The organism is Hydrogenophaga sp. PAMC20947, assembly GCF_004795855.1.
Lineage (GTDB): Bacteria > Pseudomonadota > Gammaproteobacteria > Burkholderiales > Burkholderiaceae_C > Hydrogenophaga.
The window spans coordinates 1,669,390-2,130,762 of sequence record NZ_CP039252.1; the positions used below are offsets into that span (position 1 = coordinate 1,669,390).

The 461,373-nt window shown below is 62.3% G+C and carries 413 protein-coding genes, 3 tRNA genes, 3 pseudogenes and 1 riboswitch (1 of these 420 only partly in view); of the genes and pseudogenes, 201 read left to right on the forward strand and 218 right to left on the reverse strand.

Annotated elements, in window-relative coordinates:
• Window positions 1-233 precede the first annotated feature (233 nt).
• From E5678_RS07450 to E5678_RS07475, 6 genes and pseudogenes are all read right to left on the reverse strand, one after another.
• Window positions 234-309 (reverse strand) — tRNA-His (locus E5678_RS07450).
• 59 nt (window positions 310-368) lie between these two features.
• A complete protein-coding gene (locus E5678_RS07455; protein WP_136177930.1) occupies window positions 369-2,270 on the reverse strand; it encodes a SurA N-terminal domain-containing protein in 1,902 nt (633 codons plus the stop codon).
• Between the two features lie 93 nt (window positions 2,271-2,363).
• Window positions 2,364-2,439 (reverse strand) — tRNA-Val (locus E5678_RS07460).
• A gap of 19 nt (window positions 2,440-2,458) precedes the next feature.
• The gene (locus E5678_RS07465; RefSeq protein WP_136177931.1) at window positions 2,459-2,731 is read right to left on the reverse strand and encodes an HU family DNA-binding protein; all 273 of its coding nucleotides are present in this window, start codon (window positions 2,729-2,731) and stop codon (window positions 2,459-2,461) included.
• A 316-nt stretch (window positions 2,732-3,047) separates the two neighbouring features.
• Window positions 3,048-4,153, reverse strand: a pseudogene (locus E5678_RS07470) (isocitrate/isopropylmalate family dehydrogenase).
• Window positions 4,150-5,049, reverse strand: a complete 900-nt coding sequence (locus tag E5678_RS07475) for an alpha/beta hydrolase (protein ID WP_136177932.1) — start codon at window positions 5,047-5,049, stop codon at window positions 4,150-4,152. Before E5678_RS07475 ends, E5678_RS07470 begins: the two are co-directional and overlap by 4 nt.
• A 64-nt stretch (window positions 5,050-5,113) precedes the next feature.
• Between E5678_RS07475 and E5678_RS07480 the strand changes: the two genes are divergently transcribed.
• Window positions 5,114-6,085, forward strand: coding sequence for a LysR family transcriptional regulator (locus E5678_RS07480; RefSeq protein WP_136177933.1), 972 nt, complete (start codon window positions 5,114-5,116; stop codon window positions 6,083-6,085).
• Here E5678_RS07480 and E5678_RS07485 read toward each other — a convergent pair.
• From E5678_RS07485 to uvrC, 4 genes are all read right to left on the reverse strand, one after another.
• Window positions 6,036-6,941 carry a DMT family transporter gene (locus E5678_RS07485; RefSeq protein ID WP_136177934.1) on the reverse strand — a complete coding sequence of 302 codons (906 nt, stop codon included), beginning with the start codon at window positions 6,939-6,941 and terminating at the stop codon, window positions 6,036-6,038. The two genes, E5678_RS07480 and E5678_RS07485, sit on opposite strands and share 50 nt — an antisense overlap.
• A gap of 9 nt (window positions 6,942-6,950) precedes the next feature.
• Window positions 6,951-7,520 carry a CDP-diacylglycerol--glycerol-3-phosphate 3-phosphatidyltransferase gene (gene pgsA, locus E5678_RS07490; RefSeq protein ID WP_136177935.1) on the reverse strand — a complete coding sequence of 190 codons (570 nt, stop codon included), beginning with the start codon at window positions 7,518-7,520 and terminating at the stop codon, window positions 6,951-6,953.
• Between the two features lie 89 nt (window positions 7,521-7,609).
• The gene (locus E5678_RS07495; protein WP_136177936.1) at window positions 7,610-8,116 is read right to left on the reverse strand and encodes a DUF3592 domain-containing protein; all 507 of its coding nucleotides are present in this window, start codon (window positions 8,114-8,116) and stop codon (window positions 7,610-7,612) included.
• Window positions 8,117-8,167: 51 nt separating this feature from the next.
• Complete coding sequence (gene uvrC, locus E5678_RS07500; RefSeq protein WP_136177937.1) at window positions 8,168-10,249, reverse strand: excinuclease ABC subunit UvrC; 2,082 nt, start codon at window positions 10,247-10,249, stop codon at window positions 8,168-8,170.
• A gap of 77 nt (window positions 10,250-10,326) precedes the next feature.
• On the opposite strand from uvrC, the gene earP reads away from it, so the two are divergent.
• The 4 genes from earP to E5678_RS07520 all read left to right on the forward strand — a co-directional run bounded on the left by earP (window position 10,327) and on the right by E5678_RS07520 (window position 14,106).
• On the forward strand, window positions 10,327-11,445 hold the full coding sequence (gene earP / locus E5678_RS07505) for an elongation factor P maturation arginine rhamnosyltransferase EarP (RefSeq protein ID WP_136177938.1): 1,119 nt from the start codon (window positions 10,327-10,329) through the stop codon (window positions 11,443-11,445).
• A gap of 149 nt (window positions 11,446-11,594) precedes the next feature.
• Window positions 11,595-12,149, forward strand: a complete 555-nt coding sequence (gene efp, locus E5678_RS07510; RefSeq protein WP_136177939.1) for an elongation factor P — start codon at window positions 11,595-11,597, stop codon at window positions 12,147-12,149.
• Between the two features lie 173 nt (window positions 12,150-12,322).
• The gene (locus E5678_RS07515) at window positions 12,323-13,201 is read left to right on the forward strand and encodes an AEC family transporter (protein ID WP_210732007.1); all 879 of its coding nucleotides are present in this window, start codon (window positions 12,323-12,325) and stop codon (window positions 13,199-13,201) included.
• 20 nt (window positions 13,202-13,221) lie between these two features.
• On the forward strand, window positions 13,222-14,106 hold the full coding sequence (locus tag E5678_RS07520; protein WP_136177940.1) for a TIGR00730 family Rossman fold protein: 885 nt from the start codon (window positions 13,222-13,224) through the stop codon (window positions 14,104-14,106).
• Between the two features lie 440 nt (window positions 14,107-14,546).
• Here the strand turns inward: E5678_RS07520 and E5678_RS07525 are convergent, their stop codons facing one another.
• The 3 genes from E5678_RS07525 to E5678_RS07535 are packed head-to-tail and all read right to left on the reverse strand — an operon-like array spanning window position 14,547 to window position 20,328.
• Window positions 14,547-15,956 (reverse strand): efflux transporter outer membrane subunit, encoded by a 1,410-nt coding sequence (locus tag E5678_RS07525; protein ID WP_136177941.1) that lies wholly within the window; start codon window positions 15,954-15,956, stop codon window positions 14,547-14,549.
• A complete protein-coding gene (locus E5678_RS07530) occupies window positions 15,949-19,104 on the reverse strand; it encodes an efflux RND transporter permease subunit (protein ID WP_136177942.1) in 3,156 nt (1,051 codons plus the stop codon). Before E5678_RS07530 ends, E5678_RS07525 begins: the two co-directional genes overlap by 8 nt.
• A gap of 12 nt (window positions 19,105-19,116) precedes the next feature.
• Window positions 19,117-20,328: an efflux RND transporter periplasmic adaptor subunit gene (locus E5678_RS07535; RefSeq protein WP_136177943.1), complete on the reverse strand. Its 1,212-nt coding sequence runs from the start codon at window positions 20,326-20,328 to the stop codon at window positions 19,117-19,119.
• 208 nt (window positions 20,329-20,536) lie between these two features.
• Here E5678_RS07535 and E5678_RS07540 point away from each other — a divergent pair, with 208 nt between their 5' ends.
• The gene (locus tag E5678_RS07540; protein ID WP_136177944.1) at window positions 20,537-21,280 is read left to right on the forward strand and encodes a TetR family transcriptional regulator; all 744 of its coding nucleotides are present in this window, start codon (window positions 20,537-20,539) and stop codon (window positions 21,278-21,280) included.
• On the opposite strand, the pseudogene mnhG reads toward E5678_RS07540, so the two are convergent.
• From mnhG to rmuC, 8 genes and pseudogenes are all read right to left on the reverse strand, one after another.
• A pseudogene (gene mnhG / locus E5678_RS22610) lies at window positions 21,243-21,494 on the reverse strand (monovalent cation/H(+) antiporter subunit G); the annotation flags it as partial. The gene E5678_RS07540 and the pseudogene mnhG overlap by 38 nt on opposite strands.
• A 21-nt stretch (window positions 21,495-21,515) precedes the next feature.
• Window positions 21,516-21,794 carry a K+/H+ antiporter subunit F gene (locus tag E5678_RS07550; protein WP_136177946.1) on the reverse strand — a complete coding sequence of 93 codons (279 nt, stop codon included), beginning with the start codon at window positions 21,792-21,794 and terminating at the stop codon, window positions 21,516-21,518.
• Window positions 21,791-22,324 carry a Na+/H+ antiporter subunit E gene (locus E5678_RS07555; RefSeq protein WP_136177947.1) on the reverse strand — a complete coding sequence of 178 codons (534 nt, stop codon included), beginning with the start codon at window positions 22,322-22,324 and terminating at the stop codon, window positions 21,791-21,793. Before E5678_RS07555 ends, E5678_RS07550 begins: the two co-directional genes overlap by 4 nt.
• Window positions 22,321-23,988 carry a monovalent cation/H+ antiporter subunit D gene (locus E5678_RS07560; protein WP_136177948.1) on the reverse strand — a complete coding sequence of 556 codons (1,668 nt, stop codon included), beginning with the start codon at window positions 23,986-23,988 and terminating at the stop codon, window positions 22,321-22,323. The genes E5678_RS07555 and E5678_RS07560 overlap by 4 nt, the downstream gene beginning before the upstream one ends.
• Window positions 23,988-24,368: a Na+/H+ antiporter subunit C gene (locus E5678_RS07565; RefSeq protein WP_210732048.1), complete on the reverse strand. Its 381-nt coding sequence runs from the start codon at window positions 24,366-24,368 to the stop codon at window positions 23,988-23,990. The genes E5678_RS07560 and E5678_RS07565 overlap by 1 nt, the downstream gene beginning before the upstream one ends.
• Before the next feature lie 70 nt (window positions 24,369-24,438).
• Window positions 24,439-27,264: a monovalent cation/H+ antiporter subunit A gene (locus E5678_RS07570; protein ID WP_136177950.1), complete on the reverse strand. Its 2,826-nt coding sequence runs from the start codon at window positions 27,262-27,264 to the stop codon at window positions 24,439-24,441.
• 123 nt (window positions 27,265-27,387) lie between these two features.
• Window positions 27,388-28,548: an MFS transporter gene (locus E5678_RS07575; RefSeq protein WP_136180681.1), complete on the reverse strand. Its 1,161-nt coding sequence runs from the start codon at window positions 28,546-28,548 to the stop codon at window positions 27,388-27,390.
• An 8-nt stretch (window positions 28,549-28,556) separates the two neighbouring features.
• Window positions 28,557-30,077 carry a DNA recombination protein RmuC gene (gene rmuC, locus E5678_RS07580; protein WP_136177951.1) on the reverse strand — a complete coding sequence of 507 codons (1,521 nt, stop codon included), beginning with the start codon at window positions 30,075-30,077 and terminating at the stop codon, window positions 28,557-28,559.
• Between the two features lie 162 nt (window positions 30,078-30,239).
• On the opposite strand from rmuC, the gene E5678_RS07585 reads away from it, so the two are divergent.
• The 6 genes from E5678_RS07585 (at window position 30,240) to E5678_RS07610 (ending at window position 39,784) form a co-directional block, all read left to right on the forward strand.
• Window positions 30,240-30,707 carry a RidA family protein gene (locus tag E5678_RS07585; protein WP_136177952.1) on the forward strand — a complete coding sequence of 156 codons (468 nt, stop codon included), beginning with the start codon at window positions 30,240-30,242 and terminating at the stop codon, window positions 30,705-30,707.
• A 170-nt stretch (window positions 30,708-30,877) separates the two neighbouring features.
• A complete protein-coding gene (locus E5678_RS07590) occupies window positions 30,878-31,327 on the forward strand; it encodes a hypothetical protein (protein WP_136177953.1) in 450 nt (149 codons plus the stop codon).
• A 345-nt stretch (window positions 31,328-31,672) separates the two neighbouring features.
• Entirely contained in the window at window positions 31,673-35,140 is a 3,468-nt protein-coding gene (locus E5678_RS07595; RefSeq protein WP_136177954.1) for a transglutaminase family protein, read from the forward strand.
• A gap of 70 nt (window positions 35,141-35,210) precedes the next feature.
• A complete protein-coding gene (locus tag E5678_RS07600; RefSeq protein WP_136177955.1) occupies window positions 35,211-35,918 on the forward strand; it encodes a mobilization protein in 708 nt (235 codons plus the stop codon).
• A 160-nt stretch (window positions 35,919-36,078) separates the two neighbouring features.
• A complete protein-coding gene (locus tag E5678_RS07605; protein WP_136177956.1) occupies window positions 36,079-38,682 on the forward strand; it encodes a circularly permuted type 2 ATP-grasp protein in 2,604 nt (867 codons plus the stop codon).
• 79 nt (window positions 38,683-38,761) lie between these two features.
• Entirely contained in the window at window positions 38,762-39,784 is a 1,023-nt protein-coding gene (locus E5678_RS07610) for a transglutaminase family protein (RefSeq protein WP_136177957.1), read from the forward strand.
• 365 nt (window positions 39,785-40,149) lie between these two features.
• Here E5678_RS07610 and E5678_RS07615 read toward each other — a convergent pair whose 3' ends face one another.
• Window positions 40,150-40,968 carry a crotonase/enoyl-CoA hydratase family protein gene (locus E5678_RS07615; protein WP_136177958.1) on the reverse strand — a complete coding sequence of 273 codons (819 nt, stop codon included), beginning with the start codon at window positions 40,966-40,968 and terminating at the stop codon, window positions 40,150-40,152.
• A gap of 240 nt (window positions 40,969-41,208) precedes the next feature.
• Between E5678_RS07615 and E5678_RS07620 the strand changes: the two genes are divergently transcribed.
• The 4 genes from E5678_RS07620 to E5678_RS07635 all read left to right on the forward strand — a co-directional run bounded on the left by E5678_RS07620 (window position 41,209) and on the right by E5678_RS07635 (window position 44,658).
• On the forward strand, window positions 41,209-42,174 hold the full coding sequence (locus E5678_RS07620) for a hypothetical protein (protein ID WP_136177959.1): 966 nt from the start codon (window positions 41,209-41,211) through the stop codon (window positions 42,172-42,174).
• Window positions 42,175-42,199: 25 nt separating this feature from the next.
• Window positions 42,200-43,021 (forward strand): enoyl-CoA hydratase, encoded by an 822-nt coding sequence (locus tag E5678_RS07625; RefSeq protein ID WP_136177960.1) that lies wholly within the window; start codon window positions 42,200-42,202, stop codon window positions 43,019-43,021.
• A gap of 42 nt (window positions 43,022-43,063) precedes the next feature.
• Complete coding sequence (locus tag E5678_RS07630) at window positions 43,064-44,041, forward strand: nitronate monooxygenase family protein (protein WP_136177961.1); 978 nt, start codon at window positions 43,064-43,066, stop codon at window positions 44,039-44,041.
• A gap of 146 nt (window positions 44,042-44,187) precedes the next feature.
• Entirely contained in the window at window positions 44,188-44,658 is a 471-nt protein-coding gene (locus tag E5678_RS07635; RefSeq protein ID WP_136177962.1) for an N-acetyltransferase, read from the forward strand.
• A gap of 58 nt (window positions 44,659-44,716) precedes the next feature.
• Here E5678_RS07635 and E5678_RS07640 read toward each other — a convergent pair whose 3' ends face one another.
• The 4 genes from E5678_RS07640 to E5678_RS07655 all read right to left on the reverse strand — a co-directional run bounded on the left by E5678_RS07640 (window position 44,717) and on the right by E5678_RS07655 (window position 51,181).
• On the reverse strand, window positions 44,717-45,979 hold the full coding sequence (locus E5678_RS07640) for a sodium:proton antiporter (protein ID WP_136177963.1): 1,263 nt from the start codon (window positions 45,977-45,979) through the stop codon (window positions 44,717-44,719).
• Window positions 45,980-46,082: 103 nt separating this feature from the next.
• A complete protein-coding gene (gene parC / locus E5678_RS07645; protein WP_136180682.1) occupies window positions 46,083-48,419 on the reverse strand; it encodes a DNA topoisomerase IV subunit A in 2,337 nt (778 codons plus the stop codon).
• Between the two features lie 45 nt (window positions 48,420-48,464).
• Complete coding sequence (locus E5678_RS07650; protein ID WP_168708512.1) at window positions 48,465-49,214, reverse strand: lytic transglycosylase domain-containing protein; 750 nt, start codon at window positions 49,212-49,214, stop codon at window positions 48,465-48,467.
• Complete coding sequence (locus E5678_RS07655; RefSeq protein WP_136177965.1) at window positions 49,211-51,181, reverse strand: DNA topoisomerase IV subunit B; 1,971 nt, start codon at window positions 51,179-51,181, stop codon at window positions 49,211-49,213. The genes E5678_RS07650 and E5678_RS07655 overlap by 4 nt, the downstream gene beginning before the upstream one ends.
• 261 nt (window positions 51,182-51,442) lie before the next feature.
• Between E5678_RS07655 and E5678_RS07660 the strand changes: the two genes are divergently transcribed.
• The 5 genes from E5678_RS07660 (at window position 51,443) to bamC (ending at window position 55,427) form a co-directional block, all read left to right on the forward strand.
• The gene (locus E5678_RS07660; RefSeq protein WP_136180683.1) at window positions 51,443-52,600 is read left to right on the forward strand and encodes an MFS transporter; all 1,158 of its coding nucleotides are present in this window, start codon (window positions 51,443-51,445) and stop codon (window positions 52,598-52,600) included.
• Complete coding sequence (locus tag E5678_RS22810; RefSeq protein ID WP_281728104.1) at window positions 52,597-52,725, forward strand: hypothetical protein; 129 nt, start codon at window positions 52,597-52,599, stop codon at window positions 52,723-52,725. The genes E5678_RS07660 and E5678_RS22810 overlap by 4 nt, the downstream gene beginning before the upstream one ends.
• Window positions 52,725-53,282 (forward strand): class I SAM-dependent methyltransferase, encoded by a 558-nt coding sequence (locus E5678_RS07665; RefSeq protein WP_136177966.1) that lies wholly within the window; start codon window positions 52,725-52,727, stop codon window positions 53,280-53,282. Before E5678_RS22810 ends, E5678_RS07665 begins: the two co-directional genes overlap by 1 nt.
• Before the next feature lie 72 nt (window positions 53,283-53,354).
• Window positions 53,355-54,245, forward strand: coding sequence for a 4-hydroxy-tetrahydrodipicolinate synthase (dapA, locus tag E5678_RS07670; RefSeq protein ID WP_136177967.1), 891 nt, complete (start codon window positions 53,355-53,357; stop codon window positions 54,243-54,245).
• Window positions 54,246-54,302: 57 nt separating this feature from the next.
• Window positions 54,303-55,427 carry an outer membrane protein assembly factor BamC gene (bamC, locus tag E5678_RS07675; protein ID WP_136177968.1) on the forward strand — a complete coding sequence of 375 codons (1,125 nt, stop codon included), beginning with the start codon at window positions 54,303-54,305 and terminating at the stop codon, window positions 55,425-55,427.
• A gap of 134 nt (window positions 55,428-55,561) precedes the next feature.
• On the opposite strand, the gene E5678_RS07680 is transcribed toward bamC, so the two are convergent.
• From E5678_RS07680 to E5678_RS07690, 3 genes are all read right to left on the reverse strand, one after another.
• Complete coding sequence (locus tag E5678_RS07680) at window positions 55,562-55,921, reverse strand: hypothetical protein (RefSeq protein WP_136177969.1); 360 nt, start codon at window positions 55,919-55,921, stop codon at window positions 55,562-55,564.
• Window positions 55,922-56,155: 234 nt separating this feature from the next.
• Window positions 56,156-56,665 carry a hypothetical protein gene (locus E5678_RS07685; protein WP_136177970.1) on the reverse strand — a complete coding sequence of 170 codons (510 nt, stop codon included), beginning with the start codon at window positions 56,663-56,665 and terminating at the stop codon, window positions 56,156-56,158.
• A 34-nt stretch (window positions 56,666-56,699) separates the two neighbouring features.
• Window positions 56,700-57,797: a cupin domain-containing protein gene (locus E5678_RS07690; protein ID WP_247597007.1), complete on the reverse strand. Its 1,098-nt coding sequence runs from the start codon at window positions 57,795-57,797 to the stop codon at window positions 56,700-56,702.
• Window positions 57,798-57,889: 92 nt separating this feature from the next.
• On the opposite strand from E5678_RS07690, the gene E5678_RS07695 reads away from it, so the two are divergent.
• Both E5678_RS07695 and E5678_RS07700 read left to right on the forward strand, forming a co-directional pair.
• A complete protein-coding gene (locus tag E5678_RS07695; protein WP_136177972.1) occupies window positions 57,890-58,438 on the forward strand; it encodes an FKBP-type peptidyl-prolyl cis-trans isomerase in 549 nt (182 codons plus the stop codon).
• 253 nt (window positions 58,439-58,691) lie between these two features.
• The gene (locus tag E5678_RS07700) at window positions 58,692-59,774 is read left to right on the forward strand and encodes a TRAP transporter substrate-binding protein (RefSeq protein ID WP_136177973.1); all 1,083 of its coding nucleotides are present in this window, start codon (window positions 58,692-58,694) and stop codon (window positions 59,772-59,774) included.
• A gap of 102 nt (window positions 59,775-59,876) precedes the next feature.
• Here E5678_RS07700 and dut read toward each other — a convergent pair whose 3' ends face one another.
• The 7 genes from dut to xseB form a co-directional block, all read right to left on the reverse strand.
• Window positions 59,877-60,326 (reverse strand): dUTP diphosphatase, encoded by a 450-nt coding sequence (gene dut, locus E5678_RS07705; protein ID WP_136177974.1) that lies wholly within the window; start codon window positions 60,324-60,326, stop codon window positions 59,877-59,879.
• A 14-nt stretch (window positions 60,327-60,340) separates the two neighbouring features.
• Window positions 60,341-62,137 (reverse strand): TRAP transporter large permease subunit, encoded by a 1,797-nt coding sequence (locus E5678_RS07710; RefSeq protein ID WP_136177975.1) that lies wholly within the window; start codon window positions 62,135-62,137, stop codon window positions 60,341-60,343.
• The gene (locus E5678_RS07715; RefSeq protein WP_136177976.1) at window positions 62,134-62,736 is read right to left on the reverse strand and encodes a TRAP transporter small permease subunit; all 603 of its coding nucleotides are present in this window, start codon (window positions 62,734-62,736) and stop codon (window positions 62,134-62,136) included. Before E5678_RS07715 ends, E5678_RS07710 begins: the two co-directional genes overlap by 4 nt.
• A 169-nt stretch (window positions 62,737-62,905) precedes the next feature.
• On the reverse strand, window positions 62,906-63,985 hold the full coding sequence (locus E5678_RS07720; RefSeq protein ID WP_136177977.1) for a TRAP transporter substrate-binding protein: 1,080 nt from the start codon (window positions 63,983-63,985) through the stop codon (window positions 62,906-62,908).
• Between the two features lie 254 nt (window positions 63,986-64,239).
• Entirely contained in the window at window positions 64,240-66,135 is a 1,896-nt protein-coding gene (dxs, locus tag E5678_RS07725) for a 1-deoxy-D-xylulose-5-phosphate synthase (protein ID WP_136177978.1), read from the reverse strand.
• A gap of 42 nt (window positions 66,136-66,177) precedes the next feature.
• Window positions 66,178-67,065 (reverse strand): polyprenyl synthetase family protein, encoded by an 888-nt coding sequence (locus E5678_RS07730; protein ID WP_136177979.1) that lies wholly within the window; start codon window positions 67,063-67,065, stop codon window positions 66,178-66,180.
• Window positions 67,062-67,328 carry an exodeoxyribonuclease VII small subunit gene (gene xseB / locus E5678_RS07735; protein ID WP_136180684.1) on the reverse strand — a complete coding sequence of 89 codons (267 nt, stop codon included), beginning with the start codon at window positions 67,326-67,328 and terminating at the stop codon, window positions 67,062-67,064. Before xseB ends, E5678_RS07730 begins: the two co-directional genes overlap by 4 nt.
• Before the next feature lie 484 nt (window positions 67,329-67,812).
• On the opposite strand from xseB, the gene E5678_RS07740 reads away from it, so the two are divergent.
• From E5678_RS07740 to E5678_RS07760, 5 genes are all read left to right on the forward strand, one after another.
• A complete protein-coding gene (locus E5678_RS07740) occupies window positions 67,813-68,964 on the forward strand; it encodes an aromatic ring-hydroxylating dioxygenase subunit alpha (RefSeq protein WP_136177980.1) in 1,152 nt (383 codons plus the stop codon).
• A gap of 156 nt (window positions 68,965-69,120) precedes the next feature.
• On the forward strand, window positions 69,121-70,011 hold the full coding sequence (locus E5678_RS07745; protein WP_136180685.1) for a DMT family transporter: 891 nt from the start codon (window positions 69,121-69,123) through the stop codon (window positions 70,009-70,011).
• Between the two features lie 233 nt (window positions 70,012-70,244).
• On the forward strand, window positions 70,245-71,117 hold the full coding sequence (locus tag E5678_RS07750) for a sulfurtransferase (protein WP_136177981.1): 873 nt from the start codon (window positions 70,245-70,247) through the stop codon (window positions 71,115-71,117).
• Between the two features lie 155 nt (window positions 71,118-71,272).
• Complete coding sequence (locus E5678_RS07755) at window positions 71,273-73,852, forward strand: PAS domain-containing sensor histidine kinase (RefSeq protein ID WP_136177982.1); 2,580 nt, start codon at window positions 71,273-71,275, stop codon at window positions 73,850-73,852.
• Complete coding sequence (locus tag E5678_RS07760) at window positions 73,852-76,434, forward strand: PAS domain S-box protein (RefSeq protein WP_136177983.1); 2,583 nt, start codon at window positions 73,852-73,854, stop codon at window positions 76,432-76,434. Before E5678_RS07755 ends, E5678_RS07760 begins: the two co-directional genes overlap by 1 nt.
• Before the next feature lie 32 nt (window positions 76,435-76,466).
• Here E5678_RS07760 and E5678_RS07765 read toward each other — a convergent pair whose 3' ends face one another.
• Window positions 76,467-77,282, reverse strand: coding sequence for a ZIP family metal transporter (locus tag E5678_RS07765; RefSeq protein ID WP_136180686.1), 816 nt, complete (start codon window positions 77,280-77,282; stop codon window positions 76,467-76,469).
• A gap of 117 nt (window positions 77,283-77,399) precedes the next feature.
• Window positions 77,400-78,311: a dienelactone hydrolase family protein gene (locus E5678_RS07770; protein ID WP_136177984.1), complete on the reverse strand. Its 912-nt coding sequence runs from the start codon at window positions 78,309-78,311 to the stop codon at window positions 77,400-77,402.
• Between the two features lie 489 nt (window positions 78,312-78,800).
• Between E5678_RS07770 and E5678_RS07775 the strand changes: the two genes are divergently transcribed.
• Complete coding sequence (locus E5678_RS07775) at window positions 78,801-80,366, forward strand: alkaline phosphatase D family protein (RefSeq protein WP_168708513.1); 1,566 nt, start codon at window positions 78,801-78,803, stop codon at window positions 80,364-80,366.
• A gap of 27 nt (window positions 80,367-80,393) precedes the next feature.
• Here E5678_RS07775 and polA read toward each other — a convergent pair whose 3' ends face one another.
• Window positions 80,394-83,207 (reverse strand): DNA polymerase I, encoded by a 2,814-nt coding sequence (polA, locus tag E5678_RS07780; protein WP_136177986.1) that lies wholly within the window; start codon window positions 83,205-83,207, stop codon window positions 80,394-80,396.
• An 85-nt stretch (window positions 83,208-83,292) separates the two neighbouring features.
• Between polA and E5678_RS07785 the strand changes: the two genes are divergently transcribed.
• The 8 genes from E5678_RS07785 (at window position 83,293) to E5678_RS07820 (ending at window position 92,462) form a co-directional block, all read left to right on the forward strand.
• Entirely contained in the window at window positions 83,293-83,652 is a 360-nt protein-coding gene (locus E5678_RS07785) for a hypothetical protein (protein ID WP_136177987.1), read from the forward strand.
• 7 nt (window positions 83,653-83,659) lie between these two features.
• On the forward strand, window positions 83,660-84,670 hold the full coding sequence (locus tag E5678_RS07790; RefSeq protein ID WP_136177988.1) for a homoserine kinase: 1,011 nt from the start codon (window positions 83,660-83,662) through the stop codon (window positions 84,668-84,670).
• Window positions 84,671-84,684: 14 nt separating this feature from the next.
• Window positions 84,685-85,461, forward strand: coding sequence for a BPSS1780 family membrane protein (locus E5678_RS07795; RefSeq protein WP_136177989.1), 777 nt, complete (start codon window positions 84,685-84,687; stop codon window positions 85,459-85,461).
• Between the two features lie 34 nt (window positions 85,462-85,495).
• Entirely contained in the window at window positions 85,496-86,248 is a 753-nt protein-coding gene (locus E5678_RS07800; protein WP_136177990.1) for an iron dicitrate transport regulator FecR, read from the forward strand.
• 130 nt (window positions 86,249-86,378) lie between these two features.
• Window positions 86,379-88,556 carry a PhoX family phosphatase gene (locus tag E5678_RS07805; RefSeq protein WP_136177991.1) on the forward strand — a complete coding sequence of 726 codons (2,178 nt, stop codon included), beginning with the start codon at window positions 86,379-86,381 and terminating at the stop codon, window positions 88,554-88,556.
• A 216-nt stretch (window positions 88,557-88,772) separates the two neighbouring features.
• Window positions 88,773-89,075 carry a hypothetical protein gene (locus E5678_RS07810; protein WP_136177992.1) on the forward strand — a complete coding sequence of 101 codons (303 nt, stop codon included), beginning with the start codon at window positions 88,773-88,775 and terminating at the stop codon, window positions 89,073-89,075.
• A 314-nt stretch (window positions 89,076-89,389) separates the two neighbouring features.
• A complete protein-coding gene (locus E5678_RS07815; protein WP_136177993.1) occupies window positions 89,390-90,364 on the forward strand; it encodes a porin in 975 nt (324 codons plus the stop codon).
• A 205-nt stretch (window positions 90,365-90,569) separates the two neighbouring features.
• On the forward strand, window positions 90,570-92,462 hold the full coding sequence (locus E5678_RS07820; RefSeq protein WP_168708514.1) for a M48 family metallopeptidase: 1,893 nt from the start codon (window positions 90,570-90,572) through the stop codon (window positions 92,460-92,462).
• Here E5678_RS07820 and E5678_RS07825 read toward each other — a convergent pair.
• Entirely contained in the window at window positions 92,443-94,887 is a 2,445-nt protein-coding gene (locus E5678_RS07825) for a UvrD-helicase domain-containing protein (RefSeq protein WP_136177995.1), read from the reverse strand. The genes E5678_RS07820 and E5678_RS07825 overlap by 20 nt on opposite strands.
• A gap of 213 nt (window positions 94,888-95,100) precedes the next feature.
• Here E5678_RS07825 and E5678_RS07830 point away from each other — a divergent pair, with 213 nt between their 5' ends.
• Entirely contained in the window at window positions 95,101-96,078 is a 978-nt protein-coding gene (locus E5678_RS07830) for a GMP reductase (protein WP_136177996.1), read from the forward strand.
• A 46-nt stretch (window positions 96,079-96,124) separates the two neighbouring features.
• Here E5678_RS07830 and E5678_RS07835 read toward each other — a convergent pair whose 3' ends face one another.
• Window positions 96,125-97,015, reverse strand: coding sequence for an alpha/beta hydrolase (locus tag E5678_RS07835; protein ID WP_136177997.1), 891 nt, complete (start codon window positions 97,013-97,015; stop codon window positions 96,125-96,127).
• 134 nt (window positions 97,016-97,149) lie between these two features.
• Between E5678_RS07835 and E5678_RS07840 the strand changes: the two genes are divergently transcribed.
• The 3 genes from E5678_RS07840 (at window position 97,150) to E5678_RS07850 (ending at window position 99,847) form a co-directional block, all read left to right on the forward strand.
• Entirely contained in the window at window positions 97,150-98,052 is a 903-nt protein-coding gene (locus tag E5678_RS07840) for an NAD(P)-dependent oxidoreductase (protein ID WP_136177998.1), read from the forward strand.
• Between the two features lie 114 nt (window positions 98,053-98,166).
• Complete coding sequence (locus E5678_RS07845; protein WP_136177999.1) at window positions 98,167-99,003, forward strand: MotA/TolQ/ExbB proton channel family protein; 837 nt, start codon at window positions 98,167-98,169, stop codon at window positions 99,001-99,003.
• Complete coding sequence (locus E5678_RS07850; RefSeq protein ID WP_136178000.1) at window positions 98,990-99,847, forward strand: OmpA family protein; 858 nt, start codon at window positions 98,990-98,992, stop codon at window positions 99,845-99,847. The genes E5678_RS07845 and E5678_RS07850 overlap by 14 nt, the downstream gene beginning before the upstream one ends.
• A gap of 51 nt (window positions 99,848-99,898) precedes the next feature.
• On the opposite strand, the gene E5678_RS07855 is transcribed toward E5678_RS07850, so the two are convergent.
• The 3 genes from E5678_RS07855 to E5678_RS07865 all read right to left on the reverse strand — a co-directional run bounded on the left by E5678_RS07855 (window position 99,899) and on the right by E5678_RS07865 (window position 102,506).
• A complete protein-coding gene (locus E5678_RS07855; RefSeq protein WP_247596945.1) occupies window positions 99,899-100,477 on the reverse strand; it encodes a hypothetical protein in 579 nt (192 codons plus the stop codon).
• Window positions 100,478-100,665: 188 nt separating this feature from the next.
• Window positions 100,666-101,694 (reverse strand): mammalian cell entry protein, encoded by a 1,029-nt coding sequence (locus tag E5678_RS07860; protein WP_136178001.1) that lies wholly within the window; start codon window positions 101,692-101,694, stop codon window positions 100,666-100,668.
• Between the two features lie 5 nt (window positions 101,695-101,699).
• Window positions 101,700-102,506: an ABC transporter permease gene (locus tag E5678_RS07865; protein WP_136178002.1), complete on the reverse strand. Its 807-nt coding sequence runs from the start codon at window positions 102,504-102,506 to the stop codon at window positions 101,700-101,702.
• 200 nt (window positions 102,507-102,706) lie between these two features.
• Here E5678_RS07865 and E5678_RS07870 point away from each other — a divergent pair, with 200 nt between their 5' ends.
• Window positions 102,707-104,257, forward strand: a complete 1,551-nt coding sequence (locus E5678_RS07870; protein WP_136180688.1) for an acyl-CoA synthetase — start codon at window positions 102,707-102,709, stop codon at window positions 104,255-104,257.
• A gap of 88 nt (window positions 104,258-104,345) precedes the next feature.
• Here the strand turns inward: E5678_RS07870 and queG are convergent, their stop codons facing one another.
• Window positions 104,346-105,434 carry a tRNA epoxyqueuosine(34) reductase QueG gene (gene queG / locus E5678_RS07875; protein WP_136180689.1) on the reverse strand — a complete coding sequence of 363 codons (1,089 nt, stop codon included), beginning with the start codon at window positions 105,432-105,434 and terminating at the stop codon, window positions 104,346-104,348.
• A gap of 353 nt (window positions 105,435-105,787) precedes the next feature.
• On the opposite strand from queG, the gene E5678_RS07880 reads away from it, so the two are divergent.
• The 4 genes from E5678_RS07880 to mutL all read left to right on the forward strand — a co-directional run bounded on the left by E5678_RS07880 (window position 105,788) and on the right by mutL (window position 110,722).
• Complete coding sequence (locus E5678_RS07880; RefSeq protein ID WP_136178003.1) at window positions 105,788-106,519, forward strand: response regulator; 732 nt, start codon at window positions 105,788-105,790, stop codon at window positions 106,517-106,519.
• Window positions 106,520-106,802: 283 nt separating this feature from the next.
• Window positions 106,803-107,297: a tRNA (adenosine(37)-N6)-threonylcarbamoyltransferase complex ATPase subunit type 1 TsaE gene (tsaE, locus tag E5678_RS07885; RefSeq protein ID WP_247596946.1), complete on the forward strand. Its 495-nt coding sequence runs from the start codon at window positions 106,803-106,805 to the stop codon at window positions 107,295-107,297.
• Complete coding sequence (locus E5678_RS07890) at window positions 107,294-108,742, forward strand: N-acetylmuramoyl-L-alanine amidase (RefSeq protein ID WP_136178004.1); 1,449 nt, start codon at window positions 107,294-107,296, stop codon at window positions 108,740-108,742. Before tsaE ends, E5678_RS07890 begins: the two co-directional genes overlap by 4 nt.
• Window positions 108,743-108,808: 66 nt before the next feature.
• Window positions 108,809-110,722 (forward strand): DNA mismatch repair endonuclease MutL, encoded by a 1,914-nt coding sequence (mutL, locus tag E5678_RS07895; RefSeq protein ID WP_136178005.1) that lies wholly within the window; start codon window positions 108,809-108,811, stop codon window positions 110,720-110,722.
• A gap of 38 nt (window positions 110,723-110,760) precedes the next feature.
• On the opposite strand, the gene E5678_RS07900 is transcribed toward mutL, so the two are convergent.
• From E5678_RS07900 to E5678_RS07915, 4 genes are read right to left on the reverse strand one after another with little or no spacing between them, the layout of a single operon-like run.
• Window positions 110,761-111,894, reverse strand: coding sequence for an ABC transporter permease (locus E5678_RS07900; protein WP_136178006.1), 1,134 nt, complete (start codon window positions 111,892-111,894; stop codon window positions 110,761-110,763).
• Entirely contained in the window at window positions 111,891-112,835 is a 945-nt protein-coding gene (locus E5678_RS07905) for an ABC transporter ATP-binding protein (protein WP_136178007.1), read from the reverse strand. Before E5678_RS07905 ends, E5678_RS07900 begins: the two co-directional genes overlap by 4 nt.
• Entirely contained in the window at window positions 112,832-113,809 is a 978-nt protein-coding gene (locus E5678_RS07910) for an HlyD family efflux transporter periplasmic adaptor subunit (protein ID WP_168708515.1), read from the reverse strand. The genes E5678_RS07905 and E5678_RS07910 overlap by 4 nt, the downstream gene beginning before the upstream one ends.
• Before the next feature lie 2 nt (window positions 113,810-113,811).
• Entirely contained in the window at window positions 113,812-114,444 is a 633-nt protein-coding gene (locus E5678_RS07915; protein WP_136178009.1) for a TetR/AcrR family transcriptional regulator, read from the reverse strand.
• Window positions 114,445-114,582: 138 nt separating this feature from the next.
• Here E5678_RS07915 and E5678_RS07920 point away from each other — a divergent pair, with 138 nt between their 5' ends.
• The 5 genes from E5678_RS07920 to glk all read left to right on the forward strand — a co-directional run bounded on the left by E5678_RS07920 (window position 114,583) and on the right by glk (window position 119,676).
• Window positions 114,583-115,434, forward strand: coding sequence for an alpha/beta fold hydrolase (locus tag E5678_RS07920; RefSeq protein WP_136178010.1), 852 nt, complete (start codon window positions 114,583-114,585; stop codon window positions 115,432-115,434).
• Between the two features lie 108 nt (window positions 115,435-115,542).
• Window positions 115,543-116,790, forward strand: a complete 1,248-nt coding sequence (locus tag E5678_RS07925; protein WP_136180691.1) for a multidrug effflux MFS transporter — start codon at window positions 115,543-115,545, stop codon at window positions 116,788-116,790.
• Between the two features lie 5 nt (window positions 116,791-116,795).
• Window positions 116,796-117,779 (forward strand): tRNA (adenosine(37)-N6)-dimethylallyltransferase MiaA, encoded by a 984-nt coding sequence (gene miaA, locus E5678_RS07930; RefSeq protein WP_136178011.1) that lies wholly within the window; start codon window positions 116,796-116,798, stop codon window positions 117,777-117,779.
• The gene (locus tag E5678_RS07935) at window positions 117,776-118,423 is read left to right on the forward strand and encodes an ABC transporter ATP-binding protein (protein ID WP_136178012.1); all 648 of its coding nucleotides are present in this window, start codon (window positions 117,776-117,778) and stop codon (window positions 118,421-118,423) included. The genes miaA and E5678_RS07935 overlap by 4 nt, the downstream gene beginning before the upstream one ends.
• A gap of 239 nt (window positions 118,424-118,662) precedes the next feature.
• On the forward strand, window positions 118,663-119,676 hold the full coding sequence (gene glk / locus E5678_RS07940; RefSeq protein WP_136178013.1) for a glucokinase: 1,014 nt from the start codon (window positions 118,663-118,665) through the stop codon (window positions 119,674-119,676).
• 22 nt (window positions 119,677-119,698) lie between these two features.
• On the opposite strand, the gene E5678_RS07945 is transcribed toward glk, so the two are convergent.
• Entirely contained in the window at window positions 119,699-120,937 is a 1,239-nt protein-coding gene (locus E5678_RS07945; RefSeq protein WP_136178014.1) for an ROK family transcriptional regulator, read from the reverse strand.
• 41 nt (window positions 120,938-120,978) lie between these two features.
• Window positions 120,979-121,431, reverse strand: a complete 453-nt coding sequence (locus E5678_RS07950) for an RbsD/FucU domain-containing protein (protein WP_136178015.1) — start codon at window positions 121,429-121,431, stop codon at window positions 120,979-120,981.
• 353 nt (window positions 121,432-121,784) lie between these two features.
• Between E5678_RS07950 and E5678_RS07955 the strand changes: the two genes are divergently transcribed.
• The 7 genes from E5678_RS07955 to E5678_RS07985 all read left to right on the forward strand — a co-directional run bounded on the left by E5678_RS07955 (window position 121,785) and on the right by E5678_RS07985 (window position 129,761).
• The gene (locus E5678_RS07955) at window positions 121,785-122,741 is read left to right on the forward strand and encodes a PfkB family carbohydrate kinase (protein ID WP_247596947.1); all 957 of its coding nucleotides are present in this window, start codon (window positions 121,785-121,787) and stop codon (window positions 122,739-122,741) included.
• A gap of 133 nt (window positions 122,742-122,874) precedes the next feature.
• Complete coding sequence (zwf, locus tag E5678_RS07960; RefSeq protein WP_136178017.1) at window positions 122,875-124,350, forward strand: glucose-6-phosphate dehydrogenase; 1,476 nt, start codon at window positions 122,875-122,877, stop codon at window positions 124,348-124,350.
• A gap of 96 nt (window positions 124,351-124,446) precedes the next feature.
• Window positions 124,447-125,136: a 6-phosphogluconolactonase gene (gene pgl / locus E5678_RS07965; RefSeq protein ID WP_136178018.1), complete on the forward strand. Its 690-nt coding sequence runs from the start codon at window positions 124,447-124,449 to the stop codon at window positions 125,134-125,136.
• A 21-nt stretch (window positions 125,137-125,157) separates the two neighbouring features.
• On the forward strand, window positions 125,158-126,993 hold the full coding sequence (gene edd, locus E5678_RS07970) for a phosphogluconate dehydratase (protein WP_136178019.1): 1,836 nt from the start codon (window positions 125,158-125,160) through the stop codon (window positions 126,991-126,993).
• Between the two features lie 16 nt (window positions 126,994-127,009).
• A complete protein-coding gene (gene eda, locus E5678_RS07975) occupies window positions 127,010-127,645 on the forward strand; it encodes a bifunctional 4-hydroxy-2-oxoglutarate aldolase/2-dehydro-3-deoxy-phosphogluconate aldolase (protein WP_136178020.1) in 636 nt (211 codons plus the stop codon).
• Window positions 127,646-127,814: 169 nt separating this feature from the next.
• Entirely contained in the window at window positions 127,815-129,389 is a 1,575-nt protein-coding gene (gene pgi, locus E5678_RS07980) for a glucose-6-phosphate isomerase (RefSeq protein ID WP_136178021.1), read from the forward strand.
• 3 nt (window positions 129,390-129,392) lie between these two features.
• Window positions 129,393-129,761 (forward strand): methylglyoxal synthase, encoded by a 369-nt coding sequence (locus E5678_RS07985; protein ID WP_136178022.1) that lies wholly within the window; start codon window positions 129,393-129,395, stop codon window positions 129,759-129,761.
• A 22-nt stretch (window positions 129,762-129,783) separates the two neighbouring features.
• Here the strand turns inward: E5678_RS07985 and E5678_RS07990 are convergent, their stop codons facing one another.
• The gene (locus E5678_RS07990; protein ID WP_136178023.1) at window positions 129,784-130,680 is read right to left on the reverse strand and encodes a LysR family transcriptional regulator; all 897 of its coding nucleotides are present in this window, start codon (window positions 130,678-130,680) and stop codon (window positions 129,784-129,786) included.
• Window positions 130,681-130,779: 99 nt separating this feature from the next.
• On the opposite strand from E5678_RS07990, the gene E5678_RS07995 reads away from it, so the two are divergent.
• Window positions 130,780-131,070 carry a putative quinol monooxygenase gene (locus tag E5678_RS07995; RefSeq protein ID WP_136178024.1) on the forward strand — a complete coding sequence of 97 codons (291 nt, stop codon included), beginning with the start codon at window positions 130,780-130,782 and terminating at the stop codon, window positions 131,068-131,070.
• Between the two features lie 61 nt (window positions 131,071-131,131).
• Window positions 131,132-131,575, forward strand: coding sequence for a VOC family protein (locus E5678_RS08000; RefSeq protein ID WP_210732009.1), 444 nt, complete (start codon window positions 131,132-131,134; stop codon window positions 131,573-131,575).
• Here the strand turns inward: E5678_RS08000 and E5678_RS08005 are convergent.
• Complete coding sequence (locus tag E5678_RS08005) at window positions 131,561-132,466, reverse strand: LysR family transcriptional regulator (protein WP_136178026.1); 906 nt, start codon at window positions 132,464-132,466, stop codon at window positions 131,561-131,563. The two genes, E5678_RS08000 and E5678_RS08005, sit on opposite strands and share 15 nt — an antisense overlap.
• A gap of 107 nt (window positions 132,467-132,573) precedes the next feature.
• On the opposite strand from E5678_RS08005, the gene E5678_RS08010 reads away from it, so the two are divergent.
• Complete coding sequence (locus tag E5678_RS08010; protein ID WP_136178027.1) at window positions 132,574-133,437, forward strand: MBL fold metallo-hydrolase; 864 nt, start codon at window positions 132,574-132,576, stop codon at window positions 133,435-133,437.
• Window positions 133,431-134,069: a DsbA family protein gene (locus tag E5678_RS08015; protein ID WP_136178028.1), complete on the forward strand. Its 639-nt coding sequence runs from the start codon at window positions 133,431-133,433 to the stop codon at window positions 134,067-134,069. Before E5678_RS08010 ends, E5678_RS08015 begins: the two co-directional genes overlap by 7 nt.
• A 36-nt stretch (window positions 134,070-134,105) precedes the next feature.
• Here E5678_RS08015 and E5678_RS08020 read toward each other — a convergent pair whose 3' ends face one another.
• From E5678_RS08020 to creB, 8 genes are all read right to left on the reverse strand, one after another.
• Window positions 134,106-134,450 (reverse strand): VanZ family protein, encoded by a 345-nt coding sequence (locus E5678_RS08020; protein ID WP_136178029.1) that lies wholly within the window; start codon window positions 134,448-134,450, stop codon window positions 134,106-134,108.
• A gap of 31 nt (window positions 134,451-134,481) precedes the next feature.
• Window positions 134,482-135,219, reverse strand: a complete 738-nt coding sequence (locus tag E5678_RS08025; protein WP_136178030.1) for a hypothetical protein — start codon at window positions 135,217-135,219, stop codon at window positions 134,482-134,484.
• Window positions 135,220-135,381: 162 nt separating this feature from the next.
• The gene (locus E5678_RS08030) at window positions 135,382-136,698 is read right to left on the reverse strand and encodes a hypothetical protein (RefSeq protein ID WP_136178031.1); all 1,317 of its coding nucleotides are present in this window, start codon (window positions 136,696-136,698) and stop codon (window positions 135,382-135,384) included.
• Window positions 136,699-136,866: 168 nt separating this feature from the next.
• Entirely contained in the window at window positions 136,867-137,457 is a 591-nt protein-coding gene (locus tag E5678_RS08035) for a nucleotidyltransferase family protein (RefSeq protein ID WP_136178032.1), read from the reverse strand.
• Window positions 137,458-137,469: 12 nt separating this feature from the next.
• Window positions 137,470-138,222: a metal-dependent hydrolase gene (locus E5678_RS08040; RefSeq protein ID WP_168708516.1), complete on the reverse strand. Its 753-nt coding sequence runs from the start codon at window positions 138,220-138,222 to the stop codon at window positions 137,470-137,472.
• Window positions 138,223-138,238: 16 nt separating this feature from the next.
• Entirely contained in the window at window positions 138,239-139,702 is a 1,464-nt protein-coding gene (creD, locus tag E5678_RS08045) for a cell envelope integrity protein CreD (protein WP_136178034.1), read from the reverse strand.
• A 103-nt stretch (window positions 139,703-139,805) separates the two neighbouring features.
• Window positions 139,806-141,257, reverse strand: a complete 1,452-nt coding sequence (creC, locus tag E5678_RS08050) for a two-component system sensor histidine kinase CreC (protein ID WP_136178035.1) — start codon at window positions 141,255-141,257, stop codon at window positions 139,806-139,808.
• A gap of 6 nt (window positions 141,258-141,263) precedes the next feature.
• Window positions 141,264-141,974, reverse strand: a complete 711-nt coding sequence (creB, locus tag E5678_RS08055) for a two-component system response regulator CreB (protein ID WP_136178036.1) — start codon at window positions 141,972-141,974, stop codon at window positions 141,264-141,266.
• A gap of 432 nt (window positions 141,975-142,406) precedes the next feature.
• Between creB and E5678_RS08060 the strand changes: the two genes are divergently transcribed.
• Together E5678_RS08060 and E5678_RS08065 are read left to right on the forward strand one after the other, a co-directional pair.
• Entirely contained in the window at window positions 142,407-143,372 is a 966-nt protein-coding gene (locus E5678_RS08060) for a YHYH protein (protein WP_136178037.1), read from the forward strand.
• Window positions 143,369-143,788: a hypothetical protein gene (locus E5678_RS08065; RefSeq protein ID WP_136178038.1), complete on the forward strand. Its 420-nt coding sequence runs from the start codon at window positions 143,369-143,371 to the stop codon at window positions 143,786-143,788. Before E5678_RS08060 ends, E5678_RS08065 begins: the two co-directional genes overlap by 4 nt.
• A 315-nt stretch (window positions 143,789-144,103) precedes the next feature.
• Here E5678_RS08065 and E5678_RS08070 read toward each other — a convergent pair whose 3' ends face one another.
• Entirely contained in the window at window positions 144,104-144,535 is a 432-nt protein-coding gene (locus E5678_RS08070; RefSeq protein WP_136178039.1) for a hypothetical protein, read from the reverse strand.
• A gap of 111 nt (window positions 144,536-144,646) precedes the next feature.
• Window positions 144,647-145,174, reverse strand: a complete 528-nt coding sequence (locus E5678_RS08075; RefSeq protein ID WP_247596948.1) for a gluconokinase, GntK/IdnK-type — start codon at window positions 145,172-145,174, stop codon at window positions 144,647-144,649.
• 461 nt (window positions 145,175-145,635) lie between these two features.
• Here E5678_RS08075 and E5678_RS08080 point away from each other — a divergent pair, with 461 nt between their 5' ends.
• From E5678_RS08080 to E5678_RS08130, 10 genes are all read left to right on the forward strand, one after another.
• Window positions 145,636-146,895: a sugar ABC transporter substrate-binding protein gene (locus tag E5678_RS08080; RefSeq protein ID WP_210732049.1), complete on the forward strand. Its 1,260-nt coding sequence runs from the start codon at window positions 145,636-145,638 to the stop codon at window positions 146,893-146,895.
• A 131-nt stretch (window positions 146,896-147,026) separates the two neighbouring features.
• The gene (locus tag E5678_RS08085; protein WP_136178040.1) at window positions 147,027-147,887 is read left to right on the forward strand and encodes a sugar ABC transporter permease; all 861 of its coding nucleotides are present in this window, start codon (window positions 147,027-147,029) and stop codon (window positions 147,885-147,887) included.
• A 9-nt stretch (window positions 147,888-147,896) separates the two neighbouring features.
• A complete protein-coding gene (locus tag E5678_RS08090) occupies window positions 147,897-148,727 on the forward strand; it encodes a carbohydrate ABC transporter permease (RefSeq protein WP_136178041.1) in 831 nt (276 codons plus the stop codon).
• A 170-nt stretch (window positions 148,728-148,897) separates the two neighbouring features.
• Window positions 148,898-149,944 carry an ABC transporter ATP-binding protein gene (locus E5678_RS08095; protein WP_136178042.1) on the forward strand — a complete coding sequence of 349 codons (1,047 nt, stop codon included), beginning with the start codon at window positions 148,898-148,900 and terminating at the stop codon, window positions 149,942-149,944.
• A gap of 25 nt (window positions 149,945-149,969) precedes the next feature.
• On the forward strand, window positions 149,970-150,698 hold the full coding sequence (locus E5678_RS08100) for an SDR family oxidoreductase (RefSeq protein ID WP_136178043.1): 729 nt from the start codon (window positions 149,970-149,972) through the stop codon (window positions 150,696-150,698).
• Window positions 150,699-150,708: 10 nt separating this feature from the next.
• Entirely contained in the window at window positions 150,709-152,127 is a 1,419-nt protein-coding gene (gene dalD, locus E5678_RS08105) for a D-arabinitol 4-dehydrogenase (RefSeq protein ID WP_210732010.1), read from the forward strand.
• A gap of 17 nt (window positions 152,128-152,144) precedes the next feature.
• The gene (locus E5678_RS08110; RefSeq protein WP_136178044.1) at window positions 152,145-153,086 is read left to right on the forward strand and encodes an AraC family transcriptional regulator; all 942 of its coding nucleotides are present in this window, start codon (window positions 152,145-152,147) and stop codon (window positions 153,084-153,086) included.
• 480 nt (window positions 153,087-153,566) lie between these two features.
• Entirely contained in the window at window positions 153,567-155,018 is a 1,452-nt protein-coding gene (xylB, locus tag E5678_RS08120; protein WP_136178046.1) for a xylulokinase, read from the forward strand.
• Window positions 155,019-155,086: 68 nt separating this feature from the next.
• Window positions 155,087-155,779 carry an SDR family oxidoreductase gene (locus E5678_RS08125; protein WP_136178047.1) on the forward strand — a complete coding sequence of 231 codons (693 nt, stop codon included), beginning with the start codon at window positions 155,087-155,089 and terminating at the stop codon, window positions 155,777-155,779.
• A gap of 217 nt (window positions 155,780-155,996) precedes the next feature.
• Window positions 155,997-158,348, forward strand: coding sequence for a PBP1A family penicillin-binding protein (locus E5678_RS08130; protein WP_136178048.1), 2,352 nt, complete (start codon window positions 155,997-155,999; stop codon window positions 158,346-158,348).
• Between the two features lie 79 nt (window positions 158,349-158,427).
• Here the strand turns inward: E5678_RS08130 and E5678_RS08135 are convergent, their stop codons facing one another.
• The 4 genes from E5678_RS08135 to E5678_RS08150 all read right to left on the reverse strand — a co-directional run bounded on the left by E5678_RS08135 (window position 158,428) and on the right by E5678_RS08150 (window position 163,231).
• A complete protein-coding gene (locus E5678_RS08135) occupies window positions 158,428-159,411 on the reverse strand; it encodes a nitronate monooxygenase family protein (protein WP_136178049.1) in 984 nt (327 codons plus the stop codon).
• Between the two features lie 125 nt (window positions 159,412-159,536).
• Window positions 159,537-161,327 carry an acyl-CoA dehydrogenase gene (locus E5678_RS08140; protein WP_136178050.1) on the reverse strand — a complete coding sequence of 597 codons (1,791 nt, stop codon included), beginning with the start codon at window positions 161,325-161,327 and terminating at the stop codon, window positions 159,537-159,539.
• Window positions 161,328-161,424: 97 nt separating this feature from the next.
• Window positions 161,425-162,357 (reverse strand): electron transfer flavoprotein subunit alpha/FixB family protein, encoded by a 933-nt coding sequence (locus E5678_RS08145; protein WP_136178051.1) that lies wholly within the window; start codon window positions 162,355-162,357, stop codon window positions 161,425-161,427.
• Between the two features lie 124 nt (window positions 162,358-162,481).
• The gene (locus tag E5678_RS08150; protein WP_136178052.1) at window positions 162,482-163,231 is read right to left on the reverse strand and encodes an electron transfer flavoprotein subunit beta/FixA family protein; all 750 of its coding nucleotides are present in this window, start codon (window positions 163,229-163,231) and stop codon (window positions 162,482-162,484) included.
• Window positions 163,232-163,625: 394 nt separating this feature from the next.
• Here E5678_RS08150 and E5678_RS08155 point away from each other — a divergent pair, with 394 nt between their 5' ends.
• From E5678_RS08155 to E5678_RS08165, 3 genes are all read left to right on the forward strand, one after another.
• A complete protein-coding gene (locus E5678_RS08155; RefSeq protein WP_136178053.1) occupies window positions 163,626-164,642 on the forward strand; it encodes a TRAP transporter substrate-binding protein in 1,017 nt (338 codons plus the stop codon).
• A gap of 74 nt (window positions 164,643-164,716) precedes the next feature.
• Entirely contained in the window at window positions 164,717-165,226 is a 510-nt protein-coding gene (locus E5678_RS08160; protein WP_136178054.1) for a TRAP transporter small permease, read from the forward strand.
• Window positions 165,223-166,515 carry a TRAP transporter large permease gene (locus tag E5678_RS08165; protein ID WP_136178055.1) on the forward strand — a complete coding sequence of 431 codons (1,293 nt, stop codon included), beginning with the start codon at window positions 165,223-165,225 and terminating at the stop codon, window positions 166,513-166,515. The genes E5678_RS08160 and E5678_RS08165 overlap by 4 nt, the downstream gene beginning before the upstream one ends.
• Window positions 166,516-166,564: 49 nt before the next feature.
• Here E5678_RS08165 and E5678_RS08170 read toward each other — a convergent pair whose 3' ends face one another.
• Both E5678_RS08170 and E5678_RS08175 read right to left on the reverse strand, forming a co-directional pair.
• The gene (locus E5678_RS08170; protein WP_136178056.1) at window positions 166,565-167,851 is read right to left on the reverse strand and encodes a mechanosensitive ion channel domain-containing protein; all 1,287 of its coding nucleotides are present in this window, start codon (window positions 167,849-167,851) and stop codon (window positions 166,565-166,567) included.
• Window positions 167,852-167,885: 34 nt separating this feature from the next.
• Window positions 167,886-168,671 carry an enoyl-CoA hydratase gene (locus E5678_RS08175; protein WP_136178057.1) on the reverse strand — a complete coding sequence of 262 codons (786 nt, stop codon included), beginning with the start codon at window positions 168,669-168,671 and terminating at the stop codon, window positions 167,886-167,888.
• Between the two features lie 140 nt (window positions 168,672-168,811).
• Here E5678_RS08175 and E5678_RS08180 point away from each other — a divergent pair, with 140 nt between their 5' ends.
• From E5678_RS08180 to E5678_RS08190, 3 genes are read left to right on the forward strand one after another with little or no spacing between them, the layout of a single operon-like run.
• Window positions 168,812-169,624: a mechanosensitive ion channel domain-containing protein gene (locus E5678_RS08180; protein WP_136178058.1), complete on the forward strand. Its 813-nt coding sequence runs from the start codon at window positions 168,812-168,814 to the stop codon at window positions 169,622-169,624.
• 45 nt (window positions 169,625-169,669) lie between these two features.
• Window positions 169,670-170,530 carry a CBS domain-containing protein gene (locus E5678_RS08185; RefSeq protein WP_168708517.1) on the forward strand — a complete coding sequence of 287 codons (861 nt, stop codon included), beginning with the start codon at window positions 169,670-169,672 and terminating at the stop codon, window positions 170,528-170,530.
• Window positions 170,520-171,842, forward strand: a complete 1,323-nt coding sequence (locus tag E5678_RS08190) for a magnesium transporter (RefSeq protein ID WP_168708518.1) — start codon at window positions 170,520-170,522, stop codon at window positions 171,840-171,842. The genes E5678_RS08185 and E5678_RS08190 overlap by 11 nt, the downstream gene beginning before the upstream one ends.
• A gap of 469 nt (window positions 171,843-172,311) precedes the next feature.
• Here the strand turns inward: E5678_RS08190 and E5678_RS08195 are convergent, their stop codons facing one another.
• Complete coding sequence (locus E5678_RS08195) at window positions 172,312-173,265, reverse strand: histone deacetylase family protein (RefSeq protein ID WP_136178061.1); 954 nt, start codon at window positions 173,263-173,265, stop codon at window positions 172,312-172,314.
• A gap of 26 nt (window positions 173,266-173,291) precedes the next feature.
• Between E5678_RS08195 and E5678_RS08200 the strand changes: the two genes are divergently transcribed.
• The 5 genes from E5678_RS08200 to E5678_RS08220 all read left to right on the forward strand — a co-directional run bounded on the left by E5678_RS08200 (window position 173,292) and on the right by E5678_RS08220 (window position 179,180).
• Window positions 173,292-174,212, forward strand: coding sequence for a MoxR family ATPase (locus tag E5678_RS08200; protein ID WP_136178062.1), 921 nt, complete (start codon window positions 173,292-173,294; stop codon window positions 174,210-174,212).
• Between the two features lie 48 nt (window positions 174,213-174,260).
• Entirely contained in the window at window positions 174,261-175,280 is a 1,020-nt protein-coding gene (locus E5678_RS08205; RefSeq protein WP_136178063.1) for a DUF58 domain-containing protein, read from the forward strand.
• Window positions 175,281-175,348: 68 nt separating this feature from the next.
• Window positions 175,349-177,349 (forward strand): DUF3488 and transglutaminase-like domain-containing protein, encoded by a 2,001-nt coding sequence (locus E5678_RS08210; RefSeq protein ID WP_247597008.1) that lies wholly within the window; start codon window positions 175,349-175,351, stop codon window positions 177,347-177,349.
• A 188-nt stretch (window positions 177,350-177,537) separates the two neighbouring features.
• A complete protein-coding gene (gene mltB / locus E5678_RS08215) occupies window positions 177,538-178,470 on the forward strand; it encodes a lytic murein transglycosylase B (protein ID WP_247597009.1) in 933 nt (310 codons plus the stop codon).
• A gap of 110 nt (window positions 178,471-178,580) precedes the next feature.
• Entirely contained in the window at window positions 178,581-179,180 is a 600-nt protein-coding gene (locus E5678_RS08220; protein ID WP_136178065.1) for a DUF2062 domain-containing protein, read from the forward strand.
• 58 nt (window positions 179,181-179,238) lie between these two features.
• Here E5678_RS08220 and E5678_RS08225 read toward each other — a convergent pair whose 3' ends face one another.
• The 5 genes from E5678_RS08225 to ylqF form a co-directional block, all read right to left on the reverse strand.
• Window positions 179,239-180,201 carry an alpha-E domain-containing protein gene (locus E5678_RS08225; RefSeq protein WP_136180696.1) on the reverse strand — a complete coding sequence of 321 codons (963 nt, stop codon included), beginning with the start codon at window positions 180,199-180,201 and terminating at the stop codon, window positions 179,239-179,241.
• Between the two features lie 53 nt (window positions 180,202-180,254).
• The gene (locus tag E5678_RS08230; RefSeq protein ID WP_136178066.1) at window positions 180,255-181,697 is read right to left on the reverse strand and encodes a circularly permuted type 2 ATP-grasp protein; all 1,443 of its coding nucleotides are present in this window, start codon (window positions 181,695-181,697) and stop codon (window positions 180,255-180,257) included.
• 95 nt (window positions 181,698-181,792) lie between these two features.
• The gene (locus E5678_RS08235) at window positions 181,793-184,228 is read right to left on the reverse strand and encodes a DNA internalization-related competence protein ComEC/Rec2 (protein WP_136178067.1); all 2,436 of its coding nucleotides are present in this window, start codon (window positions 184,226-184,228) and stop codon (window positions 181,793-181,795) included.
• A gap of 381 nt (window positions 184,229-184,609) precedes the next feature.
• Window positions 184,610-185,026: a carboxymuconolactone decarboxylase family protein gene (locus E5678_RS08240; protein WP_136178068.1), complete on the reverse strand. Its 417-nt coding sequence runs from the start codon at window positions 185,024-185,026 to the stop codon at window positions 184,610-184,612.
• A gap of 43 nt (window positions 185,027-185,069) precedes the next feature.
• Complete coding sequence (gene ylqF / locus E5678_RS08245; RefSeq protein WP_136178069.1) at window positions 185,070-186,005, reverse strand: ribosome biogenesis GTPase YlqF; 936 nt, start codon at window positions 186,003-186,005, stop codon at window positions 185,070-185,072.
• Between the two features lie 111 nt (window positions 186,006-186,116).
• On the opposite strand from ylqF, the gene E5678_RS08250 reads away from it, so the two are divergent.
• Complete coding sequence (locus E5678_RS08250; protein WP_136178070.1) at window positions 186,117-186,599, forward strand: hypothetical protein; 483 nt, start codon at window positions 186,117-186,119, stop codon at window positions 186,597-186,599.
• Between the two features lie 196 nt (window positions 186,600-186,795).
• On the opposite strand, the gene gshA is transcribed toward E5678_RS08250, so the two are convergent.
• Both gshA and E5678_RS08260 read right to left on the reverse strand, forming a co-directional pair.
• Window positions 186,796-188,364, reverse strand: a complete 1,569-nt coding sequence (gshA, locus tag E5678_RS08255) for a glutamate--cysteine ligase (RefSeq protein ID WP_136178071.1) — start codon at window positions 188,362-188,364, stop codon at window positions 186,796-186,798.
• Between the two features lie 39 nt (window positions 188,365-188,403).
• Entirely contained in the window at window positions 188,404-189,429 is a 1,026-nt protein-coding gene (locus E5678_RS08260) for a tRNA-dihydrouridine synthase (protein ID WP_136178072.1), read from the reverse strand.
• A 188-nt stretch (window positions 189,430-189,617) separates the two neighbouring features.
• Between E5678_RS08260 and E5678_RS08265 the strand changes: the two genes are divergently transcribed.
• The 8 genes from E5678_RS08265 (at window position 189,618) to E5678_RS08300 (ending at window position 195,039) form a co-directional block, all read left to right on the forward strand.
• Entirely contained in the window at window positions 189,618-190,085 is a 468-nt protein-coding gene (locus E5678_RS08265; protein ID WP_136178073.1) for a FecR family protein, read from the forward strand.
• 39 nt (window positions 190,086-190,124) lie between these two features.
• Window positions 190,125-190,736 (forward strand): OmpA family protein, encoded by a 612-nt coding sequence (locus tag E5678_RS08270; RefSeq protein WP_136178074.1) that lies wholly within the window; start codon window positions 190,125-190,127, stop codon window positions 190,734-190,736.
• Window positions 190,737-190,754: 18 nt separating this feature from the next.
• The gene (locus E5678_RS08275) at window positions 190,755-191,240 is read left to right on the forward strand and encodes a pyridoxamine 5'-phosphate oxidase family protein (RefSeq protein ID WP_136178075.1); all 486 of its coding nucleotides are present in this window, start codon (window positions 190,755-190,757) and stop codon (window positions 191,238-191,240) included.
• Window positions 191,240-191,917 carry an RluA family pseudouridine synthase gene (locus tag E5678_RS08280; RefSeq protein ID WP_136178076.1) on the forward strand — a complete coding sequence of 226 codons (678 nt, stop codon included), beginning with the start codon at window positions 191,240-191,242 and terminating at the stop codon, window positions 191,915-191,917. Before E5678_RS08275 ends, E5678_RS08280 begins: the two co-directional genes overlap by 1 nt.
• An 11-nt stretch (window positions 191,918-191,928) precedes the next feature.
• Window positions 191,929-192,708, forward strand: a complete 780-nt coding sequence (locus E5678_RS08285; RefSeq protein ID WP_136178077.1) for an SDR family NAD(P)-dependent oxidoreductase — start codon at window positions 191,929-191,931, stop codon at window positions 192,706-192,708.
• A gap of 33 nt (window positions 192,709-192,741) precedes the next feature.
• Window positions 192,742-193,326: a histidine phosphatase family protein gene (locus E5678_RS08290; RefSeq protein ID WP_247596949.1), complete on the forward strand. Its 585-nt coding sequence runs from the start codon at window positions 192,742-192,744 to the stop codon at window positions 193,324-193,326.
• Window positions 193,327-193,446: 120 nt separating this feature from the next.
• Entirely contained in the window at window positions 193,447-194,631 is a 1,185-nt protein-coding gene (bktB, locus tag E5678_RS08295) for a beta-ketothiolase BktB (RefSeq protein ID WP_136178078.1), read from the forward strand.
• A 93-nt stretch (window positions 194,632-194,724) separates the two neighbouring features.
• Complete coding sequence (locus E5678_RS08300) at window positions 194,725-195,039, forward strand: YkvA family protein (protein WP_136178079.1); 315 nt, start codon at window positions 194,725-194,727, stop codon at window positions 195,037-195,039.
• A gap of 37 nt (window positions 195,040-195,076) precedes the next feature.
• Here E5678_RS08300 and E5678_RS08305 read toward each other — a convergent pair whose 3' ends face one another.
• Window positions 195,077-195,820 carry a 2OG-Fe dioxygenase family protein gene (locus tag E5678_RS08305; RefSeq protein ID WP_136178080.1) on the reverse strand — a complete coding sequence of 248 codons (744 nt, stop codon included), beginning with the start codon at window positions 195,818-195,820 and terminating at the stop codon, window positions 195,077-195,079.
• 145 nt (window positions 195,821-195,965) lie between these two features.
• Between E5678_RS08305 and E5678_RS08310 the strand changes: the two genes are divergently transcribed.
• Both E5678_RS08310 and E5678_RS08315 read left to right on the forward strand, forming a co-directional pair.
• A complete protein-coding gene (locus tag E5678_RS08310; protein ID WP_168708519.1) occupies window positions 195,966-196,373 on the forward strand; it encodes a hemerythrin domain-containing protein in 408 nt (135 codons plus the stop codon).
• A 108-nt stretch (window positions 196,374-196,481) separates the two neighbouring features.
• The gene (locus tag E5678_RS08315) at window positions 196,482-197,384 is read left to right on the forward strand and encodes a DUF2189 domain-containing protein (RefSeq protein ID WP_136178082.1); all 903 of its coding nucleotides are present in this window, start codon (window positions 196,482-196,484) and stop codon (window positions 197,382-197,384) included.
• Here the strand turns inward: E5678_RS08315 and E5678_RS08320 are convergent, their stop codons facing one another.
• Genes E5678_RS08320 through E5678_RS08330 form a run of 3 tightly spaced genes read right to left on the reverse strand, consistent with a single transcriptional unit; the run spans window position 197,385 to window position 200,383 of the window.
• On the reverse strand, window positions 197,385-198,386 hold the full coding sequence (locus E5678_RS08320; RefSeq protein ID WP_136178083.1) for an MDR family oxidoreductase: 1,002 nt from the start codon (window positions 198,384-198,386) through the stop codon (window positions 197,385-197,387).
• On the reverse strand, window positions 198,352-198,639 hold the full coding sequence (locus E5678_RS08325; RefSeq protein ID WP_136178084.1) for a hypothetical protein: 288 nt from the start codon (window positions 198,637-198,639) through the stop codon (window positions 198,352-198,354). Before E5678_RS08325 ends, E5678_RS08320 begins: the two co-directional genes overlap by 35 nt.
• A 31-nt stretch (window positions 198,640-198,670) precedes the next feature.
• Window positions 198,671-200,383, reverse strand: coding sequence for a long-chain fatty acid--CoA ligase (locus tag E5678_RS08330; RefSeq protein ID WP_247596950.1), 1,713 nt, complete (start codon window positions 200,381-200,383; stop codon window positions 198,671-198,673).
• A 316-nt stretch (window positions 200,384-200,699) separates the two neighbouring features.
• On the opposite strand from E5678_RS08330, the gene E5678_RS08335 reads away from it, so the two are divergent.
• The 5 genes from E5678_RS08335 to E5678_RS08355 all read left to right on the forward strand — a co-directional run bounded on the left by E5678_RS08335 (window position 200,700) and on the right by E5678_RS08355 (window position 205,862).
• On the forward strand, window positions 200,700-201,728 hold the full coding sequence (locus tag E5678_RS08335) for an amino acid ABC transporter substrate-binding protein (protein WP_136178085.1): 1,029 nt from the start codon (window positions 200,700-200,702) through the stop codon (window positions 201,726-201,728).
• 114 nt (window positions 201,729-201,842) lie between these two features.
• On the forward strand, window positions 201,843-203,027 hold the full coding sequence (locus tag E5678_RS08340) for an ABC transporter permease subunit (RefSeq protein ID WP_136178086.1): 1,185 nt from the start codon (window positions 201,843-201,845) through the stop codon (window positions 203,025-203,027).
• Between the two features lie 12 nt (window positions 203,028-203,039).
• Complete coding sequence (locus E5678_RS08345) at window positions 203,040-204,143, forward strand: amino acid ABC transporter permease (protein WP_136178087.1); 1,104 nt, start codon at window positions 203,040-203,042, stop codon at window positions 204,141-204,143.
• Window positions 204,144-204,190: 47 nt separating this feature from the next.
• On the forward strand, window positions 204,191-204,946 hold the full coding sequence (locus E5678_RS08350; RefSeq protein ID WP_136178088.1) for an amino acid ABC transporter ATP-binding protein: 756 nt from the start codon (window positions 204,191-204,193) through the stop codon (window positions 204,944-204,946).
• A 142-nt stretch (window positions 204,947-205,088) separates the two neighbouring features.
• Window positions 205,089-205,862 (forward strand): DUF1223 domain-containing protein, encoded by a 774-nt coding sequence (locus tag E5678_RS08355; RefSeq protein WP_136178089.1) that lies wholly within the window; start codon window positions 205,089-205,091, stop codon window positions 205,860-205,862.
• Here the strand turns inward: E5678_RS08355 and E5678_RS08360 are convergent, their stop codons facing one another.
• The 6 genes from E5678_RS08360 to E5678_RS08385 form a co-directional block, all read right to left on the reverse strand.
• Window positions 205,863-206,081, reverse strand: a complete 219-nt coding sequence (locus E5678_RS08360; protein ID WP_136178090.1) for a hypothetical protein — start codon at window positions 206,079-206,081, stop codon at window positions 205,863-205,865. It lies immediately after the preceding gene.
• A 148-nt stretch (window positions 206,082-206,229) separates the two neighbouring features.
• Window positions 206,230-206,580: a copper-binding protein gene (locus E5678_RS08365; protein WP_136178091.1), complete on the reverse strand. Its 351-nt coding sequence runs from the start codon at window positions 206,578-206,580 to the stop codon at window positions 206,230-206,232.
• Between the two features lie 12 nt (window positions 206,581-206,592).
• Entirely contained in the window at window positions 206,593-207,093 is a 501-nt protein-coding gene (locus E5678_RS08370; RefSeq protein WP_136178092.1) for a DUF411 domain-containing protein, read from the reverse strand.
• Window positions 207,093-207,599 carry a cupredoxin family protein gene (locus tag E5678_RS08375; RefSeq protein ID WP_136178093.1) on the reverse strand — a complete coding sequence of 169 codons (507 nt, stop codon included), beginning with the start codon at window positions 207,597-207,599 and terminating at the stop codon, window positions 207,093-207,095. The genes E5678_RS08370 and E5678_RS08375 overlap by 1 nt, the downstream gene beginning before the upstream one ends.
• A gap of 64 nt (window positions 207,600-207,663) precedes the next feature.
• Window positions 207,664-209,106: a copper oxidase gene (locus E5678_RS08380; protein ID WP_136178094.1), complete on the reverse strand. Its 1,443-nt coding sequence runs from the start codon at window positions 209,104-209,106 to the stop codon at window positions 207,664-207,666.
• Between the two features lie 16 nt (window positions 209,107-209,122).
• The gene (locus E5678_RS08385) at window positions 209,123-210,181 is read right to left on the reverse strand and encodes a hypothetical protein (RefSeq protein ID WP_136178095.1); all 1,059 of its coding nucleotides are present in this window, start codon (window positions 210,179-210,181) and stop codon (window positions 209,123-209,125) included.
• Between the two features lie 182 nt (window positions 210,182-210,363).
• Here E5678_RS08385 and E5678_RS08390 point away from each other — a divergent pair, with 182 nt between their 5' ends.
• The 3 genes from E5678_RS08390 to E5678_RS08400 all read left to right on the forward strand — a co-directional run bounded on the left by E5678_RS08390 (window position 210,364) and on the right by E5678_RS08400 (window position 213,856).
• Complete coding sequence (locus E5678_RS08390) at window positions 210,364-211,053, forward strand: heavy metal response regulator transcription factor (RefSeq protein ID WP_136178096.1); 690 nt, start codon at window positions 210,364-210,366, stop codon at window positions 211,051-211,053.
• Window positions 211,050-212,429, forward strand: a complete 1,380-nt coding sequence (locus E5678_RS08395; RefSeq protein WP_136178097.1) for a heavy metal sensor histidine kinase — start codon at window positions 211,050-211,052, stop codon at window positions 212,427-212,429. The genes E5678_RS08390 and E5678_RS08395 overlap by 4 nt, the downstream gene beginning before the upstream one ends.
• 92 nt (window positions 212,430-212,521) lie before the next feature.
• A complete protein-coding gene (locus E5678_RS08400; protein ID WP_136178098.1) occupies window positions 212,522-213,856 on the forward strand; it encodes a TAXI family TRAP transporter solute-binding subunit in 1,335 nt (444 codons plus the stop codon).
• 24 nt (window positions 213,857-213,880) lie between these two features.
• On the opposite strand, the gene E5678_RS08405 is transcribed toward E5678_RS08400, so the two are convergent.
• From E5678_RS08405 to E5678_RS08450, 9 genes are all read right to left on the reverse strand, one after another.
• A complete protein-coding gene (locus E5678_RS08405) occupies window positions 213,881-215,965 on the reverse strand; it encodes a DUF1631 family protein (protein WP_136178099.1) in 2,085 nt (694 codons plus the stop codon).
• Window positions 215,966-216,267: 302 nt separating this feature from the next.
• Window positions 216,268-216,816 (reverse strand): DUF1415 domain-containing protein, encoded by a 549-nt coding sequence (locus E5678_RS08410; RefSeq protein WP_136178100.1) that lies wholly within the window; start codon window positions 216,814-216,816, stop codon window positions 216,268-216,270.
• Window positions 216,817-217,040: 224 nt separating this feature from the next.
• A complete protein-coding gene (locus E5678_RS08415; protein ID WP_136178101.1) occupies window positions 217,041-217,427 on the reverse strand; it encodes a DUF3658 domain-containing protein in 387 nt (128 codons plus the stop codon).
• Window positions 217,428-217,553: 126 nt separating this feature from the next.
• Window positions 217,554-218,210: a peroxiredoxin gene (locus E5678_RS08420; RefSeq protein ID WP_136178102.1), complete on the reverse strand. Its 657-nt coding sequence runs from the start codon at window positions 218,208-218,210 to the stop codon at window positions 217,554-217,556.
• A gap of 164 nt (window positions 218,211-218,374) precedes the next feature.
• Entirely contained in the window at window positions 218,375-218,611 is a 237-nt protein-coding gene (locus E5678_RS08425) for a DUF1059 domain-containing protein (protein WP_136178103.1), read from the reverse strand.
• 99 nt (window positions 218,612-218,710) lie between these two features.
• On the reverse strand, window positions 218,711-219,013 hold the full coding sequence (locus E5678_RS08430; protein ID WP_136178104.1) for a hypothetical protein: 303 nt from the start codon (window positions 219,011-219,013) through the stop codon (window positions 218,711-218,713).
• Between the two features lie 1,282 nt (window positions 219,014-220,295).
• Window positions 220,296-221,957: an energy-dependent translational throttle protein EttA gene (gene ettA, locus E5678_RS08440; RefSeq protein ID WP_136178105.1), complete on the reverse strand. Its 1,662-nt coding sequence runs from the start codon at window positions 221,955-221,957 to the stop codon at window positions 220,296-220,298.
• Between the two features lie 377 nt (window positions 221,958-222,334).
• Complete coding sequence (locus tag E5678_RS08445; protein WP_136178106.1) at window positions 222,335-222,880, reverse strand: hypothetical protein; 546 nt, start codon at window positions 222,878-222,880, stop codon at window positions 222,335-222,337.
• A 22-nt stretch (window positions 222,881-222,902) separates the two neighbouring features.
• Window positions 222,903-225,143 carry a DUF1631 family protein gene (locus E5678_RS08450; RefSeq protein ID WP_136178107.1) on the reverse strand — a complete coding sequence of 747 codons (2,241 nt, stop codon included), beginning with the start codon at window positions 225,141-225,143 and terminating at the stop codon, window positions 222,903-222,905.
• A gap of 331 nt (window positions 225,144-225,474) precedes the next feature.
• On the opposite strand from E5678_RS08450, the gene E5678_RS08455 reads away from it, so the two are divergent.
• The 6 genes from E5678_RS08455 (at window position 225,475) to E5678_RS08480 (ending at window position 231,031) form a co-directional block, all read left to right on the forward strand.
• Window positions 225,475-227,358 (forward strand): DEAD/DEAH box helicase, encoded by a 1,884-nt coding sequence (locus tag E5678_RS08455; protein ID WP_136178108.1) that lies wholly within the window; start codon window positions 225,475-225,477, stop codon window positions 227,356-227,358.
• Between the two features lie 125 nt (window positions 227,359-227,483).
• Window positions 227,484-227,750, forward strand: a complete 267-nt coding sequence (locus tag E5678_RS08460; RefSeq protein WP_136178109.1) for a hypothetical protein — start codon at window positions 227,484-227,486, stop codon at window positions 227,748-227,750.
• Window positions 227,751-227,943: 193 nt separating this feature from the next.
• On the forward strand, window positions 227,944-228,222 hold the full coding sequence (locus tag E5678_RS08465; RefSeq protein WP_136178110.1) for a hypothetical protein: 279 nt from the start codon (window positions 227,944-227,946) through the stop codon (window positions 228,220-228,222).
• Window positions 228,223-228,434: 212 nt separating this feature from the next.
• Window positions 228,435-229,097 (forward strand): response regulator transcription factor, encoded by a 663-nt coding sequence (locus E5678_RS08470; RefSeq protein ID WP_136178111.1) that lies wholly within the window; start codon window positions 228,435-228,437, stop codon window positions 229,095-229,097.
• On the forward strand, window positions 229,094-230,488 hold the full coding sequence (locus tag E5678_RS08475; RefSeq protein WP_136178112.1) for a HAMP domain-containing sensor histidine kinase: 1,395 nt from the start codon (window positions 229,094-229,096) through the stop codon (window positions 230,486-230,488). Before E5678_RS08470 ends, E5678_RS08475 begins: the two co-directional genes overlap by 4 nt.
• Before the next feature lie 351 nt (window positions 230,489-230,839).
• The gene (locus E5678_RS08480) at window positions 230,840-231,031 is read left to right on the forward strand and encodes a hypothetical protein (RefSeq protein ID WP_136178113.1); all 192 of its coding nucleotides are present in this window, start codon (window positions 230,840-230,842) and stop codon (window positions 231,029-231,031) included.
• Between the two features lie 60 nt (window positions 231,032-231,091).
• Here the strand turns inward: E5678_RS08480 and E5678_RS08485 are convergent, their stop codons facing one another.
• The 6 genes from E5678_RS08485 to E5678_RS08510 form a co-directional block, all read right to left on the reverse strand.
• Window positions 231,092-231,337 carry a formate dehydrogenase subunit delta gene (locus tag E5678_RS08485; RefSeq protein WP_136178114.1) on the reverse strand — a complete coding sequence of 82 codons (246 nt, stop codon included), beginning with the start codon at window positions 231,335-231,337 and terminating at the stop codon, window positions 231,092-231,094.
• A gap of 30 nt (window positions 231,338-231,367) precedes the next feature.
• Window positions 231,368-232,198, reverse strand: a complete 831-nt coding sequence (gene fdhD, locus E5678_RS08490) for a formate dehydrogenase accessory sulfurtransferase FdhD (protein ID WP_136178115.1) — start codon at window positions 232,196-232,198, stop codon at window positions 231,368-231,370.
• Entirely contained in the window at window positions 232,195-235,095 is a 2,901-nt protein-coding gene (gene fdhF / locus E5678_RS08495; protein ID WP_136178116.1) for a formate dehydrogenase subunit alpha, read from the reverse strand. The genes fdhD and fdhF overlap by 4 nt, the downstream gene beginning before the upstream one ends.
• 11 nt (window positions 235,096-235,106) lie before the next feature.
• Window positions 235,107-236,747: a formate dehydrogenase beta subunit gene (locus E5678_RS08500; protein WP_136178117.1), complete on the reverse strand. Its 1,641-nt coding sequence runs from the start codon at window positions 236,745-236,747 to the stop codon at window positions 235,107-235,109.
• Window positions 236,744-237,202 (reverse strand): formate dehydrogenase subunit gamma, encoded by a 459-nt coding sequence (locus E5678_RS08505; RefSeq protein WP_136178118.1) that lies wholly within the window; start codon window positions 237,200-237,202, stop codon window positions 236,744-236,746. Before E5678_RS08505 ends, E5678_RS08500 begins: the two co-directional genes overlap by 4 nt.
• A 69-nt stretch (window positions 237,203-237,271) precedes the next feature.
• Window positions 237,272-238,945 carry an OFA family MFS transporter gene (locus E5678_RS08510; RefSeq protein WP_136178119.1) on the reverse strand — a complete coding sequence of 558 codons (1,674 nt, stop codon included), beginning with the start codon at window positions 238,943-238,945 and terminating at the stop codon, window positions 237,272-237,274.
• 126 nt (window positions 238,946-239,071) lie between these two features.
• Here E5678_RS08510 and E5678_RS08515 point away from each other — a divergent pair, with 126 nt between their 5' ends.
• Both E5678_RS08515 and E5678_RS08520 read left to right on the forward strand, forming a co-directional pair.
• The gene (locus E5678_RS08515; RefSeq protein ID WP_136178120.1) at window positions 239,072-240,160 is read left to right on the forward strand and encodes a substrate-binding domain-containing protein; all 1,089 of its coding nucleotides are present in this window, start codon (window positions 239,072-239,074) and stop codon (window positions 240,158-240,160) included.
• A gap of 32 nt (window positions 240,161-240,192) precedes the next feature.
• Entirely contained in the window at window positions 240,193-241,245 is a 1,053-nt protein-coding gene (locus E5678_RS08520; RefSeq protein ID WP_247596951.1) for an endonuclease/exonuclease/phosphatase family protein, read from the forward strand.
• A 134-nt stretch (window positions 241,246-241,379) separates the two neighbouring features.
• On the opposite strand, the gene E5678_RS08525 is transcribed toward E5678_RS08520, so the two are convergent.
• Both E5678_RS08525 and E5678_RS08530 read right to left on the reverse strand, forming a co-directional pair.
• Window positions 241,380-241,763 (reverse strand): hypothetical protein, encoded by a 384-nt coding sequence (locus tag E5678_RS08525; protein WP_136178122.1) that lies wholly within the window; start codon window positions 241,761-241,763, stop codon window positions 241,380-241,382.
• 209 nt (window positions 241,764-241,972) lie between these two features.
• A complete protein-coding gene (locus E5678_RS08530; protein WP_168708520.1) occupies window positions 241,973-242,506 on the reverse strand; it encodes a DUF4148 domain-containing protein in 534 nt (177 codons plus the stop codon).
• 434 nt (window positions 242,507-242,940) lie between these two features.
• Here E5678_RS08530 and E5678_RS08535 point away from each other — a divergent pair, with 434 nt between their 5' ends.
• The 3 genes from E5678_RS08535 (at window position 242,941) to E5678_RS08545 (ending at window position 245,548) form a co-directional block, all read left to right on the forward strand.
• Window positions 242,941-243,855 carry a hypothetical protein gene (locus tag E5678_RS08535; RefSeq protein WP_247596952.1) on the forward strand — a complete coding sequence of 305 codons (915 nt, stop codon included), beginning with the start codon at window positions 242,941-242,943 and terminating at the stop codon, window positions 243,853-243,855.
• Between the two features lie 71 nt (window positions 243,856-243,926).
• Window positions 243,927-244,502, forward strand: a complete 576-nt coding sequence (locus E5678_RS08540; RefSeq protein ID WP_247596953.1) for a sigma-70 family RNA polymerase sigma factor — start codon at window positions 243,927-243,929, stop codon at window positions 244,500-244,502.
• Window positions 244,499-245,548 carry an ankyrin repeat domain-containing protein gene (locus E5678_RS08545; RefSeq protein ID WP_136178123.1) on the forward strand — a complete coding sequence of 350 codons (1,050 nt, stop codon included), beginning with the start codon at window positions 244,499-244,501 and terminating at the stop codon, window positions 245,546-245,548. Before E5678_RS08540 ends, E5678_RS08545 begins: the two co-directional genes overlap by 4 nt.
• A gap of 58 nt (window positions 245,549-245,606) precedes the next feature.
• Here E5678_RS08545 and E5678_RS08550 read toward each other — a convergent pair whose 3' ends face one another.
• Both E5678_RS08550 and E5678_RS08555 read right to left on the reverse strand, forming a co-directional pair.
• Window positions 245,607-246,602, reverse strand: coding sequence for a D-glycerate dehydrogenase (locus E5678_RS08550; RefSeq protein ID WP_136178124.1), 996 nt, complete (start codon window positions 246,600-246,602; stop codon window positions 245,607-245,609).
• Window positions 246,603-246,723: 121 nt separating this feature from the next.
• Complete coding sequence (locus E5678_RS08555; RefSeq protein ID WP_136178125.1) at window positions 246,724-247,071, reverse strand: FKBP-type peptidyl-prolyl cis-trans isomerase; 348 nt, start codon at window positions 247,069-247,071, stop codon at window positions 246,724-246,726.
• Between the two features lie 197 nt (window positions 247,072-247,268).
• On the opposite strand from E5678_RS08555, the gene E5678_RS08560 reads away from it, so the two are divergent.
• The gene (locus E5678_RS08560; RefSeq protein WP_247596954.1) at window positions 247,269-248,102 is read left to right on the forward strand and encodes a hypothetical protein; all 834 of its coding nucleotides are present in this window, start codon (window positions 247,269-247,271) and stop codon (window positions 248,100-248,102) included.
• A 120-nt stretch (window positions 248,103-248,222) separates the two neighbouring features.
• On the opposite strand, the gene E5678_RS08565 is transcribed toward E5678_RS08560, so the two are convergent.
• From E5678_RS08565 to E5678_RS08575, 3 genes are read right to left on the reverse strand one after another with little or no spacing between them, the layout of a single operon-like run.
• Window positions 248,223-248,933 carry a nitroreductase gene (locus E5678_RS08565; protein ID WP_136178126.1) on the reverse strand — a complete coding sequence of 237 codons (711 nt, stop codon included), beginning with the start codon at window positions 248,931-248,933 and terminating at the stop codon, window positions 248,223-248,225.
• Complete coding sequence (locus E5678_RS08570; protein WP_136178127.1) at window positions 248,930-249,379, reverse strand: thioesterase family protein; 450 nt, start codon at window positions 249,377-249,379, stop codon at window positions 248,930-248,932. The genes E5678_RS08565 and E5678_RS08570 overlap by 4 nt, the downstream gene beginning before the upstream one ends.
• Window positions 249,376-250,380, reverse strand: coding sequence for a histone deacetylase (locus tag E5678_RS08575; RefSeq protein ID WP_210732011.1), 1,005 nt, complete (start codon window positions 250,378-250,380; stop codon window positions 249,376-249,378). The genes E5678_RS08570 and E5678_RS08575 overlap by 4 nt, the downstream gene beginning before the upstream one ends.
• A gap of 255 nt (window positions 250,381-250,635) precedes the next feature.
• Between E5678_RS08575 and phaP the strand changes: the two genes are divergently transcribed.
• On the forward strand, window positions 250,636-251,184 hold the full coding sequence (phaP, locus tag E5678_RS08580; RefSeq protein ID WP_136178128.1) for a TIGR01841 family phasin: 549 nt from the start codon (window positions 250,636-250,638) through the stop codon (window positions 251,182-251,184).
• Between the two features lie 219 nt (window positions 251,185-251,403).
• On the opposite strand, the gene E5678_RS08585 is transcribed toward phaP, so the two are convergent.
• A complete protein-coding gene (locus E5678_RS08585; protein ID WP_247596955.1) occupies window positions 251,404-252,222 on the reverse strand; it encodes a patatin-like phospholipase family protein in 819 nt (272 codons plus the stop codon).
• Window positions 252,223-252,418: 196 nt separating this feature from the next.
• Here E5678_RS08585 and E5678_RS08590 point away from each other — a divergent pair, with 196 nt between their 5' ends.
• On the forward strand, window positions 252,419-253,471 hold the full coding sequence (locus tag E5678_RS08590) for an extracellular solute-binding protein (RefSeq protein ID WP_136178130.1): 1,053 nt from the start codon (window positions 252,419-252,421) through the stop codon (window positions 253,469-253,471).
• A gap of 586 nt (window positions 253,472-254,057) precedes the next feature.
• Here the strand turns inward: E5678_RS08590 and ppk2 are convergent.
• Window positions 254,058-254,975: a polyphosphate kinase 2 gene (ppk2, locus tag E5678_RS08595; RefSeq protein WP_136178131.1), complete on the reverse strand. Its 918-nt coding sequence runs from the start codon at window positions 254,973-254,975 to the stop codon at window positions 254,058-254,060.
• A gap of 89 nt (window positions 254,976-255,064) precedes the next feature.
• The gene (locus tag E5678_RS08600; RefSeq protein WP_136178132.1) at window positions 255,065-255,619 is read right to left on the reverse strand and encodes a sigma-70 family RNA polymerase sigma factor; all 555 of its coding nucleotides are present in this window, start codon (window positions 255,617-255,619) and stop codon (window positions 255,065-255,067) included.
• 124 nt (window positions 255,620-255,743) lie between these two features.
• On the opposite strand from E5678_RS08600, the gene E5678_RS08605 reads away from it, so the two are divergent.
• The 3 genes from E5678_RS08605 to E5678_RS08615 all read left to right on the forward strand — a co-directional run bounded on the left by E5678_RS08605 (window position 255,744) and on the right by E5678_RS08615 (window position 258,841).
• A complete protein-coding gene (locus tag E5678_RS08605) occupies window positions 255,744-256,481 on the forward strand; it encodes a response regulator transcription factor (RefSeq protein WP_136178133.1) in 738 nt (245 codons plus the stop codon).
• Complete coding sequence (locus tag E5678_RS08610; protein ID WP_136178134.1) at window positions 256,478-258,016, forward strand: HAMP domain-containing sensor histidine kinase; 1,539 nt, start codon at window positions 256,478-256,480, stop codon at window positions 258,014-258,016. Before E5678_RS08605 ends, E5678_RS08610 begins: the two co-directional genes overlap by 4 nt.
• Window positions 258,017-258,082: 66 nt before the next feature.
• Entirely contained in the window at window positions 258,083-258,841 is a 759-nt protein-coding gene (locus E5678_RS08615) for a 3-hydroxyacyl-CoA dehydrogenase (RefSeq protein ID WP_136178135.1), read from the forward strand.
• Window positions 258,842-258,916: 75 nt separating this feature from the next.
• On the opposite strand, the gene E5678_RS08620 is transcribed toward E5678_RS08615, so the two are convergent.
• Complete coding sequence (locus tag E5678_RS08620; RefSeq protein ID WP_136178136.1) at window positions 258,917-260,866, reverse strand: GspE/PulE family protein; 1,950 nt, start codon at window positions 260,864-260,866, stop codon at window positions 258,917-258,919.
• A gap of 145 nt (window positions 260,867-261,011) precedes the next feature.
• Between E5678_RS08620 and E5678_RS08625 the strand changes: the two genes are divergently transcribed.
• Complete coding sequence (locus E5678_RS08625) at window positions 261,012-262,904, forward strand: gamma-glutamyltransferase family protein (protein ID WP_136178137.1); 1,893 nt, start codon at window positions 261,012-261,014, stop codon at window positions 262,902-262,904.
• A gap of 32 nt (window positions 262,905-262,936) precedes the next feature.
• Here E5678_RS08625 and E5678_RS08630 read toward each other — a convergent pair whose 3' ends face one another.
• Window positions 262,937-264,259, reverse strand: a complete 1,323-nt coding sequence (locus E5678_RS08630; RefSeq protein WP_136178138.1) for an aminotransferase class I/II-fold pyridoxal phosphate-dependent enzyme — start codon at window positions 264,257-264,259, stop codon at window positions 262,937-262,939.
• A 172-nt stretch (window positions 264,260-264,431) separates the two neighbouring features.
• Here E5678_RS08630 and E5678_RS08635 point away from each other — a divergent pair, with 172 nt between their 5' ends.
• From E5678_RS08635 to tcyN, 4 genes are all read left to right on the forward strand, one after another.
• Window positions 264,432-265,331 carry a LysR family transcriptional regulator gene (locus E5678_RS08635; protein WP_136178139.1) on the forward strand — a complete coding sequence of 300 codons (900 nt, stop codon included), beginning with the start codon at window positions 264,432-264,434 and terminating at the stop codon, window positions 265,329-265,331.
• A 191-nt stretch (window positions 265,332-265,522) separates the two neighbouring features.
• Window positions 265,523-266,320 carry a cystine ABC transporter substrate-binding protein gene (gene tcyJ / locus E5678_RS08640; RefSeq protein WP_136178140.1) on the forward strand — a complete coding sequence of 266 codons (798 nt, stop codon included), beginning with the start codon at window positions 265,523-265,525 and terminating at the stop codon, window positions 266,318-266,320.
• Window positions 266,317-266,985 (forward strand): cystine ABC transporter permease, encoded by a 669-nt coding sequence (gene tcyL, locus E5678_RS08645; protein ID WP_136178141.1) that lies wholly within the window; start codon window positions 266,317-266,319, stop codon window positions 266,983-266,985. Before tcyJ ends, tcyL begins: the two co-directional genes overlap by 4 nt.
• Before the next feature lie 3 nt (window positions 266,986-266,988).
• Window positions 266,989-267,732: an L-cystine ABC transporter ATP-binding protein TcyN gene (gene tcyN / locus E5678_RS08650; protein WP_136178142.1), complete on the forward strand. Its 744-nt coding sequence runs from the start codon at window positions 266,989-266,991 to the stop codon at window positions 267,730-267,732.
• A 120-nt stretch (window positions 267,733-267,852) separates the two neighbouring features.
• Here tcyN and E5678_RS22265 read toward each other — a convergent pair whose 3' ends face one another.
• Window positions 267,853-268,353 carry a hypothetical protein gene (locus E5678_RS22265; RefSeq protein ID WP_168708445.1) on the reverse strand — a complete coding sequence of 167 codons (501 nt, stop codon included), beginning with the start codon at window positions 268,351-268,353 and terminating at the stop codon, window positions 267,853-267,855.
• On the opposite strand from E5678_RS22265, the gene E5678_RS08655 reads away from it, so the two are divergent.
• Window positions 268,352-269,002 (forward strand): Crp/Fnr family transcriptional regulator, encoded by a 651-nt coding sequence (locus E5678_RS08655; protein WP_247596956.1) that lies wholly within the window; start codon window positions 268,352-268,354, stop codon window positions 269,000-269,002. The genes E5678_RS22265 and E5678_RS08655 overlap by 2 nt on opposite strands.
• A 20-nt stretch (window positions 269,003-269,022) precedes the next feature.
• Here the strand turns inward: E5678_RS08655 and E5678_RS08660 are convergent, their stop codons facing one another.
• A complete protein-coding gene (locus E5678_RS08660) occupies window positions 269,023-270,669 on the reverse strand; it encodes an acyl-CoA synthetase (RefSeq protein WP_136178144.1) in 1,647 nt (548 codons plus the stop codon).
• 45 nt (window positions 270,670-270,714) lie between these two features.
• On the opposite strand from E5678_RS08660, the gene dnaG reads away from it, so the two are divergent.
• From dnaG to E5678_RS08675, 3 genes are all read left to right on the forward strand, one after another.
• The gene (dnaG, locus tag E5678_RS08665) at window positions 270,715-272,739 is read left to right on the forward strand and encodes a DNA primase (protein ID WP_136178145.1); all 2,025 of its coding nucleotides are present in this window, start codon (window positions 270,715-270,717) and stop codon (window positions 272,737-272,739) included.
• 294 nt (window positions 272,740-273,033) lie between these two features.
• Window positions 273,034-275,346 carry an RNA polymerase sigma factor RpoD gene (gene rpoD, locus E5678_RS08670; protein WP_136178146.1) on the forward strand — a complete coding sequence of 771 codons (2,313 nt, stop codon included), beginning with the start codon at window positions 273,034-273,036 and terminating at the stop codon, window positions 275,344-275,346.
• A gap of 471 nt (window positions 275,347-275,817) precedes the next feature.
• Complete coding sequence (locus E5678_RS08675) at window positions 275,818-277,599, forward strand: acyl-CoA synthetase (protein WP_136178147.1); 1,782 nt, start codon at window positions 275,818-275,820, stop codon at window positions 277,597-277,599.
• Window positions 277,600-277,802: 203 nt separating this feature from the next.
• On the opposite strand, the gene E5678_RS08680 is transcribed toward E5678_RS08675, so the two are convergent.
• The 5 genes from E5678_RS08680 to E5678_RS22615 all read right to left on the reverse strand — a co-directional run bounded on the left by E5678_RS08680 (window position 277,803) and on the right by E5678_RS22615 (window position 281,089).
• Window positions 277,803-278,510 (reverse strand): hypothetical protein, encoded by a 708-nt coding sequence (locus E5678_RS08680; protein ID WP_136178148.1) that lies wholly within the window; start codon window positions 278,508-278,510, stop codon window positions 277,803-277,805.
• Window positions 278,507-279,073, reverse strand: a complete 567-nt coding sequence (locus tag E5678_RS08685) for a hypothetical protein (protein WP_136178149.1) — start codon at window positions 279,071-279,073, stop codon at window positions 278,507-278,509. Before E5678_RS08685 ends, E5678_RS08680 begins: the two co-directional genes overlap by 4 nt.
• Window positions 279,074-279,130: 57 nt before the next feature.
• The gene (locus E5678_RS08690; protein ID WP_210732012.1) at window positions 279,131-280,393 is read right to left on the reverse strand and encodes a DEAD/DEAH box helicase family protein; all 1,263 of its coding nucleotides are present in this window, start codon (window positions 280,391-280,393) and stop codon (window positions 279,131-279,133) included.
• A gap of 103 nt (window positions 280,394-280,496) precedes the next feature.
• Window positions 280,497-280,910 carry a hypothetical protein gene (locus E5678_RS08695; RefSeq protein ID WP_247596957.1) on the reverse strand — a complete coding sequence of 138 codons (414 nt, stop codon included), beginning with the start codon at window positions 280,908-280,910 and terminating at the stop codon, window positions 280,497-280,499.
• The gene (locus E5678_RS22615; RefSeq protein WP_247596958.1) at window positions 280,910-281,089 is read right to left on the reverse strand and encodes a hypothetical protein; all 180 of its coding nucleotides are present in this window, start codon (window positions 281,087-281,089) and stop codon (window positions 280,910-280,912) included. Before E5678_RS22615 ends, E5678_RS08695 begins: the two co-directional genes overlap by 1 nt.
• Before the next feature lie 113 nt (window positions 281,090-281,202).
• Between E5678_RS22615 and E5678_RS08700 the strand changes: the two genes are divergently transcribed.
• A complete protein-coding gene (locus E5678_RS08700; protein ID WP_136178150.1) occupies window positions 281,203-282,147 on the forward strand; it encodes a lysylphosphatidylglycerol synthase domain-containing protein in 945 nt (314 codons plus the stop codon).
• Window positions 282,148-282,192: 45 nt separating this feature from the next.
• Complete coding sequence (locus tag E5678_RS08705; RefSeq protein ID WP_168708521.1) at window positions 282,193-283,425, forward strand: PQQ-dependent sugar dehydrogenase; 1,233 nt, start codon at window positions 282,193-282,195, stop codon at window positions 283,423-283,425.
• 75 nt (window positions 283,426-283,500) lie between these two features.
• Here the strand turns inward: E5678_RS08705 and arsA are convergent, their stop codons facing one another.
• The 7 genes from arsA to E5678_RS08740 form a co-directional block, all read right to left on the reverse strand.
• The gene (gene arsA / locus E5678_RS08710; protein WP_136178152.1) at window positions 283,501-285,333 is read right to left on the reverse strand and encodes an arsenical pump-driving ATPase; all 1,833 of its coding nucleotides are present in this window, start codon (window positions 285,331-285,333) and stop codon (window positions 283,501-283,503) included.
• Between the two features lie 44 nt (window positions 285,334-285,377).
• A complete protein-coding gene (locus E5678_RS08715) occupies window positions 285,378-286,769 on the reverse strand; it encodes a HAMP domain-containing sensor histidine kinase (protein ID WP_136178153.1) in 1,392 nt (463 codons plus the stop codon).
• The gene (locus E5678_RS08720) at window positions 286,766-287,467 is read right to left on the reverse strand and encodes a response regulator transcription factor (protein WP_136178154.1); all 702 of its coding nucleotides are present in this window, start codon (window positions 287,465-287,467) and stop codon (window positions 286,766-286,768) included. Before E5678_RS08720 ends, E5678_RS08715 begins: the two co-directional genes overlap by 4 nt.
• Before the next feature lie 44 nt (window positions 287,468-287,511).
• The gene (locus tag E5678_RS08725) at window positions 287,512-287,817 is read right to left on the reverse strand and encodes a hypothetical protein (RefSeq protein WP_136178155.1); all 306 of its coding nucleotides are present in this window, start codon (window positions 287,815-287,817) and stop codon (window positions 287,512-287,514) included.
• Between the two features lie 19 nt (window positions 287,818-287,836).
• Entirely contained in the window at window positions 287,837-288,304 is a 468-nt protein-coding gene (locus E5678_RS08730) for a Spy/CpxP family protein refolding chaperone (protein WP_136178156.1), read from the reverse strand.
• Between the two features lie 111 nt (window positions 288,305-288,415).
• The gene (locus E5678_RS08735; RefSeq protein WP_136178157.1) at window positions 288,416-289,459 is read right to left on the reverse strand and encodes a Gfo/Idh/MocA family oxidoreductase; all 1,044 of its coding nucleotides are present in this window, start codon (window positions 289,457-289,459) and stop codon (window positions 288,416-288,418) included.
• 10 nt (window positions 289,460-289,469) lie between these two features.
• The gene (locus tag E5678_RS08740) at window positions 289,470-290,477 is read right to left on the reverse strand and encodes an aldo/keto reductase (protein ID WP_136178158.1); all 1,008 of its coding nucleotides are present in this window, start codon (window positions 290,475-290,477) and stop codon (window positions 289,470-289,472) included.
• Between the two features lie 42 nt (window positions 290,478-290,519).
• On the opposite strand from E5678_RS08740, the gene E5678_RS22270 reads away from it, so the two are divergent.
• Complete coding sequence (locus E5678_RS22270; RefSeq protein ID WP_168708522.1) at window positions 290,520-291,095, forward strand: hypothetical protein; 576 nt, start codon at window positions 290,520-290,522, stop codon at window positions 291,093-291,095.
• Between the two features lie 27 nt (window positions 291,096-291,122).
• Here E5678_RS22270 and E5678_RS08750 read toward each other — a convergent pair whose 3' ends face one another.
• The 7 genes from E5678_RS08750 to E5678_RS08780 all read right to left on the reverse strand — a co-directional run bounded on the left by E5678_RS08750 (window position 291,123) and on the right by E5678_RS08780 (window position 296,890).
• Window positions 291,123-292,070, reverse strand: a complete 948-nt coding sequence (locus tag E5678_RS08750; RefSeq protein WP_136178160.1) for a Gfo/Idh/MocA family oxidoreductase — start codon at window positions 292,068-292,070, stop codon at window positions 291,123-291,125.
• Between the two features lie 9 nt (window positions 292,071-292,079).
• Window positions 292,080-292,961 carry a class III extradiol dioxygenase subunit beta gene (locus E5678_RS08755; protein ID WP_136178161.1) on the reverse strand — a complete coding sequence of 294 codons (882 nt, stop codon included), beginning with the start codon at window positions 292,959-292,961 and terminating at the stop codon, window positions 292,080-292,082.
• A 1-nt stretch (window position 292,962) separates the two neighbouring features.
• Window positions 292,963-293,388 (reverse strand): protocatechuate 4,5-dioxygenase subunit alpha, encoded by a 426-nt coding sequence (ligA, locus tag E5678_RS08760; RefSeq protein ID WP_136178162.1) that lies wholly within the window; start codon window positions 293,386-293,388, stop codon window positions 292,963-292,965.
• Window positions 293,388-294,335, reverse strand: a complete 948-nt coding sequence (locus E5678_RS08765; RefSeq protein WP_136178163.1) for an amidohydrolase family protein — start codon at window positions 294,333-294,335, stop codon at window positions 293,388-293,390. Before E5678_RS08765 ends, ligA begins: the two co-directional genes overlap by 1 nt.
• A gap of 99 nt (window positions 294,336-294,434) precedes the next feature.
• The gene (gene ligK, locus E5678_RS08770; RefSeq protein WP_136178164.1) at window positions 294,435-295,118 is read right to left on the reverse strand and encodes a 4-carboxy-4-hydroxy-2-oxoadipate aldolase/oxaloacetate decarboxylase; all 684 of its coding nucleotides are present in this window, start codon (window positions 295,116-295,118) and stop codon (window positions 294,435-294,437) included.
• A gap of 2 nt (window positions 295,119-295,120) precedes the next feature.
• Window positions 295,121-296,155, reverse strand: a complete 1,035-nt coding sequence (locus tag E5678_RS08775; protein WP_136178165.1) for an amidohydrolase family protein — start codon at window positions 296,153-296,155, stop codon at window positions 295,121-295,123.
• A gap of 24 nt (window positions 296,156-296,179) precedes the next feature.
• On the reverse strand, window positions 296,180-296,890 hold the full coding sequence (locus tag E5678_RS08780; protein ID WP_247596959.1) for a substrate-binding domain-containing protein: 711 nt from the start codon (window positions 296,888-296,890) through the stop codon (window positions 296,180-296,182).
• 175 nt (window positions 296,891-297,065) lie between these two features.
• Here E5678_RS08780 and E5678_RS08785 point away from each other — a divergent pair, with 175 nt between their 5' ends.
• The 9 genes from E5678_RS08785 (at window position 297,066) to ehuA (ending at window position 304,849) form a co-directional block, all read left to right on the forward strand.
• Window positions 297,066-297,977, forward strand: coding sequence for a LysR substrate-binding domain-containing protein (locus tag E5678_RS08785; RefSeq protein ID WP_136178166.1), 912 nt, complete (start codon window positions 297,066-297,068; stop codon window positions 297,975-297,977).
• Window positions 297,978-298,360: 383 nt separating this feature from the next.
• Window positions 298,361-298,948, forward strand: coding sequence for a diaminobutyrate acetyltransferase (gene ectA / locus E5678_RS08790; protein ID WP_136178167.1), 588 nt, complete (start codon window positions 298,361-298,363; stop codon window positions 298,946-298,948).
• Between the two features lie 55 nt (window positions 298,949-299,003).
• Entirely contained in the window at window positions 299,004-300,272 is a 1,269-nt protein-coding gene (ectB, locus tag E5678_RS08795) for a diaminobutyrate--2-oxoglutarate transaminase (protein WP_136178168.1), read from the forward strand.
• 21 nt (window positions 300,273-300,293) lie between these two features.
• Window positions 300,294-300,683 (forward strand): ectoine synthase, encoded by a 390-nt coding sequence (locus tag E5678_RS08800; protein WP_136178169.1) that lies wholly within the window; start codon window positions 300,294-300,296, stop codon window positions 300,681-300,683.
• A gap of 16 nt (window positions 300,684-300,699) precedes the next feature.
• Window positions 300,700-301,647: an ectoine hydroxylase gene (thpD, locus tag E5678_RS08805; RefSeq protein ID WP_136178170.1), complete on the forward strand. Its 948-nt coding sequence runs from the start codon at window positions 300,700-300,702 to the stop codon at window positions 301,645-301,647.
• Window positions 301,648-301,714: 67 nt separating this feature from the next.
• Window positions 301,715-302,584, forward strand: coding sequence for an ectoine/hydroxyectoine ABC transporter substrate-binding protein EhuB (gene ehuB / locus E5678_RS08810; protein WP_136178171.1), 870 nt, complete (start codon window positions 301,715-301,717; stop codon window positions 302,582-302,584).
• A gap of 104 nt (window positions 302,585-302,688) precedes the next feature.
• Window positions 302,689-303,342 (forward strand): ectoine/hydroxyectoine ABC transporter permease subunit EhuC, encoded by a 654-nt coding sequence (gene ehuC, locus E5678_RS08815; protein WP_136180706.1) that lies wholly within the window; start codon window positions 302,689-302,691, stop codon window positions 303,340-303,342.
• Window positions 303,339-304,013, forward strand: a complete 675-nt coding sequence (ehuD, locus tag E5678_RS08820; RefSeq protein WP_136178172.1) for an ectoine/hydroxyectoine ABC transporter permease subunit EhuD — start codon at window positions 303,339-303,341, stop codon at window positions 304,011-304,013. The genes ehuC and ehuD overlap by 4 nt, the downstream gene beginning before the upstream one ends.
• Before the next feature lie 71 nt (window positions 304,014-304,084).
• Window positions 304,085-304,849, forward strand: coding sequence for an ectoine/hydroxyectoine ABC transporter ATP-binding protein EhuA (gene ehuA / locus E5678_RS08825; protein ID WP_210732051.1), 765 nt, complete (start codon window positions 304,085-304,087; stop codon window positions 304,847-304,849).
• 17 nt (window positions 304,850-304,866) lie between these two features.
• Here ehuA and E5678_RS08830 read toward each other — a convergent pair whose 3' ends face one another.
• From E5678_RS08830 to E5678_RS08850, 5 genes are all read right to left on the reverse strand, one after another.
• Window positions 304,867-305,838, reverse strand: a complete 972-nt coding sequence (locus tag E5678_RS08830) for an AEC family transporter (RefSeq protein WP_136178174.1) — start codon at window positions 305,836-305,838, stop codon at window positions 304,867-304,869.
• 14 nt (window positions 305,839-305,852) lie between these two features.
• Window positions 305,853-306,761, reverse strand: a complete 909-nt coding sequence (locus E5678_RS08835; RefSeq protein ID WP_136178175.1) for a DUF1932 domain-containing protein — start codon at window positions 306,759-306,761, stop codon at window positions 305,853-305,855.
• Window positions 306,762-306,895: 134 nt separating this feature from the next.
• On the reverse strand, window positions 306,896-308,212 hold the full coding sequence (locus tag E5678_RS08840) for a TRAP transporter large permease (RefSeq protein WP_136178176.1): 1,317 nt from the start codon (window positions 308,210-308,212) through the stop codon (window positions 306,896-306,898).
• A 6-nt stretch (window positions 308,213-308,218) separates the two neighbouring features.
• On the reverse strand, window positions 308,219-308,740 hold the full coding sequence (locus E5678_RS08845) for a TRAP transporter small permease (RefSeq protein ID WP_136178177.1): 522 nt from the start codon (window positions 308,738-308,740) through the stop codon (window positions 308,219-308,221).
• A 232-nt stretch (window positions 308,741-308,972) separates the two neighbouring features.
• A complete protein-coding gene (locus E5678_RS08850; RefSeq protein WP_136178178.1) occupies window positions 308,973-310,013 on the reverse strand; it encodes a TRAP transporter substrate-binding protein in 1,041 nt (346 codons plus the stop codon).
• Window positions 310,014-310,272: 259 nt separating this feature from the next.
• Here E5678_RS08850 and E5678_RS08855 point away from each other — a divergent pair, with 259 nt between their 5' ends.
• The 7 genes from E5678_RS08855 to E5678_RS08885 all read left to right on the forward strand — a co-directional run bounded on the left by E5678_RS08855 (window position 310,273) and on the right by E5678_RS08885 (window position 316,713).
• On the forward strand, window positions 310,273-311,061 hold the full coding sequence (locus E5678_RS08855; RefSeq protein WP_136178179.1) for a crotonase/enoyl-CoA hydratase family protein: 789 nt from the start codon (window positions 310,273-310,275) through the stop codon (window positions 311,059-311,061).
• An 82-nt stretch (window positions 311,062-311,143) separates the two neighbouring features.
• Window positions 311,144-312,997, forward strand: coding sequence for a feruloyl-CoA synthase (locus E5678_RS08860; protein ID WP_136178180.1), 1,854 nt, complete (start codon window positions 311,144-311,146; stop codon window positions 312,995-312,997).
• A gap of 76 nt (window positions 312,998-313,073) precedes the next feature.
• Complete coding sequence (locus E5678_RS08865; RefSeq protein WP_136178181.1) at window positions 313,074-314,321, forward strand: thiolase family protein; 1,248 nt, start codon at window positions 313,074-313,076, stop codon at window positions 314,319-314,321.
• 152 nt (window positions 314,322-314,473) lie between these two features.
• Window positions 314,474-315,238 (forward strand): SDR family NAD(P)-dependent oxidoreductase, encoded by a 765-nt coding sequence (locus tag E5678_RS08870; protein WP_136178182.1) that lies wholly within the window; start codon window positions 314,474-314,476, stop codon window positions 315,236-315,238.
• Between the two features lie 10 nt (window positions 315,239-315,248).
• On the forward strand, window positions 315,249-315,668 hold the full coding sequence (locus E5678_RS08875; RefSeq protein ID WP_136178183.1) for an acyl-CoA thioesterase: 420 nt from the start codon (window positions 315,249-315,251) through the stop codon (window positions 315,666-315,668).
• Window positions 315,669-315,797: 129 nt separating this feature from the next.
• A complete protein-coding gene (locus tag E5678_RS08880) occupies window positions 315,798-316,220 on the forward strand; it encodes a MarR family transcriptional regulator (RefSeq protein ID WP_348770375.1) in 423 nt (140 codons plus the stop codon).
• Between the two features lie 124 nt (window positions 316,221-316,344).
• Window positions 316,345-316,713, forward strand: coding sequence for a winged helix-turn-helix transcriptional regulator (locus E5678_RS08885; RefSeq protein ID WP_136178185.1), 369 nt, complete (start codon window positions 316,345-316,347; stop codon window positions 316,711-316,713).
• A gap of 18 nt (window positions 316,714-316,731) precedes the next feature.
• On the opposite strand, the gene E5678_RS08890 is transcribed toward E5678_RS08885, so the two are convergent.
• Complete coding sequence (locus tag E5678_RS08890) at window positions 316,732-317,583, reverse strand: fumarylacetoacetate hydrolase family protein (RefSeq protein WP_136178186.1); 852 nt, start codon at window positions 317,581-317,583, stop codon at window positions 316,732-316,734.
• 144 nt (window positions 317,584-317,727) lie between these two features.
• Here E5678_RS08890 and grpE point away from each other — a divergent pair, with 144 nt between their 5' ends.
• The 22 genes from grpE (at window position 317,728) to E5678_RS09000 (ending at window position 343,537) form a co-directional block, all read left to right on the forward strand.
• Window positions 317,728-318,303 carry a nucleotide exchange factor GrpE gene (gene grpE / locus E5678_RS08895; RefSeq protein WP_136178187.1) on the forward strand — a complete coding sequence of 192 codons (576 nt, stop codon included), beginning with the start codon at window positions 317,728-317,730 and terminating at the stop codon, window positions 318,301-318,303.
• A gap of 130 nt (window positions 318,304-318,433) precedes the next feature.
• The gene (dnaK, locus tag E5678_RS08900; protein WP_136178188.1) at window positions 318,434-320,374 is read left to right on the forward strand and encodes a molecular chaperone DnaK; all 1,941 of its coding nucleotides are present in this window, start codon (window positions 318,434-318,436) and stop codon (window positions 320,372-320,374) included.
• 97 nt (window positions 320,375-320,471) lie between these two features.
• A complete protein-coding gene (dnaJ, locus tag E5678_RS08905; protein WP_136178189.1) occupies window positions 320,472-321,608 on the forward strand; it encodes a molecular chaperone DnaJ in 1,137 nt (378 codons plus the stop codon).
• A 250-nt stretch (window positions 321,609-321,858) separates the two neighbouring features.
• Window positions 321,859-322,167 carry a c-type cytochrome gene (locus E5678_RS08910; protein WP_136178190.1) on the forward strand — a complete coding sequence of 103 codons (309 nt, stop codon included), beginning with the start codon at window positions 321,859-321,861 and terminating at the stop codon, window positions 322,165-322,167.
• A gap of 18 nt (window positions 322,168-322,185) precedes the next feature.
• Complete coding sequence (locus tag E5678_RS08915; protein ID WP_136178191.1) at window positions 322,186-323,523, forward strand: FAD-dependent oxidoreductase; 1,338 nt, start codon at window positions 322,186-322,188, stop codon at window positions 323,521-323,523.
• Window positions 323,524-323,706: 183 nt separating this feature from the next.
• Entirely contained in the window at window positions 323,707-324,459 is a 753-nt protein-coding gene (locus E5678_RS08920; protein ID WP_136178192.1) for a PAS domain-containing transcriptional regulator, read from the forward strand.
• 232 nt (window positions 324,460-324,691) lie between these two features.
• On the forward strand, window positions 324,692-325,555 hold the full coding sequence (locus E5678_RS08925) for a xanthine dehydrogenase family protein subunit M (protein WP_136178193.1): 864 nt from the start codon (window positions 324,692-324,694) through the stop codon (window positions 325,553-325,555).
• 17 nt (window positions 325,556-325,572) lie between these two features.
• Window positions 325,573-326,058 (forward strand): (2Fe-2S)-binding protein, encoded by a 486-nt coding sequence (locus E5678_RS08930; protein ID WP_136178194.1) that lies wholly within the window; start codon window positions 325,573-325,575, stop codon window positions 326,056-326,058.
• Between the two features lie 27 nt (window positions 326,059-326,085).
• Window positions 326,086-328,497, forward strand: a complete 2,412-nt coding sequence (locus E5678_RS08935) for an aerobic carbon-monoxide dehydrogenase large subunit (RefSeq protein ID WP_136178195.1) — start codon at window positions 326,086-326,088, stop codon at window positions 328,495-328,497.
• 161 nt (window positions 328,498-328,658) lie between these two features.
• Window positions 328,659-329,303, forward strand: a complete 645-nt coding sequence (locus E5678_RS08940; protein ID WP_136178196.1) for an SRPBCC family protein — start codon at window positions 328,659-328,661, stop codon at window positions 329,301-329,303.
• 2 nt (window positions 329,304-329,305) lie between these two features.
• Window positions 329,306-330,253, forward strand: a complete 948-nt coding sequence (locus E5678_RS08945) for a MoxR family ATPase (protein ID WP_136178197.1) — start codon at window positions 329,306-329,308, stop codon at window positions 330,251-330,253.
• Complete coding sequence (locus tag E5678_RS08950; protein ID WP_136178198.1) at window positions 330,250-331,431, forward strand: VWA domain-containing protein; 1,182 nt, start codon at window positions 330,250-330,252, stop codon at window positions 331,429-331,431. The genes E5678_RS08945 and E5678_RS08950 overlap by 4 nt, the downstream gene beginning before the upstream one ends.
• 28 nt (window positions 331,432-331,459) lie before the next feature.
• Window positions 331,460-332,437 (forward strand): XdhC family protein, encoded by a 978-nt coding sequence (locus E5678_RS08955; protein WP_168708523.1) that lies wholly within the window; start codon window positions 331,460-331,462, stop codon window positions 332,435-332,437.
• Between the two features lies 1 nt (window position 332,438).
• Entirely contained in the window at window positions 332,439-333,119 is a 681-nt protein-coding gene (locus tag E5678_RS08960) for a nucleotidyltransferase family protein (RefSeq protein WP_136178200.1), read from the forward strand.
• Between the two features lie 17 nt (window positions 333,120-333,136).
• Window positions 333,137-333,829 carry a TIGR02466 family protein gene (locus tag E5678_RS08965; protein ID WP_136178201.1) on the forward strand — a complete coding sequence of 231 codons (693 nt, stop codon included), beginning with the start codon at window positions 333,137-333,139 and terminating at the stop codon, window positions 333,827-333,829.
• Window positions 333,816-334,907, forward strand: a complete 1,092-nt coding sequence (locus E5678_RS08970; protein ID WP_136178202.1) for a hypothetical protein — start codon at window positions 333,816-333,818, stop codon at window positions 334,905-334,907. The genes E5678_RS08965 and E5678_RS08970 overlap by 14 nt, the downstream gene beginning before the upstream one ends.
• A gap of 103 nt (window positions 334,908-335,010) precedes the next feature.
• The gene (locus E5678_RS08975; protein ID WP_136178203.1) at window positions 335,011-336,153 is read left to right on the forward strand and encodes an FAD-binding oxidoreductase; all 1,143 of its coding nucleotides are present in this window, start codon (window positions 335,011-335,013) and stop codon (window positions 336,151-336,153) included.
• Between the two features lie 187 nt (window positions 336,154-336,340).
• Window positions 336,341-337,078, forward strand: a complete 738-nt coding sequence (locus E5678_RS08980; RefSeq protein ID WP_210732013.1) for an ABC transporter ATP-binding protein — start codon at window positions 336,341-336,343, stop codon at window positions 337,076-337,078.
• Window positions 337,062-339,584, forward strand: coding sequence for an FtsX-like permease family protein (locus tag E5678_RS08985; RefSeq protein WP_136178205.1), 2,523 nt, complete (start codon window positions 337,062-337,064; stop codon window positions 339,582-339,584). The genes E5678_RS08980 and E5678_RS08985 overlap by 17 nt, the downstream gene beginning before the upstream one ends.
• Before the next feature lie 110 nt (window positions 339,585-339,694).
• The gene (locus E5678_RS08990) at window positions 339,695-340,798 is read left to right on the forward strand and encodes a hemolysin family protein (protein ID WP_136178206.1); all 1,104 of its coding nucleotides are present in this window, start codon (window positions 339,695-339,697) and stop codon (window positions 340,796-340,798) included.
• Window positions 340,799-340,832: 34 nt separating this feature from the next.
• Window positions 340,833-342,197, forward strand: coding sequence for an MBL fold metallo-hydrolase (locus E5678_RS08995; protein WP_136178207.1), 1,365 nt, complete (start codon window positions 340,833-340,835; stop codon window positions 342,195-342,197).
• 143 nt (window positions 342,198-342,340) lie between these two features.
• Window positions 342,341-343,537 carry a lytic murein transglycosylase gene (locus E5678_RS09000; protein ID WP_136178208.1) on the forward strand — a complete coding sequence of 399 codons (1,197 nt, stop codon included), beginning with the start codon at window positions 342,341-342,343 and terminating at the stop codon, window positions 343,535-343,537.
• On the opposite strand, the gene E5678_RS09005 is transcribed toward E5678_RS09000, so the two are convergent.
• The 7 genes from E5678_RS09005 to E5678_RS09035 form a co-directional block, all read right to left on the reverse strand.
• Complete coding sequence (locus tag E5678_RS09005; protein ID WP_136178209.1) at window positions 343,538-344,530, reverse strand: PAS domain S-box protein; 993 nt, start codon at window positions 344,528-344,530, stop codon at window positions 343,538-343,540.
• On the reverse strand, window positions 344,523-345,443 hold the full coding sequence (locus E5678_RS09010) for a PAS domain-containing protein (RefSeq protein ID WP_168708524.1): 921 nt from the start codon (window positions 345,441-345,443) through the stop codon (window positions 344,523-344,525). Before E5678_RS09010 ends, E5678_RS09005 begins: the two co-directional genes overlap by 8 nt.
• Before the next feature lie 124 nt (window positions 345,444-345,567).
• Window positions 345,568-346,014 (reverse strand): hypothetical protein, encoded by a 447-nt coding sequence (locus E5678_RS09015; RefSeq protein ID WP_136178211.1) that lies wholly within the window; start codon window positions 346,012-346,014, stop codon window positions 345,568-345,570.
• Window positions 346,015-346,053: 39 nt separating this feature from the next.
• Window positions 346,054-346,398: a heavy metal-binding domain-containing protein gene (locus tag E5678_RS09020; protein WP_136178212.1), complete on the reverse strand. Its 345-nt coding sequence runs from the start codon at window positions 346,396-346,398 to the stop codon at window positions 346,054-346,056.
• A gap of 123 nt (window positions 346,399-346,521) precedes the next feature.
• Window positions 346,522-347,166 carry an ABC transporter ATP-binding protein gene (locus tag E5678_RS09025; protein WP_136178213.1) on the reverse strand — a complete coding sequence of 215 codons (645 nt, stop codon included), beginning with the start codon at window positions 347,164-347,166 and terminating at the stop codon, window positions 346,522-346,524.
• On the reverse strand, window positions 347,159-348,787 hold the full coding sequence (locus E5678_RS09030) for an iron ABC transporter permease (protein WP_247596960.1): 1,629 nt from the start codon (window positions 348,785-348,787) through the stop codon (window positions 347,159-347,161). Before E5678_RS09030 ends, E5678_RS09025 begins: the two co-directional genes overlap by 8 nt.
• A gap of 117 nt (window positions 348,788-348,904) precedes the next feature.
• Window positions 348,905-349,948 carry a thiamine ABC transporter substrate-binding protein gene (locus E5678_RS09035; protein WP_136178215.1) on the reverse strand — a complete coding sequence of 348 codons (1,044 nt, stop codon included), beginning with the start codon at window positions 349,946-349,948 and terminating at the stop codon, window positions 348,905-348,907.
• Window positions 349,949-350,015: 67 nt separating this feature from the next.
• Window positions 350,016-350,123, reverse strand: a riboswitch (TPP riboswitch).
• A gap of 140 nt (window positions 350,124-350,263) precedes the next feature.
• On the opposite strand from E5678_RS09035, the gene E5678_RS09040 reads away from it, so the two are divergent.
• The gene (locus tag E5678_RS09040; protein WP_136178216.1) at window positions 350,264-350,935 is read left to right on the forward strand and encodes a methyltransferase domain-containing protein; all 672 of its coding nucleotides are present in this window, start codon (window positions 350,264-350,266) and stop codon (window positions 350,933-350,935) included.
• A gap of 18 nt (window positions 350,936-350,953) precedes the next feature.
• Here the strand turns inward: E5678_RS09040 and E5678_RS09045 are convergent, their stop codons facing one another.
• The 5 genes from E5678_RS09045 to E5678_RS22275 all read right to left on the reverse strand — a co-directional run bounded on the left by E5678_RS09045 (window position 350,954) and on the right by E5678_RS22275 (window position 356,403).
• Window positions 350,954-352,570, reverse strand: a complete 1,617-nt coding sequence (locus E5678_RS09045) for a DHA2 family efflux MFS transporter permease subunit (RefSeq protein WP_136178217.1) — start codon at window positions 352,568-352,570, stop codon at window positions 350,954-350,956.
• A 22-nt stretch (window positions 352,571-352,592) separates the two neighbouring features.
• On the reverse strand, window positions 352,593-353,918 hold the full coding sequence (locus tag E5678_RS09050) for an efflux RND transporter periplasmic adaptor subunit (protein ID WP_136178218.1): 1,326 nt from the start codon (window positions 353,916-353,918) through the stop codon (window positions 352,593-352,595).
• A 67-nt stretch (window positions 353,919-353,985) separates the two neighbouring features.
• A complete protein-coding gene (locus tag E5678_RS09055; protein ID WP_136178219.1) occupies window positions 353,986-355,470 on the reverse strand; it encodes an efflux transporter outer membrane subunit in 1,485 nt (494 codons plus the stop codon).
• A gap of 86 nt (window positions 355,471-355,556) precedes the next feature.
• On the reverse strand, window positions 355,557-356,039 hold the full coding sequence (locus E5678_RS09060; protein ID WP_136178220.1) for a MarR family transcriptional regulator: 483 nt from the start codon (window positions 356,037-356,039) through the stop codon (window positions 355,557-355,559).
• 193 nt (window positions 356,040-356,232) lie between these two features.
• The gene (locus E5678_RS22275; protein ID WP_168708525.1) at window positions 356,233-356,403 is read right to left on the reverse strand and encodes a hypothetical protein; all 171 of its coding nucleotides are present in this window, start codon (window positions 356,401-356,403) and stop codon (window positions 356,233-356,235) included.
• 85 nt (window positions 356,404-356,488) lie between these two features.
• Between E5678_RS22275 and E5678_RS09065 the strand changes: the two genes are divergently transcribed.
• Genes E5678_RS09065 through E5678_RS09075 form a run of 3 tightly spaced genes read left to right on the forward strand, consistent with a single transcriptional unit; the run spans window position 356,489 to window position 361,305 of the window.
• Complete coding sequence (locus tag E5678_RS09065; protein ID WP_136178221.1) at window positions 356,489-359,047, forward strand: ABC transporter permease; 2,559 nt, start codon at window positions 356,489-356,491, stop codon at window positions 359,045-359,047.
• A gap of 29 nt (window positions 359,048-359,076) precedes the next feature.
• Window positions 359,077-360,138 (forward strand): PLP-dependent cysteine synthase family protein, encoded by a 1,062-nt coding sequence (locus E5678_RS09070; RefSeq protein ID WP_136178222.1) that lies wholly within the window; start codon window positions 359,077-359,079, stop codon window positions 360,136-360,138.
• 21 nt (window positions 360,139-360,159) lie between these two features.
• Window positions 360,160-361,305 carry a carotenoid 1,2-hydratase gene (locus tag E5678_RS09075; RefSeq protein ID WP_136178223.1) on the forward strand — a complete coding sequence of 382 codons (1,146 nt, stop codon included), beginning with the start codon at window positions 360,160-360,162 and terminating at the stop codon, window positions 361,303-361,305.
• On the opposite strand, the gene E5678_RS09080 is transcribed toward E5678_RS09075, so the two are convergent.
• The 5 genes from E5678_RS09080 to E5678_RS09100 form a co-directional block, all read right to left on the reverse strand.
• Window positions 361,240-361,662, reverse strand: a complete 423-nt coding sequence (locus E5678_RS09080; RefSeq protein ID WP_247596961.1) for a hypothetical protein — start codon at window positions 361,660-361,662, stop codon at window positions 361,240-361,242. The genes E5678_RS09075 and E5678_RS09080 overlap by 66 nt on opposite strands.
• Before the next feature lie 172 nt (window positions 361,663-361,834).
• Window positions 361,835-363,100: a putative zinc-binding metallopeptidase gene (locus E5678_RS09085; RefSeq protein ID WP_247596962.1), complete on the reverse strand. Its 1,266-nt coding sequence runs from the start codon at window positions 363,098-363,100 to the stop codon at window positions 361,835-361,837.
• A gap of 354 nt (window positions 363,101-363,454) precedes the next feature.
• Window positions 363,455-364,705 (reverse strand): HlyD family efflux transporter periplasmic adaptor subunit, encoded by a 1,251-nt coding sequence (locus tag E5678_RS09090; RefSeq protein ID WP_136178226.1) that lies wholly within the window; start codon window positions 364,703-364,705, stop codon window positions 363,455-363,457.
• Window positions 364,702-367,071 carry an ABC transporter permease gene (locus tag E5678_RS09095; RefSeq protein WP_136178227.1) on the reverse strand — a complete coding sequence of 790 codons (2,370 nt, stop codon included), beginning with the start codon at window positions 367,069-367,071 and terminating at the stop codon, window positions 364,702-364,704. The genes E5678_RS09090 and E5678_RS09095 overlap by 4 nt, the downstream gene beginning before the upstream one ends.
• A gap of 7 nt (window positions 367,072-367,078) precedes the next feature.
• Complete coding sequence (locus E5678_RS09100; RefSeq protein WP_136178228.1) at window positions 367,079-367,828, reverse strand: ABC transporter ATP-binding protein; 750 nt, start codon at window positions 367,826-367,828, stop codon at window positions 367,079-367,081.
• A 363-nt stretch (window positions 367,829-368,191) separates the two neighbouring features.
• Between E5678_RS09100 and E5678_RS09105 the strand changes: the two genes are divergently transcribed.
• Window positions 368,192-368,518 carry a hypothetical protein gene (locus E5678_RS09105; RefSeq protein WP_136178229.1) on the forward strand — a complete coding sequence of 109 codons (327 nt, stop codon included), beginning with the start codon at window positions 368,192-368,194 and terminating at the stop codon, window positions 368,516-368,518.
• A 181-nt stretch (window positions 368,519-368,699) separates the two neighbouring features.
• Here the strand turns inward: E5678_RS09105 and msrA are convergent, their stop codons facing one another.
• Both msrA and msrB read right to left on the reverse strand, forming a co-directional pair.
• On the reverse strand, window positions 368,700-369,293 hold the full coding sequence (msrA, locus tag E5678_RS09110) for a peptide-methionine (S)-S-oxide reductase MsrA (protein ID WP_136178230.1): 594 nt from the start codon (window positions 369,291-369,293) through the stop codon (window positions 368,700-368,702).
• A gap of 62 nt (window positions 369,294-369,355) precedes the next feature.
• A complete protein-coding gene (msrB, locus tag E5678_RS09115; RefSeq protein ID WP_136178231.1) occupies window positions 369,356-369,853 on the reverse strand; it encodes a peptide-methionine (R)-S-oxide reductase MsrB in 498 nt (165 codons plus the stop codon).
• Between the two features lie 209 nt (window positions 369,854-370,062).
• Between msrB and E5678_RS09120 the strand changes: the two genes are divergently transcribed.
• The 3 genes from E5678_RS09120 to E5678_RS09130 are packed head-to-tail and all read left to right on the forward strand — an operon-like array spanning window position 370,063 to window position 371,957.
• Complete coding sequence (locus tag E5678_RS09120) at window positions 370,063-370,551, forward strand: MarR family winged helix-turn-helix transcriptional regulator (protein WP_136178232.1); 489 nt, start codon at window positions 370,063-370,065, stop codon at window positions 370,549-370,551.
• A 27-nt stretch (window positions 370,552-370,578) separates the two neighbouring features.
• Window positions 370,579-371,334: an SDR family oxidoreductase gene (locus E5678_RS09125; RefSeq protein ID WP_136178233.1), complete on the forward strand. Its 756-nt coding sequence runs from the start codon at window positions 370,579-370,581 to the stop codon at window positions 371,332-371,334.
• 26 nt (window positions 371,335-371,360) lie between these two features.
• Complete coding sequence (locus E5678_RS09130; protein ID WP_136178234.1) at window positions 371,361-371,957, forward strand: 2-hydroxychromene-2-carboxylate isomerase; 597 nt, start codon at window positions 371,361-371,363, stop codon at window positions 371,955-371,957.
• 494 nt (window positions 371,958-372,451) lie between these two features.
• Here E5678_RS09130 and E5678_RS09135 read toward each other — a convergent pair whose 3' ends face one another.
• The 6 genes and pseudogenes from E5678_RS09135 to E5678_RS22620 form a co-directional block, all read right to left on the reverse strand.
• Window positions 372,452-373,012, reverse strand: coding sequence for a hypothetical protein (locus tag E5678_RS09135; protein WP_136178235.1), 561 nt, complete (start codon window positions 373,010-373,012; stop codon window positions 372,452-372,454).
• Between the two features lie 19 nt (window positions 373,013-373,031).
• A complete protein-coding gene (locus tag E5678_RS09140) occupies window positions 373,032-374,648 on the reverse strand; it encodes a YHYH protein (RefSeq protein ID WP_136178236.1) in 1,617 nt (538 codons plus the stop codon).
• A 49-nt stretch (window positions 374,649-374,697) separates the two neighbouring features.
• The gene (locus tag E5678_RS09145; RefSeq protein ID WP_210732014.1) at window positions 374,698-375,363 is read right to left on the reverse strand and encodes a hypothetical protein; all 666 of its coding nucleotides are present in this window, start codon (window positions 375,361-375,363) and stop codon (window positions 374,698-374,700) included.
• 143 nt (window positions 375,364-375,506) lie between these two features.
• Window positions 375,507-376,910 (reverse strand): ATP-binding protein, encoded by a 1,404-nt coding sequence (locus E5678_RS09150; RefSeq protein ID WP_136178237.1) that lies wholly within the window; start codon window positions 376,908-376,910, stop codon window positions 375,507-375,509.
• Between the two features lie 8 nt (window positions 376,911-376,918).
• On the reverse strand, window positions 376,919-377,605 hold the full coding sequence (locus E5678_RS09155; RefSeq protein ID WP_136178238.1) for a response regulator transcription factor: 687 nt from the start codon (window positions 377,603-377,605) through the stop codon (window positions 376,919-376,921).
• Window positions 377,606-378,353: 748 nt separating this feature from the next.
• Window positions 378,354-378,473: pseudogene (locus E5678_RS22620) on the reverse strand (DNA-binding response regulator); the annotation flags it as partial.
• Window positions 378,474-379,461: 988 nt separating this feature from the next.
• Here E5678_RS22620 and E5678_RS09160 point away from each other — a divergent pair.
• From E5678_RS09160 to E5678_RS09190, 7 genes are all read left to right on the forward strand, one after another.
• Complete coding sequence (locus tag E5678_RS09160; protein ID WP_136178239.1) at window positions 379,462-379,926, forward strand: hypothetical protein; 465 nt, start codon at window positions 379,462-379,464, stop codon at window positions 379,924-379,926.
• Window positions 379,927-379,936: 10 nt separating this feature from the next.
• Window positions 379,937-380,395, forward strand: a complete 459-nt coding sequence (locus E5678_RS09165; RefSeq protein WP_136178240.1) for a DUF302 domain-containing protein — start codon at window positions 379,937-379,939, stop codon at window positions 380,393-380,395.
• A gap of 11 nt (window positions 380,396-380,406) precedes the next feature.
• Window positions 380,407-380,646: an SHOCT domain-containing protein gene (locus tag E5678_RS09170; RefSeq protein ID WP_247596963.1), complete on the forward strand. Its 240-nt coding sequence runs from the start codon at window positions 380,407-380,409 to the stop codon at window positions 380,644-380,646.
• Between the two features lie 102 nt (window positions 380,647-380,748).
• Entirely contained in the window at window positions 380,749-381,003 is a 255-nt protein-coding gene (locus tag E5678_RS09175) for a DUF2933 domain-containing protein (protein WP_210732015.1), read from the forward strand.
• A 111-nt stretch (window positions 381,004-381,114) separates the two neighbouring features.
• Window positions 381,115-383,394, forward strand: a complete 2,280-nt coding sequence (locus E5678_RS09180) for a heavy metal translocating P-type ATPase (RefSeq protein ID WP_247597011.1) — start codon at window positions 381,115-381,117, stop codon at window positions 383,392-383,394.
• Between the two features lie 24 nt (window positions 383,395-383,418).
• Complete coding sequence (locus tag E5678_RS09185) at window positions 383,419-383,961, forward strand: hypothetical protein (protein ID WP_210732016.1); 543 nt, start codon at window positions 383,419-383,421, stop codon at window positions 383,959-383,961.
• A gap of 437 nt (window positions 383,962-384,398) precedes the next feature.
• Entirely contained in the window at window positions 384,399-384,827 is a 429-nt protein-coding gene (locus E5678_RS09190) for a cytochrome c (protein WP_136178241.1), read from the forward strand.
• A 105-nt stretch (window positions 384,828-384,932) separates the two neighbouring features.
• Here the strand turns inward: E5678_RS09190 and E5678_RS09195 are convergent, their stop codons facing one another.
• Complete coding sequence (locus tag E5678_RS09195; protein ID WP_136178242.1) at window positions 384,933-385,406, reverse strand: cytochrome c; 474 nt, start codon at window positions 385,404-385,406, stop codon at window positions 384,933-384,935.
• A gap of 276 nt (window positions 385,407-385,682) precedes the next feature.
• Complete coding sequence (locus tag E5678_RS09200) at window positions 385,683-385,901, reverse strand: hypothetical protein (RefSeq protein ID WP_136178243.1); 219 nt, start codon at window positions 385,899-385,901, stop codon at window positions 385,683-385,685.
• Window positions 385,902-386,144: 243 nt separating this feature from the next.
• Between E5678_RS09200 and E5678_RS09205 the strand changes: the two genes are divergently transcribed.
• Entirely contained in the window at window positions 386,145-387,932 is a 1,788-nt protein-coding gene (locus E5678_RS09205; protein WP_136178244.1) for an ABC transporter transmembrane domain-containing protein, read from the forward strand.
• A gap of 430 nt (window positions 387,933-388,362) precedes the next feature.
• Here the strand turns inward: E5678_RS09205 and E5678_RS09215 are convergent, their stop codons facing one another.
• On the reverse strand, window positions 388,363-388,911 hold the full coding sequence (locus E5678_RS09215; RefSeq protein WP_136178246.1) for a peroxiredoxin-like family protein: 549 nt from the start codon (window positions 388,909-388,911) through the stop codon (window positions 388,363-388,365).
• A gap of 84 nt (window positions 388,912-388,995) precedes the next feature.
• Here E5678_RS09215 and E5678_RS09220 point away from each other — a divergent pair, with 84 nt between their 5' ends.
• On the forward strand, window positions 388,996-389,841 hold the full coding sequence (locus E5678_RS09220; RefSeq protein ID WP_136178247.1) for an AraC family transcriptional regulator: 846 nt from the start codon (window positions 388,996-388,998) through the stop codon (window positions 389,839-389,841).
• Window positions 389,842-389,854: 13 nt separating this feature from the next.
• On the opposite strand, the gene E5678_RS09225 is transcribed toward E5678_RS09220, so the two are convergent.
• The 5 genes from E5678_RS09225 to E5678_RS09245 form a co-directional block, all read right to left on the reverse strand.
• Window positions 389,855-390,817, reverse strand: a complete 963-nt coding sequence (locus E5678_RS09225; RefSeq protein WP_136178248.1) for a dipeptide ABC transporter ATP-binding protein — start codon at window positions 390,815-390,817, stop codon at window positions 389,855-389,857.
• A complete protein-coding gene (locus E5678_RS09230; protein ID WP_136178249.1) occupies window positions 390,814-391,788 on the reverse strand; it encodes an oligopeptide/dipeptide ABC transporter ATP-binding protein in 975 nt (324 codons plus the stop codon). The genes E5678_RS09225 and E5678_RS09230 overlap by 4 nt, the downstream gene beginning before the upstream one ends.
• A 141-nt stretch (window positions 391,789-391,929) precedes the next feature.
• Window positions 391,930-392,790 (reverse strand): ABC transporter permease subunit, encoded by an 861-nt coding sequence (locus E5678_RS09235; RefSeq protein ID WP_136178250.1) that lies wholly within the window; start codon window positions 392,788-392,790, stop codon window positions 391,930-391,932.
• On the reverse strand, window positions 392,790-393,815 hold the full coding sequence (locus tag E5678_RS09240; RefSeq protein ID WP_136178251.1) for an ABC transporter permease subunit: 1,026 nt from the start codon (window positions 393,813-393,815) through the stop codon (window positions 392,790-392,792). Before E5678_RS09240 ends, E5678_RS09235 begins: the two co-directional genes overlap by 1 nt.
• Window positions 393,816-393,919: 104 nt before the next feature.
• On the reverse strand, window positions 393,920-395,512 hold the full coding sequence (locus E5678_RS09245; protein ID WP_136178252.1) for an ABC transporter substrate-binding protein: 1,593 nt from the start codon (window positions 395,510-395,512) through the stop codon (window positions 393,920-393,922).
• A 505-nt stretch (window positions 395,513-396,017) separates the two neighbouring features.
• Between E5678_RS09245 and E5678_RS09250 the strand changes: the two genes are divergently transcribed.
• Window positions 396,018-396,905: a MurR/RpiR family transcriptional regulator gene (locus tag E5678_RS09250; RefSeq protein WP_136178253.1), complete on the forward strand. Its 888-nt coding sequence runs from the start codon at window positions 396,018-396,020 to the stop codon at window positions 396,903-396,905.
• Window positions 396,906-396,908: 3 nt separating this feature from the next.
• Window positions 396,909-397,919, forward strand: coding sequence for a membrane dipeptidase (locus E5678_RS09255; protein ID WP_247596964.1), 1,011 nt, complete (start codon window positions 396,909-396,911; stop codon window positions 397,917-397,919).
• A 123-nt stretch (window positions 397,920-398,042) separates the two neighbouring features.
• On the opposite strand, the gene E5678_RS09260 is transcribed toward E5678_RS09255, so the two are convergent.
• The 44 genes from E5678_RS09260 to E5678_RS09475 form a co-directional block, all read right to left on the reverse strand.
• Window positions 398,043-402,674, reverse strand: a complete 4,632-nt coding sequence (locus E5678_RS09260; protein WP_247596965.1) for an NAD-glutamate dehydrogenase — start codon at window positions 402,672-402,674, stop codon at window positions 398,043-398,045.
• Window positions 402,675-402,922: 248 nt separating this feature from the next.
• Window positions 402,923-403,456: a DUF1178 family protein gene (locus tag E5678_RS09265; RefSeq protein ID WP_348770376.1), complete on the reverse strand. Its 534-nt coding sequence runs from the start codon at window positions 403,454-403,456 to the stop codon at window positions 402,923-402,925.
• Window positions 403,414-404,016, reverse strand: a complete 603-nt coding sequence (locus E5678_RS09270) for an NUDIX hydrolase (protein WP_136178256.1) — start codon at window positions 404,014-404,016, stop codon at window positions 403,414-403,416. The genes E5678_RS09265 and E5678_RS09270 overlap by 43 nt, the downstream gene beginning before the upstream one ends.
• A 10-nt stretch (window positions 404,017-404,026) precedes the next feature.
• Window positions 404,027-404,329: a DUF2818 family protein gene (locus tag E5678_RS09275; protein ID WP_136178257.1), complete on the reverse strand. Its 303-nt coding sequence runs from the start codon at window positions 404,327-404,329 to the stop codon at window positions 404,027-404,029.
• Between the two features lie 66 nt (window positions 404,330-404,395).
• Entirely contained in the window at window positions 404,396-405,904 is a 1,509-nt protein-coding gene (gene nuoN / locus E5678_RS09280) for an NADH-quinone oxidoreductase subunit NuoN (protein ID WP_136178258.1), read from the reverse strand.
• A 31-nt stretch (window positions 405,905-405,935) separates the two neighbouring features.
• Window positions 405,936-407,411 carry an NADH-quinone oxidoreductase subunit M gene (locus tag E5678_RS09285; protein WP_136178259.1) on the reverse strand — a complete coding sequence of 492 codons (1,476 nt, stop codon included), beginning with the start codon at window positions 407,409-407,411 and terminating at the stop codon, window positions 405,936-405,938.
• Between the two features lie 16 nt (window positions 407,412-407,427).
• The gene (gene nuoL / locus E5678_RS09290; protein ID WP_136178260.1) at window positions 407,428-409,452 is read right to left on the reverse strand and encodes an NADH-quinone oxidoreductase subunit L; all 2,025 of its coding nucleotides are present in this window, start codon (window positions 409,450-409,452) and stop codon (window positions 407,428-407,430) included.
• Window positions 409,453-409,495: 43 nt separating this feature from the next.
• Window positions 409,496-409,810 (reverse strand): NADH-quinone oxidoreductase subunit NuoK, encoded by a 315-nt coding sequence (nuoK, locus tag E5678_RS09295; protein WP_136178261.1) that lies wholly within the window; start codon window positions 409,808-409,810, stop codon window positions 409,496-409,498.
• A complete protein-coding gene (locus E5678_RS09300) occupies window positions 409,807-410,445 on the reverse strand; it encodes an NADH-quinone oxidoreductase subunit J (protein WP_136178262.1) in 639 nt (212 codons plus the stop codon). Before E5678_RS09300 ends, nuoK begins: the two co-directional genes overlap by 4 nt.
• Window positions 410,446-410,489: 44 nt before the next feature.
• Complete coding sequence (nuoI, locus tag E5678_RS09305) at window positions 410,490-411,020, reverse strand: NADH-quinone oxidoreductase subunit NuoI (protein ID WP_136178263.1); 531 nt, start codon at window positions 411,018-411,020, stop codon at window positions 410,490-410,492.
• Window positions 411,021-411,033: 13 nt separating this feature from the next.
• Window positions 411,034-412,110 (reverse strand): NADH-quinone oxidoreductase subunit NuoH, encoded by a 1,077-nt coding sequence (gene nuoH / locus E5678_RS09310; RefSeq protein ID WP_136178264.1) that lies wholly within the window; start codon window positions 412,108-412,110, stop codon window positions 411,034-411,036.
• Window positions 412,107-414,248, reverse strand: a complete 2,142-nt coding sequence (nuoG, locus tag E5678_RS09315; RefSeq protein WP_136178265.1) for an NADH-quinone oxidoreductase subunit NuoG — start codon at window positions 414,246-414,248, stop codon at window positions 412,107-412,109. The genes nuoH and nuoG overlap by 4 nt, the downstream gene beginning before the upstream one ends.
• 14 nt (window positions 414,249-414,262) lie before the next feature.
• On the reverse strand, window positions 414,263-415,630 hold the full coding sequence (nuoF, locus tag E5678_RS09320; RefSeq protein ID WP_136178266.1) for an NADH-quinone oxidoreductase subunit NuoF: 1,368 nt from the start codon (window positions 415,628-415,630) through the stop codon (window positions 414,263-414,265).
• The gene (nuoE, locus tag E5678_RS09325) at window positions 415,627-416,163 is read right to left on the reverse strand and encodes an NADH-quinone oxidoreductase subunit NuoE (RefSeq protein ID WP_136178267.1); all 537 of its coding nucleotides are present in this window, start codon (window positions 416,161-416,163) and stop codon (window positions 415,627-415,629) included. The genes nuoF and nuoE overlap by 4 nt, the downstream gene beginning before the upstream one ends.
• The gene (locus tag E5678_RS09330; protein ID WP_136178268.1) at window positions 416,160-417,413 is read right to left on the reverse strand and encodes an NADH-quinone oxidoreductase subunit D; all 1,254 of its coding nucleotides are present in this window, start codon (window positions 417,411-417,413) and stop codon (window positions 416,160-416,162) included. Before E5678_RS09330 ends, nuoE begins: the two co-directional genes overlap by 4 nt.
• A gap of 25 nt (window positions 417,414-417,438) precedes the next feature.
• The gene (locus E5678_RS09335) at window positions 417,439-418,059 is read right to left on the reverse strand and encodes an NADH-quinone oxidoreductase subunit C (protein WP_136178269.1); all 621 of its coding nucleotides are present in this window, start codon (window positions 418,057-418,059) and stop codon (window positions 417,439-417,441) included.
• A gap of 37 nt (window positions 418,060-418,096) precedes the next feature.
• Window positions 418,097-418,576, reverse strand: a complete 480-nt coding sequence (locus E5678_RS09340; protein ID WP_136178270.1) for an NADH-quinone oxidoreductase subunit B — start codon at window positions 418,574-418,576, stop codon at window positions 418,097-418,099.
• 27 nt (window positions 418,577-418,603) lie between these two features.
• Window positions 418,604-418,963, reverse strand: a complete 360-nt coding sequence (locus E5678_RS09345) for an NADH-quinone oxidoreductase subunit A (protein WP_136178271.1) — start codon at window positions 418,961-418,963, stop codon at window positions 418,604-418,606.
• A gap of 46 nt (window positions 418,964-419,009) precedes the next feature.
• Window positions 419,010-419,094 (reverse strand) — tRNA-Leu (locus E5678_RS09350).
• A gap of 186 nt (window positions 419,095-419,280) precedes the next feature.
• Window positions 419,281-419,706, reverse strand: a complete 426-nt coding sequence (secG, locus tag E5678_RS09355) for a preprotein translocase subunit SecG (protein ID WP_136178272.1) — start codon at window positions 419,704-419,706, stop codon at window positions 419,281-419,283.
• A 34-nt stretch (window positions 419,707-419,740) separates the two neighbouring features.
• Window positions 419,741-420,490 carry a triose-phosphate isomerase gene (gene tpiA / locus E5678_RS09360; RefSeq protein WP_136178273.1) on the reverse strand — a complete coding sequence of 250 codons (750 nt, stop codon included), beginning with the start codon at window positions 420,488-420,490 and terminating at the stop codon, window positions 419,741-419,743.
• Between the two features lie 17 nt (window positions 420,491-420,507).
• Complete coding sequence (locus E5678_RS09365) at window positions 420,508-421,497, reverse strand: NAD(P)H-quinone oxidoreductase (RefSeq protein ID WP_136180713.1); 990 nt, start codon at window positions 421,495-421,497, stop codon at window positions 420,508-420,510.
• A gap of 24 nt (window positions 421,498-421,521) precedes the next feature.
• Complete coding sequence (pnp, locus tag E5678_RS09370; protein WP_136178274.1) at window positions 421,522-423,651, reverse strand: polyribonucleotide nucleotidyltransferase; 2,130 nt, start codon at window positions 423,649-423,651, stop codon at window positions 421,522-421,524.
• 258 nt (window positions 423,652-423,909) lie between these two features.
• Window positions 423,910-424,176 carry a 30S ribosomal protein S15 gene (rpsO, locus tag E5678_RS09375; RefSeq protein ID WP_136178275.1) on the reverse strand — a complete coding sequence of 89 codons (267 nt, stop codon included), beginning with the start codon at window positions 424,174-424,176 and terminating at the stop codon, window positions 423,910-423,912.
• Between the two features lie 130 nt (window positions 424,177-424,306).
• Window positions 424,307-425,497: a pyridoxal phosphate-dependent aminotransferase gene (locus E5678_RS09380; protein WP_136178276.1), complete on the reverse strand. Its 1,191-nt coding sequence runs from the start codon at window positions 425,495-425,497 to the stop codon at window positions 424,307-424,309.
• Between the two features lie 66 nt (window positions 425,498-425,563).
• Window positions 425,564-426,730 (reverse strand): branched-chain amino acid ABC transporter substrate-binding protein, encoded by a 1,167-nt coding sequence (locus E5678_RS09385; protein WP_247597012.1) that lies wholly within the window; start codon window positions 426,728-426,730, stop codon window positions 425,564-425,566.
• A 263-nt stretch (window positions 426,731-426,993) separates the two neighbouring features.
• Window positions 426,994-428,094, reverse strand: coding sequence for a tRNA (adenosine(37)-N6)-threonylcarbamoyltransferase complex transferase subunit TsaD (gene tsaD / locus E5678_RS09390; protein WP_136178278.1), 1,101 nt, complete (start codon window positions 428,092-428,094; stop codon window positions 426,994-426,996).
• A 43-nt stretch (window positions 428,095-428,137) separates the two neighbouring features.
• Complete coding sequence (locus E5678_RS09395; RefSeq protein ID WP_136178279.1) at window positions 428,138-428,860, reverse strand: Crp/Fnr family transcriptional regulator; 723 nt, start codon at window positions 428,858-428,860, stop codon at window positions 428,138-428,140.
• A gap of 114 nt (window positions 428,861-428,974) precedes the next feature.
• The gene (locus E5678_RS09400; RefSeq protein ID WP_136178280.1) at window positions 428,975-430,822 is read right to left on the reverse strand and encodes a VWA domain-containing protein; all 1,848 of its coding nucleotides are present in this window, start codon (window positions 430,820-430,822) and stop codon (window positions 428,975-428,977) included.
• Window positions 430,822-431,781, reverse strand: coding sequence for a 4Fe-4S binding protein (locus E5678_RS09405; protein WP_136178281.1), 960 nt, complete (start codon window positions 431,779-431,781; stop codon window positions 430,822-430,824). The genes E5678_RS09400 and E5678_RS09405 overlap by 1 nt, the downstream gene beginning before the upstream one ends.
• A gap of 197 nt (window positions 431,782-431,978) precedes the next feature.
• Window positions 431,979-432,788 carry a CbbQ/NirQ/NorQ/GpvN family protein gene (locus tag E5678_RS09410; RefSeq protein WP_136178282.1) on the reverse strand — a complete coding sequence of 270 codons (810 nt, stop codon included), beginning with the start codon at window positions 432,786-432,788 and terminating at the stop codon, window positions 431,979-431,981.
• A 152-nt stretch (window positions 432,789-432,940) separates the two neighbouring features.
• A complete protein-coding gene (locus E5678_RS09415) occupies window positions 432,941-434,401 on the reverse strand; it encodes a cbb3-type cytochrome c oxidase subunit I (protein ID WP_136178283.1) in 1,461 nt (486 codons plus the stop codon).
• A 12-nt stretch (window positions 434,402-434,413) separates the two neighbouring features.
• The gene (locus E5678_RS09420) at window positions 434,414-434,848 is read right to left on the reverse strand and encodes a cytochrome c (protein WP_136178284.1); all 435 of its coding nucleotides are present in this window, start codon (window positions 434,846-434,848) and stop codon (window positions 434,414-434,416) included.
• Between the two features lie 331 nt (window positions 434,849-435,179).
• The gene (locus E5678_RS09425; protein WP_136178285.1) at window positions 435,180-435,458 is read right to left on the reverse strand and encodes a cytochrome C oxidase subunit IV family protein; all 279 of its coding nucleotides are present in this window, start codon (window positions 435,456-435,458) and stop codon (window positions 435,180-435,182) included.
• 12 nt (window positions 435,459-435,470) lie between these two features.
• On the reverse strand, window positions 435,471-436,040 hold the full coding sequence (locus E5678_RS09430) for a cytochrome c oxidase subunit 3 (RefSeq protein ID WP_136178286.1): 570 nt from the start codon (window positions 436,038-436,040) through the stop codon (window positions 435,471-435,473).
• A gap of 226 nt (window positions 436,041-436,266) precedes the next feature.
• Window positions 436,267-437,814, reverse strand: a complete 1,548-nt coding sequence (locus tag E5678_RS09435) for a cytochrome D1 domain-containing protein (RefSeq protein WP_247597013.1) — start codon at window positions 437,812-437,814, stop codon at window positions 436,267-436,269.
• Between the two features lie 97 nt (window positions 437,815-437,911).
• Window positions 437,912-439,303 (reverse strand): heme d1 biosynthesis radical SAM protein NirJ, encoded by a 1,392-nt coding sequence (nirJ, locus tag E5678_RS09440; protein ID WP_247596966.1) that lies wholly within the window; start codon window positions 439,301-439,303, stop codon window positions 437,912-437,914.
• A 119-nt stretch (window positions 439,304-439,422) separates the two neighbouring features.
• A complete protein-coding gene (locus E5678_RS09445) occupies window positions 439,423-439,902 on the reverse strand; it encodes an AsnC family transcriptional regulator (protein ID WP_136178287.1) in 480 nt (159 codons plus the stop codon).
• Window positions 439,889-440,410 (reverse strand): Lrp/AsnC family transcriptional regulator, encoded by a 522-nt coding sequence (locus E5678_RS09450; protein ID WP_136178288.1) that lies wholly within the window; start codon window positions 440,408-440,410, stop codon window positions 439,889-439,891. The genes E5678_RS09445 and E5678_RS09450 overlap by 14 nt, the downstream gene beginning before the upstream one ends.
• On the reverse strand, window positions 440,397-441,449 hold the full coding sequence (locus E5678_RS09455) for an Lrp/AsnC family transcriptional regulator (protein WP_136178289.1): 1,053 nt from the start codon (window positions 441,447-441,449) through the stop codon (window positions 440,397-440,399). Before E5678_RS09455 ends, E5678_RS09450 begins: the two co-directional genes overlap by 14 nt.
• Before the next feature lie 3 nt (window positions 441,450-441,452).
• Window positions 441,453-442,652, reverse strand: coding sequence for a cytochrome D1 domain-containing protein (locus tag E5678_RS09460; protein WP_136178290.1), 1,200 nt, complete (start codon window positions 442,650-442,652; stop codon window positions 441,453-441,455).
• Entirely contained in the window at window positions 442,649-443,014 is a 366-nt protein-coding gene (locus E5678_RS09465; RefSeq protein ID WP_136178291.1) for a cytochrome c, read from the reverse strand. Before E5678_RS09465 ends, E5678_RS09460 begins: the two co-directional genes overlap by 4 nt.
• Before the next feature lie 6 nt (window positions 443,015-443,020).
• Complete coding sequence (locus E5678_RS09470) at window positions 443,021-443,341, reverse strand: c-type cytochrome (protein WP_136178292.1); 321 nt, start codon at window positions 443,339-443,341, stop codon at window positions 443,021-443,023.
• Between the two features lie 128 nt (window positions 443,342-443,469).
• The gene (locus E5678_RS09475) at window positions 443,470-445,191 is read right to left on the reverse strand and encodes a nitrite reductase (RefSeq protein WP_136178293.1); all 1,722 of its coding nucleotides are present in this window, start codon (window positions 445,189-445,191) and stop codon (window positions 443,470-443,472) included.
• A 216-nt stretch (window positions 445,192-445,407) separates the two neighbouring features.
• Here E5678_RS09475 and cobA (E5678_RS09480) point away from each other — a divergent pair, with 216 nt between their 5' ends.
• From cobA (E5678_RS09480) to E5678_RS09530, 11 genes are all read left to right on the forward strand, one after another.
• On the forward strand, window positions 445,408-446,253 hold the full coding sequence (cobA, locus tag E5678_RS09480; protein ID WP_136178294.1) for a uroporphyrinogen-III C-methyltransferase: 846 nt from the start codon (window positions 445,408-445,410) through the stop codon (window positions 446,251-446,253).
• A 437-nt stretch (window positions 446,254-446,690) separates the two neighbouring features.
• Complete coding sequence (locus E5678_RS09485) at window positions 446,691-447,995, forward strand: nitrate regulatory protein (RefSeq protein ID WP_136178295.1); 1,305 nt, start codon at window positions 446,691-446,693, stop codon at window positions 447,993-447,995.
• A 362-nt stretch (window positions 447,996-448,357) separates the two neighbouring features.
• Complete coding sequence (locus tag E5678_RS09490; protein WP_136178296.1) at window positions 448,358-449,728, forward strand: CmpA/NrtA family ABC transporter substrate-binding protein; 1,371 nt, start codon at window positions 448,358-448,360, stop codon at window positions 449,726-449,728.
• A gap of 5 nt (window positions 449,729-449,733) precedes the next feature.
• Window positions 449,734-450,708, forward strand: a complete 975-nt coding sequence (locus E5678_RS09495; RefSeq protein ID WP_136178297.1) for an ABC transporter permease — start codon at window positions 449,734-449,736, stop codon at window positions 450,706-450,708.
• Window positions 450,709-450,739: 31 nt separating this feature from the next.
• Complete coding sequence (locus E5678_RS09500; RefSeq protein ID WP_136178298.1) at window positions 450,740-452,569, forward strand: nitrate ABC transporter ATP-binding protein; 1,830 nt, start codon at window positions 450,740-450,742, stop codon at window positions 452,567-452,569.
• A 51-nt stretch (window positions 452,570-452,620) separates the two neighbouring features.
• Window positions 452,621-455,113 carry a nitrite reductase large subunit NirB gene (nirB, locus tag E5678_RS09505; protein ID WP_136178299.1) on the forward strand — a complete coding sequence of 831 codons (2,493 nt, stop codon included), beginning with the start codon at window positions 452,621-452,623 and terminating at the stop codon, window positions 455,111-455,113.
• Window positions 455,110-455,517 carry a nitrite reductase small subunit NirD gene (nirD, locus tag E5678_RS09510; RefSeq protein ID WP_136178300.1) on the forward strand — a complete coding sequence of 136 codons (408 nt, stop codon included), beginning with the start codon at window positions 455,110-455,112 and terminating at the stop codon, window positions 455,515-455,517. Before nirB ends, nirD begins: the two co-directional genes overlap by 4 nt.
• Window positions 455,514-458,369: a nitrate reductase gene (locus E5678_RS09515; RefSeq protein WP_136178301.1), complete on the forward strand. Its 2,856-nt coding sequence runs from the start codon at window positions 455,514-455,516 to the stop codon at window positions 458,367-458,369. Before nirD ends, E5678_RS09515 begins: the two co-directional genes overlap by 4 nt.
• A gap of 53 nt (window positions 458,370-458,422) precedes the next feature.
• Window positions 458,423-459,349, forward strand: a complete 927-nt coding sequence (ybiB, locus tag E5678_RS09520) for a DNA-binding protein YbiB (RefSeq protein ID WP_136178302.1) — start codon at window positions 458,423-458,425, stop codon at window positions 459,347-459,349.
• A complete protein-coding gene (gene cobA, locus E5678_RS09525; RefSeq protein WP_247596967.1) occupies window positions 459,339-460,154 on the forward strand; it encodes a uroporphyrinogen-III C-methyltransferase in 816 nt (271 codons plus the stop codon). The genes ybiB and cobA (E5678_RS09525) overlap by 11 nt, the downstream gene beginning before the upstream one ends.
• Before the next feature lie 110 nt (window positions 460,155-460,264).
• A protein-coding gene (locus E5678_RS09530) for a sterol desaturase family protein (protein ID WP_247596968.1) crosses the window boundary here: on the forward strand, window positions 460,265-461,373 show its 5' portion. Its footprint extends 16 nt past the window's final position; only the first 1,109 of its 1,125 coding nucleotides appear in the window; the start codon lies at window positions 460,265-460,267; the stop codon falls past the right edge of the window.

Consider the following 461,373-nt stretch of genomic DNA (forward strand, 5'->3'; position numbering starts at 1 on the left):
GAGTAATCTTGAACCCGGGCTTCCACTTTTGATGGGTACGTCTACAGGGGGCAGGTCACTGCCGTGACCAACACTGCCTAGCAGGCCATGACGTCAATCCGCAAGCTAACACGAGTCCCCCCCGACCATGGGTCATACAGCTTGATCCGATCAATTGCCTACAGATAGCCCACAAGCATCAGAAAAAGAAAAAGCCCGCTACCTTATCGGTAACGGGCTTTACTTGAATATGTTGGGGTGGCTGATGGGGCTCGAACCCACGACAACAGGAATCACAATCCTGGACTCTACCAACTGAGCTACAGCCACCGCAAGCTCTAAATTATAGCCTGAAGTTGGGCTTCTTTCGCAAGAAGCCCCTCAAAATGTCAGCGGCGGGGCTCGGGCACCAGGATCTTGACCTTGTAGCGCTCGCGCAGCACTTCATAGTAAGCCTGCCCTTCTGCAGCGACCAGCCACTGCGTGTATTGCTGGACTTCCTGGCCTTGGGGTTTGCCGGCGCCGCTGGCGCGTGGGAGGGTCTTTTCGATCTTCACGACCGCATAACCTTGCCCGTCGAGTTTCACACCCACCCAGGCTGGCAGCGTTTTCGTGTCGGCGCTCATCACAGCGCGCAGCACGGTTGCAGACAGGCCTTGTGGTTTGTCGCGCGCCACGGTGATGGTCGCGGCCATGGCCGAGGCATCTGCGCCGCCCTTGAACGCCTCCAGTTGCTTGAAGCCGGCTTCGTTCGCCAGCTCAGCGGAGCGGCGAGCGGTCAGCAGCGCGTTGACTGAATCACGCACTTCGGCCAGAGGACGGGTGCGGGCAGGCTGGTACTTCACGATACGGGCCGAAGCCAGCTGGCCAGGCGCAATTTCAATGGCTTCGGTGTTGCGCTTGTTTTGCACCGCATCGACGCCAAAAATGGCGGTGAGCATGCGTGCGTTGTTCAACGGGCCAGCTTGGGGGCCGGCCTGACGGGTCACACCCTGGAGCGTCTTGATTTCGAGCTTGAGGCGGTCTGCGGCGGGCTGCAGGCTGTCGGACTGCTCGTAGATCAGGTTGCCAAAGGACTCCGAGGCTTCGAGGAACAGCTTCTGGGCTTCCTGCTGCTTGAGGTCGGCTTCAATTTCAGGCCGCATTTCTTCAAATGTCCTGGTCTTCGGCGCCTTGATGTCGGTGAGCTGGATGATGTGGAAGCCAAAGTCGGTTTCCACCACATCGGATATCGCGCCCTTTTCCAACGAAAAGACCGTGTCTTCAAAGGGCTTGACCATGGCACCCCGGCCAAAGAAGTCCAGATCGCCGCCCTTGGCTGCAGAGCCGGGGTCTTGCGACTCGGCTGTGGCCACTGCCGCAAACGTCTCGGGTGCCTTGCGAACCTGCGCCAGCAAGGCCTGCGCTTTCTGGCGCACTTTTTCCTTTTCAGCTTCAGGCGCGCTTGCTGCGGCCGTCAACAGGATATGGCTGGCACGGCGCTCTTCGGGTCCCGACAAACGCGAGGCGTTCTGGTCGTAATAGGACTTCACGTTCGCAGCGTCCAGCGTCACGTTCTTTTGCAGAGCAGCCGCGTCGAGCACCACGTATTGCACATCGGCTTGCTCGGGCGCCTGGAACTGGGCGCTGTTGTCTTTGTAAAACGCCTCTATTTCGGCTTCGGTCGGCTTGACCTGGGCCGTAAAATCGGTGGCGGCAAAACGCTGCACACGGACTTCGCGTTGCTGGAAGTAGGCGTCGAGCGCCAGGTTGGCCTGAGCGGGCAATGTGAACCCGGTGCCGACCACGCCCGCAACCACTTGGCGCTTGGACAGATCGTCGCGCAGGCGCGCTTCATACATGGCGGGCGTCATGCCCTGACGGCCCACCAACTGCGTATAGGCCTCAACGTCCAGCGTGCCGTCGGCGCGCCGCAGCGCAGCGATGTTGGGATCTTCCTGCAGGGCACGGGCGAGATGCTGGTCGCTGGTGAGCAGGTGGAGCTTGGTCGCTGCCACGCTCAACACGCGATCACGCACCAGGCGGTCGAGTGTGGCAAAGCGCACTTCGTCGCTGTCCAGAAACTTCGAATCCAGCGTGGGATTGGCCTGCATCAGCTGCTGGGCCTCGGTGCGATGGGCCTGATCCCATTCGTCGCGGGTGATCTTCTGGCCATCGACAGAGGCCACTTTCTCACTGCCCTGGTTGCTGTCGCCCAGCCCCTGTACGCCAAACAGCACAAAGCCGGGAATGATCAAGATCAGCAAAAAGCCCATCAGGTACTTTTTGTTATCGCGAATGGTATCGAACATGCAATGAAGCCCTGCAACATGAACCAGGCACCCCCAAAAGAGGCGACTGGCGCGAACAAGAAAAAAGGCGAACCCGGGTTCGCCTTTTAATCGTGGTGGGTGCTGACGGGGTCGAACCGCCGACCTACGCCGTGTAAAGGCGCCGCTCTGCCAACTGAGCTAAGCACCCCACCGAAAAACTCAGGTGCTCAGTTCAGAGCATCTTTCAATGCCTTGCCTGGACGGAACTTCGGCACCTTGGCGGCCTTGATTTTAATCTCTTCGCCAGTGCGGGGGTTGCGACCCTTGCGCGCTGGGCGCTTGGTCACGGCGAACGACCCAAAACCCACCAACGAAACCGTACCGCCTTTTTTCAGCGTGGTGCGGATGGCGACGATGGTGGAGTCCAGTGCACGCGTTGCTGCTGCCTTGGAAATGTCGGCATTCTTGGCAATGTGCTCAACGAGTTCGGTCTTATTCACAGATAGCCCCTCTTAAAATGATTTGAAAAATTCGTGTGTGCCAGCAAACGCCACCATGGTGCGCGCCGCGTCCAGATCTGAACGGCTGGGTCGCTCGAAATCGCAATGGCTCTGACACGCAGGCCAGACAAAGCTGGGTGATTAGACCCATGGGGCGAGCCCCCTGTCAATACGCATTCTTCAGAAGATGCGGCGCAGACAGCGCGAAACCAAATATTCTAGACGCAACAAGCCACAGCTCAGGTGCAGAGTGTGAAATTTGCACAGAGAAATTCCCCACACAACCACACCCCACACCCATCAACCCGAATCGAACTCAAGACGCCAGCGCCGCAGCGATGGCTTTCCCGACATCGGCGGTGCCCGCCGAGCCATTGAGATCAGGCGTGCGTGGCGCTCCGCTTCCGGGTTGCAACACGGCTTCAATCGCGGACATCACAGCGTCGTGCGCCTGGCGGTAGCCCAGGTGATCGAGCATCATGGCGCCGCACCAGATCTGGCCTATCGGATTGGCAATGCCGCGCCCTGCGATGTCGGGTGCCGACCCGTGCACCGGCTCAAACAACGAGGGGTGGACGCGATCGGGGTTGAGGTTGGCGCTGGGGGCGATGCCGATGGTGCCGGTACAGGCCGGGCCCAGATCGCTCAGGATGTCCCCGAACAAATTGCTGCCCACGACCACATCAAAAAATCGGGCCGTTGCACAAAATGGGCGGTGAGGATGTCAATGTGGAATTTGTCGACAGTGATGTCGGGGTACTGCTTGGCCATCTCGGCCACACGCTCGTCCCAGTAAGGCATGGTGATAGCGATGCCGTTGGACTTGGTCGCGCTGGTCAGGTGCTTTTTGGGGCGGGAGCGCGCCACCTCAAAGGCGTGGCGCAACACGCGATCGACGCCGATCCGCGACATCACCGTTTCCTGCACCACGATTTCCCGGTCGGTGCCCGCGAACATGCGCCCCCCAATGCTTGAATATTCACCTTCGGTGTTTTCGCGCACGATCACCATGTCGATCTCACCGGGTTGTCGGGGCGAACCATCGCGCCGCACCACCGGGGCGGTCACACCGGGCATGAGTTTCGCTGGGCGGATGTTCACATACTGGTCGAACTCACGGCGGAACAGCAGCAACGAGCCCCACAACGAAATGTGATCCGGGACGCTGTCGGGCCAACCCACAGCGCCAAAGTAAATCGCATCGTGCCCGCCGATCTGCTCCTTCCAGTTGTCGGGCAGCATCTTGCCGTGCTGCTCAAAGTAGCGGCAGCTGGAGAAGTCGAAGTGATCAAAGGCCAGCGGAATGTTGAAGCGGGTGGCCGCGGCTTCCATCACACGCAGACCTTCGGGCATCACTTCCTGGCCAATGCCGTCGCCCGCGATCACGGCGATGCGATGGGTTTTGGAAGGGTTTTTGTTCATGACTGACTCCTGTCGGGATGTTCGAGAAAAAAGGCAAGGACTTCCTGGATCAAGGCATCGGGCGCTTCTTCGGCCAGGTAGTGCCCGCAGGGCAAAGTCGCACCCGAGACATGCGTGGCGCATTCGCGCCACAACTCGAGCACATTAAAACAACGCGCCACGGTGCCGTGCTCACCCCAAAGCACACGCAGGGGCTGCACCAGCTTTCGGCCGGCGGCCAAATCGGCGCGATCGTGCTCAAGATCGAGACTGGCACTGGCCCGGTAGTCTTCACAAATCGACTCAGCGGTGCCGGGCAGTGCCAGACACCGCTCGTATTCCGCGAGCGCGGCAGGGTGAAACACGCCCAGGCCCGCAAACCGGTTGCCCATGACGCTGTGCAGGTAACGCGCTGGGTCGGCCGCGATGAGTGCTTCGGGCAGCGGCGATGGCTGGATCAGGAAAAACCAGTGCCAATAAGCCCGCGCAAAGGCTTCGGTGGTCTGCTGGTACATCGCCAGGGTGGGAGCAATATCGAGCAGCATCAGGCGTGCGACTGCTTGAGGGTGATCCACCGCAAGCCGGTGTGCCACGCGCGCGCCACGGTCGTGTGCGAGCACTGAAAACCGGTGAAACCCATGCGCCTGCATCACCGCGATGGCGTCCAGCGCCATGGTTCTTTTGCTGTGCGCTTGGTGGTCGGTGGTGGCCGCAGGCCGTGCCGAATCGCCATAACCCCGCACATCCATGAGCACCACGGTGAAACGCGCCATCAGGGTCGGCAGTACACGGTGCCACATGGTCATGCTCTGCGGGTGCCCATGCAACAGCAACAAAGCGGGGCCATGACCACCCGAACGCGAGTGCAGGCGCACGCCTGCTCTCTCAACGGCTTTGACAGTCAGATAATCCAGCATGTCCTCAGCGTATCGCCATTTTGAGCAAGAATAGGAAAACGAATTATTGCCCTGAAGGAATCAATTGGACCGATCCGACCTTGAACTCGTGTTGGCGGTGCGCCGCCATGGCAGCCTGGCGCAGGCCGCTCAAACGCTGTGTGTCGCACCGCCGGTGGTCAGCAAGCGCCTGGCCTCGCTGGAAGCCCGCTTGGGGCTGCGCCTGTTTCAACGAACCACCCGGCGGGTCAGCCCAACGGCCGAGGGCGAAACCTTGTGCGATCGGGCGGTGGGGCTGCTTCAGGCCTTCGAATCGGTGGAATCGGAGCTGCGCGAGCACCACCGGGAACCCACAGGGCCCATTCGTCTGGCGGCCACCTTCGGCTTCGGCCGCCGCTGGCTGGGCCCGGTACTGGCCGCGTTTCAGGCGCACCACCCAAAAGTCACGGTACAGCTGCAGCTCACAGAGCAACTGCCCGACTTGGCGGTTGAGGGGTTTGATGCGGCCGTCTGGCTCTGGGCACTGCCCGGCGAGCGCAGCGCCGAATGGATGGCCCGGCGCCTGGCGCCCAACCAACGTGTGCTTGTGGCCAGTCCTGCCTATCTGGCCCGGCGTGGCGTTCCCGGACAAGCGGGTGCACTGGCCACCCACGATTGCCTGGTGGTGCGCGAAAACGGGACGGGACCTGGGGAGCGCTACGACCATTGGCGCCTGTGGAACGCCGACGATCAACAAACCCACCATGTACCTGTACAGGGGCCGTTGTCGAGCAATTCGGGCGAGATGGTGCGGGACTGGTGCCTGAGCGGCCAAGGCATCATGCTGCGCAGCCTGTGGGACGTCGCACCCCAGCTGGCCAGCGGAGCGCTCATTCAGGTGCTCCCGGCGTATTCCATGCCCGATGCAGACATCCACTGGCTGGCGCCCTACCGGGCCCAGGTGCCCCGCCGAATCCGGTTGCTGACAGACTTTGTGGCCCAGGCATTTAGCGAGGAGCCATGGAGGATCAGACCGCTCGGGGTGGACGCACCACCAGGCTCACGCCCAGTGCTGTGAGCGCGATACCAGCGATGGTGATCGGGCCAATGGGCTCGTCAAACAGCGTCCATGCGATCAGCGCTGTGCAGGGTGGCACCAGGTACATCAGGGTGGCCACCGATGCCGCCGCACCGCGTTGGATCAACAGGTACAGCAAAGAGCTGCCGCCCAGTGTGAGCCCCAGCACCGACCAGGCCATGGCGCCCATCAGCTCGCCATTCCAGCGCATGCTTTCGGTCTCGGCGAGGGCCAATGGCAATGTCACCAACAGCGCGGCCAGCAGTTGCACGGTGTTTGCACTGCGCACGTCACAAGGCTTTACAAAGCGCTTTTGGTACAGGGTACCGGCGGTGATGGACAGCAAGGCCATCACGGCAAACCCCAGGTTCACCCAGTTGGCCTGATCGCCCGGGCCGCCAGCGCCAAACTTGCGGGACACCACCAGCACCAGGCCAGCAAAGCCCAGCAGCAAGCCCACCCACTGGCGCCGGGAGACGTGCCCGTCGGACCCGCCCATGGCGCTCAGCCAGATGGCGGTGAGCACGGGCTGTATGCCCACGATCAAAGCCGACAAGCCTGAGCCCATGCCGGCTTTTACAGCCGCCCACACACCGCCCAGGTAGCCCGCGTGCATCAACACGCCAGTGACCGAAAGATGGAGCCACTGCCTGCGGTCTTTGGGCCACGAAACGCGGGTCACCCAGATCCAGGGCAGGAAACACAAAATGGACAGGGCATACCGCACCGCCAGAAATTTCATCGGCGGGGCATGTGGCATGCCAAAGCGGGCCACGATGAACCCGGTGCTCCAGATCAGCACAAACACCCAGGGCATGGCGCGCAGCCATGCGTTGTCTTGACTCGAGGACGACATGCTGGCGCCTCAGCGTGACCGGGCGCGAATCTCGGGCAAGGCTTTCTGCAGGTAATACACCATCGACCAGATGGTCAGCACAGCCGAGGCCCAGATCAGCCAGGTGCCCCAGATACGCGTGTCGACCACGCCGAGGGCGACCCCGTCAAACAGCAAAAAGGGTATCGCGACCATCTGCACAGTGGTTTTGAGCTTGCCCACCATGTGCACCGCCACACTCTTGGTGGCTCCGATGATGGCCATCCATTCGCGCAGCGACGAAATGGCAATTTCACGCCCGATGATGATCAGCGCGACAAACACATCGGCGCGACCCAGATGCACCAGTATCAGCACGCTGGCGCACACCAGAATCTTGTCGGCCACCGGATCCAGAAAGGCACCAAAGGCCGAGGTCTGGTTGAGGCGGCGCGCCAGGTAGCCGTCGGCCCAATCGGTGAGCGCAAACACAACGAACATCACCGTGGCGATCAGGTTTTGTTCGGCGGTACTGAAACCGTCGAGATAAAACACCCCGACGATCAACGGGATGGCCACGATGCGCGCCCAGGTCAGCAGTGTCGGGAGGTTAAAAAACATGTGGAGATTATGGGCGCAGCAGGCACAGGGCGTTCAAAACGTTGTCACCTTGACCCAGCCCCTGCTCCGCCGACGCACGAACAACGCACTCAACCACCATGAAACCGGCTCCAGTAGAACAGCGCCGGGCCCAGGATGATGACCCAGGTGATCAGCAATCCGACCCTACCGGGCTGGATCAAAAAGCTCTTGTGGGGTCGCTTCGGGTTGTAAAACACGGACACCGTGCCATCAGGATGGCGCTGAACACCTTTCAGCTGGGCTTCGAGTAAAAAGCGCCCGTTGTGGCTGGCCACCATCACCCATGTTGATACCCGATGCCCCTCGTAGACGCGCCCGTCCACCCGGTAACGGTAGGCTGATTTCAGGCTGTACTGCTGGTCGGACCTCACCCATTCCGGGCCCCCCCACCGCTCCACCCCCGCTTGGGCGAGCACCCCGGGTGCGGCAGGCCAACGGCGGATGCGCAGCTGAAAAGCCAGGGAATAAATGCCCACCACCCCGCAATACACCGCGACCCAAAACAGGATCGCTTGCACATCCCCTTGCCACGCCTGCTGCCACATGGATTGAACGTAACCCCAAACCGCCTGCATGTCGCCCTCTCCTTTGAACTCAACTCGGCTGCACCCCCCAAAAGGGTTCACTCAGCGCAATGCACGGTAAATCGTATCCGCCAGATCGCTGGAGATCCCCTCCACCGTGCAAAGGTCTTCCACGCTGGCGCTGGCCACCCCGCGCACGCCGCCAAACCGCTGCAACAGGCGAGCGCGCTTCTTCGGCCCCACCCCCGGAATGTCTTCCAGCTTGCTGGACCCCGTGCGCACCTTGGCGCGCTGGGCCCGCATGCCGGTGATGGCAAAGCGGTGGGCTTCGTCACGAATCTGGGCCACCAGCATGAGCGCGGCCGAATCGTGCCCCAGGTACACCTTTTCTCGGCCATCGGCAAAGACCAGCTCTTCCAGGCCCACTTTCCTGCCCTCGCCTTTTTCTACACCGACGATGAGCGACAGGTCCAGACCCAACTGCTGGAACACTTCACGGGCCATGCTGACCTGGCCCTTGCCGCCATCGACCAAGACCAGGTCGGGCATGCGGGGGCCTTTTGGCAAGCCGCTGGCGGGATCGGTCGCGGTCTCAGTCGCGGACTCCTCTGCGGACGCTGGCGCTGCGGCCAATGCGGGGCCCTCCGCCGCAACTTTCGACGCGTCTTCTGTTGCGGCTATTTCCAGTTCTGCGCGCTGGGCCTCGGCCACCTTGCTGTAGCGCCGCGACAGCACCTGGCGCATGGCTGCGTAATCGTCGCCTGGTGTGATGCCCTCGATCTTGTACCGCCGGTACTGGCTGTTTTGCATCTTGTGGTCTTCAAACACGACGCAAGAGGCCTGGGTAGATTCGCCGGCCGTGTGCGAGATATCGAAGCACTCGACCCGCAACGTGTCAAGCTGATCGTCGGGCAATTGCAGGGCATCGGCCAGCGCGCGTGTCCGCGCCTGCTGCGAGCCTTCTTCAGCCAACAGCCGGGCCAGCGCGATTTCGGCATTCTTTTGCGCCATCTCCAGCCAGATGCGGCGGTGCTCGCGGGGCTGGTGCACCGCATTCACCTTCTGCCCCGTTTGTTCGCTCAAGGCATCGAGCAACGAGGTGCCGACCTTGTGGCTGGTCACAAGAATGAAAGGCATCGCCACACCAAGGTAATGCTGGGCAATAAAAGCTTCGAGCACCTGCACGGCCACCTGGTCCACCGGATCGCCCTCACCGACCTCATGGACCTCTCCCGCCTCTCGCAGGGCGCGGTCGATTTGTGTGGCGTCGTCCACATGGGCGGGGAAATAGGGGCGGTCGCCCAGATGCCGCCCTCCCCTCACCATGGCCAGGTTCACACAGGCGCGCCCGCCATGCACCTTGACCGCCAGCACATCCACGTCTTTGTCCGACACGTTGTCCATGGCCTGCTGGTGCAGGACACGGGACAAGGCCGACATCTGGTTGCGGATCTCGGCCGCCTGCTCAAACTCCAGCTGCTCAGCGTGCGCCATCATGCGGGCCTCCAGCGTGTCCAGCACGGCCTGGGTCTCACCGCGCAGAAAGGCTTCGGCGTCCCGCACGTCGCGGCCGTAAGCCTCGCTGTCGACGAGGTCCACACAGGGGCCGCTGCAACGTTTGATCTGGTAGAGCAGACAAGGCCGGGTGCGGTTGGCGAACACGGTGTCTTCGCAGGTGCGAAGCCGGAACACCTTTTGCAGCAGGGTCACCGATTCTTTGACAGCCCAGGCGCTGGGGAAGGGCCCGTAATAACTGTGGCGCTTGTCGACCACGCCGCGGTAGTAGGCCATGCGGGGAAAGGCGATCGAGGGTGGCGGCTTGGGGCCTGCCGTGCGGTAGGTTTCCCGGGTGCCCGTGATCTTGAGGTAGGGGTAGCTCTTGTCGTCCCGGAACAGGATGTTGAACTTGGGGTTCAGCGTCTTGATCAGGTTGTTTTCGAGCAGCAGGGCCTCGGCCTCTGACCGCACCACGGTGGTTTCCATGCGCACGATGCGGCTGACCATGTGGCCAATGCGTGTGCCATCCAGTGTTTTCTGGAAATAGCTGCTGACCCGCTTTTTGAGGTTGCGCGCCTTGCCCACATACAGCAATTGCCCCTGGGCATCGAAATAGCGGTAGACCCCGGGCAAGCCCGGCAAGGCCGCGACCTCGTTCAACAGTTGTTCGGAATGCTCTGACGCCATGGGTCCGTATTGTGAACGGTGAATGACCGAGGCCTCCCGCGCCAGCCGGCGGCCACAAATACGGCAAGATCGGGGCCATGCCTCTGACCGCGACGCCCGCCCCACCCGCCGACCGCCCTTTGTGGGACGTGTTCTGTCGCGTCATTGACAACCTGGGGGATATCGGGGTCTGCTGGCGCTTTTGCAAGGCGCTGGCATCGCAGGGGCAATCGGTGCGCCTGTGGATCGATGTGCCTGAAGCCCTCGCCTGGATGGCGCCCGGCGCGCTGGAAGGCCGAGTGCCCCATGTGCAGGTGCACCACTGGACCGAACCACTGCCCTCGGGGGCGACCGAAGTCGCGCAGCCCGCCGATGTGTGGGTCGAGGCCTTTGGCTGTGACCCTGCGCCCGAGTGGGTGGCCTGGCTGACGCAACGGCTGGTGGATGGACACGCGCCGCCCGTGTGGGTCAACCTGGAGTACATGAGTGCAGAATCGTATGTGGAGCGCTTCCACCGCCTGCCTTCGCCCATCATGAGTGGCCCGCTCAACGGGCAAAGCAAATGGTTTTTTTACCCAGGATTCACGCCTGCCACCGGCGGCCTCCTTCGCGAGGCCGGGCTGATGGCCGCTCGCGCGGCATTCGACGCACCCGCCTGGCTGACGCAACAGGGCTTGCCCTGCGATTCGGGCACACGCCGGGTGAGCCTGTTTTGCTACGAACCGCCCGTGCTGGAAGCCGTGTTGCACGAAGCCGCTCTCGATCCCACGCCCAGCCAGTGGTTCATTGCCCATGGGCGGGCGCAGGCCGCGGTGGCGCAGGTGGTACCTGACGCACCCGTGCACCGGCTGCCCCCCCTGCCCCAGACCGACTTTGACCGGTTGCTGTGGGCCTGTGATTTCAACTGTGTTCGTGGAGAAGATTCACTGGTGCGCGCCCTCTGGGCCGGCCAGCCTTTTGTGTGGCACCTCTACCCGCAGCACGACAACGCCCACCACGCCAAGCTGGAAGCCTTTCTCGACTGGTTGCAGGCACCGGCTTCCTGGCGTCAGTTTCACCGCCATTGGAATGGGATCGAAACCCCGTCAGGACCCGTCTGGCCGGGCTGGGCTGTGATCGATGAATGGCGCGGCTGCGCGCTCTCGGCCAGGGAGCGGCTGCTGGCCCAACCCGACCTGGTCACCCAACTCCTCGAATTCGTTGCAAAAAAGCGATAAAATTCAAGGCTTTGCGGAAAACTGCTCGAGGCGAAACGCCCCTGCCTTGCCCGCCAACCATCTGTCTCGCCGCACAGATGCTTGCTATCAGTACCGTTCCCAGACCTCGCCGTCTTGCCGGAACTTGCGGCTCAAACCCTGGAACGCTTATGAAAATCGCTCAAGAACTCCGCGCCGGCAATGTGATCATGCACGGCAAGGATCCTATGATCGTCCTGAAAACCGAATACGCCCGTGGTGGCCGTGGCGCTGCCACCGTGCGCCTCAAACTCAAAGCCCTGCTGAACAACATGGCCACCGAAGTGGTTTGCCGGGCCGACGACAAGATGGACCAGATCATTCTGGACAAGAAAGAGTGCACCTACTCTTACTTCGCTGACCCCATGTATGTCTGCATGGACACCGAATTCAACCAGTACGAAGTAGAAGCCGAAAACATGGGCGATGCCCTGAACTACCTCGAAGACGGCATGACCGTTGAAGTGGTGTTCTACGACGGCAAGGCCATCTCCGTGGAACTGCCCACCAGCGTCGAGCGCGTGATCACCTGGACCGAGCCTGCTGTCAAAGGCGACACCTCCGGAAAAGTGCTCAAGCCTGCCAAAATCGCCACCGGTTTTGAAGTGGCCGTGCCCCTGTTTGTGGCACAAGAAGACAAGATCGAGATCGACACCCGCACCGGCGAATACCGCAAGCGCGTCTAAGGATCTTGGTGCCCCCCCCGCGCTCCACTGCCGCGCGGGTCGCCGGACCCCCAGGGGGCTGTTTTGCCTTGAGGCGGCCTGATGGCGAAACGGCGCAGACAAAGGTGGCGCGATAGCGCAGAGAAAGGCTCCATCCGGAGCCTTTTTGCATTTTTCCTTAAGCTCGAAATTCCATGGACCTGATCGCCCGAATAGCCGACGTCATCATCCCGGTGTTTTTCATCGTAGCCATCGGCTATGGCTACGCGCTGCGCAAACGCCCGGACATGTCGTCCTTCAACCGCATCGCCCTCGATGTGCTGGCCCCATTCCTGGTGTATTCCGCATTGGCGGCCAAAGACTTTCAGATCGCTGAACACTGGAGCTTGCTGATCGGCGGCGCGGTGCTCATTCTGGGCAGTGGCTTGCTGGCCTTGCCGCTGGCCAAGCTCACTGGCGCACAGCCGCGCACCCTGGTCCCGGTGGTGATGTTCAACAACTGCGGCAACATGGGCCTGCCCCTGGCGCTGCTGGCCTTTGGTTCTGAGCATTTCGGTGCAGCTGTGGCCCTGTTTTCGGTCAGCAACCTGCTGCATTTTTCACTGGGCGCGCGCATCACCAGCCAAAGCGCCCGCTCGCGCGACCTGTTGCTCAGCCCCCTCATGGTCGCGACCCTGCTGGGCTTCGCCAGTGCCTTCACAGAGGTACGGCCGCCTGAGGTGTTGATGTCCGGGATGAAGTTGCTCGGCGACGCCCTGCTGCCCATGATGCTGTTTGCCCTGGGCACCCGGTTGACAGCCCTCACGCGATCGGGTTTCGCTCTCGGCATGCTGGGCGCCCTCGCCCGCCCCATCATCGGGCTGGCGATCGGTATCCCGCTGGCCTGGGCGCTGGACCTGGAGGGTGCGGCGCGCGGTCAGCTGTTGCTGTTTGCCGCACTGCCGCCCGCCGTGATCCAGTTCATGCTCGCCGAGCGTTACCACCAGGAACCCGACAAAGTGGGTGCGATGATCATGCTGGGCAATGCGCTGGCCATACTGTTTGTGCCACTCGCGCTTGCTTTAGGTCTTTAGAAAACAAGAGGGAATAATTTATGGAATCCACAGAACACCTGACACAAACCTTCACCGAACGGCGCCTGACCGACGCCTGGGCCGAGCTACAGGCCCATGCCAACAGCGGCAACTCGCTCAAGGCCGATGCCTACCGCCTGGCCTTTGCCGACCCCGAATTTTTGCTGCGGCGCGAGACACGCGGCATCCGTTTTGAACTCGAAATGCTCAAACCCGACCTGGCACAGCAGGATCTGGGTATCGACAACACCGTGGTCGTGTTTGGCAGCGCGCGTGTGCGCGAGGCCGCCATTGCCCAAGAGCAATTGGCGGTGGCAGAGGCCAGTGGCGACGCCAAAGCCATCGCCCGCGCTCAAGCGCTGCTGCGCAACTCGGCCTACTACGGCCAGGCCAGGCAGTTTGCACGCATTGTGGCGCGGCACAGCGCGCGCTGTACCAAGGAAGACCAGCTCTACATCTGCACAGGTGGCGGTCCCGGGATCATGGAAGCCGCCAACCGGGGCGCGCACGACGAAGGTGCGCCCAACGTCGGCCTGAACATCGCATTGCCGCACGAGCAGTCGGGCAACCCTTACATTACGCCCGAGCTGTGTTTCAAGTTTCACTACTTTGCACTGCGCAAAATGCACTTCATGATGCGCGCCAAAGCCCTGGTGGCATTCCCGGGCGGCTTCGGCACACTCGACGAACTCTTTGAGGTCATCACCTTGGTGCAGTGCGGCAAAGCCAAACCCGTGCCCATCGTGCTCTTTGGCAGCGACTACTGGAAGCGTCTGCTGAACCTGGACGTGCTGGTGGAAGAAGGCACGATTTCGCCAGATGACCTCAAGCTTTTCACGTATGTGGACGACCCTCAGGATGCCTGGAACTACATCCTGAATTTCTACAACCTGCCCAAGGTCTAGCTTACCCAAGCCGAATTGATTCGGCACCGGACCGCCCCGAGCAAGGTCAGCCCCCCAGGGGGGCAGCGACCCGCACAGCGGCGGAGCGTGGGGGCCGAACGACCACAGCGAAGGGCCGCCCCGAGCAAGGTCAGCCCCCTAGGGGGGCAGCAACCCGCACAGCGGCGGAGCGTGGGGGCCGAACGACCACAGCGAAGGGCCGCCCCGAGCAAGGTCAGCCCCCTAGGGGGGCAGCGACCCGCACAGCGGCGGAGCGTGGGGGCCGAACGACCGCAGCGAAGGGCCGCCCCGAGCAAGGTCAGCCCCCTAGGGGGGCAGCGACCCGCACAGCGGCGGAGCGTGGGGGCCGAACGACCGCAGCGAAGGGCCGCCCCGAGCAAGGTCAGCCCACCAGGGGGGCAGCGACCCGCACAGCGGCGGAGCGTGGGGGCTCAATCCCCTTATGGCTTCCAGCCGCCTCCCAGCGCTTTGTACAGCGCCACCTGGTTCTGCCGCTGAACCAGTCGGGTCTGACTCAATGCCTGCTGGGTCGTGAACAGCGATCGTTGTGCGTCCAGCACATCCAGGAAGCTGGCGATGCCGTTGCGGTACCTCAGCTCGGCCAGCCGGAAGCGCTCTGATTCCGCATCGGCCTGGGCTTTCAGAGCCTCCCCTTGTCTGACCAAGGTCGCGCGCCCAGCCAACGCATCGGACACTTCGCGAAATGCGGTTTGGATCGCTTTTTCGTATTGCGCCACCGCGATATCGCGCTGGGCTTTCGCCACTTGCAAACCAGCGCGATTGCGACCCGCATCGAAGATGGGCAACAGCGCCTGCGGCGCCAGCGAAAAGCCCCACGACCCGCTTTTGAACAAGCCCGAAAGCTCATCGCTCGCAGTGCCCAAGCTGGCGGTCAACGAGATGCGCGGGAAAAAGGCCGCGCGCGCGGCGCCGATGTTGGCGTTGGCGGCGATCAGCTGGTGTTCCGCAGCCCGAATGTCGGCCCGCTGAATCAGCACCTCTGAGGACAAGCCCACAGGCACAGCACTGAACTGCTGTAGCGATGCGCCAGACGTTGGCAGCACCGAGGACGGTATCGGCTGCCCTGCCAGCAAGGTCAACGCATTCAGGTCCAGCGATCGCTGGCGTTGTAGCTGTGCCAACGTCCCTTGTGCCGAAGCCAGCAACGACTCGGCTTGGCGCAAGTCCAGCGCCGAAGACACCCCACTGTCAAACCGCAGTTGGGTCAGGTGCAAGGAATCCTGACGGGTCTTGAGCGTTTGCACCGTCAAGGCCAGCAACTCATCGCTGGTTTGCAAACTGAGCCAACTGCTCGCCACAGCGGCCACCAAGCTGGTTTGCGCCGCATTGCGAGCCTCTTCGCTGGCCAGGTATTGTGCCAAGGCCGCCTCTTTCAGGCTGGCGACCCGCCCGAAGAAATCGATCTCCCAGCCACTCATGGTCAGGCCCGCGGTGTAAGCATTGGTGATGGTGTCATCACCCGAACTCTGACGGCTGCCTGTGACACCAGCGTTCACGGCGGGAAACAAGCCGGCGCGCTGGATCTGATACTGCGCGCGCACCTGCTCAATATTGAGCGTGGCCAGACGCAGATCGCGGTTGTTCTGAATCGCAAGGGCAATCAACTCCCGCAGGCGGGCATCCTGGACAAAATCGCGCCAGGCGATCTCGGTGGCGGGTGTCGCTGAATCAACGGCCACGCCACCCGTGTCCAGTGACGGAGCCACCGGCGCTGCTGGGCGCTCATACGTGGGAATGAAAGAGCAGCCCGACAACACGAGGACCATCGCAGCCGCGATGGGCGTCAGGCCAAAAGACCGGGCCAAAGGGGTAGATGAGATCTTAAGCATCGTTTTTCATTCCATGGTGGGCAGCTTGGGCTGCATCCAGACGGTGTTGGCGGTCGCTGCCTTTGAACAGCGTGCGCACCACCACAAAGAAGATCGGAACAAAAACCACGGCAAGAACCGTACCGACCAACATGCCTCCGATCACGCCCGTGCCGATGGCCCGTTGGCTTGCCGAACCCGCACCACTGGCCAAAGCCAGGGGCATCACGCCCAGCGTGAAGGCCATCGAGGTCATGATGATGGGGCGGAAGCGCATGTGGGCCGCGGCCAGAGCCGCTTCAATCACGCTTTTGCCTTCGGCCTGCAAATCCTTGGCAAATTCAATGATCAAAATCGCGTTCTTCGCAGAGAGCCCGATGATGGTGATCAGCCCGACCTGGAAATACACGTCATTCGAGTAATCGCGCAGCAACGTGGCCAGCAATACCCCCAGCACACCGAGCGGTACCACCAGAATCACAGCCAATGGAATGGTCCAGCTTTCATACAGCGCAGCAAGACACAAGAACACCGCGAGGATGGCAAACGCATACAAGATGATGGCTTGTGAGCCGGCCAGCTTTTCTTCTCGCGACTGACCTGTCCACTCAAAGCCAAAGCCCCGTGGCAACTGCCCTGCGAGTTTCTCCATCTCTGCGAGCGCCGCACCCGTGCTTTGTCCAGGTGCCGCGCTGCCGCTGATGCGCATGGCGGGGTAACCGTTGTAACGCACGGTCTGCATCGGACCCGTGATCCAGTGCGTCGATGCGAAGGCCGACAGCGGAACCGCCTTCCCCTGGCTGTTGTTCACCGTGATGCGCAACAAGTCATCGGGCTGCATGCGCGCAGACGCTTCGGCTTGCACCACCACACGTTGCAGGCGGCCGGCGTTGGGAAAATCGTTCACATAAGTCGAACCCAGCGAGGTCGCGATGGCGCTTGAGATGGCATCGAAGCTCACGCCTTGCGCGTTGGCTTTGTCGCGATCGATGTCGAGTTGCAATTGCGGCGCGTCTTCCAGTCCATCGGGTCGCACACCGGCCAACACCTTGCTTTTCGACGCCAGACCCAGCATCTGGTTGCGGGCGTTGATCATGGCTTCGCGGCCCAGACCGGCCCGGTCCTGGAGTCGGAAGCTGAAGCCAGACGACGAACCCAATTCAGGAATGGGCGGAGGGCTGAGCGGGAAAATAAATGCATCGCGAATGCCCGACAAGGCACCAAAGGCACGGCCGGCAATGCCCTCCGCCGAGCTGCCTGGACCCGTCCGCTCAGACCAGTCTTTGAGCGTAACGAACGCCAAAGCAGCGTTTTGACCCTGGCCGGAGAAGCTGAAACCCAGCACACCAACCATGCTTTGAACTTCAGGTTGCTTCAGCATGAAGCCTTCCACCTGCTTCATCACGTCTTCCGTGCGCTCACGGGTAGCACCGGGCGGCAACTGCACGTTCACCAGCATCGTGCCCTGGTCTTCGTTCGGCAAAAACGAGGTGGGCAAGCGTTGGTAGATCACCGCGACGGCGCCCACGATGGCAGCATAAATGATGAGCGTACGGCCAGCGCGTGGCAACAAAGCCGCCACACCGCTTTCGTAGCGCTTGGCCGTGCGAGAGAACCCCCGGTTGAACCAACCAAAGAAGCCCTTCTTCTCATGGTGGTGCCCTGCCTCCACTGGCTTGAGCAAGGTGGCGCACAAGGCTGGCGTGAGCGACAAAGCCATGAAAGCCGAGAAGGCGATTGACGTGGCCATCACCGCTGAAAACTGGCGGTAGATATTGCCCACCGAGCCGCTGAAGAACGCCAGCGGCACGAACACCGCAATCAGCACCACGGTCACGCCAATGATGGCGCCCGAGATCTGGCCCATGGCTTTACGCGTGGCCTCCAGCGGTGGCAATCCCTCTTCGCTCATGATGCGCTCGACGTTCTCGACCACGACGATGGCGTCGTCTACCACGATACCGATCACCAGCACCATGCCGAACATGGTCAGCACGTTGATCGAAAAGCCCATGGCCAAAAGCGCTGCAAAGGTGCCCAGCAGAGCCACCGGCACCACGATAGTGGGGATCACGGTGTAGCGCCAGTTCTGCAAGAACAGGAACATCACCAGGAACACGAGGAACATGGCTTCAGCCAGTGTCTTGGCCACTTCTTCGATGGAGATCTTCACAAAGCGCGAGCTGTCGTAAGGAATTGACCAGCTCATGCCTTCAGGGAAAAACTTTTCCAGCTCGGTCATGCGTGCGCGCACCGCATCGGCCGTGGCCAAGGCATTGCCACTGGGCGACTGCTGCACACCGATGCCCACGGCCTGAACACCGTTCAAGCGGGCCGATGTGGCGTAAGCCTGCGCACCCAGTTCGATACGGGCCACGTCTTTGAGGCGCACCGTGGCGCCGTCGGCGCTGGCGCGCAGCACCACGTTGCCAAAAGCTTCGACGGTGCCGAGTTGGCCGTTGACCACCACGGTAGCGGCGACACCTTGGCCTGCCACGTTGGGCAAGGCCCCGATTTCGCCTGCAGACACCTGAGCGTTCTGCGAGCGAATGGCGGCGACCACGTCGGCCGCACTGAGGTTGAATCCGAGCAATTTGCCTGGATCGATCCACACGCGCATCGCACGCTCGGTACCGAACAACTGCGCCTGGCCAACGCCAGGCAAGCGTTGAATTTCTGGCACGATGCTGCGCGACGCGTAGTCGCCCAGCGCCACCGGATTCCATGCCGGGTCCGTCGAGGACAGCATGGCAAACATCAGGAAGTTGCTGCGCGATTTGTCTACACGAACGCCCTGCTGCGTCACCGCAGAAGGCAGGCGCGGTGACGCACGTGCGAGGCGGTTTTGCACATCCACCTGCGCCAGACTGGCGTCGGTGCCGGGTTCAAAGCTCAGTGTGATGCTGCCGGTGCCGTTGGCCTGGGCCACTGCCTCCATGTAGATGAGCCCGGGTGAGCCGTTCATCTCTTGCTCGATCACCGACAACACACTGTCTTCCAGCGTCTTGGCAGAGGCACCAGGATAGGTGGCATTGATCGAAATTGATGGCGGCGCCACCGGGGGGTACTGCGAAATCGGCAGCTGGGTGATGGAAACAGCGCCCAACACCATCACAAACAAGGCGATCACCCACGCAAAAATGGGGCGTTCAATAAAAAACTTGGCCATCTGAATCGCCCCTTATTTGGCAGGAGCGGCTGACGCAGCGGCAGCTGGCGCACTGCCTGGTGGTGTCCAGGGAACGGCCTTGACGGGGGCATCACCGCGCAGTTTTTGGAAACCATCCACCATCACTTGCTCGCCAGCTTTCAAGCCATTGAGCACCACCCATTTGCCGTTTTGCTGACCGCCAACTTTGATGGACCGAGGGGCCACTTTGCCTTCGGCATCCACCACCATGACGGAGTCACCCTGGCCGGAGCGGGTCACCGCCTGTTGAGGCAGCGTGATGGCGTCGGTGGCCGTGGCCTGCTCCAGGCGAACCCGCACATACAGACCTGGTAACAGAGCACCTTCGGCGTTCGGCACCTCTGCCCGCAGCGTCACTTGCCCTGTCGTGGCATCCACCGTCAAATCGGAGAACAGCAGCTTGGCCGCCTGGGGATATTCCGTGCCGTCTTCCAGCACGATGCGAACGCTTGCGGCGTCTTTGCCGGCGCTCTTGAGCTGGCCGGAGGCCAGGGCGCGCTTGAGGCTCAAGGCTTCCGATGCCGACTGGGTGAAGTTCACATACATCGGGTTGATCTGCTGGATCACCGCCAATTGGGTAGCCTCGCCCTGTCCAACCAAGGCGCCTTCAGTCACCAGCGCACGTCCGATCGTGCCGGAGATCGGCGCGGTCACACGGGCGTAGTTCACATTGATGCTGGCGGTGCGTACCGCCGCTTTCCCCACGGCGACGTCCGCCTCGGCGACCTTTTGAGCTGCTTCGGCATTTGCGAACTCTTGCTGGCTGATGGCGTTTTCGGTGATCAGCGGTTTGTAGCGGTTGAGCAGAGCCGTGGCCGTTGACAAATTGGCCTGAGTGCGGGCCAGACTGGCTTCTGCACTTTGCAAAGCCGCCGTATAGGGCGCCGCATCGATGCGGAACAAGGCCTGCCCGGCCTTGACCTCACTGCCTTCGCGGAACAGACGTTCCTGCAAGATGCCAGCGGCGCGGGCACGCACCTGCGCCACGCGAGAAGCTTCCAGACGACCGGGCAACTCGGTGATCAGACCCACGTCGCCCGGAGTCACCGTCACCACACCCACTTCGGCGGGTGGTGGACCACCAGCTCCGCCAGGCGCAGCACCCGCAGGGGCTTCGGCTTTGCCACAGGCAACCAGTGTGACGGCGAGCGACAAAGCCCCCAGAAGGTGCCACGGTCGTGAAGGGGTCGAAAGCCGCGGCATTGTAGAGAAGAAAGAATCGGTTGGAGGTTGTGCGCTGGGCATGAACATCTTTCAGGGGAAGGCGAAACGGCCGCCCAGACAGAAGCCTGAGCATTGAAGGGGTCGAAGTATACATACGTTCGTGAATGTATGTATAGTTAGAGGGTTATTCCATTTTCGACCGAAAGCCAAAAGGCTGCCGGTCATCAACCTTTCACACAAACACGCCATGGTTCGCCGCACCAAAGCCGACGCCGAAGCCACCCGAAACAGCTTGCTCGACGCTGCCGAGCACCTGTTTCAGGCGCGCGGCGTTTCGCGCACATCACTCAACGACATCGCCCTCGCCGCCGGCACCACGCGCGGCGCGGTTTATTGGCATTTCCAGGACAAGGCCGATCTGTTCAACGCCATGATGGAACGCGCCTCCCTCCCTCTGGAGGAAGCCTTGGCTTGCGTGGGCGAGCGAGCCGAAGAGCTGCACGATCCACTGCTGGCCCTGAGGGCATTTATGCTGGAGGCCCTCAACAAAGTCGCCAGCGACCCCCAGGTTCGTCGCGTTTTTGAAGTGGCCACGTTGCAAGTGGAGTACAACGAAGAAATGCGGGCCGTGAGAGCCCGTCATTTGCAGGTGCGAAACGAGTGCGTCACAAGCACGGCACAGGCCCTGAAGGCTGCAAGCGAGAAGCGGGAACAACCGCTCCCCATGCCACTGGAAATTGCCGCTCAGGGTTGCCACGTGATGGTCGACGGCCTGATTCACAACTGGTTGCTGGACCCCAGCGCCTTTGACCTGGTGGCCTGCGGCACACACACACTGGACGCCTACCTGCGTGGTCTGGGATTCACTTTGCCCGACGCTCAGGCACCATGCCCTCAGGGGGCAAAGCGGTCGAAGGCAAGCGCAGGTGCAAAGCCGCCTGCGCCAGCAAATTCGCCGACACCGGCGCGGTCACAAAAACGAACAACGTGATCAACAGTTCGGCGATGCCTGGGCGTCCCTGACCAGCAGCCACCAGCATCGACGCGACCAACACCCCGCCCACACCCAGCGTTGACGCTTTGGTGGGTGCATGCAAGCGCATATAGAAGTCGGGGAGCCTCGCGAGTCCAATGGCCCCCACGAGCAAAAAGAACGATGCGATCACGATCACACCAGCGGCGATCCATTCGGTCAAAACAGTCATCTCAGATCTCCTTGTCCGGCCTCATTCGACCACGTCGCCACGGCTGAGGTAGCGCGCGAGCGCCACAGTCGAAGCAAAACCCAGCATCGCCACCAGCAAGGCGCCTTCAAACAACAATGCGGTGTTCCAGCGAATCCCCAACAACACAATCAAGGCGATAGCGTTCATGTACAGCGTGTCCAGCGCCAGCACCCGGTCGGTGATCGTGGGGCCGCGCAACAGCCGCAATGAACAAAGCAGCACCGCGATGGTGATGGCGGCAATGCCCAGATTCAGGGCCCATTCCAGTACAGGGCTCATGCGGCACTCCCGGTCTGTTGTTTAAAAATGGCCAGCAGAGGCTCCTCGTAGCGGCTCTTCATATCGGCCGCCATGGCGGCAACGTCGTCGCAGTTGAGCGCGTGCACCCAGATGACCCGCTCAGCCTCATCTATCACCGCAGACACGGTCCCGGGCGTGGTGGTGATGATGCTGGCAAACAAGGCATTCACCCGGTGGTGCCCGCTCGCCAATGGCACCGGAATCCAGCCGGGCGCCATGTTGCCCAGGGGCCCCAGCACCAGTCTGGCCACCACCACATTGGAAACAATGATGTCCCAGATCACAATGCCCACCAGCCGGGGAATGGCCGGCCAGTGAAGCCCGCTGGCATCGGCCAGAAAAGGCTTGAGCAAGCGCGGCACGATGATTCCGATCAACACCGCCGAGAGCAGGTGAACGGGCTCGATGCTGTGGGACAAGGCCAGCCAGCTCACGCCCAGCAACACCGACAGCACGGGATGCGCAAACCAGCCCGAAGCGGGTGCGGCGCGGGAGCGATCTGAGCTCATGGGGCATTCTCCTGATGGGCGGGTGCAGGCGCAGCGGCACCTGCACCTCGGGATCCGTCGTATGGTCGGGTGGTCCGGGCGTTGACGCCGCCCTGATCACCCAGGATGGCCTGGGCATACGCGGCCTTGTCGGCCAATTGCGCGGCTGTGGCATCGGTATAGCGTTTCACCGGCGAAGCCATCACCGCCAGCAACACCGTCAGCAGCATGAACGCCCAGGCCGAGGACAAGAGCTTCAAGCTTGAGCCCGATGCCGATCGCGCCGCATCGTCGTCGGGTTGAACATGCCAGAACACAATCACGCCCGCGCGCGCCAAACCCACCAACGACAAAAAGCCCACGCTCAAAACCACTGTCCACACCCAGGGTTGTGCAGCCAGACCTTCCGTGCTTTGCAACATCATCAGCTTGCCCAGAAAACCAGGCAACGGCGGCAGGCCGGCGGCCGATGCCGCACCGAAGATCATCATCAACCCCAACAACACCGGCTCACGCACAGCCACCGTGGGGCGCAGCTTGTCGAGTGCCTCGCCCCGCTGCGCGGCCATCAGCTCCACCAGCAAGAACAGGCCCGCGATGACAATGGTGCTGTGCAGTGTGTAATACAGCGCAGCTGACAAAGTTGCCTGCGTGAACAAACCGACGCCGGCCAGGATGGTGCCCACAGACGACACGGTGAGATAGCCCACGAGCCGCCCCATCGAGTGGGACGAAAGCGCCCCCAGCGCCCCCAGTACGCTGGTGGTCAGCGCCATGGGCAGCAGCCAGGCCTGGGCAGCCAGGCTGGCCTCCCCCGCCTCCAGTCCAAAGATGCCCCAATGGGTTCGGATGATGCTGTAAACGCCCACCTTGGTCATGATCGCAAAGAGGGCCGCTACCGGTGCACTGGCGCTGGCATAGGTACCGGGCAGCCAGAAATACAGTGGGACGACCGCAGCTTTCAAGCCAAAAACCACCAGCAGGATCAGGGCCGCAGCCCGCGCTACCACCGCCGAATCGCCACTGAGCTGGCCCACACGCAAAGCAAGGTCGGCCATATTCAAGGTGCCGGCCACGGCATAAATCATGGCCAGACCAATGAGGAACAAGCCCGACCCAGCAAGGTTCAGCACCACGTAATGGAATCCCATGCGCAGCCGCTCCCGGCCCAGACCATGGAGCAACAACACATAGGAAGCGATCAGCAAAACCTCAAAGAAAACAAACAGGTTGAACAGGTCGCCGGTCAGGAATGCGCCGCTCAGCCCCATGAGCTGGAAATGGAAGATGGCGTGAAAATGCCGACCCCGGTTGTCCCAACCACCGGTCGCATACCAGAGCGCGGGTGCCGCTACCAGATATGTCAGGCACACCATCAAGGCACTCAGCCGGTCCAGCACCAGCACAATGCCAAATGGCGCCTCCCATTCACCCATGCGGTACACCATCAGCTCGCCCGAGCTGGCCCGCCAGACCAGGCCAGCTGCCATCACCAGCCCCAGCACCACCGAAGCCATGCTCAACCGGCGGCGCCAGACCACACGGCCCCGGTTGTGCCCCCCGCCAACACCCGACATACCCCCAAAATCACCCAACAGCAGCAGAGCCATGGCGGTGAACGACGGCAGCAACACCGACAGCACGGGCGCGTGCTGCAGCCAGAAACCCAGGATCGCATCAACCATCAGTTGTGCTCCTTGGGTTGGGTCTCGGCGGTGGACGGTGAGTGACCGGGCGCGTGGCCAGGTTCATGGCCGTCTACATGGTCGCTCCCACTCTCATGGCGGTTGCGCAAGGCCAGTTCGATCACAAAGCCGGTGGTGGCAAAACCGATCACGATCGCGGTCAGCACCAGGGCCTGCGGCAAGGGATCGGCCACCGGCCCCTCCCCCACCAGAATGGGTTGGGCATTCGACCACAAGCGGCCCATCACAAAGATGAATACGTTCACTGCATAGCCAAACAACGAAAGGCCCAGCACCACCGGAAAGGTGCGCCCGCGCAACATCAGGTAGATACCACAGGCGGTGACACAACCGATCCCCGTGGCCAGCAAGAATTCCATGCTCATTGCGAGCCTCCCACGTCGCACTTGGCCACACAAAGCATCAATAAGGTCCGGTTGCAAGAGCAGTTCATGCCACCCTCCCCGAGCTGCTGCTCGCGCCTTCGCGGCTCACCGAACCCAGCACCGAGATGGTCAGCAAGGTAGAACCGACCACGGTGAGGTACACCCCCAGGTCAAACAGCGCGGCCGAAGCCAGTGGCAAATCACCCAAAATCGGCACATGAGGGTGGCCATGGGCACTGGTCATGAAGGGCCGCCCCCAGACAAACGCCCCCACGCCCGTCAGACCCGCTATCGACAGGCCGGATCCAATCCAGCGGATAAAGCGCCGCCCCGACTGCGCCCGCAACATCGCTTCGGCCCTGCTTTGCCCCAGCGACATGAACTGCAGTACCAAGGCCACCGCCGTGATCAGGCCGGCAATGAAGCCGCCGCCCGGCATGTTGTGCCCGCGCATGAAAATGTACAGCGTGAACACCAGCGCCACCGGCAAGACCACCGAGGCCGCGACACGCAGCAGCAGTGGCTGGGTAGAAAACGTCCAGGCCAGGCCATGAGAATCGGTCAAAGGCCGCTTGGTGCGCATGCCCTCCATCAACGCCAGCACCCCGACGGCCGCAATGCCCAGCACAGTGATTTCGCCAAAGGTGTCATAACCCCGGAAGTCAACCAGAATCACGTTGACCACGTTGGTGCCGCCACCGATCGGCAAGGCTTTTTCCAGGAAGAACCAGGATATCGATTCGTGGTTGCGGGTCAGCAGCACCCAAGACACCCAGGCCATGCCCGCGCCACCGGCCAAGGCCAGTACGCCGTCGCGCACGCGGCGAGCGAGCGTGGATTCGCTGGGCGAATGCTGGGGCAGCAACGCCAGACCCATGAGCATCAGAACCGTGGACACGACCTCGACCGACAGCTGCGTCAGGGCCAGATCGGGAGCTGACAGGCTCACGAACACCAGCGAAGTGACCAGCCCCACCAAGCCCACCAAAATGACCGCCTGGAAGCGCTGGTGATGGGTCCAGGCAATCGCCACACAAGAGGCCATCAGCAAGGCCCACACAGCCATGGCCAGCGGCGACGCCGGCAACAGCGTGCGATCCCCGGCCCCTATGCCGCTGCCCACAAACTGCAAACCCGCCACCACAACCGCGGCACCAATCAACCACCCCAGGTAACGCTGCAGCGACCCCGTCTCCAGTCGCACCGAGATGCGCCCCGCCCACCGGAACAAGCCGTCGATCACGCCCTCAAAAATCTGCCGCCCTGTCACGGGGCCGAACCAGTCCTCGGAGAGGATGCGGTGCAGGCGCCGGCCCCTGGCCAACCAGAGGTAAATCGCCGCACCGGCCGCCACCGCAATCGCGCTCATCAGCAGAGGCAGGTTGAAGCCATGCCAGATGGCCAGGTGGTATTCCGGCAATTCGCGGCCAGTCATGGCTGAGGCAGCCACATGCACCAGCGGCCCAAAGGTCAACGCAGGCAACAGGCCCACCACAATGCCCATGGCCACGAGGATCATCGTGGGCAACTTCATGCCCAGCGGCGGCTCGTGCGGATGGGGGTTGGGCACATTGCCGATGGGCCCGTTGAAGTAGGTGTCGTGCACAAAGCGCAGCGAATAGGCCACGCTGAAAATGCCCGCCAACGTCACCAGCACCGGGACCACCCAGCCCCACACGCCCGACGTGCCCACCACCGCCTCGGTGAAGAACATTTCCTTGGATAGAAAGCCATTGGTCAAAGGCACGCCGGCCATGGAAGCCGCGGCCACCATGGACAAAGTGGCCGTCCAGGGCATGAGCTTGTACAACCCCCCGAGCTGGCGCATGTCGCGCGAGTGGGTTTCGTGGTCAACGATGCCCGCAATCATGAACAGCGAAGCTTTGAAGGTGGCGTGGTTCAGCACATGGAACACCGCAGCCACAGCGGCCAGCGGAGAACCCAGCCCCACCAGGAAGGTGATCAAGCCCAGATGGCTGACCGTTGAATACGCGAGCAAGCCTTTGAGATCGTGTTTGAAGAGGGCAATGAACGCCGCAAACAGGACCGTGATCAGGCCCACCGTCGTCACCACAGCCTCAAACCAGCCCGTGCCCGCCAGAACCGGGTACATGCGCATCATCAGGAACACGCCAGCCTTCACCATGGTGGCGGAGTGCAGATAGGCCGACACCGGCGTCGGGGCCGCCATGGCATCGGGCAGCCAGAAATGGAAGGGGAACTGCGCGCTCTTGGTGAAGGCGCCCACCAGGATCAGCAGCAAAGCGGGGACAAACAGCGGGTCGGCCTGAATCCGTTCCACCTGGCCCAGCATTTCGCTCAGCTCAAACGTGCCCGCGATCTGGCCCAACAGCACAAAGCCACCCAGCATCACCAGTCCGCCGCCGCCCGTCACCGCGAGCGCCTGTCGAGCTCCGGCCCGGGCATCGGCCCGGTGGCTCCAGTAGCCCACAAGCAGGAAAGACGACAGGCTGGTCAGCTCCCAGAACACCACCAGCAGCAGCAGGTTGTCAGACAGCACCACACCCAGCATGGCGGCCATGAACAGCATCATTTCGCTGTAAAACTTGGCCACAGAATCCTTGGCGCTCAAATAGAAATGGGCGTAGATGACGATCATCAGGCCGATGAACAGGATCAGCCCCGCGAACATCAGCGAGAGGCCGTCCAGCCGGAACGACAGGCTCAGGCCGATCTCGGGCACCCATTCCCAGCGGTTGCGCACCTCCTCGCCCGCAAACACGGCGGGGGCCTGCTGCAGCAGAATTCCAAGGCTGGAGGCGGTCACACCACCAGCCACAAGCGCGGTGAGGCCACGGGCCCGGTTGCCCAGCCATCCGGTGGCAGCGGTACCGAGCAAAAGCGGTAACAAGACGATGATGAACAGCACGGCTTCTCTTTCAGGTTGGCTGGAGATTTTAAGAGGTGTAACGGCTCGTCTGACTGAAACACCCCACGACACCCGATCCTGAGACCGGTCGCCGCCTGCCCATGGTACTTGCACTCAGCCTCGTCACTTCGTGGGGGATACCCCGTCAGACACCTGCATGGTCCATGCCAGGCGCGAACCCAGGCCGACCACCGCCCCCACGGTCCAGAAAACCCCCGACAGACCCAGCACCACCCCGGCCGAACCAAACAGCAAGGGCATCACCACACTGGAGCCGTTGATGGCCATGGCACGCAAACCCAGGGCCTGCCCATGTTGGTGCTTGGGCGTGATCTGGTGCAAGGTGCTCATGATCATCGGCTGCACCGACCCGAGCGCAATCCCCAGCAGCACCGAGAGCAGCGCCATGATCCCGGCGGTCGGTGCCAGCGGATACAACACAAACAGCAGCGCGGTGGCCACCATGGCCGAGCCAATCACCACCGATTCCCGCAGATGCCGGGCCAACCAGGGCATGGCCAGCCGAATGGCGGTGGCCGCCAGTGCAAACCCACCCAGGATCGAGCCGATCACCGTGGCACTCAGGCCCCGCTCGTTGCCAATCACCGGCACCAGAAACGTGTGCACATCCCAGCACGACGACAACATCCAGTTGATCAACATCAGCCGGCGAAACCCCGCTTCGCGCAACAAATGCCAGGATCGGCCACGCGGCACATCGGCCTCATGCGCCACGGGATCCAGCTCCTGCGCACGGCGCACCCACCACCAGGCCAGGGAAGGCAAAACAGCCAGCAGCAGGTAGGCCGCCCGAAATCCCGACGCATCGATCAGCAGCCCGGCCAGAAAGGGCCCGATGAAGTTGGAAATCGAAGGGCCAATGGCCATCCAGCTGAACACCTGCTTGAGCTCCATAGGTCCATCGGCCAGCTGGCCGACATGGCGCTGCAGCGCGATCAGGGCCAGCCCCGTCGAAGCGCCGCAGGCCAGGGCGGTCACACACAACATCCCGAACACCGGGAAAGCCACGGCCAGCAAAGCGCCGGCCGTGGCCACAACCACCGCAATCTTGATCGGCGTCTTCAGACCATGGCGGTCCGCAAAGCGGCCCGCCGGCAACGAAAGAAACACCTGGGCCAGCGCAAACAAGGCCAGCAGCATGCCCACCGCAGCCGGGCTGTAGCCCTCGCGCAGGGCCATGAGTGGCGCTGCCATGCGAAAACCGGTCATGCAGGCGTGCAGACAGATCTGCGCCGCCACCAGACGGCTCAAGCGCAAGCGCAGTCCTGCGTTCAAGCCTCACCCGTGTCTGTCGGGCCGTCCAGCGGCAAGACCTCGCTTGCCTGGTCTTGCGGCAAGGCCTCTACCGCTTTCAAGGCGCGGCTCATGGCCCGGCTGCGCGTCTCAGCGTTGTCCAGCGTGTTGAGCACGGTCTGCGTCTGGCTCTTGACCTTGGCCAGCACATCACCAAACTTGCCGAATTCCGTCTTGACCGCTCCCAGCACCTGCCAGACCTCGCTGCTGCGCTTCTCCAGCGCCAACGTGCGAAAGCCCATCTGCAGGGAATTGAGCATGGCCATCAGGGTGGTTGGACCCGCCAGGGTCACCCGGTGGTCACGCTGCAAGGCTTCCATCAAGCCCGGCCGGCGCAGCACTTCGGCATACAGCCCTTCGGTGGGCAGGAACAGGATGGCGAAGTCGGTGGTGTTCGGCGGCTCCAGGTACTTCTCCGCCATGGACTTGGCCTCCAGCTTGATGCGCTGCTCGAGCGCACGTGCAGCAGCTTCGGCCCCTTCGACATCGGCACGCTGCTGCGCGTCGAGCAGGCGCTCGTAGTCTTCATTGGGGAACTTGGCGTCTATCGGTAACCAGCAGGGCGCGCCGTCCGCGCTGCGTCCGGGCAAACGAATGGCGAAATCCACCACATTGCGGCTGCCGGGCCGGGTGGCCACCTGCGTGGCGAATTGGTCGGGCGCCAACACCTGCTCCAGCAACGCCCCCAGCTGTGCCTCACCAAACATGCCACGGGTTTTCACATTGGTCAGCAAATGCTTGAGATCGCCCACCCCCTGCGCCAGCGTCTGCATCTCGCCCAGGCCTTTGTGGACCTGCTCCAGGCGATCGGCCACCTGTTTGAAGCTCTCGCCCAGTCGGGCCTGCAAGGTGGACTGCAGCTTTTCATCGACCGTGGCCCGCATTTCATCGAGTTTGGCGGCGTTGCTCTGCTGCAGCTGGGCGAGTTGGGCGTCCAGCGTGGTCCGCACCTCGGCCAAGCGGCGCGCATTGCCCTCGCTCATGTCCTGCAACTGGCGCACCAGGGTGTCGCTCAAGGTAATGCGCAACTGAACCAGCTGCTGGGCAAAAGCGTCGATCTGGGCATTTTGCGTGCGGGTGGCTTCGGCTGCCTGTTGCCCCATGCCCAGGCTGATGGCCTGCAATTGCTGGGTCAACGTGTCGCTCAGGGTGCCCCGCAACTGCATCAACTGCTGAGAGAAGGCATCCAGCTGGGCGTTTTGTGTTCGGGTGGCTTCCGAGCTTTGGCGGGTCAGCGACGCCTGGAAGCCGCCGAGCGTCTGCTGCAGCTCTTGCCGCCCGCCTCGGGCGCCGTCAACGATTTCACGGCGCAGCTCGCCTTCGACCCGCTCAATGCGGGAGGCCTGCTGGGACAAGGCGCTGGTCAATGCCTGGCGGTGGGCCAGCTCGTCGTCCGATGCCCGGGGGCGCCGCAGCAACAGCCAAAACAGCAACAAGACCCCCAACCCCTGCCCCCCCAGAATGGCCCAGACCCACCACACAATATTTTCAAAGAACATGCCGCGAATTATCCGTGCGTAAACCTTTAGAAGAGAGGGAGCCGAGAATGCACTTGAACCGCAGCGCGCGGGGCCATGAATTCGACTCATGACCCATTTTTGGACCTGGCCCGGCCCCTACAATGAAATCCACTTTTTCAACCCCTTTTCAGGAAGTGCCCCATGAGCGTTCAAGCCAAACTCACCGAACTCGGTATCACCCTGCCCCCTGTGTCTGTGCCCGCAGCGGCCTACGTGCCGTTCGCCCAGACGGGGAACCTGGTGTTTTTGAGCGGCCACGTCGCCAAAAAAGACGGCAAGCCCTGGGTCGGCCAGCTCGGTCTGACCATGGCCACTGATGAAGCCAAGCTGGCCGCGCGCACCGTGGCCATCGATTTGATGGGCACGCTCGACGCCGCCTGCAAGGCTGCCGGCAAGACGCTGGAAGACGCCCGCATCGTCAAGGTCCTGAGCCTGGTGAACTCCACCGCTGCCTACACCGAGCACCATCTGGTGACCAACGGCTGCAGCGAGCTGCTGGGCGAAGTCTTTGGTCCCCAGGCGGGTGCGCACGCTCGCAGCGCTTTCGGTGTGGCGCAGCTGCCGTTTGGCGTGTGTGTGGAAATTGAGCTGATCGCCGAACTGCGCTGAACGGGCAGGTCTGTGCCGGGGCGCTTGCCTGACGCGACCCCGTTGAGGCCGAGGGTGCGGCCTCAAGTCGGGGCGGTCCTGCGCCGATACAGCAAGGGATACGTGCTTTGCCCGGAGGGTGTTTCCTGATCGGGCGCGGCTCCCGTCCCCTCCACAGCAGGTCCAACACCATGAACGACGACACCCAGTTTGAAGCTTTCAAGGCTTCCCTTGCCAATTTCATGGGGCAAACCAACGCCTTGGTCGACCACGCGCTGTCTGACGAAGCGAAGATCGCGCATCTGGCCCCCATGATTCCCTGGGTCAGTGAGGCCATGTCCGCCTCGATGGACACCAGCTTCCTGGAGAACATTGCCCTGGCCTACTGGTCTCACATGGGCATGACCGCCACGTCCACCCCTGCGCGCCTGAAAATCATGGAGCTTGATGGCCTCACCGAAGCCGTTCGCCAGTCTTTGCTCGGGGCAGGCGGCCAAGCCACAACCAGCGCCCAGTCCAACCTGCTGAACCTGTGCGGTCTAACCGTGGGCGGCTTGCTCGATGGCATTGGTGAACTGGCCCCCTGGGTCAATGGGATCCTGCGGTCCACTCTGGGTGCAATCGACGTCGCGCGCCACTGACTCTTCTCTCTAGGCGACAGGCTGGGGACACCTGATCGCCGACGCCCTTGGGCCATGGGGACACCGATTCCTTTCAGTTTCCTGGTCCACGCACCTGCACGCCCACATGGCCCATCCAAAGCAATGGTTTTGGACCAATTTTGGGGCCCTGTCAGCCACAATGATCCTCCACGAAGGCATGGCGGCAGAAGCGGCCAGACCACCCAATTTTGCCTCTTTCGGCTGCGGTCAATCAACGAACACCGGTTTTCCCTGCTACCCTTTGGCCTGAGACTTGCTTGATAGTCCGCGCGCCGGGAAAGCAGACCGGCAGCCGTTGTCGACCACCGAAAAAGAAGGAAATTTATGGCCATTCACGCCGCCCTGAGTCACATCACTCACTACAAATACGACCGCCTGGTCGAGCTGGGCCCGCAGATTGTTCGGCTGCGCCCCGCGCCACACTGCCGCTCCAAAATCGTCTCGTATTCGCTCAAAGTGGAACCGGCTGGCCATTTCGTGAACTGGCAACAAGATCCGTTCGCCAACTACCAGGCCCGCCTGGTGTTCCCTGAAAAGGTCAAAGAGTTCAAAGTCACGATTGATGCGGTCTTTGAAATGGCCGTGTACAACCCGTTTGACTTCTTTCTGGAACCCGAAGCAGAAGAGTTTCCCTTCACCTACGACCCAGAGCTCAAGGAAGAGCTGGCTCCGTACCTGACACCTGAGCCGTTGACACCGCTGGTCAAGGCCTATCTGGACAAGATTGATCGCACCAAGCGGCGCACGGTGATCTTTCTGGTTGAGCTGAACCACATGCTCAGCCAGGACATCAAATACCTGATCCGGATGGAGCCAGGTGTCCAGACCCCCGAGGAAACGTTGAAGCTGGCCAGTGGTTCCTGCCGCGATTCGGGCTGGTTGCTGGTGCAGTTGCTGCGCAATTGCGGCCTGGCCGCGCGCTTTGTGTCGGGCTACCTGATTCAACTCAAGTCGGACGTGAAAGCCCTCGACGGCCCCAGTGGCACCGAAGTCGACTTCACCGACCTGCACGCTTGGTGCGAGGTGTATTTGCCTGGTGCTGGCTGGATCGGCCTGGATGCCACCTCTGGTCTGATGGCGGGCGAAGGACACATTCCGCTGGCGTGCACGCCGATGCCATCGGGTGCAGCACCCATCGAAGGCGGCGTGGGCAAGTGTGAAGTGACCTTCGCGCACCACATGGGTGTGACGCGCATCTACGAGTCACCCCGGGTCACCAAGCCCTACACCGAGGAACAATGGGACGCCGTACTGAAACTGGGCGACGTCGTCGACGCCGAGCTGCTGGCCGGTGACGTGCGCCTGACCATGGGTGGAGAGCCCACCTTCGTGGCCGCCAGCGACCGCGACGCGGGCGAATGGAACACCGATGCGCTCGGCCCAACCAAACGCGGATTTGCCACCGAACTGACGCAAAAGCTTCGCGACGAATACGGCCAGGGTGGCTTCCTGCATTTTGGCCAGGGAAAGTGGTATCCGGGTGAGCAACTGCCTCGCTGGGCACTCAACATTTACTGGCGCGCCGACAAAGAGCCCATCTGGGCCAACCCTGCGCTGTTCGTTGACGAGCGCAGGCCCACAAACTACACCAGCGCCGACGCACACCGCTTCACGCAAACACTGGCACGCAAGCTGGGCATCACCGACCAGTTCATGCAAGCGGCCTACGAAGACGTCTGGTACTACATGTGGCGCGAGCGGCGCCTGCCTGTGAACGTTGATCCGTTCAACTCTCGCCTGGACGACGAAATGGAACGCGTGCGTCTGCGCCGCGTGTTCACCCAGAAGCTGGACTCGGTGGTGGGCTACCTGCTGCCTTTGAAGCCCACTGATGCACCCCTGTCCGTGGGCCCCAAATGGACCAGCGGCCAATGGTTCTTGCGCGACGAACGCATGTACCTGATGCCCGGCGATTCGCCCATGGGTTTGCGCTTGCCGCTGGACTCGCTGCCCTGGGTAAATGAGGCCGACTACCCCTACATGGTGGAACAGGATCCGACCAGCCAGCGCCCGAATCTGGCGCCCCGCACCGCCATGGCCGCGCGCTACGTGGCCGGATCAGACCAGGCCGCAGAAGCGCCGCGCAAGTTTCAGAGCCCCAGTGGCATGGCATCGCTCATGTCCACCGCGAATGCGCGCACCGGCACCCAGGCCGAGCCTGCAGACATCGACCGCGTGCCCGCCCTGAACGAGTCCGCCGCCTGGATCAGCCGGACGGCCCTTTGCGTGGAAGTGCGCGACCCGCGCCGTGCGAGTGGCCCAAAGGCCGAGTCGGTCGGCAAGGCCTCTTCTGTGCTCTACGTCTTCATGCCTCCGCTGGAGAAGCTTGAGCATTACCTGGACTTGCTCGCGGCCATTGAAGCCACGGCCGAAGAGCTGAAGATGCAGCTGGTGCTGGAAGGCTATCCGCCACCACGCGACCCGCGCATGAAGTTGCTGCAGGTCACGCCCGATCCAGGCGTGATCGAGGTCAACATCCACCCGGTCACCAACTGGCGAGAACTCGTCAAAAACACCGAGTTCCTGTACAACGCGGCTTTCGAGTCGCGCCTGTCGGCCGAAAAGTTCATGGCCGATGGACGGCACATCGGCACTGGTGGGGGCAACCACTTCGTGATGGGTGGCGCCACAACCTCTGACAGCCCGTTCCTGCGCAAGCCCGAGCTGCTGGCAAGCCTGCTGCTGTACTGGCACAACCACCCTGCCCTGAGCTACTTGTTCAGCGGCATGTTTGTGGGCCCCACCAGCCAGGCGCCGCGTGTCGACGAAGCCCGCAACGACCAGCTCTACGAGCTGGAAATCGCGATCGAGCAGATTTACCAGAACCGTGAGGTGTACGGACAGAGCATGCCGCCCTGGATCGTTGACCGCACGCTGCGCAACATCCTGATCGACGCCACGGGCAACACGCACCGCAGCGAGTTCTCCATCGACAAGATGTACTCGCCCGATTCCGCCACCGGACGACTGGGCCTGCTGGAGCTGCGCGCCTTCGAGATGCCACCCCATCCGCACATGAGCAGCGCCCAGCAGTTGCTGCTCCGTGCGCTGGTCGCTCGCTTCTGGAAGAGTCCATTCAGGGCTCCGGCCACGCGCTGGGGCACCGAATTGCACGACCGATTCATGCTGCCCACATTCATCAAGCAAGATTTTGATGATGTGATCGCCGACATGAACCGCGCCGGCTATGCGTTTGATACCAGCTGGTTCGATCCGCACTACGAGTTCCGCTTCCCCATGGTCGGCGCGATCCAAACGATGGGCATGGAGTTGACCCTGCGCAATGCGCTGGAACCATGGCATGTGATGGGCGAAGAAAGCGCGGCAGGCGGTAACGCCCGTTACGTGGACTCTTCACTGGAGCGCATGGAAGTTCGTATCACCGGTATGAACCAGAGCCGCTACGTGGTCACCTGCAACGGCGAAGCCTTGCCGATGCAAAACACCGGCACGGTGGGCGAATATGTGGCCGGTGTCCGCTACAAAGCCTGGAACCCGCCCAGCAGCCTGCACCCCACCATAGGTGTGCACGCACCGCTGACCTTTGACATCGTGGACACCTGGGCCAAGCATTCGGTGGGTGGCTGCGAATACCACGTGGCCCATCCCGGTGGTTTGAGCTACGAGAGCCTGCCAGTGAATTCGTTTGAGGCCGAAAGCCGCCGCCTGTCGCGATTCAAAGACATGGGGCACACGCCAGGACCGATGGTGGTGCCTCCGGCTACCATCAACGCACCAGGCAGTCGCGAGTTTCCGTTCACCCGCGACCTGCGGCACAAGAAGCCCAACTGAAACTGAAACCAGAGGCCGGCCCATCCCGCCCGCTTCTGGCCTCTACTCACCACAAGAAACCGGCAACAACATGGCAACTCTCAACTTCATCGGCGGCGAAAAAGGCGGCGTCGGTAAATCGGTCGCGGCGCGCGTGCTCGCTCAATACTTCATTGACCGGGGTCAACCGTTCACGGGCTTTGACACCGATCGCTCCCACACCTCTTTCACCCGCTTTTACGCAGACTACGCAGCGCCCGTGGTGGTGGACTCTTACGAAGGCCTGGACCTGATCGCAGGCGAGTTCGAAGATACCCCAACCCTTGGTGTGAAACACAGCGTCATCGTCGATCTGGCCGCGCAAACGGCGGCGCCGTTGGCGCGCTGGATGCGCGACTCTGACGTTCTCGCCCTGCTGGGCAGCATGGGCGTCACGGTGAACTTCTGGCACATCGCCGATGCGGGCAAAGACTCTGTCGACCTGCTCGATCGGCTCATCAACACCTATGGTCCTGGACCCAACTACTTCGTTGTGAAAAACGAAGGCCGGGGTACCGATTTTTCCCAGCTGGAAAATTCCGCTGCCTTGAAAAAAACCTTGGCCCTGGGTGGCCGGGTGATCTCTCTGGGGCAGCTTCACGAAGGCAGCATGCGCAAAATCGATCGCCGCAATGCCAGTTTCTGGGCGGCCATCCACACCGCGGAAGGCCCTGATGCCCTGGGGATGCTGGAACGCCAACGCGTCAAAACCTGGCTGCGAAATACCTACGCCACGCTGGATACCTTGCCGTTGAAATGAGTATCGACACCCGCGTTCACGATCGTTGGGGGGCGACCCGCCGCCGATTGCCCAAACTCCGGATGGCCCGCCCATGACGGTCGTAACGTGTGAACTGCAGGGGAAAGGGCGGCCGCAGCCGGCTTTTTCGCCCTGAGCGCTGCTGGCATACTCCCCCTAAGTGAACCTCGATACATCCGACTCCCTATTTGGCACTCTCGGCCCCGGTACGCCCGGCGACTGGGCTTCGTCGCTGTCCATTCCCGCGAGTGCCGGGCACCGCGACGAGCTGCGCGGCGCGATCAGCGACGGGACCACCACGGACGGCGGGTTGGCCGATCCCTGGGGGCAATTTTTCGAACACATCGGCGCTGACGGGTTCACCGACCTGAACCGGCGCGCAGAAAACCTGCAACGCCAGATCCGCGACAACGGCGTCACCTACAACGTCTACGCCGATACCGACAAGGGGCTGAAACGCCCATGGGCTCTGGACCTGTTCCCTATGATCATCAGCCCGACAGACTGGGCGAAGATCGAGACGGGCGTTCTGCAGCGCGCGCGCCTGAACAACCGCATCATGGCCGACCTGTATGGCGAGCGCGACCTGCTCCGGCGGGCCATGTTGCCCGCCGCACTGGTGCAAGGGCACCCGGGCTACCTGCGCTCCATGCAAGGCGTCAGGCCGCCCGGCGACACCTGGCTGAACATCATGGCGTTCGACCTCGCCCATGGTCCCGACGGGCAGTGGTGGGTGGTGGGACAACGCACGCAGGCACCGTCTGGCTTGGGCTATTTGCTGGAAAACCGCATTGCGATTTCGCGACAGTTTCCCAAGCCCTTTGTCGGGATGAAGGTGCAGCGCCTGGCGGCCAGCTACCAGGCGCTGATCGAAGGCATCAAACAAATGGCGCCCGAAGGCGAAAACGCCCGCATTGCCCTGCTCACGTCCGGGCCCCACAACGAAACCTACTTCGAGCATGCCTATCTGGCCCGCTACCTCGGTCTGACGCTGGTGGAAGGCAACGACCTCACGGTGCGTGACCAGCGCCTCTACCTCAAGACACTCAAAGGACTCGAGCCGGTCCACGCGCTGATCAAGCGCATGGACGACGAGTGGCTGGACCCGCTGGAGCTTCGTTCAGACTCCAAGCTGGGTATTCCCGGCCTGCTGCAGGTGCTGCGCGCCGGCAACCTGTTGCTCGCCAACTCCCCGGGCTCAGCGCCTCTGGAATCCAGCGCCCTGCTCGGTTTTCTTCCCGCCATCAGCCGCCACCTGCTCGGTGAGGAGCTCAGCCTGCCCTCGCTGAACACCTGGTGGTGCGGCGAAGACGCTGCGCTGCGTGAAGTACTGCCTTTGCTGCGCAAGAGTGTGATCAAACCCAGCTATCCACGATCTGGCCTGGACACGGCCATGGGCCAGTCCCTGACCTCCCGCGAGCTAGACGAATGGGCGGGCCGCATGTTGCGACACCCTGACGACTACACGGTGCAATCGTGGTTGCCCCTGTCCCAGACACCGACCTGGGCCGAGCGTCGCTTGATGCCGAGGTCGGCGATGCTGCGCGTGTTCGCGCTGGCAGACGGACCTCAGTCCTGGCGGGTATTGCCTGGTGCGCTGGTGCGATTGGCGCCTCGCGGCCAGCTCATCGCCGCCATGCAGCGTGGTGGCAGCAGCGCCGACTGTTGGGTCATGACTGAAGGCCAGGTGGACCATACCAGCCTCTTGCGCTCGGCACCGACCACCCTGGCCATGGCCCATCAGGAGCGCCCGGTCACAAGCCGCGCTGCCGAAAATCTCTTCTGGCTGGGCCGCTACACCGAGCGTGCCGAAACCGGCATCCGCCTGGCCAAGATCGTGCTCGAGCACATGGACGGCGAAGAACCAGACTCACCCGCGCTGACCGCCTGGCTGTCGGCCGTGGCTGAAGAGAACTCGCTGGTGCTGCCCGATGTGCCATCGGCCCTGCAATCGGCTCGGGTTTTCACCCGCAGCCTGGTCGCCAGCCTGTCACCACCCGCCGACGCCGAGACCCCGTCATTCAGCGTCGGCTACAACCTCAGCGCACTCAGGGGCACAGCCGCTCAAGTTCGAGAGCGCCTGTCTCAAGAGCACTGGAACCTCATTGAGCGCGCCGCGTCCGGCTTTGCCAATGACTGCGCGATACTGTCGGCCGAAAGCGATTTCGGCAATGCCGATGCCCTGGGCGCCTTGAACAGCGCCAGCGAACTGCTGGCCGCGATCACCGGATCGCAAACCGACCGCATGGTGCGCGACAGCGGCTGGCGGTTGCTGTCGATCGGGCGGCATATCGAGCGCCTGTCAACATTGACGCGCGCCCTCCAGCTCGGCATAAAGCACGGTTGCCTCAATGACACCGCCGGCTTCGAAGCCATGGTGGCATTGTTCGACAGCACCATCACCTTTCACGCGCGTTACCAGCAAAGGCGAGACATGGTGGCGCTGGTCGATTTGCTGGTCATCGACCGCGACAATCCACGCTCCCTTGGCTGGGTCCTGCAAACCCTGCGGGCCCGATTGTCCAAGCTGTCCCAGAGCGCCAAGGCGCAAGATGCGGTGTTGGCGCTTGAGCTTCCCGACCCCGATATATGGGTGCTGGCCGATCTCAGCTACTGGCAGCGCGACCCGGAGGGCCGCCGCACTTACCAAGCCCTGTCCGAGCTGCTCACCCATTGCGAACAGGCAGCGGGCCACCTGTCTGACGAGATTACACGACTGCACTTCAGCCATTCAGATCGACGCAACCAGTCCCTGGGCGCCTGAGTGAGACCACTCGAAGCCCCTCAAGACCGCCTGGTGGTTCCCACTCGCGCCCATCCCATCATTTGGCGGAATCATTGACATGCTGCTGCGCATCCTGCACCGCACCCACTACGACTACCAGGGCACCATCGATATGGCGCAGCACATGGTGCACCTGTCGCCGATCGAAACGGCCTCCCAAAAGGTGTTGAAGCACTCGCTGAATATCACCCCCGAACCAGCTGCGCGCAGCCAGACTGTCGACGTCTTCGGCAACATGCGCACCTTTTTCTCGCTGCAATCGCCCCATGAAACACTCACGGTCGAAGCCGATACGCTGATCGAAACCAGCGAACCCCAACCGCTGCCCTACAGCCTCGAATGGACCGCCTTGAGCTGGGAACGCGTGCGCGAGCATTTCCGATACCGCACCAAAGCCCCTTACGACCCGGCCAGCGAATTCCTGTTTGCTTCACCTTATGTGCCACGCGATGATGCCTTTGCGGCCTTCGCCATGCCCGTCTTCGGCGAAGACGTGCCGCTGCTGGAGGCCGCACGCGCCTTGATGGAGCGCATCCACACCGAGCTGAAATACGAGACGGCCAGCACCGAAGTCAACACACCAGCGCTGGAAGCGCTGGAACAAGGCAAGGGCGTGTGCCAGGACTTCGCCCACATCATGTTGGGCTGCTTGCGCAGTCTGGGCCTGCCCGCGCGGTATGTCAGCGGCTACCTGCTCACCCAGCCGCCCCCTGGCAAACCCCGCCTCATCGGTGCCGATGCCTCGCACGCATGGGTGTCGGTGTACTGTCCGTTGCCGCAAAGCCTGGAAGACAGCGAGGGCAAAACCGCTCCGCCCAGCGGCATCTGGGTCGACTACGACCCCACCAACAACCGCTGTGGTTGGGGCAGTCCTGGGGAAGACTATGTCACCCTGGCCACGGGTCGTGACTTTTCAGACGTCTCGCCCATGCGTGGCGTGATCCAGGGCGCGTCACAACACGAGCTGGAAGTCGCCGTGACCGTGGCGCCGCCTGATGAATGGGACAAGCTCGCGACGCGAGCGCCTGCGCCAGCTGCGAACCAGACTCAAACGCAAACCCAATCCCAAACATCAGTTTGAACCCGTTGCTGACTGGAACACCGTTCAGTATTTGCCACAACGGTCAGGCGCTTCGATTCGTGCCGTGTTTTCCCTGCTTGCGGCAAAACCAATCACCGAAGAATGGCAATGCCACGGTCAGGCACTGCGATGCCGGTCTGTCAATCGCACACCTCGCCCCAGCTTGAGCTTCCCGGTAAGGACGACGCGGTGGCCTGGCCAGGTTGAATGTGGGCCCCGAAACAGCCCGTCAACGCCAGGCCAACTGTCGCAGCACTTCCCACCATCGCCCTCATCACCCGAAGTCCTCAGGTGGTCAACACCTGGTTTGCCCCCCCGAACGCACCAGCCCACAGAAGACTTTCGGGGTTGAGGCGCGGCCGGAATCAACGCCCGGTGAACACCGCCTTGCGTTTTTCCACAAAAGACCGCACGCCTTCGGCCCAGTCTTCGCTGGCAAAAATGCGCTGGCCGATGGCCGGAAAATCGGCCACCGCAGCGGCGGGACCTTCTTCCACCGCCTTGATCGTGTTGAGCCGCGTGGCCTGCACCGCCAGAGGTGCCTGCTCGGCAATGCGCTCGGCGATGGCCATGGCTTCTTTCAGCACCTGATCGTTGGGCACCAGCTTCTGCACGAAGTTGAGGCGGTAGGCCGTGGGGGCATCGAAGTCATCACCGGTGAGCAGCAGCAGCATGGCGTTGCCCAGACCCGCTCGTTGGGACATGCGCAAGGTGGCACCTGCGCCGGCCATCAAGCCCCGCTGCACTTCTTTCTGGCTGAAGCGGCAATCTTCCCCGGCAATCACGATGTCTGCGCCCAGCATGAGCTCGATACCCACGGTGAAACAGATGCCTTTGACAGCCGCAACCACGGGTTTGGTGCGGCGGCGGTAGCCCGGTTTTCCGAAATCATGGGGCTCCACCAGGCCCTCGGGCACGACTTTTTCGCCCCGCTCCAGATGGGCCTGAATGGACGGCATGTCCAGGCCGGCCGTGAAGTGGTCGCCGAACGCATGCAGTACCCCGATACGCAGCTCGGGCTCGTCGTCCAGGCGGGTGTAAGCCTCGGCGAGTTGCCTGAACATGGCCGGCGTCCAGCCATTGCGCTTGGCGGGGCGGTTGATGCCGATGAGCAGGATGTTGCCAACAACCTGCGTATCGATGCAGCCTTCGGCAGGGGGCGTTTGGGTGGGTTGAATGTGCATGACTGGGCTGGGCTCAAGTGGTGTTGAAGGGGCACGCGCAGACACCCATTCGGTGCCTCGCGCAGTGGTGCGATGGTCGAATGTTCACCCGGTTGCCATGCCAGGGACTGACTCGCAGGCGACTGCCCGCCTGCAGCGGTGCCGTCTATGCTGAGCGCCCAAGTCGGTCCGATGCACTGTTGCTGTGTGCTGCGATCCTCGTGTTCTTTGTGTTTGCCGATGGCCCTACCCCACCCCACCATGCACGCCACCCTGACCCCATTTCCAGACTTCCCCGCCAGCGCCTTGAGCGGTCCACTGCGCGAGCCGCGCCAGATGCTGGCCGAGCAAAGCTACGACGGCCACCTGTCAATCCACGACGACGCCACCGCGGGCGAACTCGGTCTGAGCGCCGGCCCCATCGAAGGCCCCACGCATTTCAGCCAATTCGATCCGCTGCTCTTTGGTCTCTTTGGTCAGGACTGGTTCGAAACCGGTTGCATCAGCGTGCACTACCAGAACATGGTGGTCGAGGGTGAATCCGTGCGGGCCTTTGTTCAACCACCCGCCGACGGCCAACGGGTCGCTCAGATCTGGGCCGAGAAGCGCGATGGCACGCCGGTGCTCAAAGGCACGGCCTCTGTTGGTAACGTGCCCGACGGCGAACATGAAATCCCAAAACGCATCGCCAAGCTGCGCCCATCCACTGGTCTGGTCATCAACCACGACCTGAAGGTAGGCCAGCGAGGGGCACAAGCCGAAACGATCACCATGGGCTTCGAGCAACACATGGGCGCTTACTACCCCTTCAGCCTGGCCGACAAGCTCAAGGTCATCACCGAGCCCTCGCCCTGGTACACGCCCGAAGGCGGCACGCAGTCGCCCTGGCGCCGAGCCATCGTTCCGATGGAAATGATCAGCGTGTTGCTCGGCAGCACCGTAAAGCTCGCCGGCTTCAGCGGCCGGGGACCCGCCGTGGGCCTGTTCGCGGGCCAGCAGATCCGCCTCCTCAAGGGCCCGTTGTTTGTCGGCCAGGCCTACGGCCTGCAGCGCGAAATCATCGCGTTGAGCGAAAGCGCGCGCACCGAATCGGCCTGGGTGCGCACACGGGTTTTCGAACCCGGCACGCAAGAACCCGTGGCCGAAATGATCCTCAACAGCGCCACGCTGAAAAACTCCTATGCGAACTACGAAGCCGATGCCCGCACGCTCGGTCTGACCCCCTGACATCGCCCACAGAGAAAGCCCATCCATGACCTCCATCGACACCGGCACACCCGACCTCCTGGCCCATCAAGACAGCGGTGTGCTCACGCTCACCATGAACCGGCCCCAAGCCCGAAATGCGCTGTCGCGCCCCATGCTGGAGGCCATGCAGCGGCTGCTGACCGAGGCCGAGTTCAACCCCGAAGTGCGCTGCATCGTGCTGACCGGCAGCGGCCAGGCTTTTTGCGCCGGCGGTGACGTCAAAGGCATGGCGGCGTCCTACGCCGAGGGAGGCGCCAAAAAAACGGTCGACGAATCCATCCATATTCAACGCCACAGCCAGCGCGAGACGGCTGGCCGCCTGTTCAAGATGCCCAAGCCCACACTGGCCGTGTTGCCCGGCGCGGCCGCGGGTGCGGGCCTCTCGCTTGCGCTGGCTTGCGACCTGCGCATCATGAGCAGCGCCGCATTCATGACCACGGCTTTTGCCAAGGTGGGCTTTGCGGGCGATTACGGCGGCACCTACTTCCTCACCCAACTCATCGGAGCCGCCAAGGCGCGCGAAATGTACCTCCTGAGCGACCGCGTGACCGCCGAAGAAGCCTTGCGCCTGGGCCTGAGCAACTGGGTGGCCGAGCCCGATGCGCTGGCCGCAAAAACGCAGGAAATCGCGCGGCGCCTCGCCAACGGCCCCCCAGTCGCCTACCGCTACATGAAAGAAAACCTCAACCGCGCCATGGGCGGCGAAATCGACGAGTGCCTGGACCTCGAAGTCACCCACCATGTGCATTGCGCCCAGACCAGCGACCACCAGGAAGCCGCCAAGGCTTTTGTCGAGAAACGCACACCCGTTTTCAACGGCCGTTGAGCCGGCGCCCTTACCGATCTTATTGAAGAAAGCGACACCCCCATGAAAACCCAAATCACCGAGATGCTGGGCATCGAACACCCCATCGTTCAGGGGGGCATGCACTATGTCGGCTTGGCCGAACTCGCCGCCGCCGTCTCCAACGCCGGCGGCCTGGGTGTCATCACCGGGCTCACCCAGCGCACCCCTGAGCTGCTGGCCAAAGAAATCGCCCGCTGCCGCGAGATGACCGACAAGCCTTTTGGCGTGAACCTCACCTTCCTGCCCACCGTTTCATCCCCCGATTACCCGGGCTACATCAAGGCCATCATCGAAGGCGGCGTGAAGGTCGTGGAGACTGCCGGCAACAATCCGCAAAAATACCTGCCGGCGCTCAAGGAAGCCGGCGTCAAGGTGATCCACAAATGCACCGCCGTGCGCCACGCCCTCAAGGCCGAGGCCATCGGCTGCGACGCGGTCAGCGTGGATGGCTTCGAGTGCGGCGGCCACCCTGGTGAAGACGATGTGCCCAACTTCATCTTGCTGCCCCGCGCGGCCGACGTGTTGAAGATTCCGTTCCTGGCGTCAGGCGGCATGGCCGACGGCCGATCGCTGGTGGCCGCGCTCGCCATGGGCGCGGACGGCATCAACATGGGAACCCGCTTCATCGCCACCCAGGAAGCGCCTGTGCACGCCAATGTCAAAGCCGCCATCGTGGCAGCCTCGGAGCTGGACACCCGCTTGGTCATGCGCTCGCTGCGCAACACTGAGCGCGTGCTCACCAACCAGGCCGTGGAACGTCTGCTGGAAAAAGAAAGAACCTTGGGTGCGAACCTCAAGTTCGAAGACATCCTGCCCGAAGTGGCCGGCGTGTACCCCAAGATCATGCAAGACGGCACCATGGACGCGGGCGCCTGGTCTTGCGGCATGGTCGCGGGCCTGATCCACGATGTGCCCACCGTGAAGGCTCTGATCGACCGCATCATGGCCGAAGCCCACGGAATCATCAACGAGCGACTGGCCCGCTTCAGCGCAGCCTGAGCAGTGGGGGGCAAAGACCGATGGCCCTGGGCGCAGGCATCGCCTACCCATCGGTCCATCGCAGCACAGGCACCAGCTGGCTGTAAGGCCCTCTTCTTACGGCCGGGCTGCAGGCCCAGCATGGGTGTTTTTGGTTATGCTGGGTTATGACCTCGTCCATTCGACCCCTGCATGCCGATGACCTTCCCCGTTTAAGCGAACTTTTTGACCTCTACCGCCAGTTCTACGGACAAGCACCTGACCCTGCGCTGGCCCGTGAATTCATCGCCGAGCGGTTCACCCGCAAAGAATCGGTGGTGTTGGTGGCTGAAACGGCAGCCAAGGAGTTGGTGGGTTTTTGCCAGCTCTACCCGAGCTTCTGCTCTGTCGAGGCCGCACCGATTTACACGCTGTACGATCTTTTCGTATGTCCGGAGGCCAGGCGCCTGGGTGCCGCCCGGCAGCTGTTGCTGGCCGCGGAGACCCGGGCCACGGCGGATGGCCGGGTGCGCATGGATCTGACCACCGAAAAAACCAACCACCAGGCCCAGGCGCTTTACGAATCGCTGGGCTGGCTGCGCGATGAAGTGTTCTACGCTTACACTCGCCGCCTGGTACCAGGCGAGCCAGCCTCATAACCCCGCGCAACATCTGGAACAGCGGCTGCGCCAGCGAAATCGACAAGGCCGCAAGCGCTCAGTGCCGCTCGCCCGTCTTGTTGGTGCCCGCCCCCAAAGCCCGTTTTGTCATCGCGCCAATCGACATGCCCTGAACCAAGATGGAGAAAACCACCACGCCATAGGTAAGCGCCAGCACAGTGTCTCGCTCGGACCCGGCGGGCAGCGACAAAGCCAGCGCCACCGAAATGCCGCCGCGCAAGCCGCCCCAGGTGAGCACCTTCCAGGAACCCGCCGGCAAGTTGAACGACCTCGGCGTCAAGCGCACCGGCAGACCCACCGTCAGCAAGCGCGCCAACAGGGTCACCACAATGGCCACGGCGATGCCAATCATTTCCCTACCCGAGAAAGCGATCACCATCACCTCCATGCCGATCAGCACGAACAAAACGGCGTTGAGGATTTCGTCAACCAGCTCCCAGAACATGTCCACATAGCGGCGCGTGGTGTCCGACATGGCCAGTGCGCGCCCGTGGTTGCCCACAATCAGCCCGGCCACCACCATGGCCAAGGGTCCCGACATGTGCAGCTTGGCGGCCAGCGCATAACCGCCCACCACCGTGGCCAGCGTGAGCAACACCTCCACCTGGTAGTTGTCCACACTGCGCAACAGCCAGAAGGTCACAGTGCCCAGCACCAGCCCCAGGATCAAGCCGCCACCGGCTTCATGCGCCAACAACTCGGCCCCCTGGCCCAGAGACGGCGCGACGCCACTCACCGCCATGCCCAGCAGCAGGGAAAAAACCACCACGCCCACACCGTCGTTGAACAGCGACTCACCCGCAATCACGAGCTCCAGTTCACGGGGCGCATGGGCCGACTTGAGAATGCCCATCACAGCGATCGGATCTGTCGGCGAGATGAGTGAGCCAAACAACAGGCAATACATCAGGGGCAATGGCAGCCCTACCCAAGGCAGCAGGAGATAGAGTATGAAACCGACCAGCAACGTTGAGAGCACCGTGCTCACCACGGCCAGCGAACCGACCTGCCATCGAAAGGCTTTGAGCTCGCTCAAATCGATGTGCAGCGCCCCGGCAAAGAGCAAGAACGACAACATGCCCTGCATCAACACGCCGGAAAAATCAATGGACTGCAGCAGCGAAACCTCGGCATCGTGCAGCTCCCGGGCAAAGCCGAAGCCATCGAGAACCACCAGAGCCAGAGAAAAAATCAGAGCCACAGCCATCACACCAATGGCCGTGGGCAGCTTGATGAAGCGGTGATTGACATAGGCCATCAAGGCGGTCAAAACCAGGCAAACGGCAACAATATCGAGCATGGGAACCCCCTCTTTTTTCCTGGAACAAACACCTCAACCCGATTTCACCCAGAAACAAAACAGGCCCCTGTTCAGGAGCCTGTTTTCCTTAGCCGATTCGAGCTTACTCGACGCGCGTGATCCGGTTGGGCTTGAAGCCCAGATCGGCCGCCTTGCCTTTGCGGGCGCGGGCAGCGCGGGCGTTATTCAGGCTTCGGATTTCCAGGGTTTCATCGCGCTCTTTGCCACCGCGGCCAATGCCTTCGATCTTCACGCTGCGCGTGTAAGCCACCGCTCCAGCCAGCGTGTCTTTGGCCTCCAGATCGATCAACATCAGGCCGCGCCCACCCTTCTCCATGGTCTTGAGCTCGGTGATCTCAAAGGTCAGGATACGACCACCCGTCGAGGCACAGGCCACATGGGTAGCCGCAGCCAATGGCTGGCCTCCGGTTGTGTTGGCCGCGTGGGACGGTGCACACACCGACTCTCCGTCCCCCACCGTGATGAATGTCTTGCCGGCTTTCTGGCGCGACACCAGGTTCTCGACCTGAGCCAGGAACCCATAACCACCCGTGCTGCTGAGCAGGAGCGTGGCGTTGGCAGGCCCTGCGAAATAGTGCAGGGCTTGCGTGCCGCTCTCCAGTTCGATCAGGGTGGTGATGGGTTGTCCGTCACCGCGCGCCCCTGGCAAGCTGGCCACCGGCACCGAGTACACCCGGCCATTGCCGCCAAAGACGATCAGCGTGTCCACCGTGCGGCATTCGTAGGTGCCATGCAGTGTATCGCCAGCCTTGAAGGCGAAGCTCGCTGCCTCGTGGCCATGGCCGGTGCGTGCACGCACCCAGCCCTTGCTGGACACCACCACGGTCACAGCCTCGTCCACCACCTTGATCTCAACCACAGCTTTTTTCTCGGCCTGGATCAATGTCCGGCGCCCATCGGCAAACACCTTGGCGTCGGCCTCGATCTCCCTGACCATCAGGCGTTTCAAGCTGCCCGGGTTGCCCAGAATGTCTTCCAGCTTGCCCTGCTCATCGCGCAGCTTGCCGAGTTCCTGCTCGATCTTGATCGCTTCCAGCCGTGCGAGCTGGCGCAGGCGAATTTCCAGAATGTCTTCGGCCTGGCGGTCGCTGAGTTGAAAGCGATCGATCAACGCGGCCTTGGGATCTTCGGCCTGACGAATGATCGCAATCACCTCGTCGATGTTGAGCAAAACGAGCTGACGGCCTTCCAGGATGTGAATCCTGTCGAGCACCTTGTTCAGGCGGTGCTGCGAACGGCGGGTGATCGTAGTCTGGCGGAATTCAATCCATTCCGTCAACATCAGCCGCAAAGATTTTTGCGTGGGGCGACCATCGATGCCGATCATGGTCAGGTTGATCGGTGAAGAGGTCTCCAGACTGGTGTGCGCCAACAGCGCCGTGATCAGCTCCTGCTGGGCGATGCGGCTGCTCTTGGGCTCAAACACCAGGCGCACCGCCGCATCCTTGCTCGACTCGTCGCGCACGCCATCGAGCACCATCAAGATGCTGGCCCTGAGCTGGGTCTGGTCCTGGCTCAGCGCCTTCTTGCCGGTCTTGACCTTGGGGTTGGTGATCTCTTCGATCTCTTCAAGCACCTTTTGCGAGCTGACGCCCGGTGGCAATTCTGTGACCACCAGATTCCACTGGCCCCGCGCCAGGTCTTCGATCTTCCAGCGCGCGCGCACCTTGAGGCTGCCGCGACCCGTGCGGTAAGCATCGGCAATATCGCTGGCCGGGCTGATGATCTGCCCGCCACCCGGATAATCCGGGCCAGGCAAGATGGCCAGCAACTCTTCTTCGCTGAGTTTGGGGGACTTGATCAAGGCCACACAGGCGTCGGCCACCTCGCGCAGATTGTGGCTGGGGATCTCGGTGGCCAGGCCCACGGCAATGCCCGAGGCGCCGTTCAGCAAGTTGAAGGGCAGGCGCGCAGGGAGTTGTTTGGGCTCTTCAAACGAACCGTCGTAGGTGGGCACAAAATCGACCGTGCCTTCGTCGATCTCGTCCAGCAACAGGCCGGAGATTCGCGCCAGGCGCGCCTCGGTGTAACGCATGGCAGCCGCGCCGTCGCCATCTCGAGAGCCAAAGTTGCCCTGGCCATCGATCAGCGGGTAGCGCTGCGAAAAATCCTGCGCCATGCGCACCAGTGCGTCGTAGGCAGCCGAATCACCATGCGGATGGTATTTGCCCAGCACATCGCCCACGACGCGGGCGCTTTTAACCGGCTTGGCGGCCGCATTGCCTGAGAAGCTCAGACCCATGCGGTCCATGGCGTACAGGATGCGCCGCTGCACCGGCTTCTGGCCGTCACACACGTCGGGCAAGGCACGCCCCTTGACGACCGACAAGGCGTATTCCAGATAGGCGCGCTGAGCGTAGGCCGCCAGGCTGTCAGCTTCGGGTTCGCCGGGCGTGTCCAGAGGCAATTCGGGATTCATCGTGTCCATGGGGTCTTCATCAAATTCGTTGTTTGGCTGGCCCGCTCACAGCGCGGCTACAGGCACAGCTTCCTTGCGGGCGATCGCTTCGCGGGCATCAGCCCGCTGTCGCAACACCGCCTTGGGCGGGCGCAGATCCTGGTGCAATCGCATCACCTTGGCCACATAGTCTTGGGTTTCACGGTAGTTGGGCACCTGTCGGCCAGCGCGCCGCACAGCACCTTCGCCGGCGTTGTAAGCAGCCAGCGCCAGCTCGATTTCACCATCAAACCGCTTCATCAGCCATGCCAGGTAGCGCGCACCTGCATGCACATTGGTGCGGGGATCGGTCAGGCGCTGCTCCACCGATTGCCGGGCCTGTGCCTTCACACCAAACCGCTGCGCGGTCTCAGGCATCAGTTGCATCAGCCCCACCGCCCCCATGGGGCTGACCGCACGCGGGTTGAACCCCGATTCAGTGGCGATCACCGCTTTGAGCAACTCGTATTCCACGCCGTAGGCGGTCGCTGCCTCCCGGATCAGATAGCGCACCGCCTTGTAGCGGGTCGACACATCAAACGCTGCTCCGACGCCCGGGCGGGCCCACGCGGCGCTGCGCTGGCCTCCCGCCACCGGTGAACTGTCCGCGATGCCTTTGTAAAAAAGTTCGTAGCGATTGTCGACCCGGTGGTCGGAAAAATGGGTTGCCCCTCCCCGGTCGACATAGCCCCAGATCTGGGCCCAGGCAGGCGCACACAACAACAGCGCAAGCGCCACCGCGCTTCGCCGCCAGGTGGCACCCCACGAAGTCCTCAAACGTCGATCTCCACGGAGTCGCCATGCAACTCCATCAATTCGCGCCTTGAGGCCGCCTCCCCTTTGCCCATGAGCTTGGTGATCAGCGCCTCGGTTCCGGCGAAATCCAACCCGCCCAGCGTCACCGGCATCAAGCGGCGGGTGTCGGGGTTCAGCGTGGTGTCCCACAACTGCTCGGCGTTCATTTCGCCCAGGCCCTTGAACCGGCTGATCGGGCACTTCTCGCGCGACACGCCCTCTTTCTCACATTTGTCCAGGATCGCATGCAACTCACCCTCGTCCAGCGCGTATTGCTTGCTGGCGGGCTTTTTCCCCCGCGCCGGCACATCCACACGGAACAGGGGCGGACGGGCCACATACAGGTGCCCAGTTTCGATCAGCTTGGGGAAATGGCGGAAAAACAGCGTCAGCAGCAGCACCTGGATGTGTGAACCGTCCACATCGGCATCGCTCAAAATGCACACCTTGCCGTACCGCAGACCACTCATGTCCGGCGTGTCCAGGGGACCGTGAGGGTCCACCCCAATCGCCACGGCAATGTCGTGGATCTCGTTGTTGGCAAACAGCCGGTCGCGCTCGACCTCCCAGGTGTTGAGCACCTTGCCGCGCAGCGGCAGGATCGCCTGGCTTTCCTTGTTGCGTCCCATCTTGGCGCTGCCACCGGCGGAGTCGCCCTCCACCAGAAACACCTCGTTGTGGGCCAGGTCACGGCTTTCGCAATCGGTCAGCTTGCCCGGCAATACCGCCACGCCAGAGCCCTTGCGCTTCTCAACCTTTTGACCCGCTTTCTGGCGGCTCTGGGCCGCTTTGATCGCGAGTTCGGCCAGTTTCTTGCCGTAATCCACGTGCTGGTTGAGCCACAGCTCCAGCGCGGGGCGCACATAGCTGCCCACCAGACGCACCGCGTCGCGCGAGTTCAAACGTTCCTTGATCTGGCCTTGAAACTGGGGGTCCAGCACCTTGGCGCTGAGCACATACGAAGCCCGTGCGAACACATCTTCGGGCAACAGCTTCACGCCCTTGGGCAGCAAAGCGTGCAATTCGATGAAACTCTTGACCGCCTGAAAGAGCCCGTCGCGCAAACCGCTCTCGTGCGTGCCGCCGGCACTGGTGGGGATCAGATTGACATAGCTTTCCCGCACGGGGTGGCCATCTTCGGTGAACGCCACACACCAGGAAGCACCCTCGCCCTCGGCGAAGCTGTCGTGGCCGCTGTCGGCAAAGCCTTCGCCCTCAAACAAGGGAATCACCGGGTCGCCATTGAGCGTCTGCTGAAGGTAATCTCGCAGGCCGCCTTTGTATTGCCAGACTTGGGTGTCTTTGGTCTTTTCATTCACCAGCGTCACGCTGACGCCGGGCATCAGCACCGCTTTGCTGCGCAGCAGGTGCATCAGCTCGTTCATCGGCAGCGCAGCAGATTCAAAATACTTGGGATCGGGCCAGGCACGCACCGTGGTGCCCTGCTTGCGATCGCCATCGCCTTTGGGCTGGATGGTGAGAGGCTCAATCACATCGCCGGCGGAAAATGCCAGGCGCGCCACCTGTCCTTCGCGGTAGCTGATCACGTCAAGCCGGGTTGACAGCGCATTGGTCACGCTCACCCCAACACCATGCAAGCCACCCGAGAAGCTGTAGGCACCGCCCTTGCCCTTGTCGAACTTGCCACCGGCATGCAACCGCGTGAACACCAGCTCCACCACGGGCGCTTTTTCTTCCGGGTGCATGCCAAACGGAATGCCGCGGCCGTCATCTTCAATGCTGACCGACTGGTCTGCATGCAAGGTGACTTTGATTTTTTTGCCGTGTCCCGCCAGCGCTTCGTCGGCCGCGTTGTCCAGCACCTCCTGGATGATGTGCAGCGGGTTGTCGGTCCGGGTGTACATGCCCGGGCGTTGTTTCACCGGCTCCAGGCCCTTGAGGACGCGGATGGAGCCTTCGGAATATTCAGAGTTGCTTTGGGTCGCCATGGGGGCGGATTGTAGCCCTGCGCGTTGACAAACACTGTACATATCAACATATCGAATGCCCAAAGCGTGGCATCGATGCGCCAACCGCATCAAAGTCCCAGACAAATTTCACAGGTTTACGACACCCTGCCCCAGCGCATGCTCACCCTGAATTGGCTACATTTGCAGGATGACTGATTCCTCAGACGCAAACCGCGTCGCAGCCCCCGGTTGTCCGCTTGGCAAATTCTGGCCTGTGGCGCCGCTATCGTCACGCTCTCCATGGGCGTACGCCACGGGTTTGGCCTCTGGCTGCAACCCATCACCCAGGCACAAGGCTGGACCCGCGAAAGCTTTTCGCTGGCCCTCGCGGTACAAAATCTCTCCTGGGGTGTTGTGGGCATCTTCGCGGGCATGGCCGCAGACCGCTTTGGGGCCATGCGTGTGCTCGCCGGCGGCGCGCTCCTCTACGCCCTGGGGCTGATCGGCATGGCCTGGACAACCTCGCCCCTGGCCTTCACGCTGACCACCGGTGTGCTGATCGGCGCCGCACAGGCCGGCACGACCTACGCTGTGATTTACGGCGTCATTGGCCGCCAGATACCCGCCGAACAACGGTCGTGGGCCATGGGTGTGGCTGCGGCTGCGGGTTCTTTCGGCCAGTTTTTGATGGTCCCGCTGGAGGGCTGGCTGATCAGCACACTCGGCTGGCAAAACGCACTCATCACCTTGGCCGCAGCGGTGCTGCTCATCATGCCGCTGGCGCGTGGGCTGCGCGAACCCGGTTTCATCGGCGGACAAACCGTCGCCCGCGAGCAAACCATTCTCCAGGCGCTCAAGGAAGCCATGCAGTACCGCAGCTTCCAGCTGCTCATGGCAGGCTACTTCGTGTGTGGTTTTCAGGTGGTCTTCATCGGCGTGCACATGCCCAGCTACTTGAAGGACAACGGTCTTTCGCCCCAGGTTGCCAGCTATGCCCTCGCTTTGATCGGCCTGTTCAATGTGATCGGCACCTACGCCGCCGGCGTCCTGGGCCAGCAGATGCCCAAGCGCTACATCCTGGCGTTCATTTACATGGGCCGTGCCATTGCCATCAGCGTCTTCCTGCTGGTGCCCCTGTCACCCACCAGTGTCTACATTTTCTCCGGGGTTATGGGCCTCCTGTGGCTGTCCACCATTCCGCCCACCAACGCCACGGTGGCGCAGATTTTTGGCGTGGCACACATGTCCATGCTGGGCGGTTTCGTGTTCTTCAGTCACCAGATCGGCAGCTTCATGGGCGTGTGGCTGGGCGGCTACCTGTACGACCACACGGGCAGCTACGACATCGTGTGGTATCTCGCCATTGCGCTGGGCGTGTTCGCCACCTTGATCAACCTGCCTGTGCGGGAAACCCCCATCGAACGGGGGCCCCAGCGCATGGCGGGCGTGGCGGCATGAGACCGGTGATGGTGCGCGCGCTCAGCTGGTCAGCCGTTGCGCTGGTCCTGCTGGCGACCTTTGCGCTCTACAGCCGCCCCGCCTTCCTGGTGAGCATGGCCGATATGGTCTGGAGCTGCTTCTGATGGCACACGGCAGCGAAACACCATCAGCCTGGGTCCAGCGCTGGGGTCACCTCATCCCGGCGGGTGGCGCGGTGCTCGACGTGGCCTGTGGTCACGGCCGGCACATGCGATGGCTGGCACAGCGTGGTCATGCGGTCACCGGCATTGACCGCTCGCCCGAAGCCATCGCAGCCGTGGCACCTTTGGGGCGGGCGATTCAAGCCGACATTGAAAACGGTCCGTGGCCTCTCGATGGACAGACCTTTGATGCCGTGGTCGTCACAAACTACCTCTGGCGCCCGCTCATTGCGCAGCTGGTGGCCAGTGTGGCGCCCGGCGGCGTGTTGATCTACGAAACGTTCGCTGAGGGCAATGAAACCGTCGGAAAGCCCGCACGGCCCGACTTTCTCTTGCGCCCCGGTGAACTCCTCCAGGCCACCGCCGACTTGGCCACCGTCGCATTCGAAGAGGGATACTGCGACCACCCGCCTCGATTCCTGCAGCGCATTGTGGCCGTGCGAAAACCGGGCACCTCGCCTGCCGAGCCAGCCCGATTTCAACTCGACGCCACTGAGTAGAATGGAAGATGGGCCGAGCACGCGAGGACTCCAGCCTCCCTGTGTCCACCAACCTTTTTTGAATTCCCGTATATGACCACCATCACCGGCAGCATCGTCGCCCTCGCCACGCCCATGTCCGAAGGCGGACGCATCGACTACCCCGCCCTGCGCAAGCTGATCGACTGGCACATCGCCGAAGGTACGGATTGCATTTGCGTCGTCGGCACCACGGGCGAGTCACCCACCGTCACCGTCGAAGAGCATTGCGAAATCATCCGGGTCTCTGTGGAGCAAGCGGCCAAACGCGTGCCCATCATGGCTGGCTGCGGCGCCAACTCCACCGCAGAGGCCATCAACCTCGCCAAGTTTGCCAAGAGTGTCGGCGCGGACTACCAGCTGCAAGTTGTTCCTTACTACAACAAGCCCACGCAAGAAGGCCTCTACCAGCACTTCAAGGCCATCGCTGATGCAACGGGCCATGACCTGCCCATGGTGCTTTACAACGTGCCCGGTCGTACCGTGGCCGACATGGCGCTGGACACCGTCTTGCGCCTGGCCCAACTGCCCGGCATTGTCGGCATCAAAGAAGCCACCGGCAACATCGAGCGAGCTCAATGGCTGATCCGCGAAGTGCCCAAGGGCTTCGCTGTTTACTCTGGCGACGATCCCACTGCGGTTGCCTTGATGCTGTGTGGCGGTCAAGGCAACGTGAGCGTCACGGCCAACATTGCGCCACGCCAGATGCACGAGCTCTGTGTCGCGGCCATTGCGGGCGACGCCCGCAAGGCCATGGACATCCAGCTGCGTCTGATGCCCGTTCATAAAGCTTTGTTCCTCGAAGCCAACCCCATTCCACTGAAGTGGGCCATGGCCCGCATGGGGCTGTGCCAAGAAGCCATGCGCCTGCCGTTGACACCCATGTCCCGCAGCCTGGAACCCTTGCTGGAAACCGCCCTCAAAGAAGGTGGTCTGCTGGGCTAGGTCCGGCCCGTCTCACGCTATCTCAACCCTCGAGTCCGCAACATGCAAGAGTCATCCATGAGCTTCAATCGCAAAATCACCGCCGCCCTGCCCAATCGCCTCGCCCGCATCGGAGCGGTTTCGCTGGCTGCGCTGGTGGTCAGCGGTTGCACCATCCTGCAAGAAGACAAGATCGATTACAAAAGCGCCAAACCCGGCACCACGCTGGACGTCCCACCCGACCTGACACAGCTCAGCAGGGACAACCGCTACAACGTTCCTGGCGGCGTGACCAGCGCCAGTGGCCAGCAAGCCGCGCAAATCGCTGTGCCCGGCAACACCATCACCGCCACCAACACGGTCGGAGACGTGCGCATCGAACGCTCGGGCAACCAGCGCTGGCTGGTGGTCGACCGCCCTGCCGACAAGCTGTGGGGCCTGGTCAGCGAATTCTGGAAAGAGAACGGCTTCATTCTGAACACCGAGCAGGAAAAGCTCGGCATCATGGAAACCGACTGGGCCGAAAACCGCGCCAAGATCCCGCAAGACTTCATCCGGTCAACCATCGGCAAGGTATTCGAAGGCGTTTACTCGTCTGGTGAGCGCGACAAGTTCCGCACCCGGCTTGAGCGCAGTGGCGACGGCAAAACCGAGATCTACATCAGCCACCGCGGCATGATAGAGGTCTACACCAGCTCGCAAAAAGACCAGACCGCCTGGCAACCGCGCGAGGCAGATCCCGAGCTCGAGACTGAATTTTTGCGCCGCATGATGGTCAAACTGGGGGTGAGTGAAGCCCAGGCGAAGGCTGTCACGGCTGCTGCGCCGAGCCAGTCCGCCGCCCGCGTCGTAACTGTGTCGGAGCGCCCTGCCGTCCAGATGGACGAAGACTTTGACCGCGCCTGGCGCCGCGTGGGCCTGGCCCTGGACCGCACAGGCTTCACGGTGGAAGACCGTGACCGGGCGCAAGGGACCTATTTCGTGCGCTACGTGCCAACCGCTGCCGCGGACGCAAAGAAGCCCGGCTTCTTCGGGCGCCTGTTTGGCAGCAAGAAGCCCGAGGCAACGCCAGCCAAGTACCAGATCAAGGTCAGCACCGCCGGCACGCTCAGCACGGTCACCGTGCTCGACGCGCAAGGCCAGCCTGGACCCCTCACCGATGCCCAACGCATCGTGCAGATTCTGGTCGACGATCTGAAGTGACCGTGGTCTGGAGGGCAGGCAAATTGCCAGCCCTGGCCACACGCCGTGGCGACAACCCATAAAAAAACCGCCCAGGAGGCGGTTTTTTTATGAGGGTTTTGCCTGACCTGTACAGGTCAGGCGTTCCGCTCAGATCACTGTGCAGGCTTGACAGCGTCTTTGGCGGCTGCAGCGGCCTTGTCGGCAGCTTCTTTGGCAGCATCGGCTGCAGTTGTAGCGGCATCCTTGGTAGCGTCAGCTGCAGCAGAAGCGGCATCCTTGGTAGCGTCAGCTGCGGCAGAAGCGGCATCCTTGGTGGCGTCAGCTGCAGCAGAAGCGGCATCAGCAGTGGCAGCAGCGCCTTCTTTGGCGGCTTCCATCGTGGCGGCAGCGCCTTCTTTGGCGGCGTCCATCACGGCAGCAGCTGGCGCTTCAACAGCGGCTTCTTCTTTTTTACCGCAAGCGGTCAGGGCAATGGCGGCCAACAAGGTAGCGAGCAACAGAGATTTTTTCATGACAAGGTTCCTAAGGATGAGGATGAACAAACAACAAAAATTCTTGGGTCAACCAAAAAAAAACCCGAACCGTTGATTCAGGCTAGATCGACCCAGTCAGACAGCCGTTTGATGAACCGGCCTTAAGACTAGATTCGAATCATATCCGGGGAAGGCACATCCGTATTTACCCTCGATGCATTTTTCTTTTGGACACAGAATGCTGTTGTAAAAAACCAACCAAACTAGAAAAGTTCACAATCCCAGCACGCTCGCCGGAAATCCCGGTGAGCCGCGGTGCCAGCACGCATCAAGGCGCTCGCGCAAGGCCACCCGGCTCGTGGTCTGGGTACTGGCCACCAGAGTGCAATGGTTGGTATCCAGCCGCTCCATCGTCCAGCGAGGTGTCCAGAGTGCACTCGGCAGGCCCTCGCCAGCAGCTCCCGAACACACACGCGCATCGACCAGATGGGACCAGGTCGTGCGCCACTGCACCAGCCTGGGGTGGCGGTCGCGCATCACGTTGAAATCTTTCGCCAGAAAATGCAGCTGCCGCCCACTCGTGGCCCAGGCATTGAGACTTTCCAGGACCGCCCGTTCGCCCAGGGGCCAATCAGCGAAATCTGCATCGCTCAGCACCAAGGGCGTCCAGCCTTCCCGGGCAGCACACGCCAGCGCGCTGCGGATCAGATCGACAAAAGCCTCGCGCCCTTCCATGCGCCCTTCTGGCAAGGACGCGGGTGCAACATCAGCGGGGGACGTCATGGAAGCTCCTTTCTGAAAGCAATAGCTCTATCGGTCAAACGGCTGCCACGCAGTGCAGCCACCCCGATTCAAACCAGTCCTGCAACAAGCCTTGTGCGCCCTCGCTGGCACGGCCCACCAAACGGGCATCCAGCTCGCGCCGATCGGCCAGTTGTCGCATCAATCGGGCGTCGGCACCGGCAGCCTTGTAGCTCTCGCCATTGATGAACACATGGTGATCGTCATACATCATGCGCGTCTTCCGGTCCAGCTTCAACGGACCCATGCACCAGCCTTGGGAAGGCTCGTCAAACCAGACCTTGGGCTTGGGCTCGGTCATCACCTCTCCCAACGCGCAAGCCAGCGACCGCCGCTCGCGCAGCAAACGCGCGAGGCCGTCTGCTGCAAAAGCTTCCAGCGCCGCGGGCATGGCCGCGGGGTTTGCCGTGGCGGGCTGCGCCGGATCCCGGTACAAGGTGTTGTCCTCGAATTCATCGGCCATGCGAAGCAGCAATTCACCGGCCAGGCCAGCACGTTGAGGCACTCGAAAGCCCACGGAGTACGTCATGCAGTCGTCGCCTTCTGCCACGCCGTCATGCGCCCAACGGGGCGGCAGGTAGAGCATGTCACCTGGATTCAGCAGGTGCTCCTCCTCGGGCTCGAAGTTGCTCAGGATCTTGAGCGGCACATCGGGCACCAGGGACAGGTCCTTTTGCCGCCCGATGCGCCAGCGCCGTTGCCCGCTGGCCTGCAGCAAGAACACATCGTAGCTGTCGAAATGGGGCCCAACGCCTCCGCCGTCACTGGCCCAGGAAATCATGAGGTCATCCAGTCGCGCATCGGGCACAAACCGGAAGCGCTGCAGCAAGTCGTGCGCCGTGTCCAGGTGCAAGTCCACGCCCTGCACCAGCAGCGTCCAGCATTTTTGCTTCAGTGGCGGCAATGCATTGCGCGCCAGGGGACCTTGCTTGAGCGTCCACCCGACCGCCTTGTGCACAATCAGGCGCGACTCCACCGCTTCATCGGCAGCCATGGCAAACAGCGTGGGCCGATCCAGCAGTGGTTTGAACCCAGGAAAGGCATTGCGGATCAACAATGGCTTTTTCTGCCAGTGGCGCCGCATGAATTGCTCCGGCGACAAGCCGCCCAGCATGGCTCGAGGCGCCAGCGGGTTCGGATCAACTGGCAGGGATTCAGAAGCAAAGGGGTGAGCGTTGTGGGCTGTTGTCATGGGACAATTGTCGGATGAAAATCACCAAACAATGCGTGGTCTCGCTCACCTGGACCCTAAAAGACACCTTGGGTGAAGAACTGGACACCCTGGACGAACCTGTTGAGTTCCTGGTCGGGGGCAAAGACCTGCTCGCCAAGATCGAAGAAACGTTGCAAGGTCACGAGCCTGGCGAAAAAGTGGATTTGCAGCTCGAACCCGTGGATGCCTTTGGCGACTACGACGACCGGCTGCTGTTCCTCGAACCGAGGCACCTGTTTCCGGAAAAGCTGGACGAAGGCATGGGGTTTGAAGGCTTGCCCGAAGGGTGCAACCCTGCAGCGCCCAAAGACCGCTTGTACTTCGTCAGCGACATCTACCCGGATCACGTGGTCATGGACGCCAACCACCCCCTGGCAGGAATCGCCTTGCGCATCCACCTGGAAGTTCACAACGTGCGTGAGGCCGAACTCGACGAAGTTGGTCAAGGCTCGTTGGGCACGGGCTTCTTCAACATGCAGGTCGGCCCAGGCGACGCCAGTCAGCCCGATGCGCAGGCCAACCAGCCCCCCACCCTGCACTGAGTCCGGCTTGCTGCAGGTGCTTGGCGTCTGACGCCTGACGCCTGCCTTTCAAGAGCTTCGCTCAGTCACCCGCTTGACAAGGTGTGGGGGGCAACCACCCGCACAGAGCAGACAATCGCCTACGATTGCTCTCTTTTCGGAAGCGCGCAGCGCTTCCACACAACCGTCTTCTGACACTGTGGGCAGTTCCCTGCCTGGGGACAATCGCCTGTGTCTCCACCCTTTTTTGATTCCCATTTCTACAGGAGCCCCAATGGATCGCCGTTCTCTCATCAAAAACGCCGGGTTGGCTGGCGTATTGGTTGCTGGTGTTGCACCGGCCGTGCACGCTCAGGCGGCCGTCCGCTGGCGCATGGCGTCAAGCTTTCCCAAGTCCCTGGACACCATTTTTGGCAGCGGCGAAACCTTCGCCAAGACCGTCAAAGCCCTGTCGGGCGGCAAGTTCGAAGTGACGGTGCATGCGGCGGGTGAGCTGATGCCCGCTTTTGGCGTGGTCGATGGCGTACAGCAAGGCACGGTCGAAATGGCCCAGACCGCTCCCTATTACTTCACGGGCAAAGACCCCGTGTTTGCCTTTGGCTGCGCGGTACCGTTTGGTTTGACGGCCCGGCAGATGGACGCCTGGATGGAGCATGGCAATGGCCGCAAGCTCCTGGACGACTTCTATGCCCAGTTCAACATGAAGAGCCGCAGTGCGGGCAACACCGGCACCCAGATGGGTGGCTGGTACCGCAAGGAGATCAAGACGGTCTCCGACCTGAAGGGCCTGAAGATGCGCATGGGTGGCGGTCTGTTTGGCGAGGCCATGGCCAAACTGGGGGTGATTTCGCAGAACATTCCGGCGGGCGAGGTGTACCAGTCGCTGGAAAAGGGCACGCTGGATGCCACCGAATTCGTGGGCCCTTACGACGATGAAAAGCTGGGCTTCAACAAAGTTGCCCCCTACTACTACTACCCCGGCTGGTGGGAAGGTGGTGCCGAACTGGAGTTCTTCATCAACACCAAAGCCTACGGGGCATTGAGCCCGGAGTTCAAAGCCATTGTGGATGCGGCCACCGATGTTGCTGCGCGCGACATGACGGCCAAATACGATGCCATGAACCCTGGTGCACTGAAGCGCCTGGTGGCTGCCCGCACCAAGCTCAAGGCCTTCCCCAAGCCCATTCTGGATGCCGGTTTCAAGGCCTCCATGGAAGTGTTTGCCGAGCATGAGGCCAAGTCGGCCACCTTCAAGAAGATCCACCAGGACATGCGAGCCTTCCAGCGCGACCAGCTGCTGTGGTCCCGTTTCTCGGAAAACGCTTTCAACAGCTACATGTCCACCGTCAAGGTTTGACGCGCCACAGGCCCCTTTGGCCGCCAGCAAAAAACCCTGCACAGCAATCGCTGTGCAGGGTTTTCTTTCGCCTGAAAGGGCGGTTTACATGATTGCTTCGGGTCAGCCTCGGCCGGTCGAACCGTATCCACCAGCACCGCGCTCACTGGCCTCGGTGAACTCATGCACGACATGCAACTGCGCTTGAACCACAGGCACGATGACCATCTGGGCAATGCGCTCCATCGGCTCAATGGTGAACGCCACATCGCTGCGATTCCACGCACTCACCATGAGCTGCCCCTGGTAGTCGCTGTCGATCAGACCGACCAGATTGCCCAGCACGATGCCGTGTTTGTGCCCCAGGCCCGACCGCGGCAGGATCATGGCCGCATACCCCGGGTCGGCCAGGTGAATGGCCAGGCCCGTGGGAATCAATTGCCAGGCGTTGGCCGCCAGGGTCAGCGGCCCGTCCAGACAGGCGCGCAAATCCAGGCCTGCGCTGCCTGAGGTGGCATAGGCGGGCAACTGATCCGCCATGCGGTCATCCAGCACTTTGACATTCACGCGCATGCCGTCCTGCCCCTTTACTCGGTCTTCTTGAAGAGGTCTTCCAGCGCCTTGGCTGGATCCTCTTCTTCAGCAGGCGCCGCTTCCGGCATACCCGGGACTTCCATCTGGGACGGCCGCGGCGGAGGAACCACGAAGGCGCCAGCCTTGGGCATGGAGTAGTCCTGGCCCGGCATGTTTTCCAGCATGTTGTCGATGGCGTTTTCGTCGACCACCACGGCTTTGTCCAGGTTGCCTGTGACGATACCGGGATTGAACACGATGACGGCCACCATGATCACCTGCAGAAAGATGAAGGCGATCGACCCCTTGTAGATCTGTGCCGTCGTCACCGCCTTGATGCGTTCGCCCGTGACCACGTCGTCGTAGTCGCTGCGTGCTGCCACGCTGCGCAAATAGAACAGCGCAAAGCCAAACGGCGGCGTCAGGAACGAGGTCTGCAGGTTCATCGCCAGGATGATGCCGAACCAGATCAGGTTGATGTCGAGCTTGGTGGCCACTGGCACCAGCATGGGCACCACGATGAACGCGATTTCAAAGAAATCGATGAACATGCCCAAGACAAACACCAAAGCGTTGACCACCAGCAGGAACCCCAGCTGACCACCCGGCAACTTGTCAAACAGGTGCTCCACCCAGACGTGACCATCGGCCGCGTTGAAGGTGAAGCTGAACACGGTCGAGCCGATCAGGATGAACATCACGAAGATCGCCAGCTTGGTGGTGTTTTCCAGGGCCTGCTTGAGCAAGTCGAACGAGAGCGTGCGGCGACCAGCGGCCATCAGCAGCGCACCCAAAGCCCCCATGGCACCGCCTTCGGTTGGCGTTGCAATGCCCAGGAAAATCGTACCCAGCACCAGGAAGATCAACACGAGCGGCGGGATCAACACGAAGGTGACACGCTCCGTCAGGCGCGACAGGAGGCCAATGCCAAACAGCTTGTTGACCATGGCCAGACCCAGCGCCAGAAAGGAACCCACCGTGGTCGACAAAATGAACACTTCGTCGCGAGCCGCCGGGTCTTCTCGGCCCAGCCAGGGGCCCATCACGGAGTCGTGAATTTGTGACCAGCCAAACCCGGCAGCGGTACACAACGCGAACAGGGCCAGCAACGACAAATGACCGCTGGCCCCACTGGGCTCGGAGTAAATGCGTGCCTCCAGCGGCAGCGCAGGCACCCATTTGGGCCGTACAAACGCCACCACCAAAATGAACAGGAGGTACAAGCTCACCAGCATCAGCCCAGGCAACAGGGCACCGGCGTACATGTCACCCACCGAGCGACCCAGCTGGTCGGCCAGAACGATCAACACCAGCGAGGGCGGCAAGGCTTGCGCCAGCGTTCCGGAGGCGGTGATGGTGCCGGTGGCGATCGTGCGGTTGTAGCCATAGCGCAGCATGATGGGCATGGCAATCAAGCCCATGGAGATCACGGATGCCGCGACCACGCCGGTGGTGGCGGCCAGCAAGGCCCCCACCAGGATGACGGCAACACCCACACCACCCCGCAGCGGGCCGAACACCTGACCCACCGTTTCCAGCAGGTCTTCCGCCATTCGGCTGCGCTCCAGGATGATGCCCATGAGCGTGAAGAATGGAATTGCCAGCAGTGTTTCGTTCTGCATGATGCCGAACACACGCAGGGGCAGCGCCTGGAACAGGTTGGGTGGAAACAAGTCCAGCTGCATGCCCACCAAGCCGAAAAACAGCCCGGTGGCAGCAAGCGAGAAAGCGACCGGGAATCCGGCCAGCAAAAACACGAGCAAGCCGATGAACATCACCGGCACAAAATTGTTGGTCAACAGTTCGATCATGACGAAGCTCCCGCTTGACGGGCTTTTTCCTGGGCGGCGATTTCTTCAGCCAGCAATTCGGTTTCGCTGGGGCCTGTGTGACTCAACACGTCGGGTCCATTGCCCGTGAGGAAGGCAATGCGCTTGATCAATTCGGAGATGCCTTGCATAAACAAGAGGGCAAAACCCGCCGGAACCATGGCATACATGGGCCAACGGATCAAACCGCCTGCGTTGGACGACATTTCGCCCGATGTGTAAGCCTGATCCAGCAAAGGCCAACCCAAGCTCACCATGATGTAACAAAGTGGGAAGAGAAACAGAATGATGCCGCCCACGTCGACCCAGTTGCGGCCACGGTCGCTGAACATGTTGGAGAGAAAGTCAATGCGCACATGGGCATTGCGCAAGAAGCCGTATCCCGCACCCAGCATGAACACGGCGGCGAACAGGTACCACTGGATTTCCAGCCAGGCGTTGGAGCTGGTGCCAAATACCTTGCGGATGATGGCGTTGCCGGCGCTGATGAGCGTGGCCGCCAAAATGAGCCACATGGCCGTTTTGCCGACCAGGGTGCTGATAGCGTCAATCAGACGGGATAAGCGAAGCAATAGCTGCATGAAAATTCCCCGGTTGTGCGGGTACAAAGGGCAGGCGTTCGGTCTTTTGAAACCAGATGACCCGCTGTTCAGAGAGCTGTAAACAGGATTTACAGACTGAGAGATTCTGACAAGAACTTGCGCAAAAAACCCCGCGACTGCGGGGTTTTTTTTCAGCGCTGTGCCGAGATTACAGCTTGGCCGATTGCATGTAACGGTCAAACGTGGCTTCGGTGAATCGGAACCACAGGTTTTGATCCTTGCGGAAAGTCGAATAATCCGCGTAGATTTTTTTCCAAGCGGGGTTGGTGTCGTTCAACTCGGTGTACAGCTCCATCGAGTTCTTGTACGCAGCGTCCATGACCGACTTGGGAAATGCAGCCAGCTTGGCGCCGCCAGCCACCAGACGCTTGAGGGCGGCCGGATTGCGCGCGTCGTAACGGGCTTGCATTTCGACGTGTGCATGGGAAGCAGCCGCCTCGACGATGGCCTGGTACTCCTTGGGCAACGCGTTGAAAGCCGCCTTGTTGATGAAGAAGTCGAGCTGAGCGCCGCCTTCCCACCAGCCTGGGTAGTAATAATGCTTGGCAACCTTTTGGAAGCCCAGTTTTTCATCGTCGTAAGGACCGACCCACTCGGTTGCGTCGATGGTGCCTTTTTCCAGCGCCTGGTAGATTTCGCCACCGGGGATGTTTTGGGGCACGCCACCCATCTTGGTCAGCACCTTGCCGGCGAAACCGCCGATGCGCATCTTCAGACCCTTGATGTCTTCTGCGCTCTTGATTTCCTTGCGGTACCAGCCACCCATCTGGGCGCCTGTGTTGCCACCAGGGAAGTTCACGATGTTGTACTGGTCGTAGAACTCACGCATCAGCTTCATGCCGTTGCCGTCGTACATCCAGGCGGTCAGCTGGCGGCTGTTGAGACCAAATGGAATAGCGCAGTCCAGGGCAAACGCTTCGTTCTTGCCGAAGAAGTAGTAGGGAGCGGTGTGTGCCATTTCCACGGTGCCCTGCTGGACGCCGTCCACCACGCCGAATGCGGGCATCAGTTCACCACCGGCATGCACCGAAATAGTGAACTTGCCAGCGGTCATCGTGTTGACTTTTTCGGCAAAGACTTCTGCTGCGCCGAAGATGGTGTCCAGCGCCTTGGGGAAGCTGGAAGCAAGGCGCCAGCGCAGAGCGGCTTGGGCGTGCGCAGCGGGCGCAACGCCTGCTGCGAGCACGCCGGCAATGCCTGCATGCTTGATAACGGAACGACGATCCATAGTTTCTTCTCCATTCATTGATTTTTGAATCTGCTCCAACCAGATCATGGTCGGGAGCAAATGAAATGCCGAAGGGCCATCAGATTGTAGAGGGCCAAAATTCAGACTCCGCGCGGGTTTTCCCTCGGGAACATGGCGACAGGCGTGCATTATTTGCTATGAAAGGCCACTATCCCCCTGCGGAATGACCCCCGCTCACAAGCCTGTTGAAAATTATTCAACAGGCGGTGCCTTGATCACCAGGCGTTTTGCGTTCAGCCCACCACTTTGAGCGGTACAGGACCCCGAACAAGCGACCCGAAACGGGCGCGGATCGATGCTTCGATACCCACCGCATCCAAGCCTTCGTTGGCCAGCAGCTTGGCATGATCGCCATGCTCAATGAACGTATCGGACAGGCCCAGGACCAATACCGGCAGATTGAAGCCTTCGGCCTGCAAGGCTTCCAGCACAGCGCTGCCCGCACCGCCCATGGTGCAACCCTCCTCCACCGTCACCAGCGCGCTGTGAGATTGGGCCAGCTCACGCAACACATCCAGATCCAGTGGTTTGACCCAGCGCATGTCGGCCACCGTGGTATTCAGGCGCTCTGCAGCCTGCAACGCCGGGTGCAACAAGCTTCCAAAGGCCAGAATCGCCACCTCGCTTCCGCGGCGACGGACCTGCGCTTTGCCAAACGGCAAACCTTCCAGGCCCGCAGGGACGGCAGCGCCAACCCCCGCACCCCGTGGATAGCGCACTGCGACCGGATGATTCTGGGCAAAGGCGGTTGACAACAGCTGACGGCACTCCGCTTCGTCGGACGGGCAGGCCACCGACATATTGGGGATGCAGCGCAGAAAGGCGATGTCGTAAGCGCCGGCATGGGTAGCGCCATCGGCGCCCACCAGCCCGGCCCGGTCCAGCGCAAACACCACGGGCAGGTTTTGCAAAGCGACGTCATGAATCAACTGATCGTAGGCCCGCTGCAAGAACGTGGAATAGATCGCGACCACAGGCTTCAGGCCCTCACAGGCCATGCCAGCGGCGAAGGTGACTGCGTGCTGCTCGGCAATACCGACATCAAAATACCGCGCCGGAAACTGGCGCTCGAAAGCCACCATGCCCGAGCCTTCACGCATCGCTGGCGTGATGCCAACGAGGCGGTCGTCGGCGGCGGCCATGTCACAAAGCCATTGACCGAACACTTGTGTGAAGGTGGTCTTGGCAGGCGTTGCGGGTTTGGTCAGCCCCACTGCAGGATCGAATTTTCCGGGCCCGTGATAGGCCACTGGATCGGCCTCAGCCAGCTTGTAGCCTTGGCCCTTTTTCGTCACCACATGGAGGAACTGCGGACCACTGTCGGTGTCCAGCAAGTGGCGAATGTTCTCCAGTGTGGGGATCAGGGAATCGAGGTCGTGGCCGTCAATGGGCCCGATGTAGTTGAATCCGAACTTCTCGAACAGTGTGGCGGGCACGACCATGCCTTTGGCATGCTCTTCAAGCCGTTTGGCCAGTTCGAACAGCGGCGGCGCGCCTTTGAGCACCTGCTTGCCCACATTCTTGGCTGCGGAATAAAACTGCCCACTCATGAGCTGGGCCAGGTAGCGGTTGAGCGCGCCCACAGGCGGCGAGATCGACATGTCGTTGTCGTTGAGTACCACCAGCAGCCGGCCATCGGCAATACCTGCATTGTTAAGGGCCTCGAAGGCCATGCCAGCGGTCATGGCGCCATCGCCGATGATGGCAACGGAACGGCGCCCATTGCCCTGGATTTTCGCCGCCAGGGCCATGCCCAGCGCAGCGGAAATACTTGTCGACGAATGCGCAGTGCCAAAGGTGTCGTATTCGCTTTCGTTTCGCCGGGGGAATCCGCTGATACCGCCAAATTGGCGCAGACTGCCCATGCCCTCACGGCGCCCGGTCAGGATTTTGTGTGGGTAAGTCTGGTGGCCCACATCCCACACCAGGCGATCTTCGGGTGTGTTGAACACGTAGTGCAGCGCCACGGTGAGCTCAACGGTTCCGAGATTGGAGCTGAGGTGGCCGCCGGTGCGCGAAACACTGTCCAGCACAAAGGCACGCAACTCGTCCGCCAGCGGGTGCAATTGCGCGCGCGAAAGGCGGCGCAAGTCGGCTGGCGAATGGATCGAAGTGAGGAGGGAACTCATGGCAGTCTCGTGTTGCGGCATTGGCATCGGCGTCCTGGTGGGTCAGCTGCTGCGCTGACCAACCCAGTTGGCCAAGCCGTGCAAATGATCGGTGTGGGTCAACGCCGTCAGCCTTAAAGCATCGTGCGCCCGGTCCAGCAATTGGTCGGCACAAGCCTGTGCACCGGTCAGACCCATCAAGGAAACAAAGGTGGGCTTGTCACTGGCAGCGTCTTTGCCTGCCGTCTTTCCCAGCGTTGCGGAGTCGGTGGTCACGTCCAGGATATCGTCAACCACCTGAAAGGCCAGCCCCAGCGCATCGCCATAGGCGACCAGGTGTTGCATCACCGCTGGCGACGTTTGGCCCGTGGCAGCGCCCATCACCACGCTGGCTTGCAACAACGCACCCGTCTTGAAGCGGTGCATGGTTTCCAGCGAAGGCTGGTCCAGGCGCGAGCCGACACTGGCCAGATCAATCGCCTGCCCCCCTGCCATCCCGGCGGCGCCGGCCGCGCGCGCCAGCAGCCGGCACAAACGGGACGCCAGAAGCGCATCGGTCCCCGGTTCATCCGGCACCAGCAACTCAAACGCCAGCGCCTGCAACGCATCACCCGCGAGCAACGCCTGTGCTTCACCAAACTGCACATGCACCGTCGGCTTGCCGCGGCGAAGCACGTCGTTGTCCATGCAGGGCATGTCGTCGTGGACCAATGAGTAAGCGTGTATCAACTCCACCGCACAAGCCGCGCGAAGCGACATGTCCGCATCTCCACTCACTGCTTCCGCAGCGGCCAGCACCAACAGGGGGCGCAGGCGCTTGCCGCCATCCAGCACGGCGTACCGCATGGCCTCGCCCAGGCGGGCGGGAGCGTCTGCCGAAACCCACTCGCCGAGCGCACGCTCAACACGGTTTTGCTGCTCTGTGCGCCAACTGGAAAAAACAGCGCTCATGCACCCTCCCAGGGCTTGAGTTCACCATTGTCAAGCTGCTGGATCTGCTGCTCGACCGCGGCCAGACGGGCGCGGCAAAATGACAAAAGCAAAGCGCCTCGCTGGTAATGGGTCAGCAATTGGTCCAAAGGCAGTTGCCCGGCATCGAGTTGACCCACCAACTGTTCCAGCTCGGCCAAAGCGGCCTCGTAGCTGGCGGGCGTGTCCGCAGCGGTTGAAGCGCGGCTGGTTCGGGTCGTTTTGGACGGGGTCGATGCGGTCATGCAGGCGTTGGAACGGATGAGGCTCAAGAAAGGGCTTCTTCCGAAGTCTATGGAGCAGGACGCGAGCATCTGCGGCATTCGCAGGCCAACGCCCCAAAACCACCCATTTTATCCGCGCGACACCCCAAACCAAAGCCGGTGCACCAACGCGCCCTTCAAACCCGGCTCAAAGACCCTGCACATCGACTTCCGACGTTCGCGTTGATCTGGATTGAAAACACAGATCCACCCCGGGCCAACCTCGATCTCTGCTTCAACGAACACCTCAACCCGTGCCGCTCCAGCCAAAAAACCGAGGCCTGCTACAGCATTTCCCCGATGCAGGACAAGGTCAAAAAGGGTACAATCGGCCCTCTTTTTTTCTCCACTGTCGGGTCTCGCTGATCCGGAGGGACGCACCACTCCACCCATCCCGCGCGAATTGATTTTTCGACCAGCGCTTACCCTGCCCCTTCATAGGGGGAGCCTTCAGGTCAGGACCCCCATGTCTGATTTAAGTCTTCAATTTCAGCAGGCCAGAAGCCCACTCCCGGTTTCCAGCTATTTTGACGACGCGCTGTTCCAGCGCGAAATGGAAACCATCTTCCAGCAAGGGCCCCGTTATGTGGGGCACCAGCTTGCTGTACCCCAGCCCGGTGATTACCACGCCTTGCCGCAAGAGGCTGGTGGCCGCGCGCTCGTGCACACGGGTCAGGGCATCGAACTCGTGTCCAACGTGTGCCGTCACCGCCAGGCCATCATGCTCAAGGGGCGTGGCAATCTGGGCGCGACCCAGCCTGGCAGCGCGGGGGGCAATATCGTGTGCCCGATCCACCGCTGGACCTACAGTGGAGGCCAAGGCACGGGCAGCAAAGCCGGCGGCTTGCTGGGGGCACCGCACTTTTCACACGATCCTTGTCTGGATCTCAACAACTACCCGCTGCGGGAGTGGAATGGTCTGCTGTTTGAAGACAACGGCCGCGACATCGCCACCGACCTGGCCAACATGGGCCCACGCAGCCAGTTGAATTTTGATGGCATGGTGCTTGACCATGTGGAGCTGCACCGCTGCAACTACAACTGGAAGACCTTCATCGAGGTCTACCTTGAGGATTACCACGTGGGCCCCTTTCACCCGGGCTTGGGCAACTTTGTCAGCTGCGAAGATCTGCGCTGGGAATTCAAGCCCGAGTATTCGGTTCAGACCGTGGGGGCCCAAAACCTTCAGGGCAAGGCGGGCAGCCCCACTTATGAGCGCTGGCACAAGGCGCTCATGGCCTTCCGCAACGGTGAAGCACCAGAGCACGGCGCCATCTGGCTGACCTACTACCCCCACATCATGGTGGAGTGGTACCCCCACGTGCTGACGGTCTCAACCCTGCACCCGGTCAGTCCGACCGAGACGCTGAACATGGTGGAGTTCTACTACCCCGAAGAAATTGCGGCCTTCGAGCGCGAGTTTGTCGAGGCCCAACGCGCGGCTTATATGGAAACCTGCATCGAAGACGACGAGATTGCCGAGCGCATGGACGCGGGCCGCAAAGCCTTGATGGCCCGCGGCGACAACGAAGCAGGCCCGTACCAAAGCCCCATGGAAGATGGCATGCGGCATTTCCACGAGTGGTACAGAGCCAAGTTCCCCCCTGCGCAACCCTAGAATCCCCCTGCGCCGCCTTGCGGCGTCACTCCCCCCCAAGGGGCAACGCTGGTCAACCGGCTGGCCGGATCGACGGCGTTCCGGGTTCCAGGCACGCGGTCCGGAACGGCCCCGGCTTTGCCCAACCCGCAATACTTCACGGAAGCCCTGACCAATATGCAAGCCTTGTGGATGGTGCTCGGCGCCTTTTTGTTCGCCACAATGGGTGTGTGCATCAAGTACGCATCCGACGATTTCAACAGTTTTGAGATTGTTTTCTACCGCGGGTTGGTGGGCGTGATCTTCCTGATCGGGCTGACCCGGGCCCGTGGCGTGTCGCTGAAAACCCAGGTACCCATGATGCACCTGTGGCGCAGCGTGGTGGGCGTCACCGCACTGTCCAGCTGGTTCTACTCCATTGGGCAACTGCCATTGGCCACAGCCATGACGCTGAACTACATGAGCAGCGTATGGATTGCCGCTTTTTTGCTGGGTGGAGCGGTGTTGCTTCAGAACCGGCAGACACCCATTCGCCAGCAAGCACCGCTGTTCATCGCCGTGATCAGTGGGTTCGTCGGTGTGGCCATGATGCTGCAACCCAGCTTCACCCAGAACCAGATGGGTGGAGCGCTGTTGGGCCTGATTTCCGGTATTTTTTCGGCGTTCGCCTACCTGCAGGTCGCCGCACTGTCGAAGGCCGGCGAGCCAGAGAGCCGCACCGTGTTCTATTTTTCATGCGGCGCAGTTTTGGTGGGGGCACTCGGCATGGGCGTGATGGGCGTGCACGTCTGGACCTGGCCCAGCGCGCTGTGGCTGTTTCCGATTGGCATGTTGGCGGTGCTCGGACAGCTGTGCATGACCCGCGCCTATGCCAGCGGCCACACCCTCGTCGTGGCCAACTTGCAGTACTCCGGCATCGTCTTTGCCGGCATTTACAGTCTGACCTTGTTTGGAGACCGTCTGCCCTTGATTGGCTGGGCTGGCATGGGGCTCATCATCGTCAGCGGCATCACAGCCACGGTGTTGCGTGAGCGCAGGGTGCCGAACGCCCCCGCCGAAGAGCACTGACGCCACGGGAACCGGGGCCCAGCGCCTCCGCCATGGGCGCCCTCGGCAAAGGCAAAGGGTCGAGCGGGCAATGATTTCATCACAGGCAAGACACCCTACCCCCCCGTTTAAATGAAACTCGTTTTCATCTGAAAGACCGGGTGTGAAGTGCATCGCCAACCTCTTGGTGCACATCGCACAACACCCATGTTTCCAGCCATTGGCACACGCGATGCGATGCCGCAGAATGCGCCATGCATTCCACATTGATCACAGCGGAAACCCTCCACGAAGCCATCAAACGAAGCGGCGTTGACCGACCCTTGGTCTTTGATTGCAGCTTCGATCTCGCCAACACCGAAGCGGGCGCAGCCCAGTACCACCAAGCGCACATCCCTGGCGCGGTCTACGCCCACCTCGATCGGCATTTGAGCAATAAAGCCCACCCCAATGGAGCAAGCGCTGGCCGACACCCGCTGCCTGAGCGCGAGGCGTTTGTAGCATGGCTGGCCAGCGTCGGTCTGGCGCAGGATCAGCAAGTGGTCGTGTACGACCGACAAGGCGCCCACTACTGCGGCAGGCTCTGGTGGATGCTCAAATGGTGTGGTCACGAAGCGGTCGCGGTTCTGGACGGCGGCTTTGGCGCCTGGCACGCAGCCGGGTATTCAGTTGAGTCTGGTGAGCCTTTGCCACCTGCAAGCTTTCCGGATCGCCCCTTTACAACCGGTCCATCACTGGCCACCACGGTGCAAGCCAGCAGCATGGCCAATCAGCTTGGCTCACCTTCACAGACTGTGATCGATGCCCGCGCCGCGCCCCGGTTTCGAGGCGAAGTGGAGCCTCTGGACCCTGTTGCCGGCCACATCCCTGGTGCCATCAATCGCCCTTTCACCGAGAATTTCTCGCCCGACGGCCGCTTCAAGCCGGCAGCGCAACTGCGCAGGGAATTTGACCGTTTGCTGGCCGGCAGAGACCCCGCCTGTGTGGTGCACCATTGCGGCAGCGGTGTGACCGCAACGCCCAACATCCTGGCCATGGAACTGGCCGGACTGGGGCGCGCAGCGCTGTTTCCCGGCAGTTGGAGCGAATGGAGCAACACACCGGGATTGCCGGTTGCGAGAAGTTGATTTATTGCACGTTGGATCCGATTTACCGGCCCCTTCCAGCGGTCAGGGCATCAAGATTTCGAAAAACCGTTCGATAAACAGATCGAGTTCCCCGTCTTACACCTCCACCCAACACCCATGACATCACCATCACCGTCAAAATTGCGGTGCCCCACATGAGCTTGTCCGGTCGACCATTGGCCAAAAACGACGGCGACCTTGCGTTTAGGACAGAAACCCTCCGAAAGCTGGCCATTTTCGTCGGGATCATTTCGGCTGCGCTCTCGATCATCATGTACCTGGATGCGCCCAGCAGCATGGATGTCTGGTCTGCCCTGCTGATTGCCGCCGTCAGTTTTCTGGTGGTGTTTCTGATCCACATCGGTCGCCCGCTCTACACAGCGCACATCCTGGGGTTTGGTGCGATGGGGGCGGCCATTTTCGGCATTTACAGCTTTGGCTCCGTTCGAAGTGTGGCCGCTTTCATTTTTGTCGCGGCTGTCGCGGGCTTTGGGAGCCTGCTGGGGTTTAGAGCCCTTTTGGTATCGATCGCAATCAGTGTGGTGTCGCTGGGCGTTCTGGCGTGGGCAGAACTGCAGGGATGGTTGCCGACGCCCAACATGCAAGTGGGCCTGAAGGTCTGGGCGACTCAAAGCACCTGCCTTCTGGTGGTGGCCGCTCTGGTGTATTTTTCGCGGCGGCGCTCTGATACGGCCTGGCAGCATCGGCTGGAGGAGCTGGAAACGCGCAAGGCGATCGAGCAGGAGCGCGACCGGGCCTTGGATCGTTCGGCCCGAATTTTCCGTTTCGCGCCGAGCCCCATGATTGCGCAGGCTGCCACCACGGGTGAAATCCTGGATGTCAATCCCGCCTTTGAAGCCTGCTATGGCTACACACGCGAACAGATTCTGGGGCGAACGGACGAATGCCTGTGGGCCCTGCCCGACCAGCGCGCGGCACATGTGCAAAAACTGCGTGAACAAACGCGTATTCATCGCGCAGCAGCCATTGGACTTCGCGCCGACGGAGAACGCTTTGAGGGGCGTATATCCAGCGAAATTGGCCTGGAGGACGAGGAACATTTGGTCATCACCACGGTGAGCGATGAAACCGATCAAAACGAGGTCTTGAAACGCCTCCTCAGATCTGAAGAGCGATTTTCCAAAGCCTTCAACTTCAGCCCCCTCCATCTGGTGATCACCCGGCTGCAAGACGACATCGTCATCGAAATGAACCGCAACGAGGGGATTGCCGGTGCGCCCAAGCGCTCCGATGCCAAAGGCCTCCCTGCGGCCGAGACCGGCCCCTGGTTCAAGCCTGAGGACCGCGAAGGTTTTGTTCAACGCCTGGCCTCCCTAGGGCACCTGCACGCACAGGAAGTGTCGATGACTCGCCCCGATGGCAGTACCTTGGACGCCAAAATCTGGGCCGAACAGATCGACATCGACGATGTCCCCTGCATGCTGTCCTGCATTGTTGACGTCAGCGAAGAAAAACGGCGGGAGGCGCAACTGCTCAATCTCGCGCACGGCATGGCCAGCCATACAGGGCACGCGTTTTTTGCCGAACTGGCGCAAACCATGGCCAAGACCATGGGGGCAGACATGGTCTCGGTGGGTGAGCTGAGCAACAGCTGCGATGTCAACACCTTGGCCGTCTGGCTGGACGGCGCACCCGCGCCCAACTTCACCTACAGCCTCGAAGGCACCCCGTGCAAACTGGCCTCAGGTCAGCACGACCTGTGCGTCTACCCTGACCAGGTCGATGCGCTTTTCCCCTCCGACCTTGCACTGGTAGAAGGAAAATTCAAGGCCTACGTAGGCCAGAGCTTGCGCGACCCATCGGGCAAGACCGTGGGGGTCCTGGTTGCGCTTTGGCATCAGCCGCTGGACAACCCTGTGGAAGCAACTGCGCTCATGGCCATTTGCGCGGGCCGGGCCAACGCCGAACTCCTGCGGCTTCAGCGCGACCGGGAAGTTCAAAATTTCAACGAAACGCTGGAACAGCGCGTTCATTCAAGAACGATCGAGCTGCACAAGCTCAACGCCGAGCTCGATTCGTTTGCCTATTCGATATCACACGATCTCAAGACGCCCCTGCGTGCCATTGACGGATTCACCCAGTTGCTGAGTGAGCGCCTGGACGGCCGGCTCGATGATGAAGAGCGCCACCTCATGGCGCGGGTGCTGGGCGCTACCCACCGAATGGCCACTTTGATGGCCGATTTGCTGGCCCTCACCCATGTGAGCCAGCAACAAATCAACCACGAACGCCTCAACCTGAGCATGATCGCCCAGGAAGAGCTCACGCGGTGCCTGGAAAAACACCCTCGCGCCAACTTGCGCACGCGCATTGAGCTGGGCCTTGTGGCGCATGCGGACGCGCGCCTGGCCCGCATCGTGCTCAAGAACTTGCTCGAAAATGCCGTCAAGTACACCCGTGACCAGGCCGCGCCGATGATTGAGGTCGGGCGAATCCCCCTTCCTTCAGGCGCAGACCATCAAGCGCCCGGTTTTTTTGTCCGGGACAATGGCGCAGGCTTCGAAACAGCGCATGCCGACAAGCTGTTCAAGCCCTTTCAGAGCCTGCACATGCCCAGCGCAGGATTCGAAGGATCCGGCATGGGTTTGGCGACTGTGCGGCGCATCATTGAACGCCACAACGGCTCTCTGCACGCCGAGGCTGTTGTGGGCCAAGGCGCCACGGTGTTTTTCAGCTTCGGGCCACCGCCTCTCTCTTCCGGGGCCGTTTCTTGATGAATGGTTCCAAAGCTGGTTTTACCGCAACGCCACATCCAGACCCGGACCCGTCGAAGTCGTTGGCCCCCTACCAACGCACTGCGGTCCGCACCCTTCTGCTCACGTTGAGCGTCTGCACGCCACTGGTTGCACTTGCCATCTACCGCCAGGAAGGATCTACCCCGTTGTGGTGGACCACCTCAGCGCTCTGCCTGCTTCTATGGACCGCCCATGTGCTGTTCCACCGCGGCCGCGAGATTTTGGCGGTCAATCTGATCGTGACGGCGATGATGGTGAGCTCCATCCTGGCCATCGTGATGCAAGGTTCAGTGCGCAGCGCGGCGGTGCTGGTGATGATTGCCACGGTCATCTGCGCCGGAACGTTGCTCAATGTCAGGCCCCTCATCGTGACTGCGGTGATCTGTATCACCTCACTGGCAGGTCTGAATGCGGCTGAAAACATGGGCTGGCTGCGCCGGAACAATCTGGACGTGGGACTGGCCGTCTGGATCACCCAGAGTGCCGTTCTGATCATCGCGCTGGTCTGCGTGTACTACGGACGCCGGCTGCTGACCGACGCGCTCGCCAACCAGCAGCAAGCACTGACCCAAGGACGACACATCGAGGCCCAGCTCAGGTCAAGTGAGGGCCGGTTCATTGCGCTTTTCCGCAACAACCCCGCTGCCACACTGGTGCAGCGCGCCACGACGCAGGAAGTACTGGAAGTGAACGAGGCCTTTGTGCGCATGTTCGACCTGAGCCCTGAGGATCTGACCAAGCACCAAACCCCAAGACTGTGGGCAAGCGCGTCGGACCAGGCCCGCTTTCAATCCCAACTTGAAACAGCGGGGCGGGTGGACAGCTTCCGTTCTTCGGCCCTGCGCCAGGACGGCTCCAGCTTTGAAACCCAGGTGTCGGCCGAACTGGTGATCCAGGGTGATGACAGGCTGGCCATCATCATCGTACAAGACATCAGTGAGCAGGAAAGCGCCCGCCACGCGCTGGAGAAGTCCGAGGAGCGGTTCTCCAAAGCCTTCAATTTCAACCCGTTGGGCATGACAATCACGCGCCTGTCGGATGGCCGGTTCATCGAGGCCAACCCCGCCAATGAACATGTGCTCGGCTACAAACCCAAAGACTTCATCGGAACCCATGCAGCCAGCGCCCCGATCTGGCTCAGCGAGGCGAGTCAGAAGCACTACATCGCCACGCTGGTCGCCGAAGGTCGGTTGAATGCCTATGAGACCCGCATGCGCAACCAAAAAGGACTCGCCACAGACGTGAGGCTCTGGGCAGAAATGATCGAGATCGAGGGAGAAGCCTCGGTACTCACCTTCACCATGAGCGTGACCGAAGAAAAGCGGCGCGAGGCTTTGCTACTCGATCTGGCCACCGGCGTTTCTGGCGAGACAGGGCTGCCATTCTTCCGCTCACTGGTTCGCCACATGGCTCAGGCTCTTGGCGCGGACCTGGTGATCGTGGGCGAAATTCACACGCCTGGCACGGTACAAGCCCTGGCCGCATACCTCGATGGCGGCCCGGTGCCGAACATCGAATACCAGACCGAAGGCACACCCTGCGGGCATGCTGTAGGGCATGTTGGTGACTGCTTTTACGCCGACCGCCTGGACGAGCGTTTTCCCACCGACCGGCTTCCCATTGGCGCAGGCTGCAAAACCTACCTGGGTGTGGCCCTGTTCGACGCGGATGGATCGCCGATCGGCATTCTCAAGGCCCTGTGGTCCTCCCATAGGGCCAACACGAAAGAATTGCAGGCGCTGATGCGCATTTTCTCAAGCCGCTGCAACGCCGAGCTGATCCGTTTGCGGCGCGATCGCGAAATACAGAAGCTGCGTGAAACCCTGGAGCTGAGGGTCGCGGAGCGCACCGCTCAGCTGGAATACCTCAACCGCGAACTGGACAGTTTTTCATACACCGTGTCCCACGACCTGAAGTCACCCCTGCGCTCCATCGACGGCTTCATGCATGTGCTGCAAGATCAGATGGCGGACCGTATCCGAGCCGAAGACCAGGACGTCATCGGCCGCGTCAAAGGGGCCGCAGCCCGCATGGGCCATCTGATCAACGACCTGTTGGCACTGGCCCGCGTCAGCCAGAACGCGCTGGGCCGCCACAAGGTCAACCTGAGCCACATGGCACTCGACGTGCTCACCATTGAACAACAAAGGGATCCCGGGCGAGAGGTGGACATCCACATCGAACCCGACCTCGTGGCCTGTTGCGACCCTCACCTGTGCCGGATCGTCCTGGAAAACCTGCTGGGGAACGCCTGGAAATACAGCCGTCATCAAGCGAGCCCGCGGATCGAGATCGGACGGCAGGGACAGCATGGGCAATCAAGCGCCGAACAACCTGTCTTTTATGTGCGCGACAACGGCGCGGGCTTTGATATGGCCCGTGCAGACCGCCTCTTCAAACCCTTCAACCGGCTGCATTCGGCCAACGAGTTTGAAGGGTCGGGCATCGGTCTCGCGACCGTTCGCCGCATCATCGAGCGCCACGGCGGCATGGTGGCGGGCGAAGGCCTGGTTGGCCAGGGATCAACGTTCCGGTTCGGCTTCGGAAGCAGCGTCGACTAAGGTGACCGCCGTCACACACCGGGGCGCGCTCGTCACTGCCCGTGTGCGAGCCCACTGATGAGCGTGACCAGCGCAATACCCGCCAGCAGCCAGCTCACCTGCGCCACAGTCTCACGCAGGCTCAAGCGCTTTTGCAGCTGTGGAATCAGGTCGGCCAGGGCGACGTACACAAAACTGCTCGATGCGGCGACCAGGAAATAGGGAATGAAGCTCTCCAGCGAAGAGAGCAGAAAGTAACCCGCAAGGCCACCCAGCGCGGTCACAGTGCCAGCGAGCGACACCTTGATCAGCGCTGCACGCTGGGTCCCCGAGGTTTGCCGCAACACAATAAGATCGCCAATGTGGTGAGGGACCTCATGGGCCAGCACCGCGAGTGAGGTGACGATGCCCAGGCGCATGTCCGCCAGAAAAGCGGAAGCGATCAGCACACCGTCGCCAAAGGCGTGCACACTGTCACCCGCCAGCACCGCCCATCCCCCACTCTTGCCACCGTGATCGTGGTGATGCGCATGGTGCGCGTGCCCCACCGCCTGGTCCGTTGCACCACCGGCTTGCGGCAGCGGTGGTTGGCTGTGCTCATGACCGTGGTGCCACAACTCTGCCTTGTCGAGCAGAAAAAAGAACACCAGCCCGCCCAGCAGCATGGCGAACAGCTCGTGTGCGCTCGCCTGGCTCTCGAAGGCCTCGGGCAACAAATGCAGGAAAGCGGTTGCCATCAAGGCGCCCGCCGCCAGGCTCAGCATGTGTTGGGTGAAGCGCCCCAGCATGGCCAGGCTCAGGGCGGCGGCGAGCCACACGCTGCCGACACCGGCCGCGATGGTACCGATCAGTATGGCGATCAAGGTCAGGTCAAACAAAAAAACTCCCAGAAATCCCGATAGGTACCCGGCATTCTCGCCCACCCGGGCCCACCCATAAAAATGGGCCGCTCGCGCGGCCCTGAGGTATTGGGCGAAGCTGCAGGTTCAACCCAGGCCATTCGCTTTGAACCAGGCCGCGGTGCGTTTCCAGCCGTCTTCCGCTGCCTCTTTGCGGTAGCTGGGCCGGTAATCGGCGTGGAAAGCATGGGGAGCCTCGGGATACACCACAAAGGTCGACGCTTTGGAAGCGGCATTGCCTGCGGCCAGAGCAGCTTTCATCTTATCGATCGTGTCAAGGGGAATGCCGGTATCGGCACCACCGTACAAGCCCAACACAGGTCCGTTCAGTTGGCCGGCGATATCCACGGGGTGTTTCGGGTTGAGATCGGACACCTGCCCCACCAGCCGGCCGTACCAGGCCACGCCCGCTTTCACAGCCGGATTGTGCGCGGCGTAGAGCCACACCTGGCGTCCGCCCCAGCAAAACCCGGTGACACCCAGTTTGCTGATGTCACCCCCGTTGGCCGCCGCCCATTTCACGGTGGCGTCCAGATCGCCCATCACCTGGGCATCGGGCACCTTGGCGATCACTTCAGAGATGAGTTTGGCCATTTCGCCGTAACCCTGAGCATCGCCCTGGCGGACGAAAAGCTCCGGCGCTATCGCCATATACCCGGCTTGCGCAAAGCGCCGGGCCACGTCGGCGATGTGTTCGTGGACGCCAAAAATTTCGGACAACACCAGCACAACGGGCAAACCGGTTTTGCCCGCCGGTGCGGCCCGGTAGGCCGGCATCTTGAAGCCGTTCACATCAATCATCACTTCGCCAACGGTCAAGCCGTCGGCTGATGTCTTGATGGCGGTCTGGGCCATGATGGGCAAAGCCGCCGCCGCGTACCCCACGCCCAGCGCCGCCTTGAGCGCTGTGCGCCGCGAGGGGCTTGTGCCGCCTGCCAGGCCCGCGCCGAGCAAGGCCTCGCCATCAACAATGTGGTCCAAGTGGTCAAGGGATTGCATGAACAGACTCCAATCAAGTCAAACGGTTGGGCAAGGCAGACCCAGCGCCGACACGGGTTGCCGACCCACGGGAAACTCGGCACCAGTGTAGCCACAAGCCCCGCGCCCGTCCGCCCGCCCCTGCAACCTCGATGCCTCTGATGGGGTATTGCACAGACCCATCTCACTGCCCACAATGTGTTGAGCGCCTGCGCGCATCTAGGGATGGTGTTCAAAACTCCCGCGATGCGCGTTCGGGTCCAAAAAGGGATGGCTGGCGTGCCGGCTTGGCGTGTCGTGTGCCACTGGGCACACGCAAGCCAACAGGTGCGTCAGACGCCCGTTTTGGACCGAACCCTTGTGGGCCGTGGTTTTGCGGGCGATGCACTTCGTTGCGAATTCCAAGGCAAGCCGTCCAGGCTTGCCTTGGAATTCGTGCCTCGCGCCTCTTCCGGCAAAAGCCACGCCGCGCACTGCGCGAGTTTTGAACACCATCCCCAGGAGGACACCATGGCAATGCTCGGCCCCATCTTGCAGTTTCTCGGCAATCAGCATGACACGTGGGGCGTCAGTCTCCTCCTCATCGCCGCGCCTGGCGAGCCCAAGCCCACCGTGCAATGCAGCCCACCGGCTCAGGCCACCGCCCCCACCGACAGCCCCGTGCCCGGTCTGCCTGGCAGCACCGCTTGGCGCGTCGATATCGCGGTACCGCAAAGCAGCGCGGCCATCGCCATCGACTACCAATGCAACGGCCAGGCCCACCGCTTCCAAGTGCCACCCAAAGGCAGCGCGCCCAGTCTGGGCTACGTGTCGTGCAACGGGTTTTCCGACTTGCGCGTCAAAAAGAGCCTCAAAGAGCCCCAGGCGCTCTGGCTGCGCCTGGCTCGGCTCCACCAGCAAATCGACCGCGTCGACAGCACCACCTACGGTCCCCTCCACCTCCTCCTCATGGGCGGAGATCAGATTTACAGCGATGACATGTGGACCGCCCTGCCCGAACTGCTCGACTGGACCGAACTGCCCTGGACACAACGCATCCGTGCCCCCTTCACCGCCACCCTCCAAGCCGCCCTGCAAACCCACTACGCCCAGCTCTACATCGATCACTGGGGCCTGCCCGAGCAGGCGGCCATGCTCGCCAGCGTGCCCGCGGTCATGATGTGGGACGACCACGACATCATCGACGGCTGGGGCTCACACCCCACCGACCTCCACGAAAGCCCCGTCTTCCAGGGCATCTACGCCGCCGCCAGTGCAGCCTTCGAGCTCTTCCAGCGGCAAATGATCCACGGCACCCGGCCACCAGCCACCCTACCGGCCCAAGACCACCACAACAGCGGCTACCGCTTTGGAACCACCGGGCTGCTCGTGCTCGACATGCGCAGCGAACGCAGCCCTCGCCACGGCGACACCAGCGCCACCGGCGGCCAGCTCTTCGCCGAACAGGTCATGAGCGAAACCAGCTGGCGCGCCGTGTACCGATGGCTCGACGAGCAAGCGTCCGAAACAGGCGACATGAAACACCTTTACGTGATGAGCAGCATCCCCGTGGTGCACCCCAGCTTTGAGCTGCTGGAGAAAATGCTCGGCGTCTTTCCCGGCCAGCAAGAGCTCGAAGACGACCTGCGCGACCACTGGACCAGCCCCCCCCACAAAGCCGAGCGCCTGCGCCTGATCCACCGCCTGCTCAAAGCCAGCGAAACCGGCACCCGCGTCACCATCCTTTCAGGCGACGTGCACGTGGCCGCTGTGGGGGTGATCGAGTCCGACCGCTCCGACGCCAAAGACAACGCCCGCATCGTCAACCAACTCACCTCCAGCGGCGTGGTTCACCCGCCGCCGCTGGGCGTGGCGCTGTTTTTCCTGGAACAAGCCTGCAAACAAGTGGAAACCATCGACCGCGGCATCACCGGCGCCATGTACGAATTTCCCACCACCAGCCACCGCATGATTGGCTGCCGCAACATGATGACCATCCAACCCGACGCACCCGGCAAAGGCGACCGGATCTGGGTCAACTGGTGGGCCGAGGGCGAACCCCACCCCTACACCAAGGTGATCCACCCGGTGACCTGACGGCAGGCCCAGACACCAACCAGGCGCTCAATGCGCCTGATCCCAATTGGCCCCGACACCCACCTCGGCCAACAACGGCACTTTGAGATCGGCCACGCCAGCCATCAGGCGTGGCACCTCGGATTTGACCCAGTCCACTTCCGCTTCGGGTACTTCAAACACCAGTTCGTCGTGCACCTGCATGATCATCTTGGTGGTGCGCTGCTGCTCGTCCAACGCTTTTTGCACCGCGACCATGCTCAGTTTGATCAGGTCGGCCGCTGTGCCCTGCATGGGCGCATTGATGGCTGCGCGCTCCAGGCCGGCGAGCGTGGCGCCTTTGGCGTTCTGGATGCCCGCGAGTTGCAGGCGGCGGCCAAACACCGTTTCGACATAGCCTCGCTCTTTGGCCATGGCGCGGGTTTCGTCCATGTACTGCTTCACGCCAGCAAAGCGCTCGAAATACCGCTGGATGTAGTTTTTGGCGGCGGAGTTGTCGATGCCCAAGGATTTGGCCAAACCATAGGCGCCCATGCCGTAGATGAGGCCAAAGTTGATCACCTTGGCCGAACGGCGCTGGTCGGCGCTCACTTGGGCCAGCGCTACCCCAAACACCTCCGCCGCCGTAGCGCGGTGCACATCCTCGCCGGCGGTGAAGGCGCGCAGCAGGGCCTCGTCGCCGCTGATGTGGGCCATGATGCGCAATTCGATCTGCGAATAGTCGGCGCTGACGATCAGGCTGCCGGCGGGCGCCACAAAGGCCTCGCGCACTCGCCGGCCTTCGGGCGTTCGGATGGGGATGTTCTGCAAATTGGGGTCGTTGCTCGAGAGGCGCCCCGTCACCGCCACCGCCTGCGCGTAATGCGTGTGCACCCGGCCCGTGCGGGGCAGCGCCAGCTGGGCCAACTTGTCGGTGTACGTGCCTTTGAGCTTGGACAGGCCACGGTGCTCCAGCAGTTTGGCCGGCAAAGGATAGTCTTCGGCGAGTTTTTCCAGCACCTCTTCGTCGGTGCTGCGCGCGCCTGTGGCGGTTTTCTTGATCACGGGCATGCCCAGCTTGTCAAAGAAAATTTCGCCCAGCTGCTTGGGTGAACCGAGGTTGAACGGCTGCCCTGCGATCTCGTAGGCTTCCTGCTCCAGCGCGTGGATGCGCTGCCCGATTTCATGGCTTTGCTTGGCCAGGGTCGGCGCGTCGATCAAGACACCATTGCGCTCGATGCGGTAGAGCGTCTCGCTGCTGGCGATTTCAAGATCGTAGATAAACCGGAGCTTGTCGTCGGCTTCCAGCTGAGGCCACAAGACCAGGTGAACGTCCAGCGTCTGATCGCTGTCTTCGCAGGAATATTCCGCCGCCTTGCCCACTTCCACTTGCGCAAACGGAATCTGGTGCGCGCCTTTGCCACACAAATCCTGGTAGCTGATGCCGCTGCGCCCCAAATGGCGCTCGGCCAAGCTGGCCAGGCCATGGGGTTTGTGCACTTCCAGCACGTAGCTTTGCAGCATGGTGTCGTGCGCATAGCCCTGGACCTCAATGCCATGGTTGGCAAACACATGCCTGTCGTACTTGATGTGCTGGCCGAGTTTGTGTTTTGACGGGTTCTCCAGCCAGGGCTTGAGCTTGGCCAATACCTCGTCCAAGGGCAGCTGCTCGGGTGCATCCGGCCCGGCATGGGCCAAGGGAATGTAGGCTGCAGCACCCGGTTTCACGCTGAATGAAACACCCACAATTTGCGCCACCATTTCATCCAGCGAGGTGGTTTCGGTGTCCACCGCCACCAGCTCAGCGGATTCAATGCGCTGCATCCAGACATCAAACGCCTCCCAGGTGAGCACGGTTTCGTAGGCCTCATTGACCGGGGCCGGCTCTGCGGGGTTCGCTTCGTCAAACAATCCAGGCCCAGCCGGGGCACTGGCACCTTTGGCCTTGGCCTTGGCCTTGGCGGCAGGCGCGGCAGGCGCCGATGTGCCGCCCTGGCTCTTGGCCAAGCCCTTGAATCCATAGGTCTCGTAGAAGCCAACCAAGGCGTCTGATTGAGGCTCACCCATGCGGATGGCCTCAAGCGAAGGCATGTCGGGCACCCAACCACCCAGATCACAGTCGGTCTTGATCGTGAGCAGGCGCCGCCCGGTAGGCAACCAGTCGAGCGCCTGGCGCAAATTTTCTCCCACCGCACCCTTGATATTGGCCGCGTTGTCCACGATAGCTTGCAGCGAGCCGTATTCGAGCAGCCACTTCACGGCCGTTTTGGGCCCGACCTTGTGCACGCCGGGCACATTGTCCACGGTATCACCGACCAGAATCTGGTAATCAACCATCAAGCTGGCCGGGACGCCAAACTCGGCTTCTACGCCCGCCAGGTCGCGCCTTTTACCGCTCATCGTGTCGATGATGGTGATGTGCTCGTTCACCAGCTGCGCCAGATCCTTGTCGCCACTCGAGACGATCACCTCGATGCCTTGCTGCGCGGCGGCCACGGCTAGCGTACCAATGACATCGTCGGCTTCTACGCCCGGCACATCCAGCACGGGCCAGCCCATGAAGCGAACCACCTCGTGGATGGGTGCGATCTGTGAGCGCAGATCGTCTGGCATGGGGCTGCGCTGCTCTTTGTAAGCGGGATAGATTTCGTCGCGGAAGGTGGGGCCTTTGGCGTCGAACACGCAGGCTGCGTAGGCGCTGGGGTATTCCTTGAGCAGCTTTTGCATCATGTTGATCATGATGCGGATTGCGCCGGTCTTCTGGACCGTGCCATCGGGCAGGGTGATGCTCAGGCTTTCGCCCCCGGCAAAGAATGCCCGGTACAAATAGCTGGAGCCATCGACCAGCAACAAGGTGGGTTTGGAGGTTTTTTCATCGGACATGGCTGGATTGTGGGGGAAACTCGAATTGGCGCCCACCCGACGCCAGCCTGCCTACAATGGAGCACCTGCCAATCAAAGGCCCTCTATGTCTATCCTGTCACACACCCTCCCCCATGCCCGCTCACTGGGCCTGGCTCTTGCTTTGGTTGCCGCGCCCTGCGCATGGGCCCAAACCGCCAACGCAGCGGCCCCCGCCGAAGCAGCGCCAACCGAAAGCGCCCCTGTGGTCAAGAGTGAGCGCATTGAGCGCATCACCCACGAAGACGAGCTCTCGCGCATCGACGAATTGCGGGTCGGCGGCCAGACCCGCAGCATTGAGGTACAACCCAAAAATGGGGCACCTAGCTACGAAATCACGCCTGCTCCGGGTGGTGCCGACCTCTCGGACAACTCCTCCAAGGCCGGATCCACGGGCAAGAGCCGCTGGCGCATCTTCAACTTCTGATCGCTCCATGGCCGTTTACACCGAGGTCCCCTTTGCCGACGCCACCGCCCTGCTCCACACACTCGACCTCGGCGATCTGACCGATCTGCGAGGGATCGAAGGCGGCATAGAAAACACCAACTACTTCGTCACCAGCGAAAAAGACGGCACGACCCACGAACACGTGCTCACGGTCTTCGAGCGCCTGAGTTTCGAGCAGCTGCCCTACTACCTGCACCTGATGAAGCACCTGGCCAGCAAGGGCATCCCGGTGCCGGAGCCGGCCACAGACGCTCAGGGCGAGGTCTTGCACCGTCTACAGGGCAAGCCCGCTGCCGTGGTCGACAAACTGGTGGGTAAAAGTGTGCTCGCACCCACTGAGCGCCACTGTGAATCGGTCGGCGACATGCTGGCCCGCATGCACCTGGCCGGCCGTGACTACCCACGCAGCCAACCCAATTTGCGCAGCCTGGCCTGGTGGAATGAAACTGCCCCGGTGGTCTTGCCCCACCTGGAAGCCGCCCAGTCGGCCCTGTTGCGCAGCGAGCTGGCTTACCAGAACCATGTAGCGGCGCAGCCCGCCTACACCGCGCTGCCACGCGGCCCGATCCACGCCGACCTGTTTCGCGACAACGCGATGTTCGACGGCGACCAGCTCACCGGGTTCTTCGATTTTTACTTTGCGGGCAACGACTGCTTTCTGTTCGATCTTGCCGTGTGCCTGAACGACTGGTGTGTGCAGCACGGGGACTCCGAGGTGGATGGGCAACACGATCCTGCCCGGGCACAGGCCATGTTGCAGGCCTACCAGCGCAAACGACCGCTCAGCACGGCAGAGCGACAGCTGCTGCCCGCCATGTTGCGCGCAGCGGCCTTGCGTTTCTGGCTCTCCCGCCTGTGGGACTGGTACCTGCCGCGCGACGCCACCATGCTCCAGCCCCACGACCCCACGCATTTTGAGCGTGTGCTGCTGCAGCGTGTCCACCACTCCATCCACCTGGCGGGCGCCATGCTCGACGAGCTGGCCGAAACCGCCTGAGAGCCAGTCACCGAATGAAATTGCGCAAGGTCAACGCCGCCACCGGCCTCGAATGGGTCAAGCTGGGCATCCGCACATTTGTGCGCCAGCCACTCGCCATTTCAGGCCTGTTCTTCATGTTCATGGCGGCCGTCACGCTGCTGTCCGTGATTCCGATTCTGGGCACGGTGATCGCCGTTGTGCTGACCCCGGCCATCAACCTGGGTCTGATGGCCGCCAGCCGCGAAGCAACGATGGGGCGCTTCCCCATGCCCTCGCTGTTGATCGGCTCCTTCCGAGGCAACCCGGCCCGCGCGCGGGCGATGCTGATTCTGGGCGGGCTGTATGGCGCTGCCTTGCTGCTCACGCTGGGCGTGGCAATGGTGTTTGGCCCCGATCTGCCGCCACCCGATCCCGAGACAGGTGTCACGCCCGAGATCATTGCAACCATCTTGGGCAGCCCGGGACTGTGGCTGGCGATGCTGATGTACATCCCGGTGTCCATGATGTTCTGGCATGCCCCGGCCTTGGTGCACTGGCACGGCGTGAGCCCGACCAAGAGCCTGTTTTTCAGCCTGATGGCCTGCTGGACCAATAAATCTGCATTGATGCTGTATCTGGCGGCCTGGATGGGCGTGATCATGGCGGGCGCGATGCTCATCAGCCTGGTCGGTGGTCTGCTGGGCGGCGCCACAGCACTCAGCTTCATTCTCTATCCCTCTGCGCTGTTCATGGCGTCGATGTTCTACGCTTCGATCTACTTCACTTTCCGGGACAGTTTCGAGACGGCCGAAAACCTGGAAACCGACTGACAACCCATCAACGTTCAACGCACCGGAGCATGCCATGACCTCACACACCCTGCAGGGCCTTGGCGAAGACGAAATTTTATGGTTCCAGCGCCGAAGCGTGGTCTCAGCCAGCGCCGGCTGGCTGGCGATGGGCGGCATGGGTGGCGCCTCGGCACAAGGCCGCAGCAACGTGGTCGACTCGGCCGGTGACATCGCCCTCAATGGCCAGCGGTGGATGCCAGGGCAAAGCATACAGACCGGCGATGACATCGCCACCGGCCCGGCTTCGCGCCTGGTATTCGTGATCGGCAACGCGGCCTTTCACGTGCGGCAAAACTCCCGTCTGCAGGTCGGGCGCGGATCGTCGCTCAACGCGGTCAGCTTGCTGCGCTTGCTCACAGGCGCTGTGGTCAGCGTGTTCGGACGCGGTTCCGCCCGCACCATCGTCACGCCCACCCTCACCGCCGGTATTCGGGGCACTGGCGTCTACACCGAGGTCTTGCCCGACCAGCGCAGCTATTTCTGCAACTGCTATGGCACGGTGGAGCTGGCCTGCGCAGGCGAGCGCATGACGTCGGTGTCTCAGTACCACCAGGCTTTCTGGGCTGACCCCAATGCCAACGCCAGGCAGGCCTTGAAGCCGGCAGGCGCCATCAACCACACCGACGAAGAGCTCGAATTTCTGGCACATCTCATCGACCAGCGCACGGCTTGGGAGCTGGCGGGGCGCAAAGGGGTCAAAGATGGAAAGGGCACCATGAACGCAGCGCCTGGCCAGTTGCATCCGGCCTTCATGCCGCGTCGCTGAGCCGACTGAATGCAGATGCAGATGCAGATGCAGATACGCGTCTGACACACAAACGCCACCAACCCGTCACAGGCCTTTCACGAACCCTGAAGACACTGTTCCCCGGATCAGTTCAAACTCAGAGGACCCTGTGAAAAACCACGTTCAAACCCCCAGCGACATCTTCAACGCGGAAGCGTCCAACAACTCCTCCAACCCCCAGTTCGACCAGATTCTCGAAGCCCGACTGAGCCGCCGCCATATTCTGCGCGGCTCGATCGGCATGGCCGGCATGGGGCTGATTGGTGCAGCGGGACTGGCCGGATGCGCCACCAGCGCACCGATGACACCGATGGCCCATGCGATCACCGCGCTGGGCTTCAAGCCCGTGGCCAAAGGCATGGCCGACCGGGTGGCTGTTCCCGAGGGCTACACCGCGCGCGTGCTCTATGCCTTGGGCGACCCCCTGTCGGCCAGCGTCCCGGCCTTCAAAAACGACGGCACCGACCAACAATTTGACCAGCGTGCCGGCGACCACCACGATGGCATGGACTGGTTTGGCCTGGATGACCACGGCAAGCCTTCTCGCAAAGGTTCCGCCCGGGGCCTGATCGCGATGAACCACGAAGCCACCACCGACGAAAAGCTGTCTTCTTTCTTCATCCATGCCGATGGTGGTACGGCCACGCTGCCGCGCCCGGCCGCTGAGGTCGACAAGGAATTGATGATCCACGGCCTGTCGGTGGTCGAGATACGCAACCAGGGTGGCAACTGGATGTACAACCCCGCTTCGGGCTACAACCGCCGAGTGACCACCATGTCGGAAGCCGCCATCCACGGACCCGCTCGGGGCAGCGAACACCTGGTGACCCGGTATTCAACCGACGCGACCCAGGTGCGAGGCACGCTGAACAACTGCGGCGCAGGCCCAACCCCCTGGGGCACCTATGTCTCCGGTGAAGAAAACTGGTTTGGCTATTTCTTCCGCGATGCCCAGGACGACGACGCCCGCAAGAAAGACAAGCAGGTTCAGGCGCTCAAACGCTATGGCCGCAAGGCCGGCGATGCCAGCCGCCACGGTTGGGAAAGTGCCGGCAGCGGTGACCAGTACGCCCGTTGGAACAACAGTGCCAAGGGCGCCAGTGCACAGGACGATTACCGCAACGAGATGAACACGTTCGGTTATATCGTCGAACTCGACCCGTACGACAAGACCCAGATGCTGCGCAAACGCAGCGCGCTGGGCCGCATGGGCCATGAAAACGTGACTTTCTCGCCCGTGGAAGCCGGCAAGCCGGTCGTGGCCTACATGGGCGATGATTCGCGCGGTGAGTACATGTACAAATTCGTGTCCAAAGCCATGTGGGACGTTTCCGATGCAGAGCCGCGCAACCGCCTGGCGGCCGGCGACAAATACCTGGACCAGGGCACCCTGTATGTGGCCCGGTTCAAGGACGATGGCTCGGGTCAGTGGATCGAACTCTCGATGAACAACCCGGTGATCGCAGGCAGCTCGGCTTTCGAGTTCAAGTCCGACGCCGAAGTGGCCATCTTCACCCGCCTGGCAGCCGACGCTGTGGGCGCCACCAAGATGGACCGTCCTGAGTGGGGTGGCGTGAATCCACGCAATGGTGAGATTTACTTCTCGCTCACCAACAACAGCAAGCGCACCGCTGAAACCACCGATGCGGCCAACCCGCGCTACTACAGCGACACCAAAGGCAGCAAGGAACAGAAAGGCAACGTCAACGGCCACATCTTGCGCATGGCCCAGGCCAAGCCAGCCGACACAGGCTTCCGCTGGGACATCTACCTCTTCGCATCGGAAGCCGGCGCCGACCGCAGCACCGTCAACCTGTCCAGCCTCACCGACGAAAACGACCTGTCGTCGCCCGACGGTCTGGTCTTCAGCAAGGCCACGGGTGTCTGCTGGATCGAAACCGACGACGGCGCCTACACCGACACCACCAACTGCATGCTGCTGGCGGCCCTGCCCGGTCAGGTGGGTGACGGCGGCAAGAAAACGCTGCAATACGGTGACAAGACCGTGACCACCTACGCAGGCAAGCCCCAGACACCCGCCACCCTGAAGCGCTTCCTGGTGGGCCCCAAAGGGGCGGAAATCACCGGCATTTGCGAAACGCCCGACGGCAAGGCCTTGTTCATCAACATCCAGCACCCGGGTGAAAACACGGCCATGGCCAACGTGGGCGATCCGTCCAAATTTGAGAGCCAGTGGCCCTCCAATGCCGGGTATGGTGCGGGCAAACGTCCCCGTTCCGCCACCCTCGTGATCACCAAGAACGATGGCGGCCTGATCGGCAGCTGATCGCCACCGCAAGCGGCAGGAAAACCCGGCATGTGCCGGGTTTTTTTTCGTTCCCGGGGGCATCCTCCTGTGCCGGATCTCAATGTCATCCCGCTGTCATGGCAACGTCATGAAACTTGACCACTGCAGCGCTATGCTTGAGGCCTTTGCGGCAGTGCAACATTTGCTTGCCCGGCGCGCCAACTTCTTTTTGACTCCTGCACCAGGAAACTTCTCATGCAAGCCCTTAAAAAAGCCCGCAAACTGATCGAAAACAAACCGAAGAAAGCAGCAACTCAGGTCTTTTCCAAGCTCATTCTTGCTTTGGAATCCGAGTCCATGTTCAACCTCGCGGAGCTGTATCAACTCGATTACGATGATTTTTCGCTCGCGATGGACATCATGAAAGACTGGCGTCTGGACCGGTACTACACCACCAAGGCCGTGCTGCTGGATCTGTCCATGCAGCTGGAGCAAAACGCGAAAGACGCCGCCGTCAATGCGGATCCCGTGGTGAAAAAGTCTGCCAAAGCTGCTTGAAACGGGCAACCCGACGCCCACAGCCCCACACCATTTGGTGCGGGGCTTTTTTTTGCCTGCCCTGAAAGACGGCGTTCAAGAGGCAGGCCGAATGCAGTCCCGTGTAAAAGCCCCGCGTGCACCCGCAGCGAAGCGCCTGCGGAGACCATTCCCTTGCTGTATCGCGGCCGCCACATGACTGAAAAAGCACAGATCTGTCACAGGCATTTGATGTTCGTTTGCTGAAATACCAGCACCCGATCGCTGTCCGCGACGGGCGGGGCCGACACCGCGGTGGTGGCCGGCCTCGTCAAACCCTGCAATGGAGTTCATTCATGAAAAAAAACCTGATCGCTCTGGCCGTACTGGCCGCTTCTTTCGGCGCCATGGCGCAGTCCTCCGTTACCTTGTATGGACGCGCAGACGTGGGCCTGGGCTCCGAAAAAGTCGGCGGCGAAAGCACCACCAAGATGGTCAACGGTGGACTGACCACGTCGCGCTGGGGCCTGCGCGGCACTGAAGACCTGGGTGGTGGCCTGAAGGCCCACTTCAAGTTCGAGCAGCGTCTGGACCTGAGCACGGGCGCAGTGCAGTCTCCCGATTTCAAGGGCGAGGCCAGCATGGGCCTGATAGGAGGCTTCGGCAAGCTGACCTTGGGCCGTGGCTACACAGTCTACGATGACGTGCGAGCCCTGTCCGTCAGCAGCGCGGTGTTCGATTCGTTGTTCACGCCGGCCAACAATGGCGTGTACAAGTCGTCCGCCAGTGCCGACTACAGCAGCCGCGCAAACGCCCAGATCCGATACGACCTGCCCAACATGGGCGGCGTCTATGGTGGCCTTTCTTATGCCTTCGACCAGTCAGACGAGGTCGACAGCACAATCACGGCCTTGCTGCTGGGTTACAAAAATGGCCCGGTGAACGCCGCGCTTGGTTACCAGGATCAGAAAGCATCGGATGACCAGTACCTGCAGCTGGCCGCTGCGTATGACATGAGCGTCGCCAGCCTCTCGGCAGGCTACAACACCCGATCGGGCACCGACGCCAAAGGCGATGACACCGAACTGACACTGGGCGTGGAAGTGCCCGTGGGCCATGTCAAGCTGTCGGCCTCCTACGCCAGCAGCAAGACCGAAATCGGTGGTGCGACGTCGGGCAAGGCCTCGGGCTTCGGTATCGGCGCTACCTACTCGATGTCCAAGCGCACGCGCCTGTACACCGGGTACCGCTCCGTCGAGGTCAAGGACGGCGCAGGCAACAAGACGTCTGACGGATCCCTGTTCAGCATGGGCGTGCGCCACGATTTCTGATCGATCCGTGGTTCGAATTTAAAATGAGGGAAGGTGGTGGACCCGTCCACTGCCTGGTTTCCAGAGACGCGCAGGGCCCAGGCCCATCAGTGGAGCGCGAATCTTATGGCCGCCCCAGCCCTGGCTGGGGCGGCTCTTTTTTTGAATGAAAAATGCGTTGCAGCAAGCGGCAGCCTCGACGTTAGCGGTGATAGAGTTACTGGCCATGAACCAGACCGATTTCCTGCATTTGGTCAGAACTAGCGAGATCGATGCCCAGGAAAAACCGGCGGCCTATCGCCGCACCGTTGCCTGGTTCGCTACTTTGGGCTATTTCTACGCCGTGGCCAGCGTTGCCCTGGGTGCGGCTTTGATCTTTTTCGCCTGGCTGATGTTCGACCGGGGTCGGTATGTCCCCACGATTGGCGCTGGGCTGGGCGGGGCCGGCCTGTGCTGGGTCGCTCTGGGTGCCTTGTTCACCCGGATTACCCCACCCGACGGTCTGGAGCTCACCCGCGATCAGGCCCCTGAGCTTTTTCGCGCCCTGGACCGCCTGAGAAAACGCCTGGATGGCCCGCCCATCCACCGCGTGGTCATCCACGACGAATACAACGCTTACATCACCCAACAGCCGCTCCTGGGTTTGGTGGGGCCGGTTCGCAACACGCTGGGCGTTGGCCTGCCGCTCTTGCTGACCATCGACAAACCCCGCTTTCTGGCGGTGCTGGCGCACGAATACGCGCACCTGCGCGGGGGCGACGGCCGGCTTGCGACCTGGCTCTACCGCAGCCGCAAAGCCTGGTCGCGCCTGGCCGACCAGGCCTTCGACCGCCACCCGGAACAAGACGACGTGTACGCCTGGTTGACCCGGGGCTTTGTCCATTGGTACGCGCCCCGCCTGGCCGCACGCAGTTTCGCGCTCGCACGCCAGGAAGAGTACACAGCCGACCGGGCCGCCGCCCGCCTGGTCGGCACCGATACCCAGGTCCACGCGCTGCTGGAGATCGCCTTGCGCGCGCCCCAGATGTCACAAACCTGGTGGCACAGTTACTGGGCTCAAGCAACCACCCATGCCGAGCCCGAACTCAAGCCCTATGCCTGGCTGGCCACGCGCAAGCTGGCACCGCCCACGCCCGATGAGCTGGAGCGCGGCCTCGCGTCCATCTGCGCCGAGTTGTCCCACCACGCAGACACCCACCCCACAACCCGAGAACGGGTCGAGGCCCTGAAGGCGCCTCTCGCATTGCCGCCCATGTCCCGGCACCACGCCGGTGCACTGCTGGGCGAAAACCTGCCGCGGGTGATCCGGCATTTCGACCAAGCCTGGTGGGTCGACCACCAGGTGCGGTGGCAGGCTGGCCACCGCCGCGCACAGCGCGATCTCGCGCGCATTGCCGAGCTCAAGCCCCGCCTGGTCAGCCTCGACGCGCCGTCCACACAGCTGCTCGCGCAATGGGTTCATCGGGTGCACGGTGAAAAACAGGCCCTGCCCCTGTTTCGGCTGGCCGTTCAGCGCAACCCAAACATGGCGCTGGCCCGCTGGCGCCTGGCTCTGGCTGGTGGCCGACACAACAACCCTGAAGCACTGGAGCACCTGCAATGGCTGGCCCAGCATTGCCCCCACATGGGCCGTGCTGCTGCGCAAGAAGCCCTGGCACTCATCGACCGCCTGCCTTTTCAGCCCACAACCGCCGATGACCGCCGGGCTTGGCGCGCGCAATTGCGGCAATTCGAAACCCTGGAGGCAGCCGCTGAACAAGCGGTGTCCTCCGAAGCGGATCTGCTGGAGCAGGTACAGCTCCACGACCTGAGCGCGGACGAATGCTTCGATCTGGGCAACTCCCTCAGCCCCCTGGCGTCGGTGCGCCGCCTGTGGATCATGCGCCGGCCTTGTCCGGTGTTTGCGGAACGCCGCCAGTACGTGGTGGTCGTGGAGCTGCGTCCAGGCGCCGACATCCTGGCCCTCTCCCCAGACGATATCGAGCGCCAGCTGCAGCTGCCCGGACCCGCCTGGGTGGTCTACGCCACCACTTTGCGCTCGCCAGAATTCAAATTGCGCAAGTTCCCACTGGGTGAGCCCCTGAACCTCGGGGGAGACGTCAATCGTCCACCGGCGTGAGTTTGGCCACGCTGAGCGCCAGCCACTTCACGCCATGCCGCGTGAAGCTGACCTGAGCGCGCGCATCCGGCCCGGCACCCTCCATCGCCAGCACCTTGCCTTCTCCAAATTTGTTGTGAAACACCTTGAGCCCGGTCTTGATGGCGGTGCCGCGGTCGGGTTCGGGATTGCTTTTGCCGCCCAACCCCTTGGGATCGCTGCCCGAGGCCCAGCCGGGTGACCAGGCGGGCTGCAAAGCCGCCGGCGCACTGCCCCGATTGAAACCACCGCGCCCAGCACTTTGCCACCCGCCGGTGCCGCCGCCCGCGCCACCGCTCCAGGCCGGCTGTTGGGGCGTGAGCCATTTCAAACAGGCTTCGGGCAACTCTTCAAAGAACCGGCTCTTGAGGTTGTAGCGCGTCTGTCCATGCAGCATGCGTGTTTGTGAATGGCTCAGGTACAGCCGCTTGCGCGCCCGTGTGATGGCCACATACATCAGGCGCCGCTCTTCTTCAAGGCCGTCGCGATCGCTCATGGCGTTTTCGTGGGGGAACAGGCCCTCTTCCATGCCGGTGATGAAAACGCAGTCAAACTCCAGTCCTTTGGCCGCGTGCACCGTCATGAGCTGCACCGCGTCTTGCCCGGCCTGCGCCTGGTTGTCACCCGATTCCAGGGCAGCGTGCGTCAGGAAAGACACCAGCGGGCTGAGCGTTTCCCCGGTTTCCGCATCGGGGGCGAGCGGCTCATTGATCACGGGCAAGCTCGGATCAATCCCCTGGCTCACCGGGCTTTGTGTGAGCGCCGGCACCGTTGCCTGCCCCAGCTCATCGACCGGGATCGCCACCGCATCGCGGCCAAAACCCTCGATGCTCACGAAGCTCTCGGCGGCGTTCACCAATTCTTCCAGGTTTTCCACCCGGTCTTGCCCCTCTCGCTCATTTTTGTAGTGCTCGATCAAGCCACTGTGGGCCAGCACCAGCTCGATGATTTCGCGCAGCGTGCGGCCCACGGTCTGCTCGCGCATCACCTCAATCTTGGCCGCAAAACCACCAATCGCCACGCCGGCACGGCCCGTGACCACGCTCACTGCGTCGTGCAACGAGCAGCCCGAAGTGCGCGCCACATCTTGCAGCTGCTCGATGCTGCGCGCACCAATGCCCCGCGGCGGGAAATTCACCACCCGCATGAAGCTCGTGTCGTCGTTGGGGTTCTCCAGCAAACGCAGGTAAGCCAGTGCGTGCTTGATCTCGGCGCGCTCGAAAAAACGCAAGCCACCGTACACGCGGTACGGCATGCTGGCGTTGAACAGCGCCGTTTCCACCACCCGGCTTTGCGCATTGCTGCGGTAGAGCACCGCCATTTCAATCTTGGGGATGTCTTCGCGCGAAAGCTGCTTCATCTCATCGACCATCCACTGCGCTTCGGCAAAATCGCTGGTGGCCTCAAACACACGCACCAATTCGCCGGCGCCTGCATCGGTGCGCAGGTTCTTGCCCAAGCGGTTGCTGTTGTGGCTGATCAGCTCATTGGCCGAATCCAGGATGTTGCTCACGCTGCGGTAGTTCTGCTCCAGCTTGATCTGGTGCTCCACGCGAAACTCGCGCACGAAATCGGCCATGTTGCCCACGCGGGCGCCGCGAAAGGCATAAATGCTCTGGTCGTCATCGCCCACCGCAAACACGGCATTGCCCGCTGGTGTGAGGCCCTCCAGCGGGGGGGTGCTGAATTGCTTGATCCAGGCGTATTGCAAGCGATTGGTGTCTTGAAACTCATCGATCAGGATGTGCCTGAAGCGGCGCTGGTAGTGCTCGCGCACCGCATCGTTGTCGCGCAAGACCTCGTACGAGCGCAGCATCAGCTCGCCAAAATCCACCACCCCTTCGCGCTGGCACTGTTCTTCGTACAGCGCATACAGCTCCACCTTCTTGCGCGTTTCTTCGTCGCGCACCGTTACATCGCCCGGACGCTGTCCATCTTCCTTGCAACCACTGATGAAATACTGGACCTGCTTGGGCGGAAAACGCTCGGCGTCCACATTGAACTGCTTGCACAAGCGTTTGACGGCAGACAGCTGATCTTGTGTGTCCAGAATCTGGAAAGTCTGCGGCAGATTCGCCAGCTTGTAGTGGGCCCGCAAAAAGCGGTTGCAAAGCCCGTGGAACGTGCCGATCCACATGCCGCGTGCGTTGATGGGCAACATGCTGGTCAGCCGCGTCATCATCTCCTTGGCCGCCTTGTTGGTAAAGGTCACCGCCAGAATGCCGGCCGGCCCCACCTGACCGGTTTGCAGCAGCCAGGCAATGCGGGTGGTGAGCACCCGGGTTTTGCCCGAACCTGCCCCAGCAAGAATGAGGGCGTGCTCTGGCGGCAGGGCCACGGCAGCGCCCTGCTCGGCATTCAGGCCGGCGAGCAGCGGGGAGGAGGCTTGGGGTTGTTCAAACAGCATGCCTTGATTGTAGGAAGCTGGCGCCCAAGCTACCGGCGCCCATACAAGACACCCTATAGTGGCCATAAAGGCTTGCGGTAATGCACATCCCCGCCAAGCGCCTAGAATCAAGCACCGGGCCCAAGCAGTTGCGCCCGGTTTTTTTGTGCCCCCTGCACAGAGACCGGCCAGTTCCAAGCGCTTTTTATCTTTTTTGATTCAAGGAACTGGACTGTGGAAATATTTGATTACGACAACATCCTGCTCCTGCCCCGCAAATGTCGGGTAGAGAGCCGCTCCGAATGCGACGCCAGCGTGGAGCTGGGTGGGCGTAAATTCCGCCTGCCCGTTGTGCCGGCCAATATGAAAACGGTCATCGACGAGAAGATCTGCCTGTGGATGGCGCAGAGCGGCTACTTCTACGTAATGCACCGCTTCGACCTGGACAACGTGCAATTTGTGCGCGACATGCACGGTGCTGGCGTCTACGCCTCCATTTCCCTGGGTGTAAAAGCAGCCGACCGCGCCACGGTGGACACCCTGGCCAGTGAAGGCCTGATTCCCGAATACATCACCATCGATATCGCCCACGGCCATGCCGACAGTGTGCGCGACATGATCGGCTACCTCAAGGAAAAACTGCCGCCCAGCTTCGTGATCGCCGGCAACGTGGCCACGCCCGAGGCCATCATCGATCTGGAAAACTGGGGCGCCGACGCCACCAAGGTGGGCGTGGGCCCGGGCAAGGTGTGCATCACCAAACTCAAAACCGGCTTTGGGACCGGCGGCTGGCAACTCTCCGCGCTCAAATGGTGTGCCCGCGTGGCCACCAAGCCCATCATTGCAGACGGCGGCATCCGCAGCCATGGCGACATTGCCAAGAGCGTGCGCTTTGGCGCCACCATGGTGATGATCGGTTCGCTGTTCGCAGGCCACGAAGAGTCGCCCGGCAAGACCGTCGAGGTGGACGGCGAACTGTTCAAGGAGTACTACGGCTCGGCCAGCGACTTCAACAAAGGCGAATACAAACACGTGGAAGGCAAACGCATCCTGGAGCCGATCAAGGGCACGCTGGCCGAGACCCTGATCGAAATGGAACAGGACGTGCAAAGCTCGATCAGCTATTCAGGCGGCACGCAGCTCATGGACATCCGCAAGGTGAATTACGTGATCCTGGGGGGCGACAACGCGGGGGAGCACCTGTTGATGTAATCCGCCGCAGGCGGCGCGAGGGGCATTCCATCGCGGCGCGGGGGCGTCATGCGTGCAGCATTTGCATGGCAAGTTTGTGCAAGCGGTGCTTGGGGTTGACAAGCGCATCGAGCACGCTGAAGTGGTTCAGGCCCGGCAGCGCCTCGCTGACCGGCACCGCCTCACAACCCCAGGCGTCCTGGATCAGCTGGTTCTGGCGCAGAAACTCGGCACTTTCATCTCCACCCGCCACCGAACACAACACGCCCCACTCGTCTTCCCACAGCATGGGCGCGGGCATCTTGGCCGGGCTGGCTTTTAGGGCATCGGCCGCTGTAAGGCGCAAACTGGTGCGCAGGAACGGTGCGTGGCGCAGCGGCTCCAGGTCGTACAACCCGGAAATCGACAATGCGTTTTTCACCAGCGCTTCAGGCAAATCGCCGGCAAACGTTGGCCACTGGCAGGCCATGAGCATGGCGGCCAGATGCCCGCCAGCGGAGTGGCCCACCACTGTGATGCGATCGGGGTCACCGCCGTGCACCGCAATGTGGCGGTACACCCAGGCCAAAGCGCGGACCATCTGGAGCGCAATGTCGGGAATCGTCACGGCTGGGCAGAGGGCGTAGTTGGGCACGACCACACAGGCCCCCTTCTTGACGAAGGACGACGCCACAAAGGAATGGTCGGCCTTGTCGAGGCCGCGCCAGTAACCCCCATGAATAAACACCAGCACCGGCGCCAAGCCCTGCTCGGGTTTGCGCTGCGCCGGAAACAGGTCCAGTGTTTCGCCAGCTTCGTGGCCGTAGGCCACGTCGATCATGCCATTGAGTTTGGCCCTGGCTGTTGCCGATTCGCGCACCCAGCGTTCGAAGAATTCGCCGTACTCGGGCACGAGGGCACGGTTGTTGTATTGGCTGTCCAGCCAGGCGGGATCGGGACGTGGGGATGCAGATTTCATCCGCGGGATTGTGTCATGGGGCCGGCGCTTGCGCCGCGTTGGCCCCCGTCCCGTCACACCGCCTACCCTGCCCACCCTGCAGCCGCCACAGGACTTGCCTACAATTTTGGATACCCATTCTCTGGAACACGCCCATGACCGAACGATCCTCGCCAACCGCTTCCTTGCCCACCGTCGCCGTGCTGGGCATCGGCCTCATGGGCTTTCCGATCGGGCGCCGCCTGTGTGAAGCGGGTTACCCGGTTCGCGCGTGGAACCGTTCCCCAGACAAGGCGCAACGGCTGGTACCTTTCGGCGCCGCCGTTTTCCCTTCGGCCGCCGATGCGGTCAACTTGGCCGATGTGGTGATCACCTTGCTGGAAAACGGCGACGTGGTTGAAGACGTGTTGTTCAGACAAGGTGCGGCAGCGGCCTTGCGCCCGGGAAGCCTGGTGATCGATATGTCGTCGATCCGGCCCGCCCAGGCGCGTGACCACGCCGACCGGCTCTCAGCCGTTCAGGTGCAGCATCTGGACGCACCCGTGTCGGGCGGCACCGTGGGCGCCGAAGCCGGCACGCTCGCCATCATGGCGGGCGGCGAGCCCCCTGCTTTTGAGCGTGCCCAACAGGTGTTCCAGCAACTCGGTAGAGCCACCCACGTCGGGCCCCATGGCGCGGGGCAACTCGCCAAGCTGGCCAACCAGATGATCGTGGGCATCACGATTGGGGCAGTGGCCGAAGCCCTGTTGCTGTGTGAAAAGGGTGGTGCCGACATGGCCAAGGTCCGTGAGGCCATAGGCGGGGGCTTCGCCGAAAGCCGGGTCCTGCAACTGCATGGTCAGCGCATGGTCGAGCGCGATTTCAACAAGCGGGCGGCCGTCACGGTGCAGCTCAAGGACATGCGCAATGCCCTGTCGACCGCAAAGGAACTGGGCTTTGACGCCCCCATCACCGGCTTGTTCGAGCAGCTCTTTGCCCAAGCAGTGGATCACGGGCTCGGCGATCTGGACCATTCGGCCCTGTTTGTCGAGCTGGCCCGGCGCAACGGCATGGAATGAGTGCCCTGAGGGTCTCACCGCAAACTGAGGGGTCAAAACTGGCTTTTTGAGGGCTTTGGCATCACAAAGGCGACGAACAATGGAGGACATCTGAACCCCATTCTGAGTCTACGTTTGAACCCCTCCACCCTCATCGGCATGATCGCCAGCGTGCTGTTCATGGCCACCATCCTGCTGTTTGGCGCGGACGACCCGGCCAAATTCGTGGATCTTCCCAGCATTGCCATCGTGCTCGGCGGCACGTTGGCGGCTACGTTTCTCAGCTACCCCCTGAGGGAAATCCGCCGGGTATTCCCCTTGGTTGCCCAGGTGTTCCGACAAGAACGGCTGGAAACCCAGCACAGCATTGAAGAAGTGGTGGCCATATCGCGCATGTGGATGCGCGCAGACCTGCAGGCTGTGGAGCGCGCCCTGCCTCAGATCAGCAACCCGTTCCTGCGCACGGGCGTGCAGATGATCATTGACCGCACACCCGAAGACGAAATCATCGATTTGCTGCAGTGGCGCATCGCCCACCTGCGCTCCCGCGAGATGGCCGAAGCCGGCATTTTCCGGGGCATGGCCAGCTTTGCGCCTGCGTTTGGCATGGTAGGCACGCTCATTGGCCTGATCAACCTCATGGACCTGGTGGGCGCCGGTGACCTGAGCGTGATCGGCAGCCAGCTCGCCGTGGCGCTCATGACCACCCTGTACGGCGTGTTGCTGGCCAACCTGCTGTTCAAGCCCATCGCACTGAAGCTGGAGCGCCGCACCGAGCAGCGCCTGGTGGTGATGAACATGGTTCTCGAAGGCATTTCCATGATGTGCGCTGGCCGCAGCCCTTCGCTGATGCGCGAGACGCTCAAGGCATTTGTAGCCCAGTTCGACGACGAAATGTTCGACGGCGGATCGGCCCCCATTCCGGCCCGTGCGCCAGCACCCAAACCCAAGGCGGGCCATGTCAAGCGTTGATTCCGGCTTCTCCCTGCTGGAACCGAGCCAGCGCCCTGCCCTGCCCCAGACGCGCGGCAAGGCGGCGGGCCGACGCAACAGCAGCTACAGCCGCTGGCACCTGGAATCCAGCGTGACCAACGAAGAAGATGGCTGGCTGTTGACCTACCTCGATGTGATCACCCTGATGCTGGTGATGATGGTGGTGATGCTGTCGGTGGCTGGCCCTCAGGGCGAAGCCCACGAATCGGGCACACCCGCCTCGCTCACGCCCCCACCCGACCCGCTGGCCACAGCAGCTGCAGCCACCGTGCAACCCCCGCTGGTGGTGCCGCCAGTGGCCCTGCCTGTGACCCAGCCAGCCGCGCCAACCACCCCCATCGACGCCAAAGGCACACCGCCTCAAGCCGCCCCTGCACCGCCCGCCGACACCTGGGCCAACCTCAAGCTCGAACAGGTCGGCCAGGACATCGCCGTCACCCCCGGGAAAGACTCGGTGCGGTTTCGCATCAGCAATGAACTGCTGTTCCCTTCGGGCGACGCCCGCCTGGTTCGGGGAGGCGATGCGGTGCTCGACAAATTGCTACCCACCTTGCTGGCCGATCCTGAGCTGCGCCTGGTCGTGGAAGGCCATACCGACAACATCCCGATCCAGACCGAGCGCTACCCCTCCAACTGGGAGCTCTCCACTGGACGTGCCGCCAGCGTGGCGCGCTACCTGATCGAACACGGGGTTGCACCTCAGCGCGTGCAGGCCTCGGGCTACGCCGACACACGGCCCATCGGCGGCAAAGACAACCCGGTGGACCGCAATGTCAACCGGCGGGTTGAACTGATTCTGGAAAAGGTCAAGCCGCCCGGTTGACCTGCCGAGCGCCAAAGAAGAGACCGCGTGCCCGCTTGCGGGCCAGTCCGGTCAACGTGGTGGGGGCGCCACCAGATCGATGCGCCGCTGAAGCCGTGCCACCTCATCGTCAGCGCCAGCAGACCGCGCCCGCTCCTGCGCCACACCCAGCCAGGCCAGCAAGGGCTTTCGCCAGCCCATGGCAGAAGCCGTGTCCACCGCTTGCTGCACGGTGCCCGGCGTGGCCTCACCGCGCCGCAACAACACGCCGGCCGCGACCAGGCGCGACAATGGGTCGTCGACCTTGGACAGCAAGGCATCGCTTCCCGCGCCCGTGGCCAAAACCAGGGGCTGGTGGACCTTGGGCAACAGGGCCACATCCGTGGCTCCGGCCGTACCCGCCAGGTAGCCGGCATAAGCCCGCTCTGCATCGGCCGCCTCCGAAGCCAGAGCCTCAAAACCCGTACAAGGCGCCACATCCAGCGAAGCCACCCGCGCCGCACAGCGCACCAGCTCCACCCGGGCCACCCAATCCGCCCGCCCCGTGCTCGCCACCTCGGTCCGCGCCCGGGAAAATTCCACCGCCTCGATAGCCGAATCGCCCCGAAGCCCAGCCTCGGTAGACCGCTCCAGACTCCCCTTGGCCCCCATCTGCCAATCAGGCGCAGGCGGCGCACTGGAACAAGCAGCAAGCCCCAAACCAAGCAGGCCGGCCAGAAAAAGGGACTTCCCGAGCGAGGTTCTCCTCAACCCAGAATGCCGCCGATCTGGCATTGCCAGGCGGCCAGCGTTGCACCCCAGGGGGGGTGACGAAGAAGTCGGCGCAGGGGGGATGTGAATCATGGCAGTACGATCTCCGCATCTCGCGCAAAAGGCCACTTGCGGTTCAAATCGTTGACCAGCGAATCCACCTTGCGCAGGCTGGCTTCAACCTCGGCGCGCAACGTGGTCAGGTCGGTCGTGGCCTCGCGCGTATTGCTGGCAATACCCTGTGCTTCCACCAGCACCTGATCAACCTTCTGCAAGCTGCCGCGGGCGTTGCCCAGCAGGTTGTTGAGTTCTTGCACCGTGGCTCGGGCGTCGTTGACCAGACCACCGTTGGCCGCAACGCCTGCTTTGCCACTGGCACCAAACACCTGTTGATCGGCATTGGCCACCAGCCCGTCCAGGCGCTTGGCCAACTGATCGGCCCGGCCCAACACGGCGTTGGCGCGATCGATCGTGGTCACGATTTTCTGGGCATCGGTTTCATTGCCAAACATCAGTCCCATCGCGCCTTGAGGGCCCTTGAGCGTGGCGGTCACCGCCTGCAGGTTCGCCAGGCTTTCCGTCAACGGGGCACCTTCGCGCGTCAACCCGTTGAGGTTGTCCAGCAAATCGCGCACCTGGGCCAGCAGCCTGGGGAACTCCGCCGCCGCGTCTCCGCGCAACACCTGCCGCACAGCGCCCTCTTCCAGAGGGGGGTCAGACAACATACCGCTGTAAGCGCGGATCTTGGTGCCCCCGACCAGTGCTTTCTCCATGGTGAAAATGCTGGAGCTGCGCAACCATTTGGCGTCTTTGATGGGCACATCAACCAGGATGCGAACATTGCCATCCTCGGCCAGCTCGATGCGCGCGACGGTACCAATGGCAAACCCGGCAAAGGTCATGTCCATGCCAGCGACCACACCTTCGGAATCATCAGACATGAGCACCAGCCGTTGCGTGCGTTCAAAAACGCCGCGCGCGTACATGACATACAGCGCCGAACCCACCAGCAAAGTCAGGAGCAAAAGCAACAGCACGCCTGCCTTGAATTCCAGGTTTTTCACTGGAGGCTGCGGATCGAGCACTGGGCCGGATGGCGGATTGGGAGGTGTGGACATGGGGGTCAATAGTAATTGCCCAAAAGGGAAATCACTTCCATCAAGAGAATGACCGATAGCAATCGGGCGAATTCCGAGATATCGCTGCGGCGCGAAAACCCGCCACCGACATCGGGTTTGGCACTGGCGGCCATGGGCACAAAGGCCACAGCAAAACTGAAGAACAAGGTCTTTAGCCCAAAAATGAGCGAAACCTCCGGTGAAAAAACGCTCCCCACGCTGCGGTTGTAGTCGGCCAGCGCCCAAGGCGAAAACCCGTACACATTCACGTAGGTCAACAGCAGTGTGAGCACACAGCTCAGCGCGGCCAGCAACAACACCGAGAAAACGCCCGCCAATGCGCGCGGCAACATGTCCTGGCGCAACAGCAACTGGCGGGGGCGGAACACGCCTTGGCGGTACTCGTTTGCCAGCAGGCGCCGAATGCGCTGGGCCTCAGGCATGGAGTAGCGAACCGCCACAAACAGGGCTGCGTAAAGCGGAATCAGCTCCAGCACCAGCGTGCGAACCAACACCTCCAGCGCGTACTGGGATAGCCCATAGCTCAGGGCCGTGGCCACCACGATGCGGATCAACACCAGGCTCACCAGCGCCGACAGCACCAGAAACCAGGTCAGCAGCGGCGCCGTCGATCGGTACAGGTGCAGCATCAGTCCATGACGCTCTTCGCGGTCGTCGTAACTTGATGGCGAGAGCGCCAGTACCACGATCTGGGCCCCGATCAGCAACACCTGCCACCAGGCGACCCACCCGGTCAACACCTGCCGGCCCCAGCGGAGCAGGCCATTGTTCAGAGAGGAAAACAGGTTCATGGCACGAATGATAGGGCTTGCGACACGTGGGCGACAGGTTGGGTCGGCACGCGGGTGGAAACGCCATGGCGCAACGGAAAAAACCAGTTCTTAATGGGAAGTTGCTGTGATCGGCCATGCCAAAACAGGGTGAACCGAACCGCGTGCCAAGGATGTAACAGGAGACAACAACCGTGAACGACACCACCCACGCCCCGCCCATGGCCCCGATCGTGCGCCGTCAGACCATTGCCGACGCCTTGCACCGCACCGCCCAGCGACTGCCCACCAAAACAGCCATCACCTGCGGCGCAACCAGCTGGACCTACGCAGAGTTCAACGCCCTCGTCAGCCGCCTGTGCGCGGGGCTCCACAGCATCGGCGTTGGCCAGGGCGACAAGGTCGCCGTGCTTGCGCGCAATTCCCACGGCTTTGCCGCGCTGCGCTTTGCACTGGCGCGCCGGGGCGCGGTCATGGTGCCCATCAACTTCATGCTTAAAGCCGACGAAGTGGCCTTCATCCTGCGCCACGCCGGCGCCCAAACGCTGGCAACCGACAGCGGCCTGGCCGAGCTCGCACAAGCCGCTGCCGCGCTGGAGACCCAGGTGGAACAGTTCATCTGGCTGCCCAGCGAAGCCGCCACCGAGCCCGTCGAAGGCATGCACCCATTCGACGCCCTTGCGGCCTGCACCGATCCGCTGCCCGAGGTCACCCTGGACAGCTTCGATCTCGCGCAGATCGTCTACACCAGCGGCACCGAATCCAGTCCCAAAGGCGCCATGCTCACCCACGACGCTGTGCTCTGGCAATACGTGAGCTGCGTCCTCAACGCGGAAATAGCCGAAACAGACCGCATGCTTCACGCCCTGCCGCTGTACCACTGCGCACAGCTGGATGTGTTTTTTGGCCCCGCCGTCTACATTGGCAGCAGCAACGTCATCACTGGCGCCCCCACGTCCGACAATTTGCTCAACCTGCTCGAACACCACCAGATCACCAGTTTCTTCGCTCCGCCCACGGTCTGGATATCCCTCCTGCGCTCACCCGGTTTTGACGCCGCCAAACTCAACCACCTCAACAAGGGCTATTACGGCGCGTCCATCATGCCGGTCGAGGTGCTCAAAGAGCTCGCCACGCGCCTGCCCAAGGTGCGGTTGTGGAACCTCTACGGCCAGACCGAAATCGCGCCGCTCGCCACCATGCTGGGACCGGATGACCAACTGCGAAAGCCTGGTTCTTGCGGCAAAGCCGTGCTCAACGTGGAAACCCGCGTGGTCAACGACCACATGGAAAATGTGGCCTTGGGCGAGGTGGGCGAGATCGTGCACCGCTCGCCCCACCTCATGCTCGGTTACTACAACGACCCCGAGCGCACCGCAGCTGCCTTCGAAGGCGACTGGTTCCACAGCGGTGACCTCGCGGTGGTCGACGACGAAGGCTTCATCACCGTCGTCGATCGCAAGAAGGACATGATCAAGACCGGCGGCGAAAACGTGGCCAGCCGCGAGGTCGAGGAGATGATTTACCGTTTGCCCGCCGTCAGCGAAGTGGCCGTGATCGGTCTGCCGGATGCGAAATGGGTCGAAGCGGTGACGGCTGTGATCGTGGTCAAGGCCGGGCAGTCACTGACCGAAGACGATGTCATGACGCATTGCAATGCCCACATGGCGCACTTCAAAGCGCCCAAACGCGTGCTGTTCACAGAGGCATTGCCGAAGAACCCCAGCGGAAAGCTGCTCAAGCGGGAGTTGCGAAGCAGCTATGCAGCCTGAGCCGTTGCAGACATTGAACGGCTGCGTGGCCTCCGCACGGCCCATTGCACCAGCATGACACCCGCAACGGATCACCCTGGTGTGGTGATCAGGACGGCTTGGGATTGTTCGCGATCGCCCAGGCCACATGTTCTCGCACCAGTTCGGCAGGGTGCTCGGCGCGGGCACCCAGTGCCGATCGCAATGGCGCAGCAGTCGATTCATCGGCCACACGCAATGCGTTACCCATCGCCACAGCGATGTTGCGCAACCACCGCTCGTGCCCGATGCGGCGGATCGGGCTGCCTTCGGTTCGACGCAAAAACACTTCTTCCGACCAAGCAAACAACTCGATCAGTGTGGCCCCCGTGAGCCCTTCGCGCGGATCAAAATCAGGCAGTGCACTTCGGACGGCGAACTTGTTCCAGGGGCACACCAGCTGACAATCGTCACAACCATAAATCCGGTTGCCGATCAGTGGGCGCAGCTCTTGCGGAATGGCCCCTGGGTGTTCGATCGTGAGGTAGGAAATGCAACGCCTTGCATCCAGGCGGCGGGGGCCGAGAATCGCCTGGGTCGGGCAAACATCGATGCAAGCGGTGCAGGCGCCGCAATGGTCGCTCACGGGCTCGCTGTTGGGCAAGGCCAGATCCACATAGATCTCACCCAAAAAAAACATCGATCCGCCTTCGCGGTTCAGCACCAGCGTGTGTTTGCCGCGCCAGCCCTGGCCGCTGCGTTGCGCCAGCTCGGCCTCCAGCACAGGCGCTGAATCGGTGAACGCGCGGTGCCCCAATGGCCCCACCTGCTCGGCGATACGGTCAGCGAGTTTCTGCAGGCGTGCGCGCAAGACCTTGTGGTAGTCCCGCCCTCGGGCATAGACCGAAACAATGGCTTCTTCGGGGCGACTCAACCGGGCCAGTTCGTGTCCCGACCAGCCCTCGGATGTCCCTCTGGGCAAATAGTCCATGCGGGCCGTGATCACACTCACCGTACCCGGGACCAACTCAGCCGGTCGGGCACGCCTCAGCCCGTGGCTCGCCATGTAGCCCATCTCGCCATGAAAACCTTGGGCCAGCCAGGCTTGCAGCCCCGGTTCGGCTGAGGACAAGTCCACCCCCGCCACACCGATGTGCGAAAACCCCAGCTCCCGACCCCAGACCTGAATCGAAGAGACGAGATCGGGATCCGTGGGCATGCGGTCAGAGGGCTTGGTGGTGGTCGTGGTTCCCATGGGATTCCCATTGTAGGAACTCGATCGACCTGCCCGCCCGCTCCAGCCTGCATTGGCCTCGGCTGAACGCCAATTTTTCGCAAACGATCCCGTCAGAAAAACCTGCATTTTCACTCAAAAATCCATCAAATCTCCACAAGTCGCAAACAAACTGGGCCGCTATGCGCCGCCCTTGGGACATCCCTCGATCGACCATGCTGCTGATGGCTGTGGAGTTCATTGCATGGGTGGTCCGGCGGCCTCGTCAGCGCACACCTGTCAAGCCTGAAGGGCTCGCGCATTGAAATCAATCTTCCCGCTCACGCGCAAACGCCCACATGAACTCATCGACGTCAAGTGCACGTGTCCTGGTTGTTGAGGATGACCCGAAAATCTCACGCCTGTTGGTCGACTGCCTGGAAGCCGAGGGCCTGTCGGTCGATGTCGCCGACAACGGGCAGGTGGCCGTCAACTTCATTCGCCACGAACCGCCGGCGCTGGTCTTGCTTGACCTGATGCTGCCTGGCTTGAATGGCGTGGCGGTTTGCCGTTCGGTTCGTCCGTTCTACAACGGCCCCATCATCATGCTCACGGCCAGAATTGACGAGATCGACCGCCTCATGGGCCTTGATTCCGGTGCGGACGACTATGTGTGCAAGCCCTTCAGTCCCCGCGAAGTGATGGCACGGGTCAAGGCCCAATTGCGGCGTTTGCAAGGCCGGGTGGCGACAGCGCAAAACCCTTGGTCGATTGATGATGAACGGCATCGAATCGCATGGCAGGGGCAATGGCTCGAGCTCACCCGGCAGGAATTCCGGCTTTTTCGCCTGCTGCTGGCCAGGCCAGGCCATGCGGTATCCAGGGGGTGGTTGTACAACAGCTTGCAAGGCGACAACCGCAACGTTGGAGACCACGAAGTTGACATCCATTTGAAGACCCTGCAGGGGAAGCTTCAAGCGATCGACCCGTCATTTGCCTGCATCAACCCGGTCTACGGCGTGGGTTATCGATTCGACTGCCCCCACCCAGCCCCTCAAAGCGTGCTTTCGCACCGCACCCAACCCGCCTGACAGCAGACCCAGGGCCAGCTGGGCACCCCGCCGGACGCCTTTTTACACAGGACCGGCACAAAGATCACAAGTCTTACAGGCTGCCTGTCGGAAACACGCCACCACAGATGGCCCCCGATTGGGGAAAATAGGGGCTTCGGCCCTTGGTCCAAACTGTCAAGACACGTTGAGTATCAACAACCCTCCCAGCCTTCGTCACCCGTCCGCTCCTGCCACCAGTCGTCCGCCGGTCGAGGCGGTTGGCCAGCGTTGGCAAGGAGATTGGCCCGATGAAGCGGCAACGATGGCCTTTGCGCAACGGCTGGCCAGCAGCCCCGCGATCGTGAATGCCACACTCACCCTGCACGGTGACCTCGGTGCGGGCAAGACCACGCTGGTGCGCCACCTGTTGCGAGCACTGGGCGTCGAGGGCAGGATCAAAAGCCCCACTTACGCCGTGGTGGAACCTCACCAATCCCAACGATGCGCCTTGCTGCCCGGTGGCGAGCTGCTGCACATCTGGCATTTTGACTTTTACCGGTTCACAGACCCCCGAGAATGGGAAGATGCTGGCTTTCGCGAACTTTTTGCTGCGCCCGGCCTCAAGCTGGTGGAGTGGCCCGAACGTGCGGCCGGCTATTTGCCCCCCGTTGACGCCGACATCCATATCCAGACCGACCCTATGTACACCCCCTCCATCGACCTCGAACTGGATGAAGCATCGCCTGATGAGCGCTCGGTGGTCATGAACGCGTTCACCCCCGCGGGCCAACAACTGCTGGCCGCGCTGACCGCATGAAGTCGAAATCCCCCGAAACCGTGACCCGCCGAAGCCTGTTGCAGGCCGGCTCACTGGTGCTTTTGATCGGTGCGCACCAGATCGCACGGGGGGCGACTGTGGTGGCGGTGCGGATCTGGCCGTCCAAAGATTACACCCGCCTCACGATCGAGTCCGACGGCGAGTTGAAAGTCAAACAGACCGCCAACAGCGATCCCCTGCGTCTCAGGGTATTTATTGAAGGCATCGACTTGCTCGCGCCGGTGCGCGAGCTGGTGGGCAAGCTCAAGTCCGATGACCCCAACATTGCGGGCATGTCGGTGGCCCAGGCTGGGCTCAATGTGGTGAGTCTGCGCATCGAGCTCAAGAAACCCATCGAACCCCAGGTGTTCAACCTCGATCCGGTGGCCGCCTACCGCCACCGGTTGGTGCTGGACCTGCACCCGATCAACCTGCCGGACCCACTGGAAGAGCTGATCAGCCAGCGCATCAAGGACATGGACGAAGCCAGCGCACGCGCAGCGCGTTTGCTTGGCATTGAAACGGCCACTCTGGGCGCTCAGGCCGAGCCACATGACCCATTGGGCGACTGGATCACCAGCAGCCGCAACCCCGGTAAAGCGCCTGGCGCCGCCCCAGGCGATGGCGGCGGCGAAGCCACTGCCCTGGCGTCTGCCGCCGCTGGGCCTTCCAGTGCCAAGCGCAAGCCACGCAGCGCCAACACAGCCAGCCACAACGAGACCGATCGCCTGATCATTGTGGCGCTGGACCCGGGCCACGGCGGCGAAGACCCGGGCGCATCTGGCCCGGCCGGCACCCGCGAAAAAGACGTGGTGCTGAAAGTGGCCCTGCGCTTGCGCGACCGCATCAACGCCACCACGGTCAATGGCCACCCCATGCGGGCCTATCTCACCCGGGATGCCGATTTTTTTGTGCCCCTCAATGTGCGTGTCCAGAAGGCTCAAAAGGTCAACGCGGACCTTTTCATCAGCCTGCATGCCGATGCGTTTTTCACACCGGACCCACAAGGGGCCAGTGTGTTTGCGCTCAGCACCAAAGGGGCCAGCAGCGCAGCAGCGCGCTGGATGGCCCAAAAGGAGAACGCGGCCGATCTGGTGGGCGGCGTGAGCCTGAAAACCAAAGACGCCACGGTGCACCGCGCCTTGCTCGACATGAGCACCGCCGCCCAGATCAAGGACAGCATCATGCTCGGAGGCGCCATGTTGGGCGAAGTGAAGAAAATCGGAAAGCTGCACAAACCACGCGTTGAACAGGCGGGCTTTGCGGTGCTTAAAGCGCCGGATATCCCCAGCGTACTGGTGGAAACCGCGTTCATCAGCAACCCGGACGAAGAGCGCAGACTCAACAGCGAGGCTTACCAGAACGATCTGGCCAATGCCTTGCTCAAGGGCATCATCAACTACTTCTCGCAAAACCCGCCACTGGCGCGCAACCGCTCGGTCTAGACGGACGCTGAGGGGGCATAGCGGCCCTTAAAGCGCCTGCACAGCAAGCGCACCTACAATTTCGGGGTGAATGCTTCTACAACTGCCCCACCCGCCCGCCGCCCCATCCGTGAGCTGCCCGACGAACTGATCAGCCAGATCGCGGCCGGCGAAGTTGTGGAGCGTCCGGCCTCAGTGGTGCGCGAGCTCGTGGACAACGCCCTGGATGCAGGCGCTACCCAGATCACCTTGCGCTTGCAAGCGGGGGGCGTGCGGTTGATCAGCGTGGAAGACAACGGCTATGGCATCTTGCGCGCCGAACTGCCCACCGCGCTCAAACGCCACGCCACCAGCAAGATCGCCAGCCTGGGCGATCTTGAATCGGTGGACACCATGGGCTTTCGGGGCGAAGCCCTGGCTGCGATCTGCTCGATCGCCGAAGTCTCTCTGCTGACCCGGGTCGATACCGAAGCAGAGCCTCATGGCTGGCTGCTCGACGGACGCAGCGGCGAGCTGCAACCCGCGGCACGCTCCCGCGGCACCACCGTCGAAGTCCGTGAGCTGTTTTTTGCCACTCCCGCGCGCCGCAAGTTTTTGAAAACCGACGCCACCGAACTGGCCCATTGCGTGGAAGCCGTGCGCCGCCATGCGCTGGCCCGCCCGGACGTGGGCTTTGCCATCTGGCACGACGGCAAGCTTTCGACCCAGTGGCGCGCCGTGCCCGGCGGGGGCATGGATGCCTTGCGCCAGCGCTTGGTCGATGTGCTGGGCGAGGCCTTTGTCGAGCAAGCCGTGGCCGTTGACTGGCCGGTGCATGCGCCAGAGGCCACTGAATACGGCGGTCAGCGCCTGCGCGTCTGGGGCTTCGCGGGCGTTCCCGATGCCGCGCGCTCGCGCAATGACTGGCAGTTTGCCTATGTCAACGGCCGCTACGTGCGCGACAAAACCATCACCCACGCCGCACGCAGCGCCTACGAAGATGTGCTGCACGGCCACCGGCAGCCGGTCTTTGCCCTCTTCATCACGCTCGACCCCGCCAGGGTCGATGTGAACGTGCACCCGACAAAGATCGAAGTGCGCTTTCGGGATGGTCGCGAAGTGCACCAGGGCGTGCGGCACGCAGTGGAGAACGCGCTGGCCGCGCCACGCGCCGGGGCAGCGCTGGACAAATCGACTCCCGTGGCCACGTTGTCACCCACAACCAGCGGGTTGGGTCTTCAGTCCGACCGATTTACCGCTCCCCAACGCGCCCAGGTGCAAGACCCGCTGCGCTTCCCCAGCAGCTACAGCCCCCTGCCGGAAGTTGGCCACCGCGTGAGCGATATGTCAGCGTTGTGGCAGCCGAGCAGCGCCCAAGCAAACAACCCGCTTCAGCCAACGCTGTCGGCCCATCCGGCGCCCTCGCTGCCCGACGGCGACTGGCCGCTGGGTCGGGCCATTGCGCAACTGCAAGGCGTGTATATCCTGGCCGAGAACACGCAGGGGCTGGTGGTGGTGGACATGCACGCTGCCCACGAACGCATCGTCTACGAGCGCCTCAAGCAGCAAATGGACAGCGAACAACTCGCCAGCCAGCCGTTGCTCATTCCCGCCACCTTTGCGGCGACACCGCAAGAAGTGGCGACCGCCGAAGAACAAGCCGTGGTTCTCGCCATGCTGGGGCTGGAAGTGGTGCCGTTTTCGCCCAAAACGCTGGCGGTGCGCGCTGTACCGACCACATTGGCCCAGGGCGACCCCGTGGAGCTCGCCCGCAGCGTGCTGGCCGAGCTGGCCCAACACGACGCCAGCACCGTGGTCCAACGCGCCCGCAACGAGCTGCTCGCCACCATGGCCTGCCACGGCGCCGTGCGCGCCAACCGGCGCCTGACCCTCGAGGAGATGAATGCCCTGCTGCGCCAGATGGAAGTCACCGAACGATCAGATCAATGCAACCACGGCCGGCCGACCTGGCGGCAGATGGGCATGAAAGAGCTGGACGCCTTGTTCATGCGCGGGCGTTAAGGCCGGACACCCATCCGGGCAAATACCTCATCGGGCGCTCAGTCCAGCGTCTGCCGGTACCGCTTCAAAGCCACAGCACCCGCCACCGCGGTGAACAGCAGCATGGGCCACAAATCGCCCCAGAGCTGCGGCGCCTCGGTGCCTTTGAGCATGATGCCGCGCACGATGCGCAGGAAATGGGTCAACGGCAGCGCTTCCCCAATCCATTGCGCCCATTCCGGCATGCCGCGAAAAGGGAACATGAAGCCCGAGAGCAGAAGGGACGGCAGGAAGAAAAAGAAGGTCATCTGCATGGCCTGCAGCTGGTTGCGCGCGACGGTGGAAAACGTGAACCCCACGGCCAGATTGGCCACGATGAAAATGCCAATCATGACCATCAGCAACCCGAAGCTGCCCAGCATCGGGACCTGAAACAGCAACCACGCAGCGCCCAGAATCACGCTGAGCTGCACATAACCCATCACCACATAGGGCAGGATCTTGCCCACCATCACCTCAAAAGGTCGCACCGGCGTGGCAAGCAGGTTTTCCATGGTGCCACGCTCGCGCTCGCGCGTCATGGCCAGGCCGGTGAGCATCACCATGGTCATGGTGAGAATGGTGCCGATCAGTCCGGGCACGATGTTGTAGCGCGAGAGACCTTCGGGGTTGTAACGGCGGTGCACACGCAGTTCAAACGGCGCTGCGCCAGCACTCAACGACCGCAAGGGCCCGATCAGGTCGTGGCCCAGGGCTTGTACCGTCAATTGCCCCAAAGCCGCGATGGCATTGCCCGATGCCGAGGGATCGGTGGCGTCCACCGCCACCAGCACCGCAGGTTTGTCGCCGCGCACCACGTCGCGCGAAAAGTCGGGTGGGATCACGATCATGAATTGCACATCGCCTTCGGCGAGCAGCTCGTCGGCCTCTCGCTGGCTGGTGCCCTGACTGACCACTTTGAAGTAGCCAGTGTTCTGCAAAGCGGTCACCAGGCTGCGCGCCATAGGCCCAGCATCGGCCGACACAATGGCCGTGGGCAGGCCCTTGGGATCGGTGTTGATGGCGTAGCCAAACAAAATCAGCTGCATCACCGGCACACCCACCGCCATGGCAAAGGTGAGCCGGTCACGCAGCATTTGCTGAAACTCTTTGATGAACACGGCCCACGTACGGGCGACAGAAAAGCGTTTCATGCGGGGGCCTTCGCTGCGGCTGCCGCAAAGTTGTCCTGCGATTGATCGATCAGGCTGATAAACACATCTTCCAGGCTGGCGCGCGCTTCGCTCACACGCAGGCCATCTTGCCCATGCAACGGTGCAAGCGACCGCTGCAGAAGCGCCGCATCACGCCCGGCCACATGCAGTGTGGTGCCGAACGCAACCACGCTCTGCACACCTGGCAGCGCCCGCAACCGATCGCTCCACACATGCTCGCCCGCACCGGCTACCGACCAGACCGAGAGGCCGGCACCATCAACGATCTCGCGCTCGCTTCCGCGCGCCAGGATCTTGCCGTAGGCGATGTAGACCAGATCGTGGCAGCGCGCGGCCTCGTCCATGTAGTGGGTAGACACCAGCACGGTGATGCCCTGCGCAGCCAGCCGGTGGATCTCGTCCCAGAAGTCGCGCCGGGCCTTGGGATCAACGCCCGCAGTGGGTTCATCGAGCAACAGCAAGCGCGGCTCATGGATCAGGCAGGCGGCCAGCGCCAGACGCTGCTTCCAGCCGCCCGAGAGCATGCCCGCAAGCTGGTGTTGCCGCTCCTGCAAACCCAGGCGCTCCAACGCCTGGTCCACCGCAAGCTTGCGCTTCGGCAGCTCGAACAAGCGAGCCACGAAGTCCAGGTTCTCCCGGATCGACAAATCCTCGTAAAGGCCGAACTTCTGCGTCATGTAACCCACCTGGCGCTTGAGCGCAGCCGCCTCACGGCGGAAGTCCAGGCCCAGGCAAACGCCTTCGCCCGCATCGGGTTTCAGCAGGCCGCAGAGCATGCGGATGGTGGTGGTCTTGCCGCTGCCGTTGGGGCCCAGAAAACCGCAGATGCGCCCCTCGCCCACCTGCAGCGCCACATCGTTGACGACGGCGCGCCCGCCATAACACTTGGTCAGGCCGCGCACGTCAATGGCGAGCTTCATGCCGGCGCCTTGTCCAGGCGTTTGACATCCAGCGGCTGGCCGGGATGCAGGCGCGCGCCATCGGCCGGGCGCGGTCTGGCCTCCACGAGGAACACCAGCTTCGCGCGCTGGGCGTTGGAGTAAATCACCGGCGGCGTGAATTCCGGGCCCGTGGCGATGCGTGAAATCTGGGCTGGTACCGGCTCGCCACAGCCATCGCAGCTGAGCGACACCCACTGCCCCAGCGCCAGCAAGGCTACTTCGTTTTCGCGCACATAAAAGCGCGCCTTGGTACCACCAGGTGGCAGCAGCGCCAGCACCGGCTGGCCGGGCATCACGTATTCCCCCACCCGAAAGAACACCTCGGTCACATGGGCAAGGGCCGGCGCCTGCTGCTGTTTCTGCGCCAGCCGCCAGTCGGCCTGGCGCACCATCCCGGCCTGGGCCTGAGCCTGGGCCTGAGCCGCTGAGCGCGCGTCGCTGCGCGCGGGCAGCGCCGCGACACGCAGACTGGCCTGCAGTTCGGCCACGCGTGCACGGGCCTGGTCGTGCGTGGCCCGGGCCTGGTCTTCGCCAGCGGGCGAGATAAAGCCCTGGGCTACCAGCTCTCGCTGGCGCTGCCAGGCGGTCTGCGCCAGCACGGCCGCCGTCTTCGCTTGGGCCAGCTGTGCACGGGTCACGGCCAGTTCATCGCTGCGCCGGCCCTTGGTGGTGTCGGCCGCCTGCGCCTCGGCCGCCACCAGACGGGCCCTGGATTCGTCTCGCGCGGCCAGCTCGGCTTGTGCGTCCAGCGCGAACAGCGTGTCACCGCGCCCAACCAAGTCTCCAACCTGGACCGACAACTGGTCCAGCCGACCGCCAATGGGGGCGGCCAGATAGATGTAATCGCCTTCGGCGTAGCCCGCCCAGGCAGGCGGTGGCGCTTCGCTGCAGGCCGCCAGGCCCAGCGCCATCAGCAGGCCGGTCAACGCACGCCGGATCGCTCGGTCAATCATGTTCATCCTTCCCGGCCGCACAGGGCCGCAATCGCCATGTCGGCACGCACCGCTATGGCCGCGTCCGACACCACCTCGTCCTCCAGCCGATCAGCGGGCAAGGCGGCCCCCAGTTCCAACGCCTGCAGCCGTCCCGCCACCAGGACGGGAGCGACCACCGCACCCATCAGAAACACCATACGCTGCAAAGCAGGCATGGGCCGGAGTTCGCCGCCGCGCTCGGCCTCCTCGAGCAAGGCGGTGACCAGGTGCAGATGCCGGGGCGCGTTGTCGCGCACAAAGGCCATTGCCACCGCCTCGCCTTGACCCGCATCGGCCCAAATGCGGCCCACCTCCGCCCCATGGCATCGCAGAAAACCCCCTACCGAAAGCAGCACGCCGCGCAGGCGCTGCAGCGGCGGGCCCGGCAACCGGGCCGCGCCGCTGAGCTGCTCAAACATTTCTTCATAAAGGCTTTGCAGCAGCACCCGCAGGAATTGCTCCTTGCGGCCGAAATGGTAGTGAAACAGGCTGGGGTTCACGCCCGCGTGCTCGGCGACGATGCGCACCGACAGGCCGGCACAGCCATGGCGGGCATACAAGGCACGCCCGCTGGCGAGCATGGCCTGATCAACATGGAGCGAGGGTCTGGGCATGGTGTGGCGCGTGAAAGTCCTGATTATTGGTCGACTGACCAATAATCACAAGTCGGAATGCCCCACAACGGGAGCGGCATGGCCCTTCACAATGAATAGCCCCTGAACTTTTCGCCCGGACTGTCCTCCACTCCCTACATGAAACGCTTGTTGATCCTCTCCCTGGCCCTGGCAGCCCTGCTGGCCGGTTGCTCCAGTCTGGATGAGCGCCAACGCGCCTGGATCTTTCAACCCTCCGACCGGAGCTGGTGGCGGGGAGAGCAGGCTGCGGCGGGTATGAGCGATGTCTGGATCGACTTCACTGCAGAGGAAAGCGGTCAGCCCGTCAAGCTGCATGGCCTGTGGCTGGCCCACGAATCCCTGGGCAACAATGCCCAGGCGCCGGTGATGCTGTACCTGCACGGCGCGCGCTTCAACGTCACGGGCTCGGCCTTTCGTGCCCGGCGCATGCAGGAGCTGGGGTTTTCGGTGCTGTCGGTGGACTACCGTGGCTTTGGCAAGAGCACCCCCGAGCTGCCGTCAGAAGCCATGGCGGTGGAAGACGCTCGAGCAGCCTGGGCATGGCTGGGCCGCGAATACCCCAACCGGCCACGCTACATTTTCGGGCACTCCCTGGGCGGGGCCATCGCCATCGAGTTGGCCGCACAAGTCAGCGACGAAGCCGGTACGCTGGTTGAAGGCAGCTTCACGTCCATCCCCGACGTGGTCAGCTCCTACAAATGGGGCTGGCTGCCCCTGGGGCCACTGATCACACAGCGCTTTGAGGCGGTCAAACGGGTGGCCGACTTGGGATCTCCGCTGCTGGTGGTGCACGGCAGCGAAGACAGCACCATCGCGCCCGAGCTCGGCAGAAAGCTGTTTGAGGCAGCAAAAGGTCGAAAGCGTTTTGAGCTGGTCATGGGGGGCTCCCACCACAACACCAATGCGGTCGGCCAACCGCAATACCGGCTCGCACTGGCCGACCTGTTTGGCTTGCCCCTGGCGCCCTGAACTCGCTTCGCTCGATGAGGTCCTGTGAAGGACTGCATCGGTTCAGGCCCCGTTCAAGGGGCGCAGGGCATCTGCTACGCTCCTGCGATGCCTGTTTCGCCCCCCTCCATGTCACCCGCGCTGGTCGTGCTGATGCTCTCGCTCCTGCTGGGACTGCAACCTATCACGACCGACCTGTACCTGCCCGCCCTGCCTTCGATCACGGAGGGATTTGGCGCATCCATGCCACAAGCCCAGCTCACCCTCACGGCGCTGCTGCTGTCGTTTGGCGCATCGCAGATGGTGTGGGGGCCGTTGTCTGACCGCTTTGGGCGCCGCCCCATCTTGCTGGTCGGCATGACCACCTATGTACTGGCGTCCATCGGCAGCGCGCTGGCGCCGAGCATGGAGATGCTGATTGGCTGGCGCATGGCACAAGGCGTGGCCATGGGCGCAGGTGTGATGTGTGCCCGGGCTGTGGTCCGCGATCTGTACGAACCCACCGAAGGCGCGCGCATGATGTCCAAAGGCCTGTCCGGGCTGGGGGTGATTGCCTGTGTTTGCGCACCGCTGGGCGGTTTGCTCAGCGAGCTGTTCAACTGGCGCATCGCCCTGACAACGCTGGCGGTGTTCGGCGCCAGCGCACTGGCCCTGGTGGCGTGGCGCTTTGAAGAAACCTTGCAGGTCGCCAACCGCCAGCCACTCGCCCCGGGGGCGCTGCTGCGCAGCTGGTTCAGCATCTTGCGCAACCGCACCTTTTGGGCGTTTGCCTTGCTGGCCACCGCTTCTTACGGCGGTCTTTTCACTTTTCTCGCGGCGAGCTCGTTCGTGTTCATCCAGGTCCTGGGCCTGTCCAAAACCCATTACGGCCTGCTGATGTTTTCGATGGCGCTGAGCTACATCGCCGGCACCATCATCTGCCGCCGCCTGCTGGTGCATTTTGGCGTGCGCCGCACGGTCGCCATCGGCGGCGCGTGCACGCTGACGGCGGGAACCAGCATGGGGGTGATGGGGCTCATGGGGATTGAAGGTGTCTGGGCCATCATGGTGCCGTTCTACCTGTTCATGCTGGGGCACGGCATACACCAGCCCTGCGGGCAAAGCGGCGCGGTCAGCCCCTTCCCCAAATCAGCGGGCGCCGCCTCGGCACTCAGCGGTTTCCTGATGATGGTGGCCGCCTTCGGCATGGGTGGGTGGCTGGGCAAGAGCCTGGCAGGGATTGGCGAAGGACAAGGTAGCGTATTGCCATTGACCAATGGCATCTGGTTCTGGAGCGTGGTGATCACCGCCATCGCCTGGACGCTGGTTCAGCGCTACGGTCAGGTGACCACCCCGCCTCAGCGCGAAGTTTCCCTCGATCTGCCGTCAACACCCTGAGTCCGATGCCCCACCCTGCGACCCCACCCCTTTGTCTCGCCATTGCGGGCCCCACGGCCAGCGGAAAAACCGCAGCGGCCCTGGCCATTGCCCAACGCTGGCCTGTGGAGATCATCAGCGTGGACTCGGCCCTGGTGTACCGGGGCATGGACATCGGCACCGCCAAGCCTTCAGCCGCAGAGCTGGCGGCTGTTCCCCACCACCTCATCGATACACGGGATCCCCTGCAGGCCTACAGTGCGGCCGAATTCGTGAAAGACGCACGCCATTTGATCGGCGAGGTACAAGCGCGGGGCAAAACGCCGCTGCTGGTGGGCGGCACCATGCTGTATTTCAGGGCCCTGATGAAAGGGCTGGACGACATGCCCAAGGCCAACGCCGAGGTGCGCCAGGCCATCGAAGCCCGCGCCCAGGCATTGGGTTGGCCCGCCCTTCACGATGAACTGGCCCGAATAGACCCACCGACCGCTGCCCGCCTGGCTCCCAACGATTCGCAGCGCATTCAAAGAGCCATCGAAGTCTTTGAGGTGTCGGGGCGGCCCATCTCCAGCTTTCAGACCGGTGGTGTCGAATCCACCCACGACAACCCGATCGGTCAGGGCGCCCTGCTTGCGCTCGAACCCGCCGAACGGGCCTGGCTCCACGAGCGGATCGCTCAGCGTTTCGACGCCATGCTGGACGCGGGATTTCTCGATGAAGTCAGGTCTTTGCGTGCGCGGGGTGATCTGCACCCTGACTTGCCATCCATGCGCTGTGTGGGCTACCGACAGGCTTGGGAGGCCATGGACACCGTGGGTGGTAGCGCCCTCGATCCGAAGGCACGCGCCGAGCTTCGGGACCGGGGCATCGTGGCCACCCGACAGCTGGCCAAACGCCAGCTCACCTGGTTGCGCTCCATGCCAGAGCGCCAATCGCTGCCTTGCGATGCGCCCGATGCGCCAGCCCAGACCCTGCAATGGGCCAAGGCCCACCTGGACCATCCAGCATGAGCCTCGTGATCAGCAAACTGGGCAAGCGCTACGGTGCCACGCCTGTCTTCAGCCAAGTGACCCTTACCGTGCCGGCCGGTGATTTCGTGGCCATTGTGGGCGAATCGGGCGTGGGCAAATCCAGCCTGCTCAACTGCATGGCCGCACTGGACGATTGGAACGAAGGGTCCATTTTCCATGACGGCGTCGATCTGGGCCGCCTCAACGAAGTCCAGCGTGCCCACTGGCGCCGGAAAAATCTGGGCTTTGTCTTTCAGGCGTTTCATGTGTTGCCGCACCTGGATGTGGCGCAAAACGTGGGATTGCCCTTGTTGCTGCTCAAGCGGCCTGATCCTGAACGGGTGCAGCGCATGCTGGCTGCGGTTGGGCTGGATGGCTTGGGAGCGCGGCTGCCGGCTCAGCTTTCAGGTGGCCAACTTCAGCGGGTTGCCATCGCCCGCGCGCTGGTCCACCGCCCCGCCCTGTTGCTGGCCGACGAACCCACAGGCAACCTCGACCCGAGAACCGCAGCGCAGGTGATGGATGTGCTGCAGGCACAGGCCCAGGAAAGTGGCGCGGCCCTGTTGCTCGTCACACATTCCGACAGCGCGGCAGCCCGCGCCCACCGACTGCTGCGGCTCACGTCCAACGGCCTGATCGGTTGAAGTGGTGCGCTCTGCGGCCCATGAGCAGGCCGAGGGTCGGATACCCGAGCGCTCGCCAACGTCATGAGGTGAATTTGCGTGGGACACTAACGCTGTGACGGTGGCGCAGTCGGGGTGGCTTGCCAGAAGATCGGCAAGGCTTCAACGAGATGGCCATGAAAACGACAGTGCTTCGGGGATCCATCCCGCACCCGCAGCTTTCGGCATTTATCAATTTTTCGCTTTTTCCCCGTTCAAGCATGTCCTACCAAACAACGGCTCCCTCTTCCGTCCTTCGCCTGCTCGCCGATGTCGGTGGCACCAATGCCCGATTTGCATTGCAAGCCGGATCTTTGGGTGAGATCACGCACATCCAGACCCTGCCGTGCGCCGACCACGCCACACTGGGCGCTGCCATCACGCACTACCTCGGCCAGCAATCCATTGGGCAGCGCCCGGCCCTCGCGTCCATCGCCATCGCCAACCCGATCCAGGGAGACCGGGTGCAAATGACCAACCACGACTGGTCCTTTTCGATTGCCGAGCTGCAAGCAGCGATGGGCTTCCAGCGCCTGGAGCTGCTCAACGATTTCACCGCACTCGCGCTGGCCCTGCCCCATTTGCCAGCCAGCGACCTGCGGCAGGTGGGCGGTCGGCCAGGGGCCTCAGCTGCCCAGAGCACCACGGCCCTGGGCCTGATCGGGCCGGGCACCGGTCTGGGCGTGTCAGGGCTGGTCCCCGATGGGCAAGGCGGCTGGTGGCCGCTGCAAGGTGAAGGCGGCCACGTCACATTGCCCGCCACCAATGCCAACGAACAAGCGGTATTGGCGTTGCTGTGGGCGCGCTATGGCCATGTGTCAGCCGAGCGGGCGGTCAGCGGGCAAGGCCTCGGCAACCTGTATGGGGCCCTCACCCAGCGCGACACCGGGCTGTGGCCCGACCAGTTGCCCAGCGCGGCCGAAGTAAGCCAATGGGCGCAGAACGGTCAAGATGCAAAAGCCCAGGAAGCGTTGGCATTGTTCTTTGCATTTCTGGGCACCGTGGCCGGGAATCTCGCGCTCACCATGGGAGCATGGGGGGGCATTTTCCTCGGTGGTGGCATCTTGCCCCGTCTGGGCGCCCGCATCGACACATCAGCCTTCCGCGAGCGTTTTGAGCACAAAGGCCGGTTTGAAAACCACCTCAAACCGGTCCCTGTGTGGGTGATCGAGGCCAAACAATCACCCGCCTTGTTGGGCGCGGCCAAAAGGCTGGACAGTCTCACGCGCGCCTGAGCGCGCAGTGGTCGCAGCCCGTTCAGACTTTCAGGAAGATGTCGCGATCGGGTGCAAAGCAGGCGTGCAAAGGCAGCAGCGCGCCGCCCAGCGCGCGTGCGTCTGAGCCGATGCTGCCACTCACCAGCCGCGGCAGGGCATGCAGCCCTTCGGTGTTGTAGGCCCTCAACGCCTCGCGGGTCTGGGCCAGCAACAACTGCAGCAGGCCCGGTGAAACCACGCCATCGATCACCACTGCGTCCAGATCCAGGAACGCGGTTCCGGAGACGACGCACTGCGCCAGGGCCTTGGCTGCGCTCGATGTCCACGCCTCAGTGTGCGGCAACCACGGCGACTGCATGGCGCGCTCGTCGTACGCCGCCCTCGGGTCGAGGTCATGGGCTCTAAAACGCTGCTCAAGATCCCACAACGATGCCTGGCTCACCAACTGTGGTGGCACGCCATCTCCGGCAACCGCCACCCGCAAGGGCAAGGACGCCACTGCACCCGCATTGCCGTTTTGGCCGCGGTGCAGGTGCGAATGGATCACCAGGCCGCCCCCGATGAAAGTATCCAGAAACAGGTACAGATAGCTGGGAATATCGCGCCCCTGGCCTTGCAGCAGCTCGGCCACACAGGCCGCTGAGGAATCTTTCGCAAAGCTCACCGGCAGATCGGTCATTGCCTGCACTTGCGCGCCCAGGTCAATGTGATTCCAGGCACTGGACTGCGCATCGGTCAGGCCCAGCATGCGGTGCCAGCCCCCCATTTGAAACGGCGCAGCCACCCCCACTCCCACCACCCGCTCGCGCAAGGCGCCCAGACCATCCAGCAACTGGTTGAGGTTGGTCTCAATGGCAGGCAGCAAGGTCGCGACGTCGGGGAACGGGTATTGCAACACCAGGCGCTGCCGGACCCGACCGGTGAAATCCACCAGCAACCAGTCGGCGCTGCGCCGCCCGATCTTGATTCCAATGGCAAAAGCCCCATCGGGGTTCAGTCCCAGCGGCACGGAGGGCTGCCCCACACGACCCCGAACGGGAGCCTGCCGGACCAACAAACCATCTTCATCCAGGCGCGCTGTGATCAGCCCGATCGTCTGGGCGGTCAGGCCAGTGAGGCGTGCCAGTTCGGCCTTGGGCGTGGAACCGTGGGACCGCAGCGCCTGCAACACCACGCGCTCGTTGAACTGCCGCATCCCCACCTGGTTCGAACCCCGTTGCTTCAGACGCACAGCGGCATCGGCAGGCTTCGCGTTTTCGACAGCAGAGTGAGCAAGCATGGTGGGGTAAATGGTGAGAAGGTAGGGGAAATGCAAGCGCGTCAGGCGCGCAAAGCCTCACCCAGAACCCCTTTGCGCAGCAAAAAATTGCTCCAGGGCTGCAGTTCACCGGTGACCACGGTGCCATAGGCCGAGCGCACGCGATCATAAAAGGCGAACCGCTCTACCGCTTGCGCCTGACCGTCATGCAAGCCCTCGTGCGCCAACACCGCCAGTGCTTCCCGTTGTACCTCAGAACGGTATCCAGCGGCCTTGCCACAGACGTGCATGCAAGCAACGGGACACGCCACATCGGATGCCCATGGCAGCACACTGCCCACCGCCCGCAGCGCGCGCGCCATGCCCACGCCAGGCAGACGCAACACCGGCTTGCCGGCAGCAAGGCTCATGGCCGTGAAGTTGGCATCAGCCAGCACGATGGTGTCATCGTGCCCCATCTCGGCCAGCATCTTGAGCAGATCCGGGCTGAGCACCGGATCAATGCCCTTCAGCATCCGCGCCCATTAAACAGTCGATCAACTCCAGCGCGATTTCGGAAGACTTCCAGGCGTCCACTGACGGTGGGTCCCGTTGATCCGGACCCGACAGCTGGCCTGGCCGACCGCCACGTTCATCCCGATCACACGCTCCACCAGTCCGCTCGTGCATTTTCATGGGGTGTCTCCTCGGTGGGGTGGATGGGTGGTTCAAACGGGCCTTCGGCCATCTTTGCCACGGGTTTTTTCGCTTGGCACCACCGAATGAATGCACTATATTCGCAAACAGGTTAATAAATCAACTGGATTTAGTTATGGTAAACCCACATCCCTTCGCATCTTTACAAGTCGCCACCGCTGGAGAGGCCTTGATGGACCTGATCCAGGAGGCCGACGGTCGCCTGCGCCCCTGCAATGGCGGCGCTGTGTACAACCTCAGTCGAGCCCTCGGGCTTCAGGGCGTGGGCACGCTCTACCTCAACCCCCTCTCCGCAGACCGCTTTGGCCGCGGCATGGCCGATGCCATTGGGCAGGCTGGTGTGACGCTGGCGCGCAGCGAGCCGGCTCACGAACCTACATCCCTGGCCGTTGTCGGTCTTGATGCACAGGGCAAGGCAAGCTACAGCTTCTATCGGGAAGGTGTTGCCGACCGCCAGGTGACCGCCACCGAGATGAGCGCGCAATGCGCCTCACACCCCACACTGAAAGTGATCGCCACCGGCTGCCTGGCCCTGGTGGCGGACGACGCCGACAAATACCTGCCCTGGCTCACGGCGCAGCGCGCCGCTGGCAGGCTGGTGGTGGTGGACGCGAACCTTCGCCCGGCTATCGTGCCGGACATGGCCGCCTACCAGGCCAGCGTGATGAATGCCCTGGGGCAGGCGCACATCGTCAAAGTGAGCGACGACGATCTGGTCACGCTGGGTTTTTCCGAAGCCGACCCGATCAAGGCTGCCAGGGCTCTGCTCGCGCAAACTCCCGCCCAATGGCTGGCGCTCACGCTGGGCGCGAAAGGCGCTGTCTTGATGCAGCGCGAGGGTGCCGCCTGGCACGCCACGGAAACCGCGCCAGTCAAGGTGGCCGATACCGTTGGCGCGGGTGACTGCTTCCTTGCAGGCATGTTGGTCGCGTTGCTGGAGCGCCCAGCCATGCAGAACGCTGCCAACGCTGACGCACTGCAGCTGGACGCGAAAGACATCGAGCACATCCTGTGCCACGCCATCGCCAGCGCCAGCCTGTGTGTGCAGGAAATCGGCTGCGTGCCGCCGACCCTGGAGCAGGTTCGCGCGCGCACCCAGCAGAGCAAGGCCACGTTCAAGGCGCTCTGAATCAGGGAATTATCTGCACACCCAGCGCAAAGCCCCTGCCGAAACCTGTTGTTTCATCAGGGGCTAAAAAAGAAACCCGCATGTAACTTAATTACATTAACATCTCATTGACACAGCAACTACAACACGAGACATGGCCACCACAACCCCCACCCCTGCCCATGCCGCGCCACTGGATCTGGTGATCTTTGGCGGCCTGGGCGACCTCTCCGTACGCAAGCTGTTGCCCGCGCTCTACATGGCGCACATGCACAACAACCTGCCCGAACTCACCCGCATCCACGCACTCGGTCGCCAGACTTGGGACCGTGCCGGCTTTGAGAGCTTCCTGCAAGAAAAGGTACCCGGCTTCATCGAACCCAAGGCCTACAACGACACCGCCTGGGCCAGCTTTGTCGCCCGACTCAACTACGTGTGTGTCGACGCCACGCAGGCGCAGGACTTCCAGGCGCTGGCGGCCGCCATGCAGCCTGGCTCTGACCGCGTGTACTACCTGGCCACCGCACCCACCTTGTTCGTCGGCATCTGCGCCAACCTCTCGGGCGCCGACCTGATCGATGCCAAAGCACGCGTGGTGCTGGAAAAGCCGCTCGGCCACGACCTCGCATCTGCCCAGAAGATCAACGACGACGTGGGCCAATTTTTTCAGGAACATCAGATCTTCCGGATCGATCATTACCTGGGCAAGGAAACGGTGCAAAACCTGATGGTCCTGCGCTTTGGCAACACCATTTTTGAGCCTCTGTGGCGCAGCCCGCACATCAAGAGCGTGCAGATCACCGTGGCCGAAAGCGTGGGCGTGGGCAGCCGTGCTGGTTTCTACGACGGCACCGGCGCCATGCGCGACATGATTCAGAACCACCTGTTGCAATTGCTGTGCATCGTGGCCATGGAGCCACCGGTGTCGCTCGACCCAGACGCCGTGCGCGATGAAAAGCTCAAGGTCTTGCGTTCGCTGCGCCCCATGAAGGTGTCCGATGTGGCCAGAGACACCGTGCGCGGGCAGTACGGCGCGGGTGCGTCCAAAGACGGATCGGCTATGGGTTACCTGCAGGAAGACAACGTGCCGGCCGACAGCGGCACCGAAACTTTTGTGGCGCTCAAGGCTCACATCAACAACTGGCGTTGGGCCAATGTGCCGATTTTTCTGCGCACTGGCAAGCGCATGGCCGAGCGCCGGTCTGAGATCGTTATCGAGTTCGCTGACCTGCCCTTCACCATCTTCGCCGACTCCCCGCGCCAATCGGTCAACCGGCTGATGATCCGTTTGCAGCCCGAAGAACACGTGCAGTTGCACATGATGGCCAAGGAGCCTGGCAGCGGCATGAAGCTGCGCCCGGTGCACTTGAATCTCGATCTGGAATCGGCCTTCACCGAGCGCCGCGCCGAGGCCTACGAACGCCTGCTGATCGACGTGATCAAAGGGCGACTGACCCACTTCATGCGCCGCGACGAGCTCGAAGCCGCCTGGGCCTGGGTCGACCCCATCATTGAGGGCTGGAAGCAGCTCAATGAAAAGCCCAAAGCCTACACGGCCGGCACCTGGGGCCCCGCGGCTTCGTCGGCCCTCATGGCACGGGAAGACTCTTCCTGGGTAGAAGAATCTTGACCCCCCGCACCGCGCTTGCAGCGCGTCACCCCCTCACCCGTTCGGGCTGAGCCTGTTGAAGCCCTCTTGCTGCGTTGACCTGAAAACGGAGACCGAATGATTGCTGAGCACCTTCATGCCACCCCCGCCGCGCTGGCCCTCACCATCGCTGACGAGTTGCGAGCAGCCCTCGCCGAGCGCGGTCAAGCGACACTCGCCATCTCGGGTGGCAAGTCGCCCATTGCCTTGTTCGAACAGCTGCGCGAGCAGGCTCTGGACTGGTCTCATGTCACCGTGATGCTGGTTGATGAGCGCTGCGTGGCACACGACCATGCCGACAGCAACACGGCTTTGGTGCGCCAGCATTTGTTGCAGGGCGCGGCCTCTGCGGCCACGTTCGTGGCGCTGTTCGATGCCATCCCTGCCGATTTGAGCGAAGCCGCCCTGCTTGACCTGGTCAACTCGGCCAATCAACGCCTGAGCACGCTCGCTTTCCCGCTGGATGTGATCGTTCTCGGTATGGGTGAAGACGGCCACACGGCATCGCTGTTCCCTGCTGCGCCTGGCCTCGACAATGCATTGGCGTCCGCTGGCCCCATCGCCTGGGTGCGCCCCGCCACCGCGCCGCATGCCCGGCTCACGCTCACGCTGCCGGTGCTGCAGATGGCCCGCCACGTGCACCTGCCGCTGTCGGGCGAGAACAAACTCAAGGTCTACCAAGAAGCCGCCAAAGGCGCAAATCCTGCGCTGCCCATTTCTCTGTTGCTCAACAGTCCGGCTTGCGACGTGCAAGTCTGGAAGAGCTGAAGCCCACAAGGATTCCACAACATGACAACCCCACTGCACCCCACCCTCGCCAGCGTCACACAACGCATCATCGATCGAAGCGCCGGCCCCCGTGCCGCCTACCTCGACACCATGGCCCACAACGCCAAAGCCGGTACGCAGCGCGGCGGCATGGGCTGTGCCAACATGGCGCACACGACAGCAGCATTGCCCGCGGCCGACAAGCTCAAAATCCACGCCGAGCGCGCCCCCCACCTGGGCGTCGTCAGTGCTTACAACGACATGCTCTCGGCCCACCAGCCCTATGAGCCCTACCCCGAAATCATCCGCGAACATGCGCGCGCACTGGGCTACACCGCGCAAATGGCCGGTGGTGTACCCGCCATGTGCGACGGTGTCACGCAAGGTGCGTCCGGCATGGAGCTCTCGCTGTTTTCGCGCGATGTGATCGCCCTGGCCACGGCGGTGGCCTTGTCGCACAACGTGTTCGACGCCGCACTCATGCTCGGCATTTGCGACAAGATCGTGCCAGGCCTGTTCATCGGCGCGGTGCAGTTCGGCCATCTGTCCACCGTGTTTGTGCCGGCTGGCCCCATGACATCGGGCTTGTCCAACGACGCCAAAGCCAAGGTGCGCCAGCAATACGCACAAGGCCTGGTCGGCCGCGACGCCTTGCTGGAAAGCGAATCGCAGGCTTACCACAGCCCCGGCACCTGCACCTTCTACGGCACCGCCAACAGCAACCAGATGCTGATGGAAATCATGGGCTTGCACCTGCCCGGCTCCAGCTTCGTCAACCCCGGCACCGAGCTGCGCGCCGCACTCACGCTGGAAGCCGTCAAACGCGCGTTCCAGAACACGGGCAAGACCGGCGGCGAACGCATCCGCCTGGCTGATATCGTGAGCGAAAAGACCATCGTCAACGGCATCATCGGCCTGTTGGCCACCGGTGGGTCCACCAACCACACCATCCACCTCATCGCCATGGCCCGCACCGCTGGCGTGTTGATCGACTGGGACGATTTTTCCGAGCTCTCCCACGTGGTGCCGCTGCTGGCCCGCGTGTACCCCAACGGCAGCGCCGATGTGAACCATTTCCACGCCGCGGGCGGCATGGGCTTCCTGATGCACGAGTTGCTGGCCAATGGCCTGCTGCATGGTGATGTGAGCACCGTCATGGGCCAGGGCCTGGATGCCTACACCAACGAGCCCTGGCTTGACAACGGTGCGCTGGCCTGGCGCCCTGTGCCAGAGAAGAGCGCCGACGAAGCCGTGCTGCGCCCCGTGAGCGCGCCGTTCAGCGCCGACGGTGGTCTGCGCCTGCTCAAGGGCAACCTGGGCCGCAGCGTGGTCAAGGTCTCTGCCGTGAAACCTGAGCACCGTGTGGTTCGCGCCCAAGCCGTGGTCGTCAGCGATCAGCAGGATTTGCTGGCCTTGTTCAATGCCGGTGAAATCAACCGCGACTTGATTGCGGTGGTGCGCTACCAGGGCCCACGTGCCAATGGTATGCCCGAACTGCACAAACTCACGCCGCCGCTGGCCGTGCTGCAAGACAAAGGCTTCAAGGTGGCGCTGGTGACCGACGGCCGCATGTCTGGCGCTTCAGGCAAGGTGCCTGCCGCCATTCACCTCAGCCCTGAAGCACTGGCCGATGGCCCGATTGCCAAGGTGCAAGACGGCGACTGGATCACGCTCGATTGCGAACAAGGCATTCTGGAACTCGAGGTGGACGCTGCGACGCTCGCCGCCCGCACCGTCAAACACCCCGACCTCAGCCACAATGCGCACGGCACGGGCCGTGAGCTGTTTGGCCTGTTCCGCGCACACGCGTCCACCGCCGAATCCGGCGCTTCCCCTCTTTTTGGCGACCGCGCCTGAACTGGAGTCCAACACGATGACCACCACCTGCTTCTCCCGCCCCGCCTTCAAATCCCGCGTTGTGCCTGTGATCGTGCTAACCGACCCGGCCCACGCCGTGCCCCTGGCGCACGCGCTGCTTGAAGGCGGTATCGACGTGATGGAAATCACCCTGCGGTCCGACGCCGCGCTGGCTTCCATCGAGGCGGTGGCCAAGGCGGTGCCACAAATGCACCTGGGCGCAGGCACCGTGACCCGCCTGGCCGAAGTACAGCGCGTGATCGATGCGGGCGCCACTTTTGCACTCTCACCCGGCTGCACCGACGCACTGGTCGAAGCCGTGAAAGCCGCCAAACTGCCCTTCATCCCGGGTGTGATGACACCGGGCGAAGTCATGCTCCGCCGCGAACAGGGCTTCTCCCTGATGAAGCTTTTTCCTGCGGCTCAAGCCGGTGGCATGGGCATGTTGAAAGCGCTGGGCGCACCCATTCCCGATGTGATGTTCTGCCCTACCGGCGGCGTCAGCCCCGACAACCTGAAAGACTTCCTGAAGCTGCCCAATGTGGCCATGGCCGGCGGCTCATGGCTCACGCCAGCGGATGCGCTCAATGCGGGCAACTGGGCCAAAATCACCCAGCTCGCCCGCGAAGCCACCGCGCTCGCCTCGAACTGACCCTCCCCGTGCCGCGCCTTCCGCGCTCACGCCCTCAAGGGGGCGATGCTGTTGGCCTGGCGGAGCCGGTTCCACGGCACTTTGGGCTGAGGCCCGTCGCTCGAACGCCGCCATGCGCCTCGCATTGCTTGGCATCTGATCAACAGAAAACACGTCCAGGGAAACCATCATGTCCTCGTCGAACGCTTCGCCCGCCACCTTGCCCGCCTGGCAAACCCTGACCCAGCTCGCTGCAGCAAGCCAGCCGCACCTGCGCGAGGTCCTGAAATCCGACGCCGGCCGTGCGCAGCGCATGACCGCCAGCGCCGCTGGTCTCACGCTCGATGCCAGCCGCCAGCGGCTCTCTCCCGCCATCGAAAGCGCCCTGCTGTCGCTGGCCGAGCAGGCGGGTGTCGTCGCCCAGCGCGATGCCATGTTCCGTGGCGATGCGATCAACACCACTGAGAAACGTCCCGTGTTGCACGTGGCCTTGCGGGGCCAGCAGGGCCCGTGGGGCGACGCCATCAGCGCCGATGTGGCGCGCGAACTCGACCGGGTTTGCGCCTTTGCCGACGGTGTGCGCTCTGGTGCCGTCAAAGGCCATTCCGACGAGCCCTTCACCGACATCGTCAACATCGGCATCGGCGGCTCAGACCTCGGCCCGCGCATGGCCGCAGACGCTCTGGCGCACCTGACCGGCGCTGGGCCACGGGTGCACTATGTGTCCAATCCCGATGCCTGGGCGCTCTACAGCGTGCTGCACCCGCTCGACGCCGCGCGCACGCTGGTGGTGGTTTCCAGCAAAACCTTCACCACGCAAGAAACCCTCACCAACGCCGCCAGCTGCCAGCGCTGGCTGACCGACAACGGCGTACCCGCCGACCGCCTGGCGAGCCACCTGGTCGCCATCACCGCCAGCCCCGCGCAATCGGCCAAGCTGGGTTACGCCGCCGACCGCACTTTCCTGTTCTGGGACTGGGTGGGCGGACGTTACTCGCTGTGGTCTGCCCTGGGCCTGCCACTGGCCATCGGCATCGGTGGCGCTGCATTCCGGGAATTTCTTGCTGGTGGTCGCGCCATGGACGAACATTTCTGCACAACCCCGCTGGCGAGCAACCTGCCCGTGCTCATGGCGCTGTCGGGTATCTGGAACCGCAACTTCCTGAAGTGCCCCACCCACCTCATCGTGCCCTACGCCTCACGCCTGGTGCGCTTCACGCCCTTTGTGCAGCAAATGGACATGGAGTCCAACGGCAAGCGCACCCACAAAGACGGATCGCCCGTCACCGTGGACACCGGCCCCATCGTCTGGGGTGGCCTGGGCATCGACGGTCAACACGCCTACTTCCAGCTGCTGCACCAGGGCAAACACACGGTGCCAGTCGACTTCATCGGCGTGCAGACTGAAGAAACACCCCTGCCCATGGCGCAGACTCACCACGACGTGGTCAACCTCAACCTGCGCGCCCAGGCCCAGGCCATGGCCGAAGGTCGCAGCGCAGAAGCGACACGCGCCCTGCTGGAGGAGGACGGCAACGTCAGTGCCAACGAACTTGATGCCATGGCCGCCCAGCGCAGCTTCGAGGGCAACATCCCCAGCAACATCCTCTGGATCGACAAACTCGACCCTTCGCGCCTGGGCGCCCTGATCGCGCTCTACGAACACAAGGTGTTCACCCAGGCCGCCATCTGGGGCATCAACGCCTACGACCAGTGGGGCGTGGAGCTGGGTAAAACCATGGCGAAATCGATGGAAAGCAAATAGCCCATGAACATCGCCCTCATCGCCCACAACGGCAAAAAAGACGACATGGTCGCCCTGGCCGCCGAGTTCGCCCCATTGCTGCGCCAACACACGCTCATGGCCACAGGGACGACCGGCGGGCGCTTGCAAACCGACGCAGGCTTGGACATCGAACGCCTGCTCAGCGGACCGCAAGGTGGTGATTTGCAGATCGGCGCGCGCCTGTCCACCGGTCTGGTCGACGCCGTGATCTTCCTGCGCGACCCCATGACTTCTCAGCCCCACGAACCCGATATCAACGCCTTGGTTCGGGCTTGTGATGTGCACAACGTACCTTGCGCCACCAACGTGGCCACGGCGCGTTTGCTGCTGGCCGAGTGGGCGCGAAGCTGATCGGCTTCCAGGCCAGCTTTTTTCAATCGGCTTTGATCGCCTGCAAAGCCAGCGCCAACCGATCCGCCAGTGCGCGCACGCGCTTGGGCTGGGCGCGGCTCGGGGGAAACAACATCTGCAGCGGCGTGGGCGGTGGCGCATGGTCCACCAGCAGCTGCACCAGTGCACCGGACCGGAGATCTGCCGCCACGTCCAGCGCCGACTTGAGCATCACCCCGTGGCCAGCCAAGCACCACTGCCGCACCAGCGCCCCATCGTTGGCCACGCGATCGCCCCTCACCGTCACGACTTGCTGCGTGGCCGCCGCTCCAAAACGCCAGACATTGTCCAGACTCGCCCCAAACCGCATCACCAGGCAGTTGTGTGATTTCAAGTCCTCTGGTTGGGCGGGCACCCCACGGGCTTCCAGGTAGCTGGGCGCGGCGCAAACCACGCGCTGCTTCAGCCCCAGAGGTCGCACGCGCAAGGAGCTGTCGGTGACCGGGCCAAAGCGCAAGGCGATATCGAAGCCTTGGCCCACCACGTCCACATAGCCATCCGACAACAACAGTTCGATGGAGATGGCCGGGTGCGCAGCGAGAAAACGGTGCATCTCGGCCGACACCAGCGTGCGCCCCAGATCGCTGGGCGCGCTCACCCGAATGGTGCCCGAGAGCATCTCGGCACCCAGCCGGATGCGAGATTCAAGGTCGTGCACTTCACCCAGCACCTGCTTGGCGCCCTCCACCAGCGTGCGGCCTTCTTCGGTCAGGTTGAGGGCACGTGTGGTGCGGTTCAACAGCACCACACCAAAGTGGGACTCCAGCGCGACCAGCCGCTCGGACACCGTGGTCGCTGACAGACCCACTTCCCGACCGGCCGCGGCCAGGCTGCCTTTCTCGACGATTTGCAGAAACAGGGCGATGTTGTCGAGCAGCATTCTTCGTATTTACCGGATTATCAAATTGACTAAAGCCAGTTTATCCGGATCAACCGATGAAATAGAGTCACACCATCAACAACCCACGGAGCACAACCCATGAGCAAACTCACCATCGTCGCCAACATCCACGCCCACCCCGATCGCATCGATCTGGTCAAGGCCGAGCTGGAAAAGCTGGTCCCGATCACCCGCGGAGAAAAAGGCTGCCTGCAGTACGACCTGCACCGCGACAACAGCGACCCGGCCCACTTTATGTTTTACGAGAACTGGGAGTCCCGCGAACTGTGGCAAACCCACATGGGCGCGCCCCACCTCGCCGCCTACATGCAGGCCACCGAAGGCGCCGTTGTGGAATTCGTGTTGAACGAAATGACCCTCATCGCCTGAGGCAACGCAGAACCCGGTCTTCGCAGCGCTCACACGCTTGATGTGGGTGGTCTGCGGGGACTTGTTCAGTCTTGGCCCAAGACAACGGGCGGTACAGTTTGCGCACACCCAAAGCGAGACCTCCAGGCACATCCTCAAGCTCGATCACATCAATGTGCGCACCACCCAGCTCGGCGCCATGGTCGAGTGGTACACGCGCGTATTGGGTCTGCGGGTGGGCGACCGCCCCAACTTCCCGTTTCCTGGCGCATGGCTTTACGCGGGCGACACCATGGCCGTGCACCTGGTCGGCATCGATGGCGCGACCGGCACCGGTTCGGAGATGGACCTGAAGCTCGAGCATTTCGCTTTCACAGCCACCGGTCTTGCCGAATTCGAAAACACGTTGCAAGGCATGGGCGAAACCAGCCAGCGCACCGATCTGCGCCCGATCGACCTCGTCCAGATCAACCTCTGGGACCCCGACGGCAACCACCTCCACGTCGACTTCTCAGGCGAGTCGTAACAACCAAGGCACGGTCTTGAACCGCGCCACCAGAAAGTCGAGCAAGGCCCGCACGTTCGCAGGCAAATGCTGGCGCGAGGGGTACAGCGCGTAAACGGTGAGCGGTTGTGGCCGCCAATCGGGCAACAGGGCCACCAGCCCGCCGCTGGCCAGATAGGCGTTGGCCAGGTAGGTGGGCTGCAAGGCGATACCGCCGCCGGCCAGGGCTGCGTGCAACAACACCGTGGCCTCGTTGGCGCTGAAACGGCTGGTCACCCCCACGCTCACCACCGACTTCCCGTGTGACAGCTTCCAGGTGCTTTTGCCGAAGTTGGCGTAGCTCAGGCATTCATGGGCCGCCAAGTCGTCGGGATGCACGGGCGTGCCGCGCATCGCCAGGTAGGCCGGAGAAGCCACGAGCACGGAGTCGCACACCGCCAGCGGGCGCGCGATGAGCAAAGGATCGGGCTCGCTGCTGATGCGAATCGCCAGGTCGATGCGCGCGTCCACCAGATTGAGCGCGCCGTCGCCCACATGCATGTCCACCTTGAGCAACGGGTGCAGCGCCAGAAAATCCGCAATCGCAGAAGCCAAATGGGCATGACCGAATGACATGCTGGTGGTCAGGCGCAGCTGGCCACGCAGGGTATCGCTGCCGCTGTCGGTTTCTTCCTCCACCAGCGTGGCCAGCTCCAGCATTTGTTGGCAGCGGCGCAGTGCTTGCTCGCCCGCGTCGGTCAGCGTCACGCTGCGTGTCGTGCGCTGCAGCAAGCGGGCTTGCAGCCAAGCCTCCATTTCCGCCACATAGCGCGTGACCATGGCGCGCGACATGTCGAGCTTGTAGGCGGTGGCGCTGAAGCTGCCGCTGGAGGCCACCTCGGCGAACACACGCATGGCGGTGATGCGGTCCATATTTGATCGAATATTGAAACAGTAATGCGCATTTTATGCGGTTTATATGATCGATATACGAAACTAAACTCCCCTCCATCGCAACCTCAATGAATGGAACCCACGCCATGATCCGCCGCACTTTTGTCGCCACCACCGTGGCCATCGCCTTCGCCTCCACCGCTTCCGCTGCATTCGCGGCCGAGCCGCTGCGACTCAAGATCTACAACGCCGACAGCAACAGCTTCGGCGTCACCTCCACCCTGGTTGTCGGCCCCACCGAAGCCATGGTGATCGATGCCGGCTTCACCCGCGCCGATGCGCTGCGCATCACGGCCAACGTGCTCGACAGCGGCAAGCAGCTCAAAACCATTTACGTGAGTCAGGCCGACCCCGACTACTACTTCGGCGTGGAAACCCTCAAGGCCTACTTCCCCCAGGTCGAGGTGGTGACCACGCCTGCGGTGTTGGCCAAGCTCAGCGCCAAGGTGGCTTTCTGGGGCCCAAAAATGGACGCCAACGCGCCGAAAAACCCGGTCACGCCCAAGGCACTGGAAGGCACCACCCTGACGGTGGATGGCGAGACCATCGAAATCCGCGGCACCGAAGGTTTGTTGGCCCATCGCCCCTACGCCTGGATTCCGTCCATCAAGGCGGTGGTGGGCAACATTGCTGTCTTTGGCAACATCCACGTGTGGACGGCCGATACGCAGACCGCAGCCGAGCGAAACGCCTGGGTGAACCAGCTTGACGAAATGGCCTCCCTGCAACCCACCACCGTGGTGCCAGGCCACATGCAGCCCGGCACCACCACCGATGCCAGCGCCATCGCTTACACCAAGAACTACCTGCAAACATTTGAAAAGGCACTGGCCACCAACAAGAGCAGCGCAGCATTGGCGGGCGCCATGAACCGGGCGTTCCCCAAGGTCGGCGGCGCCATGTCGCTCGATATCGGCGCCAAGGTCAACACCGGTGAAATGAAATGGTGAAACAGGTCAGCTACCTGATGGACCCGCTGTGCGGTTGGTGCTACGGCGCTTCGCCTGCGCTGCGGGCCTTTCGGGCCGATCCCGGCCTGCAGATCACCATCGCACCCACAGGCCTGTTCGCCGGCGACGGCGGCCGGCCCATGAGCGCGGCATTCGCGAGCTTCGCCTGGACCAACGACCAGCGCATCGCCAACCTCACCGGCCAGCGCTTCGCCGAGGCCTACCGAACGCAATTGCTCAACGACCACAGCAAGCGATTCGATTCCGGCCCTGCCACGCTGGCGCTCACCGCCGTTCAACTGACCGAGCCTGAGCGAGAACTCGACGCCCTGAGCGCCTTCCAGCTCGCCCGCTATGTGGACGGTCGCGACACCGCCGACCTGGTCGTGCTGGCGGCAATCCTGGGCGAACTGGGACTGGATGCAGCTGCCGCTCGCCTGCTGACGGGCGACGATGCGCTGATCGGCGCCAGCCGCAAACGCATGTCCAGCGCCCGGCGCGAAATGGCCACTTTCGGCGTGCAAGGCGTGCCCAACCTCATCGTGTCGGACGGCGAAACCCGGCGGCTGGTGTCCGGCGATGCGTTGTACGGAGACCCCGAGCCGCTGCTGGCCAGCTTGCGTGTGGCCTAGTCCCGAGCTCGGGCAGGTCTCGCTGCGCAGGAGCAGTCAGCCGTTCACCTGCAAAGGCCTTCGCAAGAAGGCAGCAGCGAGCGCCCAAGCGAGGGCGATGCCCAGCAAATCGGCGCCCCAGTCGGCCCAGCTGGGGCTGAAGCCGGGCAGGAACATCTGGTGCACTTCGACAGCGCCACCCAGAGCGGCGCTGACCAGCGCCAGTGTGCCGGGGCGCCAGGTGGTGGCCCACCGCAGCGCGAACCAGACGGCGAAAAATGCGGCACCATGCGCCCATTTGTCTTCGGCGCTGTAGAGCACGCGCATCGAAGGCCATTGCACGATCTGGTAGCCAATCCACATGACCATGGCGACCAGCAGCAGTTTGGTGGGCGATTTCATCGCGCAAACAACCCCAAGCGCCGCCAGGGCTTCAACATCCGAGCAAGGCCTTGGCCGCTTCGATGCGCGAGGCGACGGGCACCGAGGCATCGTTCATGATGTCTTGCAAGAACAGTTTGGGGTCTTCGTAGCGTGCCTTCACGGACGATGCCTGAGCGACTGCAGCCGGAGCGGATACGGCGGATGCGACGGGTGATTGAATCGCCAGCAATTGACTCAGCGCTGCCTCAAACGCAGAAGGGGCGATGCATTTCAAGCGGCAAAGCAACTCTGCTTGCGCGTCTTCGCCAGGAGCCAAATCCAGCAAAGGTTCATCACCAAACACCGCAGCCAGATCGGGGGCCACAAAAGCCGACCAATTGCCGGAATCGCCTTGGGCTGCGGGGATCAACGCCGTGGAGGCATCCCCCTCCTGCGAAGGCCTCAAGCCCACCCGATGGGTTTTCACATCGGGCAGGTAGCGCTGGCGCAGCCCCTGCAAAAATGCGAGGGCGTCAGCATGCGGCACAGGCTCCGCCAGAGAAAACCACAACTCGTAAGCGTCCACGCCATTGACCGCAATGGCAGGCGCCGGCAGCTCCAGATCCGCTTGTACGCCGCGCCACACCGTCGACAACACCGACCAATCGGCAGGACAGCTGAGCGACACCACCATGGCTCGGACCCGGCCACTGGTCGCGACCAGCCGCAACGCCGGCTCACCGGGCACGACCGGGTCGCCCGGCAGACGGTAAAGGCGTTGAATTTCAGTGGAGAGGCGGGATGTCATGTGGGGATGTTACCCGTCGCCAATGCCACGAGACCCGGCCTCGATGCTTGAGACAGGGTTACCCATGCGCGGCAACCAAGGCCCTGTTGAACCCCAAACCTCCGCTGCTGTTCTTTGCCCATTGGATCGGCAAAGCCAGGCGCACAGGTTTTTGCCCGCCGATCAGGCGTGCATCTGGTTCAACAAACGTGCGATCAGGTCGTGGTTCAGCCAGAGCACCGGGCCGGTGGGCGCCGAGCTTTCACGGAACATCAGCGGGCCAGTGGCTTCGATCACGAGCGCGCTGAGCAGATCGGTGATGAGCGCGGTGCGCTCTTTGTGCATGGCTGTGATGTCGTCTGAAGATCCGATCATCACGTCGGCCAGCGCTGGGCTGTTGGCCATGGGCCACGCCGCGAAATCGCCATAACCCTTCATCACGTCGCTGGCGTAGAAGTCGGCAATGCGTTGCATCACCGCTTCCAGGTCTTCGCCGTCTTTGAGCAGCTCACGGCAGGCTTGCCATTGCGCGTCGGCCCAGGCGCCGCCGTTTTCCTTTTTCAAAGCGTTCAGCAGCGAAAACAACGGCAGCTCAACGCCAACAAAGATATCGGACGAGTTGGTGCGGATCTCGGGGCAGTTGTAGACCGTGGCCTTGATGCCCTGTGCCCATGCTCCTTCAGCAATGCCCTCCAGGCGCATCTTGGCGTAGCCCTGGGTGTAGTTGGAGTAGGTCTGCCACTGGTAGTTGCCTTCAATCAAGACCTCGGTGCCGTGGTAGCCGTAGGCGCTGTAGCGCACCTGGCCACCCTGGGATTCGATGCGCTGGCGAATGGCCGCGCTGCCGTCGATCAGGTGCTGGAAGGTGTTGGCCGACACTTCGTCAAAGTTCTGCAAGATCAGCTTGCCCAGGTCACTCTGCAGCAACACATCGGACGACTGGAAACGATCGCCCCGGCCTTTGTAGATGCGGTTGGCGATGGCCAGGAACACTTTGGCCTTGGGGATGCCACCGGCCATGGTGTGGGCGAAAAATACGTTGCAGCCATCGGGGATCATGCCGTCCAGCGTGTCCATCACCTGGGCCACGGAATCCTTGAAACGCTTAACGCCCACTTCGCGGCACCGATCAATGTGCGCCCAGTCGAGCTTGTCTTCCGTCCAGGTCTTGAGCGTGAGCTTGCCCAGGGTTTCAGTGGGCGTGGGGGTACCGGCAGGGGAATCGGCGTCAAAACCGGCCATGAGTGGCACGTTAATGATCTTGCCACCCAGATTGGCCTCGCCTGCGGCCAGCTCTTCGTCGTTCAAGGGGCGCAGCGTGCCATCGGCCTCTCGGCGACCCACGGTGATGCCCACGATGGTCAGGCCGGCGCTGCGCGCTTCGTTCACCAGGCCATTGGCGTAGCCGCGACCAAAAAGCTCACCAAACAGCACGAACACATCGCCTTTGCGGAAGATGTTTTGCTGGGGCAATTGGGTCAAAGGAACAGGTTGCTTCATGGGGGGAATCCGTTTTTCTCTTCAAATAGATGGGTGCTGCCGCCTACAGGCGGGCAAAGGCGTATAGCCTGTATTTTCTCGATTGTGATTCCACATCATGGGAAATCAAACATCCAAGCCCGGCGGTACAGCGCGTCAATGGCTGCCATTGTCTCTGGAAAGCGGCGATCACGCTTCCTCTGGCAGTGCACAGCGCAACCAAGGCCAGCGTTGCTGGTAGCTAAGTGCCTTTGCGAGAAACATACGGGGATAGGGAAGCTTCGGATTCATGCGCAGCACACCTTCATTCAACGCCCCCAGACCGTACGGGACATACAGCGCTCCCGTGGACACATCGATGCCCACACAGGTGCAGGCCACCAAATAGCGGTCGATGCCCTCTTGCGCGCTGATCAACCGAGGGTAGTCGGCCTGAAAACGGTCTCGGTACCAGAGGTGCACCCGCGCCTGGTTCTTCACCTCCACCTCAACGCCCAAGTCGTGGGTCATGGCGCTCACGGCCCGGATCACGCGGTCTTCCGCCTCCCAGGACACATCGGTGTCATCAAAATAGAAAACGTCGTAGTCCTTGACGCCCCAGTCCACGGCCCTGCCCGACCGGTGGTTCCACAGCGCCTGAAACAGGCACCCGGCGGTGAGGTGGCATTGCGGCAGGCCCAACCTCGACAAGCGGCACAACAGCTCGGCATTGATCGGGTTGTCCATGGCCAGGGAAACGAAGGCCTGGGGGCTGAGGGGCGCGACATCAAAAATGGGCATCCCCCCATTCTGTCATTCGTCCCAAGCCGCGCCTGCCCCTTGCGAGATTCGCCGAGTCCGCAACTCGCGGCCCAACCAGTCCATGGCTTCCACACGTCTGCGCCGTTGCAAACGCCTGTTGGTCTCCTTGCGCTCCCTGAAAAAACGGGTCTCACGCACGTCGGGCAAGTTGGGACGAATTCCAAATCCCACGGATTTCACACCGGTTGCCACCGGTTGCGAAACCAGGCGGATGGGCGCCCGCCACCGGCGGTGCAACGCCCTCAACGCCATGCCCCCATTGGCCAGCAACACCAGTGGCACCCCTATCCAGAGCATTTCAGTGCCCAGGCGTACCCACCCCCAAAGGGCCACATGCTGCATGGGAATGGGTCGCCACCCCAGGCAATGGCGCGTGCCATCCAGCGGCCACAACCACGCATTGCAGATACCGGCATCCAGCAAGCCATCGAGCAGCGGGTGAGATGCGGTGCACAAGGCCAGATAGAGGCCCGCCAAGCCGCGCTGGTGCCAGGAATAAGGGGCAGGCCTGCGCCACAGGGCTGCGATCAGGCCCATCACCAGGGCAAACCCCAGTGAATGGGTGAATCCCCGATGCCCGTAGGTTCCGCTGTATGGGTCAAAGCGCAGCCAGACCAGCAAGAAATCGGCATCGGGCACCACCGCGCAAACCGCGCCCAGCAGCATGAGCCGCCAACCCACGGTCCGCGTGCCCGCCGCGACGGCCAGCGCCACAGCAGGGGCGAAGTGAAAGTAGGTTGCCATGTTCCGCCCTGCCCGCTCAGGCCAACGTGGCCGTGGGCGCCAGGGGCATGGCATTGCCACCCGGCAGAGGCTTGTCACCCGCCCCCATCACCCCATACCAGTCGAGCTTGCGCGTGGCCACCATGATCGCAGCGAGCACACCAAACAGCAGCAACGAGCCCATCATCAAAGCGTTGTCTTCAGAGATCAGGATGCCGTAGAGCACGCCGTACAGCGCGACCAACATCCCGCTCATGCCCAGCCCCGCACGCCAGCTGCCCAGCACGTGGCGCAGATAGTGGCTCAGCAGCGTTATGCAACCCGCGCTGGCCAGGGCATAGGCGGCCGCAAACGACAGGTGCTCCGACAACGACAGCAGCAGCAGGAAAAACAGCACCAGCGCCGCGCCGATCATCAGGTACTGCATGGGGTGGATGCGCCAGCGCTTGACCATCTCTAGCACAAAGAAGGCCGCAAACGTGAGCACGATGAACATCATTCCGTACTTGGTGGCGCGCTCCGTGAGCCGGTACACATCCACAGGATCGTCCAGCGACACGGAAAACTGCTCCAGATCACCGTAGCGGTTGTTGCCCGATGACACGCCGCCGGCATCGCCGTAGCCGGAACGGCCGCTGTCGTTGTGGGCCGTGTCGCTCGACGATTGGCCCAGCCCTTTCAAAAACTGGGCCTGTGCCTGCGAGGACAACGCCGGCACGCTCCAGGTGGCGCTGAAGCCGGCGTCGCTCACCTCACGGGTACGGGGAAGAAAACTGCCCGCAAAGCTCGGGTGGGGCCAGGGCGACTTCAGGCTCACCGTGTTTTCATCGGCCAGTGGCACCCAGCCCATGCGGCCGGTCCCGGCCAGCTCCAGCTTCAGATCAAAGTCCAGCTTGGCCCCCGCCTGCAGCGCCGACACCGGGAGCGTAGCCGCCAATGGCAGTGGCGCTTGGGCACCGGCAGGCGCCTGGGCAAAGGCCAGGTTGAGTTCTCCCAAGGTGATTTGCGGTGCACTCAGCAGCCCGCGCGCATCGCTCACCCCCATCAAAACCAGCGGCTCACCCAGCTTGATCTGGCCGTCTTTTCGCTCAGGCTTGGGCGCTTCCCAGGTGAAGCGGCCCTTTCCCTGGTGCACGCTGTTGAACACCGTGACCGGAAAGATGCCGCGCCAGCGCACCTCTGTGTCCAGCTGGCTTTGCAGGTTCAGCTGGTCGGAAAACACCACCGCAGTGCGAGCCGACTGGCGCATTTCAACGCGGGTCTGGCCTTTGCTTCCAGCGACCGCCACTGTGACGGGAAACGTCTCGATGAACGGCACCATCAGCACCGGCCCAACCACCGTTTGTTCACCGGCCGATGCCCGCGCAACCTCGGCCGCAGCGAACCGCCGGTTCGCGCTGCGCTCCTCGATCACATCGCGCACCAACATCAATGGAATGGTCAACAGCATCATCAGGAAACCGATGACCAGGGTTTTGCTCAGCAAGGGATATTTGTTCAAGACAGGCTCCGTGAATAAGGGACGGAACCAGTCTAAAAACCGGGCGTGCAGCCACCATGAAGGCTTTGTGCAGCCGGTGTGCAGTGAGAGACGCGGATGTGAATCAGGTGCCGAGAGGCCAGTGCACCGATGCGACGCAGCCGTCCGCCGCCTCGGCGTTGTGCACGCTCACCGTGCCCCCGTGCAACTCGGCCACCTCCTTGACGAGGCACAAGCCCAGACCCGAGCTTTTGTCTTGGTGGTCGCCACGGGGCAGCGAATAAAACCGCTCAAAAATCCGGTGAATCGCGTAGTCGGGCACACCAGGCCCTTGATCGAGCACCGACCACACAACGAATCCGCCGGCGGCGTCCAGGCCCACGGTCACCACCAGCTCACCTCCATTCGGAGAGAACTCGATGGCGTTGTCCAGCAGGTTTTGAAGCGCCTGCTGCATCAGAAAGCGGTCACCTGACACCACCACGTCAGCGCCTACATCCAGACGGGCTGTCAGACCCTTCAGCCGCAAGCGCGCCTCTGCCGCTTGCACCAGTTCCTGCGTCAGTGCGCCCAGATCCACAGGATCGTGCACCGTCAGGCGGCGCATCTGCTCCACGTCCGCCAAGCCCAGCAGCTTGTCGATCAGGTGCTGCAAGCGTTCGGTCTGCCGCTGGATATGGCCTGCAAACCGACGCTGATCGGCCTCTGCCATGGGCTCCTGGAGCAGCTCGGAAGCACCGCGAATGGCGGCCAACGGGCTCTTGAGTTCGTGCGTCAGCGTGTGCACATAACTTTCGACATAAGCCTTGTCTTCCAGCTTCAAGCGCATGCGCTCCACCGCCTGGGCCAGGTCGTGGAACTCGGTGTGCCCGCTGAGCTGCCCCATGCGGGGCAATTCGGCACGTTCGCCTTCGGCCACCGCGTTGGCATAGCTGCGCAGGCGCGAGAGCGAGCTCGCCATCCACCAGCTGAACAGCAGCCCCATCAACAAGGACACCCCCAGCAAACCCCATGACCACAACAAGATGCGCTGACGGCTGCGCTCGATGTAGGGGTCCAGCAGCTGGTTGGGCCGTGACACGGTGAGCACACCGATGATGCGTTCGCCGTCGCGAATGGGCGCGGCCACGTGCATCACGGTGCTGTTCGGGTCTTGGGGGTCTTCCACGCTGGAGCGCGCGCCGTACTCACCGCGCAGCGTCTTGAACACATCATTCCAGCGCGAATGGTCTTGCCCCACGGCCACACCACTGGTGTCAAACACCACCCTGCCTTGGGCATCGGTGATGGTGATGCGGGTGTCCACCTGATCTTTGCGAAAACCCCAGAGCACCGCGCCCGGCTTGGCCTTGCGGTAAGCCACCATGGCCTGCGCAAATCCGCCGCTGGCGATCACACCGGCCTTCATGTCGGGCTCGGCCAGCTGCGCATAGGCATAGGCCGCGTCCACCAGACTGTCTTCCATGGCCAGTCGAGTGCCCGGCTCCACCTCACCCAGGAACACGCGCAACACCACGAAGAGCGCCAACCCCAAAACAAGGAAAAAACCCAGCATCAACCGCAGAGCAATGCGCATGGGCCGTCAGCTCGCCGAGGCTTGGAACGAGTAGCCCATGTTGCGGTGCGTCTGTATCAACTCCGCATCGAGCCCACAGACCCGCAATTTGGCGCGCACCAGCTTGATGTGGGCATCCACCGTGCGCTCCGAGGTGTCGGGCGCATCACCCCAGACCAGATCCATCAGGTCCGAGCGGGAGAAGATGCGTTGTGGGCGCTTGAGCAAGGTGGCCAGCAACAGGTACTCATAGCGCGTGAGCGCCAGCGGCTCGCCGCTGCAGCGGATGCGCTGCGCGGTTTCGTCGAGCTGCAACACGCCGCAGGCCCCTGCGGTGCTCAGTGGCGCAGCACCCGCAACCCCATTGGCGGCACCCGTGCGACGCAAAATCGCCTTCACCCGCGCACACACTTCACGCGGAGAAAACGGCTTGGTCACGTAGTCATCGGCCCCCAACTCCAGGCCCAGCACCCGGTCAATCTCTTCACCCCGCGCGGTCAGAAACACCAAAGGCAACTCACTGGTCTTGCGAATCACGCGACACACGTCAAACCCATTGCCATCGGGCACACCCACATCCAGGATGGCCAAATCGGGGGCCTGCCGTGCAAACGCAGACAGCGCATCGCGCGCCAAGGCCACATGCTCCACCTCAAACCCTTCGCTGCGCAAAGCGTAGATCAGGGTGTCGGCGATGGCGGGCTCGTCTTCAAGAAGCAGGATACGGGGTGGGAGCATGGCGGGTCGGGTCAACAGGGCTGTCGACATCATAGAGGCCTGGGCATCAAACACTGTCTGCGGTCAAGCAAGACCAGGGAAAGGACCAAATTCCGACGCTGAACGGCAAGCGCCTAGCAGCCATTGAGCGTCGACCCCGGCAATCTCATCGTCTACACAACGCACAACCCACCCCGCGTGGACGACACTTTTGAAGGGCGATTCAGCCACTGGAGCAAGGGGAGCCACCCTGCCCTGGATCGCTGATTCACCAGCCCCCTCGACCCTCGCTGCGCTCATCGTTCATCCACACTTTTTCTTCAGTATCCGTCGTTGTTGCGTCCACTCACGCTGGCGCAAAGCCACCTGCCGGCACTCCATTCCTCACACAACTTGGCCAAACCCCTGCCCAAGCTGCAGCGCCTCGCACCTTACCGATAGAAAGCTTCAACAATGAAAAACCCAACAACGGCTCGCTGGATTGGCCTGCTCACTATCGTTTGCGTCGTGCTCGCTGCCTGCGGAGGGGGTGACGACGACGAGTCAATCTACGGAACGACAGTCACCTCGGCGGACGTCAAATCGGTTGAACCGGCCAACTTCCTTGGCGCAGGCTTGGCCAGCGCCATCACCACCGTGAGCTGTACGCTCTCGGGCGGCACCTCAACGAACTGCTACAAAATCGTCACCCACGGCGCGCCGCCCGATCACGCTGTGGGGCCGTTTTGCCCGACCAATACCAGCTCCAGTGGAGCTGGCATGTGGATCGAAAACGGCCAGACCTATGACCTGAGTGGCGAATTCATCAAAAACCTCGCCACGTTTTACAGCGACAGCAACTGGAAGATGTACAACACCTCCACAGGCGCCGTCACGGTCACCGACACCCAAGCCTTGTTTGAAGCGGCAGCGATTCCGAATACCACCCTCAACAACTACTGCGTAGAAGGCAAGATGTCGTATGTGGGAGGCGGCATTTCACGGACCCTCCTGATCCCGGTCACACCTGTTCCACTCAGCAGCACCGCATCGATTGATCAAGAGGGCGTTGGCGTCGCACTGAACGGCATCGTGATGGATGCCCCGGCCCCGGTTGCCAACATCAAGGCGGCCTACACGATTGCGGCGTTTGACGACCAAGGCGGTCACATCAATCCCCATACCGGCTACCACTACCATGCCGCCACTGGCGCCTCGCACCAGGTTGCCAGCTCCGACGGCCACGCAGCCTTGATCGGCTATGCCCTGGACGGTTTCGGGATCTTCGCCCTGAACGACACAGCCGGCTCGGAAGCCACAGATCTGGACACCTGCCGCGGACACACCGACAGCACCCGCGGCTACCACTACCACGTGGCGAGCCCAGGCGAGAACATGCACATTGGCTGCTTCAAGGGCGAGCAAGGATCTTCCTCTTGATCCCCTGGCGCCAAGTGGCCCGAGCAGCGCACAACGCGCTGCTCATGGGTGGCCTGTTACTGGGCCAGTTCCCCACAGCTCAGGCCCACGAAGGGAGCCACGGCAACGAAATCATGTGGAAGGCTTGCGACGCTCAAAAGACCAATGATCCTTGTTCGTTTGAGAACCTCAACCACGACGTTTACCGGGGCACCTGCCAGTCGATATCGAAGGCAATGGTCTGCGTCAGGAACCAGCCCATCGACTACGCGGTGGGCGCTCCTCACACCCCTGAATACATCTTCGACCCTGGCACACCGGCCGTGGCACGTGATGCCGGCCACCCGGGCAACCGGTGGCCCTGGATGTTGGGATACGCCATCCTCATCGTGGGTGCGTTGACGCGCTTCAGGAAGCTGCGGGCATCGAAAGCGTGAGCTTCGGCCACCGCGCCGAACGTCGCGCACGGTGGGAGCCATGGTGCACGCCGCCATCCTGCTGGGCCAGATCGTGCACGGGCAGACCCAAGGACCCCCATGCGCCGAGTGCCAGGACCATCCTCATCGCCCGCGCTGCGCAGGGCGAAGCTGAGACAGCCAGTGACGGCGGCATCCTTTTCGAGGTGGATGCCTCGGGGTGACAGCACGGCCGATTTCACTGTCAAGCTTGACCCGCATCCTGGAAGCAAAAAAAAGGCAGGGGTGAATTTGCCTCAGGACGCCCCCCGGATCAAACGAGCGTGGAAGACGGCGTCACAAGGCAGCGCGCTGCATTGAACGTTGGACACGCCTGCGCTCCAGGAAAAAAACAAGGCAAATGATCAACGCACCCACAGGAACATTGACCCCAACCTCATTGAGCACCTCGCCTGCGCGAAGACGCAAAAGTCCCAGGTTAAAGGCCCAACGAGTGGTCAAGTCTGTGGCCTCGTAAAAGGACTGCCACCCATACCCCCGAACCGCCGTCCAGCTCCACTCACCCCAAGTGAGCATGGAGCCAAACATCCAGCTCAGTCGCACGGCCTGCCTAACTAGCGCAAATGCGCGGACCGATACAGTCAGTGCTCCAAACTGCGCCAGCAGCATCCAGACGCTCGGCCCTGCGCCCAAGGCATCAAAAATACGGGGGAGGTTTGCAGCAAGGGCCAGCAGCGGAAACAGATAAAAGCAGGCAAACAACAACACCAAAACGGCCTGGCCAATCTTTCTCTTTGTTCCCTTTCCCCTACCTTTTATTTGTCAACACAGCGTTGTCGGTCCGAATTCTGAAACTGGTTTCGGTCCCGCTTCAGTGGGTCAACGCTGAATCCGATCGACCGCCCCATGCACCCAATCAATGGCCTGAGCCTCCAGGACCGCCAGCGCCTGTGTGGCGTCCAGCCGAAGCACACCTGATTCATGACTGGGGTCTTCCAGCGCGTCAAACTGGCTCGCCACCAGACTGGCCGGGAACAGATGGGACGACCGCGCGGCCACGCGCTCGTGAGCCTGGTTTTCTGAGAGGGCGAGGTAAATGAAACGCAAACCGGGTATGGCCTTGCGCAGCCGGTCGCGGTAGCGCAAACGCAGAGCCGAACAGGTCAGCACCGCGCCTTGGGGGTTTTGGTGCATTTGCTCGACCAGCAAGCCCAGCCAAGCCTCGCGGTCCGCATCGGTCAATGGCGTACCGCTGCGCATCTTGGCCAGATTGCCTTCTGAGTGGAAGTCATCGCCTTCCACCATCGGTCGCTGCAGTGCACGGGAACAGCACTGCGCAAGACTGGACTTCCCACACCCGGACACGCCCATGACCACCAGAAAAATGGATTTATTGTCAGATGGCATAGGTGGTGGCACACTTTCAGAATTGGGAAACGACGTGGCAGCTGCCAGGTCGACCAATGGCAACGAAAAGCGAAGACGCCTGACTCTCGGTCAGGCAAGCTGAGTTTCGAACGCCAACACGCCTGCTATTTTGCCCGGTACTTGCGCGTGAGCCACCCGAGACCCCCGTCGTTCGCGAAACGGGTCCGCCAGGCCCCTCTCTGGTTCTGCCAGACACCGATGGGGGCACCAACGCGAGCAAATTCACATACTTTCCTCCATCATCTAGGGGAAAATCCTAGGCATCCAGCGCAACAAAGTACACATTCAGCCCAAATGCGTACAAACAGCGCTTGACGCAGTGGCGAGAATTCCATCACGGTTCTTTCATTTACCGTTGGCAACCGCTCATCCACTCAAAGGAGACATCTGTGAAATTTCGCCTAACTTCTGCCCTCACCGCCGCGCTCATGAGCGCTGGCATGGCCCACGCCGCCGGCACCGAACTCGTCATTGCCACCGTGAACAACGGCCACATGATCGAAATGCAAAAACTCAGCCCTGCGTTCGAAAAAGCCAACCCTGACATCAAGCTCAAGTGGGTCACGCTGGAAGAAGGCGTGCTGCGCCAGCGCGTCACAACCGACATCGCCACCAAAGGCGGCCAGTTTGACATCATGACCATCGGCATGTATGAAACCCCGATCTGGGGCAAGAAAGGCTGGCTGCAAGAACTCAAATTCGACGCCGCCTACGACGCCAATGACATTCTGCCGTCCATCCGCGACGGCCTGTCGGTCGACGGCAAGATGTTTGCCGCGCCCTTCTACGGCGAGAGCTCCATGCTCATGTACCGCAAAGATCTGGCCGACAAAGTTGGCGTGACCGTACCCGAGCGACCCACCTGGATCCAGGTGCGCGACTTGGCTGCCAAAATTCATGATCCCAAGAATGGCGTGTACGGCATCTGCTTGCGCGGCAAGCCAGGCTGGGGCGACAACATGGCCCTGATCACAACCATGGTCAACACCTTTGGTGGCCAGTGGTTTGACATGAAGTGGCAACCCCAGCTGGAAAGCAAGCCCTGGAAAGACGCGGTCACGTTCTACGTCGACCTGCTCACCAAGTACGGCCCTCCCGGCTCAGCTGCCAACAGCTTCAACGAAATCCTGGCGCTGACCAACTCAGGCAAGTGCGGCATGTGGGTGGATGCGACCGTTGCAGCCTCCTTCGTGAGCGACCCCAAGCAGTCCAAAGTGGCGGATCAGATGGCCTTTGCCCAGGCACCTACCGCCGTGACGCCAAAAGGCGCCAACTGGCTGTGGTCATGGGCCCTGGCTGTGCCGTCGGGCTCCAAGAAAGTGGACGCCGCTAAAAAGTTCATCGCCTGGGCCACGTCCAAGGAATACATTGAGCTGGTCGGCAAGACCAATGGCTGGGCCACCGTGCCCACCGGCACCCGCGCGAGCACCTACGCGATCCCTGAGTTCGTGAAGGCAGCCCGTTTCGCACCGGCCGAGAAGATGGCCATCGATTCGGCCAACCCGAACGACTCCACCTTGCCCAAGAGCCCGTATGTTGGCGTGCAATTCGCTGCCATCCCCGAGTTCCAGGCCATCGGCTCCACAGTGGGCCAGCAAATGAGTGCCGCTTTGGCGGGCCAGACCACGGTGGACAAGGCCTTGAAGGCTGGTCAAGTCGCGGCTGAGCGCCAGATGAAGAAGGCTGGCTACTACAAATAAGTAGCCCATGACCCGACGGGGCCGGCATCTGCTTGCTGGCCCCGGTCTTTGCTTCTCTTTGCAGCTCGACACACTGCACACCCGCGCGCCCAACAGACGCGCACCGATCCTCTTTGCCTGGGTGTACCGCCATGAACCGCACGCTTCCCCGCCTCTTGATGGCTCCCGCCGTCGGCACGCTCTTCCTCTGGATGATCGTGCCTCTGGTGATGACCATCTACTTCTCCTTCATCCAGTTCAATCTGTTGCAGCCGGATCAGTCCGACTTCATCGGGCTGGAGAACTACGAATACTTTCTGACCGACCCGTCGTTTGGCGCGGCCGTTTGGAACACCATCGTGCTGCTGAGCAGCGTGATCGGGATCACCGTGGTCGTCGGCACGCTGATCGCCCTGCTGATCAACGAGCCGCTGGCGGGGCGCGGCTTGGTGCGCATCCTGCTCATCTCGCCCTTCTTTGTCATGCCCACGGTCAACGCGCTGCTGTGGAAAAACATGATGATGAACCCCATTTACGGGGTGCTCGCGCAGGTATGGATCTTCTTCGGCGCGGAGCCAGTGGACTGGTTGACCGTGCACCCGCTGTTCTCCATCATCTTGATGGTGTCGTGGCAGTGGTTGCCCTTTGCCACGCTGATCTTCATGACGGCGCTGCAAAGCATGGACCGTGAGCAGCTCGAAGCTTCGCGCATGGACGGCGCCAATTACTTCCAGCAACTGCGCTACCTCTACATCCCGCACCTGGGTCGCTCAGTGGCCGTGGTGGTGATGATCGAGCTCATTTTCCTGCTCAGCCTGTTCGCCGAGATTTACACCACCACCGGTGGTGGCCCGGGCGATGCGAGCACCAACGTGGCCTACCTGATTTTCAAGCAAGCTTTGTTGAACTTCGATGCGGGCGTGGCATCGGCCGGCGCGCTGTTTGCGGTCGTGCTGGCCAATATTGTGGGGATCTTCATGATCCGCATGGTCGGCAAAAACCTCGACAAATAAGGACCCCCCATGGCACGCCAATCTACCTACACACCGGCCTACACCGTTCGCACCCTGGGCGCCTGGGGCGTCGCATTGCTGCTGTTCTTTCCGCTGGGCTGGCTCATGCTGACCGCCTTCAAGACCGAACTGCAAGCCATCGCGGTACCGCCCGAGCTGTTCTTCACCCCCACGCTGGAGAACTTCTACGAGGTCAACTTGCGCAGTGACTACCTGCAGTACGCCAAGAACTCGGTGATCACCAGTGTGCTCTCCACCATCATCGGCCTGATGATCGCCGCACCGGCGGCCTACGCCATGGCCTTCTACAAGGGCAAGCAAGACAAGAACATCCTGATGTGGATGCTGTCGACCAAGATGATGCCTGCCGTGGGCGCGCTGGTCCCGGTCTATGTGCTGGCCCAGAAGAGCCACCTGCTGGACTCGCCCGTTGCGCTGATCATCGTGTTCACGCTGTCCAACCTGCCCATCATGGTCTGGATGCTGTACTCGCAGTTCAAGGAGATCCCGCGCGAGATCCTGGAAGCCGCCCGCATGGACGGCGCCACGCTCTGGCAGGAAGCCCGCCTGGTGCTGCTGCCGTTGGCCATGGGAAGCTTGGCCTCCACCGGTCTCCTGACCCTGGTACTCGCCTGGAACGAGGCGTTCTGGAGCCTGAACCTGACGGCTGCCAATGGCGGCACGCTGGCCACCCTGATCGCAAGCTACTCCAGCCCCGAGGGACTGTTCTGGGCCAAGCTGTCTGCGGCTTCGTTCATGGCCATTGGACCCATCGTTGTGTTCGGCTGGTTCAGCCAGAAGCAGCTGGTGCAGGGCCTGACCTTCGGTGCCGTGAAGTGAGCTCCCCCCGCATCGCAACGATGGTCCACCCCTGCCGCGCTTCGCGCGACCCTCTCAAGGGGGCGCGACTGGCGGCCCGGCACAGCCGGTTCCGCGGTCGCCTGGGGTAAGGCACCACCGTAAAAGCTTTCAGAATTTGTGAATGCAAACCATTTTTGAGAAACACTGATATGTCATACCTTCAACTTCAAGGCATCGAAAAATTCTTCGGTGAGCACCGCGCCATCAAGGGCATTGATCTGGAGATCAAACCAGGCGAGTTCATCGTCTTTGTGGGCCCCTCGGGCTGCGGCAAGTCGACCTTGCTGCGCCTGATCGCCGGCCTGGAGCACATTGACGGCGGCAAGCTCAGCCTGGAAGACCGCGACATCACGCACCTGCCTTCTTCCAAGCGCGATCTGGCCATGGTGTTCCAGAGCTACGCGCTCTACCCGCACATGACCGTGGCCGAGAACATGAGCTTTGCGCTCAAACTGGCCGGTGCGCCCAAGGCCGAGATCAACGAAAAGGTGAAGAAAGCTGCCGATATTCTCGACCTCACCAAGTACCTGGAGCGCACGCCCAAAGAGCTCTCCGGTGGTCAGCGCCAGCGCGTGGCCATTGGTCGCGCCATCGTGCGGGCACCCAAGGTGTTCCTGTTCGACGAGCCGCTGTCCAACCTGGACGCAGCACTGCGTGGGCAGACCCGTATCGAAATCGCCAAGCTGCACCGCGACCTGGGCGCGACCACCGTCTACGTGACACACGACCAGGTCGAGGCCATGACGTTGGCCGACCGCGTGGTGGTGTTGCGCGACGGCCTGATCGAGCAAGTGGGCACGCCGCTGGAGCTGTACGATACCCCGGCCAACCAGTTTGTGGCCCAGTTCATCGGCACGCCGCAGATGAACATCCTGCCCCACACCCAGTGGTCCGCCGCCATCAAGGCCTTGGCGCCAGCGGCTGCCAAGGACGGTGCCATCGGCCTGCGCCCCGAGTGTGTGGTGGTGGGCTCCGACACCAACGCCAAGGTGCAGGGCAAAGTCGACGTGGTCGAAGCCCTGGGTGCCGAGACACTGATCTACATCACGACCAACGAGGGCGCGCACCTGGTGGCGCGCCAAAGCGAGCGCACCCCGCTGCACATGGGCGACCCCGTGAGTGCGGACCTGGCGCTGGACCAGGCGCACTGGTTCGACAGCAAGGGCCGCGTGGTGAAAACCACCGCAGCCGCCTGAATCGCAACGGTCGGACGCAAGCGCCATGGCACAACCCTTCAAAGGCAAAGTCGCTGCCGTCACCGGTGCGGCTTCGGGCATAGGACGTGCCAGTGCCGAGGCCCTGCTCGCTGCCGGCGCCCGGGTGGTGTTGATTGACCGGGATGAGAGCGCATTGGCGGCTGCATGCGCTGCGCTGGGCGAGCAAGCCGTCCCGCTTGTGCTCGATTTGCTGGATTCGCAGCAATGCGCATCCCTGATGCCAGAGATTCTTGCGCGCACAGGACAACTCGATATCTTTCACGCCAATGCCGGTTTGTACGTGGGGGGCGACCTGGTCGATGCGCAGCACGATGCCATTGACCGCATGCTCAACCTCAACATCAACGTGGTCATGAAAAACGTGCGCGATGTCTTGTTGCACATGACCGAGCGCCACACCGGCGACATCATTGTCACCAGCTCGCTGGCCGCGCATTTTCCCACCCCCTGGGAGCCGGTGTACGCGTCGTCCAAATGGGCCATCGACTGCTTCGTGCAGACGGTTCGGCGCCAGGTTTTCAAACACGGCATTCGCGTTGGATCGGTTTCACCCGGCCCCGTGATCACTTCCTTGCTGTCCGACTGGCCGGCCGAAAAGCTGGCCGAGGCCAAGGCCTCAGGCAGCCTCGTTGAGGCGAGCGAAATCGCTGAAGTGATCGTTTTTATGCTCACCCGACGTCGCGGAATGACCATCCGCGATGTCGTGTTGATGCCCACCAATTTTGATTTGTGAGTCAACTTTCATGAACGTCATCCTCCATTTGGGTCTGGGCTCTTTCCACCGGGCCCACCAAGCCGCCTACCTCCACGAGCTTCAAAAAACCGGCGACCGCAGCTGGACGCTGATGGGCGGAAACACCCGCCCGGACATGGCCGAGACCATCGCCACCTTGCAAGCGCAAGGTGGTGCCTACACGCTGGAGACCATTTCGTCGGCCGGTAAACACCACTACGAACGCATCACGTCGATCAGCCGTGTCATTGCCCATACACCCGGTCTTGAAGGCTTGATCGCTCAAGGTGCCAACCCAGACACCAAAATCATTTCTTTCACCGTCACCGAAGCCGGTTACTACCTCGACGCCCACAACCAGCTCGATCTCGTCACGTTCTCAGATTTGCGAGACGACGTGGAAGCGGCCCGTGCCGGCCAACCCAGCTCGTCGATTTATGGTGCACTGACCGCCATATTTCGAGCGCGCCGAGCAGCCAACGCTGGACCGGTGACCCTGCTCAACTGCGACAACCTGCGCCACAACGGCGACCGCTCACGGGGTGGCCTGCTCCAGTTCATTGAACTGGCGGGTGACACCGAACTGCTGGCCTGGGTTCAAGCCAACACCAGCAGCCCCAACGCCATGGTGGACCGCATCACACCGCGCCCCACACAAGAGGTGTTCGATCGTGTCAAAGCGGCCACCGGCGTAGACGACCCCGCCGCACTGATGGGTGAAACCTTTATCCAATGGGTCATCGAGGACAACTTCATCGCCGGCCACCCGGCTTGGGAAGCTGTGGGCGTAGAGATGGTGAAGAGCGTTCAACCCTACGAAGAAGCGAAAATCCGGGTGCTCAATGCCACCCACAGCTGCATCGCCTGGGCCGGCACGCTGGTCGGCTATGAATTCATCCACGAAGGGACGCTGGACCCGATGATTCGTCAGCTGGCCTTCGATTACGTAACCGACGACGTGATTCCCGTGCTCGACACACCCGAGCGACCCTGCCCGCTCAACCTGCCCCGCTACCGCGACGTGGTGCTTGACCGCTTTGCCAACCCCGCCATTTGCGACACCAACCAGCGTGTGGCCATGGACGGTTTCAGCAAGATGCCGGGATTCATCGCACCGACCATCCGCCAGCGCCTCGCCGCAGGCGCGACCTTCGACAGCGTGGCCATGTTGCCCGCGCTGTTTCTGGCTTACTTGCAGCGCTGGCATGCGGGCCAGATCCCCTACACCTACCAGGATCAGGCCATGGACCCTGTCGTGGCACACACCATGTGCGAAGCCGACGACCCCGTGGCGGCTTTTTGCGCTGACGTTCCGCTGTGGGGTGACCTGGCGGGAGACCCCCGTTTGATTGACGCAGTGCGTCGCGCTGCCGAGCGGGTTGTGCGCTTCGTGTCCGCGCACCCGGGAGTCAGCCCCGCACCCCTCTGAGTATCAGAGTGCAAAATATGCCAATGCCCCACTCGAACCGCTCCGTACCTCGACAGCTCAAACCCGAGCTGGAGAGCGAATTCGCGCGCTCGCCCGCCCTGGGCTACGAGGCCCCTGATGAGGCCGGCTTCGTGCGCTGCCTGTCACATGGTTTCCCAACGCCCCTGGCGCGCTGGCATTACCACGACGAGTACGAGCTGCACCTGATCACCAAGACCTCTGGCAAGGTCTTTGTCGGCGACTGGATCGGCCAGTTTCAGCCCGGCCACCTTGTGCTAACCGGCCCGCGGTTGCCCCACAACTGGCTGTCCATTGACACACCCGATGGCGGCGTGCCTTTCCGCGACCTGGCAATCCAGTTCGACCACGAGCCACTCATGCAGTCTGCGGCCCTCATTCACGAGCTGGCCGAACTGGGCCCCTTGCTGGAGCGGGCACGCAATGGCATCGAATTCTTCGGCATGGGCGAAAGCACAGAACAACAGTGGCACAGGATCAAGCAAGCCACCGGTCTGCGCCGCCTGACGGCCTTCTTTGACCTGATGTGCGATTTGGCCGCCTGCACCGACTACCGTTTGCTCTCCAGCGTGCAGCTGCAAAGCGATGACGACGACGCGTCTATTGACCAAATCCACGCTTTGGTGAGCCGCATCACCGACAACCTGTCGGAACACCACTCAGCCGCTGCCATTGCTGCCGAGCTGGGCATGAGCGAAAGCCGTTTTTCCCGTTTCTTCCGCAAAGCCACGGGCAACACTTTCACCGATTTCGTCAACCGCGTGCGCATCAGCCGCGCCTGTCAGCTGTTGATGGACACCGATCAGCAAATCAGCCTCATCTGCTACGAAGTGGGTTTCAACAACGTGGCCAATTTCAACCGCCGCTTTCTGGAATCCAAGGGCATGACGCCCTCGGAGTTCCGAAAACAATCGCTGACGCGGTTCCGCGGCGCGGCTTGAACAGTTGCCCCCACGCTCCACCGCTGCGCGGGTCGCTGCCCCCCGGGGGGGCTGATCCAGCTTGGGGCGGCCCTGCGCCGGATCGTTTGCGCCCCCACGCTCCACCGTTGCGCGGGTCGCTGCCCCCCGGGGGGCTGATCCGGCTTGGGGGCGGCCCTGCGCCGGATCGCTTGCGCCCCCACGCTCCACCGCTGCGCGGGTCGCTGCCCCACGGGGGGCTGATCCAGCTTGGGGCGGCCCTGCGCCGGATCGTTTGCGCCCCCACGCTCCACCGTTGCGCGGGTCGCTGCCCCCCGGGGGGCTGATCCAGCTTGGGGCGGCCCTGCGCCGGATCGCTTGCGCCCCCACGCTCCACCGTTGCGCGGGTCGCTGCCCCCCCGGGGGGCTGATCCGGCTTGGGGCGGCCTTGCGCCGGATCGGTCGCCTCCCGCACTCCACCGCTGGGCCCCTGCTGTCTACTGTCCATCTCTACCAAATACCATGTTCCTCGGTCTCGATCTCGGCACGTCCGAACTCAAAGCCCTGCTGCTGACCGATCAGCATCAGGTCATCGCCACAGCGCGTGCCCCCCTCACCGTTCAGCGTCCTCAAGCGCTGTGGTCCGAGCAGTCACCCGACGCTTGGTGGGGCGCGCTGGTCTCGGTGATGAACCAGCTGCAGCGCGATCAGGCGCAAGCGCTGGCGAAGCTGCAAGGCATCGGTCTGTCGGGCCAGATGCACGGCGCCACCCTGCTGGGCGCCAACAACCAGGTGTTGCGCCCAGCCATTTTGTGGAACGATGGCCGCAGCGGTGCGCAATGCGAACAGCTCATGCGTGAAGTGCCGGAGCTCCCAACCATCACCGGCAACCTGGCCATGCCCGGCTTCACTGCGCCCAAACTGCTTTGGGTGCGCGAGCACGAACCCGAAATCTTCGCCAAAACGCAACGCGTGCTGCTGCCCAAAGACTGGTTGCGCCTCATGCTTACCGGCGAGGCCGTCAGCGACATGTCCGATGCCGCTGGCACGTTGTGGCTGGACGTGGCGAAGCGCGCCTGGTCAGACACACTGCTGGCCGCCACCGGCCTTTCGCGAAGCCACATGCCGCGCCTGGTCGAGGGCAGCGAAGTTTCCGCACGGGTCAAATCCGACCTGTGCACGCGCTGGGGTTTGCCCCGTGGCGTGCCCGTGGCAGGCGGGGCCGGCGATAACGCGGCCAGCGCAGTGGGCATGGGCCTGGTGCGCCCGGGTCAGGGCTTTGTTTCGCTGGGCACCTCAGGCGTGGTGTTCGTCAGCAGTGCGGCATTCGAGCCCAACCCTGAGCAAGCATTGCACGCCTTCTGCCATGCCCTGCCAGGCCGCTGGCACCAGATGAGTGTGATGCTGAGCGCGGCCAGCGCCGTGACCTGGGCCGCGAAGACGCTGGGCCTTCCCAATGAACCCGCCTTGCTGGCCGAGGCCGCCCAGTTGAACCAGCCCGAGCAACTTGCGGCGCCGATTTTTTTGCCCTACCTGAGCGGCGAACGCTCGCCCCACAACAACCCGCTCGCCACCGGATCCTGGACCGGCCTGCGCGCACAGCACACCCGAGCCCACCTGGCCTATGCGGTGGCGGAAGGCGTGGGCTTTGGCCTGCTGGATGGTCTGAACACCATTCCGCGCACAGAACCTGCGCTGAACACGCTGTCCCTCGTGGGTGGCGGCTCCCGCAGCGCCTGGTGGGCCCAGTTGCTGGCCGACACCTTCGCGCTCACCCTGACCGCCCACCAGGATTCCGAGAGCGGAGGTGCCATGGGCGCGGCCCGCCTGGCCTGGCTGGCCACAGGCGCCTCACAAGATTCAGTTTGCACCACACCACCCGTGGTGGCCACCTACGCACCCGATACAGAGCATCACCAGGCCTTGATGCCTCGATTCGAACGCTTTCAAGCGCTTTACGCAGCCCTGAGCTGACACCCATTTGACAGCGCTGCAGGGCACGGGGCCGCTAAGGTCGACAGGCCCTTTCAAGGAGAATGTTGATGAATCAGACGCCCCGCACCATGCTCGCCAACAAACGTGTGCTGGTCACCCAGTGCCAAGAATTCATGGGACCCATGCTGTGCGAGGTGCTGGCCTCACATGGCGCGACCGTGATCACCAGCTACAGGTCGCTCATGGATCCGCTGGCCGCAGCGCAGGTGGTGCGCGAAGCGGGTGAAATCGACATCCTGCTCGCCAACCTCGCCATTGAGGCCCCCACTACGCCAGCGGCCGAGGTGGGCGATGAAGAATGGCGTCGGGTATTTGGGGCTTTGGTCGACCCTCTGCCACGCCTGATCGGAGCCGCTCTGCCCGCCATGATGGAGCGGCGCAGCGGCAAGATACTGGTGATGGGCAGTGCATCGGCCTTGCGCGGCATCAAGCGCGCATCAACGTACTGCGCAGCCCGGGGCGCGCAGACCTCGTACGTGCAGGCGGTGGGTCTGGAAGCCGCCGCCCACAACGTACAAATCAATCTGATCGCCCAGAATTTCGTGGACAACCCCACCTACTTCCCGCCCGAGGTCCAGGCCAATCCACGTTTCCAGGAGCGCCTGGCGCGCGAAGTCCCCCTGGGCCGATTGGTGGGAGCCAAGGAAGACGCCGAATTCGCCGCTTACCTGTGCAGCGACAACGCCAACTGTTTCGTGGGGCAGGTGTTTCCTGTCTGCGGTGGCTGGGTGGCACGCTGACTGACGAAGCCCTCGATTCTCCAAAATCACAGTCGGTAGCGGGCCATCTGCGCGCTCTTTGAGCGTCAGCGTTCGACCGAGACCGGCTGAATGCCCCCGAAGAAGCTCAATTTCTGGCGCGTTCACTGCGGTCCGGCCGCGCAGCTGCCTGACATACCGTTACAGGCTGCGAGTCCCTCTTCACACCCGCTTCACCGGAGCCCCGGATAATCCCCCCATGCTTCAGTGTTTCCACCCCCGCGCGCTTCTTGGCCCGGTTTTCCTCCTCGCCCTGTCGGTTTCGAGCGTTGCGCCTGCGGGCGCTGCGACTTTTGACTTGCCGTCCACCGACCGCATCGTCAAATACACGCCCAAGCTGCCGCTACAGATTTACACCTCGGACGGGGTCGAAATCGCCCAATTCGGCACCGAGCGGCGCATCTATGTGCCGCTGACCAAAACCCCGAAAATCCTGCAAGACGCCGTCCTGGCGATCGAAGACGCACGCTTTCGGGAGCATTCCGGCGTGGATCCCAAGGGCATGGCGCGCGCCGTGGTCGCGGCCCTCACCGGTGGGCGCAAGCAGGGTGCCAGCACCATCACACAACAGCTCGTTCGCACCATGCTGCTGACCCGGGAATTCTCGGTTGAGCGCAAAGCCAAAGAGATCATGCTCGCATTCAAGATCGAAGACGCGCTCTCCAAAGACCGCATCCTCGAGATCTACATGAACGAGATTTTCCTGGGGCAGCGCGCCTACGGCTTCGCCGCCGCGGCCAAGACCTATTTCGGAAAAACCATGGACGAGCTCAGCACCGCTGAAGCCGCCATGCTCGCGGGTCTGCCGCAAAACCCCTATTACGCCAACCCGGTGGCGAACATGGCGCGGGCCACCCAAAGGCAAAGAGTCGTCCTTGAACGCATGAAGGTCACCGGGGTGATCTCTGAAGCCCAATGGACCGCCGCGCGGGCCGAAATCATCAAACTGCGCACCCCTGGCGAGCGTGATCTGCATGCCCCTTATGTGGCCGAGATGGCCCGACGCATCGTGGTCGAGCGCTACGGCACCGAGGCGTACTCCAGCGGCATCCGCGTCACCACCTCACTGAAGGCGGCAGATCAGCGAGCCGCCTACGATGCGGTACAGCGCGGTGTGCTGGCCTTTGATCGCCGCGGCGACTGGCGAGGTCCTGAAGGCTTTGAAGAGCTCCCTGCGACCAAGGCCGCCGATGGCCCAGAGCTCACCAGACTGGCCGCCGAAGCCCTGAAGGACCACACCGATGACGACACCCTGCGTGTGGCCATCGTGCTCAGCGCCAGTCCCAAGGAGGTCCAGCTACAACTCGCCACCGGCGAGCGGGTCACGCTGAAGGGCAAGGGCCTGCGCTGGGCCCAGGCTGGCCTGAAATCCAAGGTCAAAAAGGAACTGAAGGTCGCCCGTGGCTCGGTGGTGCGCTTGGTGCAGTCCGGCAAAAAGGGTTCAGCCGATGAATGGGAAATTGCACAATGGCCCGAGGCGGAAGCCGCGTTGGTGTCCATCGACAGCGCCACAGGTCGGGTGCGCGCGTTGGTCGGCGGGTTTGATCATGCCCGCCAGCCGTTCAACCACGTGACCCAGGCCTGGCGGCAGCCGGGCTCCAGCTTCAAGCCCTTGCTGTACTCGGCCGCGCTCGAAGAGCGTGTGATGCCCGCCAGCCTGATCGACGACCTGCCTTTCACCGCCGCCAATGGCTGGAGCCCCAGCAACAGCCACGCGGGCGGCGAAAGCCCGATCACTTTGCGCGAAGCCCTGACCAAATCCAGCAACCTCGTCAGCGTTCGCGTACTGAACCACGTGGGCGTTGCGCGGGCCCGCGACTGGGTAACCCGCTTCGGTCTCGACTCGTCTCGCCAGCCCGACAACCTCACGCTCGCGCTGGGCACCGGCAGCGCGACCCCCTTGCAGATGGCCCGCGCCTACGCCACCCTGGCCAACGGCGGCTGGCGGGTCACACCCGTGGTGGTCGAAAAAATTGCCGACGCTCAAGGCAAGGTGCTGTTCGAGGCGCCCCCGCCGGAAGCGCTCACCGATGCGAACCGGGTCATCCCCGCGCGCAACGCATACGTGATGTCGAGCCTGCTCAACGATGTCACGCGCTACGGCACCGGTGCCCGCGCTCAGGCCATGCTGAATCGGCGCGACGTCTACGGCAAGACCGGCACCACCGACAACGCCTTTGACGCCTGGTTCACTGGCTACCATCCCACCCTGGCCACCGCAGTCTGGATGGGCTATGACACGCCACGCAGCCTGGGCAGCCGGGAATCGGGCAGCCGATCCGCCCTGCCCATCTGGATCGACTACATGGGCGCAGCGCTCAAAGGCGTTCCCGAAAACCCCTTGGGCAACCCGCCACCAGGCTTGATCCGGGACAACAACGACTGGCTGTATTCCGAATGGAAAGACGGCGGCGCCGTTGCACGCATCTCAGACGAAGACGGGGTGCAGTACACGCCGCCACCGGGCCTGCTCGACCCCTTGATCCCGGACTGGGCAAAGGCACTGATCTCCACTGGCCCGACCAGCCGTCCCATGGAGATTTCGCGCTGAGCGCACCCCTTTGGACCCACGCACCCACAAAAAAGCCACCGACTCGCGGTGGCTTTTTTTCTGCCCATTGCAGGATCGTTCAGCCGCCGCAAATGCGGGCTTTGGCCTCGGCGTATTCCCGCTTGAACCGCGCCACGAGTTCCGCAGCAGGCATCACTTCCTTGATGGAGCCGATGCCCTGACCACAGCCCCAGATGTCTTTCCAGGCCTTGGCGGCACTGGCACCCTCACCCGTGGAGAAATTCATCTTGCTGGGATCGCTGTCCGGCAAGTTGTCGGGGTCCATGCCAGCGTTCTGGATGCTGCCTTTGAGGTAGTTGCCGTGAATGCCGGTGTAGAAGTTGCTGTAGACAATGTCATCCGAATTGCTCTGGGTGATCATCTCCTTGTAGCCATCGACGGCACGTGCCTCTTCGGTCGCAATAAAGGCCGAACCAATGTAAGCAAAGTCAGCCCCCATGGCTTGAGCCGCCAGAACGGCACCGCCCGAGGCGATGGAGCCCGACAAGGCCACCGGGCCGTCGAACCATTCGCGGATCTCCTGGACCATGGCGAAAGGGCTTTTCACGCTGGCATGGCCTCCGGCGCCTGCGGCCACCGGAATCAAACCATCGGCGCCTTTTTCAATGGCCTTGTGTGCAAAGACATTGTTGATCACGTCGTGCAACACCACGCCGCCCCAGGCCTGCACGCCTTTGTTGACGTCTTCGCGCGCACCCAGGCTGGTGATGACGATTGGCACCTTGTATTTCTCACACAGCGCCATGTCCTGCTCCAGCCGGTCGTTGCTCTTGTGCACGATCTGGTTGATGGCAAAGGGGGCGGCCGGGTTGTCGGGGTTGGCTTTGTCGTGGGCGGCCAGTGCTTCCGTGATCTCTGCCAGCCATTCGTCGAGCTGCGAGGCGGGGCGGGCATTGAGCGCAGGCATGGAACCCACCACGCCAGCTTTGCATTGCGCTATCACCAGCTTGGGATTGCTGATGATGAACAGTGGGGAGCCAATGACAGGGAACTTGATTTTCTGCAGCACCGGAGGCAATGGTGCGCGTTGGCGAGTGGTCATTTGGGGTTGTCTCAGTAGGAAAATTCAGGCGCCGCAGGCCATAAAGGCGATGGGCACAATTTTGGATCAGGCTCGCCGAGGTGCCTGTCTGTGTTGTGACAGACAGGCACTGGATCAAGCTCGCATCAGAAGGCGTCGACCGCCAGCGCAGTCACAGATTCCGCGCCCTCAACAATCGCATCCCGCACGCCAGGCGCCCGGCTCAGAATGTGGTCCGCGTAAAACCGCGCTGTGGTGATCTTGCTCTGCATAAAGGCAGCGTCGACACCCGCAGCGAGCTGGTCTTCCGCCACGAGCAAGGCACGCGACATTTGCCAGCCGGCCATCAGGTTGCCGGCCAGCAGCAGGTAAGGAACGCTGCCAGCGAAGGCGGCGTTGGGATTGGAACGCGTGTTCGCCGCGATGAACTCGACCACGTCCACAAACGCCTGGCGCGCAGCGCTTAACCGCTTGGCCACGGCCAGCGATTGCGCACTGCCGCGTTTCGTCAACTCGGCTTCGGTTTTTTCAATCTGCGCCGCAATGGCTTTCGCGCCAGCACCGCCATCGCGTGCGGTCTTGCGCCCCACGAGATCGTTGGCTTGAATCGCCGTCGTACCTTCGTAGATCGTCAGGATCTTGGCGTCGCGGTAGTGCTGGGCAGCACCGGTTTCTTCGATGAAGCCCATGCCGCCGTGCACCTGCACGCCCAGGCTTGTCATCTCAAGGCTCATTTCCGTGCTGTAGCCCTTGACCAGTGGCACCAGGAACTCATAAAAGGCCGCATTCTGCTTGCGCACGTCGGCATCGGCATGGTGGTGGGCGGCGTCGTAGGCGGCTGCAGCGGCACTGGCCATCGCGCGACAACCTTCCACACTGGCGCGCATGGTCATGAGCATGCGCTTGACATCGGGGTGGTGAATGATGGGCGCAGCGGCGCTCATGCTGCCGTCCACCGGACGGCTTTGTACGCGGTCTTTGGCGTAGGCCACCGCTTGCTGATAAGAGCGCTCGGCCACCGCAATGCCTTGCACCCCCACGGCGTAGCGCGCGGCGTTCATCATGATGAACATGTACTCGAGGCCGCGATTTTCCTCGCCCACGATGTAGCCCACGGCGCCACCGTTGTCGCCGTACTGCAGCACAGCGGTCGGCGAAGCTTTGATGCCCATCTTGTGCTCAATGCTGACGCAATGCACATCGTTGCGGTCGCCCAGTGAGCCATCGGCTTTCACCATGAACTTGGGCACCACAAACAGGCTGATGCCTTTCACACCTTCAGGTGCACCGGTCACGCGGGCCAACACAAGGTGCACGATGTTCTCGGCCATGTCGTGCTCACCGTAGGTGATGAAAATCTTGGTGCCAAACACCTTGTAGGTGCCGTCTGCCTGTGGCTCGGCACGGCTTCGCACCGCCGCAAGGTCGCTACCGGCTTGCGGCTCGGTCAGGTTCATGGTGCCCGTCCATTCGCCGCTCACGAGCTTTTCCAGGTAGACCGATTTGAGGTCGTCGCTGCCAGCGGTCAACAAGGCTTCGATCGCGCCGTCGGTCAACAGCGGGCACAGCGCAAAGCTCATGTTGGCGCTGTTGAGCATTTCAATACACGCCGCGCCGATGGTCTTGGGCAAACCCTGCCCACCAAAATCGGCCGGGTGCTGCAAGCCTTGCCAGCCACCCGCCGCGAACTGCTTGTATGCGTCCTTGAAACCGGGGGTCGTCGTGACCTTTCCGTCCTTGAAGAACGACGGATTCTTGTCTCCCTCGAAGTTCAATGGCGCCACCACACTTTCATTGAGCTTGGCGCACTCTTCGAGCACCGCCTGCGCTGTTTCCAGGCCTGCATCTTCAAAACCAGGCAAGGCTGCCACTTGATCAATGCGAGCGATGTGCTCGATGTTGAACAACATGTCTTTGAGGGGGGCGGTGTAACTCATTCGAAGGCTCCTGGGAACGGGAAGAAGGGGTGCGGCTGATGGGCTGCAGGTGAAAAAAAAGGCATCGCGCACGATGCCCTTTCTCGAGGCAATGCGATCAGAGTGACTTGACGAGCTCAGGCACAGCCACGAACAGATCGGCCTCCAGGCCATAGTCGGCCACGGAGAAGATCGGTGCTTCGGGATCCTTGTTGATCGCCACGATCACCTTGGAATCTTTCATGCCAGCCAAATGCTGGATGGCACCCGAGATACCGCAGGCGATGTAGAGCTGGGGCGCGACGATCTTGCCCGTCTGGCCCACTTGCCAGTCGTTGGGCGCGTAGCCGGCGTCCACCGCCGCGCGGCTGGCCCCCAGAGCGGCACCCAGCTTGTCGGCCAAAGGCGTCATGACTTCGTCGAACTTCTCGCTCGAGCCCAGCGCACGGCCACCGGAGACGATCACCTTGGCGGCGGTCAGCTCGGGGCGGTCGCTCTTGGCGATCTCGCTGCCCACAAACGTGCTCTTGCCGCTGTCGGCCACGGCTTCAGCCGTTTCCACTGCGGCAGAACCACCGGTGGCAGCGGCCGGATCAAACCCGGTCGTGCGCACGGTGATCACCTTGGTGGCGTCGGTGCTCTGCACCGTGGCGATGGCGTTGCCGGCATAGATGGGGCGCTCGAAGGTATCGGCTGCGTCCACCTTGGTGATGTCGCTGATCTGGCCCACGTCCAGCGCAGCGGCCACGCGCGGCGCGATGTTCTTGCCGCTGGCGGTGGCGGGGAACAGGATGTGGCTGTAGTTCGATGCAATGGCCAGCACCTGAGCGGCCATGTTCTCGGCCAGGCCGTGTTCCAGGTAAGCCGCATCGGCGTGGATGACTTTGGCCACACCGGCGATGGCCGCGGCGGCCTTGGCGGCTTCACCCGCGTTGTGTCCGGCGATAAGCACATGCACATCACCACCGCAGGCCACAGCGGCGGTCACGGTGTTGAGCGTGGCGCCTTTGACGGAGGCGTTGTCGTGTTCAGCAATAACGAGAGAGGTCATGATGAGATTCCAGAAAAAATGTTCGAACGAAGTGCCTTAACCCAGGGCGCCGTGGAACCGGCTTTGCCGGACCACCAGCGCCGCCCCCTGGGGGGTGACGCGCTGAAAGCGCGGCGCGGGGGGGTCAAATCACCTTGGCTTCGTTCTTGAGTTTGTCCACCAGCGTCGCCACATCGGGCACCATGATGCCGGCGCCGCGCTTGGGCGGCTCAGTGACCTTCAAGGTCTTGATGCGGGGGGTGACGTCCACGCCCAGGTCTTCGGGCTTCATGATGTCCATCTGCTTCTTCTTGGCCTTCATGATGTTGGGCAGCGTCACATAACGCGGCTCATTCAGGCGCAGGTCGGTGGTGATGATCGCTGGCATGGACAGGCTCAAGGTCTCCAGACCGCCGTCCACTTCGCGCGTCACGTTGACTTTGTCGCCAGCGACTTCCACCTTGCTGGCGAAGGTGCCCTGGGGCAGGCCGGTCAGCGCAGCCAGCATCTGGCCGGTCTGGTTGCAATCGTCATCGATGGCCTGCTTGCCCAAAATCACGAGGCCGGGTTGCTCTTTGTCTACCAGCGCCTTGAGCAGCTTGGCCACGGCCAGGGGCTGCAGCTCTTCGGTGGTCTCGATCAGGATGGCGCGGTCCGCGCCAATGGCCATGGCCGTGCGCAGGGTTTCCTGGCACTGGGTGACACCGCAAGACACGGCGATCACTTCGGTCACGACACCCTTTTCTTTCAGGCGCACGGCTTCTTCGACCGCGATCTCGTCAAACGGATTCATGCTCATCTTGACGTTGGCAATATCCACGCCGCTGCCGTCGCTCTTGACGCGCACCTTGACGTTGTAATCCACCACACGTTTGACGGGGACGATGACCTTCATGTTGGGTAGCTCCTGCAAGTTTTGAGAAAACGAATCGGGATGGGATCGGCACGCAAGTTGACGTACACGTCAACTCTCATTGTATGTCCCGCCCCGGAAATCCTAGCTGATCGATTGACATGGTGCGTTCAAATCAGAAAAAGAACGATCGTGCTTTTTTTGAATTATAGATTGAAGCGCCGGGTTGCCCCAAATATCCCCTGACTTCGTGTCACCAACGCGGCTGGCCGCAGCACATCCATGCAGGAACGGTATTTTGAGCCCCATTAACCAACCGGACGGTCGGCTAATTCGGGTAAATCTGGAGATGATGCTTCGGACCTTTGACCTATATTGCAAAGGGTCAGCTGATTCATCAGCACAACCCTTTCCAACAACACCGGAGTCCCGCTGCATGAAAGTTCGCCAAATCGCCGCCGCTGCCCTGATGCCAGTCCTCTTTGCTGGCACTGCCGCATCGGCTGAAACCGTCTTCGCCGTCTCCAGCTGGCTGCCTCCCACGCACACCGCGAGCACCGTTCAGAAAGACTGGTGCGACAAGCTGGCCAAAGAAAGTGCGGGCAGCATGAAATGCAACATGCTCCCCAAGGGCGTTGTGTCCGCTCCTGGCACCTTCGATGCCGTGCGCGACGGGCTGGCCGATATTTCATTCACCGTGGACGGCTACACCCCCGGCCGCTTCATCAACACACAAGTGGCCGAGTTCCCATTTCTGGGCGACAGCGCCACCGCCACCTCGGTGGCCTACCAGCGGATTTATGACAAGTACTTCGCCCCGCTGGGTGAACACCGCGGCGTCAAGGTCCTCGCCGTCTTCACGCACGGCCCGGGCATCATCTTCAACAGCAAAATGGCAGTGAAATCCGCCGCAGACGCGTCCAGCCTGAAGTTCCGCATTGGCGGCGGCAATATCAATGAACTGTCCAAGGCCATGGGCTGGAACACCACGCTCAAGCCCGCACCCGAGTCCTTCGAGCTGCTGTCCACCGGCGTGATGGACGGGACCTTCTTCCCGGACGAATCGGTCGCATCGTTCAAGCTGAGCATGATCAAACACGCCACCACCTTCCCGGGTGGCCTGTACAACACCAGCTTTGTGTTCATGATGAATCAGGACAAATACAAGGCCCTGTCAGCCGCCGACAAGGCCGTGGTCGACAAGCTGTCGGGTGAACCCGCCGCCCGCATGTTCGGTGAAGGCTGGGACAAGGTGGACACAGCCAGCCGCGATGGTGCCCAAAAAGCCCAGGGCGTGGAGCGCATCATGGCGGACAAGGCCTTCGTCAAAGCCGTGGCCGACAAGCAGGACGCCTTGGAGGCCAAATGGGCCACCGCCGCTCAGGCCAAAGGCCTGAAAGACCCGAAAAGCGTGCTGGCCGAATTCAGAGCTGAAATCGCCAAAGTGAAATAAGCCGGCGTTTCATTTCAGCGCCGGCGGGGCAGTCGCACATGCACTGCCCCGCCGGCTTTTTTGTGCCCTTCAAAATGTTCAAACACCTCGACAAGCTGCTCAACCGGTCTACCGGCCTCACCGCAGCAACTGCCCTGTTTTCGCTGATGTTCCTCACGCTGGTCGATGTCATTGGCCGCAAGTTTTTCAACAACTCGGTGCCCGGAGGCCTGGAACTCACAGAGATCCTCATGGTGATCGTGATTTTCGGTGCCTTGCCGCTGGTGTCCTGGCGCGGAGAGCACGTGGTGTTCGACTCGCTGGACCCTTGGGTTCCTGATTGGTTGAAAGGCATGCAGGCGCGTGCCGTCCATCTGGTCAGCGCTGGGGTGTTTGGCTTTTTGGCCCGCTTGATGATGATGCGCGCCGAACGCTTCGCCGAGTACGGCGACACCACGGTGCACCTGCAGGTATCCATTGCCCCCGTGGCCTGGATCATGGCCGGCCTTCTGCTGGTCACTGCCCTGATTCACCTGCTCTTTGTTTTCAAACCGCCCGGAGACCCTGGGCACACCGGCATACCGGCCTCGGGAGACCCTTCATGACCGAAGCCGTTCTTGGCTTTCTGGCCGTCTTCGTGCTGGCCTTCCTGCGCGTGCCACTGGCCGTGTCCATGTCCATTGCCGGCATCGTGGGCCTGGGCCTCATGCGGGGCTGGGCGCCGGCTTTTGCCAGCACCAGCCAGACCATCTTCGAGACGGGTTTCCACTACGTGCTCTCGGTGATTCCGTTGTTTGTGCTCATGGGCAACTTTGTTGCCCGTGCTGGCATGGCCAAAGAGCTGTTCACCGCCGCCAACGCCTTCGTGGGCCATCGACGCGGCGGCCTGGCCATGGCCAGCATCATCGCCTCAGGCGGTTTCGGCTCCATCTGCGGCTCCTCGATCGCCACCGCCGCCACCATGACACGCGTGGCCTACCCGGAAATGAAGGCACACGGCTACAAAGACACCCTGGCCACTGGGGCCATCGCCTCAGGCGGTACGCTGGGCATTCTGATCCCGCCTTCCACCATCCTGGTGATCTACGGCATCATCACCGAGACGGACATCGGACGCCTGTTCATCGCTGGCATCCTGCCGGGCATTGTGGCCATCGTCTGCCTGTGCATGGCCGTGGTGTTCGTGACCTGGCGAGACCCTGAAGCTGGGCCACCCGCCAAACGCTTTACCTGGAAAGAGCGCCTGGCCGCTGTTCGGGGCATCTGGGGCGTTGCGCTGCTGTTTGCGCTGGTGATCGGTGGCATCTACGGCGGCGTGTTCACCGCCACAGAAGGGGCCGGTATCGGAGCGGCTGGGGCTTTTGTGTTCGCGCTCGCGCGCCGAACGCTCAGCCCCCGGGTGTTGCTGGAGGTGCTCATCGAAAGCTCGCGCACCACGGCCATGCTGTTCATGATCCTGATCGGTGCGATGATTTTCACCAACTTCATCAACTTCACCACCATGCCCGGCGACCTGCGCGATTTTGTGCTGCAGTTCAGCCCGCACCCAGTGATGGTGGTGGTGATGATGATGGGCATCTATCTGGCGCTGGGCATGGTCATGGAAGAGCTGGCCATCGTATTGCTCACCATTCCCGTGTTCTTTCCAGTGATCACCGGTCTGGGATTCGACCCGGTCTGGTTCGGCATCCTGATCGTGACGATCGTCGAGATTGGCCTGATTTCTCCGCCCGTGGGACTCAACCTCTTTGTGATCAACTCGCTGCTGCCAGACGTCAAGCTCACCACCCTCTACAAGGGTGTTTGGCCTTTTGTGGTGGCCGACATTGTGCGTCTGGGCATCCTGATTGCCGTGCCTGCCATCGCCTTGTGGCTGCCCAACCTGATGCAGTGACCACACTCTGAAGTCCCGGGTGCACAAGCCACGCCCCGGGATGCACAACTCAGAGGCTGGATTTCAAATGCACCACACGCTGCGGGAACGGAATCTCAACCCCGTTCGCCCGGAGCGACGCCAGGATGGCCAGATTGATTCCCGAGCGCAAGCCCAGCTGTCCGTTTTCAGGGTCGTCGATCCAGTAACCCAGCGTGAACTCCAGACCGTCGGCCCCAAAGGCCGACAGTGAGGCGCTTGGGCCAGGGTCCCGAACCACCCGTGGCTGCTCCAGCGCCGCGTTCTCCAGCAGGCGCATGACCAGCGCGACGTCGCTGTCATAGGCGACCGACACCACGGTCGAAAGCCAGACCCTCGTGTCGGCCAGCGAGAGGTTTTCCACCCGAGTGGTGATCAGTATCTCGTTGGGCACGATGGATTCGCGCCCACCGAGCGACCGGATCACGGTGTAGCGCGCATTGATATCGCTGATGCGGCCTTCAAACCCGTCCACCCGCACGTTGTCACCGATGCGCATGCTGCGCTCGGCCAGGATCACAAAACCGCTGACGTAGTTGGACGCCAGCTTCTGCAGGCCAAAGCCAATGCCCACACCGATGGCGCCGCCCAGCACCGAGAGCGCGGTGAGGTCAATGCCCACGGCCGACAGCGCCACGATCAAACCCAGAAACATGAGCAAGGCCCGCGCGGCATTGCTCACCGCTTTGCGCAAACTGAGCTCAGAGCCCACTGCTTTGCGCAGCAACCTGGCCTCGATGGCCGCAGAAATCCACAGCGCAAAGATCAATACAGCAGCCGCTGTAATGGCGCCCTCGAGCATGGTGCGCAGACTCATGGTGGAGTTGCCCATGGTCCAGGTGATCTCGCCGAGTTCCTTCAACACCAGCGGCAGCAATCCACTGACCCACAACACCATACCCAGCCAGGCCAGCCAGGAGATCGACCGCTCCAGCACCTTGACCCAGGGCGCTCCATTCAGGGCCACCTGCAACACCTTGACACCGACCCGTATCACCACCAGCGACACCAGCACCGGGATCGCCACCTTGAACACCGCCAAGGGCACATACTTCAGCAAGGCAGCCCGTGCAAAGTACCCCATGGCAAGCAAGAGAGCCGGAAACAGCACGCCGTCGACCACGCTGCGCCCGAACAAGACCGAGGTCTTTTCGTCTTGCATGCGCAAGGCACGGCGCGCCGAGGCGGCAACGCCCCACGCCAGCAGCACACAGACCGCCAGCACCCCCAACTCAACCAGCACGGTCGGTTGCATGAAACCCTCCAGCCAGGCGCTGAGGTCATCGATCGGTGGGGGCGTTGTTGGCAAGGGTTCCATGAGATCTCAGAAAAAACGCAGGTGAAGCCTCAACTCAGACGGGCCAATGAGGCGAGCGTTTTTCGATGAACGCTTGCACCCCTTCTTGGGCAACTTCGTGAACCATATTGCAGGCCATGCTTTGCCCCGCCAGCTGGTAGGCAGACTCCATGCCCGTTTCCAGCTGCCGATAGAACAGCGCCTTGCCCATGGCCAAGGCCTCGCGTGGCTTGGACAACAAACGCTCCACCAGGGATGCCAGCTCAGCATCGAGGGCATCGGCCGCCACCACTCTGTTCACCAATCCTCGAGATTTGGCCTCCTCGGCGGAGATGAAATCGCCTGTGAGCAGCATTTCCATCGCCTGTTTGGGCAACATGTTGCGCGACAGCGCCACACTGGGCGTGGCGCAAAACAATCCCACATCAATGCCGTTGACCCCGAAGGTGGCCTCTTGAGCGGCCACCGCCAGATCACACTGCGCGACCATTTGGCAACCGGCCGCCGTGGCCAGCCCTTGAACCCGCGCGATCACTGGCACCTCCAGCTTGCGCACGCTCATCATCAGCCTGGAGCAAGTGGCAAACAGTGTCTGGTAGTAGGCCAGCTCCGGCTTGGCCCGCATCTGCTTCAGATCGTGGCCTGCACAAAAGGCCCTGCCTTCGGCTGCGATCACCACCACCCGAGCTTTTGAGTCGACCGCAACCGCGTCCAGTGCCGCCTGCAGTTCGCGCATCATGGCTTCGGACAGCACGTTAAAACTGCGCGGGGCATTGAGCGTCAGCGTGTGAACGCCTCGTGAGTCGCAGTGGTGAAGCAGTAATTGAGTGTGGGCGTCCATCACCATATTGTGTCTGCAAGTTGCCCCCTGCTGCTGCAGCGCAATGATCATCGCGACCGCGCACCCGGCAAAAGGCACATTGAACCCCAATCCCTGGATTCAGTTCCTGCTCGCAATGCTGGCCTCAGTTAGGATGCGCCATGGGCAACTTCCTTGAATCATTGAACCGAGCGGCATCCACCATCGGTGACCGCTTTCTGGGCAATTTGCCGCAATTGCTGGAGGCGATCGCCTTGCTTGTGGTGGGTTGGCTTCTGGCGCGGCTGTTGAGCATGGCCACCCGCCGAGGGGCTGCCCTGATTGATTCACTGGTGGCGCGCACGACAGGTCACCGAAGCTTGCGCATGGGCCGGTTTGCCGGCTTGCTGGGAACCCTGGTCTATTGGATCGTGTTGCTGTTCTTCGTGACGGCGGCCACGCAATCCCTGGGGTTGCAAACGTTCACCGACTGGCTGGCCAAATTGCTGGACCAATTGCCGCTGGTGGTTGCCGGATTTCTGATCATGACGGCTGGCTACCTGCTCTCTGGGTTTGTCGGCAATATTGTGCAAACGACAGCCACAGGGCTGGCACCACCTCAGCGCACAGCGCTTGCTCAGGTAGCGCGCGGCGCCATGCTGGTGATAGCGCTGCTCGTCGGCGCGGACCAGATGGGCCTGAAAGTCACCTGGCTGGCGGTCTTCGCAGCGGTACTTCTGGTGTCGGTGCTTGGGGGGGTGGCGCTGGCGGTCAGTCTCGGCTCCCGGACCTATGTGGCCAACCTGATTGGTGCCCACTACATCGCCCAGGCACTGCGCGTCGGCCAGCGGGTGCGGGTGGCTGGGCATGAAGGTCGCGTGGTTGAAGTGAGCGCGACCTCATTGGTGCTGGCTACTGACGAGGGCCGGGTACTTGTACCCGGGCGGGTGTACCACGACGAAGCCATCATTGTGTTGGCACGCGAGGAGGACTGAGTGTCTGGCTTGCCCCTATATTCGCTCGCCAGGTACTGAATGCCTATGGAATCCATTCGCGAAAGTGCGCTCAGCCTGGCCTTCATGCGGGACCACCCCGGCAACGCCGCACGCGTACTCGAGTCGTTGCCGCCCGTGCAGGCCGCCTCGCTTTTTGAGCGTGCCCCAGCGCGCATCAGTGCCAGTGTGATGGCGGCCATGCTGCCGCGTCAGGCGTCGAATTGCCTGGCCAGTTTGAAAGATGCCCGCGCACTCGAACTTTTGGCCGCGATGCCACTGCAGGCCACGGTTTCCCTGTTGCGCAACCTGCCAGACGCCAGGCGCCGCACGATGATCGCGGGACTTCCCACGGCATCGGCGCTGGCTTCCACCATTCTTCTCGGCTACAGCGAGGACGCCCTCGGTGCCTGGGCCGATCCGGAAGTGTTGATGTTGACCGCCGCTTCGCGTGCTGGCGACGCAGTAGAGCGGATGCGTCACGCTGAATCGACACAGCCCAGCGTTTACGTGACGGATGACAGCCGCCATTTGACTGGTGTAGTGGACTTGACCACGTTGTTGCGCGCGCCCGAGGCGACCACTTTGGGCAACCTGATGCGAAAACCCCAGGCTTTGCTGATGGCCCATGCGCCGCTGGCCGGGTCTGCGGCCGACCCGGGCTGGGAGCTGGCTTCGGTACTGCCGGTGGTGGAGCCTGGCGAACGCCTGGTGGGCGTATTGACCCACGATGCACTGGCGCGCGCCCTGCGTCGGCCTCTGGATGTGCCCGACGATGCCGCTGTGACGGCCTCACTCCCCGGACTTTTGGTGAAAGGCTATTGGCAAACGCTGACCGGCATGGTTGACAGTGGAGTCGGCTTGTTGCCGAGCGTGCGTCCGGTCGATGGAGCGCCCGATGAGCGTTGACCGCCTGGAACCCGCCGAAGCCGCTCTGACACGCCGGTTTCTGCTTGACTATCCTTATGAGGCCGCCCGGCAATTTGAAAGCATGCCCGCCAGCGAAGCCGCGCGCTTGCTCACAGACCAGCCCCCACATGCCGCCTTGCGGGCTTGGGAGGCGCTCAGCGCCGACGTGGCGCTGGAGGTGATGGAGCAACTGCCTGAGGCAATGGCCGTGCATTTGTTGGCTGAAGCCGAGCCTGTCGTGGCAGTGGCCGTGTTGAATCAAATGGAGCCCGAACCACGCGAAGCCTGGCTTGGGCGCCTCAACTCAGAAGTAGCCCTTGAACTGCGCGGTTTGCTGGCCTATGCCGACGATTGCGCCGGTCGAATGATGGACCCGCGCGTGCAGCCATTGCGCACTGGCGTTTCGGTGGCTGAGGCCATCGAGCGCTTGCGCCAGATTCGCCGCGATGGTTTGCGTGAATTGTTCGTGGTTGACGACGACGGCCGTTTGACAGGCCGGGTTGAGATTCAAGACTTGGCCTTGTCTGCGCGCGACCTGCCGCTGGCGGACATCACCCGAAGCGTGGTGGCCTTTGCGTCCGACCTGGATCCTCGGGAGGACGTCGTCGAGACACTGCAAAAGCACCCCATCACCGCACTGCCCGTCGTCAACGTCAGCGGCCGATTCGTCGGTGTCATCCGGCAAGCGGAGCTCATGACTGCGGTGGAAGAAGAAACCAGCCTTGACATGCTGACGATGGTGGGCGCCAGCCCGGATGAGCGCGCACTTTCTTCGCCGCTCTTTGCCGTGAAAAAACGCTTGCCATGGCTGCAAATCAACCTGCTAACCGCTTTTCTGGCGGCCGCCGTGGTGAGTCTTTTCGAAAGCACCATCGCCCAATTTACCGCGCTGGCGGTGCTGCTGCCCGTGGTGGCTGGCCAGTCGGGCAATGCTGGCGCCCAGGCGTTGGCCGTCACGATGCGCGGTCTGATGCTTCGCGAAATCAGTTTGCGCCACTGGCCTGCGGTTGTGGGCAAAGAAGCGCTTACCGGGCTCATCAACGGACTGGCTGTGGCCGCTACAACGGGCCTTGCCGTCTTCGTCTGGAGCCGGTCGTTCGCTTTGGTGGCGGTGATCGTGCTGGCCATGGTGATCTCCATGCTGGCTGCTGGCCTCGCAGGGGCGCTTGTGCCCATTTTGCTGCGCCGATTCGGGCAAGACCCAGCCACGGCTTCGTCCATCATTCTCACCACCGTGACCGATGTGGTTGGCTTCTTCTCGTTTCTTGGTATCGCCTCACTGTTTGCGCCCATGCTGTCCGCCACGGTCTGATCGCCAATGAAGCGCTGGCGAATGGACAAACGAAAAGATCGCGCGAACGCCCAGGAGCCTGCACGTCGAATAGGGGCCCGCAATTCACGGCCCGCCAGGGTGCGGCTCAAAACGGGCGCATGACCGAAGTGATGCAGAGTGGCCCAAGAAAACCCCACAGGGGGTGCTTTAAAAGCTGACCGCGCTCACGATGGCTTGTTGCTTGCAGGCGTGGGGGTTCAAAATCGAATGATCGAGCCACCTTGTCACGAATGAAAAAAGGTCGATTCCCATCCCATAGCGCCACAGCAGCGACCGGCAGTGCTCCAATGCTTCGGCAGTATGGATCAATTGACTCAATACGACTCGATAAGCCAACAATCCCTGTCAGCCGGGTCGGTGCCTTCAGCGCTGCTGGATACCTGCCTGTGACCGTGACCGTGACCGTGGTCAAGCCTTGGGCGTCCCCTGCCACATGAACACAGCCAGGTTAAACCCCTGCCAGCACCCTGACATGCGCTTCCACGCTGCGCCCAAGCGAGCCAAAGTCGTAGCCGCCCTCCAGGCAACTGACAATGCGGCCCTTGGCATGGCGCCTGGCGACATCCATCAGGCGCTCGGTAATCCAGATGTAGTCCTGCTCCACCAGGCCAAGCTGGCCCATGTCGTCTTCCCGGTGGCCGTCGAAGCCAGCGCTGATGAACACCATCTCGGGCTTGTGGGCTTCCAGACGCGGCAGCCACATCATGTCAATGAGCTCACGGATGTCCATGCCCCGCGTGTGAGCGGCCACGGGGAGATTGACCAGGTTGTCGGCGGTCTGGTGGTCCCACGCTGGATAGAACGGGTGCTGGTAGAAGCTGCACATCAGGATGCGCTGATCCCCGGCCACAATGTCTTCCGTGCCGTTGCCGTGGTGCACATCAAAATCAATGATGGCCACCCGCTTGAGCCCATGGCGCTGCAAGGCGTATTTGGCCGCCACCGCCACGTTGTTCACAAAGCAAAAACCCATGGCCTGGTTGCGGGTGGCATGGTGCCCGGGCGGGCGCACAGCACAAAAGGCATTGGCCAATTCGCCAGCGATCACAGCATCGGTCGCCTCCAGCGCGGCACCGGCGGCGCGCAAGATGGCGTCCCAGGAATACTCATTGATGGACGTGTCCGGATCGACCTGCGCATGGCGGGGCCCGCCAGCGGCCACTTCATCGCGCAGATTGTCTGACAGACCTCGCAGGCCAGCGACGTACATGCGGTCGTGCGCCAGTTCGATATCGGTCAGCGAGGCCGGATTGGGCTCGCGGCGCTGCAGCGCAGCGTTCAGACCGCTGGCGCTCAGGCGGTCTTCGATGGCATCGAGACGCTGGGGACATTCGGGATGGCCCCGGCCCATTTCGTGTTGCCAGCAAGCCTTGTGGGTGAAATAGCCGGTGGGCAAACTCATCTGAAAATTACGGTATGGTTCGCGGCATGATTGCCGACTCAAAACTCCAACAATTGCTCGATCAGCTTAACACGGTGATCGTGGGAAAATCGGCCCAGGTAGCCGACTGCGTGGCCTGCCTGCTGGCCGGCGGACACCTGCTGATTGAAGACGTGCCAGGCGTAGGGAAAACCACGCTGGCCCATGCCCTGTCGCGCTCTTTTGGCCTGCAGTTTTCGCGGGTGCAGTTCACCGCCGACCTGATGCCCAGCGATCTGGTGGGCATCTCCATTTACGAACGGGGTCGCGAAGGCTTTGTGTTCCATCCGGGCCCGGTGTTCGCTCAAGTCTTGCTGGCCGACGAGATCAACCGAGCCAGCCCCAAGACCCAAAGCGCCTTGCTGGAAGCCATGGAGGAAAAGCAGGTCACCGTGGAAGGATCGACCCGCCCACTGCCGAGCCCGTTTTTCGTGATCGCCACCCAGAATCCGCAGGACCAGTTGGGCACCTATGCTTTGCCAGAATCTCAGCTTGACCGGTTCCACATGCGCCTGTCTCTGGGTTATCCCGACCGCTTGGCGGAGCGCGAGTTGCTGCGCGGCAGCGACCGACGCCATATGCTGGACCAATTGGACCCTGTGCTGACGCCAGCTGATCTGGCCAGGCTGCAGCAAGCTGTCTTGGATGTGCACACCGCAGAACCGGTGCTGGACTACCTGCAGGATCTGGTGGCCGCGACCCGCTCGGGCCGCTGGTTTGCGCAAGGCCTTTCACCTCGCGCGGCCCTGGCCGTGATCCGGGCGGCCAAAGCCCAGGCCTTTCTGGGCGGCCGGGACTATGTGGCCCCCGATGACATTGCTGCCATCTTGCCGCAAACGGCGGCCCACCGACTGATCCCGGTAAGCGACGCCGGGCGCGGTTCGGTGGAACAAGTCAGGGCCATGATCGAGGCGGTACCCCTGCCGTGATCCAGCCCTCCGTCCCCAGAAAGGCCACATCGCCTGTCCGGAGGGATCATGCCCACACTTGAAGCCACGCGCCCTTTGCAAGGCTGGCGCCCCACCGCAGCCGTGCGCAGGCGGGTGCAACAGTGGTTTCTGAACCGCCTGCCCCCCACCGACACCCTGACGCTGACCCAGCGCAACGTATACATTCTGCCCACCCGGGCGGGCTGGATGCTCGCGCTCACGCTGCTCGTATTGCTGGTGGGCAGCATCAATTACCAACTCAACCTGGGTTACTTGCTCACTTTCCTGCTGGCGGGCTGTGCCGTGGTGGGCATGCACGTGTGCCACGCCAACCTGCGCGGGCTCACCCTGCACCTGGTGCCACCGCTGCCGGTGCACGCAGGCCAGGCCGTGGCCCTGGAGGTGCGCTTGTCCAATGACCGAAAGAAAACACGGCACGGCATCGGAATCGGCGTCAAAACCGAGCGCCGGTTGATCGACGCCCACTTGGCCTGGGCTGACGTACCGGCCCAAGGCACCGAAACGCTGCACGTGGCCTGGCCCCCTCCCCAGCGGGGCTTGCACGCACTGCCAGCCCTCACCGCGGTGACCCTGTTCCCTTTGGGCACGTTTCGCGTCTGGACGGTCTGGCGGCCCCACGCCAAGGTGCTGGTCTACCCCTCGATCGAAGCCGCACCGCCGCCACTGCCTGCGGGAGAGCCCCAGCCCGGCCACGCCGGCACCGCCCGCGCTCAAAGCACGGGCGAATTTGATGGTGTGCGTGCCTACCGGCGAGGTGATCCGCAGAAAACCGTCGTATGGAAAAGAGCGGCCCAGACTTTTGCCGCCGGTCGGGACGATCTGGTCAGTCGCGACACATTGTCCGCACAGCGCCAGCAACTTTGGCTGGACCACGCCCAGTGCGGCACCCACGATCTTGAAACCCGCCTGTCGCGCCTGGCCGCCTGGGTGCTGATCGCCGAGCGGCTGGAACTGGATTACGGCCTGCGCCTGCCCGGACAGGAGATTGCGCCAGGGCAAGGCACCAGCCACAAGACTCGATGCCTGGAGGCCATGGCGCTGTGTTGAAGCCTTCTACCCGCTCTGAAACAACGCCAGGCCTTCGAACGCCGGCGGTCAAGCCCTGGGCCACCCGGCTGGGCAGCCTGCCCCGCGATACCCGGGACACCCTGTTTCTGCTCGCCGTGATTGGCTGGGTGGTGTTGATGCAGATCGGCCACATTCCATGGTGGTGCACGGCCCTGACCGCTACCGTGCTCACCTGGCGCAGCGTCCTCACACTTCGAGGACAACCCCTGCCCGGTTGGGCCTGGCGAATGGGACTGCTCGCATTGACCTTGGGCGCGACCTGGTTCAGCCACGGCACCTTGCTGGGGCGCGATGCCGGCGTCACGCTGATCGTCGTTCTGTTGGCGCTCAAGACCCTCGAACTCAGAGCGCGCAGGGATGCCTTCGTGGTGTTTTTTCTCGCTTTTTTCACCCTGCTGACCCACTTTTTTTACTCCCAGTCGCTGCTCACCGCAGGAGGCATACTGATCGCGCTGCTGGGCCTGCTGACGGCCTTGGTGAATGCCCACATGCCAGTGGGTCGCCCGCCGCTTGCCCAATCGGCGGGCATCGCTGCCCGCATGACCGCCCTGGGCGCTCCCATCATGCTGGTGCTGTTTCTGCTCTTCCCCCGGTTTGCCCCTTTGTGGGGCATCCCCAGCGATGGCATGACGGGGCGCAGCGGCCTCTCCAACACCATGCGGGTGGGTGAAATCGCCAGCCTGGTGTTGAACGAGGACGTGGCCTTCCGCATCCGGTTTGAGAGCGAGCCGCCGCTCCAGAGGAATTTGTATTTCCGGGGTCCAGTGCTGAGCGATTTTGATGGCATCGAATGGCGCCCCCTGCGCTCGGCCTTTCCCGCCCAGATGGCACTGAGCGCCAACCTGAAGGTCGAAGGTGAGCCCATTCGGTATGAGGTCACCATGGAGCCCAACAACCGATCCTGGTTGCTGCTGCTGGATGCTGCCAGTGAGCCGCCTGTCCTGCCGGGCCGGAGTGTCTTCCTGACCCCCGAACTGCAGTGGCGCACCGACGGACCCTTCAGAGAGTTGGTCCGCTTCAAGGCCCAGAGCCACACGCAATTTCGCCATGGACCTGAGGCCCCTGTCCTGGCTTTGCAAGATCTGGTGGACCTGCCCGGCGGATTCAACCCACGCACCCTGACATGGGCCCAGCAACTGCGCCAAACACATGGCGCCGGCCCAGGCGCCGCACCCGCGATTGTCGCCGCAGTGATGGACCACCTGCGCACCGGTGGCTACTCTTACACCCTGGAGCCCGGCGTCTACGGTCGCAACACCGCTGATGAATTCTGGTTCGACAAACGGGAGGGGTTTTGTGAACACATCGCCTCCAGTTTCGTGATCCTGATGCGCGCACTCGACATTCCGGCCCGCATCGTCACGGGCTACCAGGGCGGTGAGCGCAATCCAGTTGATGGCTACTGGACCGTGAGGCAAAGTGATGCCCATGCCTGGACCGAGGTGTGGCTGCAGGGCCAGGGCTGGGTGCGCGTCGATCCCACTTCGGCCGTCTCGCCCGGGCGCATAGGTTCGTTTGAGCGCCTCCGAGCGATCGATGGCTTTTTCTCAAGCTCGCTGCGAAATCTGAACCCGACACTCGCAGCTCAAGTCCGCGCGGCCTGGGAAGCTGTCAACAACCGCTGGAACCAATGGGTGCTCAACTTCACCCAAGGCAAGCAGCTCGACCTGTTGAAATCATTGGGCTTCGACGCCCCCAGCTGGACCGACCTGGCCTATGTGCTGATTGGCGTGGTGATCGCGGTCAGTTTGGCAGGTGCCGGTTGGACCCTGTGGGAACGGCAACAGCACGACCCGTGGTTGCGCCTGCTCCAGAAAGGGCGGGCTCGGCTGAGTGGACTGGGATTGGCAGCGGCCCCGCACCAAACGCCTCGTGCAATGGCCGCGCAAGTGCGACAGCATTTTGGCGACACGCCCTTCAGCCAAAGCGTGACGAAATGGCTGATCCAGCTGGAAGCGCAGCGCTACAGCCCCCGCGCCTCGACCACGCTGGCTACACTGCAACGTGATTTCCAGAAGATTCAGTGGCCCAAAGGACCCGTTATTTGAAACCCCTTGCTTTTATCCCGCGCCTGTCCCGATCCAGCTGGGTCACCGCTTCCACCCTCCTGATCGCGATGGTCTGGCCTTGGAGCAGCAGCTTTGCGCAAAGCCTGCCCGCCAAACAACGTCCTGCGCAGGCCTCCCCGGCCAATGCAGAGGCAGCGCCCTTTCGCTACGCAGCCGACGCAGAGGCCATGACGTTTGCGATCGATCTGGCCATGCGGCGCGACCTCAGCCCGGATTGGGTGAAACAACAGCTGGGGCAAGCCGAGCGTCTGCCCCAAGCCATCCGTCTGATGCGCCCCGCACCCCGCGGCACATCCAAAAACTGGGCGGCTTACCGTGCCCGGTTCATTGAGCCTATCCGGATCCAGGCGGGCCGCGAGTTCTGGGTGGACAACCGCGCCTGGCTGGAGCGGGCTCAGGCTGAATTTGGCGTCCCCGCCAGCCTGATCGTGGGTGTGATCGGGGTTGAAACCCTCTACGGGCAACACACCGGCAATTTTCGGGTCATCGACGCGCTGACCACGCTCGCCTTTGATTTCCCCAGCGAACACCCGCGCGCGAAAGAACGAAGCGAGTTCTTCAAAGCAGAACTGGAACAGTTTCTGAGCCTCACCGAGCGCAGCGGCATGGATCCGCAAGCCTTGCTAGGCAGCTACGCAGGCGCCATGGGCTGGCCACAGTTTATGCCCAGCAGCTGGATCAAGTACGCGATCGACTTCGATGGCGATGGACGCGTCGACCTCTTCAACAGCAAGGCCGACGTGATCGGCTCGGTGGCCAACTACTTCGTGGCCCACGGCTGGCAACGCGGCATGCCGACCCATTACCCGGTGAGCCTTTCCAGCAACCCAGCCGATCTCGACGCCCTGCTCGCACCCGATATCCTGCCCACATTCAGCGTGGCCAGCTTCGCCGCCAAAGGAGCCCGTCTCGAAGGACTTGCCCTGCTACACACGGGCAACCTGGCGCTCGTCGAGCTGGAAAACGGTGATGCACCCCGCAGCTATGTGGCCGGCACAGACAACTTCTACACCGTTACCCGCTACAACTGGAGCAGCTACTACGCCATGGCAGTGATTGAACTCGGTCAAACCATTGCGGCGCAATTGCCGCCCCGCTGATGCCACGCCCGAGGCCGGCGCTTGTGCTGTGTGGAACAATGCGGCACGCACCAACGAGCCCAGCACCTTGCTCGAAAACCTGATCACCCCCTGTTGTGAAGCCCTCGCCCATGAAGAAGCGCCTCAAGGCCTGGTTGCCCACACCGGAGACCCTGCGCACCAACCGGTGGTTGCGCTGGATGGGTCCAACGCTGCAGCATCCGCGTCTCTGGCATTTCAGCCGCAAAGGCATTGCCATGGGGCTGGCACTGGGCATATTCTTCGGGCTCCTGATTCCCGTGGCACAGATGCCCCTGGCCGCTGCTGCTGCCGTGGTGCTCAGGGCCAATCTCCCTATGGCGGTCGCCAGCACACTCATCACCAATCCGGTCACCTTTGGCCCGGTGTATTACGGCGCCTACCATCTGGGCAAGGCCATTTTGGGCCACCCCCCGGTGAGTGAAGCCCAGGCCAGCGCCTTTCTCGACAAAACCCTCAAAGAGCCCGCAGTCGAGCTGGGCATGGGCGAGCAATTCCTGCAATCGTTGCGCAGACTCGCCACGGTGGGGAAACCGCTGGTGGTTGGCCTGGCCATTTTGGCCACCCTCAGCGGTATCCTGGTCTATTTCTTGATCAGCGCCATCTGGACACTGCGCGTGCGCTGGAGTCGGGCCAAGCGCTTGCGAGATCGGGCGGTGCCACCCGCCACCCCGACCACAAAGACACCTTGACGCCTCAACCGATAGCGCCTCAGGGCCGCCTGCCAGGCGGCCCTGAGGGCAGAGCTGCTCAGCCCTTCGCAGGCACGAGAAAATCGTCGCTGATGCGCTTGCCGAGTTCGTTGATGCGATCCAGGAACTGCGTGAGGTAGGCATGCAATCCCGAGGCCAGGATCTCGTCGATGCGGGCAAACTGGAGCTCTGCCTTGAGCTTGCCCGCCCGCCGCTGGGTCTCGCCGGAATGGTCGTTGGACACAATATTGAGACGATCGACCACTTCGTTGACGCAGGCCGCCATGCTGCGCGGCATGTCGGCGCGCAACACCATGAGCTCGGCCACTTTCAAGGGCGTGATCACATCGCGGTACACCTTGCGGTACACCTCGAATCCGCTCACGCTGCGCAATATAGCGCTCCATTGGTAGAAGTCAAAATCTTCTTCCATGGCCGCAGCGTCGCTGGTGTGGTCCTCATAGGCCGCGTGGTACTTCACATCCAACAGGCGAGCCGTGTTGTCTGCCCGCTCCAGAAACGTGCCCATGCGGTAGAAATGAAAAGCCTCATCGCGCAACATGGTGCCAATGGCCACGCCGCGAGACAGGTGTGAACGAAACTTCACCCACTCAAAGAATGGGCTCGGATCGCGTTCAAATGCAGCACCCTTGAGCATGCGCGACAACTCCAGCCAGGTCTGGTTCTGGGTTTCCCAGAATTCAGTGGTGAGTGTGCCTCGCACCGCCCTGGCATTTTCACGAGCGGCACGCAAGCAGGAGAAAATACTGGACGGGTTGCGTTCGTCACGCACCATGAAATCCAGCACGTTGCGCGGCGTGATTTCTTCACCGTATTTTTCGATATAGGCGGGCATCAGCTCGCTGATACGCAACAGCCCCTCCCATCCGGCCTGGGCTTCGTGGCTGGACTGGGGCAAAAGGGAAGTCTGGTAGTTCACATCCAGCAGGCGGGCAGTATTCTCTGCACGCTCGGTGTAGCGGGACATCCAAAACAGGTGATCGGCGGTTCTTGAAAGCATCATGTGGTTCTCCTCAATGGGTGTAGCAGGCGGCGAGCGGCGGATATCCGCACTCAACGTCCCTCCATAATCCAGGTGTCTTTGGTGCCGCCGCCCTGTGACGAGTTCACGACCAGGGAGCCCTCTTTCAGTGCCACCCGCGTCAATCCGCCGGGGACCATCTGCACCTCGGTTCCAGAAAGAACAAAAGGACGCAAATCGATGTGGCGCGGCGCGATGCCCTTTTCCACATACGTAGGACAGGTGGACAGCGACAGGGTGGGCTGGCCGATATAGCCATCGGGCTTGGCGAGAATGGCCTTGCGGAAGTCTTCAATCTCGGCCTTGGTCGAAGCTGGGCCGACCAACATGCCATAGCCCCCTGCTCCATGCACCTCCTTGACCACCAGGTCTTTCAGGTTGTCGAGGATGTATTTCAGGTCATCGGCCTTGCGGCCCATGTAAGTCGGTACGTTGTTGAGAATGGGCTTCTCACCGAGGTAAAACTCGATCATCTTGGGCACATAGGGGTAGATCGACTTGTCATCGGCGACACCTGTGCCAACCGCATTGCAAATGTTCACATTGCCTGCACGGTATGCGTCCATCAACCCGGCACACCCCAGCGTCGAATTCGGGCGGAACACATTGGGGTCCAGAAAATCATCGTCGACCCGGCGGTAAATAACGTCGACCCGCTGAGGCCCACGGGTTGTTCGCATGAACACAAACTGGTCCTTGACGAACAGATCCTGGCCTTCGACCAACTCGATGCCCATCTGCTGCGCGAGGAATGCGTGTTCGAAGTACGCACTGTTGTGCATGCCAGGTGTGAGCACCACAACGGTGGGCTCGCCCGCAGCGGCAGGAGCCACAGCGCGCAGTGTTTCCAGCAGCAAATCGGGATAGTGCGCCACTGGGGCAACGCGGTTTTCACCAAACAGTTCCGGGAACAACCGCATCATCATTTTGCGATCTTCGAGCATGTAGCTCACGCCGCTGGGCACACGCAAGTTGTCTTCCAGCACGTAATACTCGCCCACGCCTTCTGCGTTCGGCGCGCGGACCATGTCCACGCCCGAAATATGCGAATAAACACCTTGCGCAAGATCCACACCCATCATTTCGGGGCGGAACTGGGCGTTCTTGAGAATCTGGTCTTCCGGGATATGACCGGCGCGGATGATTTCCTGGCCGTGATAAATATCGTCGAGAAATCGATTGAGCGCCGTGACCCGCTGGATCAGGCCCGCTTTCATTGAGCGCCATTCGTCGGTGGGAATGATGCGCGGGATCAGGTCAAACGGAATCAGGCGTTCGTTGCCCGATGCGTCTTCGTCTTTGTCCCCGTAGACTGCGAAAGTGATACCCACACGACGGAAGATAACCTCGGCCTCTTCCCTCCGGTCTGCCATGACTTCGGGGGGCTGCTCAGCCAACCAACGCGCATAGTTTTGGTAATGGGCGCGCACCTCGGTCGGTGAGGCGTGCATTTCGTCAAACTTGTGTAGGTTCATATATGTGTTCTCCTGCCTTTAGCATAGCAAGACCTGAGCCAAGTTTCCAAAGGGCAAAAAAATAAGGCGGTTCCGGCAACCTTTTCGGGACCCTGTCAAGGGTTTTCCCCTGCCGGATTCCCGGCAACCTCTGGGTTCTGGTCATGCCAGTACCGGCGCACCATCTCCCGATAGCAACGCAGGTTTTGCGGTGCATCGCTGCGCCACATTGCGGCACCACAGGTTGGCGAGTTGACCCAGGGAATGGCGCGCTCCCGGTAGCGGGTGAGCACCGTCGGAGAAGGGTGGCCAAAGCGGTTGCGAAAACCGGACTGCACCACCACCCATTTCGGCCGCAGCGTGTTGAGCAACACGGGGCTGCTGGATGTTCGGCTGCCGTGATGAGGTGATATCAGCAACGTGGCGCGCAATTCAGGGTTTGCCAACGCCAGGCGAGTCTCCCGCTCTGCGTCCAGGTCTCCGCTCAACCAGGCACTGGTGCGTGTATTGCTGATGCGCAGGGTGCATGACATGGCGTTGCTGCTCAGAAGCGCCTCACCATGCTCATCAAAGTGCGCAGGGGTGGGGTGCAACATGTCGAACACCACACCGTCCCATGTCCATTGCTGTCCGGCCAGACAACGCCGCGCTGGCTCTGCATCAAATGACGAAAGCCAACGCGCTTGTGGCCAGACCGCCTGCACCGCTTCCATGCCACCAGAATGGTCCAGGTCCTTGTGGCTCACCACCACGGTGTCCAGGCCCTCCCCCATGGCGCGCAAAGTCGGCACCACGATGCGCTGCCCGGCATCGGAGTGGGATGAATACTTCGGACCGGTGTCGAACAACAGGTTGTGCCCGGCGGTCCGGACCAGAATCGCCGAACCCTGGCCCACATCCCAGGCCACCACCTCGAATTCACCCTGACCCGGCCGTGGAGGCGACCAGGCGTATATGGGCCACAAGGCCATCAGGCCTGCGAGCCGAATCGCCATGGGCAAACGCAGAACCAGCAACACAGCGCCCGCCACCGCCAGCAAGCCCACCCCCAGCGGAGGGACGGCCTGGTACACAGAAGCCCAGGACCACTGAGCCAGCCAATCCAGCCAGGCGGTGAGCAGATACACGGCAAACGCGGCCAGATCCCAGGCAGGTGCCACACCGATGCCCACCAGCGCCAGGGGCGTCAAAACCAGCGTCACCCAGGGAATCGCCAGCAGATTCGCAGCAAACCCGACAATGGATATCTGACCAAACAATACCAGCGACAGCGGCGTCAAGGCCACCGTGACCACACCCTGTTCGCGCACCAACCCCATCACCGAGCGCGCCATCCGGAGACCCAGGTGAGGGGTCTCGCCTTCCTGCATGTGGCTTGGCCCCACCTGCCGCCCCGGATCGGTAGCAAACAGAATGGCCACCGCCACAAAACTCAACCAGAACCCCGCCTGCAACCAGGACCAGGGATCCAGCAACAACACCGCGGCCAGCGCCCAAAGCCAGATCGCAGGCCACGGCCATTGCCGTCCCGCCATGCGCAACCCGACCACAATGGCCAGCATCAAGACCGTGCGCTGCGCCGGAACGCCCCACCCCGCAAACATGGCGTAGCCCGCAGCCAGAGCGACACCGCCCACGCCGGCCGCGCGTTGCACCGGCATCCACCACGCCAGAGCGGGCCAGCGCCAGGCCAGGTTTCGCCAGACCGATCCCACGGCGACCACCGCCAGCCAGGCAAACATGGTCACGTGCAAACCCGAAATACTCATGAGGTGGGACACACCCGTGATCCGAAACAGGGTCCAGTCGTCGGAGTCGATGGCACTTTGCTCTCCCACCACCAGCGCCGCGAGCACGCCCGCTGATCGCGGGTCCGCCACCTGAGCCCTGATGCGCTCACTCACCCATTGGCGTGCCCCATCCACCGTCCAGCCTCGCCCCTCGGACAAGCGCTCAGGGGCCGTATCGCGTGGCCCGTTGCGCACAGTGCCAACGGCGCCAATGCCGTGCTCCCACCACCAACGCTCGCGGTCAAACCCGTGGGGGTTGAACGGGGCGTGTGGCTTTGTCAATCGAACCTGAAACTGCCACTGCTCACCGACCCGGACCACCGGCCGGTCCGCGCCAGTCCCTGCTGAACCTTTTCTGGAGTACCAGCTCAACTGCAAGCGATCGGGCAAGCGCACCGCGCGTCCGGCGGCTTGCGCTGCCTCGGGCACGAATTCGAACCGCACCCCCTCTTCGCCGCGCTGGGGCAGCGAATCGATGTGGCCGGAGATATCCAGTGTGACCCCCTGCAAGCCGGGGTTCAAAGCCTGCGCTGCGTAATCAACCGCACGCCAGCCGGTGGCGCTCCAGCCCAGGCCAATACCGGCGGAAATGGCCAGTATCCAGGCCCACGACCGGGGCAAGCGCCAAGCCGCCCAACCCGCAAAGAGGGCGAAGGCCAGGCACCCGGCATACCCAGCCAGAGACCACAGGACGGCTTGCTCCAGCTGGGCCGCCACCCCAAACACCCATCCCAGCAAGGCGCCCCACGTTCGCCAGCCCATGGTCAGGGCAGCAGCACGCTGGCTTTCAGTGCACTACCGGCCGCTTGACATGGCTTGCGCACCGCGTCATTCGGCGATGGCGCACACGCCCACCGCCACGGCAAAGACAATGCCTGTGGACCCATTCGATTCCCCCTGTAGCAACTGTTGCTTCAGGCGTCCGCAAAAGCGGCGCCCTGATCAGGCGTTGTTCAGCCCTGCAGGGGATTATCGGCACGCTTGTCGTGCAATTCGATCCAAAACGGCTCAAGCATCCCACCGAAGAGGTAAGCGCTCAATCGAACACGTGCCCCACCCAGGTTTGCCGCCTCGCACGCATGAAGGCGTTGTTCCACCCCTACCAAAAGGTTTGGATCTTGCTTCGGGCTTTTACCGCACCCGTCAGGTGCGTGCCAAAGTGCTGAGGTCAAACGCCGAATCCACGGGAACCTGAAGCGCTGTGGCCAGCTGGTTGGTCTTGGACGCCAGGGCCACGATGGACAACAGCTCGGCATATTGCTCGCCCGTCATGCCTTTGGCGGTTGCCGCCGCTGTGTGGGAGTGCACGCAATAGCTGCAGCCATTGATGATGGATGCCGTGATGTAGAGCATTTCCTTGGTCAAGGGGTCCAGGCTTGACGGCATGGCCATCACGCGTTTGACCTCGGCCCAGGTGCTCTCCAGCAGCGAGGCATCAAATGCCAGGTAGCGCCACATGTTGTTGATGAAATCGGTCTTTCGCGTGGCCCGGATGTCATCGAACACCGCTTTCACGCGAGGGTCCTGCTCGGGATCGTTCTGGAGAGAAACGGTGGACATGGCAAGGTTCCGATCAAGGTCAAGGTAAGGTCAATTTAAAAGCTCAGCGTTTGCGCCGCTTGGCCGGCTTGCGGGCTTGCTTGCGCGACTGGCGTTCGGCGTCGGCGCTCTGCCCCGCCTTCAACCAGCCGAGAAACACCTCGGGGGTTTCCAGGGTTGCGCGGCCGATGGCGTTGCTGCGGAAATCGGCAATCACCAGCTCTGCGGTTTTTTGCCAGTCAACGCGCCCGCCGGTCGCCAAGGCGCTGCGTTTGCGCCCAATGGCCTCCAGCAGGTCCTCGTCCTTGGCCATGATGATCTGATCGACCGACAGGCCCAGCTTGTACCGGGCTTCGAGCTCCGGCGCGTAAGCCAGTTTGAGCTTGTCCAGCAGCTCCAGCGCCACTTCCTGATCGTCATAGGCGTTGCGCCCCACGGCACCGCTGGCGGCCAGGTTGAAGCCTGTTTCAGGCACCACGATGCGGGGCCAGAGCATGCCAGGCGTGTCGTACAGGTAAAAATCATCCGCCAGCGAGATACGGGCTTCGGTGCGGGTGACCCCCGCCTCGTCACCCGTCTTGGCTGCGCGCCGCCCTTTGAGCGTGTTGATCAGCGTGGATTTGCCCACGTTGGGGATGCCACAAATCAACACCCGCATGGGCTTGACCATGCCACCGCGCAACGGCGCGAGCCCGTGGCAGGCAGCAACAATCGCCCGGGCAGGCGCGGTATCGCCGGCATCCAGAGGAATCGCCCGCGTCAAGGGTTGTGCGTTGTAGTAGTCGAGCCACAGCGCCGTGCGCGCCGGGTCGGCCATGTCCTGCTTGTTAACCACCTTGAGCGTGGGACGCCCCGCCGTGAGCTCGGCCAGCAAGGGGTTGGCGCTGGAGCCCGGCAGGCGGGCGTCCAGCATTTCAATCACCACGTCGATCTCTTTCACGCGCTCCGTGATGGCTTTGCGTGTGAGGTGCATGTGCCCTGGAAACCACTGAATACTCATGGGTCTGTTCTTTCTTTCATGGCTGGATTGTGCGCTGGGGCAAGTCCCTATCGGCTGGCCGGCGCTGCGTGCCACAATGATTTTTTATTTGCACACACACGCAGGAGCAACATGGCCATCACCGTCAAGATCGATCTCGGATACGAATTTGAAGTCAATGCCCAGGCGGCTGATGTGTTCAAGGTGCTGTCGGACGTACCGACATCGGTGGGTTATTTTCCCAAAGTCGAACAGCTCACCGACATGGGTGATGGTGTGTACCAGTGGGAAATGGAAAAAGTGGGTACTGCACAGATCAACATCCAGACGGTTTACGCCAGCAAATACACCAGCAAGTTCGACGCGGCCAAAAACAAGGGTTCGGTGAAGTGGACGCCCGTCAAAGGTGTGGGCAATGCGCTGGTGGGCGGCCACTGGACCCTTGTCGGCAAGTCGAAGTCCACGGCCATTGAGCTGGCGATTCAGGGTGAAATTGAAGTCCCGCTGCCGGGCCTGATGAAGATGGTGGTGGGCCCGGTGGTGGAAGCCGAGTTTGAAAAACTGGTCGACAAATACATTGCCAACCTGATCAAGCAATTCGGCGGCGAAGTTTGAGTCCCAAGAACCGGCGCGGGAGTTGTCCCGGGATTCACTGAACAAGCTTGTGCATAACCCGGGAGAAGCCCTGTACGGTCGTCGCAAACCTTTGATTTAAAACAATCTTCCTCAGACTGCTCAAAAAACAGGCAGCCTCAGCCGCCTTGGGTTTCACATGGTCTTGCATTCAAGCAACGAGCCAGGCAAAACCGCATCAGACCTCAAGTGGCACGGGCTCATAGGCCGCACGACCGAGCCGGGCCGGTGAGGTGTACTCCTGAAGGTAAATGTCAAACGGCATCGTGTCAGAGGCCTCAATGGCTCGCTGGTCGTCCAGTGACTGCACCGCCATCGCCTCAAACCGCCCCTGCTGCTTGATGCCCCACGGCAACGACAAAAGGTACTGGTGGATGGTTTGCGACTGGGTGCGGGCAAACGAAACAAACGAATCGCTGTGCTCGGCACGCATGGAGGCGAGCACCCGCGCCGAAGGCAAGGTCTCGGGCGCCAGCAACGCAGCGCGCGCATGCGCCACGGCTTCGGCATGGGCCTGCCCACCATGGGCGGCGTCCAACGCGAATGCGATTGGCACCAGACGTTCGATGATTTCGCTGCCCCACTGCATCAGCGAGACACTTTTCCCTTGGCGCTGCAGGCACAGGCCCGGCTCACGCCCGCGTGCAGCCGTGAGGTGCTGGTTGTGGGCCAGTTCGTGGATTTCGTCCGGGGTATCGGGGGGGCTGTCGCTCAGCAGGCAATGCATGAGGAACACATCCAGAAACCGCAAGGTCGAGGCCGAAATGCCGATGGGCTCAAACGGGCTGAGGTCCATCAGGCGGACTTCCACGTACTCCACGCCCCGCTCCCGCAGGGCATGCAGTGGGCGCTCACCCGGAAAAATCACGCGCTTGGGGCGGATCGTTCCGTAAAACTCGTTTTCGATCTGCAGCAGTGTGGTGGCCAGCTGGTTGTAGTCGCCGCCCGGGTTGCGGATGCCCAGGGACTCATACGCAGGCCAAGGTCGGGTCAAAGCCCCGTGCAGGGATGCGGCATAACCCTCCAGCCCGTTGTAGCTCACATCGAGTGTGCCCTGGGCATCGCTCTGATAGCCCAGGCGCCCCATGCGCAGGGATGTCCCGTGGGGCATGTAGAGCGTGCCGCTGGCCAGGGTTTGCAATTCATGCGGCCGTCCGCCCACAAAGGTGGAGCACACGGCCGGTGATGCACCAAAAAGGGTCAGCAGCAAAAACGCATGGCGGCGGAAGTTGCGGATCAGCGCGAAATAGCTGTCGTTGTCCAGGCCCGGCATCGACCAGTTGTAGTGAATGCCCGAAATGGTCTGCATGCGCCGGCCATAACGGTGCCCAAGGCCCATGCGGTAAACACTCTTGGCGCGACCCACATTGGATGAACCATAGCGACCGATTGGAATGGTTTCGTCCGTGGGCAGCCCGCAGGGCATGCTGGACGCCCACATCATTTCATCGCCGCTGCTCTGGCCCGGCTTGTTCAGCACACGAGCCGTGTATTGGTGCACCTCGGTCAGTTCGGCCAGGCAGGCGTCCACGCTGCTGTGAACCCCGGTGATCAGCTCCACCTGCGATTCGCTGAAATCGGTGGTGATGTGGGGATGGGTCAGCGCGCTGCCCAGCGCTGCAGGGTGCGGCGTCAGGGCGAGCTTGCCGTCGGGCTGGGCACGCAGGCTTTCTTTTTCAAGGCCGCGCTTCTGGCCACGCAGGCGATCACCCGAAATGGCATCCAGCCGTTGTTGCAATGAGGTCATACACAGGGGGGAAAGGGTTTTCAGGTCCGGGGCCGAAAGTTAACACGGCAGGGCAAACTCTGCTGGGGCCGGGGCGCTGGGTGCCCCGTAGAAAAAGGGCTCTATGGCCTTTGCCTCAGCCCAGGCGCCCTTCGCCTGGAGCCAGGCGGCCATGTGATCCGGATCGTTGGACACACGCACATCGTCAAATGCGGCCTGGCCTTCCGGGTACCGCTGGCGCAGATAGTTCAGCCATTGCTTGAGGCGCCCGGCACGGTGGCGGCGCTCAACCCGCACCACTACATGGTCCCAAAAGGCGCCCAGCAGCGGCACAATTTGCGTCCAGCTCACGCTGCCCTGGGCCTTGATGGCCAGGGCCAGCCCGGGGTCGGTGACCATGCCACGTCCCACCATCAGCGTATCGCACCCGGTCACCTCGCGGCAACGCAGGGCGTCTGCGATGTTCCAGATTTCGCCATTCGCAATAATTTTCTGAGCAGCCGAGGCGGGCAAGGCGGACTTGATTTCTGCAATGCGGTCCCAATAGGCCGGCGGCCGGTAGCCATGGGCCTTGGTGCGAGCATGGATGACGAGCTCATCGGCGCCCGCTTCGGTGATCGCCTGAGCACACGCTTCTGCGACCCGGTCATCCGCAAATCCCAGGCGCATCTTGGCGGAAACCACCACATGGGCCGGTACGGCACGCCGAACCGCCCGAACAATGGCGCCCACCAACTCTGGCTCATCGAGCAACACCGCGCCGCCTCGACTTTGATTCACCGTCTTGGCGGGGCACCCAAAGTTGAGATCGACGCCGTGCGGGCTGATACCGGCGAGTCTGTGCGCGTTTTCCGCCAGACACACGGGGTCCGAACCCAGCAACTGGGCACGCACAGGCACTCCGGCCAGGGTGTATCCACCCCGCATCAGCTCGGGCACGAGGCGCACAAACGCGCGCTCAGGCAACAGGGTGTTGGTCACGCGGATGAACTCGCTCACGCAGCCGTCGACGCCCCCCGTGCGCGTCAGCACATCGCGCAAAGAAGCGTCCAGCAAACCCTCCATGGGCGCAAGCAGCAGTTTCATGTGGTGGGTGATCGATCATCCCGCGAGCGGGCAACGGCTTCGCACGGTCCCGGAAGAGCCCAGGTCGCCAGTGGCAAAGCAACCCGCTATTTTATCGGTCTGGCTTCAACCGCTGGGAACCCCAGCTTGCCCCCCCTCTTCGGGTCCGGTACTATCGCCCGCAAACCAAACCCCCCCGGAGTTGTTTCATGCGCGCGTTGATCGCCCTCTCACTGGCCTTGGGCCTGTCGAGCATTTCCAGTCTGAGCACGGCTCAATCAGTGCTGCCCGAAAGCAGCCGCATCGGCACGTTCAAGCAGGTCGAAGGCGAAGCCTGGGTCGGGCCGGCCGCCTCCCGACGCACGGCATCATCGGGCGACGGCGTTCAAGTCAGCGACCGCCTGACCACCGGCAAGGCCGGGGCTGCCACGATCACCCTGAAAGACGGAACCATCCTGACCATGGGGCCGGACACGGCCATGGACCTGAGCCAGTTCGCCTTTGACAGCACGACCCAGGAAGGCAATTTCCTGCTGGATCTGCTCCAGGGCTCTGTGCGAGTGGTCACGGGCCTGCTGGGCAAGGTGAACCCCGAGCTGTTCAAGGTCAAAACCCCCACCTCAGTGGTGGGCGTGCGCGGAACCGATTTCATCGTCGAGACCGAAGCGGCCCGATAAATCCCAGCAGACACCTTGCGAAACCAGCTTCACGCCGCCATGCCCTTCACCTACCTCTTTTCCCGTACCCCCTACCTGGCCTTGGCCACATTGGTGCTGTCGCTCGCGGCTTGTGCCCCGGCGTCCCGCGTGACCCTGCTGCCACAGGGCAATGGCCAGCCCAGCGCCGTCATGGTGACCACCTCGCAGGGTGCGCAGATCGTTGATCAGCCCTACCAGGTCGCAGAAATCAAGCGCGACGGGGCTTTGAGCCTGGACCAGACCTCGGCGGACGAAGTTCGCAAGACCCATCCCCAACTGCTGGCGCTGCAGCCGGCAGCACCCGAGTCATTCGTGCTGGAGTTCGAGCCCGGCAGCTCTACACTCACCGCAGAATCGCAAGCCCGACTGCCCGAGGTGATTGCCCGGGCACAGGCCCGGGCGGGTGGCGAAATCGTGGTGACCGGACACACCGACCGCCAGGGCGCGCTGGAAGCCAACGACAAGTTGTCGTTGGAGCGCGCTCAGGCCGTGCGCGATCTGATGGTCGAGCGCGGCTTCAAGGGTGAATTGATCGAGGCCGTTGGGCGGGGCGAGCGCGAGCCAGCGGTCCCCACCGACGACGAGGTGGTAGAGCCGCGCAACCGCCGCGCCGTGGTGGTGGTGCGCTGAAACGCCCCCCCAGTGGCTATGGGACCTGCACACGGCCTGAGCCAGGCTCTGCACCACCTCATCCACGGCCAGCGAACGGCCACGCTGGGCACGCTGGATGCCGATGGTGAGGTATCGCTCTCCCGCGTACCTTATGCCGTGGACCTCCAGGGCAGCTCGCTGATCATCCACATCAGCGCCCTCGCTGCCCACACGGTCCACCTCCAGCGCCACCCCAGGGCGTCGCTGCTGATTGCCGAACGCGAAGTGGACGGCGCTTCGGTACACGCATTGCCCCGCGTGTCCATCGATGTACAGGCCAAGACATGCACCGATAAAGTGCACCAACGGCATGCACAGGCCTGCTATCTCGAGCGCTTTCCTGAAGCCGAATCCATGATGCAACTGGGCGATTTCAGGTTCGTTCGCTTGCTGCCCCTGGGCGCGCGCCAGGTGGCAGGATTTGGTGCAGCCCGCAGCCTGGATGCATCGGCCATCGCACAAATTTTGTGCATGGTGGCTTGATGGTGCACCACAAGGGTGTGAATCTGGTGTTTGAGGATGCGCACCTGCTCGTGCTCGACAAACCTTCGGGGTTGCTGGCGGTGCCCGGGCGCGGCCCGGACAAACAGGATTGCCTCAGCACCCGGGTGCAGGCCATCTGGCCCGACGCCCTGGTCGTGCACCGCCTCGACATGGCGACGTCGGGCCTGGTGGTGATGGCGCGCGGGCTGGAAGCCCAGCGGCATCTGGGCCTCGCATTCGAAAAACGGCGGGTGTTCAAGCGCTACTGGGCGATCATCGCGGGCGGTTTGCCCAACCCCCTGCCCAACAACGGCTGGAACACCATTGACCTGCCCTTGCTCCTCGACTGGCCCAACCGCCCGCGCAGCACCGTCAACCACGAGGCCGGCAAACCCAGCGTGACCCATTGGCGGTTGGCCCATGACGCGCCGCCTCATACCCCTGCACCGCACACTGGCATCGCCACACGGGTAGAACTGGAACCCTTGACTGGCCGCTCCCATCAGTTGCGGGTTCATCTGCAAGCCATCGGCCACCCGATCCTGGGGGACCTGTTGTACGCCGATCCCTCGCATGCCAGTGCGGCCGACCGGCTCCTGCTGCATGCCCATGCGCTGGCGTTTCCCCACCCTGTGGGCGATGAACCCCTGCGCTTCGAATCATCCTGCCCCTTTTGAATCCCCACACCATGACCCACACCCCCACCCACTTCACCATCCTGACCGGCGGCTCGCGGGGCATGGGCCTGGCGATGGCACAGCAGCTGATCTCCAAAGACCGGACCCTGCTGTGCATCTCGCGACAACACAACCCCGAGCTGGAGGCCCAGGCACGCGAGATCGGCGCGCCGCTGCTGCAGTGGCAGCAGGATCTGGCCGACACGACCGGCGCCGCGCAGCGGCTGAGGGACTGGCTCGAATTGCTCAGCACAAGCCAGGTTTTGAGCGCAACGCTGATCAACAACGCCGGGGTCCTCCCGCCCATCGGCCCCATCGATGTCTGCCCGCCAGAAGCCTTGTCCAATGCGCTCAGGGTCGGACTGGAAGCCCCCATGCAGCTCACCGCGGCCTTTCTGCGCGCCACCGGTGGCTGGGTGGATCAAGGCTGGCGCGGACCACGCAAGGTCCTCAATATTTCGTCTGGCCTCGGCCGAACCGCCATGGCCGCACAAGCGCCCTATTGCGCTGCGAAAGCGGGCATGGACCACTTCACGCGCTGCTCGGCGCTGGACGAAGCCCAAAGCCCTTTCGGCGCTCGCCTGGTTTCGCTGGCTCCGGGCGTCATCGATACCGACATGCAAACACAACTGCGCGCCGGTGACCCTGCCCATTTCCCCGACCGTGACCGCTTCGTCGGCCTGAAGGAAGGGGGGCAGCTCAGCACACCGCAGGCCGCCGCCGCACAGGTCCTGGCCCGGCTGGATCGCGCGAATTTCGGTGACCTGCCCGTGGCCGACGTGCGCGACTGAAGCGCCTGCACACGAACGACTGGAAAGCCTGCTTTGCACCGCCGCCAAGCCGCTCAAGCCTTGCTGGGGATGGGCTGGGCCAGCGCCTGGAATGCGCAAGCACAACCGGTCGAACCCGTGTCAGATGCTTTTTGGGCGCCTTTGCGCCTGGGTGGCGTCATCGTGCTGATGCGCCACACCCAGACTCTCTCGGGCACAGGCGATCCACCCGGTTTCCGGCTGGACAGCTGCGATACACAGCGCAACCTCAGCGCCCACGGACGGACGCAGGCCGCGCGCATCGGCCAGGCGTTTCGGGATGCGCAGGTGCGGGTAGACGAAGTGCGCTCCAGCGCGTGGTGCCGGTGCGTGGACACAGCAGAGTTGGCCTTTGGCCGCCACAGGGTATGGCCCCCCATCAACTCGTTTTTCCAGCAGGGTGACCGCGAAGGGCAAACAGCGAAAGCCATGCATTCCCTGCGATCGCACCAGGGGCCTCCCAACCTGGTACTGGTGACCCACCAGGTCAATATTTCGGCCCTCACGGGTGTCTTTCCTGCCATGGGTGAGGTCTTGCTGGCCCGTGCCGACCCGGCCAACGCAGCCGGAATGACCGTGCTGGCGCGGCGCGCGCTGTGATCCCGTCACCCAGTTGACGCCCGTCAAGGCTGGTGTAAGCCTTACACGCTTACCATGTATGTTGGTCGCCGGCCCGAAGGCCGGGCGCCACCCACCAGACCCCCCCTACAGGAGACAAGCATGAGCAGAGAAGTCGTCGTCGTCAGCGCAGCCCGCACCGCCATTGGCACTTTTGGCGGTAGCCTCAAAGATTTACCCCCCACCGAGCTGGGTGCACTGGTCGTCAAGGAAACCCTGGCACGCGCCGGTGTGGACGGCAAAGACGTGGGCCACGTGGTGTTCGGCCATGTGGTCAACACCGAGCCGCGGGACATGTACCTCTCCCGTGTGGCGGCCGTCAATGGTGGCTGCGCGGAAACCACCCCCGCCTACAACGTCAACCGCCTCTGCGGCTCAGGCCTGCAGGCCATCGTGAACGCCAGCCAGAGTATCTTGCTGGGCGACACCGATATCGCGATTGGCGGCGGCGCCGAGTGCATGAGCCGCGCACCCTATGCCAGTCTGTCCACCCGATTCGGCGCGCGCATGGGTGACACCAAAATGATCGACATGATGGTCGGCGCTTTGCACGACCCGTTCCACAACATCCACATGGGTGTGACAGCTGAAAACGTGGCGGCCAAATACGGCATCACCCGCGAGATGCAAGACGCGCTGGCGGTTGAGAGCCACAACCGCGCCCAACGCGCTACGGAATCAGGTCGCTTCAAGGACCAGATCGTTCCGGTGATGCTCAAGAGCCGCAAAGGTGAAGTGGCCTGGGCCACCGACGAGCATTTCCGCCCCGATTGCAAGCCCGAAGACATGGCGAAATTGAAACCTGTTTTCATCAAGGAAAACGGCACCGTGACAGCTGGCAATGCTTCGGGCATCAACGACGCCGCTGCGGCCGTGGTGCTGATGGAAGCGGGCGCTGCCAAGGCGCGGGGTGCGAAAGCCATGGCCCGCCTGGTCGGCTACGCCCACACAGGTGTGGACCCAAAAATCATGGGCGTGGGTCCGATTTCGGCCACTCTGGCGGTACTCAAGAAAACCGGTCTCAGCGTCAACGACCTCGATGTCATTGAGGCCAATGAAGCCTTTGCGGCCCAGGCCTGCGCCGTGACCAAAGAACTGGGCCTCGACCCTGCCAAGGTCAACCCCAACGGTTCGGGCATTTCGCTGGGCCATCCCATCGGAGCCACCGGCGCGTTGATCACAGTGAAGGCCTTGTACGAGCTGGAACGCGTGCAAGGCCGTTATGCGCTGGTCACGATGTGCATCGGCGGGGGCCAGGGCATCGCGGCCATTTTCGAGCGCATCTGAAGTTTCAAAAGCCACAGTGGAACTCCGCAGCCCAGCGGGGTTCCAACCAGGGACCCCGCGCAACAATGCGTGGCCCTTTACAGGAGAACGGTGATGTGGAAACAGCTGACGGCGATGTGGATCGCATTCAAAAGTGATGCGCTGCAGCTGTGGTTTGCGCTCGGGCATCCCGATGCGCCAACCTGGCTCAAGGCCGGAGCCGCCGCGGTGGTGTTGTACCTGGTCTCACCGGTCGACCTGATCCCGGACATGTTGCCCGTGATTGGCGTGGTGGACGACTTGATCCTGGTGCCCATGGCTGTGCGGTGGTTGCTGCGCCAACTGCCTCCCCACATTCGCCAGTACGCCCACGAGCGCAGCCGAGGGGGTACCGGCACCCGAAAGGATACGGCCCGCCCACGCCGGTAGATTGGCGCACCCCGCGCCCCCCCTTCGATGGCGATGCTCAGTCGCCCTGAAAACCACCCCTGCGGTAGGTCAGCACCAAGGTATCGCGCCAGCCCATTTCGCCTTCGACCTGTGGCTGGATCGGTGTGCTCTCATGGATGACCCGTGCGTCGTCCAGCAGCAGCAACGACCAAGGCTCCAGCAGCGTGAATCGCTGCCCATTGGGGCCATTCGCCTCAAACACCCGGCTCTCCCCGCCCTTGATCTGATGCCGCCCGACCATGAAGACGGCGACCATATCCACCCCGTCGCGATGTGCGCCCTCGGGTGTCGGTCGACCGATCCCGTCGGTGGTGTCGATGCGAAACAAATGCGCTTCCACGAACCAGGGTCGGTGGCCATGCAGAGCAGAAGCCGGCTCACCCAACCGAGAGAGGATGCGGGTCCACTCCGGAAGTGACGCCATCGCTGGCTCCATGGGGTCAAACCAGCGCTGCATGCCGCCGTGCAAGGCGTTGTACTGCAGCGGCTGCCAATGCGCGCGGTGGGCCACCTGCTCGATCTTTGGGCCTTCGACCACAAAGCAGCTGTGGCGGCGGCTGCGGTACCGGCCTCCGTCCTTCAAATATTCGTCGCTCGGCAAGGCATCCCAGAAGGGCCGCAAGGTGGCCAGCGCGGGTCCATCTGCCTCCAGCCACGGCTCAACCTGCCCCGCCTCCAGCAGCGCAAAGCCTTGCTGCGCCAAGGCGCTGTCGCGCTCGACCAAGGGAACAAAGGGCGGCTGGAATTCTTGAATGCTCATGGGCGGTCAGTGTAGCGGTCTCCCCCACACGAGCCGTGCACACATCGCAAAAACACACGCATGTGCGACACGCTCCATGCGCTGGATCAAAGCTGGAGCGTGGGCGAGGTGTCAAGCTGGCGTTCAACTTCAGCAGGAGGCACAGATGACACCCATTGAATGGACAGAAGCCTTGCAACTGGGCTATGCACCCATGGACAGCGTACACAAAGAGTTCGTGACCCTGCTGGCGCAGATGCAAACGGCGGAAGACCCCGAACTCACCGAGCGCTGGCAGGCGGTTCTGACGCACACAGAACGCCATTTCGGATCCGAAGACGAATGGATGCGCAAGACCCGCTTTTCCGGAGCCGACAACCACATGCTCCAGCACCGTGTGGTCCTCAACGTCATGCGGGAAGGCCTGGTGATGGGCCGGGCAGGCGACCTGCCCCCATTGCGCGAAATGGCTTCTGAGCTGGCGGCCTGGTTCAGCAAACACACGCAGTCGCAGGATGCAGCCCTGGCTTTGCACATGCGCCGCCAGAAAAAACGGGTGGCCGAGGCCCACTGACAACCCCACGGCATCCTTTCAGGCCAAAAACCCTATCATTAATAGGGGTAAACCATGTGAGCGACGTATCCGCCCATGGTTATATTGATCGATCTGCAGGAGAGCTCAATGGCCAAAGCCGTCTCGACCGGCGCCACCACGGGCGCTGATCACGATCAAACACAAACAACCCACACTGACGCCGACGCCGACGCCGAACCCGATGCCCGTTCAGACGAACCACGGGGTCCATCGGTGTTTTCACTGCCCCTGGCCCAGCTGACACCCGGTGATCCGGTTCAATGGCTCCGCCTCGGCTGGGCCGATTTCAAGCGCTGCCCCCGCATCGGCCTGTTTTACGGCCTGTGTTTTTTCGCCATGGGGCATGCCTTGCTGGCCATGTTCCAAAACGCTCCGGCTTACGTGCTGGCGGTGAGTGCAGGCTTTCTGCTGATGGGGCCTTTCCTCTGCCTGGGCCTGTACGACGCGAGCAAGGCCATGCAGACGGACAGCCACCGTCCTTCGCTGCGCGCTTCCCTGTTGGCCTGGCGGCCCACAAAAGGCACCATGGGCATCTTCGCCGGCATGCTGCTCATTCTGGAGTTGCTGTGGGGCCGCGCTTCGCTGGTGGTGTTTGCGGTGACCTTCAACACCATGCCCTCCACCGAAAAGCTGCTGCCTCAACTGATCGACCCGGAAAACCTGGGGTTTCTGATCACCTACACCGTGGTCGGCGGCGCCTTTGCCAGCCTGATCTTTGTGACCAGCGTGATTTCGATACCCATGATCATGGACCGCCACACCGATGCCATCTCGGCGGGTCTGACCAGCATCCGTGCCTGCCTTGAAAACCCGGGCGTCATGTTCATCTGGGGCGCGCTGATCACGCTGTTGATCGCGCTGGCCATGCTGCCCTTTTTCCTCGGCCTTCTGATCGTGGGCCCGGTCATCGGACATGCCACCTGGCATGCCTACCGACACATCGTGCCCAAAGCAGACGACACCCCCGAAGAGGCTCTGTCCGGCGTCTGATCAGGCGTTGACGTTCACCACCAGACGGCCTCGCACCTGCCCCGCCAAAATCGCAGGGCCCGCCTGCAGAGCTTCGGCCAATCCAATCTCCTTCGTGATCGACTCCAGCTTGCTGCGGTCCAGGTCGCGAGCCAACTGTTGCCAGGCGGCTTCACGTTTGGCCAAGGGAGCCATCACACTGTCGATCCCGTAGAGCGTGACGCCACGCAAAATAAAGGGCGCCACAGAGGCGGGGAAATCCATGCCTTGAGCCAGACCGCAAGCCGCCACCGCACCCCCATAGCGCGTGCTCGCACAGGCATTGGCCAAGGTGTGGCTGCCCACCGAGTCGACCACGCCGATCCAGCGTTCCTTCTGCATCGGCTTGCCGGGCGCGCTCAGTCCGCTGCGCTCGATCACCTCGGCGGCACCCAGAGCCTTCAGGTAGACCCCCTCCTCCAGGCGGCCCGTGGAAGCCACAACGGCATGGCCCATACCCGCCAACAGCGCAATGGCCACACCGCCCACGCCACCGCCAGCGCCGGTGACCAGCACCTCGCCGCTGCCGGGCTTAACGCCCGCAGCCTCCCAATGGCGCTGCAGTGCCTGCACGCACAACATGGCGGTATAGCCAGCCGTCCCCAGCGCCATGGCATCGCGTGCACTCAAGACGTGCGGCAAGGCCACCAGCCAATCGCCTTTCACACGCGCCATTTGTGCCAAACCACCCCAATGGCTTTCTCCAACGCCGAAACCATTGAGCAAAACCTGATCACCGGCTTTCCAGTTCGGGTGGTCACTGGCAGTTACCGTGCCGGCAAAATCGATGCCGGGCACCAGGGGGAAGCTGCGCACCACCGGTGCTTGACCGGTGATGGCCAGTCCATCTTTGTAATTGATGGTCGACCATTCGACGCGCACCGTCACATCCCCACTGGCGGGCAACTGAGATTCGTCGAGTTCGGTCAGTGAGCAGGTGTACCCGGCGTCATCGGTCTTGTTGACCAGCAAAGCTTTGAACATCAGAAGTTTCTCCAGAAAAAGTCTCAGCGCTCTCGCGCCAGAGTATTGATAACAGCCACCAGCCCATCCCGGCATTGCTCAGGGCGAGCAAAGTGACAAGGACCAACAGGCCACCCGTGGGTTGCAGCAGGTGCAGGGTCCAGCCCAACACCCAACCCATGACGTTGAACGCCACCATCAGCCAGAACAGCCCTCGCTGGGGTTGCCAGAGTCGGGACAGGGATCGACGAAGGATGGGGTTGCGAGAAGGCATGCACCATTGTGCAGCGATCCGGCGCCTGCGCTCAAGCGTCGGCTTCCTGCTCCTGTAACAAACGCCACATCACCTTGCCACTCCCGCTTTTGGGGAGCGCTTCGACAAACTGCACCACACGTGGGCATTTGTAAACCGCCATGTTCTCGCGACACCATTCCACAATGTCTTGCTCGCTCACTTGGCCGCGCGCCTCGCCCCGCAAGACCACCACGGCCTTCACGCTCTCGCCCCGGTAGTCGTCCAGGGTACCGATCACACAGGCTTCGGCGATCGCAGGGTGGCGGAACATCAAAGCCTCCACCTCGGCCGGCCAGACCTTGAAGCCGCTGGCGTTGATCATGCGTTTGAGGCGGTCGGTGATAAAGAAATAGCCATCCTCATCCACGCGGCCCAGATCACCGGAGCGGAAATAGCGTTGGCCTTCGAACTCAACGAAAGCGAATTCGGTCGCATCGGGCCGCTTCCAGTAACCCTGGAAAACCGACGGACCGCGCATGATGATCTCGCCCGCTTCACCGACCGGCATTTCTTTCAACGTGTCGGGGTCGACCACACGCGACTCCACGCCCACAAAAGGCACCCCCAGGCATTGCTGCTTGGGCGCGTCGGGCGGGTTGCTGTGGGAAGGCGCAGCGGTTTCTGTCAGGCCATAACCTTCGGCAAACTGCAGGCCATAGGCCTCCAGCAAACGCTGGGCCACGGCCTGGGGCATGGCGGCTCCGCCGCCACCGATGTAGTTCAAGCTGGTCAGGTCGTACCTGTCGAAGTGGGGGCTGGCCAGAAGATCCATCACCATGGTCGGGATGTTGGTCCAGCTGGTCACCCGCCATTTGGAAATCAGCCGCCCCGCGAGATCCCGGTCCCAGCGGGGCATCAACACCATGGTCGCACCCAGGTAGAGCCCTGTGTGCATGCCGGTCACCATTCCGGTGATGTGGAACATGGGCACCACCACCAGTGAAACCGCTTCCGATGTCCCGTTGCCCCAGGCCGCGCCCGCCACTGCGTTGTGCATGATGCTCGCGTGCGTGTGCATGCAACCCTTGGGCAGACCGGTGGTGCCGCTGGTGTAGGGCAGCACACACAAGTCGTCAGGACCACGCGTGTGCTCGGGGAGCGCAGCGGTACTGGCCAGCGCCTCGGGCCAGTCACTGGCACTCCCCTGCGACAGCAAGGGCTTCGCGTGGCGCGCTTCCAGCCAGGGCTTCCAGACATCGGGCACCTCAGCCCCCGGGCCAACCGCATCGCTGTAGTGGCTGATCAGCACATGACTCAGGCGCTGCGCTTCAGGCAGGGCTTCGCTGGCTTTGTTAAGCTCACCAGCCAGATCCGCTGCGCAAATGGCCACGCGCACATCCGGGTCGGTGATGTAGTGCTTGAGCTCCTCGGTGCGGTTCATCGGATTCACCGGCACCACGACGGCGTTGGCGCGCAAAATTGCGTAGTACGCCACGATCCATTGGGGGCAGTTCTGCATCAAAAGAATCACCCGGTCACCCGCCTGAACCCCTTGGGCATGCAGGTGCGCGGCAACCCGCTCGGCCTGCGCCTGCAAGTCTCCATAGCTCAAACGTTGGTCGAAGAACACCGTCGCGGCCTTGTTGGGGTAACGCTGTGCACTGGCCACCAGGTTAAACCAGAGTGACGTTTGGGGCGTCGAAATGCTGTGGGCCAGCCGCTTCGGCCAGAAACGGTGGTGTGCCCGCTCCGACACCTGAGGGGCCATTTCGCTGGTGTTCATCGTCAAGTCTCCTGTTGTTTTGCGGAATGCAGCACAGCATACGGGCGGCTCTCCCAATCCCAAATGATGCAATGTCGCTCTCGGGACCACCCCCATTTATCACCCCTGGCACGAGAACTGCTTAGAAGCATGCGCTAGCGGAATCAGATGCCCAAGCCATGCTGTCATGCGTTTTATGCATGACGATCTCACGTAAACCCCGATGCAAGAGAGCTTGCCAGCGCCTTACAGTTACCGTTCGCACGGAAAATGCCCACGCACTGTGAGCACCCGTCCTGGCAGCAACCTTTGCTATACCAATTGGAGTAAGTCACAAATGAAATTGAAGTCCTTGAACCTTTCTTTGGCACTTGCCGCCGTTACCATCTTGGCAAGCGCCCCCGCTCACGCTGCCAGCAAAACCGTTGACGCCATCAAGGCCCGCGGTCAGCTGGTCTGCGGTGTGAACACCGGTCTCGCCGGCTTCTCGCAAGCCGACAGCAGCGGTAACTGGTCAGGCCTCGATGTGGACTACTGCAAAGCCGTGGCCGCCGCCGTGTTGAGCGATGCCAGCAAAGTCAAATACGTTCCCCTGAACGCTCAGCAGCGTTTCACCGCCCTGCAATCCGGCGAAGTCGACATCCTGTCGCGCAACACCACCGGCACCCTGTCGCGTGATGCTTCTCTGGGCCTGCACTTCGTGGGCACGAGCTTCTACGACGGCCAAGGCTTCATGGTCGCTAAAGGCAAGATCAAGAGTGCCAAGCAACTCAATGGTGCAGCCGTCTGTGTGCAGTCGGGTACGACAACCGAGAAGAACCTGACCGACTTCGCCCGCGCCAACAACATCAAGATCAAGCCCGTGGTGTTCGAGAAGGTTGAAGCCGCTACCGGCGCTTACTTCTCTGGCCGCTGCCAGGCTTACACCACCGACGCTTCTGGTCTCGCATCCACCCGCTCCAAAGAAGCCAAGGTGCCTGAAGACCATGTGATCTTGTCCGACCTGATCTCCAAAGAGCCTCTGGGCCCAATGGTGCGTCGCGGTGACGACGAGTGGCTCGCCATCACCAAGTGGGTGCTCAACGGCCTGATCGAAGCCGAAGAATATGGCATCAAGCAAAGCAACGTGGAAGAGATGAAGAAGAGTTCCGATCCACAGGTAGGCCGCATGCTGGGCTCAACAGAAGACTTGGGCAAGCACCTGGGTCTGGACAAAGAGTGGCTGGCCCGCGCTATCGCGGCCACCGGCAACTATGGTGAAATCTTTGAGCGCAACGTGGGTCCTAAGACACCACTGAACTTGCCCCGCGGCAAGAACAACCTGTGGAACAACGGCGGCCTGATGTACGCACCACCCCTGCGTTGATCTAAACCAACCGGCCACAACTGGCACAAACAGCCTCGAAATCCTCGGGGAAGTTTGTGCCAGTTTTTTTTACGCTTGTGATTCCACCCAATCACGTATGGAAGCTTTCCTCCCATGATTGAAGCCAGACCCCTACCCAAAAAGAAAACGCGCTCCATCTCCTGGAACAGCCGCGAAGGTCGCAGCGTCATTTATCAGATCGTGGCCATCGCCTCGGTCGCCGGATTCATCTGGCTGTTGGTCACGAATACCCTGGGCAACATGCGCCGTCGAGGCATCCAAAGCGGCTACGACTTCATGTTCCAGCCCTTTGGCTTTGATGTCAGCGAAACACTCATTCCTTACGACGTGATGAGCACCTACTGGACCGCTTTTGCCATCGGTCTGACCAACACACTCAAGGTGGCGATCATCGGCATCGTCCTCGCAACCCTCATCGGAACAATGCTGGGTATCGGACGTTTTTCCACCAATTTTCTGGTGCGCAAGGTTTGTTATGTGTACGTTGAAATTTTCCGAAACATCCCCGTCTACCTGCAACTGCTGATCTGGTACATCGTCTTTACCGAAACCCTGCCGTCGATGGATGAAGCGTGGGAGGTTGGCCCCACGTTTCTGAGCAAAGGTGGCTTTTTCTTCCCTTGGCCCAATTGGGAACTGGGGCAGTCTCTTGCGCTTTTGGGCATGTTGTTGGGGGTCGTCGGCAGCTATGTATACGCAAGGAGCGCGCGGCGCCACTTTGACCTGACGGGTCACAGCCGCCCTGTGCTGCCCGTTGCCTTCGGCATCATCGTTGGCCTGGGTGTGGTCGGCTGGTTGATTGGCGGGGCACCGATGGCCTGGACGCTGCCTGAAAAAGGTGTGTTCATGGTCGAGGGAGGGGCAAATTTCAGCCCGGAATTTCTCGCGCTTCTGGTGGGATTGGTGTTGTACACCGCCTCGTTCATTGCGGAAATCGTGCGCTCAGGTATTGCCTCGGTATCGCAGGGACAACACGAAGCAGCCGCTTCACTGGGGCTGACCAAATCCTTGTCCATGCGTCTGGTTGCACTGCCTCAGGCCCTGCGCGTGATCATCCCGCCCTTGACCAGCCAGTACCTCAACCTGACCAAGAACTCATCGCTCGCGGTGGCTATTGGCTACCCCGACCTGGTGTCGATCGCGAACACCTCTCTGAACCAGACCGGGCGTGCCATCGAAGCGCTGTCCATCGTGATGGCCGTGTACCTCACGCTTTCTTTGATCACGGCCTTGCTCATGAACTGGTTCAACGCCAGCGCCGCGATCCAGGAACGCTAGGAGCTCAACAAAATGCAAGACACATTCCAACCCATTGCACCGCGCTCCGTCCCCGGAGCCAGCGGTGGCGTCATAGCCTGGTTCAAGAACAACCTGTTTTCGAATCCGGTCAACAGCATCATGACGGTCATCATGCTGGCCGCCGTGCTGTTCACACTTTCCCAGGCCACCAGCTGGAGCCTCACCCATGCGGTGTTCGGAGCCGACCTCGAGGCCTGCAACAGCGCCCGTGGTATCGGCGCCTGCTGGGGGGTGATCGCCGAAAAGGGCCGTTTGATCCTGCTGGGCCTCTACCCGCAAGAAGAACAATGGCGCCCCGTTGTCGCGACAAGCTTGATGCTCGGCGTGGTGGCTTTGAGCTGCATGCCCGCCTTCTGGAACAAGTCGCTGCTGATCATGTGGCCGACCATGCTGGTGGTGTACTTCACACTCATGAAGGGTGGTGTGCTCGGTCTTGTCGAGGTGTCGACCGATCAATGGGGTGGCTTGCCCCTGACGGTGATGCTCACGGTGATTGCGATGACCTTGGCATTCCCGCTGGCCATTATGGTGGCGCTCGGCCGGCGCTCCAACATGCCGGCCATCCGGACCTTGTGCACCTTGTATGTTGAGCTTATCCGGGGCGTGCCACTGATCACGATCCTGTTCATGGCGTCGTTCATGCTGCCCCTGTTCATGCCCTCTGGTACCAACATCGATGTGCTGATCCGCGTGGTTGTGGGCATTACCCTGTTTTCGGCTGCCTATATGGCAGAGGTTGTGCGAGGTGGCTTGCAGGCGCTGCCCAAAGGGCAAACCGAGGCGGCCGCAACCCTCGGCCTGACCTTCTGGCAAACCCAACGCAAGATCGTTATGCCTCAAGCACTGACCACCGTCGTGCCCTCGCTCATGAACACCTTCATCGGCATGTTCAAAGACACCTCGCTGGTCACCATCGTTTCGCTCTATGACTTGACCGGTGCGGTTGGCCTGGCGCTGAATTCAGACGCTGACTGGCGCCCTTTCAAAATGGAAGGCCTGTTCTTCATTGCTGCGATCTACTTCGCCTTTTGCTTCGCCATGTCGCGCTACAGCCTATGGGTTGAAAAGCGCACCGCTGTGAGCAAGAGCCGCTGAGCGGCCCAACACATTGCACCCCCATTCGATTAGAAAGACGCCATTCCATGAGCAACCAAGAAGCGCCCATCATCCAGTTCGAAAAAGTCAACAAGTGGTATCCCAGCAATGGTTACCACGTGCTGCGCGACATTGATCTCACTTTTGCCAAAGGCGAAAAAGTGGTGATCTGCGGGCCATCGGGTTCCGGAAAATCCACGCTGATCCGTTGCATCAACGCGCTGGAGGAATACCAGGAAGGCAAGATTACTGTCGACGGCACCGTGGTCGGCGACGACGTCAAAGGCGTGGACCGTGTGCGCCGTGAAGTCGGCATGGTGTTTCAGCAGTTCAACCTGTTTCCCCACCTGACGGTGCTGGAAAACCTGATCCTTTCGCCCACCTGGGTGGCCAAGATGCCGCGCAACGAGGCGATAGAAAAAGCCATGGCCCAACTCGAACGTGTGCGCATCGCCGAACACGCCAACAAATACCCGCTACAGCTATCGGGTGGCCAGCAACAGCGGGTGGCCATTGCGCGCTCGCTCTGTCTGACGCCCAAGATCATGCTGTTTGATGAGCCCACCTCGGCACTCGACCCCGAGATGATCAAGGAAGTGCTCGATGTGATGATCGGCCTGACCGACCAGGGCATGACCATGCTTTGCGTGACGCACGAAATGGGTTTTGCGAAAGCCGTTGCCGATCGCGTGATCTTCATGGACCAGGGCCAGGTTGTTGAACAAAACACGCCTGAAGAGTTCTTCAACAACCCGCAGAACGAGCGCAGCCAAGACTTCCTGTCCAAGATTCTCGGCCACTGAAGCACCTTCCGCTCGCGCAAGAACGCAAAACGCCGCACCGGCCATGGGGTCGGGGCGGCGTTTTTTTGGTCTGTACTCCGGTGAGATCCCGTAAGAATGCCGGCGCTTTCACGACCCATGGGCATTACCGCTGGAGACGCCCATGAATTGCCAACCTCGCACTCCCTTGCTGATGGCCACGTTTGCCGCCGCGCTGTCCATATCCACCGCACAGGCGGCATCGTCAGCCCGTTGCGAAGTGCGATCTGGCGCTGAAGCACCTGCCATCGTCGAGCTCTACACCTCTGAAGGCTGCAGCTCCTGCCCGCCAGCGGACCGCTGGCTGTCCACACTCAACGACCAGCGCCATGTACTGCCACTTGCGTTTCATGTGAACTACTGGAACCACCTGGGATGGCAAGACCGGTTCGCCACCCCGGGGACAACACAACGCCAGCACCAGGTGCGCGCCGTACAAAACGGCCGCTATGTCTACACCCCCCAGGTGGTGCTCAACGGGCAGGACCACCGCGGCTGGCACGGCCAATCACCTTCAGCGCTGCGTCAAGCGGGCCAAAGCCCAACCGATACCGCGCCAACTCTACTGATCCGCCGCAACGGCAACCAGTTGACGGCAACGGTGGGGTCAATACCCGGTCCAGCCGCACTGGCAGGGTACTGGGCAGTTTTGCAGGACGGTCTGGTCAGCAGGGTCACCCGCGGTGAGAACGCGGGTGAAACCCTGACGCACGATCACGTGGTGAGCCTTTACCAGCCGGTGCCGGCTTGGCCTGGCGACAAACCGCAGGTGCTGCAACTCAGCTTGCCGGAAGGGCCTCAATTCGAGGCGTTGAGAGTGGCCTTTGTGGTCACACAACCCGACCTCGTTCGCCCTGTGCAGGGCGCGGTCCTGAAATGCGAGAACCCGGCTCACTGATCACCGGTGGTTGCGGCGCCAACGATGGGCGAGCCCGGCCCGGACCAACGCCAGTGCCGTGTCGTTGAGCAGCAGAAAACCCGGCTGATTCCAGGCCCAGCCTTCGAATCCCCAATAGGTCAGCGGATACAAAACAGGCGAAGGAAGGAACTGTGCGGAATGGGTAAACACATCGATCACGATGTGCAACCGCCAGCCCAGCAAAGGCCACCAGAACACTGCGCCACTACCCGATCAACACCGTCACCAGCAACGCCGACATGGCGCTGTGCAAAACACGGTGCAGGTGGTGCGCCACGCCTGGATGAAAACCCACGTCAGCGGGTTGCACCCCCATCCCGCCGCAAAGGTTGGGATGCCGCTTGCGTTACTTGAACGGCTGCAGTTTGGCAACCACCATCTTGCCGCCTTCTTCGATCACCAAGAAACGGACCTTGTCACCCACAGCAAGGTTTTCCAGCATCGAAGGGTCCTTGGCCGTGAACACCATGGTCATGGGCGGCATGTCGAGGTTCTTGATTTCACCGTGCTTGATGGTGAGCTTGCCAGTGTCCTTGCTGACCTTGCGGATTTCGCCCTCGGTCATATCGGCAGACTCGCTCATTTTCATGTCCATGGTCGGCGCAGCAGCGGGTGCTGTCTGAGCCACCGCAGGCAGGACCACGCCCAAAGGCAGGGCAATCAGGGCGGCCAAAGCCGAGGTGTACAGAGTTTTCATGGAGAAATTCCTTCAGACGTAACGTTGAAAAACAGTAGAAGTGCCATCGCGCGCGACCAGCAACACTTCATAAGGATCTTTGCGGCCACCATATTCAGGCCCATCCATGCCGGGCGAGCCCACAGGCATGCGCGGGACAGCCAGACCCAGCGCTTTCGGGCGTTCAGTGAGCAGGCGCTGTATATCGCTGGCGGGCACATGGCCTTCGATCACATAGCCATCGACCAACGCGGTGTGGCAAGAACCATACTTTTGGGGCAAGCCCAACCGGGCACGCATGGCGGTGTTGCCGGTGTCGAAGGTCTGCGCACGGAAGCCGCTTTTTTCCAGGTGCACGATCCAGTCCTTGCAACAGCCACAGTTGGGATCTTTCCACACCTGCACCAAAGGCACAGAGGTTTTGGCTGTCGACTGCGCCAGTGCCCAGCCCGGAATCCAGGCACTGGCAATCAGCCCGGCAAGGTGGCGCCGGCGCAGGCCGCGGTGTTCAATCCTTGTGGTTGCGGTGTTCATCATTGGGCTCCTTTGGCTGCTTTGACTTCGATCTTGCCCACCATACCGGCTTCAAAATGACCCGGCAACAAGCACGCGAAATCAAAGCTACCGGCTTGATTGAAAGTCCAGATGATTTCACCGGTCTTGCCCGGCGGCACGTGGGCCATGTACGGTTCGTCGTGCTCCATGTTGGGGAAGCGTTTCATCAACGCGGCATGCTCGGTCAACACCGTCTGAGTGCCCAACACCATCTCGTGCATCACCTGGCCTGTATTGGTCATGGTCAGGCGCACTGTATCGCCTTGCGATACCTCGATGCGATCCGGGGTGAAGCGCATGCTGTCCAGCATCTTGATGTCGATGGTGCGCTTGGCCGCTTTTCCATCGCCGGCAATACCCCAATCCTTTTGCTCTTTCTTCACAACAGTTGGCTTCTTCATGTGAGCTTCGTCGCCATGCGCAAACACAGGCGACGCAAAAAGCAGACACAGAGGGGTCAACAACAGGGCAAGGGTTCGTTTCATGTACAGGGCCTTTCAAGACTCAAAACTGGAAAATGATTCAACAGCGATCTTTCAAGATCGTTGCTCAGTGTTGGTGCCGGCCATTGGGCTTGACAGCCGAGGCGTTGGCGGAAGATGGTTTCTCCGGCAGGGTTGGCGCAGTGTTGTTCAAACCGGTCACAGGCTGCCCGCCAGCCTTCATCTCGGATTGAAAGCGCGCAGGTTCAGGCATGACGCCGGTGTATTCGAAGGCAGAGGTACCGGGTGGATGCGCATAGGGCCCAGGGTCGCTGTAGTCGCCAGGCTTCTGGTCTTTTCGCACCTTAAAGACGTTGAACATGCCGCCCATCTCCAGCGGGCCGTACTGACCGGTGCCGGTCATCATGGGCGCGGTGTTGTCGGGAATCTGCATTTCCATCTCGCCCATGTCGGCCATGCCGCGCTCGCCCATGACCATGTAGTCGGGTGCCACTTTGTTGATCTTGCCCACGATACCCCGGTGGTCCACGCCGACCATGGTCGGCACAGCGTGACCCATGGCGTTCATGGTGTGGTGGCTCTTGTGGCAGTGCATGGCCCAGTCGCCCTCTTCATCCGCCAGCAGCTCGATCTGGCGCATCTGCCCGACGGCCACATCGGTGGTGACTTCGGGCCAGCGGGAACCTGGCGAGGTGGGGCCACCATCGGTGCCCGTCACTTCGAATTCGTGGCCGTGCAGGTGGATGGGGTGGTTGGTCATGGTGAGATTGCCTACCCGGATGCGCACCTTGTCGTTCAAGCGCACGTTGAGCGTATCGATGTCGGGAAACACCCGGCTGTTCCAACACCAGATGTTGAAGTCGGTCATGGTGTTGACCATGGGCGTGCGGCTGCCCGGCTCGACATCGAATGCGTTGAGCATGAAACAGAAGTCGCGATCAACCTCGCTGATGAGCGGGTGTTTGGCCTTGGGGTGGGTAACCCACATGCCCATCATGCCCATGGCCATCTGCGTCATCTCATCCGCATGCGGGTGGTACATGAAGCTGCCCGGTCGGCGCGCCACGAATTCGTACACATAGGTTTTACCCACGGGAATCGCACGCTGGTTCAGCCCCGACACACCGTCCATGCCATTGGGCAGGCGCTGACCATGCCAATGCACCGAGGTGTGCTCGGGCAACTTGTTCGTCACGAAGATGCGCACACGATCACCCTCCACCACTTCGATTGTGGGCCCTGGGCTCTGCCCGTTGTAGCCCCACATGTTGACCTTGAAACCCTTGGACACTTCACGCACCACTGGCTCTGCCACCAAATGGAATTCCTTGACGTTGTTGTTCATGCGCCAAGGCAACGTCCAGCCGTTGAGGGTCACGACCGGGTTGTAAGGCCGCCCAGTTTGCGGCACCAGCGGTGGCGCGGTCTTGACAGAGGTCTGGATCACCGGCTCTGGCAGGCCAGCAAGGGCCGAGCGGGCCACGGCCAGACTGGCCACGGATGCCGCGGCACCCGCAAAAAATTGGCGACGGGAATTGGGTAAGTTCATTTTTTAGTGTCCTGAATCAATGGGCTGCGGGGCCACCGGCATCGGCGCTGCCACCGCCCAGCGATACAAATTTGGTGGGGGCACCACCTTGCAACGTCCACTGCAGGTCGGCTTCGGCCCGCCAGAAGTCACGCTCGGCATCGATGGCGTCAATTTCAGCCACGGCCTGGTTGCGCACCTCACCCAGCAAATCCCAGACGCTCTTGAGCATCCCGTTGTAGTGCAACACGGTCTCTTCAGTGATGAACCTGCGCACCTTGAGCACCTCATCACGGTTGATGCGAGCCAACCCATGGCCGGTGCTGTAGACATCAAAGGCCATCTGGGAGGCCACCCGGTTCTGCACAGCGTCCATTTGGGGTAACTGGCCCTGCAAGGCATCCAGACGCTGAGCCCAAGCCTCGCGCGCCATCGCCTCGCCAGGGAACTCAGGAAACTCGCTCGGCAGCCCCAGAACGGCAGGGGTTCCCGCCAGTTTCAGCAACTTGAGCAAGGCGCCATCCGCCTGAGCAACGGCCAGCTGCGCGCGACTCAGGTCCATGCGGGCCGTGCTCAGCGTCAACTGAAAAGGCGAGGCCTGCAAAGGGCTCCAATTGCCCACACTGACCATGCGCGCTCCCAGTTCGTTGCCCGCTTCGGCGCTGATCAGCGCTGTCTCGCGAAACCGCAGCGCCTTGCGGGCGGCGACCGCTTCAATCCAGATCTTGCGAGCGTCCGCTGCCACTTCCAGCAACTCGCCCATGTCGTCCACACGCCGCTGCAGACTGGGATCCACCGCCTCCAGCCGTCCATCGGCCACCCGCTGCACGACATCGGCGCCCAAAATGCTCTGCACCCGGGCCAGTTCCGGATGTGCTCGCCATGCCTGGCGCACCACATCGGCCGGGGCCATGAGCACCAGATTGGGCTTGGTCTGCGGGACGGCCGGCACTTCGGGGAGGTTCTTGCTCTCCCACTTGAGCAAGTCGATATGACCTCGCTTGAACTGCGCAACCGCATCGTTGGCGGCCCGCCAATCCTGCAGCTTTGGCGCCTCACCCGCGGCCTGAGCCCAAGCCCCCAATGGCAGAAGCATCACGGCAAGGGCAAGCGGGTAAACCGATGGCAGACAGGAAGAAAGGGAGCGAGAGCACGCGTCATTCAATTTTTTTGGCATGCCGGCATTGTCGGCACTCCACATTCACAAATGCCTGTCGGTCAGATGACAATTTTGTCATCTTGACTCAGTGGCGCTGCAGAGGGGGCACACTACGCTTCGTGAACATCCTGATTGTTGAAGACGAACCCAAAACCGGCGAGTACCTGCGCCAAGGCTTGCGCGAGGCGGGCTTTGGCGTCGACCTGGCCACCCGGGGCAACGATGGCCTGCACATGGCGCTTGAAGGCCAGCACGATTTGCTGATCCTCGACGTCATGCTGCCCGAGCTCGATGGCTGGCAGGTGCTCAAAGGCCTGCGCAGCGTCGGCCGGGACATGCCGGTGTTGTTTCTCACGGCGCGCGATCAGGTTGAAGACCGCGTGCGTGGGCTGGAGCTGGGTGCGGACGACTACCTGGTCAAACCTTTTTCTTTTGCCGAGCTCTTGGCGCGGGTGCGCGTGATCCTGAGGCGCGGCCGGGCTGGTCAGGAACAGACCACGCTGCAACTGGCCGATCTGGATCTCGACCTGCTGCGCCGCCGCGTGACCCGCGCCGGACGGCGCATCGATCTCACCGCCAAAGAGTTTGGCCTGCTGGAGTTGCTGATGCGACGCCAAGGTGAGGTGCTGCCCCGAACCCTGATCGCGTCTCAGGTGTGGGACATGAACTTCGACAGCGACACCAACGTGATCGATGTGGCCGTGCGGCGCCTTCGCGCCAAGGTGGACGAAGGCTTCGAGCCACGCCTCATCCATACGGTGCGTGGCATGGGCTATGTGATGGAGCTCCCGGAAGAACCCCAGGCATGAGCGCGCGCCTGACGCTCACCGCCCGCCTCACCCTGCTCTACACAGCAGCCTCCTTGCTGGTGCTGTGTGGCTTGGGCATTCTCGTGATGCGGGCCAACCACGCTCACTTCATCGAGCTGGATCAGGCCTACCTGGAAGACAAAGTGGCGCTGGTCAGTCAGGTCGTGGCCAGCAGCGCCAACCGCGAGCAGTTGACGCAGCGGTTGAAGGAGCTGCACCACAGCCACACCGGCCTGTACCTCCGGCTGGAAATCGCGGGCAAGGCGCTCTACTCAGAGGCCGTGAATCCATTTCCACCAGATCTGAAAATATCCACCGTCGACAAACGCCCAAGTGACTGGCTCTGGCAAGAAACCACCTTGCGGGGCCTGACCACAACGATTGCCCCGCCCCCATTTATCGACCAAGGCGCGTCCCAACCACTCCGCCTCATGCTGGCCATGGACACCCACCACCACACCCATTTCATGGACGACTTGCGTGAGAGTCTGATGCTGTACCTGCTGGCCGCTGCACTGGCCAGCGGGCTGCTGGCCTGGTGGTCAGCCCGGCGAGGCCTCGCTCCATTGCGCGACATGCAAGAGCGCGCACGCCGCGTCACGGCGCACCAGCTCGATGAACGCATGCCTGAGGCGAGTGTTCCTGTGGAGATGGCCGAGCTGGCCAGGGAACTCAACACCATGCTGGCCCGCCTGCAGCGCGACTTCCAGCGTCTGACGGAGTTTTCCAGCGACCTCGCCCACGAACTGCGCACCCCGATCAGCAATTTGCTGACCCAGACCCAGGTCACACTCGCTCACCAGCGCGACACCCATGCCTACCGCGACACGCTCGCCTCCAATGCCGAAGAATTTCAACGGCTGGGCCGCATGGTGTCCGACATGCTGCTGCTCGCCAAAACCGAACACGGCCTGGCCCTGCCGCACCGCGAGCCCGTGTCGCTGCGCGCTCAGGTGCAGGCCTTGCTGGATTTCTACGACGTGGTCGCCGACGAAAAGGGCATTACCCTGGTACTGGAGGGCGAAGCCACCACGAGTGGCGACAAGCTGATGCTGCGCCGCGCCATCAGCAACCTGCTTTCCAACGCGATTCGCCATGCGCCAACGCTATCACGCGTCACCGTGAAGCTGAGCCAGGTGGAAGGCGAAGCCATGCTCTGCGTGGAGAACGCCGGCCCGGCCATTGATCCGGTGCACCTGCCCAGACTTTTCGACCGCTTCTACCGGGTGGACAAGTCCAGGCTGCATCTGCCCACCGAAGGCACAGGGCTGGGCCTGGCAATCACCCAGGCCATCATGACTGCGCATGGTGGAAGCGTCACCGTTGAATCAGAAAACGACAGCACCCGCTTCTGCCTCTGCTGGCCGGCCCACTGACCTCACGGCTTCGGGTGAATCTGCCCCCCCCCGGGCCGCACGCCAGGCTGTGACGGTCGATCGCAGCCCACGCGCCGTGCTAATGTCGCGGGATGCCTCACAATATTCGCTACACCCTGCTCTCGCTGCGCGATCTGATGGTGTCCGTTGGTCCTTTTGCGCTGTTGACACTCGCGCTGCTCGCGCTCACCTATTGGTGGCTGGACCCCAATCCGCCCAAGCGGGTGGTGCTGGCAACAGGGCCGGCCCAGAGCGCTTATGACGAATTTGGCAAGCACTACGCTACGGCACTGGCACGCTACGGCATCGAGGTTCAGCTGCTGCCATCCGAAGGCTCCTCGGCCAACCTCGAGCTGATCCGCACCGGCAAGGCCGATCTGGGTTTTGTACAAGGTGGCAGCGCCGACATCGGCTACGACGACGAAGAGTCCATCACCTCCCTGGGCAGCCTGTTTGTCGAGCCCCTGTGGCTCTTCTACCGCGAAGATGCGGCCCAACGCCTGAACAAGGGGGCGACCACCATCGACAACCTGACCCAGCTCGATGGTTGGCGAGTCAACGTGGGCACCCCCGGCAGCGGCGTGCCCCGTTTGTTTTCCACTCTGCTCGATGTCAACCGCATCGAGCCACAAAAGCTGACCCTCAGTGAGCTCGAGCAGACGCCGGCCACAGTGGCCTTTCTGAACGGCGATATCGACGCCGTGGTATTTGCCTCAGCCCCCGAATCCTTGATGGTGCAAATGCTGTTGCAGTCGCCTGGCATCCACCTGCTCAATTTCGCCCAGAGCGAAGCCTATTCACGCCGCTTCGCGTACCTGACACCGGTCGTGATGCCCCAAGGGGTGGTGGACCTCTCCAGGAACATCCCAACGCGGGACATGCGCCTTGTGGCATCAACCACCAGCCTGATGTCCAGCGCCCGCACCCACCCGGCCATCCTCCAGCTGTTTGCCCAGACCGCCACCCAACTGCACGGCGGCGCTGGCTGGTTCAGCCGGGCACGCGAATACCCCAGCCTGGAGCACTCCGAAGTGCCCATTTCGCCGGAGGCGATCCGCGCGATCCGCAGCGGCCCTCCTTTCCTGCAGCGCTACCTGCCGTTCTGGCTGGCCAACCTGGTCGAGCGCATGTGGCTGGCCATGGGTTTGATCCTCGCCCTGGCATTGCCACTCTCCCGCGTGGTGCCGCCGCTCTACAGCTTCCGAATCCGCTCAAGGGTGTTCCGCTGGTATGGACAGCTGCGCCTCATCGAGCAACGCAGCGCCGATGTGGACGACCAGACATCGGTGGACGAGCTGATCAGCCAGCTCGACGAGCTGGACAGCAAGGTGGAGCAGGTGGAGGTACCGCTGTCTTACACCGATGAGCTGTACGCCTTGCGCAACAACATCAGCCTGGTGCGCCAGCGGCTGCAACGCCAGATCTGAGCGTCTGCGGCCCAGGCTGCAGACTCAGGCTTGCCCCGAACTGAGCAAGGCCTGGCGGGCCACCGCATCCAGCGCGTCTTGCACCAGACCATGGTCGGCCACCACCCTCAAACGACCCAGCGCGATCATGCGCTCTGCACCGCGTTGTGTCAGCGAAATGGAGCGTTGCCCGGGTCCGGTAAACAGGAACAGCGTTCCGTGGGGACTGGACCAGGTCAACTGGCAACGGGTCAAATTCTGATCTTCCCGCAGATCAAACCAGGCACCTGGATGAAGCTGGTCCATCGATGTGACCAACGCACTGGCTTCCTCGGGCAAGCCATCGCGCGACATAGGTTGCGTGTCTTCAAACACCGGCTGCTCCAGGATGAACGCGTCTTCCATGAAGCCCGACTCTTTGGCTTCAGACGCATGCATCCAGAGCCCTGCATCCACCGATGGCAACCGGCTGTCCAGGGACCGGTCATCGGCATCAGATCGCTGGGTGCGATAAGCGGCCTCATGCAGACCCATCAAGGCCTGGAAAAAGGCTTCTGAAGCTTCCCGGGGGTAATCAATGCTGTCAAGGCCTTCCCGCAAAGTCCGCAAAACGACCGACGCCACCCGGATCAAGCGCGCCCGATTGCGGCTCGCCTGCGCCAGTTGACTGGACCACAATAAATCCGCAAGGATGTCCATGTAGCGGCTGCCAGCGTTCGGATCGACACGGGTCGCCGAGAGGTCCAATCGGGCATGCGCCACCACCTGGGCCCAAGGCCCGGTCAGAAACCGGCGCACCACACCGGGTGCGCGCGGATAATCGTTGCGGGCCCGCATTTCGCCGGCCACCCTCTCAGCCAGCAAATTGCGCTGCTCAACCTTGGCCAGCGTCTCCATGGCGAGCCCCTGGCGACGAGAGGGTTGAGCCTTGATCTGGGCCATGTAGCGCTGCAAAGCCGCGCCAATGCGCTCGGGCAAGTCCACCTTGGCCAGCTTGAGGGCCCCAATCACCCGACCCGTCAGTTCGGCATATTCCGAATACCCCGGGTCCTGCTCGTTGGTGAACGCCAGACCCTGGGAGCTGATCGCATCCAGCAGGCGGCGCGCCGGATTCTCGCGGTCCGCGAAGAACCGGGGATTGGTGCGAGCCACTTGCAACAACACGGGCTTGATGCCTTGCACCAGGTCGCGGACAGTCCGCAACAGACGGGTGTCTTCGGCCATGCGGCGCATCATCAGCGTCACAACCTCGGCCGCCAGCGTGCGCACCATGGCGTTGCCAGAGCCCGAAGTGCCTTGGTCGGTGACCGCGTCGCCTCCATTGTCGAGGTTGCCCTGCAGCAACTGGTGCAAGTGGTCCAGCGTCAACACGGGATCCTCATCCGACGTCGACGGCACCGACGACACCGGGACACTTTCGGTCCGGCCCGGCTCAGTGTTGGCCGCTTGCACTTGGGCAGCGGTGCTGCGCGGTGTGGGCGCCTGCACCACCGAATAGCCGGCAGGCTGCACGCCCAGACGCTCCAGCAAATGGGTCAAAGAAGCGTAAAACTGTTGCAGGGCCTTGCCCAAGGGAACAGCACCACTGTGCAGCCACCGTGTTCGCACCGATTCGTCCAGGTGCAGGCTACCCAGCACGCGCGACAAGGCTTCGACCACGACATCGGGGCGCAAAGGGTTGGTGTCGGTTTTGACCGCGCTCATCCCTCGTGCAGCACACAGCCGCGCAGTGAAAGCGACCAGCTCCTCGTCTACAGCCATGCGCACAATTTGCTGCACCCGAGCCATTTCCACGGTCCCTTGAACCTGATCATGGTCCATGAGCTCCAGATCGTCCAGACTCAAAGTCTGCACCTTCCGGGCCTCGGGTTCGGCGACTTCCACAGACTGCACGCCGTGAATCACCTCGGACAGCTCCTCGACAAAACGGGAAGAAATCCGTGTCTTGTAGTTGGCCAGCACTGTGCGCGACTGGAGGTAGACCTGCTTCTCATTGAAGCTGCTGGCGGAGCTCTCGCGCTGGCGCAAGCCTTCATTGAGTGCAGTCATCCACTGTGGCACCCACACGCCCACCTCATCCAGTGCGGACTGCATGCAGACGCCAAAGGCACCGTCAACGCGAGCGTTCATGTTCAAAAAAGGGCAAGTAGGTCGAAAAAAGCAGCGTATCGATTTGATTATCGGCAAGTCCCTGCTTAACCTAAGCCCCAATATCCGGGTAAAAACCCCTTCAAACCCACGCCAGCTGCAAACCTGGTGGTTGCAAGCGGGCGAACAAGGACACGGATCGTGACCGGTCACGCAAACACAGCGGTTTTCGCCTGGCTCAGGCGACCCCACTCAAGGAGCGGGCATCCCAAGGGCTCCAAAGCGCGTCATGCGCCTTCAAGTGCCGCCGCGCCAGGGAGCGGCGGCACCCAGTTCGCTTCGGGTCAGCGCAACAACCGCTGCCAACCGTCGGCGCCCAGAGCCTGCAGCGTGGCGATGTTGCGCTCCACAATTCTCTCGGCATCACCGGCATCGCTGGCAATGGCCCGCTCCACGCTGTCTTCGCGCAGCAGGTGCAAGATGGGGTACGGAGCGCGGTTGGTGGCGTTGGAGATGTCGTCCGCCTCCACGCCCTCGAACTGGAACAGCGGGTGAAAGCTCGCGACTTGAATCACCCCTTCCAGCTCGTGTTCTGCGACCACGTCGTCCACCACGTTCAAAAAATCGTTGAAGACGAAAAAATCCGGAAACAGCGACGGATGCACCAGCAAGGTGGTGTCGATCTCTTCGGCTGGCGTGTCCTTGAGCAAAGTCAGCTCGGCGTCCAGCTCATCCAGAAAGGCATCCAGATGCTTGGCGTGGCTCACCACGATGCGTACCTGGTTCTTCGTGTAAACCGCCCGTGCAAACGGGCACAAGTTCAGCCCGATCACCGCCTTCTCGATCCAGCGACGGGTGTTGTCAAGAATGGTGGTGTCGTCGGGCATGGTCATGAATGGGGGCACAAGCGCAGGGGGTAGAGAGAGGGGAATGGTAATCCCTGAATCAGGCAGTTGCACCGTGGAAAATTTGACGGTGATCAAGCAGCACGCAGCTTGCCTTTCGCTTGCAGCGCTGGTTCGCTCCTTTCCATGCGGGAACGAACCATCCCAAAGAGACCTCGTTCACTTCGGATGCAGGGTTTGTTGCCTGCCCGCTTCAAGCAGCGGGTTCAACATCACAGATTTCCGCTTAGGCGAACCTCTGAAAACCGCATGGCCATGGGGTCGCCCCGCACCTCAAGCACGCCGCTGCGTTCCAACGCAACAATGCGGACCGGCATGTAGACATAAGGCAGGTGAGGATACCGTGCATCAAATTCTTTCAATGACGTTCCGACAACCTCAGCTACTTTGCACCAATGGTTGGAGCAGCTTTGCAGGATGAGTGCATCCACCGCCGCCGCGTCAGCGGGTGTCGCGCGGCGAATTTTCGCCAACTCTTCAAGCGTCGGTTGATCGTCATCCGGTTCATCAGAATCATCCAGCAGCAGGGGATCATCTGGCATTGTTGATGGCAATAGTTTGATGGGATAGTTAACGCCAAAATCACCTGACAAACACAAGCGAGGTCAGGTGATTTCACATTTTTTAGCGTCAATAGGCTTGAAAAACAGACAGAAACAACCAGAAATCCATCTCGCCGATCATCTTCATTTCAATTCACACAAGCTTTGTATCTGCTCAGCTCCTCATTTTTTCGGGGCTTTTGTGAATCGCAAATAGGGCAGCTTGATATCAATATTTCCGAATTTTTCTTTCGCCTGCTCATCGTTCAGGCCCAGCCCAACAATCACATCCTGACCAGGAACCCAATTCGCGGGCGTTGCGATAGATGCCCCATCTGTGATCTGGATAGCATCCAAGGCACGCAAAATCTCTGCGAAATTGCGACCAACAGACATCGGATACGACATTGTCAGGCGAACTTTTTTATCCGGACCGATAATGAAAACAGTCCGCACCGTAGCGCTGTTGGCAGGTGTACGATTATCGGGCAGATAGGCTCCGGCCGGCAGCATGTCGTACAGTTTGGATACCTGCAAAGAAGTGTCATCAATGATCGGAAAGTCGGCAGCAGCACCGGAAAATGCTTCGATATCCCGTTTCCATTTCATGTGCTCCTCAACGCTGTCTACCGATACGCCCATGACTTTGGTATTGCGCTTGACAAATTCAGGGACGAGCTGGGCAACCGCACCAAATTCGGTCGTACACACCGGCGTGAAATCTTTTGGGTGTGAAAACAGGATGGCATAGCTGGCACCAATCCAATCGTGAAGCTTGATTTTGCCGTCTGTGGAATCCACAGTGAAATCTGGAGCGATATCGTCGAGTCGAATAGACATAATGGTCTTCCTAGGTTGTTGCTTTATTAACTTTCAATTCACAGATTTGTGAGTGAAACCTTCCCCACTGTAACACGGCAAGCGCCATGTACAAGTTTTCCTGGCGCGGTGCAATGGGTCGGGCTTGAGCCATTGGCTATGCGCAGATTCTTATGGCGAAATTCTCAGGTTTCGGGCAATGCATAGAATTCTTTCCTTTTGCCTTCGAACCATTCTGCCATTGCCGCTGGTTTTTTCATGGGTTGTTGCATTTCATTCATGGCTTCAAGGTGAGTTTCATCATTTTTTTGGAACATTTTCATTCCATGTTGCCTGCTCATTTCTGCGATTTCATCAAATGAATCGGCATGAAATTCTTCTTCACAAGCACCACCCAGTTGTCTGCAGCTCATGGCTTTCATATCTTTCTCCGTATTGTATTTGGGTTAAAAATACAAGGCTAAAACTCAGCAGTGCCGATTTTTTAATTGGCTGGAGCGCGTTGTTGGGCACCATGATCTTCATTTGAGACGAGTCCCACATGTTGGGCATTTGCTTAAGCCGAAAAGAATTCCACGACGTGCCTTTGGTACGTTGCCGCAAGCCGGGCAGCGATAGTAACGAACGACGATACTGGCCCCGATAATGATGCACACAAGGAACGCACCCAAAGCAAAAACCATTCCAGCTTGTGACAATGGCGCTGATGGATCTCTGGCATAGAAAATCACAACCAAGGATCCAATTACGCCAATAATGATCCAGGGACCAGCAATCCGCAAGGCTTGACGGCGGCGCGCTTTAAATTCCTCAATGGCATTCATATTGGTCTTGCGGTCTAACGCAATGTATCCCGCAAAGCTTTTGGGATATTCTGGTCACAAGCTCCTCCCTGAAACGTTTATCAATCATAGGGCTGCACGCTTGATGCTGTTTGTACATGCAGGTACAAATCAATTTTAAAATCCAGCACACACCTTTTTAGCTCAACCTGCCTGTTTGGCCAAGTTCGTGAGCACATCCACCCTCTTCACTTTAGCTATCAGACAGAGAAGGCGCACCGGCGTTGGATCCGATTCTCCATCCGGTGGCAGGGGCGAGAAGGGGTCATGCGGCATCCGCGCAAGACAGAGGCCTCTGCGGTTGAAGGGCTTGCAAACCATGCTGGCGATCGTGCGGCATGTTTGGGCGTCTAGGCACAACCAGGCTCTCAGTGCATTGCTGTCGCTTTGCCGAGAGCTGCTGTCGATTGATACTCCATGGCTCAAAGGGCTCAATCGCCCTGCCCAGAAGCGGCGAACTCCCCGGGTGTTGACCCGAGAAGAAGTCGCGTCGCCCTTTCAACCCCTGGTGGTTGAACGGGCCTTTTTCTGGGCAAGCTGCTCTGCGGTACCGACATGCGATGGACGAAAAGGCTTCGCTCGCGAATCAAAGATGTGGGCCTTGACCAGCGCGTGAACACCGTGTGCAAGACTGAAGGCAGCATCAACCGTGTGTTCATGCTGCCACCATCGCTGGCCCCGGCTTGACACCAACAGCGGCGCCAGGTTCGGACCCTATGGAATGCTGCTTGAACACAGGGCTCAGGGGAATGGCGTTGAGACATCACCTGAGTGGTCCCAGAAGTGTCTTACGGTAGGCCCTCCCGGCCTGGGATGGGCTCTGGTTGTTTTGTCACCCACGTTGTCGATAGATTCACCCCAGAAGGCGCAGCGGTACCACCACGGGTTTGAAAAGCGCAGGCAAGGAACCATCAAGAAAGCGATGGGAAAGGCGGGCATGGCCAAACCCACCTCGGTTCACACTCTGAGCCACTCATGTGCCAGCCACCCGCGGCAAGCGGGCAACAGCGGTCGCACCGGGCAGGAACTGGTTTTCAGGTTCAAAACCCGAGTTCGTCAAGCCTTCTGCTTGCACGGCGAGTGCGGTGCAAAGCACTGCTGCGTAATGGGTGTCTGACGCCAAAAGGCAAAAACGCCGGAAAGGCCATCCCTTGTCCGGCGCGAAAGACCACAACCCAGAGCGCCGCCGATCCAGCTCTGCCGGGGTCGGCCAGCGTTGCCCCTTTGAGGGGGCAGCGCGCCGCAGGCGCGGCTCGGGTGTGGGTTATGCCAATGACTTGAAGCGAGCGCGCTTGGGCTTGGCGCCCTCTTCGCCCAATCGCTTCTTCTTGTCGGCTTCGTACTCTTGGTAGTTGCCGTTGAAGAAGGTCCACTGGCTGTCGCCTTCGGCGGCCAGGATGTGGGTGGCAATGCGGTCAAGGAACCAGCGATCGTGGCTGATGACCAGCGCACAACCAGCAAACTCCAGCAAAGCTTCTTCCAGCGCCCGCAGGGTTTCCACATCCAAATCGTTCGAGGGCTCGTCCAGCAGCAAGACGTTGCCGCCTTCGGCCAGGGTTTTGGCCAGATGCAAACGACCGCGTTCACCCCCTGACAGGCTACCCACGCGCTTTTGCTGGTCACCGCCCGAGAAATTGAAACGCCCGCAGTAAGCGCGGCTGGGCATCTGGAATTTGCCCACGGTGATCATGTCCAGACCCCCGGAGATGTCTTGCCACACGGTTTTTTCGTTGGCCAAGTCTTCGCGGCTCTGGTCAACGATGGCCATCTTGACCGTTTGGCCAATTTTCACTTCACCACTGTCTGGTTGCTCTTTGCCGCTGATCAGCTTGAACAGCGTGGATTTGCCGGCGCCGTTGGGGCCGATGATGCCGACGATGGCTCCCGCCGGAATCTGGAAGCTCAGGTTGTCGATCAAGACGCGGTCGCCAAAGCTCTTGGTGACGTTCTTGAATTCGAACACTTCGTTGCCCAGGCGCTCGGCCACGGGAATGAAGATCTCGTTGGTCTCGTTGCGTTTCTGGTAGTCAACATCGCTCAGCTCTTCAAAGCGCGCCAGACGCGCCTTGCTCTTGGCCTGGCGGCCCTTGGGGTTCTGGCGAACCCATTCCAGCTCTTTTTTCATGGCCTTGGAGCGTGCATCTTCGGTGCGGTTCTCCTGCTCCAGGCGCGCTTCCTTTTGCTCCAGCCAGCTGGAGTAGTTGCCTTTGTAAGGGTGGCCGCTGCCGCGGTCGAGTTCAAGAATCCACTCGGCGGCGTTGTCCAGGAAGTAGCGATCGTGGGTGATGGCCACCACGGTGCCGGGAAAGCGGGCCAGGTACTGCTCCAGCCAGTCCACCGATTCGGCGTCCAAGTGGTTGGTCGGCTCGTCAAGCAGCAACATGTCGGGCTTGGAGAGCAACAGACAGCACAGCGCCACACGGCGCTTCTCGCCACCGGAGAGCACGCCCACTTTGGCATCCCATGGAGGCAGGCGAAGCGCGTCGGCAGCGATTTCAATCTGGTGTTCGCTGTCGGTGCCAGCGGTGGAAATGATGGCTTCGAGCTGGGCCTGCTCGGCGGCCAGCGCATCGAAATCAGCGTCTTCTTCGGCGTAAGCGGCATACACCTCGTCCAGGCGCTTTTGCGCTGCGCGCACTTCGCCCAGGCTTTCTTCAACGGCTTCACGCACGTTTTGATCTGGGTTGAGCAGTGGCTCCTGGGGCAGATAACCGATGCGGATGCCGGGCATCGGAATGGCTTCGCCTTCGATCTCTTTGTCGATGCCGGCCATGATTTTGAGCAGCGTGGACTTGCCCGAGCCGTTGGTGCCCAGCACGCCAATTTTGGCGCCGGGGAAGAAGGACAACGAGATGTCCTTCAGGATGTGGCGTTTGGGCGGCACGATCTTGCCGACCCGGTTCATGGAGAAAACGTATTGAGCCATTGTTGAAAACCTGAGTGAACGAGAGAAAAACGGGCGGCTGCATCAGCCGAACCAGCGCGGGTCCATCCAGAGACGCTGTGCGACGAGGGGTTTGCCTGTCGACAACCCAGCGAAAGCAGGCCTTGAAGGGCTTCAAGACCGCTGTGGGGACCGTGGGAAGTAGCACCCTGCAGGAAAACCATGGGGGGTGCCTAACATTCGATTATCGCAGGCCTGTCAAGGCCAGGGCCAGTCCGCACTATTTGCCCAAGATGCGTTGCCGCCAAAAAGGCCTGGCGCGAGGCGCGAACTGCAACCGAGGTATGCCCGGGCAAGGCTTCGCTGCGGGCCTTAGGTCTATTGGACTGCAACCCAAAGGGAATGGGATGAAAACAACATTAATCGCCTTCGCTGCCCTTGGGCAAGGGCCTGTCGATCAAGCCTTGCAAGGCCGGAGGCATCACACCGGCTTCCAGCCAGGCGGGCAACGGCAAAGGCAGGCCCCAATGGGCTTGTTTAAGCACCATGGACAGGCCCCGCAGCCACAAATGCATGCCTTTGCGGGTCAAGGGCAACACCATAGAGCCCCCTGGAGTGTCAAAGGTCATGCTCACCGTCTGTTGATTGGTGCGGGTCGCCACACGGCTGCACAAACCCTGCTGTGGATCAGCGCCCGGGCTGGGCAGCACCCGCCCGGCCCGAATCTGGGGAGCACTCTGCCCCGGGAGGGTTTCATGCAAAGACAGGTCGTGTTCAATGGCGGCGCGCCGCTCAGGAGGCGCACCGCCCTGGGCGCCTGGGGTGGCTTGCTCGAAGGCTCCGATCACAGGCCCCAGAAATTGGCCGAGCAGGCGACGGGTGAACCAGACAGTCCGCTCTTGCTCATGAACCCGCATCCAGATGCGGTCCTGCACGGCGTCGAAGCCAAAAGTGGTGATGGTCAATGGAGTTTCCTCGAAGCGCCGGTCATCGAGCGCCACCTTCGCCGCTGTCGTTGCTGCGTTCTTCGTCTGGGTTGCCTTTGTCGTAGCCGTTGTCGCTCTGAGCGTTTCGCAGCGCTTGCTGGGCGACTGCGTCCAGCGCCCCCTCCACCACGCCGCCACGAGAGACGATCTGCAAAGCGTCGGTGCCAAGCAACCGATCCAGTGTCCGGCGCGTCATCGAGTGCGCCATGCCACTGGCCGAAATGAACATGTAGAGTCCGCCCCTCGGGCTGGTCCAGGTCAATTGCGCGCGCACCCATTCCCCTTGGGTTTTCAAGTTCACCCATGCACCCGCAGCCAGATCCAGCTCCCTCGGAGGCACGCCATCCAGCGATGCACGATCGGTATCGCCCGCCTCGCTGGCAAAGAAACCCGCATCGGCGGCTTCCTGGCCGGCCATCCAGAACGTGTCGCTGGCGGCAGCTGGCGCACGCGCTCCCCTTGGTTCAGCCTTGTCTTGCGAAACAGTGTCCTCGCCAGTGGCTGGCGCGTCGGTGGGACGCCCTTCGGATTCCACTGCCGGCTCGAGCGTTGGCGTATCAAAGGCCTTTTCGTGCAGGTTGACCAACGCGTCAAAAAACTGCCCTATGAGCTCTACGGGGTAATTGATCCGTTGCAAGCCCTGGCGCAATTGACTCAACAAACGGGGCACCAGACGGGCCAGGCGGTCCACATCGCGGCGTATCAACACGGCCTGCACGCTCCAGATGAGATCGTCGGCCACCCCCTCCAGCGAATCGTCTGCCCCGGCCGACTCGGCCAGCTGCGCCTCGGCGACGGCCTGAGACCAGGGACCGCACACAAAGCGCTGCACAAACTCGGGCACGGCTTTGTCGTGCATGCGTTGTTGAAAATCAGCCGAAAGCCGTTCGGCCAGCAACTGCCGCTGTTCGGCATGCATCAGGGCACGGGTGGCCTCGGCTCGCCGTTGGTTTTTTCGGGCGTCTTCTTCTTCCCAGTGGCGGCGCAAGCGTTTGAGCAACCGGGCATATTTTTCCTCGGTGGCGTCCACCATGTCGAGCGATTCGACCGCCGCCGCCATTGAAATCAAAAAGTCGTGAAACCCTTCGTCGCGATGACTGAGAAAGCCCAGACTCCGCTGGGTCATGCTTTCCAGCAACTGGCGTGCCGGATGTTGTCGATCGCTGAAAAAACGGGGCTCAGCTTGCGAGAGCCGGATCAACGAAGGCTCCAGCAGCCCGATTTGCTGGCGAATCGCTGGCAAGAGCCGTTGGTCGTGCGTGAGGTTTTCCAGCATGAGCCTGACGACCTCCTGGCCCAGCAATCGCCCCAGGTGGTGCCCTGTGACCACCGGCAGTTCGGCCACAGGGGGTTTGTCGTATGACTGCGGCGGCCGCTCACGCAAGCGCTTCATCAAGGTCTCGATCAGGTCCATGTCTTCAAGTACGGACAGCGACGCTGGCACGGTGTGCGTGTACGAAGGCCCACCCATGGTCTGCTCGTTCAGATCACCCGCGAGCAACTGGCGCAGGCGTCCCAGCGTCAGCATGGTGCGCCCGACAGTGCCTTGTTTTGCCTGATCAGCTTGCAGACCCTGCACCGGCGTCTCCAGGGGCTGCACGCCGTTGACCATCAGCCACTGAATCACCTCCCGGTAAACCTCGCGCAGACTTTCACCCAGCATGCTCGCCACAGGAACGACCAGCAACTTGCGTTGCTCGGGATCGGTCAGGTGCGCCGCCAACACAGCGCGCAGCGCCCTGGCGTAGGCTGCGGGTTTCAATGGGTTGAGTTCCGGCTGTACGGTCATCCAACCCATCAGGTTGCTGACCAGCGAATTCAGCCGGGGCAACAATTCCTCGGTTGCGCCGGCGAGGATCTGCTCCGCCAAGGAAAACTCGATGCTGGCTTCGATTTGCTGATCGTCCAGCAGGCGCAGATCGTCGAAGCGCACCGCCACGTGCACATCCACGTCACGTCCTTCGCCGTGGTAAAAAACTTGGCGCAACTCAGAGGCCCATGTTTTCTTGATGGCCTCAGGGTGATCCAGCCACCTCGCAACCTCCATCAGATCCACACCCTTCAGTTCATTGGGTGTGGGCACCACACTGTCTGGGTCAAGCACCAGCGCCAGGCGCTCCAGCAACTCGTCGATCATGGAATCTGCAATCGAGAGCGTGGCTTCCAGACAGTGCTGGAGCGTCGGGCGGTGCTTGCCCGGGTCATTGGCCACGCCGGATCGGATCAACTTGTAGGGGTCCATACAACTTAAGTATCGGTGAGCTGCGGGAAGGGCAAACCATGGGACATGGCGGCCAGGAACATGCCTCCATTATGGGAAATGCTGAAGGAATTGACCACGTCAAACATGACGCCGTTACCTGACAGGCTCTTCCGTGCGACAATACAGCCTCGTTGGGCACTTCAGTAGGTCCAACGCCAGCACAATGCTGGGGGTGTGCACCGGGACTCGGCCTGCCACCCACCTTGTGAATCCATCTGCCTCAGACTGACCGGTTGTCCTGTCTCCCCGTGAGTACAGTGACCGGAGTGGCCGATGCCCCCAGCGCCCTGGACGGGCGCCTCACCAAGCAATGAACTTCGAAGAATTGAATCTGGCTCCGGCCATTGTCCAAGCTGTGCGCGAGCACGGTTACGAAACCCCTACCCCTATCCAGGCCGAGGCGATTCCCGCCGTATTGGCGGGACGCGACCTGCTCGGTGGCGCCCAGACGGGTACTGGCAAAACGGCAGCGTTCACGCTGCCCATGCTGCACCGTTTGAGTACCGGCGAACGCGCCAAAAACAAATTCGGTGGCGTGGCCATCCGGGCTTTGGTGCTCACGCCAACCCGTGAACTCGCCGCCCAGGTGGAAGAGTCGGCACGCGTTTACGGTAAACACCTGTCCCTGACCTCCACCGTCATCTTCGGCGGCGTGGGCATGAACCCGCAAATCAACGCCATGAAGCGTGGCGTCGATATTCTGGTGGCCACACCTGGCCGCCTGCTCGACTTGCAGCAACAAGGGTTCCTTGACCTCTCCGGCGTGCAAATGCTGGTGCTGGACGAGGCCGACCGCATGCTCGACATGGGCTTCATCCACGACGTGAAGAAGATTCTCGCCCTGGTGCCCAAGGAAAAGCAGAGCCTGTTGTTTTCGGCCACCTTCAGCGATGAAATTCGCGATCTGGCCAACAACCTGCTGAAAGATCCGCTGAGCATCCAGGTGACCCCGCGCAACACCACCGTGCAGCGCATCTCCCAGGTGATCCACCCTGTGGGTCGCGGCAAGAAAAAAGCGCTGCTGGTGCACATCATCAACACGCACAACTGGAGCCAGGTGCTGGTGTTCACCCGCACCAAATTCGGCGCCAACAATGTGGCCGAATTCCTGACCAAAAACGGCATCCAGGCCATGGCGCTGCACGGCAACAAGAGCCAGGGCGCGCGCACGCAAGCGCTGGCAGGCTTCAAAAGCGGTGATATCCGCGCCTTGGTGGCCACCGACATTGCGGCCCGTGGCATCGACATTGACGAGTTGCCACACGTGGTCAACTACGAAATCCCCAACGTCTCGGAAGACTATGTGCACCGCATCGGCCGCACCGGTCGCGCGGGCAAGAGCGGTGAAGCTGTCAACCTCGTGAGCCTGGACGAAGAAGGCTTCATGATGGACATCGAGCGCTTCACCAAGCAACAAATTCCTGTGGAGATCTTCCAGGAATTCATGCCAGAACCCGGCGAACGGGCTGAGCCCATCGCCATGGGTCGGCAGACCATCTGGGGCGGTGCAGGAAAGCCCCCCAGCCGCGATGTGATGGCCGCTGCGGCCAAAGCTGCTCGCACCGAGATGCTGCAACGCGTTCGTGAAAAGAAGGCCAGCGACGGCGGTTCGCCTGCTCGTGGCAATGGTGGCGGTGGCGGTCAGCGCCAACGTTCTGCACCCCAAGGTGAAGGACAAGCCGAAGGCCGTGGCGAAGGTGGCGGCCGTGGCCGCAACGGTGGTGGCGGTGGTGGACGGAACGCGCAAGGCCCACGCCCACAACGCGACGGCCAGGGACAACCCCGCAACCGCGACAACTTCGGTGGCAATGGCGGCGGCAACGGCGGCGGTCAACCGCGCAACGCCGATCGCCCCAACCGTGGCCCGCGCGAAGACCGCGGTGATGGTGGTGAGGGTGGTGATCGCAGCGAGCGTCAACCAGGCCCGAACGCCCACCTGGGCAGCCTGCGCATCCGCGAACCCCGCAACACCGGCAGCGCACCAGGCGGTCAACCCGATCCATTGCGCACCAGCATTGATTCGTTGGGTAGCCGTGGTGGTCGTGGCGGCAATGGCGGCGGCAACCGCGGTGGCCGCGGTGGTCCCGGCGGACGCAGCGGTGGTGGTGGTGGTGGTGGTGGTGGTGGTGGTGGCAATGGCCCCAAAGGCGGCGGCGCCGATCCGTTGCGCACCAGCTATGGCCGTATCCGCTGAGCCCAGATTTTCGTTTGCCCTGTTGTCGCCAGGCGATTGCTAAGTGATTGCTAAGTCTTGATCGAAAGAATCCGTGTTGCTGCGAAGGCGATCGCCTTCCTGCATTCACCCAACAGGACATTCAAATGAACAAGATTGCTATCGCTCTGGTTTCCGCTTTCGCCGCTCTGGCCGCTCATGCAACGACGCCAGTCGCAGCGCCTGCAGCAGCAGCTGCAGCGCCTGCCGCTGTTGCAGCACCTGCTGCTGCAACCACGCCTGCTGCCGCTCCTGCTGCTGCAGCCAAGAAGGAAGAAGCCAAGTGCGACGTGAAGGTGGACAAGCATTGCAAGCCAATGGTCAAGCCAGTCGCTGCTGACGCGGCCAAGAAAGTTGAAGAGAAAAAGTCCTGATCAGACCGATTCAAGGCAAAAAAAGCGGACCTCGGTCCGCTTTTTTTTCGCCGCATCACAGTCGGCGTTCAACGTTCGCTGAACAATGCAGCGCATCAAATGTCGTTGTTAAGGGGTTGCTAAGTCGAGCTGCCCAAAATAAGAACTGTCACAGAGGCGCCGCCTCCGGACACCTCCCCTCCTAGGATCTGACATGAACAAACTCTTGATTGCACTGGTCTCCAGTTTCACCGTTCTGGCCGCCAACGCCACCACGCCAGCTCCAGCGGCGGCTGCCGCTGCCACCCCTGTTGCAGCAACAGCAACGGCCGCTCCCGCAACCACCACTGAAACCGCCACTGCACCAGCAGCCAAGAAAAAAATGGCAGCCAGCCACGACATGAAGAAAAAGAAGGTCGTCAAGCACCCTGCCAAGAAGGTTCTGGTCAAGAAGAAGGATGCTACTGCTGTGACCGAAGCCCCCAAAGGCTGATGGCAACAAGGCGATCCGGTCGACGGACATGCCGAAAGTGGCGTCCTGACCGATGAGCCCTGCCAAACAAAAAAGACAGCGGGACCACCACGCTGTCTTTTTTGTTTACTGGTCACACCCAGACATCCGGTTCAAAATGTCTTCGACACCTCTGGTTAGACAGCCGCAGATCAGGCTTGTCCGACCGCCTCAATCCTTGGTAAAGACACCTCATGAGACTGCTGCTTGCCGAAGACGATGCGATGCTGGGCACGGGTATGGAGAAGGCGCTGTCCCGCTCAGGCTTCATCGTCGACTGGGTCAAACAAGGCAGCCATGCCCGTACTGCAGTCAACGACCATGCCTACGACGTGATTCTGCTGGATCTGGGCCTGCCCGACACCTCAGGGCTGGATCTGTTGAAGTCCTGGCGCCAGCAAAAAGTCACCACGCCTGTGCTGATCGTCACCGCCCGCGACGCCGTGCAAGACCGTGTCGCCGGCCTGAATCTGGGTGCTGACGACTACCTCAGCAAGCCCTTTGATCTTGACGAGCTCATCGCCCGCATCCATGCGCTCGCTCGGCGCAACGCCGGACGCAGCCAGCCCTTGCTCCAGCTCGGGCGTCTCAAGATGGACCCGCTCAACCACAAAGCGCAGTTGGGCGAACGGGATCTCGCGCTGTCACCAAGCGAATTCAAGTTGCTGCAGGCCCTGATGGACAAACCCGGTGCGGTGCTGTCCATCGAACAGCTTGAAAACCGCCTCTATGGCTGGGAAGATGAAGTGGCCAGCAACGCGGTCGAGGTCCACCTCCACCATCTGCGCCGCAAGCTGGTTGAGCCCTGGATCCGCAACGTGCGCGGTGTGGGCTACAAAGTGGTAGAACCCGCTTGAACTCCATTCGATCCCGCCTGCTCATCTGGCAGATTTCAGCACTGTTGCTGGCGGCGGTGATCGCGGGTGCGCTGACATTCCTGCTGGCCCGGCGCGGTTTTGATCAGGTGCGCGATTACGGCCTGCAGCAAATAGCGCACTCGGTCCTGCGCCATGACGTCACGCCGATGCCAAGCCTGATCGGCGCGGAAGCCGCCACCACACCCCCCTCATCAGACAGCGAAACGCCCATCACGCCCCCAGTCGCCGCCGATACCGAAGAGGTCGATGCCGACCCCGATGAAGGCCAATTCGTGAGCCAGATCTGGAGCCCATCGGGCGAGCTGGTCTTTTCATCGCTGGACGACGACGGACCCACTCTGCAGCACGCAGGCTTTCACCAGACTCAGTGGCAGGAACAGACGTGGCGTACCTACACGGCGAAGGGCAATGGCCGGGTCGTGCAGGTCGCCGTGTCCATTCAAGACCGGGACAGCGCTTTCTACGAATTGCTCCCCGGCATGCTGGTGCCCATGGTTTTGCTGGTGGTGATGCTCACCCTGATGATCCATGAGGCGGTCAAACGCGCCTTGCGCCCGCTGGACAGTCTGCGACAACAGATTGGGCAGCGCGCTGTTTCTGAGCTCCATGCCCTGGACACCACCGACCTGCCGATTGAGGTCGCGCCTCTGGCACTCACGCTCAATCAATTGCTGACCCAGCTGGACCAACTGCTGGTCAGCCAGCGCCAGTTTCTGGCGGATGCAGCTCACGAGCTCAACACCCCGCTCGCGGCCATCAAACTGCAAGCGCAACTGGCCAGGCGTGCGCCCAGCGGCGAACGCGAGGCATCGCTCAACGAACTGGACGCCGGAATCGAGCGCGCCATCCATCTGGCCTCCCAATTGCTGGCCTTGGCGCGACTCGAACCCGACGAACGCACGCCCCAACACAGCGAAGTGAACTGGCACGAAATTGTTCGCGAGGTCGTGATCAGGCTCTCGCCTTTGGCCGAGGCACGACACGCCGATCTGGGCCTGCTGAGGTGTGAGCCCGCCGTGGTCATGGCCAATGGCCACGAGCTGCGCGCCATGCTGGACAACCTGATCGACAACGCCCTGCGATATTCGCCACCCGGAGCCAAAGTGGACGTTGACCTGGTCACCCATGGTGGTCAGGCCACGCTCACGGTCAGCGACAACGGGCCAGGCATCCCCAAAGATCAGCGCGAGCGCGTATTGCAGCGCTTCGTGCGCCTGCACCCCGGCGACACCACGGGCAGTGGGCTTGGCCTTTCCATCGTGAAGGGCATCATCGACGCATGCGGTGGGGCGCTTCAGCTCAAAAATACGCCAGAGGGTGGCATGACCGCGTGCATCACGTTGCCGCTCATCAAGTCGTCACACGGCTGAAACCGGCGCACTTGCCTCTTTCTGGGGCGGGGCACGGGCACCGCATCGATCACGACCGCCCAACGCCCTCCTTCGCCCGGCAACCGTCAACGTCGGCGCCGAATCCGTGCATGCTCGAAGCGCCCACCCAGGCCGCATGTTTGGCAAGCAGCGATTCAATGGAAGCCCGGTCCATCCAGAAATTGCCCCATGAACAAGTGCAGTCGACCCAATGCTCTTCTTTGCCAGAATCCAACTCAAACAAAGTTTTTCGCGGCATGCAGTTCATTCAGTGATCAATAAATCAATTCGTGAAAAACTGAGTTTCTCGCGGGGCACCGCCACCGGACCCACACACGCCTGGAGCTGTTCATGAACAAACTGCGCATCGCCCTCATCTCTGCGTTCACCGTGTTTGCAGCCAACGCAGCAACGCCAGCCGCCGCTGCACCTGCACCTGCTGCAAAGCCTATGGTGAAGAAAGCTGTTGAAGTTGCTCCTGCAGAAGAAGCCGCTGCAACGCCTGCAGAAAAGTCTTTGGCGAAGAATGCCGCCACCAAGTAACCCAAGCTTTCTCCAGGTGAAAACAGCGGGATTTGTTCCCGCTGTTTTCGTTTCTGACGTCTACTGGGAACGCGCTTCGACCAGTCCCCACTCGGATCGGTGTGCTCGAACTGCGTCAATCACGATCGGCGAGAGCCCATTCGCGCCATTGCCATCCAAATGGGCCAACAACTCGCGCCGCATGCGTGGCTCCCAGAATTTGTGAATGTGGTTGCTGATGCCCTCCAACGCCTCATTGCGGTCGCTGAAAGATTCGAAGAATTGGCCAATGCGGTTGGCCATGGAAACAAGGTTTTGAATATCCATTGGGAGCGTCTCTCTCTTGTGGGTACAGATTCAGGGTTGCAGCAAACCAAACCGTTGGGGATGGGTGTAGGCCACGCAATCGTCGCCGCGCACAAAGCCTGCCAGCGCCAGCCCACAGCGCTGAGCAAGTTCCACCGCCAAGGAGGTGGGGGCTGACACCGCCGCCAGCACACCAGCGCCTGACATCGCGGTCTTTTGCACCATCTCGAAGCTGGCACGGCTGGTGACCAGAACCCAGCCTTCGGTGCGGTCCAGCTGGGCCAGGGTCATGGCGCCAATCAATTTGTCGAGCGCATTGTGGCGTCCGATGTCTTCTCTCAGCACCACAATGTGACCGTCCAGATCGCACCAGGCCGCTGCATGGGCCGCGCCGGTGAGCTGCTGCAACACCTGCCACTCACGCAAGGCCCTTTGCCCATGCGCCAAGGCACCGGACCGCAGTTGCACGGCAGGGGCCATCGGCACCGATCGGCTCACCTGATCCAGGCTCTCGGTTCCACACAAGCCGCACCCGGTGCGACCCGTCAGATTGCGGCGGCGCTCTTTCAACCGCCACTCACAAGCCGCAGCCACTTCCAGCTGCAGGCTGATACCCCTTTGATCGCGCTCGATCTCGATTCCATACAACTCGCTGCGATCCGCCAGCAAGCCCTCCGTCAACCCAAAGCCCAGCGCAAAGTCTTCCAGGTGATCCGGGCTCGCCAGCATCACCGCATGGGAAATGCCGTTGAACACCAGTGCCACAGGCACTTCCTCGGCCACCCAGTCTGGCTTGACCGATGTCACACCACCACGCAACGCCGTGACGGTTTGTGTGCGCACGCCTGGGGGCATCACCACCTCCCTTTCGTAGGGTTTCATGAGCCCACCGCTTCACCCGCAGGCCTGGCCTTGGCCTGCTTGAGCAAAGCCATTTGCTGGCGGTCAAAAGCGGCGTACCCTTGCTGCCACTCCGATACCTGTGTTACCGGCACCACCTGCACCGCCGTCACCTTGTACTCCGGGCAATTGGTGGCCCAGTCTGAGCTGTCGGTAGTGATCACGTTGGCGCCACTTTCGGGAAAGTGAAAGGTCGTGTAGACCACGCCTGGCTGCATGCGCTCGCTGATCTGAGCACGCATGACCGTCTGGCCAGCCCGGCTGCTGATGCCCACCCAGTCACCCTCTTTGATGCCGCGGTCCAGCGCATCGTGCGGGTGGATCTCCAGCAGGTCTTCGTCGTGCCACTGGTTGTTGGGTGTGCGGCGGGTTTGTGCGCCCACGTTGTACTGACTCAGGATGCGTCCGGTGGTCAACAGCAGCGGAAAGCGGCGCGTGACCTTCTCATCGCTGGGGATGTACTGGGTGTTGAAAAACTTGCCCTTACCGCGCACAAACTGGTCCACGTGCATGGTGGATGTGCCGGCCTCTTCCGTGTCTTCATTGCATGGCCACTGCACGCTGCCCAGCCGGTCGATCTTCTCGAAGCTCACGCCCTGGAACGACGGCGTGAGCTCGGCGATCTCCTGCATGATCTCTTCGGGGTGGCCGTAGTGCATGGGGTAACCCAGTGCATTGGACAGCTTCATGGTCACTTCCCAGTCACCCAGACCCGCCAGTGGAGGCATCACCTGGCGCACCCGGCTGATGCGGCGCTCGGCGTTGGTAAACGTGCCGTCTTTCTCCAGAAAGCTGCTGCCCGGCAGCAGCACATGGGCGTATTTCGCCGTTTCGTTAAGGAAGATGTCCTGCACCACGATGCACTCCATCGCGGACAGCGCGGCCGATACATGTTGCGTGTTCGGGTCCGACTGCACGATGTCTTCACCTTGGCAGTACAGGCCGAGGAAGGTGCCACCCAGCGCTGCTTCAAACATATTCGGAATTCGCAGGCCCGGCTCGGGACTGATCTCCACACCCCAATGGGCCTCAAACTGCGAGCGCACCGTGGTGTCGCCGATATGGCGATAGCCGGGCAGCTCGTGCGGAAAGCTGCCCATGTCACAACTGCCCTGCACGTTGTTCTGACCGCGCAACGGGTTCACACCCACGCCTTCACGACCGACCATTCCACAAGCCATGGCCAGGTTGGCAATGCCGATCACCATGGTCGAACCTTGCGCATGCTCGGTCACGCCCAGGCCGTAATAAATGGCGGAGTTCGGGCCGCTGGCAAACAGGCGCGCTGCCTTGCGCACTTCGTCAGCAGGCACGCCGGTCACCGCCTCAAACGCCTCGGGCGAGTTTTCGGGGCGACTCACAAATCCACGCCACTCGTTGAAGCTCTTGGCATCACAGCGCTCGGCCACATAGGGTTCGTTGATCAGCCCTTCGGTGGCGACAACATGGGCCAATGCCGTGATCATGGCCACGTTGGTGCCCGGCTTCAACGCCAGGTGGTGCTCGGCGCGCACGTGCGGCGTTTCCACCAGCTCAATGCGGCGCGGATCGACCACGATAAGCCGCGCGCCTTCGCGCAAACGGCGCTTCATGCGCGAGGCAAACACCGGATGTGCGTCGGTGGGGTTGGCGCCAATCACCATGATCACATCAGCCTGCTCCACAGACTTGAAGGTCTGTGTGCCTGCGGAGGTGCCAAAGGTCTGGCCCATACCGTAGCCGGTGGGCGAATGGCAGACGCGGGCGCAGGTGTCCACGTTGTTGGTGCCAAAGGCGGCGCGAATGAGCTTCTGAACCAGGTACACCTCTTCGTTGGTGCAACGGCTCGACGTGATGCCGCCCACCGAATCTTTTCCGTGTTTCGCCTGGATGCGCTTGAACTCGCCGGCGGCGTAATTGATGGCTTCATCCCAGCTCACTTCGCGCCATGGATCGGTGATCTTGGCGCGAATCATGGGCTTGGTGATGCGGTCTTTGTGGGTGGCGTAGCCCCAGGCAAATCGTCCCTTGACGCAGGAATGCCCCTCGTTGGCCTTGCCGTCTTTCCACGGCACCATGCGCACCACGGTGTTGCCCTTCATCTCGGCCTTGAAGCCACAGCCCACGCCGCAATACGCGCAGGTGGTAATGGCGCTGTGCTCGGGTTGACCCAACTCGATGATGGATTTTTCTTGCAACGTCGCGGTGGGGCACGCTTCCACACAGGCCCCGCAGCTCACGCACTCACTGTCCATGAACGGCTGGTCTTGTCCTGGCGAAACGCGGCTCTCAAACCCGCGCCCGGAGATGGTCAGCGCGAAGGTGCCCTGCGTTTCTTCGCAAGCTCGCACGCAGCGGTTGCAGACGATGCACTTGCTGGCATCAAAGGTGAAATAGGGATTCGACTCGTCCTTTTTTGCATCGCAATGGTGTGCACCGGCCACGCCGTCCACCGACTGCCCGCCCACGCCGTAACGCACGTTGCGCAGACCGGTCACGCCGGCCATGTCCTGCAACTCGCAATTGCCGTTGGCGCTGCAGGTCAGACAATCCAGTGGGTGGTCCGAGATGTACAACTCCATCACGCCCTTGCGCAGCTTTTGCAGCTTGGGCGTTTGGGTGTGCACCACCATGCCCGACTCTGCGGGCGTGGTGCAGGAAGCGGGCGTGCCCTTGCGGCCATCGATTTCGACCAGACACAGGCGGCAGGAGCCGAAGGGCTCCAGGCTGTCGGTGGCGCAGAGTTTGGGCACATTGATGCCAGCATCTGCCGCAGCCCGCATCAACGAAGTGCCTTTGGGAACATGCACCTTGTTGCCATCGATCGTCAGCTCCACCGTCTCACTGGAGGTGCGCGCCGGTGTGCCGCGGTCAATTTCAATTTTGAAAGTTTTCAACATACCGTTCTCCTTCACGCGGCCTGGCGGTCGTCGCTGGTCAATCCAAAATCTTCCGGGTAGTGGTCGAGTGCGGACAGCACCGGCAGCGGCGTCATGCTGCCCATGGCACACAGGCTGCCACCGACCATGGTCTCGCACAGGTCGCGCAGCAAGACAACCTGCTCCCACTGTTGGCCCCCTCTGTCGCCTTTGGGCGCCCCTTTCCCCATGGGGGGTAATTCCCCTTGAGAACGGCCCGGCGTGGTCGCACGATTCGCTCCGCCCGTGATGCGGTCGATCACTTCCACGCCGCGCGTGGAGCCGATACGGCAAGGGGTGCATTTGCCGCAGCTCTCAATGGCACAGAACTCCATCGCGTAGCGAGCGAGCGAGGCCATGTCGGCGGTGTCGTCGTGCACCACGATACCGCCATGCCCCAGCACCGCGCCAATCGCGGCATAGGCCTCATAGTCCAGCGGCACATCCCATTGCGCCTCCGGCACATAAGCGCCCAGCGGTCCGCCCACCTGCACCGCCTTGATCGGGCGACCGCTGCGCGTGCCGCCTCCAAAACCATAAAGCAGTTCGCGCAGCGTGAGGCCAAATGCCTTTTCCACCAGACCGCCCTGCTTCACATTGCCCGCCAATTGGAACGGCAGCGTGCCGTGTGATCGGCCCATGCCGTAGTCGCGGTAAAACTGCGCGCCGCGCGCCAGAATCACCGGCACGCTGGCAAAGGTGATCACATTGTTGATCACCGTGGGCTGCCCAAACAGGCCCTCGATCGCAGGCAGCGGCGGCTTGGCGCGCACAATGCCACGCTTGCCCTCAAGGCTCTCCAACATCGCCGTTTCTTCGCCGCACACATACGACCCAGCCGCCTTGCGAACTTCAAGGTGGAACGCGTGCTCGCTGCCGAGCACACGGTCGCCCAGAAACCCGGCCGCAGTGGCGAGTTTTATGGCCCGCGTCATCGTTGCCACCGCGTGCGGATACTCGCTGCGGATGTAGATATAGCCTTGTGTGGCCCCGACTGTCATCGCTGCGATGGCCATGCCTTCGATCAGCATGTAGGGGTCACCCTCCATCGTCATGCGATCGGAATAGGTGCCCGAGTCGCCTTCATCGGCGTTGCAGACCACGTACTTCTGTCCGGCAGCAGTGCCCGCCACGGTTTTCCACTTGATACCCGCCGGAAACGCCGCACCACCTCGGCCGCGCAACCCCGAGTGGGTGACCTCGTGCAGCAGATCGGTTGACGACATCCCCACGGCCCGCTTCAGCCCTTGCCAGCCGTCATGGGTTTCATAATCGGCCAGACTCAACGGATCGGTGATGCCCATGCGGCGGAAAGTCAGGCGTTCTTGCAAGGCGAGAAAAGGAATTTGCTCGGTGATGCCTTGGCGCAAGGCGTGTGCACCACCGGTCAGCAGGCCCGCCTCCAGCAGGGGAGCCACATCGTCCGACGTGACCGGCCCGTAAGCGACGCGACCCAGGGCCGTGCTCACCTCTACCAGGGGTTCTAGCCAGAACAAACCCCGCGAGCCATTGCGCACCAGATCAATCGCCAGCCCACGCTTCGCGCATTCGCTGAGCAACGAAGCCACCACATCATCGGCCCCTGCGGCCAGTGAAGCAGAGTCGCAAGGCACAAACACCTTCACCGCACTCATGCCGCCACCTCCACCGCAGACAAGACCGCTGCCAGGCGCTCGGGAGTCACCCGCGCATACATGCGTTCGTTCACCTGCATGGCAGGCGACTGGGCACACAAGCCAAGGCAATACACCGGCTCCAGCGACACCGCACCGTCGGCCCGCGTTTCATGCGCCTTGATACCCAGGCGCTGCTCGACTTCCGCCATCAAACCGTCAGATCCACAAGCTTTGCAAGACTCGGCCTGACACACCTGCACCACGGTTCGACCAGGCGGTGTGCTGCGGAAATGGTGGTAATAACTGATCACACCGTGAACCTCAGCCCGTGACAGGTTGAAGCCTTTGGCAATGGGTTCAACCGCTTCGGGCGACACACAGCCATATGCAGCCTGAACCGCATGCAGCAAAGGCATCAGTCCACCCGCCTGGTTTCGGTGTTGTTGGATCAGGGTATCGAGCTGCTCTGGCATTCCATGGCTCCGGAAGTTAGAAAACGGATCGCACTGCGCATCGCTGCGGGATCCGAAGGTGAAAGCGGCTCAGCTAAAAAACTTGGCCGCGCTGAGCATGGTGCGGTAAACGCCCCATGCCAAAGGAATGCCCACGGCCGCCCACGCCAGGGCCACCGTCAGCGACTTTGTGGCGTGAAACGCCTCGTGACTCTTGCCCACTTCGCCAGCTTTGGCATTGTCGTGCGCCAGTCGCTTTTCTTGCGCCAGTTCGGCATCGGTCATGAAGTGTTTGTCGGCCACGGGGCGCACCAGCAGGTTGCAAATCAATCCAACCAACAACATGCCCACCAGGATGTACATGGTCTGGTTGTACACCTGCTCGCGGGGAATGCCCAGCCCCAGCTGGTATTCGCGCATGTAGTTCACCACCACCGGTCCGATGATGCCGGCCGTGGCCCAGGCCGTCAGCAGGCGGCCATGAATCGCGCCGACCATTTGAGTGCCAAACAAATCGGCCAGGTAAGCCGGTACGGTGGCGAACGAGCCGCCGTACATGCTCAAGATGATGCAGAAGGCGCCTACAAACATCAGCTTGTTGGCCGAACCGGCACTGGCCGGAATGCTGAAATACAAAATGCCGCCGAGCAAGAAAAACAGCGTGTAGGTCATCTTGCGACCGAGCTTGTCAGACAGGCTGGCCCAGAAGAATCGCCCCACAATATTGAACAGGCTGAGCAAGGCCGCAAATCCGGCTGCCACACCTGCAATCGCCGTGAGTTGCGTTTTGTCCAGCTCGCTGAACTTGCCTGCCACGCCGATCAGGCTGCCGCCAAATACCTCTTGCAACATCGGGCTGGCCATGCCGATCACACCGATACCGGCCGACACGTTCATCGTCAAGACCATCCACACCAGCCAGAACTGGGGAATGCCCCAGACTTTTTTCACGTGGACGTGGCCGTGGGTGATCATGGCGTTGCTGCCCTGCGCCACCGGTGGTGTCCAGCCTTTGGGTTTCCAGCCGCTGGCCGGAATGCGGTAGCCAAACGCGCCACACAGCATCGCAACGATGTAAATCGAACCCATCACCGCAAAGGTCTGCCACACGCCCACTTCGGTCGACGTGGAAAAAAACTTCATCAGTTCAGCGGCCAACGGTGAGCCGATCATGGCGCCACCACCAAAACCCATGATGGCCATGCCGGTCGCCATGCCGCGTTTGTCCGGGAACCACTTGATCAACGTGGACACCGGTGAGATGTACCCCAGGCCCAGACCGATGCCGCCGATGACGCCCGACCCCAGCACCATGATCCAGAACTGGTGCAGGTAGATTCCCAGTGCGGAAATCAACATGCCACCCCCCCAGCAAAAAGCCGCGAGTACACCGACCTTGCGGGGTCCCACTCGCTCCAACCAGCCACCCCAGACCGCTGCGGCCAGGCCGAGGAACACAAAAAACAGGGTGTACATCCAGCCCAAAGTGGCGATGGACCAATCGCAACTGGTGGTGAAAAGCTGACCGAAGAAGCCGACATCGGGCCCACATTTCAGGGCTTCCTTGATGCCCAGCGCTTTCGACAGCGGCAACCAGAACACCGAAAAGCCATAGGCCATACCAATGCACAAATGAATCGCCAAAGCAGCCGGCGGCACCAGCCAGCGGCTGAAACCCGGTGCGGCGATGATGCGTTCCTTGGACAGCAGCCCCTCTCCGCCATCCCCAACCAAGGCCCCAGTGGCCACTGCAGATGTCCCCATCGTTGTCTCCTCTTTGTGTTGTGATTCCATGAAAACCTCGTGCATCATCGTGGCCTCTCAAGCGGCGCGCAATATGAGCGAGAGGGCAGCACCCATAGGCGCTTCAGGTCATAAAGGGTTTTCCCGATGAAAAGAATTTCGATCAAGCCGGTGTGGACCATCCAGGGCGGAGACGCCGGCAACCTCTCACCTCGGCTAATTGAGTTGTTGACCGCCGTGCACACCGAAGGCAGCCTGTTGGCGGCCTGCCAGAAACTGGGCATGTCCTACCGGCATGCCTGGGATCTGGTGCGTGCCGGCGAAGCCCACTTCAACACCACGCTGCTGCACATGGAGCGCGGCAAAGGCTCTACGCTCTCGCCCTTGGCAGAAAAGCTGGTGTGGGCCGATTTGCGCATCATGGCGCGCCTGCAACCGATCCTGGACTCGCTGGCCTCCGAGCTCTCGCACGAAATCGCCAAGGTGGGCAGTCTCGGCGACAGCGCATTTCGCCTGCATGCCAGCTACGGCTTTTCCATCGAAAAGCTCATCGAACAGTTGCTGGAACAAGGCCAGCAAGTTGCGCGGCGCTATGCCTCAAGCACAGCCGCCGCCGCCGGGTTGCACGACGGCGCCTGTGAAGCCTGCGGCATCCATATCCCGTTCGGATCGCAACAGGCCCGTGCGCTGGAGCACTACGCACAATGGCTGAGTGCGCCCGACCTGATGCTGGTCGACATCTCTACCCGTCGCCAGGGGCTGATGGTTGCGCCAGGCAATCCGAAAAAAATCTACGACCTGAATGATTTGACGCGCGAAGACGTGCGTTTCATCAACCGGCCTGCCGATTCGGGCACCCGTTTTCTGCTGGAAGGCCTGTTGGGAGAGCGGCGCATCTCCGGGGCGGAGATCGCGGGCTTCGAGCAAAGCGAAGCCACCCACGCGTCTGTGGCCGCCTTCGTGGCCAGCGGCCTGGCCGATGCCGGTTTTGGGCTGGAGCGCCCGGCACGCTACTTTCAGCTTGACTTCATTCCCATGGTCAACGAGCGCTACTTCCTGATCTGCCACGAAGCCACCCTCCAACACCCGGTGATGCAAAAGACCCTGTCCATCCTGGCCGATCCCGACTTCAAGTCATCGGTCAACGCCCTGCCCGGCTACGACTCCACCCACTCCGGTCAGATCACGCCATTGAAGGAGGCGTTTGCCGAGAACGCGTTCACGCCAGCAGCCTGAATTCGGCATTTCCGATCAAAGGCATGCGGCTCATGACCTACGATGGCAACATGGATAATCCCAACACCGACGAAAGACCCATCGCCTATTCCACCTTGACCGTTGCCACCTGCAACGTGCTCAACCTGGCCTTGCCGGGCCGCGACTTCTATCCCGGACAAGCGCCCTACAGCAACAGCGAATACGAGCGCAAGGTGGACTGGCTCGGCGAGCGCATCAAAACACTCAATGCCGATGTGCTCACAGTGCAAGAGGTTTGGGACGAAGCCGCATTGCAGGAAGCCGTGAAACGCAGCGGCCTGCGCTACAAATTCATCGGCGTGCCAGGCGCAGAAAATGGTCCCGGTCAGCAGGGAGCCCAAGGCACACCCCGCGTGGGCCTGATCACCCGCCTGGCGGTTGAGTCCGTCGATTCACTGGTGGACTTTCCGCCACAAGCCGTGGTCGACGTGCCCGGCATGGGCCCCTATTCCCGCTTTGAGCGCCCGCCGCTGCACGCCACCTTGCGCCTGAAAAATGGGCCCTGCCTCCATGTCATCACGGCGCACTTCAAATCCAAACGACCCAAGCTCCTGAGCGATGAGCAAGGCAACACCATTGAAGACCGCGACGACCCGACCGTTCAAGCCTTGGGCAGCCTGCGCTCTCTCATCATGCGCGGCGCCGAAGCACTGGCGGTTCGCTTGAGGGTGGTTGAAGTCCTGCATCGCACGCGAGAACCTTTGGTCATGATGGGCGACCTCAACGACAGCCCCTACAGCGTCACAACCCAGCTGGTGGCCAACACCTCACAAGTGGCGTATGACCGCGGTGCCTACGACAGCGCCCTGTTCAGCGCCTGGGATGTTCAAGGCGAATCGGCCCTGCGCCGCGATGTCGCCTTTTCACACATCCACCAAGGCTACCCCGAGGTGCTCGACCAGATTCTGGTCAGCGAAGAATTCACCGCGAAAAGCCGCCATGCCATCGGCGAGGTGCTGCGGGTGCAGGTGTTCAACGATCACCTCTTTGAAGGGCGCAGCCGCGCCAAAAGCGACCACGGTTTTGTGCGCGCTTTGATCCGCTGGGAACAGCAAAATACCTAGGGGTGGTGTTCAGCGCGGCAACGGATCTGTAAAAGAATGCACCGAGGCTGTGTGGTGGAGAGCCCGGTCCAGCAGACCGCTCCGATTCAACCGAGCCCGGGAGGACAACCGTGTCCCTACGGACCCACGGAACTTTAGGCTCTCACAAACAGCGTGACCAGCGGCTGATCGCCCACTTGCCTGCTCCAGTGTCCATGGATCTGGGCGTCGAAGGTGGCGCCATCCGGCAAGGTGTCGGTCGAATAGAAATGCTGGCCGGGTCCGAAGCTGCGGATGCTGCCATCTTGCAAGCCGATGTCCATCTGGCCCTGCAGCACAAACAACCACTGAGGGAGGACTGAACAATGAAATTCAGACCGGAAGCCCACCGGACTCTCTCGCAACTGCAGGCCACCGCTGGCCATCAGCACCGAGAGACGCGCTGCGGGTGTGCCTTCGTTGAGCGCCAGTGGCTCTTCACGAAAACGCGCGCGACCATCGGTGTCGGTGAACAAAATGATTTTGGAGAAAGTGCTCATGTGGAACCCCCTGAATGAAAAGCGGTTTGTACCAGAGCACCAAGCAAACAGCGGAATCCTCTGGCTCGTTGGCGTCACTTAAAGACAACTGAGCGATTCGAAATGCCAAAGGCAGTGCACAAAAAAAGCCGGCTGCGTATGCACGCTGCCGGCTTGAAATTGCGCCCGAAGGCGCCCTTGGAGAGGTGAGACTGTACAGGACGCTGCGATCAGTTGGCCGAAGGCGCCTGGTAACGGCCGGAAACTTGCGCGTTGGCAGGATTCTGTGCCACAGCGTTGTCGGGGGCAAAGCGCGCTGGGTAGGCCTGGGCAAGGGTCTTGCCGGTTTCACCGTTGATCACGATGTCGCCTGTGCGCTGGGCCAGGGCCAGTTCGGCCTTGACTTCAGCGCGGGTTTTGGTGGACAGCGTTGCAGGGAATTTGGCGGGGTTCAATTCGGCCACGGTCTGACCGGATTCGCCGTTGGCGATCACATTACCAGCTTCTTGGGCAGCGGCGAGTTCGGCTTTCACCTGGGCGCGGCTCAGACCTTCGGTGGTGTAAGCAGCGGGGTACAGGTTGGGGGACACGTCTTTGGCCAAGGCACCGCTCTCGCTGTTGGCGATCACGTTGCCGGTGCGCTGGGCAGCGGCGAGTTCGGCTTTCACCTGAGCACGGGTCAGGCCACTGTCAGCGGCAAATGCGGAGCCCGAAGCCACAGCGGCGACGGCGAGAACGATGGCGGAGAATTTTGCGGAGTTCATGGTGTGTGTCCTTTCGAGACGGAAATACAAAGGTTTGAATGACTGGCTGATGGATCGTGCCGGCCACCCGGCCGGTTGTCTTTTCACTGCGATTTCGCTTCTTTTCGATTTGTTTCGAAAGCGTTGTTTGCTGCGATGAGTGAACTTTAAAACGATCATCCATCGGGAAAAACCCTTGGTTTAGAGACTCTGCATTGCTGAATACGAAACAATCAAATGCAAGAGACTATTTTTCCTCAATATATTGAGTAGGCCATTCGCTTCTACTTTGTTCCGCTTCGAAGCCTCGGGCTGGGCCACCCCAACCGCGCTTCACCCCGCCTCGGCACGGCCCGTTCAGTTACGTTTCATTGCAATTTCAAGACGCGGGTTTAACCCCGATCGCCACTCCCCTGCGTTTCAGTGGATTCATCAACCCTTTCTGGAGCGCACCCATGAATCGCCTTCCCTTTGGCCCCTTGCCGATGTCACGCCAGCTGGTGCTGTTTGTCATTGCCTCGCTGGCTTTGCTCGGCCCCCTGCCCGCGCAAGCCTTGGGGCGGCTGACCGATGTCGAAGTCATTGATCGCGACAGCGGCGAGGTTTTGCCCGTGATTCGCCACAAGGGGGACTATTGGATTGCCGGCCGTCCGGGGGCGCGCTACGCCGTGTCCCTCCAGAACCGGCAACATGCGCGGGTTCTGAGCGTCGTCTCGGTTGATGGCGTCAATGTGATCTCTGGCGCGACCGCCGCGTTGCACCAGACTGGCTATGTACTCGCACCACGCCAGGCCTACCGCATCACAGGCTGGCGCAAGAGCGATCAGGAAGTGGCTTCATTTCACTTCACTGTGGCGCCGGCTTCGTATGCAGAACGCACCGGACGCCCCGATCACCTGGGCGTGATCGGTGTGGCCCTCTTTCGGGAAAAGGAAGTCCCCCCACCCATGAGCGTCACCCCAACGTTCCCGTCGTGGCGCCAGACGCCTCAGTTCCGGGGCAATGGTCATGCCAACGCGGAGCGCGCGGCCGAGGCCGAACCGGCATCCCCGAAGCGCCAGCGCAGCGAAGCACCAGAATCATTGGCCAAGACGGGCAACAGTGAAAATGCGGACCAAGCCGCTGACCGACAGAGCGCGCCCATGCCAGCCTTGCGCCTGGGAACAGGCCATGGAGAGCGGGAACACGACAGCGTTTCGCACACCGCGTTCGAGCGCCACAGCGATCGCCCCGACGAGATCGTGCGCATTCGATACGACAGCCACGACAATTTGGTAGCCATGGGCATCATTCCGGCGATGCCCATCCCGACCCGGTCCCAGCCCTTTCCAGATTCCAGCCCTCAGCGCTATGTGCCCGACCCGTCTTGAACCCTGGCGCATGTCCCGCGCCAGGGCACACCCAAGGCAAGCCAGCCACCCGTCCGCTCATAATCCAGCGCATGCATGTGCACAGCGAAACCAGCGACGGCGACCTGATGCGGGCCTACGCCGCAGGCGACACACTGGCCTTCGAAGCCCTCTACGACCGCCACGCCCTGCCCCTGTGGCGCTTCTTGCAACGCCAGCTCCAGAACCCGGCTCTGTCCGATGACCTGGCCCAGGACGTGTGGTTCAGCGTGGTGCGTCAGGCGGCGGGTTATCAAGAACTGGCCCGATTTCGCACTTGGTTGTTCACGCTGGCCCACCACCGCCTGGTTGACCACTGGCGGCGCCACAAGCCCTTGGCGAGTCTGGACGCACACACCGAAGACGGAGCAGCATTGGCCGACACCTTGGCTGCCGAGTCGGGCTTTGGTCCAGAGCGGCGCCTCGACTCACGGGAGCAGGCTCAGGCCTTGCTCGATGCACTGGCCTGCCTGCCCGAGCTTCAACGCACGGCTTTTTTGTTGCAGGCCGAAGGCGGGTTCAGTGTGGCCGACATCGCCAAAGCCACGGGCGTGACGCTTGAAACCGCCAGGAGCCGGCTGCGCTACGCCCGCGCCCGCCTGCGCGAAACCCTGGAGGCCTTTGCATGAACTCCCCCACCCAGCCCCCAAAATATCAGCGTCCAAACGACCCGTTGTTGCAGCGCTACCAGGAAGCCAATGGGCACGACCACGCGCGCCCCAGCCCGGCATCGCGGAAACGGGTGCTGGCGCACGCCCGCACCATGGTGCAGCAACACAACATCCCTGAAGCCGCATCACGGCCAGCAGCGGCCAATGATGGCGCCTGGAAGCTGCGGGCCTTCGGCAGCCTCGCCGTGCTGGGTTTGGTGGGGTTGCTTGTGCTGCAGTTCGATCGCGGCACGCCTGAAGAACAGGCCACCGCCTGGGGCCCTTCGAGCCCGCGATTGGCCCAGCCATCGGACGATGGTCGATCCAAGCCAGCCATGGACGCAGCGCCTGCCCTTTCGCCCGACAAACCAATCGCTTCAGCTCCACACCCAGACGAGAACGGCCAGCCCAGCCGGCTGAGCGACACCCCGGCAGAACGCCTGGCTGAGCCGCAGGCTGCACCTTCACCGACACCTGCCCCGCCAACCCCTTCGAGCCCGCGCGCAGCAGCCCCCCTCTCGCACCTTGAAGCGAGCCCCGCACAAGCCGAGAGCGCCGACAGACAAGACAGCGATGGCGCCGCTGCGCCGCCCTCGGATCCAGCCCAGCCGGGGCGCAGTCTGGATGCGTCAGAAGCGCCTGCCCTGAACCCGACGCCCCCCTTTCCCTCGCCAGCAAAAGCAAAAGCGGAAAGCACGCGTCCACCTGTGGATCAACGTCTGAAACAGCGCTCAACCTTGCAAGCGCAAAGCCCGGGCTCAAGCACCGTCCTGCACACGGCTGCGATGGAAGCCGATGCCGAGGCGGTCACCCGCGCTCTGGCGCAGGGCTGGTTTGTGGATGTGCCCGACAGCGCAGGCCGCACCGCACTCATGCTGGCGGCCGAAGGCACATCGAAGGCCGTCCTCGAGCAATTGCTGACAGCCGGCGCCAGTCGACAGGCCCGCGATCAACAGGGGTTGAATGCAGAAGACCACGCGCGCCTGGCTGGTCGCCTCGACTGGCTTGTTTTGCTGCAGCCTTGAACGCCCGCACTCAAGCAACGCCTTCCCGCCGCCCCTCTCGCCCCAATCGCGCCGGAAATCAGCCGCCGGCCAGTTGGCCAGCGTTCACGGGGGTCAAGGCTTCGCCACGGGCAAAGAAGGCGATCAGGTTGTCCGCAGCAAGATCAGCCATGGCGCGGCGCGTTTTCAGGGTGGCGCTGGCGATGTGGGGCGTGAGCACCACGTTGGGCACCGTGAGCAAATCGGGATGCACACCGGGCTCACCCTCAAACACATCCAGCCCGGCCGCAGCGATGCGCCGCTCGCGCAAAGCGCTGGCCAGAGCCCCATCGTCCACAATGCCGCCGCGGGCGATGTTGATGAGTGTCGCCGAGGGCTTCATGCAGGCCAGCTCTGCGGCCCCGATCGCGTGGTGCGACTCGGCGCTGTAGGGCAGCACCAGCATCAGGTGGTCGGCTTGCGCCAACAACTCGGCCTTGCTCACATAGCGCGCGCGCAGGTCGGCCTCGGTTTGCGGATCAAGGCGTGATCGGTTGTGGTAAATCACCGGCATGCCAAAGCCCAGCGCAGCTCGGCGTGCGATCGCCTGCCCGATGCGGCCCATGCCCAGGATGCCCAAGGTTGAGCCATGCACCTCTGCGCCCGCAAACATGTCCAGTGCCCAGCGATTCCAAAGGCCATCGCGCAGAAACCGCTCGCTTTCCGCCATGCGGCGGGCCGTGGCCATCAACAGGGCAAAGCCAAAATCCGCGGTGGTTTCGGTGAGCACGTCGGGCGTGTTGGTGGCGAGCACTCCAGCCGCAGACATCGCGGCCACGTCAAAATTGTTGTAGCCGACAGCGATGTTGGCCACAATCCGAAGCTGAGGACAGCCAGCCAACAGCGCGGCGTCGATGCGCTCGCTGCCGGTGGTCATCATGCCCGCCTTGCCCTGCAGCCGCTCCACCAGCTCCGCCGGCGTGAACGGTGCATCAAGATCATTGGTTTCGACCTCAAAGTGCTCGCGCAGGCGCTCCACCACTTCCGGGAAGACCGCTCGCGCGATCAAAATGGCAGGACGTTGGCTTATATTCATATAAATGCTTTCAGGGGGCGCCCTAAGCCAGGAATCACCGCTGCACAGACCTTGGCACCGGCTTCACCAGAGCCATGGTGTGGTCCTTCCGGGGAAAGGACACGCAGCAGTGCCGAGAGTTTCAGACCGCCAGCAGATCGACTTCGAACAGCAAAGTGGCGTTGGGAGGAATCACACCACCGGCTCCGCGGGCACCATAGCCCAACGCGGCGGGAATCACCAGACGGCGCGTACCACCCACGGCCATGCCCTGCACGCCCTCGTCCCAGCCCTTGATGACCTGGCCCGCTCCGAGGGAGAATTCGAACGGCTGGCCGCGGTCTTTGCTGGAATCAAACTTGGCTCCCTGCACACCCTCGTTGAAGAGCCAGCCTGTGTAGTGCACCTGCACCGGGCCGCCGGCCTTGGCCACTTCGCCATTGCCAACCACGGTGTCTTCGTATTGCAGGCCGCTGGGGTTCGTGTTCATGATGTGTCCTTCGTTCAGTAGTGAAAACAGCCCCGATTATTCCAGCCCTTGACCAGAGCCTGCAGACCCGCGGCGAAAACCCTGCGTTACACGCCCGGCCACACATCTTTACGCAGCGTTTTCAAACAAGAACCCTGACGTTCACAAGCCCGGGCTTTAATGACCTCACCGAAACAACACGGTTCAGGAGATTTCAAATGAGTTCTATCCGCCCCAGCATCACCCGCCGCCTCGTCTTGGGAGCACTCACCAGTGCGGCCCTGCTGGCGACCGCGCCCGCCATGGCAGAAGGCCAACTGGTCGATGTGCGCATCATCAACCGGGACAATGGAAAAATCCTGCCCATGTACCCATTCAAGGGTGATCTGTGGGTCGCTGGCGAGCCAGGAGCGCGTTATGCGGTGCAGTTGCACAACGAGACCCGCGGCCGGCTGCTCAACGTGGTCTCGGTGGACGGCGTCAACGTGGTCTCGGGTGAGACCGCTGCCTTCGAACAGACGGGCTATGTGCTCGATTCATGGCAACGGTATGACGTGGCGGGCTGGCGCAAGAGCAGCAAGGAAATTGCCGCTTTCGAGTTCACACGGGCACCGCGGTCCTATGCCGCCCGCACGGACCGCCCCGACGACGTGGGTGTGATCGGTGTGGCGGTGTTTCGCGAGAAGCAGCCCAGCTGGCGCGAACGTGAAGAAGAGCGCCGCTCCGAGCGCGACACCTACGAGCGCAGCGCCCCTGCCTCGAAATCCGGTGCAATTCCCAAATCGGGTTCAACAGGCAAGTCTTTTCAGTTTGACAACAACGGACCCGTCGAGCAGGAGCTTGGCACAGGCCACGGCGATCGGGAGCGTGACCGCGTGGGCAAGACCGAGTTTGAGCGCCGCTCCACGCGACCGGACGAGATCATTCGCATCCGCTACGACAGCTACGACAACCTCGTCGATATGGGCGTGATCCCCACCTACCGTGGTCGCCCCCGCGATCCATCTGCCTTCCCGGCACAGCGCCCGCGCTGGGTACCCGACCCACGGTAATCAAAGGCAGCGCGCTCCAGGCACCAACGCCAACCCAAGCCCGGATTCGATCAGAATCCGGGCTTTTTTTGCTTGCCCGTTGACAAGCGCCTGAGCGACTGTGGACAGCGCGTTTTTTGCTCAGTCCAGCCAATGGGTGAAGCTGGCGACCGCCTCGCGCGGGGTGTGGAAGTCATTGACCTTGTCGTCCGGATCGGCGTAACCGAGCGACATGCCACACACCAGCATCTCGTTTTCGCCTGCGCCGATGTGCGGCAAGATGATCTTGGCGAACCCGTTCCACGCGGCCTGCGGGCAGGTGTGCAAGCCATGTCCGCGTGCCGCCACCATCAGGGTTTGCATGAACATGCCGTAGTCCACCAGCGAGCCCCGTCCCATGATGGTGTCCAGGGTGAACATCAGGCCCACCGGTGCGTCAAAAAACCGGAAATTGCGCTGGTGCTGTGCATGCATCTTGTCCTTGTCGCCCTTGCCGATGCCCAGCAACCCATACAGTCCCCAGCCGTTTTCACGGCGACGGTCAATGTAGGGACTGACCCACTGCTCGGGGTAGTAGTCATAGGCCTCGCGGTATTCCGATGCCAGCGAAGGGTCTGCCCGCAAGGCATCGTGGGCGGTGCACACCTTGTCCACCAGGGAGTCGCGGCTCGCGCCCTGCAACACATACACCTTCCAGGGCTGGGTATTGGTGCCTGAGGGCGCGCGGCTGGCCAGTGCCAGCAAGTGCTCCAATGCGGCGCGCTCCACCGGGGTCGACAAAAAAGCGCGCGTTGACATCCGGCTGGTGATGGCTGCATCCACGCTGGCTGAATTGATGAGCGAAGAGGTCATTTCAAGGCTTCCAGGGTTGTTTTCAAGACATCCGGCAGCGGCGCCGGCCGGCGTGTTTCACGGTCCACATAAACGTGCACAAAATGGCCACAGGCTGCGGCCAGTTCTGCGTCTTGTGCGAACAAGCCCACTTCATAGCGCACGCTGGACATGCCCAGGTGCGCCACCCGCAGCCCCGCCTCGACCGTCTGCGGGAAGGCCAGTGGTGCAAAATAATTGCATTGCGTTTCGATCACCAGACCGATCACCGGGCCCTGGTGAATATCCAGAGCCCCCTGCTCGATCAGATAAGCATTCACAGCTGTATCGAACCAGCTGTAGTAGACAACATTGTTCACGTGGCCATAGACATCGTTGTCCATCCAGCGTGTTCCGATAGTGCGAAACACGCGGTAGGCCGAGCGCGGTAGGGCCTGGGGGCGGGGGCTGGTGTTTAAAGAGCTCATGGCGCGGCATTCTGCCAGTGAGCGGGCGTGCGCCTTGTCGCTGAACCGTCAAGTTCACGCGCCTCGGAAGATGCCGCGGCCCATCGTTGCGCATAGGCAAGCGCCACCTGGTAGGTGTTGACCTGTACCTGTACCGTGGTTTCCATGTCGATGCCATAGCCTCCCGCCATCGTGAATGCCAGCGGAATGCGCCGCTGCCAGGCCCAGTCCAGGACACGCCGGTCGCGCGATTCCATGCCATCAAAGCTGAGTTTCAAACGCCCCAGTCGATCCCCCTCGTGAGGATCTGCGCCCGCCAGGTAAATGATCAGATCGGGGTCAAAACGGCTGGTCAGCTCATCGAGCGCACGCTCCAGGGCCTCACGGTAGCCATCGTCATCACACCCGTCGGGCAAGTCCACATCCAGATCGCTGGGTTCCTTGCGGAAGGGAAAGTTCTTTGCCCCGTGCAGCGACAGCGTGAACACCGAGGGGTCATTGGCAAAAATACGCGCCGTGCCATTGCCCTGGTGCACATCCAGATCCACGATGGCCACCTGCAGCGGGCGACCCAGCCGGTGGCGCCGCGCGTGTTCCGCCTGCATGAGTCTGGCGGCCACTGCTGCATCGTTGAACACACAAAACCCGCTGCCCTTGTCGGCATACGCATGGTGGGTCCCGCCCGCGAGGTTGGCGGCCAGACCGGCCCCAGCCATGGCATGCCGGCACGCCTGAATGGTCGCGCCCACCGACCGCCGCGCCCGCTCAGCCATGGCGGGGCTCCAGGGAAAGCCGATTTCGCGCTGCGCCGCTGGCGTCAATGTGCCCTGCTGGATAGCTGCGATGTACGCTGGGGTATGCACCAGCGCCAGTTCCCCGTCACTGGCCGCCTCGGCCTGGGCAAGCGCTATCGTTGGCAGTTCCGCGCGAAGGCGCTCCCTGAGGCGCCCGTATTTGGCCATGGGAAAGCGGTGGCCCGCCGGCAAGGGCAAGACAAAGTGATCGGCATAGAAAGCTTGCACAGACAAACAACCCCGGTGAAGAAGATGTGATGGATTGTGTCCACCTCTTGAAAACCCAGCGCCTTGACCCGATTTTCAATCCGCAACAACAAAAATGCTGCACCGCAACAAAAATAGTTGCAATGTCACGGGAAAACCCTATAATTGAAGTATGTTGCAGTGCAGCAAAGCGAACAATAACAAGTGCGTCCAGACAGCGCCGGGTTCGGGAGCAGCCCTCGACTACCAATCCCATCTTTAAATCCATTTAGGAGTATGACTATGTTGACCGCTGAACAAATTGTTGCCGCCCAGAAAGCCAACATCGAAACCATTTTCGGCCTGACCCAAAAAGCCTTTGAAGGCGTGGAAAAGCTGGTGGAACTCAACGTGCAGGCCACCAAGGCCGCCATGAGCGAGTCCGCCAACAACGCCCAGGCCATGTTGAGCGCGAAAGACGCACAAGAATTGATGGCTCTGCAAGCGAGCCTGATGCAGCCTTTGGCTGAAAAAGCCACGGCTTACAGCCGCCACCTGTACGACATCGCTTCCGGCACCAGCGCTGAATTTACCCAGGCCGCTGAAGCCCAGGCAAGCGACGCCCAGAAGAAATTCATGGCCGTCGTGGACAACGCTGCCAAGAACGCACCCGCCGGCTCCGAGTCCGCCGTGACCATGATGAAGACCGCTGTTACAGCCGCCAACACGGCCATGGAATCGGTGCAGAAGGCTGTCAAGCAAGCCAGCGAAATGGCCGAAACCAATTTCAACACCGTGGCGTCGCAAGCCGCGACAGCCACCAAGGCCGCCGCCAAGAAGCGTTGATTTACCGCGGAAAGCTGCGGTTCTTCCGGGCTTTGACATGGGTTAAAGTCCGCACAATGGAACCCAAGCACCACAGCGTTGCACCCTGAAAAGGCGGCGCTGCGATCAGACCGTTTTTTCTGGTTGTCTCCTCGGGTCCTTTTCGAAATTGGATTTCATCGGACCCCTTTAAGCCCTCGCCACAAGCGGGGGCTTTTTTTATGCGCCAACGCTTGTGGCTCAGGGCGCTCGCCCTTTGGCCAGTTCTGCCTTGAGGCGTGGCAAGGCAGCGAGCATGGCCGCCTTGCCCGCGTCAATGCTGCGCTGGCGCGACGCAAAATCGGCGCTGCCAACCCCATTGAGCGCTGGGCGGACCACGATCACATCGGCAGACTGCAAGGTCTGGCGGTTGATGCTTTGACCCATGATCGCCGTGGTCTGCAGCAGCACCTTGAGCCAGCCATTGGCATCGTTGCCCTGGGGGTCGCTGGAGATGTCCACCGCGATGATCACCTCGGCGCCCATGGACCTTGCCTGATTCACCGGCACCGGCGCCACCAGACCCCCGTCGACATAATCCCGCCCCGCGATGGTGACGGGCACAAACACCCCAGGCACAGCGCTGGAAGCTCGAACGGCCTGGGCCGCGTCGCCCCGCCGAAACAGCACGCCCTCGCCGCTCCCCAGATCGGTCGCCAAGATGCCCAGAGGCAGGGGCATCTGCTCGATCAGCTTGCCATTCACCTCACGGCGCACATACCGCGCCAACGCCTCACCGCGCAGCATCCCACGGCCAAACAAGGGCATGGTCCAGTCGGTCAGCATGGCCTCGTCCATGGCCAGCGCTTCGCGCTCCAGCACCGCCGCAGTCTGACCGCTCGCATACATCGCCGCCACCAGACTGCCGGCCGAGGTTCCCACCACCAGATCGGGGCGAATGTTGTGCTGCTCCAGAACCTGAATCACCCCCACATGCGCAAAACCACGGGCCGCGCCCCCGCCCAGCGCCAGACCCACCCGAGGGGGCCTGTGGGCGAGCTCGGTTTTGACGGGAGCCACAGGCGCGGCGTCTGCCGGGGTTGGTGATTCCCCTGGCATGAGCATAGAGCAGCCAGAGAGAAGCACCCCCAGTGCGAGAGCGCATCCCAAACGACCGTTTATCTTATTACGAACAATTCGCATTTGTGTTAGCATCCAAGTCAGTTTTCACATATTGCTGCGTCTGCAGTCACACCACTCCACCCGAGCGCACATCATGACCTTAGCCCGCCCACTCGCCCTGGCCCTTGCGGCCGCCGCCTCATTTGCTGTGATTCCCACCGCCCAGGCCCAGGACAAAGTCCTGAACATCTACTCGGCCCGTCATTACCAGACCGACGAGGCGATGTACGACACATTCACCAAGAACACCGGTATCAAGATCAACCGGGTCGATGCGGACGACGCCGGCATTGTGGCGCGTCTGCGCGCCGAGGGCAGCAGCTCCCCTGCAGATGTGATCCTGCTGGTCGATGCCGCGCGCATGGCCTCAGCAGACAGTCAGGGCCTGTTTCAGCCCATTCAGTCGGCCAAGCTGGACGCCGCCATCCCCGCCAACCTGCGCGCCACACCCACCGCTGAAGGCATCACCTGGACCGGGTTTTCAACCCGCGCCCGCGTGATTGTCTACGACCCGCTGCGCGTCAATGCCTCCGATGTCGCCACCTACGAACAACTGGCCGACCCCAAGCTCAAAGGGCTGCTCTGCACACGCTCCGGCTCCCACCCTTACAACCTCTCGTTGTTTGCGACCGTGGTGGAGCGGCTCGGTGACGCCAAAGGCGAGGCCTGGCTGCAGGGCCTGGTCAACAACATGGCCCGCTCCCCCAAGGGCGGCGACACCGATCAGATCAAGGCGGTGGCTTCGGGCGAGTGCGGCGTCGCGCTGACCAACACCTACTATATGGCCCGCCTGATCAAGTCCACCAAGCCCGAGGATCAGGCGGTGGTCGACAAGGTGCGCGTGGTGTTCCCCAACCAGGGCACCAGTGGCACCCACGTCAACATCGCTGGCGCAGCTGTGGCCAAGCACGCCAAACACCGCGAGAACGCCGTGGCCTTCATGGAATACCTCGCCAGCCCGTTTGCGCAAGACTATTTTGCCAACGGCAACAACGAGTTCGCGGCGGCCAAGGGCGTGAAGATCGACAACCCGGCCATCAAGGCCATGGGTGGTGACAACTTCAAGGCCGAGACCGTGCCGCTGGGTGTGGTGGCGAAGAACATGACCAAGGTGCAGCAGATGCTGGACCGTGTTGGATACAAATAAGCCCACCCCTGCGCCGGCCCGATGCTCGGGCCGTCACCCCCTCAAGGGGGCGGTGCTGGCGGGCCGGCGGAGCCGGACCCGCGGCACCCTGGGCGGACGCCCCTCCCTCTAGTGAAGCACCTGTAAAGCCCCCTGCTCCTGCCGATGCGCGGGCCGTCACCCCCTCAAGGGGGCGGTGCTGGCGGGCCGGCGGAGCCGGACCCGCGGCACCCTGGGCGGACGCCCCTCCCTCTGGTGAAGCACCTGTAAACGCCCCCTGCGCCGGCCCGATGCTCGGGCCGTCACCCCCCCTCAAGGGGGCGGTGCTGGCGGGCCGGCGGAGCCGGACCCGCGGCACCCTTGAAGGGCTCCCCCGCCTCGCACAAAGCCTCGCTGAACAACCCTTGCACTTGCCGTGCTCGGGCTGTCACTATTTCAAGGCGTGATGCTGGACTGCAAAGCGTCCGATCAAAAAAAAGGCCTGCGTCACCGCAGGCCCAGGGTATTCCCCTCATCCTCATCTCTCACTTCTGGTTCTTCACTCCCTGCACAACGCCGTCCGACTGGGCCGTTGAAATGGCTGTGTGACAGCCTGCGCTTGAATCTTCTAAAACACCTCGGGGACGAGTATCTGGCCGGGCACTTCATGGCGGCGATAGCCTTCGTGTCGCACGCGGTCGGGCAGCGTGATGCCGGGCCGTTCGATCTCTGAGTAGTGCATCTGGCCCAAGAGGTGGCTGATGCAGTTGAGGCGGGCCTTTTTCTTGTCATCGGCCGACACCACCCACCACGGCGACTCCGGAATGTGGGTGCGCTCCAGCATCACTTCCTTGGCTTTGGTGTAGAGCTCCCAGCGGCGGCGCGACTCCAGATCCATGGGGCTGAGCTTCCACTGCTTGAGCGGATCGTGGATGCGCCCGAGAAAGCGCAACGCCTGCTCTTCGTCGGAAATCGAAAACCAGTACTTGATCAGCTGAATACCCGAGCGCACGATCATCTTCTCGAATTCGGGCACATCGCGGAAAAAGGCTTCGTACTGCTCGTCGGTACAAAAGCCCATGACCTTTTCAACGCCAGCGCGGTTGTACCAGCTGCGGTCAAACAAAACAATTTCGCCGCCTGCGGGCAAATGCGGCACATAGCGCTGGAAGTACCACTGGGTGCGCTCGCGGTCGCTGGGAGCCGGCAGTGCGACCACCCGGCACACCCTTGGATTCAGGCGCTGCATGATGCGCTTGATCACACCGCCCTTGCCGGCTGCATCGCGGCCTTCGAACACGATCACCACCTTGTGCCCGGTGGCCACCACCCAGTCCTGCAATTTCACGAGCTCGGCCTGCAAGCGGAACAGTTCACGGAAATACACCCGTCGCTGTTCCGAATGGAGTGTCAGCGTTTCGGTCGCCGTGCCATGCCCCAGCGCATCGACATCGCGATCCTCCATTTCCATCTCCAGCTCTTCGTCGTAGCCGTCCATCAAATCGTTGTGAATGCGGTGAAGCAGCTCATCGTGACTGTCGATCATGAAAACTCCGTGCACCTGAAAAAGGCAAGGGCCTCAGCCTAACGGTCGCATGTGACAAACCCGTGAAAACCGTCTCAGCTGCTCACGCTTCAGCTGTCCAGACTTTTGCGGGCCCGGTGCAGCCGCACAAACAGACTGTCCTGGCTGATGCCCAGCCGCTCGCACACCACCTCGGTCGATTCGTCGCCCAATATCCGGTGTTCCATGACATCGCGCAGGCCTGCAGGCAGTTGTGCAATGCGCGCCATCACGATGGCCAGGCGCTCGCGCTGCTCGGCCCACTCATCGGGCCGGGCACCGGGGCACGCCATCCCTTGACACGCAAAGCCATCGCCCTCGCTGTCGGCATCACTGTCCACCGACTGGTAGTGCGCGCGGTCCCGGATCAGATCCACAATCTTGTTCTTGAGAATACCCACCAACCAGCTGCGCAAAGCACTGCGACCCGCAAAACTCGCCCGGCCACCCAGCACCGCTTCAAACACGTCGTGCACGGCGTCTTCGGCCAGGGCGGGGTCGTGCAGTTTGCGCCGGGCAAATGCCACGAGATAGTCCCGGTGGCCCATGACCTCATGGGCGCACAAACTGCCCAGCTGGGCCGATGCGATGCTGTTTGCGGTGGGTGCTGTCCTGGCCTGGTGCATGGTGCGCTCCTTTTGGGGTGTCAATGCCCTTACTGTGGAAAGCCCAGATCACAGCCCCCTCTCAAAAGATCACATTTGCATCACATCGGCGTAAGAATTGGCCGCTGTGCCAGACTCAATGCCCATGAACCCTGCCAAGCGCATTCTGGTGGCCGAAGACCAGACCGATATCCGTGACCTGCTGGCGCTGAACCTGCGCGGTGCTGGCTATGCGGTGAGCGAAACCCGCGATGGCCTCAGCGCGCTGGCACTGCAAACCGAAGCGCCCTGCGACCTGCTGGTGCTGGATCTGATGATGCCGGGCATGGACGGCCTGGAAGTCTGCAAGACCCTGCGCGCCAGGGGAGACACCGCGCCCATCCTCATGCTCACCGCAAAATCCACCGAGCTCGACAGGGTACTGGGTCTGGAGCTGGGCGCCGACGATTACCTCACCAAGCCTTTCTCTCTGGCCGAGTTCCTAGCCCGGGTCAAGGCGCTGCTGCGGCGGGCCGAACAGCTGCGCGCAGCGCTCGCGGCACAGGCCAACGAACAGGAATCCGACAGCACTTTGGTCAACGGCGGGCTGGAAATCCAGCCCATCAAACGGCTGGTGAGGGTGGGCGGCAAGCCGCAAGAGTTCACGGCACTGGAGTTTGATCTCTTGATGCATTTCGCCCAGCACCCCGGCCACGTCTACTCACGGGCCCAGCTGTTGAGCGCCGTCTGGGGCTACAGCCACGACGGTTACGAACACACCGTCACCACCCACATCAACCGGCTGCGCGCCAAGCTGGAGCGTGACCCGCTCAAGCCCGAGTTCATCCTGACCGTGCGGGGCGCAGGCTACAAAATGCGTGAACGCCCGACGGACCCGACATGAACGTCAGGACCAAGCTGGCGCTCACCATCGGGTTGACCGGGCTGCTCACCGCGCTGGGCATGATCCTGGCGCTGGTGCTGGCTTATGAGCGCTTCGAGCACGAATCGAGCTACTACCGGGCCGACGCCTTCCTCAAGCGGGTCACGGCCCAGCACACCGATCTGCTGAGCCTGCGCGAACGCTTCGGCGATGAATTCGGCCATTTTCTGGCCAACCTGGTGCTCTACGAACCCGACACGCAGCTCTACCTGCTCGATCCCGAGGGACAAGTGCTGAGCACCAGCAGCGAAGTGCCGCTGGCCCAGGCGTTCAAGGTCAACATGGGCCCGGTCATGATGGCTGCCAGCGAAGACCCGATGCCCTTTGTACTGGGCGACAACCCCGAGCGCATGGACATCCGCGTGGTGGTGGCGGCCCGGGCCTTGCGACCGATGTCCATCGCCCCAGCCCCTCAAGCCGAGGGCTACCTGTACCTCGTCACCCGCGCCCGTGATCTGACCGAGAGCAACCCGGCAGCCTTGAGCAGCGTGCTCTCACAACCGGTGGTGCTCATGATGCTGGCGGTGGTCGCCCTGTCGACTTTGCTGGCGGCCTGGGTCACTGCGTCCATCACCCGCCCGCTCAAGCGGCTCACTGGCGCAGTCAATCAGATCCGGGACGAGGGGCTGCTGGCTCCCGACCCCACCCAGAGTCCGATGAACGACAAGCGTTGGGCCATCCCCGACACCCACAACCCGGACGAATTTGGCCAGTTGGCCCGCGGCATGGGCGCCATGCTGCAAACCCTGCGTGAACAGTGGTCCACGATGCACCGGCTTGACCACTTCCGCCGCGAAGGTGTCAGCAACCTCTCACACGATCTGCAATCCCCGCTCACCGCGACCACCACCTGCCTGGAAACGCTGGACCACCACTGGCAAGACGATGCCGCTCGCCAGGCCGATCGGGATTTGCTCGCGGTGGCGCTTCGAAACACCCGCAATGCGGCGCAGCTTGTCCGCAGCCTGGGCGATCTGGCCCGGTTGGACGAGCCCGCGTTCCAGCTCAAGACCGAGCGCCTGAACCTGACCGAGCTGCTGGACGATGTGTCCATGCGGTTCACCGAGCGCGCACGACAAGGCGGCGTGAGGCTGGAGGTGCTGGACAACCCCGACCAGCCAGCCCCCCTCGCCGCGGTGGACGTGCAACTGATCGAGCGAGCTGTGGCCAACCTGGTGGACAACGCCCTCAAATTCAGCCCGCCAGGCAGCGTGCTCACCTTGAGCGCCATGCGCCACGAAGGCGGCCAGCAAGGGCCCAAAGCCCGCATCACTGTGCGCGACCAGGGGCCTGGCATTCACCCGCAAGACCTACCCCACCTCTTTGACCGGTTCTACCAAAGCCGCAACCACGTGGCGCCGGCCACCGGCGAAGGCGGCAAAGGACTGGGCCTGGCCATCGTCAAGCGCATCACCGAGCTGCACGGCGGGCAACTTGAGGTCTCCAGTGCCCCCGGTATGGGCACCGAAGTGGTTCTGGAACTGCCGGCGACTTGACCCATTTGAGCTTTGAGGGATAATTGACGTTTACGTAAACGTCAATACTTCCCACAGGAGCATCCCATGGACATTCAAGGCAAGGTTTTCATCGTCACCGGTGGTGCATCGGGCTTGGGCGAAGGCACGGCACGCATGCTCGCTGCCAACGGCGCCCAAGTGGTGATCGCCGACATGCAGGCAGACAAGGGCGAAGCCGTTGCCAAGGCCATCGGCGGTGCGTTTGTGAAATGCGACGTGAGCCAGGAAGCCGATGGCCAGGCCGTGGTGGCCCAGGCGGTTTCCATGGGCAAGCTCATGGGTCTGATCAATTGCGCGGGCATCGCTCCGGCAGAAAAGACCGTGGGAAAAAACGGCGCACACTCACTCGGCGTGTTTTCCAAAACCATCACGGTCAACCTGGTGGGCAGCTTCAACATGATCCGCCTGGCCGCCGAGGCCATGTGCAAAAACGAACCCGAAGCCACGGGTGAGCGCGGGGTGATGATCTCCACCGCCAGCGTTGCGGCCTACGACGGCCAGATTGGCCAGGCGGCTTACGCGGCCAGCAAGGGCGGCATCGTGGGCATGACCCTGCCCATCGCTCGCGACCTCGCCCGCAACGGCATCCGCAACATGACCATCGCCCCGGGCATTTTTGGCACCCCCATGCTCTTTGGCATGCCGCAAGATGTTCAGGACGCGCTGGCCGCCAGCGTGCCCTTCCCCAGCCGCCTGGGCACCCCGGACGACTACGCCAAGCTCGCCAAACACATCATCGAAAACGACATGCTCAACGGCGAAGTGATTCGCCTGGACGGCGCGATCCGCCTGGCCCCGCGCTGAGACATCGCTGATCCCGAAAAAAAGCCCGGCAGTCCCGGGCTTTTTTCATCTGTTGACGCAGGCGCCGGGCCGTGCTCAGCGGTAGGCGCTGCGCGCCTGCTTGAGATCGATGTGGCCTTGCACCACTTTTTCCAGCGCGTCGTGCCGCAGGCTGCGCATGCCTTCGTTCACAGCCGCAGCAAAGATCTCCGAAGGCCGGGAGCGGCTCTGGATCAGTTGCTTGATCGCGCGGCTGTTCTCTAGAATCTCGTACACACCGATGCGTCCCTTGTAGCCTTTGTCGCCACAGCGCTGGCACCCCACAGCATGGCGGATGTGGACTTGCTCGGGCGACTCAGCGCCCGCCGCTTCGAGCAAGCGAATCTCAGCTTGTGGGCGGCTCAAATCGCTGCCCTCCAGGTACTCTTGCAGCAAGGCTTCCCAGCCCTCGGCGTCCAGGGGGCGCTCCGATGCACAGTGGGTGCAAAGCTTGCGCACCAGGCGCTGCGCCACCAGCCCCAGCAGCGAGTCCGCAAAGTTCATCGGATCCATGCCCAGGTCGAGCAAACGGACCACGCTCTCGCTGGCGTTGTTGGTGTGCAACGTGGACAGCACCAGGTGCCCGGTCAACGAAGCCTCAATGGCGATCTTGGCGGTTTCCGCATCGCGGATCTCACCGATCATGATGATGTCGGGATCGGCCCTCAAAAAGCCGCGCATGGCGCTGGCGAAAGTGAGTCCGATCTTGGGGTTCATCTGCACCTGGCGCAAGCCTGGCTGTGTGATTTCGATCGGGTCTTCGGCCGTCCATATCTTGTGCTCGGCGGTGTTGACCTCGGCCAGCATGGAGTGCAGCGTGGTGGTTTTTCCCGACCCCGTGGGCCCCACGGCCAGCACCATGCCAAAGGTGCGCTGGGAAAACTCGGCAATGGTCTTCTGGTCGCGCGGCTGCAAACCCAGCTGGCTCAGGGGCAGCGGCTTGGCCGACTCCAGCAAACGCAACACGACATCTTCCAGACCGTCGTGGGTCGGCATCACCGCCACGCGCAGCTCCAGCGCCTTGCCGCCAAACTCGGAAAAATCGATCTTTCCGTCTTGTGGGCGACGGCGTTCTGCGATGTCCAGCCGGGCCATGATCTTGATGCGGGAGACCAGCGGGCCACGCAATTTGGGGGGTAGCCAAAGGTAAGGTTCCAGCTCTCCGTCCTTGCGGAACCGGATAGCGGTGAGGGCATCGCCCGCATTGGTTTCGATGTGAATATCAGAAACATGGGTGTGTTGTGCTTCAGTGATCATCTGGTTCACCAGCCTCACCATGCCCGCCGATTCACTGGCCGAACTCAGCTGCTCGGCTTCGGCACCGCTGCCGACTTCCACCATGGCCTGCATGACCAGATCGTCGACCAGCGTCTGATCATCCTGCGCGCCCAGATGCTGGCGCGGCAGGTAGCGCTGCCGCAACTCGTCCGCGATCTGGCCCGACCCGTTGGCATGGCCCGCGTGTTCGACCCGGTCTTGAACTTCCAGCCGGCGCTCAATGGCTTCACGGCTGGCCCACACCAGGCGCACCGTGTGCCCGGTCTGTGTGCAAAGCTGGCGATGCAACGCATCATCGGTGGGCGTGCACGACGCCACAAAAAAATTCTCATTGGCCATGCCCAGAGGCACCACATGAAATCCATGTGCAGCCCGCAGCGGCAAAGTCTGAAAGGCCTGGCGCTCGACTTCAAAACCCAAAACTTCCACTTCCACCACCCCGGCGACCCGTGCCAGCGCCCGCTGCAACTCATCGTCGGTCAACAGCAGGCGGTCGACCAGTTCGTGGGAGCGTGACCGCAGCAAATCGGGGTCTTCGGCCATCACCTCATCCAGGGTGCGCTCTTCCAGGATGCGGAATTGGGCCAGTGCATCCCGCAATCCCACGATGGGCAAGCGGTGCTGGGCCAGCTGGGCATCAATGAGTTGGGGCAGCGTGTGGACCAGCTGCCGGGTCGGCACTCCAAATGGACCCAGAGGCTGTTGTAGTTTCTGTGGCGTGAACGTCATCGGCAAAGGCTTTCAGGCAGGTTCGAAATGGCAACGACAGGATGTCAAGCCTAGCTTGACACTTCAAAATAACGCAAACTGTGCCTCAAACCTTTGATCTACGGCAAGCGCGTACCCCCACCCCTATTGTTAGCGAGACTCCAGCATGACATATCGCACACCCCGCTCCCCCAACATCGCCCGTGTCGCGCTGCCTCTGTTGCTGCTGGGCGCGCTCACCCTTGCCGCTTGCACCGCACCGGCGCTCCCCCAGCGTTCGGTGCCTGCGCCTCAAGCCGCGCCAGCGCCCGTGCAGCCTGAAATTGCCAGCGGACTCACCGGCAAGCCCGGATGGACCTTGAACCGCCAGGCGGTGGCCGCGGCCAACCCGCTGGCCACCCAGGCAGGTGTCGATATCTTGAGAGCGGGCGGCAGCGCGATCGATGCAGCAGTGGCGGTGCAGATGGTGCTCACCCTGGTCGAGCCCCAATCCAGCGGCATCGGCGGAGGCGCCTTCCTGATGCACCACGACGGCAAGCGGGTCCAGGCTTTTGACGGGCGTGAAACCGCACCCGCCGCAGCCGACGAGCGCCTGTTCCTCGACGCCAACGGCAAGCCTCTGCCTTTCATGCAGGCGGTGGTGGGCGGCCGTTCAGTGGGCGTTCCGGGTACGGTCGCCATGCTGGCCCTGGCCCACCGGCAACATGGCAAGCTCAAGTGGGCCAGCCTGTTCGAACCCGCAATCCGGCTGGCGGAACAAGGTTTCCCCGTGAGCCCGCGCCTGTTTGCCTCGCTCAAAGAGGAAACCGCGCTCAAAGCCGATCCGGTGGCCGCCGCCTATTTCTACCAGCCCGACGGCCAACCCCACCCCGTGGGTCACCTGCTGAAAAACCCAGAGCTGGCCGTGGTGCTGCGGGCCATTGCCCAGGCCGGCCCCAACGCCTTGCTCAAGGGCCCGGTCGCGCAAGCCATTGTCAACAAGGTCCAGCAACACCCCGGCAACCCGGGCAGCCTGACCCTCGATGACCTGGCCCGCTACCAGCCCATCGAACGCAGCGCCATCTGCCATGCCTACACGGCCCCTGCGGTGGCGGGCTCCAATCCCCGTGAATGGAGCCTGTGCGGCTTTCCGCCGCCCAGCTCGGGCGCGATTGCCATCGGCCAGATCCTGGGCACCCTGGCGCGTGTGCCTGCGGGCGCGGAGCCCCTGGGCGCCGACGGCTTGCCCACCCCCGCCTACCTGCACGCCTACACCGAAGCTTCGCGGCTGGCCTTTGCCGATCGAGCGCTGTACCTGGGCGATCCAGCTTTCGTGATCCCGCCCGCCAGCAGCTGGACCAGCCTGCTCGATCCAGCCTACCTGGATGAGCGCGCGCGCCTGATCTCGGCCCAGCGCATGCCCACGGCCACCGCTGGATCACCCAAAGGCATCGTGAGCGCCTGGGCGCCCATGCCCGATCAACCGGAATACGGCACCAGCCACATCAGCATCGTCGACGACTTCGGCAACGCACTGGCCATGACCACCACCATCGAGTCGGGCTTTGGCTCGCGGCTCATGGTCACCACCAATCCGGACCGGCCCGGTGGTTTTCTGCTCAACAACGAGCTCACCGACTTCAGCTTTGCACCAGCCGACGACCAGGGCCGACCGGTGGCCAACCGGGTTGAGCCCGGCAAACGGCCGCGCTCTTCCATGGCGCCTACCTTGGTGTTTGACAAGGCCAGCGGCAAGCTCATCATGAGCGCCGGCAGCCCGGGCGGTGCTTTCATCATCCACTACACCGCCAAAACGCTGCTCGGTGTTCTGCAATGGGGGCTGTTGCCACAAGCTGCGATCGACCTGCCCAACTTCGGCAGCCTCGGCGGCGCACTGACTCTGGAGGAACAGCGTTTCCCTGCGGCAACGGTAGAAAAGCTCAAGGCGCTCGGCCACGAGGTGCGTGAAGCACCACTGACCAGTGGCCTGCAAGCCATTGCGCGCGGCCAGGTGCACGGCGCGCCCGTGTGGCTGGGCGGCGCCGACCCCAGGCGCGAAGGCGTGGTGCTGGGGGACTGAACCCGGCTACCCGCCTTGCGCCACCGCGTGTTTCAGCTCCGCACAAAGTGCACCCGGTTGAAGGTGCCACGCCATGCGCGCACCACTTCTGCCAAGCGTTGGGGCTCGTCTGAGCGCAGTGCCTGTGTGATCAGATCGGCCAGGCGCGGCATATCGGCTGCGGTCATGCCCCAGCGCACGATCTCGGGGGTGCCCAAACGCAAGCCGTTCAGATCTCCGGTCACTGGCGCGATCGGCAGACCGATGCCACAGGCCAGAAAACCGGCCTGCCGCAAACGCCTGGAAGCCAGCTGGCCACCCCCCAGCGGGGCCGCTTCGAGCGCAAACTGGTGCGACAAAGTGTGCCCTCGCGCGCCCGAGAACACCTTGAGGCCGTTGTCTTGCAAGGCCTGAGCCAGCGCGCGTGCCGTGTCCACCATGGCCTGTCCGTAAGCGGCGCCGTGCTCACGCCAGTCCAGCAAGGACAACGCCAGCGCCGCGGTCTTGCCCGCGTCGAAGTTGGCGGTCAGCCCAGGGTAGGCAATGGCGTCCAGCCGCTCGGCAATCGCAGCGTCACGCGTCACGATCAGGCCACCGGCGGGGCCGCCCAGGCTCTTGTAGGTGCTCATCGTCATCAAGTGTGCCCCTTCATCCAGCGGATTGGGCCACTGGCGCGAGGCGATCATGCCGCACTGATGCGCGGCATCGAACAGCACCTTGGCGCCCACCTCGTCCGCCAATGCCCGCACCTCACGCACCGGGTGGGGATACAGATTCAAGCTGCCCCCCAGCGTGATCACCCGCGGCTTGACCGCCCTCACCAGTTCCCCGAGCGCTGCCACGTCAACCGTGTAACCATCGGTCAGCACAGGTGCCGCGTGCGTCGTCAGGCCGTAGAGCCCGGCGCAACCATCTTTGTGGTGGGTCACGTGCCCGCCGATCGAAGCCGGCGGTGCCACGATGGCATCGCCCGGCTGAGCCAGCGCCATGAAGGCGTAGAGGTTGGCCAGGGCGCCTGAGCCCACGCGCACTTCGGCATAACTCGCATCAAACAACTCGGCGGCCAGCTCAGCAGCCAGGACCTCGATCGTTTCGATGGCTTCCAGGCCGGTTTCATATTTGTCGCCCGGGTACCCCAGCGAAGGCCTCGATCCCAGGCCGCTTGCCAACACGGCCTCGGCCTTGGGATTCATCACGTTGGTGGCCGGATTGAGGTTAAAACACTGGCGTTCGTGGATGTCTCGGTTCTGATCGATCAGCGCATGGAGCTGGCTGTCCAGCCCGTCGCTGCTGGTCTGCCCAACCGGCTCGGCAAGCTGCTGCATATACGTTTCACAGGCTGACGGGACCCAGGCGCGGGGCTTCAGGTGGGGCATGGCGACATTCCAGCGTGGTTGATGAAGTACCCATCCTATGAAGCCCGTCTGCTTCGGACAATTCAATTTTCAAAAAAATCAGGCTCAGAAAATACAAGTCTAGAATTCTCAAAAATCCCTATTTCCATCAGCAGCCCTACCTGCCGACCTGTCACATCTGAAAGCCCCATTCATGGCCGTTTCTCCACCCCCGCCCAGATCGCCACCGCTCAACGCGCTGCGCGCATTCGAGGCGGCGGCCAGACTGGGCGGCTTCAAGGCTGCGGCCATGGAACTCTGCGTCACACCGGGAGCAGTGACGGCCCACATCAAGTCCTTGGAGCAGCACCTGGACGCCACCCTGTTCGAACGCCACGCCCAAGGCGTGCGCCTCACGGCCTTGGGGGCACGCGTGGCCGCGCCCCTGAGCGAAGCCTTTGACCAGCTGGCCCATGCCGTGGGGTTCATGCGCGCCCAGGCGCAGCCCCATTCAGTGCACCTCGCCACGCTGCCAGCCATTGCCCAGCTGTGGTTGCTGCCGCGGCTGCCGTGGCTACGTGAAAAGCTGCCCGACATCACCATTTCCGTCACAGCGCTGGAGCGCCCCACCGACCTCAAACGCAGCCCCTATGACCTGAACCTGTTTTTCAGCGAAGGCAAGGCAGGCACCGTTCTTTGCGAAGACGTCATTTTCCCGGTGTGTGCCCCGTCCCTGTCGCCCCGCCTCAAGCGACTGAGTGACTTGAATGATGTGCCCTGCCTGACCGACGCGGTCTGGGCCAACGACTGGATGGACTGGCTGGAGAACGCCCGAAAAACGGGTCGCCACCCCGCCCAAAAAATCCAGACGCGTGGACCGGTTTTTTCACTCTACGCACTGGCGCTGGACGAGGCCCTGGCGGGCTCTGCCGTGCTCGTGGCACACGCTTGCCTGGTGCAGCCTTGGCTGGACAGTGGGCGGCTGGTCGCGCCGTTTCGCCCCCAGCTCAAGCGCACCACCCCCCTGCGCGCCTGGACGGCCTCCGCCCTCCCACCGGGCAGCCCCGGTACCCGTGTGCTGGAAGCCTTGCAAACGCTGACCACCGCCCCTTAAAAACCGGCGCGGGCTGCGGAGCACCCACACAGATGCCGATTGCGGCGCCAACCGGCACTGCTTAAGAAGCCGGCCCTGAATCACGATATCCATGTGCCTGCAAGTCCATTGCTGGACCGATAAAATCCACAACCGCGTTGCGTTTCTGGGCATGCCTCGAAATGGTCACCGCTCAGAACCTGGAATACACCATGAAAATCTCCACCTTCCGACGCACCCTGCTGTTGTCTGCCCTCGGCTTCACGCTCAGCGCCGGCCTGCTCGGCCAAGCCATGGCTGGCGAGCAACTCAGCACCATCCAGAAGAACGGCACCCTCAAAGTCGGTCTGGAAGGCACTTACCCACCCTTCAGCTTCGTCGGCGCAGACGGGAAACTGGCCGGGTTCGAAGTCGAATTCTCTGAGGCCCTGGCCAAGGCGCTGGGCGTGAAGGTTCAGCTGCAAGCCACGCCATGGGCCGGTATTCTTGCGGCACTGGAATCCAAGCGACTGGACGTCGTGATCAACCAGGTCACGATTTCGGACGAGCGCAGGAACAAATACGACTTCTCCACGCCTTACACCGTCTCGGGCATTCAAGCGCTGGTGAAGAAAAAGGACGCCGACCGCTTCAAGGCCGCCAAGGATCTGAGCGACCACAAAGTGGGCGTCGGCCTGGGCACCAACTACGAACAATGGCTCAAGGCCAACGTGCCAGGGGCCACCGTCAAAACCTACGACGACGACCCGACCAAGATCCAGGACCTGCTCGTGGGCCGCCTCGACGCCATTCTGGTTGACCGCCTGGCCGCGCTGGAGCTGGTCACCAAAACCAAAGGCACGCTGGCCGTCTCTGGCCCAGCGTTCTCCCGCCTGGAGGCAGGCGTCGCCTTGCGCAAGGGCGAGCCGGAACTGCTGTCGGCAATCAACAAAGCCATCGAAAAAATGCGTGCCGATGGCACCCTCGCAGCGCTGTCGAAAAAGTACTTCCAGGCTGACGTCACGCAATGAGTGAATCGTTTTCCCAGCTGCTCTGGGAATCCCTGCCTTTCCTGCTCAAGGGGATGATGTACACCATCCCCTTGAGTCTGGGGAGCATGGTGTTCGGCCTGTTGCTGGGCTTTGGCCTGGCCCTGATGCGTCTTTCTGCGTCAAAGGCTTTGAGCGGGATCGCACGGGTCTACGTGTCCTTCTTCCGCGGCACACCCCTGCTGGTGCAGTTGTTTGTCATCTACTACGGCCTGCCCCAGGTCGGCGTGCAACTGGACCCGGTGCCGGCCGCCCTCATTGGCTTGTCGTTGAACATGGGCGCCTATGCCTGCGAAATCCTCCGCTCGGCCATCGCCGCGGTCGACAAGGGGCAATGGGAAGCAGGCGCGAGCATTGGCATGACCCGTGCACAGATCATGCGCCGGGCGATCCTGCCGCAAGCCGCACGCACCGCCCTGCCCCCGTTGGGCAACAGCTTCATTTCACTGGTCAAAGACACGGCCCAGGCCGCCACCATCCAGGTACCCGAATTGTTCCGGCAGGCGCAGTTGATTTCATCCCGGACCTTCGAGATCTTCTCGATGTACCTGACGGTCGCACTCATGTACTGGGTGCTTTCCACCATCCTGTCCCATTTCCAGAACCGCCTGGAAGCCAGGGTCAACCAGCATGACCTGGCGAACTGACACATGATCACCGTTGAAAAGCTGACCAAGGAATTCAAGGGCAACCCCGTGCTCAAAGGCATCGATCTGCGTGTCGAAAAGGGCGAAGTGGTCGCCATCATCGGTCCCAGCGGATCCGGGAAAACCACCCTGCTGCGGTGCCTGAATTTTCTGGAAGAACCGTCCAGCGGCCGCATCATCGTGGGCAACATCCAGATCGACAGTGACCGGCCACTGAGCCAGCAGAAGGGCCTGATCCGCCAGTTGCGCCAGCACGTGGGTTTTGTGTTCCAGAACTTCAACCTGTTCCCGCACCGCACGGCGCTGGAAAACGTGATCGAAGGCCCCATTGTGGTCAAGAAGATGGCGCCAGAGGCGGCGCACGAACTGGGCCGCAAGCTGCTGGCCAAGGTGGGCCTGGCGGGCAAGGAAGGTGCTTATCCGCGCCGCTTGTCCGGCGGGCAACAGCAGCGCGTGGCCATCGCCCGTGCGCTGGCAATGGAGCCCGAGGTGATTCTGTTCGACGAACCCACGTCTGCGCTGGACCCCGAGCTGGTGGGCGAGGTGTTGTCCACCATACAGGCCCTGGCTGAAGAGAAACGCACCATGGTCATTGTGACCCACGAAATGCAGTTCGCCCGAGACGTGGCCGACCGGGTGGTGTTCATCGACCAGGGGGTGATCGTCGAACAAGGCGAGGCGAAAGCGCTGTTTGCCCACCCGAAAGAAGAACGCACGCAGCGGTTTCTGGAACGCAGCCGGCACTGAGTGCAACCGGTGCTTGCGGCCACCGGCCAGTCGCGTTGCAATGGCTCAAAACTTCAGTTGGGTCAAGCTGACGCTGCTTCGTTGCTTGAGGGAACACGCCCCCCCCGGAGGGCGAATGCCTCAGTGTTGTTCTCCTTGACCATCGCTGTCGCTGGTTTGCACTTTCGGCTCTGCGGGTGCCAACACGCCCAAGTCCCTCAGAGAGCCGGCGCGGCCTGAGTGGTCCCAATGTTGCAAGGCCGATTGCCTCAACATTTGCAATGACTCCAGGCATTCTGGCAAGCAGTTCCGCTGCGGCGAATTCAAGTCCATCGACTCGGCGGCAGAACCCAAGCGTGCCAGCACAGCACAGAACATGACGTCCCAGTCCCCCATTTCCAGGTGCTGATCGCAGGGGGAATTTTTTGACTCGTCGGATCTAGGCGTCATCGCTGCCCGCTCCAAGGGCTGTTTCATGGTTGTCGGCGAGAATATATAACCGGCCTCCTGGTAGGCATGTGTCTTTTGACACAACATCTGAAAGCCACCCATGCCACCGCTGTCTTGCACCGATTGCCCGTTGCGCTCTTTACCTCTATTTCTGGACCATTCAAGCGAAGAGCTGGCGCTGATCCAGTCCATGAAAAAGAGCGAATTGTCCCTGCGGACCGACGAAGTGCTCATCCACGAGGGCCAAACCAATGCACGGCTCTTCACCCTGCTGAGCGGCTGGGCCTTCCGTTTCAAGACATTGAGCGACGGCCGGCGACAGATCCTCTCGTTCCTGTTGCCAGGCGATTTCATTGGGGTGCAGCAAAAAATGGCGGATGCGGCCGCCCATGGCGTGACCACCCTGACCGATGCGGTCTTTTGCGTGTTCCAGCGCGACGCCTTGTGGACCCTGCACCGGCAATCGCCATCAATGGGCTTCAACGTCACCTGGCTGACGGCGCACGAAGAGTCACTGGTGGACGACAACCTGTTGTCGGTGGGCAGGCGAAACGCACAGGAGCGCATCGCAACCCTGCTGATTCAACTGTACAAGCGAATGGCCGCTATCCAGACGGACAACACCACCGAAGATGGCGTGCCGTTCCCACTCACGCAGCAGCACATCGCCGACAGCCTGGGGCTGTCACTGGTGCACACCAACAAAACCTTGCGCAAGCTGGAGCAGCTCGGACTGCACCGCATAGAAAACGGGCGCCTCTACTTGCGCGACGTCATGGCGCTGGAGCGGATGGCCGACCTCTACGGCGACGGTCGCCCTCCGCAGCGCCCCTTGGTCTGAGGCCAGTAGCCTGCGCGGCGTCAGATATCGATAGCCTTCGCAGAACCGGCCAACTTGCGCAGCTCGAACTTCTGAATTTTTCCGGTGCTGGTTTTGGGCAATTCACCGAACACCACCGTGCGCGGCACCTTGAAACCGGCCAGGTGCAGCTTGCAATGCGCCACGATGTCTTCGGGCGTCACATCGGCGCCCTGCTTGAGCTCGACGTACGCACATGGCGTCTCACCCCATTTCGGATCGGCCCGCGCCACCACCGCAGCGACGAGCACCGCCGGGTGGCGGTACAACACGTCCTCGACTTCGATCGATGAAATGTTTTCCCCACCGGAAATGATGATGTCCTTGCTGCGGTCTTTGATCTTGAAGTAACCGTCGGGGTACTGAACCGCCAGGTCGCCGCTGTGAAACCAGCCGCCGGCAAAGGCCTCTTGTGTGGCCTTGGGGTTTTTCAGGTAGCCCTTCATGGCGATGTTGCCCTTGAACATGATCTCGCCCATGGTTTCACCGTCCTGGGGAACGGGCAACAGGGTATCGGGGTCGAGCACGCGCACATCGCGCTCCAGGTGGTAGCGCACACCCTGGCGAGCGTTCAGGCGCGCGCGCTCGCCGATGTCCAGCGCATCCCAGCTTTCATGTTTGGCACACACCGTGGCCGGGCCGTACACCTCGGTCAGCCCATAGACATGGGTCAGGTCAAACCCCATTTGCTCCATGCCCTCGATCATCGAGGCCGGCGGCGCGGCGCCCGCCACCATGGCCTTCACACCCGGCGCAATACCCACTTTCATTTCGGAAGGGCTGTTGACCAGCATCCCGTGCACGATGGGTGCGCCGCAGTAGTGCGTGACACCGTGGTTTCGCATGGCGTCAAAAACCGCCTGTGCCTCCACCTTGCGCAGGCACACATTCACCCCCGCCCTCGCCGCCACCGTCCAGGGGAAACACCAGCCGTTGCAATGGAACATGGGCAGGGTCCACAGGTAGACCGCGTGTTTGGGCATGTCCCACTCCAGCACATTGCTGATCGCGTTCATGGCCGCGCCCCGGTGGTGGTAGACCACGCCCTTGGGGTTGCCAGTGGTGCCACTGGTGTAGTTCAGCGCGATCGCGTCCCACTCGTCGGAGGGCAACTGCCAGGCAAATGCCGGATCACCATTCGCCAAAAAGGTCTCGTAGGTAGCGCTGCCGACGCGCTGCACCAGGCCGGTAAAGACCGGGTCCTCCACATCGATCACCAGCAACGGCGCTGCGCTTTTTCGCAAAGTCAGCGCCTTGGCCACCGTGGGCGCGAACTCCGGGTCCACGATCAAAACCTTGGCTTCGCCGTGGTCCAGCATGAACGCGATGGTTTCGGCATCGAGCCGGGTGTTGAGCGCATTGAGCACCGCGCCGGCCATAGGCACGCCAAAATGCGCCTCGACCATGGGTGGTGTGTTGGGCAACATCACCGCCACCGTGTCGTTCTTGCCCATGCCCGCGCGTTGCAAGGCACTGGCGAGCCGGCGGCTTCGGGCATAGGTCTGGCCCCAGGTCTGGCGCAGGTCGCCGTGCACGATCGCCAGCCGATCCGGATAGACCTCGGCGGTGCGCTCGATGAACGACACCGGCGAAATCGGGGCAAAATTCGCCTCTGTGCGGGGCAAATCCTGGTCAAAGATACTGGGCATGTCTCTATCTCCGGTTGTGGGCTGGCGGTGCGAGAGAATACCCCTGTGGCGATCCCCCAAACATTTATCCAAGAACTGCTCAACCGAGTCGACGTTGTCGACGTGGTGGGACGCTATGTGCAACTCAAAAAGGGCGGCGCCAACCTCATGGGACTGTGCCCTTTCCATGGGGAAAAGTCACCCTCGTTCAGCGTCAGCCCGACCAAACAGTTCTACCACTGCTTCGGCTGCGGCGCCAACGGGAATGCCATCGGTTTTCTGATGGAGCACGCTGGCATGAGCTTCATCGAAGCCGTCAAAGACCTGGCCCAGCAAACCGGCTTGCAAATCCCGGAAGACGACGCCTCGCCTCAAGACCGCGAGCGAGCGGCCCAGCAGCGCCAGAAACAGGCCACGCTCAACAGCGTGCTCGACAAGGCCGCCCACGCCTATATCCAGCAGCTCAAGGTGACGCCTCGCGCGGTGGACTATTTGAAAGGCCGGGGCCTCTCCGGGGAGATCGCCAAAACCTTTGGGCTGGGCTACGCCCCGGAGGGCTGGCGTGGCCTGGCGGGTATTTTTGCCAACTATGCTGATCCGTTGCTGGTGGAGTCGGGCTTGGTGATCGAACATGCCGACGAAATCGGCGTCGATGGCGAAGCCAAGCGCTACGACCGCTTCCGCGACCGCATCATGTTCCCCATCCGCAACGTCAAAGGTGAATGCATCGGCTTTGGCGGGCGCGTGCTCGACAAAGGGGAGCCGAAATACCTCAACTCGCCGGAAACGCCGGTGTTCAGCAAAGGGCGTGAGCTGTACGGCCTGTTTGAGGCCCGCACCCCCATCCGTGTGACCGGATACGCGCTGGTCACCGAGGGCTACATGGACGTGGTGGCCTTGGCGCAGCTGGGGTTTGCCAATGCCGTGGCCACGCTGGGCACTGCGTGCACACCCGACCACGTGCAAAAACTCTTCCGTTTCACCGATTCGGTCGTGTTCAGCTTCGACGGCGACGGCGCCGGCCGGCGAGCCGCGCGCAAGGCGCTGGACGCCGCCCTGCCCCTGGCGACCGATACACGCAGCGTGAAATTCCTGTTTCTGCCGGCGGAGCACGACCCCGACAGCTTCATCCGGGCCAACGGCAGCGAAGCCTTTGCCCAGGCCGTGAAAGAAGCTGTGCCGCTGTCGCGGTTTCTGGTGGATGCGGCCGGCGCCGACTGCGACCTCACCACCGCTGAGGGTCGTGCCCGCATGGCCTCCCAGGCCCGCCCGCTGTGGAGCGCCCTGCCCGATGGCGCCCTGAAACGGCAGCTGATCGGCGAACTGGCCCAGGTCAGCGGGCTGGCCAGCGACGACCTGCTGCAGATCTGGCAAAAGGCTGGCGATGGGCCGCGCAGGCGCGCGGCACCCCCTCCGGAAACCCTCTCACCCGTGTCCGCTCCGCAAGGCCCGGCGGCGAGTTTTTACGAGCACCCCACCACCGCACCCGGGGCCTATCCGCCTGAAACCTACTCAGACCCGGCAGGCGCTGCTGGGGGTTACGGCGCGTCCGCCCCCCGCAAACGCTTTGACAAAGGCGCTTTCGGCGGCAAGCCCTACACGGGTAAATGGCGCAAAGACCCACCCCCGCCGCGCATGCTGGGTCAACGCAAGGCCGGCGGCAGCCGGGCCGACCGAGCGGTCGGCCTGCTCTTGACCCATGCCTCGGTCTGGGAAACCCTCTCCGCCGACGACCACGCCATGCTGGCGCAGCTGCCCGGGCCACCGGGCGACCTGTTCGGCTGGCTGGAAGCCCAGATGCACGACCATGGCCCACAGCCTTGGGCAGCAATGCGCGAAGGCTTGCGCGGACACCCGCATGAGGCTTTTGCTTGTGCACAAGCCGAGCAGCTGGTGGGTGATACCGAGGGCGAAGAAGAAACCGACGAAATCCGTGAAGTGATGACCCGCCTGCGCATCGAACGCCTCAAGGCGCAGGAAAGCGAAGCCATCGCCCTGGCCGCCCAGGACCCCAGCCAGCTGCAGCGTTACCGGGAGCTCCAGGCGCAGCGCAAGGCCCTGGAACACAAAATTGGTGGCACGCCGGTATAATCCAAGGTTTTGCACCGCAAGCGCGACAGCAGCACCTCCGGCAAAGGCCTGCCCCAAAAGGGGCAACACGGGACAATTCCCCGGCCACCTCAGCGACCCCATGGGTCCTGACGGAACTCCGCAAGGACTGCACACCAAATGATCGCCCCAACAGCTTGCAGGCTTGTCTTTTCCGGTGAGAGGCAGGCGTAGTGCCCTACAAGAACCTCCGGTTCAGCTGCTGACAGCTGGTCTCCGGCGATTTTTGTGCGTTCTGCCGGTTCTATTTTCCTGTTCATTTTTTTTGAGGTCCTCATGCCTGCGAAGAAGTCCAGTACGCCTGCCGTGTCCAGCACCAAAGTCGCCGCCAAGGCCAAAAACAGCGCAGCTGTGCCCAAGGCGCCGCCTAAGAAAGTTCCCTCTGTGACTGCCAAGATCCCTGCCAAAACCGCTACCCGCAGCAAAGCCGCTGCCGCCGAAGAGCTCGATACCGTGGACACCACGGTCGAGCCCAAGAAAAAAGCAGGCCGTCCTGCCAAAGCCGCCGGTGACAAGCCCGCTGCCAAACGTGGCCCCAAGGCCAAAGCTGGCGCCAAAAGCAAGAGCCGCAGCGACGATGACGACACCGACATGTCCGACATCGAAGACGACCTGCAAGGTGAGCCGGAAGAAGCCAGCACCGACACCACCGAAGTGGTGGAAAAGGTCAAGCCTTTGCGCATGAAAATCAGCAAGGCCAAAGAGCGCGCGCTGATGAAAGAATTCGGCCTGGACGAAACCGTCCTGTCTGAAGAAGAAGCCAAATCCCGCCGCGAGCACATCAAGGCCCTGATCAAGCTGGGCAAGACCCGCGGCTACCTGACCCACGGCGAAATCAACGACCACCTCCCCGACAAGCTGGTCGACGCCGAGACGCTGGAAGTTGTGGTCGCCATGTTGAACGACATGGGCGTGGCCGTTTACGAACAAACGCCCGATGCCGAAGCGCTGATCATCACAGACAACGCGCCGTCCGGCTCCAGCGAAGAAGAAGCCGAAGAAGCCGCTGAAGCCGCCCTGTCCACCGTGGACAGCGAATTCGGCCGCACCACCGACCCTGTGCGCATGTACATGCGCGAAATGGGCACCGTGGAGCTGCTCACGCGTGAAGGCGAAATCGAAATCGCCAAGCGCATCGAAGGCGGCTTGCACGACATGATGGCCGCGATCAGCGAAAGCCCCGCCACCATCGCCGAGATCCTGTTGTTGTCCGAAGACATCCGCGAAGGCAAGATCGTCATCTCCACCGTGGTGGACGGTTTTGCCGATGCCAACGCAGCCGATGACTACGTGGCAGAAGAAGACTTCGACGAATACGACGAAGAAGACGACGACGACGGCAAAGGCGGCTCCAAGGCGCTGACCCGCAAGCTCGAAGAACTCAAGCGCGAAGCGCTGGAGCGTTTCGACACCATGCGCAACCTGTTTGAGAAGCTGCACAAGACCTACGACAAAGAAGGTTACGGCACGCCCACCTACGTCAAGACCCAGCAGGCGATTACTGAAAAGCTGATGAGCATTCGCTTCACCGCGAAATCGATCGAGAAGCTCTGCGGCACCATGCGCAGCCAGGTCGACGATGTGCGCAAGAAAGAGCGCGAAATGCGCCGCATCATTGTCGACAAGTGCGGCATGCCCCAGGAAAAATTCATTGCCGACTTTCCCGCCAACCTGCTCAACCAGCAGTGGGTGGTGAAGCAGGCCGCTTCGGGCAAGCCCTGGAGCGTGATCATGGAACGCAACATCCCGCCTGTGCAGGAATTGCAACAAGGTCTGCTGGATATCCAGAACAGTGTGGTGGTGCCGATCGCGCACCTGAAAGACATCCACAAGCGCATGAACTCGGGTGAATCCACCTCGCGTGATGCGAAGAAAGAGATGATCGAGGCCAACCTGCGTCTGGTGATCTCGATCGCCAAGAAGTACACCAACCGTGGCCTGCAGTTCCTTGACCTGATCCAGGAAGGCAACATCGGTCTGATGAAGGCGGTCGACAAGTTCGAATACCGCCGTGGCTACAAGTTCTCGACCTACGCCACCTGGTGGATCCGTCAGGCCATCACCCGCTCGATCGCCGACCAGGCGCGCACCATTCGCATCCCGGTGCACATGATCGAGACCATCAACAAGATGAACCGCATCAGCCGCCAGCACTTGCAGGAACACGGCTTCGAACCCGATGCGTCCATCCTGGCTGAAAAGATGGAGATGCCTGAGGAAAAGATCCGCAAGATCATGAAGATCGCGAAAGAGCCGATCTCGATGGAAACCCCCATCGGCGACGACGACGATTCGCACCTGGGCGATTTCATCGAAGACTCGGCCAACACAGCGCCTATCGAAGCTGCCATGCAGGCCGGTCTGCGCGACGTGGTTAAAGAGATCCTCGACAGCCTCACGCCGCGCGAAGCCAAAGTGTTGCGCATGCGCTTCGGTATCGAGATGTCCACCGACCACACGCTGGAAGAAGTGGGCAAACAGTTCGACGTGACCCGCGAACGCATTCGCCAGATCGAGAGCAAGGCCGTGCGCAAACTCAAGCACCCCAGCCGCTCGGACAAGCTGCGCAGCTTCATCGATTCGATGTAACTGTTGCTTTATTGCGCTCCGGTGCGCACTGAAAAGGGGAGCCACTGGCTCCCCCTTTTTTTTGGCCCTTGCCCAAAACCCGCGCTGGTGGGGCGTTTGCGGACGGTTACGACCCGCGGTCAAGCGGCCTCGCATAGCGGTATGCAACAACTGCATGCCTTTCCGCCCTGCGGTTGTTTGAGAACCTAGGGTTAACCCTTAATCTTGAGTCTTCTCCACTTTGCACCGGCTTCCGGTGAACTTTCCTGATGTACACCCTGTTTGCTCTCGTGACCCGCCTTCGCTACTGGAACAGCGCCATGCCGCGTTTGGTCAACGCCGGTCACCGCGCAAAAGCCCGCATGCAACCAGGTGCAGCACGCCGCTGAGCGGCTCATTGCAAGCCCTTCAAAGGGTGCGCCTTGCGCGCTGGTGACTGACTGGGACCGGCAACGGCCTCGACAATGCGTTCTTTGCCCACAAGGAATGCGCATGACCGCCCAGCCCAACAGCAGCCAGCCCTTGGCTGAGACCCTTGCCGAACCGTTTGCGCCGGTGCAGCCAGTGCGCAACGCCACCGACGTGCGGGCGCTGGAGCAAATGCCCCTGGCGCAGCGCATTCAACCGCGCAGCACCTACGAGCTGATCCGCAACAGCGCAGCGGCATTCGGCGCCAAAACGGCCTTCACCTTCCTGCCGACAGCCGAGCCTGACGCACCGGCAGTGCGTTGGTCGTACGCCCAGCTGCTGCAGGGTGTGCACCAAACCGCCAACGCCTTGCACCGCCTCGGCTTGCAGGCTGGTGACGCCGTGGCCGTGTTGCTGCCCGGCTGTCTTGAATACCACCTGGCCCTTTGGGGCGGCGCGGCTGCGGGCATCGTGCAACCGCTCAATCCGCTGCTCAGCGACGAAAAGCTGACCGCCCTGATGAATGCCGCCAAAGCCCGTGTGCTCATCGCCTGGGGTGACGAAGCCAGCGAAGGCGAAGCTGGCCTGTGGGCCAAGGCCCAGCGCATACGCCACCAGGTCCCCAGCCTGCAAACTGTGCTTCGCGTGGCGCCGCACGGTGAAGCTTCAGCGCCAGCGTTGACCGATGGCAATGCAGCCTTCCAAACGCTCATCGCCGCCGAGCCCGACGATCACCTGGTCAGCGGCCGCCTCATCGCGCCCACCGACATCGCCGCCTACTTCCACACCGGCGGCACCACAGGCGCGCCCAAGCTCGCGCGCCACAGCCACGGTGCCCAGGTGTTCACTGCATGGGCCTGCGTGCAGCTGCAAGGCGTGCGGGTGGACGACGTGGCGATCAACGGCTACCCCTTGTTCCACGTCGCCGGCGTGTTGCCTGGCGCTCTCACCTCGCTGAGCGCCGGCGCAGAAACCGTGATCCCCACCAATGCGCTGTTCCGCAACAAGGCGGTGATCGCCAACTTCTGGAAGCTCGTGGAAACGCACAAAGTCAGCGTGCTCTCGGGCGTGCCCACCGTGTTGTCCGCGCTCGCCAATGTGCCCGTGGGCGACGCCGACACCAGCTCACTGCGCTATGGACGCACTGGCGCCGCACCCATGCCTGCCGACCTGGCCGCGCGTTTGAAGAAATTGCTCGGCATTCAGGTGCACGAAAGCCTGGGCATGACCGAAATGGCCGGCATCTCCACCATCACCCCCCCCGGCATGAGCGCCCCACCCGGTTGCGTGGGCATCCGCCTGCCCTACACCCAGTGGCGCATCGTGGCGCTGGACGAACAAGGCGGTGCCAGCGACCGCGAATGTGCACCGGGCGAGGCCGGCATGGTGCTGTTCAAGAGCCCCAACCTGTTCTCCGGTTTTCTGGACGCACACGACAACACCAAGGCGTTTACCCACGATGGCTGGCTCGCCACCGGTGACCTGGGCTTCATCGACGAGCAAGAGCGCCTGCATCTGAGCGGTCGCTCCAAAGACCTCATCATCCGCAGCGGCCACAACATCGACCCCAAAGTCATCGAAGACGCCCTGGCCGCCCACCCCGCCGTGCAGCTCTGCGCAGCGGTCGGCGCGCCCGACGCTTACGCCGGTGAACTGCCCGTGGTCTTCGCCACACTCATTCCCGGCGCCACCGCCACCGAAGAAGAGTTGCTGGCATTTGTGTGTGCCGGCGTGGACGAGCCACCTGCCCGGCCCAAGCGCCTGACGATTCTGGAGACCATGCCCATGACCAATGTGGGCAAGATCTACAAGCCGGACTTGCGGGTGCTTGCGGCGGCGGCCAACTCCGCCAAATCAGCGGCCTGATCCCTGTGGAAATGACGCTCAAGCGAATCAAGTCGCCTCGGTAGCCGAGACCCCAGATCGCCCCCGACCAACATCAACTGCGCAAGCCGGTCCGCGGCTCCAAACAGTCGCCATCGCTCATGCGATCGTCGTGCATCCGTTGCACCAATCCCAGTGCTTCTGGACGAGGAAATGGGTGTTGGTGTTCATGAGGTGTTCAGGGATCAAAGGCGCGTGAAGGCGCGCAGGGTATCGGTGAGATTGGGCAAGCGGCTCTGGCTGGCCGCATCGCCAGGCAAGTGCCCGGCCAGCGTTGTCAAAAAGTCGGCATTGGCCAACAGCCCGGAAAATGCGCTCGCCAGGTAAGCGCGAAGCTCGGCGGGCATGGCTTCGCACTCGCTCAACAGCTCAGGGCGCCGGTCGGTCACGGCCACGATGTCTTCCATGTCGTGGCTGCCCAAGAAGTCGGGTTCGCCATTGGCATCGCGGCCACGGTCGTTGAACGCTTCCAGCTTCGTGGCAATGAACATCGGCGCTGCAATCAGCTTGATCTGCAGGCCAGAAGGCAGCAACACGGTTTGCGCGGTCTCTATGGCCAGCGGATACCAGCGGTTCGCAAAACCCAGGATCTCTTTCACCGTGGGCATCACGTCCAGCGTTACGTTTTTGTAGACCCAGCGGCAAATCGGCGCTTCTGGCCGCATGTCGTTGCTGAAGCCCTGCGCCCGCACGCGCTCTTCCACCGCGTGGTAATCGTGCACGGTGAGCGCCTGCGCCACGATGTCCACATCTTCCGTCGCCCGAATACGGTCTGGCCGGGCTTGGGTGAGCAGCAGGCCCGCAGCGCAACCGCCCACAAACACCACCTCGTCACACACCGGCCCCAGCGCATGCGCCACCAGCTCCAGGATTTCCAGATTGGGATTGCTCATAAAGCCAGCGCCTTCAACCGAACTTCCAGCAAACCGCGCGCCAGCTCCCGCTCCCGCGCCTGCCCGATGCGCAAGGCATCAAACAACGCCAGCAACTCATACAAACAAGGGTCGGCCTGCGCCGCCAGCGGCAGCTTGGGGTAAAGCGGCAACAGCGTGCTGCCGCGCACCGGCCCATCGGCATGCGGCCAAACCGGCGGCAACTCGTCTGCAAACATCACCAGCGATTTCAGCGGTTCCACGCCATACGCCGTGGGAAAGCCGACCGTCACTTCGCCCCGCACCGCAGGAAAGAAATACGGCGCGCCCTGCAACAGCAGCGGTCGAAACGCCGGCATCACCAGCGCCGGCGAACCGCCCACCTCGGTGAGCAAGCGCGCAGCGCTCAGCCGGGCCAAACAGGCATGGGCCTCGAACTGAGACATGTGCATGGCGCGGGCCAGCTCGGCGTAAATCAGCCGCTCTCCCGCGAGACACACCAGCTTCAGCGCCATGGCCAAGTCTTGCGGCTTGAGCGACCACTGCGCGTGGCTCAGCCTTGCTTTGATACCGGTTGAACTCATGGATTCACCTATTTATGCAATATGCAGATTGCACAAATATAGACGATATGAAGAAATTTATCTATTTTTATGCAGTATGCATATTGCATAAAACCACAAATCAGCCCAGCTATGGCCTGTCATTCGCTGTTCGCGAACAGCGAATGCACCCCCCGAACCGCTGACGCGTTCAACAAGCCCTGGCCTCAAGTGCCCCACCAAAGCACTCAGGGATACAACACCATATCGCCCACCACCTGGATCACCTTCGCGGCCTCCAGCCGGCGCGACAAAGCATCGGCATCGTCCACAGTTGCCCCCTGCCCCACGATGGACTTCAAATGCCGCAACAAGGATGGCAACTTGGTCGGGCGGTTTTTGCCCATCTTGGTGAGCGAGGTATTCGCCCGAGCCAAGACCTTGTCCGCTTGGCTTGCTGCCGCCTTGGCTGCAGGTGCCTGCTTGGGCTGCACCGATTTCGCCGCAGCTTTCTTGGCGGGCATTTTTATCGAGCTGGTTGCCTTGCAGGTGCTGGACGATGTATTCCTCGCCGAACTTGTAGGCGTTGTGGGGCGAGGCGTAGGCGTCGAACTCTTTTTTGGTCTGGCGCGCGAGGTTGCCGCGGTCCACCAGAAACAGCACACGGCGCACGCCGCCAAACTTGATGAGGCGGTAGATGAAGCTGATGCTGGTAAACGTTTTGCCGCTGCCGGTGGCCATCTGGATCAGGGCGCGCGGCTTGTTGGCGGCCAGGCTTTCCTCCAGGTTGCGGATGGCGGTGATCTGCACAGGCCAGAGCTTGAAGCTGGCGCCGCCCTGACCCCATTCGGTGACCAGCGTAGGCCTTTGTTGCAGGCGGACGAGGAAGGTGGGCGCCTGATCAGGCTCGCTGGCTGCTGAAGCTGAACCCGCCTGCACCGGCAAATAGGTCAACCATTGCACCAGCAGCTCGGGTCGGAAGAAGGCAAACAGCGGTCGGGCGCGGGGCTGGGGATCGAGCCCGTTGGTGAAGCGGGTTTCCACCCCGGTGGACTCGAACACGAAGGGCAGCGGCCGGCGCCAGGCCGGCAAGGCGGCGGGCAGGCCTTGGGCGTAGAGGGCGCTTTGTACTTCCACGCCACTCAGGGTAGCGCCCTCTTTCTTCGCCTCGATCACGCCACAGGCTTTGCCGTTGACGTAAAGCAGGTAGTCGGCGAAGCCGTGACCGGGGTTGAGGGGAAACTCGCGAATGGCCACGCCCGTGGCTGCGTGGATGTTGGCGCTGGCCACATTGCAGACGTGCCAACCCGCCGCGGTGAGCAGCGCATCAATGGTCTGGCGGGCACGGGCCTCTGGCGTCATGGACGGCTATTCTTCGTTGTTTCCTCTTGTTGCATTCTAGGGGCGTTGCGGCGCGCCTGCGCCCCAGGCTGACAGGGTTGACAACTGGCCGGCGAAAACGGCGTTATACCAACGCCCCCAGCGCCTCAACGCCCACCGGTGGCTCGGGCAACCAGGGCAGCACAAAAGTGCGCTGTGCCAGCCCGTTGGCAATGCGCTCGGTCTGGTGGCGTTCGCCAGCCAAACGCGCCTTCAGCAGTGGATCGGTTGTGCCAGTGGCGGCGATGCTTTTGTTGATGACCCATGCCCAGGATTCGATCTGGGCGCGGCGCAGATGGTCTTTCAGGGCGGCGGCCTGGCTGACCGGTGTGGCTCCGGGCAAAGTCACGATGACCACGTGGGTCATGCTGGCGTCCTGCAGGCGCACCAGAGGCGTGATGATGTGCAGCGCGCCGGGCTTGCTTTCATTGCTCTCGCCGTCCTTGCTGCCTTCGTATTGCTGCACCATCCGCAGGTGGTAAGCGCCGGTAGCGTCCATCAAAGCGGGCTGCGGCCTGTGGGTGTGGCGCCGAGCAAGACGAAATTGGTGCGGGCCTCGTTGTTCACGCGCCTGAAGGCGTAGGACACGGCGACTGCTTCGGTACACAGCAAGTGCAGCTTTATGGCGACACGCCGCTCGGGCGCATTGCGGGGCCAGCCAAAGTAAGGCCAGCTCACATAGAATCGCGCGAGATGTTGCCAACACGGCGACTCTTGAGAGTCGTTTATATGCCCCTGACTGGCACCCCCTGCCTCCCGACGATCATCCTTTTCGTCACCCAATTTCTCAGATGAAGCGCTCCATCCTTCGGGTGATCATGATTGGCCTGCTGCTGCTGGCCAGCGGTTATTTTTTATATCACCTCTGGGGCAACTTTCACCAACTGCCCAACGTTGTGTGGAACAAGGCAACCGTTGTGGCCCTGAGCCTTTCGGTGCTGGGTACCTGGGTAACGATCGCTCTGATTGCCTTGATCTGGGTGTTGCTGTTGCGTGATCAAAACGTACAAATGCCCTACCTGGAAGCGCTGCAGATCATCGCCGTTTCACAGATGGGCAAGTACCTTCCGGGAAATATCGGTCACTTCACCGGCCGCGTGCTGCTCGGCAAGGCAGCTGGCGTTCCCGCGGGAAAGACCATTGCCACCATGGCAATCGAGACCTTCTGGACCCTGGCTATCAGTGCCAGCTTCACCTTGGCCGCGCTTGTATTCTTTGTGCACGACCTGCACCAGGGGCTGGTGGACAACGCGCACCCGGTTTACATGGCGGCCTTGAGCATCGCCCTGTTGCTGGCCCCCTTTGTTGGCATTCAGGTCTTCAATGTCATGCTGCCCAAGCTCAGTCGAAAACTGGGTCGAGGCGCGTTGCTGGTCAGACCCCAGTTGACAACAGCGGTGATGGTTTCGCTACTCATGATGCTTTGCTTCGCCATCCTGGGCAGCATCCTGGAGCTACAAGCCATCTCGCTTTTTGGTCATGGCGAGGGGAACTGGCTCCAACTGACCCTGCTTTTCACTGTCGCATGGACGGTCGGATACATGTTGCCTGGCGCCCCGGGTGGACTTGGCGTGCGCGAAGCCATGATGATGCAATTGCTCACACCCGTAATTGGTATCGAGGTCGCTTTGGGGGTCAGTCTGACCATGCGAGCCACATCCATGGTTGGGGACGCCTCGGCCTTCTTGCTGGGCATGCTGTTCCGCCCGACCCAGAAAAAACAGCCTGCTATTTGACCAGGCTCCTTCATCATGGAAATATCAAAGCCCTTGCGGCGCACCTTGATCCTGACCGGTTTCGCGGCGATCTGTCTGGCCGCTGCATTTTTGTTGGGACAACGCTCAGTCACACAAAAAGACGCCGCGTATTTCTTCGTCAAGGAAACCAAGGTCAAGGTGGTGCATGAGGTCAACCAGTTGAGCGAGAGACTCGAATCGCGGCCGAAGATCGCTGACCCTTACGCCTCCGACGAGATAAAGGTCTTCACCGGCAACGACTTCAGTCTGCAACTGCTGCACCTGGAAGGCTTCGGCAACAGCGAAAAAACCGCCGGCTATGTGCCGGACGCTCAAGGTGTGATCACCAAGTACGAACAGAACGATCTGGACACGCATTGGACTCATTTCGGGCTGGGTGAAGCCATTCAGGATGCCAAACCGTCGACATATCGCGGCGGTGGGCTCAAGCAAATCTGGGTATACCAGGACCAGACTTTCGGCCTGATCAGCCTACAGCAGACCCTGAATGGCTGCTACTTCGCCTCCGTGGTGAACCTGAGTCTGCGCAAAGAGGTGTTTCGCGCGCCCTGCCTTCCCCCTGTGGATGAGCTGGATTTCAGCAGCATCGGCGGCGCCTGGACCGCGGTTCCGGGCGGCATCATCATGAGTCTGGGCACGCCTTCGGACGACGAGCGCGTCGCAAACCTGGCTCAGGATCCAGCCTCTCCCTACGGCAAAGTCTTGTTCTTCGACGATGCCCGCCTGAAGGCGCAAAGCGCAGTGCGGCGTGAAGCCTTCCAGGTGCACTCCAGTGGCCATCGAAATCCGCAAGGCATGGTGCGCGTTGGCAATGCCATCTATGCTATCGACCACGGCCCCAAGGGCGGCGATGAAATCAACCTGCTGGAGTCAGGGCGGAACTATGGCTGGCCTCTTTTCTCACTGGGTTCGACCTACCAAGGCCAGCCCCATCGCGCGGTGGGCGATCCGCAGGTCTATACCGGGCCACTGTTTGCCTTCGTGCCCTCGATCGCGCCAAGCGACATCACGAGCTGCCCGGCTTTGCTGATGCAACGCTATGCCCCATTGAACTGCGTGCTGATCACATCCCTGCGCGGCCAGTCACTGTTTGTTGGCCTGATCGGTCAAGACCATCGCGTGGTGTCGCTAGAACGGATCAACGTGGATATGCGGCTTCGCGAGTTCCTCCGCCTGCCCGGCGACCGCCTCGCAGTCGCGACCGACGGCTTTGGCGCCTTCGAAGTGGTCTTCGGCGACCTCATCATCCCGCACTGAACGACCCATACCCAGTGCGAATCGGTGCGCCGGGTGGCACCACAGTGCTGATCACTCCGGGCAAGAAGTTGGCCATCATGCACCGGTCACCAACGCCCCCAGCGCTGCAACCCCCACCGGCGGCTCGGGCAACCAAGGCAAGACAAATGTGCGCTGAGCCAACCCCTGGGCGATGCGCTCGGTCTGCTTGATCTCCCCCTTCAGGCGGGCCTGCAGCAACGGGTCTGTCGTGCCGGTGGCGGCGATGCTTTTGTTGATGACCCAGGCCCAGGGCTCGATCTCGGCTCGGCGCAGATCGTCTTGCAGTGCGGCGGCCTGGCTGACCGGAGTGGCTTCAGGCAAAGTCACGATGACCACGCGGGTCATGCTCGCATCTTGCAGGCGCATCAGGGGCGTGATGATGTGCAGCGCGCCGGGCTTGCTTTCATTGCCTTCGCCGTCTTTGCTGCCTTCGTATTGCTGCACCATCTGCCGGTGGTAGGCGCCAGTGGCGTCCATCAGCAGCAGGCTGTGGCCGGTGGGCGCGGTGTCGAGCACCACGAAGGCGGTGCGCGCTTCGTTGACCACGCGGCTGAAAGCGTGGAACACCGCCACCTCTTCGGTACAGGGCGATTGCAGGTCCTCCAGCAGCAGGGCCCTGCCCTCCTCGTCCAGCGCCTTGCCGCGCGTGCTCATGATCTTGTGGATGTAGGCCTCGGTCTCGGCCTGTGGGTCGATGCGGCCCACCTTCAGGCCCTCCAGCGATCCATTCAAGGCAGCGGCCACGTGGGCGGCGGGATCGGTGGTGGTCAGGTGCACGCTGTGACCGCGCTGCACCAGGCCCACCGCGAGCGCGGCGGCGATGGTGGTCTTGCCCACACCGCCTTTGCCCATGACCATGATGAGGCCGTGGCCCACTGCGGCCAACTCGTCGGCCATGCGGGCCAACGGCTCGGCGGGCAATTCGTGGCTCTTCTTTGAACGCCCTTCGACCGGCTCAGTGCGAACGGATGTGGATGCGGTACCGCCGAGCAGCGCGCGCAGCGCGGGCAGGCCCACGGTGTCAAATGCCCGCAAAGGCACTTCATCTCGCGGCAAGCTGGCCAGGCTGTCGGGCATGGTGGCCATGGCCTGCTGACCCAGCGCTTCGATAGCGGCGGCCACCGGGTCACCGGCCTTGCTCGCATGAAACACGCCGTTGATGGCCAGGCGCTGGTTGGCCAGACCCAGGGTGCGCAGCTCATCGGCGGTGCGAGCGGCTTCCTGCATGGGTCGAGGATCGGGCCGGGTCACGAGCACCACGGTGGTGAGCGCAGGGTCACTCAATGCCTTCAGCGCGGCATTGAAACGCGCTTCCTGCATTTTCAGGCCCGAGTGTGGGCCCAGACAGGATGCGCCCCGGTCATTGCCGGCCAGAAAACCCGACCAGGCCTTGGGCAGGCTGAGCAAACGCAGCGTGTGGCCGGTGGGCGCGGTGTCAAAAACGATGTGGTCGTAAACCGAATCTTTTCCCGTGCCTCCCTCCCCGGCCAGCAAGGCAGCGAATTCATCAAATGCAGCGATTTCGGTGGTGCATGCGCCCGAGAGTTGTTCGCGCACCGTCTGGCGCTCTTCATCGCTTGCATCAACTTCAAGCTGGGCGAGCACGCGCTGGCGGTAGGCTTCTGCGGCCGTGTCGGGATCGATGTTGAGCATGTGCAAGCCGGGCACGCCGGGCACCGCCACCGCTTGATTCGACAGCGGTACGCCGAGCATCTCGTCGAGGTTGGACGCTGCATCGGTGCTGACGAGTAACACACGTTGGCCGGTGTCGGCCAGCGCGATGGCCGTGGCCGTGGAGAGCGACGTTTTGCCGACACCCCCTTTGCCCGTGAAGAAGAGAAAGCGGGTGGGCGCCGCCACAAAGCCGGGAGATGGGATGGAAGTCATCGTTCCAGTGTGCCGCATGGCGCCTCAGCCGGCCATGATGCGGATCAAGACCCTGCCAGTTTGACGACCACCGACAACCCCGGGTGCACATTGCGAACAACACAAGACCCACCATGCGCTTGGGCCACCAGTTTGCACAGGTACAGCCCCAGGCCCACGCCGCCCGCACTCCGGGTGCGCGCCGAGTCGGGCCTGAAGAAGGGCTCGGCCATCCGGCCGATCTGATCTTCCGGCACACCTGGCCCAAAATCCCGAACCTCGATCTCCACGCCGCCACCCGCCACCGGGCGCAGATGCAGCTCGGGTGCCGGTGTGGCGTCAGCGCTGTGGCGCAGGGCATTGTCCAGCAGGTTGCGCAGCAGCAGGCGGATGCGTGTGCAGTCCACCTGCACAGCAGGCAGGTCGACCGGCGTGTGCAGCGACACATGCGCGGCCTGCGGATGTTTGCTCTGCAGGCCTTCGATCACGCTGCGCGCCAGCAGGCTGAGGTCGACTGTTTCGCGGTTCAACGCAGCATGCTGGGTGGCCAGCCGCTCGCTCTCCAACAGATCGCTGATGAGGCTGGCCATTTCCTGAAGATCGCGCAACAAGGCTTCGCGCTGCGGATTCACCTCAGTCGTTTCGGGCAGCAACTCGGTGTTGAGGCGGGCGCGGGTGAGCGGGCTGCGCAGCTCATGGCTGATGGCCAACAGCAAGGCCCGCTTGGCATCGAGCATTTGCCGGATGTCCTGACCCATGGTATTCATGACCCCCGCCAGCTGACTGAGTTCGTCCGGTCGAGCCCTGCATTTCAGATCGATGGGCTCATTGAAATTGCCCGCGCCAAACCGCTTCGCGCCAGCGCTGATGGCGTCCAGCGGGCGCAGCAGGCGGCGCACATAAAGCCAGGCCAGCGTGGTCAACAGCAACAATGCGCCGATGGCCACGCCGAAATGGCGGGATTGTTGCGCAAAGGCCGTTTCATCGATACCAAAAACGATGGTGTGTCCGTCGAGCGTGGCGCGCTGCAAAATGGCCTGCCAGTTTTTGTCGCTGCCCCAGTCTTCATTTGTTCCGTCCGCACGCTGGCCACCCCAGCGATTGCGTTGCCAGCCGTGCGCCGAATTCCCAGGATGGGATTCCCAGTTGATGCTCGGGCCTTGGATGTCCACAGTGAGGGGCAACCGCTTCGTCAAGGCCAGCGCGGCAGCCTGGTCGGGTGAAGCACCGCCGCGCGTGATGTCGGCCGCCAGATGGTCCACGTAGTCCATGAGCAACGGGCGCGCGGCCTCCTTCCACCCCACAGTAAAGGCACGCTGGGCACCCACCACAAACACGGCACTCATGGCAAAAGCCAGCAAGAGAAAGACGACGACCAGGCGCAATTTGATGGAGTGCGCCACTGCGTGCACGCAGCGTTTCACCCAGGGCTCCTGGCGTTCGAACGACGTGCTCATGGTACGAGGGGTCGCAAGGCCAATGAGTAGCCCGCATTGCGCAGGGTTTTGATGCAGTCCAGTGGTTCGAGTTTTTTGCGCAACCGGCTGACCACAATATCCACAGCCCGCGTGTACAGATCGGCCTCGTGGCCGCGCAACTGGTTGAGGATGTCGTCGCGGTTGTGGACCTTACCCGGCTCGCGGGCCAGCAGGAGCAGCAGCTCAAACTCGGTCCCCGTCAGCTCGACCAAGGTCCCTTGGCGCTGCACCTCTCGCCGGGCCACATCGATGCTCAGGCCCTCAAAACGCAAATCCAGCGGGGCCTCCTTGCCAGCATCAACCGGGCCCTGTGCCTTGGTCTGGCGGCGCAAAACCGTCTGGATGCGGGCCACCAGTTCGCGGGGCTCAAACGGCTTGGGCAAATAGTCGTCCGCACCAAGCTCCAGGCCCACCACGCGGTCCATGACTTCGCCGCGCGCCGTCAGCATGATGATGGGAATGTCGCTGGTTCGGCGAATGGTTCGACACAGCTCAAAACCGTCCATTTCAGGCAACATGACATCAAGAATGGCGGCGTCAAAGCCACCCCGGGCGAGCAGGGCCAAGCCTTCACTGGGTTTCAGGGCATGGGTGAGCCCCAGCTCGAAACGCTGGAAATACGTGGCCAGCGGCGGGCCTAGCTGATGATCGTCGTCAATGAGCAAGATCTGGTGCATACGGCATTTTCACATTGGCGCCCCATTCACGGCGGACGGCCCGCTCAAGCGGGCACCCGGCTGGTGCGGTGGCGAGCGATCAAACGCCGCAGGCGGTGTTGCACGGGCGCGGTCAGCGCATCAAAGCGGTCGGCAACCGACAACAACGCAGGCAACACGGGCAGTGCATCCACCGGCAAACGGCGCGACAACCCCGCCCAGAGCCCCAGGGCGTGTTCGCGATCAAAGCGTGGCCCCCACACCATGGCCAGCAGCTCGGCGTGGGGGTCTTCGAGTCCGGCCAGCAGCACTGGCGCATACGAACGGGACTGCTGAGTGAGCAGCCGCAGGGGCGTTTGATCGAAAGGCATGAGCGGCCTTCCGATCACATCAACCGCGACCCCACCAACCGTGGCGGCGCTCCAGCTTCTCGCGAACCTGTTTTTGCTGCTCGGGATTCAGGCTGTCGAAAAAATCGGCCAGCGCGTTGATGGTCTGCGGCGCGTTGCCCTGAATGGCCTGGGTTTTCTGGTCGAGCAGGGTTTGTGCTGCGGTGCGGTCAAATTTCTCACCGGCGATCAAGGTCTTGAGCTCGGTGCGCGGGTCAGCACTTTCGCCCCGGAAAGCGGTGCGCGAAGCGATGATCTGATCGGCCAGGGTACCCAGCTTCTGCTTTTGCGCCACGTCCAGCTCGAGCTTGCCGCTGATTTTTTCGACCACCTTGCCGCGCACTTCGCTCACGCGCTCAGCGCTCCAGCCCTCGCCGTGGTGCCCACGTGAGCCGCAGGCGCTGAGGCCTCCGAGCACAACAGTGACGCTGGTCAGGCCGATGAGTGTTTTTTTGATCCAGGGTTTCATGACGGTGTTCCTTTCAGGAAGCTGTTGAAGATGTCCGTCATGGTGCGCTTGGCACGCCCCTACTGGATGTCGGCGAGGTGTCGGTTCTTTTCGTTTTGTATCAGCAGGCCCTCATGCCAGGGAAACCGCGCGCCCTTTTCGTGCGCTCTTCAAAATGGCCTCCAAGGTGGCAGCGATGTCTTGGCTGGCCTGCGCGGCTCGATCAAAGGCAGCGTCGTCCTGCCGCGCCAAGGCATGAGCAAAGGCCTCAGCGCAGAAGCGAAACCCACTGCCCGTTGCAGCTGCAACGGACTCAAACGGCACCGTATTGCCCGTGCCTCGGCGCACACGCAGTTCGCTCGGCAAATAGCCATGCTGCTTTGAACTGCCGTTGCCGGTGTGGTTCAGGTATTCGGTTTCAATGGTGCCCTGCGACCCCATGATGGTGGCTCGGCGGTGGTAGGCCGTGTCCATGGCGCAAGAAAGTTGAGCACTGCGCCCGTTGGCAAAGCTCAGCGTGGCCGTGAGGCTGATGTCCACGCCGCTCTCGCTCCAGTTGGCCTGGGCCATCACGCGCTCAGGCGCTTCGCCCATCACCAGGCGAATCAGGCTGAGCGGGTAGCTCCCGGCGTCGAGCAAAGCACCACCACCCAGCTCGGGCTTCATACGGATATTGGTTTGCTGGTTTCCCAAGCTGAAGCCGAAGCTGGCCTGCACGCCGCGCACACAACCTATGGCGCCGCCTTGCAACAAAGCCTGCAACGCCTGGGTTTGTGGCTGAAACCACCAGGGATAGCCTTCCAACAACATCACCCCATGGTTTTTGGCCTCGGCAAACATGGCCCGCGCATCGGCCACGCTCAATGCCAGGGGCTTTTCGCACAACACATGTTTGCCGCTTCGCGCCGCCGCCATGGCCCATTCGGCGTGCAAACTGTTGGGCAAGGGGAGGTAGATCGCGTCCACCTCGGCATCGGACAGCAAGGCCTCATAGCTGCCATGAAACCGCGCGACGCCTTGTTCGGCTGCAAAAGTTTGTGCCGTCTGGGCATTTCGACTGGCCACCGCGACCACACGAACGGCCTTGCTGGGTTCCACATCGCGAATGAACTGGCGCGCGATATTGGCGCAGCCGAGCACGCCGATGCGCAGGGGGTACGTGGGTGAGGTTGACATGCAGTTTCCTTTAAGCGGCAAAAACTTCGGTATCCACTTCGCTGTTGGCCTGGGCGTTGTAGCGGCTCCCGCGCACCGTCTGCTGGTTGATCAACGCATCCAGGCGGCCCATCACATCAGCGCTGAGTTTCACATCGGCAGCGCCCAGATCCTCCTGTAAGTGCGTCACGCTGCGGGTGCCGGGAATGGGCAGCACATGATCGCCGCGGTGCAGCAACCAGGCGATGGCCAGCTGTGCGGGCGTGCAACCCACTTCATTGGCGATGGCGAAGTAGCCGGGCAACAAACGAGCGTTGGTGGCGTGGTTCTCGGCGGTGAACCGGGGCATGGAGCGGCGGATGTCGTTGGCCTCGAGGGCGCTCACATCCATAGCACCGCACAGGAAGCCGCGCGCCACGGGGCTAAAGGCCACCAAGGCCACACCCAACGCCTGACAAGCTTGCAGCACGGCGATCTCGGGGTTGCGCGTCCACAGGGAATATTCGGTTTGCACCGCCGCAATGGGGTGTTCCGCATGGGCCTTGCGCAAGGTGGCGGCCGAAACCTCTGACAGACCGACGGCCCGGATCTTTCCCGCCTGCACCAGATCCCCCAGTCCACCCACGCTCTCTTCGACGGGCACCTGCTTGTCCCAGCGGTGCAGGTAATAGAGGTCGATCACATCGGTATTCAGGCGCTTCAGTGCGGCTTCGCAGGTCGCACGGAGGACCTCGGGCCGGCCATCGATCACACGCACCAGCTTGCCGTCGCCGTTCAGGTCCACCCCTTGCATGCCACATTTGCTGGCGAGTGTAAATTGGGAGCGGTGTGGACTCAGGTACTTGCCCACCAGGGTTTCGCTGACACCGAAGCCATAAAGCGCGGCGGTATCAAAGTGGGTGACGCCGGCATCCAGCGCGGCGAGCAGCAGTTTCTCAGCGTCGGCTTCGGAAACCGGTGTTCCGTAAGCGTGGCAAATATTCATGCAGCCCAGGCCAATGGCCGAGACCTGGAATGGGCCGAGTTGGCGTTGTTGCATTCGAAGCTCCTGTGAAACGTGCAATCAAAGAATCTGAAGGTCTTGAACCAAAACGATTTCGCAGCCACCTGCGCCCGAATCGTCGCGGGAGAGCGAACTGCGCCACCGCCAACCGTCGCTGGCCTGTGCCTCAACCAGCCAGCCGTCGATTCTCACAACCTGCCCCACGCGCACGGATTTGAGACCCCTGGCCATTGCGACGTTGGCTGGAATCATGTGCATATTGGCACTGGATCGCTCAATGACTCTGCGGGGAATCGGGAATTCATCAACACGCCAAAAGTAAAAGCGGTTCGACTGGCTGATCTTGATTTTTTCAAGCACAGCGCTGTCGGACATCTGGCCCCACCCCAGAGCCAGATCGAGCGGAGACAGTTCGGCTTCGCGCCCGATGCTGTAGCGTTCAGTGCCCAGAACCCTCGCTTCGACAGAAAATTTTTGCAAGGGCTGCAAGGTATAACCCTTGAGCTGGAGCGCGGCAGCCTGTTGATCAACCTGTCTCGGCAGATCTGGCGCTACAACCCCCTGGCCCGGCTCCACCGGGCGGGTTTGCAGGTGTTGAATCAAGCCAAAACCGATGAGCGCAGCGAAGACGAGGGTTTTCCAGTTCACCAGTAGAGGATAGCGCCTCGCGCCCGGCTCAGATCAAGCCAGCTGGCGCTCCAGATCGTTCAACACCTGGTAGCAGTTGAACACCTGAGCCACACTCGAATTGGGTTCGCGGCCCTCTTTGATCGCTGCGAAAAATTCACGGTCTTGCAGCTCGATGCCATTCATGCTCACCGCCACCTGGGACACATCAATCTGCTCTTCTTTGCCAGTGAACAGATCGTCATAGCGCGCCAGGTAGGTTGCCGTGTCGCCGATGTAGCGAAAGTAGGTGCCCAGCGGCCCATCGTTGTTGAAGCTCAGGCTCAGCGTGCAGATGGCGCCGCTGGCGGCCTTGAGCTGGATGCTCATGTCCATGGCGATGCCCAGGACGGGGTGGATCGGGCCCTGGATGGCGTTGGCCTGCACGATGGGGCTGCCCGCCTGGTAGGCGAACAGGTCCACGGTGTGGGCGGCGTGGTGCCACAGCAGGTGGTCGGTCCAGCTGCGGGCTTGCCCCAAGGCATTCGTGTTCGTGCGGCGGAAGAAGTAGGTCTGCACATCCATTTGCTGTATGTTGAACTTTCCTGCCTGGATCTGGTTGTGCACGTATTGATGGCTGGGGTTGAATCGGCGCGTGTGACCGCACATTGCGACCAGCCCTGTCTGCTTCTGCAGCGCCACCACTTCTTCGGCACCCTTGAGGCTGTCGGCCAGAGGGATCTCCACTTGCACATGCTTGCCCGCTCGCAAACAAGCCAAGGTTTGCTCTGCGTGCATCTGCGTGGGTGTACAGAGAATGACGGCGTCAACCTCTTCCAGTGCAAGGCTGTCGGCCAGATCGGTGGTCACGTGGCCGATGCCGTATTTGGCCGCCACTTCCTTCGTCTTGTCGAGATCGCGGCTGATCAGCGACACGACTTCAACGCCATCGATGTTCTTGATGCCGTCGAGGTGTTTGATGCCGAAAGCGCCGGCGCCGGCGAGGGCTACTTTGATGGTCATGTTGTGTCCTTATGCATTCTCAAGAATGAGGTGGCCCACAGCAGTGTTGCTGGCGGGCACATGGTAGAAGCGGTGCTTCAAGGTGGGCGCAGGGCCTTGTGCTTTTCCGTCCACGATGTCAGACATGGCACCGCGGGCGATCAGCCACATCACGAGCTCGATGCCTTCACTGCCCGCTTCGCGCACGTAGTCGATGTGGGGCGTATCGGCGCAAGCCACGGGTTCGTTGATCAACTGGTCGAGCCAGGCGTTGTCCCATTCGCTGTTGATGAGGCCGGCACGCGCGCCCTGCAACTGGTGGCTCATGCCCCCCGTGCCCCAAATGTGCACATTGATATCTTCGTCGTAGCTTTCCACCGCTTTGCGAATGGCCTGGCCGAGCATGAAGCAGCGGCGCCCCGACGGCACGGGGTACTGCACCACGTTGACCGCAAACGGAATCACCGGGCAGGGCCAGGCGTCTTTCTGGGGATCGAGCTCGCCACACATCAGGGACAAGGGCACGGTGAGGCCGTGGTCCACGTCCATCTTGTTGACGATGGTGAGGTCGAAGTCTTGCTGGATCACGCTTTGCGCTATGTGCGAAGCCAGATCGGGGTGGCCCACCACCTTGGGCACGGGGCGCGGGCCCCAGCCCTCGTCGGCGGGCTGGAATTCGGCGGCCGTGCCAATGGCGAAAGTGGGGATCATGTCCAGGCTGAAAGCCGTGGCGTGATCGTTGAACACCAGGAAAATCACGTCGGGCTTGTTGTCCTTCATCCACTGCTTGGAGAAGTCATAACCGGCGAATACGGGTTTCCAGTAGTCCTCCCGGGATTTGCCCAGGTCCATGGCCGCGCCGATGGCTGGCACATGGGAGGTGAACACAGATGCGGTGATGCGTGCGGCCATGTCAGTGCTTTCCTTGGGGTTGGTTCTGGGCTTGCGCGTCGCCGTTTTCGCCGACGAAGCGGTTGCCCTCAACCGAGCGGCCGCCCTGGATCATCATGTCGCGGTACTCGGTTTCGGTCATGCCCGTCATGGAGCCGGCCATCTGCTGGAAGCTCTTGCCGTCGGTGGCGCCAATTTTTGCGAGGAAATAAATGTTGCCGCCTGTGCGCATGCACCAGTTCAGATCGCGCGCCAGCACGGCCTGCTTCTGTTCATCCGTCATGGACCATTCGTCCAGATAGGCGCGCTCGTCGGCTTTGAAACGCTCGCGGTTTTCAGCCTTCATGAGCGACATGCAGAACTGGTTGAGCCAGTAGCCCTTGCGGCTTTGCTCAGCGTCAAAGATGATCGTGCCAGGCACATCGAGGTAGGGTTTTTCGAGAGACATCAGGCTTTTTCCTCTGGCCAATACAGACGCATCGGGTTGTCCACCAGCAGCTTCTGTTGCAGCGCTGGCGTGGTGGCAATGTGCGGGATGAAGTCAACCAGCAAGCCGTCATCCGGCATGTGGTCTTTCAGATTCGGGTGCGGCCAGTCGGTGCCCCAGAGCACGCGATCAGGGAACTGCTCAACGATACGGCGCGCAAAAGGCACCACGTCCTGGTACGCGGCCAATTCACCATTCAGCGCCTTGGGGCCAGCGACCGACAGGCGCTCAGGGCAGCTGACCTTGCTCCACACATTGGGGTGTTCACGCATGAATTTTTCGAACAGGGCGAACTGAGGTCCGTCGACCGGCAAGCTCACATCGGGGCGGCCCATGTGGTCCACCACCACCTGGGTCGGCAGTGTGGTGAAAAAATCCCACAGCTCTGGCAGATCTACCGCTTCAAAGTAGATCACCACGTGCCAGCCCAACGGCTTGATGCGGTTGGCGATCTCCAGCAGCTCTTCTTTGGGCGTGAAGTCGACCAGCCGTTTGACGAAATTGAAACGCACACCACGCACGCCGGCATCGTGCATGGCCTGGAGCTCGGCATCGCTCACGCTTCGCTTCACCGTGGCCACACCGCGCGCCTTGCCGCCGCTGTTCTCCAGTGCATCGACCATGGCACCGTTGTCAGCGCCATGGCACGTGGCCTGCACCACCACATTGCGCGAAAACCCAAGGTGATCGCGCAGTGCATAGAGCTGCTGTTTGCTCGCGTCGCAAGGTGTGTACTTGCGCTCGGGAGCATAGGGAAACTCAGCCCCGGGGCCGAACACATGACAGTGTGCATCCACGGCGCCGGCGGGCAGCGTGAATGTGGGCTTGGAGGGTTTGGCGTACCAGTCCATCCAGCCGGCTGTTTTGGTGAAGTCACCGGAAGTGGGTTTGTTGTTCGCTGAAGTCATGTCGGGTCGGTCTTTCGCGCAGGCATGCAATGAAGGGTTCAGGAGCGCCCACAGGGGCAGGCGAGGACTTCGACAAGCCCAGTCCGAACGGACTTGGGATCAATCAATGTATTTGAGGCCCAGCGCCGCCAGGGGCTCGCGCATTTTGTACAGATCCAGGCCCAGCACGCCCGCTTCGAACTTCGCGCGTTTTTCGCCCTCGAAGCGCTCCCGCTTCTCGGCCGCATCGGCCACGGCCTGCGCCATGGCAGCAGGCACCACCACAATGCCGTCCACATCGGCGATCACCACATCGCCCGGATTCACCAGGGCACCGGCACAAACCACGGGAATGTTCACCGAGCCCAGCGTGGCCTTGATCGTGCCCTTGGAATGGATTTCCTTGCTGAAAACCGGAAAGCCCATTTTTTCCAGTTCGTCCACGTCGCGCACGCCGCCGTCGATGATCAATCCCCGGGCGCCGCGCGCCTTGAACGAGGTGGCGAGCAGGTCGCCAAAGAAACCGTCGGCGTTGTCGGTGGTGCAGGCGGCCACGGCCACATCACCGGGCTGTAGTTGCTCAGCGCCCACGTGCATCATCCAGTTGTCACCGGGTTGCAGCAGGATGGTGATGGCTGTGCCACACATCTTTGCGCCTTTGTAGGCTGGTCGCATGTAGGGCTTCATCAAGCCGACGCGACCCATGGCCTCGTGGACAGTGGCCACTCCGAATTGAGACAGCTTGTCGACCGCGGCCTTGTCGGCCCGAACGATGTTGCGCTTGACGATGCCGAGTTGGTACATGTTCAGACTCCCTTGGCTTTGAGTTGAGCGTCCATGCGCGGGAACACGCGGCGCGCATTGGCTTCATAAATCTTGTGGCGATCGTCGCCCACAACGATGGTCGAGGCTTCGATGTAGCGCTTGGTGTCATCAAAGTAGTGACCGGTCTCGGGGTCAATACCGCGCACCGCGCCGATCATTTCCGACGCAAACAGGATGTTGTCGACCGGGATCACCTTGGTCAGCAGATCGATGCCTGGCTGGTGGTACACGCAGGTGTCGAAGAAAACGTTGTTCAACAAGTGGTCTTGCAGCAAGGGTTTCTTCATTTCCTGCGCAAGGCCACGGTAGCGGCCCCAGTGGTAAGGGGCCGCGCCCCCGCCGTGTGGAATGATCATGCGCAGCGTCGGGAAATCTTTGAACAGATCGCCTTGTATCAACTGCATGATGGCGGTGGTGTCGGCGTTGATGTAGTGGGCACCGGTGGTGTGGAAGCAGGCGTTGCAACTGGTGCTCACGTGGATCATGGCGGGGATGTCGTGTTCCACCATTTTTTCGTAGATGGGGTACCAGGCCTTGTCGGTCAAAGGCGGGCTGGTCCAGTGGCCGCCGGAAGGATCGGGGTTGAGGTTGATACCAACGTTGCCGTAATCCTTGACGCATTTTTCCAGCTCGGGAATGCAGGTGGCGGGATCAACGCCGGGGCTTTGCGGCAGCATCGCTGCGGGAATGAAATGGTCGGGGAAGAGCTGTGCCACGCGGTAACAAAGCTCGTTGCAGATCGCCGCCCAGGTACTGGACACCTGGAAGTCGCCGATGTGGTGCGCCATGAAGCTGGCACGTGGGCTGAAGATGGTGATATCGGAGCCGCGCTCTTTCATCAGGCGCAACTGGTTGAGCTCAATTGATTCGCGCAACTCATCGTCGCTGATCTTCAATTCGCTGACCTTGGGCATGCTCGCCAGGTCTTTGATACCCGCGATCTGCGCGTTGCGCCAGTTCTCCAGCGCCTTGGGGGCTGTGGTGTAGTGACCGTGGCAATCGATGATGAAACTCATGAAAAATCCTTGACGGTAAAAAAATCAAACCGGCAACATGCCATGGCGGCGTTTGACCGCATCTGCTTCGTCCGATTGCAGGAAAGCGAGCAGCCCACGCACGGCCTCTTGCGAGGCGGGTGTGGGGTTGCAAGGCCATGCGGCCGAGAAAGTGGTAACGATGGCCATGGGCTCGGGCAAACAACCCACCACCTGAACCACCGGCACTTCCAGCAATTCACTGAGCTGCTGAAAACCCAGATCCACCTCGCCGCTGGCCAGCAGCGATGCCACAGACACCCCTGCCCTCGCCTGCACCAAGCGCTCCTGCACGGCGCCATCAATGCCCCATCGCTTAAAAAGCTGAAGCAACGCAGTGCCGCTGGGGCCAGTCGAGTAGCCGATGCGGAAAGCGGCGAGCACAGCGTTGCGCACCGCACCTTCTGTGCTGAGATCGGGCAAGGCAGATCCGGCTTTCACCGCCACCGCCACCTCGGAGCGCACCAGATCGGCTCGGCTGCCAGGGGCGAGCTGGCCAGCAGCGATGAGGCGGTCTATGGCATCTGACGCCAGAATCACCACATCAAACGGCTCACCACTGGCCACCCGGCGGGCTGCATCCACGCCGCCCACGGACTCCATATGCATGGAGACCCCCGTGGCTTGGAGATAGTCACGCAACAGTTCGGCCAGGACCAAGCGGGTGGCCATGGAGGAAATGCCTTTGAGGGGAGCCGGAGCGGCAGGAAGATTCATCGGTAATAGGATTTGACTGAACACCCATTGTGGCCAAGTTGGCCCGCAGCTTCCACCACCGCTGCACGCTAGCAGCTAGAACATTGCCAAATACCTATGATGCAGGTATCTACCAGAACGCATGGACCAGTCGGGTTCAGGTTGGTTCAATCAGGCACCACCAGAGGGCCACGCCATGGATCTCAAACAACTCGAGTACTTTGTGCGTGTCGCCGAGATGGGCAGCTTCACCCGCGCCGCCCAGGCGCTGGACGTTGCCCAACCCGCGCTCTCCCGCCAGGTGCGTTTGCTGGAGGTGGAGCTCCGCCAGAACCTGTTGCTGCGCAATGGCCGAGGTGCGGTGCCCACCGACGCGGGCAGGCTGCTGCTGGAACACGCTCGCGGCATTCTTCACCAAGTGGAGCGCGCCCGGGAAGAGCTGGGTCGGGTGGGGGGTGCGCTGGCCGGTCGGGTGGCCATTGGGCTTCCGCCCAGCCTCTCCCGCGCGCTGTCGGTGCCCATCACCCGTGCCGTTCGGCAGCAACTGCCCCAGGCCAGCGTGTCGATCTGCGAGGGCTTGTCCACCAATATGCAAGAGTGGCTGGCCACCGGTCGGCTCGACATCGCTGTGTTGTACAACGCCCAGCCAGCACCCTCGATCGAGCTCACCCCGCTGCTGGAGGAAGACCTGTTCCTTGTGCAACCCGCTCCGTCCGAGCTTACGCAATATCCTCCACCGGGCCCCATCGCACTGAAAGACATCTCGCTCTTGCCATTGGTGATCCCCAGCCGACCCAACGCCCTGCGCATGTTCGTGGAAACCGAAATGGCCAACCTGGGTCTGCGCCCACAGATCGCTTTGGAAATCGATGGTGTGGCCGCCATTCTCGATCTCGTGGCCGATGGTGCCGGCGCCGCCTTGCTCTCGCGCAACGCAGTGAACAGCTCCCAGCGGCCCGACGCGTTTCAGTTGCGGGCCATCCACCAGCCGCCCTTGCGCGCCCGATTGAGCATCGCCACCAGTTCCCAGCGACCGTCCACCCTGACGCAAAAAACATGCCTCGATTTGTTGCGAAACACGGCACTGCGGGTTTTGCACCCCGCCTGAAAGCTACTGTTCATGCGGGTTTGGACAAAAGGCCACAAAGCGGGTTGACAACAAAATGCTGCATCGCAATAATAACGTTCGCCAACGGCTGTCTTTTTGCACCATCTTTCCGGGCTATATTTTTTGTAGCTGACAAACACAAGGAAGAGCAAGGCGGCCGATCTTCGAGTCAAGCGCCAAACACTTGGGCCAACCTCCCGTCACACGGCGGGGTTTTGTCTAAGGGTTCCCAGAGCCGCTTGAATGTCTTTTGTAGGCTTCCCGCCATGGGAAGCCGCCCGATCTGACCCGCGTCAACCGACGCGCTGTTGGTCAGATCCCGTGTCGGGGTTGCGCCTTATTCCAAGGCTGTGCTTCGGCCAGCTTCAGGAAACCCAACACGCATGTATCTTCACGGCAAGACACCAGCTCATCACGTCCATGCTCTGCAATTTCGCAGCGCTCAGCCCAAAGACGGCGCGGCTCTCTGGCGCCTCATCCAGGCCACGGGGACGCTGGAGCTGAATTCAGCCTATTTTTACCTGCTCTTCGCCACCGATTTTGGCCGCACCTGCCTGATCGCCGAACAGTCAGGAGAGGTGGTGGGAGCCGTTATTGGCTACCACCCGCCCGAGCAGGCGCGCACAGCGTTTGTCTGGCAAGTGGGCCTGCTGCCGCGCTTGCGCGGCCACGGCTTGGGCGTTGAGCTCTTGCAGCGCTGGATCGATCTGCCCGCCAACCAGGACCGGCTGTGGGTCACCGCCACAGTGGCCGACGACAACGCTGCGTCGCAAGCCCTCTTCAAGCGTTTCGCGCAGCTCAGGTCCACCGAATGCAACGTACAAACGCATTTCACCGCCGATCTGTTTCCGGTCGAGCACCCGCCAGAACCCCTGTTCCGAGTCGGGCCGCTGCCACGCGCAGTCACGCCCGCCGCCTGTAGCGACGCGGCCACAAGCAGCGTCGGTCTATCCCTGGTCGCAGCGGATTGATCCCACGATCGAATCGCTGTCCCTCAACTTTTTTTTACCTATAAGGAGTTCCCCCATGCAGAACATTTTCGAGCAACACGAGTCCGAAGTCCGTGGATATTGCCGCAACTTTCCGGCGGTATTCGCTTCGGCCAAAGGCGCCTGGATGACTGATGAGAAGGGGGAGCGTTACCTCGATTTCTTTGCGGGTGCCGGGGTGCTCAACTACGGGCACAACCCCGACAAACTCAAAGACGCGCTGATCGAATACATCTCGCGAGACGGCATCACCCACACGCTGGACATGTACAGCGAAGCCAAGCGCGACTTCATCGAGCGGTTCCACCGCGTGATCCTGCAGCCTCGTGGCCTCGACTACAAATTGCAGTTTCCTGGCCCCACTGGCACCAACGCCGTGGAGTCCGCCTTGAAGCTGGCCCGCAAAGTGACGGGGCGTGATCGCGTAGTGAGCTTCACCAACGCCTTTCATGGCATGACCCTGGGCGCATTGGCCGTGACCGGCAACGGGTTCAAACGCGCCGGCGCCGGCGTGTCCCTGCAGAACACCTCGTCCATTCCCTTCTGCGGTTTCATGGGCGACGATCCTGACACGCTGGGCTTCTTCGAAGCCATGTTGAACGACGACGGCAGCGGCATGGAAACGCCTGCCGCCGTGATCGTGGAAACCGTGCAAGCCGAAGGTGGCGTCAACGTGGCGGCCACCGATTGGCTGCAGCGCCTGCGCCAGATCACCGCAGACCATGGCATCGTGCTCATCGTGGACGACATCCAGGTCGGTTGCGGGCGCACCGGCAAGTTCTTCAGCTTTGAAGAAGCCGGCATCGTTCCCGACATGATCACGCTCTCCAAATCACTCTCGGGCTACGGCATTCCCATGGCGCTGGTGCTGATCAAACCCGAGCTGGACCAGTGGGCCCCCGGCGAGCACAACGGCACTTTCCGCGGACACAACCCCGGCTTCGTGACGGCCACCAAGGCGCTTGACTATTGGGAAAACGACTGGCTGGAAAAGTCCGTGAACCACAAAAGCAAGATCGTGCACCAGCGGCTTCAAGCCATGGTCGACCGCCTCGGTGCTCAGGCCGAAGTTCGCGGTCGGGGTCTGATTTACGGTATTGCATTTGACGATGTATCCATCGCAGGTCAGGTGTCCCAAGCCTGCTTCAAGGACCACCTGATCGTCGAGACCGCCGGCATTGAAGACCAGGTCCTGAAGCTCCTGCCCAGCCTCACCATCAGCGACGAAGACCTCACGCAAGGCCTCGACATCATTGAGCGCAACCTCGCCGCCGTGCTCGCCGGCAACGAACGCAAGAGCGCCTGAACCCCCTCAAAGGAAATGAACATGATCGTCAAACACCTCGACCAGATCGTCGGCACCGAAGCCGATGTGGACACCGCCGGCTGGACCAGCCGCCGCCTCATCCTCAAAGACGTCGGCATGGGCTATTCCGTGCACGACACCGTCATCAAGGCCGGCGCCGAGCTGGACATGCACTACAAGAACCACCTGGAAACCGTGTACCTCACCGAAGGCGCGGGTGAACTGGTGGACCTCGCCACAGGCGTGACGCACCAGCTGCGCGTGGGCTCGATCTATGCCCTCAACCAGCACGACCACCACCTGCTCAAGGCCAACCAGGGCAGCCACATGCGCATGGTGTGCGTGTTCAACCCACCCATCACGGGCAATGAAGTGCACGATGAATCCGGCGCCTACGCGCTGAGCGATTGAGGGAGGAATCCGAAACATGCCCGACAACACAATCCAGACCCAACGATCGTCAAACAGCGCCAGTGCGGGTGCTGACCGCTACCCGTCCCGTCAGGAGCCCGCCCCCCGCATCTCCAACCGCCTCGATCCGGTGGTTTATGGAGCGGCGGCAGGCGGCCCTCTGACCGAGAGCCAGCTGCGCTTTTTCGAAGACCATGGTTACCTCAGCATCGACCAGTTGTTCAGCGAGGCTGAACTGGGCAGCTACGTGCAGGAGCTGCAGCGGCTGCGCACGGACGAGCAAGCCAAGGACGCACCCGAGGCGGTGATCGAACCCGAAAGCCGTGACCTGCGCTCGATCTTCGCGGTGCACCGCAGCAGCGAGGTCTTGCGCGCGCTCTGCGGCCACCCGCGCCTGGTGGCCATGGCACGCCAGCTGCTGGGGGGCGATGTCTACATCCACCAGTCGCGCATCAACTACAAGAATGGGTTTCGGGGCAAAGAGTTTTTCTGGCACTCCGATTTCGAAACCTGGCATGTTGAAGATGGGCTTCCCGCCATGCGCACCGTCAGCTTCTCGATCAGCCTCACCCCCAACACCGAGCACAACGGCCCTCTCATGCTGATGCCCGGCTCGCACCACCGTTTTGTTGCCTGCGTGGGTGAAACGCCGGACAACCACTACAGGGCCTCGCTCAAGCGCCAGGAGGTGGGTGTGCCCGATGACACCAGCCTCACGCAGCTCGCCCATGAGTTCGGCATCACCTCGCCCAAGGGCCTGGCTGGCTCGGTGACGTTTTTCGACTGCAACACCATGCACGGTTCGAATTCGAACATCACGCCAATGCCACGCAGCAATGTGTTCGTGGTCTACAACAGCGTGGACAACAAGCCGGTGGCCCCATTCTGCGGGCTGGCACCGCGCCCCAACTTCATCGCCGAACGCGAAGACTTCACCCCCCTGACGCTGCCGGGTCAAACCTGACGCTCCAGCGCCACCACGCCGCGTACCGCGCGCGCATCGACCGTTCCACCCCAACAAGGAGTTCCTCATGCAACAACGCCCACTCAATCTCAGCCTGTCCCGCCGTGTCGTCACCGCGGTCCTCGGCGCCAGCGCGCTGCTCGGCAGCGGCCTGGCCGCAGCAGAAACCACGCTGGAGCGCATCCAGAAGCAAGGTTATATCCGCGTCGGCTTTGCCAACGAAGCCCCCTACGCTTTTGCCACCCCCGATGGCAAGCTCAACGGCGAATCCCCTGCGGTTTTTCGCCACATCATGAAGCAGCTGGGCGTGAACGAAGTTGACGGTGTACTGACGGAATGGGGCGCACTGATCCCTGGCCTGAAAGCCAGCCGTTTTGACGCCATCGTGGCCTCGATGTACATCACCCCCAAGCGCTGCAAGCAAATCCTGTTCGCCAATCCCACCTACGGTATCGGTGAGGCCTTTATTGTCAAAAAGGGCAACCCCGACGGGATCAACACCTACGATGACGCGGTGAAGAAGAATCTGAAGGTTGCGTTTGTGGCTGGCACCGCCGAAATCGAGCATGCACGCCTCGCCGGCATGAAGCGCTCGCAGGAAGTGACCGTGCCCAACTTCGCGGCGTCGGTGGCCACGGTCAAAGCGGGCCGCGCCTCCGCTGCGGCCTTCACCTCGCTCACAGCTCAGGACCTCGCTGGCAAAGATGAAGCGATCGAGCGCGCCGAGCCTTTCACCTTCACCCACAACGGCAAGAAATACAAAGGCGAAGGCTCGTTCGGCTTCCGCATGGCCGACACCAGCCTGCGCGATGCCGTCAACGTCGAACTGGCCAAATTCCTGGGCACCCCAGAGCACCTGAAAATGGTGGGTGAATTCGGCTTCGACGCCTCCAACCAGCCTGAGAAAACCGCTGAGCAACACTGCGCAGGCGAGTAAACCCTCGCAACAAGGTTTCCCCTTTGCGCTCCACCTATTCGACGACGCTGGTCGTGGCCATCCTGTGCTTGGGCGCGGGCTTGTGGATCGCAGGCTTCTCCAGCCTGCGTGATTTCCTGCCCGAGCTCCTGCGCGGTGTCATCGTCACGCTGCAGGTCACGGCGGGTGGCGCGGTGGTGGCCGTTCTCGCCGCACTCGGCGCCGCCCTGGCCCGGCTGTACGGGCCAACACCGCTGCGCTGGTTCGCCACCACCTATGTGGAGGTGTTTCGCGGTACCTCGGCGTTGGTGCAGCTGTTCTGGCTCTTCTTCGTGTTGCCGCACTTTGGCCTCACCCTTTCGCCGCTGGTGGTGGGGATTGCCGCGCTGGGGTTGAATGTGGGCGCTTACGGGGCCGAGGTGGTTCGTGGGGCCATTGGCTCTGTCACCCGAGGCCAATGGGAAGCGGCCACGGCCCTCAATCTCACACGGGCCCAAGCCTTGCGCCGCATCATCTTGCCGCAAGCGTTTGTGACCATGATCCCGCCCTGGGGCAACCTGTTCATCGAACTGCTCAAGGCGACGTCGCTGGTCTCACTGATCACTTTGTCCGACCTGGCCTTCAAGGCCCAGCAGATCAACCAGAACACCCTGCGCACCGCAGAGGTGTTTGGCAGTGTGCTGCTCGTCTACCTCGCGTTGTCGGTGCTGATCACCGTGGCCATGCGGGCACTGGAGACCCGAGCCGCGCGCGGCCTGCGCAGAGGAAGGGTCGGATGAACAAACTCTGGGACTGGGCCTACGCCTGGGAAGCACTGCCCTTGCTCGCCGAAGCCTCGGTGATCACCATCAAGGCCACGCTGATGGGATTTGTGGTGGCACTCACGGTGGGGCTACTGTTTGCGATCGGACGCATGGTCGGTCCGATGTGGGTGCGCTGGTCGGTGGGGGGTGTGGTGGAGTTCATCCGCTCCACGCCCTTGCTGATCCAGATCTTTTTTCTTTACTACGTGATGCCTGAATTCGGGCTCACCATGGACGCCATGCTCACCGGCGTGATCGCGCTCGGCCTGCACTACGGCGCCTACTGCTCCGAGGTCTACCGCGCCGGCCTGGCCAACGTGCCCAAGGGCCAGTGGGAAGCGAGCATTGCACTCAACCTTTCGAACTGGACCACATTCAAGAATGTGATCCTTCCCCAGGCCATTCCGCCCGTGGTGCCCGCGTTGGGCAACTACCTGGTAGCGCTGTTCAAGGAAACCCCCTTGCTGTCGGTGATCGCGGTGCTCGAGCTGATGCAAACCGCCAAGATCCTGGGCTCGGAGACCTTTCGCTACGTGGAGCCAATCACCCTGGTTGGCATCTTTTTCCTGGTGTTCAGCCTGGTTTCGGCCGCGCTGATCCGTCGCCTGGAACGCCACCTCAACGCCGGCCCCGGCCGCCGAACATGAACACAGACAACAAGAACAACGACAACAGCGACAGCGACAGCGAGGCTGGTGCAGTGCAGGCAACGCCGCCCATGGTGCACTTCGAAAAAGTGACCAAGCGCTACGGGCCACTGACCGTGCTCGACCAGCTGGATCTGGATGTCGCGCCCCATGAAAAGGTGGCCATCATTGGCCCGTCAGGCTCAGGCAAGACCACCGTGTTGCGGATGCTGATGACGCTGGAAACCATCGACAGCGGCCTGATCTCAATTGATGGCGAGCCACTGACCCACATGCCCCAGGGCGACCAACTGGTGCGCGCCAATTCAGCCCACCTGCGGCGCATGCGCGGCCACATTGGCATGGTTTTCCAGCATTTCAACCTGTTCCCGCACATGACGGCGATCAAGAACTGCATGGAAGCACCGGTGACGGTGCTGGGCCTGAGCAAAGACGAGGCCTATGCGCGCGCAGCCGACCTGCTGGCCCAGGTGGGCCTGGCCGACAAACTCGATCACTACCCTTCTCAACTCTCTGGCGGCCAGCAGCAGCGCGTGGCGATCGCGCGTGCATTGGCGATGCGGCCCAAAGTGATGCTGTTTGACGAGGTGACCTCTGCGCTGGACCCTGAGCTCTGCGGCGAGGTACTGGCTGTGATTCGCGACCTCGCTGCCGAGCACGATCTGACCATGCTCATGGTCACACACCAGATGGGCTTTGCGCGCGAATTCGCTGACCGCGTGTGCTTCTTCCACGCTGGTCGCATCGAGGAACAGGGTCCAGCCCAGGCCCTGTTCGAAAACCCGCAGAACGAGCGCACACAGCAGTTCCTGCGGGCCGTTATGGACGCGGTTTAAGGCGCCGCCCGTTCAACTCAGGTCAGCCAGCCAGCGCTGTGGCGCATGAGCCAAAGAATGGCACTCAGGCTGAAGAACGAGGCCGCCGTTGCGACCAGCAAGGCGGCCGCACTGAAACCTTCGAAACCATGGCGACCCGCGAGCAACGAGTAAATGCCCAGCATGGGCATGGCAGCCGACAGCACGGCAGCAGCGCGCAGCTCACCCTGCAAAGCGGGCAAGCCCAGCAAAGGCAACAGCATGATGGCCGTCCAAACCGCCAGAGGATGCAGGAACAGTTTGCCTGCGGCGATCGCACCCACCTGGCGGCGCATGCCCCTGATGGGCAAATCCACCAGATTGCCCCCGATGATGAACAGCGCCAGTCCGCCACTCGCGGCAGCAAACAGGTTCACGGTGCGGCTGATGACTGAAGGCAGCTGCCAGCCCAGCAGCGACACCAGAAAACCCAACACAATCGCAACGATCATGGGGTTGCGCGCAAGTCTTTCTGCGGTCTGTCGCAACACCAACGCAGGCGATGGCCGTTCGCCCACATGGGCACCGGCGTCGGCCAGCGTGAACAGCAGCGGCAGCTTGATCAGGTTTTCCACAATCAGGTTAAGCGCCAGAATCACACCCGCCAGTGGCCCGAAAATCAACAGCATCACCGGGTAACCCACATAACCGCTGTTGGAACAGGACATGCCCATGGCGACGTAGGCACTCTCCGTCAACCCCTTGCCGTTCAGCCGGCGCGACCACCAGATCGCACCCAGCAACACGCTGAGCGAACCCACGGTATAGGTCAGCAAATAGGCCGGGTGCATCACCTCGACCAGCGGGCGCGAAGCGAGCGCATTGAACAGCAGCGCAGGCAACGCAATCTGGATCACGAACTTGCCAAACACCCGCATGTCGGCCTTGCTGAAAAGGCTCCAGCGCACGCTGGCATAGCCTGCGGCGATGCAGAGGTAAATCGGGCCGGTGATGGGCAGGATGTCGAACATGGCAGCGGGTTGCTTCAGTCGTCGTTGGCGGCCTCGCCGCGCGCCGCCATCAGTCGGTCGGCATAGGCTTGCCAGGTCGGCTCCGGGCCCAGCGCCTGAAAACGCCCAGCCTCCGATTGAGCCGCCATCCAGTCGTGTTTCTGCGCAATGGCAGCGGCCATGAAGGGCTGAAAACCGGCTTCCTTGACGGTCAGCGCCGCTTCACGCATTTCCTCTGCGCGGCGCCGGCCATGTTGGGCCACACGGCTGAAGAAATAGCGGCCCTGTCGCGGCCAGTCGATGTCGGGGAAAGTCTCCTGCAGGCTGGCCACAACAGCGCCTTCGACGCCGTAATGCCGCGCAGCCGTGAAGCTCTCGATCACCAGCGCCTCCATGCCCTTGATCATGACGCTGCGGCACATCTTGGTGGCAGAGGCCACGCCCAGCTGTGCGCTGGCAACGCGGGCCTCCAGCCCGATCGCCTGCAACGCAGGCAGCAACCGCTCGGCGTGCGGCCCCCCCAGCAGCATGGGCACGCGCACACCATAGGGGGGCACCGAGGTCATCACCGCGGCCTCCAGGTAGTGCGCCCCCGCTGCTTCGATCAAAACCGCCGCTTGTTGCTTGGTTCCGGGCGAAGCGGAATTCATATCCAGAAAAGCACAACCCGGGCGAATGTGCCTGGACGCATCCGTTGCCACTTGCAAGGTCTGTGAGGCGGTGACGGCGGAGATGATCAGGGAAGCGTTTTCGCAAAGCCCGGCCATGTTGTCACACTCTTGAACACCTCCCTGCCGGGCATGGTTCAGTGCGTCGGCCTTGGCCGCTTCTTCATTGAACTTCACATCCCAGGCACACACCCCGTCCATGGTGGCCTGCAGGCCGGCTCCAAAGATTCGCCCAACTTCGCCGTATCCGATGAGTCCCAGATGAAAATTGGCCATGTGTTGATTTCGCGGGATGATTCAGTAAGAAGCGGAAAAGACCGCGAGGGGAAACAGCCCATGGGTCAATACCTGGTCTCCCCACACCTGCCCTCGCAGCCCCATGTCACGGGGCACGGGGCGTGTGCGCACCCCTAAAAGCGCAAAACAAACAGGGTGATGGTCGGGAATGCCACCAGGATAACGGTGCGAATGACGTCGCTCGCCACAAAGGGCAAAACCGCACGGTAGGTTTGGGTGATGGGCACATCGCGTGCCATGGAATTGATCACAAACAGGTTCATGCCCACGGGTGGCGTGATCAGCCCCACCTCCACCACGATCAGCACCAGGATGCCAAACCAGATCGCAAACTCTTCAGGAGGCAAGCCAAAATCCAGCGCGGTCACGATGGGGAAAAACACGGGAATGGTCAGCAGGATCATGGACAGCGAATCCATGAAACAACCCAACACCACATACAACAGCAGAATGGCGATCAGCACCACCGTGGGGCTCACTCCCCATGACGCCACGGCGTTGGCCGCTTCTTGCGGCAGTTGCGACAGCGCCAGAAAGGTGTTGTAAACACCGGCCCCCAGCACGATCATGAAAATCATGCCCGTGGCCATGGCGGTTCCCAGCACCGCACCCTTGAACGTTTTTCCGTTGAGCCCACCACTGAACCAGGCCGACAGTCCCGTGCCAAACGCGCCAATGGCCGCGCCCTCGGTGGGTGTGAACAGGCCGGTGTAGATACCGCCCACCACCGAAATAAAGATCACCAGCACCGGCCAGACTTTCACGGTGGCGGCCCAACGCTCCTTCATCGGCATGGGGGCCATCGTGCCCACTTCATCGGGCTTGAGACGCGCGTACAGCGCAATCACAATCATGTACCCAATGGCCGCCAGCAACCCCGGTACAAAAGCAGCCAGGAACAGCTTGGCAATGTTCTGCTCGGTCAGGATCGCGTAGATCACCAGCACCACCGAAGGTGGAATCAGGATGCCCAGCGTGCCCCCTGCGGCCAGGCAAGCGGTGGCAATACCACCCGAATAGCCCGCGCGCTTGAGCTCAGGCAAAGCCACCTGACCCATGGTGGCAGCGGTGGCCAGCGAAGAACCGCAGATCGCACCAAAGCCGGCGCATGCGCCCACGGCCGCCATGGCCACTCCACCCTTGCGGTGACCGATCCAGGCTTCGGCGGCTTTGAACAGGGCCTGGGACAAACCGCCCAGCGCCGCAAACTGGCCCATCAGCAAGAAGAGCGGAATCACAGACAGCGAATAGCTGGAAAAGGTGCTGTAAGTCACCTGTTTCAACTGGCTGAGGATAGGCATGTAGCTGCCGTACACCGCCCAGGCGCCGGCCAGGCCACAGACCAGCATGGACAAGCCAATCGGTACACGGATGAAAATCAGAAACAGCAGGATCGGGAAAGACCAGACAGCGAGTTCGATGTTGCTCATGTTGAATCAGTGCCCAGCGTTCGTTTCGATTGACCAGCCAGCGGGCTCTGAAGCCAGGCCCAGCCGCGTCAAGGTCTTGGCCAAGTAAGCCAGGCAGCCCATCACAGCACCCACCAGACACAAGGCGTAAGCCCACCAGACAGGCATCTGCAAGATGAAGGTGGTCTCCGTGTACTCCTTCTTTTCCAGCATGCCTTGAAAGAGCATCCAGGTCATGATCAGCCACACGCCCAGCATCAGCAGATCGCTGACCAGGTCGATGGCGTTTTGAGCCCATTTCGGGGTGTGCATGTAGAGCAGATCCACCGTGGCGTGTCCACCGCGCAGGTAACACCAGGGCATGAAGAAGAAGATGGCGATGCCCACGCCCACTTCCACCAGCTCGAAGTCGCCGGGCACGGGCCCCAGGCCAATGCCGATCAATGCCCGACCCGTCACGCTGGCCACCACCATCAACATCAGCGCCACCAGCACCACACCACCGATCCACGCGGCCCAGCGGGCCGAACGGTATATCAAATCAATCATCCAGAAATCCTTTGAATTCAGGTGCTACCGCAGCCATTGTCTCCCCTCGTCCATGCGGCCCATTGCGGGCTGGGCAGACTCGCCCATGGCCGCCGATAAATATTTCTTATTGTTAAATAGATTCCGCTAAACGAAACTATTGAGCATAACCGACCTGCCAGTTTTCACTGGCCCAGGCACGCAAAAAAAACCAGCCACCTGTGCTCTGAAGGTGGCTGGCGATGAGCGAAAATTACTTGCTGTACTTGACGATCAGCGCACGCGCGGCCGTGGCCAGCTTGGCGCCATCGATGCCTTTGGCTTTCACCTCATCCACCCACATCGTTTCCACGTCGGCCGCAGTCTTGCGCCAGCGTTGGGTTTCCGCAGCGTCCAACGCAACGATGTTGTTGCCGGCCTTTTCAGCCAGTCCGCGTCCGACCTTGTCGCCTTCGTCCATCGCACGACCGAACATGGCCGCGGTCTCGATGCCGGAATTGTTGTCGATCACCTTCTTCAGATCGGCTGGCAGCTTGTCGTAAGCAGCCCGGTTCATGGAAAACGCAAAGGTCGAGTTGTACAGCCCGTGATTGCCCGCAAAGGTGGTGTGGTTCTTCACGATTTCCTGCACCTTCACCGCAGGCACCACTTCCCAAGGGATCGTCGTGCCATCCAGCACTCCTTTGGACAAGGCCTCGGTCACCGCAGTGACCGGCATGCCCACGGGCGTGGCCCCCAATTCGGTCAGCATGTTGTTGATGATGCGCGAGCCGCCGCGAATCTTCATGCCCTTGAGGTCTTCCAGTTTGGTGATCGGGTTCTTGGTGTGGAACAGCCCAGGTCCATGGGTATGGACCGCGATCAGCTTGACGCTCTTGAACTCGTCAGCGGCATAGGTTTCCACGTACTCCTGGATCGCTCGCGACGAGGCTTCGCCAGTGGTCGTGATGAAAGGCAATTCAAACACTTCGGTCTTGGAGAATCGCCCTGGGGTGTAGCCCAGCACGGTCCAGGTCAGATCCACCACGCCGTCGCGTGCCTGGTCAAACAACTGCGGCGGTGTGCCCCCCAGCTGCATGGTGTTGTACATCTGGATCTTGATCTTGCCACCCGATTCTGTTTCCACCTTTTTGGCCCACGGCGCGATGGCCTTGGCCGGAATGGTGGCCTGCCCAGGCAGGAACTGGTGCAGCCGCAGCGTCACCACTTCTTGCGCCATGGCCGCACCACCGAACAAGCTGCTGGCGGCCAGCCCCAAGGCCATCAAGGTCCCGCGTCTATTCATGAAATTCATCGTTGTCTCCTATTGAAATACAGACCGGGACAAAACCGGCCCGGGGTCACACAAAACACTCGTCACTTTCACACTTACGCCACTGTGAACCGGTCGGGGTCAAGCATCCAGCCCTGACAGGCTCTTTCAGATATGCCAAGGCGGCATCTCTGCTCCGGCTCAGGGTAAACACCAGCAAAGAAGGGGATCTGCTGCCTTGATTTAGTTATTGTTTATAACAATAATGGCGGCATTCAAGCATCAGGAAAACCCTAGCACCATGACAAACCGAAACCCCGATCTCAGCCTGCGCCTGGTGGGCGAACAGTCCGAAGTGGCCGTGGTCACGCTCAACCGCGCCGCCAAACGCAATGCCCTCAACGACGGATTGATCCTCGCCCTGCGCGACCTGTTTCAAAACCTGCCGGAGGGCGTGCGCGCCGCCGTCGTCCATGGGAGTGGCGACCACTTTTGCGCCGGCCTGGACCTGTCTGAACTCAGCGAGCGCGATGCTGCCCAGGGGGTCTTGCATTCCCGCATGTGGCACAGCGCGCTGGATTGCGTGGAGAAAGGCACCGTGCCCGTGATCGCAGCCCTGCACGGCGCGGTGGTCGGCGGCGGGCTGGAGCTGGCCAGCGCCTGCCACATCCGGGTGGCGGACGAGTCCACGTTTTACGCCTTGCCGGAGGGCACGCGTGGCATCTTCGTGGGCGGTGGCGGCTCGGTGCGCGTGCCCAAGCTCATCGGCGTGGCCCGCATGACCGACATGATGCTCACAGGCCGGGTCTACAACGCCGCAGACGGTGAGCGCATTGGACTGGCTCAGTACCTGGTGCCCGGTGGCTCGGCACTGGACAAGGGCATCGAGCTGGCCACACGCATCGCCGCGAACGCACCCATGACCAATTTCGCACTGATGCACGCGCTGCCGCGCATCGCCGAACAACCCGCGGACCACGGTTTGTTCACCGAAGCGCTGATGGCGTCTGTGGCGCAGAGCGCGCCCGAGGCCAAAGCCCGTGTTCGCGCTTTTCTCGAAGGCAAGGCCGCCAAGGTACAGAAGTCCTGAGTGCGCTCGCCGCTGCAGCGGCCCATCCAAGCCGGTTTCCAAGCCCCCTGCGTCAAAAACCAAAAAGCTTTCTGGAGACAACATGACAAGCGCCCGATACCGCCCCATGACATTCGGCGTCACCCGTGCCATCCTGCGCGATGGCGCCACCGGCACCCACTACCTGCGCGCGGAACAGGCGCTGCCGCCCTACCCTGAACGCCTGACAGACCGCCTGGTGCACTGGGCCAAAGATCGCCCGGACCAGACCCTCTTCGCGCGCCGGGAAAAGCATGCCGACGGCAGCAGCGGCAACTGGACGCACATCAGCTTCGCCCAGGCACTGGATGCCGCACGCCGCATCGGTCAGGGCTTGCTGAACCGGGGCCTGTCGCCCGATCGGCCGGTGCTGATCCTCAGCGAAAACGACCTCGAACACGCCCTGCTGGCACTCGGCTGCCTGTACGCAGGCGTTCCCTATTGCCCCACGTCGCCGCCCTACTCCCTCATCAGCCAGGACTACGACAAACTCAAGCATGTGGTCAAAACGCTCACGCCCGGCCTGGTCTTCGCCGCTGATGGTCAGCGATACAGCCGCGCCATGCTGGCCACCCTCGACGACAGCGTGGAGCTGGTCACCACGCACGGCAGCGTGCCCGGACGCAACACCACTTCATTTGCCGCCTTGATGGCCACCGAACCCACGCCTGCCATCGATGTGGCGATGGGGGCGACGGGGCCGGACACGATCACCAAATTTCTCTTCACATCGGGGTCTACCAAGATGCCCAAGGCGGTGATCAACACACAGCGCATGTGGTGCGCCAACCAGCAACAAATGGCCGCTTCCATGCCGGTGCTGACGGAAGGCCCGCTGGTGCTGGTCGACTGGCTGCCCTGGAACCACACGTTTGGTGGCAACCACAACTTCGGCATGGTGATCCACCATGGCGGCACGCTCTACATCGATGATGGCAAACCCACGCCCGCCCTGATCGGTGAGACGCTGCGCAACCTGCGCGAAATCTCACCCACGGTGTACTTCAACGTGCCCACCGGTTTTGAAGCCATTGCCAATGCGATGCAAACCGATGAACAACTGCGCAAGACTTTGCTCGACAAGGTCAGGATGTTTTTCTATGCGGGGGCCGCCCTGGCGCAACCCATCTGGGATCGCCTGTTCGAGAGCCAGGAACAAGAAATCGGTGAGCGCATCGTGATGTGCACGGGTCTGGGCATGACCGAGTCGGGCCCATTTGGCCTTTTCGTCACCAGCCCCGATGTGAAGGCCGGTGACCTGGGTCTGCCCACCCCCGGTCTGGAGCTGAAGCTGGTCGACACCGGTGGCAAAACCGAAGTTCGCTACAAAGGCCCCAACATCACGCCCGGCTACTGGCGCATGCCCGCAGAAACGGCCGACGCTTGCGATGAAGAGGGTTTCTTCAAGACGGGTGATGCGGTGAAATGGATCGATGAAACCGACATCCACCTGGGCCTGAAGTTCGACGGCCGCATCGCCGAAGACTTCAAACTGGCGACCGGCACCTTCGTGAGCGTGGGTCCGCTTCGCGCCAAAATCATCGCGGCCGGCGCACCCTTCATTCAGGACGCGGTGCTCACCGGCATCAACCTCAAAGAAGTCGGCGCCATGGTCTTCCCCACACCCGCCGTGCGCTCCCTGGCTGGCATGCCCGCTGAGGCATCGATGCACGACGTGGTGGACCACCCGGCTGTGATTGCTCATTTCCAGACCGTGGTCAACGACCTGGCCAGCGCGGCCACCGGCAGCGCCAACCGCATCGCCCGCCTCTGTCTGCTCGCCGACCCACCCACCATCGACCGTGGCGAGATCACGGACAAAGGTTCAATCAACCAGCGCGCTGTGCTGACCCACCGGGCCGACACCGCCGCCAAGCTGCACGCGGATGAACTGCACTTCATCCTCAAACCCCAGTAGTCACCCCGCGCTCCGCTTGCGGCACCTCGACCACAGACACAGCAACCCGATACGAATCGATTGAAAGGAAACACGAATGGCAACCAAAGGCTTCTTTAATGCATTCAATGACGTCGTCATCCTCGACGGTGTGCGCACACCCATGGTGGACTACTGCGGCGCACTCGGCCACATCTCCCCCACCGACCTCGGCATCAAAGCAGCACGCGAAGCGCTGCTGCGCTCTGGCGTATCAGGCGTCGACATCGGATCCGTGATCACCGGAAACATGGCCCCCGGCGACTTCGATCAATTTTTCCTGCCGCGCCACATTGGCCTGTACGCGGGCGTGCCCGTCGAGGTACCAGCCATCATGACGCAGCGCATCTGCGGCACCGGCTTCGAGTTGTTCCGCCAGGCCGGCGAGCAGATTGAGGCAGGCGCCTGCGATACCGCGCTGGTGGTGGGCACCGAAAACATGACGCGCAACCCCATCGCCGCCTTTGACCACCGCACCGGCTTCAAGCTGGGCGCCCCGGTGGGATTCAAGGACTACATGTGGGAAGCATTGAAAGATCCTGCGGCCGGCATCAACATGATCCAGACCGCCGAAAACCTGGCCAAGAAATACAGCATCAGCCGCGAAGAAGTGGATGGCTTTGCATCGGCTTCGTTCGCCAAAGCAGTGGCCGCACAAGCCAGCGGCTTCCTGGCTGGCGAGATTGTTTCGGTGATCACCGAAAGATTTGAACTCGAAGGCTACGAGCCACGCGGCATCAAGCTGCAAGGCAAGCTCACCGAGGTCACCGCCGACACCCACCCGCGCATCTCACCGGCGGAAGTACTGGCCAAACTGCGCACAGTTTATGAGGGCGGCGTGCAGACAGGTGGCAACAGCGCCGCGCTGGTGGACGCAGCGGCGGCTTGTGTGGTGAGCTCGGGCGCCTATGCCAAAGCCCGGGGCAAGCAGCCGCTGGCGCGTGTCGTTGCAGCCGCTGCCGTGGGCGTGCCCCCTGAAATCATGGGCATCGGACCGGCACCGGCCATTCGCCTGCTGCTGGAGCGCACAGGCTTGAAGCTCAACGATATCGGCCGCTTCGAAATCAACGAAGCGCAAGGGGCTCAAACGCTGGCCGTGGGCCGCGAGCTGGGCCTGGACCTCGACAAGCTCAACGTCAACGGTGGCGCCATTGCGCTGGGACACCCACTGGCCGCCACGGGCGTTCGTCTCACGCTCACGCTGGCGCGAGAGCTGCAACGCTCAGGCCAGCGCTACGGCATCTCCAGCGCCTGCGTCGGTGGCGGTCAGGGCATCGCCCTGCTGATCGAAAACACAAGTATTTAGGCCCACCCCTGCGCCGCGCTTGCAGCGCGTCACCCCCTCAAGGGGGCAACGCTGGCCGACCGGCGAAGCCGGGTCGGCGGCGTTCTCGCAGAGCCCCTTCCCTACTCCCTCCCTTCCTTCATTCCTTCCCCAATCTCAAATAGGAGCATCTGATGAAAATCCAAGGACATGCCGCACTCGTCACCGGTGGAGGCTCCGGCCTCGGTGAAGCCACCGCCCGCGAACTCGCCCGCCTGGGCGCCAAAGTTGCGGTGCTGGACGTCAACCTCGACAACGCCAGGCGGGTCGCCGCCGACATTGGCGGCATCGCCTGCGCCTGCGACATCACCAACACCGAGAGCCTGCAGGCCGCCATTGACACGGCGGCGGCGGCCCACGGCCCGGCACGCATCCTGATGAACATCGCAGGCATTGGCACCGCCAAGCGCGTGGTTGGCAAGGATGGCTCGCCCGCGCCACTCGAAGACTTCGCCAAGGTCATCAACGTCAACCTCATTGGCTCCTACAACGCCAGCCGGCTGTTCGCAGCCGCCTGCGTCAAGCTCGAGCCGATGGAAGACGGCGAGCGCGGCGTGATGATATTCACCGCGAGCGTGGCCGCCTTTGATGGCCAGGTGGGCCAACAGGCATACAGCGCATCCAAAGGGGGCCTGGTGGGCATGACGCTGCCCATGGCCCGGGACCTGGCCCAGCACGGCATTCGCGTGTGCACCATCGCCCCCGGCCTGTTCGCCACGCCGCTGATGCAGCAATTGCCCGAACCCGTTCAAGAATCACTGGCCAAAAGCATCCCCTTCCCTTCCCGCCTGGGCAAGCCCGAAGAGTTTGCCGAGCTCGCCGCCCACATCGTCACCAACGGTCACCTGAACGGTGAAGTGATCCGCCTGGACGGTGCCCTTCGGATGGCACCACGCTGAAAGCCAAACCATGACCAAAACAGTGATTTACGAAGTGGACGTGATGTTCGGCGACTGCGATCCCGCAGGCATCGTGTTCTTTCCGAATTTCAGCAAATGGATGGACGCGTCGTCCTTGAACTTTTTCGTGAGGTGTGGCGTGCCACCCTGGCGCGAACTCGTGAAAACCACCGGCATCATCGGCACGCCCCTGCTGGAAATCCACACCAGGTTCAAGCGCCCCGCCACCTACGGCGAACGGATTCAGATCCACACCAGCGTGAGCGAATGGCGCGACAAGGTGTTTCTCCATCGCCACGTGGTGCAGCGTGGTGACGATGTACTGTGCGAAGGCAGTGAGACGCGCGCCTTTTGCGTGAGAGATCCAGCCAACGCCGACCGCATCAAGGCAATCCCGGTGCCCGCAGACATTCGCGCGCTGTGCACCTGAGATGGACCACAACGCCAGGCGCTATGCTCTGATCCCATGGTCAAACCGTCCCCGTCCCGCCCTCGCTCCGCCGCCAAACCTGCAACAGCGCCCGCACAACAGGCGGCATGCACAACCCCGGACGCACCCTTGGACACCCACTACCTGGAATCCCTGCTGGGCTACAACGCGCGGCGCGCGGCCCTGGCGGTCATCGGTGTCTTTCTGCAGCGCATGGAGCCCTACGGCCTGCGCCCCGTCGATTTCTCTGTGCTGACCCTGATTGCACACAACCCCGGCGTGACGTCTCGCCAGATCTGTACGGCGCTGGACATCCTGCCCCCCAATCTGGTGGGCATCGTAAAAAGCCTGCAATCCCGGGGATGGATCGTCCGCCGGCCCCACCCGACCGACCGCCGAGCCCAGGGCCTGCACCTGACCGAGGCAGGTCGACTCCTCCAAAGCCAGGCCCAGGTCACCGCCACCCAGCTGGAAAACGACGCGGCCAGCCCTCTGACGGCCCGGGAGCTGGACACGCTCAAATTGCTGCTGCGAAAGGTTTACCAACGCTGAGCCCGATGGTCGACAATCGGGGTATGTCCCAAGCCAAAGCGGGTCCAATCGGATGCAACATGGAAGGAAGCTAGAAAACTGCTAGCAACCATTCCAATTCCCGCCCACGCAGGAGAGCCACCGCATGAGCGCCAAAGACAATGCCGCCGTGATCCAGTTGTTCGATTTGCTCGAATCGCGCTATGCGCTTCGGGTGATCTGGGCCCTGTCCGACGGCCACCCACAAACCTTTCGCCTGCTGCAAGACAGTGTCGGTGGCGTGACGCCCAATACGTTGAACACCCGCCTGAAGCAGTTGCGCGCAGCGCGCTTGGTCGAACACGGTGGAGACGGCTACCGCCTCACCGCCCAGGGCACTGATCTGGCCCGACGCCTCACGGATGTGCAGCTTTTTGCCAGCCGGTGGTCGCAGAACCAGGCCCGCGCCGCCATCCTCGCTGGCGGCCAGACCCCTCCCCCCCCGGCTGGCGCGGCCAACCGAAGCCCTGGCTGAGCGTCCCGCCGGATGGCGTCAGCCCGCGGGGCTGGGCACCACCGTCTGGCGCTGCTCTCCGAGCCCGCGACCACCCAGGGTGACCACGTCACCCACCCGCAAATAGACCGGTGGCTTCATGCCCATGGCCACACCCGGAGGGGTGCCCGTGGCAATGACGTCGCCGGGCTGCAGCGACATGAAGCGGCTGAGGTAGCTCACGATGAAGGCGGCACCAAAAATCATGGTGCGGGTGTTGCCCGTCTGCCGGCGCTCCCCATTGACATCCAGCCACAAATCCACGTTCTGAACGTCACCCAGTTCGTCAGGTGTGATCAACCAGGGGCCAATCGGGCAATGGGTGGGATAACTCTTGCCCTTGGCCCACTGCCCTTCCATCTCGATCTGGTAGGCGCGCTCGGACACGTCGTTGACCAGGCAATAGCCGGCGATGTGGTGCAAGGCTTGGGCCTCACTCACATGAAAGGCGCGCTGCCCGATGACGATGCCCAGCTCGACTTCCCAGTCCAGCTTTTCAGAGCCCGGCGCCAGCCAGATGTCATCCAGGGGACCACTGATCGCCCCGTTGTGCTTGTTGAAGACAATGGGCTGTCCAGGCGGTTTCAAGCCGGCCTCGGCCGCATGATCGGCGTAGTTGAGTCCGACACAGACCACGTTGCCCACACCGCCCACGCAGGCTCCCAGCCGGGCGCCCTCGGCCACGGTTGGCAGGCTGGCCGGATCCAGGGCAGCCAGTCTGGACATAGAATCAGGCGCTAAGGTGGCTGGACTGATGTCCGCCACCACGCCCGAAAGATCGCGCAACACCCCGTTGGCATCGATCAGGCCGGGTTTCTCAGCGCCGCGCGCACCATGGCGAATCAGTTTCATGGGTGGATCCTGTGAAAAAGCAGCATTTTCGCCCTGCAACCCGCTTTTGCGCCCATCGGCCACTTGAAAACATTTTTCGTGAACCCATATAGCGCGTATGGCCTTTGATGGCCTCGCCCTTATTTCGACCAGGACAACGACCTTATGAGCCAGAAGCCGCCCACCCATCCCACGCCCTTTGAACCCGAATCCGCTGAAAACGCGCCGTTCTCGCTGGAAGAAAATTTGGCTGGCGCTGCGACCGCCGAGGTGGACGCGCTGGCAACCCTGACCAACGAAGTCAGCAACCTCAAGGCCCAGAACACCGATCTGGCCGAGCAGTACCTGCGCGCCAAGGCCGAAGCTGAAAACACCCGGCGCCGAGCCGAAGAAGACATGAGCAAGGCCCGCAAATTTGCTGTGGAGAGCTTTGCCGAAAGCCTGCTGGCCGTGACCGACAGCCTGGAAGCCGGCCTGGCGATCCAGGAAGCCACCCGCGAACAGCTGCGAGAGGGCACGCAAGCCACGCTAAAGCAGCTCAAGAGCGCGCTGGAGCGCCACAAGGTGGTGCAGATCGATCCGGCCAAGGGCGCCAAGTTCGACCCCCACCAGCACCAGGCCATCAGCATGGTGGCTGCCGAGCAGGAGCCCAACACGGTGGTGTCCGTGCTGCAAAAAGGCTACCTCATCGCCGAGCGCGTGCTGCGTCCGGCTCTGGTGACTGTGACGGCGCCCAAGTGAGCTTGCTGGCGTGAAACAGGGCAGCTGACGTACTTTATCCACAGCTTTCCACACGCCACCCACTTGAAATCCACACAGTTATCCACATCTCTTTAACAGTTTCAATTCAATCTTTTTCGGAGCAGAAAAAATGGGAAAAATCATCGGCATCGACTTGGGCACGACCAATTCCTGCGTGTCCATCATGGAAGGCAACACCACCAAGGTGATCGAAAACTCGGAAGGTGCACGCACCACGCCGTCGATCGTGGCTTACCAGGAAGACGGCGAAGTGCTGGTCGGCGCGAGCGCCAAGCGCCAGGCCGTGACCAACCCCCGGAACACGCTGTACGCAATCAAGCGATTGATCGGCCGCAAGTTCACGGAAAAAGAAGTGCAGAAAGACATCAAGCTGATGCCTTACTCCATCGTGGCCGCCGACAACGGCGATGCCTGGGTGGAAGTGCACGGCAAGCAGCTCTCGGCCCAGCAAGTCTCGGCCGACATCCTGCGCAAGATGAAGAAAACCGCCGAAGACTACCTCGGCGAGCCCGTGACCGAAGCCGTGATCACGGTGCCGGCCTACTTCAACGACGCCCAACGCCAGGCCACCAAAGACGCCGGCCGCATTGCCGGCCTGGATGTCAAGCGCATCATCAACGAACCCACCGCTGCCGCCTTGGCCTTTGGCCTTGACAAGCAGGAAAAGGGCGACCGCAAGATTGCCGTGTATGACTTGGGTGGCGGCACGTTTGACGTGTCCATCATCGAAATCGCCGACGTCGACGGCGAGAAGCAGTTCGAAGTGTTGTCCACCAACGGCGACACCTTCCTGGGTGGTGAAGACTTTGACCAACGCATCATCGACCACATCGTCACCGAGTTCAAGAAGGAACAAGGCGTCGACCTGACCAAAGACGTGCTGGCCTTGCAGCGCCTGAAAGAAGCCGCTGAAAAAGCCAAGATCGAGCTGTCCAGCTCGGCCGCCACCGACGTCAACCTGCCCTACATCACAGCCGATGCCTCGGGCCCGAAACACCTCAACATCAAGCTCACCCGCGCCAAGCTGGAAGCCTTGGTTGAAGAGCTGATCGAGCGCACCATCGCCCCTTGCCGCACGGCCATCAAAGACGCCGGCATCAACGTCAATGACATCAACGACGTGATTCTGGTCGGCGGTATGAGCCGCATGCCCAAGGTGCAGGAAAAGGTCAAAGCCTTCTTCGGCAAAGAGCCACGCAAAGACGTGAATCCCGACGAAGCCGTGGCCGTTGGTGCTGCCATCCAGGGCCAGGTGCTCTCCGGTGATCGCAAAGACGTGCTGCTGCTCGACGTCACCCCGCTGTCGCTGGGCATCGAGACCATGGGTGGCGTGATGACCAAGATGATCGCCAAAAACACGACCATCCCGACCAAGTTCGCACAGACCTTCTCCACCGCTGAAGACAACCAGCCCGCCGTGACCATCAAGGTGTTCCAGGGTGAGCGCGAGATCGCTGCCGGCAACAAGGGCTTGGGTGAGTTCAACCTCGAAGGCATTCCTAACGCACCGCGCGGCATGCCCCAGATTGAAGTGTCCTTCGATATCGACGCCAACGGCATCCTGCACGTGGGCGCCAAGGACAAGGGCACCGGCAAAGAAAACAAGATCACCATCAAGGCCAACTCAGGCCTCTCCGAAGAGGAAATCCAGCAGATGGTGAAGGACGCCGAGCTGAATGCCGCTGACGACAAGAAAAAGGTCGAGCTGGTCCAGGCACGCAACCAGGGCGAAGCCATGGCGCACAGCGTGAAGAAGAGCCTGGGTGAGCACGGCGACAAACTGGAAGCCGCAGAGAAAGAAGCGATCGAAGCGGCGATCAAAGATGTCGAAGAAGCCCTCAAAGGTGAAGACAAGGCCGATATCGAGAGCAAGACCGAAACGCTGATGACCGCCAGCCAGAAGCTGGGCGAGAAGGTCTACGCAGCGTCCCAGGCCGAAGCGGCTGCAGCGGATGCAGGCGCCGACAGCCAGGCAACAGCTGGCAACAGCAGCCAGGCGGCTGACGACGACATCGTCGACGCCGAAGTCAAGGAAGTGAAAAAGACTTGATCGTCGTCGCACTCCCGACCTGACCGCTTCCGCCGCGTCCGGGCACTGCAAAGTGGCCTGACGCGGCGTTTCTATTCATTCAGTACAGCAAGAGACCATGGCAAAACGCGACTTTTACGAAGTGCTGGGCGTCCCGAAAAACGCCTCGGACGACGAGATCAAAAAGGCGTATCGCAAGCTGGCGATGAAGCACCACCCGGACCGCAATCAGGGTGATGCTGCCAAGAGCGCCGAAGAGAGATTCAAAGAAGGCAAAGAAGCCTACGAAATGCTGTCGGACCCGCAGAAAAAAGCGGCTTATGACCAGTACGGTCACGCCGGCGTTGACCCCAACATGCGGGGTGGTGCGGCCGGTGGCGGCGAAGGCTTTGAAGGCTTCTCGGGTGCCTTTGGGGATATTTTCGGCGACATCTTTGGCGGCCAGCGCGGCCAACGCAACGGCCGTCAGGTCTACCGGGGCGCCGACCTGTCCTACGCCATGGAGATCGACCTCGAAGAGGCGGCTGCGGGCAAGGAAACGCAGATACGCATTCCCTCGTGGGACAACTGCGACACCTGCAAAGGCAATGGCGCCAAACCCGGCACAAGTGCCAAAACCTGCGCAACCTGCCACGGTCAGGGCGTGGTGCAGATGCGCCAGGGCTTCTTCAGCGTTCAGCAAAACTGCCCGCATTGCCACGGCACCGGAAAGATCATCCCCGAACCTTGCGTCACCTGCCAGGGCCAGGGCAAGATCAAGAAGCAGAAGACGCTGGAAATCAAAATTCCTGCCGGCATCGACGACGGCCAGCGCATCCGCTCCACCGGCAACGGCGAACCCGGCCAGAACGGTGGTCCATCGGGCGATCTCTACATCGAGATTCGCCTGCGCAAACACGACATCTTTGAGCGGGAAGGCGACGACCTGCACTGCCAGGTGCCTGTGAGCATGACCACCGCATCGCTCGGGGGTGAAATCGATGTGCCCACGCTGCAAGGCAAAGCCACCATCGACCTGCCCGAAGGCACCCAGAGCGGTAAAACGTTCCGCCTGCGCGGCAAGGGCCTCAAGGGCGTGCGCAGCAGCTATCCCGGCGATCTTTACTGCCACGTGGCAGTGGAAACCCCGGTCAAGCTCACCGAGCACCAGCGCAAGCTGCTCAAGGAGCTCGACGAGTCGTTCAAGAAAGGTGGCCACAAGCACAGCCCGAACGACAAGGGCTGGTTTGAGAAAGCCAAGAGTTTCTTCAGCTGATCAAGCGCTGCAAAGCTGTAACAAGAGGGCGCCGAGCAATCGGCGCCCTTTTTTTTATTCCCCACTGCGTGGCAACCGCCAACCCGCTCCTGCGGCAGGACTGATCCGTCGCAGCATGCACCGGTCCATGCCGCCGCCTGCCTCTCCAAAAGGTTACACACGCCAAGGTTCCCTTACAGGCCAATAGCCCAATAATCGTTTCACACCCATCGGCACTCTTGCGCATGGGGAACTGTAAGAGGAGAACCGCATGGCACAAGCCCATCTCAAACTGGTTGCTTCAATCTCACTGCTTGCGTGTTGCGCGAGCGGCAACGCGCTGGCACAAGAAAGCCCTGTCGGGCGCCTGCTGGCCTCCAACTGTTTCCAATGCCACGGCACCAATGGTCGAGGTGGTGAGTTCGGATCGATCGCGGGGAAATCGAGAGGCGAGATCTACAAAAAACTTCGGGAGTTCCGCGCGGGCAAGGAAGGTCAGGGAATCATGGCCAAGCACGCCAACATCTACACCGACGAACAGATGCGGGCCCTCGATCAATGGCTGTCCGCACAGCGCTGAACTCAACGGAGAACGATCATGGACAGAAGACATTTCATCGGTTCTGCAACGGCTGGCTTGTTGGGTGGCACCTTGTCGGCCTGTGGCGGAGGCGAAGACGCGGCCATCTCCGCCGGCGATGCCCCTGCAGCAAAATCTCTTTCCAGCGTCAGCCGCCTCAATGAGCTGGCCCCCGGCAGCGCTGGCAAGTCACGCGTCATTGTGATTGGCGGCGGCATGGGGGGCGCCACCGCGGCCAAATACCTGCGTCTATGGGGCGACGACATCGACGTCACGCTCATTGAGCGCTTACCGACCTACACCTCCAGCATCATGAGCAGCTTGGTGCTGTCGGGCCAGCGCAGCCTGCAAAGCCTGCACTTCAACTACGACAAACTGCGCAGCCTATATGGCATCACCACCGTCTTTGGCAACGTCGTCAGTATCGACCCGGTATCGGTCAGGGTCACGCTTGCAGACGGCTCCAGCTACTCCGCCGATCGCATCGTGATGGCACCCGGTATCGCCTTCGACACAATTCCCGGACTCGGAACCTCGACAGCCATGCCCCACGCATGGATTGCGGGCCCACAAACGGCGCTGCTGGCCAAACAGCTGAGCGCCATGCCCCGCGGCGGCGTGGTGCTCCTCACCATTCCAAAAATGCCCTACCGCTGCCCGCCCGGCCCGTACGAGCGCGCCTGTCTTTTGGCCGATTGGCTCAAGCAAAGAAAGCCCGGTTCCAAGCTCATTGTTCTCGACGCCAATCTCGACATCGTCACAGAGAAAGACAACTTCACCAGTGCCTTCCTGGGATTGCACGGCGATGTGATCGAGTACCGGAACAATGCCGAGATCACAAGCGTCGACCCAGGCACCATGACACTCTTTACCACCGCCGGCACCATACGCGGCGATGTGATCAATTTGATTCCACACCAAAGAGCCGCTGCATTGATAACCGAATCAAGCCTGAACAATGCAACCGAAAAACGGTTTGCGGGGGTTGATGTGCTGAGCTATGCCAGCACGGTGGCAGGGGCAGAAAATATTCACATCATTGGCGACGCCAGCGCCACGACCCAGCCGAAGGCTGGCCACATCGCCAACCAGGAAGCCAAGGTGTGCGCGGACGCCATCTGCCGGCTGCTCGCCGGTGGCGCACCCGACCCGGCGCCGGTGACCCACTCCGCTTGTTACTCCACCATCACAATGAAAAAGGCATCGTGGCTGACGGCGGGGTACCAGTACGACATCGGGTCCGCCTCCATGCAGGCTGTGGCAGCCAGCTCTGGGGCCTCCAATGGATGGAGCGGTGACAGCTTTGATGAAATGGGCGAGTGGTTTCAAACATTGATGGCCGACACCTTTGCTTGACACCTGCGCGCCCAACGAAGAGAGCAAGCCCCATGCACAAGCGTTGCAAATCCTCCCGGTCAAACCAGCCACAAGCATTCCATACGACTGACCAAGGCCTATCGGCTCGGGACACCTGAAACGGCAGCATCTCGGTTAACCTCTTTGCCGGCCAGCCGATTTCGACTGGCGAGGAGATTGCCGATGGATGCCCAGGTTGCGACCCAATCGCCCCTGTACCTGTTTGAAAAGTTCGAAGTGGGCGTGATCCACCTCGACGCCTCGCGTACCGTACTGGCCATGAACGACTTCGCCCGCAAGGTGTTGCCCGTGGGCGAAAAGGAACCCTTCAACAAACTGGTTTCCTCTTTCCACCCAGACCGGTCCAGGCCCAAGGTCGACTTCCTGCTTGATCAGGCCTCGAGCTGCCCCATGGTCAGCGCGGTCCCCATGACCATGATCATCAACATCCCCGAACAGGTGCTGTTGATCAAGGTCACGCGGTTGGGCGACCACCTGGGCAAGACAACCGGCTTCGTCCTGGTTTTTTACGATGTCACCCAGGTCGTCAGCCAGCCAGGGCCAGCCGCTGGGCCGCCGTCGACCAGTTTGCGGTTGACCCGCATCCCCATGGTGGCGAATCAGAAGGTGGCTTTCGTGGACACGGCTGAGGTGCTGTGTCTGGAGTCCCAGGCGCACTACACCCGGGTGCTCACCCGCAGTGGATACCACTTTTGCAACCTCAGCATTGGCGATCTTGAAACCCGACTGGATGCGTCGCAATTCAAGCGGGTCCACCGATGTTTCATCGTCAACTTGCGTGCGGTCGCCGAGCTGGGGAGAGAAGGCTCCAAGACACACATCATTCTGGAGGGCAAACCCCGAGAACCCATTCCCGTCTCCCGCGGAGAGGTCGCCAAGCTGCGGGCCGCCCTGGGTCTCATCGCACGCTCTTAGTCCAGTGAAAATCAAGGGTATCCCCCAATCATGGGACATACCCTGATTGCGCATATTCCCTGAGCGTGATCTCAACAGTTCGTGCACACCAGCGTGCATTTCGTGCGAAAAATGTACCGTTTACGGTCATCGACAGCTTGAAGCCCGCAGGTAGCGTCGGAAACGGTTCGGGCCTAAACTGTTTTGTCATTGATATATATCAATCGCATCACCCGAACTGAGGAGCTCTTCGATGATTCCACCGCGTTTCGAATACCACGCCCCGCGCACCATCAGCGAGGCCGTGGCCTTGTTGGGACAGCTGGGCTCCGAGGCCAAGCTGCTGGCCGGCGGCCACAGCCTGCTGCCCATGATGAAGCTGCGATTCGCGCAGCCCGAACACCTGATCGACATCAACCGCATCCCTGAGTTGCGCGGCATCCGCGAAGAAGGCACCACGGTCGTCATCGGGGCGATGACCTCGGAAAACGAGTTGATCAACTCGCCCATCGTGCAAGCCAAGGTTCCCGTGCTGGCCGAAGCGGCCCAGATGATCGCCGACCCCCAGGTGCGCAACCGCGGCACGATCGGTGGCGACATCGCCCACGGCGATCCGGGCAACGACCACCCCGCCCTGTCCATTGCCATCGAAGCCTCATTTGTGCTGGAAGGCCCCAAAGGGCGCCGCACAGTCCCTGCGGATGGCTTTTTCCTCGGCACCTACATGACCTTGTTGCAAGAAGACGAAGTCATGTGCGAAATCCATGTGCCGGCGTTTGCCCAAGGCACAGGCTGGGCCTATGAAAAGATCAAACGCAAGACCGGTGACTGGGCCACGGCTGGCTGCGCTGTCGTGATGCGCAAGAGTGGTGACACAGTGACCCATGTGCGCATCGCGCTGACCAATGTGGCACCGGCCGCCCTGCGCGTTGAGGCAGCTGAGGCAGCGCTGCTGAACCAGCCATTCAACGCCACCACGGTGCAAGCCGCAGCCGACGCGGCCACTGCCGCCTGCGACCCCGCAGAAGACCTGCGTGGCGACATCGAATACAAGACCGCGATGGCTGGCGAGATGGTCAAACGCGCCCTCACCAAAGCCTGGGCGCTTTGCTCATAACCCGCAGGAGACACCCCATGGCAAAAAAACTCATCAACGTCAGTGTCAACGGCAAAGCCGAGGAAAAAGCGGTCGAACCACGCACCCTGCTGATCCACTTCCTGCGCGAAGAACTCAATCTCACCGGTGCCCATATCGGCTGCGAAACCAGCCATTGCGGCGCCTGCACGGTCGATATCGATGGCCAGTCCGTCAAGTCCTGCACCCACCTTGCGGTGCAGTGCGACGGCTCCGAAGTGTTGACCGTCGAAGGCCTGGCCAACAAGGGCGTGCTGCACGCCGTGCAGGAGGGCTTCTACAAAGAGCACGGCCTGCAGTGCGGCTTCTGCACACCCGGCATGCTGATGCGCGCCTACCGCTTCCTGCAGGAGAACCCCAACCCCAGCGAAGAGGAAATCCGCCACGGCATGGCCGGTAACCTGTGCCGCTGCACCGGGTACATGAACATCGTCAAGGCCGTGCAGTACGCCGCCAAGAAGCTGCAAGAACCCGTCACGGCCTGAAGCCAAAACCACACGGAGAGACACCACATGAACGCACCGGTACAAACCGCCGAAGCCCGTGAGATCGCCCTGGCTGGCATGGGCGCCTCGCGCCTGCGCAAAGAAGACGCCCGCTTTATCCAGGGCAAGGGCAACTACGTTGACGACATCAAGATGGCTGGCATGCTGCACATGGACATCGTGCGCTCGCCGATCGCCCATGGCCGGATCGTCAGAATCAACAAGGAAGCTGCGCTCGCCATCCCCGGGGTGCATGCCGTTCTCACGGCCGACGACCTGAAGCCCCTGAAGCTGCACTGGATGCCCACGCTGGCAGGCGATGTCGCTGCCGTGCTGGCCGACGAAAAGGTGCACTTCCAGATGCAGGAAGTCGCCATCGTCATCGCCGACGACCGCTACATCGCCGCCGACGCGGTGGAAGCCGTGGAAGTCGAGTACGAAGAACTGCCGGTGGTGCTCGATCCGTATGCCGCCCTGCTGCCCGATGCCCCGGTGTTGCGCGAAGACCTGGCGGGCAAGACCGAAGGCGCCCACGGCAAACGTGAACACCACAACCACATCTTCACCTGGGACGCAGGCGACAAGGTCGCGGCCGACGCCGCCTTCGACAACGCGGAGGTGAAGGTATCGCAACACCTGTACTACCCGCGCGTGCACCCCTGCCCGCTGGAGACCTGCGGTTGCGTGGCCAGCTTCGACCCTGTCCAGGGCGAGCTGACCACCTACATCACCTCTCAGGCGCCCCACGTGGTGCGCACCGTGGTGTCCATGCTCTCGGGCATTCCCGAGTCCAAGGTGCGCATTGTCAGCCCCGACATCGGTGGTGGCTTCGGCAACAAGGTCGGCATTTACCCCGGCTATGTGTGCGCCATCGTATCCTCCATCGTGCTGGGCCGCCCGGTGAAGTGGGTCGAAGACCGCATCGAAAACATCTCCTCCACCGCCTTTGCCCGCGACTACCACATGGACGGCGAAATCGCCGCCACGGCCGACGGCAAAATCACCGGCCTGCGGGTCAACGTGGTGGCCGACCACGGCGCGTTTGACGCCTGTGCCGATCCCACCAAGTTCCCGGCCGGCCTGTTCCACATCTGCTCCGGCAGTTACGACATCCCCGCGGCCTACGCCAGCGTCAAGGGCGTCTACACCAACAAGGCGCCCGGTGGCGTGGCCTACCGCTGCAGCTTCCGCGTGACCGAGGCCGTGTACCTGGTGGAGCGCATGGTCGACATCCTGGCGCAGAAGCTGGGCATGGACAAGGCCGAGATTCGGGAGAAAAACTTCATCAAGAAGGAACAGTTCCCCTACACCAGCGCTTTCGGCTTCGAATACGACTCCGGCGATTACCACACGGCCCTGAAAAAGGTGCTCGATGCGGTGGACTACCCGGCCCTGCGTGCCGAGCAGGCCACCAAACGCGCCGACCCCAACAGCCCCACATTGATGGGTATCGGCCTGGTCACCTTCACCGAAGTCGTGGGCGCAGGCCCGAGCAAGATGTGCGACATCCTTGGCGTAGGCATGTTCGACAGCTGCGAGATTCGCATCCACCCCACGGGCAGCGCCATCGCGCGCATGGGCACGATCAGCACAGGTCAGGCGCATGAAACCACCTATGCTCAGATCATTGCTACAGAGCTGGGCATCCCCTCGGAAGTGATTCAGGTCGAAGAAGGTGACACGTCCACGGCACCTTACGGCCTGGGCACCTACGGTTCGCGCTCTACGCCGGTGGCCGGTGCGGCCATCGCCATGGCCTCCCGAAAGATCCATGCGAAAGCGAAGAAGATCGCGGCCTTCATGCTGGAAGTGAACGAGAACGACCTCGACTGGGAAGTGGACCGTTTCAAAGTCAAGGGCGACGACAGCAAGTTCAAGACCATGACCGAAGTCGCGTGGCAGGCCTACCACCAGGCACCCCCGGGCATGGAGCCTGGCCTGGAGGCGGTGCATTACTACGACCCGCCGAACTTCACGTTCCCCTTCGGTATCTACCTGTGTGTCGTGGACATTGACCGCGCCACCGGTGAAACCAAAATCCGCCGTTTCTACGCGCTCGACGACTGCGGCACCCGCATCAACCCGATGATCATTGAAGGCCAGATCCATGGCGGGCTGACCGAGGGTTTTGCCGTGGCCATGGGCCAGCAAATGCCTTTCGATGCCCAGGGCAACCTGCTGGGCAACACGCTGATGGATTACTTCCTGCCGACCTTTGTGGAAACGCCACACTGGGAAACAGACCACACCGTCACACCATCGCCGCACCACCCGATCGGTGCCAAGGGCGTGGCCGAGTCGCCGCACGTGGGCTCGATCCCGACCTTCACTTCGGCCATGGTGGACGCCTTTGCCCACCTGGGCATGACCCACATGGACATGCCACACAACGCATTCCGCGTCTGGAAAGAACTCAAGGCCCGTGGCATGAACCTGTGAAACTCCCCCGCCGCGCTTCGCGCGACCCCCTCAAGGGGGCGGCGCTGGCCGTCCGGCAAAGCCGGCCCGGCGGTGCCCTGGGGAGTTGCCTCTTCATGCACGGCTCATCGAAGGCCGGCGAGGCGACCCGCTGATTCCTGCTTCAACAAAGGTACTCCCACATGGAAGTCAAAATTGACAAACGTTACCCACTGGATGTAGACCCGGCACGGGCCTGGACCATCCTGGGTGATCTGAAAACAGTCGCCAATTGCATGCCAGGCGCCGAGCTCACCGAACAACTGTCCGACACCTCGTACAAGGGCGGCGTGAAGGTGAAAGTCGGCCCGGCTGTGGCCCAGTTCGGCGGCACGGTCGATGTGCTGGAGAAAGACGATGCCAGCCACAAAATGGTGCTGCGCGGCAAAGGCGCGGACAAGGGCGGCTCGTCTGCCTCAATGGACATGAACGCCATGATCGAGGAAGACCCGGCGAATCCGTTGCACTGCGTGTTGCACGGCGACGCCGCGGTCATCGTCAACGGCAAGTTCGCTCAATTTGGCGGCCGCCTGATGGTGCAGGTGTCCGACATGTTGCTGGAGCAGTTCGTCGAAAACTTCCGCCAGGCCGCACACGCTTTGCCAGCACCCGAGGGCAGCGCGGCTGCGAAAGATTCGGAGGCCTCTCCCGCAACTGCAACTGCAAAACCAGAAGCCTCAAGCCCACGCGCAGCGCCCCCCAAAGTGGCCAAGGAAATCAACGGCCTGGCCATCGTCTGGTCGCTGATCAAGAACTGGTTTTCGGGCCTGTTCGGCAAGCGGGGTTGAGCATGACAGGCACCCATTCCGCGCCCGCCGACCGCGCCCTGCGCGAAGCCTTGCAGCGGGTGGGCTATCTGGCCGACGAAGACCTGGCCACCACGGTGTGGCTGGCCGGTGAACTGCAGCGCCCTTTGCTGCTGGAAGGCGATGCCGGCGTGGGCAAGACGGCGCTGGCCACCGGGTTGGCCAAGGCGCTGGGCGCCGAGCTGGTGCGCCTGCAGTGCTTTGAAGGCCTGGACATGGCGCAGGCCGCCTACGAATGGAACTACGGGCGTCAGTTGATGGCGATACGCTTGCATGAAGGCGATGCCAAAGGGGTCAAGGAGTCTGATATTTTCAGCCGCGAGTTTCTGCTCGAGCGCCCTTTGCTCAAAGCCATCAGTCAAGACGGCCCTTGTGTTCTGCTGATCGACGAAATTGACCGCGCCGACGAAGCCTTCGAGGCCTTTTTGCTCGAGGTGCTGGCCGAATACCAGATCACCGTGCCCGAGATCGGCACCATCCGGGCGCGCCACATTCCGCGCGTGATCCTCACCAGCAACGGCACGCGCGAGCTCTCAGACGCGCTGCGCCGGCGTTGCCTCTACCACCACCTGGACTACCCGACGCTGTCGCGCGAGATGGCCATTGTCAAAAGTGCACTGCCCGAAGCAGATACGCGACTGGTGGAACAAGCCGTGCAATTTGTACAGCGGCTTCGTCAGGAAGACCTGATCAAGATCCCAGGCATCGCCGAGACGCTGGACTGGGTTTCGGCCCTGCACCGCATGCAACACAACACGCTGCCCGAAGACATGGCGGTGATGCTCACCACCCTGGGCTGTCTGCTCAAGACGCGGGAAGACCGCTTCTTGCTGGGCGCCGACCGCGCCCGTCAACTCATCGAAGGTCGCCGTGCTGTGGGCGTTGCCGAAAAATCGTCCGGACACGCGTCGGCCCGGGCCGCCAGCCCATGAAACCGACGCCGGCCACGGCGCCCAGCGAAACCCTGGCCGGCTTCGCCGCGTTGTTGCGCGACCATGGTTTGTCGGTCGGCATATCCGAGCAACAGGCCATGCTCAGTGCCGCCCTGACCCTCGGTCCTCTCAATGAGCAACGCCTGCAGGCGGCCTGGCGCGCCATCGCCTGCCACAACGCCCGCGAATGGCGGCTGTGGCCCGATCTCTTCCTCCGCTACTGGCATGCGCACCGCACCCGTGCCGGTGTGAGCGTCAGCGGCCAGATGCGCCCGTCGCGCGACCTGCGCCAGGCGGTGCAGCAACTGCATGATCAGCTGGATGCAGCCGCACAACAGCCTCCCACCCAGACCAAGCCCGCACCCCAGACGGCCGGCGACGTGCCTGGCTCCAACGAGTCCGATCTGGACAACGGCTCCACCCCACGCGCCCAAGGTGGCGCCAGCCGCACCGAGCCACTGCAACAACGCGACGGCCTGATGTGGCTGCCGCAAGAACTCGGTGCTCTGCAACGGCTGGCCCGCCAGATCACGGCCCGCCTGCGCCCTCGGCCCACGCGCCGCTGGCGCAGCGCCCAACCTGGTCGACGGCTGGATTTGCGCCAGACCCTGCGCCGCAGTGTGGCCTGGGGCGGTGAACCCTTGGCCCCGGCCTGGCAGGTCAAACGCGAAGAGCCCCCGCGCCTGTTCATCCTGGCCGATGTCAGCCGCTCAATGGAATCCCACGCGCCGCTGTTCCTGCGCATCGCTCGCGCTTTTGCCGTAGAAGCGCAGGCGCGGGTGTTCGTGTTTCACACACGGTTGGCCGAAGTCACGCCGCTGATGCAACGCGACTCGTCCGCGGTGCAAGAGAAAGTCAACGCCGTGACGGCCGGGTTTGGTGCCGGCACGCGCATCGCCAGCAGCCTCAATGAGTTCGCGCGTGTACACGCCCGGGCACAGCTCAACCGGGGCGCCCGGGTCTGGATCATGTCCGATGGTTTCGACACCGATGAGCCCGAACACCTGGCCACGGCGCTGGTGGCGCTGCGCGCCCACGGGGCCCGCATCACCTGGTTTCACCCCACGCGCGACATCCCCTCGGCAGCTGCGCTGCGGGGCGCTCGCGCGCACATCGACCGTTTCATTCCGCTGGCCAGCGTCGCCGACCTGGCCGCTGCCCGCAATGCCTTGCACTAGGGCCTGTTTACACCTCGAGGAGAACCGCATGAACCGAAACGACTGGATAACCCAGGCGGCCCGTCTGCAAGCCGCACAACAAGCGTTCGCGCTGGTGACCGTGTTGCGCGCCGAGGCGCCCACCTCGGCCAAACCGGGCGACAAGGCCCTGGTCACTGCCGATGGCCAGATTCACGGGTGGATCGGCGGCGGCTGTGCCCAACCCGCGGTGCTGAAAACCGTGCGCCGTGCCCTCGCCGATGGTCAATCTCAAACCATCCGTATCGCACCGACCGATACAACCGCCGAGCGCACGCTGGGCGATGTGCTGGAATTTGGCATGGCCTGCCATTCAGGCGGCACGCTCGAGCTGTTCGTTGACCCGGTCTTGCCGGCCACCCAACTCACGGTGTTCGGCGACTCACCGGTCGCCCGGGCACTGGTGGGGCTGGCGCCGCGCGTGGGCTTGTGCGTGGCCCTGGTCGCAGAGGGCGCCATGTCCAGCGATCACCCTGACGCCAGCGTTGTCCTCGCCAGCGACGAGGCCAGCCACGTTGTTTCCCAACTCAACAGCGGTGGCTATGCCGTGGTGGCCACCCAAGGCCGGCGCGATCTGCCCGGCCTGAAAGCCGCATTGGCTCTGGCGCCCAGCCATTTGTGGTTTGTGGCCAGCGAACGCAAGGCGGGCGTGTTGCGCAGCAGCCTTGTCGCCGGCGGTGAAGACGCGGATCGCGTAGCGGGCATCATTGCGCCCGCAGGCGAATCGATTGGCGCACAGACACCGGAAGAAATTGCGCTGTCGGTGCTGGCGGCCGTGGTGGCCGCCCATCGGGGCCGCGCAACACACCGCCAGGAGCCTGCCCCGTTGGCGCCACCCGCTGCGGGACAAGAAGATGCCGTGATGCCTGCAAAATCCTGTTGCGGCGGCGCCCAGCAGGCGGCGGATCCGACGCCAGCGTCTCAAACCCCGGCGGTAACGGTGGCCAATGGGCCCCAAGCCGTCAAAAAATCGTGTTGCGGGAGCTGATATGGGCTGCATTCTCAAAGGCGGCGGCGGCCTGTACAGCCGGTTGGTGGTGGGCGCGGTGTTGCTGGCAGCGGGCTCGGGTTCGCGCATGGGCAACCGGCCCAAGAGCTTGCTGGAGCTGGGCGGCGTGCCGCTGATCCGTCGCCAGCTGATTGCGCTCTCAGGCGCAGGCGTGGACGAGCTGGTCGTGGTGCTGGGCCACTACGCCGATCAGATCGAGCCGGCGGTGCAGGACTTCCCGGTCACGCTGGTGCGCAATCCCGACCCGGACGCAGGCCAGGTTTCGTCACTGCGGCTTGGCCTGCAAGCGCTCTCGCCCAAGACCGACACCGTGCTGGTGGCGTTGGCCGATCAGCCCTTGATCAACTCGCAAGACATCAACGACCTGATCAGTGCGTACAAAAAGCGGCCCGAGGGCGCTCAGGTGGTGCAACCGACTGTGGACGGGCAGCCGGGCAACCCGGTGATGTTCAGCAATGACGTGCGCGACCAGATTTTGGCCGGAGAAGCCCGTATCGGTTGCAAACAGTGGCAATCGGCCCACCCCGAAGCGGTGCACCGCTGGGTGAGCAGCAATCTGCGCTACCGCACCGACGTCGACAGCCCCGAAGACATCGAGGCCTTGGCCGTGCGCACCGGCCACCGCCTGCGCTGGCCAGCCCATTTGACCGAAGCGGCCTGAGCCCTCACCGCCATCCGATGCCACCGCAAGCCCTGATTCAAAACTGGTGCACCCCCATGGGGGTGCACCATTGGGCGCAAGCCAAAGACATCAACCCGACGCTGGTGCGGGTGTTCCAGTCCATGCGCGCCACCGACCCCAGCGCCCGCGCAGGCGCGCCGTTTTATGCCAGCCGGGACGACTTGCTGCAGCGTGTGCGCTTGTCTGAATGGGAACAGCTGATCGGCTTTCTGGTGGACGGCCTGCGCCAGACCGTGGTGCTGGCCAACCAGACGGCATGGCCCGAAGCCAAACCTGGCCTGCAGATCGCCCTGCGAGGTATCTGGTTCCAGATCAGCAACCAGGGCAGCCACCACGACATACACACCCACGGCAACTGCTCCTGGTCGGGGGTGTATTGCGTGCAGGTTGATGCCCCGGATCCGCGCGAGGCGCATGGTGCTTTCGGCACAACCAATGGCATCACCCGCTTTTATGGCCCGCACTTCAACCAGCTCGGCGGTGCCCACATGGATTTCGGCAACGCCTACCTGCAGTCGGCCCATCTCGATGTGGCGCCTGTACCGGGTCAGCTGGTGGTTTTCCCCGCCTGGTTACCGCACCAGGCCCTGCCTTACCAAGGCGAGGCCGATCGCATCATCGTGTCGTTCAATGCCAGCGTGCACGCCGCCTCGGGCTCCGACCAGCTGCACGCCTATGACCGGGTCTGACGCTTTCCAGCCTTCTGGCTGGAAGGTCCCCGCTCTGGCCCTGGCGCGCTGGACGGCCTTGCTCATGGGCTGGGTCTGGCTGGGCCAACAAGGGCAACGCCTGAGCTGGTCACTCGCCAGCGGACTGGTGGCCGTGGCGCTTTGGTGGACCGTGCGCTTGCTCGTCGCCCAACGACCCGGCTGGCGAATCAATTCATCCCGCTCCAGCTTGCTGGCGCTGGGCCTGGTCACGGCGGGCGGTGCAACAGCGCTGGCCCAAACGCAGGCCGGTGCGCCGGCCATCGCGGGGCTGCTCGCACTGGCTGCGGTGTGGGGCGGCTGGACCGCTGCAATGGATCACCACAGTCTGGCTACCCAGCGCTGCCAACGGCCTTGGGCGGGCTGGCCGCCTGTGCTTGCGGCGCTGGCCACCTGGAGCGCCGTCGGCGCATCGGCAACCCCCTCCACCCAGAGCCTGATCGCTGGCGGGGTGTTGCTCGGTGCGGCCGCATTGGCCTGGATGGCCACGCCGGAGCATGCGCCGGCGGCGTCCCGACCTGGCACCGGCCGCGTGCTGACCAGCAGTCTGCCTGCAACGGCCATGGGGTGCATGATGGGTTCGCTGTGGTTGAGCAATGCCTGGTGCACCAGCGTGGGCTGGTCGAGCCACACCGTGGTGGGCTTGCACCTGGGCTTGATGGCCATCATGCCCGCCCTCGTCCGCATGGAAGGCCTGCCTCGCCACCTGCCCCCCATGGCCCGCCAGTTGCTGCCACTGATCGGGGTGGCGATGGGCGGTGGTCTGTTGTGGTCGGGTCAAACCCTGGCACATGGTCTGGTGGGCATGCTGCTGCTGGCCTTGTCCTGGTCCATGCCCCGGCAGACCGAAGCACCCAGTCCGTGCCAGGGTTGGCAGCCATGCGCCCCGTTCCTGGGCCCCGTGCTTTTGCTCGCCGTTGGCCACTGGAGTCCCTCCACGGGCCCGGACGCCCTGGCCTGGGTCTATGGCCTGCTCGCGGCATGGGCCTTGGTCCTGGCGCTTCGGTGCGCACAGCAAGGTTCAGCGGCACCTCGCCAGCCCACTCGCCCTTTGCATTGACGCACCCGCCATCGGGACAGGCCTTCAGCGCGCTGTCTCTACGCGAATCGAATGTGCACCGTGGAATTTGCAAACGCGCGACCCTCCTTTACGATGACGCACCATGCAAGCCATTCACAGCGATTTCCTCATCCTCGGCGCCGGCATCGCGGGGGCCTCCACTGGTTTTTTCCTCGCGCCACACGGCCGCTGCGTCATGCTGGAGCGTGAGAGCCAGCCGGGCTACCACAGCACAGGCCGCTCGGCCGCACAGTACATCGCCACCTACGGCACACCGCAGGTGCGTGCACTGACACGCGCCAGCGAGGCCTTTTTTCAACACCCCCCCGAAGGCTTTTCCAGCGCACCCCTGCTGCTGCCGCGCGGTCTCCTGACCTTTGCCAGTGAGGCCGACTTGCCCGCGCTACAAACCGCCTGGGATGTGCTGCGCCAAACCAGCAGCACCGGCCAGTGGCTGACCAGCGAACAGGCGTGTGCGCTTGTTCCAGCCTTGCGACCCGATCAGGTGAGCGCGGCCATTCTGGAGCCTGAGAGCTATGACATGGATGTGCATGCGATCCACCAAGGCTACCTGAGGGGATTCAGGCGCGCTGGAGGAGACTTGTTCAACAACGCCGAAGTGTTGGCCATCCAGCGCACCAACGACCTCTGGGAGGTCACCACAACGGCGGGCACCCGCTACAGCGCGCCCGTGCTCATCAATGCAGCAGGCGCCTGGTGCGACACCATCGCAGGGCTCGCGGGCGTACCCCCCATCGGGCTGGTCCCCAAACGCCGCAGCGCATTCACCTTCTCCGCGCCTGCCAACATGCCATCGGCCGCATGGCCCATGGTCCTGGATGTGCAGGCGCGTTTTTACATGAAGCCCGATGCTGGCGCCTTGCTCGCATCGCCCGTCAACGAAGACCCCACCCATCCGCAAGACGTGCAGCCCGAAGAGCTGGACGTCGCCATTGCCATCGATGCCCTGGAAACCGCGACCACGCTGAGTGTGCGTCCCAGCCACACCTGGGCCGGACTGCGTTCCTTCGTGAACGATGGCGACCTGGTGGCGGGCTTCGATGCCAACGCCAGCGGCTTTTTCTGGTGCGCCGCGCAAGGGGGCTATGGCATCCAGACCAGTGCCGCCATGGGCGGGGCCTGTTCGGCAATGGTGCGCCAGCTGCCGCTGCCCGCGCACCTGACCGAGCAGGGCTTGACCGCCGACATGCTGTCTCCCCGGCGCCTGAGCGCTGCGCCAGCGTAAGGCTTTGTCGCCCGTCACGCTATCGACTCCCGACACAGCCCGTCGAACCCGGCAGCGTTCCACCCACAAGCGCGCAGCCGAGGGCCTGGCCAAGGGGGGCATAGGGGCCCCTGATCCCACTGCGGGAACCTTGGCGCCAGCATGGCCTCGGACAATGCAGACCCCAACAGTGAGCCAACTGCCACCCATGCCCACCACGCAAGCCACGCCTGCCGTCATCGAAACCCAACAGCTCTGCATGTCCTACCCGCTCGCGCGCGACCGGGTGGACGTGCTGCGGGACGTGAGCATCCGCATCGCCGCCGGAACCCGCGTGGCGATTGCAGGGCCGTCCGGCTCCGGCAAAACCTCGTTGCTGTTGCTGCTCTCGGGCCTGGAGCGCCCGAGCAGCGGCCGCGTGATCGTCGACGGGGTGGATCTGGGCACGCTGGACGCTGACGGTCTGGCCGACCTGCGCCGCGAGCGTGTGGGCATCGTGTTCCAGAGTTTTCACCTGCTCCCCTCGCTCACGGCGCTGGACAACGCGGCGTTGCCGTTGCAGATGGCCGGGCGGCGCGACGCGCGCCACCTGGCCACAGCCATGCTGGAGCGCGTGGGACTGGGTGGCCGGCTGAACCACCACCCCAGCCAGCTCTCCGGTGGCGAGCAGCAGCGGGTGGCGATCGCACGCGCGCTGGTACATCGGCCCAGCCTGCTGCTGGCCGACGAGCCCACCGGCAACCTCGACGACCACACCGCCGAATCGGTGCGTGAACTGCTGTTTGAACTCAACCGGGAGCAAGGGACCACGCTGGTGCTGGTGACCCACGACCTGGATTTCGCCGCGCGTTGCGACCGTGTGCTGCGCCTGCACGACGGCCAGTTGCACGAAACACCTGCGGCCCCAGCCGACAGGGTGGTCGCACCTGATGCGGTTCCTGTTTAGTCTGGCCTGGCGCGACCTGCGCGCCAGCGGCCGCCAACTCTGGATCTTTGTCGCCTGCCTGCTACTGGGTGTGTCTCTGGTGGCGGCTGGCGGTGGCCTTTATCGGCAGGTGGCCGATGCCTTGCGGGCTGACGCGCGGCTGCTGTTCGGCGGCGACGTCGAGGTCGAGTCGGCGCAGCCGCTGCCACCCGAAGTACTGGCCTGGATGCTGGCACCCGGTGAAGGCGCCGCGACCGTCTCGCGTCTGATCGAGCTGCGCACCATGCTGCGCAGCGAAGACGGCCACGCACAGCTGATCGAATTGCAGAGTGCCGATGCTGCCTACCCGCTGTATGGCCAGGTGACGCTGGCACCCGCCGGCACGCTCGATACCACGCTGGCAGAGCGCGGCGGCGCCTGGGGTGCGGCGCTCGATGCCACCCTGGCCCAGCGCATGGATCTTTCAGTGGGCGATACCGTCGAGGTCGGCGACCTGAGCCTGACCGTGCGCGCCCTCATCACCCGCCAGCCCGACCGCAGCCTGCGTGCCGACTGGGGCGCTGCGCCGGTACTGGTGGCCGACGGTGCGCTGATCGCCACCGGTCTGGTGCAGCCGCTCAGCCGCATCGATTACCGCTACCGCGTGCGCACCGAACAGCCACCCAGCACCTGGCGGGATGCGTTCGTCGCCGCCTTTCCAGCACTCGATGCCGAGGTCGACACCTTCGACGAGCGCAGCGAGCGCATGGCCGAAGTGCTGGGCCAGATCGGTTCCGGCCTGCTGCTGATCGGCTTCTCGGCGCTGTTCATCGGTGGCCTGGGCGTGTTCAACAGCGTGCAAGCCTACCTGCAGGGCAAGCTCACGTCACTGGCCACGTTGCGCGCGCTGGGCCTGCGCGACGGTCGGCTGGCGGCGATGGTGCTGATCCAGATCGTGATGCTGGCCCTGCTGGCCAGCGCCGCAGGTGTGCTGCTCGGCAATGCACTGGCGCTGGCCGGCGCGCTGGCAACCGCCGACCGCCTGCCGATCGCGCTCTTGCTCAACGGCCTCTGGCAACCCTCACTGGTAGCGTTGGCCTTTGGCGTGTTGACCGCGGTGGTATTTGCCCTGCCAGCGCTCGGGCGCGCGCTGTCGGTCACCCCCGCGGCCCTGTTCCGCGGCGTCGACGGCGTGTCGCTGCGCACGCCACGGCGCGCCTGGTTGCTCACCGGCGCGGTGGCGCTGGCGGTGGTGGCACTGTTGGTGGTGGCGCTACCCGATCCGCGCTTTGGTCTGGGCTTCGTGCTCGCCACGGCGGCCTTGCTGGCGCTGCTGGAGGGGCTCACACGCGGACTGCGGGTGCTGGCGGGTCGTCTGCAGGCCAGCAAGCGATGGTCGCCACCGCTCGCCATGCAGCTCGCGCTGGCCAACCTGCAGCAACCGGCCTCGCCACTGCGCCCGGCCCTGCTGTCGCTGGGTTCGGCGCTCACGCTGCTGGTGGCTTGCACGCTGGTGGTCACCACGCTGCTGCGCACAGTGAACGAGACCGTGCCGGCCAACGCGCCGGCACTGGTGTTCTACGATGTCCAGACCGAACAGATACCCCTGCTGCAGGACACCTTGAATGCCTCGCCCGGCCTGCAGCAGGTGCGCACCGCACCACTGGTGCTGGGTCGCCTGGCCGCCGTCAACGGCGAGGCCTTGCGCGACAGCGGCGATGGCGCGCGCGCGCGAGAGGCACGCGACGAACACAAGCTGAGTAACCAGGCCGGCAATTTCGACGACGTGGTGGTGGTGCGTGGCACCTGGTGGCCCGAGGGCCACCGCGGCAAGCCGCTGGTGGCCATGGAAGACCGCGAAGCCGACCAGCTTGGCCTGCAGGTGGGTGACCAGCTGCGCTTCGACATCCTGGGCACACCGGTAGCGGCCACGCTCAGCGCCATCTACAGCCAGCGTCGCATGCAGTCGCGCCTGTGGCTCGAAGCCATCTTCAGCGACGGCGTGCTCGACCCTTTCATCACACGCCACGTGGGCGCGGCCTACATGCCCGCGGAGGAATCGCTCGCCGCGCAGGACCGGTTGGCCGCTGCCGCCCCCAACATCGCCACCGTGCGCACCGAATCGGTGCTGCGCGAAACCCGCGCCCTGATGGCGCGCGCCAGCAGGGGGTTGGCGGTAGTCGCGCTGGTGTGTCTGGCGGCCAGCCTGCTGGTGCTGGGCAGCGTCGTCGCCGCCAGCCGCAGCCGGCAGGTGTACGACGCAACCGTGATGCACGCATTGGGCGCGCGGCATTCGATGCTGCGGCGCGTCCTGATCTGGGAATACGCGCTGCTGGCCTTTGTGACCGCCGGCTTTGCCATCGTCGCAGGCAGTGCGCTGGCCACCGGACTGCTGCGCTGGCGCCTGGACATGGACCCCCTGGGCCTGTACTGGAGCGGTGCGCTCACCGCCGTGGCCGTGAGCGTCATCAGCCTGGGCCTGGGGGCACACTACCTGCTGCGCCAGATGCAAATCAACCCCGCCCTGCTGCTGCGCAGCAGCGGGTAATCCCTGCGAAGGGCTTCACGATCCGCCCTTCGCCACAAGCCCCTTTGCCCGTTCGCGCATTCGCGCGTTCGACAACCGCCTCAGAACCATCCGATGGACCCCACCCCCCCTTGACCAACACCTTCGAATCCCTGGCCGCCACTTCACTCGGGAGCGATGCCTTCCTGCTCGTGCTGTACGTGGTACTGGCCCTGCTGTTTTCCTTCCTCTGCTCCGTGGCCGAGGCCACACTGCTGAGCATCACGCCGTCCTATATCGCCGGACTGAAAGAGGCCCAGCCCCAAAAGGCCACCTTGCTCAAACAACTGAAGGAAGACAACATCGATCAGTCGCTGGCCGCCATCCTCACCGTCAACACCATCGCCCACACGGTAGGGGCCATCGGCGCCGGCTCCAAAGCCACGTCGGTGTTCGGCAGCGCCTGGTTCGGCCTGTTCTCGGCGGTGATGACGCTGCTCATCCTCTTTCTCTCCGAAATCGTGCCCAAGACACTGGGTGCGGTGTACTGGCGCCAACTGGCCAGCCCGACTGCGGCCTTTGTGAACCTGCTGGTCAAGAGCATGTACCCGCTGATCGTGGTCTCGGAAAGAATCACGCGCCTGATCTCCGGCGGCAAGAAGCTGCACGACTTCAACCGCGAAGAGTTTGTTGCTCTGGCCGGTATCGGACAGGAACAGGGCCTGATCAACGAGCGCGAATCCAAGATCATCCGCAACCTGTTCCTGTTCAAGTCGGTCGAGGCCAGCACCATCATGACGCCGCGTATCGTGGTCGCGGCGCTGCAAAAAGACACCCCGGTGCACGAGGCACTGGGAACACCTGAAAAAACCCCGTTCTCGCGCCTGCCCATATACGGGAACGACCTGGATTCGGTGAGCGGCTTTGTGCTGCGCGAAGACCTGCTGGTGGCGCAGAACCAGGGCAAGGGTGAGCAGCCCGTGTCCACCTTCCGGCGTGAGATCGTCTCGGTGCCCTCCTCCACGCCGCTCTCGCGTCTGCTGGAGACCCTGCTTGAACAGCGCCAGCACATTGCCGTTGTGGTCGGTGAATATGGCGAAACCAAAGGACTGGTCACGCTGGAAGACGTGGTCGAAACCCTGCTGGGCATCGAAATCCTCGACGAGGGTGACAAGGTCGAAGACATGCAGCAGCTCGCGCGCCAGCTGTGGGCCAAACGCGCAGAGCGCATGGGCTTGAAGCTCGACGCCGAATGAGCACGACACCGGCCACGCGGAGTACCATGAACCCATGACTGTATCCATTCGCTTTCTCGGGGCCGCAGGCACGGTCACCGGCTCCAAATACCTGGTTGAACACGACGGCCAGAGCCTGTTGATCGACTGTGGCCTCTTCCAGGGTTACAAGCAGTTGCGGCTGCGCAACCGCGACCCCTTGCCGGTGTTGCCCAACAACATTGGCGCAGTCCTGCTGACCCATGCCCACCTGGACCACAGTGGCTACCTGCCGCTGCTGGCCAAAGAAGGCTTCCGGGGCACGGTCTGGGCAACGCCTGCCACGCGGGATCTTGCCCAAATTTTGCTGCCCGACAGCGGCCATATCCAGGAAGCCGATGCCGATTTCGCCAATCGCCATGGTTTCTCGAAGCATGCGCCGGCGTTGCCCCTCTACACCGAAGACGACGCCATGCGCAGCCTCAAGCTGATCCGCACGGTGCCCATGGACCAGACCTTCGAACCGTTGCCCGGCTGGCAAGCCCGCTTCTATGGTGCAGGTCATATCCTGGGGGCAGCCAGCATCTTGCTGGCGGTCGGCGGGCGCCGCATCCTGTTCTCCGGTGACCTTGGTCGACCCGATGACGTGCTGATGCTGGCCCCCGAAAAACCACCAGCCGCCGACACCGTGGTTTGTGAGTCGACTTATGGCGACCGAGAACACCCCGACGAAGATGTGTTCGCGGAACTCGGCCCCGCCTTGAAACGCTGCGCCGCACGCGGCGGTACAGCGGTGGTCCCCGCGTTCGCGGTAGGCCGTGCCCAGGCCCTCCTGCACGCCATCGCCCAACTCAAGTCCCAGGACGATTTACCCCACAGCCTGCCGATTTACCTGGACAGCCCCATGGCCATCAACAGCACCGGGCTGTTTGCCAGGCACATCGGTGAGCACCGGCTCAACGCCACGCAATGCCATGCCATGGAGGCGGTGGCCAAAATGACCCGCACCACCGACGAGTCCAAAGCCATCGCCCTGCAACACGGACCCAAAGTCATTCTCTCGGCCAGCGGCATGGCCACGGGCGGGCGTGTGCTGCACCACCTCGCCAAATACCTGGGCGACCACCGCAACATGGTGATCCTCAGTGGCTACCAGGCCCCAGGCACCCGAGGCGCATCCCTGGCCGCTGGCGCCACCCATCTGCGCATGCACGGCCAGGATCTCACCGTTCGTGCCGAGATCGTTCAGCTGACAGCAGCCTCCGCACACGCCGATGCCAGCCAGCTCATCGACTGGTTGCGCAGCCTGTCCGCGCCACCCCAGCGTGTATTTGTCACCCACGGCGACCCTGCGGCCTCAGACGCACTGCGCCAGCGCATTGAGCACGAGCTGAAATGGAGCGCACTGGTGCCCGAACACGGCAGCACCTGGAGGGTATGAAGCTCCCGGCGCCTCTTCGATACACCCCCCTGAGGGGGACCACCCCTGTAGCCTGGCAACGCCAGTTCCACAATGTGCGCTGGGGCAGTCACTCGCTCTGGCAACGGTCTCGATTCCTGACACTGATTCAATCTTCCTCATCCATGTTCGTTTTAAAACTCACCCTGCGTCTGACCCTGGCGACCCTTGCCCTGCCGGCCCTCGCCCAGACGACCTCACCCGAATTTGCCCGCTGCCTCGACGGCCTGCAGGGTGACGCCAGCAAAGCCGGAGTGACCTCGTCAACCTACCAAAAGCTCACCCAGGGACTCACACCCGACATGAGCGTGATCGAAAAGCTCGATTACCAGCCTGAATTCCGCTCGGCCATCTGGGACTACCTCAGTGGGCTGGTGGATGAAGAGCGGGTGCAGGAGGGACAAGCGATGCTGGTCCGCCATGCCGAAACCCTGAAGCAAGTGGAGCAACGTTTCGGCGTCGATCCGGCCACGGTGGTCGCCGTGTGGGGCGTGGAAAGCAACTTTGGTCAAACATTTGGCAAATACCCGCTGCTGCAATCGCTGGGCACCCTGTCGTGTTTTGGCCGCCGCCAGGATTACTTTCGCACCGAGCTCTATGCCGCCCTGCGCATTCTGCAAAAGGGCGACATCGCGCCCGAGCGCCTGGTGGGTTCCTGGGCGGGCGCTTTTGGCCACACCCAGTTCATGCCCAGCACCTTCGAGCGATTGGCCGTTGACTTTGACGGCGACGGGCGCGCCGACCTGATGGACAACGCCTCGGACGCCCTGGCCTCCACGGCAAACTTCCTCAAGAAGGCGGGCTGGCGCACGGGGCAGCCCTGGGGCCTTGAGGTCCGGCTGCCGACCGGATTCAACGCGGCCGGAGAAGGCCGTCGCAGCAAACGCAGCATCAACGAATGGAAGGCCCGAGGCGTTCAATCGGTAGACGGTTCGCCCCTGCCCGACGACGCCGGCCAGGCCGGGCTGCTGACCCCCGCCGGCCCCAACGGCCCAGCTTTTCTGGTGTTCCGCAACTTCGATGCCATTTACAGCTACAACGCCGCTGAAAGCTATGGCCTCGCGATTGCCCATCTAAGCGACCGCCTGCGTGGCGCAGGCCCATTTGTGACACCCTGGCCCACCGACGACCCAGGCATCTCCCGCGTCGAGCGCCGCGAATTGCAGGGCCTGCTGATCTTGCGCGGCCACGACATCGGCGAGGTGGACGGCATGCTGGGCGAACGCAGTCGGGCCGCCATCAAGATCGAACAGGAACAGGCAGGCCATGAAGCCACGGGCCGCGGGGGGCTGAAAATTCTCAACACCCTGCGGGGCGGTTGATCAAACCGCGGCCTCAAGGGTCCCTGCCGTCTCCGCACCTCCGGGGAGCCGCTCCGCCACGGTGGTGGTGATCAACATGCCACTGTGGTCCTCGCTCAATTCGCTGTAAACCCAGACATCAATTGCTTGGCCGTTGGCCCGCAGCCACAGGACTTGCTGCCAGCCTGTGGACCCTTTTTCAAACAACACCCGAAGATGTTCGCGCCAATGCAGATCGGTGGCCCACAGCGATCCGGCTGGCCGGCCTACGATGCGCTCTGCTTCATAGCCCAGGCTGCGCTCAAAGGCGGGGTTCACCTCCAGCACAGTCTGGGTGCTGGCCAACTGAATCAGCAATGCCGTGGGATTGAGCCGAAAAATGCGTCCAAACCGCCGCAATGACTGGTCGCGCTCGAACTCCAGTCGCAGGCGATCCTCCATCTGGTTGAGGCGCCGGACATGGGCCTCATCGGTGGCTCCGCGCACGTAATACAACAACGCGCCCACCACCGCCAGGATGACGCTGGCCATCATCCAGTAGCGAACGTCGGCCACGAACGACGGCGGGCCCATTCGCCCACTGGCTTCGGCCCAGGTCAATGCGCCCAGAATCCCCATGCTGGCCAACAAGGTCACGGCCACATACCGCAAGCTCAAAAAAGAGCCAGCCAGCACCACGGATGCGATCAAGGAAAAAGAAGACGAGGCGCGGACCGATCCATAGCTGTACATGGCCCAGCTGCCCAGAAACAGTATGCCCACCACCAGCGGCAAACGCATCAGATCGCTGCGTTTGCGCTTGAGCATGAGGTAGGACCACAGCGCAAGCAACGTCATTGACATCGAAATGACGGCCCTGGAATCCCCGGGGGGCGCCATCCAGATATCCACCGCCGTGAGGGGAGCCATCAACGCTGCAATGAACAGCAGCACAGACTTCAGGCTGCGGGTGCGGGCGCTGCTCTGAAAGCGCCGAATCTCCGAGGGATCATCCAGCGGGCGGGAATCAAGCACTGTCCTGCTCCTCGCCCCGCAAGCGCAAGACCGTGATGACCAGACTGTCGTCCGGGTCTTCGTCCCGTTCGCTGCAGATCATCAGTGGCAGTTCTTGGCCGTTGGCACACAGGCCGGTGATCGGCTGCCAGCCGGTTCGCCACTGGCTGCGCCGGTTCTGCACAAAGGCTTCGTGGCTGGCATCCTGCAACCACAGGAACGCATCGCGCCGGTTCAACACCGCCTCGCGCGAATAGCCTGTGACTTGCTCAAAGGCCTGGTTCACGTCCAAGATGTGACCGGTGCGCGCCGATTGCACAAAAATCGGGGTGGGGCTGGAGAAAAAGATGCGGGAAAACCGCTCCATGCCATGGTCCCGCTCAAGCTGGGCCTGCAAACGCTGGTTGGCTTCCTGCAATTGCTGTTGCTGCGCCGTGCGCATCTGGATCCGGTTGAGGTACACCATGGCAGCAACCCCCAGCAGACAGGCCACCTGCATCATCCAGGTGCGCAACCCCACGTCAAAACCGATCCGCGCTTTGAGCAACCCCTGCGCGTCCGCCCACGTCAGCAGCCCGATCAGCAGGATCACACCGAGGGTGGTCCACACCAAGGAACGGCGGCTCAGAAAAATGCCGACTCCGATCTGTGCGACCACGATGAGCCAGATATTCACTGTCCGCACCGAGCCAAAAAAATACGCCGACGCCGAGGCTTGCGTGAGCAAGCTGGCCACCAGCAACCAGGCCACGCCTTCGTAGTGCTGCCGCCTGAGCAACCCCCAGCTGAGCAAGGCAATCGCGCCCAGACCCAGACCCAGCAAGCTGTCGGCGTCCAAGGGCAGGCCCATCAGACGCTCAGAGACGAACAGCACCATCGTCAAGGCAACCACCAACAGCGCCAGCGAGCGTGCCAACCCTTCACGGGCGGCCACGATCGATGGCGGTCTGGGCCATCCGGAAGTAGGCTGCGAGGGGTTCAAAGGGTTCCCGGGGATAGAGAATAAGGCAGCCATAGACTCGGCAAAGGCGTGCACATGGCCAACCCGGCAAAGAGGCTCATATCCAGCCGAACTGGGCTCTGATATCCCGGGCTGTGGCGTTCACGGGTGCCGTGGGCGCCTGGGTGTGTTGCCGCAAATTGGGCGTGCGCACACCGCCGCCGTCCTGGCCGAGCACAGCCACGGCCTTGATACGCCATCCCTGGGCACGGAAGGCGGCTACGTACGCCTGCGCATCCGGGTACTCCAGCAGATCGGTCTTGTGCGCGTGTGGTGCCAGACAAAAGACCACCGCCTCGCAGCGGGCTCGAGCCACTTCCTGCACAAACTCGTCAATGGTGGTCCGGGTGGATTGCAAGGCCCCCACGCGGGCATAAAACCGCACCGGGCGCTTGCCGCTCTGCAATTGAATGTCGCGCACGCTGCGGTTGAAGCACCCCGTGAGGCTGCGCACCACCGAGGTTTTTCGCGTGTTGGCGTTGCCAATCAGTATGTATGCATCCATAAGAATCTCTAAAAATCACCGTGCCCAGGCAGGTCGAATTCAAGGCAGTTTGATCGCCGTGCCGCTGACTGCGACCATCATCATGCCGTTGGTCTCACCCAGCACTTCGTAGTCAAAATCCATGCCGATCACGCCATTGGCGCCCAGCTCCCGGGCCGCATCAATGAGCTCTTCCAGGGCCGCATCGCGTGCCCCCGCCAGCGCGCGCTCGTAGCCACCAGCCCGTCCGCCGACCACATCCCGCACCGACGAAAACATGTCGCGAAAAATATTCGCCCCGATGATCGCCTCGCCATTGACCACGCCGAGATACTGGTCCAGCGCTATACCGGGGGGGGTGGTCGTGCTCAGGAAAAAGTCGGTGCTCTTGGAGAACCAGCCCATGGAAAAACCTCCGTTGGAAAGCCGCACCCCAGCTTGGGTGCCAGCCCATTGTGCCGCAGCGCCGGTCCGCCGCCCTCGAAGGCCTGCCAAGGCTCAGAATCCCTGGACGTTACCGGCACCGGGCTACCAGAGCTGCTTGAGCTGGCCCGCTTCCAATGCCCAGGCGCGCTGAGCCATGGCCCGGGCTTCGGTCTCATCGTGGGTGACGAGGATGGCGGTCATGCCCGCTTCCCGGATGCGGTCACAGAACTCGACCCGCAACTGCTCGCGCAACTGGGCGTCGAGCGCTGAAAACGGCTCATCAAGCAAGAGGGCGCGCGGCTGGGTGATCAGCGCCCGGGCCAGCGCCACGCGCTGCTGCTCGCCCCCCGACAGCGTCCAGACCCGCGCTTTGGCGTGCCCACCCAATCCAAAGCGCTCCAGCATCTCAAGCGCTTGCGCCCGGGCCACTGGCTTGCGCATGCCTTGCTCAACCAGCCCGAAGGCCACGTTGTGCAGCACATCGAGGTGTGGAAACAAGGCGAAGTCCTGAAACATCAGCGCAAAGCCGCGCTGCTCCGGAGGCAAGGCGGTGATGTCCTTGCCGTCAAACCACACGCTGCCCGATTCCGGCATCTCCAGCCCGGCCACCATTTTCAGCAAGGTGCTTTTGCCACTGCCCGATGCGCCCAGCAGCGCCACGGTTTCCCCGGCGTCAATCCGCAGATTGACGTCTGAGAGCAACGGGCGGTGGTCCCATTGTTTGGAGAGGTGGCGCAATTCAAGCATGGACGGCAGGGTCTTTCTTCGAGGGGCCTTCGATCAGCGTGAAGGCCAGCAGCGCCAGTGCCATGAGCACGCAGGCCAGCACCAGCGCGGCGTCCAGATTGGCAGCCCCTGGCCGTCCCAGGCGCGCGTAGATCAACTGGGTGAGCGTGGCCCATTCGGGGCGAGAGAGAAACAAAGTCACAGCAAACTCACCCAGCGCGGTGGCCGCCGCAAAGGCCATGCCCCGGCGCAAAGCCTGGCTCACCAAAGGAAGCGTCACCCGCCACAACACCCGCACTGGTCGCGCACCCAGCGTGGCCGCCGCCTGCGCGTAGCTCTCTGGCAAATTGTCGAGCGCCGCGGTGAGCGATTTGGCCACAAACGGATAGGCCAGCAAAGCATAGGCACCAATCAACAAGGCCAGGCTAGCGGTCCAGCTCGGGTAGAGCAACAAGAGTCCGAACGCCACCGTCACAGGCGACACCACAAACGGCAGGTAGGCCGCCGCCCGCCAGGCCAAGGCCCCGCCTTGGGAGCTACCGGACGCATCAAAGGCTCGCACAGCCAGCGCGTGTGTGAGCCCCAGGCCTGTGGCCAAGGCCAAAGCCATCGCTGAAAACCGCAATGTGTTCCACAACGCAGTCAGCGTCTCAGTCTCCGTCAAAACATCAAGTCCTTGTCCGACCAGAAGCGCACGGCCAGCCTGCAACCCGATGGCCAGCAGCGGCGCAGCGCACACCAGCACCAGCACGCCCACAGCGGCCCAAACTGCAAACCACTGCGCCGAGCCAGTCGGTCTTTGGCGCGCCATCGGAATCACCCGTCCGGGGGCCGCCAAGCGTTTTTCCAGCCAGGCGTAGGCCAGCGCCACCGCCCCAGTGAGCCCGAGCATCCACACAGCCAACACACCCGCCTGCCCCAGCTCCAGCTCATGCGCGACCAAGGTGTAAATCTCTACTTCAACCGTCGCGTACCGCTGCCCGCCCAGAATGAGCGCCAGACCAAAGCCCGAGAAACAGTACAAAAACACGAGGCACAAAGCCGACGCCAGCCAAGGCGCAATGGCCGGCCACTCCACGCGCCAGAATGCGCGCCAGGGGGTAGCGCCCAAGGTGCGTGCGGCTGCCACACGCGGCGCGCTCACCTGCTCCAGCGCATCCACACCCGCACGCACCACCAGGCACAAATTGAAAAACAAGTTGCCGTAGAGCAGCAGCCATGGCGTTTCATCCAGCCGCCAGCCGGCCTCGGCCAAGGGTGCGCCCAACCAGCCGCGTGGCCCCCACAAGGCCAACACGCCCAATGCCGCCACGAGCGTGGGCACCACAAACGGCAACATCAACAACCGCAAAACCAGCGCCCGCCCGGCAAATTCCCGCCGCGCCAGCACCCAGGCCACAGGCAACCCCAGCAACAAGGCCAACACGCAAGTCACCGCCGCCTGCAACAACGACCACACCACACGCCAGCGCAAATAATCATCTTGCCAAAGCGCCAACCAAGGCAAAGGCCCGCTGGTGCCCAAGTCGCCCGACCCAAAACCCTCGGCCAGCAAGCGCACCACCGGCGCCGCCAGCAGCACCACCAGGAAGACCAATGGAACCAGCGCAAGCGAGCGCGCCGTCAACCGTGGCGTTTTCACCCGTGCGGGCCCTGGGAAACCCATCCAGCCCAAAGCACAGCCAATCCTGCTTCAGCGGTTGGGTGGCGCTGCCCTTTTATGAGGGTTGAGCAAAATGCAGTGGGCTGGCTCATGCCCTCATTTCAAAACAGTCTTGGTCCAGCGCTGCAACCAGGCTTTGGACTGCGCTTCGGTCAAAGGGGCTTTCAGCTCATCAAAGGTCGAAGGCTCGGCCGCGTGCTGTTTGATCACATCGACGCGCGGCGCACCGGCCTCGGCCGGAAACACCCACATGGTGGTTTGCAAACCTTCCTGCACGGGCGCCGAGCGCAGAAATTCAATGAAGCGGCCCGCCGCTTCCCTGGCGGCCGGGTTGCCCCCTTTGACCATGGCCACGCCCTCCACCTGGCGAAAAACGCCGCCTTTGAGGAACAGGTTGGCCGTGGGGGCTTCGGTGATCTTCTCTTTGCTGTAGAACACTTCAGCCGCCGGACTGCTGGTGTAGCTGACCACGATGGGATAGGCGCCGCCGTTGCGGGAAAACTCGGTGTAGTAGGCCTCGCTCCAGCCTTTCACCACCTTCACGCCGTTGGCACGCATCTGCTTCCACCAATCGAACGCGGCCTCTTCGCCCAGACCGGCAACCGTGGCCAGCATGAAGGCCTGGCCCGGGCTCGACGTGGCCGGGTTTTGCACCACGAGCAGCTTGGCATAGGCGGGCTTGGTCAAATCAGCCAGGGAGGTGGGCAAGGCCAGCTTCTTGTCGGCGAACCAGGCCTTGTCGATGTTGAGGTTCACATACCCGTAGTCCACGGGCACCAGGTTCTCGGGCAAGCCGGTCGCAGCGGCGCGCTGGGTGGCCGCGCCACTGTAAGCATCAAGCACCCCCGCGGACTGAGCCCGCAGCGCCAGGGTGTTGTCAATGCCAAAAACCACGTCGGCGATCGGCTGGGCCCGGGTGAGGATGAGTTTGTTGACCATCTCGCCGGCATCGCCCGCTTTGACGATCTGCAGCTTGACCCCTGCGTCTTTCTCAAACTGCGCCAGCAGCGGCTTGGGCAGGTCAAAAGACCCATGGGCGAGCACCCGCAAAGGGGGTTTGGTCTGGGCCACCGCAGAAACCATGCCCGCACACATCAATGAAGCCGAAACCAACGCTGAAAACAAAAAACGCCGCTGCATGGTGAAGTCCGCCTTGTAAAAAACCGCCCGGAAAGAGCGTGAACAATGGCGGACACCCGTGCAAACGGCGTCCGGTTCATCACGCTCCCTACGCTGGCACAACCCAGATCAGGTGAGAGGGGTATTTCTCAGCCAGCGCCCACTTGATCGTGAGATGGCACCCCCGGTGAAGCTTTGCATTGTATGGCCTTCGCACCCGGGCAAACAAACGTGTTAACTTGGCGCCATCCATCTCGCATGGCCCTTCTTATGCAGGGAATCGTTGTGCCCGGTCGATTCAAACCGATCCACCGCAGATTCCATGAAAGAGGCCCCATGCCCGGTTACCAAGTCAAACACCAGACCGTCACGATAGGCGGCTGGGACTACGCCATCTGTTCGCTGCTGGACAACCAGCAATACAGCGACCCGCAAGGCACCGCACACGACACCGGCATGGGTGAGTCTGGCTGGCCGCTGTTTGGACAAGTCTGGCCTTCGGCACGGGTGCTGGCGCTGGCCATGGACAGCCACGCCATCGCAGGCAAACGCATTCTGGAAATTGGCGCCGGCCTGGCGCTGGCCAGCCTGGTGATGCACCGCAGAGAAGCCGATGTGACCGTGACCGACTGGCACCCGCTCACCGAGACATTCCTCAACACCAACCTGCTGGCCAACCAATTGCCCCCCCTGCCCTATCAGCCCGGCAACTGGGCGGTGGACGATGCCGACGGGGCCAGCGGCCTGGGGCAGTTTGATTTGATTGTGGGCAGCGATGTGCTCTACGAGCGCCAGCAGCCCGAACAGCTCGCGCGCTTCATCGACCAGCACGCCTTGCCCGGGGCCGAAGTGATCATCGTCGACCCCGACCGCGGCAACCGCTCGGCTTTTGGCAAAGCCATGGCGGCCCTCGGCTGGAATCTCACGATGACCAGCGCGGCCAAAACACAAGAAAGCGGCGAGGCCTACAAAGGCCGCTTCCTCACGTTCACCCGCATGCTGCGCTGATTGAACCCCTTCAATCCGTCAGTGCGCGCCGCCCACATCGGCCGCCTCGCCCAGGGTGGGCTTGGCCATCCACACCAGCAACACCAGCACGAAAAACAACGCGGCTGAGAGGTAGAACACATCGGTCACCGCCATCGTGAAAGCTTGCTGGTTGATCAGGCGGTTGATGCTGCCCAGCGCTTGCTCCCGGCTCATGCCACTGGCCATCAACTGCGCGATGGTGCCCACGGCCGTGGCGCTGCCATCGTTGATGGCTTCGGACAGATTTGCGTGGTGCAATGCGGCGCGGCTTTCCCACAGCGTGGTGAACAGCGAAGTGCCCACCGCACCAGCGGTGATGCGCACGAAATTCGACAAACCCGAGGCCGAAGGCATGCGTTCTGGCGGCAATCCCGAGAACACGATGGCCTGCAAAGGAATAAAGAAAAATGCCATCGCCGCGCCTTGCAAGACCGTGGGGATCAGGATGGTGGTGAAGTCGGCCTGGGTATTGAAGTTCGAGCGCATCCACAACACCAGACCAAAGCCCAGAAAGGCCACCGTGGCCAGTTTGCGCGGATCGATGCGGCTCACATTCTTGCCCACCCAGGGGGAGAGAACGATGGCCAGCAGCCCCACTGGCGCGGTGGCCAGGCCCGCCCAGGTCGCCGTGTAGCCCATGTGCTGCTGCAACCACAGCGGCAGCAACACCACGTTGCCAAAAAACAGGCCATAGGCAATCGACAAAGACAGTGTGCCGGTCACGAAGTTGCGTTGGCCGAACAGGCGAAGGTCCACGATCGGGTGTTTGTCGGTCAGCTCCCAGGCCAGGAAAAACAGGAAACACACCACTGCGGTCACGGCCAGGGCGATGATTTCGCCCGACTCAAACCAGTCCAGTTCTTTGCCCATGTCGATCATGATCTGCATGCTGCCCACGAACAGGATCAGCAGTACCAGGCCGATCACATCCAGCGGCACACGGCGTGGACCCGGGTCGCGCTTTTTGTAGATCGACCAGGTCAACCCGGCGGCAAAAAGCCCCACCGGGATGTTGATATAGAAAATCCAGGGCCACGAGAAGTTGTCGGTGATCCAGCCACCCAGCAAAGGTCCGGCCACCGGCGCGACCAGCACCGTCATCGCCCACATGGCCATGGCCATGCCCGCCTTGGCTTTCGGATAGCTCGCCAACAGCAGGGTCTGTGACAGCGGAATCATGGGCCCGGCCACCAGGCCTTGCAACACCCGAAACGCGATCAGCGTACCAATGTTGGGTGCCAGCCCGCACAGCCAGGACGCCAGGACAAACAACAACACGCTCATGGTGAACAGGCGCACCTGCCCGAAGCGCTGCGTGAGCCAGCCTGTGAGCGGTACCGAAATGGCGTTGGCGACCGCAAACGAAGTGATCACCCAGGTGCCCTGCCCCGGGCTCACACCCATGTCGCCCGAGATGGCCGGGATGGACACGTTGGCGATCGAGGTGTCGAGCACGTTCATGAACGTGGCCAGCGACAAGGCGATGGTGCCCAGCACCAGCTCACCGCCTTTCAGCGGCTCAAAAACCGGGGGGCCTTTGGGCGCGGGTGTCGATGGAATCGTCACCCGCTCGGGAGGGGCTGAGCCGCTGGGCAACGTGGCGGAAGTGGACATGATCAAAACCGTTCTGCAGGGATCAGTTCACCAGTGCCACGGGGGTGGCTGCCGTCACCGGCGCGGCCTGGCCAACCTTCACCTCAGAAACGCCTTCGGCGGCTTTCACGGGTGCGACAGGTCGGGTGACGGCTTTCGCCAGCGCCCTACCGCGGGGGGTCGGGCTGTTGCCGGCGATGATGCGCTGCACCCGTGCGTCGGCATCGGCACTGTCCTGTGCAAACACGGCGGTCGACATGGCGCGCGATGTGCCGCCCGCTTCGGCCAGCATGCGGCCATCGGTCTTGCTGATGTCGACCTTGGCTTCCATGGACAAGCCCACGCGCAGCGGATGGGCGGCCACTTCGGCCGCATCCAGCTTCACCCGAACAGGCACACGCTGCACCACCTTGATCCAGTTGCCGGTGGCATTTTGCGCAGGCAACAAGGCAAAAGCCGCGCCTGTGCCTGCGCCCAGACCTTCGACCACACCGTGGTAAATCACCTTTTTACCGTAGACATCGGCAGTGAGCTCTACGGGCTGCTCCAGGCGCAGGTTGGTGAGCTGGCTTTCCTTGAAATTGGCCTCGACCCAAACCTCACTCAAGGCGATCACCGACAACAATGGCGAGCCGGCCTGCACACGCTGGCCCAGCTGCACGTTGCGGCGCGCCACATAACCATCCACCGGGGCCACCAGGTCGGTGCGTTGCAGCGCCAGCGCCGCTTCGCGGACCTTGGACGCAGCCACCTTCACGCTGGGGTGTTCTTCCGGCGAGGTGCCCGCCGTGAGCGACTCATTGGAGCTGAGTTGCTCGCGCGCGGCCAGCACCGCCGAGCGCGCGGCCTCGACACTGCTTCGGGCCCCCGAGAGCTGTGAGCTCACATGGTTGAATTCTTCACGGCCCACGGCGCCCGAGGCCACCAGCGGCTGGCGGCGGTTGACGTCGTCCTGCATCCGGGCGAACTCGGCCTGGGCACGGGACAGATCGGCGTCGCGCAAGGCGATCTGCGCCTGCTGGGTGCGGTTGTTGGCGTAGAGCGTGCGCACCTGGCGCACGGTCTGCGCGAGGTTCGCCTCAGCCTGCTCCAGTGCGATCTGGGCGTCGGCCGGGTCCAGGCGAACCAGCCACTGACCCGCTTTCACATGGTCGGTGTCATCGACGTTGATGGCCAGCACGGTGCCTGCCAGCTGGGGCGTCACCTGCACCACGTTGCCCTGAACATAAGCGTTGTCCGTGGTTTCAAAGTGGTTGAGCACCAGTGCCCAGTAGGCGCCGTAGGCCACACCACCCAGGAGCAAGGCGGTGGCCACCGCGGTCAGCGCTTTTTTGCGGGCGGGGTTGGAGGATCGGGTGGTTTCGGTCATGGGGTACTCCGGCAATCGGGGGAATCGGGTTCGAAAAAATGGGAAAAGAAGTCGGGGCGGTGGTGGGTCACTGCGAAGGCGCAGAAGCCACCCGCGCCAGCGTGCCCGGCACCGGATCGGGCTGGTAGCCGCCGCCCAATGCCCGGACCAGGCCCACTTGGGCGCTCAGCGCACGGGCATGCAGGTCCACCGCCTGCCGGCGCTGGGCCAGCACCGCGTTTTCGGCATTGAGCAAGGTCAGGTAGCCACTCAGGCCAGCGCCGTATCGTTGCTGGGCAAACGCATACGCCTCTTCAACTGCCCGCTGGGCCTGCGCCTGCTCGGCACGCTGACGGGCCAGCGATTGCAAGGTATTCAGCTGGTCTGCGGTTTCACGCACAGCATCCAGCACAGCGCCGTTGTAGGCGGCCACAGCACTGTCCAGATCGGCCGTCTTGTTGCTCAGGTTGGCGCGCAAGCTGCCCGAGTCGAAGATCGGCAAATGGATCGCCGGGCCCACACCCATCTGGCGGCTGCCCGCCTCCACCAGATTGCCCAGGCCGATGCTGGACAGGCCGGCAAATGCGGTGAGGTTGACGTTGGGGTAGAACTGCGCCTTGGCGGCCGTGATGCCCTGCGTGGCGGCCTCGATGCGCCAGCGAGCAGCCTCGATGTCGGGCCGAGTACCCAGCAAATTGGCCGGCACCGATTCAGGCACCACCAGGAGGCGCTCGTTGCTGAGCGCCGGTTTCAAAGCCGCCAGGCTCTCGGCCGGCACTGCGGCCAGGGCCGCCAGTGCGTTGCGGGTGTTGTCGATGAGCTCGTTGATCTGTTCGATCGATTGGCGGGCTTCTGGCAACGCGCCCTCACCCTGGCGCAACTCCACCTGCGTATCCAGCCCAGCGTCCACGCGCTGCCGGATCAGGCCCAGCATCTGCTCGCGCTGCGCCAGCGCCCGCTCGGCGACTGTGCGCTGGGCCAACAAACGCCCGAATTGCACGTAGGTTTGACCCACCTGGCTGGCCAAGAGGTTGCGCGCGGCGGCCGCGTCTGCCTGAGCAGCGCGCTGCCCGCCCAGGGCCGCATCGATGGCGGCACGGTGGCGCCCGAAGAAATCAATTTCCCAACTGCCGGCGAACTGGGCATTGGCCAAGGTCTGCGTGGAGCCGCCCAGCGGCGCTGGGTAAATGCTGGTGGCGCTGAACCGCTGGCGGGTGGCATCGGCACTGAACTGGAGCTTGGGGCCGGCGTTGCCGCCCTCAGCCGCCACCGCCGCACTGGCTTTGGCCAGGCGGGCTTCGACCACTTGCAGACTCGGGTGCGCGGCCAGCGCCTGGCCCACCAGGGCGGTCAAAGCCGGATCACCCCAGGCCTCCCACCATTGCGCCTGCACCGAGCCGTTCGCTGGTGCAGTGGCACCGATCAAACCCAGCTGGGCCGGCTCGATGGTGTGGGCTGAAGACGAGATGCCGGCGCTGCTGGCGCAGGCCGTCAGTACCAGCGCGGCGACGGCAGACAACGCCCAGGTGGCCCCAGAGCGTCGGAGGTTGGCATTTGATTGATAGGGCTTCATTTGCTTAGGCAGGTAATGGGATCAGGAAAGCGGTGCGGGACTGTGCAGTCCGTTGGGGGAATCAGGTGTTGGTCCGCGAGGGCTGCTCAGCCTTCGTCGCGCAGACGATCGCCATTGACCACGATGCGCTGGAGCAGGCCTTTGAGGGTTTCCCACTCGGCCTTCGAAAAACCGTCCAGGTGAAGGTTGGTGACATCGGCCAGCACCACCGGCACGCTCTGCAAGGCCACGTCGCCTTCGGGCGTGAGCGACACATGCACCACACGACGATCGGTGAGCGAGCGCTCGCGGCGGCACAGGCCCTTTTTCTCCAGACGGTCCAGCAACCGGGTCATGGCGCCTGCATCGGTGTTGGACCAGCGAGCGAGTTCGGCCACTGTCGCCTGCCCCAGTTCGCGGATGCGCAGCAGGGGCACCCACTGGGCACTGGTCAGATCCAGCGAGGCCAGGCGTTTGTCCACTTGATGGACCATGGACAACATGGCCCGCTTCATCATGTAGCCCACGCTGTCCTGTGGGCTGTAGGTACCGGCTTGGTAAAACTGCACGGGGGTTGAACGGCGGGGCATGGTGTCGGGAAGCAGGTGGTTGACAAGGAATCAGGGACAGCCGCAATTTTACATGCCTAGACAACTACTTCTCAGGCAACTAAATTATCCCCTGGGGAATCATGGGCTTTGGCGGTCCCCTCAATGCCGCCGCCAGACGCAAAAAAGGCCCACAAGGGGCCTTTTTCACCAAATCGCAGGAATTACCCAGCGATCAGCCCCCTTTGTTGGGACGCTTTCCTGGGTTCTTTTTGGAACGGGTGGAAACACCGCGCTCCAGGCTCACGCGCTGACCGCGACCGGGCGTGCCCGGGGTCATACCAGCGATGGGGGTCGGACGGGGAGTGCGTTTGCGGTCCGCTTCGGTGACGATTTTATTGCCCATGACAGTTCCAGAGAGAAAGGGTTGAAAACCCCCTATTGGACCACACGCGCTGACCTACCCACTCTGGCGTTAGGCTCAGGCCACCATGTTCGCCTTATTGACCACGTTTTCCTGGCAGGAATTGCGCCACAACCCCTGGCGCAATGCCTCGGCCGTGGTGGCGGTGATGCTGGGCGTCGCACTCGCCCTGGCCGTGCACCTGATCAATGCCTCGGCCCTCCAGGAGTTCGCCAGCGCCGTGAGTTCCGTCAACGGCAAACCCGACACCGAGTTGCGTGCCCGCCAGGGCTCGCTGGACGACACCTGGCTCGCACGCGTGCAAGCCCAGCCTCTGGTTTCGGTGGCCAGTCCGGTGCTGGCGCTGCGCACCTCGATGCAGGCCCCCGACGGACAACGCCTGGCGGTGGAACTGCTGGGCGTGGACGCCTTGAGCGTGGGCAGCGTTTCGCCAGCCCTGATGCCCATCCTCGAGGCGCGCGCCGACCGGCTCGACCTGTTTGCGCCCGACACGGTGTTTCTCAACCCGGCTGCCCGCCGGGCGCTGGGGTCGGACCCGTTGACGCTCCAGGTCCAGAGCGGACTTCGCTGGCACACCCTGCGGGTCGCCGGCACAGTGAACGCCCCCGGCGCGCCCTTGATCGTGATGGACATCGCCGCAGCCCAGGAACTCACCGACCGCGTAGGCTCTATCAGCCGCATCGATCTGCGGCTGATACCGGGCGCCAGCAGCGAAGCCCTGCAACAGGCGCTGGCTTTGCCGGTGGAACTGATTTTGCAGCGCCCGGAACAGGCGGGGGAACGCGCCAGCAACCTCTCGCGGGCCTACCGGGTCAACCTCACGGTGCTGGCGCTGGTGGCCCTGTTCACCGGTGCGTTTCTGGTGTTTTCGGTGCTGTCGCTGTCGGTGGCGCGGCGACAGCAGCAGTTTGCGCTGCTCGGGGTGCTGGGCTTGTCGGCGCCCGAGCGCCTGCGCCTGGTGTTGGCGGAATCGGCGCTGCTGGGCAGCCTGGGCAGTACCCTGGGTGTGGCGCTGGGCACGGGCCTCGCCGCGCTCGCACTGACCGTTCTGGGCGGGGACCTGGGGGGGGGCTATTTTTCCGGAGATTCGCCCAGTCTGCAATGGAGCTGGGGCGCTGCGCTGCTGTATGGCGCACTGGGCGTGGCCGCCTCGGTGGTCGGCGGCTGGTGGCCCGCGCGCGCCACGGCGCAGCTCGCACCTGCCCTGGCACTCAAGGGCCTGGGCGCTGCGCCGGTGATCGGAGGTCGCTCTCATGCCCCCGCCATTGGACTGATGATCCTGGCGATCGCGCTGGCTTGGGCACCCCCTGTGGCCGGCATTCCCCTGGCCGCCTACCTGGCCGTCGGGTTGTTGCTGGTGGGCGGCATCGCCGCCTTGCCTCTGGCGGTGGCCGTGGTCTTGAACCGGCTCGCCCCTTGGGCCGCACACCACACCCTGCCCATGCTCGCGGTCGAGCGCTCTCGGCGTCTGCGCGAAACCGCCGCAGTGGCCACCAGCGGCGTGGTCGCCAGCCTGGCCCTGTCAGTGGCCCTGACCGTGATGGTGGCGAGTTTTCGCGACTCGGTGACCCAATGGCTTGACGGCGTGCTGCCTGCCGAGCTGTATGTGCGCGCTGGCTCGTCATCCGGCGAGAGCAACCCGCTGCCAACCGACTTTGTGACCGCCGTCAGCAAAGTGCCCGGCGTTTTGCGCGCAGAGCCGTTGCGTACCGCACCGTTCCTGATGAATCCGGCCCTGCCACCCGTGACCTTGCTGGCACGCCCGCTGGCGGCCGCCGACGGATCACACGCCGGCCAGACCTTGCCTTTGCTCGCCAACCCGGTCGCCCCGCCCATCCCGGCACGGGGCGAGACCGTGGTGCCGGTCTATGTAAGCGAAGCCATGGTCGACCTGCACGGCGCGAAGGTGGGCCAATGGCTGCCCGACCTGGCCCCGGCCTTTGGTGAGCGCGCCGCCCACACGCGTTTTTTCGTGGCTGGTGTGTGGCGCGACTACGCCCGCCAACACGGCAGCGTGGTGATGGACCGCGACGACTACGTGCGCCTGTCAGGTGACGAGCGCGTCAACGACCTGGCCCTGCACCTGAGCGCAGAGGCCAGCGAGGTCGGCGTGCGCGAGGCCATTCGCGCTTTGGCACGGACCATGGGCGCAGAAAGTCTCATCGAATTCGCCTCGGCCAGCGAGATCCGCGCAACCTCGCTGCGCATCTTCGATCGCAGCTTTGCCGTGACCTACTGGCTGCAGGCTGTGGCCATCGGCATTGGTCTGTTCGGCGTGGCGGCGAGCTTCAGCGCACAGGTGCTGGCGCGCCGGCGCGAGTTTGGCTTGCTGGCCCATCTGGGGCTCACCCGGCGGCAAATCCTGGGTGTGGTGGCGCTGGAAGGTCTGGCGTGGACATCGCTGGGCGCACTCGCCGGCCTTGCCCTGGGGCTGGCGGTGAGCGTGGTGCTGGTGCACGTGGTCAACCCCCAAAGTTTTCACTGGACCATGGACCTGGCCCTGCCCGGGTGGCGTCTGGCCGCGCTGTGCGCAGCCGTGATCGTGGCAGGCACCTTGACCGCCTGGCTGGCTGGCCGAGCCGCCGCCGGCCGCGACGCGGTGCAGGCGGTCAAACAAGACTGGTGATCAGTCCGCCCTCACGCGACAATCAACCCATGACCAACGCCCACACCTGGACCCACCGCGCGCTCGCCCTGATCGAAGCCGACTACTGCCGCAGCGCCGACACCCACCTGATCGCCCTGCCCCTGCCCGCCTGGCAGGCACTCGGCATCGACCTCTACCTCAAAGACGAATCCACCCACCCCACCGGCAGCCTCAAACACCGGCTGGCCCGTTCGCTGTTCCTCTATGCCCTGTGCAACGGCTGGCTGAACGAAGGCACCACCGTGGTGGAAGCCTCCAGTGGCTCGACCGCCGTCAGCGAAGCCTACTTCGCGCGCCTGCTGGGCCTGCCGTTTGTGGCCGTGATGCCCCGCAACACCTCCCAGGAAAAAATCGACCAAATCGCGTTTTATGAAGGGCAATGCCACTTTGTGGACTCGGCGGGCGAGGTTTACGCGGCCGCACAAGACATAGCCCAGGCCCGCGGCGGCCACTACATGGACCAGTTCACCTACGCCGAGCGGGCGACCGACTGGCGGGGCAACAACAACATCGCACAAAGCATCTTCGACCAGATGGCACGCGAGCGCTTTCCGATTCCCCATTGGATCGTGGCCGGCGCTGGCACCGGCGGCACCAGCGCCACGATCGGTCGGTATCTGCGCTTCCTGGGTCACCCCACGGCGTTGTGCGTTCCCGACCCCGAGGGTTCGGTCTTCGCGCGTTACCACCGGGAGCGCGATGCCAGCGCGACGGCGCCCGGCTCTCGCATTGAAGGCATCGGTCGGCCCCGGGTCGAGCCCAGCTTCATCCCGACGCTCATCGATCACATGATCGAAGTCACCGACGCCGATTCCGTGGCCGCCATGCACAGCCTGTGTGGCCTGCTGGGGCGCCGCGTGGGACCTTCGACCGGCACCAACCTGGTCGCCATGCTCGCGCTGGCGCAGGGCATGAAAGACCGCGGCGAATCGGGGTCCATCGTCTCGCTGCTGTGCGACAGCGGAGAGCGCTACCTCAAGACCTACTTCGACACCACTTGGGCACAGGCCCGATTTGGTGACACGTCCACCGCTCGCGAACGGCTGCAGCAACAGCTGCTGGCCTTGTAAGCGCAAGCCCCGACGCTGGCCATGACCGGTTTCACACGCCGCCACTACCTGCTGGGACTGGCGGGCCTGTCCCTGGCGCCCGGCGGGGTGCTGGCCGAAGCCAGCCCACAGGGACGCCTGCTGCAGCCCCGACCGTTGCGGTTTCCCAGCGACAACGGCAGCCACAATCACACCCGCACCGAATGGTGGTACCTCACCGGTCATGCCTTGGGCAGTCAGGGCCAGACACTGGGGTTTCAAGTCACCTTTTTCCGCAGTCGCATCGACGCCGCCCAGTCCCTGCGCAGCCGCCTGGCCGCACGCCAGCTGCTGTTTGCCCACGCTGCAATCACCGACGTCCAGGGGCAGCGCCTGTGGCACGACCAGCGCATCGCCCGCTGGAATGGTGAGGTGCCAGCGCGCGAAGACCATCGCACCGGCTTGGGCACCGCTTTTGCCGACGACGCTGACACCGCCATTCGCCTGAAAGACTGGTCGATGCAACGGCTGGAAGACGGCCGGTACCGCGTTCGCGTGCAAGCAGCAGAATTGGCCATCGCCATCGATGCGCGGCCGGAACAAACCCATTTATTGCAAGGCCAGCAGGGCCTTTCGCGCAAGGGGCCGGAGCCCAGCCAAAGCAGCTTTTATGTCAGCCACCCGCAACTCAGCGTGAGCGGATCGCTGCGCATTCAGGCCCGCGAAATACCCCTGCAGTCCGGCCGCGCATGGCTGGACCACGAGTGGAGTGAAGCCCTGTTACACCCTGAGGCTGTGGGATGGGACTGGATCGGCATGAACCTCTTCGATGGCAGCAGCCTCACCGCTTTTCGCTTGCGCCGGGCCGATGGTTCGGCCGTCTGGGCGGGCGGCTCATGGCGCACAGCGGCGCAAGGCAACGACTCAATGAGCGCTCAAATTTTCGGCGCCCGGAACGTGGAGTTTGAGCCGCTGCGCTGGTGGACCAGCCCCGCCACCCAGGCCCGCTACCCGGTCGAGTGGCGGGTGAAAACCCCCGCAGGCGTTTTCACCGTCAAGGCACTGCTCGATGACCAGGAGCTCGACAGCCGCCAAAGCACAGGCACCGTCTATTGGGAAGGCCTCTCCGATCTCTTGAGCGAGTCAGGACAACGCATGGGGCGCGGCTACCTGGAGATGACGGGCTACGCACAGCCATTGGTGTTGTAGCCAGCGCCGGTCACCCCATTCTTCCACGAGGCTTGTGGAGCAAACAAACCCTGCACCAGACACGATGGAGGCCGAGTGCTCAAACACCTCGTCGGTGGCCTCCATCGCGGTGATGCCATGGGTCTTCTCGATCTGCTTGCCCACTTCGGTCTCGGTGCTGTGGAAGGCCGGAAGGCAATGCATGAAATACACACGGGGGTTTCCCGTCTTTTTCATGGCTTCGGCGTTCACCTGGTAAGGCATCAGCCACTGGATGCGCTCGATCCAGACTGCTTCGGGGCCCCCCATGGCGACCCAGACGTCGGTGTACAGAAAGTCGCAGCCCTTCACGCCGTCGACCACGTCTTCGGGCCGCAAGATCCGCGCGCCACTGTCTTTGGCCAGGGACCAGACAGCCGGAGAAGCACGGAAACCGCCTATTGGACGGGCTTCTCCAAACGCTTGAGCGGGTCAGGACACCGCGTGGGGCACCGCGACCGATCGATGACCGGCTGCGCCCGGTGTTGCAGCGGTGACTGGACGTCAACGCCTAAGGCGTGTTTTTGGTTTTCGTTTTCGTTTTCGTTTGGGTCTGAGTCTGGGTCTGCGTTTGCACCTGCCCCTTTTCGTGCCCATGCGCGTGCGCCGTCTCGTGCACCGGCTCCAGTTCCATCTCCATTTCGTGTCCCTGCTCCTGCCCCTCCGTCATCACGAGCAAATGTATGAAATGCAGCTTCGCCACCACTTCATGCGGGAGCACAAAGGGGTAGAAGTCGGGTTGCCCCATGGCGCGCGACATGCCGTTGAGCAGCATGGTCAGCTGGGTCCAGCGGTTCAGGAAATCCAGAAACCGCTCGGCATCGGGATGCTCGGGCAGGTAGAGCGCGGTGGTGTCGAATGGCGTGAAATCGAGCTGCGCAGTGTCCAGCGACAAACCGTAGCTGGATGCGGTGTCGACGGTGTCGCGCATGTGCATGTAATGCGCCCAGCACTCAGCCCAATCCTCCCAAGGGTGCACGCTGGCGTAGGCGCTGACGAAGTGCAAAGGCCAATCCGGATTGGGACCGTCTTCGTAGCTTTTCTTCAGACTCTCGGCGTAATCCTGGTTTTCGTCGCCAAACAGCTCCCGAAATGCGGGCAGCCACTTGCTGCCCGGGTTGTCGACCAGGCGGTACCAGTAGTAGTGTCCGATCTCATGGCGAAAGTGCCCCACCAAGGTTCGATAAGGCTCGTTCATGGCCAGACGCGTGCGTTCGCGTTTGACATCATCGGCTTCGGCCACGTTCAGTGTGATCAAGCCGTCGTCGTGACCGGTCATCACATGTTCACCGTGCCCAATAGAGCGCAGGAGATCAAACATCAAGCCGTCTTCTGGGTCTTCCGTTTCGCGTGAGGCAACCGGCAAGCCCATCACCAGCAGGGCAGACACCACGCGGCGCTTGGCCTGCTCCACCCGGCCCCACAACTCGCCATTGTCCGGATGCTGTGAATCATCCAGCTTCGGGATGGTGCGGTTGAGCCGGCAGGCACGGCAGAGCTGGTGGTGCTCGTCTTTCTCGGACTCGGGCAGCAGCCAGTTGCAGTTCGCCGGGGTGTCCCGGTTTCCACAGAACACAAAACCCGGCTCAGTGGAGTGGCTTTCGACCCAGGTGTCGGGTTCAACACCATCCTCCAGGGACATCAGGCGCCCCTGCGCGGGGTCATAGCCCAGCAGCGTTTCGCAAGCCAGGCACCGGCTGTTGACGAAAAAAATCGCTTGCCCGCACTGGCAGGTATAAACCCGCACGGTCTGCACCATGGGGGGCGTGGAGTGCATGGGAAGCATGGCAGCAGCAGAGAGCGTGTTGGACAAGGTGGTGGTTCCATTGGAGGCCAATCCCCTGATCACCATGGAGGGCAATGGCGAGGGTGGCGCGCTGACCATCAGCGCAAGAAGCTGAGTTTGCCACGCTTCGCTCGCATGTCGTACCAAGCTGATTCCTTGCCATTCAGTGAACGTTCATCGTTGACGATTGGTGTGGTGGTACAGGCCTGAGGGTGCAAATGAACCGCTGTGATTGCTCAAGGCGAGGCAAAAACCACTGCCATCACTCAGCCATGCCGAGGATTTTCAGCGAAGCCATCGGCAAAAAGACGCGGTTTCATGCGCCTGACAGCGTGCAACACCCACCTAAGGACCTGCGCGCGCCTTCACCGCCTGACCGTCGGTGATGATGGTGCCCGGGTACAACAACACGGTATCTCCCTCGCTCAAGCCCTCGCGCACCCAGGCCACATCGGCATTGCGCTGCTGGATCTGCACCGGCCTGGCGTTTGCACGGTCGTGCTCGACCACAAACACCCGCCACAGCTCACCGTCTCGCACCAGTGCCGCCGTGGGCACCAGCAAGACACCGGACTGCGAAAAGACCGTGATGCGCGCGTCGACGCGAAACCCATCGCCCAGGCGCTTCGCTTCGTCCGGGACCGAGGCCAGATCCACCACCACGTTGACGCGCTGCTCTTCGATGCCCAGGGCCGACACCTTGGTGAAGGCCACGGGTTCGATCCGAGCCACACGCCCAGCGAGCGGCGGCGCGCTGCTGCCGGTGGACATCTGCACCACCGCGCCGGGCTGGATCTGTTGCACTTCGCCGGAAAGTACATCAATGATCGCCTCCATGGCCGCGGTGTCGCCGATGTCGAGCAGCGGTTGGCCAGCGGCGACCGGTGCCGCGCTGTCCTTGTACAACTTGAGCACCTGCCCGTCGATCGGGCTTTTGAGCAACCACAGCCCTGCGGTCGGGGCACCCCCATGGGCCGGTTGCGAGCGGCTCAGGGCGGCGCGTGCTTCAGCCAACGCAAAGTCTGCCACCCCCTGCTGTGCACGAGCCGCCGCCAGCGCTTCCTGTGCAGCCTGGCGGGCCAGCGTGGCCTGGTCCCGCGCCGAAGGTGCAATGAATTGGTCCTTGGCGAGTTGTACCGCACGGCTCGCCTCGAGCGTGGCCTGTTCCAGCGCTGTCTGGGCAACCTGCCCCTGGGCCACCGCGGCGCGGCGCGCGGCCTCGGCGCTGCCCACCCGCTGCGCCAACACGGTGCGCGTGCGCGCATCGATCATCTGCGGCGCAGCCGGTGCGAGCGTGGCCACCACATCACCTGCGCGCACCACGTCGCCAACCTTGAGCGACGGCCGAAGCAGATCGGCTGGCGTGGGCGCAGCGATGGTGTAGCGGTTCTTCAGGCGCAACTGGCCGTCCTCCTCGATCACCCGCTCGAAGCTGCCCTTGGCCACCTGGGCCACTTCGACCACCAGCGGCCTGGGGCGGTAAACCGCAAACACCAGCGCAGCAGCGGCCACCAACACCAGGCCCCAGCCGATCCAGCGCCGCAGTGTTTTGCCCCGCGTCTTGTCCTGGGTCTTGTTTGGGTTCTTGTCGTTCATTCACGCACTTTCAATACAGCGACCAGATCCAGCTGGTCGATTTTTCGACGCACCAGCAGCGCGCTTGCCACGCCGGCCGCCAACACGATGAGGGCCGCCGACGCATAGGTCGAGGGCTCGATGATCACGGGGAAGTCGATGCTGTCCGACGACATGAGCTGCATCATCAATGAGGCCAGACCCCAGCCCGCCGCCGCGCCAACCGGTAGTGCGATCAGCAACTCGACTCCCAGCTCGGCCAGCAGCAGCACCGAGACCTCGGCCCGCGTCATCCCCAGCACGCGCAAGCTGGCCAGCTCCCAGGCCCGCTCCGAGAGCGAGATGCGCGCCGCGTTGTAGATGATGCCCACCGCCATCGCCACCGCAAACAGCGTGAGAATGCCGCTGAAGACACCCATGTTGCGCGAAGTCGTCTTGTCGAAAGCCGCCATGGAACCCGCCTTGTCAAACACCGAGTTGATGCCCGGCGCGCCTTTGACCGCCGTCCAGAACGCCGGCATGGCCAGCGCGTCCACCTGCAGCGCCGCATCGGCCACGCCATCGCCGTCGCGCGCCAGCCGGTTCATGGCGTCCAGGTTCATGTAGAGCTGTTTGCCAAACATGGTGTGCACCACGTCCACCACCGTCACCTGTACCTTGTTCTGGCTCCACAAGCGGAATTCCAGCCCGATGCGGTCGCCGACCCGGGCCCCGAGCGCATCGGCCAGCAAGGCGCTCAGCACGACGCCCTCCTCCGGCAGACTCACCGGACCGCGCTGTTCCCCCACCAGGCGCATCAGCCGCGCATCGCTGCGCAGACCCAGAAGACCCGTGTCTTCGGTGCGCCCTTGCAGCCGCACTCGCACCGGCTCGGTGCGGTAAGGCTCGGCATCGATCACACCCGGCAGGCGCTTGAGATCGTGCACCACCCCCACGGGAACCGGCCGATGAAAGTTGACCAGCACATCGCCCTGCTGGACCTGACGGAACTGCACATCCATGATGTGCGCAATGGCGTCGAGCCAGAAGGCGCCCGATATCTGCAGGGCCACGGCCAGCGCGATGCCGGTCACGGTGAACGCAGCGCGCATGGGACGTCGCTCGAAATTGCGGATCACCATCATGGCGCCAGTGCTCACGAAACGGGCCAGGCCGAGACGCTCGACCAGCGTGGCGCGGTAGCTCGGCGGGCTCGGCGGCTGCATGGCCTGCGCCGGACTCAGGCGCACCACGGCGCGGATCGCGGTCCAGGCGCCGAGCGCGGCGGCCACTGCAGCGATCACTGTGGACACCAGCACCAGCCAGGGCGTGGTGGCATAAGCCAGGTGGTTGAAGCGAAACACGTCGTCGTACAGCCCGAGCATGCCCTTGCCGATGGCCACGCTCAGAGCCAGGCCGACCAGCACACCCAGGCCTGCGATGGCGATGGCCAGCTGGATGTAGTGCCAGGCGATGGCCCCATTGCTGTAGCCCAGCGCCTTGAGGGCTGCGATCTGGCTGCGCTGCGTGGCGACCTGGCGACTCAGCACCACATTGAGAATGAACATGGCCACCGCGAGGAAAATCGACGGCAGCACCGTGCCCATCACTTTGAGCTGCGCCAGTTCATCGGCCACGATCTTTGACGACAGCTGCTTGTCGCGCCCGGTAGAGCCAATGGCGCCAAAAGGTTCCAGCAGGTGGTCCACCTGCAGCAGAACCGGCGCCACCGCCACGCCCGCATCGAGGCGCAGCGACACCTGGTTGAACGCACCCTCCATGTCAAACGCCTGGCTCATGCGCGCGCTGTCGATCCACCAGATGCCGAAAGACGTGTCGTCGGGCGCGCCCCCCTGCGAGGCAAACACATACTCGGGCGATGCGGCCGTGCCCACCAGGTGGATGCGCTCCCGCTTGCCGTTGAGAATCGCATGCACGGTGTCGCCAGGATTCAGCCCGCGCGCTGCGGCAAAGCGGTCGCTCACCAACGCTTCGAGGGAGCCACCGCGCTCGGGCCAGCGACCGCGTTTGAGTGACAGCGCATTGATGCCTTGGCGTCCGGCGTGCACCCGTGAAAGGTCGACGCCAATGAAACGCCCGGTCACCGGCGGCAACACCTCCGGCAAATCAATCTGTGCATCGAAAGCCACCCCCAGCTTGACCTCGGCCACGCCGTCCAGCGCCGCCAGGCGATCGCCCAAATGCACCGGCGCTCGCTTCACACCAGCGAACACGTCCGCCAGCCGGTTGTCGCGATAGAAAGCGTCGCGCGAGCCCTTGAGCGACTCGTGCACGGAGAACATCGAAACAAAACCCGCCACGCCAATGGCCACCACCATCGCGATGGTGAAAACCTGCGCCCGCAAGCGGGTGAGGTCGCGCCAGAGCTTGATGTGCAGGGCTTTCATCCGGGCCTCACCAGCTCAACGAAGAGGCCGGCACTTTGTTTGCATTGACGTGGGACTCAACAATGCGCCCGTCTGTCAGACGCAACATCCGGTCGGCCATGTCGGCGATGGGCGCGTTGTGGGTGATCACGATGGTTGTCGTGCCCAGTTCGCGATTCACATGTTCGATCGCCTGCAAGACCTTGATGCCGGTGGCGCAATCAAGGGCCCCGGTGGGTTCGTCGCACAGCAGCACCGCCGGCTTCTTGGCAATCGCGCGCGCAATCGCCACCCGCTGCTGTTCTCCGCCCGAAAGTTGCGAAACAAAATGGTTGATCCGCTCGCCCAGCCCCACCAAATCCAGCGCGTCTTCGGGTGTCATGGGATCTTCGGCCAGCTCGGTCACCAGCGCCACGTTTTCTCGCGCGGTCAAGCTGGGAATGAGGTTGTAGAACTGGAACACGAAGCCCACGTGTTCACGCCGGTAACGGGTGAGCTCGGCATCTCCCGCGCCAATGAGTTCGTGCACCTGGCCCGCGTGGGTCCATTGCGCGGAGCCGCTGGTGGCCGTGTCCAGCCCGCCAAGGATGTTGAGCAGGGTCGATTTGCCGCTGCCCGAAGCGCCCAACAAGACCACGAACTCACCACGCACGATGTCCAGATCGACACCGCGCAAGGCATGTACTGCGGTCGCGCCCTCGCCGTAGACCTTGGTCAGTCCGCGCGCGACAAAGACGGCCGAGGCGTCTTGGCCCACCGTTGCAACGGCGTCAGACATGCCAGACCGAGCGCTCCGGCAAGAGCACCCTACCGATCAGCGGGGGGAAAACGTTCATTCCACCAGTGTGACGAACATCGCCGCGCACCGCCATGACCTGCATCAAGACGATGGATCATCTGCAACGCAGGTCGTCACACAGCATCCTGAGGGCAGCCGCTGCCGGCAATCGATCACGCATGAACACCCCTAGCCGCCCATTCCCCGACAAGGGGTGAAAAATGTCACGCACGCTCTGGAGTGCACACCTCTACAAATAGCTGTTCCACCCGCGAAAATACACTTCACAAGATCCCGAAGATCGCCGCAAGCGAACCGCTCTGCGAGAAAATTGCCGGTGAAATCCGCCGCTAGGAGACCCTCATGACCACCTGCCTGACCCTGTGGATTCGAACTTTCCGATCCCGTGCAGAAAAATCCCCGAGCACCAGCAGCCTCAGCGAGCTCCGCAGTGCGCGCAACGCGCTGCTCCACTGCGTGCACGACTGCTCAGCGGGCAACGTCAGGCGTTTGCAGGAAAAAATACAGAGCGCTCGCACCCACCGGGAGCTGTGGTCGCTGCGCAGTGAGATCTACCATTGTGTGGCCATGCACCACCACCAGGCCATGGCCACCGAGCGGGTGCAATCCCTGGCACACCATTTCGAGGGCTGGATCGAGTTCACGGAAGTGCGACAAAAACCGAGCTGAAAAGTGCCCCTTCTGGCCCCTTCGGACCAGCCTGTTGTGCAGCGCTTCGAGCGCCGAATCCGCAGCAGAACCTCTCGCCCAAAAAGCGCAGCGCCAACGGCGAAAAATGCGACCACCCCAAGACTGAACGCGTCAACCCATCAGCGCGTCAGAATCCCAAATTCCCCGTCCCTCAGCCTGCTCATTTCCAGACCCGCTTGAGCTGGGCATCGCGCCCGCAGCTGAGGCGGTAGTAGTGGTAGCGCACCGAGTTCTTCTTGTAATAGTCCTGGTGGTAATCCTCGGCCAGGTAGAAGGGGCTCGCAGGGGCGAGTTCGGTGTAGATGGTCTTGAAGCGACCCGTTTTCAGCAACGCACTCTTGCTCGCTTCGGCCACTTCCCGCTCCGCCTCGCTGCCCCAGTAGATGCCACTGCGGTACTGGCTACCGATGTCACAAAACTGCCGGTCTTTCTCGGTGGGGTCGATGGTCTTCCAGAAATACTCGACGAGCTGGGCGTAGCTGACCTTGTCTGGATCGTAGGTCACACGAACCGCCTCGGTGTGACCGGTGTGGCCCGCGCTCACGGCCTCGTAGGTCGGGTTGGTGGTTTTGCCTGCGGTGTAGCCCGACTCGGCCTGGGTCACGCCGGGCAACTTTTCAAAGTCGGACTCGGTGCACCAGAAACACCCGCCGGCAAAGACCGCTGTCGCCGTGGCCGCATGGGCCCATCCGGACAGCGTTGCGCCAGCCAACGTAAAACAGATCGCGGCAGCAGCAGAGGGTTTCGATCGCATGGGGAGGCTCCTGAAAATAGGGTGGGTCAACACAAACATCTCGTCAACGGACTGCCGGGCACTCAGGTGCGCAGAGCGGGCAAGGCCTCGCCCGAAGGCACAAAAGCCAGGGCCACCCCGTTGTTGCAATAGCGCTGGCCCGTGGGCTTCGGACCATCGTTGAACACATGGCCCTGGTGTCCACCACATCGAGCGCAGTGGTATTCGGTGCGGGGGTAGATCATTTTGAAATCGGTCGAAGTGCCCACTCCGCCCGCCAAGGGTTGCCAGAAACTGGGCCAGCCGGTTCCGCTCTCGTATTTGTGGGCCGCATCAAACAGCGGCAGCTGACAGGCTGCGCACACATAGATGCCCGCGCGCTTTTCCTGGTTCAGCGGGCTCGTTCCAGCGCGTTCGGTGTCCTCTTCAAACAACACGCGGTAGGCGGCATGCGAGACGAGCTTGCGCCACTCGGTTTCGGTCTTTTTCAGTGGGAATGGCGGCGCGGCCAGCACGGCGCTGGGCAAGGACACACCGGCGATCCAGGTCGACACGGCTTTCATCAGATCTCTGCGTTGCATGGGGCATTTCTCCTGTAGGGGTTCCAGCCGGTCGGTTGCGAACAAGGCTGGTGATGGGGGTGTGTCGGGTGCGCGCGGATTTTCTTACGTCACAACAGCGTCCCATCATGCGGTGGTGTGCAGAAAGGCACGGGCACCACCAGCCATAACCCTTTCAACACGCCCGATTAAAAACTTGCATCTGCAACGATTGCAGGTACAATTTTTTCATGCCGACCCCTGACTTCGCCCCAGACGCCACCCCCGCAGTGCCCGACCGCCCCCGTGGCTGCACCAATCTGCAACTGCGCCAACTCATGCGCCGCGTCGCTCAGCACTACGACGCCGAACTCGCGCAGGCCGGCCTCAAGACCACCCAGTATTCACTGCTGAGTTTTGTGCTCAAACTCGGCCCCGTCCGCCCTGCGGACCTCGCTGCTTCGCTGAAAATGGACGCGTCCACCCTCACCCGCAACCTCAAGCCGCTCATCGCCGCCGGCTGGTTGCGTCTGGACCCCGGCATCGACGGCCGCAGTCGCAGCGTGGTGCTCACGCCCGAAGGCCTGGCCAAGCGCACGCAAGCCAAACTGCGTTGGAAGGCCGCACAGTTGCGGCTCAACGCCACCCTCGGAGAAGCCCGCGTGGTGGCCCTTCACACACTGATCCACGAGTCCATGGACTTGCTCGGCCCAGTCCAGACGCCCGACCTCACGGGATGATCCCTGGCCACCCCCTACCCCATTCCCATGAATTCACCAGACACACCAAAAAATGCCCCACCTGCCCGCGCTGTCCTGATCGTGGGCGCCGGCGACGCGACCGGCGGTGCGATTGCACGCCGTTTTGCCGCCGAGGGCTACCACGTGGTGGCCGTGCGGCGCAGCGCTGAAGCCTTGCAGCCCCTCATACAAGACATCCAGGCAGCGGGAGGTCGCGCCGAAGGCTGGGCCTGCGACGCGCGCAAGGAAGAACAGGTGGTGGCCTTGTTTGAGCGCATCGAGCGCGAGATCGGGCCTCTGGAGGTCATGGTCTTCAACATCGGTGCCAACGTAAGGTTCAGCATCACCGAAACCACCGAGCGGGTGTACCGCAAGGTCTGGGAAATGGCGGCGCTGTCGGGCTTCCTGGTCGGACGGGAAGCGGCCCGGGTCATGCAACCCCGCGCAAAGGGCAGCATCTTTTTCACCGGCGCCACCGCGAGCATGCGGGGCAGCAACGGTTTCTGTGCATTCGCCGGCGCGAAATTCGCGCTGCGCGCCCTCGCACAAAGCATGGCCCGCGAGCTGGGTCCAAAAGGCATTCATGTTGCCCATCTGGTCATCGACGGCGCCATCGACACCGCCTTCATCGCCGACAATTTTCCAGAGCGCTACGCCACCAAGTCAGAGGGCGGTATCCTTGATCCAGACGCCATTGCCGCAAGCTACTGGGCATTGCACCAGCAGCCCCGCAACGCGTGGACACACGAACTCGATCTGCGCCCCTGGTCTGAAACCTGGTGACATCCACCCAACCGGAAGCCTTCTGCATGAGCCACAAAGCTGTTGAATTTTTCTTCGATGTGGGCAGCCCCACCGCCTATCTCGCCTGGACACAGTTGCCGGCCATCGCCAAAGAGGCGGGCGCCAACATCGTCTGGCGGCCCATGTTGCTGGGTGGCGTGTTCAAAGCCACGGGCAACCAGAGTCCGGTCACGGTCCCAGCCAAAGGCCAGTGGATGGGCAGCGATTTGCCGCGTTGGGCACAGCGTTACCTCGTCCCCTTTCAGTCCAACCCGTTTTTCCCCATCAACACCCTGGCGCTGATGCGCGGCGCCACCGGTGTGCAAATGCGCCAGCCCGAGCGGCTGAATGACTATTTGCGTGCCGTGTTCAAAGCCATGTGGGCCAAGCCAGTGAACATGGGCGACCCCGACATCATGGCCACCACCCTGGCTGGCGCGGGGTTTGATGCAGCGACGGTCTCGGCACTGATCAACGACCCCGAAGTCAAAGCCCAACTCGTGGCCACCACCGACGAGGCCGTGCGCAGAGGCGTCTTTGGCGCACCCAGTTTTTTCGTGGGCGACGAAATGTTTTTTGGCCAGGATCGACTGGATTTTGTGCGCGATGCATTGAACTCGTGAACGCCAGGTCGATAGAGTGAGGGCTGAGTTGATGTCGGTTCTTCGCTCTTTGACTTGTGTGGGTTTCTGACCTCTGCCGTCAGCGTTCGACCCGGGGCTGACATTCCGCCATCAAGAATGCAGACGTTTGTGACGCATTCACTCTTGTGCTGATTCGCCCGCTCCGACGCCATAACGCTCCCGTCGGCCGGCATTCCAGGACACTGCCCGGATCATGTGGAACACATGTCCCGGCTTTCTCTCCTCCTACGAGGCGATTGAGAATCTTTATTCAGCTTTTCATCCTTGCATGAAGCCCATTCTGCCAAGATGAGAAAACCCGTCAGGAACATGGCTTGGCAGAGTTCGACACTGACGTTGAGCTTGCCAAGCTCGGGCAGACTTGTGCCCTAAATTGGCCAGCTTCTCGTCAGACCAACCGAGGGGCGCGAGAATCCTTGAGGGTAGCCCGGCCGCTTAATCATGAGGAGATGCCTTGGTCAGCCGCGTGCCCTCTAGAACGTGATCTCTGGCGATGCGCGCCGGGGCTCAACCCAGACCTGCTTGGGCTGGTAGGAAACGACCAACACACGCTGAAACGCTGGTGGGAAGCTCACGCGCACCGACGCAATCGCCTTGGCGGCCTGAAGTTCGGCCCGAACTTCAAGTGCTGTCTCGTACGGGTGTTCATTCGGCGCCACAAGTGCCTGCATGGCGCGTTCGCGCAGCACCTGTTGCACGGCGGCAGGCTCAGGCCAGCGCCAGCGTTCGAGCAAGAGCCGATGGCCGTCAGCCGTCTCAGTGCTGGTCTCGGCCTGGAAGGTGCTCTGTGCCTTGAGCAGCGTCACCTTGAATGCCTCGGGCGACATCGCCGCATAGGTCAGAATGAATTCCTGAAAACTGCGCTCCGGCGCCAGCACGCGATGCAGCGCCTCAGAAAATGTGATGAACAGGGTCACCGACACATGATTCTGGTCGCGCAACACGAGCGTGGCGCGGTTTTCTTCCAGTCCATGTGCGCTGGCGGACCCGACGCCGGCCAGCGTCAGCAACGCGCACAGCAAGCCAGCAGCCATTTTTTGAACGGTGCCATGATCAACGGCAGTAAGCGACAGCAGGCTGGGTGGTGCCACCCGCTCCATCGGAGAACTGGAAGCTCCAGCAGGCCGACTTGCCGGCGTGCTCGCCCGTGGCGAGCAGCTCAGCCAAGGCGGCTCCGGTGACGGGCTTGTACCGAATCCGGTGCGTGCCCGCTGGTTGCTCGTAGCTGTCGGTGCCGGTTTCGGTGCTGGTGAACGGGCGGTCCGTCTGGAACTGGAGCACCTGGTAGCCATCACGGGCATCGGTCGTCAGCGTCATGGCCGAGACACCGAAGGGCCGCACCGGCGGGCGGCGAAGCGGGGAAAACTTGGCACCCTGGCCGGCCAGGTCCGGGCTGGGCGTGCCCCTGAAACACGACAACACGTAGGGCGCTGCATCGGTCACGTGGTAGCTGTAGCCCGAGGGCGCGTTGGCCACGGCGCTGGTGTTGCCGCCGCACACATCGTCACGCGAAGCCACGCGGCCGTCGGCGTCGTTGTAGCCAAAGATCGCAAAGCCATCGAGGGCCCAGCCCAGCGGGTGGGTGTCCCAGTAGCCGGCGGGCTGGCCAACCATGAGGCAGTTGGGGGCCGCGTGGTAGTGGTAATCGTCGGCACGGCCGGCATGGCCATTGCACGCATCGAGTTCACCCAGCGCCTTGGTGTCGCCGTTCTGGCAACCGCCTTGTTTGCAGGGGTTGAAGATGGGCACGCCGTTGATGGCCACACCGATGGGGCCGTCGTTTGCGGTGGTGGTGGTCGCGGCGATGGCCGGCTGGAGCGGGATCTTCCAGGCGTTGGCGCCGAAGAAGCTTTGCGCGATCGGCACTTGCAGGTTGCTGGCGACGATGCCGTCCATCATGGTGTGGGTGGGCAAGCCGTTGGATGCCACATAGGCATAGATGCCGTCGCATTCGACCGTTGCCACACCGGTGGTGGATGCTTTGAGCGAATTGGCCACCCGCGCGCACGCCTCGCTTTGGGTGCCAGTGGTTGCAACTGACGAAGCCGGCGCCATAGCCGCGGTTGCAGCCGCTGGTGGCGGTGGCGGCGGTGGGGCGTTGCCGTTGGCGTTCGCACCCGATCGGGTGTGGTGCAGGCTCAGGTTCGTGGTGCCCAGCGTGATCGAAGACATCGCGCTCAGGAGCTGCGGGCCCGACACCGGCGTGCCCTGGGGCAACACCGGTGCGGCCGACAACGCGTACACCGTGAAGGTGTAGCTCTTCTGACCCGGGCCCTTTGAACATGGCGGTTGATAGGCGGCACTGGGGCCATTGCTGCCCGCGCCCAGCGTGCCGACGCCATGGCTGTCTTGGCTCAGCTGGGTCGTGGTGCCGGGTATGCCGTACAGTACCCAGTTGTATTTGATGACGCCATCGGGTGGCACCGTGCTCATGAGCAGGGCAAATTCCTGGGTGCCCTCGGGCGGGTTGGACCACGCGAGCGCAGGGGCCACGCCTGCGCCATCGCAGGTATAGGTATCTGGCAAGGTGCCATCCGGACCGGCTTCACTCGTCACGGTAAACGGGGATGCCCCGGTGGCCATGGCGTTCAATGGTGTGAAGCCACCGAGCGACACGGCAGCGGCGGCGAACAGGGCCAGCAAGAAAGGACGGGAAATCGGTGTTTTCATGGTCAAACGACGGCGTGGTTGGACGACAGGCAAAAGGCGGTGTGCCGCATCACGGTGCGTTGACCGTGAGCTTGCACAACAAGGTGTTGTCGGACTTCAAGTCGGTGCCCCAGATCAGCTTTGCGGCCGGGTCCCAGGCGATGTCGTGGTAGCCGTCCTTGGCACCAATGTCGGCGGCGCTGTAGACGGTGGCGCTTTGCCAGGCGCTGGTGTCGAACCCGGCTGCCTTCCAATTGGCAGGCTCTTCGATGATGGTGGCGCCACAGCTGGCCACCGTGGGCTGGCTGCTGGACGCGCAACTCGGGATGAGCGGGGCCTTGTGGATGACCCGGCACTTGAATGCGCTGCTTGACACGGCCACCACCTTTTGCGTCGCGGTGTCGGTGATCTGCATGATGAAGCCACCGTCACCGATCTGCTGCCGTGCGCTGCCGATGTATTCCAGCCCCGTGTCGTCCTGCTTGAAGTCCTTGATGGTGAAGTTCAGCACCAACGGGTAGTCCGCCTCGAAGCGCAGTGTCTCGGCGTTGAAAGAGCGCTCGGTGGTGATCGACACCGAGTCTTCCCCCACGAAGCGCTCGCCGACATGGAGCGAGAACCAATTGTCGGCCCAGACTTCGGCTTTGAAGGAGCCTGCCGCCGCTGCGAATGGCAGGCTGGCGGCCAGGCAGGCCCCAGCCAGGCGTTGGGCGAGCTGCCGTTTGGATGGTTTCATGTGATGCCTCCTGGTCGTGTGGGCGAAGGGAATGCCCCGTCGATCACCTCATCGTAAAACCCATTGCGCTTTGAAAAATGACATCTTCGTCATGAAGGTGCAGAGGTTGGCGGCCACGTCGGTGGCTGCCTTGCTGGCGTGCCCTAAGTTCCCGCAGGCAGCAACAGCCGCAAGACCAGCGCGTCATCAACGCCAGGCACCACCGTCAAATCACCGCCATGGGCGCGGGCGATAACACGCGAGAGGCTGAGGCCCAGGCCGTGCCCACCCAGCTGCCGGTTGCGCGCTGCATCGCCCCGGAAGAAGCGCTCAAAAAGGCGCGAACGGTCTTCGGAAGTCAGGCCAGGGGCGAAGTTCGCCATCTCAAGCTCGATGCCCGACGGCGTGGACCTCACGCGCCACCGAATCCACCCGCCGGCTGGCGTGTATTTCAGCGCGTTGCTGGTGAGGTTGTTGAGCAACTGATCGAGCAACTGCGGATCGGCCTGCACGGTCAGTCCATCAGCCACCTCGGCCGACAGCGTCACGTCCAGACCGAAGGTTTGTGCCTCGGCGATGCGCTCGTTCAAGGTTTCGCTCAGGTTCACCGGCTGGCGTTGCAATGCCAACCGGCCGGCGTCGGCCTGCGACAACAGCAGCAGCTTTCTGGAGATCGATGACAGGCGGCCCACCTCGTCCAGCATGTCAATCAGGGTCAGCTGAAGGGCTTGGCCGTCCGTTCGCTGCACCGCGCGCTCGAGCTGGCCTTGCAAAATGGTGAGCGGTGTTTTCAGCTCGTGTGCGGCATCAGCCGAGAAGCGCGAGGCTTGGTGAAAACTGGTCTCCAGCCGGCCCAGCATCTTGTTGTACGAAGTGATGAGATCCTGGAACTCGCGGTCTTCATGCGCCACCGACAGGCGCTGATCCAGCGCCTTCTCGTCGACCGCTTTCATCGCGTCGCGCAGCCGCACCACGGGCCTGAGCGCCAAGCCCGACAGCAACCACGCCCCCAACGCCGTGAGCACCAACGCCAGCGGCAATGCGATGGCCGCCACCTGACGCCAAACCCCCAGAAGGTCGGCACGAATGGCGGCCTGGTCGGCAGCGACGAACCCGCGCTCAGAGGCGCTGCCAACCAGGGCCGCGCGCCACTCACCACCGGCCAGATCGAAACGGCTCAGCGCGCAGGCGCTGCGGGCGGGTGTGTTGGTGGGGCTTTGAGTGTCTGCGGCGACCGCCTCACGGCTCCAGGCCAGTTGGTCGATGTCCAGCGTGTCGGGCCAGTGAGCGGACCTGAGCCGATCTGCCCCGCTCGGCGTGTCAACTGCCAACAGCAGTTGTTCGGGCGATTTCAACCGCAGCTTGGCCAGCATGTCGGTGCTCAGGCGCTCCACATCGTTGACGGGGGCCGGGCCGGCCAGCCGCCGGACCTCATCGCACAGGCGCTCGTCCAGCCGTTGGCCCTCGAACGCCAGCACACTGGACCAGCTGAACAGCGCCACGCTGGTCAGCACCAGCGCCACGATCAAGGCCGTGACCATAAAAATGCGGACCCGGAAAGACGGCATGACCAGCCTCACGGCATTGGCCTGAAACGGTAGCCGACGCCCCTGACGGACTCGATTGGCGAGGCGCTGCCCGTGCCAGTCTCAATGGACTCGATCTTCCTGCGGATCCGCTGGACACAGGCATCCACCACATTCGTGGCCGGATCAAAATCGTAGCCCCACACGTGTTCAAGCATCTGTGTGCGCGTCAGCACGCGACCCGCAGAGCGCATCAGCAACTCGATGAGGGCAAACTCGCGGCTGGTGAGCTCGATCGTCTGGCCATGGCCGGTGACCTGCCGCGCCATGCAGTCGAGCATGAACGGCCCGACCTGAACGGTGTTTTGCCGATCCCCGGACAGCCGCCGCAGCAGGGCCTGGATCCGGGCAGCCAGCTCCTCCACATAGAACGGTTTGGCCAGGTAGTCATCGGCGCCCAGGTTGAGCCCTTCGATACGGTCACCCAGCTCGTTGCGCGCAGTCAGCAAGATCACCGGCGTGGAGACGCCCTCGGCGCGCAATCCCCGCAGCACCGACAGTCCATCGCGCCCGGGCAGCATCAAATCCAGCACGATCGCGTCATGTTGGCCAAGGCGGGCCAGCTCGAAGCCTGCGTTGCCATTGTCGCAGGCCGTCACGTCAAAGCCATGCTCCCTCAAGCCCGTACATACAAAATCTGCGATGCGTTGTTCGTCCTCAATGACCAAAATCTTCATGTCCGTGTATCCGTGCTGCACCTAGCGGCGGAGCGCCTAGGAAAAAGTTTCGGGCTGAACCCACAGGGAGGACGCAGGAGATGAAAGTACCAATTCACTTCAACCCATCGAAGTGGTGTCGGGCAAACACTCTAGCATCGCATTTCCGAGACGGTTGATGTCCTGGTTCCAGGTTGCATGCGCAGCAGCGCGGATGGTGGTGCCGAAAACGTGGCTGGCATGACAGCCCGCTATTGACTTGTCTGGAGAACTTTTGTGAATCGCGTATCCGTCATATTCTCGATGGCCTGTGCACTTCTCATGGGCGGGCGCAGGTGCTGCCAACGATCAATCGAGCGTCAAAGATCTCGCGCGCCGCATGGGCGCCAGCCTTCTGCGGCGTGAATGAATGCGATCTCCCCACTGCCTATTCCTTGCGAGCCTCAGGCGAATCCGACCAGGAGCGGTTCTTGTGGATCAACGTGAGATCTGGATCGCCGAGAGGCCTGGCTATCGAATGCCCGGTTTCAAGAGGCAGACTGACCGACTGAGACTGGCCGGCACCACCAGTTTGCGGTCGTGCCAGGAAGCCGACGCCCGCAGTAAAGCCAGACCGAACGACCGCTCCCCCAGGTAACCGCCAACGCAAGTTGACCCACTGCAGCCGGCCACAGCAGCGATCCGAGTGACTGCATTGCGGGGCGGTTCAACCTGCCATCCATGCTCGGGGCATCACGCCCAAAATGACACGATCGCAGCTACCGTCCTTTGCCTGGTGAAGCCCATCCCTCCCATTGTTGACGAGGTCTGCGACATACCCGGCCACGCCAAGGCCTTGCCGCAAGCAGCTGCCGGTCGTGGGTTCGTCTTCAGCGGTCAGTAACTTCAAGGCGCAATTCTTTGCGGCAGTGTGCCCTGTTTGGATGCTCCGGAATCGAAGATGACTGATATGTAATCCCGGCGTCATGCGAATTGCTGGCGGTAAGGTCTACGCTAGGGCTGCTCACTTAACTTGTGCTCGCACAAGACCTGATGCGAAGCCTCAAAAAAAAGGAAACGGGCACTTTGGACCGCAAAGTCCGCGCCCAATGCCTGGACCACCCCATGATCAAGACCGATGCATTCTCAGGTGTTTCGCTTAGGCGGATTCTCAGACCTGCGTCTGCTTGGAACCCAATCAAAAGGAGGGCGGCACTGATAGACAACTCAGGCCTCACCACCTGGAACTTGGGCCTGGCAAAGCTTTCCAAAGCTGCCTCCTGCCGGCGATTGGCGTTGATCAACGAGCCGGCCTGCAAAGCGGGCAGCGGGCGCAAACCTCATCCCGACCCTGACGCCCCAGCCTCGCGCCACGTAGGACGACACCTACCGCAACAGGTAGCCCTGTCCGATAGGCGCACCTGCTTGCTGAGCGCAAGCTTGAAGCACACCGAAGGGGGCTGTGCATCGAAATCGACCACGAGTCCATGGCCCCAACGGATGCCGACATGAACACAATGTGCAAGAAGGTCCTCGCCGTCACGGCAGTACCGCGTGCCCTCTTGGCCCGTACCCAGATGACTTCTGACGAGCGCGCATGGTTCAAGGGTCGCGCCATTGAGGCAAAGCGAACGATCGACAACTTGCAGCGGTCCAAGGTCAACGACCGCGACACGTCGTCCGTGGTGCAGTACGTACGCAGCCACAACCTGCTGACGATCCCGGAGCACGCGCCCCGCGAGCTTGTCGTCGGCACATTCAGTCGGCCTGATTCCGCACCAAAGCACAGAGCCAGGCTCGGATCTACAGCCGACGCGCACTTGCACGAAGGCGCGTTTGGCAAGCGTCTCTCTCCCACTTTTCCTCTCACTTTTCCATTCAATGACCAGGAGCCCCAAATGAAATTCGTTCGTACCCTCTCGATACTCACCGCTGTTGCCGCCACCACAATGGCCACCTCCGTCTGGGCCGCCAGCGACACGCAGCACGACAGCCATCACCCTGCCACGGCTCCGAGCACGCAAGTCGCGCAAGCTGCGCCCGCCACCCCGGGCATGGGTATGGGCATGAGCGGAATGGCCGAAATGCCGGAATACGTCACCCAGATGGGTTCGATGCAGACCATGCACGACAAGATGATGGCCGCCAAGACGCCAGAAGAGCGCAATGCCTTGATGACCGAACAAATGAAACTCATGCAAGCGGGCATGGGCTTGATGGGTCGCATGGGGCCCGGCGCTATGGCGGGTAAGCCCGGCGACATGGCCGCCCGCCAAGGCATGATGGAACAACGCATGGACATGATGCAGTCCATGATGCAGATGATGATGGACCGGATGCCACCAGCCCCGGCAATGAAGTGAGGTGTACACCATGAACACCACGACCAACCCAGCGCCAGCGCCGAACGCAGCAGCCTACGGCTTTCATTGTGCGATCGAGGGCAAAGACTTCCCAGCCGCTGTCGCCCGCGTCACCGAAGCGCTGAAGGCCGAGGGCTTTGGCGTGCTGACCGAAATCGACGTGCAGGCCACGATGAAGGCAAAGCTCGGCGTCGACGGTCTCCCTTACCTGATCCTCGGCGCCTGCAATCCGCCACTCGCGCACCGTGCGCTGGAGGCCGAGCCTGACATTGGCCTGCTACTGCCCTGCAACGTGGTCGTCCGGGCGAAGTCCGACGGCCAGTTGGTCGTTGGCTTCATGGATCCGGTGGCTGTCTTGCAGATGACCAGCAACGTCGAAGTGGCCAAGGTAGCTCATGAAGTCAAGGAACGCCTGCAACGCGTGAAGACGGTGTTGATGGTGCCGACTTCCACCCAGCACCAAGGCTGAAGGAGATGCACATGTTCTACGAAGGCGGCATGTTCATGGGCGGCTGGCACTGGCTCTGGTGGCTCTTTTGGGTGGTGCTGATTGCCGCGCTGTTTTTCTACGGATGGGGGCGGCCAAGCGCGCAGCGGCGACGCCTGCGGGACACGCCCCTGCAGACTCTGCAAAGGCGCCTGGCCAATGGCGAGATCACAACCGACGAGTACGAGAAGCGCAAGGCACTGCTCGAGCGCGACTCGACCCCAAAAGTTTGAAATCGAAGCAAGGGGCCCTTGACATTCACAGCATGTCAAGGTTTATCTTGTGTTCCATGGCACAAGCCAAACGCCCCGCCTGACGACCGACTACAAGATTTCATGAACACCACGCACAACGACCACCACACCGGCACGCCCAGGACGACGGGCCTGAGCAGCCCACTGAGAACCACGTTGCTGATGGTCGTTCTGGTCGGCGGATTTTTCCTGCTGCGTGAGCACTGGAACTTCGTCGCAGGCAACTGGATTTACCTGTTGCTGCTGGTCTGCCCGTTGATGCACTTTTTCCACGGTCATGATCGTCATGGTGACCATGTTGATCCGACCGCGCGACTCAGTTCCAAGAAGGAATAAATCATGGACATGTCTACCAAGAACTCACATCCTGACCACGCGCACCATGAGCACAATGGATCAGAGCCAGTGGCGAAGACGGCCGACACGCTGAAGGATCCGGTCTGTGGCATGACCGTCACGGCGCAGTCTGCGCATCAGGTCGAACTCGATGGGCATTCGCACTATTTTTGCAGTGCAAAGTGTCTGACGAAGTTCAATGCCGACCCCCAGAAGTACATTGCGGGAACACAGAATCCTGCGTCAACGGCACCCACGCCGGCGCAAGCGGGGGCGATCTACACCTGCCCAATGCACCCGGAGATCCGCCAGGACCACCCAGGCAACTGCCCCAAATGCGGCATGACGCTGGAACCGGAAATGCCTGCACTGGATGACGACGAAAACCCTGAACTCGCCGACTTCAAACGCCGCTTCTGGTGGACGCTGCCCTTCACTGTGGTGGTTGTGGCGCTGGCCATGGCAGGCCATGGGACCGACTGGCTCGATGGCCTGTTCGGCAACGTGGGCCAGAACTGGGTCGAGTTCGGGCTCACGCTGCCTGTCGCGCTCTGGGCTGGCTGGCCTTTCTACAAGCGCGGTGCGCAGTCGGTGGTCAACCTCAGCCCCAACATGTGGACGCTGATCGGCCTGGGCACTGGCGTGGCCTTCGTCTACAGCGTTGTCGCCACGGTGGCGCCACAGGTCTTCCCGGCCGCCTTCGTCATCGACGGGCGCGTGTCGGTGTACTTTGAAGCCGCCGCTTCGATCATCTCGCTGACGCTCTTTGGCCAAATGCTGGAGCTGAAAGCACGTTCGCAGACCTCGGCTGCGATCAAATCGCTGCTCGGCCTGGCACCCAAGACCGCACGCCGGATCAATGCCGACGGCACCGAAGAGGACATTCCACTGTCTCATGTTCATGAAGGCGACCGCCTGCGCGTTCGCCCTGGCGAGAAGGTGCCGGTCGACGGCGTCGTTATCGAGGGCAGCAGCTCACTGGACGAATCGATGCTCACCGGTGAGCCACTGCCGGTCACCAAACGCGCCGGCGACAAGCTGATTGGCGCGACGATGAACACCAGCGGAGCGCTGGTGATGCAATCCGAACACGTCGGCTCAGCCACCGTGCTGTCGCAAATCGTGCAGATGGTGGCGCAGGCCCAGCGCTCGCGCGCGCCGATGCAGCGCATGGCCGACGTCGTGGCGGGCTACTTTGTCGTCTCGGTGGTGTCCGTCGCGCTGCTGACCTTCTTTGCCTGGGGCTTCTTCGGTCCGGAACCGAGCTGGGTTTTTGGCCTGATCAACGCGGTGTCGGTGCTGATCATTGCCTGCCCTTGCGCGCTGGGCCTGGCCACGCCCATGTCGATCATGGTCGCCACCGGCAAGGGCGCGACGAATGGCGTGCTGTTCCGCGATGCCGCCGCGATCGAGAACCTGCGCAAGGTCGACACCCTGATCGTCGACAAGACCGGCACGCTGACCGAAGGTCGGCCGACCTTCGAGCGCGCAGTGGCCATGCAAGGATTCGACGAGCAGGACATCCTCCGCATGGCGGCCAGTCTGGACCAGGGCAGCGAACATCCGCTGGCCGCAGCCATCGTGGCGGCCGCCAATGAGCAGGGTCTGAAGCTGTCGAAGCCGGAGGCGTTCGATTCCGAGTCAGGCATTGGGGTGCAAGGCACGGTTGATGACAAGGCCTTGGCATTGGGCAATACGGCGCTGATGAATCAACTGGGTATTCAGGTCGATGCGCTGAAGAGCCAGGCCGAGGAACTGCGCGGCCAGGGTGCCAGCGTGATGCACCTGGCTATCGACGGCCAGCTGGCCGGACTGCTGGCCGTGTCCGACCCGGTCAAGGCCACGACAGCGGAGGCGCTGAAGGCGTTGCGCGAAGCGGGCCTGCGCGTGGTGATGGCCACGGGGGATGGCCTCACCACGGCCAAGGCGGTTGGCAAGCGCCTGGGCATCGACGAAGTCCACGGGGAAGTCACGCCGGCCGACAAGCTGAAGCTGGTTGAGAAGTTGCAGGCGGAAGGCTGCGTGGTCGCGATGGCAGGCGACGGCATCAACGACGCGCCGGCACTGGCCAGGGCCGATGTGGGGATCGCCATGGGCACCGGCACCGACGTGGCAATGAACAGCGCCCAGCTCACGCTGATCAAGGGCGACTTGCGCGGGATCGCGACAGCGCGGGCGCTGTCGGTGGCGACCGTGGCCAACATGAAGCAGAACCTGGCCTTTGCCTTCGTCTACAACGCGATCGGTGTGCCGCTGGCCGCCGGTGTGCTTTACGCGTTCACCGGTTGGCTGCTGTCGCCCATGTTCGCTGCGCTGGCCATGAGCCTGAGCTCGGCATCCGTGATCAGCAACGCCTTGCGGCTCAGGAACACCAAGCTGATTGGCGAGTGACCAGGGCGAAGGACAGCACCACTCATGGACATTCTTGCGCACACCTTGTGGGCCAGCGCTGGCGTGGCACTGTTGAGCAGGCGCGTGCCGATCAAGCCCGGCGCAGCGGCCGCAACCATCGCACTCGCAGCATTGCCCGATGTATTTCAAATGCTACCTGTGCTGGGCTGGTGGATTTTCAGTTCGGGAACGTTTGATGCGGTCAACGCATTTGCCATCGCCGTGCCTGGTCAAGAGCCGAGCATGCCGGCCATGGTCACCCTCATCTCACATCACACGCACTGCATGGCACACAGCGCGCTGGTCGCGGGAGCGGTGACATTGGTCGCCTGGCGGGTGCGGGCATGGCTGTTGCTCCCGCTGCTGGGGTGGTGGTCTCACATCATCATCGATGTGTTCACTCATTCAGCAGACTACTACGCGTCACCCGTTCTTTATCCGCTCACCCAGCGCGGTTTCGATGGCATTGCGTGGAACACACCCTGGTTCATGATGCTGAACTACTCGGCGCTTGCCGTCGTTGCCCTCATCATTTTGAGCACCGCCAAACGAAAAACAGAACCGTAATTGGCCAGTTGCCCAGACCCACCAAGATCTGACCGCATTCTTCTCAGGAGCCAACGCTGTTTGCTTTGCGCCATTCTTTGGCGCACAAGGATGTCAAATTGAAAGAAGCACAAGATACAACACGACCATTCGGACAACGCCTATAAGAAGGGCTCAATCACATACGGTGGTTCATTGGGGCGTGTTCCGCTACCGCCGCAAGGAAATCGGGGCGTCAGCTGCGGTATTGTTGATGGCGTTTGGATTCGAACAGCGGTATCTGCCACGCTGGTTGTACTGGCGGCGGATTGATCAGAAGTCGAGGGGGAAGCGCAAGGCCATGACAAACCAGTGATCCGGATTCAACCTGTGGGGTTTCCATACACACCCGAAAGCAATGCTCACAACACTGCATGAATACCCCACACAAGACAAGTCATGCATATTTGGAGGTACCCATGAAAGCATGGAAAAGGATTTTCGTAACCGCACTGGGCATGGCATTGCTCACAAGCGCTGGCTTCGCATGGTCTCAGCGCATCCGGGATTTGCCGGCTGCTTCACAGGGAATAAAAATACCGGCGTTTTCGTCAATGGCCCTGGCAGGCCAACGCGCCTACGATGCCACTTGCGCGAAATGCCATGGGGCAAACGGCACGGGCACGGACAAAGGGCCTCCGTTCCTCGATCCCGTTTACAACCCGGGGCACCATGCCGACGAGGCGTTCATGCGCGCGGTGCGCAACGGCGTTCGCCAGCACCACTGGGGCTTCGGTGACATGCCGGCGCAGCCCACAGTCACAGAGAGTGAGATTCAACAGATTGTTCGGTATGTGCGTGAGTTGCAACAGGCCAACGGAATGGTGTTTGAGGCACACCGCATGTGAAAGTGCCTTGGTTGGTGAGCGCCTGGTGGACAGCAACCCGCCCAAAATACGGATCGACTGTCTCTCGTGTCAAAGCCGTCCCAGCCAAGCTTGCAGACGCGCGATCTACCGATTCCCCTCGTTGACCAATTCATTGCTCTTGCGGATATCCGAGGGCCATTGCGCCTTGATCCACGACAATACGGCGACGATCTCTTCGTCATTCAGAACGCCAGAATAGATGGGCATCGTGGTCTGGTATGTCTCGTCGCCAATGACATGGGCGACCCCCAGTTTGGTGATCTGAAACAGGGTTTCATCGGAGTGATGCCATGTGTGACCGCTGGCATTGTGTGGCGGAGCAGGCAGGAAACCCCTTGAGTCCCGTGAACGCCATTCCGGTTGCCCTTCGAGATTCGATCCGTGGCACGACGCGCAATGCGACTGGTATATCCGTGCGCCGATTGCCACAGTTTTTCCGTCGTCCGGGTGCAATCGATAGGGGCGATCTTTGGTCCACTTTGGCACAAGAAAGATCAGACTGGTCACCGCTGCGATCGTCACGACAGCAAGCGCAAGCGCAAATTTGTGGATTTTCATGGCATCTGTGGTGACCGACCCGCTGTTGATTCTCCAACCGTGGCGACCTGTCAAAACCAGCGTCCGGTGACAGCGGGTATGGGGTCAGATCATCCAGCTCGTGCATGCGCCCGGATCGCTCTGGTGCGACGAAAAGCAACGAAAACGGGGCCCGACGACGACGTCCGCATTGCGGTCCATGAAGGGTCATTCAAACCGTCATCGTCTGCGCTTGCTTTGGCCGAGTGCCAACATCTTTGGCCTGCGATTGAGCACACACGCTCCTGAAATCATCCCCTATCCGCAAACCACATCCTCCGCATCCAGCGAAGGCGGTCGCATCAGGTCATCGTCGATGCCCATGACCGCGCTGGCCCGCTCGACCGCCCGCCACAATGGCGCCGGCATCTTCAGGATTTCTTCGGGCGAGTCGGCTCGCGCTATCCAGGCGCTGATTTGGTGATGCTGGTCGGCCGTCAGCAATGCCAGGTTCAGCATCTCGTCAATTATTTTCATCGTGTTATCAGGTCAATTTTGGCACATGCGCCCCTGTGATCGCTTCACGAGGGAACAGTTCACATGCGGTCACAAGTGAACGCAAGGTTACGGCAGTTCCCGTCGAAAGCGAGGCGCAGCGTTCGATCAGGTCAAAGAATTTTGGGGGTGGAATAGGCGTCGACCGCCAAGCTGAACCCTGGGGAAGCGCTGCAAAACCCTCGCGACACACAACCTTAAGGGAAAACCCGGCACACTTGGAGGATGAGTCAATCCACTGCACCCGAACGCCCCAAGGCGAGCACCCCCCAATCGCTGAGCGGCCTGCGGCCCTTCATTCGCCCCTACCGCTGGCAGATCGCTCTGGCGATCCTGTTTCTGGTGCTGGCGGCAGCCGCCACGCTGGTTTTCCCCGTGGCCCTGCGCCAGCTGATCGACGGCGGCCTCGTCGCGGGTGACCGCAGCGCCCAGGCCATGGGTTTGCGGGGCCACTTCCTGGAACTGTTTGCTGTGGCGTTTGCCCTGGGCATTTTTTCAGCGGTGCGCTTCTACCTGGTGAGCTGGCTCGGCGAGCGGGTCACCACCGACTTGCGCAATGCGGTCTACAGCCATGTGTTGCGCCAGAGCCCCGAGTTCTTTGAGTCCACCCAGACCGGCGAAGTGCTCAGCCGCCTGACCACCGACACCACCCTGGTACAAACCGTGGTCGGCTCCTCGTTGTCCATGGGCCTGCGCAACGGCGTCATGGGCCTGGGCGCCCTGATCATGCTGGTGTGGACCAACCCCTATGTGATGACACAGGTTTTGCTCATCCTGTTGCTGGTGGTGCTGCCCAGCATGTGGTTTGGTCGCCGCGTGCGCAAGCTCTCGCGCGCCAGTCAGGACCGCGTGGCCGACGCCAGTGCCATCGCGGCCGAGGTGTTGAACGCCATCCCTGTGGTGCAAAGCTACACCGCCGAAGACCGCGAAGCCCAGCGCTTTGGCAAAGCCACCGAAAGCGCGTTCAAGACGGCCATCAAGCGCGCGAGCGCCCGCTCGGTGCTGGTGGCTTTCATCATCATCACCACCTCGGCCCTGCTGCTGTGGGGCCTGTACCAGGGCACGCAAGCGGTGATCAACGGCGATATCACGCCCGGCCACCTGGGCCAGACCGTGGTTTACATCATCATCCTGGCGGGCTCGGTGGCTGTGCTGGGCGAGGTCTATGGCGACTTGCTGCGCGCAGCGGGCGCCAGCGAACGCTTGATGGAGCTGCTGGCCAGCGAATCGCCGGTGCAATCCCCCACCAGCCCGGTGGATCTCCCGCGCCCCGAAGGCGGCAGTGCCGTCACGTTTCACAAGCTGGATTTCCGCTACCCGTCGCGGCCCAACCAGGCCTCGCTCGACGATTTCAGCCTCTTTGTGCAACCAGGCCAGACCGTGGCACTGGTCGGGGCCAGCGGCGCAGGAAAAACCACGGTGTTCAGCCTGCTGCTGCGTTACTACGACCCGCAGCGGGGCCGCATCGAGGTCGACGGCGTGCCCATCAACCAGCTGAGTCTCGAAGACTTGCGCAACCGTGTGGGTATCGTGCCGCAAGATCCGGTGATTTTTTCCAGCAGTGCGATGGAGAACATCCGCTACGGCAAGCCAGACGCTTCTGACGAGGAAGTGAAAGCCGCCGCCATGGCCGCATTTGCCGACGAGTTCATCATGGATTTGCCCGAGCAGTACAACACTTACTTGGGCGAGCGCGGCGTGCGGCTCTCGGGCGGCCAGCGCCAGCGCATCGCGATCGCGCGGGCCATGCTGAAAAATCCGCCGCTGCTCCTGCTCGACGAAGCCACCAGCGCGCTTGACGCACAAAGTGAACGCGTGGTGCAGGCCGCGCTGGAATCGGCTATGCGCGACCGCACCACCCTCGTGATCGCCCACCGCCTGGCCACGGTGCAGCGGGCGGACCACATCGTGGTGCTTGACCATGGCCGCATCGTGGAACAAGGCACGCACGCCGAGTTGATCGAACGCGGAGGCATCTACGAAGGCCTTGCGGCTCTGCAGTTCACCACGTAAAGGGGTTGCCCCCACGCTCCACCGCTGCGCGGGTCGCTGCCCCCCGAGGGGGCTGACCTGGCTTGGGGCGGCCCTGCGCTGCGGTCGGCGGCCCCCACGCTCCGCCGCTGCGCGGGTCGCTGCCCCCCGAGGGGGCTGACCTGGCTTGGGGCGGCCCTGCGCTGCGGTCGGCGGCCCCCACGCTCCGCCGCTGCGCGGGTCGCTGCCCCCCGAGGGGGCTGACCTGGCTTGGGGCGGCCCTGCGCTGCGGTCGGCGGCCCCCACGCTCCGCCGCTGCGCGGGTCGCTGCCCCCCCGAGGGGGCTGACCTTGCTTGGGGCGGCCCTGCGCGGCGGTCGGCGGCCCCCACACTCCGCCGCTGCGCGGGTCGCTGCCCCCCCGAGGGGGCTGACCTGGCTTGGGGCGGCCCTGCGCTACGGTCGGCGCAACCTTTACACGGCGCCGGTGTATTCGCCGCGCGCTGGGTAGTCTTTGGACACTGCGAAGTCGATAGCGCCGATGAGGTCCTGGAATTGTGGGCGAGCGAACGGCATGGTTTGCGTGGCGCCGTAATACAGCGTGCCATCGGGCCGCACCAGGAACACGCCGGGCTCGCTGAACAACTCAGGCTCGTCGATGCCGATGGACGTGGTGCCGCGAGACGTGCTGATGTACAGCCCCCATTCGCGGGCGCTGCGAAGGCTCAGGTCGTAGGCAAACTTCACGCCGCTGGCTTTCACTTTTTCGGCCATGGCCTTGCCGCGCTCTTCCGAGTCGCTACTGATCGCCACCACCTGCACGCCACGACTGGCAAATTCAGGCGCCAGACGCTCGAGCTCCAGCAGGTATTTGGCGCAGATTGGGCAGTGCAGACCACGGTAAAACACCAGCAAGTCGAATGGTTCACCGGGGTTGGCACCCAGCACAAAGCGCTCGCCATTCGTCAACGGCAGGTTGAGGGCAGGCACGGGAAAACGGGGCATCAGGGACTGAACACGCATGGAAACTCCTAAAAAAATGGGGACCACACCATTGTGATGTACGCTTTGCCAATCAAAATCCAAAAATGATTGCAATTCGTACAAATGAACACCGCCCCACGCCTGGACCGCCTCTCTGCCCTGTTGGGCGGACTCGCGCCGCGCGTCCAGGTTTTGCGACCGGGCAGCGGCGACAGCACCCTGCAGTTCCCAAGCGAAGCATCACGCGGCTTGTGGCTGCACCTGGTGTTGGCGGGCGGCGTTGAGCTGCGGTCGGAAAACCAGCACATCACCGTGGCCGAGGCCCCCGCCATGCTGATCTGCCGGGCAGATGTTGCCCACGCCCTCACGCGGTCCAGCGCCGGGCAGCCCGCAGCAGCGACAGCTCCAGAGGCGCTGTTGTGCGCCCGCGCCCACCTCGAAGGCCCGGTCGCGCCGCTGTTGCTGGCCGAATTCCGGCAACCCATGGTGGTACCGCTCTCCGGTGCCGATGCCTCGTTGCAGCAGGTTATTCAGTTGGTGAGTGCTGAAGTGAGTGAGCCGCGCTGTGGCCAGCCTTTGTTGCTGGACCGGGCTGGCGACATCCTGTTCATCGGCCTGCTGCGGCATCTGGTGGGCCATGCCGGTAGTGGCCAAGGCCTGTTCCATGGCCTGGCCGATCCGCGCGTGGCCAGCACCCTGGTGGCCTTGCACGCCGAACCCCAGGCCGACTGGCGGCTGGAATCCATGGCCGCGCAGGCCGGCATGTCGCGCACAGCGTTTGTCAACTGTTTCCGCGACGCCCTCAACACGACGCCCGGCAAGTACCTGGCGCAGCTCCGACTGGCGATTGCCCAGAAGGCGGTGTCGTCGGGCGACAGCCTCAAGACTGCTGCCCGGCGCACCGGCTACGCCGACGCCTCAGCGCTGTCCCGCGCTCTGTCCAAAGCCCGGACGCATGAGCAAGCCTGAAAAGCAGGCCTGATCAGCCTGCGTGGTGGCAGGCCACCTGCCGGCCTTGCAGCATTCGCAAGACGGGCAGCTCGATTTCGCAACGCGCGTCCGCCAGCGGGCAGCGCTTGTGAAACGCACAGCCCGTGGGCGGGTCCAGCGGGCTGGGCAGCTCGCCGTGGATCTTGATTTTCTTCTGCCGATGGGCAGGGTCGATGGAAGGCGTGGCCGACAACAACGCTTGCGTATACGGGTGCAAGGCGTTGGCAAAGATCGTGGCCTTGGGGCCCGACTCCACCACCCGCCCCAGGTACATCACCATCACGTCGTTGGCGATGTGCTCCACCACAGCGAGGTTGTGTGACACAAACACGTAGGCGGTCTTGAGCTGATCCTGCAGGTCCATGAACAGGTTCAGCACCTGTGCCTGGATCGACACATCGAGCGCCGAGGTGGGTTCGTCGGCGACAAGAATCTTGGGCTGCAAAACCATGGCCCGCGCGATCGCAATGCGTTGCCGCTGACCACCGGAAAACATGTGCGCGTAGCGGTCGTGGTGCTCCGGGCGCAGGCCCACGCGCTCCAGGCTTTCCATCACCTTGGTCTTGCGCTCGGTGGCACTCAGTGCTGTGTTGAGCAACAGCGGTTCACCGATCTGATGGCCAATTTTCTGGCGCGGATTGAGCGAGGCGTAGGGGTTCTGGAAAACCATCTGCACCTGGCTGCGCAAGCGCTTGTACTGCGCCTTGTCGCCCGGCTTCACCCACTCATCGCCCAGCTGCAGGCGGCCCTCAGTGGGCGGCTCGATCAGCGTGAGCTGCCGGGCCAGCGTGCTCTTGCCGCAACCCGATTCACCCACCACCGCCAGCGTGCGTCCCTGCTCCAGCTGGAACGACACATCGGCCAATGCCTTCACCGTCACCGAAGGCTTCAAAAAACCCTGCGACACATGGTAATGCCGGGTCAGCGACTCGGCCTGCATCACCGGCTTGTTCATAGCACCTCCTGCGGGGTCATGGGGAAGAAGCAGCGCGTCTGCACCCCGTGTTGCTCAAACAGACCAGGCCGCTCGGTGCGACAGCGGTCCTGAACCCGCGGGCAACGCGGCGACAGGAGGCAACCGGCTGGCCGGTCGTGCTGGCCTGGCACGATGCCCGGCAAGGTATGCAGGCGGCTGGCACCCCGGCTGTGCTCGGGCACACTTTGCAGCAAGGCCCGCGTGTAGGGATGCGTGGGGGCGGTGAACATGCGCGAAACCTCGCCCTGCTCTACCACCTGGCCAGCGTACATCACCGCCACGCGCTGGGCCACCTCGGCCACCACCGCCAGATCGTGCGTGATCAGAATCAGCGCCATGTTGTGTGCCTTTTGCAGCTGCACCAAAAGCTCCATGATTTGCGCCTGGATGGTCACATCCAACGCGGTCGTGGGCTCATCGGCGATCAGCAACTTGGGGTTGCAGGCAATGGCAATCGCGATCATCACGCGCTGCGCCATGCCGCCTGAGAACTGGTGCGGGTAGCTGTCCAGCCGATTCGCCGCGCCAGAAATTTCCACCATTTCCAGCAATTCGATTGCGCGCGCTTTGGCCGCCGATCCTCGCAGCCCCATGTGCTGTTTCAGCACCTCGATCAGCTGGAAGCCAACCGTGAAACTGGGGTTGAGCGAAGTCATGGGGTCCTGAAAGATCATGGCCATATCCTTGCCCAGGATCTGGCGCCGCGCGCGATCGGAAATGGTCAGCAGATCCTTGCCGTCAAACACCAGCTTGTCGGCGTTGACCCGGCCTTGTCCGGCCAGCAGTCCCATCATGGCCATCATGCTGACCGATTTGCCCGAGCCCGACTCGCCCACGATGCCAAGCACCTGGCCTTGATCGAGTTGCACGTCGAGTGTGTCCACGGCACGAAAGCCGCGATCTTTGGCACCAAATTCGACGCTCAAATTTTGAATTTCCAAAAGACTCATTTCAAATTCCTCATGCACTCCACCGAAAGCACTGGGCGCCGTGGCGGGGATAACGCAATCCAAGTGACACCGCCGGGCCGGCTTTGCTGGACGGCAGGTGCGCCCCCTTGAGGGGGGCGTGCGAAGCACGGCGGGGGTGTTTCATGATGCCGTCTTGAGCTTGGGGTCCAGCGCATCGCGCAGACCATCGCCCACCAGGTTGATCGCCAGCACCGACAACAAAATGGTCAGGCCCGGCAAAGTCACCACCCACCACGCACTCTCGATGTAGTCGCGCGCCGACGCCAGCATCGTGCCCCATTCCGGCAGCGGCGGTTGCACGCCCAGCCCCAGAAAACCCAGCGCGGCAATCTCCAGAATGGCCGCTGAAAAGCTCATGGTTGCGTGCACGATCAGTGGTGCGGTGCAGTTGGGCAACACGGTGACAAACATCAGCCTCAGCGTGCGCGCGCCCGAGAGGCGTGCGGCCGTTACGTAATCCTTCTGCAGCTCTGACATGGCCGACGCGCGCACCAGGCGCACATAGGCCGGCAACGAAACCAGGGCAATGGCGATCATGGCGTTGATCAATCCCGGGCCAAGAATGGCCATGATCGCCACGGCCAGCAGCAGCGAAGGCAAGGCCATCATGATGTCCATGGCTCGCATGATCGCGGCGTCCATCCAGCGGCCAGCAAAGGCCGCCGTCAGCCCCAGGATCACCCCGGGGATCAAAGCCAGCACCACCGACACCAGACCCACCAGCAGCGACAGGCGCGCCCCGTGGATCAAGCGCGACAGCAGGTCGCGGCCCAGCTCATCGGTGCCAAACAAAAACTGCCAGGTACCGCCTTCGGACCACACCGGCGCCTGCAGGAAATGCGCGCGGTATTGCTCGATCGGGCTGTAAGGCGCGACCCAGGGCGCCAGGATCGCGAGCGTGGCCACGATCAGCATGAAGAACAGGCCAGCAACGGCCCCTTTGTTGTGCGCGAAAGCGCGCCAGAATTCTCGGAAGTTCATCACTGCACCCGGATGCGCGGGTTGGCCACGCCGTAAAGAATGTCCACAAGAAAGTTGGTCAGGATGACCAGCGTTGCCACCAGCAAAATGCCGTTTTGCACCACGGGGTAATCGCGCCGCCCAATGGCGTCGATCAACCATTTGCCAATGCCTGGCCAGGAGAAGATGGTCTCGGTCAAGACCGCGCCGCCCATGAGGGTACCCACCTGCAGGCCCACCACGGTGAGCACCGGGATCAATGCATTGCGCAGCGTGTGCACGAAGATCACCCTGGCGGGCGACAAGCCTTTGGCGCGCGCGGTGCGCACATAGTCTTCACGCAGCACTTCAAGCATGCTCGACCGCGTCATACGGGCAATCACGGCCAGCGGAATCGTGGCCAACACCACCGACGGCAAGATCAGGTGCCGCAGGGCATCCCACACCGCGCCACCGTTGTATTCCGGATCGGCCTGCTGGGCCAGCCAGGCGTCCCAGACCATGAAGCCGGTTTGCGGCGGTACGTCGTAGAGCAGATCGATGCGGCCCGAAACCGGCGTCCAGCCCAACCCGACGGAAAACAACATGATCAGCAACAAGCCCCACCAGAAGATGGGCATGGAATAGCCCGTGAGCGCGGCTGTCATCACCGTGTGGTCCAGCCAGGTCCCCCGCTTCACCGCAGCCATGACGCCGGCAACCATGCCCAGCACCAGGGCGATCAGCAAGGCCATGGTGGCCAGCTCGAGTGTGGCCGGGAACAAGGCTTTGAATTCACTCCAGACCGTGGCCTGGGATTTCAACGAAACACCCAGATCACCCTGGATCAATTGCCCCAGGTAGTGGCCGTACTGCACATACAGGGGCTTGTCCAGCCCCAGGCGCGTCAGGGCAGCGGCGTGGAGTTCGGGGTCCAGAGTGCGCTCGCCCATCATCACTTCCACGGGATCACCGGGTATGAGACGGATGAGCGAGAAGGTCAGCAAGGTGACGCCCAGGATGGTGGGTATCAGCACGAGCAACCTGCGAAGGATGTAGCTCAGCATGAGGAGGTGCCTCGTCGAAATTTTGAAACGCGCAAAAAGGGACAGGCGTCAAAAGCTTGACGCCTGTCCTTGAGCTTCAGGTACAAATCCTGAAGGACGTGACTTTACTTCACGCTCACGCCTTCAAACTGGTAATCACCAAATGGGCTGATCTTGAAGCCGTTGACTTCCTTGCGCATGGGCTGGTTCACGGTCGAGTGGGCGATCGTGGACCATGGCAGGTCTTTCTTGAACACTTCCTGAGCCTTCATGTACAGGTTGGTGCGTTCTTTCTGGTCCAGGCTGTTGCGGGCCTTGAGCACCAGGGCGTCGAAGTCCTTGCTGCAGTAGCGCGCGTAGTTGGATCCGCCGACGGCCTCACAAGTGAGCAACACACCCATGAAGTTGTCGGGTGACGCGTAGTCGCCGGTCCAGCCGATCAGGCCGGTGTCGTGCTCACCCTGCTTCATGCGCTTGAGGTACTCGCCCCACTCGTACTGGGTGATCTTGCCCTTGATGCCGATCTTGGCCCAGTCGGCCTGGATCATCTCGGCCATCAGCTTGGCGTTGGGGTTGTAAGGGCGCTGCACTGGCATCGCCCACAGGGTGACTTCCGTGCCTTCGGCCACGCCAGCCTTTTTCAGCAACTCTTTGGCTTTTTCAGGATTGAATGGCGCGTTTTTCAGAGCCGGGTTGTAAGACCACAGCGAGGCGGGGAACGGGTTGGCCGCTTCCTGACCCTGACCCTGGTACACCGCTTCGAGAATCGCCTTGCGGTTGATCGCCATGTCGAGCGCCTGGCGCACTTCAAGCTTGGCCAGCAGCGGCTTTTCCATGTTGTACGACAGGTACCCAATGTTGAAACCGGGTGCGCTGTCGACCTTCAAAGCCGGATCGGCCTTCATGGCAGCGATGTCCTGTGGCTTGGGGTACGCCATGATGTGGCACTCACCGGCCTTCATCTTCTGGAAGCGCACCGATGCGTCGGTTGTGATCGCAAAGATCAGATTGTCGACCAGCACATTCTTGGCGTTCCAGTAGTCATTGTTCTTCACATAGCGAATCTGCGCATCTTTCTGGTAGCGGCGCAGCACGAACGGACCCGTGCCCACAGGCTGCTGGTTGATCATGGAAGCCTGGCCAGCGGCGACCAGCTTGTCGGCATGTTCCTGCGACAGGATCGAAGCAAACGGCATGGCCAGCTTGATCAGCAGGTCGGGGTCTGGCTTCTTCAAGGTCACGACCAGGGTCAGGGGATCGGATTTTGTGACCGATGCCACATTGCTGTCCAGACCCACGTCCGAAGCGTAGGGGAACTCAGCCGGGTAAGCTTTGTTGAAGGGGTGGTTCTTGTCCACCAGGCGGCCGATGGTGAAGATCGCGTCGTCGGCGTTGAAATCGCGCGTTGGTTTGAAATTCTCGGTGGTATGGAACTTCACACCTTTGCGCAGCTTGAAGGTGTAAGACAAGCCATCGGCCGAGTTCGACCACGACTCCGCCAAGCTGGGCTCGATCTCGGTGGTGCCGGCCTTGAAGCCGATCAACCGGTTGAACAGCGCATGGCCCGACGCATCAAACGTGGTGCCACCGGTGTATTGAGCGTTGTCGAAACCTTCAGGGCTGGCTTCGGAACAGTAGATCAACGTGCCAGCAGCCTGTGCGCTCACGGCAGCAGCCGTCAAGCCCAGGGCCAGGATCAGTTTATTCAGTTTGAACATGCATGGTCCTCAAAACAAAAAAAGGGAAATGTATTTCCCACAATAGATCAACAGCAAGGCTGGATGCCGGGTTCAGATGCAACCCGTTTACCGGGCGACACCTTGCGTTCCCTGGATGCCAGACACCAGTCCCTGCCCTCATTTTGATTTACCAGTACCATTTTTTGGTATTGGTATGGTCAAATCATTGCACAAGTTTATACACCGATGGATAGGGTATTCCCGTGAGACCGAATTGACCATGGTCAAGCAGAAGCAAGATTGATGCACACTCGACCGCCTCCAATTGTCTGGCATGTTCACGCCCGTGCGTGCACTGCGTCCGGCCCCCATGTGAGTACCCGTGAGGGCTTGCCAATGCATCCGCGTTCCCCGATCCAAACCCAGCGCAAGCCGCGGTGCTATCCGCCCACGCCGCACCTCGATAGGGCAGCCCTCGCCGTCGCACCCGCCCCTGCGCTGGCGCCACCCCAGCGACCTCTTCGTACCTTTTTCCAAAAATGATATGAACCGCAGCCACAACGACCCCATTTTCATTGACGAGCTGAAGCGGCGGCTGGCAAGCGTGGACAACCCGATCAACCTCACCAAGCTGGAGCGCCGCATCACGGCCTACCTGAGCGCCAACCCCAACGCCATCGCCGTGGACAACAGTGCCACCCTCGCCAAACGGGCGCACGTCAGCCCCATGACCGTGACCCGGTTCTTCAAAAAGGTGGGTTTTGAAAACGCAGCAGACGCGAAAGACATGGCCAAACGGCAGCTCTACGAAGCCAGCCCTGAAGCCGTGGGTGCCCGGTTCGAAACTTTTCGGCGCACACCCGGCCGGCTCGATCAGGACACCCAGCTCGCCCACGCCACCGAGGCCATGCGCAAAGCGGTGGACTTCCGCTCGCAACCCCTTTGGAAGCACATCGTCCAGCGCGTGTCCCGGGCCGACAGCGTATATGCGGCAGGGTTCCAGACCATGCGGTACCTGGCCAACGGGCTGGTCCAACGCTTGAACTACATCCGGCCCAACGCGTTTGAACTCGACGGCATTGATGGCACCTATGCCCAACTGCTGACGAACCCGCGGCCCGGCAAAGTGCTGATCATCATTGACACCTTCCGCTATGGCCGCAACGGCCCCAGGCTGGCCCAGGCCGCTCAGGAGCAAGGCGCCGAAGTGGTGGTGTTCTGCGACGAGCTCTGCGACTGGGCCCACCAGATCACACCCCATGTGGTCGCGCTGCCCATGGAGCCCGACCTCTTTCTGTGGCCCAGCACCGCCTTGCACTTCAGCCTGAACCTGCTGGTGCAGGATGTCATCGACGACCTTGGCGACGATGTCACCGCGCACCTCAAACAGCTATCCAAAGCACAAGACACGTTTGGCCACTACGCCAAGTAACCCGTGCACGTCCACATCACTGCGCCACCACACGAGTCATTCAACGCCATGTTCTGGGAAGCCCACACCTGCCTGCCGCTGCACCCTGAGGCCAGCTTTGAGCCGCTGGAGCGCTACCGCGCGCTGGGCGTTCACTACGTCAGCATCAACGTGGGCATGGACATGAACGCCCTGTCCCAGATCCTGCCAGTGATGGCTGCGTTTCGAGCTCGGCTCGCGGCCGAACCACAACGGTACGTGCTGCCCCAGCAGGTCTCGGACATCGAACTCGCGCGCAGCCAAGGGCAACTCGCCGTGGGCTTTGACCTCGAGGGCGCCCTGCCTTTGCTCGAACAACCCGACATGGTCGCCCTCTTTCGCGACCTGGGCGTGCGTCAGATCCACTTCGCCTACAACCGCAACAACGCCGTGGCAGGCGGTTGCCATGACACCCCGCAACACCTCTCGGCCCTGGGGCAACGCATGGTGGCGGCTGTGAACGATGCCGGTGTTCTGATGGACTGCGCCCACACCGGGCGCCGAAGCTCGCTGGACATCATGGCCCACTCCCGCCATCCGGTGGTGTTCAGCCATGCCAACCCACTCGCACTCGTCGAACATGGCCGCAACATCAGCGACGAACAGATCCGCGCCTGCGCAGCCACCGGCGGCGTGGTGTGCATTTCGGGCGTGTCACGCTTCCTCGGCGTTGACCTCCCGGGCGCGAAAGATGTCGCCCGCCATGTGGCCTATGTGGCCAATCTGGTGGGGGCCGAACATGTGGGCCTGGGCCTGGACATTGGCTTTTCGCAAAGCGGGCTGAACGACGACCCCGCTCCCCCCTTCGACCCGGCCCATTGGTGGCCCGCTGCGGCAGGGTATGGGCAAGGCATCCGAGGCATCAGCTACACACCAGTCGATACCTGGTCACACCTGCCAGCGGCACTGCGGGCCATGGGCATGAACGAGACCGACATCTCGGGCGTGATGGGCAACAACATGGCGCGGGTCGCGCGCCATGTGTGGGCCGGCTGATACGGATTCACCTTCAACCGTATAACTGCGCAGGTTCGCCTTGCGGTGCTACAACACGGTCAGGCTCCCGCCTTGTTCTGCGCTTGAAAGCAAAACCGTGTAGCACCCGTTTCAACAGCCTCTTCAGGCCATCTGTCGCAGCTCCCGCAACGCCACAGAAACGGGCGCCAGATCGGCCGCCGCGCCTGCAATGCTCTCGCGCATGGCGTTCACGCGTCCGATGGCCTTGGCATGGCGCTCCTCCCACTGCTCGACCGATTGTTGCTCGCTCAGCAGCCACTGCACGATCTGGCTGGCGATCGAATACACGTCGTCGCGCGCACTGGCTCGGGCCTGGGTTTGCCACAGCGTCTCTGTCGGCAACTGGGTGATGATGCCGCGCCACAAGCCCAGATCCAGCGCGTGATCCACACCAAAGTAGGTGCGAGCGGCTTTTTCCAGCGAGCTGTTGCACTTGCCGGCCACGTCCACCAGATCCAGAACCGGGTACAGGTGGTCCAGCACCGTCAGGTCTTCGGCCAGCTGGGCGTCCACGCCCGCCTCGACCAGCTTGGCACTCGCGGCCTGCCACTGTTCACGGAATTCGCCGGGCAGCCATTGGTCGATGTGGGCACGCAACTGTGCCGCCGCGGGCTGGTACAACGCGATCATGCTCGGCAGATCTCCTTGACCGCGGTGGCGCAGCATCCATCGGCTGGCCCGCTGCGTCACTGCACTGAGCTGGGCGAGCAAATCCAATTGCAGCGCGGTGGGTACCTTGCCATCGAGCTCGTCGATACGGTCCCAGATGTCTTCCAGGCCAAACACCTCGCGCGCCAGCGTGTAGGCACTGACCACATCCGATGCATTGCAGGACGCCTCATTGGCAAGGAAGTTGACAAAGGTACTGCCCATGCGGTTAACCACGGCGTTGGTCACACTGGTGGCGATGATTTCACGTTTCAGCGCGTGCTTTGCGACGAAGTCGGGGTACCGCTGGTTGAGCACCTGCGGGAAGTAGGTTTGCAACACCTTGGCGTAGAACGGATCGTCGGGCAGCGTGCTGGCGCACAGTTCATCAAACAGGTTGAGTTTGGCGTAAGCCATGAGCACGGCATTTTCCGGACGGGTCAAACCCTTGCCATCGCGCTTGCGTTTGGCCAGCTCTTCATCGGTGGGCAAATACTCAATGCCCCGCTTGAGCGAGCCCATGCTCTCCAGCCAGCGCATCAGCGTTTTTTGCCCCTCCAGCAGATAAGCAGGGCGCGCTGCAGCCAGTTCAATCTGCTGACTCTGGTAGTAATTGTCCTGCAGCACCTGCAACCCTACCTCATCCGTCATGCTGGCCAACAGCTGGTTGCGTTCTTCTTGCGAAAGCGCACCGCTCTCTTGAACCGCGCCCACCAGGATCTTGATGTTCACCTCGTGGTCAGAGCAGTCCACACCCGCTGAGTTGTCGATCGCGTCGGTGTAGATCAAGCCGCCGGACTGGGCAAATTCAATGCGCCCGTTCTGCGTGCAGCCCAAATTGCCACCTTCGCCCAACACCTTGCAGCGCAACTCGTTGCCGTTGACACGGAAGGCATCGCCGGCCTTGTCGCCCGCCTGCGCATGGCTCTCAAAGCTGGCTTTGACATAGGTCCCGATGCCGCCGTTGTACAGCAGATCCACGGGGGCCTTCAGGATCGCGTTGAGCAGATCATTGGGGGGCATGGCCTTGGCATCGGTGCCCAGGATCGCTCGCGCCTGAGCGCTCAGCGGAATGGATTTGGCGCTTCGCGGATACACGCCGCCGCCTTCGCTGATGAGGCTTTTGTCGTAGTCGGCCCAGCTGGAGCGAGGCAAACTGAACAGCCGCTGCCGTTCGGCAAAACTGAGCGCCACATCCGGCTGAGGGTCGATAAAAACATGGCGGTGGTCAAACGCCACCACCAGTTGTATCTGCTCGGAAAGCAGCATGCCATTGCCAAACACATCGCCCGACATATCGCCAATGCCGGCCACCGTGAATGGCTGGCTTTGTGTGTCCACGTTCAATCCACGGAAATGCCGCTTGACCGACTCCCAAGCCCCGCGCGCCGTGATGCCCATCTTCTTGTGGTCGTAGCCGACCGAGCCACCCGAGGCAAAGGCATCGCCGAGCCAGAACCCATAGGCTTCGCTCACGCCGTTGGCAATATCGCTGAAGGTCGCTGTGCCTTTGTCGGCGGCCACCACCAAGTAGGGGTCGTCTTCGTCGTGCCGCACCACACGCACCGGCGGCACCACCTGCCCCTTGACCACGTTGTCCGTGACATCCAGCAGGCCACTCAGGAAAATCTTGTAGCAAGCCACCCCTTCGGCCAGGTAGGCCTCCCGGTCACTGGCCGCGGGTGCTTTCTTCAGCACAAAACCGCCCTTGGAACCCACCGGCACAATCACCGTGTTCTTGACCTGCTGGGCCTTGACCAGCCCCAGAATCTCGGTACGGAAATCATCGCGGCGGTCTGACCACCGCAGACCACCACGGGCCACCTTGCCACCCCGCAGGTGCACCCCCTCCACCCGAGGCGAATACACCCAGATCTCAAACATCGGCCGAGGCTCGGGCACGTTGGGAATGTCGCGGGGCTTGAGCTTGAAGCTCATGTAATCTTTGCCCACCTGAAAGGCATTGGTGCGCACCGTCGCGCCGATGGTGGCGACAAACTGGCGCAACACCCGGTCTTGCTCCAGACTCGCCACATCTGAGAGCTGGGCTTCAATCGCCTGCTCCTGGGCAGCGATAGCCTGCTCGCGACCCGCTTCGCGCGCGGGATCGAACCGGATCGAAAACAGGGCCGCCAGGTCCTGCGCAAGGGCTGGGTTGCCGTTGAGCGTATCTTCGATATAGCTCTGGCTGAAGGCAAAACCCAGCTGCTTGAAATAGCGGGTGTAGGCGCGCAGCACGGCAATATCGCGGGGACCCAGTTCGGTGGTCAAGACCAGGCGGTTGAGCGCATCACACTCCACCTCTTGTCGCCAGACCGCCTGAAAGAGGGCCTCAAACCGAGGCTTGAGCCGATCCAGATCCACCGCCTGGTCAAAATGCAGTCCCCAATCGTGCAACCAGCGCTGGTCGCCCGCCGACTGAGACATCTTGACCAGATAGGGGTGCTCGTCCAGCACCCGAACGCCCATCGACTCCATCACCGGCAGCGCGTCAGACAAGATGACCTTCTGGGTGGCGTAGGTCTTGAAGTGGGGTTGGTCCCCACGGGCATACAACTGGAGCGCCATGGGTTGCTCGTCGCTCAGAGCGTGCATCACCGCAGCGTCCTTCGCGGCCACCTCGGCGTTGAATTCCTCGCGGTATGCCGCAGGAAAACCCGATGCGATGGCGCTGAGTTGGCGGGCCTTGTCCACCCCCTGGCCCATCAGTGCCGTTTGAACACCGTCTTCCCAGCGCTTGCAAGCCAGGGCCACCTGGGCCTCCAGCTCCACCATGTCCACATCGACTTGCAGACGGTCCTGCGAACGCACGATGTAATGGATGCGCGCCAACGCACTGTCGGTCAGCATGGGGGTGAATTCCACCGTTTCGGCGGCAAACGCCTTCTTGAACATCTGCCCCAGTTTTACGCGCAATTCCGTGGTGTAGAGATCACGCGGCACGTACACCAGAACCGAGGCCACCCGCCCGAATGGGCCTCGACGCAGGAACAGGCGCACCCGCTGGCGCTCTTGCAGACGCAGAATGCCAATCGCATGCTGGACCAGGGTTGCTTCGTCAATCTGCAAGATCTCGTCGCGCGGATAGGTTTCCAGAATGGACTGCAAGGCCTTGTGTGCATGGCTGCCACGAACCACCCCAGCCTGGGCGGTCACATGCGCCACGTGCTGGCGCACCACCGGGATGCTCTCCACCAAAGCCGCGTAAGCTGCCGAGGTGTAGAGCCCCAGAAAGCGGGTTTCACCCACCACCGCCCCGGAGGCGTCCAGCCGTTTGACGCTGATGGTGTCCAGCCAGGTGGGGCGGTGAACGCTGGAGCGCCTTGTTGCTTTTGCACAGAAAAGCCAGCGCGGATCGCTCATGAACGGCGCAGCGTTCTGCTCAGGAAGCGCCTGAAATCCGGGATTCTTCATCACTCCCAGCGCCGTGCCGGACACCTTGCTCAAGTGGTCGCCTTCCACGACAAAGTCCTGTGCACCAAGGAAGGTGAAGTGGCCTTGTTCCAGCCAATTGAGGAATGCCTTGGCCTCCGCCGCTTCGCTGCCTTCAAGCGCCGTAAACCCAGCGCTGAGCAGTTGCACCCGCGACAGCATGCCGCGCCAGTCCTGGACGGCGCACCGCACATCCAGCAAGGTGCTTTCGATCGCCCGGCACAAGGCCTCACCGTCCGGATCGCTGGCCAGACGGGTGCACTCCACCAAGATGCATGACATCACCGCGCCGTTGGCACCCGTTTGTCCGCTGCGCGCAGCGCTGTCCACTTGCGCGATTTTTCCCGCGTCATCCCGGGTCACCCGCAACAAGGGGTGAACAATCCAGTGCACCGTGCGCCCACTCTGGTTCACCGCGATGCTCACCGAATCCACCAGAAAGGCCATATCAGGGTGCACGATCTGCACCACGGTGTTGCCCTCGGTCTGGCACTCTTGGGCCTTCAAAACCTCAACCCGAACGGCGCCCGCCTTGGAATCCTGTACCAAAGCCCAGTGTGCCTTGGCCATGGCCGTCAAGGCCTTGGGATCGCGTTGGCTCAGTTCATCGGGGTCGGCGTCGGAAAAAAACAGGTCCTGAAAGGGGGAATTCATAGGCGTTGTGGGCATAAAGATGGAGGGTAGTTGCTCAGCGTAGCGCGATTCTAGAATTGGCGCATCCCCAAAAACCGCCCCATACTTTTTCGCATAGGGTCATTCCATGACCTTATGCATTTTATGCATTGGAGGGCGGCGGGCCAAAAAAATGGGGCCTCAGCCCCATCAATCAGCCTTCCGCAGGGCGCCCATGGCCCATGCGCCCAACAGGCCAACCGCCGCCGCAGCCCGGCTGACCGCAAGCCTTACTGCAAGGTGCCCTTGAGACCCGGCAATGCCGGCAAAGCCATCACATCGATGCCCTCTTCGATCAATTCCTGGGCCACGTCGGGGGTGGCCTGTCCGCGGATGCTGCGCGGGGGAATATCGCCGTGGTGCATGCCACGGGCCTGATCCGCAAAGCGATCGCCGACGTCCTCAGACTTGGTCAGCACCTCGCGCATCACCTGCATCAAGCGGGCCTGAAGCACAGGCTCAACCGAACGTTCAACCGGCTCATCCGAAGCAGCAGTGCTTTCCGGAGCAGCCGCGTTCGTGGCATCTTCTCCACCCGATTCGGGCCGCTCGCGCCCCGCCTTCAGGTTGAGACGGGGGGCTGAAAGCATTTTTTGTATCGATGAATCACCACACAGTGGGCAGGTCAACAGACCCCGATCCTGTTGATCAATGTAGTCCGCCTCGGAGCCAAACCAGCCCTCAAAGCTGTGGTGCTGGCTGCATTGAAGATCCAGCACTTTCATGGCAAGCCCGCCGCTGATGAATCGGGTATCACCGACCATTCCAGCGTCCACTGGCCATTCAACACGTTTTGCAGCCAGAGAGCGCCGACCAGCGATTTGCCGTCCATGATGGTGCCATCCCGACACCAGGCGGCCACGTCGTTGGGCGAGGCCGTGAACACATCCAGGAATTCACCCTCATCCAGACGCCGTTCGCCCAGCGTCAGCCCACGCGCAAACCAGATGCCAATCCGTTCATCCGAATAAGCGATGGTGGGGGCCAACTGGCCCGCATAGGCCCACTCCCGGGCGCTGTAGCCGGTTTCTTCGCGCAATTCGCGCTGCGCACACGCCAGACTGCCCTCTCCCGCATCCAGCTTGCCGGCGGGGAATTCCGTGATCACGGCTTGCATGGGATGGCGGTATTGCCGCTCCAGAACCACCCGGCCATCGTCCAGCAAGGCGATCACCATGACCGCTCCGGGATGCAACACAAATTCGCGAGTGGTTTCTTTGCCCGACGGCAGTCGCACCGTGTCCCGAACCACATGCAGGAAACTGCCCCGCAACACCTCGGCGCGGGACACCGGAATCTCGCGAAGGTGCAGGTCGTCGTTCATGGGCTGGCCATCAACCCTTGCGTTTGAACAAGTAGCGGTAGACAAAGCCCGGGAAGGCCAGGGTCAGGAACAGGACGCCGGTCGTGGCATAAAACTCCCAGCCCTGAGGGTAGATCTGGCCGGCCGACTGCTCCAATGCCAGGCCAAGGGCCCCCACCAGGAAGTAACAGACCACCAGTTCACCTACCCGCATCCACAGGGTCTTGGGAAGGCGCCGGGGAAAGATCGCGACCCAGCGTTCATTGATAAACGGCAAGTTGGCACCCAGAAAGGCGGCCAAGAGCACGAGCGCGACGGAAAAGGAATGGTTCATGGTGTTTGTGCGACCCGGCCCGACCCGGCGAGTTCACCGCCAGGCTGACCAAGACGATCACTGGCCTCAGGCCAGCAGCGAGGCAATCGCCTGAGCACAGACGGCCATCAGGCCGCCTGGAACGATACCCAGCACCAGCACCAGCGCGCCATTGATGGACAAAACAGAGCGCACTTCAAAACCCGCTTCGATGGCGCCGGTCTGGGTCGGCGCGTCAAAGTACATGACCTTGACCAGGCGAAGGTAGTAAAACGCCCCCACCAGCGACATCATCACCGCGAACACGGCCAAACCGATGTAGACCGGCTGTGAGGACGCCAGCAAGGCTTGCAGCACCGACAGTTTGGCGTAAAAGCCCACCATGGGCGGCACGCCGGCGAGCGAGAACATGCACACCGCCATCACGGCAGCATAGAGCGGGCTGCGCTGGTTGAGACCCGCCAGATCCTGGATCTCTTCAGACTCGAAGCCTTCGCGCGAAAGCAACATGATCACGCCGAACGTGGCCAAGGTGGTCAGCACATAGGTGATGACGTAAAACATGGACGAGCTGTAGGCGTTGGCCATGTTGCTGTTGTCCAAACCTTCTGCGCCAGCAACAACACCCGCGAGCAGCCCCAGCAAGAGGAAGCCCATTTGGGAAATGGTGGAAAACGCGAGCATGCGCTTCAGGTTGGTCTGAGCAATCGCTGCCAGGTTGCCCAGCAACAGCGACATCACCGACAGCACCGCCAGCATCTGCTGCCAGTCGACCGCCAGAGGCGCCAGGCCTTCGACCAGCAAACGGATCACGATGGCAAAGGCGGCCAGCTTGGGCGCGCCACCGATCATGAGTGTCACGACCGTCGGAGCACCCTGGTAGACGTCGGGTACCCACATGTGAAACGGCACCACACCCAGCTTGAACGCCAGACCGGCCACCACAAACACCAGCCCCAGCACCAATACCTGGTGGGATCCCTTGAGCGTTGCTTCTCCACCAGCGATGGCCTGCATCACGCCAGACAGATCCAGTGACCCGGTCGCACCGTACACCATGGAAAGACCGTACAACAGGAAACCGCTGGCCAGCGCACCCAGCACGAAGTACTTCATGGCCGCTTCGGTCGCGTTCAGGTCATCGCGGCGCAGCGCCACCAGCGCGTAGCTCGACAAGGTCAGCAACTCAAGGCCCAGGTAGATCACCAGGAAGTTGTGCCCGGAAATCATCACGAACATGCCCAGCAACGCGTACAGGGCCAGTGTGTACATCTCGCTGCCACGCATCATGTCGCGGTGCCCGGCGTAAGAACGACCGTAGACCAGCGTGACCAGCATGGCAATCGCGGCAAAGCACTTCAGCCAGTTGCCCATTGGGTCGCTGACCACCTGCCCACCAAAGCCTGCCACCGTCACCCCGGAACTGGCGCGCAAGGCCAGTATCACGGCCACAGCGGCCAACGTGGCCAGCGTCAGCAAGTGGGTCAGGCCACGGGTGGACGATTGGGAACCCAGTCCCACCAGCGCGATGATGCTGGAGGCCACCAGCAACAATATTTCAGGGTATGCCGCGACCAAGCTGAAGTTGTCTGTCATTTGAACGTTCTCTCGATTTCTTGTACGGCGGTCAGTTCAGCTTGGAGATGGCCACGTGGCGCAACAACTCAGCCACGGAAGCGTCCATCACATCGGTGAACGGCTTGGGGTACACGCCCATATAGAGCACAGCAATCCCCAGCGCAGCCATGATCAGGAATTCGCGACCGCCAATGTCTTTCAGCGCTTTAACGTTGTCATTGCCGGGCGCACCCAGGTAGACCCGTTTGAACATCCAGAGCGAATACGCCGCACCAAAGATCAGGGCGGACGCCGCTGCGGCGCCGATCCAGAAGTTGGATTTCACCGCCGCAAGGATGACCATCCACTCACCGACAAAACCCGCCGTACCCGGCAAACCGGCGTTGGCCATGGTGAACAGCAGCGCAAAGGCCGCGAACCTGGGCATGGTGTTGACCACACCGCCGTAATCAGCGATGTTGCGGGAGTGCATGCGGTCGTACAGCACGCCGATCGCCAGGAACATCGCGGCCGAGACAAAACCGTGGGACACCATCTGCACAATGCCACCGGCCATACCCAAATCACTGAAGACAAAGAAGCCCAGGGTGACAAAACCCATGTGTGCCACCGATGAATACGCCACCAGCTTCTTCATGTCGGTTTGCACCATGGCCACCAATCCCACGTAGATCACCGCCACGAGTGACAGCGCAATCATCAACCATGCCCATTCGTGCGAAGCGTCGGGGAGGATGGGCAGGGAGAAGCGCAAAAAGCCATAGGCACCCAGCTTCAACATGATGGCGGCCAGCACGGCAGAACCACCCGTGGGCGCTTCAACGTGCACATCAGGCAGCCAGGTGTGAACCGGCCACATAGGCACCTTCACAGCGAAGGCCGCGAAGAAGGCAAAGAACAAATAGGTCTGCGCCGAGGCGCTCAGCGGCAGCTTGTGCCAGACGGCCAGTTCGAAACTGCCACCGGCCTGCGTGTAGAGATAAATCAGCGCCACCAACATGAGCAGCGAGCCCAGGAGGGTGTAGAGGAAAAACTTGAACGCCGCATAGATCTTGTTCGCACCGCCCCAGATGCCGATGATCAGGTACATCGGGATCAGCGTCGCCTCGAAGAACACGTAGAACAACATCGCGTCCATCGCACTGAACACGCCGATCATCAGGCCCGACAGGATCAGGAACGCGCCCATGTACTGGTTCACGCGCACGGTGATCACTTCCCAGCCCGCAATGACCACGATCACCGTGATGAACGCGGTCAGCAAGACCAGCCACAATGAAATGCCGTCGACACCCAGATGGTAGTTGATGTGGAAGCGCTCGATCCACGGTGAGATTTCGCCGAACTGCATCGCCGCCGTGCCCAGTTCGAAGCCGCTGTACAGCGGAATCGTCACGGCAAAGCTCACCAGTGCGCCCACCAAGGCCACCCACCGCACCGTGTTGGCGTGCGTATCCCGGCCAAAGGCCAGCAGTGCGACGCCAAAGAAAACCGGCGTCCAAATTGCAAGGCTCAGCAAACCCATTTTTTTATTCTCCTGATTACGCGAGCCAGACGAAGTACGTCATGAACAACAAGACGCCCACGATCATCATCAGCGCGTAGTGGTAAAGGTAGCCGGTCTGCAAACGGCGCACTGCGCCAGAGAACATGCCCACCATTTTCCAGCTGGCATTGACCACGCCACCCTCAATCACGCCCTGGTCCCCGCCTTTCCACAGGCCGGTTCCCAACAAGCGAGCGCCGCGCGCCAGGACATTTTCGTTGAACCAGTCGAGGTAGTACTTGTTTTCCAGAATGTTCAGCAAGCCCACCGATTTGAAGAAACGCTCCAACGCCGCTGGTACCGCGGGGTTGATCAGGTACATGTACCAAGCCGACACGGCGCCGCCCAAAGCCAGCCAGAAAGGCATGGTGGTGAAGGCGTGCATGGCCATGGCCACAGGGCCGTGGAACTCTTCTGCAAAGGCCGCCACGGCCGGGTGGAGTTCGGCGTTGATCGTGATCGCATCTTTCAGGAAAGCACCGAACAACATGGGTTCGATGGTCATGAAGCCGATGATCACGGAAGGAATCGCCAGCAACACCAATGGCACAGTCACCACCCAAGGTGTCTCATGGGGCTTGGCGCTGCCATGGTGGTCGTCATGGCCATGGTGCGCATCCGGATTCTGATCAAAGCGCTCTTTGCCGTGGAAGACCAGGAAATAGAGGCGGAACGAATAGAACGAGGTCACGAATACACCGGCCAGCACAGCGAAATGGGCCCAAGGTGCTGCGGGCAAGTTGCTGAAGTGCACCGCCTCGATGATGCTGTCCTTGGAGTAGAACCCCGCAAAGAACGGGGTGCCGATCAGCGCCAGCGTCCCGACCAGCGACGTGATCCAGGTGATGGGCATGTACTTGCGCACGCCACCCATCCAGCGGATGTCCTGGTTGTGGTGCAGGCCCATGATCACCGAGCCGGCAGCAAGGAACAGCAAGGCTTTGAAAAACGCGTGCGTCATCAAATGGAACACAGCCACCGAGTAGGCCGATGCACCCAGCGCTACCGTCATGTAACCCAGCTGTGAGAGCGTGGAATACGCGACCACGCGTTTGATGTCGTTCTGGATGATGCCCAGGAAACCCATGAACAGGGCCGTGATCGAGCCAATGATCATGATGAAGTTGAGGGCCGTGTCCGAGAGCTCAAACAGGGGCGACATGCGGGCCACCATGAAAATACCGGCCGTCACCATGGTGGCGGCGTGGATCAGCGCAGAGATGGGTGTCGGGCCTTCCATGGAATCGGGCAGCCACACATGCAAAGGGAACTGTGCCGACTTGCCCATGGCGCCAATGAACAGGCAAATGCAGATCACAGAAATCAGCAGCCATGATTCGCCACCGAAAGGGTTGGCAAAGGTCAGGGCACCGAGCTTGTCCGCCTGGGCAAACACTTCCGTGTAGTTCAGGGTGCCGGTAAAAGCCACGATCAGGCCGATGCCCAGAATGAAGCCGAAGTCGCCCACGCGGTTGACCAGAAAGGCCTTCATGTTGGCGAAAATCGCCGTGGGCTTGTTGAACCAGAAACCGATCAGGAGATAAGACACCAGGCCCACAGCCTCCCAGCCGAAGAACAACTGCAAGAGGTTGTTGCTCATCACCAGCATGAGCATGGAGAACGTGAACAGCGAGATGTAGGCGAAGAAACGGTTGTAGCCAGCGTCTTCTTCCATGTAGCCAATGGTGTAAAGGTGCACCATCAATGAAACAAAGGTCACCACGCACATCATCATGGCCGTGAGGCCATCCACCATGAAACCGATCTCCATTTTGAGATCGCCCACAGTCATCCACTCGTAGATGGTCTGGTTGAAGCGGGCTCCGCCCGCCACATCGACCAATGTCATCGCCGACAGCACAAAGGCGATCAACACGCCAAGGATCGTCAAGGTGTGGGCGCTGCGGCGTCCAAGGACATTGCCACCGAATGTGGTGCCGAGAATGCCGGCCAGCAGCGAGCCCACCAGCGGGGCCAGCGGCACGGCCAATAGGGTGCTTGCGGAAAGGGTTGTGCTCATGGTGTTGTTCTTGGCTGTGATCGCGCGATGCGGGGTCGGGCGGTCATCCCTTGAGGGTGTTGAGTTCTTCCACGCTGATCGATCCCCGGTTGCGGAACAGCTGCACCAGAATGGCCAGACCGATGGCCGACTCGGCGGCTGCAACGGTCAGGATGAAAAACACGAATACCTGGCCGTGCATGTCACCCAGGAAATGGGAGAAGGCCACGAAATTCATGTTCACGGCCAAGAGCATCAGCTCGATCGCCATCAACAGAACAATCAGGTTCTTGCGGTTCAGGAAAATACCCACCACCGACAGCGCGAACAAAATGGCGCCAACGGACAGGAAGTGCTGGAGTGTCAAACCACTGCTCATGCTGATTTCTCCTCGTCAGCCGGCGCGGCTGGCGCGGCTTTTTGGGTCGCGGCCATGGACAACACCACCAGACGGTCGGCGGCGCGCACGCGAACTTGTTCTCCCGGATCGATGGCCTTGCTGTCCTTGCGCTTGCGCAAGGTCAATGCAATGGCCGCCACCATGGCCACCAGCAGAATGACCGCCGCCACTTCGACGGGGTACAGGTACTGGCTGTAGAGCAGGCGTCCGAGCTCTTTGGTGTTGGAGTAGTCCGCTGGAAGCGCCACAGAAGCGGGTGCAGAGATCGCTGGAAAGCCCACCCACAGCACGGCGATCAGTTCAGCCGCGACCAGCGCACCCAACACGGCAGCCAAGGGGAAGTTCTGCCAGAAACCCCAGCGGTCGTCATCAAGGCGCACGTCCAGCATCATCACGACGAACAGGAACAGCACCATCACCGCACCGAGATAAACCAGCACCAGGGTCCAACCCAGGAACTCGGCTTTCAGCAACAACCACAGCGCCGATGCCTGCGAAAACGACAGCATCAGGTAGAGCACCGCGTGCACAGGGTTCTGGGCGGTGACCACGCGGTAAGCCGCGAACAGCAACACCGTCGCAAAGAGGTAAAAAAAGCCAGTCTGGTAATCCATGGGTGATTTCTTCGGTCTTGGGTCGATCCGGGGTCAGCGGGACATCAACGGTAAGGCGCGTCAGCGGCCCTGGCCTTGGCGATCTCAGGCTCATAGCGGTCACCCACGGCCAGCAGCATTTCTTTGGTGAAATACAGATCGCCGCGTTTTTCGCCGTGGTATTCCAGAATATGGGTTTCCACAATCGCATCGACTGGGCAGGCCTCTTCGCAGAAACCGCAAAAAATGCATTTCGTCAGGTCGATGTCGTAGCGCGTGGTGCGACGCGAGCCGTCATCTTCGCGCTGGCCTGCTTCGATGGTGATGGCCAGCGCAGGGCATACCGCCTCGCACAGCTTGCAGGCGATGCAGCGTTCTTCGCCGTTTTCGTACCGGCGCTGGGCGTGCAAACCACGAAAACGCGGAGACAAAGGGGTTTTCTCCTCGGGGAACTGAACCGTGATCTTGCGGCGGAACGTGTAGCGACCCGTCAAGGCCATGCCTTTGACCAGCTCAAACAGCATGAAGCTTTTGAAAAAGTCGATCACCGAAAACGGCGCAACAACCGACTTGGGGGCAACGAGAGAAGTAGTCATGTGTGTGCCCTGCTTATTTCCAGAGGTTCCACGACGTCTGCATGAGACCACCCACAAGGAGCAGCCACACCAGCGTCACGGGAATGAAAACCTTCCAGCCCAGACGCATGATCTGGTCATAACGGAAGCGCGGGAAAGTGGCCCGGATCCAGATGAACATGGAGACGACCACAAAGGTTTTGGCCCCCAACCAGATCCAGCCGGGAATGAAGTCCAGTGCGGAGACTGGTGGCAACCAGCCGCCCAGGAACAGCAACACGGCCAGGATGGACACCAGCCACATGCTGGCGTATTCGGCCAGGAAGAAGATGGCAAAGCCCATGCCGGAGTATTCGACCATGTGGCCAGCAACGATCTCGGCCTCCCCCTCAACCACGTCAAACGGATGGCGGTTGGTCTCGGCCACACCGGAAATCAGGTACACGATGAAAATGGGAAACAGTGGCAACCAGTTCCAGGACAGGAAGTTCAGACCCATGCCCGCGCCCATGCCTTTGGCCTGAGAGGCCACGATCTCACCGAGGTGCAAGCTGCCAGCGGTCATGATGACCACCAGGAAGCAGAAACCAATGGCGATTTCATAGCTCACCATCTGAGCCGATGCACGCATGGCACCCAGGAAAGCGTACTTGGAATTGGAAGCCCAGCCCGCAATGATCACGCCGTACACCTCAATCGAAGTGATGGCCAAAATGACCAGCAAACCGGCATTGACGTCGGCCAGGATGGCTTCCGGACCAAAAGGCACAGCCACCCAGGCGGCCAGCGCCGGCATGATCGCCATCATCGGGCCGAGACGGAACAGGCCGCCCGAAGCCGCGCTGGGGCTGATGATCTCTTTGGTCAACAGTTTCACGGCATCCGCAATGGGCTGCAGCAAACCAAAGGGTCCCACGCGGTTAGGGCCCATGCGCACCTGCATGAACCCCAACAGCTTGCGTTCCCACAAGGTGAGATAAGCCACAGCGCCCATCAGGGGCACCAGCACCGCAACAATCTTGACCATGGCCCAGATGACCGGCCAGGCCGCTGTGGTCCACCACTCAGCAGCAATCAAGCCGAGGCCTGCGTTGTACATGGCATCGATCATGCGAGCACTCCTGACTGGGCTGTTGCCTTTGCGTCGCGGGTGAGCTGCAACGAGGTGGCTCGGCGCACCAACGAGTCAAGTTGGTAGATGGCCGCCACGCAGGGCGCCACGGTCGCAGGCCGCTGGTCTGCCGCAGCAGCGCCCGCGCCCACATCGGCATTGGACAGGCGGGCAGCGCCCACCAGATCACCGTGCTTCACGCCTGGCAACACCGAAGTCAGAACAGCTTGCGACGAATCGGCATCAAAACCAGACAAGCTCAGCAGGTTGCCCAGCACACGCAGTACCTTCCAGGCCGGACGGGTCTCGCCCAAAGGACGCACCACGGCGTGAAAACTCTGCAAACGGCCTTCGGCGTTCACAAAGGAACCCGAGGTTTCGCTGAACGGAGCGATGGGCAGCAGCACATCGCTGATGTCCATGTTGGTTTGAAAGGGGCTCAGGGTGACCACCATGCCAGCCGTGTCCAACCCGGCCACACCCGCCGCACTGTCGTCGACAGGCTCGGTGTTGAGCAGGATCAATGCCTTGAGCGATTGTCCCAGCATCTGGGTTGCGTTCAAGCCGCCCTGCCCCGGTACAGCACCCATCAGTTGAGCGCCCACGGTATTGGCAGCCTCGGTCAGGTACCCCACTTGAGCACCCGTTTGCTGGGCGATCCAATTGGCCAGCGCCAGAAGGCTGGCGGCCTTTTCATGGTGCGCAGCGGCGTTGCCGAGCAGAATGGCTTTGCGCTCGCCGCCCATCAAGGACTTGGCGATGGCTTTGGCTTCGTCGCTGGACTCCGCCGCCACGGGCGCTTGCACGCCTTTCTCGGCGGCTACAGCCACGGCCACGCCAGCCAGTGCACGAACCCAGACGCTGCTGTCTGCAATCAGCGTGTTCTTGCGCGGCAAAGCCCAGTCTTGATCGGCTGCGATCAACGCATTCACTTGTGCACCGTGGCGTGCAGCCTGGCGGATGCGTTGCGCGAACAAAGGGTGGTCTTTGCGCAAATTGGAACCCACCACCAGCACACGTTGCAACGAACTCAGATCGGCGATTGGCATGCCCAGCCAGCGGGCGGCGCCAGCAGCAGCAGCGTTGCCGAAATCGGCGTGACGCAGCCGGCTGTCGATGTTTTCGCTGCCCAGGCCACGGACCAGCGCACCAGCCAGGGCCAGCTCTTCAAGCGTGCTGTGCGGACTCGCCAGCAGACCGATGGCCGATGCACCGTGATCGCCTTTGACTTGCCTCAGGCCGTTGGCCACATATTCCAGCGCGGTTTGCCAGTCAACCGTCTTCCACTCACCGCCCTGCTTGAGCATGGGCGCAGTCAGGCGATCGGCACTGTCCAGCGACTCGTACGAGAAGCGATCGCGGTCGGCGATCCAGCACTCGTTCACAGCCTCGTTCTCAAACGGCACCACGCGCATCACTTTGTGGTTCTTGACCTGAACAATCAGGTTGGCGCCCGTCGAGTCGTGCGGGCTGACCGACTTGCGACGCGAGAGCTCCCAGGTGCGGGCGCTGTAGCGAAATGGCTTGCTGGTGAGCGCGCCCACCGGGCAGATGTCGATCATGTTGCCCGAGAGCTCGGAGTCCACCGTGTCACCGATGAACGTTTCGATCTCGGCGTGTTCGCCGCGATGAGACATGCCCAGCTCCATGGCGCCGGCCACTTCCTGACCAAACCGCACGCAGCGGGTGCAATGGATACAGCGACTCATCTCTTCCATGGAGATCAGCGGTCCCACATCCTTGTGGAACACCACACGCTTTTCTTCTTCGTAGCGGGAGGCGCCGGCGCCGTAACCCACGGCCAGATCCTGCAACTGGCATTCGCCACCCTGATCGCAGATCGGACAGTCCAGCGGGTGGTTGATCAGCAAGAACTCCATGACCGACTGCTGGGCCTTGATGGCCTTGTCGGACTTGGTGCGCACGATCATGCCCTGCGTGACCGGGGTCGCACAGGCGGGCATGGGTTTGGGCGCTTTCTCCACGTCCACCAGACACATGCGGCAGTTGGCCGCAATGGACAACTTCTTGTGATAACAGAAGTGGGGAATATAGGTACCCGCCTTCTCGGCTGCATGCATGATCATGCTGCCGGGCGCTATTTCGACCTTTTGGCCGTCGAGTTCGATTTCAACCATTTTGTTTTCCGTCATCAGGCAGAGGCCGAAGCATCCGCTTTGATCATGGCCGCGAACTCGGGCCGGAAATGCTTGAGCATGGCGCGCACCGGCATGGCCGCAGCGTCACCCAGGGCGCAAATCGTGCGACCCATGATGTTCTCGGCCACATTGTCAAGCAGCGCCATGTCTGCGGCCTTGGCGTCGCCACGGTGGATCTTGTCCACCAGGCGCCACAGCCACCCGGTACCTTCGCGGCAAGGCGTGCATTGCCCGCAGGACTCGTGCATGTAGAAATAAGACAAGCGCTTGAGCGACTCAACCATGCAGCGTGAATCGTCCATCACGATCACGGCACCCGAGCCCAGCATGGAACCGGCCTTGGAGATCGAGTCGTAGTCCATGGTGCAATCCATGATGACGGGCGCAGGCAACACGGGCGAAGACGATCCACCAGGGATCACCGCCTTGAGCGTGCGCCCCTGGCGCACCCCGCCGGCCAGCTCCAGCAGCTTGGCGAACGGCGTTCCCATGGGAATTTCGTAGTTGCCTGGACGCTCGACATCACCGCTGACCGAGTAGATCTTGGTGCCACCGTTGTTGGGCTTGCCGCACTCGAGGTAGGCCTGACCACCGTTGCGGATGATCCAGGGTACTGCCGCGAAAGTTTCGGTGTTGTTGATGGTGGTTGGTTTGCCATACAAACCGAAACTGGCCGGGAATGGCGGCTTGAAGCGCGGTTGGCCTTTTTTGCCTTCGAGCGATTCCAGCAAGGCGGTTTCTTCGCCACAAATGTAGGCGCCGAAGCCGTGGTGGGCGTGAAGCTGAAAGGTGAATCCACTGTCCAGGATGTTGTCGCCCAGCAAACCGGCGGCACGCGCTTCTTCCAGCGCGGCCTCGAATCGCTCGTACTCCTGGAAGATCTCGCCATGGATGTAGTTGTAGCCCACGCTGATGCCCATGGCATACGCCGCGATCGCCATGCCTTCGATGACGATGTGGGGGTTGTACATCAGAATATCGCGGTCTTTGCAGGTGCCCGGCTCGCCTTCGTCAGAGTTGCACACCAGGTACTTCTGTCCGGGGAACTGGCGGGGCATGAAGCTCCACTTCAAACCCGAAGGGAAACCGGCACCGCCACGCCCCCGCAGAGATGACTCCTTGACGGTGGCAATCACCTGGTCCTGGGTCATGCCAGCCAGGCCGGTCTCAGGATCGGGCGCAGAGCCATCTTTGCCCAGCACCTTGCGCAGGGCCTGGTAGCCGCCACGGGCTTCGTAGTCCTTGAGGGACCAGTTGCTGCCGTTCAGGCCAGCATAGATCTGGGCATCGAGGTGGCGGTCATGAAAGCAGGTCTGAACGCCGGTGGCACGAAATTGCGCGAGCACTTGATCTGCGGTCATGCTTTGCCTTCCGAGGCCTTCAGGCCGTCGATCAGTTGATCGAGTTTGTCGTTGCTCATGAAGCTGCACATGTGGCGGTCGTTCACCAGCATCACAGGCGAATCGGCGCAAGCGCCCAGGCATTCGCTTTGCTGCAGGGTGAACAGGCCGTCGGCAGTCGTGCCGCCCATGGTCACACCCAGCCTGTGCTCCAGATGTTCCAGTGCCTTGCCCCCGTCGCGCAGCAGGCAAGGGAGGTTGGTGCACACGTTGAGCTTGAATTTGCCCACCGGTTGCTGGTTGTACATGTTGTAAAAGGTGGTGACCTCGTACACGGCCATCACAGGCATGCCGAGATAGTCAGCAATGGCCTTTTCGCTGGCCCGGCTGACAAACCCCTGCTCCTGCTGCACGATAGACAGGCAGGCCATCACGGCGGATTGGGCCTGGTCTGCCGGGTATTTGGCCACTTCGCGCGCGAAGCGTGCGAGCGTTGCCTCGGACAACTGAGCGGCCTGAACCGGACCGCTGGCGGTTGAGCTGACTGCGTTCATCGGTCAATCTCTCCAAAAACGATATCCATGGTGCCGATGATCGCAACGGCATCCGCGAGCATGTGGCCCTTTGCCATTTCGTCCATGGCCGACAAATGCGCGAAACCGGGCGCGCGGATTTTCAGGCGGTAGGGCTTGTTGGCGCCGTCGCTGACCATGTAGATGCCAAACTCCCCCTTGGGGTGTTCGACTGCGGCATAGGCTTCGCCCTCGGGCACATGGAAGCCTTCGGTGAACAGCTTGAAGTGGTGTATCAACTCTTCCATGCTGGATTTCATGGATTCGCGCGAAGGCGGTGCGACCTTGTGGTTGTCGGTAATCACCGGGCCAGGATTCACCCGCAGCCAGTCCACACACTGCTTGATGATGCGGTTGGACTGCCTCATCTCCTCCATTCGGACGAGGTAACGATCGTAGGTATCTCCCGTCTTGCCGACCGGGATGTCGAAGTCCATCTGATCGTAGACCTCGTAGGGCTGCTTCTTGCGCAAGTCCCAGGCGATGCCCGAGCCGCGCAGCATGGGCCCTGTCATGCCCAGATTGAGCGCGCGCTCTGGTGTGACCACACCGACGCCAACCGTGCGCTGCTTCCAGATACGGTTGTCCGTCAGAAGGGTGTGGTATTCCCCGAAATAGGTCGGGAACCGCTGGGTGAAATCGTCGATGAAGTCCAGCAACGAGCCCTGGCGGTTGGTGTTCATCTCCGCCATGGCTTTGGCATTGCGGATCTTGCTGTGCTGGTACTGCGGCATGGTGTCCGGCAGGTCGCGGTACACGCCGCCAGGACGGAAATAGGCCGCATGCATGCGCGCACCCGAGACCGCCTCGTACATGTCGAACAGGTCTTCGCGCTCCCGGAAGGCGTAAATCAGGATGGTGGAGCTGCCGCAGTCGTTGCCGTGCGAACCCAGCCACATCAGGTGATTCAACAACCGCGTGATCTCGCTGAACATCACACGGATGTACTGCGCGCGGATCGGCACCTCGATGCCCAGCAGCTTTTCAATGGCCAGGCAATAGGCGTGCTCATTGCACATCATGGACACGTAATCCAGCCGATCCATGTAGGGCAACGACTGGATATAGGTCTTGTGTTCGGCCAGCTTTTCGGTGGCGCGGTGCAACAAACCGATGTGGGGGTCAGCGCGCTGAACCACTTCGCCATCGAGCTCCAGAACCAGGCGCAAAACGCCGTGGGCTGCCGGGTGCTGAGGGCCCAGGTTCAGGGTGTAATTCTTGATTTCTGCCATGTGATTCCGCCTCAGGCTTCAGCCTTCAGTGCAAGCCCCCGTAGTTGTCTTCGCGGATGATGCGCGGCGTGACTTCGCGAGGCTCGATGGTCACCGGCTCGTAAACCACGCGCTTGCGCTCAGCGTCGTAGCGCATCTCCACATGCCCGGACAGCGGGAAGTCCTTGCGGAACGGGTGACCGATGAAGCCGTAGTCTGTGAGGATGCGGCGCAGGTCGTTGTGACCTTCGAAGACGATGCCATACAAGTCGAAAGCTTCGCGCTCATACCAGTTGGCCGAGCTCCACAACGCAGTGATCGAGGCGAGCACGGGAAAATCGTCTTCCGGGCAAAAGACCCGCACGCGGAGGCGGTGGTTCTTGCTCACGGACAACAGGTGCACCACAGCCGCAAAACGAGGACCTTCCCAGCGACCGTCACCGTAATCCTGGTAATCGATGCCACACAGGTCGAGCATTTGCTCGAACCGGGCTTCAGGGGCGTCGCGCAGGGTTTGCATCACACCCAGGTAGTCGGACGAACCAACAACCAAGGTGAGCTCGTCCCGCACGATGTCCAGCGAACGCACTTGGTCGCCCAGCAATCCTTTGAGGGTCGCTTGGAGCGCCTGCAGACTGGGCGCGTAAGTGGTGGCGTTTTCGGTCATGGGCCGTGATCTTTCCGGTATCTGGCAAAGCCCGCGCTCAGGCGCGTGCAATGGTGTTGGTGCGGCGAATCTTTTGCTGCAGCTGGATGATCCCGTAGATCAGGGCTTCAGCGGTCGGCGGGCAACCCGGCACATACACGTCCACGGGCACGATGCGATCACAACCCCGCACCACAGAATAGCTGTAATGGTAATAACCACCGCCATTGGCGCAGGATCCCATGGAGATAACCCAACGTGGCTCAGCCATCTGGTCGTACACCTTGCGCAAGGCTGGCGCCATCTTGTTGCACAACGTACCCGCCACAATCATCAAATCCGATTGCCTCGGACTGGCCCGAAACACCTCGGCGCCAAAACGGCCGATGTCGTAACGCGCCGCAGCCGCGTGCATCATTTCAACAGCGCAGCAGGCCAAGCCAAAGGTCATGGGCCACAACGAACCCGTTTTGGCCCAGTTCACGACCGAGTCATAACTCGTCGTCATGAAGCCTTCTTTGAATACGCCTTCAATCATGTGTGCTCCATTGCGCCAGCAGACGCTTCATTCCCAATCCAGGGCGCCAATTTTCCACGCGTACACAAAACCCACCAACAGATCAACCAAGAACACCACGCCCGTGACAAAGCCCGTAGAGCCGATATCGGCAAACGCCACCGCCCAGGGAATCAGGAACGCGATCTCGAGATCAAACAAAATGAAGAGAATGGCCACCAGGTAGTAGCGGACATCGAACTTCATGCGCGCGTCTTCGAAAGCCTCGAAGCCGCACTCGTAAGGGGAATTTTTTTCCGGATCGGGCCGGTTGGGGCCAAGGATGTAACCCAAGGCCTGGGGTATGACCCCGACAGCAAGACCCACCACAATAAACAAAAGGACGGGAAGGTATTGCTCGAGACTCATTTTGATGTATCCGTTGGCATGGCCTTGCGCCATGATTGCCAATGTTTGGTGCCGACGGCGAGACTCGAACTCGCACAGCTTTCGCCACTACCCCCTCAAGATAGCGTGTCTACCAATTTCACCACGTCGGCTGGGTCTACATTGTCGGATCCGCGAGGACTGCTGCGAACCATCCCGACAACCCATAGAGTTTACCCTGAATCACACCCGTTTCTGGGCCAGCCCTGCATTTTTTGGTGCAAATGCACAAGACAGGCCCTGCTTGCAACGCGCCAGAACGAAGGCCCGGCGTCATGCCGGCTCGTTCGGTCGCAAACTTATTTGGAAGGAATCTGGGCCTCACCTGCGGCGGGCACATCGGCCGGGACCGATGGGACAGCATCGGCGGCAACCGGCGCTGCGGCAGGCGCCTCGGCGGAACCCGGGATCTGCTCAGCTGGCGTCAGGGGCGCTACTGGCACGACCACGCCCTCAAGCACGCTGCCTGTTGCGGCGGTAGGGCGCAGATTACCGAAATAGGCCAGCCCCAGTGTGGTGGCCAAAAAGAGGCCTGCCAGCACCCCCGTGGTGCGCGACAGGAAGTTGGCACCCCCTGAAGCACCAAACAGGCTTGCAGAGCCTGCGCCCCCACCAAAAGCGGCGCCCGCATCGGCACCCTTGCCATGCTGCATCAGGATGAGGCCTACCATGAAGACAGCGGCGAGGATCTGGACAACTTGCAGGATATTCAACAAAGCGTGCATGGAAATACTCCGGTAAGGAACAAGGCTGCCGGGCTCAGAGCTGAGCGGCGGCCACAATTTGAAGGAAATCGGCTGCCTTGAGCGACGCACCGCCGATCAAACCGCCATCGATGTCTGGCTGCGCCAGCAAGCTGGCGGCATTGGCCGCATTCATGCTGCCGCCATAAAGAATCTTCACCCGCTCTGGGTGTTGCGTGGCTGCTGAGATCTGCTTGCGCAGCACGGCATGCACGGCTTGAGCCATCTCCGGGGTCGCCGTCTTGCCGGTGCCAATCGCCCAGACAGGCTCATAGGCCACCACGATTTCGCTGGTGCAATGGGCCACGGCGTGGATCACGGCGGCCAACTGGCGCTTGACCACGGCTTCGGTTTGATTCGCGTCGCGCTCAGCCAGGGTTTCACCCACGCAAACGATCGGGGTAACGCCCGCGGCCAACGCACGCTGGGCCTTGCTGGCAACAGCTGCATCGGACTCGGCGTGGTACTGGCGGCGCTCGGAGTGCCCCACGATAGCGTAGCGGCAAGCGAAGTCTTTCAACATCGCTGCGCTGATTTCACCCGTGAAAGCGCCCTGCTCCTGGGCCGACACGTCTTGAGCGCCCCAGGCGATGGCGCTGCCCGTGAGCAGACTTTGCATCTGTGCGAGGTACAAGGATGGCGCGCACAGCGCCATTTCGGCTTTGGGCTCGATTCCCTGCAAACCCTCCAGCATGGCTTGCACCAATGCCTGGTTGGCGGCCAGCGAGCCGTTCATTTTCCAATTGCCTGCGATCAGTTTTGTCATGGATTTCTCCGGAGCATTCAAGCCCAGGTGAGCACAATCTTGCCGATGTGCTGATTGGACTCCATCAAGGCGTGGGCCTCGGCCGCACGCGATGCTTCAAATTCGCGGTAAATAACGGGTTTGATCAACCCCTGCGACAGCAACGGCCACACCCGTTCGCCCAGGCTTTTCGCGATGGCCGCCTTGAAGGCTACCGGCCGGGGACGCAACGTGGAACCGGTGATCACCAGACGGCGACGCAATACCAGGCCCGCATTGAGCTCGGCTTTCACACCGCCTTGTACGGCGATGATGACGATACGACCGTCTTCCGCCATGCACTCGACTTCGCGCGCCACATAGCTGCCGGCCACCATGTCGAGGACAACGTCGACGCCACGACCAGACGTGAGCTTCATCACCTCGGCCGCAAAGTCTTGCGTTTTGTAGTTGATGGCGTGGTCGGCTCCGAGCTGCAGACAGGCCGCACACTTCTCGTCACTGCCTGCCGTGGTGATCACGGTAGCGCCGAACGCCTTGGCCAGTTGAATGGCGGTTACGCCGATTCCGCTGGTCCCCCCCTGAATCAACAGCGTTTCACCAGCCTGCAAGCGGGCTCGGTCAAACACATTGCTCCAGACGGTAAAAAAAGTTTCGGGCAATGAGGCCGCAGCCACATCGTCCAGTCCATCGGGCACCGGCAGACACTGCTCAACAGGTGCGACGGCGAATTGGGCATAGCCCCCGCCGGCCACCAGCGCACACACGCGGTCACCGACCTTGAAGCCCGCCGAGGCCATGGCCTCGACATCGCCGGCTTCGATCACGCCAGAGACTTCAAGCCCCGGCAGATCGGAGGCACCGGGCGGCGGCGGATAAGCGCCGCTGCGTTGCAGGACATCGGGCCGATTGACGCCAGATGCACGCACGCGGATCAGCACTTCTCCCGCACCCGCAACAGGCCGGGGTCGCTCGCACAACACCAGTACCTCGGGTGCACCAAAGGCGCTGATTTCTACGGCTTGCATCTGGGTCATATCAGTCCTCCGCAATCACGACTGTGGTTGCTGCTGTGGTTGCTCGGCGCTGTTGCGGTCGATCAAAGCCTTCATGGACAGCTTGACGCGGCCCTTTTCGTCGGTCTCGAGCACTTTGACTTTGACAATCTGGCCTTCGGTCAGGTAGTCGGTCACTTTTTCCACCCGCTCATGAGCGATCTGGCTGATGTGCAGCAGGCCGTCTTTACCGGGCAGCAAGTTGACCAGGGCACCGAAGTCCAGGATCTTCGTGATCGGGCCTTCGTAAACCTTGCCAATTTCCACTTCGGCGGTGATCTGCTCGATGCGGCGCTTGGCTTCTTCGGCCTTGGAGGCTTCGGTCGCTGCGATGGTGATGGTGCCGTCTTCGTCGATGTTGATCTGGCAGCCAGTTTCTTCGGTCAGCGCACGGATCACGGAGCCGCCCTTGCCGATCACGTCACGGATCTTCTCGGGGTTGATCTTCATCGTGAACAACTTGGGTGCAAAGTCGGACACTTCGGTCTTGGCTTCGCCCATGGCTTCCTGCATCTTGCCCAGGATGTGCATGCGGGCTTCTTTGGCTTGCGCCAGTGCAACCTGCATGATCTCTTTGGTGATGCCCTGGATCTTGATGTCCATCTGCAAGGCGGAGATACCGTTGGTGGTACCGGCGACCTTGAAGTCCATGTCACCCAGGTGATCTTCGTCACCCAGGATGTCGGTCAACACGGCGAAGCGGTTGCCATCCTTGATCAGGCCCATGGCGATACCGGCCACGTGGGCTTTCATGGGCACACCTGCGTCCATCAAAGCCAGGCAGCCACCGCAGACAGAAGCCATCGACGACGAACCGTTGGATTCGGTGATTTCCGACACCACGCGCATGGTGTACGGGAAGTCTTCCTTGCTTGGCAGCACGGCGATCAGCGCCCGCTTGGCCAGGCGGCCGTGGCCGATTTCGCGGCGCTTGGGTGAGCCAAAACGGCCCGCTTCGCCTGTGGCGAAGGGAGGCATGTTGTAGTGCAGCATGAAGCGGTCTTCGTACTCGCCGGCCAATGCATCGATGCGCTGGGCATCGCGGTCGGTACCCAGCGTGGCAACCACAAGCGCCTGTGTTTCACCGCGGGTGAACAGGGCCGAACCGTGGGTACGGGGCAGCACGCTGTTGCGGATTTCGATGGCGCGCACGGTGCGGGTGTCGCGACCGTCGATGCGGGGCTCACCGGCCAGAATCTGACCACGCACAATCTTGGCTTCGATTTCAAACAGCAGCGATTCGATCGCTACGCTGTCGAATGCGGCACCTTCGGCCTTCAACGCCGCCATCACTTCGGCGTAAGCCGTGCGGCAGGCTTGCGTACGGGCTTGCTTGTTGCGGATCTGGTAGGCGGCTTCCAGCTTGGCCTTGGCCAGGCCGTCGATCTTGGCGATCAGGGGCTCATCCTTGGCAGGTGGCTGCCAATCCCAGGCCGGCTTGCCAGCGTCACGCACCAGCTCATTGATCGCGGCGATAGCGATGTTGCCTTGCTCATGGCCGAACACCACGGCGCCGAGCATGATTTCTTCGCTCAGCTGCTGGGCTTCGGACTCCACCATCAACACTGCGGCTTCGGTACCGGCGACGACGAGGTCGAGCTGGCTGTCTTTGAGCTGGGTCTGGCCTGGGTTCAGGACATATTCGCCATTCACATAGCCCACGCGCGCAGCGCCGATGGGGCCGTTGAACGGGATCCCGCTGATGGACAGAGCGGCGGAGGTGGCGATCAACGCCGCGATGTCGGCCTGCACTTCAGGGTTCAGACTGACCACGTGCACGATGACCTGGACTTCGTTGTAGAAGCCTTCGGGGAACAGGGGGCGAATCGGGCGATCGATCAGGCGGCAGGTCAGCGTTTCGAGTTCGCTGGGGCGGCCTTCGCGCTTGAAGAAGCTGCCGGGGATCTTGCCGGCGGCGTAGGTCTTTTCCGTGTAATCCACGGTCAGCGGGAAGAAATCTTGACCGGCCTTGGCATCGGTCTTGGCGACCACAGTGGCCAGCACCACGGTGTCATCGATGTTGACCAGCACAGCGCCGGAGGCTTGACGGGCGATTTCGCCGGTTTCCATGGTGACCGTGTGCGGGCCCCACTGAAAGGTCTTGGTGACTTTATTGAACATGCTCATGGTTTGCTCCTTGGCGCCACCCACACAGGGGTGACATGGCGTGCAGACAATCTGCACAAAACCCGGCGATCACAACCCAGAACACGATGCCATTCCAGCGGTCTTGCGGCCTTGCGCCACGCATGCAACACCGTTGGAATGACACAGCTTCGCTCTGTTGCCGCTGCGCCGGGATCAAAAGAACCAGCATCTGCAAACAAAAAACGCCCGAGCCAGCGAACCAACTCAGGCGATTTCCGTATCAGAACCTGGTCAAAATTACTTGCGCAGACCCTGTTTCTGGATCAGGGCGAGGTAACGCTCAGCATCTTTGGACTTGAGGTAGTCCAGCAGCTTGCGGCGACGGCTCACCATGCGCAACAGACCACGGCGACCATGGTGGTCTTTGGCGTGGGTCTTGAAGTGGGGGGTCAGTTCGTTGATGCGTGCGGTCAGGATAGCGACCTGCACTTCCGGGCTACCGGTGTCATTGGCGGCACGGGCATTGTCCGCAACGACGGCGGCTTTGATGTCTTTGGCGATCATGGAAATTTCCTTCTATAACAAGCGACCCGTCGCAGCCTGCAAGCCCCGGAATGCCGGAAACCTGGCGCCGCAACGGGCGTGAATTGCCATTGAAAACAACGGCAACCTCAAATTATAGCCCAGCTGCGGTTCAGGGCTGCTGGTCCAGCCATTGGCGCAGCCGTTCAGCGCCCTGCACGAGCCGCGCAGGGTCAAGACTGGCAAAGCACCAGCGCAACCAGCCCGACGCTTCCTGGCCAAACGCGCTGCCCGGGGCCAGTCCCAGCCCGGCTTCACGCACGAGGCGCTTGGCCGTGTCCAGGCAATCAGGGTGTCCTTCCAGACGGAAGAAGGCGTACATGCCGCCCTTGGGTTCGGCCAGGGTCACGCCTGGAATGGCCAACAACAAGGGGACCAGGGTGTCGCGGCACACCCGGAGGTGGTTCACAAGCGCAGGGGTGATCTCATCACCCCGCTTCAAGGCGGCCTGTGCGGCACGCTGGACAAACACGGGGGCGCAAGACGTGTTGAACTCGATCAATTTCCCCATGGTCGGGGTGAGCATGGCAGGCAATACGAGCCACCCCAGACGCCAGCCTGTCATCAGAAAGCTCTTGGAAAAGCTGTGCGCCACGATCAACCGGTCTTCGGGCTCGGCCACGTCCAGAAAACTGCTGGCGGCACCATTGGCGGTATCACCAGCGAAATAGAGGCGCTCGTACACCTCGTCGGCCAGTATCCAGGTGCCGGTGTGACGGCAGTGCTCAAGGATGGTGGCCTGCTGGGCGCGGTCGAGCGTCCAGCCGGTCGGGTTGTTGGGGGCATTGAGGATCAGCAGCTTGGTCGTCGGCGTGATGGCGGTCAGCAAGGCATCCATGTCCAGCACCCAGGCTCCCGCCCGGGCGCCCTTCTCCTGCACCTTGAGCGGGACACAGCGCAGACGCGCACCCATGATGCGGGGCTGGGCCAGCAGATTGGGCCAGACTGGCGTGATCGCGACCGCTTCATCGCCCGCATCGAGCAAGGCCTGGGACGCGAGCATCAAGCCGTTGACCCCACCCGAGGTGACCGCGAGTCTGGGCTGCCAGTGGGGTGCGCCGCGACCGGGGTGCAGGGCGTCGGTGTAAACGGCAAGGGCTTCGCGCAGCTCCGGCAGCCCAAGGTTGTGGGCGTAAAAGGTTTCGCCAGCCTGCAGGGAAGCCATGGCGGCCTCTCGCACAAAAGCCGGGGTAACTTCGTCGCTCTCGCCGAACCAGAATTTCAGCACGCCTTCGCGACCCAGACCTTCGTTGGCCACTTCTCGGATGCGTGATTCTTCCAGCTTCTCAATGACCTGTCGCATTCAACTCTCCTTCGTCAATATCTGGCTTGCGTCAAGGTGGCCACTCGCGCCGGTACGATGGAAGCGTCAGGGTCGCTGCATATTGCAGGTGTGCGGCAGTTCTGCCTGCTGGGCGCTCAGCTGGCGCACCACCCGAAAACCAAAGCCCGAGCCTTCGACATCAAACGGGGTACCCGGGGCGCCTTGGCGGTCCATCACGGCCACCGCGAGCGCTTGTTGCAACTGGTGGTCGCCCGGCCTCATGCGCGCCTTCTGCCCTGCCAGGGTGACCTCGGCTGTTTCCAGCTCGGACGCAATCCGACCCGCCTCCAGCGAACCGGCACGTTCGATAGCCTGCGCCAGCGCTTCGATCATGAGCTGCATGCGCATGTGCACATAGTCGTCCTCGGGCTTGGGAAAGCGCTGGCGAAACGACTGGTAGAACGCGGCGGACGCTGTACCAGGCGTGTTGGGGAACCAGTCGGCCACGGCGATCACCTTGCCAATGCCGGCTTCGCCGATGGCGGCCGGTGCACCCAACGCATTGCCATAGAACGTGTAGAAGGTCCCTTCAAAACCCACTTCACGTGCTGCCTTGACCAGCAGCGTCAGGTCGTTGCCCCAGTTGCCGGTCAGCACAGCTTGTGCGCCGCTGGCCTTGATTTTGGCGGCGTAGGGCAAAAAGTCTTTCACCCGTGCCACGGGATGCAGCTCTTCGCCCACGATGGTCACGTCGGGCCGTTTTTCATTCAGCTGGCGCTTGGCCTCGCGCAACACGCCCTGGCCAAAGCTGTAGTCCTGACCGATCAGGTACACGTTTTTCAGTGCCTTGTCCTCGCGCAACACGCTCATGAGAGCGGTCATGCGCATGTCGGCATGGGCATCAAAACGAAAATGCCAGAAGCTGCACTTTTCGTTGGTGAGCGACGGATCGACAGCCGAATAGTTCAAATACACCACGCTGCGCGCCGGATCGCGCTCGTTGTGCTTGCCAATGGCGTCGATCAGCCCTGCGGCAGCAGCCGACGAATTCCCCTGGGTAACGATCCGGATGCCCTGGTCCACGGCGGAGCGCAGGCTGGACAGGGCCTCTTCGGTCTGTCCTTTGCTGTCGAAGCGCTCAATGAGCAGTGGGCGGTTTCCGCCTGGCCATTTCACGCCACCTCGGGCATTGACCCGCTCAGTGGCCCAGACCAGGTTGCGGTAAACGGCTTCGCCGGTGTTGGCGAAGGGGCCCGACAGGCCCTCGATCATGCCGATCCGGATGGGCGCGCCCGTGGGCGACGTTTGCGCAAAGGCCTGGGAAAAGAGGCTGGCACCCAGCAGACAGCCGATCAGTGCGGCGCGGCGGTTCAGATAGGAAAAAGGCATGTGAAAAAGGTCTCGGGTTCAAGGGGATGGCGAGGACGCGCCAGCTTCACCGGCTTTGTCACGCCAGCGACAGAGCAGTACTGTAATTCATAATTAAAAATGCCCAAAGGCGAACTTGGCGCGGCGACTGACACGGCGCCCGGGAATCAGCTCAAGCCCACCCCATCCGACAACGCCGACAAGGGCCAGCGCGGCAACACATCAAACCGGTAGGCCGCCTCACCGGACTCAGGCTTCAGCAAACCCGCTTGAGACCGCAGCCCAGCGGCCAGCGCAATCATGGCGCCGTTGTCGGTGCACAAATGAAGCTCGGGGTAATGCACCCGCCAGCCCCGCCGCGCGCATTCGGCGTTGAGCTGCTCACGCAACAAGTCATTGGCCCCCACCCCCCCGGCCACCACCAAGCGTTTCAGGCCAGATTGTTTCACGGCCGTTACGGACTTCTTGATCAATACGTCCACGATGGCGGCTTGGGCGCTGGCGGCCACATCGGCTTTTTGGACCCTGTCGAGCTGCGCCGCCAGTTGTGGTGTGGCCGGCCCCTCAGGGCGCGCATGGGCCAGGCGCTTGACCTGGGTCAGCACCGCCGTTTTCAAGCCGGCAAAGGAAAAATCGAGGTCGCCGCTGTGCAGCAAAGGTCGCGGAAACTTGTAGGCCGTGGCATCGCCCTCGTGGGCCAGTTTGGACAATGCCGGTCCGCCGGGATACCCCAGGCCCAGCAACTTGGCTGACTTGTCGAACGCCTCCCCTGCAGCGTCGTCAATGGTTTCCCCCAGCAAGGTGTAGCGCCCTACCCCGTCAACCCGCATCAACTGGGTGTGGCCGCCCGACACCAGCAGGGCCACAAACGGAAATTCGGGCGGATCGGCGCTCAGAAAAGGCGACAGCAAATGGCCTTCGAGGTGGTGCACACCCATGGCCGGTTTGTCCAGCGCCATCGCCATGGCGCAAGCGACACCGGAACCCACCAGCAAGGCACCCGCCAGGCCTGGTCCACGCGTGTAGGCAATGGCATCCACGGCGCTCAAAGGCAATGCCGCCTGTTGCATCACCGATTCGGTGAGGGGCAAGACGCGGCGAATGTGGTCGCGGCTGGCCAGCTCGGGCACCACACCACCGTAAGCCTGGTGCATTTCAATCTGACTGTGCAGCGCGTGACCGAGCAGACGGGGCGTCGCGGTGCCGCTGGCATCGACCAGGGCAACGCCGGTTTCGTCACAAGACGATTCAAATCCAAGAATCAACATGCTGGGAAGTGTACGGCTCGGACAAGAACCGCTTCGGTGCCCCTCACGCCAGGGGAAAGCGAATCAGGCGTTGGGGGTCGGGAATGCGGATCTCCCGCTTGTCCATCTCGATCAGGCCCTTGGCTTCCAGCTCATGCAAGACGCGCGAGAAGTACTCGGGCGTCATCGACAAACGCGACGCAATCGCCGCCTTGCTGACGGGGAGAACCACCCGCTGAGGCCGTTCTGCCGCATCACCAGCGCCATCGGTCCCCGACTTCACATCGTCCGGCAGGTCTCGCATGAGGTAACCAATCACCCGCTCAACCCCACTGTGCAAGGCATAAGCCTGCACATCGCTGACCAAGCCATGCAAACGGCGGGACAGACCGGCCAGCATCCGCATGCAAAACCGGGTGTCGCGGCCAATTTCTTCCAGCAACGTCGCCTTGGCCACGCTGAGCACCACGGTGTCTGTCAGTGCCTGCGCATTGATGAAGTACGGCCTGTTCGTGAACATGAGCGCCTCACCGAAGCTGTTGCCCGGCCCCACAATTTCGATGATCTTTTCCTGTCCGGCGGGTGAGATCGCAAACAGCTTGACCTGCCCAGTCACCGTCACATGGAATTCATTGCAAGGTTCGCCGATGTGGAAAACCGGGTCACCCCGCCCAAGTCGCCTGAGCTTGCAACCCTGGGTCAATCGCTGCAATTCTGCAGGGTCCATGTCGTGAAACAACGGCAGCATGGAGAGATAACGGGGCAAGTCGAACTGATCGAGGTCCATAAATGAGGGGCGGGAACGGTCGTGAGGGTTTTGCCCAGGGCTTTGAGACGCGGCCAGGGGACAACAAGTGCGAAAGCACGACTGTACCCGCTTACCCCGCCTGAAGAACCTGCGTCAAGACCCGCTTTGGCGCATAAAGCGGGTATAGACCGTGGCCAGGCGCCCCACCAGATCCTGCGGCCGGTGCACCAGCGCGTAGCCTTGCTGGCCAAACAGCATGGGCAGGTAATCGTGGGCAGACTCGTCGATGGTGATGCAAAAAGGGATCAGGCCAGCGGCCCGCGCAGCCTGCACGGCGTGGCGGGTGTCTTCCAGGCCGTAACGCCCTTCGTAGATATCCAGGTCGTTGGGCTTGCCGTCGGTCAGGATCAACATCAGCCGCTGCCGCTCGGGCCGCTGGCCCAACCGCTCGGTGGCCAGACGGATGGCAGCGCCCATGCGGGTGTAGTAGCCCGGTTTGATCGCCCCCACGCGGTCGCGGCTGCCCGCATTCCACGGCTCGTCAAAGCCTTTGAGATGCTGGATGCGCACGTTGTGCCGCCGCACCGACGAAAACCCCAACATCTCGAAGGGATCGCCACTGGCGGCCAAGGCCTCACCAAACACATAGAGCGCATCGCGGATCACGTCGATCACGCGGGCCGTCTGGGTCGCGTAGGCATCGGTGGAAAGCGACAAATCGGCCAGCAACAAGGTGGCCAGGCTGCGCTCGGTGCGTACACGGCGCGTGAACACCGCAGGGGCCTCGCTGCTCGGGCTGCAGGCCGCATCCACCTGGTGGCGCACCCAGGCGTCCAGATCGATGTCATCGCCTTCCGACTGGCCCCTCGCCCGCCCGGTACCGGCACGCAAGACTTCCAGCCGTCGGCGCACGCGCTTGGCGGTGGCTCTCAGGGCCGCAGGCGGTGCATAGGATTCTGTGGGCTTGGCCACAAAGGTTTGCAACGCACAGTGCTCGGGCAGCAAAGCATTGCGTCTGAAATCCCACTCAGGAAAACGCTGACCCAGGCCCAGCGGCTGGTCGTCTGCCGCCGCACTGGGCAAGTCCAGATCAAATTTCACGCGCGAGGCTGCGGTCTGGCCATCGGGCGCAATGGCCAAGACGTCCATGTCGTTGGCCACGTTGCTGGCGTTTTCATCGGGGTCGTCGTCGGTGGCGCGATTGACTTTGATGAATTCACCCCACGACAAGACCGACTCGGCGCGGAAAAACATCATCAGCGGCGCCTTGTCTCGGTCGTCGCTCACCGCCTGGGCTCGGCGGCGGCGCGCATCGCTGGCCGTGGGCTTGCGCGCATCGCCGTTGGGCTGTGCGGGGTCGGCGCGTGACGTTGCAGCCTCTGGACCCATGCCCGCATCCAGCCACAACCAGACTGGCGCGACTTCGTGAGGGGCCACGCCCGCGCGCGCCTCCTCTTCGCTCACCGCCGGATCAGTGGCCAAGGCACCCTGCACCAGGGCCTCAGCCTGCGCCGCCCGACCCTTCAGTTGACCCAGGCTGGGCCGCAGCGCCCGTTGTGCGGCCAGCACATCCGCATAGCGTCGGGCCAACCCCGGAAAGCGCTGCAACACAGCGGCTGTGGCGCGCAGGTTGTCGGCGACCCAGTCGCCGGTTGGTTCGATCATGGCCGCCATAGCGGCCAGCCACACATAGAGTGCGCGGTTGAGTGCCGCGTCATCGAACACGGCCACCGTTGACGGCAAGGACAATGCTTCGGGTTCCAGGCGGCCCGTGGCTGCGTGGGTACCACTGCCAGCGATGCGTTCCAGCCAGCCGCGGGGCCCGCCGCTTCGCACATCGGTGGCCGGCGCCACGCGCACCGCGTGCCCCCCGCCACCGGCACGAAACAACATGCCGATCGCCCGCTGCATCTCGGGTAGATGCACGGCGGCTTGCGGATGCTGGCGGCTCGCAGCCTTGTTGATGAAGCGGTGCCATTGGGCACCCACCCATTCTTCCATCAGACACCCGCTTTCTGCGTTGTTGCCGTCTCGGCTGCCAGCTCGGCTTTGCGTTGCCGCAGGGTTTCGCGCACCGCATCGGCCCCGACCTTCCATTCCAGCAAGGGCTCGCGGCCTTTGGCTTCCTGCGTTTCCTCGCAGGAGTCAAGGCACTGGCCACACTGCACGCAGGAAAACATCATGCGCTTGATGTTGCGCGGGTTCAGGCGCATCGGGCAACCGTCGTCGCAGGCCGACCCGTCCGGGTGAACCGCGGTGCTGCAACTGCGGCAATCGCGGGCATGGTCACGGTCAAAAGCCACCACCATGCCCTTGGGATTGGCCATCCAAGCCAGGCTCTGAAACAGGCCGACGGCACAGCCGAACCGACAAAACAGATGGCGGGCAAAGGCGAATTCGAGTGTGAAAACCGCCGTGCCAATGGCGAGAAACCGCGCCTGGTTGGGGGTCAGCGCACCGGCCATCAGATTGGTCCAGATTTCGGCAGGCGGAAGCAGATAGGTCAACAAAGTGATGGCCCAGACAAAGCCGAAGCCCAGGCACAGCGTGCCAAACACCGGCCACCAGCGCGCAGAGGGCTTGACATTGGCGCGTGCGGTGCGGTGCTTGTCCCAGAAGCTCAATTTGCCGCTGGCGCGGTGCAAGGCGTTGTTGAGGGTTTCGACCAGCGTGAAGTGCGGACACAGCCAGCCGCAATACAAACGCCCGTACCGATAAGCCACCGCGAGAAAGGCAACCACCACGGCAATGCCCGGCAAGAATGCCCGCAGAAATATTTGAACAGCCACTTGTTGGGCGGTGATCTCGCCGGCCCTGAAGGCATCAATGCCCAGCGACCATCGCTGGCCCAGAAACCAGAGCTGGGCTTCGTTGAGATCGAAGCGCAGCAGGTTCAGCGCGGGGGCCAGCAAAAACAGGGCGAAAAAGCCCAACTGAAAGAAAAGACGGCGGCGTTGCATGATGAAGTGACTGAGGAGATGGCAGCGCCGCCGCTGCAAAACGTTAACGTGAATCGACGCCAAGCGTGTGAAGGCCCAGGCGCATGGAGAAAACACCTTCCGGTGCGCACCGTGGAACTGGATTTGCCAAGCCACTGCAGCGGCCCCCCCTTGAAAGGGGGAAGACTCGACGTGAAGCAGAGAGACGGTTCATTCGATCATCCGATGACGGCGGACACCACTTCATCCAAAGCGGCAGCTGTTTCAGCGTCGTCGGTCAAGGCGTCCACGATGGCGGCACGGCAAGCCACGGCCAGCGGCAGACCGCTGGCCACCAGGCGAGCGGCCATCACCAGCAAACGGGTGCTGACGGTTTCTTCCAGGTCGTGGTCGGTCAAACGGCGCAAGGCCGTGGCCAACTGCACCAGGCGAGAAGCCAACGAGGCGTCCACGCCCGCTTCCTGCTCGATGATCCCCTGCTCCACCTGGGCATTGGGGTAACCGAAGGTCAGCGCGATGAAACGTTGACGCGTGCTGGGCTTGAGACTCTTCAGCAGGTTCTGGTAGCCAGGGTTGTAGCTGATGACCAGCATGAAACCCGGGGGTGCCACCAGCTGTTCGCCAGTGCGCTCAATCGGCAAGACGCGCCGATCGTCAGCCAAGGGGTGCAAAACCACCGTGGTGTCCTTGCGCGCTTCGACCACCTCGTCGAGGTAGCAGATCGCGCCCGTACGCACCGCGCGAGCCAGAGGGCCATCGGCCCAGACCGTGCCTTGCCCACCAATCAAATGGCGGCCCACCAGGTCGGCCGCACTCAGATCGTCATGGCAGCTCACCGTGATGAGCGGACGTCCCAGGCGGGCGGCCATGTGCTCCACAAAACGGGTCTTGCCGCAACCCGTCGGCCCTTTGATCAGCACCGGCAGTCGCTGGCGAAACGCGTGCTCAAAGAGCGTGGTTTCACCGGCCTGCTCGGCGTAGAAGGGCACGGCGGCTTGCGCCAGTTGCCTTTGCTCAGTGTGGTCCATGTTTGACACCATCGTCCGTCAATTGATGCGCGCTCGTCCCCGAGACGCCAGAAGCGGTCCCCCCGAGGAAGCCGCCGATCTGGCTTGGCCTGTCGGCTGGCATCGCCCCCAGGAGGGGGCGACGCCGAAGGCGGCGCAGGGGTGCTTCATTTTCAGGCCCGCTGTGCAGGCTGGCCGCGCAACATGCCACCACCACCCACGCGAGGGGCCTCAACATCGTCCTTCAACACATGTTCTCCACCGATGAAGAAGCTGGCGAAATACGTGAACTGGCCGATCAGGAAGATCACGCCACCCACAATGCGCACCCAGTAGAAGTAGGCCAATTGGTCTTGCGTGGCCATGAATCCCATGGCGGTCCCGTCGGTGGGCATGCGTTGCAGCCAAACTTGCAGGATGCCGGCACCGGTCAGGGCCAACACCATCACGGCCATTCCGATGGTCATGATCCAGAAGCTCCACATTTCATAGGCCTGTGCTCTTGGGCTGTTCGCGATGCGTCCGCGCAGCGTGGGCATGGCGTAACTGATCAAGGTGATCACCACCAGCACATAGGCACCGTAGAAAGCGAGGTGGCCGTGTGCGGCAGTCAGCTGCGAGCCGTGGGTGTAATAGTTGACCGCGCTGAGCGTGTGCAGAAAGCCCCACAGACCAGCACCCAGGAAGCCCATCACGGCGCAGCCCACAGCCCACAACACAGCGGCCTGGTTGGGGTGGTCGCGGCGGCGGCGCTGCACCATGTTGAAAGCGAACACCGTCATCATGAAGAAGGGCAGCGGCTCCAGTGCGCTGAACACACTGCCGATCCAGAGCCAGTAACCCGGCATACCAATGAAGAAGAAGTGGTGACCTGTGCCCAAAATGCCGCTCATCAGCGCGAAGGCAATGATCACGTAGAGCCACTTGTCGATCACTTCACGGTCAACGCCGGTGGTCTTGACCAAGACGTAGGCCAGCAACGCACCCAGGATCAGTTCCCAGGTTCCTTCCACCCAAAGGTGAACCACAAACCACCAGTACATTTTGTCGCGCACCAAGTTGTGCGGATTCACAAAACTGAACAGGAACATCAGCGCCAGGCCCCAGAGGCCGATGAGCAGCACCATGGAGATGGCGGTCTTGCGTCCCTTGAGCACGGTCATGCTGATGTTGAACAGAAAGCCCAGCATCACAATGACGATACCGACTTTGGTCGGCAACGGCTGCTCCAGGAACTCGCGCCCCATGGTTTGCAGCATGTCGTTGCCGGTGAGTTCGGCCAGCTTGGCGTAGGGCACCGTGAGGTAACCCACGATGGTCAGGCCACCGGCGACCAGGAAGACCCAGAACAGCAGCTTGGCCAACTTGGTGGAATAGAGCTCGGTTTCCGACTCTTCCGGCACCATGTAGTAGGCCGCGCCCTGGAAGCCGAACAGCAGCCAGACGATGAGCAGGTTGGTGTGGACCATGCGGGCCACATTGAAGGGGATGTAGGGGAAGAACAGATCCCCGATCACGTATTGCAGGCCGAGCGTGATGCCAAAAATGATCTGCGCAGCAAACAACACCATCGCAGCGATGAAGTAGTTCTTGGAGACCGATTGGCTCTGGTATTTGAGTGTGGTGATGGTCATGGTGTTCTCCGATCAGCCTTCGATGTTCGGTGGCCAGTTTTCGGTGTTGATCTCGCCGGTCCATTTCAGGAACTCGACCACGTTGTCCAGCTGCTCATCGGTCAGGTTGAACTGGGGCATTTGCCGACGGTGCGGCGCCCCGGTGGGCATGGCTTTCATCCAGGCCTTGATAAAGTCAGGGCCACGGCGCTTGTAAACGTTGCCCAACTCGGGTGCGAAGTAAGCACCTTCGCCCAGCAGCGTATGGCAGCCGATGCAATTGCGGGTTTCCCAGATTTTTTTGCCCGCAATGACACCGGGCGTGATGTTCTCCGCGTTGGAGCGCTCGGGAATCCGCCGCTCACTGTCGAAAATGATCGCCGCAAACAGCAGTATGAAAAACACACTGCCCCCATAAAACATATTGCGGGCCATTTGTTTGGTAAACCCGCTTTGCCCTTGGCTCATGAAAGCCCTCCATCCATAGTTGATGGCGGTATCCTACTTTTTTTGTCGGGTAAGTTAATTGACCTGGATCAAGGAAGGCACCAGACAGTGTTTCGGAGCTGCCCCGATCCACTTTGCAGCCCTTGCGTGGGCAAGCTTGAACCCCACATTGCGAACTCAAGCCGTGCTCATCTCGCCGTTCCCCGCCGGCGCAACCGCCCCATGGCCGGCGTGGTGCTGCGCGGCGCCGAGGTTGCTTTGCCCGCTTGCGCAGGACATGCGCTGGCCTTTGTGCCGTTCGGCGTTGTGACGGTGTTTATCGTTCGCCGCTGGCGTTGCGCAGCGCTGCTCGTCAAGCCCGCAAGCCGACGGTGACGAGTGCGATCAAAACGATCATCACGACCATCCAGGCCAAGACAGCACGCCGCCACAGCGCGGGCGCGGTGCGCAGCTCCATGTAGTCCAGCGCGATCAGTGCGCCTTTGAAGGCAGCGAGCGCAAGCACCGCCAGCACGGCGCCGCTGGACAACGAATGGCCGCCGCTGGTCACCACGGCCTCGCCCAGCCACCAGCTCAACGCCGTGGCCAAGGCGAGCAGGATAGCGACGGTGTTGATGCGGCGGATGCTCATGGGTATGGCCTTTCAGCGGATGACATAAACCAGGGCGAACAGCACCATCCACAGCAGGTCGACCATGTGCCAGAACACGGCGCCCGATTCAGGGCCGTTGAGGTGTTGGGGGCCGTAAGCGCCCTGGCGAGCTTTCCACCCCAGGACGGCAAACACCCACGCGCCCACCAGCACATGGAGAAAGTGGAAACCCGTGAGCATGGTGTAGAGCACGGTAAAACTGTTGTCGGCCCAGTCGAATCCGGCGACGATCTTGCCGGCGAACTCGTGGCTCTTGACCCCCAGAAAGCCCACGGCGCCCGCCATTCCACCGTACAGCCACCGGGTCCCGGCACGGCCGTGGTTGTTGCGGAACGCATGGACGGCGCGCGCAGCACACCAGCTCGCCGCCACCAACAGCAAGGTGTTCAGCGCGCCAGTGGACAGATCAAGAGCGCCCTGCCCCTGTGCAAACAGCGCGGGTTCACGCCAGCGCGCGAAAGCAAACGAGATGAACAGCAAGCCAAAGGTGAGCAGCTCGACCAGGACCAGCAGCCAGATGACACCGTCGCCGGGCAACCGGGGTTCGGAGCGCTCAGACATGACGTGAGCCAGGTGCGAATTTCAGGGGAAGCGGTAGAAGCAAGGCGCAGTTCACGGTGGATTGGAATGGATTCAAGGCAAGCGAACGTGCCGTTGGAGCACGTGCCTATTCTTGGGCAACCGTGGAGCAGCCCTTTGACAAGTTCAGCTGGCCACAGGGGGGCTGCTTCCCCCAGCCGCAAGAGAGGGGGGAGCCGCAAAGCGGCGCAGGGGGTGCTTCACTTTTCTAATGTGAAGTGCCTTCGGATCGGGAGATCTTGTTCCACACGTTGTATTTGCCCACCGGCTTGCTCATGGGCAGGCGCTTGACCTCTTTGAAGGTGGACGCATCATAGATCACGAGCGCACCGTCCATCTCCCACACGCTGGCCAAGGCGTATTTGCCGTCCTTGGTGAATTCGATGTGGGCCAGGGTCTTGCCCGGCTCCTTGACCTCGGCCACGGGTTTGAGCGTGGTCTTGTCGATGATGGTGAGCGTGTCTTTGGCGGTGCGGCTCATCATGGAATCGGTCCAGGCGTAGCGCGTATTTTCGTGGCTGCGCATGAAGAAGCCCGGGCCTGGCGTGGGAATGGTGGCCACCAGTTTCCAGCTCTTCATGTCGATCACGTCGATGGCCCCGTCCTTGAGGTTGGGGCTGGCCAACACGGTGCTGCCGTTCCAGGGAAAGGTGATGCCTGAGCCCAGATGCGGCATGCCGGCAATGGGGAGGTCGGCGATCTTGCGGCGCGCATCGAGGTTGACCACCTGGGCGCTCGCGTCGCTCGACTCGCCTGCCGTATCACCGCGGGTGGCACCGAGCACGTTGCTGTAGCTCTGGTCAAAGAAGAAATCGTCCAGCGGTTGATCCAGTGGCGTGCGCCGCACGCCCAGGAAGCCCGGCTTGGCGACGCCCTCCCCCATCTTGTAGTCGTGCACATAACCGTCAAAAATGGGCTCAGCCTTCGGGTTGTAGGAGATCTCCCAGAGCTCGGGAATGTCTTTGAGCGCCACCACAAAACTCTGGCGCGGCTCGGCGTCATAAACCGCAGAAACACGCGACGTGGCCTTGCCGTCGAGCGTGGCAGCTGCATAGGTCTGCTTCAGGTTCAGATCGGCATCGAACAGGGCGAGTGTGTGCGGCAGATAGTTGGCCGCCATCACCCATTGGCCGTCACCGCTGACCGCGACATTGCGCATGTTGATGCCGGCACGCACCTCAGCCACCACGCGCAAACGCCACAGATCGTACTTGGTGATCCAGCCATCGCGCGATCCAAAAAAGACATAGCGCCCGTCTGGCGTGAACTTCGGCCCACCATGCAATGCGAACCGCGTGGGAAAGCGGGCCACCACTTCGAACTTGTCGCCATCCACCAAGCTCACGTGGTGGTCCCCGCCCTCCACCACGACGAACAGATTCATCGGGTCGGCACTCCACACCGGCTGGGCGAGCTCGTTGGCGGGTGCGGGGTTGAAGGTGCGCGAGTCGCGGATGTCAACCTCGCTCCAGGTGGGCGCGGGAACCACGGGCGTGCGCACGTATGCCGCCAAGGCAGCGATATCTTCCTTGGCCAGTTTGTCGGCAAAGCCCGGCATCTGGGTGGCCACGCGCCCGTGGGTCATGACCTGCAGCGCCTCGGCTGGCCGCAGACGCGAGAGGCTTTCGGGCAACAGCGCGGGACCCATGCCACCCGTGCGCTGCGCGCCATGGCAGGCGGCGCAGTGTTCGGTATACAGCGCCGCGGCGCGAGCCGTGGATTCGGGCGTCTGAGGGGGTGTCTGCGCGCTGGCCATGTCGAAGCCCATCCAGCACAAACCGGCCACGAGCAGGGCGCGACCGGCGTCGGCGAGCCAATCCATGGCGCGCGATGAGAGGGGTGCGATGGTGTGGTCAGGCATGACCGACCTCTTCCCGCATCAGCACCACTTTTCGCACTTTTGGCGTGGGTGCAAAAGGCTTGTTTTCAAGGCGGCCGGCATCGCTGCCCGCCGCGGCGCCGATCTCTTCGTCGGTGAGGTAACAACCGGGATCTTCGGCCCAAGGGTTGCCGGTGAGTTGCTGGGCACGCACACGGGTGTTGCCATCGCAAATGTCGAAGTGGTGGCAGGTGGCGCAGCGGCCTTCCACCTTGCGGGGCTTGGCCTTGAGGCCCGCCATGAGCGGATCGCTCAGATCGCTCCAGATCTCAGAAAAGGGGCGCTCGCGCACATCGCCCAGCTTGTGATGCCACCACATGGTGTCGGGGTGCACATGGCCCAGGTTGTCGATGTTGGCCACGTTCACGCCGCTGCTGTTGCCGCCCCAGGCCACCAGCCGCTCGCGCAGGGCTGGCGCCCATTGCGGAAAACGCGCCTGCACCCATTGCAGCAGGTACGGCCCATCGGCATCGTTGTTGCCGGTCACATACTCTTCGTCCAGCCCGCTTTGAGCGGCCTCCCAGGCGCGTTCGAACAGCAGGTCGAGCGCATCGCGGGTGGCAACGTGCTGCGCGTCTTTGCCGCGGTGGATGTTGCCGCGCCCAGCGTAGTTGAGGTGGGAGAAATAGAACTTGTCGACCTGCTCGGTGCGCATCAGGTCGAGCATGGCCGGCAGGTCGTGCGCATTCAAAGCCGTCATGGTGAAGCGCAACCCCACCTTGACACCGCGTGCGTGCAACAAATGCACAGCGGCCAGGCTGAGGTCGAATGCGCCTTCGAGGCGGCGGAACTTGTCGTGCGTTTCGCGCAGGCCGTCGAGGCTGATGCCCACGTAGTTGAAGCCCATGGCAGCGATGCGGTCGGCCATCGGCTCGTCGATCAGGGTGCCATTGGTGGACAGGCCGGTGTAAAAACCCATGTCGCGCGAGCGCTCGGCAATCTCAAAAATATCGGGTCGCAGCAGCGGCTCGCCACCCGAGAGAATGAGCACCGGCACACGGTAGGCCTTGAGGTCGTCCATCACAGTGAACACCTCTTCGCGCGACAGTTCGCCTTCGTAATCGTGGTCGGCCGAGAGTGCGTAGCAATGCTTGCAAGTGAGGTTGCAGCGTCGGATCAGGTTCCAGATGACGACGGGTCCTGGAGGCTGCCTCCCCCCTGCGCCGACGCTGTGCGCCGTCACCCCCCCAGGGGTGCGATGCTGGCGGCCTGGCACAGCCAGTTCCGCGGCATCCACGGCTGGACTCCCCATTTCTCCCCCGACGTGTTTGCCCGGTTGCTGAGGAACACGGGGCGCTGGTGTTGGATAGACGCCGGTTTTTTCGGCTTGCGCGATTTCGCGCAGGTATTGGCTGATACGGAACATGGGGTTCTCCTTGGTGCGGAACGCGAGATGTCTTCAATCCGGAATGCTGTGGAACTGGCTTTGCCAGGCCGCCAGCATCGCCCCTTAAAAGGGCTCGCACACAAGCGCGACGGGGTTGTTCATGCGCTCAGTCGCAGACCTGTTTTTTTCAGGATTTGGGTGGAATAAAGGATGTCGTGTGAGGTGCACGCGTCGCCGAGCATGCTCGCGATGTGCTGCGCCTGGTGTTCGACTTCTTCTCGCGAGCGGCCGTGCAGCATCGCGAACAGGTTGTAGGGCCAGACCGGCAGGCGGCGCGGGCGGCGGTAACAGTGGCTGACGCCGGGCAGGTCGCCGACGCGCGCACCGAGTTGATCCACCAGGGCGTCATTTACGTCCCACACACTCATGCCGTTGGCGGTGAAGCCCAGCCGGTAGTGGTTGGGCACGGCGCCAATGCGGCGAACCAGGCCCGTCTCCAGCATGGACTGCAAACGCTCGCGGACTTGTTCGCCCGAGACACCCAGGGTGGCCCCGACCGCTTCGTACGGCCTGGGTACCAATGGCAGGCCAGCCTGTGTGGCACGGATCAGCCGGCGGTCAAAATCATTGAGGGACATGCAAGCCTCCCGGCGCAGCGCCATCGCCTAGCAGCGGCAAGCGCAACTCGACGAAAAACTCTTTTTCCTTGGGAAAATCGTACACGGTGAGGCCTGTGAGCGCTTCGATGCGCTGGAGCAACGGCGCCATCTGTCCGATCGACTCTACCGCCAGCACAAACCACATGTTGAGCTCGGGCGTAGCGTCACCTGGCCGCTTGCCGAAAGCCGATTCTCGCCTGTAATTGTGGGCCACCTCAGCCAGTGCATCCAGCTGGGCCGTCACGGCCGTGAACCGCTCCTCGGGCACCGCCATGGCTGCCAGCACAAAACGCCCACCGGCACGCTCGATCTGAAACAAGGGCCCGAAGCGGGTGAGATCGCCATGGCTCAGCAGACGCTGCAAACGCTCGATCACGGCCTCTTCGCTGCAGCCGAGCTGTTCGCCCACCGCGGCAAAGGGTCGATCGGAAATGGGAAAACCGCCGTGCAGAAAGCTGACCAGGCGGGCATCGTCAGGCGACAGCATGAAGCACCTCCTGGGGCGGTCCGCCGGACGGCAACCCGGGCACGTCGCGAAAGCGCCGAGCACCGGTCTGCTTGAAACGGCGGGTGGAAAACAGCACGGCACGGCGGTAGTCGTCCAGACCAGCAGCAACCCGCACCCTTTCCAGCACCTCATGCACGACTGCGCGGTCGGTGCCGTGCACCATGCAGTACAGGTTGTAGGGCCACTGCGGCGCGCGTTCGCGCCGGTAGGCCAGTGTGACGCCGGACTGACGGGCCAGTGCCTCGCCGCAGGTATCAACCAACCCGTCGGGCACGTCGAACACCGTCATGGCATTGGCCGAGAACCCCAGCTCGTGGTGTCGCACCACCACACCGAATCGCTTGAGCGTGCCGCGTTCGATCCAGGCGTCCAGCGTTGTCAGCACCTGGTCGACAGACATGCCGCAGGCCTGGGCCCAGAGGTCGTAGGGCCTGGATACAGGCTGCAACCCCGCCTCCACCTGCTGGGCCAACCGCCAGTCGCCGGCACCGAGGGGCGATACGCATGCGGCCCGATCGGCGCGCATGGGCACCGGCGCCGTGGCATGGCGCAGGTCGAAACCAAGATCGATGCGGTAGGCGCGCTGCAGACGAAGGCGAAGCGCGGGCAGGCCTGTGGCCTGCTCCAAGGTCAACATGGCCGTTTCCACCGCAGCCGCATCGCGCCCTGTCATCACGAACCAGAGGTTGAAATCGTGCTCGCGCTGGTAGTTGTGGTTCACACCCGGGTGGGCCGACACCAATGCCGCCACCTCGGCCATGCGCGCTTGTGGCACCGCCATGGCGGCGAGCAGGCCAGCCCCTCCAGCACCGGGGGAAAAGACCCCGCCGATGCGGCTGATCGCACCCGCCCGCTGCAACCGGTCACAGGCGTCGAGTACCGCCTGTTCACACAGATCCAGACGCTCGCCAAGCACAGCAAAGGGTTCGCGGACCAGCGGAAAACCATGTTGCCACCCATTGAGCAGCGCCAGATCGGCGCTGCCTTCGGCAAGGGGTTTGAGCGCGCGCGTGTCCATGGCTCAGAACCCCATGCGTGCGGCGCGCGAAGTGAAGAAAATGCCGCTCGGTGAGGGCACCTCAAGGCGCTGGCGCACGGCGAAGCTGTGTGTGTCGATGACGCTGACACGGTTGTCATCGCGGCTGCTGATCCACACCACCTCACCGCGCGGCGTGAACTCCATGTGGAGCACGGCCTTGCCAGGCTCCAGTGTCTTGACGATCGCTTGCGTCTGGGTGTCTATGACCTGTACGCGGTGGTAATCGGGCACGGAAAAATTCACCCAGACCTGACGACCATCGGGCCGGGCCATGACGAACACCGGCTGACCGGCAACTGGAATGCGGCCAACTTCGGCCCAGGTATCGGTGTCGACAACCAGCACTTCATGGCGACCAATGGCGGGCAAGTAGGCGCGGCGCCCGGCCACGGCCCAACCGCGCAGATGCGGCATCTTGTAAACGGGCAGCGGTTCCTGGCCACGGCCATAGCCATTCAAAATGCGGCGGACCTCGGGTTTTTCAGCCCACAAGTCGATCATGGCCAAGCCATCTTCGCCAAACAGGCCCGCAATGTAGTGGCGGCCATCGGGCGTAACCAGTCCGTCATAAGGCTGGTGGCCAATGCCTTCGAATTTGGTGGTCTTGACTTGCTTCGGGTCTGAGCAGTCGCTGACCCAGATGGCATCGCCATCGAACAGGCTGTAGGCGAATCGCCCGCCTGGCAGATCAACCAGCCCCACCACGCGGGACAGTTTGCCTGGCGCGTACTCGGCGGGAATATCGGCGACGAGCTCCAGCGTGCGTGCGTCAAACACCTTCACGCCGCCGGGCTTGTAATTTTGCGCGGCCACCAGCGTGCCGTCGGCACTGATGGCACCACCGATGGAATTGCCCGCCTGCATGACCCGTCGCGTGATGCGCTGTTCGAGCAGGTTCACCTGCGTGAGACCGCCATCGCGACCGAACACGTAAGCGTAGAGGCCATCGCGGGAAAACACCACCGACGCATGTGAGAGATCGCCCAGGCCGGGGACTTCACCGATCAGCGTTTGTGCCGAGGTGTCGACGAGGTAGAGCGTGCCGTTGGCGCGGCCGATGATCACTCCGAGGTCGCCCGTGCCGCGCAGCATGGGCGCAGCAGCGCATCCTTGCAAAGCACCCAGCACGGCGACGGAGGGCAGCGCTAGCGCTGCAGCAGAGAAAAGATCGCGGCGTTTCATGGGGTCTGTCTAGATGATTCTTCGGGGAAGCCTTGTTGCAGCCGCTGGGCGATCCAGCGCGCTTCAACTTCGCTCAACATGGCGCTCCAGGGCGGCATGGGTGTGCCCGGTCGGCCATAAAAAATGGTGGCGGTCAGACTGGCGAGCGGTATGTCGGCCATCGCCGCCTGCGTCAATGGTGGCCCAAGGCCACCTGTGAGCCGCATGCCGTGGCACGAGCCGCAGTCTTGCCGCACCATGTGCACCAGGGTCTGTTGGCGCCGAGCGTCCGGCTCACCCACTTGTGCCGGTGGTGCTGCGAAAACCGCAGCACCCGAACAAAGTGCGAGCAAGACCAGTGCCGAGCGCAACAGACTGGGCATGGGAAATCAGGACTTCAGAATGAAGGCCACCGCTTCTTTGAGGCTGGCATCGTCGATCTTGGCCACCGGATTGGGCGACATGGGGATGGGTCCCCAAACACCCGAGCCGCCCTTGCGCACCTTGTCAAAAAGCTGGGCGCTCATGTCCTGGCCCTTGTACTTGGCGGCGATGTCCTTGAACGAAGGACCCACCAGTTTTTTGTCTTTGGAATGGCAGGCCATGCAGCCGCCCTTGGTCAAAGCCGCTTCGCCATCGGCCATGGCCGAACCCGCCGAGAAGGCCAAAGCCACCGCTCCGACCACAGATAAAAGTAATTTCGATTTCATATCGCTATCCAAAAGAGTTTCTGCACAGAATTGTCTACACCCAAGGCACAGCGGATCCGGCTTGGCCGGTCCGCCAGTGCCGCCCCCCTTGAGGGGCTGACGCGCCGCAGGCGCGGCGCGGGGGTGGGTCAATAAACGTCGTTCTGCGTGTTGTTCACGTTGAAGTGGCCCGTGGGCGTGATCAGGCGCGGGTCCTTGATCACAGCCTTGAGCTTGAGCGTCTTGTCGTCCACCACGACCATGGCGCTGATCTTGTCCTTGGCACTCCAGACCGAGAACCAGACTTCATCGCCCGCCTTGTTGAACTCCGGCTGCACCACGCGTTTGGCACCGTCATCCTTGATGTCGGCCCACTCGCCGATCGGCAACACGGTGAACCCTTTTTCCAGGTTGTTGATGTCGTACACGGCCACCGATTGCGAGATCTTCGGATCGGGATTCAGTGGTGTGTCCGAATACAAGTGATTGGACTTGGGATGGCTCTTGATGAAGAGTGCACCGCCGCCTTGGCCCGTGAGCGTCTGCACCACTTTCCAGGCATTTTTCGGGTGTTTGACGGGGTCGGTACCAATCAGGGAGATGGTGTCATCTCCCAGGTGGCCAGTGGACCACACAGGACCAAACTTCGGATGAATGAAGTTGGCACCGCGGCCGGGGTGGGGAATCTTGCCCACATCGATCAGCGCGGTCAGCTTGTCCGTCTTGAGGTCAATGACGGAAATCTTGTTGCTCTGGTTCGCTGCCACCATGAAGTAGCGCTTGCTCGAATCCAGGCCACCGTCGTGCAGGAAAGGCGCCGAACCAATCTCGATCGTCTTGAGTGCGTCGAGATCGGAGTAATCCACCATCAGGGTCTTGCCGGTTTCCTTGACGTTCACGACAAACTCGGGCCTGAAGTGGCTGCCCACGATAGAAGCCACGCGCGGCTCAGGGTGGTATTCCTGCGTGCCCACCACATTGCCCCGGGTCGAGACGATCTTGAGGGGTTCGAGGGTATCGCCGTCCATGATGACAAATTGTGGCGGCCAGTAGGAACCGGCAATCACGTACTTGTCTTCATAACCTTTGAACTTGCTGCTCTCGACCGAGCGCGCTTCGAGGCCAGTGCGAATTTCCGCCACCGTGTCGGGCTTTTCCATCCACAGGTCGATCATGTTGATCCTGGCGTCGCGGCCGATCACGAACAGGTACCGACCTGAAGCCGACATGCGCGAGATATGCACCGCGTAGCCGGTTTTGAGAATGCTGATGATTTTCTTGGAGTCCCCATCGATCAACGCAATCTCACCCGCATCGCGCAGCGTGGTCGAGAAAATGTTGGTGATGTTGTAGGCGTTCATTTTCTTGGTCGGCCGCTTCTCAGGCGGAACGATGACCTTCCAGCTGGCCTTCATGTCCGCCATGCCGAACTCGGGTGGGATCGGTGGCTCGTGCTGGATGTAGCGGGCCATCAGGTCCACTTCCTGGTCATTGAGCTCGCCCGAGGTACCCCAGTTGGGCATGCCGGCCGGCGAACCGTAATTGATGAACACCTTGAGGTAATCCGTGCCCTTTTCGACCGTGAGATCGGGTGTCAGCGGCTTGCCCGTGGCACCCTTTCGCAGCACGCCATGGCAACCCGCGCAGCGCTCAAAATAGATCTTGCGGCCGATATCGAACTCGGCCTGCGTCATGGCTGGCGCCTTGGGGTTGACGCTTTGGTGCATTGGCGAATCGCCAATGGGTGAACTGCCCGCCTGGTAGTTCGCCTCGGGTTGGGTCAGGGTTTTCTTGTCCTCGGCATGAATACTGCCGGCAACGAGCATGGCGGCCATGGCCAGCGTGCCCAGAATGATCTTGGTGGGTTTCATGGGTTCTCTTTCCGTCACGGAGCAGCTGTTGTAAGCAGTCTGCCCACCCCTCCAGGGTTTTCAGACCAGTTCACCCGGCAGCTGTCCATTGCCGGTGAGTGAACAGTCACCATAGTCAACTGCGGCTCAGGCCTTGTCCTTGACCCAGGTCAAGGACTGCACAACTCCGCCGCAGAACAATGGGCACAACAACAAGCCCACGCAGGAGTGCAGAACATGAGCGTCATGGAACCCAGCCATTGGCTGACCCCTGGCTGGTCGGAGAATGAGTCCGGCTTTGAAGGTCCGCCCGGGGCTGTAACGCTGGTGGGCGCAGGGCCAGGCGACCCGGAATTGCTCACCATCAAGGCCATGCGCGCGCTGCAGGCGGCCAAGCTGGTGCTCTACGATCACCTGGTGAGCCCAGCCATTCTCGATTTCCTGCCCCCCGATGCGGATCGGGTCTACGTGGGCAAGGAATCGTCGCGCCACGCATTGCCACAGGCCTCCATCATCGAGCTCATGATCCGTTTGGCGAAATCGGGGCGGCCCGTGTTGCGCCTCAAAGGCGGCGACGGCTACATCTTCGGCCGAGGTGGCGAAGAAGCCCAAGCCCTTGCGCGTGCCGGCATACCCTTCACCGTGGTGCCCGGGCTCACCGCAGCACAAGGCGCGGCTGCATCTGTGGGCATCCCGCTGACGCACCGTGACCATGCCTGCTCGCTGGTGCTCTCCACCGGTCACCTGCGTGAGAACAAGGCGTTGTCCATGGACTGGACCATGCTTGCCCGCCCGAACCAGACGGTGGTGCTCTACATGGGTGTGAACAACCTGCCCGAGATCTGTCGGCAGCTGATCGCCCACGGATTGCCCCAAGACACGCCAGCGGCCCTGGTGGAGCGAGCTACCCTGCCCGAGGAGCGCTGCATCACCGGCACACTGGCCGACCTGCCCACACTGGCAGTCACCCACGGCGTCAAGCCGCCCGCGCTGATCATGGTGGGTGCCGTGGTGGCCCTGCACCACGAGCTCGGGCCCCAGGCCCAGATCCACCGGCAAGAGATTGCAGCGGCCGAAATCTGAGGCCGAAGCACGCCCCTTGGCAGGGCGGTCATCCCACACTTGGCCTTTGGCCCTCCGTTGGGGCTGCCACGGCAAGTGATGTCACGGCACCGAGCATGCCCCGACGCCGCCCGCGCCGACCGCTCCCCCGAAGGCAGCGCTGTGTTGCACGGGGCTTGCATGGGGGTCGGCCGATAGGTGCCCCCCAATGCCCGGCGCCAGTGGCCTGAATCCCACCCTCTCGCGCAGCAGGCCACGCCACCCCTACCCCTCGCGGATCGCTCGCATGGGCGAACCCCTGTACAGCCAACGTGCTTGAGCGGTTCCGCCTGGGCCGAACGGCCCCTTGGAAACACTTGGACAAGCTCCGGGCTTCGTTCACGGGGTCCACCGCCCGGACCCCGGGCACGGATGTTGCTGCACAGACCCCATCGGCTGCACGCCCAACCTCCAACACGATGACCTCAGGCCTCAGCTTCCTCATTGCCGCCAAACGCTGCGAAATCGCCGAACTCGAACGGCTTGCGTTGACCAGCGTGCTGGTGAACGCAACCGGGCGGTTGGTGCACGGCCTGCAGCGGGAACGCGGCCTGTCCAACCTTTACCTGGCTTCCCAGGGCGCGCGGTGGTCGTCAGAGCGCGATGACCAGATCCACCAATGCGACACGGCCCAGACCGAAGTCCGCGCCTGCTTTGACAAACTCGACACCGAAGCGGCGCCGCGCAATGGCCATGGCGCTCGCTTGTACAGCCGCATCGCCTACGTGCTTCAGGGGCTGGATGCATTGCCCCAGTTGCGGGACCGCATCGCCGCCCAGCAACTCAACCCGGCCCAGGCAACGGCGGCCTACATCCGGTTGATCAACGGGTTGCTGGCGGTGGTGTTTGAAGCGGCCGACAGCGCCGCCGACCCCGGCATTTCGCGTGGCCTGGTCGCGCTGTTCAATTTCATGCAGGGCAAAGAATGCGCCGGCCAGGAGCGCGCCACCGGGTCGGCGCTGTTTGCCTCAGGGCTTGCCGACGCTCCTGCACAGCAGCAACTGCTGCACCTGATCGAGTCACAAGAACGGTGCCTGCAGGTGTTCGGCGAATTCGCCAGCGAAGCGGTGATGGCCACCTGGCGCGCTGCACGGCAACCAGAAGGCCTGGTCTGCCTGGAGCGCTTGCGCCGGGTGTTGTGCACCACCGCCGCAGGTGCCCCCCTCTCACCCGACCTCAGCCAAGCCTGGTTCGATTGCTGCACCGCCACCATGGATGCCATGAAAGCCGTTGAAGATCAGATGTCTTCCGAGCTGCTGGCCCTGTGCGAGCAACGCATCGCATCCACTTCGGCCGAGCTGGCGGCGTTTGAAGTGCTGAACGGCAGCGCACCAGTCAGGCACAACCCAGGCAACACCACTGCACCCGGTTTCTTTGATCCAGCGGCGAGCGATGAACGCTTGCTCGGCACCCCATTGAGCACGGGGGGACAAGGCTTTGGACAGCAGCTCGACCGCTCCATCCTTGAGCTCGTTCAAGAGCAAGCGCACCGCTTGCAAAGCATGAGCGACGAGCTGGACACCGTGCGCGCCAGCCTCAACGAGCGCAAGCTGATTGAACGGGCGAAGGGCCTGCTGATGGCCCACCGCAGCCTGAGCGAAGAGGCGGCTCACAAAGCCATGCGGCAAATGGCCATGAACCAGAACAGGCGTGTGGTCGATGTGGCCGAGGCCGTACTGGCCATGGCAGACGTGCTCCCGGAACCGAAGCGCCATGAAGTCTGACGCGCATGTTGCACCGCACAAGAACGGTGCCAAAGGATTGACGTGCACCAATTCAAGGCTCAGAAAAGCCCGCTGAGACAAGCACACCCAGCGGTCAATTTGCCCTCTGGTTCGACACTGCAATCGGCGCAAAACCCCTACAAATCAGGGTTCTGGGCCAAACGAGGCGATGGGAAGGCGCAGTTGGCACGGTCCCTGCTTAGTCTCTAACAAAAGCGGCGTGCCAACGACGGCACACCGCTCAGGTCTCTCCAGGCCACCCGGACAACGGCGTCCATCTCTCGCAGGCCATCGGCCTGTCAGTTGATGGGCGCCGTTTTTCGTTGTCTGGACCCCGTTGTTTCTTCCTTCAGGAGTTGTCCATGTCCGATGCCACGAACCACCCGAACCGCCGCCGCTTCGCCACCCAGGCCATGGCTTTGGCCGGCGCCACTACGCTGGGCCTGCCGGCATGGGCCGCCAAGCCTGGTCGCCCTGAAAAAGAGCAGCTGAAATTTGGCTTCATCAAGCTGACCGACTGTGCACCCCTGGTCGTGGCCTATGAAAAAGGCTACTTCGAAGACGAAGGTCTGAATGTGCAGCTGGAAGCCCAGGCCAACTGGAAAGTGCTGCTCGACCGGGTGATCGATGGCCAGCTCGACGGCGCGCACATGCTCGCCGGACAACCGCTGGGCGCCACCATCGGCTTTGGTACCAAGGCCGATATCGTCACCGCCTTCAGCATGGACCTCAACGGCAATGCCATCACCGTATCCAACGCCGTCTGGGCCGAGATGAAGCCGCACCTGCCCATGAAAGACGGCAAGGTCGTGCACCCCATCAAGGCCGACGCACTGAAAAAGGTGGTCGACGCCTGGAAGAAGGAAGGCAAGGCTTTCAAGATGGGCATGGTATTCCCGGTCTCCACCCACAACTACGAGCTGCGCTACTGGCTCGCCGCCGGCGGGCTCAACCCCGGCTACTACACCTCCGGCGACATCTCGGGCACCTCCAAGGCCGATGTGCTGCTGTCGGTCACACCGCCGCCCCAAATGCCCAACACCATGGAATCGGGAACGATCCATGGCTACTGCGTGGGCGAACCCTGGAACCAGCAGGCGGTGTTCAAGGGCATCGGGGTCCCGGTGATCACCGACAACGAAATCTGGAAGAACAACCCAGAGAAGGTGTTCGGGGTCACCGCCGACTGGGCCAAAACCAACCCCAACACCCACATCGCTGTGGTCAAGGCGCTGATCCGCGCTGGCCAGTGGCTCGACGCCTCCATGGCCAACCGCATCGAGGCCGTCAAGATGCTCTCGAAATCGCAGTATGTGGGCGCCGATGCGGCCGTGATCGCCAACAGCATGACCGGCACCTTTGAATACGAGAAAGGCGACAAGCGTCCTGCCCCCGACTTCAACGTTTTCTTCCGCAACTTCGCCACCTACCCGTTCTACAGCGACGCCATCTGGTACCTCACGCAAATGCGCCGCTGGGGCCAGATCACCGAAGGCAAGCCCGACAGCTGGTACATGGACATCGCCAAGAAGGTCTACCAGCCTACGGTCTACATGGAAGCCGCCAATGCCCTGGTGGCCGAAGGCAAGATCAAAGCCACGGACCTGCCCAAAACCGATGGCTTCAAAGGTGTTCAAAAAGGGTTCATCGACGGCGTCGACTACGACGGCCGCAAACCCAACGACTACCTCGCCAAATTCAAGATCGGCCTCAAAGCCGCTGACAAGGTCTGAACGCCATGGAACTCGCGAACAAACTTTTTGGCAGCGGGGCCGCCGCCCTGCGCGACCCACGCGAACTGGGCCGTGCCTTCATGATGTCGATTGGCATACCGGTGGTGGCTTTCGCCATCTTCCTGGCGCTGTGGTCGGTCGCAGCCTCGCGCATTCAGACCAGCCTGGGCGCGGTGCCCGGCCCGGCTCAAGTGGCGGAGCAGGCCGTGCTCCTGGTCAAGGAGCACTTCTCCGAGCGCGAACGCCAGGCGGCCTTCTATGAGCGCCAGACCCAACGCAACAAGGAACGAACCGCCGAAGACCCCAGCTACGAGCCGCGCAACTTCCAGTGGACGGGCAAGCGCACCTACCTCGACCAGATCGTCACCAGCCTCTACACCGTTTTTGTGGGCTTTCTGCTCGCCACCGTGGTGGCGGTCCCGCTGGGGATTCTGGCCGGCACGTCGAAGATCGTGCAGGCCGCCATCAACCCGATGGTGCAGTTGTTCCGCCCCGTCTCTCCGCTGGCGTGGCTGCCCATCGTGACGCTGATCGTGAGCGCGGTCTACGTGACCACGGGCGAACCCATGTTCCAGAAATCCTTCCTGATCTCGGCCATCACCGTGACGCTCTGTTCACTGTGGACCACCCTGATCAACACCGCCATCGGCGTGACCTCGGTCGACAAGGATCTGGTCAACGTGGGCAAGGTGCTGCAACTGTCGCTCGCGACACGGGTGCGCAAGATCATTCTGCCGTCGGCCCTGCCCTTCATCTTCACGGGTATGCGCCTGTCGCTGGGCGTGGGCTGGATGGTGCTGATCGCCGCAGAAATGCTGGCGCAAAACCCGGGCCTGGGCAAGTTTGTCTGGGACGAGTTCCAGAACGGCAGCTCCGATTCGCTCAGTCGGATCATGGTGGCGGTGTTCACCATCGGCCTGATCGGCTACGCCCTCGACCGCCTGATGCAGGTGCTGCAAAACCTCGTGGTGCCCCGCTGAAACGGGCCGCACGAACCAACAGGACGCTGCCATGAACCTCGCCTTGAAATCTGTCGCCGATGCCACTGGCAACACCGCCAATCAACCCACGCTGGTGGCGGTGCCAGCCACCGCCGCTCTGGAACTGAAGAATGTCTGCAAAGGATACGGCGCCGGCGCCCATCGCACCGACATCTTGAAAGATCTCAACCTCCGCGTTGAACCGGGCGAGTTCGTGGCCATTGTCGGTTTTTCCGGCAGTGGAAAAACCACGCTGGTCAGCTTGCTGGCCGGCCTGACCAGCGCCGACAGCGGTGCCGTGTTGAAAAATGGCTCATCCATCACAGGCCCCGGCCCGGACCGCGGCATCGTGTTCCAGAGCTATTCGCTGATGCCCTGGCTCAGCGTGCGCGACAACGTGGCCTTGGCGGTGGACCGCGTCTTCGCCAGCGAAAGCGCCACCGAGCGCAGCGAGCGGGTCAAACACTATGTCTCGATGGTCGGGCTCACTCCAGCCATCGACAAGAAGCCGGCCCAGCTCTCTGGCGGTATGCGCCAGCGGGTGTCGGTGGCCCGCGCTCTGGCGACCGACCCCGACGTCTTGTTGCTGGACGAACCGCTTTCAGCGCTGGACGCGCTCACCCGCGCCAACCTGCAAGACGAGATCGTGCGCATCTGGAGCGAAGACACCAAGACGGTGGTGCTCATCACCAACGACGTGGACGAAGCCCTGATGATGGCCGACCGCATCATCCCGCTGGACATCGGCCCCGGCGCCACGCTCGGCCCTTCGTTTGTGGTCGACATCCCCCGCCCCCGCGACCGCCGCGCCATGAACCACGACGCGCGTTTCCAGCAACTGCGCGCCGAGATCACGCAGTACCTGATCAGCCTCTCACACAAACACGCAGCCAGCCAGGGCAGCAACGTCATCCAGTTGCCCACGCTCACGCCACGCAACGCGGTGGAAAAGGCCGCCAGCCCGACACTGGCCAGCCGATTCGCCCTGCGCCACGCGGCGCTGACCGAACGCATCGAAACCGCGACCAGTCTGCACGCGGCCCCAGCCATTGACGCACCGCTGGCGCCCACCAGCGCCGACAACCGTTTTGTCGAGTTTTCCCAGGTCATCAAGGTCTACCCCACGCCCAAGGGTCCGCAGACCGTGGTCGACGGTTTCGATCTGAAGATCCGCAAAGGCGAATTCATCTCGGTGATCGGTCACTCGGGTTGCGGCAAATCCACTGTGCTCTCGATGATGGCCGGCTTGACCGACATCACCGACGGCGTGATCGTGCTCGATGGTCGCGAAGTGGCCGACGCCGGTCCCGATCGCGGCCTGGTCTTCCAGGCACCCAGCCTGGTGCCATGGCTCACCGCTTTTGACAACGTGATGCTGGGCGTGGCCCGCGTGTTCCCCCATGCCAGCGAGGCCGAGCGCCGTGACACGGTCGGTTATTACCTCAACCGGGTGGGCCTGGGGTCGTCCATGCAGAAAAAGGCTTCGGAGCTGTCCAACGGCATGAAGCAGCGCGTGGGCATTGCGCGCGCCTTTGCGCTCAACCCCAAGATGCTGCTGCTCGACGAGCCTTTTGGCATGCTGGATTCGCTGACCCGCTGGGACCTGCAAGAGGTCTTGATGGAGGTGTGGTCGCGCAGCCAGGTGACCGCCATGATGGTCACGCACGACGTGGACGAAGCTATTTTGCTGGCCGACCGCGTGGTGATGATGACCAATGGCCCGCGCGCCAAGATCGGCAAAGTCATGGATGTGCCGCTGCCCCGTCCGCGCTCCCGCGAAGCGCTGCTGCAACACCCACGCTACTACGAGCTGCGCGAAGAACTCATCGGCTTCCTCGAAGACTGCGGCCGCCAGCACTGAGCGCCCCCGCACCGTCCTACCCCCGTTTTTCAGACCGTCAGGAACCTCGCCATGAAAAAGATGAATCTCGTCATGATCGGCAACGGCATGGCCGGTGTGCGCACGCTCGAAGAGCTGATCAAAATCGCGCCGTCGTTTTACAACACCACGGTGTTCGGCTCAGAGCCACACCCCAACTACAACCGCATCCTGCTCTCACCGGTGCTCGCCGGTGAGCAAACGCTGGAAGAGATCGTGCTCAACGACTGGAGCTGGTACACCGACAACGGCATCACCTTGCACGCCGGCTGGACCGTGACACGGGTCGACCGCGTGAAGCGCATCGTGCACGCCACCAACGCCGCAGGTGAAATGGTTGAAGCTCCCTACGACCGACTGATCATGGCCACCGGATCCAATCCTTTCATGCTGCCGATTCCCGGCAAAGACCTGAACGGTGTGCTCGCCTACCGCGACATCGCTGACACGCAGGCCATGATCGATGCGGCCAAAACCTACAAACACGCGGTGGTGATCGGCGGCGGCTTGCTGGGTCTGGAGGCCGCCAACGGTTTGATGAAGCGCGGCATGAGCGTGAGTGTGGTGCATGTCGGTCCCTGGCTGATGGAGCGCCAGCTCGATGACGTTTCGGGCAAGCTGCTGCAGCAATCGCTGGAAGAACGCGGCATGAAATTCCTCATGGGCGCTCAGACGCAGGCGCTGCTGGGCGACAAGGACGACGGCATGGGCGGCCGGGTCAAGGCCATCAAATTCAAGGACGGCAGCGAAGTGGCTGCCGATCTGGTGGTGATGGCCGTGGGCATTCGCCCGAACACCGCGCTGGCCGAGTCCATGCGCCTGCATGTGAACAAAGGCATCGTCGTCAACGACACCTTGCAAACCACCACCGACCCGCGCATTTACGCGGTCGGCGAATGCGCCGCCCACCGCGGCATCGCCTATGGCCTGGTCGCACCCTTGTTTGAACAAGGCAAGGTCCTGGCCACGCATCTGGCCGAGTTCGGCATCGGCCGTTACACAGGCTCGCTCACCTCGACCAAGCTCAAGGTCACCGGCATCGACCTGTTCTCCGCCGGCAACTTCATGGGCGACGAAGGCAGCGAAGAAATTGTGATGAGCGACCCGTCGGCCGGGGTCTACAAAAAGCTGGTGATCAAGGACGACAAGCTCATTGGCGCCTGCCTGTATGGCGACACGGTCGATGGCTCCTGGTATTTCAAGCTGCTGCGCGAAGGCCGTACGGTGCACGACATCCGCGACAAGCTGATGTTCGGCGAAAGCCACCTGGGCGACGCCGGCCACCAGGGCGTGAGCAAGGCCGCGGCCATGGCCGACAGCGACGAGGTTTGTGGCTGCAACGGCGTGACCAAAGGCACCATCTGCAAGGCCATCAAGGAAAAGGGCTTGTTCACGCTGGACGAAGTCAAGAAGCACACCAAGGCCAGCGCGTCGTGCGGTTCCTGCACTGGCCTGGTCGAACAGATCCTGATGTTCACCGCCGGCGGCGACTATTCGGCCACACCCAAAAAGAAGGCCGTCTGCGCCTGCACCGAGCACAGCCACCAGGACGTGCGCGACGCCATCCTGAAACAAAAGCTCCTGTCCATCACCGATACCTTCGCCACGCTGAACTGGAAAACCCCCAATGGCTGTCCCACGTGCCGGCCTGCGGTCAACTACTACCTCATCAGCACCTGGCCCAAAGACGCGAAGGACGACCCACAAAGCCGCTACATCAACGAGCGCAGCCACGCGAACATCCAGAAGGACGGCACCTACTCGGTGATCCCGCGCATGTGGGGCGGCGAAACCACGGCCGACGAGTTGCGCCGCATCGCCGACGCGGTCGACAAGTACCAGATCCCCACCGTCAAAGTCACGGGTGGACAGCGCATCGACCTGCTGGGCGTGAAGAAAGAAGACCTGCAAGCGGTGTGGAATGACATCGGAATGCCCTCAGGCCACGCCTATGCCAAAGCGCTGCGCACCGTCAAAACCTGCGTGGGCAGCGAGTGGTGCCGCATGGGCACACAAGACTCGACCCAGATGGGCAAAGATCTCGAGAAAGCCATGTGGCGCATGTACGCCCCACACAAAGTCAAGTTTGCCGTTTCAGGTTGCCCGCGCAATTGCGCCGAATCGGGCATCAAAGACGTGGGCGTGATCGGCGTCGACAGCGGCTGGGAGATGTACGTCGGAGGCAACGGCGGCATCAAGACCGAAGTGGCGCAATTTCTGGTCAAAGTGAAAACCGCTGAAGAGGTCATGGAATACACCGGCGCCTTCATGCAGCTCTACCGCACCGAAGGCTGGTACCTGGAGCGCACGGTGCATTACATCAACCGTGTGGGTCTGGACTACGTAAAGAAGCGGATTCTGGAAGACGCCGAGGGCCGCAAAGCCTTGTGGGAACAGCTCCAGGCCGCACTCGACGGCGAGCCCGATCCCTGGTTCGAGACCCAGAAAGCGTCTGTGGACACGCGCCAGTTCATTCCCATCAAACCCATCGAAACAGAAATCAACACTGCAGGGAGCGCAGCATGAGCACGACCACCGCCCACTGGACCTTGATCTGCAAGGTTGAAGACATTCCCGTGCTCGGCTCGCGCCGCGTCGAGAGAACGGTCGGCCTTGAAGTTGCTGTGTTCCGCAACGACAAAGACGAGGTCTTTGCCCTGCTCGACCGCTGCCCCCACAAAGGCGGCCCGCTGAGCCAGGGCATCGTCTTCGGCACCAGCGTGGCCTGCCCCCTGCACAACTGGACGATTGGGCTCTGTGACGGCCAGGCTTCTGCGCCCGACGAAGGTTGTACGCCACGCTTCGCTTTGATGGTCGAAAAAGGCAACGTATTCCTGAACACCAATGAACTGGCCACCCACGCCATCGAAGAAACCCGTCCAGTCGCCGGCCCCGCTCGCCGCGTCACACCCATCGTCGCCGCCGCATGACCGAACAAACCCGCTCCACATGCCCGTATTGCGGTGTGGGCTGTGGCGTCATCATCGAAACGGAAGCCAACCAGATCGTGGGCGTCAAAGGCGACCCCGATCACCCGGCCAACTGGGGCAAGCTGTGTTCCAAAGGCACCACGCTGCACCAGACCGCCGCACCTGAAGTCACCCGGCAAACACGCTTGCTGCAGCCCATGCGCCGCTTCGAGCGCTGCGCCGCGCCGCAGGCTGTGAGCTGGGACAACGCGCTGGACACTGCAGCCAACCAGTTTTCGCGAACCATCCGCGATCACGGCCCCGACGCCGTGGGTTTTTACATCAGTGGTCAGTTGCTCACCGAGGACTACTACGTCTTCAACAAGCTGGCCAAAGGCCTGATCGGCACCAACAACGTCGACACCAACTCGCGCCTGTGCATGAGCAGCGCCGTGGCCGGCTACAAGGCCACGCTGGGCGCCGACGCGCCGCCCACCTGCTACGACGACCTGGACACGGCCCAGTGCCTGTTCATCGTGGGCAGCAACGCCGCGTTTGCCCACCCCATCCTCTTTCGCCGCATCGAAGAGGCGCGCAAGAAAAACCCGGCAATGAAGATCATCGTTGCCGATCCCCGCCGCACCGATACCGCCAGCATTGCCGACCTTTACCTGCCGCTGCTGCCCGGCAGCGATGTGATGCTGTTTCATGGCCTGCTGCACATCATGTTGTGGGAAGGGTGGACCCATGCCGACTACATCGAAGCCCACACGCATGGCTTTGATGAACTCAAGGCGCTGGTGCGCGAATGCACGCCGGAACGTGTGTCCGAAATCTGCGGACTGAGCAAAGACGATTTGTTCACCGCGGCGAAGTGGTTTTCAAAGTCCGACGCCACGCTCAGCCTGTATTGCCAGGGGCTCAACCAGAGCAGCAGCGGCACCGCAAAAAATGCCACGCTCATCAACCTGCACCTGGCCACGGGCCAGATTGGCAAACCTGGCGCCGGCCCGTTCAGCCTGACCGGCCAGCCCAACGCCATGGGCGGGCGCGAGGTGGGCGGCCTGTCCAACCTGCTCAGCGCGCACCGCGACATGGGCAACCCGCAACACCGCGCTGAAGTCGCCGCGCTGTGGGGCGTGCCCGATGTGCCCGCCAAGCCGGGAAAGTCCGCCGTCGAAATGTTCCAGGCCGCAGCCGACGGCGAGATCAAGGCGCTCTGGATCGCCTGTACCAATCCGGCACAGTCCATGCCAGACCAGGCCACGGTGCGCCGTGCCTTGCAGCGCGCCGAGTTTCTGGTGGTGCAAGAGTCCTTTGCCACCGCAGCCACTTGCCAATACGCCGACCTGCTCCTGCCCGCGACGACCTGGGGTGAAAAAGAGGGCACGGTGACCAACAGCGAACGCCGCATCAGCCGCGTGCGCGCGGCCATTCCCGCGCCCGGTGAAGCCCGGCACGACTGGAAAATAGTGGTCGACTTTGCCCATCGCCTTGAAGCTGCTGGGGTGGGCTCGCCCCTGACCGTCCGGGCTGAACCCGTCGAAGCCCCAGCCAGTCCACACCGAGAGAGCCTTTCGGCCCGCTCAGGGCGAACAAGTCCTTCCCTCTTTCCCTACGAAAACCCCGAATCCATCTGGCTCGAACACCGCGAGTCCACCCGTGGCCGCGACCTCGACATCACAGGCCTCTCCTACCAAACCCTGGAGCAACAAGGCCCGCAACAATGGCCTTACCGCGAAGGTGAAACACAGGGAAAGGCGCGCCTCTACGAGGACGGCATTTTCCCCACCGCCCATGGCCGCGCCCGCTTTGCTGCGCTCCCGTTTGTGCCCCTGGCCGAGCCCCGCGAATCCCGCTACCCCTTCTCCCTCACCACAGGCCGCCTGCGCGACCAATGGCACGGCATGACCCGCACCGGCACCCTGGGCCGCCTGTTCGGCCATGTGGCCGAGCCCACCGTGCAGCTGCACCCGACCGACATGGCCCAGCGGGGCTGGAAAAATGGCGACCTGGTGCACATCACCAGCAAGCGCGGCTCCATCTTGGTGCCCGCGGAAGGCTCAGACAGTGTGGCGCAGCACCAGGCTTTCATGGCGATGCACTGGGGCGCCGAATACCTGAGTGGCTGCAGCAGCACCGGCGAGCCATTGGCCGGTGTCAACGCCCTGACCACCTCTGCCTTTTGCCCCACATCCAAACAACCCGAGCTCAAACACGTCGCGGTCAAGGTGCTCAAGGCCGAGTTGCCCTGGACGTTGCTGGGCGTGGCCTGGCTGCCCGACAACCAGGCGCTGGCCGCTCGCCAGGGCCTGCAGGCGCTGATGCAAGCGTTTCCGTTCGCCACCTGCGTGCCTTTTGGCCGCGAGCGCACCGGCGTGCTGTTCAGAGCGGCCGCGCATGAAGCACCAGAAACCGGGCTGCTGGCTCAGATCGAGGCCTTGCTCGCGCTGGACTCACCCGACACCCTGCGCTACGCCGATCGCCGGCTGCAACAGCACCGAGCGGTGCGGCTGCACACCACCCCCGCGGGGCGCCAGCTGGAGGGTTTTTTGCTCGCGGGCGACACCTCGGCCGAGACCTGGCTCAAAGCACTGTTGCAAGACCAGTTGCCCGCCGATGCCTATGGCCGGTTGCTGCTCATGCCCGGCGCCCGGGCGCCAGTCGCTCTGAAAGCCAGAAGCCGGCAGGTCTGCACCTGTTTCAATGTCAACGAAGCAGCCATCCAGACCCACCTGGCGACCCACGACGGCGGCGGCGACGAGCGCCTGGCGGGCCTGCAACAAGCACTGCAATGCGGGACCAACTGTGGCTCCTGCATTCCCGAGCTGCGCCAGATCATTGCCCAGACGCCGGTGGCCGTTGCCGCATAAAGACAGCCGACTTATAACCTGCGGTCATCAAGATTGCCCGACAATCACCTCCCATGGGAATCAGCAAATACATCAAAGAAATCGGTCGCGGCAAAGACGGTGCACGCGCGCTGACCCGCGAGCAGGCCTGCGACCTGATGGGTCAGGTACTTGACGGCACGGTCACCGATCTGGAGCTGGGCGCCTTCTGCATCGCCATGCGCATCAAAGGCGAAACCGACGAAGAGATGGCCGGATTCCTTGACGCCACCCACCAGCGGTTGCACAAAGTGCCCGACAACGGGCGCACCACGGTGGTGCTACCCACCTACAACGGTGCGCGCAAGTTGCCGGTGCTCACCCCGCTGCTGGCCCTTCTGCTGGCGCGCCAGGGTGTGGCCGTCGTGGTGCACGGCACGCCCACCGAAGACAAGCGGGTCACCTCAGAAGCGGTTTTCGCCGCGCTGGGTGTGCCCGCCGCTAAAACCGTGTCCGCCCTGCCGGCAGGCGAGGTGGTCTACATCCCGACCGAGGTGCTGTGCCCAGGCCTGAAAACCCTGCTGGATGTGCGGCGCACCATCGGCCTGCGCAACCCGGCCCACAGCCTGGTCAAACTGATGAGCCCTTGCGCGGGCGGCGCCCTGATCATCGGCAGCTACACCCACCCCGAATACGCCGATTCCATGGCGGCCACTTTCGCGCTGACCGGCGCAAATGCGATCTTGCTGCGCGGCACCGAAGGCGAAGCGGTGGCCGATGCCCGCCGCACACCCCGCATGGAGGCATTCCGACAGGGTGAGCGCCACCCGCTGCAAGCGGCCCAGGAAGGCCCGCTCACCGCCCTGCCCGAATTGCCCAACGACACCGACGCAACGGTCACCGCAGCCTACATACAGGCCGTGCTGTCTGGCAAAAACCCTGTTCCGGCACCCATCGCCCTGCAGGTGGAACATATCTTGCGGGAGGTGCAGCACCATGAGACCTCAAGCCTTGCCCACTGACACCCCCCAGGCCTTCCTGCCCGGCACCGTGACCCTCGTGGGCGCGGGCCCCGGTGACCCGGAATTGCTCACACTCAAGGCCGTTCGGGCCATCGCCTCCGCCACTGTGCTGCTGGTAGACGATCTGGTCAACGAAGCTGTGCTCGCCCATGCTTCGCCCCAAGCCCGCATCGTGCCGGTTGGCAAACGCGGCGGGTGCAAAAGCACGCCACAAGCCTTCATCGAAAAGCTCATGCTGATGGCCGCGCGTGAAGGCGAAGTGGTCGTGCGCCTCAAAGGCGGAGACCCCTTCATCTTTGGCCGAGGTGGCGAAGAAGTCGAATACCTGGAAAGCGAAGGCATTCGGGTACAGGTGGTCAACGGCATCACCGCGGGCCTGGGCGGCATGACGTCATTGGGCGTGCCCCTGACCCACCGCGAACACGCCCACGGCGTGGTGTTCGTCACCGGCCATGCCAAACCCGGCGTTACGCCGGAATCCCGCGGCACCGACTGGCAAGCCCTGGCCACCACCGCCCGCGACGCCAAACTCACGCTAGTGATTTACATGGGCGTCTCTGGCGCCGCGCAAATCCAGCAAGACTTGCTCACAGGCCTGCCCGCCAACACCCCCCTGGCCATCATCCAGCATGCCACCCTGCCCCAGCAGCGCCATGCCGTCACCACCCTGGGCGACCTCACCGAAACGCTCGCCCGCGAGCAGCTCGGCAGCCCGGCTGTGATCGTGATTGGTGATGTGGTGCGCGGCATCGCAGCGGTGCAGCTGCCTCGAGCGCTCACACAACAGCGCTCTCACGCAGCCTGACCCGGCAACCCATTCCGGTGGGCTCGCCCACCTGATCGTTCTCCGCCTCCCGCTACACTCCGCGCAGGTCAACAAAAAAGGTGGCATTGAGCCACCAGCGGAGGAACCCTGTGCTCGACAAACTCAACGAACTCACCGAAAGCCACGGCGCACTGCAACGGGGCAAAGGCATGGTCACTGGCGTGATTGCGCTGGTGCTGGCCATGCTGTGCTTTCTGGGCGTGCTGGCCTTTCACTTTCCCCAATACCTGACCACGCCCGAGCTGCGCAAAAGCTATGACGTGGAAATGATCCGTCAGGTCATGTTCGTGGCCATGGTGATCGCAGGGGGCATGAGCCTGGTCAACATTTTGTTCAACCGCTCACGCTGGCTCGCCGCAGCGGCGTTCCTGCTGGTCGCTTTGACCGCCTTGCTTGGCGGCGACAAAGTGCCGGTCAATGACTTCGCCGATGGCACACCTTATATCGGGCTCGACTGGTTCATCCTCGATCTGCTGGGCTCGGCCTTGATTTTCATCTTCATTGAAAAACTCTTTGCCCTGCGCAAAGACCAGCCGGTGTTCCGCCCCGAGTGGCAAACCGATGTGCACCACTTCATCGTCAACCACATGGTGATCGGCTTCATGCTGCTGGCCACCAACCTGCTGGTGCACAAGCTGTTCGGCTGGGCTTCCAGCGACGGCATCCGCGGCTGGTTCGGCGCGCTGCCGTTCTGGGCCGGCCTGCTGCTGATCATTCTGGTGGCCGATCTGGTGCAGTACTGGACCCACCGGGCCTACCACGAAGTGCCCGTTTTGTGGCGGCTGCACGCCGTGCACCACAGTGCCAAGCACATGGACTGGATGGCCGGCTCACGCCAGCACATTCTGGAAATCCTGATCACACGCACACTGGTTCTGGCCCCCATTTTTACGCTGGGTTTCTCCAAAGAGGTGATCGACGCCTACATCATCGTGGTCGGCTTTCAGGCCGTGTTCAACCACGCCAACGTCAGCGTGCGCCTCGGTCCGCTGCGCTACCTCATCGTCACCCCCAACTTCCACCACTGGCACCACAGCCAGGATCAGGAGGCGCTGGACAAAAACTATTCGGCCCATTTCGCCTTCATCGACTATTTGTTTGGTACCGCAGTGAAAAGCACCAAACTCTGGCCTGAGCAATACGGTGTGCTGGGCGACTACGTGCCCAACGGCTTCTGGAAGCAAGTGAAGTTCCCGTT

Coding starts and splice junctions, on each gene's coding strand:
- E5678_RS07455 (WP_136177930.1), bottom strand. CDS start 2,270: ATGTTCGATACCATTCGCGATAACAAAAAGTACCTGATGGGCTTTTTG.
- E5678_RS07475 (WP_136177932.1), bottom strand. CDS start 5,049: ATGCTGGATTATCTGACTGTCAAAGCCGTTGAGAGAGCAGGCGTGCGC.
- E5678_RS07485 (WP_136177934.1), bottom strand. CDS start 6,941: ATGTCGTCCTCGAGTCAAGACAACGCATGGCTGCGCGCCATGCCCTGG.
- pgsA (WP_136177935.1), bottom strand. CDS start 7,520: ATGTTTTTTAACCTCCCGACACTGCTGACCTGGGCGCGCATCGTGGCC.
- E5678_RS07495 (WP_136177936.1), bottom strand. CDS start 8,116: ATGCAGGCGGTTTGGGGTTACGTTCAATCCATGTGGCAGCAGGCGTGG.
- uvrC (WP_136177937.1), bottom strand. CDS start 10,249: ATGGCGTCAGAGCATTCCGAACAACTGTTGAACGAGGTCGCGGCCTTG.
- earP (WP_136177938.1), top strand. CDS start 10,327: ATGCCTCTGACCGCGACGCCCGCCCCACCCGCCGACCGCCCTTTGTGG.
- efp (WP_136177939.1), top strand. CDS start 11,595: ATGAAAATCGCTCAAGAACTCCGCGCCGGCAATGTGATCATGCACGGC.
- E5678_RS07515 (WP_210732007.1), top strand. CDS start 12,323: ATGGACCTGATCGCCCGAATAGCCGACGTCATCATCCCGGTGTTTTTC.
- E5678_RS07520 (WP_136177940.1), top strand. CDS start 13,222: ATGGAATCCACAGAACACCTGACACAAACCTTCACCGAACGGCGCCTG.
- E5678_RS07525 (WP_136177941.1), bottom strand. CDS start 15,956: ATGCTTAAGATCTCATCTACCCCTTTGGCCCGGTCTTTTGGCCTGACG.
- E5678_RS07530 (WP_136177942.1), bottom strand. CDS start 19,104: ATGGCCAAGTTTTTTATTGAACGCCCCATTTTTGCGTGGGTGATCGCC.
- E5678_RS07535 (WP_136177943.1), bottom strand. CDS start 20,328: ATGCCGCGGCTTTCGACCCCTTCACGACCGTGGCACCTTCTGGGGGCT.
- E5678_RS07540 (WP_136177944.1), top strand. CDS start 20,537: ATGGTTCGCCGCACCAAAGCCGACGCCGAAGCCACCCGAAACAGCTTG.
- E5678_RS07550 (WP_136177946.1), bottom strand. CDS start 21,794: ATGAGCCCTGTACTGGAATGGGCCCTGAATCTGGGCATTGCCGCCATC.
- E5678_RS07555 (WP_136177947.1), bottom strand. CDS start 22,324: ATGAGCTCAGATCGCTCCCGCGCCGCACCCGCTTCGGGCTGGTTTGCG.
- E5678_RS07560 (WP_136177948.1), bottom strand. CDS start 23,988: ATGGTTGATGCGATCCTGGGTTTCTGGCTGCAGCACGCGCCCGTGCTG.
- E5678_RS07565 (WP_210732048.1), bottom strand. CDS start 24,368: ATGGAATTCTTGCTGGCCACGGGGATCGGTTGTGTCACCGCCTGTGGT.
- rmuC (WP_136177951.1), bottom strand. CDS start 30,077: ATGTTCTTTGAAAATATTGTGTGGTGGGTCTGGGCCATTCTGGGGGGG.
- E5678_RS07585 (WP_136177952.1), top strand. CDS start 30,240: ATGAGCGTTCAAGCCAAACTCACCGAACTCGGTATCACCCTGCCCCCT.
- E5678_RS07590 (WP_136177953.1), top strand. CDS start 30,878: ATGAACGACGACACCCAGTTTGAAGCTTTCAAGGCTTCCCTTGCCAAT.
- E5678_RS07595 (WP_136177954.1), top strand. CDS start 31,673: ATGGCCATTCACGCCGCCCTGAGTCACATCACTCACTACAAATACGAC.
- E5678_RS07600 (WP_136177955.1), top strand. CDS start 35,211: ATGGCAACTCTCAACTTCATCGGCGGCGAAAAAGGCGGCGTCGGTAAA.
- E5678_RS07610 (WP_136177957.1), top strand. CDS start 38,762: ATGCTGCTGCGCATCCTGCACCGCACCCACTACGACTACCAGGGCACC.
- E5678_RS07615 (WP_136177958.1), bottom strand. CDS start 40,968: ATGCACATTCAACCCACCCAAACGCCCCCTGCCGAAGGCTGCATCGAT.
- E5678_RS07620 (WP_136177959.1), top strand. CDS start 41,209: ATGCACGCCACCCTGACCCCATTTCCAGACTTCCCCGCCAGCGCCTTG.
- E5678_RS07625 (WP_136177960.1), top strand. CDS start 42,200: ATGACCTCCATCGACACCGGCACACCCGACCTCCTGGCCCATCAAGAC.
- E5678_RS07630 (WP_136177961.1), top strand. CDS start 43,064: ATGAAAACCCAAATCACCGAGATGCTGGGCATCGAACACCCCATCGTT.
- E5678_RS07635 (WP_136177962.1), top strand. CDS start 44,188: ATGACCTCGTCCATTCGACCCCTGCATGCCGATGACCTTCCCCGTTTA.
- E5678_RS07640 (WP_136177963.1), bottom strand. CDS start 45,979: ATGCTCGATATTGTTGCCGTTTGCCTGGTTTTGACCGCCTTGATGGCC.
- parC (WP_136180682.1), bottom strand. CDS start 48,419: ATGAATCCCGAATTGCCTCTGGACACGCCCGGCGAACCCGAAGCTGAC.
- E5678_RS07655 (WP_136177965.1), bottom strand. CDS start 51,181: ATGGCGACCCAAAGCAACTCTGAATATTCCGAAGGCTCCATCCGCGTC.
- E5678_RS07660 (WP_136180683.1), top strand. CDS start 51,443: ATGGGCGTACGCCACGGGTTTGGCCTCTGGCTGCAACCCATCACCCAG.
- E5678_RS22810 (WP_281728104.1), top strand. CDS start 52,597: ATGAGACCGGTGATGGTGCGCGCGCTCAGCTGGTCAGCCGTTGCGCTG.
- E5678_RS07665 (WP_136177966.1), top strand. CDS start 52,725: ATGGCACACGGCAGCGAAACACCATCAGCCTGGGTCCAGCGCTGGGGT.
- dapA (WP_136177967.1), top strand. CDS start 53,355: ATGACCACCATCACCGGCAGCATCGTCGCCCTCGCCACGCCCATGTCC.
- bamC (WP_136177968.1), top strand. CDS start 54,303: ATGAGCTTCAATCGCAAAATCACCGCCGCCCTGCCCAATCGCCTCGCC.
- E5678_RS07680 (WP_136177969.1), bottom strand. CDS start 55,921: ATGAAAAAATCTCTGTTGCTCGCTACCTTGTTGGCCGCCATTGCCCTG.
- E5678_RS07685 (WP_136177970.1), bottom strand. CDS start 56,665: ATGACGTCCCCCGCTGATGTTGCACCCGCGTCCTTGCCAGAAGGGCGC.
- E5678_RS07690 (WP_247597007.1), bottom strand. CDS start 57,797: ATGCTGGGCGGCTTGTCGCCGGAGCAATTCATGCGGCGCCACTGGCAG.
- E5678_RS07695 (WP_136177972.1), top strand. CDS start 57,890: ATGAAAATCACCAAACAATGCGTGGTCTCGCTCACCTGGACCCTAAAA.
- E5678_RS07700 (WP_136177973.1), top strand. CDS start 58,692: ATGGATCGCCGTTCTCTCATCAAAAACGCCGGGTTGGCTGGCGTATTG.
- dut (WP_136177974.1), bottom strand. CDS start 60,326: ATGCGCGTGAATGTCAAAGTGCTGGATGACCGCATGGCGGATCAGTTG.
- E5678_RS07710 (WP_136177975.1), bottom strand. CDS start 62,137: ATGATCGAACTGTTGACCAACAATTTTGTGCCGGTGATGTTCATCGGC.
- E5678_RS07715 (WP_136177976.1), bottom strand. CDS start 62,736: ATGCAGCTATTGCTTCGCTTATCCCGTCTGATTGACGCTATCAGCACC.
- E5678_RS07720 (WP_136177977.1), bottom strand. CDS start 63,985: ATGGATCGTCGTTCCGTTATCAAGCATGCAGGCATTGCCGGCGTGCTC.
- dxs (WP_136177978.1), bottom strand. CDS start 66,135: ATGAGTTCCCTCCTCACTTCGATCCATTCGCCAGCCGACTTGCGCCGC.
- E5678_RS07730 (WP_136177979.1), bottom strand. CDS start 67,065: ATGAGCGCTGTTTTTTCCAGTTGGCGCACAGAGCAGCAAAACCGTGTT.
- xseB (WP_136180684.1), bottom strand. CDS start 67,328: ATGACCGCATCGACCCCGTCCAAAACGACCCGAACCAGCCGCGCTTCA.
- E5678_RS07740 (WP_136177980.1), top strand. CDS start 67,813: ATGTCTGATTTAAGTCTTCAATTTCAGCAGGCCAGAAGCCCACTCCCG.
- E5678_RS07745 (WP_136180685.1), top strand. CDS start 69,121: ATGCAAGCCTTGTGGATGGTGCTCGGCGCCTTTTTGTTCGCCACAATG.
- E5678_RS07750 (WP_136177981.1), top strand. CDS start 70,245: ATGCATTCCACATTGATCACAGCGGAAACCCTCCACGAAGCCATCAAA.
- E5678_RS07755 (WP_136177982.1), top strand. CDS start 71,273: ATGAGCTTGTCCGGTCGACCATTGGCCAAAAACGACGGCGACCTTGCG.
- E5678_RS07760 (WP_136177983.1), top strand. CDS start 73,852: ATGAATGGTTCCAAAGCTGGTTTTACCGCAACGCCACATCCAGACCCG.
- E5678_RS07770 (WP_136177984.1), bottom strand. CDS start 78,311: ATGCAATCCCTTGACCACTTGGACCACATTGTTGATGGCGAGGCCTTG.
- E5678_RS07775 (WP_168708513.1), top strand. CDS start 78,801: ATGGCAATGCTCGGCCCCATCTTGCAGTTTCTCGGCAATCAGCATGAC.
- polA (WP_136177986.1), bottom strand. CDS start 83,207: ATGTCCGATGAAAAAACCTCCAAACCCACCTTGTTGCTGGTCGATGGC.
- E5678_RS07785 (WP_136177987.1), top strand. CDS start 83,293: ATGTCTATCCTGTCACACACCCTCCCCCATGCCCGCTCACTGGGCCTG.
- E5678_RS07790 (WP_136177988.1), top strand. CDS start 83,660: ATGGCCGTTTACACCGAGGTCCCCTTTGCCGACGCCACCGCCCTGCTC.
- E5678_RS07795 (WP_136177989.1), top strand. CDS start 84,685: ATGAAATTGCGCAAGGTCAACGCCGCCACCGGCCTCGAATGGGTCAAG.
- E5678_RS07800 (WP_136177990.1), top strand. CDS start 85,496: ATGACCTCACACACCCTGCAGGGCCTTGGCGAAGACGAAATTTTATGG.
- E5678_RS07810 (WP_136177992.1), top strand. CDS start 88,773: ATGCAAGCCCTTAAAAAAGCCCGCAAACTGATCGAAAACAAACCGAAG.
- E5678_RS07815 (WP_136177993.1), top strand. CDS start 89,390: ATGAAAAAAAACCTGATCGCTCTGGCCGTACTGGCCGCTTCTTTCGGC.
- E5678_RS07820 (WP_168708514.1), top strand. CDS start 90,570: ATGAACCAGACCGATTTCCTGCATTTGGTCAGAACTAGCGAGATCGAT.
- E5678_RS07825 (WP_136177995.1), bottom strand. CDS start 94,887: ATGCTGTTTGAACAACCCCAAGCCTCCTCCCCGCTGCTCGCCGGCCTG.
- E5678_RS07835 (WP_136177997.1), bottom strand. CDS start 97,015: ATGAAATCTGCATCCCCACGTCCCGATCCCGCCTGGCTGGACAGCCAA.
- E5678_RS07840 (WP_136177998.1), top strand. CDS start 97,150: ATGACCGAACGATCCTCGCCAACCGCTTCCTTGCCCACCGTCGCCGTG.
- E5678_RS07850 (WP_136178000.1), top strand. CDS start 98,990: ATGTCAAGCGTTGATTCCGGCTTCTCCCTGCTGGAACCGAGCCAGCGC.
- E5678_RS07855 (WP_247596945.1), bottom strand. CDS start 100,477: ATGGGGGCCAAGGGGAGTCTGGAGCGGTCTACCGAGGCTGGGCTTCGG.
- E5678_RS07860 (WP_136178001.1), bottom strand. CDS start 101,694: ATGTCCACACCTCCCAATCCGCCATCCGGCCCAGTGCTCGATCCGCAG.
- E5678_RS07865 (WP_136178002.1), bottom strand. CDS start 102,506: ATGAACCTGTTTTCCTCTCTGAACAATGGCCTGCTCCGCTGGGGCCGG.
- E5678_RS07870 (WP_136180688.1), top strand. CDS start 102,707: ATGGCCCCGATCGTGCGCCGTCAGACCATTGCCGACGCCTTGCACCGC.
- queG (WP_136180689.1), bottom strand. CDS start 105,434: ATGCCCACGGATCCCGATCTCGTCTCTTCGATTCAGGTCTGGGGTCGG.
- E5678_RS07880 (WP_136178003.1), top strand. CDS start 105,788: ATGAACTCATCGACGTCAAGTGCACGTGTCCTGGTTGTTGAGGATGAC.
- tsaE (WP_247596946.1), top strand. CDS start 106,803: ATGGCCTTTGCGCAACGGCTGGCCAGCAGCCCCGCGATCGTGAATGCC.
- E5678_RS07890 (WP_136178004.1), top strand. CDS start 107,294: ATGAAGTCGAAATCCCCCGAAACCGTGACCCGCCGAAGCCTGTTGCAG.
- E5678_RS07900 (WP_136178006.1), bottom strand. CDS start 111,894: ATGAAACGCTTTTCTGTCGCCCGTACGTGGGCCGTGTTCATCAAAGAG.
- E5678_RS07905 (WP_136178007.1), bottom strand. CDS start 112,835: ATGAAGCTCGCCATTGACGTGCGCGGCCTGACCAAGTGTTATGGCGGG.
- E5678_RS07910 (WP_168708515.1), bottom strand. CDS start 113,809: ATGATTGACCGAGCGATCCGGCGTGCGTTGACCGGCCTGCTGATGGCG.
- E5678_RS07915 (WP_136178009.1), bottom strand. CDS start 114,444: ATGCCCAGACCCTCGCTCCATGTTGATCAGGCCATGCTCGCCAGCGGG.
- E5678_RS07920 (WP_136178010.1), top strand. CDS start 114,583: ATGAAACGCTTGTTGATCCTCTCCCTGGCCCTGGCAGCCCTGCTGGCC.
- E5678_RS07925 (WP_136180691.1), top strand. CDS start 115,543: ATGTCACCCGCGCTGGTCGTGCTGATGCTCTCGCTCCTGCTGGGACTG.
- miaA (WP_136178011.1), top strand. CDS start 116,796: ATGCCCCACCCTGCGACCCCACCCCTTTGTCTCGCCATTGCGGGCCCC.
- E5678_RS07935 (WP_136178012.1), top strand. CDS start 117,776: ATGAGCCTCGTGATCAGCAAACTGGGCAAGCGCTACGGTGCCACGCCT.
- glk (WP_136178013.1), top strand. CDS start 118,663: ATGTCCTACCAAACAACGGCTCCCTCTTCCGTCCTTCGCCTGCTCGCC.
- E5678_RS07945 (WP_136178014.1), bottom strand. CDS start 120,937: ATGCTTGCTCACTCTGCTGTCGAAAACGCGAAGCCTGCCGATGCCGCT.
- E5678_RS07950 (WP_136178015.1), bottom strand. CDS start 121,431: ATGCTGAAGGGCATTGATCCGGTGCTCAGCCCGGATCTGCTCAAGATG.
- E5678_RS07955 (WP_247596947.1), top strand. CDS start 121,785: ATGGACCTGATCCAGGAGGCCGACGGTCGCCTGCGCCCCTGCAATGGC.
- zwf (WP_136178017.1), top strand. CDS start 122,875: ATGGCCACCACAACCCCCACCCCTGCCCATGCCGCGCCACTGGATCTG.
- pgl (WP_136178018.1), top strand. CDS start 124,447: ATGATTGCTGAGCACCTTCATGCCACCCCCGCCGCGCTGGCCCTCACC.
- edd (WP_136178019.1), top strand. CDS start 125,158: ATGACAACCCCACTGCACCCCACCCTCGCCAGCGTCACACAACGCATC.
- eda (WP_136178020.1), top strand. CDS start 127,010: ATGACCACCACCTGCTTCTCCCGCCCCGCCTTCAAATCCCGCGTTGTG.
- pgi (WP_136178021.1), top strand. CDS start 127,815: ATGTCCTCGTCGAACGCTTCGCCCGCCACCTTGCCCGCCTGGCAAACC.
- E5678_RS07985 (WP_136178022.1), top strand. CDS start 129,393: ATGAACATCGCCCTCATCGCCCACAACGGCAAAAAAGACGACATGGTC.
- E5678_RS07990 (WP_136178023.1), bottom strand. CDS start 130,680: ATGCTGCTCGACAACATCGCCCTGTTTCTGCAAATCGTCGAGAAAGGC.
- E5678_RS07995 (WP_136178024.1), top strand. CDS start 130,780: ATGAGCAAACTCACCATCGTCGCCAACATCCACGCCCACCCCGATCGC.
- E5678_RS08005 (WP_136178026.1), bottom strand. CDS start 132,466: ATGGACCGCATCACCGCCATGCGTGTGTTCGCCGAGGTGGCCTCCAGC.
- E5678_RS08010 (WP_136178027.1), top strand. CDS start 132,574: ATGATCCGCCGCACTTTTGTCGCCACCACCGTGGCCATCGCCTTCGCC.
- E5678_RS08015 (WP_136178028.1), top strand. CDS start 133,431: ATGGTGAAACAGGTCAGCTACCTGATGGACCCGCTGTGCGGTTGGTGC.
- E5678_RS08020 (WP_136178029.1), bottom strand. CDS start 134,450: ATGAAATCGCCCACCAAACTGCTGCTGGTCGCCATGGTCATGTGGATT.
- E5678_RS08025 (WP_136178030.1), bottom strand. CDS start 135,219: ATGACATCCCGCCTCTCCACTGAAATTCAACGCCTTTACCGTCTGCCG.
- E5678_RS08030 (WP_136178031.1), bottom strand. CDS start 136,698: ATGAAGCAACCTGTTCCTTTGACCCAATTGCCCCAGCAAAACATCTTC.
- E5678_RS08035 (WP_136178032.1), bottom strand. CDS start 137,457: ATGCCCATTTTTGATGTCGCGCCCCTCAGCCCCCAGGCCTTCGTTTCC.
- E5678_RS08040 (WP_168708516.1), bottom strand. CDS start 138,222: ATGGCAACCTACTTTCACTTCGCCCCTGCTGTGGCGCTGGCCGTCGCG.
- creC (WP_136178035.1), bottom strand. CDS start 141,257: ATGCGCATTGCTCTGCGGTTGATGCTGGGTTTTTTCCTTGTTTTGGGG.
- creB (WP_136178036.1), bottom strand. CDS start 141,974: ATGCTCCCACCCCGTATCCTGCTTCTTGAAGACGAGCCCGCCATCGCC.
- E5678_RS08060 (WP_136178037.1), top strand. CDS start 142,407: ATGAAAAACCCAACAACGGCTCGCTGGATTGGCCTGCTCACTATCGTT.
- E5678_RS08075 (WP_247596948.1), bottom strand. CDS start 145,174: ATGCCATCTGACAATAAATCCATTTTTCTGGTGGTCATGGGCGTGTCC.
- E5678_RS08080 (WP_210732049.1), top strand. CDS start 145,636: ATGGCCCACGCCGCCGGCACCGAACTCGTCATTGCCACCGTGAACAAC.
- E5678_RS08085 (WP_136178040.1), top strand. CDS start 147,027: ATGAACCGCACGCTTCCCCGCCTCTTGATGGCTCCCGCCGTCGGCACG.
- E5678_RS08090 (WP_136178041.1), top strand. CDS start 147,897: ATGGCACGCCAATCTACCTACACACCGGCCTACACCGTTCGCACCCTG.
- E5678_RS08095 (WP_136178042.1), top strand. CDS start 148,898: ATGTCATACCTTCAACTTCAAGGCATCGAAAAATTCTTCGGTGAGCAC.
- E5678_RS08100 (WP_136178043.1), top strand. CDS start 149,970: ATGGCACAACCCTTCAAAGGCAAAGTCGCTGCCGTCACCGGTGCGGCT.
- dalD (WP_210732010.1), top strand. CDS start 150,709: ATGAACGTCATCCTCCATTTGGGTCTGGGCTCTTTCCACCGGGCCCAC.
- E5678_RS08110 (WP_136178044.1), top strand. CDS start 152,145: ATGCCAATGCCCCACTCGAACCGCTCCGTACCTCGACAGCTCAAACCC.
- xylB (WP_136178046.1), top strand. CDS start 153,567: ATGTTCCTCGGTCTCGATCTCGGCACGTCCGAACTCAAAGCCCTGCTG.
- E5678_RS08125 (WP_136178047.1), top strand. CDS start 155,087: ATGAATCAGACGCCCCGCACCATGCTCGCCAACAAACGTGTGCTGGTC.
- E5678_RS08130 (WP_136178048.1), top strand. CDS start 155,997: ATGCTTCAGTGTTTCCACCCCCGCGCGCTTCTTGGCCCGGTTTTCCTC.
- E5678_RS08135 (WP_136178049.1), bottom strand. CDS start 159,411: ATGACCACTCGCCAACGCGCACCATTGCCTCCGGTGCTGCAGAAAATC.
- E5678_RS08140 (WP_136178050.1), bottom strand. CDS start 161,327: ATGAGTTACACCGCCCCCCTCAAAGACATGTTGTTCAACATCGAGCAC.
- E5678_RS08145 (WP_136178051.1), bottom strand. CDS start 162,357: ATGACCTCTCTCGTTATTGCTGAACACGACAACGCCTCCGTCAAAGGC.
- E5678_RS08150 (WP_136178052.1), bottom strand. CDS start 163,231: ATGAAGGTCATCGTCCCCGTCAAACGTGTGGTGGATTACAACGTCAAG.
- E5678_RS08155 (WP_136178053.1), top strand. CDS start 163,626: ATGAAAGTTCGCCAAATCGCCGCCGCTGCCCTGATGCCAGTCCTCTTT.
- E5678_RS08160 (WP_136178054.1), top strand. CDS start 164,717: ATGTTCAAACACCTCGACAAGCTGCTCAACCGGTCTACCGGCCTCACC.
- E5678_RS08165 (WP_136178055.1), top strand. CDS start 165,223: ATGACCGAAGCCGTTCTTGGCTTTCTGGCCGTCTTCGTGCTGGCCTTC.
- E5678_RS08170 (WP_136178056.1), bottom strand. CDS start 167,851: ATGGAACCCTTGCCAACAACGCCCCCACCGATCGATGACCTCAGCGCC.
- E5678_RS08175 (WP_136178057.1), bottom strand. CDS start 168,671: ATGGACGCCCACACTCAATTACTGCTTCACCACTGCGACTCACGAGGC.
- E5678_RS08180 (WP_136178058.1), top strand. CDS start 168,812: ATGGGCAACTTCCTTGAATCATTGAACCGAGCGGCATCCACCATCGGT.
- E5678_RS08185 (WP_168708517.1), top strand. CDS start 169,670: ATGGAATCCATTCGCGAAAGTGCGCTCAGCCTGGCCTTCATGCGGGAC.
- E5678_RS08190 (WP_168708518.1), top strand. CDS start 170,520: ATGAGCGTTGACCGCCTGGAACCCGCCGAAGCCGCTCTGACACGCCGG.
- E5678_RS08195 (WP_136178061.1), bottom strand. CDS start 173,265: ATGAGTTTGCCCACCGGCTATTTCACCCACAAGGCTTGCTGGCAACAC.
- E5678_RS08200 (WP_136178062.1), top strand. CDS start 173,292: ATGATTGCCGACTCAAAACTCCAACAATTGCTCGATCAGCTTAACACG.
- E5678_RS08205 (WP_136178063.1), top strand. CDS start 174,261: ATGCCCACACTTGAAGCCACGCGCCCTTTGCAAGGCTGGCGCCCCACC.
- mltB (WP_247597009.1), top strand. CDS start 177,538: ATGACGTTTGCGATCGATCTGGCCATGCGGCGCGACCTCAGCCCGGAT.
- E5678_RS08220 (WP_136178065.1), top strand. CDS start 178,581: ATGAAGAAGCGCCTCAAGGCCTGGTTGCCCACACCGGAGACCCTGCGC.
- E5678_RS08225 (WP_136180696.1), bottom strand. CDS start 180,201: ATGCTTTCAAGAACCGCCGATCACCTGTTTTGGATGTCCCGCTACACC.
- E5678_RS08230 (WP_136178066.1), bottom strand. CDS start 181,697: ATGAACCTACACAAGTTTGACGAAATGCACGCCTCACCGACCGAGGTG.
- E5678_RS08235 (WP_136178067.1), bottom strand. CDS start 184,228: ATGGGCTGGCGAACGTGGGGCGCCTTGCTGGGATGGGTGTTTGGGGTG.
- E5678_RS08240 (WP_136178068.1), bottom strand. CDS start 185,026: ATGTCCACCGTTTCTCTCCAGAACGATCCCGAGCAGGACCCTCGCGTG.
- ylqF (WP_136178069.1), bottom strand. CDS start 186,005: ATGAGTATTCAGTGGTTTCCAGGGCACATGCACCTCACACGCAAAGCC.
- E5678_RS08250 (WP_136178070.1), top strand. CDS start 186,117: ATGGCCATCACCGTCAAGATCGATCTCGGATACGAATTTGAAGTCAAT.
- gshA (WP_136178071.1), bottom strand. CDS start 188,364: ATGACCTCATTGCAACAACGGCTGGATGCCATTTCGGGTGATCGCCTG.
- E5678_RS08260 (WP_136178072.1), bottom strand. CDS start 189,429: ATGAAACTGCTGCTTGCGCCCATGGAGGGTTTGCTGGACGCTTCTTTG.
- E5678_RS08265 (WP_136178073.1), top strand. CDS start 189,618: ATGCGCGCGTTGATCGCCCTCTCACTGGCCTTGGGCCTGTCGAGCATT.
- E5678_RS08270 (WP_136178074.1), top strand. CDS start 190,125: ATGCCCTTCACCTACCTCTTTTCCCGTACCCCCTACCTGGCCTTGGCC.
- E5678_RS08275 (WP_136178075.1), top strand. CDS start 190,755: ATGGGACCTGCACACGGCCTGAGCCAGGCTCTGCACCACCTCATCCAC.
- E5678_RS08280 (WP_136178076.1), top strand. CDS start 191,240: ATGGTGCACCACAAGGGTGTGAATCTGGTGTTTGAGGATGCGCACCTG.
- E5678_RS08285 (WP_136178077.1), top strand. CDS start 191,929: ATGACCCACACCCCCACCCACTTCACCATCCTGACCGGCGGCTCGCGG.
- bktB (WP_136178078.1), top strand. CDS start 193,447: ATGAGCAGAGAAGTCGTCGTCGTCAGCGCAGCCCGCACCGCCATTGGC.
- E5678_RS08300 (WP_136178079.1), top strand. CDS start 194,725: ATGTGGAAACAGCTGACGGCGATGTGGATCGCATTCAAAAGTGATGCG.
- E5678_RS08305 (WP_136178080.1), bottom strand. CDS start 195,820: ATGAGCATTCAAGAATTCCAGCCGCCCTTTGTTCCCTTGGTCGAGCGC.
- E5678_RS08310 (WP_168708519.1), top strand. CDS start 195,966: ATGACACCCATTGAATGGACAGAAGCCTTGCAACTGGGCTATGCACCC.
- E5678_RS08315 (WP_136178082.1), top strand. CDS start 196,482: ATGGCCAAAGCCGTCTCGACCGGCGCCACCACGGGCGCTGATCACGAT.
- E5678_RS08320 (WP_136178083.1), bottom strand. CDS start 198,386: ATGTTCAAAGCTTTGCTGGTCAACAAGACCGATGACGCCGGGTACACC.
- E5678_RS08325 (WP_136178084.1), bottom strand. CDS start 198,639: ATGCCTTCTCGCAACCCCATCCTTCGTCGATCCCTGTCCCGACTCTGG.
- E5678_RS08330 (WP_247596950.1), bottom strand. CDS start 200,383: ATGAACACCAGCGAAATGGCCCCTCAGGTGTCGGAGCGGGCACACCAC.
- E5678_RS08335 (WP_136178085.1), top strand. CDS start 200,700: ATGAAATTGAAGTCCTTGAACCTTTCTTTGGCACTTGCCGCCGTTACC.
- E5678_RS08340 (WP_136178086.1), top strand. CDS start 201,843: ATGATTGAAGCCAGACCCCTACCCAAAAAGAAAACGCGCTCCATCTCC.
- E5678_RS08345 (WP_136178087.1), top strand. CDS start 203,040: ATGCAAGACACATTCCAACCCATTGCACCGCGCTCCGTCCCCGGAGCC.
- E5678_RS08350 (WP_136178088.1), top strand. CDS start 204,191: ATGAGCAACCAAGAAGCGCCCATCATCCAGTTCGAAAAAGTCAACAAG.
- E5678_RS08355 (WP_136178089.1), top strand. CDS start 205,089: ATGAATTGCCAACCTCGCACTCCCTTGCTGATGGCCACGTTTGCCGCC.
- E5678_RS08365 (WP_136178091.1), bottom strand. CDS start 206,580: ATGAAAACTCTGTACACCTCGGCTTTGGCCGCCCTGATTGCCCTGCCT.
- E5678_RS08370 (WP_136178092.1), bottom strand. CDS start 207,093: ATGAACACCGCAACCACAAGGATTGAACACCGCGGCCTGCGCCGGCGC.
- E5678_RS08375 (WP_136178093.1), bottom strand. CDS start 207,599: ATGAAACGAACCCTTGCCCTGTTGTTGACCCCTCTGTGTCTGCTTTTT.
- E5678_RS08380 (WP_136178094.1), bottom strand. CDS start 209,106: ATGAACTTACCCAATTCCCGTCGCCAATTTTTTGCGGGTGCCGCGGCA.
- E5678_RS08385 (WP_136178095.1), bottom strand. CDS start 210,181: ATGCTTCTGCCATTGGGGGCTTGGGCTCAGGCCGCGGGTGAGGCGCCA.
- E5678_RS08395 (WP_136178097.1), top strand. CDS start 211,050: ATGAGCGCGCGCCTGACGCTCACCGCCCGCCTCACCCTGCTCTACACA.
- E5678_RS08400 (WP_136178098.1), top strand. CDS start 212,522: ATGCCTCACAATATTCGCTACACCCTGCTCTCGCTGCGCGATCTGATG.
- E5678_RS08405 (WP_136178099.1), bottom strand. CDS start 215,965: ATGAACGCTCGCGTTGACGGTGCCTTTGGCGTCTGCATGCAGTCCGCA.
- E5678_RS08410 (WP_136178100.1), bottom strand. CDS start 216,816: ATGACCATGCCCGACGACACCACCATTCTTGACAACACCCGTCGCTGG.
- E5678_RS08420 (WP_136178102.1), bottom strand. CDS start 218,210: ATGTCTATTCGACTCGACGATATCGCTCCAGATTTCACTGTGGATTCC.
- E5678_RS08425 (WP_136178103.1), bottom strand. CDS start 218,611: ATGAAAGCCATGAGCTGCAGACAACTGGGTGGTGCTTGTGAAGAAGAA.
- E5678_RS08430 (WP_136178104.1), bottom strand. CDS start 219,013: ATGAATGCCATTGAGGAATTTAAAGCGCGCCGCCGTCAAGCCTTGCGG.
- ettA (WP_136178105.1), bottom strand. CDS start 221,957: ATGGCTCAATACGTTTTCTCCATGAACCGGGTCGGCAAGATCGTGCCG.
- E5678_RS08450 (WP_136178107.1), bottom strand. CDS start 225,143: ATGGACCCCTACAAGTTGATCCGATCCGGCGTGGCCAATGACCCGGGC.
- E5678_RS08455 (WP_136178108.1), top strand. CDS start 225,475: ATGAACTTCGAAGAATTGAATCTGGCTCCGGCCATTGTCCAAGCTGTG.
- E5678_RS08460 (WP_136178109.1), top strand. CDS start 227,484: ATGAACAAGATTGCTATCGCTCTGGTTTCCGCTTTCGCCGCTCTGGCC.
- E5678_RS08465 (WP_136178110.1), top strand. CDS start 227,944: ATGAACAAACTCTTGATTGCACTGGTCTCCAGTTTCACCGTTCTGGCC.
- E5678_RS08470 (WP_136178111.1), top strand. CDS start 228,435: ATGAGACTGCTGCTTGCCGAAGACGATGCGATGCTGGGCACGGGTATG.
- E5678_RS08480 (WP_136178113.1), top strand. CDS start 230,840: ATGAACAAACTGCGCATCGCCCTCATCTCTGCGTTCACCGTGTTTGCA.
- E5678_RS08485 (WP_136178114.1), bottom strand. CDS start 231,337: ATGGATATTCAAAACCTTGTTTCCATGGCCAACCGCATTGGCCAATTC.
- fdhD (WP_136178115.1), bottom strand. CDS start 232,198: ATGAAACCCTACGAAAGGGAGGTGGTGATGCCCCCAGGCGTGCGCACA.
- fdhF (WP_136178116.1), bottom strand. CDS start 235,095: ATGTTGAAAACTTTCAAAATTGAAATTGACCGCGGCACACCGGCGCGC.
- E5678_RS08500 (WP_136178117.1), bottom strand. CDS start 236,747: ATGAGTGCGGTGAAGGTGTTTGTGCCTTGCGACTCTGCTTCACTGGCC.
- E5678_RS08505 (WP_136178118.1), bottom strand. CDS start 237,202: ATGCCAGAGCAGCTCGATACCCTGATCCAACAACACCGAAACCAGGCG.
- E5678_RS08510 (WP_136178119.1), bottom strand. CDS start 238,945: ATGGGGACATCTGCAGTGGCCACTGGGGCCTTGGTTGGGGATGGCGGA.
- E5678_RS08515 (WP_136178120.1), top strand. CDS start 239,072: ATGAAAAGAATTTCGATCAAGCCGGTGTGGACCATCCAGGGCGGAGAC.
- E5678_RS08520 (WP_247596951.1), top strand. CDS start 240,193: ATGACCTACGATGGCAACATGGATAATCCCAACACCGACGAAAGACCC.
- E5678_RS08525 (WP_136178122.1), bottom strand. CDS start 241,763: ATGAGCACTTTCTCCAAAATCATTTTGTTCACCGACACCGATGGTCGC.
- E5678_RS08530 (WP_168708520.1), bottom strand. CDS start 242,506: ATGAACTCCGCAAAATTCTCCGCCATCGTTCTCGCCGTCGCCGCTGTG.
- E5678_RS08535 (WP_247596952.1), top strand. CDS start 242,941: ATGAATCGCCTTCCCTTTGGCCCCTTGCCGATGTCACGCCAGCTGGTG.
- E5678_RS08540 (WP_247596953.1), top strand. CDS start 243,927: ATGCATGTGCACAGCGAAACCAGCGACGGCGACCTGATGCGGGCCTAC.
- E5678_RS08545 (WP_136178123.1), top strand. CDS start 244,499: ATGAACTCCCCCACCCAGCCCCCAAAATATCAGCGTCCAAACGACCCG.
- E5678_RS08550 (WP_136178124.1), bottom strand. CDS start 246,602: ATGAATATAAGCCAACGTCCTGCCATTTTGATCGCGCGAGCGGTCTTC.
- E5678_RS08555 (WP_136178125.1), bottom strand. CDS start 247,071: ATGAACACGAACCCCAGCGGCCTGCAATACGAAGACACCGTGGTTGGC.
- E5678_RS08560 (WP_247596954.1), top strand. CDS start 247,269: ATGAGTTCTATCCGCCCCAGCATCACCCGCCGCCTCGTCTTGGGAGCA.
- E5678_RS08565 (WP_136178126.1), bottom strand. CDS start 248,933: ATGACCTCTTCGCTCATCAATTCAGCCAGCGTGGATGCAGCCATCACC.
- E5678_RS08570 (WP_136178127.1), bottom strand. CDS start 249,379: ATGAGCTCTTTAAACACCAGCCCCCGCCCCCAGGCCCTACCGCGCTCG.
- phaP (WP_136178128.1), top strand. CDS start 250,636: ATGACTATGTTGACCGCTGAACAAATTGTTGCCGCCCAGAAAGCCAAC.
- E5678_RS08590 (WP_136178130.1), top strand. CDS start 252,419: ATGACCTTAGCCCGCCCACTCGCCCTGGCCCTTGCGGCCGCCGCCTCA.
- ppk2 (WP_136178131.1), bottom strand. CDS start 254,975: ATGATCGACAGTCACGATGAGCTGCTTCACCGCATTCACAACGATTTG.
- E5678_RS08600 (WP_136178132.1), bottom strand. CDS start 255,619: ATGCACCAGGCCAGGACAGCACCCACCGCAAACAGCATCGCATCGGCC.
- E5678_RS08605 (WP_136178133.1), top strand. CDS start 255,744: ATGAACCCTGCCAAGCGCATTCTGGTGGCCGAAGACCAGACCGATATC.
- E5678_RS08610 (WP_136178134.1), top strand. CDS start 256,478: ATGAACGTCAGGACCAAGCTGGCGCTCACCATCGGGTTGACCGGGCTG.
- E5678_RS08615 (WP_136178135.1), top strand. CDS start 258,083: ATGGACATTCAAGGCAAGGTTTTCATCGTCACCGGTGGTGCATCGGGC.
- E5678_RS08620 (WP_136178136.1), bottom strand. CDS start 260,866: ATGACGTTCACGCCACAGAAACTACAACAGCCTCTGGGTCCATTTGGA.
- E5678_RS08625 (WP_136178137.1), top strand. CDS start 261,012: ATGACATATCGCACACCCCGCTCCCCCAACATCGCCCGTGTCGCGCTG.
- E5678_RS08630 (WP_136178138.1), bottom strand. CDS start 264,259: ATGCCCCACCTGAAGCCCCGCGCCTGGGTCCCGTCAGCCTGTGAAACG.
- E5678_RS08635 (WP_136178139.1), top strand. CDS start 264,432: ATGGCCGTTTCTCCACCCCCGCCCAGATCGCCACCGCTCAACGCGCTG.
- tcyJ (WP_136178140.1), top strand. CDS start 265,523: ATGAAAATCTCCACCTTCCGACGCACCCTGCTGTTGTCTGCCCTCGGC.
- tcyL (WP_136178141.1), top strand. CDS start 266,317: ATGAGTGAATCGTTTTCCCAGCTGCTCTGGGAATCCCTGCCTTTCCTG.
- tcyN (WP_136178142.1), top strand. CDS start 266,989: ATGATCACCGTTGAAAAGCTGACCAAGGAATTCAAGGGCAACCCCGTG.
- E5678_RS08655 (WP_247596956.1), top strand. CDS start 268,352: ATGAAAAAGAGCGAATTGTCCCTGCGGACCGACGAAGTGCTCATCCAC.
- E5678_RS22265 (WP_168708445.1), bottom strand. CDS start 268,353: ATGGACTGGATCAGCGCCAGCTCTTCGCTTGAATGGTCCAGAAATAGA.
- E5678_RS08660 (WP_136178144.1), bottom strand. CDS start 270,669: ATGCCCAGTATCTTTGACCAGGATTTGCCCCGCACAGAGGCGAATTTT.
- rpoD (WP_136178146.1), top strand. CDS start 273,034: ATGCCTGCGAAGAAGTCCAGTACGCCTGCCGTGTCCAGCACCAAAGTC.
- E5678_RS08675 (WP_136178147.1), top strand. CDS start 275,818: ATGACCGCCCAGCCCAACAGCAGCCAGCCCTTGGCTGAGACCCTTGCC.
- E5678_RS08680 (WP_136178148.1), bottom strand. CDS start 278,510: ATGAGCAATCCCAATCTGGAAATCCTGGAGCTGGTGGCGCATGCGCTG.
- E5678_RS08685 (WP_136178149.1), bottom strand. CDS start 279,073: ATGAGTTCAACCGGTATCAAAGCAAGGCTGAGCCACGCGCAGTGGTCG.
- E5678_RS08690 (WP_210732012.1), bottom strand. CDS start 280,393: ATGACGCCAGAGGCCCGTGCCCGCCAGACCATTGATGCGCTGCTCACC.
- E5678_RS08695 (WP_247596957.1), bottom strand. CDS start 280,910: ATGGACGCTACCGGCGCTTACCACCTGCGGATGGTGCAGCAATACGAA.
- E5678_RS08700 (WP_136178150.1), top strand. CDS start 281,203: ATGAAGCGCTCCATCCTTCGGGTGATCATGATTGGCCTGCTGCTGCTG.
- arsA (WP_136178152.1), bottom strand. CDS start 285,333: ATGACTTCCATCCCATCTCCCGGCTTTGTGGCGGCGCCCACCCGCTTT.
- E5678_RS08715 (WP_136178153.1), bottom strand. CDS start 286,769: ATGAGCACGTCGTTCGAACGCCAGGAGCCCTGGGTGAAACGCTGCGTG.
- E5678_RS08720 (WP_136178154.1), bottom strand. CDS start 287,467: ATGCACCAGATCTTGCTCATTGACGACGATCATCAGCTAGGCCCGCCG.
- E5678_RS08725 (WP_136178155.1), bottom strand. CDS start 287,817: ATGCCTTTCGATCAAACGCCCCTGCGGCTGCTCACTCAGCAGTCCCGT.
- E5678_RS08730 (WP_136178156.1), bottom strand. CDS start 288,304: ATGAAACCCTGGATCAAAAAAACACTCATCGGCCTGACCAGCGTCACT.
- E5678_RS08735 (WP_136178157.1), bottom strand. CDS start 289,459: ATGTCAACCTCACCCACGTACCCCCTGCGCATCGGCGTGCTCGGCTGC.
- E5678_RS08740 (WP_136178158.1), bottom strand. CDS start 290,477: ATGCAACAACGCCAACTCGGCCCATTCCAGGTCTCGGCCATTGGCCTG.
- E5678_RS08750 (WP_136178160.1), bottom strand. CDS start 292,070: ATGACCATCAAAGTAGCCCTCGCCGGCGCCGGCGCTTTCGGCATCAAA.
- E5678_RS08755 (WP_136178161.1), bottom strand. CDS start 292,961: ATGGCCGCACGCATCACCGCATCTGTGTTCACCTCCCATGTGCCAGCC.
- ligA (WP_136178162.1), bottom strand. CDS start 293,388: ATGTCTCTCGAAAAACCCTACCTCGATGTGCCTGGCACGATCATCTTT.
- E5678_RS08765 (WP_136178163.1), bottom strand. CDS start 294,335: ATGACTTCAGCGAACAACAAACCCACTTCCGGTGACTTCACCAAAACA.
- ligK (WP_136178164.1), bottom strand. CDS start 295,118: ATGTACCAACTCGGCATCGTCAAGCGCAACATCGTTCGGGCCGACAAG.
- E5678_RS08775 (WP_136178165.1), bottom strand. CDS start 296,155: ATGAGTTTCATCATCGATTGCCACGGTCACTACACCACAGCCCCCAAG.
- E5678_RS08780 (WP_247596959.1), bottom strand. CDS start 296,890: ATGAATCTTCCTGCCGCTCCGGCTCCCCTCAAAGGCATTTCCTCCATG.
- E5678_RS08785 (WP_136178166.1), top strand. CDS start 297,066: ATGGATCTCAAACAACTCGAGTACTTTGTGCGTGTCGCCGAGATGGGC.
- ectA (WP_136178167.1), top strand. CDS start 298,361: ATGTATCTTCACGGCAAGACACCAGCTCATCACGTCCATGCTCTGCAA.
- ectB (WP_136178168.1), top strand. CDS start 299,004: ATGCAGAACATTTTCGAGCAACACGAGTCCGAAGTCCGTGGATATTGC.
- E5678_RS08800 (WP_136178169.1), top strand. CDS start 300,294: ATGATCGTCAAACACCTCGACCAGATCGTCGGCACCGAAGCCGATGTG.
- thpD (WP_136178170.1), top strand. CDS start 300,700: ATGCCCGACAACACAATCCAGACCCAACGATCGTCAAACAGCGCCAGT.
- ehuB (WP_136178171.1), top strand. CDS start 301,715: ATGCAACAACGCCCACTCAATCTCAGCCTGTCCCGCCGTGTCGTCACC.
- ehuD (WP_136178172.1), top strand. CDS start 303,339: ATGAACAAACTCTGGGACTGGGCCTACGCCTGGGAAGCACTGCCCTTG.
- ehuA (WP_210732051.1), top strand. CDS start 304,085: ATGGTGCACTTCGAAAAAGTGACCAAGCGCTACGGGCCACTGACCGTG.
- E5678_RS08830 (WP_136178174.1), bottom strand. CDS start 305,838: ATGTTCGACATCCTGCCCATCACCGGCCCGATTTACCTCTGCATCGCC.
- E5678_RS08835 (WP_136178175.1), bottom strand. CDS start 306,761: ATGGCCAATTTTCATCTGGGACTCATCGGATACGGCGAAGTTGGGCGA.
- E5678_RS08840 (WP_136178176.1), bottom strand. CDS start 308,212: ATGAGCAACATCGAACTCGCTGTCTGGTCTTTCCCGATCCTGCTGTTT.
- E5678_RS08845 (WP_136178177.1), bottom strand. CDS start 308,740: ATGATTGATTTGATATACCGTTCGGCCCGCTGGGCCGCGTGGATCGGT.
- E5678_RS08850 (WP_136178178.1), bottom strand. CDS start 310,013: ATGAATTTCATGAATAGACGCGGGACCTTGATGGCCTTGGGGCTGGCC.
- E5678_RS08855 (WP_136178179.1), top strand. CDS start 310,273: ATGACAAACCGAAACCCCGATCTCAGCCTGCGCCTGGTGGGCGAACAG.
- E5678_RS08860 (WP_136178180.1), top strand. CDS start 311,144: ATGACAAGCGCCCGATACCGCCCCATGACATTCGGCGTCACCCGTGCC.
- E5678_RS08865 (WP_136178181.1), top strand. CDS start 313,074: ATGGCAACCAAAGGCTTCTTTAATGCATTCAATGACGTCGTCATCCTC.
- E5678_RS08870 (WP_136178182.1), top strand. CDS start 314,474: ATGAAAATCCAAGGACATGCCGCACTCGTCACCGGTGGAGGCTCCGGC.
- E5678_RS08875 (WP_136178183.1), top strand. CDS start 315,249: ATGACCAAAACAGTGATTTACGAAGTGGACGTGATGTTCGGCGACTGC.
- E5678_RS08885 (WP_136178185.1), top strand. CDS start 316,345: ATGAGCGCCAAAGACAATGCCGCCGTGATCCAGTTGTTCGATTTGCTC.
- E5678_RS08890 (WP_136178186.1), bottom strand. CDS start 317,583: ATGAAACTGATTCGCCATGGTGCGCGCGGCGCTGAGAAACCCGGCCTG.
- grpE (WP_136178187.1), top strand. CDS start 317,728: ATGAGCCAGAAGCCGCCCACCCATCCCACGCCCTTTGAACCCGAATCC.
- dnaK (WP_136178188.1), top strand. CDS start 318,434: ATGGGAAAAATCATCGGCATCGACTTGGGCACGACCAATTCCTGCGTG.
- dnaJ (WP_136178189.1), top strand. CDS start 320,472: ATGGCAAAACGCGACTTTTACGAAGTGCTGGGCGTCCCGAAAAACGCC.
- E5678_RS08910 (WP_136178190.1), top strand. CDS start 321,859: ATGGCACAAGCCCATCTCAAACTGGTTGCTTCAATCTCACTGCTTGCG.
- E5678_RS08915 (WP_136178191.1), top strand. CDS start 322,186: ATGGACAGAAGACATTTCATCGGTTCTGCAACGGCTGGCTTGTTGGGT.
- E5678_RS08920 (WP_136178192.1), top strand. CDS start 323,707: ATGGATGCCCAGGTTGCGACCCAATCGCCCCTGTACCTGTTTGAAAAG.
- E5678_RS08925 (WP_136178193.1), top strand. CDS start 324,692: ATGATTCCACCGCGTTTCGAATACCACGCCCCGCGCACCATCAGCGAG.
- E5678_RS08930 (WP_136178194.1), top strand. CDS start 325,573: ATGGCAAAAAAACTCATCAACGTCAGTGTCAACGGCAAAGCCGAGGAA.
- E5678_RS08935 (WP_136178195.1), top strand. CDS start 326,086: ATGAACGCACCGGTACAAACCGCCGAAGCCCGTGAGATCGCCCTGGCT.
- E5678_RS08940 (WP_136178196.1), top strand. CDS start 328,659: ATGGAAGTCAAAATTGACAAACGTTACCCACTGGATGTAGACCCGGCA.
- E5678_RS08945 (WP_136178197.1), top strand. CDS start 329,306: ATGACAGGCACCCATTCCGCGCCCGCCGACCGCGCCCTGCGCGAAGCC.
- E5678_RS08950 (WP_136178198.1), top strand. CDS start 330,250: ATGAAACCGACGCCGGCCACGGCGCCCAGCGAAACCCTGGCCGGCTTC.
- E5678_RS08955 (WP_168708523.1), top strand. CDS start 331,460: ATGAACCGAAACGACTGGATAACCCAGGCGGCCCGTCTGCAAGCCGCA.
- E5678_RS08960 (WP_136178200.1), top strand. CDS start 332,439: ATGGGCTGCATTCTCAAAGGCGGCGGCGGCCTGTACAGCCGGTTGGTG.
- E5678_RS08965 (WP_136178201.1), top strand. CDS start 333,137: ATGCCACCGCAAGCCCTGATTCAAAACTGGTGCACCCCCATGGGGGTG.
- E5678_RS08970 (WP_136178202.1), top strand. CDS start 333,816: ATGACCGGGTCTGACGCTTTCCAGCCTTCTGGCTGGAAGGTCCCCGCT.
- E5678_RS08975 (WP_136178203.1), top strand. CDS start 335,011: ATGCAAGCCATTCACAGCGATTTCCTCATCCTCGGCGCCGGCATCGCG.
- E5678_RS08980 (WP_210732013.1), top strand. CDS start 336,341: ATGCCCACCACGCAAGCCACGCCTGCCGTCATCGAAACCCAACAGCTC.
- E5678_RS08985 (WP_136178205.1), top strand. CDS start 337,062: ATGCGGTTCCTGTTTAGTCTGGCCTGGCGCGACCTGCGCGCCAGCGGC.
- E5678_RS08995 (WP_136178207.1), top strand. CDS start 340,833: ATGACTGTATCCATTCGCTTTCTCGGGGCCGCAGGCACGGTCACCGGC.
- E5678_RS09000 (WP_136178208.1), top strand. CDS start 342,341: ATGTTCGTTTTAAAACTCACCCTGCGTCTGACCCTGGCGACCCTTGCC.
- E5678_RS09015 (WP_136178211.1), bottom strand. CDS start 346,014: ATGGATGCATACATACTGATTGGCAACGCCAACACGCGAAAAACCTCG.
- E5678_RS09020 (WP_136178212.1), bottom strand. CDS start 346,398: ATGGGCTGGTTCTCCAAGAGCACCGACTTTTTCCTGAGCACGACCACC.
- E5678_RS09025 (WP_136178213.1), bottom strand. CDS start 347,166: ATGCTTGAATTGCGCCACCTCTCCAAACAATGGGACCACCGCCCGTTG.
- E5678_RS09035 (WP_136178215.1), bottom strand. CDS start 349,948: ATGCAGCGGCGTTTTTTGTTTTCAGCGTTGGTTTCGGCTTCATTGATG.
- E5678_RS09040 (WP_136178216.1), top strand. CDS start 350,264: ATGCCCGGTTACCAAGTCAAACACCAGACCGTCACGATAGGCGGCTGG.
- E5678_RS09045 (WP_136178217.1), bottom strand. CDS start 352,570: ATGTCCACTTCCGCCACGTTGCCCAGCGGCTCAGCCCCTCCCGAGCGG.
- E5678_RS09050 (WP_136178218.1), bottom strand. CDS start 353,918: ATGACCGAAACCACCCGATCCTCCAACCCCGCCCGCAAAAAAGCGCTG.
- E5678_RS09055 (WP_136178219.1), bottom strand. CDS start 355,470: ATGAAGCCCTATCAATCAAATGCCAACCTCCGACGCTCTGGGGCCACC.
- E5678_RS09060 (WP_136178220.1), bottom strand. CDS start 356,039: ATGCCCCGCCGTTCAACCCCCGTGCAGTTTTACCAAGCCGGTACCTAC.
- E5678_RS22275 (WP_168708525.1), bottom strand. CDS start 356,403: ATGGGCAATAAAATCGTCACCGAAGCGGACCGCAAACGCACTCCCCGT.
- E5678_RS09065 (WP_136178221.1), top strand. CDS start 356,489: ATGTTCGCCTTATTGACCACGTTTTCCTGGCAGGAATTGCGCCACAAC.
- E5678_RS09070 (WP_136178222.1), top strand. CDS start 359,077: ATGACCAACGCCCACACCTGGACCCACCGCGCGCTCGCCCTGATCGAA.
- E5678_RS09075 (WP_136178223.1), top strand. CDS start 360,160: ATGACCGGTTTCACACGCCGCCACTACCTGCTGGGACTGGCGGGCCTG.
- E5678_RS09085 (WP_247596962.1), bottom strand. CDS start 363,100: ATGCACTCCACGCCCCCCATGGTGCAGACCGTGCGGGTTTATACCTGC.
- E5678_RS09090 (WP_136178226.1), bottom strand. CDS start 364,705: ATGAACGACAAGAACCCAAACAAGACCCAGGACAAGACGCGGGGCAAA.
- E5678_RS09095 (WP_136178227.1), bottom strand. CDS start 367,071: ATGAAAGCCCTGCACATCAAGCTCTGGCGCGACCTCACCCGCTTGCGG.
- E5678_RS09100 (WP_136178228.1), bottom strand. CDS start 367,828: ATGTCTGACGCCGTTGCAACGGTGGGCCAAGACGCCTCGGCCGTCTTT.
- E5678_RS09105 (WP_136178229.1), top strand. CDS start 368,192: ATGACCACCTGCCTGACCCTGTGGATTCGAACTTTCCGATCCCGTGCA.
- msrA (WP_136178230.1), bottom strand. CDS start 369,293: ATGCGATCGAAACCCTCTGCTGCTGCCGCGATCTGTTTTACGTTGGCT.
- msrB (WP_136178231.1), bottom strand. CDS start 369,853: ATGCAACGCAGAGATCTGATGAAAGCCGTGTCGACCTGGATCGCCGGT.
- E5678_RS09120 (WP_136178232.1), top strand. CDS start 370,063: ATGCCGACCCCTGACTTCGCCCCAGACGCCACCCCCGCAGTGCCCGAC.
- E5678_RS09125 (WP_136178233.1), top strand. CDS start 370,579: ATGAATTCACCAGACACACCAAAAAATGCCCCACCTGCCCGCGCTGTC.
- E5678_RS09130 (WP_136178234.1), top strand. CDS start 371,361: ATGAGCCACAAAGCTGTTGAATTTTTCTTCGATGTGGGCAGCCCCACC.
- E5678_RS09135 (WP_136178235.1), bottom strand. CDS start 373,012: ATGGCTGCTGGCTTGCTGTGCGCGTTGCTGACGCTGGCCGGCGTCGGG.
- E5678_RS09140 (WP_136178236.1), bottom strand. CDS start 374,648: ATGAAAACACCGATTTCCCGTCCTTTCTTGCTGGCCCTGTTCGCCGCC.
- E5678_RS09145 (WP_210732014.1), bottom strand. CDS start 375,363: ATGAAACCATCCAAACGGCAGCTCGCCCAACGCCTGGCTGGGGCCTGC.
- E5678_RS09150 (WP_136178237.1), bottom strand. CDS start 376,910: ATGCCGTCTTTCCGGGTCCGCATTTTTATGGTCACGGCCTTGATCGTG.
- E5678_RS09155 (WP_136178238.1), bottom strand. CDS start 377,605: ATGAAGATTTTGGTCATTGAGGACGAACAACGCATCGCAGATTTTGTA.
- E5678_RS09160 (WP_136178239.1), top strand. CDS start 379,462: ATGAAATTCGTTCGTACCCTCTCGATACTCACCGCTGTTGCCGCCACC.
- E5678_RS09165 (WP_136178240.1), top strand. CDS start 379,937: ATGAACACCACGACCAACCCAGCGCCAGCGCCGAACGCAGCAGCCTAC.
- E5678_RS09170 (WP_247596963.1), top strand. CDS start 380,407: ATGTTCTACGAAGGCGGCATGTTCATGGGCGGCTGGCACTGGCTCTGG.
- E5678_RS09175 (WP_210732015.1), top strand. CDS start 380,749: ATGAACACCACGCACAACGACCACCACACCGGCACGCCCAGGACGACG.
- E5678_RS09180 (WP_247597011.1), top strand. CDS start 381,115: ATGACCGTCACGGCGCAGTCTGCGCATCAGGTCGAACTCGATGGGCAT.
- E5678_RS09185 (WP_210732016.1), top strand. CDS start 383,419: ATGGACATTCTTGCGCACACCTTGTGGGCCAGCGCTGGCGTGGCACTG.
- E5678_RS09190 (WP_136178241.1), top strand. CDS start 384,399: ATGAAAGCATGGAAAAGGATTTTCGTAACCGCACTGGGCATGGCATTG.
- E5678_RS09195 (WP_136178242.1), bottom strand. CDS start 385,406: ATGAAAATCCACAAATTTGCGCTTGCGCTTGCTGTCGTGACGATCGCA.
- E5678_RS09200 (WP_136178243.1), bottom strand. CDS start 385,901: ATGAAAATAATTGACGAGATGCTGAACCTGGCATTGCTGACGGCCGAC.
- E5678_RS09205 (WP_136178244.1), top strand. CDS start 386,145: ATGAGTCAATCCACTGCACCCGAACGCCCCAAGGCGAGCACCCCCCAA.
- E5678_RS09215 (WP_136178246.1), bottom strand. CDS start 388,911: ATGCGTGTTCAGTCCCTGATGCCCCGTTTTCCCGTGCCTGCCCTCAAC.
- E5678_RS09220 (WP_136178247.1), top strand. CDS start 388,996: ATGAACACCGCCCCACGCCTGGACCGCCTCTCTGCCCTGTTGGGCGGA.
- E5678_RS09225 (WP_136178248.1), bottom strand. CDS start 390,817: ATGAACAAGCCGGTGATGCAGGCCGAGTCGCTGACCCGGCATTACCAT.
- E5678_RS09230 (WP_136178249.1), bottom strand. CDS start 391,788: ATGAGTCTTTTGGAAATTCAAAATTTGAGCGTCGAATTTGGTGCCAAA.
- E5678_RS09235 (WP_136178250.1), bottom strand. CDS start 392,790: ATGAACTTCCGAGAATTCTGGCGCGCTTTCGCGCACAACAAAGGGGCC.
- E5678_RS09240 (WP_136178251.1), bottom strand. CDS start 393,815: ATGCTGAGCTACATCCTTCGCAGGTTGCTCGTGCTGATACCCACCATC.
- E5678_RS09245 (WP_136178252.1), bottom strand. CDS start 395,512: ATGTTCAAACTGAATAAACTGATCCTGGCCCTGGGCTTGACGGCTGCT.
- E5678_RS09250 (WP_136178253.1), top strand. CDS start 396,018: ATGAACCGCAGCCACAACGACCCCATTTTCATTGACGAGCTGAAGCGG.
- E5678_RS09260 (WP_247596965.1), bottom strand. CDS start 402,674: ATGAATTCCCCCTTTCAGGACCTGTTTTTTTCCGACGCCGACCCCGAT.
- E5678_RS09265 (WP_348770376.1), bottom strand. CDS start 403,456: ATGGTCGGTGATACCCGATTCATCAGCGGCGGGCTTGCCATGAAAGTG.
- E5678_RS09270 (WP_136178256.1), bottom strand. CDS start 404,016: ATGAACGACGACCTGCACCTTCGCGAGATTCCGGTGTCCCGCGCCGAG.
- E5678_RS09275 (WP_136178257.1), bottom strand. CDS start 404,329: ATGAACCATTCCTTTTCCGTCGCGCTCGTGCTCTTGGCCGCCTTTCTG.
- nuoN (WP_136178258.1), bottom strand. CDS start 405,904: ATGACAGACAACTTCAGCTTGGTCGCGGCATACCCTGAAATATTGTTG.
- E5678_RS09285 (WP_136178259.1), bottom strand. CDS start 407,411: ATGGGTTTGCTGAGCCTTGCAATTTGGACGCCGGTTTTCTTTGGCGTC.
- nuoL (WP_136178260.1), bottom strand. CDS start 409,452: ATGAGCACAACCCTTTCCGCAAGCACCCTATTGGCCGTGCCGCTGGCC.
- nuoK (WP_136178261.1), bottom strand. CDS start 409,810: ATGAGCAGTGGTTTGACACTCCAGCACTTCCTGTCCGTTGGCGCCATT.
- E5678_RS09300 (WP_136178262.1), bottom strand. CDS start 410,445: ATGGATTACCAGACTGGCTTTTTTTACCTCTTTGCGACGGTGTTGCTG.
- nuoI (WP_136178263.1), bottom strand. CDS start 411,020: ATGACTACTTCTCTCGTTGCCCCCAAGTCGGTTGTTGCGCCGTTTTCG.
- nuoH (WP_136178264.1), bottom strand. CDS start 412,110: ATGATCGATGCCATGTACAACGCAGGCCTCGGCTTGATTGCTGCTGAG.
- nuoG (WP_136178265.1), bottom strand. CDS start 414,248: ATGGTTGAAATCGAACTCGACGGCCAAAAGGTCGAAATAGCGCCCGGC.
- nuoF (WP_136178266.1), bottom strand. CDS start 415,630: ATGACCGCAGATCAAGTGCTCGCGCAATTTCGTGCCACCGGCGTTCAG.
- nuoE (WP_136178267.1), bottom strand. CDS start 416,163: ATGAACGCAGTCAGCTCAACCGCCAGCGGTCCGGTTCAGGCCGCTCAG.
- E5678_RS09330 (WP_136178268.1), bottom strand. CDS start 417,413: ATGGCAGAAATCAAGAATTACACCCTGAACCTGGGCCCTCAGCACCCG.
- E5678_RS09335 (WP_136178269.1), bottom strand. CDS start 418,059: ATGACCGAAAACGCCACCACTTACGCGCCCAGTCTGCAGGCGCTCCAA.
- E5678_RS09340 (WP_136178270.1), bottom strand. CDS start 418,576: ATGATTGAAGGCGTATTCAAAGAAGGCTTCATGACGACGAGTTATGAC.
- E5678_RS09345 (WP_136178271.1), bottom strand. CDS start 418,963: ATGAGTCTCGAGCAATACCTTCCCGTCCTTTTGTTTATTGTGGTGGGT.
- secG (WP_136178272.1), bottom strand. CDS start 419,706: ATGCACGCTTTGTTGAATATCCTGCAAGTTGTCCAGATCCTCGCCGCT.
- tpiA (WP_136178273.1), bottom strand. CDS start 420,490: ATGACAAAACTGATCGCAGGCAATTGGAAAATGAACGGCTCGCTGGCC.
- E5678_RS09365 (WP_136180713.1), bottom strand. CDS start 421,497: ATGCAAGCCGTAGAAATCAGCGCCTTTGGTGCACCCGAGGTACTGGTG.
- pnp (WP_136178274.1), bottom strand. CDS start 423,651: ATGAGCATGTTCAATAAAGTCACCAAGACCTTTCAGTGGGGCCCGCAC.
- rpsO (WP_136178275.1), bottom strand. CDS start 424,176: ATGATCGCCAAAGACATCAAAGCCGCCGTCGTTGCGGACAATGCCCGT.
- E5678_RS09380 (WP_136178276.1), bottom strand. CDS start 425,497: ATGCGACAGGTCATTGAGAAGCTGGAAGAATCACGCATCCGAGAAGTG.
- E5678_RS09385 (WP_247597012.1), bottom strand. CDS start 426,730: ATGATCGAGGGCCTGTCGGGCCCCTTCGCCAACACCGGCGAAGCCGTT.
- tsaD (WP_136178278.1), bottom strand. CDS start 428,094: ATGTTGATTCTTGGATTTGAATCGTCTTGTGACGAAACCGGCGTTGCC.
- E5678_RS09395 (WP_136178279.1), bottom strand. CDS start 428,860: ATGGACCTCGATCAGTTCGACTTGCCCCGTTATCTCTCCATGCTGCCG.
- E5678_RS09400 (WP_136178280.1), bottom strand. CDS start 430,822: ATGGAAGAATGGGTGGGTGCCCAATGGCACCGCTTCATCAACAAGGCT.
- E5678_RS09405 (WP_136178281.1), bottom strand. CDS start 431,781: ATGCAACGCCGCCGTCTTTTCTTTCAGTTGGGCTTTTTCGCCCTGTTT.
- E5678_RS09410 (WP_136178282.1), bottom strand. CDS start 432,788: ATGGACCACACTGAGCAAAGGCAACTGGCGCAAGCCGCCGTGCCCTTC.
- E5678_RS09415 (WP_136178283.1), bottom strand. CDS start 434,401: ATGACCATCACCACACTCAAATACCAGAGCCAATCGGTCTCCAAGAAC.
- E5678_RS09420 (WP_136178284.1), bottom strand. CDS start 434,848: ATGAGCCAAGGGCAAAGCGGGTTTACCAAACAAATGGCCCGCAATATG.
- E5678_RS09425 (WP_136178285.1), bottom strand. CDS start 435,458: ATGAGCATCCGCCGCATCAACACCGTCGCTATCCTGCTCGCCTTGGCC.
- E5678_RS09430 (WP_136178286.1), bottom strand. CDS start 436,040: ATGTCTGAGCGCTCCGAACCCCGGTTGCCCGGCGACGGTGTCATCTGG.
- E5678_RS09435 (WP_247597013.1), bottom strand. CDS start 437,814: ATGGCCAGCGCGCAGACACCCCCTCAGACGCCCGAATCCACGGCTCGC.
- nirJ (WP_247596966.1), bottom strand. CDS start 439,303: ATGTTCCGTATCAGCCAATACCTGCGCGAAATCGCGCAAGCCGAAAAA.
- E5678_RS09445 (WP_136178287.1), bottom strand. CDS start 439,902: ATGTCCCTCAATGATTTTGACCGCCGGCTGATCCGTGCCACACAGGCT.
- E5678_RS09450 (WP_136178288.1), bottom strand. CDS start 440,410: ATGCTGTCGCCTGACGATGCCCGCCTGGTCAGCTTTCTGCACGGCGGT.
- E5678_RS09455 (WP_136178289.1), bottom strand. CDS start 441,449: ATGGACACGCGCGCGCTCAAACCCCTTGCCGAAGGCAGCGCCGATCTG.
- E5678_RS09460 (WP_136178290.1), bottom strand. CDS start 442,652: ATGAAACGCCGCGATCTTTTCTCTGCTGCAGCGCTAGCGCTGCCCTCC.
- E5678_RS09465 (WP_136178291.1), bottom strand. CDS start 443,014: ATGCCCAGTCTGTTGCGCTCGGCACTGGTCTTGCTCGCACTTTGTTCG.
- E5678_RS09470 (WP_136178292.1), bottom strand. CDS start 443,341: ATGAAATCGAAATTACTTTTATCTGTGGTCGGAGCGGTGGCTTTGGCC.
- E5678_RS09475 (WP_136178293.1), bottom strand. CDS start 445,191: ATGAAACCCACCAAGATCATTCTGGGCACGCTGGCCATGGCCGCCATG.
- cobA (WP_136178294.1), top strand. CDS start 445,408: ATGAGCGTCATGGAACCCAGCCATTGGCTGACCCCTGGCTGGTCGGAG.
- E5678_RS09485 (WP_136178295.1), top strand. CDS start 446,691: ATGACCTCAGGCCTCAGCTTCCTCATTGCCGCCAAACGCTGCGAAATC.
- E5678_RS09490 (WP_136178296.1), top strand. CDS start 448,358: ATGTCCGATGCCACGAACCACCCGAACCGCCGCCGCTTCGCCACCCAG.
- E5678_RS09495 (WP_136178297.1), top strand. CDS start 449,734: ATGGAACTCGCGAACAAACTTTTTGGCAGCGGGGCCGCCGCCCTGCGC.
- E5678_RS09500 (WP_136178298.1), top strand. CDS start 450,740: ATGAACCTCGCCTTGAAATCTGTCGCCGATGCCACTGGCAACACCGCC.
- nirB (WP_136178299.1), top strand. CDS start 452,621: ATGAAAAAGATGAATCTCGTCATGATCGGCAACGGCATGGCCGGTGTG.
- nirD (WP_136178300.1), top strand. CDS start 455,110: ATGAGCACGACCACCGCCCACTGGACCTTGATCTGCAAGGTTGAAGAC.
- E5678_RS09515 (WP_136178301.1), top strand. CDS start 455,514: ATGACCGAACAAACCCGCTCCACATGCCCGTATTGCGGTGTGGGCTGT.
- ybiB (WP_136178302.1), top strand. CDS start 458,423: ATGGGAATCAGCAAATACATCAAAGAAATCGGTCGCGGCAAAGACGGT.